This window comes from Pseudomonas sp. c313 (assembly GCF_055407145.1).
This window is the reverse complement of the sequence record NZ_JBUZRD010000003.1, coordinates 56,454-513,611: the sequence shown is the minus strand read 5'-3', so window position 1 is coordinate 513,611 and position 457,158 is coordinate 56,454. Positions and strand designations below refer to the sequence as shown.

General features: G+C 59.5%; 417 protein-coding genes, 7 tRNA genes, 1 other RNA gene, 8 pseudogenes and 1 riboswitch (2 of these 434 running past the window's edge). Of the genes and pseudogenes, 211 read left to right on the top strand and 222 right to left on the bottom strand.

Going from position 1 to position 457,158, the window contains the following annotated elements; all coding sequences use genetic code 11:
- From ACZRKZ_RS11860 to ACZRKZ_RS11845, 4 genes and pseudogenes are all read left to right on the top strand, one after another.
- Positions 1 to 929, top strand: a pseudogene (locus ACZRKZ_RS11860) (HAMP domain-containing protein); its annotated part reaches 103 nt to the left of the window's first position; the annotation flags it as partial.
- Positions 930 to 1,022: 93 nt separating this feature from the next.
- A complete protein-coding gene (locus tag ACZRKZ_RS11855) occupies positions 1,023 to 1,787 on the top strand; it encodes a methyl-accepting chemotaxis protein (RefSeq protein WP_463981831.1) in 765 nt (254 codons plus the stop codon).
- A gap of 106 nt (positions 1,788 to 1,893) precedes the next feature.
- The gene (locus ACZRKZ_RS11850; RefSeq protein ID WP_463981677.1) at positions 1,894 to 3,015 is read left to right on the top strand and encodes a glycosyltransferase family 4 protein; all 1,122 of its coding nucleotides are present in this window, start codon (positions 1,894 to 1,896) and stop codon (positions 3,013 to 3,015) included.
- Positions 3,008 to 3,763, top strand: coding sequence for a DUF2334 domain-containing protein (locus ACZRKZ_RS11845; protein ID WP_463981676.1), 756 nt, complete (start codon positions 3,008 to 3,010; stop codon positions 3,761 to 3,763). Before ACZRKZ_RS11850 ends, ACZRKZ_RS11845 begins: the two co-directional genes overlap by 8 nt.
- Before the next feature lie 6 nt (positions 3,764 to 3,769).
- On the opposite strand, the gene ACZRKZ_RS11840 is transcribed toward ACZRKZ_RS11845, so the two are convergent.
- Together ACZRKZ_RS11840 and purU are read right to left on the bottom strand one after the other, a co-directional pair.
- Positions 3,770 to 3,961: a hypothetical protein gene (locus ACZRKZ_RS11840; RefSeq protein ID WP_463981675.1), complete on the bottom strand. Its 192-nt coding sequence runs from the start codon at positions 3,959 to 3,961 to the stop codon at positions 3,770 to 3,772.
- Positions 3,962 to 4,042: 81 nt separating this feature from the next.
- Positions 4,043 to 4,891: a formyltetrahydrofolate deformylase gene (gene purU, locus ACZRKZ_RS11835; RefSeq protein WP_463966932.1), complete on the bottom strand. Its 849-nt coding sequence runs from the start codon at positions 4,889 to 4,891 to the stop codon at positions 4,043 to 4,045.
- A gap of 351 nt (positions 4,892 to 5,242) precedes the next feature.
- Between purU and mvaT the strand changes: the two genes are divergently transcribed.
- Positions 5,243 to 5,617, top strand: a complete 375-nt coding sequence (gene mvaT / locus ACZRKZ_RS11830; RefSeq protein ID WP_005790963.1) for a histone-like nucleoid-structuring protein MvaT — start codon at positions 5,243 to 5,245, stop codon at positions 5,615 to 5,617.
- Between the two features lie 88 nt (positions 5,618 to 5,705).
- On the opposite strand, the gene sbcB is transcribed toward mvaT, so the two are convergent.
- Entirely contained in the window at positions 5,706 to 7,133 is a 1,428-nt protein-coding gene (gene sbcB, locus ACZRKZ_RS11825) for an exodeoxyribonuclease I (protein ID WP_463966933.1), read from the bottom strand.
- Positions 7,134 to 7,343: 210 nt separating this feature from the next.
- On the opposite strand from sbcB, the gene ACZRKZ_RS11820 reads away from it, so the two are divergent.
- The 6 genes from ACZRKZ_RS11820 to ACZRKZ_RS11795 are packed head-to-tail and all read left to right on the top strand — an operon-like array spanning position 7,344 to position 14,023.
- Entirely contained in the window at positions 7,344 to 8,036 is a 693-nt protein-coding gene (locus ACZRKZ_RS11820) for an RDD family protein (RefSeq protein ID WP_463967409.1), read from the top strand.
- Positions 8,033 to 9,013: a stage II sporulation protein M gene (locus tag ACZRKZ_RS11815; RefSeq protein WP_463981674.1), complete on the top strand. Its 981-nt coding sequence runs from the start codon at positions 8,033 to 8,035 to the stop codon at positions 9,011 to 9,013. Before ACZRKZ_RS11820 ends, ACZRKZ_RS11815 begins: the two co-directional genes overlap by 4 nt.
- Positions 9,000 to 10,529, top strand: coding sequence for a DUF4129 domain-containing protein (locus tag ACZRKZ_RS11810; protein WP_463981673.1), 1,530 nt, complete (start codon positions 9,000 to 9,002; stop codon positions 10,527 to 10,529). The genes ACZRKZ_RS11815 and ACZRKZ_RS11810 overlap by 14 nt, the downstream gene beginning before the upstream one ends.
- Positions 10,526 to 11,683, top strand: a complete 1,158-nt coding sequence (locus ACZRKZ_RS11805; protein WP_463981672.1) for a DUF4350 domain-containing protein — start codon at positions 10,526 to 10,528, stop codon at positions 11,681 to 11,683. Before ACZRKZ_RS11810 ends, ACZRKZ_RS11805 begins: the two co-directional genes overlap by 4 nt.
- Complete coding sequence (locus ACZRKZ_RS11800; protein ID WP_463981671.1) at positions 11,680 to 12,684, top strand: AAA family ATPase; 1,005 nt, start codon at positions 11,680 to 11,682, stop codon at positions 12,682 to 12,684. The genes ACZRKZ_RS11805 and ACZRKZ_RS11800 overlap by 4 nt, the downstream gene beginning before the upstream one ends.
- A gap of 7 nt (positions 12,685 to 12,691) precedes the next feature.
- A complete protein-coding gene (locus ACZRKZ_RS11795; RefSeq protein ID WP_463981670.1) occupies positions 12,692 to 14,023 on the top strand; it encodes a DUF58 domain-containing protein in 1,332 nt (443 codons plus the stop codon).
- Between the two features lie 64 nt (positions 14,024 to 14,087).
- Here ACZRKZ_RS11795 and ACZRKZ_RS11790 read toward each other — a convergent pair whose 3' ends face one another.
- On the bottom strand, positions 14,088 to 14,447 hold the full coding sequence (locus ACZRKZ_RS11790; protein WP_463981669.1) for a PilZ domain-containing protein: 360 nt from the start codon (positions 14,445 to 14,447) through the stop codon (positions 14,088 to 14,090).
- 234 nt (positions 14,448 to 14,681) lie between these two features.
- Positions 14,682 to 15,056 (bottom strand): tetratricopeptide repeat protein, encoded by a 375-nt coding sequence (locus ACZRKZ_RS11785; protein WP_463966940.1) that lies wholly within the window; start codon positions 15,054 to 15,056, stop codon positions 14,682 to 14,684.
- A 174-nt stretch (positions 15,057 to 15,230) separates the two neighbouring features.
- On the opposite strand from ACZRKZ_RS11785, the gene pyk reads away from it, so the two are divergent.
- The gene (gene pyk / locus ACZRKZ_RS11780) at positions 15,231 to 16,682 is read left to right on the top strand and encodes a pyruvate kinase (protein ID WP_133099608.1); all 1,452 of its coding nucleotides are present in this window, start codon (positions 15,231 to 15,233) and stop codon (positions 16,680 to 16,682) included.
- Between the two features lie 96 nt (positions 16,683 to 16,778).
- On the opposite strand, the gene ACZRKZ_RS11775 is transcribed toward pyk, so the two are convergent.
- On the bottom strand, positions 16,779 to 17,528 hold the full coding sequence (locus ACZRKZ_RS11775) for an enoyl-CoA hydratase-related protein (protein ID WP_463981668.1): 750 nt from the start codon (positions 17,526 to 17,528) through the stop codon (positions 16,779 to 16,781).
- 28 nt (positions 17,529 to 17,556) lie between these two features.
- Positions 17,557 to 18,489, bottom strand: coding sequence for an iron-sulfur-binding ferredoxin reductase (locus ACZRKZ_RS11770; protein ID WP_463981667.1), 933 nt, complete (start codon positions 18,487 to 18,489; stop codon positions 17,557 to 17,559).
- Positions 18,490 to 18,806: 317 nt separating this feature from the next.
- Between ACZRKZ_RS11770 and ACZRKZ_RS11765 the strand changes: the two genes are divergently transcribed.
- The 5 genes from ACZRKZ_RS11765 (at position 18,807) to ACZRKZ_RS11745 (ending at position 25,810) form a co-directional block, all read left to right on the top strand.
- Positions 18,807 to 20,330, top strand: coding sequence for a fumarate hydratase (locus ACZRKZ_RS11765; RefSeq protein ID WP_463966943.1), 1,524 nt, complete (start codon positions 18,807 to 18,809; stop codon positions 20,328 to 20,330).
- A gap of 152 nt (positions 20,331 to 20,482) precedes the next feature.
- Positions 20,483 to 22,249: an ATP-binding protein gene (locus ACZRKZ_RS11760; RefSeq protein ID WP_463981666.1), complete on the top strand. Its 1,767-nt coding sequence runs from the start codon at positions 20,483 to 20,485 to the stop codon at positions 22,247 to 22,249.
- On the top strand, positions 22,243 to 23,577 hold the full coding sequence (locus ACZRKZ_RS11755; RefSeq protein WP_463966945.1) for a sigma-54-dependent transcriptional regulator: 1,335 nt from the start codon (positions 22,243 to 22,245) through the stop codon (positions 23,575 to 23,577). Before ACZRKZ_RS11760 ends, ACZRKZ_RS11755 begins: the two co-directional genes overlap by 7 nt.
- Positions 23,578 to 23,743: 166 nt before the next feature.
- Positions 23,744 to 25,063, top strand: coding sequence for an MFS transporter (locus ACZRKZ_RS11750; RefSeq protein ID WP_149411945.1), 1,320 nt, complete (start codon positions 23,744 to 23,746; stop codon positions 25,061 to 25,063).
- A gap of 123 nt (positions 25,064 to 25,186) precedes the next feature.
- Positions 25,187 to 25,810, top strand: a complete 624-nt coding sequence (locus ACZRKZ_RS11745; protein ID WP_149411943.1) for a flavin reductase family protein — start codon at positions 25,187 to 25,189, stop codon at positions 25,808 to 25,810.
- On the opposite strand, the gene ACZRKZ_RS11740 is transcribed toward ACZRKZ_RS11745, so the two are convergent.
- Entirely contained in the window at positions 25,807 to 26,082 is a 276-nt protein-coding gene (locus tag ACZRKZ_RS11740) for a hypothetical protein (protein WP_133099617.1), read from the bottom strand. The two genes, ACZRKZ_RS11745 and ACZRKZ_RS11740, sit on opposite strands and share 4 nt — an antisense overlap.
- Positions 26,083 to 26,091: 9 nt before the next feature.
- Positions 26,092 to 26,433 carry an antibiotic biosynthesis monooxygenase family protein gene (locus ACZRKZ_RS11735; RefSeq protein ID WP_463966947.1) on the bottom strand — a complete coding sequence of 114 codons (342 nt, stop codon included), beginning with the start codon at positions 26,431 to 26,433 and terminating at the stop codon, positions 26,092 to 26,094.
- Between the two features lie 338 nt (positions 26,434 to 26,771).
- Here ACZRKZ_RS11735 and ACZRKZ_RS11730 point away from each other — a divergent pair, with 338 nt between their 5' ends.
- A complete protein-coding gene (locus ACZRKZ_RS11730; protein WP_463966948.1) occupies positions 26,772 to 27,701 on the top strand; it encodes an AraC family transcriptional regulator in 930 nt (309 codons plus the stop codon).
- Between the two features lie 20 nt (positions 27,702 to 27,721).
- On the opposite strand, the gene ACZRKZ_RS11725 is transcribed toward ACZRKZ_RS11730, so the two are convergent.
- The 4 genes from ACZRKZ_RS11725 to edd form a co-directional block, all read right to left on the bottom strand.
- Positions 27,722 to 29,191, bottom strand: coding sequence for an ATP-binding protein (locus ACZRKZ_RS11725; RefSeq protein ID WP_463966949.1), 1,470 nt, complete (start codon positions 29,189 to 29,191; stop codon positions 27,722 to 27,724).
- On the bottom strand, positions 29,181 to 29,909 hold the full coding sequence (locus ACZRKZ_RS11720; protein ID WP_463966950.1) for a response regulator: 729 nt from the start codon (positions 29,907 to 29,909) through the stop codon (positions 29,181 to 29,183). The genes ACZRKZ_RS11725 and ACZRKZ_RS11720 overlap by 11 nt, the downstream gene beginning before the upstream one ends.
- Positions 29,910 to 29,978: 69 nt before the next feature.
- Positions 29,979 to 30,935: a glucokinase gene (locus tag ACZRKZ_RS11715; RefSeq protein ID WP_463966951.1), complete on the bottom strand. Its 957-nt coding sequence runs from the start codon at positions 30,933 to 30,935 to the stop codon at positions 29,979 to 29,981.
- The gene (gene edd, locus ACZRKZ_RS11710) at positions 30,932 to 32,758 is read right to left on the bottom strand and encodes a phosphogluconate dehydratase (protein ID WP_463981665.1); all 1,827 of its coding nucleotides are present in this window, start codon (positions 32,756 to 32,758) and stop codon (positions 30,932 to 30,934) included. Before edd ends, ACZRKZ_RS11715 begins: the two co-directional genes overlap by 4 nt.
- 222 nt (positions 32,759 to 32,980) lie before the next feature.
- On the opposite strand from edd, the gene gap reads away from it, so the two are divergent.
- The 8 genes and pseudogenes from gap (at position 32,981) to ACZRKZ_RS11670 (ending at position 41,962) form a co-directional block, all read left to right on the top strand.
- The gene (gene gap, locus ACZRKZ_RS11705; RefSeq protein ID WP_149411935.1) at positions 32,981 to 33,982 is read left to right on the top strand and encodes a type I glyceraldehyde-3-phosphate dehydrogenase; all 1,002 of its coding nucleotides are present in this window, start codon (positions 32,981 to 32,983) and stop codon (positions 33,980 to 33,982) included.
- Positions 33,983 to 34,118: 136 nt separating this feature from the next.
- Positions 34,119 to 34,637: an RNA polymerase sigma factor gene (locus tag ACZRKZ_RS11700; RefSeq protein WP_463981664.1), complete on the top strand. Its 519-nt coding sequence runs from the start codon at positions 34,119 to 34,121 to the stop codon at positions 34,635 to 34,637.
- Positions 34,638 to 34,719: 82 nt separating this feature from the next.
- Positions 34,720 to 35,688 carry a FecR family protein gene (locus ACZRKZ_RS11695; protein ID WP_463981663.1) on the top strand — a complete coding sequence of 323 codons (969 nt, stop codon included), beginning with the start codon at positions 34,720 to 34,722 and terminating at the stop codon, positions 35,686 to 35,688.
- A 116-nt stretch (positions 35,689 to 35,804) separates the two neighbouring features.
- On the top strand, positions 35,805 to 38,390 hold the full coding sequence (locus ACZRKZ_RS11690) for a TonB-dependent receptor (protein WP_463981662.1): 2,586 nt from the start codon (positions 35,805 to 35,807) through the stop codon (positions 38,388 to 38,390).
- 142 nt (positions 38,391 to 38,532) lie between these two features.
- Positions 38,533 to 39,141 carry a biliverdin-producing heme oxygenase gene (locus ACZRKZ_RS11685; protein WP_133099628.1) on the top strand — a complete coding sequence of 203 codons (609 nt, stop codon included), beginning with the start codon at positions 38,533 to 38,535 and terminating at the stop codon, positions 39,139 to 39,141.
- 137 nt (positions 39,142 to 39,278) lie between these two features.
- Positions 39,279 to 39,680 carry a YbaN family protein gene (locus ACZRKZ_RS11680; protein WP_463981830.1) on the top strand — a complete coding sequence of 134 codons (402 nt, stop codon included), beginning with the start codon at positions 39,279 to 39,281 and terminating at the stop codon, positions 39,678 to 39,680.
- Positions 39,681 to 39,823: 143 nt separating this feature from the next.
- Positions 39,824 to 41,104 (top strand): annotated as a pseudogene (locus ACZRKZ_RS11675) (methyl-accepting chemotaxis protein); the annotation flags it as partial.
- A 102-nt stretch (positions 41,105 to 41,206) separates the two neighbouring features.
- Positions 41,207 to 41,962 (top strand): methyl-accepting chemotaxis protein, encoded by a 756-nt coding sequence (locus ACZRKZ_RS11670; protein ID WP_463981829.1) that lies wholly within the window; start codon positions 41,207 to 41,209, stop codon positions 41,960 to 41,962.
- Here ACZRKZ_RS11670 and ACZRKZ_RS11665 read toward each other — a convergent pair.
- Positions 41,959 to 42,522: a nitroreductase family protein gene (locus tag ACZRKZ_RS11665; protein ID WP_463966958.1), complete on the bottom strand. Its 564-nt coding sequence runs from the start codon at positions 42,520 to 42,522 to the stop codon at positions 41,959 to 41,961. The two genes, ACZRKZ_RS11670 and ACZRKZ_RS11665, sit on opposite strands and share 4 nt — an antisense overlap.
- A 139-nt stretch (positions 42,523 to 42,661) precedes the next feature.
- Between ACZRKZ_RS11665 and ACZRKZ_RS11660 the strand changes: the two genes are divergently transcribed.
- The 5 genes from ACZRKZ_RS11660 to ACZRKZ_RS11640 all read left to right on the top strand — a co-directional run bounded on the left by ACZRKZ_RS11660 (position 42,662) and on the right by ACZRKZ_RS11640 (position 50,649).
- A complete protein-coding gene (locus ACZRKZ_RS11660; protein ID WP_463981661.1) occupies positions 42,662 to 44,101 on the top strand; it encodes a di-heme oxidoreductase family protein in 1,440 nt (479 codons plus the stop codon).
- 31 nt (positions 44,102 to 44,132) lie between these two features.
- The gene (locus ACZRKZ_RS11655; RefSeq protein WP_463981660.1) at positions 44,133 to 45,197 is read left to right on the top strand and encodes an imelysin family protein; all 1,065 of its coding nucleotides are present in this window, start codon (positions 44,133 to 44,135) and stop codon (positions 45,195 to 45,197) included.
- Positions 45,198 to 45,199: 2 nt separating this feature from the next.
- On the top strand, positions 45,200 to 46,297 hold the full coding sequence (locus ACZRKZ_RS11650; protein WP_463981828.1) for a DUF1513 domain-containing protein: 1,098 nt from the start codon (positions 45,200 to 45,202) through the stop codon (positions 46,295 to 46,297).
- Positions 46,298 to 46,455: 158 nt separating this feature from the next.
- The gene (locus ACZRKZ_RS11645; RefSeq protein ID WP_463981659.1) at positions 46,456 to 47,619 is read left to right on the top strand and encodes an efflux RND transporter periplasmic adaptor subunit; all 1,164 of its coding nucleotides are present in this window, start codon (positions 46,456 to 46,458) and stop codon (positions 47,617 to 47,619) included.
- A gap of 3 nt (positions 47,620 to 47,622) precedes the next feature.
- Positions 47,623 to 50,649 (top strand): multidrug efflux RND transporter permease subunit, encoded by a 3,027-nt coding sequence (locus ACZRKZ_RS11640; RefSeq protein WP_463981658.1) that lies wholly within the window; start codon positions 47,623 to 47,625, stop codon positions 50,647 to 50,649.
- 377 nt (positions 50,650 to 51,026) lie between these two features.
- Here the strand turns inward: ACZRKZ_RS11640 and ACZRKZ_RS11635 are convergent, their stop codons facing one another.
- The 5 genes from ACZRKZ_RS11635 to colR form a co-directional block, all read right to left on the bottom strand.
- Positions 51,027 to 51,248, bottom strand: coding sequence for a hypothetical protein (locus ACZRKZ_RS11635; RefSeq protein WP_463981657.1), 222 nt, complete (start codon positions 51,246 to 51,248; stop codon positions 51,027 to 51,029).
- Positions 51,248 to 51,964, bottom strand: coding sequence for a lipopolysaccharide kinase InaA family protein (locus ACZRKZ_RS11630; RefSeq protein WP_463981656.1), 717 nt, complete (start codon positions 51,962 to 51,964; stop codon positions 51,248 to 51,250). The genes ACZRKZ_RS11635 and ACZRKZ_RS11630 overlap by 1 nt, the downstream gene beginning before the upstream one ends.
- A gap of 4 nt (positions 51,965 to 51,968) precedes the next feature.
- Entirely contained in the window at positions 51,969 to 52,649 is a 681-nt protein-coding gene (locus ACZRKZ_RS11625) for a methyltransferase domain-containing protein (RefSeq protein ID WP_133099638.1), read from the bottom strand.
- 190 nt (positions 52,650 to 52,839) lie between these two features.
- Entirely contained in the window at positions 52,840 to 54,120 is a 1,281-nt protein-coding gene (locus ACZRKZ_RS11620) for a sensor histidine kinase (RefSeq protein ID WP_463966966.1), read from the bottom strand.
- Positions 54,110 to 54,793: a two-component system response regulator ColR gene (gene colR / locus ACZRKZ_RS11615; protein ID WP_133099640.1), complete on the bottom strand. Its 684-nt coding sequence runs from the start codon at positions 54,791 to 54,793 to the stop codon at positions 54,110 to 54,112. Before colR ends, ACZRKZ_RS11620 begins: the two co-directional genes overlap by 11 nt.
- 201 nt (positions 54,794 to 54,994) lie before the next feature.
- Here colR and ACZRKZ_RS11610 point away from each other — a divergent pair, with 201 nt between their 5' ends.
- Both ACZRKZ_RS11610 and ACZRKZ_RS11605 read left to right on the top strand, forming a co-directional pair.
- Positions 54,995 to 56,944, top strand: coding sequence for an LTA synthase family protein (locus ACZRKZ_RS11610; protein WP_463981655.1), 1,950 nt, complete (start codon positions 54,995 to 54,997; stop codon positions 56,942 to 56,944).
- A 51-nt stretch (positions 56,945 to 56,995) separates the two neighbouring features.
- A complete protein-coding gene (locus tag ACZRKZ_RS11605) occupies positions 56,996 to 57,742 on the top strand; it encodes a phosphatase PAP2 family protein (RefSeq protein ID WP_463981654.1) in 747 nt (248 codons plus the stop codon).
- 126 nt (positions 57,743 to 57,868) lie between these two features.
- On the opposite strand, the gene groL is transcribed toward ACZRKZ_RS11605, so the two are convergent.
- The 4 genes from groL to ACZRKZ_RS11585 all read right to left on the bottom strand — a co-directional run bounded on the left by groL (position 57,869) and on the right by ACZRKZ_RS11585 (position 61,380).
- Positions 57,869 to 59,512: a chaperonin GroEL gene (groL, locus tag ACZRKZ_RS11600; protein ID WP_133099644.1), complete on the bottom strand. Its 1,644-nt coding sequence runs from the start codon at positions 59,510 to 59,512 to the stop codon at positions 57,869 to 57,871.
- 49 nt (positions 59,513 to 59,561) lie between these two features.
- Complete coding sequence (locus ACZRKZ_RS11595) at positions 59,562 to 59,858, bottom strand: co-chaperone GroES (RefSeq protein WP_133099645.1); 297 nt, start codon at positions 59,856 to 59,858, stop codon at positions 59,562 to 59,564.
- Between the two features lie 247 nt (positions 59,859 to 60,105).
- On the bottom strand, positions 60,106 to 60,582 hold the full coding sequence (locus ACZRKZ_RS11590; RefSeq protein WP_149411917.1) for an FxsA family protein: 477 nt from the start codon (positions 60,580 to 60,582) through the stop codon (positions 60,106 to 60,108).
- A gap of 66 nt (positions 60,583 to 60,648) precedes the next feature.
- Positions 60,649 to 61,380: a HugZ family pyridoxamine 5'-phosphate oxidase gene (locus ACZRKZ_RS11585; protein ID WP_463981653.1), complete on the bottom strand. Its 732-nt coding sequence runs from the start codon at positions 61,378 to 61,380 to the stop codon at positions 60,649 to 60,651.
- 74 nt (positions 61,381 to 61,454) lie between these two features.
- Between ACZRKZ_RS11585 and ACZRKZ_RS11580 the strand changes: the two genes are divergently transcribed.
- Positions 61,455 to 62,213 (top strand): SDR family oxidoreductase, encoded by a 759-nt coding sequence (locus tag ACZRKZ_RS11580; protein ID WP_463966969.1) that lies wholly within the window; start codon positions 61,455 to 61,457, stop codon positions 62,211 to 62,213.
- A 14-nt stretch (positions 62,214 to 62,227) separates the two neighbouring features.
- On the opposite strand, the gene ACZRKZ_RS11575 is transcribed toward ACZRKZ_RS11580, so the two are convergent.
- Positions 62,228 to 63,235, bottom strand: coding sequence for a DUF481 domain-containing protein (locus tag ACZRKZ_RS11575; protein WP_463966970.1), 1,008 nt, complete (start codon positions 63,233 to 63,235; stop codon positions 62,228 to 62,230).
- A 164-nt stretch (positions 63,236 to 63,399) separates the two neighbouring features.
- On the opposite strand from ACZRKZ_RS11575, the gene ACZRKZ_RS11570 reads away from it, so the two are divergent.
- From ACZRKZ_RS11570 to ACZRKZ_RS11555, 4 genes are all read left to right on the top strand, one after another.
- Positions 63,400 to 63,753, top strand: a complete 354-nt coding sequence (locus ACZRKZ_RS11570; RefSeq protein ID WP_463966971.1) for an MGMT family protein — start codon at positions 63,400 to 63,402, stop codon at positions 63,751 to 63,753.
- A 42-nt stretch (positions 63,754 to 63,795) separates the two neighbouring features.
- Positions 63,796 to 65,328, top strand: a complete 1,533-nt coding sequence (locus ACZRKZ_RS11565; RefSeq protein ID WP_463966972.1) for an AmpG family muropeptide MFS transporter — start codon at positions 63,796 to 63,798, stop codon at positions 65,326 to 65,328.
- A gap of 99 nt (positions 65,329 to 65,427) precedes the next feature.
- Positions 65,428 to 67,143 (top strand): proline--tRNA ligase, encoded by a 1,716-nt coding sequence (locus ACZRKZ_RS11560; RefSeq protein ID WP_133099651.1) that lies wholly within the window; start codon positions 65,428 to 65,430, stop codon positions 67,141 to 67,143.
- 20 nt (positions 67,144 to 67,163) lie between these two features.
- The gene (locus ACZRKZ_RS11555) at positions 67,164 to 68,117 is read left to right on the top strand and encodes a hypothetical protein (RefSeq protein ID WP_463966973.1); all 954 of its coding nucleotides are present in this window, start codon (positions 67,164 to 67,166) and stop codon (positions 68,115 to 68,117) included.
- A 34-nt stretch (positions 68,118 to 68,151) separates the two neighbouring features.
- Here the strand turns inward: ACZRKZ_RS11555 and dinB are convergent, their stop codons facing one another.
- A complete protein-coding gene (dinB, locus tag ACZRKZ_RS11550; RefSeq protein WP_463967412.1) occupies positions 68,152 to 69,210 on the bottom strand; it encodes a DNA polymerase IV in 1,059 nt (352 codons plus the stop codon).
- Between the two features lie 279 nt (positions 69,211 to 69,489).
- Between dinB and ACZRKZ_RS11545 the strand changes: the two genes are divergently transcribed.
- The 4 genes from ACZRKZ_RS11545 to ACZRKZ_RS11530 all read left to right on the top strand — a co-directional run bounded on the left by ACZRKZ_RS11545 (position 69,490) and on the right by ACZRKZ_RS11530 (position 74,052).
- Positions 69,490 to 69,566, top strand: a tRNA-Met gene (locus tag ACZRKZ_RS11545).
- A gap of 218 nt (positions 69,567 to 69,784) precedes the next feature.
- A tRNA-Met gene (locus ACZRKZ_RS11540) sits at positions 69,785 to 69,861 on the top strand.
- 268 nt (positions 69,862 to 70,129) lie between these two features.
- Positions 70,130 to 72,772: a bifunctional lysylphosphatidylglycerol flippase/synthetase MprF gene (mprF, locus tag ACZRKZ_RS11535; protein WP_463981652.1), complete on the top strand. Its 2,643-nt coding sequence runs from the start codon at positions 70,130 to 70,132 to the stop codon at positions 72,770 to 72,772.
- On the top strand, positions 72,772 to 74,052 hold the full coding sequence (locus ACZRKZ_RS11530) for a virulence factor family protein (protein ID WP_463981651.1): 1,281 nt from the start codon (positions 72,772 to 72,774) through the stop codon (positions 74,050 to 74,052). Before mprF ends, ACZRKZ_RS11530 begins: the two co-directional genes overlap by 1 nt.
- 77 nt (positions 74,053 to 74,129) lie before the next feature.
- On the opposite strand, the gene ACZRKZ_RS11525 is transcribed toward ACZRKZ_RS11530, so the two are convergent.
- Positions 74,130 to 76,031, bottom strand: coding sequence for a potassium transporter Kup (locus ACZRKZ_RS11525; protein WP_149411908.1), 1,902 nt, complete (start codon positions 76,029 to 76,031; stop codon positions 74,130 to 74,132).
- 302 nt (positions 76,032 to 76,333) lie between these two features.
- On the opposite strand from ACZRKZ_RS11525, the gene rimO reads away from it, so the two are divergent.
- The 6 genes from rimO to tsaA all read left to right on the top strand — a co-directional run bounded on the left by rimO (position 76,334) and on the right by tsaA (position 81,237).
- Positions 76,334 to 77,674: a 30S ribosomal protein S12 methylthiotransferase RimO gene (gene rimO, locus ACZRKZ_RS11520; RefSeq protein WP_463966976.1), complete on the top strand. Its 1,341-nt coding sequence runs from the start codon at positions 76,334 to 76,336 to the stop codon at positions 77,672 to 77,674.
- Positions 77,675 to 77,788: 114 nt separating this feature from the next.
- On the top strand, positions 77,789 to 78,262 hold the full coding sequence (locus tag ACZRKZ_RS11515) for a GNAT family N-acetyltransferase (RefSeq protein WP_133099657.1): 474 nt from the start codon (positions 77,789 to 77,791) through the stop codon (positions 78,260 to 78,262).
- 71 nt (positions 78,263 to 78,333) lie between these two features.
- Positions 78,334 to 79,044 (top strand): rRNA pseudouridine synthase, encoded by a 711-nt coding sequence (locus ACZRKZ_RS11510; protein ID WP_463981650.1) that lies wholly within the window; start codon positions 78,334 to 78,336, stop codon positions 79,042 to 79,044.
- A gap of 81 nt (positions 79,045 to 79,125) precedes the next feature.
- A complete protein-coding gene (locus ACZRKZ_RS11505; RefSeq protein ID WP_133099659.1) occupies positions 79,126 to 79,587 on the top strand; it encodes a YehS family protein in 462 nt (153 codons plus the stop codon).
- A 131-nt stretch (positions 79,588 to 79,718) separates the two neighbouring features.
- Complete coding sequence (locus ACZRKZ_RS11500; protein ID WP_463981649.1) at positions 79,719 to 80,489, top strand: SDR family oxidoreductase; 771 nt, start codon at positions 79,719 to 79,721, stop codon at positions 80,487 to 80,489.
- A 52-nt stretch (positions 80,490 to 80,541) separates the two neighbouring features.
- Entirely contained in the window at positions 80,542 to 81,237 is a 696-nt protein-coding gene (gene tsaA, locus ACZRKZ_RS11495) for a tRNA (N6-threonylcarbamoyladenosine(37)-N6)-methyltransferase TrmO (protein ID WP_463981648.1), read from the top strand.
- An 87-nt stretch (positions 81,238 to 81,324) separates the two neighbouring features.
- Here tsaA and fpr read toward each other — a convergent pair whose 3' ends face one another.
- Positions 81,325 to 82,104 carry a ferredoxin-NADP reductase gene (gene fpr / locus ACZRKZ_RS11490; protein WP_133099662.1) on the bottom strand — a complete coding sequence of 260 codons (780 nt, stop codon included), beginning with the start codon at positions 82,102 to 82,104 and terminating at the stop codon, positions 81,325 to 81,327.
- Between the two features lie 120 nt (positions 82,105 to 82,224).
- On the opposite strand from fpr, the gene ACZRKZ_RS11485 reads away from it, so the two are divergent.
- Positions 82,225 to 83,151: a LysR family transcriptional regulator gene (locus ACZRKZ_RS11485; protein ID WP_178114442.1), complete on the top strand. Its 927-nt coding sequence runs from the start codon at positions 82,225 to 82,227 to the stop codon at positions 83,149 to 83,151.
- A 6-nt stretch (positions 83,152 to 83,157) separates the two neighbouring features.
- Here ACZRKZ_RS11485 and ACZRKZ_RS11480 read toward each other — a convergent pair whose 3' ends face one another.
- The 3 genes from ACZRKZ_RS11480 to ACZRKZ_RS11470 form a co-directional block, all read right to left on the bottom strand.
- A complete protein-coding gene (locus ACZRKZ_RS11480) occupies positions 83,158 to 83,520 on the bottom strand; it encodes a diacylglycerol kinase (RefSeq protein WP_149411901.1) in 363 nt (120 codons plus the stop codon).
- 75 nt (positions 83,521 to 83,595) lie between these two features.
- On the bottom strand, positions 83,596 to 84,246 hold the full coding sequence (erdR, locus tag ACZRKZ_RS11475) for a response regulator transcription factor ErdR (RefSeq protein ID WP_133099664.1): 651 nt from the start codon (positions 84,244 to 84,246) through the stop codon (positions 83,596 to 83,598).
- A 266-nt stretch (positions 84,247 to 84,512) separates the two neighbouring features.
- Positions 84,513 to 85,223, bottom strand: coding sequence for a tRNA-uridine aminocarboxypropyltransferase (locus ACZRKZ_RS11470; RefSeq protein ID WP_149411899.1), 711 nt, complete (start codon positions 85,221 to 85,223; stop codon positions 84,513 to 84,515).
- Positions 85,224 to 85,416: 193 nt separating this feature from the next.
- Between ACZRKZ_RS11470 and ACZRKZ_RS11465 the strand changes: the two genes are divergently transcribed.
- Complete coding sequence (locus ACZRKZ_RS11465; protein WP_149411898.1) at positions 85,417 to 85,857, top strand: PA3611 family quorum-sensing-regulated virulence factor; 441 nt, start codon at positions 85,417 to 85,419, stop codon at positions 85,855 to 85,857.
- Positions 85,858 to 86,254: 397 nt separating this feature from the next.
- Positions 86,255 to 87,364, top strand: coding sequence for an LOG family protein (locus ACZRKZ_RS11460; RefSeq protein ID WP_463966980.1), 1,110 nt, complete (start codon positions 86,255 to 86,257; stop codon positions 87,362 to 87,364).
- 65 nt (positions 87,365 to 87,429) lie between these two features.
- On the opposite strand, the gene recX is transcribed toward ACZRKZ_RS11460, so the two are convergent.
- The 6 genes and pseudogenes from recX to ACZRKZ_RS11430 all read right to left on the bottom strand — a co-directional run bounded on the left by recX (position 87,430) and on the right by ACZRKZ_RS11430 (position 91,520).
- The gene (recX, locus tag ACZRKZ_RS11455) at positions 87,430 to 87,897 is read right to left on the bottom strand and encodes a recombination regulator RecX (RefSeq protein ID WP_133099669.1); all 468 of its coding nucleotides are present in this window, start codon (positions 87,895 to 87,897) and stop codon (positions 87,430 to 87,432) included.
- Positions 87,898 to 87,905: 8 nt separating this feature from the next.
- Positions 87,906 to 88,958, bottom strand: coding sequence for a recombinase RecA (gene recA / locus ACZRKZ_RS11450; RefSeq protein ID WP_463966981.1), 1,053 nt, complete (start codon positions 88,956 to 88,958; stop codon positions 87,906 to 87,908).
- 83 nt (positions 88,959 to 89,041) lie between these two features.
- Positions 89,042 to 89,542 carry a CinA family protein gene (locus ACZRKZ_RS11445; RefSeq protein ID WP_463981647.1) on the bottom strand — a complete coding sequence of 167 codons (501 nt, stop codon included), beginning with the start codon at positions 89,540 to 89,542 and terminating at the stop codon, positions 89,042 to 89,044.
- A gap of 81 nt (positions 89,543 to 89,623) precedes the next feature.
- A pseudogene (locus ACZRKZ_RS11440) lies at positions 89,624 to 89,791 on the bottom strand (lysis protein); the annotation flags it as partial.
- Between the two features lie 59 nt (positions 89,792 to 89,850).
- Positions 89,851 to 90,195, bottom strand: a complete 345-nt coding sequence (locus ACZRKZ_RS11435; RefSeq protein WP_463981646.1) for a phage holin family protein — start codon at positions 90,193 to 90,195, stop codon at positions 89,851 to 89,853.
- A 590-nt stretch (positions 90,196 to 90,785) separates the two neighbouring features.
- Entirely contained in the window at positions 90,786 to 91,520 is a 735-nt protein-coding gene (locus ACZRKZ_RS11430; RefSeq protein ID WP_149411892.1) for a LexA family transcriptional regulator, read from the bottom strand.
- Positions 91,521 to 91,718: 198 nt separating this feature from the next.
- On the opposite strand from ACZRKZ_RS11430, the gene mutS reads away from it, so the two are divergent.
- Positions 91,719 to 94,310: a DNA mismatch repair protein MutS gene (gene mutS, locus ACZRKZ_RS11425; RefSeq protein WP_463981645.1), complete on the top strand. Its 2,592-nt coding sequence runs from the start codon at positions 91,719 to 91,721 to the stop codon at positions 94,308 to 94,310.
- 142 nt (positions 94,311 to 94,452) lie between these two features.
- On the top strand, positions 94,453 to 94,776 hold the full coding sequence (fdxA, locus tag ACZRKZ_RS11420; RefSeq protein WP_133099675.1) for a ferredoxin FdxA: 324 nt from the start codon (positions 94,453 to 94,455) through the stop codon (positions 94,774 to 94,776).
- 484 nt (positions 94,777 to 95,260) lie between these two features.
- On the opposite strand, the gene apbC is transcribed toward fdxA, so the two are convergent.
- Positions 95,261 to 96,355: an iron-sulfur cluster carrier protein ApbC gene (apbC, locus tag ACZRKZ_RS11415; RefSeq protein ID WP_463967028.1), complete on the bottom strand. Its 1,095-nt coding sequence runs from the start codon at positions 96,353 to 96,355 to the stop codon at positions 95,261 to 95,263.
- Positions 96,356 to 96,526: 171 nt separating this feature from the next.
- Here apbC and metG point away from each other — a divergent pair, with 171 nt between their 5' ends.
- The 8 genes from metG (at position 96,527) to ACZRKZ_RS11375 (ending at position 103,496) form a co-directional block, all read left to right on the top strand.
- On the top strand, positions 96,527 to 98,578 hold the full coding sequence (metG, locus tag ACZRKZ_RS11410) for a methionine--tRNA ligase (protein WP_463981644.1): 2,052 nt from the start codon (positions 96,527 to 96,529) through the stop codon (positions 98,576 to 98,578).
- 100 nt (positions 98,579 to 98,678) lie between these two features.
- The gene (locus ACZRKZ_RS11405; RefSeq protein ID WP_463981643.1) at positions 98,679 to 99,257 is read left to right on the top strand and encodes an Rnf-Nqr domain containing protein; all 579 of its coding nucleotides are present in this window, start codon (positions 98,679 to 98,681) and stop codon (positions 99,255 to 99,257) included.
- The gene (gene rsxB / locus ACZRKZ_RS11400; RefSeq protein WP_463981642.1) at positions 99,254 to 100,462 is read left to right on the top strand and encodes an electron transport complex subunit RsxB; all 1,209 of its coding nucleotides are present in this window, start codon (positions 99,254 to 99,256) and stop codon (positions 100,460 to 100,462) included. The genes ACZRKZ_RS11405 and rsxB overlap by 4 nt, the downstream gene beginning before the upstream one ends.
- On the top strand, positions 100,449 to 101,435 hold the full coding sequence (locus tag ACZRKZ_RS11395; protein ID WP_463981641.1) for an RnfABCDGE type electron transport complex subunit D: 987 nt from the start codon (positions 100,449 to 100,451) through the stop codon (positions 101,433 to 101,435). Before rsxB ends, ACZRKZ_RS11395 begins: the two co-directional genes overlap by 14 nt.
- Positions 101,432 to 102,043 carry an RnfABCDGE type electron transport complex subunit G gene (locus ACZRKZ_RS11390; protein ID WP_463981640.1) on the top strand — a complete coding sequence of 204 codons (612 nt, stop codon included), beginning with the start codon at positions 101,432 to 101,434 and terminating at the stop codon, positions 102,041 to 102,043. The genes ACZRKZ_RS11395 and ACZRKZ_RS11390 overlap by 4 nt, the downstream gene beginning before the upstream one ends.
- Complete coding sequence (locus ACZRKZ_RS11385) at positions 102,036 to 102,542, top strand: Rnf-Nqr domain containing protein (protein ID WP_463981639.1); 507 nt, start codon at positions 102,036 to 102,038, stop codon at positions 102,540 to 102,542. Before ACZRKZ_RS11390 ends, ACZRKZ_RS11385 begins: the two co-directional genes overlap by 8 nt.
- Before the next feature lie 25 nt (positions 102,543 to 102,567).
- Positions 102,568 to 103,206, top strand: coding sequence for an endonuclease III (gene nth, locus ACZRKZ_RS11380; RefSeq protein WP_463967035.1), 639 nt, complete (start codon positions 102,568 to 102,570; stop codon positions 103,204 to 103,206).
- A 107-nt stretch (positions 103,207 to 103,313) separates the two neighbouring features.
- Positions 103,314 to 103,496: a PA3496 family putative envelope integrity protein gene (locus ACZRKZ_RS11375; protein WP_463967036.1), complete on the top strand. Its 183-nt coding sequence runs from the start codon at positions 103,314 to 103,316 to the stop codon at positions 103,494 to 103,496.
- 77 nt (positions 103,497 to 103,573) lie between these two features.
- On the opposite strand, the gene ACZRKZ_RS11370 is transcribed toward ACZRKZ_RS11375, so the two are convergent.
- The 3 genes from ACZRKZ_RS11370 to ACZRKZ_RS11360 form a co-directional block, all read right to left on the bottom strand.
- A complete protein-coding gene (locus ACZRKZ_RS11370; RefSeq protein WP_463981638.1) occupies positions 103,574 to 104,206 on the bottom strand; it encodes a response regulator in 633 nt (210 codons plus the stop codon).
- Between the two features lie 645 nt (positions 104,207 to 104,851).
- Complete coding sequence (locus ACZRKZ_RS11365; protein WP_133099687.1) at positions 104,852 to 106,069, bottom strand: argininosuccinate synthase; 1,218 nt, start codon at positions 106,067 to 106,069, stop codon at positions 104,852 to 104,854.
- Between the two features lie 128 nt (positions 106,070 to 106,197).
- Positions 106,198 to 107,106, bottom strand: a complete 909-nt coding sequence (locus ACZRKZ_RS11360; protein WP_463967038.1) for a flagellar protein MotY — start codon at positions 107,104 to 107,106, stop codon at positions 106,198 to 106,200.
- 156 nt (positions 107,107 to 107,262) lie between these two features.
- On the opposite strand from ACZRKZ_RS11360, the gene pyrC reads away from it, so the two are divergent.
- Entirely contained in the window at positions 107,263 to 108,309 is a 1,047-nt protein-coding gene (gene pyrC / locus ACZRKZ_RS11355) for a dihydroorotase (protein ID WP_463981637.1), read from the top strand.
- Positions 108,306 to 108,977 (top strand): ribonuclease T, encoded by a 672-nt coding sequence (gene rnt / locus ACZRKZ_RS11350; protein WP_149411053.1) that lies wholly within the window; start codon positions 108,306 to 108,308, stop codon positions 108,975 to 108,977. The genes pyrC and rnt overlap by 4 nt, the downstream gene beginning before the upstream one ends.
- A gap of 66 nt (positions 108,978 to 109,043) precedes the next feature.
- Here the strand turns inward: rnt and ACZRKZ_RS11345 are convergent, their stop codons facing one another.
- Positions 109,044 to 109,646, bottom strand: coding sequence for a peroxiredoxin (locus tag ACZRKZ_RS11345; RefSeq protein WP_463981636.1), 603 nt, complete (start codon positions 109,644 to 109,646; stop codon positions 109,044 to 109,046).
- A gap of 324 nt (positions 109,647 to 109,970) precedes the next feature.
- Between ACZRKZ_RS11345 and ACZRKZ_RS11340 the strand changes: the two genes are divergently transcribed.
- On the top strand, positions 109,971 to 110,189 hold the full coding sequence (locus tag ACZRKZ_RS11340; RefSeq protein ID WP_133099692.1) for a bacterioferritin-associated ferredoxin: 219 nt from the start codon (positions 109,971 to 109,973) through the stop codon (positions 110,187 to 110,189).
- Positions 110,190 to 110,388: 199 nt separating this feature from the next.
- Positions 110,389 to 110,859: a bacterioferritin gene (bfr, locus tag ACZRKZ_RS11335; protein WP_463981635.1), complete on the top strand. Its 471-nt coding sequence runs from the start codon at positions 110,389 to 110,391 to the stop codon at positions 110,857 to 110,859.
- 171 nt (positions 110,860 to 111,030) lie between these two features.
- Here bfr and grxD read toward each other — a convergent pair whose 3' ends face one another.
- A complete protein-coding gene (grxD, locus tag ACZRKZ_RS11330) occupies positions 111,031 to 111,372 on the bottom strand; it encodes a Grx4 family monothiol glutaredoxin (RefSeq protein WP_133099694.1) in 342 nt (113 codons plus the stop codon).
- Positions 111,373 to 111,487: 115 nt separating this feature from the next.
- Positions 111,488 to 113,596, bottom strand: a complete 2,109-nt coding sequence (locus tag ACZRKZ_RS11325) for a molybdopterin oxidoreductase family protein (RefSeq protein ID WP_463981634.1) — start codon at positions 113,594 to 113,596, stop codon at positions 111,488 to 111,490.
- A 468-nt stretch (positions 113,597 to 114,064) separates the two neighbouring features.
- On the opposite strand from ACZRKZ_RS11325, the gene argF reads away from it, so the two are divergent.
- Positions 114,065 to 114,985, top strand: coding sequence for an ornithine carbamoyltransferase (gene argF / locus ACZRKZ_RS11320; RefSeq protein ID WP_350612382.1), 921 nt, complete (start codon positions 114,065 to 114,067; stop codon positions 114,983 to 114,985).
- On the top strand, positions 114,982 to 116,088 hold the full coding sequence (locus ACZRKZ_RS11315; protein WP_463967042.1) for an ABC transporter ATP-binding protein: 1,107 nt from the start codon (positions 114,982 to 114,984) through the stop codon (positions 116,086 to 116,088). Before argF ends, ACZRKZ_RS11315 begins: the two co-directional genes overlap by 4 nt.
- A gap of 22 nt (positions 116,089 to 116,110) precedes the next feature.
- Here the strand turns inward: ACZRKZ_RS11315 and ybaK are convergent, their stop codons facing one another.
- A complete protein-coding gene (ybaK, locus tag ACZRKZ_RS11310; RefSeq protein ID WP_463967043.1) occupies positions 116,111 to 116,581 on the bottom strand; it encodes a Cys-tRNA(Pro) deacylase in 471 nt (156 codons plus the stop codon).
- Between the two features lie 383 nt (positions 116,582 to 116,964).
- On the opposite strand from ybaK, the gene ACZRKZ_RS11305 reads away from it, so the two are divergent.
- The 11 genes from ACZRKZ_RS11305 to ACZRKZ_RS11255 all read left to right on the top strand — a co-directional run bounded on the left by ACZRKZ_RS11305 (position 116,965) and on the right by ACZRKZ_RS11255 (position 129,364).
- Positions 116,965 to 117,822 (top strand): MIP family channel protein, encoded by an 858-nt coding sequence (locus ACZRKZ_RS11305; RefSeq protein WP_133099699.1) that lies wholly within the window; start codon positions 116,965 to 116,967, stop codon positions 117,820 to 117,822.
- 78 nt (positions 117,823 to 117,900) lie between these two features.
- Entirely contained in the window at positions 117,901 to 119,406 is a 1,506-nt protein-coding gene (gene glpK, locus ACZRKZ_RS11300) for a glycerol kinase GlpK (RefSeq protein ID WP_463967045.1), read from the top strand.
- Between the two features lie 95 nt (positions 119,407 to 119,501).
- Positions 119,502 to 120,257 carry a DeoR/GlpR family transcriptional regulator gene (locus tag ACZRKZ_RS11295; RefSeq protein ID WP_133099701.1) on the top strand — a complete coding sequence of 252 codons (756 nt, stop codon included), beginning with the start codon at positions 119,502 to 119,504 and terminating at the stop codon, positions 120,255 to 120,257.
- 220 nt (positions 120,258 to 120,477) lie between these two features.
- Positions 120,478 to 122,016, top strand: coding sequence for a glycerol-3-phosphate dehydrogenase (gene glpD / locus ACZRKZ_RS11290; RefSeq protein WP_463967046.1), 1,539 nt, complete (start codon positions 120,478 to 120,480; stop codon positions 122,014 to 122,016).
- A 327-nt stretch (positions 122,017 to 122,343) separates the two neighbouring features.
- On the top strand, positions 122,344 to 123,270 hold the full coding sequence (locus ACZRKZ_RS11285) for a glutamate/aspartate ABC transporter substrate-binding protein (protein ID WP_463967047.1): 927 nt from the start codon (positions 122,344 to 122,346) through the stop codon (positions 123,268 to 123,270).
- Between the two features lie 193 nt (positions 123,271 to 123,463).
- Positions 123,464 to 124,210, top strand: coding sequence for an amino acid ABC transporter permease (locus ACZRKZ_RS11280; RefSeq protein ID WP_149411044.1), 747 nt, complete (start codon positions 123,464 to 123,466; stop codon positions 124,208 to 124,210).
- On the top strand, positions 124,210 to 124,881 hold the full coding sequence (locus tag ACZRKZ_RS11275) for an amino acid ABC transporter permease (RefSeq protein WP_463967048.1): 672 nt from the start codon (positions 124,210 to 124,212) through the stop codon (positions 124,879 to 124,881). The genes ACZRKZ_RS11280 and ACZRKZ_RS11275 overlap by 1 nt, the downstream gene beginning before the upstream one ends.
- The gene (locus ACZRKZ_RS11270; RefSeq protein WP_133099706.1) at positions 124,878 to 125,612 is read left to right on the top strand and encodes an amino acid ABC transporter ATP-binding protein; all 735 of its coding nucleotides are present in this window, start codon (positions 124,878 to 124,880) and stop codon (positions 125,610 to 125,612) included. The genes ACZRKZ_RS11275 and ACZRKZ_RS11270 overlap by 4 nt, the downstream gene beginning before the upstream one ends.
- A 165-nt stretch (positions 125,613 to 125,777) precedes the next feature.
- The gene (gene aauS / locus ACZRKZ_RS11265; RefSeq protein WP_463981633.1) at positions 125,778 to 127,679 is read left to right on the top strand and encodes a two-component sensor histidine kinase AauS; all 1,902 of its coding nucleotides are present in this window, start codon (positions 125,778 to 125,780) and stop codon (positions 127,677 to 127,679) included.
- A complete protein-coding gene (gene aauR, locus ACZRKZ_RS11260) occupies positions 127,676 to 129,016 on the top strand; it encodes a two-component response regulator AauR (protein WP_350612391.1) in 1,341 nt (446 codons plus the stop codon). Before aauS ends, aauR begins: the two co-directional genes overlap by 4 nt.
- Positions 129,017 to 129,025: 9 nt before the next feature.
- Positions 129,026 to 129,364, top strand: a complete 339-nt coding sequence (locus ACZRKZ_RS11255; RefSeq protein WP_149411041.1) for a GlpM family protein — start codon at positions 129,026 to 129,028, stop codon at positions 129,362 to 129,364.
- A gap of 39 nt (positions 129,365 to 129,403) precedes the next feature.
- On the opposite strand, the gene ACZRKZ_RS11250 is transcribed toward ACZRKZ_RS11255, so the two are convergent.
- From ACZRKZ_RS11250 to ACZRKZ_RS11225, 6 genes are all read right to left on the bottom strand, one after another.
- The gene (locus ACZRKZ_RS11250) at positions 129,404 to 130,801 is read right to left on the bottom strand and encodes a sigma-54-dependent transcriptional regulator (RefSeq protein WP_463967051.1); all 1,398 of its coding nucleotides are present in this window, start codon (positions 130,799 to 130,801) and stop codon (positions 129,404 to 129,406) included.
- Positions 130,791 to 132,569, bottom strand: coding sequence for a sensor histidine kinase (locus ACZRKZ_RS11245; protein ID WP_463981632.1), 1,779 nt, complete (start codon positions 132,567 to 132,569; stop codon positions 130,791 to 130,793). The genes ACZRKZ_RS11250 and ACZRKZ_RS11245 overlap by 11 nt, the downstream gene beginning before the upstream one ends.
- Positions 132,569 to 133,693: a GNAT family N-acetyltransferase gene (locus ACZRKZ_RS11240; RefSeq protein WP_463981631.1), complete on the bottom strand. Its 1,125-nt coding sequence runs from the start codon at positions 133,691 to 133,693 to the stop codon at positions 132,569 to 132,571. The genes ACZRKZ_RS11245 and ACZRKZ_RS11240 overlap by 1 nt, the downstream gene beginning before the upstream one ends.
- Before the next feature lie 65 nt (positions 133,694 to 133,758).
- On the bottom strand, positions 133,759 to 134,646 hold the full coding sequence (locus tag ACZRKZ_RS11235) for an alpha/beta hydrolase (protein ID WP_463981630.1): 888 nt from the start codon (positions 134,644 to 134,646) through the stop codon (positions 133,759 to 133,761).
- The gene (locus ACZRKZ_RS11230) at positions 134,643 to 136,037 is read right to left on the bottom strand and encodes an aspartate aminotransferase family protein (RefSeq protein WP_463981629.1); all 1,395 of its coding nucleotides are present in this window, start codon (positions 136,035 to 136,037) and stop codon (positions 134,643 to 134,645) included. Before ACZRKZ_RS11230 ends, ACZRKZ_RS11235 begins: the two co-directional genes overlap by 4 nt.
- On the bottom strand, positions 136,030 to 136,734 hold the full coding sequence (locus ACZRKZ_RS11225) for an MtnX-like HAD-IB family phosphatase (protein ID WP_463967056.1): 705 nt from the start codon (positions 136,732 to 136,734) through the stop codon (positions 136,030 to 136,032). Before ACZRKZ_RS11225 ends, ACZRKZ_RS11230 begins: the two co-directional genes overlap by 8 nt.
- Positions 136,735 to 136,963: 229 nt before the next feature.
- On the opposite strand from ACZRKZ_RS11225, the gene ACZRKZ_RS11220 reads away from it, so the two are divergent.
- The gene (locus tag ACZRKZ_RS11220; protein WP_463981628.1) at positions 136,964 to 137,728 is read left to right on the top strand and encodes a MipA/OmpV family protein; all 765 of its coding nucleotides are present in this window, start codon (positions 136,964 to 136,966) and stop codon (positions 137,726 to 137,728) included.
- A 64-nt stretch (positions 137,729 to 137,792) separates the two neighbouring features.
- Here ACZRKZ_RS11220 and ACZRKZ_RS11215 read toward each other — a convergent pair whose 3' ends face one another.
- The 5 genes from ACZRKZ_RS11215 to ACZRKZ_RS11195 form a co-directional block, all read right to left on the bottom strand.
- Positions 137,793 to 138,206, bottom strand: coding sequence for a transporter (locus ACZRKZ_RS11215; protein ID WP_463967058.1), 414 nt, complete (start codon positions 138,204 to 138,206; stop codon positions 137,793 to 137,795).
- Positions 138,203 to 138,583, bottom strand: a complete 381-nt coding sequence (locus ACZRKZ_RS11210; protein ID WP_463981627.1) for a DMT family transporter — start codon at positions 138,581 to 138,583, stop codon at positions 138,203 to 138,205. The genes ACZRKZ_RS11215 and ACZRKZ_RS11210 overlap by 4 nt, the downstream gene beginning before the upstream one ends.
- Positions 138,580 to 139,500, bottom strand: a complete 921-nt coding sequence (locus ACZRKZ_RS11205; protein WP_463981626.1) for an arginase family protein — start codon at positions 139,498 to 139,500, stop codon at positions 138,580 to 138,582. Before ACZRKZ_RS11205 ends, ACZRKZ_RS11210 begins: the two co-directional genes overlap by 4 nt.
- A 105-nt stretch (positions 139,501 to 139,605) precedes the next feature.
- Complete coding sequence (locus tag ACZRKZ_RS11200; protein WP_463981625.1) at positions 139,606 to 140,259, bottom strand: DsbA family oxidoreductase; 654 nt, start codon at positions 140,257 to 140,259, stop codon at positions 139,606 to 139,608.
- Between the two features lie 60 nt (positions 140,260 to 140,319).
- Positions 140,320 to 141,339, bottom strand: a complete 1,020-nt coding sequence (locus ACZRKZ_RS11195) for an alpha/beta fold hydrolase (protein ID WP_463981624.1) — start codon at positions 141,337 to 141,339, stop codon at positions 140,320 to 140,322.
- Between the two features lie 182 nt (positions 141,340 to 141,521).
- Between ACZRKZ_RS11195 and metR the strand changes: the two genes are divergently transcribed.
- Positions 141,522 to 142,439, top strand: a complete 918-nt coding sequence (gene metR / locus ACZRKZ_RS11190; RefSeq protein WP_133099722.1) for a transcriptional regulator MetR — start codon at positions 141,522 to 141,524, stop codon at positions 142,437 to 142,439.
- A 3-nt stretch (positions 142,440 to 142,442) separates the two neighbouring features.
- On the opposite strand, the gene ACZRKZ_RS11185 is transcribed toward metR, so the two are convergent.
- The 4 genes from ACZRKZ_RS11185 to nosR form a co-directional block, all read right to left on the bottom strand.
- Entirely contained in the window at positions 142,443 to 142,949 is a 507-nt protein-coding gene (locus ACZRKZ_RS11185) for an N-acetyltransferase family protein (protein WP_463981623.1), read from the bottom strand.
- Positions 142,946 to 143,584, bottom strand: a complete 639-nt coding sequence (locus tag ACZRKZ_RS11180; RefSeq protein WP_149411027.1) for a LysE family translocator — start codon at positions 143,582 to 143,584, stop codon at positions 142,946 to 142,948. The genes ACZRKZ_RS11185 and ACZRKZ_RS11180 overlap by 4 nt, the downstream gene beginning before the upstream one ends.
- A 25-nt stretch (positions 143,585 to 143,609) precedes the next feature.
- Entirely contained in the window at positions 143,610 to 144,026 is a 417-nt protein-coding gene (locus tag ACZRKZ_RS11175; protein WP_463967064.1) for an NUDIX hydrolase, read from the bottom strand.
- Between the two features lie 205 nt (positions 144,027 to 144,231).
- On the bottom strand, positions 144,232 to 145,578 hold the full coding sequence (gene nosR, locus ACZRKZ_RS11170; protein WP_463981622.1) for a response regulator c-di-GMP phosphodiesterase, NosR family: 1,347 nt from the start codon (positions 145,576 to 145,578) through the stop codon (positions 144,232 to 144,234).
- A gap of 261 nt (positions 145,579 to 145,839) precedes the next feature.
- On the opposite strand from nosR, the gene ACZRKZ_RS11165 reads away from it, so the two are divergent.
- From ACZRKZ_RS11165 to ACZRKZ_RS11130, 8 genes and pseudogenes are all read left to right on the top strand, one after another.
- Positions 145,840 to 147,714, top strand: coding sequence for a putative bifunctional diguanylate cyclase/phosphodiesterase (locus tag ACZRKZ_RS11165; protein ID WP_463981621.1), 1,875 nt, complete (start codon positions 145,840 to 145,842; stop codon positions 147,712 to 147,714).
- Positions 147,715 to 147,783: 69 nt separating this feature from the next.
- Positions 147,784 to 148,728 carry a cytochrome-c peroxidase gene (locus ACZRKZ_RS11160; protein WP_463981827.1) on the top strand — a complete coding sequence of 315 codons (945 nt, stop codon included), beginning with the start codon at positions 147,784 to 147,786 and terminating at the stop codon, positions 148,726 to 148,728.
- A 10-nt stretch (positions 148,729 to 148,738) separates the two neighbouring features.
- The gene (locus ACZRKZ_RS11155; protein ID WP_463981620.1) at positions 148,739 to 150,544 is read left to right on the top strand and encodes a DAHL domain-containing protein; all 1,806 of its coding nucleotides are present in this window, start codon (positions 148,739 to 148,741) and stop codon (positions 150,542 to 150,544) included.
- A gap of 2 nt (positions 150,545 to 150,546) precedes the next feature.
- Positions 150,547 to 151,950: an ATP-binding protein gene (locus ACZRKZ_RS11150; protein ID WP_463981619.1), complete on the top strand. Its 1,404-nt coding sequence runs from the start codon at positions 150,547 to 150,549 to the stop codon at positions 151,948 to 151,950.
- An 84-nt stretch (positions 151,951 to 152,034) separates the two neighbouring features.
- Positions 152,035 to 152,193 (top strand): annotated as a pseudogene (locus ACZRKZ_RS11145) (LuxR C-terminal-related transcriptional regulator); the annotation flags it as partial.
- 40 nt (positions 152,194 to 152,233) lie between these two features.
- Entirely contained in the window at positions 152,234 to 153,853 is a 1,620-nt protein-coding gene (locus ACZRKZ_RS11140; protein WP_463981618.1) for an FMN-binding glutamate synthase family protein, read from the top strand.
- A gap of 45 nt (positions 153,854 to 153,898) precedes the next feature.
- Complete coding sequence (locus ACZRKZ_RS11135) at positions 153,899 to 154,183, top strand: antibiotic biosynthesis monooxygenase (protein WP_133099731.1); 285 nt, start codon at positions 153,899 to 153,901, stop codon at positions 154,181 to 154,183.
- Between the two features lie 229 nt (positions 154,184 to 154,412).
- Complete coding sequence (locus tag ACZRKZ_RS11130; protein ID WP_463981617.1) at positions 154,413 to 155,537, top strand: OpgC family protein; 1,125 nt, start codon at positions 154,413 to 154,415, stop codon at positions 155,535 to 155,537.
- A 64-nt stretch (positions 155,538 to 155,601) separates the two neighbouring features.
- Here ACZRKZ_RS11130 and ACZRKZ_RS11125 read toward each other — a convergent pair whose 3' ends face one another.
- Entirely contained in the window at positions 155,602 to 157,023 is a 1,422-nt protein-coding gene (locus tag ACZRKZ_RS11125; RefSeq protein ID WP_463967073.1) for an amino acid permease, read from the bottom strand.
- A 499-nt stretch (positions 157,024 to 157,522) separates the two neighbouring features.
- Between ACZRKZ_RS11125 and ACZRKZ_RS11120 the strand changes: the two genes are divergently transcribed.
- From ACZRKZ_RS11120 to ACZRKZ_RS11110, 3 genes are all read left to right on the top strand, one after another.
- Positions 157,523 to 160,612 carry a transglycosylase domain-containing protein gene (locus ACZRKZ_RS11120; protein ID WP_463981616.1) on the top strand — a complete coding sequence of 1,030 codons (3,090 nt, stop codon included), beginning with the start codon at positions 157,523 to 157,525 and terminating at the stop codon, positions 160,610 to 160,612.
- 191 nt (positions 160,613 to 160,803) lie between these two features.
- Positions 160,804 to 161,376, top strand: coding sequence for a PadR family transcriptional regulator (locus tag ACZRKZ_RS11115; RefSeq protein ID WP_463967075.1), 573 nt, complete (start codon positions 160,804 to 160,806; stop codon positions 161,374 to 161,376).
- Complete coding sequence (locus ACZRKZ_RS11110) at positions 161,373 to 162,140, top strand: siderophore-interacting protein (RefSeq protein ID WP_463981615.1); 768 nt, start codon at positions 161,373 to 161,375, stop codon at positions 162,138 to 162,140. The genes ACZRKZ_RS11115 and ACZRKZ_RS11110 overlap by 4 nt, the downstream gene beginning before the upstream one ends.
- Before the next feature lie 64 nt (positions 162,141 to 162,204).
- On the opposite strand, the gene ACZRKZ_RS11105 is transcribed toward ACZRKZ_RS11110, so the two are convergent.
- Both ACZRKZ_RS11105 and ACZRKZ_RS11100 read right to left on the bottom strand, forming a co-directional pair.
- Complete coding sequence (locus ACZRKZ_RS11105) at positions 162,205 to 162,843, bottom strand: Pr6Pr family membrane protein (RefSeq protein ID WP_463981614.1); 639 nt, start codon at positions 162,841 to 162,843, stop codon at positions 162,205 to 162,207.
- 4 nt (positions 162,844 to 162,847) lie between these two features.
- Positions 162,848 to 163,081, bottom strand: a complete 234-nt coding sequence (locus ACZRKZ_RS11100; RefSeq protein WP_149411012.1) for a VF530 family protein — start codon at positions 163,079 to 163,081, stop codon at positions 162,848 to 162,850.
- Positions 163,082 to 163,301: 220 nt separating this feature from the next.
- Here ACZRKZ_RS11100 and ACZRKZ_RS11095 point away from each other — a divergent pair, with 220 nt between their 5' ends.
- Together ACZRKZ_RS11095 and ACZRKZ_RS11090 are read left to right on the top strand one after the other, a co-directional pair.
- Positions 163,302 to 165,332 (top strand): TonB-dependent receptor, encoded by a 2,031-nt coding sequence (locus ACZRKZ_RS11095; protein WP_463981613.1) that lies wholly within the window; start codon positions 163,302 to 163,304, stop codon positions 165,330 to 165,332.
- Positions 165,333 to 165,743: 411 nt separating this feature from the next.
- Complete coding sequence (locus ACZRKZ_RS11090) at positions 165,744 to 168,155, top strand: glucose/quinate/shikimate family membrane-bound PQQ-dependent dehydrogenase (protein WP_463981612.1); 2,412 nt, start codon at positions 165,744 to 165,746, stop codon at positions 168,153 to 168,155.
- Positions 168,156 to 168,243: 88 nt separating this feature from the next.
- On the opposite strand, the gene ACZRKZ_RS11085 is transcribed toward ACZRKZ_RS11090, so the two are convergent.
- Together ACZRKZ_RS11085 and ACZRKZ_RS11080 are read right to left on the bottom strand one after the other, a co-directional pair.
- Entirely contained in the window at positions 168,244 to 170,580 is a 2,337-nt protein-coding gene (locus ACZRKZ_RS11085; RefSeq protein ID WP_463981611.1) for a putative bifunctional diguanylate cyclase/phosphodiesterase, read from the bottom strand.
- A 206-nt stretch (positions 170,581 to 170,786) separates the two neighbouring features.
- Positions 170,787 to 170,948 (bottom strand): annotated as a pseudogene (locus ACZRKZ_RS11080) (signal peptide prediction); the annotation flags it as partial.
- Between the two features lie 111 nt (positions 170,949 to 171,059).
- Between ACZRKZ_RS11080 and lon the strand changes: the two are divergent.
- From lon to cmoB, 5 genes are all read left to right on the top strand, one after another.
- Positions 171,060 to 173,480: an endopeptidase La gene (gene lon / locus ACZRKZ_RS11075; RefSeq protein WP_463981610.1), complete on the top strand. Its 2,421-nt coding sequence runs from the start codon at positions 171,060 to 171,062 to the stop codon at positions 173,478 to 173,480.
- Between the two features lie 205 nt (positions 173,481 to 173,685).
- Positions 173,686 to 174,078: a protease inhibitor I42 family protein gene (locus tag ACZRKZ_RS11070; RefSeq protein ID WP_463967082.1), complete on the top strand. Its 393-nt coding sequence runs from the start codon at positions 173,686 to 173,688 to the stop codon at positions 174,076 to 174,078.
- Position 174,079: 1 nt separating this feature from the next.
- Positions 174,080 to 174,724 carry a lysoplasmalogenase gene (locus ACZRKZ_RS11065; RefSeq protein WP_463981609.1) on the top strand — a complete coding sequence of 215 codons (645 nt, stop codon included), beginning with the start codon at positions 174,080 to 174,082 and terminating at the stop codon, positions 174,722 to 174,724.
- A 200-nt stretch (positions 174,725 to 174,924) separates the two neighbouring features.
- Positions 174,925 to 175,668 carry a carboxy-S-adenosyl-L-methionine synthase CmoA gene (gene cmoA / locus ACZRKZ_RS11060; RefSeq protein WP_149410998.1) on the top strand — a complete coding sequence of 248 codons (744 nt, stop codon included), beginning with the start codon at positions 174,925 to 174,927 and terminating at the stop codon, positions 175,666 to 175,668.
- Entirely contained in the window at positions 175,665 to 176,621 is a 957-nt protein-coding gene (cmoB, locus tag ACZRKZ_RS11055) for a tRNA 5-methoxyuridine(34)/uridine 5-oxyacetic acid(34) synthase CmoB (protein WP_463981608.1), read from the top strand. Before cmoA ends, cmoB begins: the two co-directional genes overlap by 4 nt.
- Before the next feature lie 52 nt (positions 176,622 to 176,673).
- On the opposite strand, the gene tadA is transcribed toward cmoB, so the two are convergent.
- From tadA to lptF, 10 genes are all read right to left on the bottom strand, one after another.
- Complete coding sequence (gene tadA / locus ACZRKZ_RS11050) at positions 176,674 to 177,165, bottom strand: tRNA adenosine(34) deaminase TadA (RefSeq protein WP_463981607.1); 492 nt, start codon at positions 177,163 to 177,165, stop codon at positions 176,674 to 176,676.
- Positions 177,165 to 178,544, bottom strand: a complete 1,380-nt coding sequence (locus tag ACZRKZ_RS11045; protein ID WP_463981606.1) for a multicopper oxidase family protein — start codon at positions 178,542 to 178,544, stop codon at positions 177,165 to 177,167. Before ACZRKZ_RS11045 ends, tadA begins: the two co-directional genes overlap by 1 nt.
- 103 nt (positions 178,545 to 178,647) lie before the next feature.
- On the bottom strand, positions 178,648 to 179,391 hold the full coding sequence (pdxJ, locus tag ACZRKZ_RS11040; protein ID WP_149410994.1) for a pyridoxine 5'-phosphate synthase: 744 nt from the start codon (positions 179,389 to 179,391) through the stop codon (positions 178,648 to 178,650).
- Between the two features lie 52 nt (positions 179,392 to 179,443).
- A complete protein-coding gene (recO, locus tag ACZRKZ_RS11035) occupies positions 179,444 to 180,133 on the bottom strand; it encodes a DNA repair protein RecO (protein ID WP_463967087.1) in 690 nt (229 codons plus the stop codon).
- 158 nt (positions 180,134 to 180,291) lie between these two features.
- A complete protein-coding gene (gene era / locus ACZRKZ_RS11030; protein ID WP_133099750.1) occupies positions 180,292 to 181,194 on the bottom strand; it encodes a GTPase Era in 903 nt (300 codons plus the stop codon).
- On the bottom strand, positions 181,187 to 181,876 hold the full coding sequence (gene rnc, locus ACZRKZ_RS11025) for a ribonuclease III (RefSeq protein ID WP_149410992.1): 690 nt from the start codon (positions 181,874 to 181,876) through the stop codon (positions 181,187 to 181,189). The genes era and rnc overlap by 8 nt, the downstream gene beginning before the upstream one ends.
- A gap of 199 nt (positions 181,877 to 182,075) precedes the next feature.
- Entirely contained in the window at positions 182,076 to 182,930 is an 855-nt protein-coding gene (lepB, locus tag ACZRKZ_RS11020) for a signal peptidase I (protein WP_463967089.1), read from the bottom strand.
- Positions 182,931 to 182,935: 5 nt separating this feature from the next.
- Positions 182,936 to 184,735 (bottom strand): translation elongation factor 4, encoded by a 1,800-nt coding sequence (gene lepA / locus ACZRKZ_RS11015; protein ID WP_350612441.1) that lies wholly within the window; start codon positions 184,733 to 184,735, stop codon positions 182,936 to 182,938.
- A gap of 152 nt (positions 184,736 to 184,887) precedes the next feature.
- Positions 184,888 to 185,967: an LPS export ABC transporter permease LptG gene (gene lptG, locus ACZRKZ_RS11010; RefSeq protein WP_149410989.1), complete on the bottom strand. Its 1,080-nt coding sequence runs from the start codon at positions 185,965 to 185,967 to the stop codon at positions 184,888 to 184,890.
- On the bottom strand, positions 185,960 to 187,078 hold the full coding sequence (gene lptF, locus ACZRKZ_RS11005) for an LPS export ABC transporter permease LptF (RefSeq protein WP_463967092.1): 1,119 nt from the start codon (positions 187,076 to 187,078) through the stop codon (positions 185,960 to 185,962). Before lptF ends, lptG begins: the two co-directional genes overlap by 8 nt.
- A 282-nt stretch (positions 187,079 to 187,360) precedes the next feature.
- Between lptF and ACZRKZ_RS11000 the strand changes: the two genes are divergently transcribed.
- From ACZRKZ_RS11000 to rlmF, 5 genes are all read left to right on the top strand, one after another.
- On the top strand, positions 187,361 to 188,851 hold the full coding sequence (locus tag ACZRKZ_RS11000; protein ID WP_463981605.1) for a leucyl aminopeptidase: 1,491 nt from the start codon (positions 187,361 to 187,363) through the stop codon (positions 188,849 to 188,851).
- Positions 188,852 to 188,924: 73 nt separating this feature from the next.
- Positions 188,925 to 189,353: a DNA polymerase III subunit chi gene (locus tag ACZRKZ_RS10995; protein ID WP_463981604.1), complete on the top strand. Its 429-nt coding sequence runs from the start codon at positions 188,925 to 188,927 to the stop codon at positions 189,351 to 189,353.
- 7 nt (positions 189,354 to 189,360) lie between these two features.
- Positions 189,361 to 189,750 (top strand): DNA polymerase III subunit chi, encoded by a 390-nt coding sequence (locus ACZRKZ_RS10990; RefSeq protein WP_463981603.1) that lies wholly within the window; start codon positions 189,361 to 189,363, stop codon positions 189,748 to 189,750.
- Positions 189,751 to 189,900: 150 nt separating this feature from the next.
- Positions 189,901 to 192,747: a valine--tRNA ligase gene (locus ACZRKZ_RS10985; protein WP_463981602.1), complete on the top strand. Its 2,847-nt coding sequence runs from the start codon at positions 189,901 to 189,903 to the stop codon at positions 192,745 to 192,747.
- A 180-nt stretch (positions 192,748 to 192,927) separates the two neighbouring features.
- Positions 192,928 to 193,950 carry a 23S rRNA (adenine(1618)-N(6))-methyltransferase RlmF gene (rlmF, locus tag ACZRKZ_RS10980; protein WP_463967097.1) on the top strand — a complete coding sequence of 341 codons (1,023 nt, stop codon included), beginning with the start codon at positions 192,928 to 192,930 and terminating at the stop codon, positions 193,948 to 193,950.
- A 165-nt stretch (positions 193,951 to 194,115) separates the two neighbouring features.
- Here rlmF and ACZRKZ_RS10975 read toward each other — a convergent pair whose 3' ends face one another.
- Entirely contained in the window at positions 194,116 to 194,397 is a 282-nt protein-coding gene (locus ACZRKZ_RS10975; protein ID WP_133099761.1) for an HU family DNA-binding protein, read from the bottom strand.
- 395 nt (positions 194,398 to 194,792) lie between these two features.
- On the opposite strand from ACZRKZ_RS10975, the gene yejK reads away from it, so the two are divergent.
- Positions 194,793 to 195,797, top strand: a complete 1,005-nt coding sequence (gene yejK, locus ACZRKZ_RS10970; RefSeq protein WP_133099762.1) for a nucleoid-associated protein YejK — start codon at positions 194,793 to 194,795, stop codon at positions 195,795 to 195,797.
- Positions 195,797 to 196,147 (top strand): glutaredoxin family protein, encoded by a 351-nt coding sequence (locus ACZRKZ_RS10965; RefSeq protein WP_463981601.1) that lies wholly within the window; start codon positions 195,797 to 195,799, stop codon positions 196,145 to 196,147. Before yejK ends, ACZRKZ_RS10965 begins: the two co-directional genes overlap by 1 nt.
- A 91-nt stretch (positions 196,148 to 196,238) precedes the next feature.
- On the opposite strand, the gene ACZRKZ_RS10960 is transcribed toward ACZRKZ_RS10965, so the two are convergent.
- The 5 genes from ACZRKZ_RS10960 to ACZRKZ_RS10940 all read right to left on the bottom strand — a co-directional run bounded on the left by ACZRKZ_RS10960 (position 196,239) and on the right by ACZRKZ_RS10940 (position 200,195).
- A complete protein-coding gene (locus ACZRKZ_RS10960) occupies positions 196,239 to 197,174 on the bottom strand; it encodes a glutathione S-transferase family protein (RefSeq protein WP_463981600.1) in 936 nt (311 codons plus the stop codon).
- A gap of 85 nt (positions 197,175 to 197,259) precedes the next feature.
- Complete coding sequence (locus ACZRKZ_RS10955; protein ID WP_133099765.1) at positions 197,260 to 197,559, bottom strand: GIY-YIG nuclease family protein; 300 nt, start codon at positions 197,557 to 197,559, stop codon at positions 197,260 to 197,262.
- 36 nt (positions 197,560 to 197,595) lie between these two features.
- A complete protein-coding gene (locus ACZRKZ_RS10950; protein ID WP_463967100.1) occupies positions 197,596 to 198,066 on the bottom strand; it encodes a nuclear transport factor 2 family protein in 471 nt (156 codons plus the stop codon).
- A 154-nt stretch (positions 198,067 to 198,220) separates the two neighbouring features.
- The gene (locus tag ACZRKZ_RS10945) at positions 198,221 to 199,546 is read right to left on the bottom strand and encodes a CynX/NimT family MFS transporter (RefSeq protein ID WP_463981599.1); all 1,326 of its coding nucleotides are present in this window, start codon (positions 199,544 to 199,546) and stop codon (positions 198,221 to 198,223) included.
- Entirely contained in the window at positions 199,536 to 200,195 is a 660-nt protein-coding gene (locus ACZRKZ_RS10940) for a FadR/GntR family transcriptional regulator (RefSeq protein ID WP_463981598.1), read from the bottom strand. The genes ACZRKZ_RS10945 and ACZRKZ_RS10940 overlap by 11 nt, the downstream gene beginning before the upstream one ends.
- Before the next feature lie 100 nt (positions 200,196 to 200,295).
- On the opposite strand from ACZRKZ_RS10940, the pseudogene ACZRKZ_RS10935 reads away from it, so the two are divergent.
- Positions 200,296 to 200,394 (top strand): annotated as a pseudogene (locus tag ACZRKZ_RS10935) (YgiT-type zinc finger protein); the annotation flags it as partial.
- 107 nt (positions 200,395 to 200,501) lie between these two features.
- Here the strand turns inward: ACZRKZ_RS10935 and ACZRKZ_RS10930 are convergent.
- From ACZRKZ_RS10930 to ACZRKZ_RS10915, 4 genes are all read right to left on the bottom strand, one after another.
- Complete coding sequence (locus ACZRKZ_RS10930; RefSeq protein ID WP_017340656.1) at positions 200,502 to 201,266, bottom strand: amino acid ABC transporter ATP-binding protein; 765 nt, start codon at positions 201,264 to 201,266, stop codon at positions 200,502 to 200,504.
- Positions 201,267 to 201,293: 27 nt separating this feature from the next.
- Positions 201,294 to 202,391, bottom strand: a complete 1,098-nt coding sequence (locus ACZRKZ_RS10925) for an amino acid ABC transporter permease (protein WP_463967103.1) — start codon at positions 202,389 to 202,391, stop codon at positions 201,294 to 201,296.
- A 10-nt stretch (positions 202,392 to 202,401) separates the two neighbouring features.
- Positions 202,402 to 203,583, bottom strand: a complete 1,182-nt coding sequence (locus tag ACZRKZ_RS10920; RefSeq protein ID WP_463981597.1) for an amino acid ABC transporter permease — start codon at positions 203,581 to 203,583, stop codon at positions 202,402 to 202,404.
- A 72-nt stretch (positions 203,584 to 203,655) separates the two neighbouring features.
- Positions 203,656 to 204,684: an amino acid ABC transporter substrate-binding protein gene (locus tag ACZRKZ_RS10915; RefSeq protein WP_133099771.1), complete on the bottom strand. Its 1,029-nt coding sequence runs from the start codon at positions 204,682 to 204,684 to the stop codon at positions 203,656 to 203,658.
- A 461-nt stretch (positions 204,685 to 205,145) separates the two neighbouring features.
- On the opposite strand from ACZRKZ_RS10915, the gene ACZRKZ_RS10910 reads away from it, so the two are divergent.
- From ACZRKZ_RS10910 to ACZRKZ_RS10900, 3 genes are all read left to right on the top strand, one after another.
- Entirely contained in the window at positions 205,146 to 205,802 is a 657-nt protein-coding gene (locus ACZRKZ_RS10910; RefSeq protein ID WP_463981596.1) for an alpha/beta hydrolase, read from the top strand.
- 96 nt (positions 205,803 to 205,898) lie between these two features.
- Positions 205,899 to 207,374 (top strand): ATP-dependent RNA helicase RhlB, encoded by a 1,476-nt coding sequence (rhlB, locus tag ACZRKZ_RS10905; RefSeq protein WP_463967107.1) that lies wholly within the window; start codon positions 205,899 to 205,901, stop codon positions 207,372 to 207,374.
- A 139-nt stretch (positions 207,375 to 207,513) separates the two neighbouring features.
- Positions 207,514 to 208,650, top strand: a complete 1,137-nt coding sequence (locus ACZRKZ_RS10900; RefSeq protein ID WP_463981595.1) for an NAD(P)/FAD-dependent oxidoreductase — start codon at positions 207,514 to 207,516, stop codon at positions 208,648 to 208,650.
- A 68-nt stretch (positions 208,651 to 208,718) separates the two neighbouring features.
- Here ACZRKZ_RS10900 and moaE read toward each other — a convergent pair whose 3' ends face one another.
- From moaE to ACZRKZ_RS10875, 5 genes are all read right to left on the bottom strand, one after another.
- Positions 208,719 to 209,168, bottom strand: a complete 450-nt coding sequence (moaE, locus tag ACZRKZ_RS10895; RefSeq protein WP_149410970.1) for a molybdopterin synthase catalytic subunit MoaE — start codon at positions 209,166 to 209,168, stop codon at positions 208,719 to 208,721.
- 2 nt (positions 209,169 to 209,170) lie between these two features.
- Positions 209,171 to 209,413: a molybdopterin converting factor subunit 1 gene (gene moaD, locus ACZRKZ_RS10890; RefSeq protein WP_149410969.1), complete on the bottom strand. Its 243-nt coding sequence runs from the start codon at positions 209,411 to 209,413 to the stop codon at positions 209,171 to 209,173.
- Positions 209,410 to 209,883: a cyclic pyranopterin monophosphate synthase MoaC gene (moaC, locus tag ACZRKZ_RS10885; protein WP_350612463.1), complete on the bottom strand. Its 474-nt coding sequence runs from the start codon at positions 209,881 to 209,883 to the stop codon at positions 209,410 to 209,412. The genes moaD and moaC overlap by 4 nt, the downstream gene beginning before the upstream one ends.
- A 116-nt stretch (positions 209,884 to 209,999) precedes the next feature.
- On the bottom strand, positions 210,000 to 211,394 hold the full coding sequence (locus ACZRKZ_RS10880) for a PhoH family protein (protein WP_463967109.1): 1,395 nt from the start codon (positions 211,392 to 211,394) through the stop codon (positions 210,000 to 210,002).
- A gap of 347 nt (positions 211,395 to 211,741) precedes the next feature.
- The gene (locus tag ACZRKZ_RS10875) at positions 211,742 to 212,866 is read right to left on the bottom strand and encodes a polysaccharide deacetylase family protein (RefSeq protein ID WP_463981594.1); all 1,125 of its coding nucleotides are present in this window, start codon (positions 212,864 to 212,866) and stop codon (positions 211,742 to 211,744) included.
- 120 nt (positions 212,867 to 212,986) lie between these two features.
- Here ACZRKZ_RS10875 and yaaA point away from each other — a divergent pair, with 120 nt between their 5' ends.
- The 15 genes from yaaA (at position 212,987) to ACZRKZ_RS10800 (ending at position 232,453) form a co-directional block, all read left to right on the top strand.
- A complete protein-coding gene (yaaA, locus tag ACZRKZ_RS10870) occupies positions 212,987 to 213,766 on the top strand; it encodes a peroxide stress protein YaaA (protein WP_463981593.1) in 780 nt (259 codons plus the stop codon).
- An 823-nt stretch (positions 213,767 to 214,589) separates the two neighbouring features.
- Positions 214,590 to 215,906 carry a nucleotide sugar dehydrogenase gene (locus tag ACZRKZ_RS10865; protein WP_463967112.1) on the top strand — a complete coding sequence of 439 codons (1,317 nt, stop codon included), beginning with the start codon at positions 214,590 to 214,592 and terminating at the stop codon, positions 215,904 to 215,906.
- 101 nt (positions 215,907 to 216,007) lie between these two features.
- A complete protein-coding gene (gene alg8, locus ACZRKZ_RS10860) occupies positions 216,008 to 217,489 on the top strand; it encodes a mannuronan synthase (protein WP_178114382.1) in 1,482 nt (493 codons plus the stop codon).
- 49 nt (positions 217,490 to 217,538) lie between these two features.
- The gene (locus tag ACZRKZ_RS10855; RefSeq protein WP_463981592.1) at positions 217,539 to 218,708 is read left to right on the top strand and encodes a PilZ domain-containing protein; all 1,170 of its coding nucleotides are present in this window, start codon (positions 217,539 to 217,541) and stop codon (positions 218,706 to 218,708) included.
- Positions 218,709 to 218,717: 9 nt separating this feature from the next.
- Entirely contained in the window at positions 218,718 to 220,118 is a 1,401-nt protein-coding gene (gene algK, locus ACZRKZ_RS10850) for an alginate biosynthesis TPR repeat lipoprotein AlgK (protein ID WP_463981591.1), read from the top strand.
- Positions 220,115 to 221,602 (top strand): alginate export family protein, encoded by a 1,488-nt coding sequence (locus ACZRKZ_RS10845; RefSeq protein WP_463981590.1) that lies wholly within the window; start codon positions 220,115 to 220,117, stop codon positions 221,600 to 221,602. The genes algK and ACZRKZ_RS10845 overlap by 4 nt, the downstream gene beginning before the upstream one ends.
- Before the next feature lie 14 nt (positions 221,603 to 221,616).
- A complete protein-coding gene (algG, locus tag ACZRKZ_RS10840; protein ID WP_463981589.1) occupies positions 221,617 to 223,194 on the top strand; it encodes a mannuronan 5-epimerase AlgG in 1,578 nt (525 codons plus the stop codon).
- 11 nt (positions 223,195 to 223,205) lie between these two features.
- The gene (locus tag ACZRKZ_RS10835; RefSeq protein WP_463967118.1) at positions 223,206 to 224,681 is read left to right on the top strand and encodes an alginate O-acetyltransferase; all 1,476 of its coding nucleotides are present in this window, start codon (positions 223,206 to 223,208) and stop codon (positions 224,679 to 224,681) included.
- 14 nt (positions 224,682 to 224,695) lie between these two features.
- Positions 224,696 to 225,805 (top strand): mannuronate-specific alginate lyase, encoded by a 1,110-nt coding sequence (locus tag ACZRKZ_RS10830; RefSeq protein WP_463981826.1) that lies wholly within the window; start codon positions 224,696 to 224,698, stop codon positions 225,803 to 225,805.
- 98 nt (positions 225,806 to 225,903) lie between these two features.
- On the top strand, positions 225,904 to 227,436 hold the full coding sequence (locus ACZRKZ_RS10825) for an MBOAT family O-acyltransferase (RefSeq protein WP_133099790.1): 1,533 nt from the start codon (positions 225,904 to 225,906) through the stop codon (positions 227,434 to 227,436).
- Between the two features lie 11 nt (positions 227,437 to 227,447).
- Positions 227,448 to 228,650 carry an alginate O-acetyltransferase gene (locus ACZRKZ_RS10820; RefSeq protein ID WP_463981588.1) on the top strand — a complete coding sequence of 401 codons (1,203 nt, stop codon included), beginning with the start codon at positions 227,448 to 227,450 and terminating at the stop codon, positions 228,648 to 228,650.
- Between the two features lie 14 nt (positions 228,651 to 228,664).
- Positions 228,665 to 229,318 (top strand): alginate O-acetyltransferase AlgF, encoded by a 654-nt coding sequence (locus ACZRKZ_RS10815; protein ID WP_463981587.1) that lies wholly within the window; start codon positions 228,665 to 228,667, stop codon positions 229,316 to 229,318.
- 218 nt (positions 229,319 to 229,536) lie between these two features.
- A complete protein-coding gene (locus ACZRKZ_RS10810; protein ID WP_463967119.1) occupies positions 229,537 to 230,988 on the top strand; it encodes a mannose-1-phosphate guanylyltransferase/mannose-6-phosphate isomerase in 1,452 nt (483 codons plus the stop codon).
- Between the two features lie 167 nt (positions 230,989 to 231,155).
- Positions 231,156 to 231,620: a multidrug transporter gene (locus tag ACZRKZ_RS10805; protein ID WP_463967120.1), complete on the top strand. Its 465-nt coding sequence runs from the start codon at positions 231,156 to 231,158 to the stop codon at positions 231,618 to 231,620.
- Between the two features lie 20 nt (positions 231,621 to 231,640).
- Positions 231,641 to 232,453 carry an SDR family oxidoreductase gene (locus ACZRKZ_RS10800; protein WP_463981586.1) on the top strand — a complete coding sequence of 271 codons (813 nt, stop codon included), beginning with the start codon at positions 231,641 to 231,643 and terminating at the stop codon, positions 232,451 to 232,453.
- Between the two features lie 17 nt (positions 232,454 to 232,470).
- Here ACZRKZ_RS10800 and ACZRKZ_RS10795 read toward each other — a convergent pair whose 3' ends face one another.
- Positions 232,471 to 233,334 (bottom strand): LysR family transcriptional regulator, encoded by an 864-nt coding sequence (locus tag ACZRKZ_RS10795; RefSeq protein ID WP_463981585.1) that lies wholly within the window; start codon positions 233,332 to 233,334, stop codon positions 232,471 to 232,473.
- A 111-nt stretch (positions 233,335 to 233,445) separates the two neighbouring features.
- Here ACZRKZ_RS10795 and ACZRKZ_RS10790 point away from each other — a divergent pair, with 111 nt between their 5' ends.
- Complete coding sequence (locus tag ACZRKZ_RS10790; protein ID WP_463981584.1) at positions 233,446 to 234,645, top strand: MFS transporter; 1,200 nt, start codon at positions 233,446 to 233,448, stop codon at positions 234,643 to 234,645.
- Positions 234,642 to 235,037: a DUF4440 domain-containing protein gene (locus tag ACZRKZ_RS10785; RefSeq protein WP_463981583.1), complete on the top strand. Its 396-nt coding sequence runs from the start codon at positions 234,642 to 234,644 to the stop codon at positions 235,035 to 235,037. The genes ACZRKZ_RS10790 and ACZRKZ_RS10785 overlap by 4 nt, the downstream gene beginning before the upstream one ends.
- A gap of 40 nt (positions 235,038 to 235,077) precedes the next feature.
- On the opposite strand, the gene ACZRKZ_RS10780 is transcribed toward ACZRKZ_RS10785, so the two are convergent.
- The 4 genes from ACZRKZ_RS10780 to ACZRKZ_RS10765 are packed head-to-tail and all read right to left on the bottom strand — an operon-like array spanning position 235,078 to position 239,844.
- The gene (locus tag ACZRKZ_RS10780; protein WP_463981582.1) at positions 235,078 to 235,938 is read right to left on the bottom strand and encodes an efflux RND transporter periplasmic adaptor subunit; all 861 of its coding nucleotides are present in this window, start codon (positions 235,936 to 235,938) and stop codon (positions 235,078 to 235,080) included.
- A gap of 10 nt (positions 235,939 to 235,948) precedes the next feature.
- Positions 235,949 to 236,149, bottom strand: a complete 201-nt coding sequence (locus tag ACZRKZ_RS10775) for a DUF1656 domain-containing protein (protein WP_463967126.1) — start codon at positions 236,147 to 236,149, stop codon at positions 235,949 to 235,951.
- Positions 236,139 to 238,322 carry an FUSC family protein gene (locus tag ACZRKZ_RS10770; protein WP_463981581.1) on the bottom strand — a complete coding sequence of 728 codons (2,184 nt, stop codon included), beginning with the start codon at positions 238,320 to 238,322 and terminating at the stop codon, positions 236,139 to 236,141. Before ACZRKZ_RS10770 ends, ACZRKZ_RS10775 begins: the two co-directional genes overlap by 11 nt.
- Positions 238,323 to 238,332: 10 nt before the next feature.
- Complete coding sequence (locus ACZRKZ_RS10765; RefSeq protein ID WP_463981580.1) at positions 238,333 to 239,844, bottom strand: efflux transporter outer membrane subunit; 1,512 nt, start codon at positions 239,842 to 239,844, stop codon at positions 238,333 to 238,335.
- A gap of 181 nt (positions 239,845 to 240,025) precedes the next feature.
- On the opposite strand from ACZRKZ_RS10765, the gene ACZRKZ_RS10760 reads away from it, so the two are divergent.
- The 5 genes from ACZRKZ_RS10760 (at position 240,026) to ACZRKZ_RS10740 (ending at position 244,528) form a co-directional block, all read left to right on the top strand.
- A complete protein-coding gene (locus tag ACZRKZ_RS10760; RefSeq protein WP_133099804.1) occupies positions 240,026 to 240,994 on the top strand; it encodes a LysR family transcriptional regulator in 969 nt (322 codons plus the stop codon).
- A 105-nt stretch (positions 240,995 to 241,099) separates the two neighbouring features.
- The gene (locus ACZRKZ_RS10755; RefSeq protein ID WP_463981579.1) at positions 241,100 to 242,074 is read left to right on the top strand and encodes a 2-hydroxyacid dehydrogenase; all 975 of its coding nucleotides are present in this window, start codon (positions 241,100 to 241,102) and stop codon (positions 242,072 to 242,074) included.
- A 214-nt stretch (positions 242,075 to 242,288) separates the two neighbouring features.
- On the top strand, positions 242,289 to 243,191 hold the full coding sequence (locus tag ACZRKZ_RS10750; protein ID WP_463967131.1) for a chemotaxis protein CheW: 903 nt from the start codon (positions 242,289 to 242,291) through the stop codon (positions 243,189 to 243,191).
- Positions 243,192 to 243,194: 3 nt separating this feature from the next.
- The gene (locus ACZRKZ_RS10745; RefSeq protein WP_463967132.1) at positions 243,195 to 243,677 is read left to right on the top strand and encodes a GNAT family N-acetyltransferase; all 483 of its coding nucleotides are present in this window, start codon (positions 243,195 to 243,197) and stop codon (positions 243,675 to 243,677) included.
- A 107-nt stretch (positions 243,678 to 243,784) separates the two neighbouring features.
- On the top strand, positions 243,785 to 244,528 hold the full coding sequence (locus ACZRKZ_RS10740) for a YkgJ family cysteine cluster protein (protein ID WP_463981578.1): 744 nt from the start codon (positions 243,785 to 243,787) through the stop codon (positions 244,526 to 244,528).
- A gap of 108 nt (positions 244,529 to 244,636) precedes the next feature.
- On the opposite strand, the gene ACZRKZ_RS10735 is transcribed toward ACZRKZ_RS10740, so the two are convergent.
- On the bottom strand, positions 244,637 to 244,879 hold the full coding sequence (locus ACZRKZ_RS10735) for a hypothetical protein (protein WP_463967134.1): 243 nt from the start codon (positions 244,877 to 244,879) through the stop codon (positions 244,637 to 244,639).
- Positions 244,880 to 245,094: 215 nt separating this feature from the next.
- Here ACZRKZ_RS10735 and ACZRKZ_RS10730 point away from each other — a divergent pair, with 215 nt between their 5' ends.
- From ACZRKZ_RS10730 to ACZRKZ_RS10700, 7 genes are all read left to right on the top strand, one after another.
- Positions 245,095 to 246,261, top strand: a complete 1,167-nt coding sequence (locus ACZRKZ_RS10730) for an efflux RND transporter periplasmic adaptor subunit (RefSeq protein WP_463981577.1) — start codon at positions 245,095 to 245,097, stop codon at positions 246,259 to 246,261.
- A complete protein-coding gene (locus ACZRKZ_RS10725) occupies positions 246,258 to 249,353 on the top strand; it encodes a multidrug efflux RND transporter permease subunit (protein WP_463967136.1) in 3,096 nt (1,031 codons plus the stop codon). Before ACZRKZ_RS10730 ends, ACZRKZ_RS10725 begins: the two co-directional genes overlap by 4 nt.
- Positions 249,354 to 249,362: 9 nt before the next feature.
- Positions 249,363 to 250,040 (top strand): heavy metal response regulator transcription factor, encoded by a 678-nt coding sequence (locus ACZRKZ_RS10720; protein WP_133099812.1) that lies wholly within the window; start codon positions 249,363 to 249,365, stop codon positions 250,038 to 250,040.
- Positions 250,030 to 251,394, top strand: coding sequence for a heavy metal sensor histidine kinase (locus ACZRKZ_RS10715; protein WP_463981576.1), 1,365 nt, complete (start codon positions 250,030 to 250,032; stop codon positions 251,392 to 251,394). The genes ACZRKZ_RS10720 and ACZRKZ_RS10715 overlap by 11 nt, the downstream gene beginning before the upstream one ends.
- A 315-nt stretch (positions 251,395 to 251,709) precedes the next feature.
- On the top strand, positions 251,710 to 253,032 hold the full coding sequence (locus tag ACZRKZ_RS10710) for an OprD family porin (RefSeq protein ID WP_463981575.1): 1,323 nt from the start codon (positions 251,710 to 251,712) through the stop codon (positions 253,030 to 253,032).
- 105 nt (positions 253,033 to 253,137) lie between these two features.
- The gene (locus ACZRKZ_RS10705) at positions 253,138 to 254,631 is read left to right on the top strand and encodes a sensor domain-containing diguanylate cyclase (RefSeq protein ID WP_463981574.1); all 1,494 of its coding nucleotides are present in this window, start codon (positions 253,138 to 253,140) and stop codon (positions 254,629 to 254,631) included.
- 87 nt (positions 254,632 to 254,718) lie between these two features.
- Entirely contained in the window at positions 254,719 to 256,221 is a 1,503-nt protein-coding gene (locus ACZRKZ_RS10700) for a sensor domain-containing diguanylate cyclase (RefSeq protein ID WP_463981573.1), read from the top strand.
- Between the two features lie 53 nt (positions 256,222 to 256,274).
- On the opposite strand, the gene lpxC is transcribed toward ACZRKZ_RS10700, so the two are convergent.
- From lpxC to rsmI, 18 genes are all read right to left on the bottom strand, one after another.
- A complete protein-coding gene (lpxC, locus tag ACZRKZ_RS10695) occupies positions 256,275 to 257,186 on the bottom strand; it encodes a UDP-3-O-acyl-N-acetylglucosamine deacetylase (protein ID WP_029297841.1) in 912 nt (303 codons plus the stop codon).
- A 112-nt stretch (positions 257,187 to 257,298) separates the two neighbouring features.
- Positions 257,299 to 258,495, bottom strand: a complete 1,197-nt coding sequence (gene ftsZ, locus ACZRKZ_RS10690; RefSeq protein WP_350612488.1) for a cell division protein FtsZ — start codon at positions 258,493 to 258,495, stop codon at positions 257,299 to 257,301.
- Between the two features lie 85 nt (positions 258,496 to 258,580).
- Positions 258,581 to 259,840, bottom strand: coding sequence for a cell division protein FtsA (gene ftsA, locus ACZRKZ_RS10685; RefSeq protein ID WP_463967142.1), 1,260 nt, complete (start codon positions 259,838 to 259,840; stop codon positions 258,581 to 258,583).
- Positions 259,841 to 259,855: 15 nt separating this feature from the next.
- Positions 259,856 to 260,722 carry a cell division protein FtsQ/DivIB gene (locus ACZRKZ_RS10680; RefSeq protein ID WP_463967143.1) on the bottom strand — a complete coding sequence of 289 codons (867 nt, stop codon included), beginning with the start codon at positions 260,720 to 260,722 and terminating at the stop codon, positions 259,856 to 259,858.
- Positions 260,723 to 260,726: 4 nt separating this feature from the next.
- A complete protein-coding gene (locus tag ACZRKZ_RS10675) occupies positions 260,727 to 261,695 on the bottom strand; it encodes a D-alanine--D-alanine ligase (RefSeq protein ID WP_463967144.1) in 969 nt (322 codons plus the stop codon).
- Positions 261,692 to 263,149, bottom strand: coding sequence for a UDP-N-acetylmuramate--L-alanine ligase (gene murC / locus ACZRKZ_RS10670; RefSeq protein ID WP_463967145.1), 1,458 nt, complete (start codon positions 263,147 to 263,149; stop codon positions 261,692 to 261,694). The genes ACZRKZ_RS10675 and murC overlap by 4 nt, the downstream gene beginning before the upstream one ends.
- Positions 263,142 to 264,212, bottom strand: coding sequence for an undecaprenyldiphospho-muramoylpentapeptide beta-N-acetylglucosaminyltransferase (gene murG / locus ACZRKZ_RS10665; RefSeq protein ID WP_463981572.1), 1,071 nt, complete (start codon positions 264,210 to 264,212; stop codon positions 263,142 to 263,144). Before murG ends, murC begins: the two co-directional genes overlap by 8 nt.
- Positions 264,202 to 265,425, bottom strand: coding sequence for a putative lipid II flippase FtsW (gene ftsW / locus ACZRKZ_RS10660; protein WP_149410930.1), 1,224 nt, complete (start codon positions 265,423 to 265,425; stop codon positions 264,202 to 264,204). The genes murG and ftsW overlap by 11 nt, the downstream gene beginning before the upstream one ends.
- Positions 265,422 to 266,768: a UDP-N-acetylmuramoyl-L-alanine--D-glutamate ligase gene (gene murD / locus ACZRKZ_RS10655; protein WP_463967146.1), complete on the bottom strand. Its 1,347-nt coding sequence runs from the start codon at positions 266,766 to 266,768 to the stop codon at positions 265,422 to 265,424. Before murD ends, ftsW begins: the two co-directional genes overlap by 4 nt.
- 5 nt (positions 266,769 to 266,773) lie before the next feature.
- Positions 266,774 to 267,856: a phospho-N-acetylmuramoyl-pentapeptide-transferase gene (gene mraY, locus ACZRKZ_RS10650; protein ID WP_133099825.1), complete on the bottom strand. Its 1,083-nt coding sequence runs from the start codon at positions 267,854 to 267,856 to the stop codon at positions 266,774 to 266,776.
- Positions 267,856 to 269,226 carry a UDP-N-acetylmuramoyl-tripeptide--D-alanyl-D-alanine ligase gene (locus ACZRKZ_RS10645; protein ID WP_463981571.1) on the bottom strand — a complete coding sequence of 457 codons (1,371 nt, stop codon included), beginning with the start codon at positions 269,224 to 269,226 and terminating at the stop codon, positions 267,856 to 267,858. Before ACZRKZ_RS10645 ends, mraY begins: the two co-directional genes overlap by 1 nt.
- The gene (locus ACZRKZ_RS10640) at positions 269,219 to 270,682 is read right to left on the bottom strand and encodes a UDP-N-acetylmuramoyl-L-alanyl-D-glutamate--2,6-diaminopimelate ligase (RefSeq protein WP_463981570.1); all 1,464 of its coding nucleotides are present in this window, start codon (positions 270,680 to 270,682) and stop codon (positions 269,219 to 269,221) included. Before ACZRKZ_RS10640 ends, ACZRKZ_RS10645 begins: the two co-directional genes overlap by 8 nt.
- Positions 270,682 to 272,424, bottom strand: a complete 1,743-nt coding sequence (locus ACZRKZ_RS10635) for a peptidoglycan D,D-transpeptidase FtsI family protein (RefSeq protein ID WP_463981825.1) — start codon at positions 272,422 to 272,424, stop codon at positions 270,682 to 270,684. The genes ACZRKZ_RS10640 and ACZRKZ_RS10635 overlap by 1 nt, the downstream gene beginning before the upstream one ends.
- Positions 272,424 to 272,717, bottom strand: coding sequence for a cell division protein FtsL (gene ftsL / locus ACZRKZ_RS10630; protein ID WP_463967149.1), 294 nt, complete (start codon positions 272,715 to 272,717; stop codon positions 272,424 to 272,426). Before ftsL ends, ACZRKZ_RS10635 begins: the two co-directional genes overlap by 1 nt.
- Positions 272,714 to 273,661, bottom strand: a complete 948-nt coding sequence (gene rsmH / locus ACZRKZ_RS10625; protein ID WP_371923849.1) for a 16S rRNA (cytosine(1402)-N(4))-methyltransferase RsmH — start codon at positions 273,659 to 273,661, stop codon at positions 272,714 to 272,716. The genes ftsL and rsmH overlap by 4 nt, the downstream gene beginning before the upstream one ends.
- Positions 273,658 to 274,113 carry a division/cell wall cluster transcriptional repressor MraZ gene (mraZ, locus tag ACZRKZ_RS10620; RefSeq protein WP_003171868.1) on the bottom strand — a complete coding sequence of 152 codons (456 nt, stop codon included), beginning with the start codon at positions 274,111 to 274,113 and terminating at the stop codon, positions 273,658 to 273,660. Before mraZ ends, rsmH begins: the two co-directional genes overlap by 4 nt.
- Positions 274,114 to 274,468: 355 nt before the next feature.
- Positions 274,469 to 274,822, bottom strand: an RNA gene (rnpB, locus tag ACZRKZ_RS10615) — RNase P RNA component class A.
- Positions 274,823 to 274,916: 94 nt separating this feature from the next.
- Positions 274,917 to 275,822 (bottom strand): 16S rRNA (cytidine(1402)-2'-O)-methyltransferase, encoded by a 906-nt coding sequence (rsmI, locus tag ACZRKZ_RS10610; RefSeq protein ID WP_178114381.1) that lies wholly within the window; start codon positions 275,820 to 275,822, stop codon positions 274,917 to 274,919.
- Between the two features lie 187 nt (positions 275,823 to 276,009).
- Here rsmI and ACZRKZ_RS10605 point away from each other — a divergent pair, with 187 nt between their 5' ends.
- The 4 genes from ACZRKZ_RS10605 (at position 276,010) to ACZRKZ_RS10590 (ending at position 279,469) form a co-directional block, all read left to right on the top strand.
- Complete coding sequence (locus tag ACZRKZ_RS10605; RefSeq protein ID WP_463981569.1) at positions 276,010 to 277,821, top strand: penicillin-binding protein activator; 1,812 nt, start codon at positions 276,010 to 276,012, stop codon at positions 277,819 to 277,821.
- Complete coding sequence (locus ACZRKZ_RS10600) at positions 277,821 to 278,192, top strand: YraN family protein (RefSeq protein ID WP_133099832.1); 372 nt, start codon at positions 277,821 to 277,823, stop codon at positions 278,190 to 278,192. Before ACZRKZ_RS10605 ends, ACZRKZ_RS10600 begins: the two co-directional genes overlap by 1 nt.
- A 105-nt stretch (positions 278,193 to 278,297) precedes the next feature.
- The gene (locus ACZRKZ_RS10595; protein WP_133099833.1) at positions 278,298 to 278,891 is read left to right on the top strand and encodes a phosphoheptose isomerase; all 594 of its coding nucleotides are present in this window, start codon (positions 278,298 to 278,300) and stop codon (positions 278,889 to 278,891) included.
- Positions 278,888 to 279,469, top strand: a complete 582-nt coding sequence (locus ACZRKZ_RS10590; RefSeq protein WP_149410924.1) for a BON domain-containing protein — start codon at positions 278,888 to 278,890, stop codon at positions 279,467 to 279,469. Before ACZRKZ_RS10595 ends, ACZRKZ_RS10590 begins: the two co-directional genes overlap by 4 nt.
- Before the next feature lie 69 nt (positions 279,470 to 279,538).
- Here ACZRKZ_RS10590 and ACZRKZ_RS10585 read toward each other — a convergent pair whose 3' ends face one another.
- The 7 genes from ACZRKZ_RS10585 to ACZRKZ_RS10555 form a co-directional block, all read right to left on the bottom strand.
- Complete coding sequence (locus ACZRKZ_RS10585) at positions 279,539 to 280,309, bottom strand: YiaD family glycine zipper/OmpA-like lipoprotein (RefSeq protein WP_149410923.1); 771 nt, start codon at positions 280,307 to 280,309, stop codon at positions 279,539 to 279,541.
- A 200-nt stretch (positions 280,310 to 280,509) separates the two neighbouring features.
- A complete protein-coding gene (locus tag ACZRKZ_RS10580; RefSeq protein ID WP_149410922.1) occupies positions 280,510 to 281,151 on the bottom strand; it encodes an MBL fold metallo-hydrolase in 642 nt (213 codons plus the stop codon).
- 54 nt (positions 281,152 to 281,205) lie between these two features.
- Complete coding sequence (locus tag ACZRKZ_RS10575; protein WP_463981568.1) at positions 281,206 to 283,944, bottom strand: LuxR C-terminal-related transcriptional regulator; 2,739 nt, start codon at positions 283,942 to 283,944, stop codon at positions 281,206 to 281,208.
- Between the two features lie 190 nt (positions 283,945 to 284,134).
- Complete coding sequence (locus tag ACZRKZ_RS10570; protein WP_463967154.1) at positions 284,135 to 285,499, bottom strand: DUF1329 domain-containing protein; 1,365 nt, start codon at positions 285,497 to 285,499, stop codon at positions 284,135 to 284,137.
- A 43-nt stretch (positions 285,500 to 285,542) separates the two neighbouring features.
- The gene (locus ACZRKZ_RS10565; RefSeq protein WP_463981567.1) at positions 285,543 to 287,402 is read right to left on the bottom strand and encodes a DUF1302 domain-containing protein; all 1,860 of its coding nucleotides are present in this window, start codon (positions 287,400 to 287,402) and stop codon (positions 285,543 to 285,545) included.
- Between the two features lie 334 nt (positions 287,403 to 287,736).
- Positions 287,737 to 289,419, bottom strand: a complete 1,683-nt coding sequence (locus ACZRKZ_RS10560) for a fatty acid--CoA ligase (protein ID WP_463981566.1) — start codon at positions 289,417 to 289,419, stop codon at positions 287,737 to 287,739.
- Between the two features lie 131 nt (positions 289,420 to 289,550).
- On the bottom strand, positions 289,551 to 290,183 hold the full coding sequence (locus ACZRKZ_RS10555) for a LysE family translocator (RefSeq protein ID WP_463967157.1): 633 nt from the start codon (positions 290,181 to 290,183) through the stop codon (positions 289,551 to 289,553).
- 84 nt (positions 290,184 to 290,267) lie between these two features.
- On the opposite strand from ACZRKZ_RS10555, the gene ACZRKZ_RS10550 reads away from it, so the two are divergent.
- The 3 genes from ACZRKZ_RS10550 (at position 290,268) to ACZRKZ_RS10540 (ending at position 293,106) form a co-directional block, all read left to right on the top strand.
- Positions 290,268 to 291,236 (top strand): 2-hydroxyacid dehydrogenase, encoded by a 969-nt coding sequence (locus ACZRKZ_RS10550; RefSeq protein ID WP_463981565.1) that lies wholly within the window; start codon positions 290,268 to 290,270, stop codon positions 291,234 to 291,236.
- Positions 291,237 to 291,262: 26 nt separating this feature from the next.
- Positions 291,263 to 292,261: a methyltransferase gene (locus ACZRKZ_RS10545; protein WP_463981564.1), complete on the top strand. Its 999-nt coding sequence runs from the start codon at positions 291,263 to 291,265 to the stop codon at positions 292,259 to 292,261.
- A 50-nt stretch (positions 292,262 to 292,311) separates the two neighbouring features.
- Positions 292,312 to 292,433: riboswitch (yybP-ykoY riboswitch) on the top strand.
- Positions 292,434 to 292,521: 88 nt separating this feature from the next.
- Positions 292,522 to 293,106, top strand: coding sequence for a TMEM165/GDT1 family protein (locus tag ACZRKZ_RS10540; protein WP_463967160.1), 585 nt, complete (start codon positions 292,522 to 292,524; stop codon positions 293,104 to 293,106).
- A gap of 43 nt (positions 293,107 to 293,149) precedes the next feature.
- Here the strand turns inward: ACZRKZ_RS10540 and ACZRKZ_RS10535 are convergent, their stop codons facing one another.
- From ACZRKZ_RS10535 to ACZRKZ_RS10520, 4 genes are all read right to left on the bottom strand, one after another.
- Complete coding sequence (locus ACZRKZ_RS10535) at positions 293,150 to 293,959, bottom strand: M48 family metallopeptidase (protein WP_463967161.1); 810 nt, start codon at positions 293,957 to 293,959, stop codon at positions 293,150 to 293,152.
- A 233-nt stretch (positions 293,960 to 294,192) separates the two neighbouring features.
- Positions 294,193 to 294,813: an SOS response-associated peptidase gene (locus tag ACZRKZ_RS10530; RefSeq protein WP_463981563.1), complete on the bottom strand. Its 621-nt coding sequence runs from the start codon at positions 294,811 to 294,813 to the stop codon at positions 294,193 to 294,195.
- A gap of 36 nt (positions 294,814 to 294,849) precedes the next feature.
- Entirely contained in the window at positions 294,850 to 295,110 is a 261-nt protein-coding gene (locus ACZRKZ_RS10525; protein WP_463981562.1) for a putative signal transducing protein, read from the bottom strand.
- A 31-nt stretch (positions 295,111 to 295,141) separates the two neighbouring features.
- On the bottom strand, positions 295,142 to 295,324 hold the full coding sequence (locus ACZRKZ_RS10520) for a CPXCG motif-containing cysteine-rich protein (RefSeq protein WP_463981561.1): 183 nt from the start codon (positions 295,322 to 295,324) through the stop codon (positions 295,142 to 295,144).
- A 144-nt stretch (positions 295,325 to 295,468) separates the two neighbouring features.
- On the opposite strand from ACZRKZ_RS10520, the gene ACZRKZ_RS10515 reads away from it, so the two are divergent.
- Positions 295,469 to 296,632, top strand: coding sequence for a 1-acyl-sn-glycerol-3-phosphate acyltransferase (locus tag ACZRKZ_RS10515; RefSeq protein WP_463981560.1), 1,164 nt, complete (start codon positions 295,469 to 295,471; stop codon positions 296,630 to 296,632).
- A 36-nt stretch (positions 296,633 to 296,668) separates the two neighbouring features.
- Here ACZRKZ_RS10515 and ACZRKZ_RS10510 read toward each other — a convergent pair whose 3' ends face one another.
- On the bottom strand, positions 296,669 to 296,926 hold the full coding sequence (locus ACZRKZ_RS10510; protein WP_463967165.1) for a hypothetical protein: 258 nt from the start codon (positions 296,924 to 296,926) through the stop codon (positions 296,669 to 296,671).
- A 182-nt stretch (positions 296,927 to 297,108) separates the two neighbouring features.
- Between ACZRKZ_RS10510 and ACZRKZ_RS10505 the strand changes: the two genes are divergently transcribed.
- Positions 297,109 to 297,318: a hypothetical protein gene (locus tag ACZRKZ_RS10505; RefSeq protein WP_133099850.1), complete on the top strand. Its 210-nt coding sequence runs from the start codon at positions 297,109 to 297,111 to the stop codon at positions 297,316 to 297,318.
- A 56-nt stretch (positions 297,319 to 297,374) separates the two neighbouring features.
- Here the strand turns inward: ACZRKZ_RS10505 and ACZRKZ_RS10500 are convergent, their stop codons facing one another.
- Positions 297,375 to 297,962 (bottom strand): YajG family lipoprotein, encoded by a 588-nt coding sequence (locus tag ACZRKZ_RS10500; RefSeq protein ID WP_133099851.1) that lies wholly within the window; start codon positions 297,960 to 297,962, stop codon positions 297,375 to 297,377.
- A 194-nt stretch (positions 297,963 to 298,156) separates the two neighbouring features.
- Here ACZRKZ_RS10500 and ACZRKZ_RS10495 point away from each other — a divergent pair, with 194 nt between their 5' ends.
- On the top strand, positions 298,157 to 298,390 hold the full coding sequence (locus ACZRKZ_RS10495) for a hypothetical protein (protein ID WP_463981559.1): 234 nt from the start codon (positions 298,157 to 298,159) through the stop codon (positions 298,388 to 298,390).
- Between the two features lie 739 nt (positions 298,391 to 299,129).
- Positions 299,130 to 300,638, top strand: coding sequence for a malate dehydrogenase (quinone) (gene mqo / locus ACZRKZ_RS10490; protein WP_463981558.1), 1,509 nt, complete (start codon positions 299,130 to 299,132; stop codon positions 300,636 to 300,638).
- 68 nt (positions 300,639 to 300,706) lie between these two features.
- On the opposite strand, the gene ACZRKZ_RS10485 is transcribed toward mqo, so the two are convergent.
- Genes ACZRKZ_RS10485 through ACZRKZ_RS10470 form a run of 4 tightly spaced genes read right to left on the bottom strand, consistent with a single transcriptional unit; the run spans position 300,707 to position 302,597 of the window.
- Complete coding sequence (locus ACZRKZ_RS10485) at positions 300,707 to 300,994, bottom strand: PA4642 family protein (RefSeq protein WP_463967168.1); 288 nt, start codon at positions 300,992 to 300,994, stop codon at positions 300,707 to 300,709.
- A 53-nt stretch (positions 300,995 to 301,047) separates the two neighbouring features.
- Positions 301,048 to 301,533 (bottom strand): hypothetical protein, encoded by a 486-nt coding sequence (locus ACZRKZ_RS10480; RefSeq protein WP_463967169.1) that lies wholly within the window; start codon positions 301,531 to 301,533, stop codon positions 301,048 to 301,050.
- Positions 301,534 to 301,568: 35 nt separating this feature from the next.
- The gene (locus tag ACZRKZ_RS10475) at positions 301,569 to 302,036 is read right to left on the bottom strand and encodes a WbuC family cupin fold metalloprotein (RefSeq protein ID WP_463981557.1); all 468 of its coding nucleotides are present in this window, start codon (positions 302,034 to 302,036) and stop codon (positions 301,569 to 301,571) included.
- 3 nt (positions 302,037 to 302,039) lie between these two features.
- A complete protein-coding gene (locus ACZRKZ_RS10470) occupies positions 302,040 to 302,597 on the bottom strand; it encodes a hypoxanthine-guanine phosphoribosyltransferase (RefSeq protein ID WP_149410901.1) in 558 nt (185 codons plus the stop codon).
- 163 nt (positions 302,598 to 302,760) lie between these two features.
- Here ACZRKZ_RS10470 and upp point away from each other — a divergent pair, with 163 nt between their 5' ends.
- Both upp and ACZRKZ_RS10460 read left to right on the top strand, forming a co-directional pair.
- Positions 302,761 to 303,399: a uracil phosphoribosyltransferase gene (gene upp / locus ACZRKZ_RS10465; protein WP_133099858.1), complete on the top strand. Its 639-nt coding sequence runs from the start codon at positions 302,761 to 302,763 to the stop codon at positions 303,397 to 303,399.
- Between the two features lie 2 nt (positions 303,400 to 303,401).
- Positions 303,402 to 304,676 (top strand): uracil-xanthine permease family protein, encoded by a 1,275-nt coding sequence (locus tag ACZRKZ_RS10460; protein ID WP_463967172.1) that lies wholly within the window; start codon positions 303,402 to 303,404, stop codon positions 304,674 to 304,676.
- 77 nt (positions 304,677 to 304,753) lie between these two features.
- Here ACZRKZ_RS10460 and hisC read toward each other — a convergent pair whose 3' ends face one another.
- The 10 genes from hisC to ACZRKZ_RS10410 form a co-directional block, all read right to left on the bottom strand.
- Complete coding sequence (hisC, locus tag ACZRKZ_RS10455) at positions 304,754 to 305,806, bottom strand: histidinol-phosphate transaminase (protein WP_463981556.1); 1,053 nt, start codon at positions 305,804 to 305,806, stop codon at positions 304,754 to 304,756.
- A 3-nt stretch (positions 305,807 to 305,809) separates the two neighbouring features.
- A complete protein-coding gene (gene hisD, locus ACZRKZ_RS10450; RefSeq protein ID WP_463981555.1) occupies positions 305,810 to 307,135 on the bottom strand; it encodes a histidinol dehydrogenase in 1,326 nt (441 codons plus the stop codon).
- A 128-nt stretch (positions 307,136 to 307,263) separates the two neighbouring features.
- On the bottom strand, positions 307,264 to 307,899 hold the full coding sequence (gene hisG, locus ACZRKZ_RS10445) for an ATP phosphoribosyltransferase (protein WP_007901570.1): 636 nt from the start codon (positions 307,897 to 307,899) through the stop codon (positions 307,264 to 307,266).
- Between the two features lie 127 nt (positions 307,900 to 308,026).
- Positions 308,027 to 309,292: a UDP-N-acetylglucosamine 1-carboxyvinyltransferase gene (gene murA / locus ACZRKZ_RS10440; protein ID WP_463967176.1), complete on the bottom strand. Its 1,266-nt coding sequence runs from the start codon at positions 309,290 to 309,292 to the stop codon at positions 308,027 to 308,029.
- 22 nt (positions 309,293 to 309,314) lie between these two features.
- On the bottom strand, positions 309,315 to 309,554 hold the full coding sequence (locus ACZRKZ_RS10435; protein ID WP_133099863.1) for a BolA family protein: 240 nt from the start codon (positions 309,552 to 309,554) through the stop codon (positions 309,315 to 309,317).
- 114 nt (positions 309,555 to 309,668) lie between these two features.
- A complete protein-coding gene (locus tag ACZRKZ_RS10430; protein WP_463981554.1) occupies positions 309,669 to 309,974 on the bottom strand; it encodes an STAS domain-containing protein in 306 nt (101 codons plus the stop codon).
- Positions 309,971 to 310,627, bottom strand: a complete 657-nt coding sequence (locus ACZRKZ_RS10425; protein ID WP_463981553.1) for an MlaC/ttg2D family ABC transporter substrate-binding protein — start codon at positions 310,625 to 310,627, stop codon at positions 309,971 to 309,973. Before ACZRKZ_RS10425 ends, ACZRKZ_RS10430 begins: the two co-directional genes overlap by 4 nt.
- Before the next feature lie 11 nt (positions 310,628 to 310,638).
- Positions 310,639 to 311,106, bottom strand: a complete 468-nt coding sequence (gene mlaD, locus ACZRKZ_RS10420) for an outer membrane lipid asymmetry maintenance protein MlaD (RefSeq protein WP_133099866.1) — start codon at positions 311,104 to 311,106, stop codon at positions 310,639 to 310,641.
- A complete protein-coding gene (gene mlaE / locus ACZRKZ_RS10415; RefSeq protein ID WP_463967179.1) occupies positions 311,106 to 311,903 on the bottom strand; it encodes a lipid asymmetry maintenance ABC transporter permease subunit MlaE in 798 nt (265 codons plus the stop codon). Before mlaE ends, mlaD begins: the two co-directional genes overlap by 1 nt.
- Positions 311,903 to 312,712 (bottom strand): ATP-binding cassette domain-containing protein, encoded by an 810-nt coding sequence (locus ACZRKZ_RS10410; protein WP_463967180.1) that lies wholly within the window; start codon positions 312,710 to 312,712, stop codon positions 311,903 to 311,905. The genes mlaE and ACZRKZ_RS10410 overlap by 1 nt, the downstream gene beginning before the upstream one ends.
- A gap of 288 nt (positions 312,713 to 313,000) precedes the next feature.
- On the opposite strand from ACZRKZ_RS10410, the gene ACZRKZ_RS10405 reads away from it, so the two are divergent.
- From ACZRKZ_RS10405 to ACZRKZ_RS10360, 10 genes are all read left to right on the top strand, one after another.
- Entirely contained in the window at positions 313,001 to 313,975 is a 975-nt protein-coding gene (locus tag ACZRKZ_RS10405; protein WP_463967181.1) for a KpsF/GutQ family sugar-phosphate isomerase, read from the top strand.
- Positions 313,976 to 314,500, top strand: a complete 525-nt coding sequence (locus ACZRKZ_RS10400; RefSeq protein WP_149410890.1) for a KdsC family phosphatase — start codon at positions 313,976 to 313,978, stop codon at positions 314,498 to 314,500.
- 8 nt (positions 314,501 to 314,508) lie between these two features.
- The gene (lptC, locus tag ACZRKZ_RS10395) at positions 314,509 to 315,081 is read left to right on the top strand and encodes an LPS export ABC transporter periplasmic protein LptC (RefSeq protein WP_463981552.1); all 573 of its coding nucleotides are present in this window, start codon (positions 314,509 to 314,511) and stop codon (positions 315,079 to 315,081) included.
- Positions 315,068 to 315,601 carry a lipopolysaccharide transport periplasmic protein LptA gene (lptA, locus tag ACZRKZ_RS10390; RefSeq protein ID WP_133099872.1) on the top strand — a complete coding sequence of 178 codons (534 nt, stop codon included), beginning with the start codon at positions 315,068 to 315,070 and terminating at the stop codon, positions 315,599 to 315,601. Before lptC ends, lptA begins: the two co-directional genes overlap by 14 nt.
- Positions 315,601 to 316,326 (top strand): LPS export ABC transporter ATP-binding protein, encoded by a 726-nt coding sequence (gene lptB, locus ACZRKZ_RS10385; RefSeq protein ID WP_149410888.1) that lies wholly within the window; start codon positions 315,601 to 315,603, stop codon positions 316,324 to 316,326. The genes lptA and lptB overlap by 1 nt, the downstream gene beginning before the upstream one ends.
- Before the next feature lie 184 nt (positions 316,327 to 316,510).
- Entirely contained in the window at positions 316,511 to 318,004 is a 1,494-nt protein-coding gene (locus ACZRKZ_RS10380; RefSeq protein ID WP_463967183.1) for an RNA polymerase factor sigma-54, read from the top strand.
- Positions 318,005 to 318,079: 75 nt separating this feature from the next.
- A complete protein-coding gene (gene hpf, locus ACZRKZ_RS10375) occupies positions 318,080 to 318,388 on the top strand; it encodes a ribosome hibernation-promoting factor, HPF/YfiA family (RefSeq protein WP_133099875.1) in 309 nt (102 codons plus the stop codon).
- A 12-nt stretch (positions 318,389 to 318,400) separates the two neighbouring features.
- Positions 318,401 to 318,865, top strand: a complete 465-nt coding sequence (gene ptsN / locus ACZRKZ_RS10370; protein WP_149410886.1) for a PTS IIA-like nitrogen regulatory protein PtsN — start codon at positions 318,401 to 318,403, stop codon at positions 318,863 to 318,865.
- Positions 318,866 to 318,867: 2 nt separating this feature from the next.
- Positions 318,868 to 319,725: an RNase adapter RapZ gene (gene rapZ, locus ACZRKZ_RS10365; RefSeq protein ID WP_463967184.1), complete on the top strand. Its 858-nt coding sequence runs from the start codon at positions 318,868 to 318,870 to the stop codon at positions 319,723 to 319,725.
- 16 nt (positions 319,726 to 319,741) lie between these two features.
- Entirely contained in the window at positions 319,742 to 320,014 is a 273-nt protein-coding gene (locus ACZRKZ_RS10360; protein WP_463967185.1) for an HPr family phosphocarrier protein, read from the top strand.
- Positions 320,015 to 320,059: 45 nt separating this feature from the next.
- On the opposite strand, the gene ACZRKZ_RS10355 is transcribed toward ACZRKZ_RS10360, so the two are convergent.
- The 6 genes from ACZRKZ_RS10355 to pmbA form a co-directional block, all read right to left on the bottom strand.
- On the bottom strand, positions 320,060 to 320,953 hold the full coding sequence (locus tag ACZRKZ_RS10355) for a ZIP family metal transporter (RefSeq protein ID WP_463981551.1): 894 nt from the start codon (positions 320,951 to 320,953) through the stop codon (positions 320,060 to 320,062).
- A 38-nt stretch (positions 320,954 to 320,991) separates the two neighbouring features.
- On the bottom strand, positions 320,992 to 321,603 hold the full coding sequence (locus ACZRKZ_RS10350; RefSeq protein WP_463981550.1) for a superoxide dismutase: 612 nt from the start codon (positions 321,601 to 321,603) through the stop codon (positions 320,992 to 320,994).
- Between the two features lies 1 nt (position 321,604).
- Positions 321,605 to 322,048: a hypothetical protein gene (locus tag ACZRKZ_RS10345; protein ID WP_463981549.1), complete on the bottom strand. Its 444-nt coding sequence runs from the start codon at positions 322,046 to 322,048 to the stop codon at positions 321,605 to 321,607.
- A gap of 26 nt (positions 322,049 to 322,074) precedes the next feature.
- A complete protein-coding gene (locus ACZRKZ_RS10340; RefSeq protein ID WP_463981548.1) occupies positions 322,075 to 323,451 on the bottom strand; it encodes a class II fumarate hydratase in 1,377 nt (458 codons plus the stop codon).
- Positions 323,444 to 323,839: a FagA protein gene (locus tag ACZRKZ_RS10335; protein WP_463967190.1), complete on the bottom strand. Its 396-nt coding sequence runs from the start codon at positions 323,837 to 323,839 to the stop codon at positions 323,444 to 323,446. The genes ACZRKZ_RS10340 and ACZRKZ_RS10335 overlap by 8 nt, the downstream gene beginning before the upstream one ends.
- A 142-nt stretch (positions 323,840 to 323,981) precedes the next feature.
- Positions 323,982 to 325,328: a metalloprotease PmbA gene (gene pmbA, locus ACZRKZ_RS10330; protein ID WP_463981547.1), complete on the bottom strand. Its 1,347-nt coding sequence runs from the start codon at positions 325,326 to 325,328 to the stop codon at positions 323,982 to 323,984.
- Positions 325,329 to 325,436: 108 nt separating this feature from the next.
- On the opposite strand from pmbA, the gene yjgA reads away from it, so the two are divergent.
- Positions 325,437 to 325,958: a ribosome biogenesis factor YjgA gene (yjgA, locus tag ACZRKZ_RS10325; RefSeq protein WP_149410878.1), complete on the top strand. Its 522-nt coding sequence runs from the start codon at positions 325,437 to 325,439 to the stop codon at positions 325,956 to 325,958.
- A 44-nt stretch (positions 325,959 to 326,002) separates the two neighbouring features.
- Here the strand turns inward: yjgA and tldD are convergent, their stop codons facing one another.
- From tldD to mreB, 8 genes are all read right to left on the bottom strand, one after another.
- Positions 326,003 to 327,445, bottom strand: coding sequence for a metalloprotease TldD (tldD, locus tag ACZRKZ_RS10320; RefSeq protein WP_463967191.1), 1,443 nt, complete (start codon positions 327,443 to 327,445; stop codon positions 326,003 to 326,005).
- A 16-nt stretch (positions 327,446 to 327,461) separates the two neighbouring features.
- Positions 327,462 to 328,310 carry a carbon-nitrogen hydrolase family protein gene (locus ACZRKZ_RS10315; protein ID WP_463967192.1) on the bottom strand — a complete coding sequence of 283 codons (849 nt, stop codon included), beginning with the start codon at positions 328,308 to 328,310 and terminating at the stop codon, positions 327,462 to 327,464.
- Positions 328,311 to 328,358: 48 nt separating this feature from the next.
- A complete protein-coding gene (locus ACZRKZ_RS10310) occupies positions 328,359 to 332,174 on the bottom strand; it encodes a YhdP family protein (protein ID WP_463981546.1) in 3,816 nt (1,271 codons plus the stop codon).
- Positions 332,175 to 332,264: 90 nt separating this feature from the next.
- The gene (rng, locus tag ACZRKZ_RS10305) at positions 332,265 to 333,722 is read right to left on the bottom strand and encodes a ribonuclease G (protein ID WP_133099889.1); all 1,458 of its coding nucleotides are present in this window, start codon (positions 333,720 to 333,722) and stop codon (positions 332,265 to 332,267) included.
- Positions 333,723 to 333,790: 68 nt separating this feature from the next.
- Positions 333,791 to 334,387 carry a Maf family protein gene (locus ACZRKZ_RS10300; protein ID WP_463981545.1) on the bottom strand — a complete coding sequence of 199 codons (597 nt, stop codon included), beginning with the start codon at positions 334,385 to 334,387 and terminating at the stop codon, positions 333,791 to 333,793.
- A 51-nt stretch (positions 334,388 to 334,438) separates the two neighbouring features.
- Entirely contained in the window at positions 334,439 to 334,927 is a 489-nt protein-coding gene (gene mreD, locus ACZRKZ_RS10295; protein ID WP_133099891.1) for a rod shape-determining protein MreD, read from the bottom strand.
- Positions 334,927 to 336,021, bottom strand: coding sequence for a rod shape-determining protein MreC (gene mreC, locus ACZRKZ_RS10290; protein WP_463981824.1), 1,095 nt, complete (start codon positions 336,019 to 336,021; stop codon positions 334,927 to 334,929). Before mreC ends, mreD begins: the two co-directional genes overlap by 1 nt.
- Positions 336,022 to 336,160: 139 nt before the next feature.
- Entirely contained in the window at positions 336,161 to 337,198 is a 1,038-nt protein-coding gene (gene mreB / locus ACZRKZ_RS10285; RefSeq protein WP_002555108.1) for a rod shape-determining protein MreB, read from the bottom strand.
- Between the two features lie 210 nt (positions 337,199 to 337,408).
- On the opposite strand from mreB, the gene gatC reads away from it, so the two are divergent.
- From gatC to ACZRKZ_RS10255, 6 genes are all read left to right on the top strand, one after another.
- Entirely contained in the window at positions 337,409 to 337,696 is a 288-nt protein-coding gene (gene gatC / locus ACZRKZ_RS10280) for an Asp-tRNA(Asn)/Glu-tRNA(Gln) amidotransferase subunit GatC (protein WP_133099893.1), read from the top strand.
- A 16-nt stretch (positions 337,697 to 337,712) separates the two neighbouring features.
- Entirely contained in the window at positions 337,713 to 339,164 is a 1,452-nt protein-coding gene (gatA, locus tag ACZRKZ_RS10275; RefSeq protein ID WP_463967195.1) for an Asp-tRNA(Asn)/Glu-tRNA(Gln) amidotransferase subunit GatA, read from the top strand.
- Between the two features lie 10 nt (positions 339,165 to 339,174).
- Entirely contained in the window at positions 339,175 to 340,620 is a 1,446-nt protein-coding gene (gene gatB, locus ACZRKZ_RS10270) for an Asp-tRNA(Asn)/Glu-tRNA(Gln) amidotransferase subunit GatB (protein WP_463981544.1), read from the top strand.
- A 155-nt stretch (positions 340,621 to 340,775) separates the two neighbouring features.
- Positions 340,776 to 341,147, top strand: a complete 372-nt coding sequence (locus ACZRKZ_RS10265) for a septal ring lytic transglycosylase RlpA family protein (protein ID WP_463967197.1) — start codon at positions 340,776 to 340,778, stop codon at positions 341,145 to 341,147.
- A 50-nt stretch (positions 341,148 to 341,197) separates the two neighbouring features.
- Positions 341,198 to 342,250, top strand: a complete 1,053-nt coding sequence (locus ACZRKZ_RS10260; protein WP_463967198.1) for a calcium/sodium antiporter — start codon at positions 341,198 to 341,200, stop codon at positions 342,248 to 342,250.
- Complete coding sequence (locus tag ACZRKZ_RS10255) at positions 342,250 to 342,633, top strand: carboxymuconolactone decarboxylase family protein (protein ID WP_133099898.1); 384 nt, start codon at positions 342,250 to 342,252, stop codon at positions 342,631 to 342,633. The genes ACZRKZ_RS10260 and ACZRKZ_RS10255 overlap by 1 nt, the downstream gene beginning before the upstream one ends.
- 18 nt (positions 342,634 to 342,651) lie before the next feature.
- Here the strand turns inward: ACZRKZ_RS10255 and ACZRKZ_RS10250 are convergent, their stop codons facing one another.
- The 5 genes from ACZRKZ_RS10250 to kdgD form a co-directional block, all read right to left on the bottom strand.
- Positions 342,652 to 343,593 (bottom strand): AEC family transporter, encoded by a 942-nt coding sequence (locus ACZRKZ_RS10250; protein ID WP_463981543.1) that lies wholly within the window; start codon positions 343,591 to 343,593, stop codon positions 342,652 to 342,654.
- Positions 343,594 to 343,683: 90 nt separating this feature from the next.
- On the bottom strand, positions 343,684 to 345,237 hold the full coding sequence (gene garD / locus ACZRKZ_RS10245; RefSeq protein ID WP_463981542.1) for a galactarate dehydratase: 1,554 nt from the start codon (positions 345,235 to 345,237) through the stop codon (positions 343,684 to 343,686).
- A gap of 13 nt (positions 345,238 to 345,250) precedes the next feature.
- Positions 345,251 to 346,615, bottom strand: a complete 1,365-nt coding sequence (locus ACZRKZ_RS10240; protein ID WP_463981541.1) for an MFS transporter — start codon at positions 346,613 to 346,615, stop codon at positions 345,251 to 345,253.
- A gap of 97 nt (positions 346,616 to 346,712) precedes the next feature.
- Positions 346,713 to 348,158: an aldehyde dehydrogenase family protein gene (locus ACZRKZ_RS10235; protein WP_463981540.1), complete on the bottom strand. Its 1,446-nt coding sequence runs from the start codon at positions 348,156 to 348,158 to the stop codon at positions 346,713 to 346,715.
- 54 nt (positions 348,159 to 348,212) lie between these two features.
- Positions 348,213 to 349,124: a 5-dehydro-4-deoxyglucarate dehydratase gene (kdgD, locus tag ACZRKZ_RS10230; protein ID WP_463981539.1), complete on the bottom strand. Its 912-nt coding sequence runs from the start codon at positions 349,122 to 349,124 to the stop codon at positions 348,213 to 348,215.
- Between the two features lie 235 nt (positions 349,125 to 349,359).
- Here kdgD and ACZRKZ_RS10225 point away from each other — a divergent pair, with 235 nt between their 5' ends.
- The gene (locus ACZRKZ_RS10225; protein WP_463981538.1) at positions 349,360 to 350,517 is read left to right on the top strand and encodes a phospholipase; all 1,158 of its coding nucleotides are present in this window, start codon (positions 349,360 to 349,362) and stop codon (positions 350,515 to 350,517) included.
- A gap of 102 nt (positions 350,518 to 350,619) precedes the next feature.
- On the opposite strand, the gene ACZRKZ_RS10220 is transcribed toward ACZRKZ_RS10225, so the two are convergent.
- From ACZRKZ_RS10220 to rplM, 8 genes are all read right to left on the bottom strand, one after another.
- Positions 350,620 to 351,369, bottom strand: coding sequence for a FadR/GntR family transcriptional regulator (locus tag ACZRKZ_RS10220; RefSeq protein WP_463967205.1), 750 nt, complete (start codon positions 351,367 to 351,369; stop codon positions 350,620 to 350,622).
- Positions 351,370 to 351,540: 171 nt separating this feature from the next.
- Positions 351,541 to 351,960, bottom strand: coding sequence for a ClpXP protease specificity-enhancing factor (locus tag ACZRKZ_RS10215; RefSeq protein ID WP_133099905.1), 420 nt, complete (start codon positions 351,958 to 351,960; stop codon positions 351,541 to 351,543).
- Positions 351,961 to 351,977: 17 nt separating this feature from the next.
- Positions 351,978 to 352,595 (bottom strand): glutathione S-transferase N-terminal domain-containing protein, encoded by a 618-nt coding sequence (locus ACZRKZ_RS10210; protein WP_133099906.1) that lies wholly within the window; start codon positions 352,593 to 352,595, stop codon positions 351,978 to 351,980.
- Positions 352,596 to 352,743: 148 nt separating this feature from the next.
- A complete protein-coding gene (locus ACZRKZ_RS10205; protein WP_463967206.1) occupies positions 352,744 to 353,523 on the bottom strand; it encodes a cytochrome c1 in 780 nt (259 codons plus the stop codon).
- On the bottom strand, positions 353,523 to 354,734 hold the full coding sequence (locus ACZRKZ_RS10200) for a cytochrome b (RefSeq protein WP_463981537.1): 1,212 nt from the start codon (positions 354,732 to 354,734) through the stop codon (positions 353,523 to 353,525). The genes ACZRKZ_RS10205 and ACZRKZ_RS10200 overlap by 1 nt, the downstream gene beginning before the upstream one ends.
- A complete protein-coding gene (gene petA, locus ACZRKZ_RS10195) occupies positions 354,734 to 355,327 on the bottom strand; it encodes a ubiquinol-cytochrome c reductase iron-sulfur subunit (protein ID WP_149410858.1) in 594 nt (197 codons plus the stop codon). The genes ACZRKZ_RS10200 and petA overlap by 1 nt, the downstream gene beginning before the upstream one ends.
- 266 nt (positions 355,328 to 355,593) lie before the next feature.
- Positions 355,594 to 355,986 carry a 30S ribosomal protein S9 gene (rpsI, locus tag ACZRKZ_RS10190; RefSeq protein WP_133099910.1) on the bottom strand — a complete coding sequence of 131 codons (393 nt, stop codon included), beginning with the start codon at positions 355,984 to 355,986 and terminating at the stop codon, positions 355,594 to 355,596.
- Positions 355,987 to 356,000: 14 nt separating this feature from the next.
- Entirely contained in the window at positions 356,001 to 356,429 is a 429-nt protein-coding gene (gene rplM / locus ACZRKZ_RS10185; protein ID WP_133099911.1) for a 50S ribosomal protein L13, read from the bottom strand.
- Positions 356,430 to 356,677: 248 nt separating this feature from the next.
- On the opposite strand from rplM, the gene ACZRKZ_RS10180 reads away from it, so the two are divergent.
- Complete coding sequence (locus ACZRKZ_RS10180; protein WP_463967209.1) at positions 356,678 to 357,718, top strand: NADP(H)-dependent aldo-keto reductase; 1,041 nt, start codon at positions 356,678 to 356,680, stop codon at positions 357,716 to 357,718.
- Positions 357,719 to 357,827: 109 nt separating this feature from the next.
- On the opposite strand, the gene ACZRKZ_RS10175 is transcribed toward ACZRKZ_RS10180, so the two are convergent.
- On the bottom strand, positions 357,828 to 358,964 hold the full coding sequence (locus ACZRKZ_RS10175; protein ID WP_463967210.1) for an acyl-CoA dehydrogenase family protein: 1,137 nt from the start codon (positions 358,962 to 358,964) through the stop codon (positions 357,828 to 357,830).
- Positions 358,965 to 359,184: 220 nt separating this feature from the next.
- Between ACZRKZ_RS10175 and ACZRKZ_RS10170 the strand changes: the two genes are divergently transcribed.
- Positions 359,185 to 360,105, top strand: coding sequence for a GlxA family transcriptional regulator (locus ACZRKZ_RS10170; protein WP_463981823.1), 921 nt, complete (start codon positions 359,185 to 359,187; stop codon positions 360,103 to 360,105).
- Positions 360,106 to 360,206: 101 nt separating this feature from the next.
- Here the strand turns inward: ACZRKZ_RS10170 and zapE are convergent, their stop codons facing one another.
- From zapE to ACZRKZ_RS10155, 3 genes are all read right to left on the bottom strand, one after another.
- Complete coding sequence (zapE, locus tag ACZRKZ_RS10165) at positions 360,207 to 361,301, bottom strand: cell division protein ZapE (RefSeq protein WP_463967211.1); 1,095 nt, start codon at positions 361,299 to 361,301, stop codon at positions 360,207 to 360,209.
- Between the two features lie 78 nt (positions 361,302 to 361,379).
- The gene (locus tag ACZRKZ_RS10160; protein WP_463967212.1) at positions 361,380 to 362,732 is read right to left on the bottom strand and encodes a tryptophan--tRNA ligase; all 1,353 of its coding nucleotides are present in this window, start codon (positions 362,730 to 362,732) and stop codon (positions 361,380 to 361,382) included.
- Between the two features lie 24 nt (positions 362,733 to 362,756).
- Positions 362,757 to 363,386: an alpha/beta hydrolase gene (locus ACZRKZ_RS10155; protein WP_463981822.1), complete on the bottom strand. Its 630-nt coding sequence runs from the start codon at positions 363,384 to 363,386 to the stop codon at positions 362,757 to 362,759.
- Positions 363,387 to 363,533: 147 nt separating this feature from the next.
- Here ACZRKZ_RS10155 and ACZRKZ_RS10150 point away from each other — a divergent pair, with 147 nt between their 5' ends.
- Positions 363,534 to 363,971, top strand: a complete 438-nt coding sequence (locus ACZRKZ_RS10150) for a Z-ring associated ZapG family protein (RefSeq protein WP_463981536.1) — start codon at positions 363,534 to 363,536, stop codon at positions 363,969 to 363,971.
- Positions 363,972 to 364,038: 67 nt separating this feature from the next.
- Here ACZRKZ_RS10150 and ACZRKZ_RS10145 read toward each other — a convergent pair whose 3' ends face one another.
- From ACZRKZ_RS10145 to ACZRKZ_RS10135, 3 genes are all read right to left on the bottom strand, one after another.
- Positions 364,039 to 365,760, bottom strand: a complete 1,722-nt coding sequence (locus ACZRKZ_RS10145; RefSeq protein WP_463981535.1) for an ABC transporter ATP-binding protein/permease — start codon at positions 365,758 to 365,760, stop codon at positions 364,039 to 364,041.
- Positions 365,761 to 365,857: 97 nt separating this feature from the next.
- On the bottom strand, positions 365,858 to 366,418 hold the full coding sequence (locus tag ACZRKZ_RS10140) for a response regulator transcription factor (protein ID WP_133099920.1): 561 nt from the start codon (positions 366,416 to 366,418) through the stop codon (positions 365,858 to 365,860).
- Positions 366,411 to 367,673 (bottom strand): ATP-binding protein, encoded by a 1,263-nt coding sequence (locus ACZRKZ_RS10135; protein ID WP_463981534.1) that lies wholly within the window; start codon positions 367,671 to 367,673, stop codon positions 366,411 to 366,413. Before ACZRKZ_RS10135 ends, ACZRKZ_RS10140 begins: the two co-directional genes overlap by 8 nt.
- Before the next feature lie 224 nt (positions 367,674 to 367,897).
- Here ACZRKZ_RS10135 and ACZRKZ_RS10130 point away from each other — a divergent pair, with 224 nt between their 5' ends.
- The 10 genes and pseudogenes from ACZRKZ_RS10130 (at position 367,898) to ACZRKZ_RS10085 (ending at position 380,580) form a co-directional block, all read left to right on the top strand.
- A complete protein-coding gene (locus tag ACZRKZ_RS10130) occupies positions 367,898 to 368,611 on the top strand; it encodes an SIMPL domain-containing protein (RefSeq protein ID WP_463967216.1) in 714 nt (237 codons plus the stop codon).
- A 267-nt stretch (positions 368,612 to 368,878) separates the two neighbouring features.
- Positions 368,879 to 369,576 (top strand): annotated as a pseudogene (locus ACZRKZ_RS10125) (ABC transporter substrate-binding protein); the annotation flags it as partial.
- 258 nt (positions 369,577 to 369,834) lie between these two features.
- On the top strand, positions 369,835 to 371,460 hold the full coding sequence (locus tag ACZRKZ_RS10120) for an ABC transporter substrate-binding protein (protein WP_463967217.1): 1,626 nt from the start codon (positions 369,835 to 369,837) through the stop codon (positions 371,458 to 371,460).
- A gap of 305 nt (positions 371,461 to 371,765) precedes the next feature.
- Positions 371,766 to 373,370, top strand: a complete 1,605-nt coding sequence (locus ACZRKZ_RS10115) for an ABC transporter substrate-binding protein (RefSeq protein WP_149410847.1) — start codon at positions 371,766 to 371,768, stop codon at positions 373,368 to 373,370.
- A gap of 172 nt (positions 373,371 to 373,542) precedes the next feature.
- Positions 373,543 to 374,937: an OprD family outer membrane porin gene (locus ACZRKZ_RS10110; protein WP_463981533.1), complete on the top strand. Its 1,395-nt coding sequence runs from the start codon at positions 373,543 to 373,545 to the stop codon at positions 374,935 to 374,937.
- Positions 374,938 to 375,018: 81 nt separating this feature from the next.
- Entirely contained in the window at positions 375,019 to 376,623 is a 1,605-nt protein-coding gene (locus tag ACZRKZ_RS10105) for an ABC transporter substrate-binding protein (protein WP_463981532.1), read from the top strand.
- Between the two features lie 74 nt (positions 376,624 to 376,697).
- Positions 376,698 to 377,708, top strand: coding sequence for an ABC transporter permease subunit (locus tag ACZRKZ_RS10100; RefSeq protein WP_463967221.1), 1,011 nt, complete (start codon positions 376,698 to 376,700; stop codon positions 377,706 to 377,708).
- Positions 377,709 to 377,718: 10 nt separating this feature from the next.
- Positions 377,719 to 378,630, top strand: a complete 912-nt coding sequence (locus ACZRKZ_RS10095) for an ABC transporter permease subunit (protein WP_133099929.1) — start codon at positions 377,719 to 377,721, stop codon at positions 378,628 to 378,630.
- Positions 378,631 to 378,640: 10 nt separating this feature from the next.
- On the top strand, positions 378,641 to 379,609 hold the full coding sequence (locus ACZRKZ_RS10090) for an oligopeptide/dipeptide ABC transporter ATP-binding protein (RefSeq protein WP_133099930.1): 969 nt from the start codon (positions 378,641 to 378,643) through the stop codon (positions 379,607 to 379,609).
- Positions 379,609 to 380,580 carry a peptide ABC transporter ATP-binding protein gene (locus ACZRKZ_RS10085; protein WP_149410842.1) on the top strand — a complete coding sequence of 324 codons (972 nt, stop codon included), beginning with the start codon at positions 379,609 to 379,611 and terminating at the stop codon, positions 380,578 to 380,580. The genes ACZRKZ_RS10090 and ACZRKZ_RS10085 overlap by 1 nt, the downstream gene beginning before the upstream one ends.
- A 105-nt stretch (positions 380,581 to 380,685) precedes the next feature.
- On the opposite strand, the gene ACZRKZ_RS10080 is transcribed toward ACZRKZ_RS10085, so the two are convergent.
- Both ACZRKZ_RS10080 and ACZRKZ_RS10075 read right to left on the bottom strand, forming a co-directional pair.
- The gene (locus tag ACZRKZ_RS10080; RefSeq protein ID WP_463981531.1) at positions 380,686 to 380,952 is read right to left on the bottom strand and encodes a hypothetical protein; all 267 of its coding nucleotides are present in this window, start codon (positions 380,950 to 380,952) and stop codon (positions 380,686 to 380,688) included.
- 169 nt (positions 380,953 to 381,121) lie between these two features.
- On the bottom strand, positions 381,122 to 382,705 hold the full coding sequence (locus ACZRKZ_RS10075; RefSeq protein ID WP_463967223.1) for a peptide chain release factor 3: 1,584 nt from the start codon (positions 382,703 to 382,705) through the stop codon (positions 381,122 to 381,124).
- Positions 382,706 to 383,044: 339 nt separating this feature from the next.
- On the opposite strand from ACZRKZ_RS10075, the gene ACZRKZ_RS10070 reads away from it, so the two are divergent.
- The 5 genes from ACZRKZ_RS10070 (at position 383,045) to ACZRKZ_RS10050 (ending at position 388,057) form a co-directional block, all read left to right on the top strand.
- Complete coding sequence (locus ACZRKZ_RS10070) at positions 383,045 to 383,761, top strand: ABC transporter permease (protein ID WP_149410839.1); 717 nt, start codon at positions 383,045 to 383,047, stop codon at positions 383,759 to 383,761.
- A 20-nt stretch (positions 383,762 to 383,781) separates the two neighbouring features.
- Positions 383,782 to 384,675 (top strand): glycine betaine ABC transporter substrate-binding protein, encoded by an 894-nt coding sequence (locus ACZRKZ_RS10065; protein WP_463981530.1) that lies wholly within the window; start codon positions 383,782 to 383,784, stop codon positions 384,673 to 384,675.
- A 9-nt stretch (positions 384,676 to 384,684) separates the two neighbouring features.
- Positions 384,685 to 385,338 carry an ABC transporter permease gene (locus ACZRKZ_RS10060; protein WP_133099936.1) on the top strand — a complete coding sequence of 218 codons (654 nt, stop codon included), beginning with the start codon at positions 384,685 to 384,687 and terminating at the stop codon, positions 385,336 to 385,338.
- Positions 385,335 to 386,492: an osmoprotectant ABC transporter ATP-binding protein OsmV gene (locus ACZRKZ_RS10055; RefSeq protein WP_463967227.1), complete on the top strand. Its 1,158-nt coding sequence runs from the start codon at positions 385,335 to 385,337 to the stop codon at positions 386,490 to 386,492. Before ACZRKZ_RS10060 ends, ACZRKZ_RS10055 begins: the two co-directional genes overlap by 4 nt.
- A 401-nt stretch (positions 386,493 to 386,893) precedes the next feature.
- Positions 386,894 to 388,057, top strand: a complete 1,164-nt coding sequence (locus ACZRKZ_RS10050) for a type III PLP-dependent enzyme (RefSeq protein WP_463967228.1) — start codon at positions 386,894 to 386,896, stop codon at positions 388,055 to 388,057.
- 66 nt (positions 388,058 to 388,123) lie between these two features.
- Here the strand turns inward: ACZRKZ_RS10050 and ACZRKZ_RS10045 are convergent, their stop codons facing one another.
- Both ACZRKZ_RS10045 and ACZRKZ_RS10040 read right to left on the bottom strand, forming a co-directional pair.
- Positions 388,124 to 388,873 carry a tetratricopeptide repeat protein gene (locus ACZRKZ_RS10045; protein ID WP_463981529.1) on the bottom strand — a complete coding sequence of 250 codons (750 nt, stop codon included), beginning with the start codon at positions 388,871 to 388,873 and terminating at the stop codon, positions 388,124 to 388,126.
- Positions 388,874 to 388,875: 2 nt separating this feature from the next.
- Entirely contained in the window at positions 388,876 to 389,556 is a 681-nt protein-coding gene (locus tag ACZRKZ_RS10040; RefSeq protein WP_463981528.1) for a Fe2+-dependent dioxygenase, read from the bottom strand.
- A gap of 217 nt (positions 389,557 to 389,773) precedes the next feature.
- Between ACZRKZ_RS10040 and ACZRKZ_RS10035 the strand changes: the two genes are divergently transcribed.
- Complete coding sequence (locus ACZRKZ_RS10035) at positions 389,774 to 392,065, top strand: TonB-dependent receptor (protein ID WP_463981527.1); 2,292 nt, start codon at positions 389,774 to 389,776, stop codon at positions 392,063 to 392,065.
- 136 nt (positions 392,066 to 392,201) lie between these two features.
- Entirely contained in the window at positions 392,202 to 394,727 is a 2,526-nt protein-coding gene (locus tag ACZRKZ_RS10030; protein ID WP_463981526.1) for a PepSY domain-containing protein, read from the top strand.
- A gap of 44 nt (positions 394,728 to 394,771) precedes the next feature.
- On the opposite strand, the gene ACZRKZ_RS10025 is transcribed toward ACZRKZ_RS10030, so the two are convergent.
- The 4 genes from ACZRKZ_RS10025 to ptsP all read right to left on the bottom strand — a co-directional run bounded on the left by ACZRKZ_RS10025 (position 394,772) and on the right by ptsP (position 401,923).
- Entirely contained in the window at positions 394,772 to 396,313 is a 1,542-nt protein-coding gene (locus tag ACZRKZ_RS10025) for an alkaline phosphatase D family protein (RefSeq protein ID WP_463981525.1), read from the bottom strand.
- Positions 396,314 to 396,392: 79 nt separating this feature from the next.
- The gene (locus ACZRKZ_RS10020) at positions 396,393 to 398,111 is read right to left on the bottom strand and encodes a PTS fructose-like transporter subunit IIB (protein WP_463981524.1); all 1,719 of its coding nucleotides are present in this window, start codon (positions 398,109 to 398,111) and stop codon (positions 396,393 to 396,395) included.
- A gap of 11 nt (positions 398,112 to 398,122) precedes the next feature.
- On the bottom strand, positions 398,123 to 399,064 hold the full coding sequence (gene pfkB / locus ACZRKZ_RS10015; protein WP_463981523.1) for a 1-phosphofructokinase: 942 nt from the start codon (positions 399,062 to 399,064) through the stop codon (positions 398,123 to 398,125).
- Positions 399,065 to 401,923 (bottom strand): phosphoenolpyruvate--protein phosphotransferase, encoded by a 2,859-nt coding sequence (ptsP, locus tag ACZRKZ_RS10010; protein WP_463981522.1) that lies wholly within the window; start codon positions 401,921 to 401,923, stop codon positions 399,065 to 399,067. It lies immediately after the preceding gene.
- A 294-nt stretch (positions 401,924 to 402,217) separates the two neighbouring features.
- Between ptsP and cra the strand changes: the two genes are divergently transcribed.
- Positions 402,218 to 403,213, top strand: coding sequence for a catabolite repressor/activator (gene cra / locus ACZRKZ_RS10005; RefSeq protein WP_463981521.1), 996 nt, complete (start codon positions 402,218 to 402,220; stop codon positions 403,211 to 403,213).
- A 2-nt stretch (positions 403,214 to 403,215) separates the two neighbouring features.
- Entirely contained in the window at positions 403,216 to 403,992 is a 777-nt protein-coding gene (locus tag ACZRKZ_RS10000; protein ID WP_463981520.1) for a TatD family hydrolase, read from the top strand.
- 109 nt (positions 403,993 to 404,101) lie between these two features.
- Here the strand turns inward: ACZRKZ_RS10000 and ACZRKZ_RS09995 are convergent, their stop codons facing one another.
- The 5 genes and pseudogenes from ACZRKZ_RS09995 to ACZRKZ_RS09975 all read right to left on the bottom strand — a co-directional run bounded on the left by ACZRKZ_RS09995 (position 404,102) and on the right by ACZRKZ_RS09975 (position 409,946).
- On the bottom strand, positions 404,102 to 404,806 hold the full coding sequence (locus ACZRKZ_RS09995) for a methyl-accepting chemotaxis protein (RefSeq protein ID WP_463981821.1): 705 nt from the start codon (positions 404,804 to 404,806) through the stop codon (positions 404,102 to 404,104).
- Positions 404,807 to 404,959: 153 nt separating this feature from the next.
- A pseudogene (locus tag ACZRKZ_RS09990) lies at positions 404,960 to 405,163 on the bottom strand (HAMP domain-containing protein); the annotation flags it as partial.
- Between the two features lie 1,141 nt (positions 405,164 to 406,304).
- Positions 406,305 to 407,141, bottom strand: coding sequence for a regulatory signaling modulator protein AmpE (gene ampE, locus ACZRKZ_RS09985; protein ID WP_463981519.1), 837 nt, complete (start codon positions 407,139 to 407,141; stop codon positions 406,305 to 406,307).
- On the bottom strand, positions 407,138 to 407,701 hold the full coding sequence (gene ampD, locus ACZRKZ_RS09980) for a 1,6-anhydro-N-acetylmuramyl-L-alanine amidase AmpD (RefSeq protein WP_463967240.1): 564 nt from the start codon (positions 407,699 to 407,701) through the stop codon (positions 407,138 to 407,140). The genes ampE and ampD overlap by 4 nt, the downstream gene beginning before the upstream one ends.
- Positions 407,702 to 407,762: 61 nt before the next feature.
- Entirely contained in the window at positions 407,763 to 409,946 is a 2,184-nt protein-coding gene (locus ACZRKZ_RS09975; protein WP_463981518.1) for a DUF1631 domain-containing protein, read from the bottom strand.
- Positions 409,947 to 410,230: 284 nt separating this feature from the next.
- Here ACZRKZ_RS09975 and nadC point away from each other — a divergent pair, with 284 nt between their 5' ends.
- Entirely contained in the window at positions 410,231 to 411,079 is an 849-nt protein-coding gene (gene nadC / locus ACZRKZ_RS09970) for a carboxylating nicotinate-nucleotide diphosphorylase (protein ID WP_463967242.1), read from the top strand.
- Between the two features lie 120 nt (positions 411,080 to 411,199).
- Here nadC and ACZRKZ_RS09965 read toward each other — a convergent pair whose 3' ends face one another.
- From ACZRKZ_RS09965 to ACZRKZ_RS09950, 4 genes are all read right to left on the bottom strand, one after another.
- Complete coding sequence (locus ACZRKZ_RS09965; protein WP_133099954.1) at positions 411,200 to 411,505, bottom strand: DUF6388 family protein; 306 nt, start codon at positions 411,503 to 411,505, stop codon at positions 411,200 to 411,202.
- Between the two features lie 136 nt (positions 411,506 to 411,641).
- A tRNA-Thr gene (locus tag ACZRKZ_RS09960) sits at positions 411,642 to 411,714 on the bottom strand.
- A 39-nt stretch (positions 411,715 to 411,753) separates the two neighbouring features.
- Positions 411,754 to 413,172, bottom strand: coding sequence for an O-antigen ligase family protein (locus ACZRKZ_RS09955; RefSeq protein ID WP_463981517.1), 1,419 nt, complete (start codon positions 413,170 to 413,172; stop codon positions 411,754 to 411,756).
- 89 nt (positions 413,173 to 413,261) lie between these two features.
- Positions 413,262 to 413,675, bottom strand: coding sequence for a pilin (locus ACZRKZ_RS09950; RefSeq protein WP_463967420.1), 414 nt, complete (start codon positions 413,673 to 413,675; stop codon positions 413,262 to 413,264).
- 215 nt (positions 413,676 to 413,890) lie between these two features.
- Between ACZRKZ_RS09950 and ACZRKZ_RS09945 the strand changes: the two genes are divergently transcribed.
- The 4 genes from ACZRKZ_RS09945 to yacG are packed head-to-tail and all read left to right on the top strand — an operon-like array spanning position 413,891 to position 416,791.
- On the top strand, positions 413,891 to 415,099 hold the full coding sequence (locus ACZRKZ_RS09945) for a type II secretion system F family protein (protein WP_463981516.1): 1,209 nt from the start codon (positions 413,891 to 413,893) through the stop codon (positions 415,097 to 415,099).
- A 2-nt stretch (positions 415,100 to 415,101) separates the two neighbouring features.
- Entirely contained in the window at positions 415,102 to 415,974 is an 873-nt protein-coding gene (locus tag ACZRKZ_RS09940; RefSeq protein WP_463981515.1) for a prepilin peptidase, read from the top strand.
- Complete coding sequence (gene coaE / locus ACZRKZ_RS09935) at positions 415,971 to 416,594, top strand: dephospho-CoA kinase (protein WP_463967246.1); 624 nt, start codon at positions 415,971 to 415,973, stop codon at positions 416,592 to 416,594. The genes ACZRKZ_RS09940 and coaE overlap by 4 nt, the downstream gene beginning before the upstream one ends.
- Positions 416,591 to 416,791 (top strand): DNA gyrase inhibitor YacG, encoded by a 201-nt coding sequence (yacG, locus tag ACZRKZ_RS09930; protein WP_149410819.1) that lies wholly within the window; start codon positions 416,591 to 416,593, stop codon positions 416,789 to 416,791. The genes coaE and yacG overlap by 4 nt, the downstream gene beginning before the upstream one ends.
- Here the strand turns inward: yacG and ACZRKZ_RS09925 are convergent.
- The 3 genes from ACZRKZ_RS09925 to ACZRKZ_RS09915 all read right to left on the bottom strand — a co-directional run bounded on the left by ACZRKZ_RS09925 (position 416,788) and on the right by ACZRKZ_RS09915 (position 418,220).
- On the bottom strand, positions 416,788 to 417,003 hold the full coding sequence (locus ACZRKZ_RS09925) for a hypothetical protein (RefSeq protein WP_463967247.1): 216 nt from the start codon (positions 417,001 to 417,003) through the stop codon (positions 416,788 to 416,790). The two genes, yacG and ACZRKZ_RS09925, sit on opposite strands and share 4 nt — an antisense overlap.
- A 63-nt stretch (positions 417,004 to 417,066) precedes the next feature.
- Positions 417,067 to 417,756: an energy-coupling factor ABC transporter permease gene (locus tag ACZRKZ_RS09920; RefSeq protein WP_463967248.1), complete on the bottom strand. Its 690-nt coding sequence runs from the start codon at positions 417,754 to 417,756 to the stop codon at positions 417,067 to 417,069.
- The gene (locus tag ACZRKZ_RS09915; RefSeq protein WP_463981514.1) at positions 417,753 to 418,220 is read right to left on the bottom strand and encodes an FAD/FMN-containing dehydrogenase; all 468 of its coding nucleotides are present in this window, start codon (positions 418,218 to 418,220) and stop codon (positions 417,753 to 417,755) included. The genes ACZRKZ_RS09920 and ACZRKZ_RS09915 overlap by 4 nt, the downstream gene beginning before the upstream one ends.
- A gap of 102 nt (positions 418,221 to 418,322) precedes the next feature.
- Here ACZRKZ_RS09915 and ACZRKZ_RS09910 point away from each other — a divergent pair, with 102 nt between their 5' ends.
- The 3 genes from ACZRKZ_RS09910 to ACZRKZ_RS09900 all read left to right on the top strand — a co-directional run bounded on the left by ACZRKZ_RS09910 (position 418,323) and on the right by ACZRKZ_RS09900 (position 420,574).
- On the top strand, positions 418,323 to 418,952 hold the full coding sequence (locus ACZRKZ_RS09910) for a DUF1780 domain-containing protein (RefSeq protein WP_149410816.1): 630 nt from the start codon (positions 418,323 to 418,325) through the stop codon (positions 418,950 to 418,952).
- A gap of 89 nt (positions 418,953 to 419,041) precedes the next feature.
- Complete coding sequence (locus tag ACZRKZ_RS09905; protein ID WP_149410815.1) at positions 419,042 to 419,215, top strand: DUF3094 family protein; 174 nt, start codon at positions 419,042 to 419,044, stop codon at positions 419,213 to 419,215.
- A gap of 60 nt (positions 419,216 to 419,275) precedes the next feature.
- Positions 419,276 to 420,574 carry an FAD-dependent oxidoreductase gene (locus ACZRKZ_RS09900; protein WP_133099964.1) on the top strand — a complete coding sequence of 433 codons (1,299 nt, stop codon included), beginning with the start codon at positions 419,276 to 419,278 and terminating at the stop codon, positions 420,572 to 420,574.
- 252 nt (positions 420,575 to 420,826) lie between these two features.
- Here ACZRKZ_RS09900 and ACZRKZ_RS09895 read toward each other — a convergent pair.
- From ACZRKZ_RS09895 to rluD, 7 genes are all read right to left on the bottom strand, one after another.
- Positions 420,827 to 420,903: transfer RNA gene (locus ACZRKZ_RS09895), tRNA-Pro, on the bottom strand.
- 96 nt (positions 420,904 to 420,999) lie between these two features.
- Positions 421,000 to 421,075 (bottom strand) — tRNA-Lys (locus tag ACZRKZ_RS09890).
- A 5-nt stretch (positions 421,076 to 421,080) separates the two neighbouring features.
- Positions 421,081 to 421,157: transfer RNA gene (locus tag ACZRKZ_RS09885), tRNA-Pro, on the bottom strand.
- A gap of 9 nt (positions 421,158 to 421,166) precedes the next feature.
- Positions 421,167 to 421,242, bottom strand: a tRNA-Asn gene (locus ACZRKZ_RS09880).
- A gap of 301 nt (positions 421,243 to 421,543) precedes the next feature.
- The gene (gene clpB, locus ACZRKZ_RS09875; protein ID WP_463967250.1) at positions 421,544 to 424,108 is read right to left on the bottom strand and encodes an ATP-dependent chaperone ClpB; all 2,565 of its coding nucleotides are present in this window, start codon (positions 424,106 to 424,108) and stop codon (positions 421,544 to 421,546) included.
- A gap of 131 nt (positions 424,109 to 424,239) precedes the next feature.
- Entirely contained in the window at positions 424,240 to 424,965 is a 726-nt protein-coding gene (gene pgeF, locus ACZRKZ_RS09870; protein WP_463981513.1) for a peptidoglycan editing factor PgeF, read from the bottom strand.
- Positions 424,962 to 425,924, bottom strand: a complete 963-nt coding sequence (gene rluD, locus ACZRKZ_RS09865; protein WP_133099967.1) for a 23S rRNA pseudouridine(1911/1915/1917) synthase RluD — start codon at positions 425,922 to 425,924, stop codon at positions 424,962 to 424,964. Before rluD ends, pgeF begins: the two co-directional genes overlap by 4 nt.
- Positions 425,925 to 426,073: 149 nt before the next feature.
- Between rluD and ACZRKZ_RS09860 the strand changes: the two genes are divergently transcribed.
- Positions 426,074 to 427,099 carry an outer membrane protein assembly factor BamD gene (locus tag ACZRKZ_RS09860; protein WP_463967252.1) on the top strand — a complete coding sequence of 342 codons (1,026 nt, stop codon included), beginning with the start codon at positions 426,074 to 426,076 and terminating at the stop codon, positions 427,097 to 427,099.
- 123 nt (positions 427,100 to 427,222) lie between these two features.
- Positions 427,223 to 427,456, top strand: a complete 234-nt coding sequence (locus ACZRKZ_RS09855) for a PP0621 family protein (RefSeq protein WP_133099969.1) — start codon at positions 427,223 to 427,225, stop codon at positions 427,454 to 427,456.
- Between the two features lie 48 nt (positions 427,457 to 427,504).
- Here the strand turns inward: ACZRKZ_RS09855 and thiO are convergent, their stop codons facing one another.
- Genes thiO through pilV form a run of 5 tightly spaced genes read right to left on the bottom strand, consistent with a single transcriptional unit; the run spans position 427,505 to position 430,791 of the window.
- Positions 427,505 to 428,605: a glycine oxidase ThiO gene (gene thiO, locus ACZRKZ_RS09850; protein WP_463981512.1), complete on the bottom strand. Its 1,101-nt coding sequence runs from the start codon at positions 428,603 to 428,605 to the stop codon at positions 427,505 to 427,507.
- A gap of 59 nt (positions 428,606 to 428,664) precedes the next feature.
- On the bottom strand, positions 428,665 to 429,066 hold the full coding sequence (locus ACZRKZ_RS09845; protein WP_463967254.1) for a type IV pilin protein: 402 nt from the start codon (positions 429,064 to 429,066) through the stop codon (positions 428,665 to 428,667).
- Between the two features lie 12 nt (positions 429,067 to 429,078).
- The gene (locus ACZRKZ_RS09840) at positions 429,079 to 429,594 is read right to left on the bottom strand and encodes a pilus assembly PilX family protein (RefSeq protein WP_463967255.1); all 516 of its coding nucleotides are present in this window, start codon (positions 429,592 to 429,594) and stop codon (positions 429,079 to 429,081) included.
- A gap of 7 nt (positions 429,595 to 429,601) precedes the next feature.
- Complete coding sequence (locus ACZRKZ_RS09835; RefSeq protein ID WP_463981511.1) at positions 429,602 to 430,309, bottom strand: pilus assembly protein PilW; 708 nt, start codon at positions 430,307 to 430,309, stop codon at positions 429,602 to 429,604.
- Positions 430,306 to 430,791, bottom strand: coding sequence for a type IV pilus modification protein PilV (pilV, locus tag ACZRKZ_RS09830; RefSeq protein WP_463981510.1), 486 nt, complete (start codon positions 430,789 to 430,791; stop codon positions 430,306 to 430,308). Before pilV ends, ACZRKZ_RS09835 begins: the two co-directional genes overlap by 4 nt.
- A 250-nt stretch (positions 430,792 to 431,041) precedes the next feature.
- Here pilV and ACZRKZ_RS09825 point away from each other — a divergent pair, with 250 nt between their 5' ends.
- Positions 431,042 to 431,626: a GspH/FimT family pseudopilin gene (locus ACZRKZ_RS09825; RefSeq protein WP_463981509.1), complete on the top strand. Its 585-nt coding sequence runs from the start codon at positions 431,042 to 431,044 to the stop codon at positions 431,624 to 431,626.
- On the opposite strand, the gene ispH is transcribed toward ACZRKZ_RS09825, so the two are convergent.
- The 6 genes from ispH to murJ form a co-directional block, all read right to left on the bottom strand.
- Positions 431,580 to 432,527 carry a 4-hydroxy-3-methylbut-2-enyl diphosphate reductase gene (gene ispH / locus ACZRKZ_RS09820; protein ID WP_463967259.1) on the bottom strand — a complete coding sequence of 316 codons (948 nt, stop codon included), beginning with the start codon at positions 432,525 to 432,527 and terminating at the stop codon, positions 431,580 to 431,582. The two genes, ACZRKZ_RS09825 and ispH, sit on opposite strands and share 47 nt — an antisense overlap.
- A gap of 69 nt (positions 432,528 to 432,596) precedes the next feature.
- On the bottom strand, positions 432,597 to 433,034 hold the full coding sequence (gene fkpB / locus ACZRKZ_RS09815; RefSeq protein ID WP_463981820.1) for an FKBP-type peptidyl-prolyl cis-trans isomerase: 438 nt from the start codon (positions 433,032 to 433,034) through the stop codon (positions 432,597 to 432,599).
- A 7-nt stretch (positions 433,035 to 433,041) separates the two neighbouring features.
- A complete protein-coding gene (gene lspA / locus ACZRKZ_RS09810) occupies positions 433,042 to 433,569 on the bottom strand; it encodes a signal peptidase II (RefSeq protein ID WP_463967260.1) in 528 nt (175 codons plus the stop codon).
- The gene (ileS, locus tag ACZRKZ_RS09805; RefSeq protein WP_463981508.1) at positions 433,562 to 436,393 is read right to left on the bottom strand and encodes an isoleucine--tRNA ligase; all 2,832 of its coding nucleotides are present in this window, start codon (positions 436,391 to 436,393) and stop codon (positions 433,562 to 433,564) included. The genes lspA and ileS overlap by 8 nt, the downstream gene beginning before the upstream one ends.
- Positions 436,394 to 436,406: 13 nt before the next feature.
- Entirely contained in the window at positions 436,407 to 437,345 is a 939-nt protein-coding gene (ribF, locus tag ACZRKZ_RS09800; protein ID WP_178114379.1) for a bifunctional riboflavin kinase/FAD synthetase, read from the bottom strand.
- A 118-nt stretch (positions 437,346 to 437,463) separates the two neighbouring features.
- The gene (gene murJ / locus ACZRKZ_RS09795; protein WP_463967262.1) at positions 437,464 to 439,002 is read right to left on the bottom strand and encodes a murein biosynthesis integral membrane protein MurJ; all 1,539 of its coding nucleotides are present in this window, start codon (positions 439,000 to 439,002) and stop codon (positions 437,464 to 437,466) included.
- A 254-nt stretch (positions 439,003 to 439,256) separates the two neighbouring features.
- On the opposite strand from murJ, the gene rpsT reads away from it, so the two are divergent.
- The gene (gene rpsT, locus ACZRKZ_RS09790; protein ID WP_065836169.1) at positions 439,257 to 439,535 is read left to right on the top strand and encodes a 30S ribosomal protein S20; all 279 of its coding nucleotides are present in this window, start codon (positions 439,257 to 439,259) and stop codon (positions 439,533 to 439,535) included.
- Between the two features lie 205 nt (positions 439,536 to 439,740).
- Here the strand turns inward: rpsT and ACZRKZ_RS09785 are convergent, their stop codons facing one another.
- The 5 genes from ACZRKZ_RS09785 to rplU form a co-directional block, all read right to left on the bottom strand.
- Positions 439,741 to 440,205 (bottom strand): CreA family protein, encoded by a 465-nt coding sequence (locus tag ACZRKZ_RS09785; protein WP_463967263.1) that lies wholly within the window; start codon positions 440,203 to 440,205, stop codon positions 439,741 to 439,743.
- A gap of 15 nt (positions 440,206 to 440,220) precedes the next feature.
- On the bottom strand, positions 440,221 to 441,339 hold the full coding sequence (gene proB / locus ACZRKZ_RS09780; RefSeq protein WP_463981819.1) for a glutamate 5-kinase: 1,119 nt from the start codon (positions 441,337 to 441,339) through the stop codon (positions 440,221 to 440,223).
- Positions 441,340 to 441,462: 123 nt separating this feature from the next.
- Positions 441,463 to 442,686, bottom strand: a complete 1,224-nt coding sequence (gene cgtA, locus ACZRKZ_RS09775; RefSeq protein ID WP_463967264.1) for an Obg family GTPase CgtA — start codon at positions 442,684 to 442,686, stop codon at positions 441,463 to 441,465.
- 192 nt (positions 442,687 to 442,878) lie between these two features.
- Positions 442,879 to 443,154, bottom strand: a complete 276-nt coding sequence (gene rpmA, locus ACZRKZ_RS09770) for a 50S ribosomal protein L27 (protein ID WP_133099984.1) — start codon at positions 443,152 to 443,154, stop codon at positions 442,879 to 442,881.
- A 34-nt stretch (positions 443,155 to 443,188) separates the two neighbouring features.
- Positions 443,189 to 443,503, bottom strand: coding sequence for a 50S ribosomal protein L21 (gene rplU / locus ACZRKZ_RS09765; protein ID WP_020291028.1), 315 nt, complete (start codon positions 443,501 to 443,503; stop codon positions 443,189 to 443,191).
- Positions 443,504 to 443,743: 240 nt separating this feature from the next.
- On the opposite strand from rplU, the gene ACZRKZ_RS09760 reads away from it, so the two are divergent.
- The 3 genes from ACZRKZ_RS09760 (at position 443,744) to ACZRKZ_RS09750 (ending at position 445,624) form a co-directional block, all read left to right on the top strand.
- Entirely contained in the window at positions 443,744 to 444,712 is a 969-nt protein-coding gene (locus tag ACZRKZ_RS09760; RefSeq protein WP_133099986.1) for a polyprenyl synthetase family protein, read from the top strand.
- A gap of 115 nt (positions 444,713 to 444,827) precedes the next feature.
- Positions 444,828 to 445,169 (top strand): zinc ribbon domain-containing protein YjdM, encoded by a 342-nt coding sequence (locus ACZRKZ_RS09755; protein ID WP_149410795.1) that lies wholly within the window; start codon positions 444,828 to 444,830, stop codon positions 445,167 to 445,169.
- A gap of 197 nt (positions 445,170 to 445,366) precedes the next feature.
- Complete coding sequence (locus tag ACZRKZ_RS09750; protein WP_003194088.1) at positions 445,367 to 445,624, top strand: PA4570 family protein; 258 nt, start codon at positions 445,367 to 445,369, stop codon at positions 445,622 to 445,624.
- Positions 445,625 to 445,777: 153 nt separating this feature from the next.
- Here the strand turns inward: ACZRKZ_RS09750 and ACZRKZ_RS09745 are convergent, their stop codons facing one another.
- The gene (locus tag ACZRKZ_RS09745) at positions 445,778 to 446,395 is read right to left on the bottom strand and encodes an FKBP-type peptidyl-prolyl cis-trans isomerase (RefSeq protein WP_463967265.1); all 618 of its coding nucleotides are present in this window, start codon (positions 446,393 to 446,395) and stop codon (positions 445,778 to 445,780) included.
- Positions 446,396 to 446,551: 156 nt separating this feature from the next.
- Positions 446,552 to 447,040 carry a TIGR00645 family protein gene (locus tag ACZRKZ_RS09740; protein WP_133099989.1) on the bottom strand — a complete coding sequence of 163 codons (489 nt, stop codon included), beginning with the start codon at positions 447,038 to 447,040 and terminating at the stop codon, positions 446,552 to 446,554.
- Between the two features lie 166 nt (positions 447,041 to 447,206).
- Between ACZRKZ_RS09740 and ACZRKZ_RS09735 the strand changes: the two genes are divergently transcribed.
- Positions 447,207 to 449,042, top strand: a complete 1,836-nt coding sequence (locus tag ACZRKZ_RS09735; protein WP_463981507.1) for a hypothetical protein — start codon at positions 447,207 to 447,209, stop codon at positions 449,040 to 449,042.
- Positions 449,043 to 449,044: 2 nt separating this feature from the next.
- Here ACZRKZ_RS09735 and ACZRKZ_RS09730 read toward each other — a convergent pair whose 3' ends face one another.
- On the bottom strand, positions 449,045 to 449,386 hold the full coding sequence (locus ACZRKZ_RS09730) for a PA4575 family protein (RefSeq protein WP_133099991.1): 342 nt from the start codon (positions 449,384 to 449,386) through the stop codon (positions 449,045 to 449,047).
- Between the two features lie 202 nt (positions 449,387 to 449,588).
- Entirely contained in the window at positions 449,589 to 452,027 is a 2,439-nt protein-coding gene (locus ACZRKZ_RS09725; RefSeq protein WP_463981506.1) for a Lon protease family protein, read from the bottom strand.
- A gap of 267 nt (positions 452,028 to 452,294) precedes the next feature.
- On the opposite strand from ACZRKZ_RS09725, the gene ACZRKZ_RS09720 reads away from it, so the two are divergent.
- From ACZRKZ_RS09720 to ACZRKZ_RS09705, 4 genes are all read left to right on the top strand, one after another.
- Positions 452,295 to 452,783, top strand: a complete 489-nt coding sequence (locus ACZRKZ_RS09720) for a DUF3015 domain-containing protein (RefSeq protein WP_133099993.1) — start codon at positions 452,295 to 452,297, stop codon at positions 452,781 to 452,783.
- A gap of 93 nt (positions 452,784 to 452,876) precedes the next feature.
- Positions 452,877 to 454,730, top strand: a complete 1,854-nt coding sequence (locus tag ACZRKZ_RS09715) for an Lnb N-terminal periplasmic domain-containing protein (RefSeq protein ID WP_463967269.1) — start codon at positions 452,877 to 452,879, stop codon at positions 454,728 to 454,730.
- Between the two features lie 286 nt (positions 454,731 to 455,016).
- On the top strand, positions 455,017 to 455,373 hold the full coding sequence (locus tag ACZRKZ_RS09710; RefSeq protein WP_463981505.1) for a hypothetical protein: 357 nt from the start codon (positions 455,017 to 455,019) through the stop codon (positions 455,371 to 455,373).
- Positions 455,374 to 455,443: 70 nt separating this feature from the next.
- Positions 455,444 to 455,941 (top strand): GreA/GreB family elongation factor, encoded by a 498-nt coding sequence (locus ACZRKZ_RS09705; RefSeq protein WP_463967271.1) that lies wholly within the window; start codon positions 455,444 to 455,446, stop codon positions 455,939 to 455,941.
- Here ACZRKZ_RS09705 and gdhA read toward each other — a convergent pair.
- On the bottom strand, positions 455,938 to 457,158 hold the 3' portion of the coding sequence (gene gdhA / locus ACZRKZ_RS09700) for an NADP-specific glutamate dehydrogenase (RefSeq protein ID WP_463981504.1). Its footprint extends 117 nt past the window's final position; only the last 1,221 of its 1,338 coding nucleotides appear in the window; the start codon falls outside the window, past its right edge — the gene reads right to left on this strand; it ends in the stop codon at positions 455,938 to 455,940. The genes ACZRKZ_RS09705 and gdhA overlap by 4 nt on opposite strands.

The following is a 457,158-nucleotide window of genomic DNA, read 5'->3' as shown; positions in this document are numbered from 1 at the left end:
GTAATGCGATACGCGACGACCTGAACAGTTACCTGCATGAAATGGGCGACGTCACCGCCAGCAATATCCAAACCTGGCTGGCCGGACGCATTGTCCTGGTAGAAAGCGCCGCACAAAACATCGCCATCAACCCGGAGCCGACCATCATTGCCGGCTTGCTGGAACAGAAGGCCCTGACGTCGTCGTTCATGGCCACCTACCTGGGTGACAGCAAAGGCGGCTTTACCATTCGCCCCGACAGCAAGATGCCCGACGGCTTCGACCCCCGTGTTCGGCCCTGGTACAAAGGTGCACAGGCCCGCAACGGCTCAACGCTGACCGAACCCTATATCGATGCTGCTACTGGCCAATTGATCATTTCCATCGCCACCCCCAGCAGCAAGGCCGGACAAAGTGTCGGCGTGGTGGGCGGCGACCTGAGCCTGCAAACCCTGGTGGACAACATCGGCGCCTTGAACTTCGGCGGCATGGGCTATGCGTTTCTGGTCAGTGCCGACGGCAAAGTCCTGGTGCACCCGGATAAAAGCCTGGTGATGAAATCCTTGAGCGACGTCTACCCGACCCAGCCCCCAAAAATCAGCAGCGATTTCAGCGAAGTCGAGGTTGACGGCAAAACCCGTATCGTCACCTTTACCCCGATCAAGGGCTTGCCGTCGGTGAACTGGTACCTCGGCCTGTCGGTGGATAAAGACAAATCCTTCGCCATGCTCAGCGAATTCCGCACATCCGCGATTATTGCCACCATCATTGCGGTGGCTATCATCATCGCCTTGCTGGGCATGTTGATCCGCGTGCTGATGCAGCCGTTGCATGTCATGACCCGAGCCATGGAAGACATCGCCGATGGCGAAGGCGACCTGACGCGGCGTCTGACCATTCAGAACCACGATGAATTCGGCATCCTCGGCACGGCGTTCAACCGCTTTGTGGAACGGATTCACACCTCGATCCGCGAAGTGTCCTCGGCCACCGAGCAGGTCAATGAAGTGGCCCTGCGCGTGGTCAGCGCCTCCAACTCGTCAATGGTCAATTCCGACGAACAGGCCAACCGCACCAACAGCGTCGCCGCCGCCATCAACGAACTGGGCGCCGCCGCCCAGGAAATCGCCCGCAACGCAGCACAAGCCTCTCATCAGGCCAGCGATGCCCGGCATTTGGCCGAAGACGGTCAACAAGTGGTCGAACGTAATATCAAGGCGATGAACCAACTGTCCGAGATGATCAGCGCTTCCAGCAGCAATATCGAGGCGCTCAACAGCAAGACGGTGAACATCGGGCAGATTCTCGAAGTGATCACCAGCATCTCCCAGCAAACCAACCTGCTGGCGCTCAACGCAGCCATTGAAGCGGCACGGGCCGGTGAAGCCGGGCGCGGGTTTGCGGTGGTGGCCGACGAGGTGCGCAACCTGGCGCACCGGACCCAGGAGTCGGCGCAGCAAGTGCAGAAGATGATCGAGGAGCTGCAAGTCGGCGCCCGGGAGTCGGTCAGCACCATGAGCGAAAGCCAGCGCCACAGCCACGACAGCGTGGAAATCGCCAACCTGGCGGGAGAACGCCTCAACAGCGTGACCCAGCGCATCGGTGAGATCGACGGCATGAACCAATCGGTGGCCACCGCCACCGAGGAACAGACATCCGTGGTGGAGTCGATCAACATGGATATCACTGAAATCAACACACTCAACCAGGAAGGTGTGGAAAACCTGCAGTCAACCTTGCGCGCCTGTTCCGATCTGGAACGGCAAGCGGCGCGATTGAAACAACTGGTGGGCAGCTTCCGCATCTGACCCGCTGCCGAAGCGGCAATCTGCCGCTTCGGCCGTCCAGCTAAATCCCAACCGAACATCTATCCTTGACTAAGGTCCACGGTAAGGAGAGCAATGGATCGGAGGGATGTTTATCGTGCATATCGCTGACATAACCATGTTCTACGCCCCAGCCAGCGGCGGCGTGCGTACCTATCTGGATGCCAAGCACCGACGCCTTGCGCTCAAGCCCGGCATTCGCCACAGCCTGTTGATCCCCGGCGCCCAGTTGAGCGAACAGGATGGTGTGTTCAAAGTCCCTGCCCCCGCCCTGCCCTTCGGCAAAGGCTACCGTTTCCCTCTGCGCCTGGCCCCTTGGCGTAATGTCCTGCACGATCTACAGCCCGATCTGATTGAAGTTGGCGACCCTTACCTGACCGCGTGGGCTGCGCTGGATGCGCGGCGCCAGCTGGATGTACCGGTGATCGGTTTCTACCACTCGGACCTGCCGCTGCTGGTGAGCAATCGCATGGGCAACTGGTTCACGCCTAACGTCGAAGCGTATGTCAGCAAACTTTATGGCAATTTTGACCGGGTCCTGGCGCCGAGCCAGGTGATGGCCGACAAGCTGACCGGGCTGGGGGTGAAAAACGTCTTCGTCCAGCCATTGGGCGTCGACTTGCAAACCTTTACCCCCGCAGCTCGTGACCCCGGCCTGCGTGCCAAACTGGGTATCAGCGAAGACACCCGGCTGCTGATCTTCGCCGGCCGCGGCGCCAAGGAAAAGAATCTGCCGGTGCTGCTCAACTGCATGAAACGCCTGGGCGATGGTTATCACCTGTTGCTGGTGGGCTCCGGCATGCCCGCTGCCGTGCCAAACAACGTCACCGTGGTAGATGGGTTCCGCCCACCCGCCTATCTCGCGCGACTGATGGCCAGCGCCGACGCGCTGCTGCATGGCGGCGACCAGGAAACCTTTGGCCTGGTGATTCTGGAAGCCATGGCCTGCGGCATTCCCGTGGTGGCCGTAGCAGCGGGCGCCTTCACTGAAATCGTCAACGAACGCTGCGGATTGTTGTGTACACCGAACAACCCCCGCGCCATGGCCGAGGCTGTGCTGGAGTTGTTCAGTGCCGACAGCCAACAACTGGGCCAACAGGCACGACGCCACGTCGAGCAGCATTACGCTTGGGACATGGTGGTCGATAGTCTGCTGGGGCATTACCAGGCGGTGCTGGGCACGCACCATCCGATGCTGGCCCATGGCTGAGCCCGACAACGCGCCAGCGGTATTGCTGGTGCTGCACGATGTCGCACCGCAGACCTGGGCCGATTACCGGCCATTCGTCGAGGTCGTGGATGCCCTGGGCAACGTGCCAATCACCTGGCTGGTAGTACCGGACTTCCACCACCACAATGCTTTAGAGGCCCACGGTGATTTTCGTCGTTTACTTGACAGTCGGGTTGCCAAAGGTGACGAACTGACACTGCACGGCTACTTCCATTGTGACGACCAACCCGCACCGCGCACCCCACGGGATTGGCTCATGCGCAGGGTGTACACCCATGAAGGCGAGTTTTACCGGCTGTCAGAGGCTCAGGCGCTGAAAAGACTGACGGAGGGTGTGGATCTGTTCCGACGTTACGACTGGCCTGTACAAGGCTTCGTCGCCCCCGCCTGGCTGATGAGCGAAGGCACTCGCCAGGCCTTGCGCCAGTTACCGCTGAGCTACACCAGTGATGCACAGCATTTGTATCGCCTCCCCGACTTCACTCCGATAGCCGCTCCCAGCCTGGTGTGGAGCGCACGAAGCGCGTGGCGCCGAGGGCTGTCGAAAATGCTCAGTGACCGTCGCGAACAGCGCTGGCAACACGAGCCGGTCATTCGCCTGGGCTTGCACCCGCAGGACATGCGTCATGACTTTTCCCGCCGTTACTGGCTCGATACCCTGCAGCGGATGTTGAACCACGGCCGACGGCCATTGACCAAAGCCGCCTGGTTGGCGACACAGCCCTGATACGGCTTACCTGGCGAGTGGCGCGCTATCAGACGCGGGAGCCTCGGCTTCTTCCTGCAACTGCTCCCACAATTGGGCTGCGCCAGGGAAGTCGGTTCCATCGTCCCCATCGAGAGCATCCGGGTCATAGCGACTCAAACAACCCTCGCCCAACGTCGCGGGCGCTCTGGAAGTGGCTTTATCGAGTGGGTCACTCATCGTCCAATCCTCGAATCAAAAAAAAGGGCCTACAGCGATTTAACGCCCAGGCCCTTTACTCTTCAACCAAAACACTTCTGATCAGAACACTACTGTCTTGTTGCCACGCACCAACACCCGATCTTCCAGGTGATAACGCAAGCCACGGGCCAGGACCATCTTCTCGACATCACGGCCGAAACGCACCATGTCTTCGATACTGTCGCTGTGGCTGACACGCACTACGTCCTGCTCGATGATGGGACCGGCGTCCAGTTCTTCGGTGACATAGTGGCAGGTTGCGCCGATCAGCTTCACGCCCCGCAGGGAAGCCTGGTGATACGGCTTGGCGCCAACAAACGAAGGCAGGAAGCTGTGGTGAATGTTGATCACCTTGCCCGCATATTCGCGGCACAGTTGCGGCGGCAGGATCTGCATGTAGCGCGCCAGTACCACCACGTCGGCCTCGTGCTGCTTGACCAGGCGCGAGACCTCGGCGAAAGCCGGCTCCTTGTTCTGCGAGTCGACTGGGACGTGGTAATACGGAATGCCGTGCCACTCGACCATGCTGCGCAGGTCGTCATGGTTGGAAATCACGCAGGAGATTTCACAGTCCAGTTCATCGCTGTGCCAACGGTGCAGCAAGTCTGCCAAGCAGTGGGATTCGCGGCTGGCCATCAACACCACGCGCTTTTTCTGCTCCGTGTCGGTGACGCGCCAGGTCATCGAAAACTCTTCGGCGATGGGTGCAAAGGCCTCGCGAAAAGCCTCAAGGCCAAAGGGCAGTGTGTCGGCACGAATTTCGTGACGCATGAAAAACCAACCGCTGAGATTGTCCGAGTGATGGCTCGCTTCAGTGATCCAGCCGTTGTGGGAGGCCAGAAAGTTACTGACTTTAGCAACGATACCAACCCGGTCCGGGCAAGCGATCACCAGCCGAAAAGTGCGCATTAGGGGAAAACTCCAGAACTTCGCAAAGGCCGCCATTCTAGCGATTGCGCAGAAAAACTGCAGTATTCCTCAACGCTTATTCTGCGCTGACACCCTGACCCGCCCCTTAGTAACGCAAGGCTTTTTACCTCGCTATATCTGAACACAAGCAGCTGTTACCACAATTAAGCGGGATTTAATGAGAATCTCTTTAGCGGGTTGGACGTACTAATTAACTCAACCTCATGCTTTTCTCGCAAACATTCAAAGTAAATTACATAAAACCGACCTTAAATGTTTACTTGGGGAAACTGTCTGACTACTATTAGGGCACTATCCCCGTCACCCAGCGCCCTGCATAAGGTAGTCCACATGTCCTTGATCAACGAATATCGTGCCACCGAAGAAGCTATCAAAGAGCTGCAAGCCCGTTTGAAGAATCTGTCCCAAGACGACAAACTGCAAACCGAGCTGGAATTCGAAGGCAAACTGCGCACCCTGATGGGCGAATACTCCAAGTCCCTGCGTGACATCATCGCGCTGCTGGATCCGGAATCGAAAGTTAAAGCACCACGTGGCGCCGTAAAAACTACCGGCACCAAGCGCGCGCGCAAGGTTAAACAATACAAAAACCCGCACAACGGCGAAGTGATTGAAACCAAAGGTGGCAACCACAAGACTCTGAAAGAGTGGAAAGCCAAGTGGGGCGGCGACGTCGTTGAAGGCTGGGCTACCCTGCTGGGCTAAGCCTCGCAAGGTCGCGACCTGATTCGCGAGACAATAAAAAACGCCAGCTTGCTGGCGTTTTTTATTGTCCGGATTTTCTTAAAGCTGATTACAGACTCAAGCGCACACGCAAAGAATCGGCATATTCCTGCCAATCATCAAGCACCTGACGCTGAACCGATGTAGCACTAACAGCCAACTCAAGCCTGGCCTGTTTGAAACTCTCAAAGGTATTGGGCGCTCCGTAGTCAGCGTCTGACAAACGTTGCTGACAGAAAAGCGTCCAGCGTTGTTGCTCTTCGCTATTCAAGGTCTCAGCAAAGTTGCGAGCGCGGTAACGAAATAATAATTCCGGTAAGCGATGATCATCGAAAGGCCACTGCTGGCGTGCTAGTTGTGCAGGTTCACAAGCTCTCACTTGCTCACATAAACGCCGATCGCGATCACCGATAAAACCATCATAAAGCTGCTGCTCAGGGTCGGCGCTCGACGCAAAATCTTCTTCGGCGTAAATCGCTGCCAATTTATCGCGCCAAAGTTCCTGTGCGTCAGTTAGCCGCAGCGCCCGAGCCTGATATTCATCCATATCCAGGTTCAAGCGTTGGCGATCCTCTGCCCGCAGCACATTCAAGGGCGCAACCACCGGGCAACGATTGATGTGCACCAACTTGAGTGGCACCGGCAACTCACCGTCGGCCAGGTCATCACGGCGGGTATACAGGCGTTGACGCAAGGTGTCTGCGTCCAGGTCCAGCAACCCCTGGGGATCGAGCCCCAGATCACAAACGATCAAGGCGTTGCGATTGCGCGGATGCCAGGCCAGCGGCAGGACTACGCCGAGATAATGCCGCTCGGCAGAAAAGCGCCCGGAGATGTGCACCATTGGCTGTAACAACCTGACCTGGTCCATGACCCGCTGTTTGCTGCGTTGCTGAAACAGCCAGTCGTAGAGCTTGGGTTGTTTGTCACGAATCAATCGGGCCAGTGAAATGGTGGCACGCACATCGGACAAGGCATCGTGAGCCTGCCCATGGTCGATACCATTGGCCGCCGTCAGCCGCTCAAGCTTGAGGGTGACGCGGCCGTCCTGCTGCGGCCAGACGATTCCTTCCGGGCGCAGCGCATAAGCGGTGCGCACTACATCGATCAGGTCCCAGCGGCTATTACCGCCCTGCCACTCCCGGGCATAGGGGTCGAAAAAGTTGCGGTACAAACTGTAGCGCGTCATTTCATCATCGAAACGCAAGGTGTTGTAGCCGGCCCCACACGTACCGGGCGCAGCGAGTTCGGCATGCACCCGAGTCATGAAATCGGCCTCGGCCAAGCCTTTTTCCGCCAGTTGGCCGGGTGTGATGCCGGTGATCATGCACGCTGCCGGGTGCGGCAAAATATCATCGCTGGGTTGGCAATAGAGGTTGACCGGCGGCCCAACCTCATTGAGTTCGAGGTCAGTACGAATACCGGCTACCTGCAGCGGGCGGTCGTTACGCGGGTTGATGCCAGTGGTTTCATAGTCGTACCAGAAGATAGTGGTCACGGGCTATTCCTGTGCTGAAGACCGACAAAGTCTAGGCGTTGAAAGGCGCCGGGGGCCAGCGCCATATGCACTGGATAAACATTCAGTGCAATGTTGGCGCAGTTTGAGGTGTTGCTTGTGCCGACGACACTGCTAGCATCCGTCTCTCTATTCGCCGGCTACCCGCCAAGGTCGCCCATGCTCAACCGCTCCGCACTGCCAGGGAATGCGATGCCACCGGCACCACTGGACACCCGCTACCAGATCGAAACCCCGGAAGGTATCGACCTGCCACTGCGCCCGGCCGGCCTGCTGCCCCGTGCGCTGGCGTTCGGTTTTGACCTGGGCTTGCGCGGCGTGATCCTTGGCATCCTGTTCACCGCCCTGGCCTTTCTCGGCAACCTGGGCATGGGCCTGGGTTCGATCCTGCTATTCCTGGTCAGTTGGTGGTACATGGTGCTGTTCGAAGTCCTCAACCAGGGCTGCTCGCCGGGCAAGCAAATCATGGGCCTGCGGGTGGTGCAGGACGACGGAACACCGATTGGCTGGTCCTCCTCGCTGATCCGCAACCTGCTGCGTTTCGTCGACATGCTGCCATTCGCCTACTTCCTCGGCGCCATCAGTTGCCTGCAACACCCCAACTTCAAGCGCCTGGGAGATCTGGCGGCAGGAACCCTGGTGATCTACCGCGAGCAGCCCCTGTCACGACCGCAACTACCAGAAGCACCTGCGTTGCGCCTGCCGTTTGCCCTTGACCTGAACGAGCAGCGGGCGATTCTCGCTTTCGCCGAGCGCCAGGGCGAGTTGTCCGCAGAAAGGGTCAATGAACTGGCCGCTATTCTCGCCACCCCCCTGCACGTCTCCCCCGAGAGGGCGGTGGCACAGCTCAATGGCGTGGCCCGTGGCTTGTTGGGCCCGGCATGAAGCAAAGTCTTTTCGAAACCCGTCACCAGCCCCATTGGCAGGCGTTTGCCGCCCAACTGACGGCGCTTGAACAAGGCAAGGCCAAGCATCAGGACCTGACGAGCTTCCCCCATGATTACCGACGCTTGTGCCAACACCTGGCGCTGGCACAGGAGCGCGGCTACAGCAGCTACCTGGTAGACCCGCTGCAACAACTCGCCCTGCGTGGCCATCAGCAGCTGTACCGCCATCGCAGCCAGCTCGGCGCCAGCGTGTTGAGTTTTGTGCTGGCCGGCTTTCCCCGGCTGGTCCGCGAACAGTGGCGCTTTGTGCTGGTGGCCAGCCTGCTGTTCTTTGGCAGCCTGATCGGCATTGCCTTGCTGGTGTACCTGTTTCCCGACCTGATCTACAGCATCGTCAGCCCGCAACAAGTGATCGAGATGCAGACCATGTACGACCCCGACGCCAGCCGCCTGGGGCGCGCTGCCGAGCGGGCATCAAGCGAAGACTGGATGATGTTCGGCTATTACGTCATGCATAACATCGGTATCGCCTTCCAGACCTTTGCGGCAGGCTTGCTGTTTGGCTTGGGCAGTGTGTTTTTCCTGTTCTTCAATGGGCTGATGATCGGCGCTATCGCCGGTCACCTGACGGAAATCGGCTACGGGCAAACCTTCTGGTCGTTTGTCATTGGTCACGGTGCTTTCGAATTAAGCGCCATCGCCCTGGCCGGGGCGGCGGGACTGCAACTGGGCTGGGCGTTGATCGCCCCTGGGGCCCTGACCCGTGGCGAAGCCCTGCGTTTAGCTGCGCACAAAAGCGTACAGATGATCTGCGGCGTCATGCTGTTTCTGCTGATAGCAGCATTTATCGAGGCCTATTGGTCCTCCGCCACCAATGTTGCGCCATGGATCAAGTACCTGGCGGGTGCCGCGCTATGGATACTGGTGGCCGCCTACCTGCTGCTCGCCGGTCGGAGTCGCCATGCGCCTGAGTGATGCCAGCGTGGTAATCCGCCCCCGAAGCTCTTGGGAAGCCATGGACCTGGGCGTGTTATTGGCCCGCGAGCACCGCATGCTATTAATGAGTAGCTGGGCACTGGTGAGCCTGCCTGTTTTTGCCCTGTTCAGCCTCCTGCTGTGGGACTACCCAACCATCGCACTGTTGCTGTTCTGGTGGCTGAAACCTGCTTTCGATCGCCTGCCGCTGTATATCCTGTCCAAAGCCTTGTTCGGCGAAACACCCACACTCAAGCAGGCCTTGCGCCAATGGCCACGTCTGCTCAAGGGCCAACTGTTTGCCAGTTTGACCTGGCGGCGCTTGAGCCTCAGTCGCAGCTTCGTAATGCCCATAGTGCAACTTGAAGGCCTGGAGGGCCAGGCCCGACAACGGCGCCTGGGCATCCTGCAACAACGCAATGCCGGCGCCGCCCGCTGGCTGACGCTGATCGGCGTGCACCTGGAAATGGCGCTATGGATCGGCTTGATGGTGCTGTTCTATCTATTCCTGCCGCAACAGATCGAACTGGACTGGGACTGGCAGCAGCTCGTGCTTACTACCGGGGGTGACTGGCTCTGGCTGGAGCACCTGACCAATGCCTTCTACGCACTGATCCTGGTGTTCTGGGAACCGATCTACGTTGCCTGCGGTTTCAGCCTCTACCTGAACCGGCGCACGGTACTGGAAGCCTGGGACCTGGAGCTGGTGTTCCGCCGCCTGCGCCAACGCCTGGGTTCAGTGGCCGCGGCTTTGTTGCTGGCGACAGGACTGGTGCTGGTCCCGCCAACTCCCCGTGCGATGGCTGAACAACCCGCGGACTCAAAAACCGTGAGCACTCAAGCCGCCAGCCAATCGATCAAGGCGCTGCTGGAACAGCCCCCTTTCAAAAATCCGGAAACGCTCACCCGCTATCGCTTCGGCGACGACAAACCCACCGATAAAAACAAACCCGAGGGCGACGCCAAGCTGCCGGCCTGGTTGCAAGCGCTGCTGGACAACCTCAACAGCAACTCGTTCAAGCATCTCGCCCTGGGCCTGGAAGTACTGCTTTGGGGATTGCTGTTGGGGGCCATAGCCCTGGTGATCTGGCGCTATCGCGACTGGTTGCGCACCTTTGTCAGCCAGCGTGGCGCGCACAAGCCCAAGGCCATCAAACCCGCTCCCGCTCAACTGTTCGGCCTGGAACTGGGTACCGAAACCCTACCCGACGACATCGCCAGCACCGCCGAACAACTCTGGCCCACGCAGCCCCGGGAAGCACTCGGTTTGCTCTATCGCGGCTTGCTCAGCCGGCTGCTGCATGACTTCAACCTGCCGCTGAAAAGCGCCGACACCGAAGGCCAGGTCCTGGAGCGCATCCGCCAGTTGCAACAACCGCAGTTGCTGGCCTTCAGCGATGACCTGACCCTCCATTGGCAAAACCTCGCCTATGGCCACCGCCTGCCCCCCGCTCTGGTGCAACAGCAGCTGTGCAGCCACTGGCGCGCCTTGTTCGGTTCCGGAGCTGTGCAATGAACCGGCTACTGCTCTGGGTAGGCTTGCTGCTCGGTTGCCTGTTGGCGGCCGGTGGTTTCTACGCCTGGCACAAGGCGATTCCCTACGAGGAAGTGGTGGATCGCGGCCCATCGCCTGAAGCCCAGGCCAATTCCTACCTGGCGGCGGAACACTTTCTGCGCCAGCAGGGCCTGACGGTCGAACACGCCAACAGCCTTGAGCGCCTGGCCAGCCTGCCGCCCAAAGGCAACAGCCTGTTATTGCTGGGTGAACGCAGCAGCATGACGCCGCGCCAAGTCGATCAGTTGCTGCAGTGGACCAAGGCCGGCGGCCATTTGTTGCTGGTGGCCGAAGCCATGTGGGATGAAGAAACCGAGACCAGCGGCGATCTGCTGCTGGATCGCTTGCAGTTGCGACAGACCTTCAGCGATGGCTTCGACGAGCCGGCGCCCGCCAGCAAGCACAAGGCCCCCGACCTGACACGGCTCTATGTCGACAACGAAACCGCCCCGGTTTTTTTCAGTTTCGACACCGACTTCAACCTCACCGACCCCAAACACCTGGCACAGTTCTCGGCCAACAGCGCCAAGTCCAGCCACCTGATGCAACTGGACCTCGGCCACGGCAGCGTCACCGTAATCACCGACAGCGAACTGTGGAAAACCCCGGACATTGGCCTTCACGACAACGCCTGGCTGCTGTGGTACCTGAACCAGGGGCGTGACGTCACACTGCTGTTCAACAGCGATGTCGATGACCTGTTCAGCCTGTTGTTGCGCTACTTCCCCCAGGCGCTGGTGGCGCTCGCCGCGTTGATTGCACTGGGAGTGTGGCAATCGGGCATGCGTCAGGGGCCGATCCAGGCACCCGCGCCCAAGGCTCGCCGGCAGTTGCAGGAACACTTGAACGCCAGCGCCGATTTCCTGCTGCGCCGCAGCGGGCAGAACAGCCTGTTGCACGCCCTGCAACGCGACATCTTGCGCACCGCCCGGCGCCGCCACCCTGGATTCGAACACCTCGACACCGCCGAACAGTGGCAGGCCCTTGAACGCCTGACCCGTCAACCCACTCTCATCATCAGCCAGGCCATGGGTCCACTCCCGGCAAAGCGGCTCTCCAGCGCCGACTTCAGCCGCCATGTGGCCTGCCTGCAAACTCTCAGGAATGCCCTATGAGCGAATTTCCAGCGGACCCATCCCTGACGGCCGATGCCGAGCCATCCCGCCAGCGCGCCAGCCAACTGGCTCAGGCACTGCGCATCGAGTTGCGCAAAGCGGTCATCGGCCAGGACGCAGTAATTGATGATGTCCTCACCGCGCTGATCGCCGGCGGCCACGTGTTGCTCGAAGGGGTTCCGGGCCTGGGCAAGACTTTGCTGGTACGCGCCCTGGCCCGCTGCTTTGGCGGCGAATTCGCACGTATCCAGTTCACCCCGGACCTGATGCCCAGTGATGTCACCGGGCATGCCGTGTACGACCTGCACACCGAACAGTTCAAGTTGCGCAAGGGGCCGTTGTTCACCAATCTGCTGCTGGCCGACGAAATCAACCGCGCCCCGGCGAAAACCCAGGCGGCGTTGCTTGAAGCGATGCAGGAGCGCCAGGTGACCCTTGAGGGCGAAGCCCTGCCCATCGGGCAACCGTTCATGGTGCTGGCCACCCAGAACCCGATTGAGCAGGAGGGTACCTACCCTTTGCCCGAGGCCGAACTGGATCGCTTCATGCTCAAGGTCCGCATGGACTACCCCCAAGCGCAGCAGGAACTGGATATGGTTCGCGAGGTAACTCGCTCACCCCGGGCGGACATGCTCGACGTACAGCCACTTAGTACCGTGCTGCACGCCGAAGACGTGCTGCTGTTGCAACAGGTCGCCAGTGAGCTGGCACTGGATGAGCAGGTACTCGACTACGCCGTGCGCCTGGCCCGCACCACCCGCAGTTGGCCCGGCCTGACCATCGGCGCCGGCCCACGGGCATCCATCGCCCTGGTGCGCGGCGCAAGGGCCAGGGCCTTGCTGCGCGGCGGCGAGTTCGTAACCCCGGATGACATCAAGGGCTGCGCCCTGGCGGTGTTGCGCCATCGGGTACGCATTGCCCCGGAGCTGGACATAGACGGGCTGGAGGTGGACCAAGTGCTCAAGCAACTGCTGGACCAAGTGCCGGCGCCACGACAATGATCCGCCCATGAAGCCTACTCGCCTGCTGCTGACCTGGCTCGGTGTACTGCTGGCGTTGAGCATCGTGCTCGGCACCTTCGCGGCCCTGCAAGTCGACGTGCCGGACACCCTGCATTCAGTAGTCTGGGGCCTGCTCCTGGCCCTGTTGCTGCTGGCCCTGCTGGACGCCAGCCGCCTGAGGCGCCGCCCCTCCCCGCGAGTACAGCGGCAAATGCCGGGTAGCCTGGCTCTGGGTCGTTGGGGCGATGTGCGGATCACCCTGGAACACGACTACGCAGAGCCACTGACCCTGAAGGTGTTCGATCACGTGCCCGAAGGCTTGAGTGTGGAGAATCTGCCCCAGTCCATTGCCCTGCGGCCCGGTGAACACAGTGAATTGGGCTACCGCCTGCGCCCATTGAGTCGCGGGCACTTCAGCTTTGAGCGCTGCGAAGTCCATATCCCCAGCCCCCTGGGCCTGTGGTCGGCACGACGCCATGTGCAGGTCAACGATATGACACGGGTCTACCCGGACTTCGCCCGTCTGTACGGCGCTCAGTTACTGGCCGTAGACAACTGGCTCAGCCAACTCGGTGTGCGCCAGCATCAACGTCGTGGGCTGGGCCTGGAGTTTCACCAGTTACGTGAGTTTCGCGAGGGCGACAGCCTGCGCCAGATCGACTGGAAAGCCACTGCCCGGCAACGCACGCCGATTGCCCGGGAGTATCAGGATGAGCGTGATCAACAGATCGTATTCATGCTCGATTGCGGCCGGCGCATGCGCAGTCAGGACGTCGAACTGTCCCATTTCGATCATGCCCTCAACGCCTGCCTGCTGCTCAGCTACGTCGCCTTGCGCCAAGGCGATGCCGTGGGCCTTTGCACGTTCGCCTGCGACCAACCGCGCTACCTGGCGCCGGTCAAGGGCAGTGGCCAGCTCAACCTGCTGCTCAACGCTGTATATGACCTGGACACCACCCGGCGTACCGCCGATTACCAGGCGGCCGCCAGCCAACTGCTGGCCCGGCAGAAACGTCGGGCGCTGGTGATCGTGGTGACCAATTTACGGGATGAGGACGATGAGGAGTTGCTGACGGCAGTCAAACGCATCAGCCGCCAACACCGGGTGTTGGTGGCCAGCCTGCGGGAAGAAGTCCTCGACCAACTGCGCCAGGCACCGGTACAGACCCTGCCCGAAGCCCTGGCCTATTGCGGCACCGTCGATTACCTCAATGCGCGGGAAGAACTCCATGACCGCTTGAAAGCCCAGGGTCTGGCCGTGTTGGATACTCGTCCTTCGGAACTGGGAGCTGCCCTGGTGACGCGCTACCTGGGCTGGAAAAAAGCCGGCGTGCTATGAACCCGGCGCACGGCCCAGGCTTTCGGTACAAACACCGAAGCTCGGCTGACAACGCGCACGGTTCCTAGGCCGAAGCCTGTAAGGGATCAAAGCTGAAGTACTGCAACAGCGAGTTGATCAGTTGCTTATACTCGACGGGCGCCTGCAACACGCGGAACCCCGAATCGTATTGCTGGGGGTTGATATCTTCATGGCTCCACAGGCAGGTCGCCGTGAGGTCAATGGCATGCATATCGCCCTCGGGCCCGGGAATCTTCAAGCGCAGTTCGAAATCCGCGTCGACCATCATGGGCAATTGGCTGATTAACATCAGCCCCTCTTCAGAGACGTCGCCCAAATAGCCAATAGGCTTGTCCGTGAGGCGGTTGAACACTCGCAGAAAGCAGGTTAATTGATGCCGCTTGATCCGTCGGTTAGTAAACATGGTGAGTTCGCCATCCAATGACCATGACTCTGGCCGCTCCAGTGATTCGGAACGGGTCGTTGATGCCAACAGCCCGCTCTCCCTGGATCTCGGTGCGACAACAGCAAGGTACTTTGTCACTTTACAGCTGCCGCATCCGGATCCTGTATCCATTTGAAAAGAAAGTTGTACAACCAGACTTTCAAAGATTAGTTCAAGTCCGGCAAGGGGCCAGCGATAAAACGACAAATATCATCACAATGATGCTGGCCTAGGCTGCGCGGCACTTGCACCGGGGTAATGCCCCAGTTGCTGCAGGGTATCCAGTCGCGCACGAGCGCGGAACGCGTATTCGCTGGTCGGGTACTGGCTGATGATGAATTGGTAAGTTTGCACCGCATCAACAAACAGTTTTTGCCGTTCCAGGCACTGGCCGCGCAGCATCGAGACCTCCGGTTGCACGTAGCGACGGGAGCGACTCTCACGGTCGACCTGGGACAACTCAAGGGTGACCCGCGCACAGTCGCCGACGCCATAGGCACGATAGGCGTTGTTCAAATGATGGTCCATCGACCAGCGGGTGCAGCCGACAACACTGACGGCAAGGGCAGCAATGATCACAATTCGCATGGGGGTTCTCCTGTCTTGTGCAATGTATCGACCCCTGCGCAAAAATCTTCAAGATTGATCGTTTATACAAACAGATGAAAACAAGTGAATCGCCGATAAGTAGTGCAAACGAACAATGACTACAACCAAAGAGCATAGTAGCCTTCCTCAGTCCTTGAACTCAGGAGTCCGTGCATGTCCGTCCGTCGTACCAAAATCGTCGCCACCCTTGGCCCGGCCAGTAACTCGCCGGAAGTCCTCGAACAGCTGATTCTGGCTGGCCTGGACGTTGCCCGTCTGAACTTCTCCCACGGCACCCCGGACGAGCACAAGGCTCGCGCCAAGCTGGTACGTGACCTGGCCGCCAAGCATGGCCGCTTCGTCGCATTGCTGGGTGACCTGCAAGGCCCGAAAATTCGTATCGCCAAATTTGCCAACAAGCGAATCGAGCTGAAAGTCGGTGACAAGTTCACCTTCTCCACCAGCCACCCGCTGACCGAAGGCACCCAGGACATCGTCGGCATCGACTACCCGGATCTGGTCAAGGATTGCGGCGTCGCTGACGAACTGCTGCTCGATGACGGCCGTGTGGTCATGCGCGTCGACACTGCAACCGCTACCGAACTGAACTGCACCGTGCTGATCGGCGGCCCGCTGTCGGATCACAAAGGTATCAACCGTCGCGGTGGTGGCCTGACCGCGCCAGCGCTGACCGAGAAAGACAAGGCCGACATCAAGCTCGCCGCCGAAATGGAAGTGGACTACCTCGCGGTATCCTTCCCGCGCGACGCTGCCGACATGGAATATGCCCGTCAACTGCGCGACGAAGCCGGCAGTACTGCCTGGCTGGTGGCGAAGATCGAACGCGCCGAAGCCGTGGCCGATGACGAAACCCTCGACGGCCTGATCAAGGCTTCCGACGCCGTAATGGTTGCCCGTGGCGACCTGGGCGTGGAAATCGGTGATGCCGAGCTGGTGGGCATCCAGAAGAAGATCATCCTGCACGCACGCCGCCACAACAAAGCGGTGATTGTCGCGACCCAGATGATGGAGTCGATGATCCAGAACCCGATGCCGACCCGTGCCGAAGTGTCCGACGTGGCCAACGCCGTGCTCGACTACACCGACGCCGTGATGCTCTCGGCTGAAAGTGCCGCCGGTGCCTACCCGCTCGAAGCAGTCCAGGCGATGGCGCGCATCTGCGTCGGCGCTGAAAAGCACCCAACCAGCAAAACCTCCAGCCACCGCATCGGCAAGGTGTTCGAAAGCTGCGACCAGAGCATCGCCCTGGCAGCCATGTACACCGCCAACCACTTCCCCGGTGTGAAGGCGATCATCGCCTTGACCGAAAGTGGCTACACGCCGTTGATCATGTCGCGCATCCGTTCCTCGGTGCCGATCTACGCGTTTTCCCCGCACCGCGAAACCCAGGCCCGCGCGGCCATGTTCCGTGGCGTCTACACCGTACCGTTCGACCCGGCTTCGTTGCCGCCTGAGCAAGTCAGCCAGGCCGCGATCGACGAGTTGCTCAAGCGCGGTGTCGTGGAGAAAGGCGACTGGGTCATCCTGACCAAGGGCGACAGCTACCACACCATCGGCGGCACCAACGGCATGAAGATCCTGCACGTTGGCGACCCAATGGTCTGAGTGACACGCTGAAAAACAAAAGCCCCGCCATGTGAATGGCGGGGCTTTTTGCTTTTCCGCCACAGCAATACCACTTGTCACAAGATGTGCTCACCTTCAGCGCTTGCTGATAAACCCCAACAACGCCGCAATCGCTTCCGGCGATTTCAGCCGCTGGGTAAACAACGCACCCTCCTCTTCAATCACCTTGCGCAACTGTTCGCGATCCACGCTTTTCATCAGTTGCTTGCTGATCTGCACGGCACCGGGGGCCAAGGTTTCGAAACGTTCGGCCACCGCCCTCGCCTTCGCCAGCACCGCTTCACCACTGCCCAGCGCTTCAGTAGCGATGCCCCAGGCGGCAGCCTGCTCACCGGTGAACCCTTCACCCAACAGCAACAACTCGGCAGCTTTCGCATGCCCCAACAGCCGCGGCAGGATCAGGCTGGAACCAAACTCCGGACACAGCCCCAGGTTGACGAATGGCATGCGCAAGCGGGCGTCGCGGCTGACGTACACCAGATCACAATGCAGCAGCATCGTCGTCCCAATGCCTACCGCCGCGCCAGCCACCGCAGCAATCACCGGCTTACGGCAGTTGAGCAAGCTCTTCATAAAGTGAAACGGCGGGCTGTCGAGGTCGGTGGGCGGTTGTTCGAGGAAGTCGGCGATGTCGTTGCCGGCGGTGAAGCACTCGCTGCTGCCCTGGATAAGCACCGCGTTGATAGTGACATCGGCATCGGCCTGTTCCAGTGCGTCAGCCAGTTGGCTGTACATGGCGCGGGTCAGGGCGTTTTTCTTGTCAGGGCGGTTGAACTGCAGAATCAGCAGCCCGCGTTCGCGCTGCAGCAGGATGGCGTCGGTCATGGCAAGTCTCGCAGATAAAAATCAGCGTTCAACCACGGGGCAGGAACACGTCGGCCAGCAGTTGATTGCGCGGCAACCCCGCCAGGAACAAGCGTTTGGAAAAAGCCTCGACGCTGGAAGGGTGCCCGCAGAGTAAAGCCAGGGTTTGCCGGGAAACAAGCCGCAGTTGCGCCAAAGCCTGCGTCAACTCAGCCGCCGTCCATAGCTCGACCGTCAGGTTGGGGTGGGCGCCCGCCAGCAACGCCAGGGGCTCGGCCAAATAATGGCCCTCGGCATCATGGGCCAGGTGAATCACCCTGATGACGCCCTGATGATCCTGGCGCAAGGCCTCGCGAAGCACACCCCATAACGGCCCCAAACCGGTACCTGAGGCCAGCAGCCAGAGTGGTCGCGCTTGCCAGTCCGGATCGTATTGCAACGCACCACCACGCAGTTCGCCCAGGCGTAAACTGTCGCCGACCTTGAGTTTCCGGGCGGCATCGCTGAATTCACCGGGCAGGCGGCAATCGAGGTGAAACTCCAGAAACGGGTCCTCCAGGGGTAGGCTCGCCAGGGAATAGGGCCGCGCGACCGCACCGGCCCACAACACCAGGTGCTGCCCGGCCCGGTAACGCAGGCCGCGCTCGGGTTGCAGGCGCAGCCGCAATACCGTCGGGCTCAGCCAATCAACGCTCAGCACCTCGGCCGGCAGACCGTCACGCAGCGGGTCAAAGGCTTCGATCTGCACGTCGCCCATGACCTGACACTGGCAGGCCAAGCGCCAACCGTCCTGGCGTTGCGCAGGGCTCAGCGCACCAGGCTGATTGTCCTGAACCTCGCCCAGGCAACGCACCAGGCAGGCATGGCAACTTCCGGCGCGGCAACTGTAGGGGACGGCGACACCGGCCTGGTTCAGGGCATCCAGCAGGTTGCTGCCGGCGGGGACCGACCAGTGGCGTTCGCCGGCGTGCAGTTCAGGCATGGAACGTTCTCAAATGTAAGAGCGAGCTTGCTCGCGATGGTTGCTAACGATAACGCGGGGTGCCTGACGAAACCCACCAGATTCACGTTTTTCGCGAGCGAACTCGCTCCTACCGTAAATCGGGCCCGGCATCCATGACCATAGTCGGGTGTATCAGCCACCGCGCCGGGTTATACTGCCGCGCCTTTTTAGCGTCGCGTCAGCACTACCCCAGCACTACCTGCCGACGTGCCTTGGAAAGGTGTCTTCAGACGACCGATGCACCCCACTGAAGCCACCTTTATTGAATGTTCCCGTCTTATAGAGGAGCGCGACTCATGACCGTGATCAAGCAAGACGACCTGATTCAGAGCGTTGCCGACGCCCTGCAATTCATTTCCTACTACCACCCCGTTGATTTCATTCAGGCCATGCACGAAGCCTACCTGCGCGAAGAATCGCCAGCGGCCCGTGACTCCATGGCACAGATCCTGATCAACTCGCGCATGTGTGCCACCGGCCACCGCCCGATCTGCCAGGACACCGGCATCGTCACCGTGTTCGTACGCGTGGGCATGGATGTGCGCTGGGATGGCGCCACCATGGGCCTGGACGACATGATCAACGAAGGCGTACGTCGCGCCTACAACCTGCCGGAAAACGTCCTGCGGGCCTCAATCCTCGCCGACCCGGCAGGCGCGCGCAAAAACACCAAGGACAACACCCCTGCAGTGATTCACTACTCCATCGTCCCGGGTAACACCGTGGAAGTGGACGTGGCGGCCAAGGGCGGCGGTTCTGAAAACAAGTCGAAGATGGCCATGCTCAACCCGTCCGACTCCATCGTCGACTGGGTTCTGAAGACCGTTCCGACCATGGGCGCCGGCTGGTGCCCACCGGGCATGCTGGGTATCGGCATCGGCGGCACCGCCGAGAAAGCCGCGGTGATGGCCAAGGAAGTGTTGATGGAATCCATCGACATCCACGAGCTGAAAAAGCGCGGCCCATCCAGCCGTATCGAAGAGATGCGCCTGGAGCTGTTCGAGAAGGTCAACCAACTGGGCATCGGCGCCCAGGGCCTGGGTGGCCTGACCACCGTGCTCGACGTGAAGATCATGGACTACCCGACCCACGCCGCCTCGCTGCCGGTGTGCATGATCCCCAACTGCGCCGCCACCCGTCACGCCCACTTCGTGCTTGACGGTTCCGGCCCGGCTTCGCTGGAAGCGCCACCGCTGGATGCCTACCCGCAAATCGTCTGGGAAGCCGGCCCGTCGGCCCGTCGCGTCAACCTCGACACCCTGACCCCGCAAGACGTGCAGAGCTGGAAACCGGGCGAAACCGTGCTGCTCAACGGCAAGATGCTCACCGGTCGCGACGCCGCGCACAAGCGCATGGTCGAGATGCTGAACAAGGGTGAAACCCTGCCGGTGGACCTCAAGGGTCGCTTTATCTACTACGTCGGCCCGGTTGATCCGGTGCGCGATGAAGTCGTTGGGCCTGCCGGTCCGACCACGGCAACGCGGATGGACAAGTTCACTCGCCAGATCCTCGAACAAACCGGCTTGCTGGGCATGATCGGCAAATCCGAGCGCGGCCCGACCGCTATCGAAGCGATCAAGGACCACAAGGCCGTGTACCTGATGGCCGTGGGCGGCGCAGCTTATCTGGTGGCACAAGCCATCAAGAAATCCCGCGTAGTGGCTTTCGCCGAACTGGGCATGGAAGCGATCTACGAGTTCGACGTCAAGGACATGCCGGTCACCGTTGCAGTGGACAGCAAGGGTGAATCGGTACACATCACCGGTCCTGCCATCTGGCAGAAAAGGATCAGTGAAAGCCTGGCGGTAGAAGTGCAGTAAGCATTTCACGGCAAGGATAAAGGCGACCGGGGCAGCATGGCCCGGTCGCCTTTTTTATGTCTCACACACTCATCTGTGGCGAGAGGGCTCGCCACAACAGCTTTGCTGCGCATGCTATGGTGCTCGCCCTTATTGCGCATGCTCATCTTCGTATGATCACGATCCCCCGCCCATTGCGCTTGACCTTCTACTCCCTGCTGATCATCGCTGGCGCCGTGCTGGCTGCCGCCCTGGCCATACACCACGCCGAACGCCAGGCCCTGGTGGATGACGCGGCCCGGGCCAATCAACAGCTGGCGCTGTATGCCAACTCCCTGCACACCCTGATCGAACGTTACCGCGCTCTGCCCGCCGTGCTGGCCCTGGACTCGGAAATGATCAGCGCCTTGAAAGGCCCGCTGGACGCCGCCACCCAAGACTTGCTCAACCGCAAGCTGGAGCGCATCAACGGCGCCGCGCAATCATCCACCCTGGAATTGATGGACCGCAACGGCCTGGCCGTGGCCGCCAGCAACTGGAACCTGCCCAGCAGTTATGTCGGGCACAACTACGCGTTTCGGCCGTATTTCAGCCAGACCTTGAGCCAGGGCACCGGACGCTTTTATGCGGTAGGGGTCACCACCGGTATTCCGGGGTACTTCCTCTCCAGTGCGGTACTGGATGAGAAAGAGCAGTTTCTCGGCGCCATGGTGGTGAAGCTGGAATTTCCGGAACTGGAACGCGAGTGGGCCCAAGGTAACGACCTGCTGCTGGTCAGCGATGCACGGGGCATTGTGTTTATCGCCAATCAACCAGGCTGGCGGTATCGCGCCTTGCGCCCGCTATCGGACAGCGACCACGCGGAACTCAAGGCCACCCGGCAATACGACAAAAAACAGCTGCTGCCCCTGGAGTATCAGGCGTTGCAGCGCTTCGACGACAACAGTCACCTGATGCGCATCGACAGCCCCGAGGGCAGTGCCAATTACCTGTGGGAATCCCTGCCGTTGAAGGCCGAAGGCTGGACCTTGCATCTGCTGCGCAAACCCCAGGTTGCCGCCGAGGACCAACGCAACGCCGGCCTTGCCGCTGCAGGTCTGTGGCTGGCGCTGGTGTTCCTGCTACTGTTCCTGACTCAACGCTGGCGCCTGGCTCGCCTGCGCCAACGCAGCCGCGAAGAGCTTGAACAGTTGGTACAAGAACGCACCCGCGACTTGCGCACTGCCCAGGATGGGCTGGTGCAGTCGGCCAAGCTGGCAGCGCTGGGGCAGATGTCCGCGGCCCTGGCCCATGAGATCAACCAGCCCTTGACGACGCAGCGCATGCAACTGGCCACCTTGCGCCTCTTGCTGGATCACGGTCGCGTCGATGACGCTTACAAGGCACTGACCCCGCTGGACGACATGCTCACCCGCATGGCCGCTCTGACCGGCCATCTCAAGACCTTCGCCCGTAAAAGTCCCAGCGGTTTGCGCGAACGCCTGGACCTGGCGACTGTGGTGGATCAGTCCCTGCACTTGCTGGACACCCGTCTGCGGGACGAAGCCATCGGCACAGTGCTGGACCTGACCCGCCCGGCGTGGGTGCGCGGCGATGCAATTCGCCTGGAACAGGTGCTGATCAACCTGCTGCGCAACGCCCTCGATGCCATGGCCGACAAACCGCGCAAGCGTCTGGAAATCCGCCTGCACGCTGATCAACAACTGTGGCACCTGACTGTCACCGACAGCGGCGGCGGGATTGCCGAAGAAAACCTCAACAGCGTATTCGACCCCTTTTTCACCACCAAACCCGTGGGCGATGGGCTCGGCCTCGGGCTGGCGGTGTCGTACGCTATCGTCCACGAACTCGGTGGCCGCCTGAGCGCCGCCAACCAGGGCGACGGCGCGGTATTTACCCTGACCCTGCCCATCGCCCTGGAGACCCCGGACCTATGCTGAACGCAGTGATTGTGGTGGATGACGAAGCCAGCATCCGCACGGCCGTGGAGCAATGGCTGAGCCTGTCAGGCTTTGAGGTGCAGCTGTTCAGCCGTGCCGATGACTGCCTGGCGCAATTGCCCAGGGATTTCCCTGGGGTGATCCTCAGCGATGTGCGCATGCCAGGGCTCAGCGGCCTGGAATTGCTGGCCGAGGTGCAACGCCGTGATGCCGACCTGCCGGTGATCCTGTTGACCGGCCACGGTGATGTGCCGATGGCCGTGGAAGCCATGCGCGACGGCGCCTACGATTTTCTGGAGAAACCCTTCAGCCCCGAGGCTCTGCTCAGCAGCCTGCGCCGAGCCCTGGACAAGCGTGGATTGGTCCTGGAAAACCGGCGCCTGCATCAACAGGCCGATCACCGCGCCAAGTTGGAATCGAGCCTGTTGGGCGTGTCCCGAGGCTTACAGAATCTACGTCGACAAGTGCTGGACCTGGCAACCTTGCCGGTCAATGTGCTTATTCGTGGCGAGACCGGCAGTGGCAAGGAACTGGTCGCCCGTTGCCTGCATGATTTCGGGCCACGGGCGAAGAAGCCATTTGTAGCACTTAACTGTGCCGCGATTCCCGAGCAACTGTTCGAGGCCGAGTTGTTTGGCCACGAGAGCGGCGCCTTTACCGGCGCCCAGGGCAAGCGCATCGGCAAGCTGGAATACGCCGACGGCGGCACCCTGTTTCTCGATGAAATCGAAAGCATGCCCCTCGCCCAGCAAGTAAAACTGCTGCGGGTGTTACAGGAGCAGAAGCTGGAACGCCTGGGCTCCAACCAGAGTATCAAGGTGGACCTGCGCATCATTGCCGCCACCAAGCCGGACCTGCTGGACGAAGCCCGCGCCGGGCGCTTTCGCGAGGATTTGGCTTATCGGCTGAACGTCGCGCAGTTGCGCCTGCCGCCGTTGCGTGAGCGCCGGGAAGATATCCCGCTGCTGTTCGAACACTTCGCGCAAAACGCCGCCGAACGCCTGGGCCGCAGCTTTGCACCACTGAGCGGGCCGCAATTGGGCCACCTGCTCAGCCATGACTGGCCGGGCAACGTGCGGGAGTTGGCCAACGTCGCCGAGCGCCGGGTGCTAGGGCTCGGTGAACCGGAGCCGGAAGGCATCGAGGCCGGGCAATCGTTGGCGGCGCAGCAAGAGGCGTTTGAAGCCCATTGCCTGAAAGCCGCGCTGACTCGGCACAAAGGCGATATCAAAGCCGTGCTGGCAGAACTCCAACTGCCACGGCGCACGCTGAATGAAAAGATGCAGCGGCATGGGTTGGCACGGGAGACGTTCTTGAAAGATGAGTGAGCGGATTTTCGCTCACTACCAGTTATTCATCAGCGACTTTCCGCTCAATAAAACCCTACAACCCTTCTAGACCGGGCCTTCATCTGTTTGGCACAACTCCTGCTATAGCCCCGACAGGCGGCGCTTGTGCGCGCTCCACAAAAACAATTAGATGAAGGATCCTTCAATGGATAACTCCAACTCCCTGCCTTTGGGGTCGGCGGCTGCGCCGGCAAAAGAACGCACCACTTCCAGCCGGATCAAATCGATCTTCAGCGGCTCGGTCGGCAACATGGTCGAGTGGTACGACTGGTACGTCTACGCCGCCTTCTCTCTTTACTTCGCCAAAGCCTTCTTCCCCAAAGGCGACACCACCGCCCAACTGCTCAACACCGCCGCGATCTTCGCCGTGGGCTTCCTGATGCGCCCGATCGGTGGCTGGCTGATGGGCCTGTACGCCGACCGCAAGGGCCGCAAAGCGGCGCTGATGGCCTCGGTACTGCTGATGTGCTTCGGCTCGCTGATCATCGCCCTGACTCCCGGTTATGAAACCATTGGTGTCGGCGCACCGATCCTGCTGGTCTTCGCCCGCCTGCTGCAAGGCTTGTCGGTCGGTGGCGAATACGGCACCTCGGCCACTTACCTGAGTGAGATGGCAACCAAGGAACGTCGCGGCTTCTTCTCCAGCTTCCAGTACGTGACCCTGATCTCCGGCCAGCTCATCGCCCTCGGCGTGCTGATCGTGCTGCAACAGACCCTGACCACCGAACAACTGTACGACTGGGGCTGGCGTATCCCGTTCGTCATCGGCGCCCTGTGCGCAGTGGTCGCGCTGTACCTGCGTCGCGGCATGGAAGAAACCGAGTCGTTTACCAAGAAAGAGAAGTCCAAGGAAAGCGCCATGCGCACCTTGATGCGCCATCCCAAGGAACTGATGACCGTGGTCGGCCTGACCATGGGCGGCACCCTGGCGTTCTACACCTACACCACCTACATGCAGAAATACCTGGTGAACACCGTCGGCATGAGCATCTCCGACTCCACCACCATCTCGGCTGCGACGCTGTTTCTGTTCATGTGCCTGCAACCCATCGTCGGCGGGCTGTCGGACAAGGTCGGTCGACGGCCGATCCTGATTGCCTTCGGCATCCTGGGTACATTGTTCACCGTGCCGATCCTCACCACCCTGCACACCGTCCAGAGCTGGTGGGGGGCGTTCTTCCTGATCATGGCGGCGCTGATCATCGTCAGCGGCTACACCTCGATCAACGCGGTGGTAAAAGCCGAGCTGTTCCCTACCGAAATCCGCGCCCTGGGCGTTGGCCTGCCGTACGCGCTGACCGTGTCGATCTTCGGCGGTACTGCTGAATACATCGCGCTATGGTTCAAGAGCATCGGCATGGAAACCGGTTACTACTGGTACGTGACCGCATGTATTGCGGTGTCGCTGATCGTCTATGTGACCATGAAGGACACTCGCAAGCATTCGCGGATTACCACAGACTAAGGGTTCGCTCGCTGTAAAAAAGGGGCCGTGTCAGTGGATGACACGGCCCCTTTTCATTGGTGAACACTCAACCACGGTGCACTATGATGCCCTTCCCAGAACCACCCAGCAGGAACCCCGGCTATGCCTGACGACATCCATTTCTATGAACCCGCCAACGGCCACGGCCTGCCTCATGACCCGTTCAATGCCATCGTCGGCCCACGACCGATTGGCTGGATTTCGTCCCAGGACAGCGAAGGTCGCCTGAACCTGGCGCCCTATAGCTTCTTCAACGCCTTCAACTACATTCCGCCGATCATTGGTTTTTCCAGTGTCGGGCGCAAAGACAGCCTGAACAACATCGAGCAGACCGGCGAATTCGTGTGGAACCTGGCCACGCGGCCGCTGGCCGAGCAGATGAACCAGAGTTGCGCGGCTGTTTCACCCGAGGTCAACGAGTTTGAATTGGCCGGGCTGACGCCGGTAGCCTCGAAAGTGATCGCCGTGCCCCGCGTGGGCGAGAGCCCGGTGTCCTTTGAATGCAAGGTGACGCAGATTATTCAGCTGCAACGAGCGGATAAGGGACTGGTGCCAAGCTGGCTGGTGCTCGGCGAAGTGGTCGCGGTGCATATCGCCAAGTGGCTGCTCAAGGATGGGGTGTACGACACCGCCGCCGCCGAGCCTATTCTGCGTGGCGGCGGGCCGGCGGATTACTTTCAGTTGGGGCCTGAGGCCTTGTTCAAGATGTACCGACCCAAGGTTTAGGAAGCTGTTGCCCAGGCCAACTGACCTTCTTCATCGACGTCGATCAACCGCTCCAGTTGCTGGGCGGCAGCGTCGTCGGCGTCATCGGCGGTCTTGAACTTCTGCCCTTCGAGGATAGTGTGAAAGCGCGGCGCGCCCATGCCATCCAGGGCCTTGACGGCGACGGCAGCGCTGTAGCCACCTTCTCCCGGTACTACGGCGGAAACGGCTTCGTGATGGGCAAACTCTTTACGTGCCATGTTGCAGGTCCTGGCCAATGGAAAGTCGGCCATTCTAGACGTTCAGCCAGCCAGTTGCAGATATTCGCCGTAGGCGCTGGCGGCGCAGGTGTCGATGAAGGTCTGGAAGTCCATGCTGCGAACCACCCCGTCATTCAATAACTCGGTGAAGATCATCAGCGCTGGCGAGTTGAAGTAGGCACTCATCGCCTGCTCGCTGCTCCAGAAGCCTGAGATCAACCACACATCAGGTTCCGATAGGGAATGCTGCAACGAAAACTGCAGGCAACCCTGAGCCTGGCGGCCCGGTTCGATCAAACTGCTCAAGCGTGCACCCAGCTCGGTGCTGCACCCGGTGCGGGCGCGGATAAAGGCCATATGGCTCGCGGGAATGGGGGTGGACATGTTCGACTCTCCCGTTGAGAAGTGATGCTCGGCAAGCACTGTGAGGGCGTGTTGCCACAGGATCAAAGATAGCGGCGCTGCCCTACGGGCGGTTAGTCGATTCCTGCAGGCTTATTGCACAATCCTGCGAGATGCGTAGAGGTAACGGGCAGGCCACGGATTCTATGCCCGGCATGAGCGCCTTGTTTCACATGGATCACGCAGTGGTTACGGCCGCTCGACTTGCCTGATTCACGATTTATCGCAGGATCAGGCAAGGATTGTGCAGAATCGGCGTAACACTGCTTTGAAAGCGCCTTTAAGCTGTGCCCATCGTCAAAGCACCAAGAGGTTGCCCCATGTCGTCGTCAGAACACCGTCCTGCCCCCCTCGATCCCGACATGGAAAAGCAGCGCGCGGAACTGGCCGATATCGTTCTGCGCCACACCTGCGAAGACGGCTCCTACGCCACCGCCATCCACTCATTCGTGCTCAATCGGCACAACTCGCCCCGCGACTTCATGCCGGTGCTGGCCCAACCAGCGCTGTGTATCCTGGCCCACGGCAGCAAGGAAGTGCGCCTGGCGGATGAGACCTTCACTTATGACCCACTCAATTACCTGGTGTTTTCGGTGTCGATGCCGGTGTCCGGGCGCATCATTGACGCCTCGCCGGAAAACCCCAACCTGTCCCTTCGCCTGGACATCGACCCGGCGCAAATCACCGCCTTGATCGCCGAAGCCGGCCCCATGGGCGTACCCACTCGCCCCGCCGCCCGTGGCATGTATGTCGACCGTCTCGACAGCCAACTGCTGGATGCTGTACTGCGCTTGACCCGTTTACTCGACTCACCGAAAGACATCGCCATGTTGGCGCCGCTGATCAACCGCGAGATTCTCTATCGCCTGCTACGCAGCCCGCACGGCTATCGGCTGTATGAAATTGCCGTGGCTAACAGTCAGAGCCATCGGGTCAGCCAAGCTATCCAATGGCTGAACGGCAACTATGAACAACCGCTGCGTATCGATGACCTGGCCAAGGAAGTGAACCTCAGCGTCTCGACCTTGCACCATCGCTTCAAGGCGATGACGGCCATGAGCCCGCTGCAATATCAGAAGCAACTGCGCTTGCAGGAAGCCCGGCGCTTGATGATTGCCGAGGGCCTGGAAGCCTCGGCAGCGGGCTATCGAGTGGGCTATGAAAGCCCGTCGCAATTCAGCCGCGAGTACAGCCGCCTGTTTGGCGCGCCGCCGTTGCGGGATCTGGCGCGGTTGCGCTTGAGCGTCTGACCCTGCCCTGCAACAAGGTATCAGTCCAGGCTACGGGGCAACTGCAAGGTCACGCGCAAGCCACCTTCGCGCAGGTTCTGCAAACTTACTTCGCCGCCATGGCTGTGAGCGATATTGCGGGCGATGCCCAGCCCCAAACCATAGCCCTGCTGCTGCCCGGCGAGGCGAAAGTGCGGTTCGAAGACTTGCTCCAGGCGCTGCTCGGGCACGCCGGGGCCTTCGTCATCGACATGCAAAATGAACTCCGCGCCATCGTCCTCAATGTACAGGTGGGCGTTCTGCCCGTACTTCAAGGCGTTGTCGATCAGGTTACCGATGCAGCGCTTGAGCGCCAGCGGCTTGCCCGGATAGGCCGCCAGCGCCCGGCCATGCTGGGTCACCCGACCGTTGCCGTTGGGCGCCAGGTAAGGCTCCACCAGACAGTCGAGTACATGATTGAGGTCCACCGGCTCGATGTTTTCATGGATGTCGGTGTCCTTGACGCATTGCAGCGCGCCCTTGACCAGTAACTCCAGTTCATCCAGGTCGCGACCGAACTTGGCTTGCAGCTTTTCGTCTTCCAGCAATTCCACCCGCAAGCGCAGGCGGGTGATGGGCGTGCGCAAGTCGTGGGAAATGGCGCTGAATAATTGGCTGCGCTCGGTGAGGTAGCGGCTGATGCGTTCGCGCATGGCGTTGAAGGCGCGCCCCACTTCCACCACTTCGCTGCCGCCACCTTCGGCCACAGGTTCCACATCGGCGCCCAGGGACATGTCCCGCGCCGCCCGCGCCAGACGCTTGAGCGGTCGGCTTTGCCAATGCACCAGCAAACCGATGAACAGCAACAGGAAACTACTGGTCAGTACGATAAACCACACTTGCTGGGACGGCAGGCCTTGCTCTTCGAGGCTGGTGTAGGGCTCGGGCAACAGCGAGGCTATATACAACCATTCACCTTGGGCCAGTTGGATCTGGGTCACCAGCACCGGTGGGTTGACCGGTTCCAGCGTCAGCGCGTAATGGGCCCAGGAGCGTGGCAATTCATCCAGTTTCAAACCGGCGTTGAAGATGCGCAGGTCCTCGGCGCTGACAAACTCCACCGAGATATGCACGTCGCTGCCCAGGGTCTGGCGCAGCACTTCTTGCACGGCATCCAACACCGCTAGTTTGCGCGGGGTTTGCGGCAGCAGCGCCATGTCCAGGGGTTTGTCATTGAGGGTCACCACAAAACGGGTGCCGCCCATGCTGCGCAACTGGTCCAGCACCAACGGACGGTAAGCCACCGGCAGGGAACGGAAATAGCTGACGCTGGCGGTCATCGAATGGGCCAGGCTGCGGGCGCTCGTAACCAGGCCTTCGAGCTGGGTGGCGCGCAGTTGCGAGACCCAGATCACGCTCGACAGTGCCTGGGCAAACAGCACCGCCAGCAAGGTCAGCAGCAGCATGCGACCCAAAAGCGAACGCGGTACCGGAATCCGCCGACGCAGGTCGGTCAGTCGCTCAATGGGCATTGCCGGCAACCACACACGCCGCCAGTTGGTAACCGCTACCGCGTACGGTGCGGATCAGCCGTGGAGGTTTTTCAGTGTCTCGTAGCCGTTGGCGCAGGCGGCTGACGGCCATGTCGACAATCCGATCCAAAGGCATCAGGTCGCGCCCACGGGTGGCGTTGCCGATGGTGTCGCGATCAAGGATTTGCTGGGGATGATCGAGGAATAGTTTGAGCAGGGCAAAATCGGCGCCGGAGAGGATCACCTCTTCGCCATCCAGGTGAAACAGTCGGTGGCTAATCATGTCCAGCCGCCATTCATCGAACACCAGCACGTCGCCACCGCGCTCCTGGCCAAACTGACAACGGCGCAACAGGGCTTTGATACGCGCCTGCAACTCACGAGGGCTGAAAGGCTTGCCGATGTAATCGTCGGCGCCCAGCTCCAGGCCGATCACCCGGTCAGCTTCGTCGGAGCTGGCAGTGAGCATGATGATGGGCACCTGCGCCTGGCGCGGGTGCTGGCGAATCCAGCGGCAGAGGCTGAAGCCATCTTCGTCCGGCAGCATCACGTCGAGAATCACCAGATCGCACGGGGCCTCGTTCATCGCCTGACGAAACCCCGCGCCATCGGGCACGCCTCGCACCTGGAAACCGGCGCGACTGAGGTAGGTTTGCAGCAACTCGCGGATTTCCTCGTCGTCATCGACGAGGAGAATGGATTTACTGATTACGCTCATGGGGTCGTCCTTATTGTTTTGGATGGGACGGGCTTGATAATTCGTTGTTCTTGCGGGCCTCATCGCGGGCTATGCAAATGCCTGCTCCAACGCAACTCCAGCACCGGTCAACCCGGAATACGGCGCGGTCACCAGCCATACCGGAATGCCTTTGAAGTAGTCGCTCATGCAGCCCTTGTCGCCAAAACTCTTGGCGAAACCACTGCTGATAAAGAAGTCGGCAAACCGCGGGATCACCCCACCGACGATGTACACCCCGCCACGTCCACCGGTGGTCAGCACGTTATTACCGGCCACACGCCCCAGCCAGATACTGAACTGGTCCAGCACTTCCAGGGCAATCGGATCACCCGCAAGGCCAGCGGCAGTAATGGCCTCGGGAGTTTCCAGGACAGCCTCGTGACCGTCCACCGCACAGATCGCCCGGTACAAACGCGGCAACCCGCCACCGCTCAATACGGTTTCAGCGCTGACATGGCCGATCTCGCTGTAGATGTGTTGCCACAGCTGGGTTTCCCGTGGGCTGCTCAAAGGCAGGTCAACATGACCGCCCTCCCCCGGCAACGCCGCCCAACGGCCGGCACCCAAGTCCAGCAAGGTGCCAACACCCAGCCCAGTACCCGGCCCGATCACCACCGCCGGGCGCAATGGCTCGGGCGTGCCTTCACAGACCACTCGAAATTCATTGGGCTGCAAACGGGTCATGCCCAAAGCCATGGCCGAGAAATCATTGACCAGCAGCAGTTCGTCCACCTGCAAGGTTTTGCAGAAGGCCGTTTTGCTCAGGCGCCAATGATTGTTGGTAAATTTAAATTCATCACCGCTCACCGGCCCCGCCACCGACAGGCAGACCGCGCCGATGGAGCCAAGCTCCAGGCCTTCCTCCTTGAGGTAAACCTTGATGGCTTCCTCGGGACTGGCGTGATCCACCGTGGCATGCACACGGATCGAATGCAGTTCCTGATCTCGCCACAACGCAAAACGGGCGTTGGTACCACCGATATCACCGACCAGGGCCAGTTTCACTTGAGTGTCTCCAGGGCAGAAGTAAAGGCGCTGGCGCCCTGCTCTGCGGAGCTTGCGGCCAGGCGCATAAATGCAAACAGCTCGCGACCTGCGCCCACGTTGTTACCCAAGAGGCCCGTGGCAGGCGCGCGCGCTGCAAACTCTTCGGCGTCCACCTTAAGTTCCAGGGTGCCTTTGACGCCATCGACGCGGATGATATCGCCATCTTTTACCCGCGCCAGCGCACCACCACGCTGAGCCTCAGGGCTGACATGAATCGCGGCAGGGATCTTACCCGAGGCGCCGGACATCCGCCCATCGGTGACCAACGCCACCTTGAAGCCGCGATCCTGCAGCACGCCGAGGAACGGCGTCATCTTGTGCAGTTCCGGCATGCCATTGGAGCGCGGGCCCTGGAAGCGCATCACCGCAACAAAGTCCTTCTCCAACTGGCCGGTTTTGAACGCATCGGCCAAGTCCTGTTGATCCTGGAACACCACGGCCGGCGCTTCGACGATTTGATGCTCAAGGGCCACGGCGGAGACTTTCATCACGCCACGGCCGAGGTTGCCTTCCATCACCCGCAAGCCGCCTTCCGGAGAGAATGCACGAGCCACGGGGCGCAGGATGGTTTCGTCGAGGCTTTCGATAGGCCCCTCGCGCCAGACCAGTTCGCCGTCCACCAGGAACGGTTCCTGGGTGTAACGGCTCAGGCCAAAACCTGCGACGGTGTTGACGTCTTCGTGGAGCAGGCCAGCTTCCAGCAGCTCGCGGATCAGGAACGACATGCCACCCGCCGCCTGGAAGTGGTTGATGTCGGCTTTGCCGTTCGGATAAACGTGGGAGAGGGTCGGCACCACCTCGGAGAGGTCGGCCATGTCCTGCCAAGTCAATAGAATACCCGCCGACATGGCGATAGCCGGCATGTGCAGAGTGTGGTTGGTGGAGCCGCCAGTGGCGTTGAGGGCGACGATGGAGTTGACCAGGGATTTTTCGTCGACGATTTCGCCAATCGGCATGAACGCGCCGTTTTGCTTGGTCAGGCGCGTGACCTGGTGCGCGGCTTCGCGGGTCAAGGCGTCACGCAACGGCGTGTACGGGTTGACGAAGGACGCGCCCGGCAAGTGCAGGCCCATGACTTCCATCAGCAATTGGTTGGTGTTGGCGGTGCCGTAGAAAGTGCAGGTGCCGGGGCTGTGGTAGGACTTCATCTCCGATTCCAGCAGCTCTTCGCGGGAGGCCTTGCCTTCGGCGTAGCGCTGGCGCACGTCGGCCTTCTGCTTGTTGGAAATCCCCGACGGCATCGGCCCGCCCGGGACGAAGATCATCGGCAGGTGGCCGTAGCGCAGGGCGCCCATCATCAGGCCGGGAACGATCTTGTCGCAGATCCCCAGCATCAGCGCGGCGTCGAACATATTGTGGGACAGCGCTACCGCCGTGGACATGGCAATCACTTCGCGGCTCAGCAGGCTCAGCTCCATGCCGGGCTCGCCCTGGGTCACGCCGTCGCACATGGCGGGTGTGCCGCCAGCGAACTGACCGACGGAACCGATCTCGCGAAGGGCCGTCTTGATTTGCTCGGGGAAGTGTTCGTACGGCTGGTGGGCCGAGAGCATGTCGTTATATGACGAAACTATTGCCACGTTGGCGGCGTTCATCATCCGCAGGTTGTTCTTGTCTTCGGTGCCGCAACCGGCCACGCCGTGGGCAAAGTTGGCGCATTGCAGCTTGCCACGCATCGGACCGTCGCTGGCAGCGCCGCGAATGAGCGCAAGGTAAGCCTCACGGGTTGCACGGCTACGGGCGATGAGCCGTTCGGTGACCTCAAGTACGCGGGGATGCATGTATAGAACTCCAGGCTAACGGATGTGGCGACCTGAGTGCCTATGCTGGTCAAAAGCCCGCCGCGAAGAGCTTGGCAGGGTGTTACTTGACCAATCGGACCAGTTGATTCAGGTCACTCGTTGTTGAATGAACAAAATATTGCCACTAAAAAGGCTTGTTTTCTATTTTTATACGAATAATCTTGTAATTCTTACAACAAATCGACGACAGGCGCTTTTCAAATGACTCTTAGAATCGCAATCAATGGTTTTGGCCGTATCGGCCGTAACGTCCTGCGCGCACTTTATACCCAAGGCTATCGTCAGGATTTGCAGATCGTCGCCATCAACGATCTGGGTGACAGCTCAATCAATGCTCACCTGCTTAAGTACGACACCGTCCACGGCACTTTCGATGCAGAGGTCTCTCACGATCAGGAAAGCCTGACCGTCAATGGCGACCGGATTGCCGTCAGTGCCATTCGCAACCCGGCCGACCTGCCGTGGGCCGCCGAGAAAGTCGACGTAGTATTCGAATGCACCGGTATGTTCACCGACCGCGCCAAGGCCGCCGCCCATATTACCGCTGGCGCGCGCAAGGTAATCATCTCGTCCCCGGCCAAGGGCGCTGATGCCACCGTGGTCTACGGTGTGAACCACGATATCCTGCGTCAATCCCACCAGATCATCTCCAACGCGTCCTGCACCACCAACTGCCTGGCGCCGGTGGCCCAGGTGCTGCACCGCGAGCTGGGCATCGAAAGCGGCTTGATGACCACCATCCACGCCTACACCAACGACCAGAACCTGACCGACGTCTACCACACCGACCCGTACCGCGCCCGTTCGGCCACGCAGAACATGATCCCGAGCAAGACCGGTGCGGCCGAAGCCGTGGGCCTGGTGCTGCCGGAACTGGCGGGCAAGCTGACCGGCATGGCCGTGCGTGTGCCGGTAATCAACGTATCGCTGGTGGACCTGACCGTGCAGCTTAAGCGCGAAGCGTCGGCAGATGAGGTCAACGCCCTGCTCAAAGAAGCCAGCCAGCATTCGAAAGTCCTCGGTTACAACACCCTGCCGCTGGTTTCCAGTGACTTCAACCATAACCCGTTATCGTCGATCTTCGACGCCAACCACACCAAATCCAGCGGCAAGTTGCTTAAGGTGCTGGCCTGGTACGACAACGAATGGGGCTTCTCCAATCGCATGCTGGATAACTGCCTGGCGCTCTGCAACGCCGAATAACCCGCGATCTGTTAGAGGGGCTGTTGTGGCGAGGGCGTTTGCTCCCTCGCCACAATGATCTGCAACACACTCTGCTACTTGCCATTTTCGCTGATGATAAGCATTATCATTCGCTGCAAATCGGTCTGGTATCAGTGTGAGCCAATCTCGCTTCAATCAAGTCTTCCTCAGCCAGCGGGTGATTCTGCTGCGCACCTTGCAGCGGATGGTGAATAACCACAGCACCGCCGAGGACCTGCTGCAGGAAACCTACCTGCGCGTCACTCGAGCTCTTAGCGAGAGACCGATTGATCACCTCGAACCGTTCGTCTTCCAGACTGCGCGTAACCTGGCGCTGGATCACCTGCGCTCGCGTCGGATCCAGGCCCGAACGCTGCAGGAAGGTGTCTCGATAGAGGTCCTGCAAAGCGTCGCCTCCCCCCTCAGCACACCTGAAGATGCGACCCACGCCGAACAATTGCTGGAGCACCTGAGCGTCAGCCTCGGCCAGTTGAGCGCCCGCCAGCAGCAGATTTTCATCCTCAGTCGCCTGCACGGTTGCAGCTATCAGGAGATCGCCGACCAGCTCGAAGTGTCCTTGAGCACCGTGCAAAAGGAACTGAAATTGATCATGGCGATCTGTGTGGGTGTGGCTGAACGGCTCGATCGCCCTTAAGCTTTGTCAGGACAAGCCGACAGACTTGTCGCTCCACTATGTAAGACATTGAATAAAACGTGGCGAAGACCCGAGGAACACCGTGACGGACCCGAAAAAACTGCGTCCCCATGATCTGGCTCATGAGGTGTTGCAAGATACGGCCATGGACCAAGCCCTCGACTGGCTGATTGCGTTGCAGTGCCCACAGCCTGGCCAGCAGGCCGAGTTCCAGACGTGGCTGGCCGCCGATCCGGCCCACATTGAGGCCTTCGCCAAAGCGCAGGCGGCCTGGGGCGCTGCGCCGGTGCACAGCGCCGCCGTGGCCCTTAATGCGCCACGCAAGCCCAGCGCCTGGCGCCGCATAAAACCTCACTGGAAACCCTTGGCCACCGCCGCCGTGTTGCTGTTGGGGCTGTTCAACTTCAGCAATCTACCGGTGCGCCTGCAAGCGGACCACCTGACCGTGGTCGGCGAGCGTCAGCGCCTGCAACTCCATGACGGCTCCAAGGTGTTGCTCAATACCAACTCGGCCTTCTCCAGCACCATCAATGACCATCAGCGCATTGCCCGCCTGTATCAAGGCGAAGCGTTTTTCGAAGTGGTTGCCAGCCGTGGCGCGCCCCTGGAAATAGACGCCGGCCCGGTGCGCGCCCGCGTGAACGACACCGCGTTCGCCGTGCGTTACCTGAACGGCGAGGCCCAGGTCCAGGTCCAGCGTGGGGATGTCGACCTGAGCAGTACGTCTGGCAACGCCCGGGTCCGCCTGAGCGCCGGTGAAAGCATCCGCATCGGCCCCAAGGGCTTCGGTCAACCGGCCAGGCTCGATGCCAATAAGGAACTGGCCTGGGTCCAGGGCCGGCTGATCTTCGAAAACTGCCCGATGAGCGAGGTTCTAGCGGAGCTGCGACGCTATTACCCCGGCTGGATCATCAACAACAATGACAAACTCGCCAGCGTTGCTGTCACCGGCAACTACCGCCTGGACCAGCCACTGGACGTGGTGCGCTCCCTGGCCCACATCACTTCAGCCAAGCTCTCGGAATTTCCGGCAGTGGTCATTCTCAACTGAGGCCAATTATTTTTACTCGATAGTCATCCGTGGTACGTCTCGTCATAGTCAATGCAACTGATTCGCATTTGTGTCAGTTCGCAACTATAAGATTCGTCTCTTGCGGAGCGCTTTCGATGTCCTCTCGTTTCAACCGGTCCTCTTCTCCCTCACGTCGCCACGGCCTGTCCTTGCTGACCGCTGCCATCCTGCTGGCAGGCAGCCAGGTTGCCCCGGTCATGGCCGCCACCAGCGACGAGCCTGCCAGACACAGCAACGCCAACTACAGCTTCAGCATCGAGCAGCAATCCCTGGTGTCGGCGCTGAACGCCTTTACCTCCGTGACCGGCTGGCAAATCGGCCTGCCCGCCGAATTGGGCGCAGGGGTTTCCTCCCCAGGCACACGCGGGTCGTTGACGCCGGAAAAAGCCCTGGACCGGCTGTTGGTGGGGACCAACCTGAGCTACCGAAAACTGGGCAATAACAACATCGTCCTGGAAAAGCGCGCGGCGGGTAGCGCAATCACCCTGCAACAAATGACCATCAGCGCCACCCGCCAGGAACAGGAAGTGAGCACCGTTCCCAGCACCGTCAGCGTGCACGATCGCCAGGAACTGGACCGCCAGAACGTCAATAACATCCGCGACCTGGTGCGTTACGAGCCAGGCGTTTCGGTCGGCGGCGCCGGTACTCGCTCCGGCAACGCTGGCTACAACATTCGCGGCATTGACGGCGACCGCATCCTGACCCAGGTCGACGGCGTTGAAGTCCCGGACAACTTCTTCAATGGCCCGTACGCCAAGACCCGCCGCAACTACGTCGACCCGGAAATCGTCAAGCGCGTGGAAATCCTTCGCGGCCCGGCATCGGTGCTGTACGGCAGCAACGCCATCGGCGGCGCGGTGAGCTATTTCACCCTCGACCCCGACGACATCATCAAGCCCGGCCAGGATTTCGGCGCCCGCCTGAAAACCGGCTACAGCTCTGCCGACGAAAGCTGGCTGACTTCCGGCACCATTGCCGGCCGCGTCCAGGACTTCGACGGCTTGCTGCATTTGAGCCAGCGCAACGGCCACGAAACCGAATCCTACGATGGCAACAACGCCACTGGCCTGGAGCGCACCGGCGCCAATCCGGAAGACGCCCGCACCACCAACGTGCTGGCCAAACTGGGCTGGAACTATGCTGAAGATTCCCGCTTGGGGCTGACCTACGAGAAGTACAAGGACGATCGAGACATCAATCAGAAAAGTGTGGTGGGCGGACCATTCAACACGGGCCGCCCAACCAACTACTACCGCGCCCGGTCAGGCAACGACACCATCACCCGTGAGCGTTTCGGTCTGGAAAACAGCTTTGCCCTCGACAGCCTGTTGGTTGATCACGTGAAGTGGAGCCTGAACTACCAGATCGCCAAGACCGACCAGACCACCGCAGAAATCTACCAGACGTCCCGCCGCGTGTTGCGCACTCGCGAGACGCTCTACGAAGAAAAACAGTGGGTGTTCGACGCTCAGTTGGACAAGGCGTTCAACATCGGCGAAACCAACCACCTGCTGACCTACGGCACTACACTCAAGCAGCAAAAAGTTACCGGCTCGCGGGCCGGCGAAGCTAGCTGCCTGGCGGTCGGCGGTGGCTGCACGGCCATCGGTGCACCGAGCCCGATACCCGCCGACAGCGTGGTCAAGGCCAGCGACTTCCCCGACCCAACCATCAACAGCTACAGCCTGTTCGCCCAGGACCAGATCAGTTGGAACGACTGGACCTTCCTGCCTGGCGTGCGCTACGACTATGTACAACTCAAGCCCAAGCTGACCGAGGAGTTTCTCAACACGGTCGATCCGCAAAGGATCTACGAGCACAGCGACAAGGCAAAAACCTGGCATCGCGTCTCGCCCAAGTTCGGCCTGACCTATGCCCTGACCGAGCAATACACCTGGTTCGGCCAGTACGCCGAAGGTTTTCGCACTCCGTCGGCCAAGGCCTTGTACGGCCGTTTTGAAAACCTCGCTGAAAATTACATCGTCGAGCCCAACTCGGACCTCAAGCCCGAAACCAGCAAAAGCTATGAAACCGGGATTCGCGGCAACTTTGAGTCCGGGAGTTTCGACGTGGCAGTGTTCTACAACAAGTACCGCGACTTCATCAACGAAGACGCCTCTGTTGCAGGCAGCACGATCGAAGCGTTCCAGGCCAACAACATCAAGCACGCCACCATCAAGGGCGTGGAAGTCAAAGGTCGCCTGAGCCTCGATGCGTTTGGCGCGCCGCAAGGCTTGTACACCAAGGGCTCGATTGCCTACGCCCACGGCCGCAACAACGACACCGGCGAGCCGCTCAACAGCGTCAACCCGCTCAAGGGCGTGTTTGGCCTGGGTTACGACCAGGACACCTACGGTGCGCTGGTCAGTTGGACCCTGGTGAAAAAGCAGGATCGCGTCGACAGCCAAACCTTCTTCTCCCCCGACGGCAACAAGGCCAACGGCCCGTTCAAGACTCCAGGCTTCGGCATCGTGGACCTGACTGGTTTCTACAAAGTCACCGACGAGGTGACCATCAACGGCGGCCTGTACAACCTGACCGACAAGAAATACTGGAACTGGGATGACGTGCGCAGCTACGACAGCGTCGGCGAAGCCGGCGTAACCGCCCCTGCCAGCCTGGACCGCCTGACTCAACCAGGTCGCCACTTTGCGATCAACCTGATCTGGGATATCTGATACGTGGCGCCTCACCCCAGCAGTTTTATCACTGCCAGGGTGAGGATTTTTTACTGTAACGCGTCTTCTTGTTCGTCTAGTTCATAACAGCCTGGCACTTTCTATTGCGCAGCAAGGCGCTTCCTCCCCTCAAGGACACCCCATGACCGCTTCCCCTACCACCGAACGCCCAAGCTTGCGCTCCCAACGCCTGAACCAGATCACCCACTCGCCGCACACCAAGCTCGACGCCCTGGTCAAGGCCCATGCGCCATTTGAAACCCAGGCCAACTTCGCCCGTTTCGTGGTCGCACAATATCTGTTCCAGTCGGAACTGGTGGCGCTGTACAACGACGCAGAGTTGATCAAAATCGTCCCGGACCTGGCCGAACGCTGCCGCGCCGACGCCGCCAAGCTGGACCTGGCCGACCTGGAAACCGAAGTCCCGGCCCCGGTGGCTGGCGCTGTGAAAAACCCGAGCAAGGCACAAGCCCTGGGTTGGCTGTTCGTCTCCGAAGGCTCCAAGCTGGGCGCGGCGTTCCTGATCAAGCGTGCCGTCGGCCTGGGCCTGAGCGAAACCTTCGGTGCCCGTCACCTGGGCGAACCGGCCGGTGGTCGTGCCGAAGGCTGGAAGAGCTTCACCCGCACCCTCGACGCACTGGAGTTCACCCCCGAAGAAGAAGCCGACGTGGAAAAAGGCGCGGTTGACGCGTTTGTGCGCTTCACCGTGCTGCTGGAGCAGGCATACGCTACCACCCCAGAATTAGTCTGATTCCCTTGTAGGAGCGAGCTTGCTCCCGGCGGCGCTCCAACGATGAACCCGACAGCGCCGCGTGCATTCAGAACGCCCGCATCATCGTTAACGTCCATCGCGAGCAAGCTCGCTCCTACATGAAAAACCCCACCCAAATGACCGGCAAAACCCAATCTTCCTCAAAAGTCGCCCGTGTGCTATTCGGCCTGCTGGCCTACGTCAGCCTGGGGATAGGCCTGATCGCCATCGTCGTGCCGGGGCTGCCCACCACCGAATTCATCCTGCTGGCCGCCTGGGCCGCCACCAAAAGCTCGCCGCGCCTGAGCGCCTGGCTGGAAAACCACCGTTTGTTCGGGCCGATTCTGTTCAACTGGCGCAACGGCAAAATCATCGCCCGCCGGGCCAAGGTCAGCGCTACCGTAAGCATGCTGCTGTGCGCAGGCTTGATGCTGGTGATGCTCGACCACGGCTGGCCGATCTACCTGGCGATTGCCGGGATGAGCCTGGGCAATCTGTGGATCTGGTCGCGGCCGGAACGCCTGCTGCAAACCTCCTGACAAATCCCCTACCACTCATCGCCTCCCCCTCATGAATTACCCGCCCCCGCCGATGTTCCGGGCATAGCGCCGAATGGACTTGGCACCTTGAGTCAGCCACAGACTCTGCTTGCATTCTAATAAGTCCATACGCGAGTAATCCTATGTTCGACACGCTCTCCATCCGCTTGAAAATCGTGCTGTTGTCTGGTCTCTGCCTGTTGGGCGTGATCGCGTTGATTGTCAGCATCAACCTCTACGAGACCAACCAGAACGACAAGCTGATCAGTGCGTCCAGTTCGCGAATGCTCACCGCCAGCGTGGAAAACCTGCTGCAGGCCAAGGCCGCCGAACAAGCGGCGCAAGTGCAAAAAACCTTTGGCGAAAACCTGCTGGTGGTCACCGCCCTCGCCGATCAGGTCAAGGATTTGCGCAACATGGCAGTCAAGCGCTCCCTGGAGCCTTCGACCCTGCGTGAAGAGCTCAACCAGAGCCTGAAGACCGCCTTCGAACGCAACACCAAAGTGCTGGGTATCTGGCTGTCCTTCGAACCCAATGCCCTAGATGGCAAGGACAGTGAATTCATCAATGACGCCGTCCGTGCCTCCAACGAAGCCGGGCGTTTCTCCAGCTACTGGAGCCGCGCCGGCGGTGAAGGCGAAAACACGCTAATGGTCGAGGAAGACCTGACCAAGACCACCCTCAACCTCAGCGGCACGCCCTACAACATCTGGTACACCTGCCCACGGGACAACAAGCGCACTTGCCTGTTGGACCCGTATGAAGACACCGTGGCCGGCAAGTCGATGCTGATGACCACCATCTCCCTGCCTCTGCTGGTGGACGGCAAGGTGATCGGCGTGATCGGTATCGACATCGCCCTCAACGCCCTGCAAGCCGCAGCCGACGCATCGCAACGCGAGCTGTTCGACGGTGCCGGGCACATGCAAATTGTTTCCGGCAACGGCCTGTTGGCCGGCTACAGTGGCCAGGCGGACAAGGTCGGCAAAAATATCGGCGACATCCTCGGTACCGAGGGCAAGGACATTGTGCAACTGCTGGCCAATGACAACCGCAAGATCCTTGAACAAGGCGAATTGATCCGCTCGGTTTACCCAGTCAAACCCATCGCCGACGCCAGATCCTGGGGCGTGCTCATCGATCTGCCCAAGCAGGTATTGCTGGCCGACTCGGTAAAACTGCAAGCGGTACTCGACGAGGCCCAGGCCAGCGGTACCCTCAAAGCCTTGCTGGTAGGCGCTGCTGCTGGCCTGCTCGGCTTGTTGCTGATTTGGCTGACCGCCACCGGCGTAACGCGGCCGATCAACAGCGTCGCGGTCATGCTTAAGGAAATTGCCAGCGGTGACGGCGACCTCACCCAGCGCCTGGCTTATGCCAAGAAAGATGAACTGGGGGAACTGGTCGGCTGGTTCAACCGTTTCCTCGACAAGCTGCAACCGACCATCGCCCAGATCAAGCAGAGCATCACCGAAGCCCGCGGCACCGCCGACCAATCTTCGGAAATTGCCCGCCAGACCAGCGAAGGCATGCAGGTGCAGTTCCGCGAGATCGACCAGGTGGCCACCGCGTCCAACGAGATGAGCGCCACCGCCCACGAGGTTGCCAACAGCGCATCCAGTGCCGCTAATGCCGCACGCGGTGCCGATCAGTCGGCGCGCGAAGGCATGCAGATCATCGAGCGCAGCACCCGCGACATCACCACCCTGGCCGAGGAAGTCAGCAAGGCCGTAACCGAAGTCGAAACCCTGGCGGTCAACAGTGAGCAAATAGGTTCAGTGCTGGAAGTGATCCGCAGCATCGCCGAACAGACCAACCTGCTGGCCTTGAACGCGGCGATTGAAGCGGCGCGAGCCGGGGAAAGCGGTCGTGGCTTTGCGGTGGTGGCCGATGAAGTACGCAACCTGGCCAAGCGCACCCAGGACTCAGTGGAGGAAATTCGCCTGGTGATCGAGCGCATCCAGAGTGGCACCCGTGGCGTGGTAGCAACCATGCATTCGAGCCAGAGCCAGGCGCAGAACAACGCCGGGCAGATCCATCAAGCGGTGCAGGCCCTGGGCAAGATCAGCGATGCCGTGACGGTGATCAGCGACATGAACCTGCAAATCGCCAGCGCCGCCGAGCAACAGAGCGCCGTGGCCGAAGAGGTCAATCGCAACGTCTCGGCGATCCGCACCGTGACCGAAACCCTCACCGGCCAGGCCACGGAGTCGGCGGCCATCAGCAGCCAACTCAATGCCCTGGCCAATCAGCAAATGAAGCTGATGGACCAGTTTCGGGTTTAAGCCCCGGTCCAGGCGCTGACAAACAGCGCAAGGTCTTCTTTTGGCGCCGTGCGCGGCGGGTTTTGCGGGGTGCCCAGGTAGAGGAAGCCGATGACTTCCTCGCCTTCGCCCAATCCCAAACCTTTAGCCACGTGGGCCGAGTAGGACAGCTCACCGGTGCGCCACACCGCGCCAATCCCCTGGGCATAGGCCGCCAGTAGAATCCCATGGGCCGCACAGGCCGCAGCCAAACGTTGCTCGGACTTCGGCACATTGAAGTGCTCCTGCAAGCGAGCAATCACCACCACCACCAGCGGCGCACGCAGCGGGCCGGCCTGGGCCTTGTCGACAAAGGCCTGGGGCGCTTCGGGATTTTGCAGGCGCGCGGCTTGAGCCAGCAGCGTACCCATTTGCTCACGGGCCGGGCCTTCCACGGTCAGAAAGCGCCAAGGCCGCAGTTGGCCGTGATCCGGCGCACGCATGGCCGCCGCGAACAGTACTTCGCGCTGCTCGGCGGTAGGGGCTGGCTCCAGCAGTCGCGGCACGGAAACACGGTTGAGCAAAGCGTCGAGAGCCTGCATTGGCCACCTCCAGAGAAAAATGTGCGGTCATTCTAGCGGGAATGAATCGGATACCACCAAACGATAATTGCTCTTATTCAATCCGCCCTGCCCTGTTAGACTTTGCGCCCTTGTTTTGACTGAACATCCAGGAAACCTGATGCCCCGTCCGCTTCTTCGCTTGCTTGCACTATTGATGGCCCTGGGCCTGAGTGCCTGCGATGACGCCCCGCCCCCAGCGTTTATAGAGTTCACTCAGGCCGAGCCGGGTGAAGCGCGGGCCGGTGGCAGCACCACGGTGAGGAAGTCCGATCAGAACGCGTTCTCCCTGCCGTCGGCCAACCTGTCGCCTACCCGGCGCCTGGATTTCAGTGTCGGTAACAGTTTCTTTCGCAGCCCCTGGGTGATTGCGCCGTCCACCACCACCGCACGGGATGGCCTGGGGCCGCTGTTCAATACCAATGGCTGCCAGAACTGCCATATCAAGGATGGCCGTGGCCACCCACCAACGACCGATGCGGTCAATGCCGTGTCGATGCTGGTGCGCCTGTCGATCCCCAACTCGCCACCGTACGCCAAGGTCATCGAGCAACTGGGGATTGTTCCCGAACCTGTCTACGGCGGGCAGCTACAAGACATGGCCGTGCCCGGTGTCACACCGGAGGGCAAGGTGCGGGTCGACTACACACCGATAAATGTCAGTTTCAAGGACGGCACCGTGGTCGAACTGCGTAAGCCGATTCTGCAGATCACCCAACTGGGCTACGGACCGATGCACCCGGACACGCGTTTTTCCGCGAGGGTTGCACCGCCAATGATTGGCCTGGGGTTGCTGGAAGCCATTCCCGACGCCGATATCCTGCAAAACGCTGGGAAACAGGCGGATAAAAACGGCGTGATAGGCCGGCCGAACTGGGTCTGGGACGACGCCCTGCAAAAAACCGTCCTCGGCCGATTTGGCTGGAAAGCCGGACAACCCAACCTTAATCAACAAAATGTTCACGCGTTCTCGGGTGATATGGGCCTGACCACCAGCCTGAGACTGTTCGATGACTGCACCGAGGCGCAAACTGCCTGCAAACAGGCGCCCAGCGGCAACGGCCCGGAGGGTGAGCCGGAAGTCAGTGATAACATCCTGCGCCTGGTCTTGTTCTACACCCGCAACCTGGCTGTGCCGGCCCGCCGTGACGTTGAGTCAGCGCAGGTGCTGGCCGGGAAAAACCTGTTTTATCAGGCCGGTTGCCAGTCGTGCCACACGCCGAAGTTCACCACGGCAAAAAATGCCGCTGAACCTGAACTGGCCAATCAAGTGATTCGCCCCTACAGCGATTTGCTGCTGCACGACATGGGCGACGGCCTCGCCGACAACCGTACCGAATTCCGGGCCAGTGGCCGCGACTGGCGCACGCCGCCGTTGTGGGGCATCGGCCTGACGCAAACCGTCAGCGGGCATACCCAGTTCTTGCATGACGGCCGCGCCCGCAACCTGCTTGAAGCCGTGCTGTGGCACGGCGGTGAAGCGCAGGCCGCGCAGCAGCATGTGCTGTCTTTTAACGCCGAACAGCGCGCCGCGTTGCTCACGTTCCTGAATTCTCTATAAGCTTTGCCCCACTTACAGAAGGGAGCTCGACATGTTCCGTCCCAAGTTGTTGTTCACCAGCCTTGCCGCCCTTGCCCTCGGCGCCTGTTCGCCCCAGGACCCGCAAGCGGTGACCTCGGCGGCCATCGCCAAGCAAGTGATCCTGCCGACCTACAGCCGCTGGGTCGATGCTGACCGGCAACTGGCCGTCAGCGCCCTGGCTTACTGTCAGGGTAACCAGTCCCTGGAAACCGCTCGTGCCGACTTCCTCCACGCGCAAAAAGCCTGGGCCCAGTTGCAACCGCTGCTGATCGGTCCATTGGCCGAAGGCAACCGAGCGTGGCAGGTGCAGTTCTGGCCAGACAAGAAAAACCTGGTAGGCCGGCAGGTGGAGCAACTGGTCACCGCCCAGCCGCAAATTGATGCTGGCGCCCTGGCCAAGTCCAGCGTGGTGGTGCAAGGCCTGTCGGCCTACGAATACATCCTCTACGACGCCAAGATCGATCTGGCCGATGACGCGCAGAAAGCCCGTTATTGCCCCTTGCTGACCGCCATCGGCGAACGGCAGAAACTCCTCGCCGAAGAGATCCTGTCGAGCTGGAACAGCACCGATGGGATGCTGGCGCAGATGACCAAGTTTCCTAACCAGCGCTACGCCGATTCCCACGAAGCCATCGCTGCCCTGTTGCAGGTGCAAGTGACCGCCCTGGACACCCTGAAGAAAAAACTCGGCACGCCCATGGGCCGCCAGACCAAGGGTATCCCACAGCCGTTCCAGGCCGATGCCTGGCGCAGCCAGTCGTCCCTGCAGAGCCTGGAGGCCAGCCTCGCAGCGGCCCAGACCGTGTGGGTCGGCGTCGACAATAAAGGCCTGCGCGGCCTGTTGTCGGCCGATCAGAAGCCTTTGGCCGACAAGATCGACGCCGCCTATGCCGCGTCCTTGAAACTGTTCGCCAGCAACCAGCGCTCGCTGAATGAATTGCTGGCCGATGACGCCGGGCGCCAGCAACTCAACAACATCTATGACAGCCTCAACGTCGTCCACCGCCTGCACGAAGGCGAACTGGCCAAGACGCTGGGCATCCAACTGGGCTTTAACGCCAACGACGGTGACTGATGATGCTCAGGCGACAGGCTTTGGCCATCGGCAGCGTGCTGCTCAGTGCAATTACCCTGGGTGGTTGGACGCTGTTCAAGCAGAAGGGTAAAGGCCCGCGGCTGCTGTCGGCGCGCGATGACAGTGATGGCAAGCACTACGCCGTCGGCTATCGTCTGGACGGTACACAGGTATTTGCCACCCAAGTGAGCCAGCGCTGCCACGACATCATCAATCACCCGACGCTGCCCATTGCGCTGTTTGTCGCCCGTCGCCCGGGTACCGAAAGCTACCTGATCGACTTGCGTGACGGTGCGCTCCTGCAAACCATCACCTCCAACGCCAATCGCCACTTCTATGGCCACGCGGTCATTCACAAGAGCGGCGACTGGCTGTACGCCACGGAAAACGACACCTCAGATCCCGGTCGCGGCCTGCTCGGCGTGTACAAGTTCGAAGGCGAGCGGCTGGTGCACAGCGGCGAGATTTCCACCCATGGCATCGGCCCGCATCAGGTGTCGTGGATGCCCGACGGCGAAACCCTGGTGGTGGCCAACGGCGGCATTCGCACTGAGGCCGAAAGCCGGGTCGAAATGAACCTCAATGCCATGGAGCCGAGCCTGGTACTGATACAGCGTGACGGCACCCTGCTGAGCAAGGAAACCCTGCCCCAGCAGATGAACAGCGTGCGGCATATGGGGATCGCCAGCGATGGCACCATCCTCGCCGGGCAGCAGTTCATGGGGCCATCCCATGAGCGTTCCGAGCTGTTGGCAATCAAACGGCCAGGGCAGCCTTTGGTGGCGTTCCCGGTGGCCGACGAGCAGTTGCAGGCCATGGGGCATTACACCGCCAGCGTCGCCGTGCACAGCGAGTTGCGCCTGGTAGCGCTGACGGCGCCACGGGGCAACCGCTTTTTTATCTGGGACATGGACACCGCACAATTGCGCCTGGACGGGCCGTTGCCGGACTGTGCCGGCGTCGGTGCGGTGGCGGACGGTTTTGTTGTGACATCCGGCCAGGGCCGCTGCCGTTTCTACGATTGCCGGCAAGAACAGTTGCAGGCAAAGCCGTTGGAATTGCCGGCAGGGCTCTGGGACAACCATCTGCATTTGATCTGACATCAATACAGGGTCTGTAGGACGTTCTCCACCCCGTGATGGGAACGTTCCTGCCACCTATCTCTGTCAAAATTACCAGTTGGAATCCCCCAAAAAGTCGGTGTAATGTGCCGACTTGTCTGTCTTCGTCTGTCCCAGTTTTTCCAAGGAATCGGAATATGCTGCGCCGTCGCATGCTGATCATGTTGGGTGTCGTCCTGTTAATCGTCCTGCTGCTGGCGGGCTATAAAGCCTTCTCCATTTATCAGCAGGTCCAGGTCTTTTCCGCGCCAAAACCGCCCGTCAACGTGGCGGTGGCGACGGCTGTCGAACAACCATGGCAACAACGCCTGCCGGCAGTGGGCACGCTCAAGGCCTTGCAAGGGGTCAATCTGAGCCTGGAAATTGCTGGCACCGTCAAGGCCGTGCAGTTCGAGTCCGGGCAGAAGGTCAAGGCCGGCCAGCCTCTGGTGCAACTGGACAGTGCAGTGGAAAGCGCCCTCCTGGAAACCGCCCAGGCTGACCTGGGCCTGGCGCAACTGGACTTCGGCCGTGGCAGCCAACTCGTGGGCAGCCAGGCGATCTCCAAGGGCGAGTTCGACCGGCTCTCGGCGCAACTGCAAAAAAACAAGGCCACGGTCAACCAGCTCAAGGCATCACTGGCCAAGAAGCACATCGTCGCGCCGTTCAGCGGCACCATCGGTATTCGCCAGGTGGACGTCGGCGACTACCTGGCCAGCGGTACGGTGACCGCCACATTGCAGGACATTAGCAGCCTGTACGTCGACTTCTACATCCCCGAACAATCGGTCCCCAAGGTCGCGGTCGGTCAGGCCGTCCAGGTGGAAGTTTCTGCCTGGCCAAAGCAGAACTTCCCCGGCACCATCAGCGCCATCAACCCGAAGGTCGAGAACAGCACCCGCAACGTGCTGGTGCGCGCTACCCTGGCCAATCCCGACAGCAAATTGCTGCCGGGCATGTTCACCAGCCTGCAGGTACTGCTGCCGAACCCGGCGCCGCAGATCGTGGTGCCGGAGAGCGCGATTACCTACACCCTTTACGGCAACTCAGTGTACGTCGTAGCCCAGAAAAAGGCTGAAGACGGCACGCTGGAGAAGGATGCCAATGGCCAGCCGGTGCTGATCGCCGAGCGGCGGTTCGTCGAGACTGGTGAGCGTCGCGGTGGCCTGGTCCTGGTGGCCAAGGGGCTCAAGGATGGCGAGCAAGTGATCAGTGCCGGCCAGATCAAACTGGACGCCGGCACCCACATTGCCATCAGCCCGGACAAGAACCTGCCGGCCGATCCTGGCCAGTCTCCACGCACCGACGGTGCAAGGAACTGAGCCATGAAGTTCACCGACACGTTCATCCGTCGCCCCGTGTTGGCCATGGTGGTCAGCCTGCTGATTGTATTGCTGGGTTTCCAGGCCTACAGCAAGCTGCCGCTGCGCCAGTACCCGTCCATGGAAAACGCCCTGATCACCGTGACCACGGCGTATCCCGGCGCCAATGCCGAAACCATCCAGGGCTATATCACGCAACCGTTGCAGCAAAGCCTGGCGAGCGCCGAAGGCATCGACTACATGACGTCGGTCAGTCGCCAGAACTTCTCAGTGATCTCCATTTATGCCCGCATCGGCGCCAACAGCGACCGACTGTTCACCGAGTTGCTGGCCAAGGCCAATGAGGTCAAGAACAAACTGCCCCAGGACGCCGAAGACCCGGTGCTGAGCAAGGAAGCCGCCGACGCTTCGGCGCTGATGTACATCAGCTTCTCCAGCCAGGAACTGAGCAACCCGCAGATTACCGATTACCTGTCGCGGGTGATCCAGCCCAAACTCGCCACCCTGCCCGGCATGGCCGAAGCCGAGATCCTCGGCAACCAGGTATTCGCCATGCGCCTGTGGCTGGACCCGGTCAAGCTCGCAGGCTTCGGCTTGAGCGCCAGCGACGTCACCGATGCGGTGCGCCGCTACAACTTCCTCTCCGCTGCCGGCGAGGTGAAGGGCGAGTATGTGGTCACCAGCATCAACGCCAACACCGACCTCAAGTCCGCCGAAGCCTTCGCCGCCATCACCCTGAAAACCGACGGTGACAGCCGCGTGCTGCTCAGCGACGTAGCGCGGGTGGAGATGGGCGCGGAGAACTACAACGCCATCAGTTCCTTTGGCGGCACCCCGTCGGTGTACATCGGCATCAAGGCCACCCCCAGTGCCAACCCGCTGGACGTGATCAAGGAAGTGCGCAAGATCATGCCGGAGCTGGAGTCCCAGCTACCGCCCAACCTCAAGGCGGAAATCGCCTACGACGCCACGCTGTTTATTCAGGCGTCGATCAATGAGGTGGTGAAAACCCTGTTCGAAGCAGTGCTTATCGTGATCGTCGTGGTTTTCCTGTTCCTCGGCGCGCTGCGTTCAGTGGTGATTCCAGTGATCACCATTCCGTTGTCGATGATTGGCGTACTGTTTTTCATGCAACTGATGGGCTACTCGATCAACCTGCTGACGCTGCTGGCAATGGTATTGGCCATCGGCCTGGTGGTGGACGATGCGATCGTGGTGGTGGAGAACATCCATCGGCATATCGAAGAAGGCAAGACACCGCTGGATGCTGCACTAGAGGGCGCCCGGGAAATTGCCCTGCCGGTGGTGTCGATGACCATCACCCTGGCGGCGGTCTATGCGCCGATTGGCTTTCTGGAGGGGCTGACCGGAGCGCTGTTCAAGGAGTTCGCCCTGACCCTGGCCGGCGCGGTGGTGATTTCCGGCATTGTTGCACTGACCCTGTCGCCGATGATGTGCGCGCTGCTGTTGCGCCATGATGAAAACCCCACGGGACTGGCTCATCGCTTGGACCGTACCTTCGAAAGCCTCAAACGGCGCTACCAGAGCGCCCTGCACGGCACCTTGAACACCCGGCCAGTGGTGGTAGTGTTCGCGTTGATCGTGCTCTGCCTGATTCCGGTGTTCCTCAAGTTCACCCAGTCGCAACTGGCCCCCGATGAGGATCAGGGCATCATTTTCATGATGGCCAGCGCCCCGCAGCCGACCAACCTCGATTACCTCAACACTTACACCGATGAGTTCATCAAGATCTTCAAGGAGTTCCCGGAGTACTACTCCTCGTTCCAGATCAACGGCTTCAACGGCGTGCAATCAGGCATCGGTGGTTTCCTGCTCAAACCGTGGAATGAGCGCAGCCGCACCCAAATGCAAATCCTGCCCGAAGTGCAGAAACGCCTGGCAGACATTCCCGGCCTGCAAGTATTCGGCTTCAACCTGCCCTCCCTCCCCGGCACCGGCGAAGGATTGCCCTTCGGTTTCATCATCAACACGCCCAACGACTATGAATCCCTGCTGCAAGTGGCCGACCGGGTGAAAAAACGCGCCATGGAGTCGGGCAAGTTTGCCTTTGTCGACATCGACCTGGCCTTCGACAAACCGGAAGTGGTGGTGGATATCGACCGCGCCAAGGCGGCGCAAATGGGTGTATCGATGCAGGACCTCGGCGGCACCCTGGCGACATTGCTGGCGGAAGCGGAAATCAACCGTTTCACCATCGACGGCCGCAGTTACAAGGTGATTGCCCAGGTAGAGCGGGCTTATCGGGACAACCCGCAGTGGCTGAGCAACTACTACGTAAAAAATACCCAAGGCGAACTGTTGCCGCTGTCGACCCTGATTACCATCACAGACCGGGCGCGACCGCGACAACTGAACCAGTTCCAGCAGCTCAACTCGGCACTGATCTCCGGTTTCCCCATTGTCAGCATGGGTGAGGCCATTGAGACCGTGCGCCAGATTGCCATTGAAGAAACCCCGCCCGGATACGCCTTCGACTACAGCGGTGCCTCACGCCAGTTCATCCAGGAAGGCAGCGCCCTTTGGGTCACCTTCGCTTTGGCGCTGGCGATCATCTTCCTGGTGCTGGCGGCGCAGTTCGAGAGCTTCCGCGATCCTCTGGTGATTCTGGTGACGGTGCCTCTGTCGATTTGTGGGGCATTGATTCCGCTGTTCCTCGGTTGGTCGAGCATGAATATCTATACCCAGGTGGGGCTGGTGACCTTGATCGGGTTGATCAGCAAGCACGGGATTTTGATCGTCGAATTCGCCAACCAGTTGCGTAAGGACAAGGGGCTTACAGCACGAGAGGCGGTGGAAGAAGCCGCAGCGATTCGCTTGCGGCCGGTATTGATGACTACGGCGGCGATGGTGTTTGGCATGGTGCCGCTGATCTTCGCCACCGGGGCGGGGGCGGTAAGCCGGTATGACATCGGGATGGTAATTGCGACGGGGATGTCGATTGGAACGTTGTTTACGTTGTTTGTGTTGCCGTGTGTTTATACGTTGCTGGCTAAGGCGGATGAGGTCTGAGACGCCGCCCTTTTGGGGCCAATCCGCTTTCTGTAGGCTTGCCTGCGATGGGTTTACAGGCACCACGTTCATCCAGAAAACCCGCGTCATCGTTAACGGCCATCGCAGGCAAGCCAGCTCCTACAGGGATCCGCGTTTGCTTTTCATCACTCAGGTCGGCTACCAGGCCGCCGTGCTTTTGATCTTGATCTTAGGCGCCCCGTCAACCATGTGTCCGGTCCGTACAGCTTTTCAAAGCGACACGCCGTAGGGCGTAACCCTAAGCAGCCGTCACCCCAAAAATGGATATATACCCCAAACCCCAACCGTCAAACGCAACCCGAAAAAAAAGGCCTCACAAAACGAGACCTTTCATATGGGTTTCAATGATTTCAACGCTATGGCCTCATCCCTTGTGAAAGCCCGAACATAAACAGCAACAGCTGATGATCAGGCTGAACCACGGCATTCACCTTGGCGATTCTCGGCAACGGGCACTGCCCGCCACCATGCACCCCACTGAGGATTTCTGTACGTGGCAGCTCCCAGGTAGCCAGGGCCAGGGATGCAATCCCCAACGCCCCCAACAGAAATAAACCTCGTGCTATTTCTAGCCTCATTACGTTAAACCTTTGATAGCGCTGCCAAACGCCGTCTCGTAAAAATAGCTGAGTTTTTGCCAGTCGGAAGCGTTCCACGACGAATGGCGGCGCAATTGCAGCATGTCATGGGAGGCCGCCTGCCGAGCGGTCATGCGCTGGCGGCATTTCTCGAAATCCAGCAACGCCACTTCAACATTGGCCGCGTCGCCCTCACCGGTGACCTTGACAAAAATGTGCTTGATGTAGAGGCACCCATGCTGCCAGCGGCCTTTGTGCATACGTGCCAAGGTGCCAGCGAGTTCCTGCAGCAGGCGCTCATGCACCAACTCGCCATACTGTTCGCGGCCACCAGCGGCGTACCAGTTTTCGACTTCGTCGAAACCCTCCAGGGCTGCCGTCACCAGCAAGGCCTTCCATTGATGCTCTGGATCACGGCGTGCTTCGCAGAACACCAGCTCCGGCACCCGCACATCCAGCAAACGCAGACCCTTGAGGGCATCACGCTCGCGTAACACGGTAGGGCGTCCAAAAGGATGCAGCCAGCTGCGGTAGATATGGCCGGTCTGGCGCTTGCTATACAGCAAACGGCCATTGGTCCCAACCACACGTTGCACGCCACTTTCACCGCCACGGCGACGATTGGGTTCCTCGACCCATTCACCCTGCTGGCGCCAGAAATAATCAAATCGCTCCTCGGGAGCTACTTCACTACCTGCTACACACTCAACTGCCATCCTGTTACCTCTTACGCAATACATACACTCGCCACATGGCGTAGAGCGGAATGAAGTCCAAATGTTCCTGAACCCGGAAACCGGCTTGCTCGAACTCAGCCTCAACAGTAGCAGCCGGTAACACAAACCGATTTTGGTAACCTTCCTGCTCACCCTTATTGCGACGCCGTACCTCGGAACGCTTGCGCTTCCAGGCCTTGAAGTTGCCATCCACCCACAGCGAAATAATCACGCTGTCACGGGTAACACGCTGAAACTCCCGCAATATCGCCAGCCGGTGCTCGGGATCACCAATGTGGTGCATCAGGCGCATGCAAAAAATGCTGTCGACGGCGTTGTCTGGCAAATCAATATCAAAGGCAGATGTCTGCAAGGGCCGTACCCGTTTCACCACCTCGGCCGGTTGGGCCACTGTGGCAATCTTCAACATCGCTTCGGAGTTGTCGGCACCGATAATCACGCGGTTGGGTTTTTCCGCCAGCAATGGCCAGAAACGCCCGGCGCCACACGGCAGGTCCAGCACCAGGCCAGGCTCACCCGCCATGGCCAGCGCACCGCGTGCCAATTGCTCATCGCGTTTGTGGGACAGTCGACGAGCCAGATTGTCCTGATGCTTGAGCAAATAATTCTGCGCATGCTGCTCATCGTACTTTTCGGAAAATTCAAGCTTGATTGGGGTAACCATCAGCGGGTCTCCTGTACTGATGCCTACGACCTTAAGCGGCGGAGTGTCATCCTCAGGTCAACCCTTTGTGAAAAAAATGTCCCGTCTAACGGTAAAACATTACAAAGTTTTACAGGCAAAAGTCATAGCATGGGGCCATCTTCGTCGAACAAGCTGAAATCTGCCCCTGAGAATAGGGGCAGGAAAGGGATCAGGATTTGACCGGATTCAACTCAACATGGAACCGGCAGCCATTGGGCTCCATGGTGCTGAGGCTGACGGTCCAACCCTGGTTTTCGCAGATCCGCTGAACCAGCGACAAGCCCAGCCCGAGGCCTTCGCCGCGCTTTTCGTTACCGCGCACAAAGGGCTCAAACATCGCTTCGCGCTTGTCTTCGGGAATACCCACGCCAGTGTCTTCCACTACGAACCCTGTGGGTTCCAGGGTCAGGCGGATAAAACCCTGTTCGGTGTAATGCAGGGCATTGCGCAGTAGGTTGCCCATGACCGCATGCAGGAACGTGGCGTTGTAGCGAGTACTTAGGGGATTGCCCGGCTGGTAGAACAATTCAATGCCTTTGCGCTCGATGGGACCGCGCCAGATTCCCAACAGATCCTCGGCCACCTGCGTGAGACCGACCTGGGGCGACATGCTGGCGTCTTCCCGTTGGGTACGGGCCAGCATCAGGAACGTCTGCACCAGTTCGCTCATCTCTTCACAGGCACGGGCAATACGCTCGACCTGACTGCGAGCGCGGGAATCAATGGCCGGGTTCTCCAATAGCAATTCACAGGAACTGGCCAGCACCATCAATGGCGTGCGCAATTCGTGGCTGACATCGCTGGTAAACATCCGCTCCCGGGTGAGCGCCTGCCGCAGGCGGCCGAGGGTGGCGTCAAACGCCACCGCCAACTCCCCCACTTCATCAGCGGCATAGTCCGGGGCCAATGGCGGCGCCAAACCAAGCAATTGGTCACGATGACGAACCTGGCGAGCCAGGCGCACCACCGGTGCCATCACCTTGCGTGCCAGGACCCAGCCAAGAAACACGGCCAGCGCCAGGCTGAGAACAAAACCTACCAGCACCACGGCAAACAGCACGCGCTCGCGCTCTTCGAAGTCGCTCTGGTCTTGCAGCAGGACATAACGGCGGCCGTCAACGATCTCGACCATGGCGTGATACGACAGCTGTTCGCGAAACACCTCGTGAAAACCTGAGTCCAGGTGACGCAAATCCTTGGGCAGTTCGAAATCCCCGTGCCCACCGCTGAAATAGAACAACTGGTCCGGCTCGGGCCGATGCCGCCAATCTTCAACGCTGTCCATCAGCAGCAGCCGTTGCAGATCGCCACCCAACCCCGCTGAAATCAGTTTTTCTTCCACCAGGTGTACGGTGGCAATGATGCCCATGGCGAAGGCCCCTGCCACCAGCGCGCTCATCAGCGCAAAAGCAATGATGATCCGCTGGGCAAGGCTTTGCTTAAACTCCATCTCGGCCCTCAACCAGGCGATAACCCACACCGTGCACCGTTTGCAGCAACGGCTTGGCGAAGGGTTTGTCGATCACTTGGCGCAATTGGTGGACATGGCTGCGCAAGCTGTCGCTGTCTGGGCAATCGTCGCCCCACAAGGCTTCCTCGAGAATTTCCCGACGCAACACATGGGGACTTTTCTGCATCAACACCGCCAGCAATTTCAGGCCCACCGGGTTGAGCTTGAGCAGGCGCCCTTCGCGGGTTACCTCCAGTGTGTCGAGGTCGTAGGCCAGGTCGCCCACTTGCAGGGCACGACGCCCCCCGCCTTGGGCGCGACGCAGCACCGCCTCGATGCGCGCTGCCAGTTCCGACAGGGCGAACGGCTTGAGCAGGTAGTCATCAGCGCCAGACTTGAAGCCTTGAAGCCGGTCATCCAACTGGTCGCGGGCCGTCAGCATGATCACCGGCGTGTCGCGACGGGCGTCTTCGCGCAGGCGTTTGCACAGGGTATAGCCATCGATGCCTGGCAGCATGATGTCGAGAACGATCAAGTCGTAATGCTCGGTAGCGGCCAGGTGCAGGCCCGACAAGCCGTCCTGCGCACAGTCGACGGTGTAACCCTTTAGCCCCAGGTAATCGGCCAGGTTGGCCAGAATATCGCGGTTGTCTTCAACCAATAAAATTCGCATGGGCAGTGTCTCCGTACGCGGTAACGGCCGTGTTGGCTCGCGCAGCTTAAGGCCAAGTATGGCCCACGGCTAGGCCTGAACGAGCAACTGATTAAGGGTTTCAACCAATTGAATGGATTAACGAGTTTTTCACTATCGGTTCACAAACCGACCACAGTGTCAGGCGGAAGATCGCCGCCCATCGATATAAGGAACATGGACATGGGCTTTCCCAAGACAGCGCCAATGCGTTATTTGTTGTTGGTGACCGGCGCCTGGCTGGTCATCTTTCTTCTGACGCGCAGCGTACTGCTCATCAGCCACCTGGATGAAGTCAGCGGTAACCTGCTGCCGGTGTTTGGCGTGGGCCTGCTTTACGACCTGGGCTTTCTGGCCTACGCCGCCCTGCCCCTGGGGCTGTATCTACTGCTGTGTCCACCGGCGTTATGGCGCCGCCGTGGCCACCGCTGGTTTCTGCAAGGCGTGCTGACAGTCAGTTTGTTCGCCATGCTGTTCACGTCAGTGGCGGAATGGCTGTTCTGGGATGAGTTCGGTGTGCGCTTCAACTTTATCGCCGTCGATTACCTGGTGTACTCCAATGAGGTACTGAACAACCTGCTGGAGTCTTACCCGATCGGCAAACTGCTGAGCCTGCTGGCGATGCTGGCGATTGTGTTGAGCCTGGCGTTACGCAAACCGTTCAACACAGCACTCGATTCCCCCCTTCCGGTGATGCGTGGCCGCTTGCTCAACGCGCTGGGTTTACTGGTTATCGTCGGTCTGAGCCTGCAACTGATCAGCCAGGACAACCCGCGTGCCCAGGGTGGCAACGCTTACAATAACGAACTGGCAAGCAACGGCCCGTATCAGTTCTTCGCCGCGTTCCGTAACAACGAGCTCGATTACACGCAGTTCTATAAGAGTCTGCCGTCCGATGTCGTCGCCAAGCAATTGCGCGCAGAACTCAGCGAACCCAATGCACGCTTTATCGGCAGCGATACACTGGATATCCGCCGTGCCATCGACAACCCTGGCACGTTGCGCAAGCCCAATATCGTGTTGGTGACCATCGAAAGCTTCAGCGCCAAATACATGGGCAGCAACGGTGACGGGCGCAACCTGACGCCCAACCTCGACGCACTGCGCCAGCAAAGCCTGTATTTCAACAATTTCTACGCCACCGGCACGCGTACCGATCGCGGCCTGGAGGCCATTACCTTGGCCATTCCGCCAACGCCTGGGCGTTCGATCGTCAAGCGTATCGGCCGGGAGAGCGGTTTTGCCAGCCTTGGCCAGCAACTCAACGCCATTGGTTACGACAGCGTGTTTGTTTACGGCGGGCGCGGCTACTTCGACAACATGAACGCGTTTTTCAGCGGTAATGGTTATCGGGTGGTGGACCAGAGCAGCGTCGACGAAGCGCAAATCTCCTTCAAAAATGCCTGGGGCATGGCCGACGAAGACCTCTATAAACAGACGTTAAAACTGGCAGACGCCAATTACGCCAAGCAGCAACCGTTTCTGCTGCAACTGATGACCACTTCCAACCATCGTCCTTATACCTACCCGGACGGGCGCATAGACATCAAATCGGGCAACGGTCGCGACGGTGCGGTGAAATACACCGACTACGCCATCGGCCAGTTCCTGGAGGCCGCACGCCAGAAACCGTGGTTCGACAACACTATCTTTATCTTTGTCGCTGACCACACTGCTGGCAGCGCAGGCAAGGAAGACTTGCCTATCAGCAACTACCAGATACCGCTGCTCATCTATGCACCAAAACTGATCGAGGCCCGTGAAAGCGCGCAACTGGCCAGCCAGATCGACATCGCACCGACATTGCTGGGCCTGCTTAACCTGAGTTACGAATCGACATTCTTTGGCCGCAACCTGCTGCAAGACAACTCGCTGCCGCCCCGTGTGGTGGTGGGCAACTATCAGCACCTGGGTTTGTTCGACGGCAAGGACCTGGCGATTCTCAGCCCGCGCCAAGGCCTGCGTCGCCATGACCAGGCCCTGGGTGAGAGCCAAGAGTCACGCGTGGGCAGCAATGACCCGCTGATTCAGCGGGCCATCACCTACTACCAGGCCGCCAGTTATGACTTCAAACATCAACTACTAAGCTGGAAGGGCCCCAAGGACGCGGCCCCCCAGTTAAGCACACGCTAACCAAAATGCTCCGGGCAGGTCAGTCCGGAGCTTTCAATACTAGGGTCTGCCATGTCTTCAACCGTCTTGCGCCCAGCTTCCAAGCCCCTCAATTTTTGGCTGTACCTGGGAGTACCCGCCACTGCGGCGGTGATTTTGCTGCTGCTGGAACTGACGTCACTGGACATGAGCCTGGCCAAACTGTTTTACAGCGCAGCAGACGGCGGCTTTATTGGCCGATACAGTTTTTTCCTTGAAGACATCCTCCACGACCGCGCCAAACAACTGGTCATCCTGTTCTCGGTGCTGGCCATACTGGGCTTTGTCGGCGCGCTCATTCTTGAGCGACTCAAACCCTACCGACGCGAACTGGGCTGCCTGGTACTGTCTCTGGGCCTGTCCACCTCATTCGTTTCCCCGCTGAAAGTGGTCACCGCCGTGCAGTGCCCCTGGAGCCTCAAGGAGTTTGGCGGCAAGGAAACCTACAGCGCACTGCTGAGCGCCCGACCGCAAACCGACAAGCCCGGGCGCTGCTGGCCTGGAGGTCACGCGGCCACGGGGTTTACCTTGTTTGCCCTGTTCTTTGTGTTACGCGATCGCCGACCACGCCTGGCACGCAAGGCGCTTATCCTGGCATTCGGGTTGGGGGCGGTGCTCTCCATCAGTCGAATGATGCAAGGGGCGCACTTCTTTTCCCATAACGTCTGGACAGCGATCTTTTGCTGGCTGATCTGCTTGGGGACGTATTACTTTTTGCTGTATCAGCGTGGAGAAAAGGCCGAGCAAGTTATTCAGGGAAAGATCGTGAGAACGACTTGAGGCCAACAGATCGTCGATATGTCGTCCTGCTGACGTCCACATAACGGGCCATTAAACCCTCGGCCATAAAAAAGCCCCGCCTGCATCACTGCAGGCGGGGCTTTTCAGTATCGGGGTAAGGCTGGCTTACATCATGCCGCCCATGCCACCCATACCGCCCATGTCTGGCATACCGCCGCCAGCTGGTTGGTCATTCGGAGCTTCAGCGATCATGGCTTCGGTGGTCAACATCAAGCCGCCAATGGACGCCGCAGCCTGCAGAGCAGAGCGAGTCACTTTGGTAGGGTCAAGGATGCCCATCTCGATCATGTCGCCGTATTCGCCGGTAGCAGCGTTGTAACCGAAGTTACCCGAACCCTGCTTGACCTTGTCGACTACTACGCTTGGCTCGTCACCGGAGTTGGCAACGATCTGACGCAGTGGAGATTCGATTGCGCGACGCAGTACAGCAATACCTACGTCCTGATCAGCGTTCTCGCCTTTCAGATCGCTGATGGCTTGCAGAGCGCGAATCAGCGCTACGCCACCGCCAGGTACCACGCCTTCTTCAACGGCTGCACGGGTAGCGTGCAGGGCGTCTTCAACGCGGGCTTTCTTCTCTTTCATTTCGACTTCGGAACCAGCGCCAACCTTGATCACTGCAACGCCGCCGGACAGCTTGGCCAGACGTTCTTGCAGTTTTTCACGGTCGTAGTCGGAAGTGGTATCAGCCACTTGCGAACGGATCTGGGTCACACGGGCCTGGATGTCAGCTTCAACACCAGCGCCGTCGATGATGGTGGTGTTTTCCTTGGACAGGATCACACGCTTGGCATTACCCAGGTGTTCCAGGGTAGTGCTTTCCAGGCTCAGGCCGATCTCTTCGGAGATAACGGTACCGCCAGTCAGGACAGCGATGTCCTGCAGCATAGCCTTGCGACGGTCGCCAAAGCCTGGGGCTTTGACGGCAGCAACTTTAACGATGCCACGCATGTTGTTCACAACCAGAGTCGCCAGGGCTTCGCCTTCAACGTCTTCGGCCACGATCAGCAGTGGACGGCCGGCTTTGGCAACGGCTTCCAGTACTGGCAGCATTTCGCGGATGTTCGAGATCTTTTTGTCGACCAGCAGGATCAGCGGGCCGTCGAGCTCGGCAACCATGGTGTCCGGCTTGTTGATGAAGTACGGGGACAGGTAGCCACGGTCGAACTGCATGCCTTCAACAACCGACAGTTCGTTTTCCAGGCCCGAGCCTTCTTCAACGGTGATCACGCCTTCTTTACCGACTTTTTCCATGGCTTCGGCAATGATGTCGCCGATGGAGCTGTCGGAGTTGGCCGAGATGGTGCCGACCTGAGCGATAGCCTTGGTGTCAGCGCATGGCTTGGACAGGGACTTCAGCTCTTTGACAATGGCGATGGTCGCCTTGTCGATGCCGCGTTTGAGGTCCATCGGGTTCATGCCGGCAGCGACGGCTTTCAGGCCTTCGTTGACGATCGATTGAGCCAGGACAGTAGCGGTGGTGGTGCCGTCGCCTGCGTCATCGTTGGCACGGGAGGCAACGTCTTTGACCAGTTGCGCGCCCATGTTTTCGAAGCGATCTTTCAGCTCGATTTCCTTGGCAACGGAAACGCCGTCCTTGGTGATGGTCGGAGCGCCGAAGCTCTTCTCGATGATCACGTTACGGCCTTTAGGGCCCAGGGTCGCTTTTACTGCGTCAGCCAGGACGTTGACACCGGCGAGCATTTTCTTACGGGCGGAATCGCCGAATTTAACTTCTTTAGCAGCCATGATCGATATTCCTTAAATACTTTGTAGTAACGGGAAAATGAGCGGGGAATCAGTCTTCCAGAACAGCGAGAATCTCGTTCTCAGCCATTACCAGCAGGTCTTCGCCGTCGATTTTCACAGTGTTGCTGCCGGAGTAAGGGCCGAATACAACCTTGTCACCCACTTTCACGGCCAGCGCACGTACTTCACCGTTTTCCAGCTGCTTGCCTGGACCAGCAGCGAGAATCACACCGTGGTTGGCTTTTTCAGCAGCCGAACCTGGCAGAACGATGCCGCCAGCGGTTTTCTTTTCTTCTTCACTGCGACGGATGACGACGCGGTCATGCAGAGGACGAAGCTTGCTCATTGTCGATCTCTCCTAATTGTGTTTTTCATCGGCCGGTGTCAATACCGGCAGGTTAAATTCCGGCGATGCCGGTCGCGGCTCGCTGGGCGAATCGCGGAAGTCTGTCTGGTGTCGCCACCAGAAACCTTGCGGTGACCGTTACATAAGGGCGCATAAGCTTATTACAAGGCTTGGCGACGAAAATTTTCGTGATAGCCATGCACTTAAAAACAACACGGCCCCCAAAGGCGCCGTGCCAATCACGCAGTTACTTGGAGTCGCGGTGTTCGAACTCACCTTCGATCACATCACCCTCGCGCCCCAGCGGCTGGCGCGGCACCGGGCCGCCACGGGATTGCAGGTCATCAGCGAAGGCGCGCTGGCGGATTGCTGCTTCTTCGGCACGCTGGCGCATCTTGCCTGCCAACAGTCGACGGGTGATCGGCAACAGCATGATCAGGCCAACCACGTCGCTGACAAAACCTGGCAGGATCAGCAGGCCGCCACCCAAGGCCATCATCAGGCCTTCGAGCATGGTCTGGGCTGGCAGTTCGCCGCGATTCAAGCTTTCACGGGCACGCAATGCGGTGGCCAGGCCGGCGATGCGAAGCACAAGTACGCCAAGCATCGAGCCGAGAATAATCAGCAGCAGGGCCGGGAAAAACCCGATAGCCCCGCTGACCTTGACGAATACGAACAGCTCCAACACCGGGAACAGCAGAAAGAGCAATAAAAAAGGGCGCATCAAATGGTTCCTCAACGCAAGAATGCCTTGCTACTCCACCTTAGATGACGTCGTCGTTTCGTGAATTCAAGCGTCGGCGGCCGTTTTTTTCGGCCATTCTTCGGCGTGAGCCAGGAAAACCAAGGCCTCGCGCACTTGTGTCGGCGTGTTGCACGTCTCGGCAAACGGTAGCCAGTAGACGCCCTGACCAACGCGCAAGTGCATGCCCTCGCTGTCGATACCGGCCAGTTGCGCAGGCTCCGATGTCGGCAAACCGGCCAGTTCGACATAGTGGGCAATGGCCTTGGTGTGATCGCTGTTCATGTGTTCAATCATGCTCAGCTCGGCTTTGCCGGCAAACGGGTTGGCCAGAGTCAGCTGATCGACCCAGTGGATTGCGCCGAAACCGCCGATATAACGGTGACGCACCGGTTTGAGTACCCAAAAATCAAAATCATGGGCCTTGTGGTAGTTCGCCGAGTCGGGGAAATAGCGGTAATAACGCTCGGCCGCCGCCGCAATGGATGCTTCATCCTCAAGTTTCTCGGCCTCGGCCAGGTACGTCAGGCGGCCAACAGCCTGGACATCCTCGGCCTCGCGCTCACCCACGAGCAGCGAACACTTGGGATCTTTTTGCAGGTTATGGGTGTGCTGGGCGATCCGGCTGATCAAGATCAGCGGCCGGCCCTCTTCGTCCAGGCAATAAGGCACCACCGAACCAAAAGGGAAGCCCGGCATGGCTTTGGATAGGGTGGCGAGTGCTCCCCGGTATTCCTTGAGCAGTAGTTCTCGGGCATTCTTGGCAATGTGCGCGCTCAACTTATGACTCCCTCGGTAAATTTCGTCAAAACCAGACTTGGGCAACCGCTTAATTCTGCTCACAGGACTTGCGAATGCATCTCAACGACAAAGTAATCATTATCACCGGCGGTTGCCAGGGTTTGGGCCGCTCCATGGCCGAGTATTTTGCGAGCAAAGGTGCCCACCTGGCGCTGGTGGACCTTAACCCGGAAAAACTCGATGCTGCGGTCACTGCCTGCAAGGCTCATGGCGTCAAGGCGCGTGCCTATCTGTGCAACGTGGCCGATGAAGAGCAGGTCACCCACACGGTGGCAAAAATCGCTGACGATTTTGGCGCGATCCACGGTTTGATCAACAACGCAGGGATCCTGCGCGATGGGCTGCTGCTCAAGGTCAAGGACGGCGAGATGATCAAGATGAGCCTGGCCCAGTGGCAAGCGGTCATTGATGTCAACCTGACCGGTGTGTTCCTGTGTACCCGCGAGGTGGCGGCGAAGATGGTCGAGTTGAAGAACCAGGGCGCCATCATCAACATTTCGTCGATTTCACGCGCCGGCAACGTTGGCCAGACCAACTACTCCGCCGCCAAGGCCGGTGTCGCTGCAGCCACCGTGACCTGGGCCAGGGAACTGGCGCGCTACGGCATCCGCGTGGCGGGGATTGCACCGGGCTTTATCGAAACCGAGATGACCCTGGGCATGAAGCCCGAGGCGCTGGAGAAGATGACCTCAGGTATTCCCCTCAAGCGTATGGGTCGGCCTGAGGAGATTGCCCATTCGGCGGCGTATATCTTCGAAAACGACTATTACACCGGACGGATTCTGGAATTGGATGGTGGGTTGCGGTTGTAAGGCCGCTTCCACATTTACCAGGTCACGCCAAAGCCTGCGGTATAGCGGGTTTTGCTCAAGTCGCTGTCCGAACCGCCACTGATAATGTCGCGCTCAGCCTTGAGATTAAGCGAAGCCCATTCGGTGACTTTGTAGCGCAGGCCCATTTCTGCATCGAGAGAGTAATCGGCAGGTCCTGCCAGGGGCTTGCCCAGTTCGCCGCTGGTGAAAAACTCGACCGTCTTGCCTACCAGGTAGCGGTTGTAGTCCCACTTCATGGCCAAGGAGTAGAAGTTGTCCTTGCCGCCATCCTGGTATTCATAGTCGGTGCGGTTAAGCAGCGAGCCAAGAGAGAAGGCGCCCAGTTCGTCATCCCAGAACTGATAGCCGGGACCGGTACCGACGGTGCGCTGACGAGTGAGGTCTTCGACCTTGTCGCGTTTGTAGTTTAGGCGACCCTGCCAGAACCACTGGTCGGTGATAAAACGGTCCAGGGCGTACTCGGCGCTCCAGTTATCAGTGGTGACCACGTCATTCTGGAACACGCGGTTGTACTCGCCTTCGGCAATATGCCGCCATTTGCCATGGCGGGCTGTGGTCTTGAAGCCCACGTCATAGTCATCGGTGTCTTTTTCCGCCCGCTGGTAGTCCAGCGCCACATCGACGTTGCCTTTCCACACCAGATCTTCGATCACAGGCTTGGGCTTGATGATTTGCTGAATGCTCGCCAACTCGACGGTTTTCGGCTCCTCGCCATTAGCCAGGATGACCTTGCCATCGTCGGCCGCGTGCAGGGACTTGGCTTTCTCGCCGGTGTAGGCGTCCTGTTTGACCAGCAACTCCTGGTCGCTTTCCAGGGTTTTCACCTGCTTCCAGTCCACCGGGATGGCGCCGGCGTATTCGGTCTGGATCAGCAGCTTTCCACCGTCGAAAACCTTGATTTTGCCGGTCAGGCGGTCACCATTTTTCAACCAGACGGTATCGGCGAGCAAGGGCGTAGAGGCGCTGAAAACAGCGAGGCAAAGCAGGGTTCTGGACAACATAAGCGGATGCGGGGCTCAAATTTGGCGAAAAAAAGGGCAATATCGTGTTAGATAAAGTCTTAGCAAGGACAGACTCAAGTATCTGTATTGAGTTCAATTCTCAACGTCATCTTTACAGACGTGTCTTACAAAGAGACTGATAATTTCAACCGGATACGCCCAACGTGAACGAACCCACCGAAACCCCGCAAAGCCCCGCAGAGATTCGCCGCACTGCGCTTTACCTAACCCTTGCGCAGGTGCCCGAAGGTTGCGTGGTCAGTTACGGTGAGTTGGCGCAGCTGGCCGGGCTGGGCCGGGCGGCGCGCTGGGTTGGCCGCACCCTCAGCCAACTGCCCGACGACACCAGGTTACCCTGGCACCGAGTCGTCGCTGCCGGCGGTCGGATAAGTCTCCCGGTGGGCAGCGCATCAGGAGACGAGCAACGTGGGCGATTACGCAGCGAAGGGGTCAGTATCCTGAACAATCGCGTTGATATTCAGCGTCATGGCTGGCGCCCGGTAGAGCACAGCGGTTAGAGTGCGCGCTTTGTTTCCGTAATCTGAGGCAGACTACAGTCCATGCCCCGTAAAACCTGGCGCGCCGCGCTCGCCGCCTATGCCAGCCCCTCGACGTTAGTGCTGTTACTGCTCGGCTTTGCCGCCGGTCTGCCTTACATGTTGGTGTTCTCGACGCTCTCGGTCTGGTTGCGTGAGGCCGGCGTGGCCCGCGAAACCATCGGCTATGCGAGCCTGATCGGCCTGGCGTATGCCTTCAAGTGGGTCTGGTCGCCGCTGCTCGACCAATGGCGCCTGCCACTGCTGGGCAAGCTCGGACGTCGTCGTTCCTGGTTGGTACTGTCCCAGACGCTGGTGATCCTCGGATTAATCGGCATGGGTTTCTGCGACCCGCAAAAACACCTGTCCTGGCTGATCGCCATTGCCGTTATTGTCGCCTTCGCCTCGGCCACCCAGGACATCGCGGTGGATGCCTATCGCCTGGAAATCGCCGACGACAGCCGCCAGGCCGCGCTGGCCGCCTGCTATATGTCCGGTTACCGCATCGCCGCCCTGCTAGCCACCGCCGGTGCACTGTTTTTTGCCGAGGGCTTCGGCTCCACCGGCTTCAACTATAAGCATTCGGCGTGGACCGGCACCTATGTGCTATTTGGCATATTGATGGTCCCTGCCCTGCTGACCACGTTTTTTATACGCGAGCCGGACGTGCCATTGCGTACCCAGTTGCAGGCCGGGCGCTATAGTTTTGCCCACCAACTGATGTCTGTGTTCGTGTTGATTGTGTTGCTGGTGTCCGTGCCGGCCATGTTCACCCAGCTGTACAACACCGATTTCGCCAGCGTGCTGTTCGACGGCGTCAGCCTGCTCGACCTGCTGCTGGAGGACCGCGCATTTCTGCGGGCCATCCTCTATGTCTCCCTGACCGCACTGTGCCTCTCGGCGATGGGCCGCCGCGGCCTGGCGCCGGTGCTGACGCCGGTCAACGACTTTATCCTGCGTTATCGCTGGCAAGCCCTGCTGCTGCTGGGGCTGATTGCCACCTATCGCATGTCGGACACCGTGATGGGCGTGATGGCCAACGTGTTCTATATCGACCAGGGCTTTACCAAGGATCAGATTGCCAGCGTCAGCAAGATCTTCGGCCTGATCATGACCCTGCTGGGTGCTGGCATGGGCGGCCTGTTGATCGTGCGCTTCGGCATCCTGCCGATCCTGTTTATCGGCGGTATCACCTCAGCCGGCACTAACCTGCTGTTCCTGATGCTGGCGGACATGGGCGCCGACCTGCAGATGCTGATCTTCACCATTTCCCTGGATAACTTCAGCTCGGGCCTGGCGACGTCGGCGTTTGTCGCCTATCTGTCGAGCCTGACCAACCTGAAGTTCTCGGCGACGCAATATGCGCTGCTCAGCTCGATCATGTTGCTGCTGCCGCGATTGATCGGCGGTTACTCGGGGGTGATGGTGGAAAAGTTCGGCTATCACAACTTCTTCCTGATCACCTGCTTGCTGGGTGTGCCGACGCTGATCCTGATTGCCTTGCACTGGTTTCAGGAAAGCCGGCGAATTCGGTTGAACCCCCCGAAAGAAGAGTGACACAAGCCCGGCCCCAACAACCAGATGCCTGTACGTCGGCCGCAAGCGCCCGTACAATCCCAAGTCATTTCAAGTCCAAGCAACCGACAACGGCCTACCATGCGCACCAGTCAATATTTGCTCGCCACACAGAAAGAAACGCCTTCCGACGCGGTCGTGATCAGCCACCAGCTGATGCTGCGCGCCGGCATGATCCGCAAACTGGCCTCCGGCCTGTACACCTGGCTGCCCATGGGCTTGAAGGTGATGCGCAAGGTCGAAGCGATCGTTCGTGAAGAAATGAACGCCGCCGGCTCTCTAGAAGTGTTGATGCCGAGCACCCAACCGGCTGAGCTGTGGCAGGAATCCGGGCGCTGGGAAGAGTACGGCCCTGAATTGCTGCGCTTCAAGGACCGTCATGGCCGCGATTTCTGCGCCGGCCCGACCCATGAAGAAGTGATCACCGACCTGATGCGCAACGAGTTGAGCAGCTACAAACAGCTGCCCCTCAACCTGTACCAGATCCAGACCAAATTCCGTGACGAAATCCGCCCGCGCTTCGGTTTGATGCGCGGCCGTGAATTCATCATGAAGGACGCCTATTCGTTCCACGCTGACCTGCCATCCCTGCAGGTCACCTATGACCGCATGCACCAGGCCTACTGCAACGTATTCACTCGCCTGGGCCTGAAATTTCGCCCGGTTGAAGCGGACAACGGCTCCATCGGCGGCGCTGGCTCCCACGAGTTCCACGTACTGGCCGACTCCGGCGAAGACGATATCGCCTTCAGCAACGGTTCCGACTACGCGGCGAACATCGAGAAAGCCGAAGCCGTGCCACGGGAAACCTCCCGTCCTGCGCCAAGCGAAGAGCTGCGCCTGGTGGACACTCCCGAGACCAAAACCATCGCGGCCCTGGTGGAGAAGTTCAATCTACCGATTGAAAAGACCATCAAGACCCTGATCGTGCATGCCGAAGAAGAAGGCAAGCTGATCGCCCTGGTGATTCGTGGTGACCACGAACTCAACGAAATCAAAGCCTCCCAGCAGCCAGGCGTTGCCAGCCCGCTGGTCATGGCCAGCGATGCCGAACTGCGTGACGCCATTGGCGCTGGCGCCGGCTCCCTGGGCCCGCTGAACCTGCCGCTGCCAATCATCATCGACCGTTCGGTTGAGCTGATGAGCGACTTCGGTATCGGCGCGAACATCGATGACAAGCACTACTTTGGCGTCAACTGGGAGCGTGACCTGCCGGTTCCGACCGTGGCCGACCTGCGCAACGTAGTGGCCGGCGACCCGAGTCCGGATGGCAAGGGCACCCTGGAAATCAAGCGCGGCATCGAAGTCGGACACATTTTCCAGCTGGGCAACAAGTACAGCAAGGCGATGAAGTGCGAAGTGCTGGGTGAAAACGGCAAGCCTATCACCCTGGAAATGGGCTGCTACGGCATCGGCGTTTCCCGCGTGGTTGCCGCCGCCATCGAGCAGAACAACGACGAAAAAGGCATCATCTGGAGCGACGCACTGGCACCGTTCCAGATCGCCCTGGTACCGCTGCGCTACGAAACCGAGCAAGTACGCGAAGCCACCGACAAACTGTATGCCGAACTGACGGCCGCAGGTTTTGAAGTGCTGCTGGATGATCGCGACAAGAAAACCAGCCCAGGTATCAAGTTCGCCGACATGGAACTGATTGGCATCCCTCACCGGATCGTGGTCAGTGACCGTGGCCTGGCCGATGGCAATCTGGAATACAAGAGCCGGACCGAAGCCCAAGCCCAACCGCTGCCAGTGGCTGACGTACTGTCTTTCCTTCAGGCGCGTATTCGTCGCTGAAAACCAGATCAAGAGAAGTCATGCTCAAGCGAAACACCTTAGCCCTCGGGGGCGCCACTTTATGTGGCGCCCTACTGCTCAGCGGCTGCGCCAATCAAATGTCGCAACGCAGCGAGCACGAGGAACGCATCGAGCGAAAATTGCTCGACCATAGCCTACAGATCGATGTTGGCGAGCCCAAGGTGCTTGAGCTGCCGCAACGTCGGGTGCGCATTCATGAGCAGAGGACCTTCGAGGTCACTGAATTTGAAGTCACCCGTCATTATGATCGCTATACGCCGTACCAGCCTTGGCGGGAACTCTATGAGATCCCCCTTGGCGCGGTGGCGGTGGTGGCAGGCGTCGGCGCCAACGTGGTCAATGTCTTCGCCCTGGGCAATCTGCCGGACAGCGTGACCCGCGACTGGATCAGCTATGGCGTGGCCGGGCTCAACCCGCTCATGAACGTGCAGTCCCACGGCCGCGCGCAACAGAACCTGGCGGGCATTGATGAAATCCAGCGCGACAGGCGCCTGGAATACACCAGCCTGCCGTGGAGCGAACGCCCGGTCCAGGTGAAGGCCGGCAAGCAAACCTTTGATCTGACCACCGACCGCAACGGCGTACTGCGCCTGAACCTGTTGGACAGCCCGTTTGCCGAGCAGGACCTGAACCACGTCAGAACGTTGCAGATCAGCATTGAAGATGCCCAGGATGACGTGCATTCGGACTCATCGCTGGCCATCAGCAGCACCTTGCGGGGAAAACTGCTCGAAGCTCATGGGTTGATCTACGACGACCTGGAAGATGACGAAGTCAGCCAATGGGTACACCGAGTCAAGCGCTTGTCGGAGCTTGGCCTGGAAGAAGAAGCCAGCGAACTGGAACAAAGTCTGATCGAACTGACCCGCAATGATCCTGAATTGCAGCAGGAATTCCTCAAGGCCTTGACCCAGGATGGCGGACGGTTGGTGGCGGACCCTGGGGCGAACTGACATTGCTTTTCTGTAGAAGCGAGCTTGCTCGCTCCTACCACGGCAATTCCAACTGTTCATTCCCATTGTTCAAGTCTAGCAACCGCACACCAATTCCCAGCAACCGCACCGGTTTCCCACCGCGCTTAAACGCCTGGGTCAGCAACTGCTGATAACTCTCAAGATCCCGCCCTGCCCCTGCCTGCTCCAAGGTAGTCTGAGTGAAGTCATGGAATTTCACTTTGACGAAAGGCTTGCCCGGTCGATAGCTACTGTCGATACGTGCCATGCGCCCAGCCAGGGTGTCGATCAACTCGGGGAGTTTTTCCAGGCAACTGGACAGGTCCGGCAAATCGACGTCGTAGGTGTTTTCCACACTGATTGATTGCCGACGACTGTCGTTCTGCACAATGCGCTCATCAATCCCACGGGCCAGGCTCCACAGCCGCTCGCCGAAACTGCCAAATTCGCGCACCAGCGCCAGCTTGTTCCAGTCCCGCAGTTGCAGACAATCTTCAATCCCCAGCCGCGCCAGCTTGTCCGCCGTGACCTTGCCCACGCCATGCAGCTTATTAACCGGCAACACAGAAACAAAATCCTCGACTTGATCCGGCGTTATCACAAACAGCCCATTGGGCTTTTTCCAGTCGCTGGCGATTTTGGCGAGGAATTTGTTCGGTGCCACACCAGCAGAGACGGTGATATGCAGTTGATTGGAGACCCGGCGCCGGATGTCCTGGGCAATGCGCGTGGCACTGCCGCCAAAGAGCGGGCTGTCGGAGACGTCCAGGTAGGCCTCATCCAGCGACAGTGGCTCAATCAGGTCAGTGTAATCACGAAAGATCGTCTGGATTTCCTTCGACGCTTCTTTATAGGCATCCATGCGCGGCTTGACGATAGTCAGGTCCGGGCAGAGCTTCAGCGCGTGGCGGGACGACATAGCCGAGCGCACACCGTAGGCCCGCGCCTCATAGTTGCAGGTAGCTATCACGCCACGCCGGTCCGCCGAACCGCCGACGGCCAGCGGCTTTTGCGCCAGGGTCGGGTCGTCACGCATCTCGATGGCGGCGTAGAAACAGTCACAGTCGACGTGGATGATTTTGCGCTGCGTCATATATAAGGAGGGAATGGTCAACGGATCGCCAGTATCTCACTCGCACCTGTATATAGCACCAGTACTGTGAATCTTCTGACTCGGCGGCAGGAAAAAAGCCTCATACATTTATTTTCTCAATCGAAACAGACACCCCAATAGAGCTGAAAGCCTCGGCCATACTGGGCCAGAGCCCTTTAAGGTGTTGCCTTGGAGAGCTAAGCGATTGAACCACAAGCGCTTTTCTTTGAATTAGCGATTGACACACCTGCGTATCGCTGTAGAATGCCGACACACAGACGCGGGATGGAGCAGTCTGGTAGCTCGTCGGGCTCATAACCCGAAGGTCGTCGGTTCAAATCCGGCTCCCGCAACCAAACATCGAAAAAGGCTACTCGAAAGAGTGGCCTTTTTTGTGCGCGTCTACTTTACCTTCGCAGCCGCCCCTTCCCTTCTCGTCCTACAAAAAAAACCTTACCCATCGAGCACTTACCGCTCGTAGATGATAATTACCGGCTAACTCGCACTTATTTGACCCATCTGCCGATTAACGGTTGACACCTCGCCGTTGCGCTGTAGAATGCCGCCACACAGACGCGGGATGGAGCAGTCTGGTAGCTCGTCGGGCTCATAACCCGAAGGTCGTCGGTTCAAATCCGGCTCCCGCAACCAAACATCAAAAAAGGCTACTCGAAAGAGTGGCCTTTTTTGTATCCGGTGAAAAAGTTCTTTTGAAACAATGGCATGGCATCCTTCATGAAACCGGATGCGGTTTGTGGAGTCCATTCCATAGCACGCTATGCTGACTACTCTCTAAGACTAATGCGCGCTGTCGCCGGACCCGGTGAACCGCGTTAATATTTGTAATTATTTTGTCCATAGGGATTGGTAACTTGGCTGGATACCCCCATCCTGTCGCGCACAATCCACGAGGTGATTGATGCGCGCCAACTCGTCTGAACCACAAGACACTGTTACAGCGACACAACCGACCCCCCCCACCCGCTTGCGCTGGCTGGATCTGTTGAGCAAGTACCGCCACCCCATCGGATTGGCTGTCACGCTGTTGCTGTTCACGATTGCCTTGATTGCCTGTCGCCACCTGCTGCTTGAGCTGGACCTGTACGCACTGCATGACTCAATCCTGGAAGTGCCCAAGCCTTCCCTGCTGGGTGCATTCGCCGCCGCTATCGCCGGCTTCATTATTCTGTTGGGCTACGAGTTTTCCGGCGCCCGCTATGCCGGTGTGAAGCTGCCCGCTAAAACGCTGGCCTACGGTGGCTTTACCGCATTCGCCATCGGCAATGCCATTGGCCTGTCGATGTTGTCGGGTGGTTCGGTGCGTTACCGGCTGTATGCGCGACACGGCATCGGCGCTTCAGAAGTTGCCCGTATGACGGTGTTCGCCAGCCTGGCCCTGGGTTGCGCCTTGCCCCCACTGGCCGCCTTGGCCACCCTGAGCAACTTGCCCGCCGCCTCTAATGCGCTGCATCTACCCGCCAGCCTGCTCGGCGGTATTGCCGGCGCCGTTCTGCTGTTGTCGGTAGCACTGTGCATCGGTATTTATCGCCGCCGGCTGGCGGAGCAACCTTATCCAGACAACCTGCTGGTCAAGGTCGGACGCCGCACCCTGCGCCTGCCCGGCCGCCGCCTGACTTTCCTGCAATTGATCATCACCGCCCTGGATGTCGCCGCTGCCGCCACCGTGTTGTATCTGTTGCTGCCGGAAGCACCACCCTTTGGTCCGTTCCTGCTGGTTTACCTGCTGGCCCTCGCCGCCGGCGTACTTAGCCATGTGCCGGGGGGCGTCGGGGTTTTTGAGGCGATTCTGCTGGCGGCCTTCGCCGACAAGCTCGGTGCAGCGCCATTGGCCGCCGCCCTGCTGCTGTACCGGATGATCTATGTGGTGCTGCCGCTGTTGATCGCCTGCATATTCCTGCTGGTCAATGAAGCCCAACGCCTGTTCCAGACGCAACAAAGCCTGCGGGTCGCTTCGGGCCTGGCCGCACCGGTTTTGGCGGTACTGGTTTTTTTGTCCGGCGTGGTACTGCTGTTCTCCGGCGCCACCCCGGAAATCGACTCACGACTGGAAAACATCGGTTTCCTGATTCCCCACCGCCTGATTGACGCCTCGCACTTCGGCGCCAGCCTGATCGGCGTGTTCTGTCTGTTGCTGGCCCAGGGCCTGCGTCGACGTTTGTCGGCGGCCTGGATGTTGACCATGGTGTTGTTGCTGGTGGGCGCCCTGCTCTCCCTGCTCAAGGGCTTCGATTGGGAAGAAGCCAGTCTGATGACCATGACCGCCGTGCTGCTGGCCATCTTTCGACGCTCCTTCTATCGCGCCAGCCGCCTGACCGAACTACCGTTCTCGCCGTTGTACCTGGTGGCCAGCGTCTGCGTGCTCGGTGCTTCAATCTGGCTGTTGCTGTTTGCTTATCAGGACGTACCTTACAGCCATCAGCTGTGGTGGCAGTTCACTCTCGACGCCAACGCCCCGCGTGGCCTGCGCTCGCTGCTGGGCGCCGCCGTAGTACTGGTGATTGTTTCGTTGACCTGGCTGCTGCGCACCGCACGCCCGGTGATCCACCTGCCGACACCCGACGAACTGGAGCGCGCCACCAAAATCCTGATGGCTTCGGCGCAACCCGACGGTGGCCTGGCGCTGACCGGTGACAAGGCGCTGCTGTTTCACCCCAATGACGAGGCGTTCCTGATGTACGCCCGTCGCGGCCGCAGCCTGGTGGCCCTCTATGACCCGATCGGCCCCACCCAGCCAAGGGCCGAGATGATCTGGCAGTTCCGCGACCTGTGTGACATTCACCACGCGCGCCCGGTGTTCTATCAGGTCCGCGCCGAGAACCTGCCTTACTACATGGACATCGGCCTGACCGCGATCAAGCTGGGCGAAGAAGCCCGGGTCGACCTGAAACGCTTTGACCTGGAAGCCAAGGGCAAAGAGATGAAAGACCTGCGCTACACCTGGAACCGTGGGACCCGGGACGGCCTGTCCCTGGAGATCTTTGATCCGGGCCAGGCGCCGATGGACGAACTGAAAGTCATCTCCGACGCTTGGCTGACCGGCAAGAACGTGCGGGAAAAAGGCTTTTCCCTGGGACGATTCAGCAACGATTATCTCAAGCACTTTCGCATCGCGATCATTCGCTTCGAAGGGCACCCGGTGGCCTTTGCCAACTTGCTTGAGACGTATAGCCATGACCTGGCCAGCCTCGACCTGATGCGCGCCCACCCCGACGCGCCGAAACTGACCATGGAGTTCATGATGGTCGGCCTGATTCAACATTATAAGAACCATGGCTACGGCCGCTTCAGCCTCGGCATGGTGCCGTTGTCGGGCCTGCAACCACGTCGTGGCGCGCCCCTGACCCAACGCCTGGGCTCGATGGTGTTCCGCCGTGGCGAGCAACTGTATAACTTCCAAGGTTTACGCCGCTTCAAAGACAAGTTCCAGCCCGACTGGGAACCCCGCTATATGGCCGTGCCCGCAGGACTTGATCCGCTGGTGGCACTGGCCGATACCGCCGCCCTGATTGCGGGCGGCTTGACTGGATTGGTGAAACGCTGATGATTCGACGCTCCTGGCGGTATGTATTGGCCTTTGTAGTGCTGCTCGCCCTGGTCCTGGGTGGCGGCTATTGGTTCTGGAACCGCCCCGCCCCGCAGCCGACTCTGGAGCAGTTGCCCCAGGCCGACGGTTCGGTCATGACCCGCGTAACACCGAGCACCACACCGAAAGCACGGGTAGCCGTCGCGGTGATGGCCGACGAAACCCTTACCGACAATCAACTGATCGCTCTCAGCCAGGGCGGCGCCGCACAGATCGTCCAGGTGATCTTGCCCAAGGACGACTGCAAGCTGCAGGAACAAGCCCTGCAAACCGCCCTGAGCCAGCTCAAGGGCCCGGCGACCCTCGTCAGCGGCATCGGCCCTGGCGCAGCGCTGGCCTGGCGCTGGCTGGCCGTGCAGAGCGACGACAAGGCCAATGCCATCTCCGTCGGCTTCGCCCTGGTCCAGGAAGGCTGCAAGGACCCGCTACCCAAGACTGCCGCCCACGGCAGCTGGCTGGTGGCGTGGAACGACAACCCTGACGATGAAAGCGCCAGCTTCGTACGCGATACACCACGTGCCACCACCAGTATCAGCGACTACGATATTCACTACCCACAAGTGTTGAACAACGAGTTGCGCAAGCAATTGGTCGGTTCGGACAACGGTGGCCTGGCGATCCCGGTGGTGGAAGTACCTGCCGGCCAGGCCAAGGACACCGTCACGCTGTTCCTGTCTGGCGATGGCGGCTGGCGCGACCTGGACCGCGACGTGGCCGGGGAAATGGCCAAGATCGGCTACCCAGTGGTTGGCATCGACACCTTGCGTTACTACTGGCAGCACAAAACCCCGGAACAGAGCGCCAAAGACCTCAGCGAACTGATGCAACACTACCGGCAGAAATGGGGCACCAAGCGCTTCGTGCTGACCGGCTACTCGTTCGGCGCCGACGTCTTGCCGGCCATCTACAACCGCCTGCCGCAAGCCGAGCAGCAGCGGGTCGACGCAATCATCCTGCTGGCCTTCGCCCGTACCGGCAGCTTCGAAATCGAAGTCGAAGGCTGGTTGGGCAATGCCGGCAAAGAAGCAGCCACCGGCCCGGAAATGGCCAAGCTGCCGGCAGCCAAGGTGGTGTGCATCTACGGCGCCGAAGAAGTCGACGAGAGCGGCTGCACCGACAAGACCGCCGTGGGCGAGTCCATGAAACTGCCGGGCGGCCATCACTTCGACGAAAACTACCCGGCTCTGGCCCAGCGCCTGGTGGATATCATCGAGAAGCGCCAGGGCAAGACCGAGTAACCCGAAACCGGGAATGTACTCGCAGCCCCACAAAAAAGCCCCCGCTGCCGCAAGGCACCGGGGGCTTTTTGTTGGGCTTACATTTCTACCTGGGTACCCAACTCGATCACTCGGTTCACCGGTAGCTTGAAGAAGCGCAGGTTGCCGTTGGCGTTCTTGAGCATGAAGGCGAACAGCCCTTCGCGCCAACGGGCCATGCCTTCGAGCTTGGAGGCGATGACCGTCTCACGGCTGAGGAAGTAGGTGGTGCGCATCGGGCTGAAATCCAGGTCGTCCAGATGGCACAGTTTCAGCGCCTCGGGCACGTCCGGCTCATCGACGAAACCAAAGTGCAGGATCACCCGGAAGAAGCCCTCGCCGTAGGAGTCGACTTCAAAGCGGCGCTGGGCCGGCACACGCGGGATGTCTTCGTAGACCACCGTCAACAACACCACCTGCTCATGCAGCACCTGATTATGCAGCAGGTTATGCAGCAAGGCGTGAGGCACGGCATCAGGTCGAGCCGTCAGGAACACCGCTGTGCCCTGCACTCGATGAGGAGGCTGTACCTGGATACTGCTGATAAAAATCGGCAGCGGTAGCCCGCCTTCATCCAGACGATCCACCAACAACTCTTTGCCGCGCTTCCAGGTGGTCATCAGGATAAACAGCACAATCCCCGCGAGAACCGGGAAGGCACCACCCTGGAGGACCTTCGGCACGTTGGCGGCAAAGAACAGCCCGTCTACCAGCAGGAAACCGACCAATACAGGGATTGCCAGGACCGGTGGCCACTTCCACAGCAGCAGCATCACCGCCGACACCAGGATGCTAGTGATCAACATGGTGCCGGTCACCGCCACACCGTACGCCGATGCCAACGCGGTAGACGACTCGAAGCCCAGCACCAGCAGGATCACCCCGACCATCAGCGACCAGTTCACCGCGCCAATATAGATCTGGCCCTGTTCGGCGCTGGACGTGTGCTGGATATGCATACGCGGAATGTAGCCCAACTGAATCGCCTGACGGGTCAGGGAGAATGCACCGGAAATCACTGCCTGAGATGCGATCACCGTGGCCAGTGTCGACAGGCCCACCAGCGGAATCAGCGCCCAACTCGGCGCCAGCATGTAGAACGGGTTGCGTGCCGCTTCAGGGTTTTCCAGTAACAACGCGCCCTGGCCAAAATAGTTGAGCACCAATGCCGGCAACACCAGCGCGAACCAGGCCCGGGCAATCGGCTTGCGACCGAAGTGGCCCATGTCGGCGTACAAGGCTTCAGCGCCGGTCAGCGCCAGCACCACAGCACCGAGGATCGCCACACCCATGCCCGGATGGACGATAAAGAAACGCACCCCCCAGACAGGGTTCAGCGCATTGAGCACCTCGGGGTGTTGGACAATCCCATGAATGCCCAAGCCGGCCAGCACCAGAAACCACAGCACCATCACCGGCCCAAACAGCTTGCCGATGCGGTCGGTGCCATGTTTCTGGATCAGGAACAGCCCGACCAGCACCACCAGCGACAATGGCACCACCCAACGCTCAATACCGTCAAAGGCCAGCTCCAGGCCTTCTACCGCTGACAGCACCGAGATTGCCGGGGTGATCATGCTGTCGCCGTAAAACAACGCAGCACCAATCAGGCCGAGAATCACCAGCACCGAACGCAATCGCGGATAAGGTGCCGCTGCCCGCCGGGCCAGCGCCGTCAGGGCCATGATACCGCCCTCGCCCTGGTTGTCGGCCCGCAGGATAAACAATACGTACTTGATCGAAACGACCCAGATCAGCGACCAGAAAATCAGCGCCAGAATCCCGAAGACCCCGTCATGATTAACCTGAACCCCGTACGCCCCGGAAAACACCTCTTTAAGGGTGTAGAGCGGGCTGGTGCCGATATCTCCGTAGACCACCCCGACTGCCGCCACCAGCATGCCGATCGGCTTTGCATTGGATTGCTCGGCACCTGCTGCCTGACTACTTGCCTGACCCATCAATCACTCCTGCCCTTGACCTAAGGCCTTTTATAAACAGCGCGCCTGTATACGGGCACCTAAGCTGTCCACAGCATGCGCTGTTTTACTTCTAGTTACAGACGATTTGTTGACCACCCGGATTCATCCAAGTGCAACGGCGCGAAGCATAGCGCAGCACTCGTCGCATTTCCCTGCATAAAGCTGGTCAAGTGCGTTGCCCGTCGCTAGAATTGCGCACTTTTTGATCAGAGGCGCATCAAGCGCCCGTCCGCCGCCTTGTCGTGCACGACTGGCAGCGTCATTCAATACCGAGGTTAGACATGTCCACCACCATCGCAAAGGCCAACCCCAAGGTTGGCTTTGTATCCCTGGGTTGCCCAAAGGCCCTGGTCGACTCCGAGCGCATTCTCACGCAACTGCGCATGGAGGGTTACGACATCGTGTCCACCTACCAGGACGCCGACGTGGTGGTGGTCAACACCTGCGGCTTTATCGACTCGGCCAAGGCTGAGTCTTTGGAAGTGATCGGTGAAGCCATCAAGGAAAACGGCAAGGTCATCGTCACCGGCTGCATGGGCGTGGAAGAAGGCAACATTCGCAACATACACCCCAGCGTGTTGGCCGTGACCGGCCCGCAGCAGTACGAGCAAGTGGTCAACGCCGTGCACCAAGTAGTGCCGCCGCGCCAGGATCACAACCCGTTGATCGACCTGGTACCGCCTCAAGGCATCAAGCTGACCCCGCGCCACTACGCGTACCTGAAGATTTCCGAAGGCTGCAACCACAGTTGCAGCTTCTGCATCATCCCGTCGATGCGCGGCAAACTGGTCAGCCGCCCAGTGGGCGACGTGTTGGACGAGGCCCAGCGCCTGGTCAAATCCGGCGTCAAAGAGTTGCTGGTGATTTCCCAGGACACTAGCGCCTACGGCGTCGACGTCAAGTATCGCACCGGTTTCTGGAACGGCGCGCCGGTGAAAACCCGCATGACCGAACTGTGTGAAGCCTTGAGCAGCCTCGGCGTGTGGGTGCGCCTGCATTACGTCTACCCGTACCCACACGTTGACGAACTGATCCCGCTGATGGCCGCCGGCAAGATCCTGCCGTACCTGGACATCCCGTTCCAGCACGCCAGCCCGAAAATCCTCAAGGCCATGAAGCGCCCGGCCTTCGAAGACAAGACCCTGGCGCGGATCAAGAACTGGCGCGTGATCTGCCCGGAACTGATCATTCGCTCCACCTTCATCGTCGGTTTCCCCGGCGAGACCGAAGAAGACTTCCAGTACCTGTTGAACTGGCTGACCGAAGCCCAACTGGACCGCGTTGGCTGCTTCCAGTACTCGCCGGTGGAAGGCGCCCCGGCCAACCTGCTGGACGCGGCGATTGTTCCGGATGAGGTCAAGCAAGACCGTTGGGAGCGTTTCATGGCCCATCAACAGGCCATCAGCTCGGCGCGCCTGCAACTGCGCATTGGCAAGGAAATCGAAGTGCTGATCGACGAAGTCGACGAACAAGGCGCAGTCGGCCGCTGCTTCTTCGATGCCCCGGAAATCGACGGCAACGTATTTATCAATGATGCCAGCGGCCTCAAGCCCGGTGACAAGGTCTGGTGCACGGTCACCGATGCCGACGAGTACGACTTGTGGGCTGAAAAACGCGCCTAATTTTGTAAACAAAGTGTGAAACATTGAAAACGCCCTGCTCTTTGACGAGATGCGGGGCTTTTTTAGGTCTATCGTATTGCCATCAGTGCCAATCATCGGCAAGGGGCTGCGGGCATGCGTCAGCATTCGGTTATCCATACACCTAAATCCAGCGATTATCAGGAGTTGACCCGCATCTGGGAGGCATCGGTGCGCGCTACCCATGATTTTCTGCCGGATAGTTACATTGAACTGCTGAAAACCCTGGTGATGACCCGCTATCTGGATGCCGTGATGCTGATCTGCACCACGGACTCGCGCCAGCGCATCACCGGTTTCGCCGGAGTGGCGGCGGGCAAGGTCGAGATGCTGTTTATTGATCCGCAACACCGCGGGCAAGGCCTGGGCCGACAGTTGCTGCGCTATGCCATTGAGTCAATGAATGCCGAGGAACTGGACGTCAACGAACAGAACCCGCAAGCCCTTGGTTTCTACTTCAAACAGGGTTTCGAAGTGATCGGACGTACGGAGCATGACGGTATGGGGCAACCTTATCCGTTGCTGCACATGCGTTTGCGCCAGGAGCAGCAACAGGCCCGCCGAGGCTAAATGAAATGGAGCCGGGATTAACCGGCGCCACACAGGTACAATAGCCGCCCCCTTTTGCTACGGCCCTTGTCATGACTGACCCCACACGCCTCTCCAAACGCCTCATCGAACTGGTCGGCTGCTCCCGTCGGGAGGCTGAGCTGTTTATCGAAGGCGGCTGGGTCTCGGTGGATGGCGAAGTGATCGACGAGCCGCAGTTCAAAGTCACGACGCAAAAGATCGAGCTTGATCCAGAAGCCAAGGCCACGGCCCCTGAACCGGTGACGATCCTGCTGCATGCGCCGACTGGCGAGGATGCCGAAAGCGCGATGCAGACCATCAGCGCCGAGACCCTGTCCGAGGAACACCGCTACGGCAAACGGCCGCTCAAGGGGCACTTCCTGCGCCTGAGCGCCAGCTCCGACCTGCAAGCCAATGCCAGCGGCCTGTTGGTGTTTACCCAGGACTGGAAAATCCTGCGCAAACTGACGGCCGATGCCAACAAGATCGAACAGGAATACGTGGTGGAAGTGTCCGGCGACATGGTTGCCCATGGCCTGAACCGCCTAAACCATGGCATGACTTACAAAGGCAAGGAGTTGCCAGCGGTGAAAGCCAGTTGGCAGAACGAGAACCGCCTGCGCTTTGCGTTGAAAAATCCGCAACCGGGTGTGATTGCCTTGTTCTGCGAAGCCGTTGGCTTGAAGGTCGTCGCCATTCGACGCATCCGCATTGGCGGAGTCTCCATCGGCAAGGTGCCGGTGGGCCAATGGCGCTATCTGTCCGGCAAAGAGAAGTTTTAACCCCTCTCTTTTTTGCCTCCGAACCTCTCGACACCGCCTTCCTTGGGCGGTGCTCACAGTTGAATGACCAGGATTGCCCACATGATTCACAACGACGTACTGCGCAGCGTGCGCTACATGCTCGACATCAACGACAACAAAGTTGTCGAGATCATCAAACTCGGCGGCATGGACGTTACCAAGGAAGACCTGCTCACCTACCTCAAAAAGGACGAGGAAGAAGGCTTCGTGTTTTGCCCGGACGAAGTCATGGCCCATTTCCTCGATGGCCTGGTGATCTTCAAGCGTGGCAAGGATGAAAGCCGTCCACCGCAGCCGATCGACCTGCCGATAACCAACAACATCATCCTGAAGAAACTGCGTGTGGCCTTCGAACTGAAGGAAGACGACATGCACGCGATCCTCAAGGCCTCCGAGTTCCCGGTGTCCAAGCCTGAGCTGAGCGCGCTGTTTCGCAAGTTCGGCCACACCAACTACCGCACCTGTGGCGATCAGTTGCTGCGCAACTTCCTCAAGGGCCTGACGCTGCGCGTTCGCACCTGATTGATTGGCTTGCGGCGGCCTTCGGGCCCCGCAGGCAGGCATGACCCTTCATTCCGTTGAAAAATAGTGGCTCCGCTTCCGGCGGCTGGCGACTAGGGTGAGTCCTCTCCCCCTTTCGTTCAGGATCGCCCATGCACCCTTACTTCTCTCTGCAAGGCCGCACCGCCCTGGTGACCGGCGGCACCCGTGGTATCGGCAAGATGATCGCCAAGGCCTTTGTCGAGGCCGGCGCCATTGTCTACGTCTGCGCCCGTGACGCCGAGGCCTGCGAGCAAACCGCAATCGAGTTGAGTGCTTTTGGTGAGTGCCATGGTTTGGCCGCCAATCTGGCCCATGAAGAAGGTGTCGAGCGATTGGCAGCGCACCTGGGCGAGCGAGTCGGCCAGTTGGACATTCTGGTCAATAACGCCGGCACCACCTGGGGCGCACCGCTGGAAAGCTACCCGATAAAGGGCTGGGAAAAGGTCATGCAATTGAACGTGACTTCGGTGTTCAACTGCATCCAGCAATTGCTGCCACTGCTGCGCAAGGCGGGGTCAGCGGCCAACCCGGCGCGGATCATCAATATCGGCTCGGTCGCCGGGATTTCCTCGTTTGGCGAGCAAGCATATGCCTATGGGCCAAGCAAGGCGGCCCTACACCAGCTGTCGCGGATTCTGGCGCGGGAGTTGGTGAGCCAGCACATCAACGTCAATGTGATCGCCCCAGGGCGTTTTCCGAGCAAGATGACTCAGCATATCGGCAACGATGAGCAGGCCCTGGCTGAAGACACGGCGCTGATCCCAATGAAACGCTGGGGCCGTGAGGAGGAGATGGCGGCGCTGGCGATCAGTCTGGCGAGCACGGCCGGTGCCTATATGACCGGCAATATTATTCCGCTGGATGGCGGGTTCAGTCTCTGAAGTCGGCGGCTCGGGTTATCATGCCCGCCTTACCCCGCTTCGACCCCAGACCATGACCTACAGTGTTTCACCCATCGGCTTCGTCCGCTCCTGCTTTAAGGAGAAGTTCGCCATTCCCCGCCAACCGCAACTGGCACCCGCCGCCCGTGGCGTTCTGGAACTGGTGGCGCCGTTCGATCAGGGGGACGCGGTACAAGGCCTGGAGCAGGTCAGTCATGTGTGGTTGCTGTTCCTGTTTCACCAGGCGCTGGAAGACAAACCCCGGCTGAAAGTCCGCCCACCGCGCCTGGGCGGCAACAAGTCCATGGGGGTATTTGCTACCCGCGCTACCCATCGGCCCAACGGTATTGGGCAATCGGTGGTCAAACTGGACAAGGTGGAAGCCAATCGCCTGTGGATATCCGGCATCGACCTGCTGGACGGTACGCCGGTTCTCGACATCAAACCTTATGTGCCTTACGCCGACATCATCGATACAGCGACCAATAGCATCGCCAGCGCTGCGCCGCAGCTGATTCCCGTGCAATGGCTGAAGTCTGCCCTGCAACAGGCACACGACCATGCTCAGCGCCTTGACGAGCCATTGGTGGCGTTGATTGAACAGTGTCTGGCGCAAGACCCACGGCCGGCGTACCAGGTTCCCACGCCAGAGCGCGAGTATGGCGCGCAGTTATGGGATGTGGATGTGCGTTGGCACTACCCAGAGGTTGGGATAATTTGTGTGTTGGAAGTGGTCGCGGCCGAGTAAACCCCAGAAACGAAAAAGCCCGCGCTGCCAGGGAAGGCAACGCGGGCTTTTTCATGTACGACTCTCGCGCCTACAAGTGACCCGAAGTCACTTCTCGACGAATGCACGCTCGATCAAGTAGTCACCCGGATCACGCATCCGTGGCGAAACTTTCAGGCCGAAGCTGTTCAATACTTCGCTGGTCTCATCAAGCATGCTCGGGCTACCGCACAGCATGGCGCGGTCGTCCTGAGGGTTGATCGGAGGCAGGCCGATGTCGCTGAACAGCTTGCCGCTGCGCATCAGGTCGGTCAGGCGGCCTTCGTTTTCGAACGGCTCGCGAGTCACGGTTGGGTAGTAGATCAACTTGTCACGCAGGGCCTCGCCGAAGAATTCGTTCTGCGGCAGGTGCTCGGTGATGAATTCGCGGTAAGCGACTTCGTTGACGTAACGCACGCCGTGGCACAGGATCACTTTTTCAAAGCGCTCGTAGGTTTCCGGGTCCTGGATCACGCTCATGAACGGTGCCAGGCCGGTACCAGTGCTGAGCAGGTACAAATGTTTGCCCGGTTTCAAATCGTCCAGCACCAGGGTGCCAGTCGGTTTTTTGCTGACGATGATCTCGTCGCCTTCCTTCAGATGCTGCAATTGGGAAGTCAGCGGGCCATCCGGGACCTTGATGCTGAAGAACTCCAGATGCTCTTCCCAGTTCGGGCTGGCAATGGAGTAAGCGCGCATGAGCGGGCGGCCGTTGGGTTGTTGCAGGCCGATCATCACGAACTGACCGTTCTCGAAGCGCAGGCCCGGATCACGGGTGCACTTGAAGCTGAACAGAGTGTCGTTCCAGTGATGAACACTGAGGACACGCTCGTGGTTCATGTTGCTCATGTACGGGGGACTCCTGGAAATTTGTCTGCACCAATGGATGCGCAATTGCACAGCATTCTAATGGCGGTGACAATATCTGTTAACTGGATTATTAAGATAAGGGTTATCGGTTATATAGATATGCGATTTACTCTACGTCAACTGCAAGTCTTCGTCGCCGTCGCCCAGCAGGAAAGCGTCTCGCGCGCTGCTGGCCTTCTGGCCTTATCCCAATCCGCCGCCAGCACCTCAATCACCGAGCTGGAACGTCAATCCAGCTGCCAATTGTTCGATCGCGCCGGCAAACGCCTGAGCCTCAATGCCCTCGGACACCAGCTTCTGCCTCAGGCTGTGGCCCTTCTGGACCAGGCCAAAGAGATCGAAGACCTGCTCAACGGCAAGTCCGGCGTTGGCTCCCTGGCTGTCGGCGCCACGCTGACCATCGGCAATTATCTCGCCACGCTGCTGATCGGTAGCTTCATGCAGCAGCACCCCGAGAGTCAGGTGAAGCTGCATGTACAGAACACTGCACATATCGTGCATCAGGTTGCGCATTACGAAATTGATCTGGGTCTAATCGAAGGCGACTGCAGCCACCCGGACATCGAGGTGCAAACCTGGGTCGAAGACGAACTAGTGGTGTTCTGCGCCCCACAGCATCACTTGGCCCTGCGCGGCCAGGCGAGCATGAAAGAGTTGACTCAGGAGGCCTGGATCCTGCGCGAACAAGGCTCCGGCACCCGCCTGACCTTCGACCAGGCCATGCGTCATCACCGCAGCGCCTTGAATATTCGCCTGGAACTGGAACACACCGAGGCCATAAAGCGCGCGGTGGAGTCGGGACTTGGGATTGGCTGCATTTCCCGGCTGGCGCTGCGCGATGCATTTCGCCGCGGAAGCCTGGTACCGGTGGAAACCCCGGACCTGGACCTGGCGCGGCAGTTCTACTTCATCTGGCACAAGCAGAAGTACCAGACCTCAGCAATGCGTGAGTTTCTGGAACTGTGCCGCGCCTTCACCGCCGGGATTCAGCGCAGCGACGAGATCGTGCTGCCGAGTATTGCCTGACTTTTGTCAGATCAGAATCACGGCCCACACCGCCGTGATCATGGTCAACGCCACGAACTGCGCCGCGCTGCCCATGTCCTTGGCGTTCTTCGACAAGGGGTGGCGATCCAGGGAAATCCGGTCAATCGCCGCCTCTACTGCCGAGTTGAGCAATTCGACGATCAGCGCCAACAGGCAGACCGCAATTAACAGAGCCCGCTCTACACGACTGACATTCAGGAAGAAACTCAACGGAATCAGGATAACGTTGAGCAGTACCAACTGACGAAATGCCGCCTCGCCGGTGAACGCCGCACGCAGGCCATCGAACGAGTAACCGCTGGCGTTAAGGATACGTTTTAGACCGGTTTGACCTTTGAAAGGCGACATAGAGTAGGCAACTGCACAAAAAGGAGTGGGGAAGCTAGAGCACGCAGAGTCAAAAAAACGTGAACGGATCAAGCCTCAATCTTTCGAAATTGACTCAAGTTGTTGCAAGAGTAACGCCGCCTGGGTCCGCGTACGCACCCCCAGCTTGCGAAAAATAGCCGTCACATGAGCCTTGATGGTCGCTTCGGACACGCTCAGTTCATAGGCAATCTGCTTGTTCAACAGGCCTTCACAGACCATGGTCAGCACCCGAAACTGCTGGGGTGTCAGGCTGGCCAGGCCATCGCGAGCGGCCTTGGCTGCATCGGAGATATTGACCTCCTCGAATGCCTGCGGCGGCCATGAGACATCACCGTCCAACACACTGCGTACAGCTTTCTGAATGTCTTCCATGGAGCTGGATTTGGGAATGAAACCGCTGGCACCAAACTCCTTGGAACGCACCACCACTGCCGCCTCTTCCTGGGCCGAGACCATCACCACGGGAATCTGCGGGTATTGCCCTCTCAAGAGCACAAGCCCTGAAAAACCATACGCACCGGGCATGTTCAGATCCAACAGCACCAGATCCCAATCAGACTTTTCGCTGAGACGGGTTTCCAGTTCGGCAATGCTGGCGACCTCGACCAATCGCACATCGGGCCCCAGGCCCAGCGTGACGGCTTGGTGCAACGCACTGCGAAAGAGAGGGTGGTCATCGGCAATCAGGATTTCGTATGTGGCCATTCTTTTAAATGATCCTGTTTTTTATGGGAACACCGATGGGTTCGGTGCTCGCCAACGCAACACAAGGTGACCGCCAGGCAGCGGTCACCACAGGGCGCGTTCAACGTCAAAAACGCAAAAAAGCGACGTCTCAAATCCACGGCGGCGCCCTAATCGGCGCCAAGCATGCCCAGCGTAGCCTGGGTGGTCAAGCACTACGCCCGAGGGCATTTTAGCGGGCACGCCATTTACAGTGCCATCATGCAAACGTCGTCTGGCCATGACAGCTATAGATAAGGTGTCAAGCGAGTATGAACGATGTCTGTCGGGTCCAGTGCCAATTGATACTTGGCAGCCAGATAGTGGGTACTGAAAACATCCAGGTAGGCGTCCAGTACTTCGCCGGCCAACTGATCGTCGGCCAGTTCCAAACACAAGGCGGCCACCTCGGCTGTACAGAAATGGTCATCCCGCTTGGAGCGACGCAGCTTGTAGCGCGACAGTTGCTCAGGCTCCAGGCTCAGTACCGGCAAGTGTTCAAGGTAAGGGCTCTTGCGAAACATCTTGCGGGCTTCACTCCACGTGCCATCCAACAGAATGAACAGCGGGCGCTTGCCTTGCTCCAGCTTGACCTGGTTAACCACACGCTCCGGGGCGACAAATTCGCCAGGGAAAACGATATAAGGCTGCCACTGCGGATCAGCCAACAAACTCAGCAACTGCGGCTCAACCTCGGTGCGCGACCAGGGAAATGCGCTGGTGTCGTCAATCACATCGGCAATCAGCCAGCCGGTATTGCTGGGTTTGAGCGGCTCCACATCATGCATCAGCAGGCACATAGCGGATTTGGCGTTCACTTTCGGGCGCCAGGCGCACAGGCAATATTCTGGAATCACCCTGCAGCCGGGACACCGCTCGGCACGTGAACCCCGGGCGACAAACGGTTTGATGGCGCGAGCCAGGCGCTGGGCGCGCAAGCGGGAGACGGCATGACTCATCGGGTGCGGCGCCGTAAACATGAAAAAATCGACACGGATAGAACTCGGGAAGGCGAAAGTCGCCGCAGTTTACCAGAGCCTTGCCCGTTCAATACGCCTGGCCGTGGCCCCAAGGCGCCCCTATAATCGCGCGCCACTGAACGCATAGCGCAGTGGCTGGTCATAGCACCAGTAACCGAATCAGGAGAGTTTGATGCTGCGTCTTATGTCGCGTTTTGTTGCCCCGTCCATCGCCCTCGCGCTGGTTTTGCCTGTAGGCGCCCAAGCTGCGTCCTTGCTGGAGGCTCAACTGAACAAGAAGCTGCAAAGCGTCGCGGCGGAAAGCAATAAAGACCTGCCAAGGGAGATTGATGAGAAAACCCTGGAAGTGGCCTACACCGTAGAAGGGCTACAACTGATTGATCATCTCAGCGTAATGCCTGACCGTGCTGAGCAAATGCGCGCCAACCCCAAGGCAGTGTATTTCCAGCTGGGCCAAAGCGTGTGCTTGAACAAGGGTTATCGCGAGCTGATGGCCAAGGGCGCCGTGATGCGCTACGAAATTACCGAGAACAAGTCCAATCGCCCGGTGGCTTCGGTGAAGTTCCAAGAGGCTGACTGCCCGGCACCGGCCGCTGCAAAGAAGAAAAAGTAAGACGCCCTACTGTCGCGCGCTGCTGATCAGCGGCGCGCAATACACCCTCCTGTAATACCCCCCCGCTTCCCTGACCAGTACCCAATAAGCTATTGCCAGCCATGACTTTATGGGCTCATGATCAAATCAGGCTGATGACCTGCACCGTCCGGTTTACACGCCACCCTGTAACACTTCCAGGGCAAAAGAGGGTTGCCCTCGCATGACTTGCAGTGCAAAGGTTTTTAATCACAGGGAACATACAGAGCCGGTTTCGCCCACCTCCGCTACCAGAGGCCCGACGAACCCCGTGTAGTGCCCGGCAACGCCGCCGAGGCAGGCAGCGACACATACAAGTGTCGTGGCGCCAACGAATTTCTCGTGGGCACCCAGGGTTCTGTGAAGAAGGAGAAGTTGAATGCCTTACGAACCGAATGACCTTCTGATCCGTCATTTTCAAGACAACGGGACCGACCTCACGCAGCAGGTCGAAGCGCAACTCAATCTGATTGCCCCCAGCAGCCCGAACATTCCTCTTTATCGCGACATGATCCTTACCGTGCTGCGCATGGCGCAGGATGACCGCAACCGCTGGAATGCCAAGATTACCTTGAAGGCAATCCGCGAACTGGACCACGCCTTTCGGGTATTGGAACAGTTCAAGGGCCGGCGCAAGGTCACTGTGTTCGGCTCGGCGCGCACCCCCGTGGAAAGCCCGCTCTATGCATTGGCTCGCGAAGTGGGCGCGGCCCTCGCACGCTCAGACCTGATGGTCATCACCGGCGGCGGTGGCGGCATCATGGCCGCCGCCCACGAAGGTGCCGGCCTGGAACACAGCCTAGGATTCAATATCACCCTGCCCTTCGAACAGCACGCCAACCCGACCATTGATGGTACGGAAAACCTGCTGTCCTTCCACTTCTTCTTTACCCGCAAGCTGTTCTTCGTCAAGGAGGCCGATGGGTTGGTGCTGTGCCCAGGTGGTTTCGGCACCCTTGATGAAGCACTGGAAGTTTTGACCCTGATCCAGACCGGCAAGAGCCCGCTGGTTCCCGTGGTGCTGCTGGATGCACCGGGTGGCGGTTTCTGGCAAGGCGCCCTGGACTTTATCCGCAGCCAGTTGGAAGCCAATCTCTATATCTTGCCCACCGATCTCAAACTGGTTCGCCTGGTGTACAGCGCCGAGGAGGCGGTAAATGAAATCAACCAGTTCTACGCCAACTTCCACTCCACCCGCTGGCTGAAGCGTCAGTTTGTGATCCGAATGAATCATCCCCTGAGTGATCGCGCATTAGCGCATATACAGGAAGCCTTTGCGGACCTGCGACTCAGTGATGACTTCCATCAGCACGCCTACGCGGGCGAGGAACACGATGAGTCGCACTTCAGCCACCTGACGCGATTGGCATTCAATTTTAATGGCCGTAACCAGGGTCGATTGCGGGAGTTGGTGGACTACATCAACTTACCGGAGAACTGGGCCGAGGCTCAGGGGAAGACGCAACAACGGGTACAGGAGCCCGCGTAAAATCAGAGGCAAAAAATGGCCCGCTACTTTCATAGCGGGCCCTTTTTATATGCATCTATCAACACTCAGTCGTCCATATCCCGACCACTCAATAGGCGGCTGATCATCTCCATCGAGAATCCACGATAACTCAGAAAACGTCCCTGCTTCGCACGCTCGCGGACATCAATCGGCAGATGTCCGGCAAACTTGCGCCGCCAAGTGTCTTCCAGTTGCGCCTGCCAACTGATACCGCACTCACGCAAGGCGAGATCAATATCAGCACGTTGCAGGCCACGCTGGCTCAGCTCCTCGCGAATCCGCGCAGGGCCGTATCCAGAACGGGCTCGATAGGAAACAAAACTCTCAAGATAACGGGCTTCCGAAAGCAGTCCCTCTTCCGTCAAACGGTCAAGAGCTGTGTCGATCATCTCGGGAGAGGCGCCGCGCTGACGCAGTTTACGCGTCAGCTCGACTCGACCGTGCTCGCGTCGCGCGAGCAGGTCCATTGCAGTGCGCCGTACGGCGACAAGTGTATCCAGTACAACGGTCATCATTTAGCTCAGATGTCAGCGTCGGCCAGGTCGTCAGCGGTTTCTCTGGTCGAGTTTGCTTTGACATCGGCTGGCGGAGTCAGCAGCTTGTCGCGGATCTGCTTCTCAAGAGTTGCAGCGATATCCGGGTTGTCTGCCAGGAACTTGGCCGAGTTGGCCTTACCCTGACCGATCTTGCTACCGTTGTAGGCATACCAAGCACCGGACTTCTCAACGAAGCCGTGCAGCACGCCCAGGTCGATCATCTCGCCGTTCAGGTAGATACCCTTGCCATAGAGAATCTGGAATTCGGCCTGACGGAACGGCGGAGCCACCTTGTTCTTCACGACTTTGACGCGGGTCTCACTACCGACCACTTCGTCGCCTTCCTTCACCGCGCCAGTACGGCGGATGTCCAGACGGACCGACGCGTAGAATTTCAGCGCGTTACCACCGGTGGTGGTTTCCGGGCTGCCAAACATCACGCCGATCTTCATCCGAATCTGGTTGATGAAGATCACCAGGCAGTTGGCGTTCTTGATGTTACCGGTGATTTTACGCAGGGCCTGGGACATCAGACGGGCTTGCAGGCCAACGTGCATGTCGCCCATTTCGCCTTCGATCTCAGCTTTTGGTACCAGGGCAGCCACGGAGTCGATAACAATCACGTCGACAGCGTTGGAACGCACCAGCATGTCGGTAATCTCTAGGGCCTGCTCACCGGTATCCGGTTGAGATACCAACAGGTCGTCAACGTTGACGCCCAGTTTGCCAGCGTATTCAGGGTCCAGCGCGTGCTCGGCATCGACGAACGCGCAGGTGGCGCCCATCTTTTGCGCCTGGGCAATCACCGACAGCGTCAGAGTGGTTTTACCGGAAGATTCAGGACCGTAGATTTCAACGATACGGCCTTTTGGCAGGCCGCCAATGCCGAGCGCGATGTCCAGACCTAGAGAGCCAGTGGAAATAGCCGGGATCGCCTGACGGTCATGATCGCCCATACGCATTACGGCACCCTTGCCGAATTGACGTTCGATCTGACCCAGGGCCGCAGCCAAGGCTTTCTTCTTGTTGTCGTCCATTAAAGTCCTCACGTAATCAATAAGGCCTGACGGCCAACACCTGTATAAGTAGACAGTATTGTTCCACAAAGATCCGGGATCGCCTACCCCTGATTTTCTATTTCTATTGCAGCTCGTCGCAACAACCCCTCTAACGCGGCCTTTACCGTTTGTCGGCGAACCTCATCGCGGTTGCCAGGAAAATGCTGGCACTCGGCCGTGACGTCCTCGCCAACACCCCAGGCCAGCCATACGGTGCCCACCGGCTTGTCCGGCGAACCGCCATCGGGCCCCGCCACGCCGCTGACGGCTACAGCAAAACGCGACAGGCTTTTCTCCTGGGCGCCCTTGACCATGGCCTCAACCACTTCACGGCTGACGGCGCCAACTTTGGGGAACAGTGTTTCCGGCACATTCAGCTGGCGGGTTTTTTGTCGATTGGAGTAGGTGACGTACCCCGCCTCGAACCAGGCCGAGCTTCCTGGAATACGCGTGATCGCTTCGGCAATACCGCCGCCGGTGCAGGACTCGGCAGTGGTGACATAGGCATTGAGCACCTGCAAACATCGGCCCAGTTCAGCGGCAAGTTGGGTAATTTCCTTCACGGTCGTCTCCAGGAGCGGGCGGGCGAATGCCTACCCTACAGGAGCGTATCGCCCATGCAAGATGCAGACTGGAACAAGATGCTAACGAACGATAGTCCGCCCATAAGCCTGGCAGGCCCGCAGTGCAGTCAGTCCGTTATCGCCGGCAGCGGTGCTGCTGATAACTCGTTGAGCATGCGCCGGGGCAAGTCGGGCTCGTGGGGCTCCATGAACCACGCCGCCGGAGATGGTGGTGGTAGGCACTGAGCAGCGAACAGTAGTTGTGAAGGTTTTTCGATACGCGTCATCAAGTAGCTTCCTTGCAACGATCACTGCTGGTCCGGACGGCGGTTGGGTGGCTCATTCACCCCGATCCGCTTGGCCGCCCAACGCTCATAAAGCCCGATAGCCACGTCCGCACCGGCCATGGCCGTCAGGCAACCAATGGCACCAGCGGTCCAGATCGACATGCCGGCGGCGTACAACAACATCAATGCCGAAACCCCGCAGACCATGCAGGCCCCGGAGCGCAGGGCCAGGCGTCGGACCAGTGCCCAACCGCGGGCGCCTTCTTTATCGGCGCGCCACATTTCTCCGGAAACGCCGCCGATTACCGCCAATACGATGACCAGCCAGATAGGTATTTCCGCTAACGCTTGCTGCTCGTTTGTCATGTCACGCCTCCTGGAATGAGTGATACCGGCAGGTCACCGGTTGTTTGATAAATCGGTGTGCATATGTAGGTAGGCATTCCAAAAAGCCCGGTTACCCGGGCTTTTCAGTAATGCGGTCCTTGGGCACTACTGGCGCGGTACGGATCTTTCCTCAATGTTTTTTCCGACCACGATCCCTGTCTGCCGGATAACTGCTTTTGGTGCTTTACGCTGCACACCCGGGTCAGTTGCCAACCCTCTGAACCGTTAAGGCCGATTCATCGCTGCCTGTTGTAAAACCGTGAAACTAAAGAGCGTCGGCTTCCTTGCCGGTGTTGCCTGGCATCCGTGCCACCGCTCGGTGGCGTCCATGCCGGTATTACGTGCTTTCCCTGTCTTCCTTGGCGGCTTCCTTGCCACCTCCACCAAGCCTTGTTGGCTGGCTTGAGACAAAGAATATGCATGTATGCATATACAGTCAATGCACAAATGCATTTATGTTCAGAAATTTAATGCGCAAATGCATTAGCGCCCGCAAACAAGGGGATTGGCAGTTTTGCGCAGGTGAAAAAAAACCCGCTCGGTGGCGGGCTTTGTCTTACAGAAGAGGGTTAACGAGCGTACATGCCCCACCAGAAAACGTGACCGAGGATGCTGATCTGTTCTTCCTGGATTTCCTGGAAGCTGTAGTCCTCGTCCGGATGCTCGTCGCGATTGAAGCTGCGCAGGCGAATCCCCGAAGGCAAGCGATAGAGCTGTTTGACCCGCAATTGACCGTTGTGATTGATGGCATACAAGTCACCATCAACGATGTCGCCAATCCCGCACTTGCCGGCATTGACTCCCACCGTCGCGCCGTCTCGCAACACCGGCAGCATGCTGTTACCGCGTACCGTCACGCATTTAGCCTGGTCGAACTGCACACCATTGTGGCGCAGGCTGCGTTTGCCAAAACGCAGGCTGGCCTTCTCACTTTCCTCGATGACGAATCTTCCTGATCCAGCAGCCAATTCAACCTCGCGCAGAAAGGGGATCGACACCTCGTCATCGTTGATGGGGGTATCGTCGTCCCACAGGCTTATGTCCTTGAGTTCCGAATGCATCGGGTCACGCTCGTCTCCCCGCGCAGGCGCCAACGTTGCGCGCCCGCGCAGTTGGTCAGTGCTGACGCGAAAGTACTCGGCGATGCGGGAGATGTGCTTGTCCGACGGGTCAACGATCTTGCCGCTGAGAATCCGTGACAGTGTGGATTGAGGCACGCCAGTACGCCGGTGAAGCTCCGTGGGGGAGATCCCGTCGCGATCCAGCAGCTCTCTTAAGACAATGGAAACGTTGCGTTTTTGCATAAAGCGGATACTGAAGGTAGTTTTGGTGGATGGCAAATGCTATCTAGCATATTTAATGCATAAAAAATGCATTTATACCTGGCCGCTTGTGAACTGCAGACCCCAGACCTTGCGTGTTAACCTTGCGCCCATCGCAAAAAATGCTGGGCCAAGCGCCCCCTTTGCCCCATCACTTTCAACGAATTCGCTAAGTATCCGATGAGTAAAAACACTTCCGATCTGTCCTCCCACACCCCAATGATGCAGCAGTACTGGCGCCTGAAAAACCAGCACCCTGATCAGTTAATGTTCTATCGCATGGGCGATTTCTACGAGATCTTCTACGAAGACGCGAAGAAGGCAGCCAAGTTGCTGGACATTACCCTGACGGCGCGCGGGCAGTCGGCAGGGCAAGCGATTCCGATGTGTGGGATTCCTTACCATGCCGCGGAAGGCTACCTGGCGAAGTTGGTCAAGCTGGGTGAGTCGGTGGTGATCTGTGAGCAGGTCGGCGACCCGGCGACCAGCAAGGGGCCGGTGGATCGTCAGGTGGTGCGCATCATTACACCGGGGACGGTGAGCGATGAGGCGCTGCTGGATGAGCGTCGGGACAACCTGATCGCAGCGGTGCTGGGGGACGAGCGGCTGTTCGGTCTGGCCGTGCTGGATATCACCAGCGGCAACTTCACCGTGCTGGAGATCAAGGGCTGGGAAAACCTGCTGGCGGAGTTGGAGCGCGTCAACCCGGTAGAACTGATGATTCCGGATGACTGGCCCAAAGACCTGCCGGCGGAAAAACGCCGCGGGACCAAACGTCGTGCGCCGTGGGATTTCGAGCGCGACTCAGCGTTGAAAAGTCTGTGCCAGCAGTTCTCCGTGCAAGACCTCAAGGGCTTTGGTTGCGAAAACCTGACCCTGGCCATCGGTGCCGCAGGTTGCCTGCTCAGCTATGCCAAGGAAACCCAGCGTACCGCCTTGCCGCACCTGCGCAGGCTGCGCCATGAACGCCTGGACGAGACCGTTGTGCTCGATGGCGCCAGCCGTCGCAACCTGGAACTGGACACTAACCTGGCCGGTGGTCGTGATAACACGCTGCAATCGGTCGTCGACCGCTGCCAGACCGCCATGGGCAGCCGCCTGCTGACCCGCTGGTTGAACCGTCCGCTGCGGGATTTGACCGTGCTGCAAGCGCGCCAGTCCTCCATTACCTGCCTGCTGGACGGCTATCGCTTTGAAAAGCTGCAACCGCAGCTCAAGGAAATCGGCGATATCGAACGAATCCTGGCGCGGATTGGCTTGCGTAACGCCCGCCCTCGTGACTTGGCACGCCTGCGTGACGCCCTTGGCGCCCTGCCTGAGCTGCAAGTGGCGATGACAGACCTGGACGCGCCGCACCTCAAGCAACTGGCCGTGACCACCAGCACTTATCCGGAGCTGGCTGCACTGCTGGAAACCGCCATCAACGACAACCCGCCCGCAGTGATCCGCGACGGCGGAGTACTGAAAACCGGTTACGACAGCGAGTTGGACGAACTGCAATCGCTGAGCGAAAACGCCGGGCAGTTCCTGATCGACCTGGAAACGCGCGAAAAAGCCCGCACCGGCCTGGCCAATCTGAAGGTCGGCTACAACCGCATCCACGGCTATTTTATCGAGTTGCCCAGCAAGCAGGCCGAGCAGGCCCCGGCTGACTATATCCGGCGCCAGACCCTTAAAGGTGCAGAGCGCTTCATCACCCCGGAACTCAAGGCCTTTGAAGACAAGGCGTTGTCGGCCAAGAGCCGCGCCCTGGCCCGGGAAAAGATGCTCTATGAAGCCCTGCTCGAAGACCTGATTGGCCGGCTGCCACCGCTGCAGGACACCGCCGCCGCCCTGGCGGAACTGGATGTGCTGAGCAACCTGGCCGAGCGTGCGCTGAACCTAGACCTGAACTGCCCGCGTTTTGTCAGCGAGCCGTGCATGCGCATTGTCCAGGGGCGTCACCCGGTGGTTGAGCAAGTACTGACCACGCCGTTCGTCGCCAACGACCTGTCGCTGGACGACGATACCCGCATGCTGGTGATCACAGGTCCGAACATGGGCGGTAAATCCACCTACATGCGCCAGACCGCATTGATCGTATTGCTGGCCCATATCGGCAGCTTCGTGCCGGCGGCCAGTTGCGAGTTGTCTCTGGTAGACCGGATCTTCACCCGGATCGGTTCCAGCGATGACCTGGCCGGTGGCCGTTCGACCTTTATGGTGGAAATGAGCGAAACCGCCAACATCCTGCACAACGCCACCGACCGCAGCCTGGTGCTGATGGACGAAGTGGGGCGCGGCACCAGCACCTTCGACGGCTTGTCCCTGGCGTGGGCAGCAGCCGAGCGGCTGGCGCATTTACGGGCTTATACGTTGTTTGCCACCCATTACTTCGAACTGACGGTGCTGCCGGAAAACGAACCACTGGTGGCCAACGTGCACCTCAATGCTACCGAGCACAACGAGCGCATCGTGTTCCTGCACCATGTATTGCCAGGGCCAGCGAGCCAGAGTTACGGCCTGGCGGTAGCTCAACTGGCCGGGGTGCCGAGCGAAGTCATCACCCGTGCCCGCGAGCACTTGAGCCGCCTGGAAGCCGCCGCCCTGCCCCACGAGGTTGCCGTGGCCAGTCCGACAAAGGCGGCGAACAAGCCTGGGATTCCGCAACAGAGCGACATGTTCGCCAGCCTGCCCCATCCGGTGTTGGATGAGCTGGCAAAGCTTGACCTAGACGACTTGAGTCCGCGAAAAGCGCTGGAAATGCTCTATGCACTGAAGACACGGGTCTAACGCAGACGCTTGCAAGCTGATAGAATCTCGCGCGGTTTGGGATGCTGCGGGCTTTTAGCCTGGCCCGCAGACTATCGCTCTCAAACCTCGCGAGCCCTGCTGCAAGGGGTTTCGCTGCCGCCGCCTGAGGAGAAAATTAGAAATGACCTTCGTCGTCACCGACAACTGCATCAAATGCAAGTACACCGACTGCGTAGAAGTCTGTCCGGTGGACTGCTTTTACGAAGGCCCGAACTTCCTGGTAATCCATCCGGATGAGTGCATTGACTGCGCCCTGTGTGAACCAGAATGCCCGGCCGTCGCGATTTTCTCCGAGGACGAAGTCCCGGAAAACATGCAGGAATTTATTCAGTTGAACGTCGAACTGGCGGAAATCTGGCCGAACATCACTGAAAAGAAAGAATCCCTGCCCGATGCAGAAGAATGGGATGGCGTGAAAGGCAAGATCAAAGATCTCGAGCGCTGATAGCGTCGCCGCCCCCCAAAAGGCCCCTTGCGGGCCTTTTTGCATTTCAGGAACAGGCTGTTACTTTTCTGCGGGCAAAAAAAGGGGCGGTTTGACCCGCCCACATTTTTTCCCTAGTCCCTGTGTTCCTTTTCATCATCCTGATGAATCGCATCCTGCGATGTTCCTTGAATCATCATTCCTTGATGACCGTGTCAATCCGTGGACACAGGGCTGATATTAGAGAGTTCCCGATTAAGTTCAACGGTATGCAACCGGCTGGACTATCGGCCCGCCGGTCAAGATCATAATAAATAGTTGTTATTTTTCAACAAGATAAAAACAAAACAAAATCATTAAAGCCGTCCATCCCTGGTAAAAAAACCAAACACTTACGAAAAAGTAAGCGAATGCTTACACCAGCAACTACGCAAACTCCACCCAGTGCATGACACAGGCAAGAAAAAGCCCCGACACAGTCGAGGCTTTTTTACCTTCAGGTGAATCAGTCGTCGCTGACAGTGATGGTCGGCATCGCTTGGGCGCCCGCTTCCTGCAAGACGATCCGCGCGCCCACGTGCCGGGCCAGTTCCTGATAAACCATGGCGATCGGGCCATCCGGTTCGGCAACCACGGTAGGCTTACCGCCATCCGCCTGCTCACGAATGTCCATGGACAGCGGCAGCGAGGCCAGTAGCTCAACACCATACTGGGTGGCGAGCTTTTCACCGCCGCCTTCACCGAACAGATGTTCGGCATGGCCGCAGTTGGAGCAGATGTGCACCGCCATGTTTTCCACAACGCCGAGCACCGGGATGTTGACCTTGCGGAACATTTCCACGCCTTTCCTGGCATCCAGCAACGCCAGGTCCTGGGGCGTGGTAACAATCACCGAACCGGCAACAGGCACCTTTTGCGCCAGGGTCAGCTGGATATCACCGGTACCCGGCGGCATGTCGACCACCAGGTAGTCCAGGTCGCCCCAGGCGGTCTGCGTGACCAGTTGCAACAGGGCGCCGGAGACCATCGGCCCGCGCCAGACCATCGGCGTGTTGTCGTCGGTCAAGAAAGCCATGGACATCACTTCCACGCCGTGGGACTCGATCGGCACGAACCACTTCTGGTCCTTGATCTTCGGCCGGGTGCCTTCAGCGATGCCGAACATCACGCCCTGGCTGGGCCCATAGATATCGGCGTCGAGAATCCCCACCCGTGCGCCTTCACGGGCCAGGGCCAGGGCCAGGTTGGCGGCCGTGGTGGATTTGCCCACACCCCCCTTGCCGGAAGCCACGGCCACCACGTTCTTGACGTTGGCCAGGCCCGGAATCTGCGCCTGGGCCTTGTGCGCGGCGATCACACACTGGATATCGACCCTGGCCGTGCGGACACCGTCCATGCCTTCAATAGCCATTTGCAGCATCTGCGCCCAGCCACTCTTGAATAGGCCTGCGGCGTAACCCAGCTCAAGCTGGACAGTGACCTGATCACCCTGGACGTCGATGGCGCGGACACAGCCGGCGCTGACCGGGTCCTGGTTCAGGTAGGGGTCAGTGTACTGGCGAAGGACGGCTTCCACCGCTGCGCGATTGACGGCGCTCATGAGCTACTCCCGAAAAAGACAGACTAAAACAGGCGGTTATCCTAACCGTTCTGCCCCTTGAGCGGGTTGCTTTTGCGGTGATGGAAAACGCTGAAACAACACCACGGGGTGAAATAAATTGCCCGGCGCTTTATAGTGGCCGACCTCCGTTTCATCAAATAGCCGAGCCCCATGTCCGAGCCACGCAAGATCCTCGTCACCAGCGCCCTGCCCTATGCCAATGGTTCTATCCATCTTGGCCATATGCTTGAGTACATCCAGACCGATATGTGGGTGCGCTTCCAGAAGCATCGCGGTAATGAATGCATTTATGTCTGCGCGGACGACGCCCACGGTTCGGCCATCATGTTGCGCGCCGAGAAGGAAGGCATTACCCCGGAACAACTGATCGCCAATGTGCAGGCTGAACACAGCGCCGACTTTGCCGAGTTCCTGGTGGACTTCGATAACTTCCACTCGACCCACGCCGAAGAAAACCGTGAGTTGTCGAGCCAGATCTACCTGCGGTTGCGGGACGCCGGGCACATTGCCACGCGCTCGATCACCCAGTATTTCGACCCGGAAAAGAAAATGTTCCTGGCCGACCGCTTCATCAAGGGCACCTGCCCGAAATGCGGCACCGAAGACCAGTACGGCGACAACTGCGAAAAATGTGGCGCCACCTACGCGCCTACCGACCTGAAAGATCCGAAGTCGGCGATCTCTGGCGCCACTCCGGTGCTCAAGGATTCCCAACACTTCTTCTTCAAGCTCCCGGATTTCCAGCAAATGCTGCAAACCTGGACCCGCAGCGGCACCTTGCAGGACGCCGTGGCCAACAAGATCGCCGAATGGCTGGATGCTGGCCTGCAACAGTGGGACATCTCCCGCGATGCGCCGTACTTCGGTTTCGAAATTCCCGATGAGCCCGGTAAATACTTCTACGTCTGGCTGGACGCACCCATCGGCTACATGGCTAGCTTCAAGAACCTCTGCGCCCGTCGTCCTGAACTGGATTTCGACGCGTTCTGGGGCAAGGACTCCACCGCCGAGCTGTACCACTTCATCGGCAAGGACATCATCAACTTCCACGCCCTGTTCTGGCCGGCGATGCTCGAAGGCTCGGGCTACCGCAAGCCGACCGCCATCAATGTCCACGGCTACCTGACGGTCAACGGCCAGAAGATGTCCAAGTCCCGTGGCACCTTTATCAAGGCACGGACCTACCTGGACCACCTGTCGCCGGAATACCTGCGCTATTACTACGCCTCCAAGCTGGGCCGTGGCGTCGATGACCTGGACCTGAACCTGGAAGACTTCGTACAGAAGGTCAACTCGGACCTGGTGGGCAAGGTTGTCAACATCGCCAGCCGTTGCGCCGGTTTTATCCACAAGGGCAACGCCGGTGTGCTGGTGGCAGAGAATGCCGCACCAGAACTGACCGATGCGTTCCTGGCCGCTGCACCGAGCATCGCTGAAGCCTATGAAGCCCGTGACTTTGCCCGCGCCATGCGCGAGATCATGGGCCTGGCCGACCGCGCCAACGCCTGGATCGCCGACAAGGCGCCGTGGTCGCTGAACAAACAGGAAGGCAAGCAGGCTGAAGTCCAGGCGATCTGCGCCACAGGCATCAACCTGTTCCGCCAACTGGTGATCTTCCTCAAGCCGGTGCTGCCGGTGCTGGCTGCCGATGCCGAGGCGTTCCTCAACGTTGCGCCGCTGACTTGGAATGACCACGCCACCCTGCTCAGCGACCATCAGCTAAATGAGTTCAAGCCGCTGATGACCCGCATCGACCCGGTCAAGGTCCAGGCCATGTCCGACGCTTCGAAAGAAGACCTTGCGGCCAGCCAGACCGATACCGGCGAAACCGCCCCAAAAGGCAACGGTGAGCTGGCGAAAGATCCGCTGTCGGCAGAGATCGACTTCGACGCCTTTGCCGCCATCGACCTGCGAGTCGCGCTGATCCTCAAGGCCGAAGCCGTTGAAGGCGCAGACAAGCTGCTGCGCCTGACCCTGGACATCGGTGACGAGCAGCGCAACGTATTCTCCGGAATCAAGAGCGCCTACCCAGACCCGGCCAAGCTGGAAGGTCGCCTGACCATGATGATCGCCAACCTCAAGCCACGGAAAATGCGCTTCGGCATTTCCGAAGGCATGGTGATGGCGGCCGGTCCTGGCGGTGAAGAAATCTACCTGCTCAGCCCGGACAGTGGCGCCAAGCCTGGCCAACGCATCAAGTAAAACCACCTGTGGCGAGCGGGCAAGCCCGCTCGTCACAGGGCTAGTGCCCCCTCCTCGCTTGCCGGATAATCGGATTCTGCTTGCTTAGCCCGGCATGACCATGACCGATATGCTTCTCACCCTTGTCAGCACGGCCCTGATCAGCAACTTCGTGTTGCAGATGCCGCTGGCTGTCGACCCGGTGCTGGCCTCCAGCGCGGACTCACTCAAGCGAGTGCATGCCCTGGGCGTGGCCACGACCCTGCTGATGCTGCTAAGTGGCATTCTGGGCTATCTGTTTGATCACTATCTTTTGCAGCCACTGGCGCTGACATCCCTGCGACTGTTTATTTTGTTACCGGTCACGGTGTTGTTGATCAAACCGCTGCTAAGCGTGCTATCCCACCAGCTACCCAAGCTGTCGTTCAATGGCCTGTGGCCGTTGCTGCTGGGGAATGCCGGGGTATTGGGCGTGGTATTGCTGGGTACCGAGGACGATAAAGGCCTGGCGCACATGAGCGCCCTGAGCCTGGGCGCTGGCCTGGGTTTCTGGCTGGTGCTGAGCCTGTTCAATGACCTGCGCCAGCGCATAGCCAGCAACGATATCCCACTGCCCTTTCGGGGCTTGCCGGTCGAGCTGATCAGCGCGGGGCTGATGGCCGTGGCCTTTCTGGGTTTCAACGCAATGATCAAACCATGAGCCTGATTCAACGTATCGACGCTTTACTGCCGCAGACCCAGTGTGGCAAATGCGGACACCCCGGCTGCAAACCCTACGCCGAAGGCATCGCCCAGGGCGAAGCCATCAACAAGTGCCCGCCAGGTGGACAGGAAACCATCGCCGGGCTGGCGCAGTTGTTAAACGTGGCTGTGCTGGAACTGGACAGTTCCCGAGGCCAAGCGCCGGCGCAGATCGCCTTTATCCGCGAAGCGGAGTGCATCGGCTGCACCAAGTGCATCCAGGCCTGCCCGATAGATGCCATCGTCGGCGCCGCCAAGCTGATGCATACGGTGATCATCGACGAGTGCACCGGCTGCGACCTGTGTGTCGCGCCCTGCCCGGTTGACTGTATCGAAATGCAGCCGCTGCACCTGGCCACGGTACTGCCGGTTGTCGGCGATCTGGCGACCACCGCCGAGGAGCGCCAGGCCCGCAGCACCAAGCGCGACCACGCCCGGCGCCGCTTCGAACAGCGCAATGCACGCCTGCAGCGCGAAGAAGCGCACAAGCTTGCTGAACGCCTGGCTCGTACCAAACGCCCTGCACCTGTGGATGAAGTGAGCAACAACCCTGTCCAGGCGGCCATTGAGCGGGTTCGCGCACAAAAAGCCGCGGCGATGGACGCGGCGGTGAAAAAGGCCAAGATCAACCTGGCCATGAGCCGGGCCCAGCTCAACAAGTCCCTGAAAGCCTTTGGTCATCCGCCGACATTTGAGCAGCAGTCGCAACTGATCATCCTGCAGCAGCAATTCGAAGTCGCCGAACAGGAATTGTCCTCGCTCGAAGTCAGTATCCCAGTCGTTGCGGCACCAGCAACGCATAAGGACCCAGACCTCAAACGCGCCAAAATCCAGCTGGCAATGCGCCGCTCGGAACTGAAAAAGGCCCAGGACAGCCACGCCGACGCCCAGCAGCTGGCCGCATTGAGTGCCGCGCTGACGGCCGCCGAACAAGCCTTGCACCACGCAGAGGAAGGCAGCGACCAGCCACGACCCGATTTGCAACGGATCGAAAAGCGCCCCATCGACAGCCAGCTTCGCCAGTTGAAAACCTCCCTGGCCTATGCCCGTGCGGACCTGAGCAAACTGGAGCGCCAACCCGCCACCCGCGAAACCGAGCTGGCAGTCGCCCGGCAACACCTCGACGAAGCCCAACGGCTGGTGGACGCCCATGTCAGTACTTGAAACCGTCGACGACCGCCAGCAACAAGCGATGAAACGCGTGCTGCTGGCAACGGTGCCCGGTTTGCTGGTGCTGTTCTGGCTGTACGGCTGGGGGGTGTTGATCAATCTACTGCTGGCCTGCATTTGTGCGTTGACGGTAGAAGCCTGTGTCCATCGCCTGCGCGGTCGCCGCCTCGGCATTCCCGTCAGCGATCTCAGCGGCTTGGTGAGCGCAACCTTGCTGGCCCTGGCACTACCGCCTTATTGTCCGTGGTGGCTATGTGTAGCGGCTGTGAGCAGTGCATTACTGTTGGGCAAACACGTGTATGGCGCCAGCCAGAACCCTTTCAATCCGGCCATGGTCGGTTATGCATTGATGCTGGTCGCCTTTCCTCAACCGATGACCCACTGGCCAGCCTCCCACGGCCTGGACCTGCTGGCCGGCCTGCAACAGGTGTTCGGTATGCAGGGGAATGCCCCCGATGCCTGGGCCCAGGCGACGGCGCTGGATACCCTGCGCATCAATAAAAGTCTGACCATCGACGAACTGTTCGCCAGCAACCCGGCCTTCGGCCATATCGCCGGCAAAGGCAGTGAATGGGTGAACCTGGCATTTCTCATTGGGGGGCTTTTTCTGCTGCAGCGAAGGGTGTTCAGTTGGCACGCGCCAGTGGGAATGCTCGCCAGCCTGTTCGTGATCAGCCTGCTGTTCTGGAACGGCTCCGGGTCCGACTCCCATGGTTCGCCGCTGTTTCATCTGTTCTCTGGCGCGACCATGCTCGGGGCATTTTTTATCGTCACCGAGCCGGTATCGGGCGCCAAAAGCCCGCGATCGCGTTTACTGTTTGGTGCCGGGGTGGGGTTGCTGACGTATCTGATTCGTACGTGGGGCGGTTACCCTGATGGTGTGGCGTTTGCCGTGCTGCTAATGAATCTGGCGGTGCCGGCGCTGGAACGCCTGGCGACGCCCAAACCGCAATCGGTGGACGTATGAAGTCCGCCAGAGGACTCTTGATCGTGCTGTTGGTCGCCGTGACGGGGGCAGCCCTGACCCTGGCCGTGCAGCAACTGACCTCCGGTCGCATCGCCTCGCAGCAACGCGAGCTGCAAAGCCGAGTCTTTCTGGACGCCTTGCCCATCGCAAGTTACGACAACCAGCCACTGGAGCATCCGCTGGCAGTGAAGCCATTGGCACTGAACAACAGCCAACTGCTCAATGGATACCTCGCCACCTTGTCAGGGCAACCCAGCGCCGTGTTGCTGCGCTCTCAAACCACCGGCTACGGCGGTAGCATCGAACTGTTGATCGCCATCGCCAGCAACGGGAAACTGCTGGGCGTGAAAGTCCTGAAACAGTCGGAAACCCCAAGCCTGGGTGGGCATATCACTGAGGCCGGGAATCCCTGGCTCTCGGCGTTCCAGGGACTTTCGCGCAGCAACCCGCAGGATTCGTCCTGGGCCTTGAAGAAAGACAACGGGCAATTCGATCAAATGGCCGGCGCAACCATTACCTCCCGCGCAGTGATCAACGCGGTCCACGATGCCTTGCGTTACTTTGATGAACATCGTCAGCACCTGCTGGAGGTACCTGCCCGTGACTAAATCTGGCGGTCTGGCCGGCTCATTGATGCTTGCGCCGCTGATAGGTGTCAGCGACACACTGCCCAAGGCTCTGAGCTTCTGGGTGCTGGCGGTGTTGATTGTGACAATGTACGGCTTGAGCATGGGGTTGGTGCGAAACAGCCTGAATGGCCGACTGCAACTGATCGCCAGTTCATTGCTGGCCGCGACCTGGGTCAGTTGCGTGCAGTTGGCCTTGCAGGCCTTTGCATTGAGCCTGTCTCGGGACCTGGGCATTTACCTGGCACTGATCAGCGTTCAGTGCGTGCTGCTTGAGTCCACCGGCTTTTTCCAGACCGACCAGGTCAAGGCGCGCCTTCAACTGTTCGGCATATTTGGCCTGCTGCTGGCAGCCCTGGGCCTATTACGCCCTTTATTGGGTGGCAGCTCCTTCGCCACACTCGCATCGGGAGGGTTTATCCTGCTCGGATTGCTGCTCGCCGGGTGGCAGGCCTGGGCCCAACACTCAAAACCACATTGACCGTTTGCAAGGAACCGCTCGCCCCATGAATGCCGCAAAACGCCTGGAAATTTTTCGTCGATTTCACGAAGACAATCCAGAACCGAAAACCGAACTGGCCTACTCCTCGCCGTTCGAGTTGCTGATTGCCGTGATTTTGTCGGCGCAGTCAACGGATGTCGGCGTCAATAAGGCCACCGCCAAATTATTTCCAGTGGCTAACACCCCGGCAGCAATCTACGCCCTTGGTGTTGAAGGATTGTCCGAGTACATCAAGACCATCGGTCTGTACAACAGCAAGGCGAAAAACGTCATAGAGACCTGCCGCATGCTGGTGGAGCTTCACGCCAGTGAAGTGCCGCAAACCCGCGAAGCCCTCGAAGCCCTGCCCGGAGTGGGACGCAAGACCGCCAACGTTGTGCTCAACACGGCGTTTCGCCAACTGACTATGGCGGTGGACACCCATATCTTCCGCGTCAGCAACCGCACCGGGTTGGCACCCGGAAAGAATGTGGTGGAGGTAGAGAAACAGCTGATGAGGTTTATACCCAAGCCTTACTTGCTCGATTCCCACCACTGGCTGATTCTCCATGGGCGCTATGTCTGCCAAGCCCGCAAGCCCCGCTGCGGCAGCTGCCGTATCGAAGATCTGTGCGAATACAAGGAAAAGACTTCCGACGATTGAGTAACTATTGCTTTTATTGATCAGTCGATTGAAAAAATCTTTTTTACCCGGTCGACGTTTATCGTTATAAGGAGCGCCAACGGCAGTCTTAGCCTGGAGTTAACCTTATGAGCACTGGCAAGGAACAACTGGATGCAGAAGACGACTTTGTTGCCGCGGAATCTGATGAGGCAACGGAGGCGCCGGTAGAGGTGGCCAAGACCAATCTGAGCAAACGCCGCACCATCGATAACCTATTGGAAGAGCGACGCTTGCGAAAGCAACTGGCTGATTACGATTTCGATCTCTGATTACGACAGGTCATGAGCAGAAGCCTCCCTTGCGGAGGCTTTTTTCTGCCCATTTCAGGCCCGAGGCTTTGCGTCTGCTAGACCAGACCGTTGCGTTGAGCCAACTCGATCAGGTCAACCAGGGACCGCGCATTGAGCTTCAGTAACAAGCGCGTTTTGTAGGTACTCACGGTTTTGTTACTCAGGAACACTCCATCGGCGATCTCCTTGTTGGTCTTGCCCCGGGCCAGTTGCTGCAGCACCATCATTTCCCGCCCGGAAAGACGCTCGACCATCTGCGCCTCACTGGCGTTACCCAACGTGGATCGCACGGAGTTGAGTGCCTGGTTGGGGAAATAGCTGTAGCCAGACAGCACGGCCTTGATAGCGCTCAAGAGCTCGGTCAGATCCTGCTGTTTACACACGTAACCCGCAGCGCCTGCCTGCATGCAACGCATGGAGAAGTGTCCTGGGGCCTGAGATGTCAGCACCAGCACCTTGAAGGGCTGAGCTTGTTTAGTGGAGGACAATCTGCAAATAACTTCCAGACCATCAAGTTTGGGAATACCAATATCAAGTATGACGATGTCAGGCATATGTTCGCGGGCAAGTTGTAAAGCATCGACACCGTTGTCGGTCTCGGCGACGACCTCGTAACCATGACGTTCCATTAGCATACGTACAGCAAGACGAATGACGGGATGATCATCCACGATCAGCACTTTATTCATGGGCAAGTCCAATTTCGCTGTTCGAGTTATTTAGAGCCAGCACAATAGCCTAGTCGTTTCCTCCTTGGCATAGCTCGCCCCCCCAAGCAACAGCAATCAGAGACCCACCCCACAAGGAGATAGGATTTAGCCTACAAAAAAACGTCAGCAAGGGTGTATCGCATGTTATTTGACCTTTCAGAATATTCCGCAGGCAAACATATTTTGAGTGAAACACTCCTACACAAAGGGGCTCAGCGTAAATATACCGCACACGAGCCCCAGGAAATGCCCCTTGCCTGCCTTTAACCTTACGCTGCTGACGCGCAGAGTATTAACGTTGTAAACGTTCTCAAGAGAAGTTAGCCGTTAATATTCCTGTAAATCTGACGTATAAGCCAATACCACACACCGATTAACCCTTCCGACACCACAAGGAAGATATCTAAACTTCAACGCCTCAACATCCCCTACAGCAAGCCAGGCAAATTAAACGTAGCGACACATAAACAGAGTTACCAAACCAGCGTTTAAAAAATTAAACCGATGCGACGCACTGGCTCCCCTCCATCAATAAAACACTATAAAAAAGTTCGGACTCCCCATAATTTCCAGTAAAAAAAAAGCCCCTTAAACAAGGGGCCTTTTCACAACAGCGCAGATATTTCAGAACAACTTACGGCCCTTGTTGGCCGCAATGCGCATGCGCAGTGCATTGAGCTTGATGAAGCCGGCCGCGTCCGCCTGGTTGTAGGCACCGCCATCTTCTTCAAAAGTAGCGATGTTGGCATCGAACAGCGACTCGTCCGACTTGCGCCCGGTGACGATGACGTTGCCCTTGTACAGTTTCAGGCGCACAACACCGCTCACGTGGGCCTGGGAAGCGTCGATCATCTGTTGCAGCATCAGACGCTCAGGGCTCCACCAGTAGCCGGTGTAGATCAGGCTGGCGTACTTGGGCATCAACTCGTCTTTGAGGTGAGCGACTTCACGGTCCAGGGTGATGGACTCAATGGCGCGGTGAGCACGCAGCATGATGGTGCCGCCTGGGGTTTCGTAGCAGCCACGGGACTTCATGCCCACGTAACGGTTCTCGACGATGTCCAGACGGCCAATACCGTGCTCGCCACCGATACGGTTCAAAGTCGCCAATACGGTGGCAGGGGTCATTTCGACGCCGTCCAGCGCGACGATGTCGCCGTTGCGGTAGGTCAGCTCCAGGTACTGTGCAGTGTCAGGCGCGTTCTCCGGGGAGACGGTCCATTTCCACATGTCTTCTTCGTGCTCGGTCCAGGTGTCTTCCAGCACGCCGCCTTCATAGGAGATGTGCAGCAAGTTGGCGTCCATCGAGTACGGGGACTTCTTCTTGCCGTGGCGCTCGATCGGAATGTTGTGCTTTTCAGCGTAATCCATCAGCTTTTCACGAGACAGCAGGTCCCATTCGCGCCAAGGGGCAATCACTTTCACACCAGGCTTCAACGCATAGGCGCCCAGTTCGAAACGCACCTGGTCGTTGCCCTTGCCGGTGGCGCCATGGGAAATGGCGTCAGCGCCGGTTTCGTTGGCGATTTCGATCAGGCGCTTGGCAATCAACGGACGTGCAATGGAGGTACCCAGCAGGTACTCGCCTTCGTAGACGGTGTTGGCGCGAAACATCGGGAAGACGAAATCGCGGACGAACTCTTCGCGCAGGTCGTCAATGTAGATCTCTTTCACGCCCATGGCTTGCGCCTTGGCACGTGCAGGTTCGACCTCTTCGCCCTGACCCAGGTCAGCGGTGAAGGTCACCACTTCACAGTTATAAGTATCCTGCAGCCACTTGAGGATCACCGAAGTGTCCAGGCCGCCGGAATACGCGAGAACGACCTTGTTTACGTCGGCCATGCCATCACTCCACGGGTTTTACGGAAAGGCGTCGATTCTACCGATCAAAACCGTGAATTTACAGGGGCGCGACAGCAAATGAAGATAAAGCGACAGATTCTGTCGGGCGGGCGACGAATAGCCGCACCTCAGGAGGTGGAGGCGGCGCTACTCGGGGCCTTCGCCTGGGGCGTAGGCTTCTCGGGGGCCGGCACCCGCTCCAGATGAATATTGACACGGCGATTCTTCGCCCGGTTGCCTGGATTGGTGTTCGGTGCCAGCGGGTAACGTTCGCCGTGAAAACGCAAGACAATCTGCGATTCAGGGATGCCGTTGGCCTTGAGAAAGTCCATCACCGCCAGGCCGCGACGCCTTGAAAGGTCACGATTGGCCAGGCGATTGCCGCTGTTGTCCGAGTGGCCGTCCAACTCGATATGATTGACGGTCGGATCGGCCTTGATGAATTCCAGCATCACCAACAGTTTGGCCTTGGCAGCGGCGTCCAGATCGATGCCACCACCGGGAAAACCTACCTCGGCCTGTTTGACCTGCTCGAAATTCATCGGCAGCAATTTCGCGGTACACAACTGATAGTCGCTGTAGGCCTTGTTGAACTTCGCCGGCAATAGACGTATTTCGGAGTAACCCCCATCGCGGCCGTAGTGGCGCACCGTCGGGCTGCGGCCATCGAGCAAGCCATTGAATAAACGCCCGGCCTGGGCCTGGGAGCTGTTGAACAGCACATCACCGCTACCGGCACGCACTGCTCCCAGATTGATATCACCGCGCCCCGGCTGCCACGGCGCTGCTGCCGCCAATAGTGTCGCGGAACCTGCACCCAGAGAGCCGTTATAGGCTTTCAGGCGAAATGTTGCCTGCTCGCCCGCACGGCGCACGAACTCGCCAGAACCAAAATCGCTGATCGGCTGGCTCAAGCGACACTCGAATTTGTCGCCTTCTACCTTCCACTCAATATTCTCCAGACGGGTCTGGAACGTGAGGGCCATCGCGGGCAAGCTGGCGAACACACTGAGCAGGGCTAGATAATGCTGGCGCACGGGAGGCTCCATTGGTTTCTACAACACATCAAGGCGTCATACATCGTTAAGGCATACCCAGGGATATCGGTCGCATCCTGCAAAACTTGATAGCGAGTGCCTGCAAGAGTCTTTTCCGGTAGCATTCCCACCAGATTGACCCGCCTGGAATCCCCAATGTCCGACCGCCTGACCCTGCTGCGTCCCGACGACTGGCATATTCATCTTCGCGATGGTGCAGCGTTGCCCCAAACCGTGGCCGATGTAGCGCGCACGTTTGGCCGCGCCATCATCATGCCTAACCTGGTACCTCCGGTGCGTAACGCCGCGGAAGCCGACGCCTATCGCCAGCGCATTCTCGCTGCACGACCGGCCGGTAGCCGCTTCGAACCGTTGATGGTGCTGTACCTGACCGACCGTACCCAGCCCGAAGAAATTCGCGAGGCCAAGGCCAGCGGCTTTGTCCACGCCGCCAAGATGTACCCGGCCGGCGCAACCACCAACTCAGATTCTGGCGTGACCAGCATAGATAAGATCCTGCCGGCTATCGAAGCCATGGCAGAGGTCGGCATGCCGTTGCTGATCCACGGCGAAGTCACCCGTGGCGATGTCGACGTATTCGATCGCGAGAAGATCTTTATCGACGAGCATATGCGTCGCGTGGTCGAGCTGTTCCCGACCCTTAAAGTCGTGTTCGAACACATCACCACTGCTGATGCCGTGCAGTTCGTCACAGAGGCCTCGGCCAACGTCGGCGCGACCATCACTGCGCATCACTTGCTGTACAACCGCAACCACATGCTGGTGGGCGGGATTCGGCCGCACTTCTACTGCCTGCCGATCCTCAAGCGAAACACCCATCAGGTCGCACTGCTCGATGCCGCCACCAGTGGCAGCGAGAAGTTCTTCCTCGGCACAGACTCCGCGCCCCACGCCCAGCACGCCAAGGAAGCTGCGTGTGGTTGTGCCGGCTGCTACACCGCCTATGCCGCAATCGAGCTGTACGCCGAGGCGTTCGAGCAACGCAACGCCCTGGACAAGCTTGAAGGTTTCGCCAGCCTCAATGGCCCGCGCTTCTACGGGCTGGCGGCGAATACCGACCGCATTACCCTGGTTCGTGAAGACTGGACCGCCCCAACCAGCCTGCCATTTGGCGAGCTGACCGTAATCCCGCTGCGCGCCGGTGAAACACTGCGCTGGCGCCTGCTGGAGGAACACCCGTGAGTGAAGACCATTTCGACGACGACCAGGAACACGGTGGTGGCGGTTCCCGTCACCCGATGGCCGAGCGTTTCCGTGGCTACCTGCCAGTGGTCATTGATGTAGAAACCGGCGGCTTCAACTGCGCCACCGACGCCTTGCTGGAAATTGCTGCCGTCACCATCGGCATGGATGAACAGGGTTTCGTGTTTCCGGAACACACCCACTTCTTTCGCGTCGAACCATTCGAAGGCGCCAACATCGAGGCGGCCGCCCTGGAGTTCACCGGGATCAAGCTCGATCATCCGCTGCGCATGGCCGTCAGCGAAGAAACCGCGCTGACCGACATTTTTCGCGGTGTACGCAAGGCCTTGAAGGCCAATGGCTGCAAACGCGCCATCCTCGTAGGCCACAACAGCAGCTTCGACTTGGGCTTCCTCAACGCCGCCGTGACGCGCCTGGACATGAAACGCAACCCGTTTCATCCGTTCTCCAGTTTCGACACCGCGACGTTGGCAGGTCTGGCCTATGGCCAAACCGTGCTGGCAAAAGCCTGCCAGGCCGCCGGTATCGACTTCGACGGCCGTGAAGCCCACTCGGCCCGCTACGACACCGAGAAGACCGCCGACCTGTTCTGCGGCATCGTCAACCGCTGGAAACAGATGGGTGGCTGGGAAGACTTCAACGACTGAGGTTAAATCCTGCGCATAAAAAAACCGGCCTTCTCAGGCCGGTTTTTTTTGCCGCTAACGTGGTGATTACAGCTTGCTAGCGTTCTCGGTCAGGTAAGCCGCAACGCCTTCTGGCGAAGCGTTCATGCCCTTGTCGCCTTTTTTCCAGTTGGCAGGGCAGACTTCACCGTGCTCTTCGTGAAATTGCAGCGCGTCAACCAGGCGGATCAGCTCTTCCATGTTACGGCCTAGCGGCAGGTCGTTGATGATCTGCGAGCGGACAACGCCCTTGTCGTCGATCAGGAACGCACCACGGAACGCTACGCCGCCTTCGGACTCAACGTCGTAGGCCTTGGCGATGTCGTGCTTCATGTCGGCAGCCATGGTGTATTTTACTTTGCCGATGCCGCCATCATTGATGGCAGTGTTACGCCAGGCGTTGTGGGTGAAATGGGAGTCGATGGAAACGGCTACCACTTCAACATTACGCGCCTTGAAATCGTCCATGCGGTGATCCAGAGCGATCAGCTCCGATGGGCAGACGAAGGTGAAGTCCAGCGGGTAGAAGAACACCAGGCCGTATTTGCCTTTGATGGCTTCAGACAGCTTGAAGCTGTCAACGATTTCGCCATTGCCGAGGACGGCAGGTACATCGAAATCCGGGGCTAGTTTGCCGACGAGTACGCTCATTGGATATCTCCTGATGCAGTGCTGATAAAAGCATGATTGAAGTAAAAAAGGACCCGGCCCAGTCTGCCTTGGGTAAACGACAGGGCTGTGACGCGATCACACTTCGTGAAGACCGACCATCATACACGGCCACTTTGAGCTGTCCTTAGTGGATTTTTCAAATCCCCTGCGCGGGCCGAATGATGGCAAAACGCCCTGCGCACAAACCGTTCATCGGTAAGGGAGCGCTCTAGCCAGGAGCTGACAGAAACTACTTTGACAATCATTCTCGTTAACATTAAGATCCATCGCACTTAAGCCTCAAACCCGCGATGGTTCTCCCTTATGTATGTCTGCCTCTGCACTGGCGTCACCGACGGACAAATCCGCGAAGCAATCTACGAAGGTTGCTGCAGCTACAAAGAAGTGCGTGAAACCACCGGCGTTGCCAGCCAATGCGGCAAATGTGCCTGCCTGGCCAAGCAAGTGGTACGGGAAACCCTGACGAAGCTGCAAAGCGCCCAGGCTGCGATCCCCTACTCTGCAGAATTTACACACGCATAATTGGCGTGTTTTAAAGAACCGGACTTAGTGTCCGGTTTTTTTATGCCCGCAATTCAATCAGTTACCGTCAAGACGCGGAACAAAAACATTCTTATTCCGATTAATTTTCATATATTATTCAATAACTTAGGTTTGACAGTAATCATTGCGCCACTCAAACTCCTGCCTATATACAGCGAATACAGGGCAGAACCCCATCATGAAAGGCGACGTTACAGTCATCCAGCATCTCAACAAAATCCTTGCCAATGAACTGGTCGCGATCAATCAGTACTTCCTGCATGCGCGCATGTATGAAGATTGGGGCCTGGAAAAGCTGGGCAAGCACGAGTACAAAGAATCGATCCAGGCCATGAAGGACGCGGACAAGCTGATCAAGCGCATCCTGTTCCTGGAAGGCCTGCCGAACGTCCAGGACCTGGGCAAGCTGCACATCGGTGAGCACTCCCAGGAAATGATCAACTGCGACCTGAACTTCGAGCGCAAGAGCCACACCAATCTGAAGGCCGCCATCGCTCATTGCGAAACCAAGGGCGACTTCGGCAGCCGCGAGTTGCTGGAAGATATCCTTGAAGACCAGGAAGAGCACATCGACTGGCTGGAAACCCAAGTCGGCCTGATCGACAAAGTAACGATCGAGAATTATCTGCAATCGCAGATGGGTGAATAACCCAAGGAGCGAGCTTGCTCGCGAAGAGCGTTAACGATAACGCAGCGAATCTGGTGTTTCGCGGCGCCTATAAGTTCTTCGCGAGCAAGCTCGCTCCTACAAGTTAGCCACTAAAAAGCCCCGCTCTCTTATCGAGAAGCGGGGCTTTTTATTGCCGGCACCTAAAACAAATCAGGCTTCGGTCTTGTTTGCAGCAGCCGCTTCAACAGCCGCCTTGATAGTGGTCTGCAACGAACCGTCAGCCGCCATCTCGGTCATGATATCGCTACCGCCGACCAGCTCACCGCCGACCCACAGCTGCGGGAAGGTTGGCCAGTTGGCGTACTTCGGCAGGTTGGCGCGGATTTCCGGGTTCTGCAGGATATCCACGTAAGCAAACTTCTCACCGCAAGCCATCACGGACTGGGCGGCCTTCGCGGAAAAGCCACACTGGGGGGCATTCGGCGAGCCTTTCATGTAAAGCAGAACCGTGTTGCTGGCAATCTGCTCTTTAATCGTTTCGATGATATCCATGGAGCACCTCGGCTGGAACTTTGCGACTCACGGGTCGGCACGGTGGCGCATTGTAACGCAAAGCCTGGCGTGGTGCTCGGACTCCCCGACGGACAAGTCACCACCCCCTCCACTGTCACGCCGCAACCACCTGCACCGGCACGCCGTTCAACGCCGCATTGCCCGACAACTCATCCAACTGCCGCTCATCCGTCAGGTCATTAGCGCTCGCCCCTGGCTGCCCGCTGGCGATGGTCATCTGTACGCCGGGGCGACCATGACCCCAACCGTGAGGCAGGCTGACCACACCCGCCATCATGTCCAGGCTGGACACTACTTCCACTTCAATCATGCCAATGCGCGAACTCACGCGAACCCGCTGACCGTCACTCAACTGACGGCTGGCAAGGTCATCGGGATGCATCAGCAACTGATGCCTAGGCTTGCCCTTCACCAAGCGATGGTAGTTATGCATCCACGAATTATTACTGCGCACATGACGACGACCAATCAGCAGTAACTCATCAACCGCAGGCAGTGGCTGCGCGGCAAAACGCACCAGGTCCGCGAGAATAACCGCTGGCGCCGCCTGCACCCGCAGATTGGCAGTTTTCAGTCGAGCAGCCAGGTTGGCTTTCAGCGGCCCCAAGTCAAGGCCATGGGGATGATCGGCCAACGCCGCTACCGACAACTTGTGGCTGGAAGCATCACCGTAGGCACCGGCCCTCAGGCCGAAGTCAATCATCTGCGCTGGCGCCATGGTCGGCTTGAGTACGTTGCCGGTTTTCGCTGCAAACGCCTGGGCCAAGCCCACAAAGATTTCCCAATCGTGCAGCGCGCCCTCGGGCTTGGGCAAAATCGCGCGATTGAACCGCGTGACATTGCGCACCGCGAACATATTGAAAGTGGTGTCGTAATGATCGTTTTCCAGGGCAGAGGTGGACGGCAGGATCAGGTCGGCATAGCGCGTGGTTTCGTTGATATAAAGGTCGACGCTGACCATGAACTCAAGACCATCCAAGGCCTGCTCCAGTTGCCGCCCGTTGGGTGTGGACAACACCGGATTGCCCGCTACCATCACCAGGGCGCGGATTTGCCCTTCGCCTTCGGTGAGTATCTCTTCGGCCAGTGCCGACACCGGCAACTCGCCGCTGTACTCCGGACGCCCGGAAACGCGACTCTGCCAACGATTGAAATGCCCGCCAGAGGTCGCCGCCACCAGATCCACCGCAGGCTCGGTGCACAACGCACCACCTACGCGGTCAAGATTGCCGGTAACCAGGTTGATCAACTGCACGAGCCAATGGCACAACGTGCCGAACGCTTGGGTCGAGACGCCCATGCGGCCATAACAGACGGCCTTGTCCGCTGCCGCGAAATCCCGCGCCAGCTGACGAATCTGCTCGGCCGGCACCGCGCACTGGCGGCTCATCGCCTCGGCCGTGAAGCCTGAAATGGCGCGGCGCACGTCATCCAGCCCGTCTATCGGCAGGTGGCTGTCACGGGTCAGGTTCTCGGCAAACAGCGTATTGAGCAGCCCAAACAACAACGCCGCATCGCCACCGGGACGAACGAACAGATGCTGGTCAGCCATCGCTGCTGTCTCGCTGCGGCGCGGGTCGACCACCACCACTTTACCGCCATGGGCCTGGATGGCTTTCAGGCGCTTTTCCACATCTGGCACGGTCATGATGCTGCCGTTGGACGCCAACGGGTTACCGCCGAGGATCAGCATGAAATCGGTGTGATCGATGTCTGGAATCGGCAGCAACAGGCCATGGCCGTACATCAGGTGACTGGTGAGATGATGAGGCAACTGATCCACCGAGGTGGCGGAAAAGCGGTTGCGTGTCTTCAACTGGCCAAGAAAATAGTTGCTGTGGGTCATCAAGCCATAGTTATGCACGCTGGGATTACCCTGGTACACCGCGACCGCATTCTGCCCATGACGGGCCTGAATCCCCGCCAGCCGCTCGGCCACTAGGGCGAAGGCCTCATCCCAGGGGATCGGCTGCCATTCGCTACCGACCCGCAGCATCGGTTGATGCAAGCGGTCCGGATCGTTCTGGATATCTTGCAGCGCCACGGCCTTGGGGCAGATATGACCGCGACTGAAACTGTCCAGTGGGTCGCCCTTGATTGAGGTGATGGTCATGCTGCCATCTTCTCCCTGAGTGGTTTCCAGGGTCAGGCCGCAGATGGCTTCGCACAGATGGCAGGCACGGTGATGGAGAGTCTTGGTCATAGCCAGTCTCTTTTATTGGGGGCAGCGTCGTCGAGGTGAGCGCTTTGGCTAAAACTATGGCCCGCCACTGACAACGGCGCCAGCAACGTTCGTCGCGTGAATCGAAGGGCATCAGGCCAGGCCATGGCGAAGCATTGGAAAACGTTTCAAAAACGTCCGACATATCCCTCTTCAGCCACTTAAACCGACGCAGCCTGGCCTGCGCCCGCCTTCGCGCATTGCAAAGTTGCGCGACGCCAGTGTACAAATGACCTGCTACTGTCAGGAAAAAGGCTTCAAAAGCGCTATCCCCGCTCCTTTGAACACCCCTAAAAAACCGTAGCCTATTGGTAAGGCGCGACATTTAGTGTCAATATCGCGCCTCCCCCTATTTCGTCGCCCCGTGCGGCTTTCGCCGCAGGTCTCGCCCGTTTTCAAAATAAACCAGGCTTTGAGCATCTGCGGTCTGTTGCAAAAAGGTAGTTAATGATGAGCGCAAGGCACTTTCTCTCCCTGATGGATTGCACGCCCGAAGAGCTGGTCAGCGTGATCCGTCGAGGCATTGAGCTTAAAGACCTGCGTAATCGCGGTGTACTGTTCGAGCCTTTGAAAAACCGCGTACTCGGGATGATCTTCGAGAAGTCGTCGACCCGCACCCGCTTGTCCTTCGAGGCCGGCATGATCCAGCTCGGCGGCCAGGCTATTTTTCTGTCGCCTCGGGACACCCAGTTGGGCCGTGGCGAGCCGATCAGCGATTGCGCCATTGTCATGTCACGCATGCTCGATGCAGTAATGATCCGCACCTTCGCCCACAGCACCCTCACCGAGTTCGCTGCCAACTCCCGGGTACCGGTGATCAACGGCCTGTCCGATGACTTGCACCCGTGCCAGTTGCTGGCCGACATGCAAACTTTCCTCGAACATCGTGGTTCGATCCAGGGCAAGACCGTGGCCTGGATCGGCGATGGCAACAACATGTGCAACAGCTACATAGAAGCGGCGATCCAGTTCGACTTCCACCTGCGCATCGCTTGCCCTGAAGGCTTTGAACCCGCTGCTGAATTCCTCGCCAAAGCCGACGGCCGTGTGCAGATCGTTCGCGATCCACAGGACGCCGTAGTCGGCGCGCACCTGGTCAGCACCGATGTCTGGACCTCCATGGGCCAGGAAGACGAAACCGCCAAGCGCCTGACTTTGTTCGCGCCGTTCCAGGTTACCCGCGCCCTGCTCGACCTCGCGGCACCGGACGTGCTGTTCATGCATTGCCTGCCCGCCCACCGTGGCGAAGAAATCAGCCTCGACCTGCTGGATGACCCACGCTCGGTGGCCTGGGACCAGGCGGAAAACCGTCTGCATGCCCAAAAGGCCTTGCTGGAACTCCTCGTCCCGCCTGCATACCACCACGCATGAGCCAGCCATTACTGCTGAATCTGCGCAACCTGGCCTGCGGTTATCAGGGCCAACGGGTGGTGCAGAACCTCAATCTGCACCTCAACGCCGGCGACATTGGTTGCCTGCTGGGCTCCTCAGGGTGTGGCAAGACCACCACTCTGCGGGCGATTGCCGGCTTTGAGCCGGTATACGAAGGGGAAATCAGCCTGGCCGGTGAAGTCATCTCCAGCGCCGGCTTTACCCTGGCGCCGGAGAAACGTCGCATCGGCATGGTTTTCCAGGACTACGCATTGTTTCCTCACCTCAGCGTGGCCGACAACATCGCCTTTGGCATTCGCAAGCACCCGCAAAAAACGCGAGTAGTTGAAGAACTGCTGGAGCTGGTCAACCTCAAGAGCCTGGGCAAGCGCTTCCCCCACGAGCTGTCCGGCGGCCAGCAACAGCGCGTAGCTCTGGCCCGGGCACTGGCCCCCGAACCGCAACTGCTGTTACTGGATGAACCGTTCTCCAACCTCGACGGCGAACTGCGGCGCAAGCTCAGCCATGAAGTGCGCGATATCCTCAAGGCTCGAGGCACCAGTGCGATTCTGGTGACCCATGATCAGGAAGAAGCCTTCGCGGTCAGCGACCATGTCGGTGTGTTCAAGGAAGGCCGCCTGGAACAATGGGATACGCCCTACAACCTCTACCATGAGCCGCTGACGCCCTTTGTCGCCAGCTTCATTGGCCAGGGTTACTTCATTCGTGGCCAGTTGAACACGCCGGAATCGGTGACCACCGAGCTGGGTGAACTGCAGGGCAACCGCGCCTATACCTGGCCGATTGGCGGCGCGGTGGATGTGCTGCTGCGCCCGGATGACATCGTCTATGCACCAGACAGCACATTAAAAGCGCTAATCGTCGGCAAGACCTTCCTCGGTGCGTCGACCTTGTATCGCCTGCAACTGCCAACCGGCGCACAGCTGGAGTCGATTTTCCCCAGCCATGCTGACCATCAAGTCGGTGCCGAGGTTGGCATTCGCGTGGCAGCCGAACATCTGGTGCTGTTCCAGGCGTCGGGCAGCACGGCGGCGCACATTCCTCAGGTTGACTCTGGTGTGCGGCGCTACAGCACCGTGTAGAAGCTCGCCCTTACAGAAAGCATCAAGCCCGGCCAATTTCCGCGAACTTGGCCTGGGTATGCTCGGCCAACGCTGCCGCTGCCAACTCCACCTCTAGCCCCCTCCTCCCCGCACTGACAAAAATCGTCGCGAACGGCTGCGCCGTCACATCGATAAAAGTGCGCAAGCGCTTCTTCTGCCCCAATGGGCTGATCCCTCCCAGCAAATAACCAGTGGATCGTTGCGCCGCTGCAGGATCGGCCATCTCGACTTTTTTCACCCCCGCTGCCTGAGCCAGGGCTTTTAAATCCAGACTTCCGACGACTGGCACCACCGCCACCAACAACTCACCTTTTTCGCTGCTGGCAAGCAGGGTCTTGAACACCTGTGCCGGATCAAGTCCCAATTTCTCTGCGGCCTCCAGGCCATAAGAGGCCGCCTTGGGGTCATGTTCGTAATTGTGAATGCGATGTTCGGCACGAACTTTTTTCAACAGGTCCAATGCAGGCGTCATGAGAGCTCCAGGCTTGGGGCAAACGTGGAAAAACTGATGGCCAATTCTAGGCCATGCCACCGTAAAAGGCTCTAGTCCGAAGCGCTCTGCGGCTCATCCGCGCAAATCCTGACAGCACATTGGGCGAGCCTGACCGCGTATTCGCCACGATCATTCACGAGACCAATAGTTAGAAAATGACTGACAGTTCACTTTCGACCTTTGACAGCCGTGTTTCTTGTCTATATTTTTTCGTTTACGAATGCTGTAGGAATAGCGCCTCAGTATCCAAGCAGTAAGCCGCGAACAGGATGGAGATCCTCGCCACGGTGAAAATCGCGCTTCTTTTGCAAAGAGCCTCCGTGAGGCAAAGCGCCAGACAACAACAAAAACAGAGGTTTTCAATGACAACTGCTCTTCAACAGCCTTCACTCTCAAGCCAATGCATGGCCGAATTCCTGGGGACTGCGCTGCTGATCTTCTTCGGTACCGGTTGTGTTGCCGCGCTCAAGGTCGCGGGTGCCAGTTTTGGCTTGTGGGAAATCAGCATCATCTGGGGGATCGGCGTCAGCATGGCGATCTACCTGAGCGCCGGCATTTCCGGAGCTCACCTCAATCCAGCCGTCAGTATCGCCCTGTGTATTTTTGCCGATTTTGAAAAGCGCAAACTGCCGTTCTACATCATCGCCCAAGTCGCTGGCGCCTTCTGTTCCGCCGCATTGGTTTACACGCTCTACAGCAATCTGTTTTTCGATTACGAACAAACCCACCATATGATCCGTGGCTCCCAGGCCAGCCTGGAGTTGGCGTCGGTGTTCTCCACCTACCCTCATCCACTGCTGACTACCGCTCAGGCCTTCCTGGTTGAAGTGGTCATCACCGCAATCCTGATGGGCGTGATCATGGCCCTGACTGATGACAACAACGGCTTGCCGCGCGGCGCTCTGGCCCCGCTGCTGATCGGTTTGCTAATCGCCGTGATTGGCAGCGCCATGGGCCCGCTGACCGGGTTTGCGATGAACCCGGCTCGTGACTTCGGCCCCAAGCTGATGACCTTTTTCGCCGGCTGGGGTGAAATGGCCTTCACCGGCGGGCGCGACATTCCCTATTTCCTGATTCCGATCTTTGCACCGATTGTCGGTGCCTGCCTCGGCGCTGCGGCTTATCGCGGGTTGATTGCCCGGCACCTGCCCAACGCCGCACCTGCTACAACTGATGCAACTGATACCGCCGCCGCCAGCGGTAAAACCCGAACGTCCTGAAAGCGCTAGCCTGAGTCTTACTGCCCTTTGCGTCCCAGGCTACTTACTCACTTCTTTTTTCCGTCCAAGGCAATCGACATGACCGACATTCAGAATAAGAACTACATCATTGCCCTCGATCAGGGCACAACCAGTTCCCGGGCGATCATTTTTGATCGTGACGCCAACGTGGTCTGCACCGCCCAGCGTGTATTCACCCAGCATTACCCCCAACCTGGCTGGGTCGAACATGACCCGATGGAAATCTTCGCCACCCAGAGCGCGGTAATGGTCGAAGCCTTGGCACAAGCCGGCCTGCACCATGACCAAGTTGCCGCCATCGGCATCACCAACCAACGTGAAACCACCGTGGTCTGGGACAAGGTCACCGGCCGCCCGATCTACAACGCCATTGTCTGGCAGTGCCGCCGCAGCACCGAAATTTGCCAACAGCTCAAGCGCGACGGCCATGAGCAATACATCAGCGACATCACCGGCCTGGTCACAGACCCGTACTTCTCCGGCACAAAACTCAAGTGGATCCTCGACAACGTCGAAGGCAGCCGTGAACGCGCGCGCAACGGCGAGCTGCTGTTCGGCACCGTCGACAGCTGGCTGATCTGGAAATTTACCGGCGGCAAGACCCACGTCACCGACTACACCAACGCCTCGCGCACCATGCTCTTCAACATCCACACCCTTGAGTGGGATGCGAAGATGCTGGATATCCTCGATATCCCCCGCGAAATGCTGCCTGAAGTGAAATCCTCCTCAGAAATCTATGGTCACACCAAAAGCGGCATCGCTATCGGCGGTATCGCCGGCGACCAGCAAGCAGCACTGTTCGGCCAGATGTGCGTAGAACCAGGCCAGGCGAAAAACACCTACGGCACCGGCTGCTTCCTGCTGATGAACACCGGCGACAAAGCGGTCAAGTCCAAGCACGGCATGCTCACCACTATCGCTTGCGGCCCCCGTGGTGAAGTGGCCTACGCCCTGGAAGGCGCCGTGTTCAACGGCGGCTCCACAGTGCAATGGCTGCGGGACGAGCTGAAGATCATCAACGACGCCCATGACACCGAATACTTTGCCAGCAAAGTCAAAGACAGCAACGGCGTGTACCTGGTCCCGGCCTTCACCGGCCTGGGCGCACCGTACTGGGACCCCTATGCCCGTGGCGCGCTGTTCGGCCTGACCCGTGGCGTACGAGTGGATCACATCATTCGTGCAGCACTGGAGTCGATTGCCTACCAGACCCGCGACGTACTCGACGCCATGCAGCAGGATTCCGGCGAACGCCTCACATCCCTGCGGGTGGACGGCGGCGCAGTAGCGAACAACTTCCTGATGCAGTTCCAGGCCGATATTCTCGGCACTCAGGTGGAACGTCCGCAAATGCGCGAAACCACCGCACTGGGTGCCGCCTACCTGGCCGGCCTGGCTTGTGGCTTCTGGGGCAGCCTGGACGAGTTGCGCGGCAAGGCGGTGATTGAGCGCGAATTCGAACCGCAACTTGAAGACGCAGTGAAGGAAAAACTCTACGCCGGCTGGAAAAAAGCCGTCAGCCGCACCCGCGACTGGGAACCCCACGAAGGCGCTGAATAAGCCAAGCGCTGGACCCATATAGGGTTGTAACTGGCAGGGAGCAGATTCCTGCGTCATCATGGGCCACTTTTGTACGGCAGCCCAAAGGACGCCCCATGAATCTGCCTCCCCGCCAGCAGCAAATCCTCGAACTGGTCCGCGAACGCGGCTATGTGAGTATCGAGGAAATGGCGCAGCTGTTCGTTGTCACCCCGCAAACCATCCGCCGTGATATCAATCAACTGGCGGAAGCAAACCTGTTGCGCCGCTACCACGGCGGCGCGGCCTATGATTCCAGCGTTGAAAACACCGCGTACGCTATGCGTGCCGATCAGATGCGCGACGAGAAACAGCGCATCGGCGAAGCCATTGCCGCGCAAATCCCCGATCACGCCTCGCTGTTTATCAATATCGGCACCACCACCGAATCCATCGCCAAGGCGCTGCTCAACCACAGCCACCTGAAAATCATCACCAATAACCTCAACGTCGCCATGATGCTCAGCGCCAAGGACGACTTCGACGTGCTGCTGACCGGCGGCAACGTGCGCCGTGACGGCGGAGTGGTGGGCCAGGCCAGCGTCGACTTCATCAACCAGTTCAAGGTCGACTTTGCCTTGGTGGGCATCAGCGGCATCGATGAAGACGGCAGCCTGCTCGACTTCGACTACCAGGAAGTACGGGTTTCCCAAGCGATCATCGCCAATGCACGCAAGGTAATCCTCGCGGCGGACTCCAGCAAATTCGGGCGCAATGCCATGATTCGCCTGGGACCGATCAGTTTGATTGATTGTTTGGTCACCGATCAGCAGCCGGTACCGGCGTTGCTGCAATTGCTCAATCAGAACAAGATTCGCCTGGAAGTGGTTTAAGCAACAGCTCATACCTCATCTGTGGCGAGCGGGCTTGCCCGCTCGCCAATGCAGCACTCACACACCCATCGCAGTGTTCACAAATTTTCCTTTCCCCACCCTTCGATCAGTATTTTCAATCGAAGTTGGCTGGCTGTGCCCGCGTTTATGAGCTACCATTTTCGAAAATGAACATTCATGTTCGAATTCCAATATGAAAAAAAGATCGTGAGGCCAGCCGATGACCCCTTCTACCTTGCCTGCTCCACCGCTTGCCGAAGTCTATGACGTTGCCGTTATTGGCGGCGGGATCAATGGCGTCGGCATTGCAGCAGACGCAGCCGGTCGCGGTTTGTCAGTATTCCTTTGCGAAAAGGACGACCTGGCCAGCCACACCTCCTCCGCCAGCAGCAAGCTGATCCACGGTGGCCTGCGCTACCTTGAACATTACGAGTTCCGCCTGGTGCGTGAAGCCCTGGCTGAGCGGGAAGTGCTGCTGGCCAAGGCCCCGCACATCGTCAAGCAAATGCGCTTTGTCTTGCCGCACCGCCCGCACCTGCGTCCGGCGTGGATGATTCGGGCCGGTTTGTTCCTCTATGACCACCTCGGCAAACGGGAAAAACTCGAAGGCTCCAAAAGCCTCAAGTTCGGCCCGGACAGCCCGCTGAAAAGCGAAATCACCAAAGGCTTCGAATACTCCGACTGCTGGGTCGACGACGCACGCCTCGTGGTGCTCAACGCCATGGCCGCGCGGGAAAAAGGTGCCCACGTCCACACGCAAACCCGTTGTGTCAGCGCCCGTCGCAGCAAGGGCCTATGGCACCTGCACCTGGAACGCGCCGATGGCAGCCTGTTCTCGATCCGCGCCAAGGCGCTGGTGAACGCTGCCGGCCCATGGGTCGCCAAGTTCATCAAGGATGACCTGAAGCTCGAATCGCCCTACGGTATCCGCCTGATCCAGGGCAGCCACCTGATCGTGCCGAAGCTGTATGAAGGCGCCCATGCGCACATCCTGCAGAACGAAGACCAGCGCATCGTCTTCACCATTCCGTACCTGAGCCACTTCACCATCATCGGTACTACCGACCGCGAGTACACCGGCGATCCCGCGAAAGTGGCGATTACCGAGGGTGAAACCGACTACATGCTGAAAGTGGTCAACGCCCACTTCAAGAAACAACTGAGCCGCGACGACATCGTCCACACCTATTCCGGCGTGCGCCCGTTGTGCAACGACGAATCCGACAACCCATCGGCCGTGACCCGCGACTACACCTTGGCGCTGTCCGGCGGTGCCGATGAGGCGCCACTGCTGTCGGTGTTCGGCGGCAAGCTGACCACCTACCGCAAACTGGCAGAATCGGCGCTGGCGCAACTGGCCCCGTACTTCAAGGACATCTTGCCAAGCTGGACCGCCAAGGCGACCTTGCCCGGCGGCGAAGACATGACCACCCCAGAGGCCCTCGCCGAGGCTATCCGCAGCAAGTTCGACTGGATTCCCAGCGAGATCGCCCGACGCTGGTCCACCACCTATGGCAGCCGTACCTGGCGCCTGCTGGAAGGCGTGCAATCGCTGGCCGACCTGGGTGACCACCTCGGTGGCGGCCTGTACACCCGGGAAGTCGACTACCTGTGTGCCGAAGAGTGGGCCCTGCACCCACAGGACATCCTCTGGCGCCGCAGCAAGCTGGGCCTGTTCACCACCGCGCAAGAACAGGAAAGCGTGCAGCGCTACCTGACCAAGGTGGAGCAGAACCGCAGCAAGATTGAAGCGGCCTGATTGATCGACCGTCACCAAGCCCCTGCACCGAAAGGTTCAGGGGCTTTTTCATACACTTCCAAATATTCGGTTTCCCGAACGCCATAAGCCGAACCATTCGGTTTGCCGGATCAAGGCACTATAAAAATCCGCTCATATAAAATTAATCTACTTATAAATCAAACAGTTAACTTTTTATACCAAGCCTGGCACGACTCATGCTCTACACTTCTGGTGCAATTGCCTGAGATACCTCAGGAGCCGTCATAGGCATTCGCTGTAGCTGTGTATATAAAAATGGCCGTCTTAACCGGCTTCATAAAAAAAACAAATGTCGAGGAAGTATTGATGCGCATCGTTCCCCATCTTTTGGGCGCAGCTATCGCTGCAGCTCTGATTAGCACTCCAGTTTTCGCCGCCGAACTCACCGGCACACTGAAGAAAATCAAAGAGTCCGGCACCATCACTCTGGGCCACCGCGACGCTTCCATTCCGTTCTCCTACATCGCGGACGCATCCGGCAAGCCAGTGGGCTACTCCCACGACATCCAATTGGCAATCGTTGAGGCCATCAAGAAAGACCTCGACATGCCGGACCTCAAGGTCAAATACAACCTGGTCACCTCGCAAACCCGTATCCCGCTGGTGCAGAACGGCACTGTGGACGTCGAGTGCGGCTCCACCACCAACAACGTAGAGCGTCAGCAACAAGTCGACTTCTCAGTCGGCATCTTCGAAATCGGTACCCGTCTGCTGTCCAAAAAGGACTCGACCTACAAGGATTTCGCTGACCTCAAGGGCAAGAACGTCGTGACCACCGCCGGCACCACGTCCGAGCGCATCCTCAAGTCCATGAACGCCGACAAGCAAATGGGCATGAACGTCATCTCCGCCAAGGACCACGGTGAATCCTTCCAGATGCTGGAAAGTGGCCGTGCCGTTGCCTTCATGATGGACGATGCACTGCTGGCTGGCGAAATGGCCAAGGCCAAGAAGCCAACCGACTGGGAAGTGACCGGTACTGCGCAATCCTACGAAATCTACGGTTGCATGGTCCGCAAGGGCGACGCTCCGTTCAAGAAGGCTGTGGACGACGCAATCGTCGCAACCTACAAGTCGGGCGCGATCAACACTATCTACACCAAGTGGTTCAGCTCGCCGATCCCGCCAAAAGGCCTGAACCTGATGTTCCCGATGAGCGACGAGCTCAAGGCCCTGATCGCCAATCCGACCGACAAAGCGGCTGACGACAAGACGGCCGAAAAAAAGTCCTGATTCCGAACTAACCTTATCTCCTGAGGGGGCCAAACCTCCCTCAGGCGTCTGTTACTACCTGCTGGCTTTTTTTGGAACACTCGACCTGGTGGTTTTCGAGCCGATCGTGTGTGCCTGACGATCAACGTCGGGCGGGAATGGATTTTTCCCAAGCGGGTGCTTGTACATCGATCGAACTTGAGGGGAGACCCTAATGAATTACAACTGGGACTGGAGCGTGTTCTTCAAGTCCACCGGCGTGGGCAGCGAGACTTATCTCGACTGGTACATCTCCGGATTGGGCTGGACCATCGCCATCGCCATCGTCGCGTGGATCATCGCCTTGCTGCTGGGCTCCATACTCGGCGTCATGCGCACCGTGCCTAACCGCATCGTATCGGGCATCGCGACCTGCTACGTGGAACTGTTTCGTAACGTGCCGCTGCTGGTTCAGCTGTTCATCTGGTACTTCCTGGTGCCCGACCTGCTGCCGCAGAACCTGCAAGACTGGTACAAACAAGACCTCAACCCGACCACCTCGGCCTACCTGAGCGTTGTCGTGTGCCTGGGCCTGTTCACCGCCGCCCGTGTGTGCGAACAAGTGCGCACCGGCATCCAGGCGCTGCCACCAGGCCAGGAGTCCGCCGCCCGAGCCATGGGTTTCAAGCTGCCGCAAGTCTACTGGAACGTGCTGCTGCCCCAGGCTTACCGGATCATCATTCCACCGCTTACCTCGGAATTCCTCAACGTCTTCAAGAACTCCTCCGTGGCGTCCCTGATCGGCCTGATGGAACTGCTGGCGCAAACCAAGCAGACCGCCGAGTTCTCGGCCAACCTGTTTGAAGCCTTCACCCTGGCCACGCTGATCTACTTCACCCTGAACATGAGCCTGATGCTGCTGATGCGCGTAATCGAGAAGAAAGTCGCGGTGCCCGGCCTGATTTCCGTGGGGGGTAAATAATGGACTTCGATTTCAGCGGCATCATCCCGGCCATTCCAGGTTTGTGGAACGGCATGGTCATGACCCTGCAACTGATGGTCATGGGCGTGGTCGGCGGGATTATCCTTGGCACGATCCTGGCACTGATGCGCCTGTCCTCCAGCAAGCTGATGTCTCGCGTGGCCGGCGCCTATGTGAACTACTTCCGCTCGATCCCGCTGCTGCTGGTGATCACCTGGTTCTACCTGGCGGTACCGTTCGTGCTGCGCTGGATCACCGGCGAAGACACGCCAATCGGTGCGTTCACTTCCTGCGTCGTGGCTTTCATGATGTTCGAAGCGGCGTACTTCTGCGAAATCGTTCGGGCCGGCGTGCAGTCAATCGCCAAGGGCCAGATGGCCGCCGCGCAAGCCATGGGCATGACCTACAGCCAGACCATGCGCCTGATCATCCTGCCCCAGGCGTTTCGCAAGATGACGCCGCTGTTGCTGCAACAGAGCATCATCCTGTTCCAGGACACCTCGCTGGTGTACACCGTCGGCCTGGTGGACTTCCTCAATGCTTCGCGAGCCAATGGCGACATCATCGGTCGTTCCAATGAATTCCTGATTTTCGCCGGTGTCGTCTACTTCATCATCAGCTTTGCCGCCTCGCTGCTGGTCAAGCGTCTGCAAAAAAGGTTTGCCGTATGATCTCTATCAAGAACGTCAACAAGTGGTATGGCGACTTCCAGGTGCTGACCGATTGCAGCACCGAGGTCAAGAAAGGCGAAGTGATCGTGGTGTGCGGGCCGTCCGGCTCGGGCAAGTCCACCCTGATCAAGTGCGTCAACGCACTGGAACCGTTCCAGAAGGGTGACGTGATCGTCGATGGCACCTCCATCGCCGATCCGAAGACCAACCTGCCGAAGCTGCGTTCGCGCGTGGGCATGGTGTTCCAGCACTTCGAACTGTTCCCGCACCTGACCATCACCGAAAACCTGACCATCGCGCAGATCAAGGTGCTGGGTCGCAGCAAGGAAGAAGCCACCCAGAAAGGCCTGCAACTGCTGGAGCGCGTCGGCCTGTCGGCCCATGCCCACAAGCACCCTGGCCAGCTCTCCGGCGGCCAGCAACAACGTGTGGCGATTGCCCGCGCCCTGGCCATGGACCCGATCGTCATGCTGTTCGACGAACCGACCTCGGCCCTGGACCCGGAAATGGTCAACGAAGTACTGGACGTGATGGTGCAACTGGCCCAGGAAGGCATGACCATGATGTGCGTGACCCACGAAATGGGCTTCGCCCGTAAGGTGGCCGACCGCGTGATCTTCATGGACCAGGGCAAGATCATCGAAGACTGCCAGAAAGAAGAGTTCTTCGGCGACATCAGCGCCCGCTCCGAACGTGCGCAGCACTTCCTTGAGAAAATCCTGCAGCACTAAAAAGCAAAGCCGCAACTCGCCCCACCCTGTAGGAGCAAGCTTGCTCGCGAAAGACCTCAACGATAACGCGTGCATCCTGGATAAACGCAGTGTCCTTGAGTTCTTCGCGAGCAAGCTCGCTCCTACAGTAGCCAGGCGAACGGTAGCTGACCCAAGGCATCTGTGATGAAATGCGACCCCACTCTTTATCGCGCCGCACCGCCATCCCTTGCCGTGAAGCCTCGTCTGATTCGCCAATTGTTCCTGCCACCGCTGATCATCCTGCTGATGATTGGCCTGGGTTATATCGGCTTCTGGACCAGCGAATACTATGGGATCCGCGCCCTGAGCGAGAACGGCGAGCGCCAGTTGGAACTGCACGCACGAACCGTCGAGAGTGAGATCAGCAAATACACCTACCTACCCAGCCTGCTGGAGCTGGAGTCCAGCGTCTCCAAGCTGCTGGCCGACCCGAATCCGGAACACCGGCAGAAGGTCAACGATTACCTCGAAGGCCTGAACCGGCGCAGTCGCAGTCGGGCCATTTATGTGATGGACACCACCGGCCGCGTGCTGGCCACCAGCAACTGGCGCGATGTCGACAGTTACCTGGGTGAAGACCTGTCCTTCCGCGCCTACTTCCAGAATGCCGTACGCGGCCAGCCCGGCCGCTTCTATGGCATCGGCAGCACCAATGGCGAACCCGGCTACTACCTGGCCCATGGGTTGGAAGAACACGGCAAGATCATCGGCGTGGCGGTGGTCAAGGTTCGCCTGGAAGCGTTGGAAGAACGCTGGCAGCGGGCGCGCCTGGAAGCCTTCGTCAGTGACGAGAACGGCATCATTATCCTGTCCAGCGACCCGGCCCGCCGTCTCAAGGCCCTACTCCCTCTGAGCGAAGACACCAAGGAACGCCTGGCCCGCAGCCTGCAATATTACTGGGCGACCCTCAACGAACTGCAACCCCTGGCCCGCGAGCAACTGAATGAAGGTACGGAAAAACTGACCTTCCCGGCCAACAGCGAGGTGGTGGCCGACGACAAGGAAGTCAGCTACCTGGCCCAGACCCGGCCCCTGAGCGACACGCCCTGGAACTTCACCCTGCTCACGCCCCTGAAAGACCTGCGCCAGGCAGCAGTCAATCAAGGCATCCTGGTGGCCGTGGCCTTTGCCTTGGTGGCCTTCCTGTTGATCGCCTGGAATGAACGGCGCAAGGTTATCGCCACCCGCCTCGCCGCCCGGGAAGCCTTGCAGGAAGCCAACAACCAACTGGAGCGACGGATTGCCGAGCGCACCACCGACCTGCGCGCCAGCAACGAGCGTCTCAAGGCGCAGATTCGCGAACGGCGCCAGGCCGAAGAAACCCTGCGCCGAGCCCAGGACGAGCTGGTCCAGGCCGGAAAACTGGCAGCCATCGGCCAGATGTCCACCAGCATCGCCCATGAACTGAACCAGCCGCTGGCGGCCCTGCGAACCTTGTCCGGCAACACCGTGCGCTTTCTGGAGCGCGGAGCCCTGGATACCGCCAGCGCCAACCTCAAGACCATCAACGAACTGATCGACCGCATGGGTCGCATCACCGCCAGCCTGCGCTCCTTTGCTCGGCGCGGTGACGACCAGGGAGAAGCCAGCCTGGGCAAGGCGGTGGATGCCGCCTTCCAGGTGCTGGGCAGTCGCCTGGACAGCCTGCCGATAACCCTGCACCGCGACTTCGCCAGCGTGCAATTGCAGATCGACCAGACCCGTCTGGAACAGATTCTGGTCAACTTGATCGGCAACGCCCTGGACGCTATGCAGGCGCAACCGGCCCCGCAGCTGTGGCTGGAAGGCAAGGCCGTCGACGGTAAATACCGCCTGCGGGTACGCGACAACGGTCACGGTATCGACCCCGAGGCCCGCAAACATTTGTTCGAACCATTCTTCACCACCAAACCCGGCGAGCTGGGCCTGGGCCTGGGCCTGACCCTTTCGGCCAGCCTCGCAGCGGCCACCGGCGGCAACCTCGCCGTCGAGCACCCGACCGGTGGCGGTACTGCCTTTGTCCTGAGCTTGCCCCTGGCGAGCCCTCATCAAACCGAGTCGAAATGAACACCGACCTAAATACCGACCTGACCGTCCTGATCGTCGAAGACGACCCCCATGTGTTGCTCGGCTGTCAGCAAGCCCTGGCCCTGGAGGACATTCCAAGCGTTGGCGTGGGCAGCGCCGAAGAGGCCCTGACCCGGGTCGGTGAAAATTTCGCTGGCATCGTCATCAGCGATATTCGCCTGCCCGGTATTGATGGGCTGGAGCTGTTGACCCGCCTCAAGGCCCTGGACAAAAGCCTGCCGGTGGTGCTGATTACCGGTCACGGCGATATCTCCATGGCTGTCGGCGCGATGCGCGATGGCGCTTATGACTTCATGGAGAAACCCTTCTCCCCCGAGCGCTTGGTGGACGTCGCCCGACGCGCCCTGGAGCAACGCGGGCTGGCACGGGAGGTCTGGTCGCTGCGTAGGCAACTGGCCGAGCGCGACTCGTTGGAAGGCCGGATCATCGGCCGCTCACCCGCCATGCAGAACCTGCGGGAGTTGATCGCCAACGTCGCCGATACCTCGGCCAACGTGCTGATCGAAGGTGAAACCGGAACCGGCAAGGAACTGGTCGCTCGCTGCCTGCATGATTTCAGCCGTCGCCATTCCCAACAGTTCGTCGCGTTGAACTGCGGTGGCCTGCCGGAGAACCTGTTCGAAAGCGAAATTTTCGGCCACGAAGCCAACGCCTTTACCGGCGCCGGCAAGCGCCGTATCGGCAAGATCGAACATGCCCACAACGGCACGTTGTTCCTCGATGAAGTGGAAAGCATGCCGCTGAACCTGCAGATCAAACTGCTGCGGGTCTTGCAGGAGCGCACCCTGGAACGTCTGGGTTCGAACCAGAGCGTGGCGGTGGATTGCCGGGTGATCGCCGCCACCAAGTCCGACCTCGATGAGCTGAGCCGTGCCAACCAATTTCGCAGCGACCTGTATTACCGCCTGAATGTGGTGACCCTGGAGCTGCCGCCTCTGCGTGAGCGCCGGGAAGACATCCTGCAACTGTTCGAGCATTTCCTGCAGCAGTCGTCCCTGCGTTTCGACCGTACCGTGCCGGACCTGGACAACCAGACCCTGTCCAACCTGATGAGCCACGACTGGCCGGGCAACGTACGCGAACTGCGCAACGTCGCCGAACGCTTCGCCCTGGGGCTGCCGGCCTTCAAGAAAAGCGGCGCCAGCAGCGACAACCACGGCCTGGCCTTTACCGAAGCGGTGGAAGCCTTTGAACGCAACCTGCTCAGCGACGCCTTGCAACGCAGCGGTGGCAACCTGACCCAGGCCAGCCAGGAACTGGGGATGGCCAAGACCACCCTGTTCGACAAGGTCAAGAAATACGGTCTGAGCCACTAGGAGCGCGCTGTGGATTTAGTATTTAAAGCCGCCTTGGGCGCTGGCGTGGTGCTGATCCTCGCAGCGCTGGCCAAGACCAAAAACTATTACATCGCAGGCCTGGTGCCGCTGTTTCCGACCTTTGCACTGATCGCTCATTACATCGTCGGCAAAGGCCGGTCGGTGGATGACTTGAAGACCACCATCGTGTTTGGGATGTGGTCGATCATTCCGTACTTTGTGTACCTGGCGACGTTGTATGTGATGGTGGACCGGATGCGGCTGGAGGCATCGCTGGCTGTCGCGGCGGTAGCGTGGTTGATGGCGGCGACGGTGTTGGTGACGGTGTGGGTCCGCATTCACGCCTGACTTTGAAGATCGTTCCCACGCAAAGCATGGGAACGATCTTCAGCGGACGATCTTGTCCACCTGAATCCCCAGTTTCTTCAACCGATACCAGAAGCTGCGTTCGGAGATGCCGATCTTCTGGGCCGCCGCTGCCTGCACGCCATTGCTCTCCTGCAATGCCGCCAGAATATAGGCCTTCTCCACTTGCGCCAGCGCCGCATCCAAGTCTTGGGGCACCCCTGGCCCGTCGCTGAGTATTGCGCCGACGCTGTTGTCCGAAGGCCTTGAGGCAAACAGATACGTTGGTAAGTCGATGTCTTCAATCACCGGGCTGGTCGCCACAATGGTCGCCCGTTCCACGCAGTTCTGCAGTTCACGGATATTACCCGGCCAGGCATAGGCGGCCATGGCCTGCAACGCTTCGGGGCTGAAGCCGGTGATGCGTTTGCCAGCGGTGGCGCTCAAGGTCTGGGCGAAATGCCGGGCCAGGGGCGCGATGTCTTCCACCCGCTCGCGCAGGGCTGGCAGGGGGATCGGAAACACATTGAGGCGGTAGTAGAGATCCTCGCGAAACTCCTTGTTGACCACCGCCTCCAGCAGATTTTTGTTGGTAGCGGCAATCACCCGTACATCGACCTTGCGCTCGCGCGGGTCGCCCACCGGTTCGATCACTCGCTCCTGCAAGGCCCGCAGGATCTTCGCCTGCAACGCCAGGGGCATGTCGCCCACTTCGTCGAGAAACAGCGTGCCCTTGTCGGCCTGCATGAAGCGCCCGACCCGATCCGCCACAGCGCCGGTAAAGGCGCCCTTGCGGTGGCCGAACATTTCGCTTTCCAGCAAGCCTTCGGGAATCGCCGCGCAGTTGACCGCCACAAACGGTTTGTCGGCGCGGTTGCCATGTTTGTGGATGGCCCGGGCGACCATTTCCTTGCCAGTGCCGCTTTCGCCAGTCAGCAAAATGGTCGCGTTGCTCTCGCGCACCGAATCCACCGCCTGCAACACACGGCGAAAGGCCGGACTGTCGCCCACCAGGCTATCGAATTGTTGATGTTCATCCAGCTCGGCACGCATCCGCGCGTTGTCGCGCATGATGTCGCGAAACTGCAGGGCCTTGGCCACGGTGATGTCCAGCTCGTCGATATCGAAGGGCTTGGCGATGTAGTCGTAGGCACCGTTGCGCATCGATTGCACGGCGTTTTTCACGGTGCTGTAGGCGGTCATGACGATCACCGGCAACTGCGGGTAGCGCACTTTGATCTCAGCCAGCAGCGCCGGCCCGTCCATGCCGGGCATGCGCCAGTCGCTGATCACCAGGTCGATGTCTTCCTGTTCCAGCACCTTGAGGGCGTGCAGGCCGTTACCGGCAGTGAATACCTGGATGCCGTTCTGGCTCAGGGCAGAGGACAGCAGGTCGCAGAGTTTGGGCTCGTCGTCGACCACTAATACGTTATGCGTCATGACTGTCCTCATCATCGCCTTCGTCTTCACCGTTAGCCGGAATGTACAGGCTGAAGGTGGCTCCGGCATCTTTCTCGCTCACGCATTCGATGCTGGCGTCATGACTTTCCATGATCGAGAACACTTTCGCCAGACCCAGTCCGGTGCCCGACGCCTTGGTGGTGACGAATGGCGTAAATATCCGTTCGACCATTTCGGCGGGGATGCCCTGGCCGGTATCGGCGATGCTGATCACCGTATTGTCGCCCACAGAGCTGATGCCCACAGTCAAGCGCCCGCCTTCGGGCATGGCGTCGATGGCGTTGAGGATCAGGTTAAGGCAGGCCTGCTTGAGTTGCTTGGCATCAACGTAGATCGTCGCGCCAGGGGCCTGGTCGTCGATGTGGGCGTCGATGGTGTGGGTGGACAACTCTGGGGCACAAAAGCCGAGGATTTCTTCCACCAACGGACGGGCCAACTGCACGCTGCGCAACGGCTCGCTGGGTTTAGCGAAGTCGAGGAAGTCGGTGATCAAGTCGTTGATCCGGCTGACTTCGCTGATCACGTATTCCAGGTGACGCTTGTCGGTGTCTGCCAGATCGGCGCGACGGTGCAGCAACTGCGTGGCGGTCTTGATAATCCCCAATGGGTTACGGATTTCATGGGCCAGACCCATCGCCACTTCACCCAGGGCATGCAGGCGATCACGTCGGCGCAGCTGGGCTTCCAGGTGATGCAGTTCACCGAGGCGTTCAGTCATGTGGTTGAAGGTGCTGCTCAACTGGGCCAATTCGTCACCGCCACTGACGGCGACGCGATGTCGATAATCGCCGCAAATCACCGCGCTGACCCCTTGGGATAAATCCCGTAACGGGCGGGTCAGGCGCTGGGAGACCAGCCAGCCTGTGCCCAGGGACAGCGCCGAGCTAAGCAGGAAGATCAGCACGAACAGGTTGCTCTGGTTGACCAGTCCTACCAGGCTGGTGTGGCGCAGCAGGCCGCTGAAGATCACGCCTTGCAACTCGCCGGTGTCGTTGAAGATCGGCCAGTACAGGCCGCTGTAGTTGCTGGTGAACTGCTCGCTGGGCTGCCTGGTGCTGCGCAGCAGGGCTTCGATGGTTTTCGGGATCTGGGTCGGGTGGTCTTCGAAGCGCTGGGTGGAAAAGATTTCCGAGAAGCCAGCGGTGTTGCCCAGGTACAGCCGCAAGTCCAGGGAATGCACCTCGGCGACGCTGGTGAGAAAACTGCTGTCCAGATAGGTACCGACCAACAGTTTGTAATCAACCCCATCCTGAGTGGTTTCAAACGTGGAGATCACCGCGCCGATGGGCACACCGCCGACCTGAACCGTCTGCAATACCGCATTCGGCGCCAGGCTGATCTGGCTGATCACATCGTCGGAGGCGGTGCTGTACACCACTTTGTGATCGCTGCTGCGGATCAGCGCCACCACGTCGATGTCGGTGGCGCTGGCGATGTCGGCGGTGAGCTTGTCGTGGCGCTGGTCCTGATGGGTCGACGGCGGGCGGATGTAGCGCAGGAACAACTGCGCAACCCGTGCGTTGTCGTGAAGGATGTCGCCGATCTCATCTTTGACGATACGGGTCGACTCCTGCAGCCAGATGCGCACGTTGCTGTCGAAAATCTGCGACAGGGTGGTGGCGGCCAGCTCGGCGGCAATCATGGTCGGAATAACGCTGACCAGCCAGAACGCCAGGACCAGCTTGCGCTGGACGCTCCAGCGCGAAATGGCAAAGGGGCGGGCTTTTCGGCGGGTCTTGTTGATCATCAGGTTTCGCTTATCGCAGCAGCCATGGCAGGGTCGGAACGGTCCGGACGAATAAACACTTTTACGACGTTGAGCAAGGTGTTGAGCAGCCAGTTGCGATGACGGAAGAACACGCTATTGCCCTGAAACTCACAGCCCAGGCGCAGCTTACTGGCATAACCGGCCTGCCCGCACTCATACACCGCAATATTGTGTGCAATGCAGTAGTCGACGTTGGTCAGCCAGCTGCGAAAGTACAGGTTGTGCTCACGGCTACGGGCCAGGTCATGGGCAAAGAACTTGTCGATCAGACGATGCTGGTCCAGCAGGATCAGGTTGAATGCCACCAGTTGCTCGTCCACCCAGTAAAGTACACAGACCGCCCGATCTTCAAGCTGTTCGAGGATCGCGGTGAAATAGCCCGCAGGTAAACGCTCGAACTGCAGGTCGGCGCGGGCCAGGGTGGCTTCGTACAGGCGCATGATTTCGGGCAACACATCATCGATATTGCGCCGCCACTCGACCCGTGGCCCAGGTACCCGCAGTTTGCGGCGCAGGTCCTTGCGGGTGGATTTCCCCAAGGAGCCGAGATAGGCATCCACCGAGCCGTAGGGCACCGGCAACGAGGCCGACGGCAAGCTTGGCATCCGTTGAAAGCCTGCCGCCTTGCAGCTGTTAGCCCAGTGTTCATCCTTGGTCGGGGCATCCTTGACCGCCAGCAGGCCAATGTCGAAATCATCGGCATCCCGCCGAGCGGCTACCAGCAACTGCTCCAGTAACGCCTGGCGCCGCGACTCAGGGATATGACTGGCAATGCCGGCATTGCACTGCTCGGCCACGGGCGAACCAATGGCGTACAGGCCCAGCCGCAAGACGCCCGGCCACAGTCGCTCCAGGCGCTGGGTAAAGCGCTTGCCGATTCCCGACACGGTGGTGTCGAGGCGGTAATGGGTGATGAACGCTGGGGCGACTGCTACCAGCGTCCCGGTCTCGAACACCGCCAGGTAACGCCACTGAAAATCATCAATGGCGGCGTTTTCCACGGCGACGTAGTAATCCCAATCCTCCAGGGCACCGGGAAAGCAGTCATTCCAGGCACTGCGCTCGATGGCCCGAATAGTCGAAAAGGCTTGGGCGCTAATCACGGGTTTTCCTTGTGTAGCGAGGGGGACGCCTAGTTCTTGCTCGCGATGGACTTGAAGGCACCGCGTCAAACCAGGCAGCCTGCGTTATCGTTAACGACCTTCGCGGGCAAGCTCGCGACTACAGGGGCGGCATGCTGTTGGATAAAGTCAGCACTCAACTCGATCACCCGACGGTATTGCAGGTCGACGGTGATCATGTGGTAGCAGTTGTCCAGCAGGATCTTGGTCACCGGCCCGCCCAGATGGCGCTCCACATAATCGGCGTTCCAGCGGCTGGTGATGTCGTCCTCGACAGAATGCAGCACCAGCGCCGGGGTGTTGATCGACGGCATACGTTTCTTGACCACGGCATTCATCCGGTGCAGCTCGCGCACCGTGACGCCTTCCATGGTCAGGAGACCGGCCTGGCTGCTCTGCCCTGCCTTCATCTGCCGTTCGACGATAGCCCGCAGGCGTTCGTTCTTGATGCCGTAGGGCGGTTTCTCTTCGAAGCTGCACAGGTGCACGCCGAATGGAATCTTCATCAGCAACGGCGTGAGGAACGCCAGCTTGTTGATGCTCCAGCCGTCGTACTTCAACGTCGTGGAGTACATCAGCAACCCCGTCACCTGGCCCGCAAATTCCGAGGCCAGGTACATCGACATCACCGCGCCCATGGACAGGCCGCCGACGAACATCTGGTCGTGGTGCTGCCGCACACCGACGAAGGTTTTGCGCACGCCTTCGTACCAGTCCAGCCAGCCGGTGGCCTGCAGGTCGCTGTTGTCCCCGCAATGCCCGGCCAGGGTCGGCACGTACACCGTGCACGTCCCGTCCTTGGCCAGGCCCTGGGCCACCCGACGCAGTTCCGTCGGGGTGCCGGTCAGGCCGTGAATCAACAGAACCCCGACCGGACCGTTGCCGAGAACGAAGCCTGAGTCACCTTCGCCCAGATCGATCTCAGCGCGGTTCACCGCTTCATTACCCGATTCAGCAACTGCTCAAGCAACTGCAGGCCCAGGTCGATTTCCGGGTAGCTGACTTCCAGGGACGGCGCCAGGGTGATCACGTTTTTGTAGTAGCCGCCCACGTCGAGGATCAAGCCCAAACGCTGACCGTCAACCACCATGTCACCCTTCATGCCTTCGTCGACCATGTAGTCCAGCGCCGCCTTGTCCGGCGTGAAACCGTCCGGGCCGCAGATTTCGCAGCGCAGGGCCAGGCCCAGACCGTCGACATCGCCGATGATCGGGAAGCGCTTCTGCAACTCTTGCAGGCCTTCGAGGAAGTATTTGCCCTTGGCCATGACCATCGCGCCGTAGTCGACTTCGCTGGTCATCTTGAACATTTCCAGGCCCACCGCCGTGCCCAACGGGTTGGAGGCGAACGTGGAATGTGTCGAGCCTGGTGGGAAGATTTTCGGGTTGATCAACGCTTCCTTGGCCCAAATGCCGCCCAGTGGGTTGAGACCATTGGTCAGGGCCTTACCGAACACAATGACGTCCGGTTTGACGTCGAAGTGCTCGATGGACCACAGCTTGCCGGTGCGCCAGAAACCCATCTGGATTTCGTCGACCACCATCAGAATGCCGTGCTGATCCAGCACATGTTTGAGTTCGCTGTAGAAGTTCATCGGTGGGATCACGTAGCCACCGGTGCCCTGAATCGGCTCGACGTAGAAAGCTGCGTATTCGCACTGGCCGACTTTCGGGTCCCATACACCGTTGTATTCGGTCTCGAACAGGCGGGCAAACTGCTGCACGCAGTGGCTGCCGTATTCTTCCTTGGTCATGCCTTTGGGGCCACGGAAGTGGTATGGGAACGGAATGAAATTGGCGCGCTCGCCGAAGTGGCCGTAGCGGCGACGGTAGCGGTAGCTGGAGGTGATCGACGAAGCGCCGAGGGTACGGCCGTGGTAGCCGCCTTCGAAGGCGAACATCAGGCTCTTGCCGTTGGTGGCGTTACGCACCACTTTCAGCGAGTCCTCGATGGACTGCGAGCCGCCGACGTTGAAGTGCACGCGCCCGTCCAGGCCGAATTTTTTCTTGGCATCGACGGCGATCATTTCCGATAGCTCAATCTTGCCCTTGTGCAGGTACTGGCTGGCGATCTGCGGCAGGGTGTCGATCTGCTGTTTCAGCGCGTTGTTCAGGCGTGGGTTGGCGTAACCGAAGTTGACCGCCGAGTACCACATTTGCAGGTCGAGGTAGGCCTGGTCTTCGGTGTCCCAGACATAGGAGCCTTCGCAACGGCTAAAAATACGCGGCGGGTCGATGTAGTGAACGGTGTCGCCGTAGGAGCAGTACTTGGCTTCTTTATCCAGAAGTACCTGGTCTTCGGCGGTAGCGATGCGGATATCAGACATGATGGAAGAGTTCCTGATTGTCGGAAGACGAGTTGAAGGAAGTAGCGTTGGCCGCGATGCCCTGGGGCAGCTTGGCCAGCAATGCAGGCAGCTCGGCAAAGGTGTCGAAGCGTGCGTAAGGAATCTGGTTGCGCTGGCAATACTCAGCCAGGCGGCCCTTGGCGAAGACGAAGTCGGCAGTGGAAGCCACGCACATGTCGGACTGGCCGTCGCCGATCACCAGCACCCGCTTGTTGCGCGGCGTGGATTTGCACTTGCAGTTGCCGGAGGCGGCGCGACAGGCATCGCTGGAATACGGGAAGTCGATGCGCCAGCTGTTCTGGTCGACCTGGCGCAAGCGGTTGGCGAGGATTGGCAGCAAGGTCACGTAGTTACGCGACAGAATCCGCGCGATGCCTTGTTCGATACCGTCGCTGACTACTTCGAGGGAGGCGCCCAGGCCGATGACGTGGTCGACGAAGTCGGGGAAGTCCGGGTCGATCTCGACGCTGTCGAAGTACGCCAGCAACTCGGCAGGCGTCGCCTTGATCAGCGCCAGTTGGAGGCTCAGGCATTCGCGGGAGCCGATATGACCGTCCAGCCATTGCTGCTCGATGGTTTCCCACGAAGGATCAGCGAAGCGTTGGAGGACGTTGTCGATGACATCGGTGGGCGTGATGGTCCCGTCGAAGTCACACACGATATGCCAGTCAATCATCTGCATTTACCTATGAAGTAGGAGCGCGCTGTTGCGCTTGCAGAGGGATAGAGCAGGGAGTGTGCCAACTGATTAAAGCCCAGCGGGGCTGGGCTCTTGCGGCACTCTAGGCAGAAAATGCATCGACCGGGCTACAATTTTTGTAGGTTGCTACAAACAACATGAGTGCTTGCGCAACCCCTCGCGCCTGCGCGTTCATGCGCGCATGTTCAGAGAAGGGAAAGGCATCATGCTCAGGGTTACTTCAGCTGTACTCGCAGGCGTGCTCGGTCTGTGCGCCTGTTCGGCATTGGCCGACGGGATCACCGGCGAAGCCGGCCTGGGCGTCAGCTATCAACCGCGCGAACCCAGCGGCAGCCGCCATGAAACGGTACCCGTTCCCTACTTCGACCTGGACTGGGGGAATGTCAGCCTGGGCACCGACGACGGCCTGACCTGGAGCGCCTTCAACCGCAACGGTTTAAGCGCCGGCCCTTACCTCAATTACCTGCCGGGGCGTACCGCCAATGGTTCGTTGCAGGGCTTGCGGGATGTGTCGGACATGGCCGAAGTGGGAGGATTTATCCAGTACGCGCCGGCCGATTTCTGGCGGGTCTATGCCCAGCTGGGCCGAGCCGTGGGCGGCGCTCGCGAGCAGAGCGGCGTGTTGGGCAAGGTCGGCGGTGAGCTGGGTTATCCGCTGGGCGGCGGGATCATTGGCAGCAGCGGCCTGATGGCGCGCTTTGCCGATGATCGCCAGGCCCAGACGTTTTTCGGCGTTGATGATCATGAAGCGGCGGCGTCGGGAATTGGGCCTTATAACGCCAGCGGCGGTTTCCAGAACCTCACATTGACCCAGAGCTTCAAGTTTCCCCTGGCGCCAAAATGGTCATTGCTGACCAGCGCTAGTTGGGTACATCTGGTGGGCTCGGCGGCGGACAGCAGTATCGTCAGGCAGACCGGCGAGGTGAACCAGGGGCAGGTGCAGACGGCGATCAGCTACACATTTGATTGACCACCCCTCTGTGGCGAGCGGGCAAGCCCGCTCGCCACAGAGTTCGCGTCAATCAACGGATTGCTCAGTTCTCTTTACCCTCGGCCAACAACGCTATCCCGCCAATAATCACCACCACGCCCACCCAGTGCAGCACGCTGATGTGCTCGCCCAGGCCCAGCCACGAGCCGAGTAGCACCACCACAAACACCAGCGAACTCAGCGGAAAAGCCAGGGACAGGCTGCTGCGCCGCAGAATCAGCATCCACACGAAAAACGCGCCGATGTAGCAGGCAATCGCCGCGAGGATTCCCGGATTGCCGGCCACGGCCAACAGCCATTGCACGGTGAAATCCATCTGCCCCAGTTGATCACCAGCGACTTTGGTAAACAGCTGCCCGGCGCTTTCGGTGCAAATCAGCAACGCCCACAGCACCACGGTGCCCAAGCGCCCATGCAGCCAGCCGACCGGGCTTATGGAAATATTTTCTGAGTTCATGATTGAGTCCCTGCAATAGCCACCAGCATCACACCGGCTGTAATGACCAACGTGCCCATCCAACGACGGCGGCTGACGGTCTCGCCGAGGATCATTTTCCCGGCGCACACCACCCCGCAATAAGCCAGCGCCGCCGCCGGAAACAACAGGCTCAACGGCGCACGGGACAAGGCCTCAAGCCAGACGAAAAACTCGATGACATAGGCGCCGATCCCGGCCCACAGCAACGGCGCGTTAAACACCTGGCCCCAGAAGGCATTCAGGCGAAAACCACCGTCCAGTTCCGGCAAACGGTCCAGGCCCAGTTTGAAACACAGTTGGCCGATCACATCGAGGACGATGGAAAAGGCCACCAGCAACACCACGGTCAGGGTCACGGGAACAGCTCCTCGAACAGGTTAATCAACGCTTCATTGGTGGCCGAGTTGCGCAGCAAATCCTCCTCGCTCCAGCGCTCGGCGGGCGGTTGGTCGGACTTGGCTTCCCAGCGCTTGAAGGCGTTGCTGAAGGCCGGCTGAGCAAACTCGCCGCAGACATCGATGCCGATGATCCGCTTGCTCGCCGCCAACGTCCGTAAGGCTTGCAGCAGGTGAGTCAGGCGCATGCCGCCCTGGTCCCAGTTGGTGGCGGCGTCTTCGCAGGCCAGCACATCCTTGTCGATGGTGATCCAGATCGCCTCGGTGGGCAGGCTGGCGATCATCTGCCCGAGGAACTGCGCCCAATCCAACTCGGCCAGGTTGCGCCAGTGCAGATGATTTTCCTGTTGCTGGTGACCGGCGCCGTCGCCCACCCGGCCCCAGACTTTCGAGGGCGCGTGCTGCCAGGGAAACAGCTGCAAATCCCCGCGTTTGAGGGCGCCGAGGTTGCCGCCGCGCAGTTGCGGGTTATGCAGGTCGTCGCTGCACGGGCCGAGGGTGACAATGCGTTTGATCGCCGGCATCTTCAGCGCCCGGTTAACCCAGGAACCGCAGTGCCGACGCGGGGCCAAGCGGACCCAATCGGGATGGTTGTCGAAGTGGATCAGGCTGACGGGCTCTTTCAAGTCGGCGAGCAACGCGGGGGTCAGATGGTGATAATCGCCGGAGCCGACAAAGAAAATTTCCGGCCGCGCATCGATGGGCCGGGGCCGTTTGGCCAGGCGTTCGGCGAAGCGCTTATAGGTTTTTTCGGTGGACCACAGGCGCAGTTTCGGGCCAAGGTCGAGCAGGTCCATGCGTATCGCCTGGCCGCTGGAAAGACGCCGGGCAATCGGTGCCTGGGCCGTAAGGCTGTGGTCGAGGTCAAGAATGTTCAAGGTAATGTTTCACCCATGGCAGTGCCCATTCAGACACTGGGCTCATCACTCATGAACACCAGCCGAATGGGCTTTGCAGGGTGAATGCAAGTGACGGGCCAGGGGTTAGCCTTTGGCCTCGCTGAGGATCTGCCGAATCGCGCCGACAAAGGCTTCGGCCGGTTGCCCACCGCTGACCGCGTACTGATCGTTGAAGACAATGGTCGGCACCGAACTCACGCCACGGGACACCCACAACTGCTCCTGCTCGCGAACCTCGGCGGCGTATTCATCCGACGCCAGAATCTGTGCCGCACGTTGCAGGTCCAGGCCAACACTTTCGGCAATCAGCGCCAGGGTGGCGTGATCGGAAGGGTTCTGCTGGTCGGTGAAGTAAGCTTTGAAGAGCGCTTCCTTGAGGTTGTACTGCAACCCTTCAAGCCCGGCCCAATGCAGCAGGCGATGGGCGTCGAAGGTGTTGTAGATGCGACTTTGGCCGTCGGTGCGGAAGGCAAAGCCGACCTCGGCGCCACGGTCGCGGATCATCGCCCGATTGGCCTGGGACTGTTCGGCGGTGGAGCCGTATTTCTCGGTGATGTGCTCGGTGATGTTCTGCCCTTCGGCAGGCATGTTCGGGTTCAGCTCGAAGGGCTGGAAGTGGATCTCGGCTTGCACCTCAACGCCCAACTGGTCCAGGGCTTCGGTCAAACCGCGCAGGCCAATGATGCACCAGGGGCAGGACACATCGCTGACGAAATCGATTTTCAGGGGAGTACTCATAACGCAACCTCGCTGGCTAAAACGCGCCGCAAAAGTCGCACCATACACCCCACGCCAGCCTCACAAAAGCTTCGAAGGCGCCACCGGCTCGATCTGGGCCCAATGCGCCGCGTCTTCGCGATGGGCTTGCAAGTACGGCAACACCGCCCCCAGTAACGGCGCCTTGAACGCCTCCTGGAAACGGTGGGCCAAACCGGGAATCAGCCGCAATTGGCTGCCCTGAATGTGCGCCGCCAGGTGCACGCCGTGCATCACTGGCAGTAACGGGTCAGCGGTGCCGTGGACCACCAGGGTCGGCACACGCAGTTGGTTGAGCAGCGGCACCCGGCTCGGCTCCGCGAGGATCGCCATGATCTGACGCTTCACGCCTTCCGGGTTGAACGCCCGGTCGTAGGACTGCGCCGCCTGGTGCAGCAAGGCCTGGCGATCATCCTTCACAGATGGACTGCCCAGCGCCGCCAGTAAATCGGCTTGCTGTTCCAGGGCAGCTTCGCGATTGGGCGCGCCACGTCGCGAAAGCAATTGCACCAGCGCCGCATTGGGCGCCGGCAGGCCTTCGGCGCCGGAGCTGGTCATGATCAGCGTCAGGCTTTCCACCCGTTCAGGCGCCATGGCCGCCAGGTGCTGGGCGATCATCCCGCCCATGCTCGCGCCCAGCACATGGAATTGCTGGACCTGCAATGCATCCATCAAGCCCAGCGCATCGTCGGCCATGTCTGTCAGGGTGTAGGGCGCCGCCACCGGCAGGCCCAATTTGTAGCGCAGCACTTCAAAGGTCAGGTTGGCACTGGCAGGCGCCTGGCGCCAGGTGGACAGGCCAACGTCGCGGTTGTCGTAGCGAATCACCCGAAAGCCTTGCTGACACAGGGCAACCACCACTTCGTCCGGCCAGTGGATCAATTGCCCGCCCAGGCCCATCACCAGCAACAACGCCGGATCGGAGGCACGACCAATGCTCTGGTAGGCCAGGCTGACCTGTTCCAGATCGACGTGTTCCGTCGGGACATTGACATCACATCGAGAAGCCGCAAAAGACGGCAGGCCGAACAAGAGAGCGGCCAGAAATAGCAACACGCGCATGAAAAACACCGAAACGCAGAACCCCAGTAGAGCGCGAGTCTGATGAAGTTTGTTCAAGCGCGCTGCCACAGTTACGTGACAGTTTGATGAAGAGTGCCCAGCGGTCGGTGTCGACAGTCAACGCAACATGAGACAAACTCAACCGATCCGAACTTTTCACAAGTTATCTTCATGGAGAGCCCGTGCTCGAAATCCGTCATCTCAAGACCCTGCACGCCTTGCGCGAGGCCGAAAGCCTGGTGGAAGCCGCTGAACGCCTGCACCTGACCCAGTCCGCGCTGTCCCACCAGTTCAAGGAACTGGAGGAGCGCATGGGCATGCAGTTGTTTGTGCGCAAGACCAAGCCGGTGCGCTTCACCAGCGCCGGCCTGCGCCTGCTGCAACTGGCGGACGCCACCCTGCCCTTGCTGCGTGGCGCCGAGCGCGATATCGCGCGCCTGGCCGGCGGCACTGCCGGGCGCTTGCACATGGCCATCGAATGCCACAGCTGCTTCCAATGGCTGATGCCGACCATCGACCAGTTCCGCGATGCCTGGCCGGAAGTCGAGCTGGACCTGGCCTCCGGTTTCGCCTTCGCGCCGCTGCCAGCCCTGGCCCGTGGCGACCTGGACCTGGTGGTGACCTCCGACCCGCTGGAGCTGGCGGGCATTACCTATGTGCCGCTGTTCACCTACGAAGCCATGCTCGCGGTGGCCAACCAGCACCCACTGGCGAACAAGCCTTACATCGTGCCCGAGGACTTGCTTAACGAAACCCTGATCACCTACCCGGTGGAGCGGGATCGGCTGGACATCTTCACCCGCTTCCTGGAGCCAGCCGACGTGGAACCGGCCCAGGTCCGTACGTCGGAGCTGACGGTGATGATGATGCAACTGGTGGCCAGCGGTCGCGGCGTGTGCGGCATGCCCCATTGGGCGCTGCATGAATACAGCTCACGGGGTTATGTGAAGGCCAAGCGGCTGGGGGAAAAAGGGTTGTTTGCCACGCTGTATGCGGGTATCCGCGCCGACATGCTGGATGCGCCGTATATGCGCGACTTCTTGCTGACGGCCAAGGACACGTCGTTTTCGACATTGGATGGGGTGAGCGCGGTTCGCTGAAACTCAGTCGCCGTACAGTTCGCGCCACAGGTGAATCTTATCGAAATACTCGATCCCCACCCGCACCGCCAACGGCTCCAGCCCGTACTGCACGAAACCGCACCGCTGATAAAGCGCAAACGCCGCGTCATTGCCGGCGGTGACGGTCAGTTGGATCAACTTTACCCCGGCATGATGACGCGCCTCAACGAGCGCTGCTTCCACCAATTGCCGGCCCAGCCCACGCCGCTGGAAACCTTCGGCGACGTACATGCCAAATAGCGTCACCTTGTGCCGGGCTTTTTCCCTGGGTTCGAACGCCAGGCCAACAATGCCCGCCAACTGATCCCCTGCAAACCCGCCAAGCACCCGATCCAGCGGACTCTCCAAACGCTTCTGCCACCAGCTCAACGGCAATACCGCACGCTCAGCGACGCTGGAGGTGAACGCCTGTGGATAAGTTTCATAGGCCTGGAGCATCAACGCCCGATAGGCCTGCGCGTGGCTGGCATCCAGCGGCAGGATGATCATGCGCCGCGACGCTGCTCAAGCATCAGGCGAATCGCCAGGGCCGCGAGGACAAAGCCCATAAAATAACGCTGCACCGACAGCCAGGTCGGGTTGTTGATAAACCAGCCGGCGATGGTCGCGGCGAACAACGAGATCAGCAGGTTGACCGTGAAACTGACGCTGATCTGGGTGATCCCCAGCACCAGGCTCTGGGTGAACACCGAGCCGTGCTCCGGGGAGATGAACTGCGGGAACACCGACAGGTAGAACACGGCGATTTTCGGGTTCAGTGCACTGGTCAGAAAACCCATCGTCACCAGCTTGCGTGACGAGTCCGGCGGCAGTTGCTGGGCCTCGAACGGTGAGCGAGCGCCCGGCTTGACCGCCTGCCAGGCCAGCCACAGCAGGTACAGGGCGCCGGCCCATTTCAGCGCCTCATAGGCCATTGGCACCGCCAGAAACACTGCCGTCAAACCGACTGCCGCCGCAAACAGATGAACAAAAAATCCGGCCACCACCCCCAGCAGCGAAGTGACCCCGGCCTTGCGGCCCTGGCAGATCGAACGGGAGATCAGATAAATCATGTTCGGGCCGGGCGTCAGCACCAGCAGCAAGGAGGCAGCAGCGAAAATCAGCAATTCGTTGAGGGGAATCACGGTTCAGTCCTTTGAGCCTGGCGCTTCAGGCCGTTGTGGTCAGCGATGAGCGATAAAACGGCAGGATAAGGTCACGTGTCAAGGGTGCCAACAGCAGGTCTCCGTCGCCAGCCGGGTCGATCCAGCGTACTTCCTCAATCTCGGCAGCGGGGGTTACGGCCACATCAATGTTGACCTGAAACAGCTCGGCTTCCACGACGAAACCCGGCTCATTGGCCGCCGGTGCCGAGAAGTGGCCAAGGTACACAGCCTCTGCCGGATCGATGCGCAGCCCCAACTCTTCGTGCAGCTCACGAGCCAGGGCCTCGGCCGGCTGCTCCCCGGCGTCGATCTTGCCGCCCGGCTGCATGAAGGCCAGGGTGCCGCGCTTGCGCACCAGCAGGGTTTGGCCGTCGCTGCCGATCAACAGGGCGGCGGCGATGCGGATGGTGGTGGAGGTCATGAGAGGTGAGCCTTGAAAGCAAAGGCGCAAGGATCACATGAGTGTCCGGCGTACTGCAATCCAATGTGGGAGATGGCTTGCCTGCTATACGCAGAGGTATCTACCTATCTTTTGAGGTTGCTGAAGGTTGGGTTCTCGGGGGCTATTGAGTACATATACGTTGCTGCGGTAACGGATATACCCCCCAGCCCACACTCGATCCCACTTATCCCAGGATCACTGCCTCTTCGGGTTCCTTGATAAACACACTGTACTTGGCCCCCTCCATCGCCTCGAAGGCAATCAGCTTGTCCACCAGCGGCAGGTTCAGCACCTTGCCTGCGTTGAGCAGCAGCATGCCGTTATCGGCGTTGAGGTTACGCGCCAGGACCATGCCCTCGGCCAGCTCACGGGTAGTGAGTACTTTGACCGTTGGATCGCCCAATGTCACATCACTGAGGAACGCTGCGCAGGCCTGGACGAAATCTTCCACCAGGTCCGGGTCATAGAGTCGACCCGCGTATTTGCGGATGTACAACAGTGCTTCGTCGCTGTTCATCTGCCGTTCGAGGATCAACCCGCGCTGCAACTCGATAAAGTCCACTGCCAGTTTCAGCAGCCGAGAGCCAAATGGAATCGCCTCGCCCTTAAGATGATCGGGGAAGCCGGTGCCGTCCCAGCGCTCCTGGTGATGACGGATCAGCCGCGCTGCATCCTTCATCGGCTCCAGGGTCATCAGCAGCGACTCACTTTGCGTGGGGTAGGCCCGATAACGCTCGCGGTCGGTGCTGTGCAGCAGGTCGGCCGGGGCGATCATCATGCTGTCGCTCCAGCTCAGTTTGCCGATGTTGTACAGCGCTGCCGCCATGGTCAGGTCGCGAACACTGGCCTCGTCCATCGGTTGGGCTTTGCAATAGACCCGGATCAACTCGATTAACTGGCGGTTGGTCTGTTTCTCCTTGGGCAGGCGCAGGTTGGCCAGCAGGGAAAACACCTCGGTGCCAGTGACATAGCTGCGCTTGAGCTCATCGTAGGCCAGGTCAAGCATGTCGGCGGTCTGCTGCAATTCGGACGTACGGGCCACCACGCGTTTTTCCAGGGTGGCGTTGAGGCCCTTCAACTGGTTGTTTTGCTCGCGGGTCAGTTGCTCCAGGCGCAGCCTTTCACGCTCGGAGTGCTGGTGATCGAGGGACTGACGCAGGGTCAGGAGCATTTCCTCATCATTCCAGGGTTTGCTGATGTAGCGGTGGATCTGCCCTTCGTTGATCGCCTTGATGATCATCGTCAGGTCGGCATAGCCCGTCAGCAGGATGCGGGTGGTGGTCGGATAGAGCCGGTGGGTTTCGGCCAGCAGCATCGCACCGTCCATCGCCGGCATGCGGGCGTCGGTCATCACCAGGTCGACAGGCTGGGCGGCCATGATCTCCAGGGCCTGGGCACCGCTGCCGGCCAGCAACACATCGTAGGGTTGGCCGCGCAACAGGCGGCGCAGGCTATTGAGGATCGACTCTTCATCGTCAACCAGCAAAACGGTAGGTCTGTAAGGGGACGTCGTAGCGAGTTGCTCATCCATGGCGACACCTCCTTTCAATAATACCAATTTGAACCATTGTGACCCTGCGTGGATCAACCGCTGTACTTGCGGGCGCAATGGGCGCTAGATGGCTCACAGGGGAAACTGACGTCGATTTGACGCCAACTTGCCGACTTATTCAAGGAGCCTACTACGCTTAGGACAAGAAGCCGATAAGCGCCCGCACACAGCCATGTAGTCATTAAGGTAAGGAAGCCACATGCGCCAGAATATGCAGTCGCGCGCCTCCGAGTACCACCCATGAACCCGCGTTCAGGGCGGGCCAATCGACGGATCCTGATCGTCGATGACACAGCATCGATCCACGAAGACTTTCGCAAGATCCTCTGTGCCGACGCCAACGGCGGACAATCTCTGGACAGCATCGAGGAAACGCTGTTTGGCACCGCACCTGCGTTGCGCCAGACCTACCTGCTGGACTCCGCCTACCAGGGTCAGGAAGCCCTCGGCCTGGTAATCCAAGCCCTGGCCGACCTCTCACCCTACGCCCTGGTGTTCATCGACATGCGCATGCCGCCGGGTTGGGATGGCCTGGAAACCATCGAACAGCTGTGGAACGTCGACCCCAACCTGCAAATCGCCCTGTGTACCGCCTATTCCGACTATTCCTTCGAAGCCATCGAAGCGCGCCTGAAGTTCGACGATCAGTTGCTGATTCTGAAAAAACCCTTCGATAACCTGGAAATCCGCCAGATGGCCAGTGCCCTGACCTGGAAATGGCAGTTGGCGCAGGACGCTGCTCTCAAGCTGTTGAGCCTTGAACGCACCATCGAGGAACGGGTTCAGGAACTGCTCAAGGTCTCGCACTTGCTGCAATACGACAGCCTCACCGGCCTGCCCAACAGCACCCTGCTGGGTGACCGGCTGACCCAGGCCATCGCCCTGTGCCGGCGTCACGATACCCAGTTGGCGGTGATGTTTATCGGCCTGGATCGCTTCAAGCGCATCAATAACGCCCTCGGTCATCCGGTGGGTGATGAGGTGCTGCAGCAGGTCAGCCGGGACCTGGTGGCGACGGTGCGCGAGTCCGACTCGGTGTTCCGCTATGGTTCCGACGAGTTCGTGATGATCCTCAATGACGTTCATCACCCCCAGCAGACCCAGATCATTGCCGAGAAAGTGCTCAAGGCTATCAGCAGCACCCGCCATGTGGCCGGCCATGACTTGAGCATCACGGCCAGCCTGGGCATCAGTGTGTACCCCAATGACAGTTTCAGCGCCGTGGAGTTGATCAAGAAAGCCGAAACCGCCATGCGTAACATCAAGGATCACGGCCCCAACGATTTCAGCTTCTTCATCGACGACATGAACCTGATCGCCCGCCAGCAACAAACCCTGGAAGCCGCGATCCGGCTGGCCCTGGAACGCAACGAGTTTGTCTTGCACTACCAGCCAAAACTGGATTTGAAGACTGGCCGGATCGTCGGCGCCGAAGCCTTGATTCGCTGGCATCAACCCGACCATGGCTGGATCTACCCGTCGGCGTTCATTCCGGTGGCAGAAGACAGCGGCCTGATCGTACCCTTGAGCCAATGGGTGCTGCGCCACGCCTGCGAACAGGCGCAACGCTGGCAAGACCAGGGACTGGCGCCGATCTGTATTTCGGTAAATATCTCGGCCATTGATTTCCGCCAGCGGGATTTTGTCGCCAACCTCGCCGCCATCCTCGAACAGACCGGCCTGGCGCCCGCCCTGCTGGAACTGGAGATTACCGAGAACGTGTTGATGCAAAACGTCGACGACACCGTGAACACCCTGCGGGCGATCAAGACCATCGGCGTGCGCCTGGCTATCGATGATTTCGGCACCGGCTACTCCAGCCTCAGTTACCTGCGTCGTTTCCCCATTGATGTGCTAAAAATCGATCAATCGTTTATTCGCGGCCTAGGGGAAAACGACCAGGACTTGCAGTTGATAAGCGCCATTATCAGCCTGGGCAAGAGCCTGGACCTGACCGTCATCGCCGAAGGGGTGGAGACTGTCGAACAACTGAACGTCCTGCAGGCCAAACACTGCGAAGAAGGCCAGGGCCACCTGTTCAGCAAAGCCGTCGCCGCGGAGGACTTTGCCCGGCTGCTGGAAACCGGTAAATGTACCCTCATGCCCAATCAATAACCCCCTGCTCACAAGGAATTCACGTTGAGCGAAGCACTACACCCTCATTGTGATCGGCCGTCACACAGGATCAGCCTTGCCTTGGGCCTATGGCTGGGCAGTTGCGGGCCGGCGGTTGCGGCTCCCTTGGACGAGGCTCTGAAACCGCTGCCCGCCATGCCCATTCTGGATGCGGCGCGAGTCGAGCTGGGGCGACAACTGTTCAACGAAAACCGCTTATCGGTCAACAACACCCTGTCCTGCGCCAGCTGTCATCACCTGGAAACGGGTGGCGCCGACAACAAGGCGTTTTCCCTGGGTTACGACGGCAAGCCGGTGGTGCTCAACACGCCGACCGTGTTTAACGCGAGCCTGAACTTCAAACAGTTCTGGAACGCTCGGGTGGACACCCTGGAGAAGCAGATCGAACAGGTGGTCACCAGCCCCATGGAGATGGGCAGCGACTGGGAGAATGTGGTCGAAACCCTGGCCGCCCTGCCCGCTTACCAGAGCGCATTTACCCATTCCTACCCCGATGGCATCACGGCGGCCAACGTGCAAAATGCCCTGGCCACCTATGAGCGAACCCTGCTCACACCCAATTCGCGCTTCGACCAGTATCTGCTCGGCAACACCGAGATCCTCACCCGCGAGGAAAAGTACGGCTACCAGCGCTTCAAGGACTACGGCTGCATTGCCTGCCATCAGGGGATCAACATCGGCGGCAACATGTACCAGAAGTTCGGCGTGATGGGCGACTACTTCAAGGCCCGGGGCACCCCCACCGAAACCGACCTGGGGCGCTACCTGCTGACCAAGGACGACGAGGATCGCAACGTATTCAAGGTGCCGAGCCTGCGCAACGTGGCCATCACCGCCCCGTACTTTCACGATGCCTCGGCCAGGACCCTGGAAGAGGCGGTCGACGTGATGTTCAAGTACCAGTTGGGACGTACGCCTTCGACTGAGGACAAAACCCTTATCATCCAGTTTCTCAAGACACTGACCGGCGAATGGGCGGGTAAACCGTTATGAACAGGCCTTTATGAAAATATCCCGCCGCGCCAGCCAGTTTCTGCTCAGCGCCATCACCCTGGTGCTGGTCTCGACCCTGGTGTTTTTGTACGTCAAAACCTCGATGGACCAGACCACCAGCTACACCCAGTCCCAGGACCTGATTCGCCATATCAAGCAACTGAATGCGCAATGGGACAGTGAGGTGCTCAAGGCGCGAATTGCCATGACCCATAACTATGACCCGCTGGTGACGCCCCTCACCGAGATGACCAGCCTGTGGGCCAGCCTTGAGGCGAGAGAATCGCAACACAATCATGCGGACCTCGCCCGCTGGAATGCAATCGAGGATGCCTATCGCCAGGCGATCCAGGAAAAGGCCCGGCTGGTCGACCAGTTCAAGTCACACAATGCGCTACTGCGCAACTCACTGGCGTTTCTGCCAACCGCCGAGGACGACATCCAGGAGCAGTTCGCCCGCCTGGATGACAGCGAGAAACTGGAACTGCAAAACGTCGCCACCGACACCTATGACCTGCTGCTCAGCAGCCTGGAATTCGCCCAGGTGACCAGTGATGACAAGGCGGCCGATATCCTCGTCGGGCTGAACAAGCTGGTGCTTAACAAGGAGCGACTGCCCGAGGAGTTCCAGGCACCGGTGGAGATCCTCAGCAACCACATCTCTCTGATTTTGCGCGAGCAACCGCTGGTTAACGATTTGCTGGAGCGTATCGCCGCGATTCCGGTGTCCGTGCACCTGGACGACCTGACCAACCGGCTCAACCGGGACCAGCAGGCCGCCGACCTGATCAACCAGAAATACCACCGCTACCTGATGGTATTCTCGACCTTACTGGTGGTGTTGCTGCTCTACCTGGCGGTTCGCCTGTTGCGCAGTTTCGCCGAGATCAACCGGGTCAATCGCGCCTTGCACTCGGTCAACGAAAGCCTCGAACAACGGGTCGAAGAGCGTACCCAGGAACTCAAGGACGCCCAAAGCGAACTGCTGGACAGCGCTCGCCAGGCCGGCATGGCGGAAATCGCCACCAACGTGTTGCACAACGTCGGCAATGTGCTCAACAGCGTAAACATCTCCGCCGAACTGGTGGCCCGCAAGCTGCGCACCAGCAAAGCGTTGGGGCTGGGCAAGGCCATGCAACTGATCAACGAGCACCGCCATGACTTGGGCACCTTCATCACCGAGGATGAAAAAGGCAAGCTGTTACCCGGCTACCTGAACCAGTTGGTGGACGCCATCGCCGTCGAACAGCAAGGCATCGCCGACGAACTGGCGCAGTTGAGCAAGAGCGTCGATCACATCAAGGACATCGTTTCCACCCAGCAGTCCTATGCCGGCGCCTCCAGCCTGCTGGAGCCGGTGCACATCAGCGCGTTGATGGAAGACGCCCTGCGCATGAATTCAGGGGCCCTGAGCCGCCACCATGTGACGGTGGTCAAGGACTACCACGAAGTGCCGGAGATCATGGCCGACAAGCATCGTCTGCTGCTGATCCTGGTCAACCTGATCAGCAACGCCAAGTACGCCATGTCCAACCTCGCCGACCGACCACGGCAGATGACCCTGTCGATCCTCCCCCTGGATGACGGCACCTTGCAGATCAGCGTCAAGGACGAAGGCGAAGGTATCCCGGCCGAGAACATGACGCGGATCTTCACCCACGGTTTCACCACCCGCAAGGAAGGCCACGGCTTCGGCCTGCACAGCTGCGCACTGGCCGCCCTGGAAATGAAAGGTCGCCTGAGCGCCCACAGCGACGGGCCCGGCAAAGGCGCGCTGTTCACCTTGCACATCCCCCTTGACCGCGCAGAGACCTGACCATGAATCAACTGCCGAACCGGCGTATTCTGCTGATCGACGACACGCCGTCGATTCACGAGGATTTTCGCAAGATTCTCACCCCGCCCGTGGAGCAGAACCTGGAACTGGATGAGATGGAAGCCACACTGTTCGGCGGCACCGTCAAACCCCAGGTCCAGGCCTTTGAGCTGGACTCGGCCTACGGCGGGCAGGAGGGCCTGCAACGGCTGTGCGCGGCCATGGAGCAGGATCGCCCCTATGCCCTGGCGTTTGTCGACATGCGTATGCCCCAGGGTTGGGACGGTGCACAAACCATCGAAGAACTGTGGAAAGTCGATCCGGACCTGCAAGTAGTGGTGTGTACCGCGTATTCGGATTATTCCTGGGAAGAGCTGCTGTTTCGCCTGCAGGCCCACGACCGCCTGCTGATCCTGAAAAAACCCTTCGACAACATCGAAGTCCAGCAAATGGCCAACACCCTGTCCGCCAAATGGGAAATGGCCCGTCGTGCCAGCCTGCAAACCAGTCACCTGGAGCAGTTGGTGGAGCAACGCAGCCATGCACTGCAACTGGAAATCGACGAGCGCAAGCAGCTGGAAAGCCAACTGGTGCAGTCAGAAAAGTTGGCGTCCCTGGGGCAGTTGGCAGCGGGCGTGGCCCATGAAATCAACAACCCGGTGGGGTTTATCTCCTCCAACCTCGGCACCCTGGACGGCTATTTCAAGCAGCTGCAACAAATGTTCGACGCCTATCAACAGGCTGAAGAAGCCCTGGCGCCAGGGGAATGCCTTGAGCACTTGCAAACCCTGCGCAAAGGCATGGACCTGGAATTTCTCAAGGAAGACATCCCGATTCTGATCCGCGAAACCAAGGAAGGCATCGGTCGTGTGGCGCAAATCGTCAAGGACCTGAAGGATTTCTCCCGAGTCGATAACGACGACAAATGGCAATGGGCAAACCTGCAGCAGGGCATCGACTCGACCCTCAACATCGTCGCCAGCGAACTCAAGTACAAGGCGGATGTGGTCAAACGCTACCAGTCGTTGCCGGACATCGAATGCCTGGCTTCACAGATCAATCAGGTGGTGATGAACCTGGTGATCAACGCCGCCCAGGCCATGGGCCCGGAGCGCGGCACCATCACCATCAGCAATGGCATCGAGGGCGATCGGGTCTGGCTGGAAGTCGCGGACAACGGCTGCGGGATTGCGCCAGAAAGTGTGCAGAAAATCTTTGATCCATTCTTCACTACCAAGCCGGTGGGGAAAGGGACAGGGCTGGGGCTGTCGCTGTCCTATGGCATCGTCAAGAAACACCACGGCGATATTTCGGTGACCAGCGAAGTGGGCAAGGGCACGACGTTTCGGGTGACGTTGCCGATCCGGCAGACGGCGGTGGAGCAATACCCCCTCTCTACAAGCTGATGAAGATCTAGCGATGGGCATAGGCATGGATTCCCTGTGGCGAGCGGGCTTGCCACAGGTATCAGCGCTCACAAAAAGAGATGTAGGGTCATGCTTGGCAGTTGCTCGCGCAAGGAAATCACTCGTAAGCTGGAAGTCTGTGTTGAAACCGTGAAAGTCCATAAAAGGCATCTGTACAGCAAGCCAGGGATCAAATCCCGGTCCGAGCTGTTATCGATTTTTCTCCAGGCACAGAACGCCTGAAAAACCGTATGCCTGATGAGTCCGAACCAAGGAAAACAGAATGAGCCTGTCGTTGCTAAGCCGTTACGCCTTTTTTGCTGTCTGTGTCATTTTCACCCTCGCCAGCATCCCCTTTATCCAGCACGAATGGTTGTGGCCCATCACCCTGATCACTGGCGTGCTCAGCCTGATTGGCATCTTCGATCTGCTGCAAAGCCCCCACGCGGTGCGCCGCAACTATCCGATCCTGGGCAATATCCGTTACCTGGTGGAAGGCATTCGCCCGGAAATTCGCCAATATCTGCTGGAATCCGACAGCGATGCCCTGCCCTTCTCCCGGGCCCAGCGCTCGCTGGTGTATTCGCGGGCCAAGAATGAAAGCGCCGACAAACCCTTCGGCACGCTGATCGACGTGTACCAGTCCGGTTTCGAATTTATCGGCCACTCCATGCGCCCGGCGCCGTTGAGCGACCCCAGTGCCTTTCGCGTGATAGTCGGCGGCCCGCAATGCAAGCAGCCGTATTCGGCATCGGTGTTCAATATTTCGGCCATGAGTTTCGGCTCCCTGAGCGCCAATGCCATTCGCGCGCTGAACCAGGGCGCCAAGCTGGGCAACTTTGCCCATGACACTGGCGAAGGCAGCATCAGCGCCTATCACCGGGAAAACGGCGGCGACCTGACGTGGGAACTGGGCAGCGGTTACTTCGGTTGCCGCACCAGCGACGGCCGCTTCGACCCGGAACGCTTCGCCGTGCAAGCACAGAGCCCGCAAGTGCGGATGATCGAAATCAAGATGAGCCAGGGCGCCAAGCCTGGTCACGGCGGGATTCTGCCCAAGCACAAGGTCACCCGGGAAATCGCCGAAACCCGCGGCATCATGATGGGCGAGGACTGCATCTCACCGTCGCGCCACAGCGCGTTTTCCACCCCCATTGAGCTGATGCAGTTCATCGCGCAACTGCGTGAACTGTCCGGCGGCAAACCGGTGGGGTTCAAGTTTTGCCTGGGCCACCCATGGGAATTCATGGGCATCGCCAAGGCCATGCTGGAAACCGGCATCCTGCCGGACTTTATCGTGGTCGACGGCAAGGAAGGCGGCACAGGTGCTGCGCCCGTGGAGTTCACCGACCACATTGGCGTGCCGCTGCGCGAAGGCTTGCTGTTTGTACACAACACCCTGGTGGGCCTGAACCTGCGGGACAAGATCAAACTCGGTGCCAGCGGCAAGATCGTCAGCGCCTTCGACATCGCCAGCGTCCTGGCCATCGGCGCCGACTGGGCCAACTCGGCGCGGGGCTTCATGTTCGCCATCGGCTGCATCCAGTCGCAAAGCTGCCACACCAACAAATGCCCCACCGGCGTCGCCACCCAGGACCCACTGCGCCAACGGGCGCTGGTGGTCCCGGACAAGGCCCAGCGGGTGTTCAACTTCCACCGCAACACCCTCAAGGCCCTGGCGGAAATGCTTGCCGCCGCGGGGCTGGATCACCCCTCGCAACTGTCAGCCAAGCATTTGGTGCGGCGCATGTCGGCCACCGAGATCAAGCTGTTCTCACAACTGCACGTGTTCCTCAAACCCGGTGAGTTGCTCACCGGTGAAGTGAACGGCGAGTTTTATTCACGGATGTGGCAGATGGCACGTGCCGACAGCTTCGAACCTCATGAAGTGGCTACCGCTTAAAAATGACCCAGGCGCCGGAAACGGCGCCTCCCAAAGAACTGACCCATGTTGAAAGTGATTGCCGAAGACTTCATCAAACCCGAACACCTCGACACCGTGCGCCCCTGGTACCTGGAGCTAGTGGAAAAAACCCGCCTGGAGCCGCTGTGCATTGCCTACGATCTGTTCGTCGACCAGAAAGATCCGGGGCACTTTATCTTTATCGAGCAATGGCCCGACCAGGCCGCGCTGGACGCCCACTGCCAGACTGAGCATTTCACCCGACTGGTGCCGCAGATCAATGCCTATCAGGCCAAGCCCTGCCGAGTGCTGCTGATGGACGCTTTCTAACAACACCCACTTCCCGCTGAACCCGGTTATTGCACGTCCCGGTTATTCCTAGCGGGCAGCCACAGTACGCTGGTGATCATCGATGTTTAGTCGGAGCAATGAGACATCCCGTAAAACCTAAGCTTTGCAATTGCTTATAAATAGCGCCAACCTGCGCCCGACGTGCGGTGTGAGCGATCGCCGCCGTCCGTTTGTCATTACTAAACCATCTATTCAAGAGCCCGCAGCCATGCTTAACGGACGCGACCCGCGCATCGACTTTTTTCGGGGCCTGGCGTTGATCTTCATTTTCTGGGATCACGTCCCCCACAACCCCCTCGGTCAAATCACCCTGCGTAACTTCGGTTTCAGCGATGCGGCGGAAATCTTCGTGTTCCTCGCCGGCTACGCGGCAGTGCTGGCCTACGGCAAGATCCTTCAGCGCGAAGGCTATTGGATCGCCTGCGTGAAAATTCTTCGGCGCGCCTGGGTGCTGTACGTGGTGCACATCTTCCTGCTGGCGATGCTGATGGGCATCGTGTTCTTTGCCAACAGCCATGTAGAAACCCGCGACCTGGTCCAGGAAATGGGCCTGACCCACTTCATCACCAACCCTCAGCAAGCCCTGACGGATGAGTTGCTGCTGCGTTTCAAACCCAATCTCATGGACCCGTTACCGCTCTATATCGTGCTGCTGGCTGGCCTGCCACTGGTGTTGCCATTGCTGGTGCGCAAGACCTGGGCGGTGGTGGCGGTGTCGCTGGCGGTGTACCTGCTGGCGCCACGGCTTGGCTGGAACCTGGCGGCGATTGCCGACGGCGTGTGGTACTTCAACCCGGTCACCTGGCAGTTGCTGTTTGTGCTCGGCGGCGCTGCGGCGATTCACGGGCAGCGGCCACGCTTGCCGCAAAGCCGCCCACTGTCGCGTCAGCCATTGTTTATCACTGCGGCCAGCTACGTAGTGGTGGCCGGGATCATCACTGTCTCCTGGCGCTGGCCGCACATTCACGACGCACTCATGCCAAGCGTGTTGAGCGACGTGTTGTATCCCATCAGCAAGACCGATCTGTCGCCAGTGCGCCTGCTGCACTTCCTGGCCCTGGCCTACGTCACCGCCAAGCTGCTGCCCGGTCGCGAGTGGACGCAAAACTGGCTGGCGCAACAAACCAGCCGGATGGGACGCTACTCTCTGGAAGTGTTTTGCCTGGGTGTGTTGCTGGCGCCTTTGGCAGATATGGTCAACGCCATGACCGGCGATGCCTTCGCCATGCAGATATTCACCGCGCTGGTAGGTGCCGGTTTGATGGCCGTGCTCGGCGCCTGGTTGGACTTGAACAAGCGTTTGACGCAACCGGCACGGGCCACAACGGCCTGATCATCGCCGTAAAAACAAAAGCCCCGATCATCTGACCGGGGCTTTTTTGTGACTCACGTGTGGGTCAGGACGCTGAACGCACCGCGCCTTGGGTGGCGTTGATCGGTTGCAGCTTGAACGCGTAGAACAGCACCGTCAGCAGCACCAGGAACGCCGGGCCCACATACAGCGCAACACGGGTGTCCGGGAAGTACGCCATCAGGCCCACCACCAATACCAGGAACGCCAGCGCCAGCCAGGAGCTGAACGGGTACAGCCACATGCGGTACTTCAAGGCAGCTCGTTCAGCCGGGCTCAGGCCTTGGCGGAACTTGAGCTGGGCCAGGAGGATCATCGCCCAAGTCCAGATCGCGCCAAAAGTAGCGATGGCGGTGACCCATACGAAGACTTTTTCCGGTACCAGGTAGTTGAGCAGCACGCCCAGCAACAAGGCCGCAATCGACAACAGCAACGCACGGCGCGGTACGCCATTGCTGGAAGTGGTGCCGAACGTTGCCGGAGCCTGGCCGTTCTGCGCCAGGCTGTAGAGCATGCGCCCGGTGCTGAAGATCCCGCCATTGCAGGACGACAGAGCAGCAGTGATCACCACGAAGTTGATGATGCCTGCGGCGGTCTTGATACCCAGGCGCTCGAACGTCATCACGAACGGACTGCCCTGGGTGCCGATTTCATTCCACGGGTAGATCGACAGAATCACGAACAACGCCCCCACGTAGAACAACAGGATGCGCCAGAACACCGAGCCGATGGCATTGGGAATGGTCTTCTGTGGGTTCTTCGCTTCACCGGCGGTCAGGCCGATCATCTCTACGCCCAGATAGGCAAACATCACCATTTGCAGGGACATCAGCACGCCCTGCACACCATTGGGCATGAAGCCGCCGTGGGCCCACAGGTTGGAAATCCCCAGCGCCACGCCATCGTTGCCGAAACCGAAGGCGATCACCCCAATGCCGCCGATGACCATGGCAATGATGGTGACGATCTTGATCAGGGCGAACCAGAATTCGAACTCACCAAAGGCCTTGACCGCGATCAGGTTGATGGTGCCCATACTGATCAGAGCCGCCAGGGCCCAGATCCAGCGCGGCACATCGGGGAACCAGACGCCCATGTACACGGCCACCGCAGTGATCTCCGCGACACAGGTCACCAGCCACAGGAACCAGTAGTTCCAGCCGGTGAGAAAGCCCGCCAGCGGGCCGAGGTAATCCTGGGCATAACGACTGAACGAGCCGGCGACCGGGTTATGCACGGCCATCTCGCCGAGAGCGCGCATGATCACCAGGATGGCCAGGCCACCAATGATGTAAGACAGCATGATCGCCGGGCCGGCCATTTCGATGGCCTTGGCCGATCCGAGAAACAGGCCGACACCGATACAGGCGCCGAGCGCCATCAGGCGAATATGCCGTTCGCCCAATTCGCGTTTAAGCGGGCCGCCCGAAGCGGTCTCGCCGTGGGGCAGGTGATTGCCAGCGGGCATAAGAGTACAACCTCATTTTGTTATTGGATATGAATCACCGAGCGTTCGACGTCACAGCAGGTCGCCATGACGCCTTCCTGCCAGGCTCACCTTTTGGGCGAACTTGCCTGGCCGAGTAAACCGGCCAGCTCAGCGGGCGTGCAGTATAAAAAGCCATGAGCAGGGCTTTTCACTCTATAAATAGTAAAATTCAGCTAGAACTCTCGGCAAAATCCCCTTATGCGAAGGGTCATCGCCTGGAGGATGCAGGAATCACCCTCAATAAACGGCGGCGAGTATTGCACAGCAATGGTGCACCGTCATGCCCCTACCTTCGATGTATTTACCTGAAAGAAGGCTCTAGGACGGACCTTCTGTAGCCAGTCACCGAGTTGTTGTGGCGAGCGGGCTTGCCCGCTCGCCACAAAATCTCACTTACTACACAAATCCTTCCTACATGCCCACCACCGTCTAAGCTTCAGGCAAGTCCGATCAATCTGCGTGAATGGATCAATCGACTATGGGCGCTTTATGGCAAACCGGTTCGACCAAGACTGCGGTGCCAACCGACAGCACGGATGAACAGCCATTGCCACAAAGCCCCCGCAAGTGGCGGCTTGGGTGGCGACTGGTATGGCTGTTGCTGGTGATCGGGTTGATCGCCCTAGGTTTCGCTGCCTCTCGGGAAATGCGTACGTCCAAGTGGCAAGCCCGTGAGTTCAGTCGTGTCGCGGCGAACTTGACGCACGACCTGCAACCCGGCCCCAGCGATGCCATTATCTACCCCGGTGCCGGCCCCTTCGACCAGCGCCTGGGCTACAGCGCGCTAGGTGATTTTTTGCCGCGCCTGCTCAAGCGCGACTATGTGATACAGAGCCAGGCCCGCTTTTCCAAGGCCCTGATGGACTACACCCGTCACGGCCTGTTTGTGCCTTACCCCGAAAAAATCCAGGCCGGCCTGTCGATCACTGATTGCCGCGCCGAACCGCTGTACCGTTTCAGTTATCCCCAACAGTTTTACCCGACCTTCGCGGCCATCCCGCAGGTGGTAGTCAACAGCCTGCTGTTTATCGAAAACCGTGACCTGCTGGACCCCGCCCAGCCCCAGGCCAACCCCGCCGTGGATTGGCCTCGCTTTGCCAGGGCGGCCTGGTCCCAGGTGGCCAAGCTGCTGCATCTGCCGGGCCAGACGGCAGGCGGCAGTACCCTGGCCACACAATTGGAAAAGTACCGCCACTCCCCTGATGGCTTGACCCTGTCCGGTGGCGAGAAAATTCGCCAGATGATTTCCGCCAGCGTGCGCACCTATCAGGACGGCCCGGACACCTTGCAGGCGCGGCAGAACATCGTGCGCGACTACCTCAATAGCGTGCCGCTGTCCGCCGTTCCGGGCCACGGCGAGGTCCATGGCATGGCCGAAGGGCTACGTGTCTGGTACGGCGCCGACTTCAACCAGAGCAATGCCCTCCTGACCAGCACAGACCCAAAAAACCTGACGCAAAAAGCCCTGGCCCTGCGTGAAGTGTTATCGCTGATGATCGCTCAGCGCCGGCCCTCCTACTATTTGTCCAAGGGCCGCGCGGAGCTGGCCGAGCTCACCGACAGCCATATCCGCCTGTTGGCGCAAAACAGCGTGATCGACCCGGCGCTGTCTGCTGCTGCCCTGGCCAGCAAAGTAAGTTACCGCGACTGGCAGCAACAGCCCACGATCCAACCCATCGAAACCAACAAGGGCATCAGCGTCGCCCGCAGCCGCCTGGCCGCGCTGCTCAAGCGGCCTCTGTACGACCTGGACCGCCTTGACCTGTCCGCCACCAGCACCCTGCAAAGTGACCTGCAAACCCAGGCCACCGCCTACCTCAAGCACCTGGCCGACCCAGCCTTCGCTGGCCAACTGGGCCTGCTCGGCCCGCGCCTGCTGACCCCCGCCAGCACCGCCCAGGTACGCTACAGCTTCACCTTGTACGAGATGACAGCCGACGGCGCCCGTGTACGGGTGCAGACCGACAGCACCGACCAGCCCTTTGACATCAACGAAGGCAGCAAGCTGGAGTTGGGCTCCACCGCCAAGCTGCGGGTGCTGACTACCTACCTGCAAATCATCAGCGAACTGCACGACCGCTATGCCGGCCAAACGCCTGCCGCGTTGCAGAAAGTCGAGGTCGGCGACCAGGATCGCCTGTCCCGCTGGGCCCTGGATTACCTGGCGCAAAACACCGATCAAAGCCTGCCGCTAATGCTCGACGCGGCCCTCGACCGGCAATACTCCGCCAGCCCCGGCGAAAGCTTTTTCACCGGTGGCGGCTTGCATCGCTTCCATAACTTTCGCAACGAAGACAACGGCCGTAACCCTACCCTGCGTGAAGCACTGCGCGAATCGATCAACCTGCCCTTCATTCGCCTGATGCGCGACCTGGTGCGCTACAGCACCTACCAGGCACCGGGCAGCAGCGCCCAATTGCTCAAGGACGACAGCGACCCGCGTCGTCAGGAATACCTGGCGAAATTTGCCGACCGCGAAGGCACCTCGTTCCTGCTGCGCTTCTGGAAAAAGTACCGCAACAAGGACACCCAGGCCCGGCTCGACACCTTCCTCGACAGCCTGCACCCCACCGCCATCCGCCTGGCCGCCGTGCACCGCTACCTGCTGCCCCAGGCCAGCCAAAAGAGTTTCAACAGTTTTGTCCGGGCCCATTTGACCAGCACCAAGGCCCCGGAAAAACTCACCGATGAGCGCCTGGAAAAGCTCTATCAAAACTACGGCCCCGGTGCCTACGACCTGCCGGACCAAGGCTACATCGCCAAGGTCCATCCCCTGGACTTGTGGCTGCTCGGCTACTTGTTGAACAACCCCGACGCCACCTTCACCCAGGCCGTCGCCGCCAGCGAGTATGAGCGTCAGGAAGTCTATGGCTGGCTGTTCAAGAGCCGGCACAAAAGCGCCCGGGACAGTCGTATCCGCACCATGCTGGAGATCGAAGCGTTTCTCGATATTCATCAACGCTGGCAGGCCGTCGGCTACCCCTTCGACCACCTGGTGCCGTCCCTCGCCACCGCGATTGGCAGCTCGGGTGATCGCCCGGCCGCCCTGGCGGAACTGGTGGGTGTTATCCTCAACGATGGCGTGCGCGAGCCGACACTGCGCATCGACAGCCTGCATTTTGCTGCAGGCACTCCCTATGAAACGCGCTTGATCAATGACTCCAACCGCAGTAAACGGGTGATGCCCAGCGAAGTCGCCAGCGCCTTGCGCGCAGCGCTATCGCAAGTGGTGGACGCCGGTACCGCAAAACGGGTTTCCGGCAGTTTCAAACTGGCGGATGGCACGCCCCTGACCATGGGCGGTAAAACCGGCACAGGTGACAACCGCATCGAAGCCATCGGTGCCGGTGGACGCATTCTCAGTTCCAAGTCCATCAATCGCACCGCCACCTTCGTGTTCTACATCGGCGAGCAGCACTTCGGCACCCTGACGGCGTTTGTGCCAGGCAGCTCGGCACAAACCTTCACGTTCACCTCGGCACTGCCTGTACAGGTACTCAAGGGCATGGCGCCCCTCCTGATGCCTTACCTGCAACCTGGCGAGCACACCGCGTGTCAGGCGCCTTGAACATAACAAAAGTGAAGGCACTCTCGTCCTGGAACAATAGTTACTCTATTCAATAGTTATTGGCGTTTGCGGACAATCTAATCACCGTACCTGGCTCGACACTGTTGGAAAACCGTTCGTCGGAATGGATCTTGCTCAGCCTATAAGATATATCTTAAGTTATGTCTAACTAATACGCAGAGAGCATGACCATGAGAGACCCTCATTCCCACCGTGAACCCGGTGACGGCCGCGACGGCTTCGAGAAACGCCCCGGCCGCGAACGCGGTGGCCGTGGCCCACGGGTCTTCGCACCGGGGGATTTGAAACTACTGTTGCTAGCGCTGATCGCCGAGCAGCCGTGCCACGGCTACGACCTGATCCGCCAGATTGAAGGTTTGTTCGACGGCGCCTACAGCCCCAGCCCAGGGGTGATCTACCCAACCCTGACGTTCCTGGAAGAAAGCGAATTGATCACCGGCGACGTCGATGGCGGGAAAAAACGCTACACAATCACCGACGCCGGACGTCTTTCTTTAAGTGAACAAGCCGTTGCACTGGACGGCGTACGCATGCGCATCGATGTCAGCAAGCGTTCGCTACGCGGCCATGACCGGCCGCCGGAAATTCACGAGGCGGTACACAACCTGCGCCATGCCCTGCAACTGCATCACGGGCGCTGGAGCGCGCAAGAAATCACCCGCGTCGCGGGCCTGCTCAACGGCACCGCCCACGCCATCGTCGACGGCCCGGCCGTCCAACCTGTACAGGGGGAAAATACATGAGCACGCCCGTCATTCACCGCGTCACCCACGAGATAAAACGCCGTCGCCTGGACGTGCTGCGGGTGGTCGACATCACCCCGCGCATGCGCAGGATTACCCTCGGCGGTGAGCAACTGGCAGGATTTGTCAGCCTGGGCAGTGATGATCACATCAAGCTGCTGTTCCCGCAGACCGCCGCCGAGTACGCGGCGCTGCAAAGCCCGACCTTCAGTATCAAGGGCGACGGGCCACAACCGGCCATGCGCGACTACACCCCGCGACGGTTCGACCTGGCCATTGGCGAACTGGACATCGACTTCGTCTTGCACGGTGATGGCCCCGCATCGACCTGGGCCGAGCAGGCAGCGGTCGGCCAACACCTGTACATCGGCGGGCCCCGAGGCTCGATGATCGTGCCGGACATCTTCGACAGCTACCTGCTGATCGGCGATGAAACCGCACTGCCGGCCATTGCCCGGCGCCTGGAGGAATTACCGGCTGGGCGTAACGTGTTGGCGGTAATTGAAGTGGCCAATGCGGCTGAACGACAAACACTGGAGAGTGCTGCGGATGTGGAGGTGATCTGGGTTCTACGCGGTGTGGACAACTTGCTCGCCACCGTCCAGCAATTGCGCGTACCGGACGGATCGTTGTATGCCTGGGTGGCGACCGAAACCAAGCTGTCGCGGCAAGTTCGCCGGGTGCTGCTCGATGAGCACAAGCTCGATGACTCGTTCGTCAAGGCCGTCGGGTACTGGCGTGCCGACAGCAGCCAAGACGGATAAAGCGTAACCCGGACTCAACCACAATGAAGATCAAATAGAGGTGGCAACTGGCAAACCTGCCACATTAGCCCTGCGGTGATTTGACGACCCTGTCCAGCCCGACTATCGCCAAGGCAATCATCACAAACCCCAGCAATATCGCCCCGGCATTCACAACCACCTGTGGATAACCCAGGGTATCCACATCAATGAACGGGTACTGATACTGCCCCAGCAAATGCCCGCGCAGTAGCGCGTAAGCAAAGTACACCAGGGGGTAGATCACCCACAGGCCAATGTGTTTGAGGCGCAACGTGCCCTTGGGCACGCCGAACCACCAATAGCCAAGAAACAGTAGGGGCATTACGTCGTGCAGCAACTCGTCGGCGATGAACTGAAAACCCTGCGGGTGCCACAAGTGTCGCAGCAACAGGTTGTAGGCCAAACCCACCACAACGATGCTCACTGCTATCGCGCTGCTCACCACAGGCTGCAGGAAAAACCGTCGACCGGCTGAAGGATGATTCACCCGTGCATAACTCAAGACCACCACCGCCAGGATGTTGGTCAGCACAGTGAAGAAGCTGAAGAAGTTGACCAGGCCGCCCAGCAAGCTGGCGTCTGAAGTCCAACGGGAATAAAAAATCAGGTACTGCTGAATCACCAGGCCCGTCCAGCCGGTGAGTGCCGCCACTGTCACATAGCCAGACAACCTGCCACTCATGCTATCAATCCTGCGGACGTTTGGTGCGCATCAGCTTGACGTACAGCCCTTCGACCTTCTCCCGCGCCCATGGCGTCTTGCGCAAAAACGATAGGCTCGACTTGATGCTCGGGTCGCTGGAAAAACAGCGGATGTTGATGCGCTCGGCCAGCCCTTCCCATTGATAGTGAGTCACCAGTGCGGTGAGAACCTGTTCCAGGGTGACGCCGTGCAGGGGGTCGTTATTTTGCGCAGTCATGCCGGGCCTTTGCCAAGAATTCAAGAATGAAGCCGCGCACCTTAGCCGAGGGGCGATGCCGGTGGAAGCGATGCCTTCACTATAGCCCTTGAAAAAAGTTCCCCATCCCAGAGAAAAAAGTAATGTTATATTGTAACTACAATTATCAAGATTACCGTCTTCAGCCTTCTCTTTTCGACTCAGGGCGTGCGTATGTGCGCCGCTTGCCAAGGAATAACCGATGTCTCGCTCATCTCCCCGTCCATTGCTGTGGCGCCTTACCCCCGTAGCTGCCGCGCTGTTGATCAGCAGCGAAGCCCACGCCTTGGAGCTGCAACCTCAAGTCATCACCGGCAACCCGCTGGGCAGCGAACAACTCGCCTCGCCCACCACCGTGCTGGAAGGCGACGACCTGGCCCTGCAACAAAAAGGCAGCCTCGGTGAAACCCTGAACAAGCAGCCCGGCGTGTCGTCGTCCTACTTCGGCCCGGGCGCCAGCCGTCCGATCATTCGGGGCCAGGACGGTGACCGCATTCGCATCCTGCGCAACGGCGTTGGCGCGCTGGATGCCTCGTCGCTGTCCTATGACCACGCTGTACCGCTGGACCCGGTCAACGTCGAGCGCATCGAAATTGTCCGTGGCCCGGCCGCCCTGCTCTACGGTGGCAGTGCCATCGGTGGCGTGGTCAACACCTTCGACAACCGCATCCCCACCGAAGCCATCGAAGGCATCCACGGCGCCGGTGAATTGCGCTACGGCGGCGCCGACACCACCCGCAGCAGCGCCGGCAAGCTGGAAGCCGGCAACGGCAGCTTCGCCTTGCACCTGGACGCCAACTCCCGGCAATTCAACGACCTGAAAATCCCAGGCTACGCTCGCAGCCGCCACGCAGCGCCAAGTAATGATGGTGATGGCAAGCGCGGCCGGCTGGGCAACAGCGACGGGCGTCAGGACGGCGGTGCGCTCGGCGGTTCCTACACGTGGGACGATGGTTACGCTGGGCTTTCCTACAGCAACTACGACAGCAACTACGGCTCGCCCGCCGAACAAGACGTGCGCATCCGCATGAAGCAGGATCACTACGCCTTCGCGTCCGAGATCCGTAACCTGCAAGGCCCCTTCACCTCGGTGAAACTCGATGCCGGTTACACCGACTACGAACATCGGGAAATCGAAGGCGGCGAAACCGGCACCACCTTCAAGAACAAGGGTTATGAGGCGCGGATCGAGGCGCGGCACCTGCCCATCGGACCGTTCAACGGGGTGATTGGCGCCCAGGTCACTCGCAATGAGTTTTCCGCGCTGGGCGAAGAAGCCTTCGTACCGCAAACCGACACCAATGCCGGCGCGCTGTTTATCCTCGAAGAAATGCAGGCCACCGAACGTCTGAAACTGAGCCTGGGTGGGCGGCTGGAACACACCACGGTCGACCCGGACGGCAAAGGCAACGAGCGCTTCGCCAATGCCGACAGTTCCAACAGTTTCACCGCCGGCAGCCTGTCGTCCGGCGCGGTGTATACCCTAACGCCGATCTGGTCCCTGGCCGCCACCCTGAGCTACACCGAACGCGCCCCGACCTTCTACGAGCTGTATGCCAACGGTGCCCACGTCGCCACCGGCACGTATGAAGTGGGCGACGCCAACCTGTCGAAAGAAAAAGCCGTCTCCAGCGACCTGGCCCTGCGCTTTGACAACGGCCCCCACAAGGGCAGCTTCGGGGTGTTCTATAGCCGCTTCTCCAACTACATCGGCTTGCTGGGCAGTGGGCGGACCTTGAACGACGAAGGCGAGGAAGACGCTGGCGGCATCCCTGAGTACAAATACTCCGGCGTGCGCGCCCGTTTCGCCGGTTTTGAAGCCCAGGATCACTGGAAGCTGGGCGAAGGTGCCTACGGCAAGTTCGCCCTGGAACTGTCGGGTGACTACACCCGCGCCACCAACCTCGATACCGGCGAAGCCTTGCCGCGCATTGCTCCATTGCGCTTGAACAGCGGCCTGCTATGGGAACTGGACCGCTGGCAGGCACGGATCGACATCGAACACGCCGCAGGCCAAGGCCGGGTGCCCGACAACGAAAGCGGCACCGACGGCTACACCACCCTGGGTGCCAGCGCCGGCTATCGCTTCAATGTCGGTGGTAGCCAGTGGCTGGCCTTCGTCAACGGCGAAAACCTGACCAACCAGACCGTGCGTTATGCCAGCTCAATCCTGCGCGATATTGCGCCAGCGCCAGGACGTAGTGTCGAGTTCGGTGTGCGGACTACCTTCTAAATCCATTGTGGCGAGCGGGCTTGCCCGCTCGCCACAAAGTCAACCTTTCACCTCACTGTTACCAAATCCGAAACGATCCATCTTGCGAATGCCCCTTTCTCTCCCAGAGCAGGCGCTTTATCCTTGCCGGCAACAAACTGAAACGTTTCATCACCCTTCTCCACCTTTCTGAACGCGGTTTATCCCTTTCGATGTCGCCCCTGAGCGATGTATCCAGCCCCTGGACAGCGCTGTCTTTCAAAGACAGAGCGCCATCGAATAACCCGCGAGCAGTGTTTTGCGCGCTTTTTCGAGAAAAAAACCGAACAGAGCTTTTAAAGCTGAACCAAGCCCGTGCTGAATCGTCATCTACAGTGAACATGCACGAGACTACAAAACTTGAAACATTTGAATGTCACGGAGAACAAATATATGAGCGCTGATGGTGCTTCGAGTCCAAGCCGCCTGCTACCCAGGCTGCTGGGGATCTTGCTGCTGATAATGGGCCTGGCCATGCTGGCCGGGGGTATCAAGCTGAGTCTGCTCGGCGGGTCGCTGTACTACCTGCTGGCCGGTATCGGCCTCACCCTGACCGGCATCCTGCTGCTGGCCACCCGTCGCGCCGCTCTGGGCCTGTACGCACTGGTGCTGTTTGCCAGCACCGTCTGGGCGCTATGGGAAGTCGGCCTGGACTGGTGGCAATTGGTGCCGCGCCTGGCCCTGTTGTTTGCACTGGGCATCGTCATGCTGCTGCCGTGGTTCCGTCGCCCATTGCTGCGTGGCCAAACGGCCCCGCTGGGCACCGGCGCGCTGAGCGTGGCCGTGGTGTTGGCCGCCGCCGCCGCCTTGGCCAGCCAATTCACCAACCCTGGTGAAATCAAAGGCCAACTGGACCGTGATGCGGTACCGGGCATGGCCAACGCCGCGCCGACCCAACCCGATGGCGACTGGAACTCCTACGGCCGCTCGGCCTTCGGTGACCGTTACTCGCCGCTGGCGCAGATCACTCCGCAAAACGCTCACAAGCTGGTACCAGCCTGGACCTATCGCACCGGCGATCTTCCTGGCCCTGGTGATCCCGGTGAAACCACCGCGGAAAACACCCCGCTGAAAGTCAACGGCATGCTCTACGTGTGCACGCCCCACAGCCAGGTGATTGCCCTTGATCCAGACACCGGCAAGGAAATCTGGCGTTTCGATCCGAAGCTCTCGACGCAAAAAGCCGAGAACTTCAAGGGTTGGGCGCACATGACCTGCCGTGGCGTGTCGTATCACGATGACGCCGCCTACGCCGCCACCGAGCAAAGCCCGGCTACCGACGCTGCTGCGCCGACCGCCAACGCTTGCCCGCGCCGCATCTTCCTGCCGACCGCCGACACCCGCCTGATCGCCCTGAACGCCGACACCGGCAAGATGTGCGAAGACTTCGGCGACAAGGGCCAGGTCGACCTGGGCGCCAACATCGGCACCTTCGCACCCGGTGGTTACTACTCCACCTCGCCACCTGCGGTCACCAAAAACCTGGTGGTGATTGGCGGTCACGTCACCGACAACGTTTCCATCGACGAGCCAAGCGGCGTGATCCGCGCGTTCGACGTACACACCGGCAAGCTGGTGTGGAACTGGGACAGCGGCAACCCGGACGACACCACGCCGATTGCCGAAGGCAAAACCTACACCCGCAACTCGCCCAACATGTGGTCGATGTTCGCAGTCGATGAAAAGCTCGGCATGCTCTACCTGCCAATGGGCAACCAGACCCCGGATCAGTTCGGTGGCTATCGCACTCCAGCCTCGGAACTGCATGCCGCTGGCCTCACCGCCCTGGACATCGACACCGGCCACGTGCGCTGGCACTACCAGTTCACGCACCATGACCTGTGGGACATGGACGTGGGCGGCCAGCCAAGCCTGATCGACATCAAGACCGCAGCGGGCGTGAAACAAGCCGTCATGACCTCGACCAAGCAAGGCAGCATCTACGTGCTGGACCGTGCGACCGGCGAGCCAGTGGTGCCGATCAATGAAATCCCTGTGCCACAAGGCGCGGTGGCTGGCGATCACACCTCACCGACCCAACCCAAGTCGGACCTGAACTTCATGCCACCGCCCCTCAAGGAACGTGACATGTGGGGCGTGACCCCGTTCGACCAAATGCTCTGCCGGATCGACTTCAAGTCCCTGCGCTACGATGGCCCGTTTACTCCGCCGTCGCTGCAAGGCTCGATCGTTTATCCAGGCAACTTTGGCGTGTTCGACTGGGGCGGCATCTCGGTTGACCCCGTGCGTCAGATCGCCTTCGTCAACCCAAGCTACATGGCGTTCAAGTCGACCATGATCCCGGCGGAAAAAATCGCCGCCCAGGGTCCACGGATCAGCGAAACCGAAGGCGTACAGCCAAACAAAGGCACTCCGTATGGTGTAGTTCTGGAAGCGATGCTGTCGCCGATGGGCCTGCCGTGCCAAGCGCCGGCCTGGGGTTATGTGGCGGCGGTCGACCTGACCACTCACAAAACCATCTGGATGCACAAGAACGGCACCGTGCGTGACAGCTCGCCGGTTCCGATCCCGTTGACCATGGGCGTGCCAAGCCTGGGCGGGCCTTTCACCACTGCCGGTGGCGTAGCCTTCCTCAGCGGTACCCTCGACCAGTACCTGCGTGCCTATGACGTGAAGAACGGCAAGCAGTTGTGGGAAGGTCGCCTGCCAGCAGGCGCCCAAACCACACCGATGACCTACACCGGCAAGGACGGCAAGCAATACGTGCTGGTCATGGCCGGCGGTCACGGTTCCCTGGGCACCAAGCAGGGTGACTATGTGATGGCGTTTAAACTGCCGGATTAAGCGTGACAGGCGGTAAAACAAAGGTGGCTACCTCAGGGTAGCCGCCTTTTTTTGTGCTTGCCCTACCCCCTAGGTCGATTGTGTGCCGTTACACCTGCATGTGCTCGCGGCGCATCCACATCTCAAACGCCATGGCATTCAACGGGCGGCTGATCAAGTAGCCCTGGGCGGTGTCGCACTTCCATTGCCTGAGCAGTTTCAGGCTGGGCTCGAACTCCACCCCTTCGGCCACCACCTTGAGCCCCAGGTTATGGCTCATCTCGATGGTCGAGCGCACGATTACCCCATCACCGCTGGTGCTGTCCAGGTTACGCACGAAGGACTGGTCGATTTTCAGTTCCTGCACCGGCAAGCGTTGCAGTTGAGCCAGGGACGAGTAGCCGGTGCCGAAGTCGTCCACCGACAGGCTGATACCACAACCACGCAGTTGCTCCAGAACCCGCAGCGCCTGCTCCGGGTTGTGCATGATCGCGCTTTCGGTAATTTCGAAAATCAGTTGCTCGGCCAATACCGAGTACTGCCCCAGCAAATCGGTGACGCGCAGCGCCAGGCCGTCATCCGCCAGGTCATCCACCGAGATATTCACCGACAACTGCACCTGCAGGCCCCGATGGTCCCACTCGGCCAGTTGGCGAATGGCCTCTTCGATCACCCAGTGGGTCAGGCTGGACATGCTGCCGGTGCGCTCAGCGAGGGGAATGAACTCAGCGGGCGAGACCAGGCCCAGGGTCGGGTGCTGCCAGCGCAATAACGCTTCGGCCTGGCGCACATGGCCGTGGTTCAAGTCGAGCTTGGGCTGATAACACAGGAACAGTTCGCGCTCGACCACCGCCCGGCGCAGGTCGCGGATCAGGCTGATCTGGCGCTGATGGGCCAAGTCGCGGTCCTGTTGGTAGATCTGCAAGTGGCCAGGCAATGCCGCCGCATCGTGGCGAGCAATGGCCGCGCGGCTGATTAGTTCCTCGACCTGCTGGCCATCAGCAGGATAAGCGGCGATGCCGATACTCACTTCATGCCTGAGCTCATCGTCACCAATGCGCTGCGGCTCCGTCAACAGTCCGTACAACCGGTCGGCCCGAGCCACGGCGCGGTCGATCTCGGTGTTTTCCAGCAACAGCAAGAATTCGCTGCTGGTGATCCGCGCCGCCGTATCGCTGGCCGACAGGCTCGACAGCAGGCAGCGGCTGGCTTCGCGCATCATTTCTTCGACACCCTGTGGGCCAAATCCCTCGTTGATCACCCGATAGTTTTCAATGCCCAGGTACAGCAACACCACCGGCCGCCGGGCGCTGATGGCGCTGCCCAGGCGCTCCATGGCCAGCGCGCGGTTGGGCAGGCCGGTCAGCGGGTCGTGCAAGGCGTTGTGGGCCAACTGTCGTTCGCGCACGGCGATGCCACTTTGCATGGCGTTGAAGGCCCGGGCCAGCAGGCCAAACTCATCGTTACTGCGCACTGCCACTGGCGAATGATAGTCGCCAGCGCCGATGCGTTCGGCAGCTTGTACCAGCACATTGAGCGGGCGCGACACCCGCCGTGCCATGAACAGCGCCCACGCCAGTGACACCAGCAACGCCGCCAGCGCGATGCCGAGAAATTGCCGATCAAGGGGTGCGAAGGATTGCAACGCGTGGTCCAGGGGGCTTTGCAGCAGCACCATCACCTGCCCGCCGTCACCGGTATTGGCCAATGACAAGGTTTGGCTGAGAAAGCGCTGGCCGTGAAACAGGCTCATCTGCGCCATCGGGTTGATCCGTGAACCTTGCAGCGTGCTGATGATCCTTGCCCGGTCGGCCGCTGGCTGAGTACTGAACAGCCTACCGGGCTGGTCGTTCTGCATGGCCATGAACGACACTTCCAGATTGCTCATGGAGCGCAGTTCACTGGCAAAAATCTCGTCCATGGCAAAGCCCATGACTACGCGGGCGATGGGCAGTGAATCGACGACTTCTTCCTGGACCAGCAGATAAGGTTGATCGGCCAGGGCAACGATCAACATTTGCAGGGAGCTGCGCCGCGCCCGGCGCAACGCATCGGTAAAGGGAAAGGCCTGCCCCTGGGGAACGCCTTGCAGGGTACTGACGATGACTTGCCCATCGAGCCCAAGCACAAACACCTCGCTGGCGTGGATGCCGGGGCCATGGCGCTGCAGTGCAGCAACGATGTCAGCCGTACGGCCCTCGGCGACAGCCTGGCGAAATTGCGCATCTACCGTGAGCCAGTCCAGGCCGTATTGAAGACGGCGCCCGCGCAGGTCCAGCAGGCGTTCGAACACTCGGCTGCCGGTTTCCAGTTGCACCTGAGCCTGGTTTTCCAGGGCGCTAGTGGTGGCCGCCTTCACCGCGAAATACACCGCACCCACCACCACCAACAGCAGCAAGGCCAACACCGCGGCAAGTCGTGTCTGAAACGAGTGGCGCCACCTCATCCGCTTCTCCTCTGGCAGCGCCTGTCCCCTCCAGCCGAAACGTCCCTTCGTCATACGCGTCCCTCGCGAATTCAGACCTGCCGCCAAGTAAATGTCTTTTCATTAAGAACATTGGGTCGGTCCAGATTAGCTGTCAGCGAGCAGAAGTAAACCTAATAAACACGGGAGTTTTACTGTCATTAATTTGGCGACAGATCGCTGTCTGCTTACATCCACACCCGCATGAAATCGCCCCAGCACCGCACCAGGTAGTTGTGTTCATCCATCACCGAGTTCCACACCGCGATATGCCCCATGCGCTGTTCGTAGGAACCTCCGTCACGCACATCACCGACGTCGATCAGCGGCAAACCATCGCTGCCCAGTAGCCCCATTCAGCGCTGCTCAATTCATGCAATTTGTTGCTAACAACGCCCCACCATTGAAACCACTGCTGACCTGCCCCATCTAACCTGCATACTTCCCCATGCAGGTGCCCCATGAGCGACCAGCAAGAATTCCCTGATATCGACCTCAACGACTACGCCGATCCGGAAAACGCCGAACACGCCTCCACCAACACCGGCCTGGCCCTGCCGGGGCAAAACCTGCCGGACAAGGTCTACATCATCCCGATCCACAATCGGCCCTTCTTCCCGGCGCAAGTGCTGCCAGTGATCGTCAATGAAGAGCCATGGGCCGAAACCCTGGAGCTGGTGAGCAAATCCGATCACCATTCCCTTGCCCTGTTTTTCATGGACACGCCCCCTGACGATCCGCGGCACTTCGACACCTCCAGCCTGCCGCTGTACGGCACTCTGGTGAAGGTCCACCACGCCAGCCGCGAAAACGGCAAGCTGCAATTCGTCGCCCAGGGCCTGACCCGCGTGAGGATTCGCACCTGGCTCAAGCACCACCGCCCACCGTACCTGGTGGAAGTCGAATACCCGCACCAGCCGAGCGAGCCGACCGACGAGGTCAAGGCCTATGGCATGGCGCTGATCAACGCGATCAAGGAACTGCTGCCACTCAACCCGCTGTACAGCGAAGAGTTGAAGAACTACCTCAACCGCTTCAGCCCCAACGATCCGTCGCCGCTGACCGATTTCGCCGCCGCGTTGACCTCGGCCACCGGTAACGAATTGCAGGAAGTGCTGGACTGCGTGCCCATGCTCAAGCGCATGGAAAAAGTCTTGCCAATGCTGCGCAAGGAAGTCGAAGTCGCGCGCCTGCAAAAAGAAATCTCCGCCGAAGTGAATCGCAAGATCGGCGAGCACCAGCGCGAGTTCTTCCTCAAAGAACAGCTCAAGGTCATCCAGCAGGAGCTTGGTCTTACAAAGGATGATCGCAGTGCCGATGTCGAGCAGTTCCAGCAGCGCCTGGAAGGCAAGGTGTTGCCGGCCCAGGCGCAAAAGCGCATCGATGAAGAACTGAACAAATTGTCGATCCTGGAAACCGGCTCGCCGGAGTACGCGGTCACCCGCAACTACCTGGACTGGGCCACCTCGGTGCCGTGGGGCGTGTATGGCAAGGACAAACTCGACCTCAAGCACGCTCGCAAGGTGTTGGATAAACACCACGCTGGCCTGGGCGACATCAAGAGCCGCATCCTCGAGTTTCTTGCCGTCGGCGCCTATAAAGGCGAAGTCGCCGGCTCCATCGTATTGCTGGTTGGGCCGCCGGGCGTGGGCAAGACCAGCGTCGGCAAGTCCATCGCCGAATCACTGGGTCGGCCGTTCTACCGTTTCAGCGTCGGCGGCATGCGTGACGAGGCCGAGATCAAGGGCCATCGCCGCACCTACATCGGCGCCATGCCCGGCAAGCTGGTGCAGGCGCTTAAAGATGTGGAAGTGATGAACCCGGTGATCATGCTCGACGAGATCGACAAGATGGGCCAGAGCTACCAGGGCGACCCGGCCTCGGCCCTGCTGGAAACCCTCGACCCGGAACAGAACGTGGAATTTCTCGACCACTACCTGGACCTGCGCCTGGACCTGTCGAAAGTGCTGTTCGTCTGCACCGCCAACACCCTGGACTCAATCCCTGGCCCGTTGCTGGACCGGATGGAAGTGATTCGCCTGTCGGGCTATATCACCGAAGAAAAAATCGCCATCGCCAAGCGTCACCTGTGGCCCAAGCAGCTGGAAAAAGCCGGTGTGGCGAAGACCAGCCTGTCTATCAGCGACGGCGCCCTGCGTGCAGTGATCGACGGCTATGCCCGGGAAGCCGGAGTGCGCCAGTTGGAAAAACAGCTGGGCAAACTGGTGCGCAAGGCGGTGGTCAAGCTGCTGGATGAGCCCACGTTGGTGATCAAGCTCGGCAACAAGGATCTGGAAACCTCGCTGGGCATGCCGGTGTTCCGCAACGAACAAGTGCTGTCGGGCACCGGTGTGATCACCGGCCTGGCCTGGACCAGCATGGGCGGCGCCACCTTGCCGATCGAGGCGACGCGCATTCATACCCTCAATCGCGGTTTCAAACTCACCGGGCAACTGGGTGACGTAATGAAGGAATCCGCCGAGATCGCCTACAGCTACATCAGCGCCAACCTCAAGTCGTTTGGTGGTGATCCGAAGTTCTTTGACGAGGCTTTCGTCCATCTTCACGTACCGGAAGGCGCCACGCCGAAAGACGGCCCGAGCGCCGGAGTGACCATGGCCAGTGCGCTGCTGTCCCTCGCCCGCAACCAGCCGCCGAAAAAAGGCGTTGCCATGACTGGCGAGTTGACGCTCACCGGGCATGTGCTGCCAATTGGTGGGGTTCGGGAAAAGGTGATTGCGGCGCGCCGCCAGAAGATTCATGAGCTGATCTTGCCGGAGCCCAATCGCGGCAGTTTTGAAGAGTTGCCGGAGTACCTGAAGGAAGGCATGACGGTGCACTTTGCCAAGCGGTTTGCGGATGTGGCGAAGGTGTTGTTCTAAGCAACCGGTAGCAGCTGTCGAGCCCCAGCGAGGCTGCGTTGGCACCACCGACTCCGAGCCAGGCACGACACCGCGTCGCGCCTGACGCAGCCTCGCTGGGGCTCGACAGCTGCTACAGGAAAACGGCCTGTCGATCCTCCCTCTTGTCACACCTTGTCTCATCTTCGGTTATGCTCGCCCTTCGTCGTGAATGAATGGAGCCCCCATGACCGCTGCCCGTCTGCTGCTTCCCCTGAGCCTCGCCTTGCTCGCCGCGTGCGCCAGTGCACCGAAGCAAAACGTCACCCTGGAAAAACAAAGCGCCTGCCCACTCCAACTCAAAACCGGGCAAACCCTGATTCTCACCTTACCCAGCAACCCCTCCACTGGTTACCGCTGGGCCATCCAGGATTCGGCTGGCGGCGTGCTGCGCAGCCTCAGTCCCGAGGTCTACAGCAACTCCGAAAACGCCGGAGTGGTGGGCGCAGCCGGGCAATCCACCTGGCGCTTCCAGGCCGTTGCCGCAGGCGAAGGCCGCTTACGCCTGACCTCCCAGCAACCCTGGGCCCCGGAAGTAAACCCGGTGGACACCTTCGACTGCGCCATTACGGTGAACTGATATGCCTTGGCTGATTCTCGCGTTGATGGGTGCTGTCACTTTCATGTACGGCCTGAGCACCCACGCCACCCTGCTCTGTCTGTTGGTCAAACCCTTGCCGGTGCTGGCGCTGCTGGGCTGGCTGCATGACGCGCCGCCCAGCGACTATCGACGCTGGATCAGTCTGGGCCTGATTTTTTCCCTGGTGGGTGATGTGCTGCTGGCGTGGCCCGGCGACCTGTTCATCTTTGGCCTCGGGGCCTTCCTGTTCGCCCACCTGGCGTATTTGAAAGCCTACTTGAGCGATTGCCGCCGCCCGGCGCTGTTGCCGTTGGTGTTGGCGCTGGTAGTGGGCGCGATACTGCTGAGTATCCTGATTTCCCATGGCCTGGGCCCGTTGCTGGTGCCGGTGGTGATTTACGCCTTGGTAATCAGCGCCATGCTCTGGCGGGCGCTGGCACGCTTGGGCAGCGACGTGCCCAAGCGCTCGGCGCAACTGGCGGCGGTGGGCGCGGCGGCGTTTGTGTTTTCTGACACGCTGATCGGGATCAATCGCTTTGTGGTGACGTTTGAAGCCGCGCCGTATTTGCTGATCATCAGCTACTGGCTGGGGCAGTGGGGAATCACAGCCTCCGCCTTTCATCAGAAACAACCCGCCCCCCTGTAGGAGCGAGCTTGCTCGCGAAGAACGCAGCAGCACCGCGTTAATCCAGATTCCCGCGTTATCGTTGGCGTTTTTCGCGAGCAAGCTCGCTCCTACAGAGGCAGTGGGGGATTACCGCGTCGGCGTTCCATCAGACAACCCGCGCATCCCAAAGCCAACTTGGCTAAAATGCCAGCTTTTCCCCCTTCGTCGCCGGAACAGCCGTGAGCAAAGAACCCGATCGTCTATTCGCCCAGCCCTTGCCCCAAGTGCCGGACTTCGCCTTCAACGAAGACGTGGTGCGGGTGTTCCCGGACATGATCAAGCGTTCGGTGCCCGGTTACCCGACCATTGTCGAGAACCTTGGCGTGCTGGCAGCGCAGTTCGCCCAGCCGGGTAGCGTGCTCTACGACCTGGGTTCGTCCCTCGGCGCGGTGACCCAGGCGCTGCGCCGTCACGTGCGCACCGACGGTTGCCGGGTGATCGCTGTGGATAACTCAGCCGCGATGGTCGAACGGTGCCGGGAATACCTCAACGGCCAGGACTCGATGTTCCAGGAACTGCTGCCGGTGGAGGTGATCGAGGGCGATATCCTCGCGCTACAATTCCAGCCGGCCTCGGTGGTGGCGCTGAACTTCACCCTGCAATTTATCGCTCCCGAAGAACGCCTGGCATTGCTCGGGCGGATTCGTCAGTCATTGCTGCCCGGTGGTGCGCTGATCCTCTCGGAAAAGCTGCGTTTCAACGACCTTGAAGAGCACGCACTGCTGACCGACCTGCACATCGCCTTCAAACGCGCCAACGGCTACAGCGAACTGGAAATCGCCCAGAAACGCAGCGCCATCGAAAACATCATGAAGCCCGACAGCCTCGAAGAACACCGCGAACGTCTGCTGGCGGCCGGGTTCTCGAAAGTCGTGCCGTGGTTCCAGTGTCTTAACTTTGCCTCGTTGATTGCCCTGCCATGATTGATCTGTCTCCCCTCGCCCGCCACCTGGTCGGCACTCCCCTGGCTGTATGGGCCCAAGGCCTGCAAGCGCAACTCGATAGCAAGATGGAAAAGGGTCATGGCGACCTGGAACGCTGGCAAGGTGCGCTGGACGCGTTGCCGAAGATCATGCCCAGCGAAATCGACCTGCTGAACGGCCTGACCCTAGACACTGATTGCGACGACGAAACCCGCGTACAAATGCATACCGCGTTGATGGGCCTATGCCCTTGGCGCAAAGGGCCTTTCGACCTGTTTGGCGTGCATGTCGACACCGAATGGCGCTCGGACTGGAAGTGGTCGCGAGTGGCCCCGCACCTGGACCTCAAGGGCAAGCGCATCCTCGATGTCGGTTGCGGCAACGGCTATTACATGTGGCGCATGCTGGGTGCTGGCGCCGACAGCGTGATTGGCGTCGACCCGAACTGGCTGTTCTTCTGCCAGTTCCAGGCGGTGCAGCGTTACCTGTGCGCGCCGAATGCCTGGCACTTGCCGTTTCCCTTCGAAGACCTGCCGCCGAACATGGAAGGCTTCGACACAGTATTTTCCATGGGCGTGTTTTACCACCGCCGTTCACCCATCGAGCATTTGCTGGCGCTCAAGGATTGCCTGGTCAAGGGCGGCGAGTTGGTGCTGGAAACCCTGGTGATTGAAGGCGATCAGCAGCAAGTGTTGGTGCCGGAAGACCGTTATGCGCAGATGCGCAATGTGTGGTTCCTGCCGTCGGTGCCGGCGCTGATGCTGTGGCTGCGCCGTGCCGGCTTCAGTGATGTGCGCTGTGTGGATGTGAGCGTGACCACAGTCGAGGAACAACGTGGCACGCAGTGGATGAAGTTTCAGTCCCTGAGCGACTTCCTCGACCCCGAAGATCACAGCAAGACCATCGAAGGGCTGCCAGCGCCAATGCGCGCAGTTATCGTCGCCAAAAAATAACACCTGCTGCTGTTGTGGCGAGGGTAGGTTGCTCCCTCGTCGCAGGTTCGCGTCAGCTTTTGGCTCTTCGCGCCTTGAAGAACTCGCTCAACACCGTCCCGCATTCCTCGGCCAGCACCCCGCCTTCAAACAGCACCCGATGATTGAGAAAACCCTGGGTAAAGAACTGCCCCTGGCTTTGCACAATCCCGGCTTTTGGCTCCAGCGCACCGTAGACCACCCGGGCAATGCGCGAATGGACGATCAAGCCGGCGCACATGCTGCACGGTTCCAGCGTCACGTAGAGGGTGCTGCCCGGCAGGCGGTAATTGCTCGCTGCCTGGGCCGCCGCGCGGATGGCGACCATCTCGGCATGCGCGCTGGGGTCGTTGCCGCTGATAGGGCAGTTGAAGCCTCGGCCAATGATTTCACCGTCCTGCACCAACACCGCGCCCACTGGCACTTCGCCGAGAGCCGCGCCTTCGGCGGCGAGGGTCAGCGCTTCGCGCATGAAGTCCTGGTCGCGGCTACGATCAATAATCGCCATTGGGCGAATCTGGCGCATCACGCCACCTCAATGGCGGCCATCAGGCCGGTTTCCATGTGGTCGATCACATGGCAGTGGAACATCCACACACCAGGGTTATCCGCCACCAGGGCCACGCGGGCGCGTTCGTTCTTGCCCAGCAGGTAGGTGTCGGTGAAGTACGGGATGACCTTGTGCCGGTTCGAGGCGATGACCTTGAAGCTCATGCCGTGCAAGTGGATCGGGTGTTGGTATTGGGTCATATTCTTCAATTCGAAAATGTAGCTCTTGCCCTTTTCAAGCTTGGCAATCGGGCGGTCGGCGCAGGTCTTGTCGGTGATATCCCAGGCCTGCCCGTTGATCTGCCACAGGCTTGGCGGTTTATTGTCGACATTCACCGACACTGAACCCACCCATTCGAAATTGAAGTTGAGTTTCTCGGCATTGGCCAGGTCCGGCTCGGCAATCGGGTTGGCCGGCAGCGCGGGCGGCCACTCGGTGGGCGCGTCAGTGTTGACCACCGAACGGAACGTGCCAAGGCGCACCGGGCCGTTACGGATCGACAACTCTTCTCCAGCCGCCGGTGCCTTGATTGCCAGACAAATGCGCATACCCGGCCCCAGCCAGTATTCCTTGCCCAAGGGCCGGGGCTCGATGGGGTTGCCGTCCAGCGCATAGATCTGCGCTTCAACACCGGGGATGTTGAGGCGATAGGTCAGGGTATTGTCGAGGTTGAGCAGCCGCACACGGGTGATCTGCCCGGCCGGGAGGTCGATCACTGCCTGGGATACACCATTGATGGTCGACAAGCGCCCGGCGGTGCCACCCCGGGCTGCTTCACGGGGAATGCTGAAGGCGACAAAGGCGCCCTCTTCGTCCACGTGCCAGCTTTTCAGGCTCAGGGTGCATTCGTGTTTGAAACCGGTGGGCTCGCGCTCTTCGATGATCAACGGGCCCACCAGGCCACGGCCCAGCTCTTCGCTGCTGTTCACATGGGGGTGATACCAGTAGCTGCCGGCGTCGGGCACGCGAAATTGATAGTCGAAATACTCGCCCGGCAACACCGGCAGTTGCGAGACGTAGGGCACGCCATCCATTTCCAGCGGCAGGCGAATGCCGTGCCAGTGGATGGTGGTAGCAACCGGCAGGTGGTTGATAAAACGCACCCGCAGCCATTCGCCCTGACGCACCCGCAACTCGGTGCCCGGCGCCGATGGGCCAAAGGCCCAGGCTTCAGTCTTGTGCCCGGGTACCAATTCCACATCCAGGGGTGCTGCGATCAGCTCGTAATCGTGACCCGCCTCGGCGTCTGCCATTTTCCCCAGCCAGTAGCGGTAGGCGCCACCGGCACCGACGCCAACCACTGCACAACCTGCAAGACCACCGAGGATTTGTCGACGGGAAAAGGATAGGGACACAACAACCTCACGTATCTACCGCGGGTCCGAGACCCGCAAAAGGCAAATACGATACACCCGCAAATGCGAAACAGTAAGGGCGCGGGTTGCCGCAGTGGTGTTTTCAGGCCTTGGCAGCAGCCAGAATCAGGGCTTTCATCTCAGCGACCGCGCCTTTGAAACCGACGAACAGCGCGTGGGCCACCAGGGCATGGCCGATGTTCAGCTCGTTGATGCCCTTGATCGCAGCCACCGCTTCGACGTTGTGGTAGTGCAGGCCATGGCCAGCGTTAACGATCAGACCCTGGGCCAGACCACAGGCCACGCCGTCGACGATGCGCTGCAACTCATCTGCGACTTCGGTCGGTGTAGTGGCGTCGGCGTAACGGCCCGTGTGCAGCTCAATGGCCGGGGCGCCGACACGTTTGGAGGCTTCGATCTGCCGCTCATCAGCGTCGATGAACAACGAGACTTCACAACCGATCGTCGCCAGGCGCTCAACCGCCGCCTTGATCCGTGCTTCCTGGCCGGCAACGTCCAGGCCGCCTTCGGTGGTCAATTCCTGACGGGTTTCCGGGACCAGGCAGATATGCGCCGGACGGATACGCTCAGCGAACACCATCATTGCTTCGGTGACGCCCATTTCGAAGTTCATGCGGGTTTGCAGCACGTCCTTGAGCAGCAGCACGTCGCGCTCCTGGATGTGCCGGCGGTCTTCGCGCAGGTGCACGGTGATGCCGTCGGCGCCCGCTTCCTCGGCATCCAGCGCGGCCTTGACCGGATCAGGATAACGGGTGCCCCGGGCCTGGCGCAGGGTGGCTACGTGGTCGATGTTCACGCCGAGAAGAATGCGATTGCTGGTGGTCACGAAAAGCGCTCCTGAAGAGGGAAGGAATCGCTGCACAGCATACACGGGGATGTCAGGGCTTTCGAAACAACTCGCGACTGACCAGCGGCCGACCACCCAAGTGCACGGCCAGGGCCTGGCGCATCAGACGCTTGGCGGCAGACAGGGCGCCGGGAGCGGTCCAGTCGGCCTCGGCCATGGCCAGCAGCTCAGTGCCCTGAAAAAGGCCGGGTTGCAGCAGGTAGACCCGCTCCAGACCCGCGTCCACCTGCAAGCGGTACATACCATCGGCGGCGATGGGGTCGCCGTGCAGGTCCTGGCTCAGTTCGAAACCGTAGCCCAAGTCGTCCAGCAGGCGCCACTCGAAAGCCCGCAACAACGGCTCCAGGGGGCGGCCTTCGGCCAGGGCCAATAAGGTGGCGGCGTAGTGATCGAAAACGGCGGGGTGCGGGTCTTCAGCGGGCAGTAGGCGAATCAGCAGTTCGTTGAGGTAGAGGCCGCTGAACAGCGCTTCGCCATTGAGCCAGTTGGAAGCCCCGGCGCTTTCCATGCGGCCGACGTTTTTCAGCTCGCCGCGTCCGCGAAACTCCACCTCCAGGGCCACGAATGGTCGCGCCAGCGTCCCCGCCTTGCCCCGCGCACTGCGCAACACCGCCCGCAGGCGACCTTGTGGCGTGAGGAAGTCCACCAAGGCGCTGCTTTCACGGTAGGCACGGCTGTGCAAGACGTAAGCGGGCTGGCCGGTGGGTGGGGATTGAGACATGGGGGCTCGCTGAGGGAACACGGTCTTCAAAGCGATGGGCATCACTGTAGAAGCGAGCTTGCCGCGAAGAACCTGAGAACGACGCGCCTATTCAGAAAGAACGCGTCATCATTAACGTTTTTCGCGAGCAAGCTCGCTCCACAGGGGGAAGCAGCGTATTACAGGTCGCCATAACCCAGGGAGCGCAATGCCCGCTCATCATCGGACCAACCACCCTTAACCTTGACCCACAGGTTGAGCATGATCTTGGAATCAAACAGCAATTCCATGTCCTTGCGCGCTTCGGTGCCAATGCGCTTGATGCGCTCGCCCTTGTCGCCAATGATGATTTTCTTCTGGCCGTCACGTTCGACGAGGATCAGCGCGTGGATATGCAGGGTCTTGCCCTGCTGCTTGAACTCTTCGATTTCCACGGTGATCTGGTACGGCAGCTCAGCGCCCATCTGGCGCATGATTTTCTCGCGCACAAGTTCTGCAGCGAGGAAACGGCTGCTGCGGTCGGTGATCTGGTCTTCCGGGAAGAAGTGCTCGTTCTCCGGCAGGTATCCAGCAATCACCCGCTCCAGGGCTTCGAGGTTGTGCCCATGCTGGGCCGAGATCGGCATGATCTGGGCGTTCGGCAGTTGTTCCTGCAGCCAGCTCAGGTGCGGCATCAGCTCGGCCTTGTCTTCGATGCGGTCGGTCTTGTTCAACGCGACGATCAAGGGGCCGGTAACGTACTGCACGCGCTCAAGGACCATCTGGTCTTCGTCGGTCCACTTGGTGCGGTCGACCACGAAGATCACCACGTCGACGTCTTTCAACGCCGCCGAAGCGGTCTTGTTCATGTAGCGGTTTAGGGCTTTCTCGCCGCCTTTGTGCATGCCAGGGGTATCAACATAGACCGCCTGGATGTTGCCTTCGGTCTTGATTCCCAGCATGTTGTGGCGGGTGGTCTGGGGCTTGCGCGAAGTGATCGCCAGCTTTTGCCCGAGGATGTGGTTCAGCAACGTGGACTTGCCCACGTTGGGGCGGCCGACGATGGCAACATAGCCACAGCGAGTTGCGGTTGAATCAGTCATGGCCATTCTCCACGCCCAGGGCTATCAGTGCTGCGGCGGCCGCTACCTGTTCGGCAATACGACGACTCACACCCTGACCTCGGCTTTTTTCATTCAGTAAGGTGATTTCACATTCGACGAAGAAAACTCGGCAATGAGGCTCACCCTGGATATCCACCACTTCGTAACGTGGCAGCTCACACCCGCGCGACTGCAGGAACTCTTGCAGGCGGGTCTTGGGATCTTTGTTGGTGTCCACCAGCGTCAGGCTGTCGAACTCCGAGGTCAGCCAGGCCAGTACCCGCTCGCGGGCCATGTCCATGCCGGCATCGAGGTAGATCGCCCCGATCAGCGCTTCAAGGGCGTCGGCCAGAATCGACTCGCGACGGAAACCGCCGCTTTTCAACTCGCCGGAGCCCAGGCGCAGGTATTCGCCCAGGTCGAAACCCCGGGCCAGCACGGCCAGGGTTTCCCCTTTCACCAGGCGCGCGCGCAGGCGCGACAGCTGGCCTTCGCGGGCCAGAGGGAAGCGAACAAACAGGGCTTCACCGGCAACAAAGTTAAGGATGGCATCACCGAGGAATTCCAGGCGCTCGTTGTTACGCCCGGCAAAACTGCGGTGTGTCAGGGCAAGGACCATCAATTCCTGGTCCTTGAAGGTGTAACCGAGCTGACGCTCGAGACTGCTTAAAGAAACGCTCACGGTTTACCCACATTCAGTTCGTGGCCGAACTTCACCACTTGAAGGGCGAGGCACCGGCGGCCATCGACGATTAACGCTGTGTTCAAATTTACATCCTGGCTATTGTTGTGTGCAGCACCGCGTAGGTGCTGCACGGGACCGGACGATTTGTCCAAGGCCCAGAAAAGCATTCGGCGCTGTGTTCACAGCGCCGCATGGATTACTTGATCAGCCCCACCCGCGAGAAGTTCGGCAGGTGGCTGAGCTTGGGTTCCGGCCAACTCATCCAGACCGCAAAGGCCTTGCCGACGATATTCTGGTCGGGGACCATGCCCAGTAGCTCCTTGGGAATGTTCGGATCGTCCCAGTAGCGGCTGTCATTGGAGTTGTCACGGTTGTCGCCCATCATGAAATAATGCCCAGCAGGCACTGTCCATTGATTGTCGGGCGGGGAACGGTAGCGGCTCATTTCCTTGCGGATCTCGTGCTCTACCGCTCCGAGTTTTTCCTGGTACAGCTCGGCGCTGCCCAAGGTGTTCGGTTCGGAACCGATCAGTTTTTCCGCCACCGACTCGCCGTTGACGAACAGGCGCTTGTCGCTGGTGTAGCGAATCACGTCACCCGGCAGGCCCACCACACGCTTGATGTAGTTGACGTTCGGGTCGCTTGGGTAGCGGAACACCATCACATCGCCGCGTTGCGGATCACCGATCTCGATCACTTTCTTGTCGAGCACCGGCAAGCGAATCCCGTAGGAAAACTTGTTCACCAGGATGAAGTCACCCACATCCAGGGTCGGCTTCATCGATCCCGAAGGAATCTGAAACGGCTCCACCAGAAACGAACGCAACACCAGCACGATGAACAACACCGGGAAGAACGACTTGCCGTATTCAACCAGCAGCGGCTCTTTGTTGAGTTTCTCGATGACCACGCCATCGGGCTGGCTGACGCTGCCCTGATAGGACGCGATAGCCGCCCGCCGACGCGGGGCGAAGAAAAGCAGATCGAGCAACGCCAATAGCCCGCAAACGGCAACGGCGATGACCAGCAACAGCGGGAAATTTAGTGACATAGGACCTAACTATCCAACCTGAGCACCGCAAGGAAGGCTTCTTGTGGAATTTCCACGTTGCCCACTTGCTTCATGCGTTTTTTACCGGCCTTTTGCTTTTCAAGCAGCTTGCGCTTGCGGCTGACGTCGCCGCCATAGCATTTGGCCAGTACGTTTTTTCTGAGAGCTTTGACGGAGGTCCGTGCAATGATCTGCCCGCCAATGGCGGCCTGGATCGCGACATCGAACATCTGGCGCGGAATCAGTTCTTTCATCTTCTCGGTCAACTGGCGACCTTTGTAGTGCGCGTTTTCCTTGTGCACGATCAGCGCCAGGGCATCGACCTTGTCACCATTGATCAGCACGTCCAGCTTCACCAGATTAGCTGACTGATAACGATCAAAATGGTAATCCAGCGAAGCATAGCCGCGACTGGTGGATTTGAGACGGTCGAAGAAGTCCAGGACCACTTCGTTCATCGGCAAATCGTAGGTCACTTGCACCTGGGTACCGAGGAACAGCATGTCGTGCTGCACGCCACGCTTTTCGATACACAGGGTAATGACGTTGCCCAGGTGTTCCTGCGGCACAAGAATATTGGCCCGCACGATCGGCTCGCGCATGTCTTCGATGGCAGACAGATCCGGAAGCTTGGACGGGTTATCGACGTAAATCGTTTCACCGGTTTTGAGCAACAGCTCAAAAATAACCGTTGGCGCCGTGGTAATCAGGTCCAGGTCGTACTCGCGCTCCAGGCGCTCCTGGATGATTTCCATGTGCAGCATGCCGAGGAAGCCGCAACGGAAGCCGAAGCCCAGGGCATCGGAGCTTTCCGGGGTGTACTGCAACGACGAGTCGTTGAGGGTCAGCTTTTGCAGCGCTTCGCGAAAGTCTTCGAAGTCGTCGGAGCTGACCGGAAACAGGCCGGCGTAGACCTGCGGCTGGATGCGCTTGAAACCCGGTAGCACGTCGACATCAGGGGTAGAGCTCAAGGTCAGGGTGTCGCCGACCGGCGCACCGTGGATGTCCTTGATGCCGGCGATGATGAAGCCTACTTCACCGGCTTTCAGATCAACGGTCGCGGTGTGTTTCGGGTTGAATACACCAACGCTGTCCACCAGGTGGATCTTGCCGGTGGATTTGACCAGGATCTTGTCGCCCTTCTTCACACGGCCGTGGCGCACGCGTACCAGGGAAACAACGCCCAGGTAGTTGTCGAACCAGGAGTCGATGATCAACGCTTGCAGCGGATCTTCGTAGTTACCGGTAGGAGCGGGAATGGTGTGAACCAGGCGTTCGAGCACTTCGTCGACGCCCTGGCCGGTCTTGGCGCTGCACTCGACGGCATCGGTGGCATCGATGCCAATGATCTTCTCGATTTCTTCTTTCACGCGGTCTGGATCGGCCTGCGGCAGGTCGATCTTGTTCAGCACCGGCATGACTTCCAGGCCTTGCTCGATGGCGGTGTAGCAGTTGGCCACGGACTGGGCTTCCACGCCCTGCCCCGCGTCTACAACCAGCAACGCGCCTTCACAGGCCGCCAGCGACCGGCTGACTTCGTAGGTGAAGTCAACGTGGCCTGGGGTGTCAATGAAGTTCAGTTGGTACTTGATGCCATCGCGGGCGGTGTAATACAGAGTAACGCTGTGGGCCTTGATGGTGATCCCGCGCTCGCGTTCGAGGTCCATGGAGTCCAGTACCTGGGCTTCCATTTCACGCTCGGCAAGGCCGCCGCACATCTGGATGAATCGATCGGCCAGCGTCGACTTGCCATGGTCAATGTGGGCGATGATGGAGAAATTGCGGATATGACTCAAATCACTCACGGATCAACACTCAAAAAGGCTGCAGGCAGACTGCCCGCTGAAAAATAGCCGGGAATTGTACCTGATGCCCGGGCGTGACGTCACCAACAGTGACCAAGAACAAAAATGCCCCGATCTCGCAATCGGGGCATTTTTTGTTCATAAGCGCAGGATCAACCGGCTCGACGTAACAGCCAGAACCCGGCCAGGGCGCAGATAGTGGTCGGCACCAGCACCGCGAATAACGGTGAGAAACCGAAAACCAGGCTCGACGGCCCCAGCAAATCCTGGGCGATACGGAAGGTAAAGCCCACCAGTACGCCTGTAAATACACGCTGACCGAGGGTTACCGAACGCAGCGGGCCGAAGATAAAGGAGATCGCCATCAGCACCAGGGCGGCCGTCACTACCGGTTGCAATACCTTGACCCAGAACGCCAGCCAGTAGCGGCCGTTGTTCAGGCCCTGATCCTTGAGGTAGTGGATATAGCCCCACAAACCGGTGATCGGCAGGCTTTCCGGGATCATGATCACGGTATTGAGCAGTTGCGGGCTCAAGGCGATGTCCCAACGCTCTGTCGGCACATTGATCACTTCAGTGCTGGCCTGGGTGCCCATGCCAACATTACGGAAGTAAGTGGTGGTCACGTCGGTCAACTGCCAGTGATCCTGGCCGAACTGTGCGCGTTTGGCAAAGCTGGACGACAACATGTGCCGTTCTTTATCAAAGTGATAACGGGTGACGCCAATCAGCAAGCCGCCAGGCTGTACGGCGTTGATGTGGATAAATTCATCACCTTGGCGGTGCCAGAGGCCGTGCCTGGAGCTCTGGGCATCACCCGAGCCCTGGGCCAGGGCGCGATTGGCCTGGCCCAGCGCTTCAGCAGGTGGCGCCACATACTCACCGACCAGAACGCTGGCCAGCACCAGCACCAGCATCGGCTTCATGACAGCCCAGACGATGCGACCGATGGAAACACCCGCCGCGCGCATGATGGTCAGCTCGCTGTTGCTGGCCAGGCTACCGAGGCCGATCAGGCAACCGATCAGCGCGGCCATCGGCATCATGTCGTAGAGACGACGAGGCGCCGTCAGCGCCACATAACTCAGCACGTCAGTCACGGTGTAGGTGTCGCTGACACTGCCAACTTCGTCGATAAAGGCAAACAACGACGCCAGGCCCAGAATAATCCCCAGTACCGCAAGGATTGCGATCAGTACGCTGCTACCTATGTAGCGGTCGAGCTTAACCACGAGCCATCTCCTTCATGCTGCGACGACTCGCCATCTTCAAGCGCAACGGTTCCCAATAAAGCAGCAACAGCCCAATCGCCAGGAAGATTCCGTGAACCCACCACAAACCCAGGGTCGGCGACAGCTTGCCTTTCTCCAGGGAGCCACGGGCGGAAATCAGGATCGTCAGGTAAGCCATGTACAGCAGGATCGCCGGCAACAGCTTGAGGAAGCGCCCTTGTCGCGGATTGACGCGCGACAGCGGCACGGCCATCAGGGTCACGATAAACACCAGTAGCGGCAACGACAGGCGCCATTGCAGCTCGGCGTTGGCCCGCAGCTCCTTGTTGCCGATCAGGTCGAGGGTCGGGATGGCGTCGCGGTCGGTGACTTCGCTGCTGATATCCGGCTTGGCCAGCATCACGCCGTAGGTGTCGTACTTGATGGCGCGATAACTCGCCTGACCTGGGTTACCGTCGTAGCGATAGCCGTTTTCCAGAATCAAGTAACGGCTGCCGTCCGGGCGCACTTCCTGGCGGCCCGAATCAGCTACCAGCACAGAAATACCACGGTCTTTCTTGTCCTGGCTCAGGCGCTTCTCGGAAATGAATACGCCACCCAGATTCGCGCGATCGTCGCTCAACGTCTCGGTATAGGTCACCCGAGTACCATCGTTGAGCGCCTGGAAGCGACCCGGCACCAAGGTGTCGAACTCAGTCATGGCGTCCTGTTTATTGAGCAGCAACTGGAACTGCATGGCGCCCTGGGGGGCCAGGCTCAGGCTCAGCCAGGCCACCACCAAAGCGACGCCGGTGGCCGGGACCATGGTCATTGCCAGCAGGCGCTGTTGGCTCATGCCGGTGGCCGAGAGCACGGTCATCTCGCTTTCCAGATACAGCCGGCCATAGGCCAGCAAAATCCCGAGAAACAGGCCCAACGGCAAAATCAGTTGCAGGAAACCCGGCAAGCGAAAGCCCATGATCAGGAACAGCGAGCCCGGGTCAAGGGCGCCCGAGGCAGCCTGGGCCAGGTATTTAACGAAGCGACCACTCATGATGATGACCAGCAATACCGCGCTTACGGCACTCAGGGTCAACATGACTTCGCGGGACAGATAACGGAAGACGATCAAACCAGACACTCCAGGGTTGTCAGGCTAAGGCGGCCAAACAAGCACGCATAACGAGTCGACCCATTGACACGGGTCGGCTAAAAAGATGACGCATTATCATGGGATTGTCCGCGCCTGTCACTGCACATGCTCAAGCAGGCGCACAAAGCTGCCGGCAAGGGTTGTCAGGCGAAGACCACGGGGTTCAAACTGCGGCCTTTGTCGCAGGCGGTCTACAGGCCGCCAAGCTTATAAGCCGGAGTACAGACTCCAGGCTCACTGACCTTTATAAGGGACCCGAAAATGGAACTGGTTGTAAAAAGCGTTAGCCCCGAAACGTTGAAAACCGCCACCCTCGTGGTCGCCATCGGCGAAGGCCGCAAGCTTGGCGCTGCCGGCAAACAACTGGACGAACTGAGCGGTGGCGCCATCAGTGCCGTGCTCAAGCGCGGCGACCTAGCCGGCAAGGTCGGCCAGAGTCTGCTGCTGCAGAGCCTGCCTAACCTCAAAGCCGACCGCGTATTGCTGGTAGGCGTGGGCAAGGATGCCGAACTGGGCGACCGGCCGTTCCGCAAGATCATCAGCACCGTCCTCAATACCCTCAAGGGTCTGGGCGGCAGCGACGCAGCACTGGCACTGGACGAAATCGTGGTCAAGGGCCGCGACAGCTACGGCAAGACCCGTCTGCTGGCAGAAACCCTGCTGGACGGCGAATACGTCTTCGATCAGTTCAAGAGCCAGAAAACCGAACCCCGCGCCCTGAAGAAAGTCACCCTGCTGACCATCAAGGCCGCCCAGGCGGAAGTTGAACGCGCCGTGACCCACGCCCAGGCCATCGCCGGCGGCATGGCGTTTACCCGTGACCTGGGCAACCTGCCACCGAACATCTGCCACCCAACCTTCCTCGGTGAACAAGCCAAAGCGCTGGGAAAGGAATTCAAGGGCCTGAAAGTCGAAGTCCTGGATGAGAAGAAGATCAAGGAACTGGGCATGGGCTCGTTCTACGCCGTGGGCCAGGGCAGCGACCAGCCGCCACGCCTGATCGTGATGCAATACAACGGCGGCAAGAAATCCGAGAAACCGTACGCCCTGGTGGGTAAAGGCATCACCTTCGACACCGGTGGCATCAGCCTCAAGCCTGGCTTGGGCATGGACGAGATGAAGTACGACATGGGCGGCGCCGCCAGTGTCTTCGGTACCCTGCGCGCCGTGCTGGAACTCAAGCTGCCGATCAACCTGGTGTGCATCCTGGCCTGCGCCGAGAACATGCCAAGCGGCGGCGCAGCGCGTCCGGGCGACATCGTCACCACCTTGAGCGGCCAGACCGTGGAAATCCTCAACACCGACGCCGAAGGCCGCCTGGTGCTGTGCGACGCCCTGACCTACGCCGAACGCTTCAAGCCGCAAGCGGTGATCGACATCGCCACCCTGACCGGTGCGTGCATCGTTGCCCTGGGTTCCCACACTTCGGGCCTGCTGGGCAATAACGACGAATTGATCGAGCAACTGCTCAGCGCCGGCAAGCAAGCCGACGACCGCGCCTGGCAGTTGCCGCTGTTCGATGAGTACCAGGAACAGCTGGACAGCCCGTTCGCCGACATCGCCAACATCGGCGGCCCGAAAGCCGGCACCATCACTGCAGCCTGCTTCCTGTCGCGCTTTGCCAAGAACTTCAACTGGGCCCACCTGGACATCGCTGGCACGGCCTGGACAAGCGGCGGCAAGGACAAGGGCGCCACTGGCCGTCCGGTACCCCTGCTGACCCAATACCTGCTGGATCGCGCCAAGGCCTAAACCCTGTGGAGCGAGTTCGCTCCTACAATTCCCGGGTCGGCTCCAGATAGCCGGCCAGGGTTCAGGAACCGCAATGACCCAAGTCGACTTCTATATCCTGCCCAGCGCCGATCCTTCGGCACGCCTGGACTTTGCCTGCAAACTCACCGAAAAAGCCTGGCGCATGGGCCACCGCATTTACCTGCATTGCAGCGATGCCGCCCAGCGTGATGACCTTGACGCCCGCCTGTGGCGCTTCAAGGGCGAAAGCTTCGTGCCTCATGGGCCCGCCGAATCAGAGCCCAATGACCTGGTAGTACTTGGCTTGGGAGATAGCTGCGGCGATCATCATGACCTGCTGGTCAACCTGGACCTGAAAGTACCGGCCTTCGCCAAGGGTTTCGCCCGCGTGGCAGAAGTGGTGGTGGAAGACCCAGCTATTCGTCAGGCCGCGCGGGAGAGTTTCCGTTTCTACCGCGAACAGGGCTATTCTCTGCAAGATCACCGGTTACAGCGACTCTGAGCACACGATGGACACTCCAAACCCGCTAAAAACGTCTGACCATCTGCTGGATGACCTTGAGTCGATCCGCCAGTTGCTCGGTGAAGACAATCTGCAGCCGCCGCTTTTGACTGATGCCGTCACTGGCGACGTACAAATCCCCCTACTGTTCGATATGGTCGGTAGCAAGCCTGTCGCGCCAGAGCCTGTCGAAATGCCTGCTGTACAAGCGGCGCCAGAACCTGCTGCCGAAAAAGCGCCCGACGCCCTTCTGCTGCACCTGGACAACGAACTGCGCGCCGCAGCGCAGTTGATCATGCAGGACGTGATCGACGACTTCGCCCCGCATATCGAAACCGAGATCAAGCGTCGGATGGATGCGCGGATGGAGCGGTTGCTCAGCCAATACCGATCCTAAGCCACACAAAGCCCCCTGTGGGAGGGAGCAAGCCCCCTCCCACATTTGATTGCATACACCTTAAGCCCTGTCTTCGCCTCGCCCTGCGCCCTATCCCCCGTTATACTTGCCGGCTTTCCTGAATAAATGCCAACTAGGGTCCCGCCGCGCATGGATAAGACCTACCAGCCGCACGCTATTGAAACTTCCTGGTACAAGACCTGGGAGTCCGAGAACTATTTCGCTCCGCAAGGCGCGGGCGATGCCTACACCATCATGATTCCGCCACCGAACGTCACTGGCAGCCTGCACATGGGCCATGGCTTCAACAATGCGATCATGGATGCGTTGATCCGTTTCCGCCGTATGCAGGGGCGCAACACCCTGTGGCAACCGGGCACCGACCACGCCGGCATCGCCACCCAGATGCTGGTGGAACGCCAACTGGAAGCCACCGGCCAGAGCCGTCACGACCTGGGCCGCGAAAAATTCCTGGAAAAAATCTGGGAATGGAAAGATCAATCCGGCGGCAACATCAGCCGTCAGATTCGTCGCCTGGGTTCGTCCGTCGACTGGAGCCGCGAGCGCTTCACCATGGACGACGGCCTGTCGGAATCTGTGAAAGAAGCCTTCGTGCGCCTGCATGAAGACGGCCTGATTTACCGCGGCAAGCGCCTGGTCAACTGGGACACCAAGCTGCACACGGCGATTTCCGACCTTGAAGTGGAAAACCACGACGAGAAAGGTTTCCTGTGGAACCTCAAGTATCCGCTGGCCGACGGCGCCAAGACTGCCGAAGGCAACGACTACCTGATCGTCGCTACCACTCGTCCGGAAACCATGCTCGGCGACGCCGCCGTGGCCGTGAACCCGCAAGACGAACGCTATAAAGCACTGATCGGCAAGTTCATCGACCTGCCTTTGGTTGGCCGTCGCATCCCGATCATTGCTGACGACTACTGCGACCCGGAATTCGGCACCGGCTGCGTGAAAATCACCCCGGCCCACGATTTCAACGACTATGAAGTCGGCAAGCGCCACAACCTGCCGCTGCTGAACATCTTCGACAAAAACGCCGCCGTACTACCGGCCTGTCAAGTGTTCAACCTCGACGGCAAACTGAACGAAAGCATCGACGGCAAGATCCCTGCCCAATACGCCGGCCTCGACCGTTTTGAAGCGCGCAAGCAGATCGTTGCAGCGTTCGACGCAGCGGGCCTGCTGGTCAGCGTCGACGACCACGGCCTGAAAGTGCCGAAAGGCGACCGCTCCGGCACCATCATCGAGCCTTGGCTGACCGACCAGTGGTATGTCTCCACCAAGCCTCTGGCTGAACCCGCGATTGCGGCAGTGGAAGACGGCCGTATTGTGTTCGTGCCTAAACAGTACGAAAACATGTACTTCTCGTGGATGCGTGACATCCAGGATTGGTGCATCAGCCGCCAGCTGTGGTGGGGCCACCGCATTCCGGCCTGGTACGACGAGTCGGGCAAGGTCTACGTCGGCCGCGACGAAGCCGAAGTGCGGGCCAAGCACAACCTCGGCCCGAACGTGGCGCTGCAACAGGACAACGACGTACTGGACACCTGGTTCAGTGCAGGCTTGTGGACCTTCTCCACCCTGGGCTGGCCGCAGCAGACCGAGTTCCTGAAGAAATTCCACTCCACCGACGTGCTGGTTACCGGCTTCGACATCATTTTCTTCTGGGTCGCCCGGATGATCATGCTCACCATGCACCTGGTGAAGAACGAAGACGGCACGCCGCAAGTACCGTTCAAGACCGTGTACGTCCATGGCCTGGTACGCGACGGCCAGGGCCAGAAGATGTCCAAGTCCAAGGGCAACGTCCTTGACCCACTGGACATCATCGACGGCATCGAGCTGGAAACCCTGGTGCAAAAACGCACCTCGGGCCTGATGCAGCCAAAACTGGCGAAAAAGATCGAGAAGCAGACCCGCGACGAGTTCGCCGACGGCATTGCCAGCTACGGCACCGACGCTCTGCGCTTTACCTTCTGCTCGCTGGCGTCCACCGGTCGCGACATCAAGTTCGATATGGGCCGCGTCGAAGGCTATCGCAACTTCTGCAACAAGATATGGAACGCCGCCCGCTACGTACTGGATAAAGGCGAAGACTGCGGACAGAACGGCGAAGAAGTCGAGCTGTCCCTGGCGGATCGCTGGATCATCTCCCAGCTGCAGCGCACCGAAGCCGAAGTGACCCGCCAACTCGACCAGTTCCGCTTCGACCTGGCCGCCCAGGCCTTGTACGAGTTTATCTGGAACCAGTATTGCGACTGGTACCTGGAGCTGTCCAAACCAGTGCTGTGGGACGAGAACGCGCCAATCGAACGTCAGCGTGGCACCCGTCGTACCCTGGTGCGCGTGCTGGAAGTGGCACTGCGCCTGGCCCATCCGTTCATGCCGTTCATCACCGAAGAGATCTGGCAGCGCCTGGCGCCGCTGGCTGGCATCGAAGGCAAGACCATCATGCTGCAACCTTGGCCGGTGGCCAACGAAGCGCGCATTGATCAGGCGGCTGAAGACGATATCGAATGGCTCAAGGCGCTGATGCTCGGCACCCGCAACATTCGCGCCGAGATGAACATTGGTCCTGGCAAGCCGCTGACCTTGTTCCTGAAGAACGTCAGTGCCGAAGATCAGCGTCGTCTCACCGAGAACGATGCACTGCTCAAGAAACTGGCCAAGCTGGAATCGATCACCGTATTGGCGGCTGGCGTCGAAGCACCACTGTCGGCTACCGCACTGGTAGGCGAGATGGAAGTGCTGGTGCCCATGGCCGGTCTGATCGACAAAGCGGCTGAGCTGGCGCGCCTGGACAAGGAAATCCTGCGTCTGCAAGGCGAAGTGCAGCGGGTTGGCGGCAAGCTGTCCAATGCTGCATTCGTTGACAAGGCTCCGGCTGAAGTCATCGACAAGGAACGCGCCAAGCTGGCCGAAGCCGAACAGGCGTTGGGCAAGTTGGCGGAACAACATGCGCGAATTTCCAGCCTGTAAGGTGGAGCCCGTGTAAAAAAGAGACCTTCGGGTCTCTTTTTTTTGGCCAGGCAGAACACCGATATTTCCTGTTGAAAACCCGATCAATGTGGGAGCTGGCTCCCACATTTGACCGAAATCGACTCTGGAATGTGTGACAATACCCGCCACTCTTGAAACAAACCCAGAATCGACGCAGCCATGACCGCCCCCAGCACACCCAAAGCACCGCGCAAGAAGCCTAAACCCGCAACCCCGGCCAAGGCCGTCGTTCCACGGGAAAAGGCCAGCCTGCACCCGCGTAACCGCCACCAGGGCCGTTACGACTTCCCGGCGCTGATCAAGACCACGCCAGAACTGGCCAAGTTCGTGATCCTCAACCCCTACGGCAAGGAAAGCATCGACTTCGCCAGCCCGGATGCGGTGCGGGTGTTCAACCGGGCGCTGCTCAAGTCCTTCTATGGCGTCAATCACTGGGATATCCCGGCTGATTACCTGTGCCCACCGGTTCCTGGGCGTGCCGACTACGTACACTTCCTGGCCGACCTACTGGCTAGCGTCAACGAAGGTGTGATCCCCCGTGGCGCGCCGGTCAAGGTGCTGGACATCGGCATGGGCGCCAACTGTGTCTACCCGTTGATCGGCTATAGCGATTACCGCTGGCACTTCCTCGGTTCGGAAGTCGACCCGACAGCCGTGGCCGCGGCCAAGGCCATTGTGCAGTCCAACGGGCTGAACAAGTCCATCCAGCTGCGCCTGCAAAGCAACCCCAAGCACATCCTGCTGGGCCTGCTGGAGCCGGGCGAACGCTTTGACCTAACCATGTGCAACCCGCCGTTCCATGCCTCCATGGATGAAGCGACCAAAGGCAGCGAGCGCAAATGGCGCGCCCTGGGCCGGGCCGACCCGAAACGCAAACTGCCTGTGCTCAATTTCGGTGGCCAATCGGCCGAATTGTGGTGTGAAGGCGGCGAAGCACGGTTTGTCACGCAGTTGATCGCCGAGAGCGCGAATTTCCAGCAAAAGGTGTTGTGGTTCAGCACCCTGGTATCAAAAGCGTCCAACCTGCCAGCAATCCAGACCGCGCTGAAAAAGGCGGGCGTATTGGAAAGCCAGGTGGTGGAAATGTCTCAGGGGCAGAAACAGAGCCGCTTCGTTGCCTGGACCTTCCAGACCAAATCCGAGCAGCAGACCTGGCGTCAGCGCTGGGCCCGTAAAGACTAAACCCAAGGAGCGAGGGCACCGCGGTTCTCCGGAGTGCCCACGTTATCTTGGCGTTTTTCGCGAGCAAGAACTAGGCGCCCCCTCGCTCCTACCGTTAAAACAAAATCGCAGGCAACAAAAAACCGTGCCCAGATCGCTCCGGAGCACGGTTTTTTTTGCTGCGTCTTACTTGTTGATCGAGTCGGTCAGGCCTTTGGCCACAACCAGCTTGATAACTTTCTTAGCAGCGATTTCGATGGCAGCGCCAGTCGAAGGGTTACGGCCAGTACGGGCAGGACGCTCGGTCACTTTCAATTTGCCAACGCCTGGCAGAGTGATTTCGCCGCCGTTTTCCAGCTGGTCAGCAACGATCTGGCTCAGTTGGTCCAGAAGTGCGCGCACGGTAGTTTTCGGTGCGTCTACAGCTTCAGCCAGATCAGCGATCAGTTGGTCTTTAGTAATAGCCATTGTGGTGTTCCTTCCCTATCAAATTCATTTGGATTGCAGAGTGCAGTGTCAGCCATCGAGCCCGACCGTAAGGCCTGGCACCCGAGGCTATAACCACGAAGATCGGGGTTATAGATGCCTGAAACGGGGTTTGGTTCGACCTGACAAATGCTGAATGCACGCTTAACGCCGAGACATCGCGTAAGACGGGGCAAAACTAGCACAGAGACGGGGAAATATCCGCCTCTACCTACCCATTTGGTCAGCTTTATCGCTCTAAATCGTGAAAAAAACACATCTGGGTCGTCGGATGACTCCCGAAGTACCCTTCGGACACCGCCGCGACCAGCGGGTGCGGTACACTGGCGACTTTTTCCGGGAGGCCAACCACTCCCACTCAACCAGCCGAGAAGCCTATGCCGATCCGTCATTGCATCGTCCACCTGATCGACAAAAAACCCGACGGCACCCCTGCTATTCTCCATGCCCGCGACTCCGAGCTTGCCGAGTCGGCCGCCATCGAGAACATGCTTGCCGACCTCAACGAGAGCTATAACGCCAAACAAGGCAAGGCCTGGGGTTTTTTCCATGCCGAGTCGGGCGCGCACCCGTTCAGCGGCTGGTTGAAGGAATATTTCGACGGTGGCCTGGATTTCACTGCGTTCAGCCGGGTGGCGGTCGAGCATCTGCAAAAGCTGATGGAAGAGTCCAACCTCTCCGTCGGCGGCCATGTGCTGTTTGCCCACTATCAACAAGGCATGACCGACTACCTGGCCATCGCCCTGCTGCACCATAGTGAAGGCGTGGCGGTGACCGATGAGCTGGACGTGACGCCCTCGCGCCACCTGGACCTGGGCCAACTGCACCTCGCTGCACGGATCAACGTGTCCGAGTGGCAGAACAACAAGCAGTCCAAGCAATACATCTCCTTTATCAAGGGCAAGAACGGCAAAAAGGTCTCGGAGTACTTCCGCGACTTTATCGGCTGCCAGGAAGGTATCGACGGCCCGGGCGAGACCCGCACCCTGCTCAAGGCCTTCAGCGACTTCGTTGAAAGCGAAGACCTGCCGGACGAATCCGCCCGCGAGAAAACCAAGACCTTGGTGAATTACGCCAGCAGCCAGGCCAAACTTGGTGAGCCCATGGGCCTGGAAGAACTGTCGGGGCTGATTGACGAAGACCGGCCAAAAGCCTTCTACGATCACATCCGCAACAAGGATTACGGCTTGTCGCCGGAAATCCCGGCCGACAAACGCACCCTTAACCAGTTCCGTCGCTTCACCGGGCGCGCGGAAGGCCTGTCCATCAGCTTTGAAGCGCACCTGCTGGGCGACAAGATCGAATACGACGAAGCCGCTGGCACCCTGATCATCAAGGGCCTGCCGACCCAGTTGACTGACCAGCTCAAGCGCCGTAACTGATGCTGGGCGGGGTTCTGAAGAAAGTCCTGCTGGTGTTGCTGGTGGTGGTGGTTTTCCAGAACTGGGGCAAGATCGAGCGGGTATTCAACCCATCGCAGGTAGTGTCAGAGCAGGTCAGGGCCAACACCAAGGTGGTGCTGTACTCCACCGACTGGTGCGGCTACTGCAAGCAGACGCAACGTTTTCTCGATCAGAAGGGCATTCCCTATAAGGTCGTCGATATCGAAAAGGACGCCCAGGCGCGCAAGGCCTATGAGGCCTTGGGCGGTGGCGGGATTCCGTTTGTGGACGTGAACGGCACGCTGATTCGCGATTACAACCCGGATGCGATCATGGCGGCGCTCAAATAACCAGAGCCGATCACTTGTGGTGAGAGGGCTTGTCCCCTCACCACAAAAGCTCATTCACCTCAGATTTGGAAGCCTACATTAGACCGCTTGCCTACTGAGCCTGAATGCGAAACCCGAATCGTGGAAAGTGCACATGCACCGTGCCGCCACGCTCATCGGTACGGCGCAGGATCAACGCCTCGCGACCGGCGAACACCAACTCACCCGCCACAGGGTCGACGCCATAGTCGGTCGCAGCGATGGTTACCTGCTGGCCAGCCTTGAAGCCATTCGGCTCTTCGAACAGCTCATCCGGCAAGGCTGCAGGCGTGGCGTTTCGTGCCACCTCCAGGGCTTGCTCGGCGCTCATTTCAGTCGCAGAACCATGGCCAAACCCCATGACCCGCGCATGCCAGGTAGATACGGCGGGATAAACGTCGACCAGAGGCGATGTCACGGGCGTCGCTTTGAGAAACCACAACGGATGCGCCATGGCGAAGTCGGCAATCGACGGTTTGCCAAACAGGAAATCCCCTTGCTCACGCTGCAACTGTTGCTCCAGGCGCGCCATGATAACTGGCCATTGATGGCGCGCCTGCTCGGCAGGCACACGGACGGCCGCGCCACCGGAGAACAACGCGGTCCGGTCGGCGACAAACGCCTTGACCGCTTCCGGCGGTAACTTGGCAAAGCGCACCGCCACCGATTCAGGTTGGAACACCAGGCTGACGGCATGGGCGAACACCACCGAATCAACCCAGGCGGCAAAGGTCTGGGTAATCATCTCCTGGCCTTCAGGAAAGAGCGCCGGGGTGGCTTTTGCCTGTTCCAGGCGTTGGGCAATCATCGCGGTATCGCAGTAAATATCGGCCCCAACCTGCAACACCGGGGTTTTGCGGTAGCCACCGGTCAGGGCGGTCAGATCGGGCTTGGGCATCACTGGCGAGATATGCACCGAATGCCAGGAAAGGCCTTTGAAGCCCAGCATCAGACGAGTTTTTTCCGCGAATGGGGATGCCGGGTAATGGTGAAGAATCAACTCAGACATGCTGGAATCCGCTAAACGAGTGGACTTGCAGCTTAGCGTGTGAAGACCAGACAGCCTACCCATCTGCTTGATGGGAACTTATCAGTCAAATTGATAAGCCACTGGCCGCCAGGCATTCCTTGGCGCTTTTTTTCAGCTTTTTGATCAGCCGCTCCTGACGCAGGGCTTCGCTTTTGCTGGAGCAAGCTTCGGTGTAGACCAGCGCCACCGCCGGGCTGGAGAGGAAAAATCGTGCGCCCTTGCCGCTCTGGTGCGAGGCAAAGCGGCGCAGCGGATCATTGCTGATCCCGCAATACAGCGAGCCATTGGCTGCGCGCACCAAGTAGACGAACCACGTTTTGGGCGCTGCTGGCTCAACTTCAGCACAGGTAGAAGGACTATTCACAGACTGTTCTGGCAAACGAAAAGAGCGCCAATCTTATCAACGACTGGCCTGGAACGCCTTCAACCCTTTCAACGCCTGGGCACGCACCGCATTGCGTACCAGCGGCGTCCAACCCAACAGCAGTCCCTTGGTACCGAGAGCCTGGCGGGACCAGCGCCACAGGTCGAAGTGATCGTGGTGTTCGCAGATCTTGCCATCGCGAAAGACAAAGCGCGCCTGGATGTCGTTAACCACTGTATTACCGGTCTGGCTGAACAGATACGTCGCCACCCAATGGGCGCTACCGGTGATTTCATCACTGTGTACCCCGTCGAAGGTCAGGGAAAAATCCTTGGCCCGTGTGGTCAGCATGCGCCACATATCCCCTGCATCTCGCCCGCACAACTCGCCAAATGCCGGGTCGCTGAACACCACATCATCGGTGTAGCAAGCGCTCATGGCCTCAGCATCCAACCGCTGGAAGGCGCTGTAGAACTCAGTGATCAGGGCGTTATGGGCGTCGCTCATGGGCAGGCTCCGAAAGGGTGGTGGCTACGTAAGATAGTGCGCAAGCACCTGGAACACTATCGGCATTTATGGCGGGAATGCCACGGGTAAGGCCATAAGGCACCATGCCGCAACTTCGAGCATAGGCGCCACTGGAAGTGGTCTATCTGTAGGTTCAGAGCTTCTCGCTGGTGACTTGCACATACAACGCACGCCCGGCGCCGAGGCCCGCAATGATCGCGCCGAGACCGATCACCGCGAAAATCCAGCCCACGGCCGCCCAGCTGCCGGTCCAGTCATGCACCAGGCCGACCGCGAAGGGGCCGAGGGACGCCAGGGTGTAGCCAAAGCCCTGGGCCATGCTCGACAAATTGGCCGCCACGTGGGAGTCCCGCGAGCGCAGCACGATCAAGGTCAGCGCCAGGCTGAACGTACCACCCTGCCCCAGGCCCAGCAGAATCGCCCAGCCCCACAAACCGTCCAGCGGTGCATACAGGCAACCGAACAGGCCGCCAAGGGTCAGCAGCATCACCACCACGATAGCCAGGCGCTGGTCCTTGCCGCGCGTAGCCAACCAAGGCGCCGCCAGAGAGCTGGCCAGTTGCACGAGCACCGAACCTGAAAGCACCAGGCCTGCCTGGGTCGCCGTCAAGCCGCGACCGATCAGGATCGACGGCAACCAGCCAAATACGATGTAGGCCAGGGACGATTGCAGCCCCATGTACAACGTCACCTGCCAGGCCAGCGGGTCACGCAGCAAACCGCGCACGCGATAGGCCACGTGGTGGGCGCCGTGTTTCTGGCCAACCTGGGGCAGCCAGAACAGTGCAGCCACCAACGCCAGAAGAATCCAGAAACCCAGGCCGATGGCCCAGCTATCACCAAAATACTGGCTCAACGGCACAGTGGCACCGGCCGCCAGCGCCGCCCCCAGGCACAGGGCCATGGTGTAGACGCCAGTCATGGTGCCCGCCTGCTTGGCGAAGTCACGCTTGACGATACCGGGCAACAGCACGCCGATGATGCCGATGCTGGCGCCGGCCAGCAGGCTGCCAGCAAACAATCCGACTTCGCCGAAGGAACTGCGCAGGATGATGCCGCAAGCCAGGGTCAGCAAAATCCCCAACACCACTCGCTCGGCACCAAAACGCCGGGCGAGGATTGGCGCCAGCGGCGCGAACAGCCCCAGACACAACACTGGCAGGGTGGTCAGCAGACCCGCCTTGGCTGCCGACAGGCCGAGGCTGCCGGACACTTCGCTGAGCAAGGGCGACATGCTCGACAACGCCGGACGCAGGTTCAGCGCCACCAGAATCAAGCCCAGCAGCAACAACCAGGGGCGACTCACCAGCGGATGACTGTGCTGAACCTCGTCATCATCGGCTTCGGCATCGATCAGCAGCTCTTCCAGCTCGGCCTTGCGCGGGGCATTTTCAGGCCGGAGCTTTTCTGTACGGCGCTTTTCTGTACTGAACATGATGTTCTCGGGTTCAAGGTTCATTGATCAACTGCCGGCAAAGGGCCTTGGCACGTTCCGGGTCCTGTTGCTCCACCGCATCGAGCAGCTCGGCATGCAAGTCGAACACCGCCTGGCGGCGAGGCTTGATATTGAGGGTTTGGCGCAACTGGGCGCCGACAATGCTGGAGAAGTACTGGTACAGCTCGCTCAAGGCGGGGTTGTGGGCGGCGTCCACCAGGCGTTTGTGGAACACCAGATCGCAGCTGATGTAGTGCTCCAGATCGCCGTGGTAATGCTCGCCGCTGGCGCTTAACGCCAGGCGCAGGGCGTGTAGGTCTTCATCAGTACGGCGCAGCGCAGCCAGGCCTATGGCTTCGACTTCGAGAATCTGCCGCGTCTCCTGGGCCTGGGCCAGGGAGCAGTGGGACAAGGCTTTCATCGCCCCCAGCGGGTCGGTCATTGAGCGCAGGTAACTGCCATCGCCCTGGCGAATCTCGATCAACCCGCAAAACGCCAGCACGCGCATGGCCTCGCGCACGGTATTGCGGCTGATGCCCAGTTCGGCGGACAGCTCAGGCTCGGTAGGCAGGCGCTCGCCGATCGCCCATTTGCCCTGATTGATACGCTGGCGCAGTTGCTCCAGGGCCTGATCAACCAGGGAGCGTTTTATCAGTGGAGCAATGTCTGTCATGGGATTCGCCCTTTCATCCAATCATAGGATGAATTTTCCTACATGGTAGTCAGACTTGCCTACAAGGGCAACGCACTAGGGTTGTTTGCGTGACAATGCCATGACGCGTTTCAAGGGTCGCTGCGAAACCATTAGCGTCAAAGGCATGGAGCGGCGTGTCGATGATCTTTCTGGCTGGGAATGCCAGAAGTGCGGGGAACCTTCAAATACACCGAGCACAAGGAACATGAAAACCTCACGATTTCCTGAGCCCCAAACAATAAACCCGGCACTAGGCCGGGCTTACTTTTAAGCATCATCCACAGATCAATGCAGAATCTGGCTCAAGAACAACTTGGTTCGATCATTCTGCGGATTATCGAAGAAGTCATTCGGCGCCGCCTGTTCAACGATCTCACCCTTGTCCATGAAGATCACCCGGTTCGCCACAGTACGGGCAAAGCCCATTTCGTGGGTTACGCAGAGCATGGTCATGCCGTCTTCAGCCAGGCCGATCATGGTGTCCAGCACCTCTTTCACCATTTCCGGATCGAGTGCCGACGTCGGCTCATCGAACAGCATGATTTTCGGCTTCATGCACAGCGCCCGGGCAATCGCCACGCGCTGTTGCTGGCCGCCGGACAGTTGCCCCGGAAACTTGTGGGCCTGCTCCGGAATGCGCACGCGCTCCAGGTAATGCATGGCAATTTCTTCAGCCTTGCGCTTGGGCATCTTGCGCACCCACATCGGCGCCAGCGTACAGTTTTGCAGGATGGTCAGGTGCGGGAACAGGTTGAAGTGCTGGAACACCATGCCGACTTCACGGCGGACCGTTTCGATCTGCTTGAGGTCGTTGGTCAGCTCCACGCCATCGACCACGATGCGGCCTTGCTGGTGTTCTTCCAGGCGGTTAAGGCAGCGGATGGTGGTGGACTTGCCGGAACCCGACGGGCCACACAGCACGATACGCTCGCCCTGCTTGACGTTGAGGTTGATGTCTTTCAACACATGGAACTGGCCGTACCACTTGTTGACGCCCTGCATCTGGATAATGCCTTCAGGGCTTGCAGGCTGTTTGATCGCTTCGCTCATCACTTAATTCCTAAATTAGGTACAGCCTTAGCGCTTGTGGCCTGTGTCCAGCTTGTGTTCCAAATGAATGGAATAGCGGGACATACCAAAACAGAAAATCCAGAACACCAAGGCCGCAAACACATAGCCTTCGGTGGCCATACCCAACCATTTCGGGTCGGCGGCGGCTTGCTTGACGCTGTTGAGCAAGTCGAACAGGCCGATGATGATCACCAGGCTCGTGTCCTTGAACAGCGCAATGAAGGTGTTGACGATGCCCGGAATCACCATCTTCAACGCCTGGGGCAAGATCACCAGGCCCATACTGCGCCAGTAGCCCAGGCCCATCGCCGCAGCCGCTTCGTACTGGCCCTTGGGGATCGCCTGTAAACCACCGCGCACCACTTCAGCGACATAGGCCGACTGGAACAGGATCACGCCGATCAAGGCCCGCAGCAACTTGTCGATGCCCATGCCTTCAGGCAGGAACAACGGCAACATCACCGAAGACATGAACAGCACGGTGATCAACGGCACGCCGCGCCAGAACTCGATGAAGGTCACGCAGACAACCCGAATCGCCGGCATGTTCGAGCGTCGCCCCAGCGCCAGCAGGATGCCCAACGGCAAGGCCCCGGCGATACCGACCGTGGCGATCACCAGAGTCAGCATCAGGCCGCCCCATTGGCTGGTCGCTACATTGGTCAGGCCGAAGATCCCGCCGTGTAGCAGGAAGTAGGCAATGATCGGATACAGCACCAAAAAACTCAGGCCGTAGACTGCCTTGCGTTGAAAGCGCGAGATGAACAATGGCGCCACGCCAACAATGGCCAGCCACACGGTCATGTCCACACGCCAGCGCAGCTCGCTGGGGTAGTAGCCGTACATGAACTGCCCGAAGCGCTGTTGGATAAACACCCAGCAGGCGCCCTCCTTGGTGCAGTCGGCGCGGGTAGTACCGACCCAGTTGGCGTCGATGATTGCCCAACTGAGGATCGGTGGCACCACCAGGTAGATCAGGTAGAACGCCAACAGCGTCAGCAGGGTATTGAGCCAGCTGGAAAACATGTTGGCGCGCATCCACGCCATCGGCCCGAAAACTTTGCTCGGTGGCGGCATATCAGGTTTGAAAGTATGCGTACTCATGGGCGTTTCCTCACCGCTCGATCAGCGCAATGCGCTTGTTGTACCAGTTCATCAGCAGGGAAATGCTGATGCTGATCGCCAGGTACACGCTCATGGTGATGGCAATGACTTCGATGGCCTGGCCGGTCTGGTTGAGCACCGTGCCGGCAAACAACGAAACCATTTCCGGGTAACCGATACCGGCCGCCAGAGACGAGTTTTTCGCCAGGTTCAGGTATTGGCTGGTCAGCGGCGGAATGATCACCCGCAACGCTTGCGGAATGATGACCTTGCGCAACGTTGGGCCAGGGCGCAGCCCCAGGGAGCGGGCTGCTTCGGTCTGGCCGTGGCTGACCGACTTGATCCCGGAGCGCACGATCTCGGCGATAAACGCCGCGGTGTACACCGTCAGGGCCAGGGTCAGCGCCAGCAGTTCTGGAATCAACACCCAGCCGCCAACGAAGTTGAAGCCCTTGAGTTCCGGCATTTCCCAATGCACTGGTGCACCGAACAACAACGCGCACAATGCAGGGATCACCAGGATCAGGCCCAGGCCCACCCAGACCTTGTGGAACGGCACGCCAGTGGCTTCAAAGCGCTTGTTGGCCCAGCGGGTCATCAGCACGATGGCGATGATCGCCACCACAACGCTGACCACGAACGCCCAGAATCCGTCCGCCGCAATGGCGGCCGGCATGTTCAGGCCACGACTGCTGACAAAGAAGGTGTCACCGAAGTTATGACTGTTACGCGGCCCCGGCATGGTCAGGAACACCGCGAAGTACCAGAACAGGATTTGCAGCAGCGGCGGGATGTTGCGGAACACTTCCACATACACGGTCGCCAGTTTGCTGATGATCCAGTTCGGCGACAGCCGCGCCACACCAATAATGAAACCGAGGAGGGTCGCCAGGACCACGCCGATCACGGTCACCAGCAAGGTGTTGAGCAGGCCGATCACAAAGACCCGGGCGTAGCTGTCCGATTCCGTGTAGTCGATCAGATGCTGAGCGATGCCGAAGCCGGCACTGCGCTCAAGGAAGTCAAAACCCGAGGTAATGCCCCGGTGCTGAAGGTTGGTTTGCGTGTTGTTGAACAGGTACCAGCCCAGCGAGACCACCGCGACAATGGTGATGATCTGAAATAGCCACGCACGCACTTTTGGATCGCTGAAGCTGAGCTTCTGCTTTGGTGCGCCGATTTGATTTTGCATGAAGTGCCCCAGAAATAATGGTACAGAACATCACCCGGCGGTTGGCCCACCGGGTGATAGAACCATCAGCGATCAGCGCACAGGTGGTGCGTATTGAATGCCGCCGTTGTTCCACAGCGCGTTCAAGCCACGGTCGATAGCCAGAGGGGTGTTCTTGCCCAGGTTCTTCTCGAACACTTCGCCGTAGTTACCCACTTGCTTGACGATCTGCACGACCCAGTCCTTGCGAACCTTCAGGTCCTTGCCATATTCACCGTCGGCGCCCAGCAGACGAGCGACGTCAGGGTTCTTGGTGGATTTGGCTTCGGCTTCAACGTTTTTCGAAGTGATACCGGCTTCTTCGGCGTTGAGCATGGCGAACAGGGTCCACTTGACGATGCTGAACCACTCTTCGTCGCCTTTACGCACGACCGGGCCCAGAGGCTCCTTGGAGATGGTTTCCGGCAGAACCACGTAGTCACCAGGGGACGCCAGCTTGCTGCGTTGTGCGTAGAGCTGGGATTTGTCCGAGGTCAACACGTCGCAACGACCGGATTCCAGCGACTTGGCGCTTTCGTCGGAGGTGTCGAAGGTGATCGGGGTGTACTTGAGGTTGTTGCCACGGAAGTAGTCGGAAACGTTCAGCTCAGTAGTGGTACCGGCCTGGATGCAGATGGTCGCGCCATCCAGTTCCTTGGCACTTTTCACACCCAGCTTGTTGTTTACCAGGAAGCCGATGCCGTCGTAGTAAGTCACGCCAGCGAACACCAGGCCCATGCCCGAATCCCGGGAACTGGTCCAGGTGGTATTACGCGACAGCACGTCAACTTCGCCGGACTGAAGCGCGGTGAAACGCTCCTTGGCATTCAACTGGCTGAATTTGACCTTGGTTGCGTCGCCGAAAACGGCAGCGGCCACGGCACGGCAAATGTCAGCGTCGATCCCGAGGATCTTGCCGCTGGCATCCGGTACCGAGAAGCCCGGCAAACCGTCGCTCACGCCACATTGCACAAAGCCTTTCTTCTGCACGGCATCCAGGGTGGCGCCGGCCTGGGCGAAACCACTGACACCCAATACGGCGGCCGCGGTCACGATGGCCAGGGTGGATTTCAATACCTTCATTCAAACCTCCAGTTTTGCTCTTGTTGTGTCGGAGCTTGAGCCCTGCCGCACCCTTTTGAGGCGAAATCGACCCGTGTTGGCTTTTTTTGGGGTCAAACGGCATCAGGCTGTCGCTATAAGTCCAGTAGGAGAAAGTCCATCGATGGATCGTCTTGCCCTCACCAAACAGCCGAACGGGCGATAGCCCTTTCATGTTTGCGAAGCCCGTAACAGGCAGTGGCAAACGTCCATCAATGGTCTTGCTATCCCCCATACGGCTGTGACTGATAGTGTTACCGCCGTAAGAGAGAGCTGACTTCAGCTTCTGCATAGCAAGCGCCGTACCACACTGGCGGCCAAAGCGATTCAGCCGCAGGTCAAGAGCAAAAGATTCAACCTTGCGACATCTTCTTAACTGATTAACCGACTGCGCACCGTCCCGACGCACTCAATCGGAGCGAGCGCACATTAATGGAGCAAACATGACCGAACCCTTGATTCTTCAGCCCGCCAAGCCCGCAGACGCCTGCGTTATCTGGTTGCATGGCCTGGGTGCCGATCGCTACGACTTCCTGCCGGTAGCCGAAGCCCTGCAGGAAACATTGCTGACCACACGCGTCGTTTTGCCCCAGGCACCGACTCGCGCGGTGACCATCAACGGCGGCTATGAAATGCCCAGTTGGTACGACATTCTGGCCATGAGCCCGGCCCGGGCCATCAGCCGCGAACAGCTTGATGAGTCGGCGAAAATGGTCACCGACTTGATCGAGGAGCAAAAAACCAGCGGAATAGACCCTTCGCGAATTTTTCTCGCCGGCTTTTCCCAAGGCGGCGCAGTGGTATTACACGCAGCCTTCCTGAAATGGCAGGGTGCCTTGGGTGGCGTACTTGCCCTCTCCACTTACGCACCGACCTTCAGCGATGAGCTGGAATTATCCGCCAGCCAACAGCGTATTCCTGTGCTGTGCCTACATGGTCAGTACGACGACGTGGTACAGAACGCCATGGGCCGTAGCGCTTATGAGCATTTGAAGTCCCGTGGTGTCACCGTGACATGGCAGGAATACCCAATGGGCCACGAAGTGTTACCCGAGGAGATACGCGATATCGGTGCCTGGTTGACCACTCATTTGGGCTGAAAACCATACATTGTGTAGCCGTATGACCAACGCACTACGCCGCGCCCGATTCTTGCATTACACTGGCCGGCGTACATTCCTTAACCAATTGATGAGATGACCGTGCTCAAAGCACTCAAGAAAATGTTCGGTAAAAGCGAGGCTGAGCAGCTCGCGCCTGGTTCCAGTGCCCACGCCCACGTTCAAGGCAGCCGCAATGACGGTCAGCAGCCAGGCCGGACCGCACCTGTTGCCTCGCCAAAAAAAGAGCCGGTGACCACACCCGCCACGGTTGAAACCGCGCAAGAACAGCCCGCTGAGAAGCCGCTCCAGGAGAAGCCTCGCCGCGAGCGAGCGCCCAAACCGGTGGTCATTCCCTGGAAACTGGAAGACTTCGCAGTCGAACCCCAGGAAGGCAAAACCCGTTTCCACGACTTCAAACTCGCCCCGGAACTGATGCACGCCATCCAGGACCTGGGTTTCCCGTACTGCACGCCGATCCAGGCGCAAGTACTGGGTTTCACCCTGGCGGGTAAAGACGCCATCGGTCGCGCGCAGACCGGCACCGGCAAGACCGCCGCGTTCCTGATCTCGATCATCACTCAACTGCTGCAAACCCCGCCGCCCAAAGAGCGCTACATGGGCGAGCCCCGTGCGCTGATCATCGCTCCGACCCGGGAGTTGGTGGTGCAGATCGCCAAAGACGCCGCCGACCTGACCAAGTACACCGGCCTCAACGTCATGACGTTCGTGGGCGGCATGGACTTCGACAAACAGCTCAAGCACCTGGAAGCACGCCACTGCGACATCCTGGTAGCCACACCGGGCCGTTTGCTGGACTTCAACCAGCGCGGCGACGTGCACCTGGACATGGTCGAAGTGATGGTGCTGGACGAAGCCGACCGCATGCTCGACATGGGTTTCATCCCGCAAGTGCGTCAGATCATTCGCCAGACCCCGCCGAAAGACGAACGCCAGACCCTGCTGTTCTCCGCGACCTTCACTGAAGACGTGATGAACCTCGCCAAGCAGTGGACCACTGAGCCGTCCATCGTCGAGATCGAAGCGCTGAACGTTGCCAGCGAAAACGTCGAACAGCACATCTACGCCGTTGCCGGCGCCGACAAGTACAAGTTGCTCTACAACTTGATCAACGACAACGGCTGGGAACGGGTCATGGTCTTTGCCAACCGCAAGGACGAAGTGCGGCGCATCGAAGAACGCCTGGTGCGTGACGGCGTCAACGCTGCGCAATTGTCCGGCGACGTACCGCAGCACAAGCGTATCAAGACGCTGGAAGGTTTTCGCGAAGGCAAGATTCGCGTGCTGGTGGCCACCGACGTGGCCGGCCGTGGGATTCATATCGAAGGCATCAGCCACGTGATCAACTTCACCCTGCCGGAAGTACCGGACGACTACGTACACCGCATCGGCCGTACCGGTCGCGCAGGTGCCGCTGGCGTGTCCATCAGCTTTGCCGGTGAAGATGACTCCTATCAGTTGCCGTCGATCGAAACCCTGCTGGGCCGCAAGATCAGTTGCGAAACGCCGACCACGCATTTGTTGCGCCCGGTGGAGCGCAAACGGCCTTAAGGACTACGCCGCTTTCTGTAGGAGCGAGCTTGCTCGCGAAAAACGTTAACGATAACGCGTGCATCCTGGATAAACGCGGTGCCCTTGAGTTTTTCGCGAGCAAGCTCGCTCCTACAGAAGAGCCTTCAAGGAGGAACACATGAACCAGGCCGACTACATCATTATCGGCGGTGGAATCGCTGGGGCGTCCGCCGGTTACTGGCTGTCGCAACATGCCCGCGTCATCGTACTGGAGCGCGAATCGCTGCCGGGTTACCACTCCACCGGCCGCTCAGCCGCCCTGTACATCGCTGCCTACGGTACGCCCCAAGTGCGTGCCCTCACCCTCGGCAGCCGCGCCTTCTTCGATCACCCGCCCACAGGTTTCGCCGAGCATCCACTGCTCACGCCTCGTGGTGAATTGCTGGTGGACTTGATTGACGATCCCGCTGAGCTGCAGCGCCAATACCTGAGTGCCAAGGCCCTGGTGCCCGAAACACGGCTGCTCAACGTCGAGGAGTCGATGGCCATGATGCCGATCCTGCGCCGGGAGAAAGTCCATGGAGGGATTTACGATCCGACGGTCTGTGACATCGATACCGACGCGCTGTATCAGGGTTACTTGCGTGGCATTCGGCGCAATGGCGGTGAAATCCACACCGACAATGAGGTGCTGCAACTGACCCGCGACAGCCAGGGTCAGTGGCTGATCCGCACCTCACAACAACGCTTCAGCGCCCCGGTTATTATCAATGCCGCTGGCGCATGGGCCGATACTCTCGGCGAACTGGCCGGTGCCCGAAAAATCGGCCTGCAACCCAAGCGGCGTAGCGCATTCATCTTCGCGCCTCCTGCCGAACTAGACATCCACTCCTGGCCGGAGCTGGCGGCCCTCGACGGTTCGTTCTATATGAAACCCGACGCGGGCATGTTCCTCGGCTCACCGGCCAATGCCGACCCCGTCGAGCCCCATGATGTGCAGCCTGAAGAGCTGGACATTGCCATGGGTATCTATCAGATCGAAGAAGCCACCACCCTGACTATCCGCCGCCCGACACGAACGTGGGCCGGGTTGCGCAGTTTTGTCAGTGATGGGGACCTGGTGTGCGGGTTTGATCCGCAGGTGGAGGGGTTGTTCTGGGTTGCCGCTCAGGGTGGTTATGGGATTCAAACATCGCCAGCCATGGGTCAGGCCAGTGCGGCGCTGGTGCGGGGTGAGAAGTTGCCGCAGGCACTGGCAGGGTTTGGGTTGACAGAGGCGATGTTGTCGCCACACAGACTGAAAACCTCAGAATAACCCTGTGGCGAGCGGGCTTGTCGGATCGCCACAACAAGCCCACTCACCACAAGTGCAGCACCCACTATTTATTTCCAGCGATCGGCCGCCGCATGATCGCTGTCGCGCCCTTCCACCCAGCGCGCCCCTTCGTTAGTGTTTTCCTTCTTCCAGAACGGCGCACGCGTTTTCAGGTAGTCCATCACAAACGCGCAGGCATCAAAGGCCGCCTGGCGATGAGCACTGGCAGCGGCAACGAAAACGATAGGTTCGCCGGGCTCCAAGGCGCCGATGCGGTGCAACACTTCCAGCTTGAGCAACGGCCAGCGTTGTTCAGCCTCCACGGCGATCTTGCCGAGGGCCTTTTCGGTCATGCCTGGATAGTGCTCCAGGAACATTCCCGCCACATCGAGGCCGTCGTTGAAGTCGCGCACGTAACCGACAAAACTCACCACCGCGCCAACGCCAACGTTAGCCGCATGCATGGCGTTGACTTCCGCGCCTGGATCAAAGGGCTGGGCCTGCACACGAATCGCCATGCTTAGCCTCCGGTCACGGGGGGGAAAAAAGCCACTTCATCACCGTCAGCCAGCGGCTCGTCGAGCGAACAAAGCTCTTCATTGCGGGCGCACATCAAGCCGGTTTCGTTGAGCACTTCAAATTCGGGATCTGCTGCCAACGCCTGGCGCACGGCCTCAACCGTGGCGAAATCGCCTTCGACCTCCAGCGAGTCCAGATCCACGGCTTCGCGATAGCGGGCAAAAAACAGCACTGTGATACTCATTGTTCATCCGCCTTGAAATGCCCACTTTTGCCGCCGAGTTTTTCCAGCAGGCGAATACTTTCGATGGTCATGCCACGGTCCACTGCCTTGCACATATCGTAGATGGTCAGGGCAGCAACACTGGCCGCGGTCAGCGCTTCCATCTCCACGCCAGTCTGGCCGGACAGCTTGCAGCGGGCGACGATATGTACCGCGTCGTCGCCTTCGGCACTGAGTTCGACCTTGACGCCGGTGAGCATCAGCGGGTGACACAGGGGGATCAAATCACTGGTCTTCTTCGCTGCCTGGATCCCGGCGATCCGCGCCACGGCAAACACGTCGCCCTTGGGGTGGGCGCCGTCGACGATCATTTTCAGGGTGCCGGGCAGCATACGCACCCGCGCTTCGGCCACCGCTTCACGGAACGTCACGGTTTTTTCAGTGACGTCGACCATGTGGGCGCGACCTTGGGAATCGAGATGAGTTAGCACAGGGATACTCCTGATCAGAAGCAGGGATTGTAAACCTGTGGGTCAATTTTGCGTACGCGCGTTTTATGTCGCAGTAGAAACCGGGCGACAGCATCGTCGCCCGGTTGCGGTTGGTGTTACAGGTGGGATTCGGCGTATTCCGCCAGAATCGAACGTGGAACCCCTTGCAGGGCGATGTGCACGCCGTTGGGGAAGTCCTTGAAGCGTTCCGTCAGGTAGGTCAGCCCGGAGCTGGTCGCGGACAGGTAAGGGGTGTCGATTTGTGCCAGGTTGCCCAGGCACACCACTTTAGAGCCGGCGCCTGCACGGGTGATGATGGTTTTCATCTGGTGCGGCGTGAGGTTCTGGCATTCATCGATCAAGATCAGGCTTTGCTGGAAGCTGCGACCCCGGATGTAGTTGAGGGATTTGAACTGCAACGGCACTTTGCTGAGGATGTAGTCGACGCTGCCATGGGTGTTTTCGTCATCCATGTGCAAGGCTTCGAGGTTGTCGGTGATCGCCCCCAGCCACGGCTCCATTTTTTCCGCCTCGGTGCCGGGCAGGAAACCGATTTCCTGGTCCAGGCCCTGCACGCTGCGGGTGGCGATGATGCGGCGATAACGTTTGGTGACCATGGTCTGCTCGATGGCGGCAGCCAGGGCGAGGATGGTTTTCCCCGAGCCTGCGGCGCCGGTCAGGTTGACCAGGTGGATGTCCGGATCGAGCAGGGCATACAGCGCCAGGCTCTGGTAAATGTCACGCGGTTTCAGGCCCCAGGCTTCCTGGTGCAACAGGGGTTCCTGATGCAGGTCGAGGATCAGCAATTTATCGACCTGGATCTCCTTGATCCAGCCGACAAAGCCCTGTTCGTCGATGATGAATTCGTTGATGTGCACGGCCGGCAGGTTGTCGATCAGTTGTACCTGGTGCCAGGTGCGGCCATGGTCCTGACGGGTTTCGACCTTGCTGACGCGATCCCAGAACGAGCCGGTCATGTTGTGATAACCACGGGAAAGCATCGACACATCGTCGACCAGTTGGTCGGTACTGTAGTCCTCGGCAGCGATCCCACACGCTCGTGCCTTGAGGCGCATATTGATGTCTTTGGTCACCAGCACCAGGCGCAGGTCCTTGTCGCGTGTGTGCAGGTCGATCAATTGGTTGATGATTTTGTTGTCGTTCAGATTTTCCGGCAGCAGGCTGTTGGGCTCGCTGCGCTTGTTCATCAGAATCGACAGCAAGCCCTTGGGCCCGCTTTTACCGCGCTGGATCGGTACGCCCACCTCGACGTCGGCGGGTGACGCTTCGCCCAGGGTCTTGTCGATCAAGCGGATGGCCTGGCGACATTCGGCGGCAACGCTGTGAGGCCCGCTTTTAAGTTTGTCGAGTTCCTCAAGCACGATCATCGGGATGGCGACGTGGTGTTCTTCGAAATTGAGCAGCGCGTTTGGATCGTGGATCAATACGTTGGTATCAAGCACATAAAGGATTGGCTGGTTGGAAGAAGGGTTACGTCCATGATCATCCATACTCGGTCACCTTTGTGGGAGCCAGTCGACGCAATACCGTGACAGTGCTGCGCCTCGATTCGACCACCGAACACACCTGAGGGACGTCAAGTGCGTTGCACACAAGAGGAGTCTTGGAAGACGCCACCTGTGTTGCAGGTTTCGGCTGTCTGTCTTCGTAATACCGCAAAACCCATGACAGAAAAAAGCACTTTGACGCTTTTTTGAAGTTTATTTTTCAGGATGACGAATAGCACTAGGCGAGCGCCCGATGCACCGTTAAAGTCAGAAGTCCGCCTGTATCGAAATTTTTCCCGTTTTCGCCCCAAAAAACCCTCAACCCCAACAGGGCCAGGCATCTTGTCGTTTCAGCGAAACGCTTCGCGACAATCCTGCCAGCCGAGTCCACTTTCAGCCGTCGCCTGCAACAGCCAGGGCAGCGCCACTCGTGCCTTGTCCTGAGTGTCATGGAACACAATCACCCCACGGCGCCACAGCAGCATCAACGTCAGTACCCGCTGGGCGGACTCATCGGCCTTGAGTTTGCCCGCCTCATCCTCCGAATCGATGTCCCACAACGCCACTTGCAGCCCCTGAGACTGGAAAAACCCCTGGGCATCAGCGCGACGCTGGCCATACGGCGGCCGGAACAACGGCACATAGTTTTCCGGCAACAGGTTCTGCACCAGCGTGGCACTGCGGGTGATCGAACTTTGCCAGTCAACCCAATGACTGTGGGAGCGGTACTGCCAGCCCTGGATGCCGACACACTGGTCCTGATAAAGCGCCTGCACATCGGCAGGCGAACTTTTCTCCAGACGCATCTGCAGGCTGTTGCCGAGGGCGAAGAACGTGGCGTTCATTTTCTGTTTGCGCAGGTAGTCGGCGAGCCAATCGGTATTGCCGCTGGTCGGCGCCGGGCCGCCGTCGAAGGTCAACAAAAACAGGCGGTCGTTCAGCTCATTGCCGTTACGCTCATGGTCGCCGAAGCGCGCCACTTCGCTGCTGATTTGCGGGAACAGCGCGGCCTTGCGCAGTTGTTCATCCAGGTAACGCTCGTGGAAAGCCCGGCTTGGCGCGGCCCAGCCTATGTAGAAGGAGCTGTCGCTGACCTCGAACTTGCCGGCCTGCTCACGCAGGTCGTCCATGCTTTCCACCAGGTAGCAGAACGAGGCGTCCTGCTCACAGCTTTGCTGGGCGAACGTGTAGTTTTCCAGCAGCCGTTGCCACAGCTGGCGGCGCAAGTCGTCGATGGACCCCAGGTTGATGATCTTCAGGCCCAGGCGCTGTTTGAGGGCAGGTTCATCAAGGGCTTCGCTGGCCAGCAAGGCACGGGCGAACATCAGGATTTCCGCCCGGGATGCCACATCGAACAGCGCCGGGCTACTCAATTTCTCGGGCCAGGTGCTGCGGTCCAGGCTGGCCACATCCACCGGCGCCGCCTGAATATTCAAACACACCAGCCAGGCTGACAATAAAAGCGCAATTCGCACAGAGGGTCTCCATCTCCAGAGTCGTCGGGCACTATAGCCGATCACCCCCTATCAGCATCATAGGTGGAGTCAAACCGCCCCAGCCCCTAGAATCCCCCGACGATTACAGGAGACGACTTCATGCTGATGGTGATTTCCCCAGCCAAAACCCTCGATTTCGAGTCACCGCCGGTGACCCCGCGCTTTACCCAGCCGCAATATCTCGACCACTCCCAGGAGCTGATCGAGCAATTGCGCGAGCTGAGCCCAGCGCAGATCAGCGAGCTGATGCACGTCTCCGACAAGATCGGCGGCCTCAACGCGGCGCGCTTTGGCAGTTGGACCCCAGCCTTCACACCGGCCAACGCCAAACAGGCGTTGCTGGCGTTCAAGGGCGACGTCTACACCGGCCTGAATGCCGAGACCTTCAAGGACGCCGACTTCGCCTACGCCCAGGATCACCTGCGCATGCTCTCCGGCCTGTACGGCCTGCTGCGCCCCCTGGACCTGATGATGCCTTACCGGCTGGAGATGGGCACCAAACTGGCCAACGCACGTGGCAAGGACCTGTACGCCTTCTGGGGAACCCGTATTAGCGAGTGGCTCAACGAAGCCCTGGTCGAACAGGGCGATGACGTTTTGCTCAACCTGGCCTCCAACGAGTACTTCTCGGCGGTCAAGCGCCCGGCCTTGAACGCACGGATCATCAACACCGAGTTCAAGGACCTGAAAAACGGCCAGTACAAGATCATCAGCTTCTACGCCAAGAAGGCCCGAGGCATGATGAGCCGCTTTGTGATTGAAGAACGCATCAACGACCCGACCTTGCTCAAGCAGTTTGATGCCCAGGGTTATCGCTTCAATGCCGAGCAGTCCAAGCCGGATAACCTGGTGTTTTTGCGCGACCACGCACCGGAATAAGGCTACCCCTGACAACGCACAACCTGTGGAGAGTGGGCGAGCCCCCTCTCCACAAAAGCCTCTCCTCCTCCCTTTCCTTCGCGGAAAATCGTCATTTATTTGGCGTCAAAAATTATTCTTCAGAATTTATAACGATTCTTTCACTCGACATTCGTCAGTTTTTTTTGTAGTGGCACCACTTTTTTAAATCAGTAGTGGCACAAAACCATTTAAACCCCGCAACTCCCTACAACTACTGACTAAAGCAGCAAGTGCTATCACTCCACTACCAGTGCCATCTTTCTCAATATTTCAAGAAATTTCCGGAAACAGGATGAGCGGCCAGGAACTATGTCCTAAAGCACCGCTCATACCACCGGTAACGATTATCTCTTTCCTTGTACGAGATTACTTACACAGCGACCAACGGAAGTAGCCAAGTATGTCACATACACTTTGGCTCGATGGTCAAACCATCAACTGATTAGTTGAGGACGGGCGATAAGGCTTCACAGCCATCCCCTACAAGGCCAAGGCTGAGCTTACCTATGCGGGCCAGTGAGACAACCCAAGGCATTGATATTAAAGACCTAAAAGTCAATATCGAATCCTTGCAGCACTGGCACCAGGCATTCCAAAAGGAAGCCTGGCTGCATTTTAGAGCAAGCCTCAATAACAAGGCCAAGTTGCGCACAACTTGAGTGCATTAGTTAGTCACTCGATTTTTAATATGCCTGTACATGGCAATGGGGCGTCTATTCGCTGCATCTCCTAGTGCATGAGTGACGCTTTAAAACATGAACTCCGGCCATCTAATGGCATGATTAACACAGAGGTAAATGCGATGCGCATCAGCATATTTGGTTTGGGTTACGTTGGCGCAGTCTGTGCCGGTTGCCTGTCTGCACGGGGCCATGAGGTCATTGGCGTAGACATCTCCAAGGATAAGATCGACCTGATCAATGCGGGTAAATCCCCCATCGTTGAACCGGGTCTGGGCGAACTGTTGAGCCAGGGTATTAAAACCGGCCGACTGCGCGGCACCACCAACTTCGCCGACGCAATCCGCGATACCGACCTGTCGATGATTTGCGTCGGCACGCCGAGCAAGAAGAACGGCGACCTGGAACTCAACTACATCGAAGCGGTGTGCCGCGAGATCGGTTTTGTCCTGCGGGACAAGACCACCCGCCACACCATCGTGGTGCGCAGCACCGTATTGCCGGGCACCGTGGCCAATGTGGTGATCCCGATTCTCGAAGACTGCTCGGGCAAGAAAGCCGGCGTCGACTTCGGCGTCGCGGTCAACCCTGAATTCCTGCGTGAAAGCACCGCCATCGCCGACTACGACTTGCCACCGATGACCGTCATCGGCGAATTCGACAAAGCCTCCGGCGATGTCCTGCAGTCGCTGTACGAAGAGCTCGACGCGCCGATCATCCGCAAGGACATCGCCGTCGCCGAGATGATCAAGTACACCTGCAACGTCTGGCATGCGACCAAAGTGACCTTCGCCAACGAAATCGGCAACATCGCCAAGGCAGTGGGTGTCGATGGCCGCGAAGTGATGGAAGTGGTCTGCCAGGACAAGACCCTCAACCTGTCCCAGTACTACATGCGTCCGGGCTTTGCCTTCGGCGGTTCCTGCCTGCCCAAGGACGTGCGCGCCCTGACCTACCGCGCCAGTTCCCTGGACGTGGAAGCACCACTGCTCAACTCGCTGATGCGCAGCAACGAGTCCCAGGTGCAGAACGCCTTCGACATCATCTCCGGCCACGACAAGCGCAAGGTTGCCCTGCTGGGCCTGAGCTTCAAGGCCGGCACCGATGACCTGCGCGAAAGCCCCCTGGTGGAACTGGCGGAAATGCTGATCGGCAAGGGCTTCGACCTGAGCATCTACGACAGTAACGTCGAGTACGCCCGTGTCCACGGCGCCAACAAGGATTACATCGAGTCGAAGATCCCCCACGTGTCGTCCCTGCTCAACTCGGACTTCGACGACGTGATCAACAACTGCGACGTGATCGTCCTCGGCAACCGCGACGAGAAATTCCGCGCCCTGGCCCAGACCGCGCCCCACGGCAAGCAAGTGGTCGACCTGGTCGGTTTCATGTCCAAAGCCACCAGCGTGAGTGGCCGTACCGAAGGTATTTGCTGGTAAGAGCAGCAGCGAGCTGCAAGCTTCAAGCGGCAAGTTAAAAGCGCTTCACTTGCAGCTTGTAGCTTGCGGCTTGAAGCCTCCTTCACCTTCGGATGACGCTTATGTCCAAGCTAAAACACGTGCTACTTCAATCCGCTGGCTGGCTTTTGTTTTTAAGCCTGTTGATGGGCCTGGCCCTGGCATTGCCGGCGACCATCTTCGACTCCGAGTCCAAGGACTTCATATTCCTGATTGGCGCCGTCGGCATCTGGCGCTACTCCATGGGTGCCACACACTTTGTGCGCGGCATGCTGTTTCTCTACGTGGTCTACCCGCACCTGCGGCGCAAAGTGCGCAAATTGGGCAAGTCGGCAGACCCGTCTCACGTATTCCTGATGGTCACCAGCTTTCGTATCGATGCGCTGACCACTGCCCAGGTCTACCGCTCGGTGATCCGCGAAGCCATCGAATGCGGCTTCCCCACCACCGTGGTCTGCTCCCTGGTGGAGATGTCCGATGAGCTGCTGGTCAAGAGCCTTTGGGAAAAGATGAACCCACCGGCCCACGTTGAGCTGGACTTCGTGCGCATCGCCGGCACCGGCAAGCGTGACGGCCTGGCCTACGGTTTCCGCGCCATCTCCCGCCACCTGCCGGACGACCGCGCCGTGGTTGCAGTGATCGACGGCGACACCGTGCTCGCCGAAGGCGTCGTGCGCAAGACCGTGCCGTGGTTCCAGCTATTCGGCAATGTCGGCGGCCTGACCACCAACGAGTTCTGCGAAGTACGCGGCGGCTACATCATGAGCGAGTGGCACAAACTGCGCTTCGCCCAGCGCCACATCAACATGTGCTCCATGGCGCTGTCCAAGCGCGTGCTGACCATGACCGGGCGCATGTCGGTGTTCCGCGCCAGCGTCGTCACCGACCCGAGCTTTATCGCCGACGTCGAAAGCGACTCGCTGCAACACTGGCGCCTGGGCCGCTTCAAGTTCTTGACCGGCGATGACAAGTCCAGCTGGTTCAGCCTGATGCGCCTGGGCTACGACACCTTCTACGTGCCGGATGCCGCGATCAACACCGTCGAGCATCCACCGGAAAAGAGCTTTATCAAGGCCAGCCGCAAACTGATGTTCCGTTGGTACGGCAACAACCTGCGGCAGAACTCCCGGGCCCTGGGCCTGGGTGTGAAACGCCTCGGGGCGTTCACCAGCGTGGTGCTGTTCGACCAGCGCGTGTCGATGTGGACATCCTTGCTGGGCCTGACCGTGGCGATCATCGCCAGCTTCAAATACGGCGGCGCGTTCATCCTCGCCTACCTGCTGTGGATCGGCATCACCCGCCTGATCCTGACCCTGCTGCTGTCGTGTTCCGGCCACAAGATCGGCCCGGCCTACCCGGTGATTCTCTATTACAACCAGATCGTCGGCGCGCTGGTAAAAATTTACGTGTTCTTCCGCCTCGATCAACAGTCCTGGACCCGCCAGGACACCAAACTGACCCGCGATTTGGCCAGCTTTCAACGTTGGTTCAACACCTGGTCGTCTCGGACCATGACCTTCTCCGCCGGCAGCATCTTCGTTGCCGTGTTGCTGATGATGGTTTGACCCTGCCAAGCCTGAATTAACTAGGAATTACACCGCCATGAATAGCCCAATGAATTCTCCAGTAAACGCCAATGTTGTTCACGAGTCCGAAGCCCAGCGCCAACACGCCCGGGTCAAAATCCCGGCCAAGCTGCGCTTCTTCGGCGCCGACCGCACGCCCATGGAAGTGCGGGTCATCGACCTGTCTGCTGGCGGCCTGGCCTTCAATGCCGCCCAGCAACCGCTGAAAGTCGGCGATGTGCATAAGGGTCGCTTGCAGTTCGTCATCGACAACCTCGGCCTGGCGATGGACGTCGAGCTGCTGATTCGCTCTTACGATCGCCAGACCGGCCGCACCGGCTGCCAGTTCCAGAACCTGGAGCCGCAAGATATTTCCACCCTGCGTCACCTGATCACCTCGCACCTTTCCGGTGACATCGTGACCATGGGCGACGTGCTCGCCACCCTGCAGCGCGACAACTTCACCAAGGCGCGCAAGGTCAAGGACGGCGGCAGCGGCATGAGCGCCTTCGGTCGCCTACGGGCCGTGACTTTCAGCCTGGCGATCTTCCTCGTCGGCCTGGCCGCTTTCGGTTTCATCTTCAAGTCGGTGTACGGCATGTACTTCGTCAGCCACGCCCAGGCAGGCCTAGTCAGCGTGCCCGGCATGAACATCACGATGCCTCGCGACGGCACCGTGCAAAGCCTGATCAAAGGCGATGCGGTGGCGGCCAAAGGCGCGCCACTCGCCACCTTCAGCACCAGCATGCTCGATGTGCTCAAGGGCCATCTGGACGAAGACCAGTTGCAACCGGCCAAGGTTGAAGAGCTGTTCGGCAAGCAAATGACCGGCACCCTGACCTCCCCGTGCGATTGCGTGGTGTCTCAGCAACTGGTCGCTGACGGTCAATACGCCAGCAAGGGCGACGTGATCTTCCAACTGGTGCCGCGTGGCAGCCAGGCCAACGTCGAGGCACGTTTCTCCTATCGCCAGTTCGGTGATGTGCGTCCAGGTACACCGGTGAGCTTCCAGGTCGCCGACGAAGAACAGACCCGCACCGGCACCATCGTCAGCAGCACCAGCCTCAACAGCACCGACCTGTCCTCCGACATTCGTGTGCAGATCAAGCCCGACGCTCCGCTGGACAGCGCCTACGCCGGCCGCCCGGTGGAAGTGACCAGCGACCGTGGCCCATCCCTGAACTGGCTGATCGACAAAGCCATGGCCGCCGGTCTTTAAGCAGAGGACATGCCTGTGACTAGCCCACTTCGACTCCTGCCGGTACCACTGGCCCTGGCCATCGCGCTCGCCGGTTGCGCCGGCCTGCCCGACCAGCGCCTGGCCAATGAAGCCCTCAAGCGTGGCGACACGGCGATGGCTGCGCAGAACTATCAGCAACTGGCCGACCTGGGCTACAGCGAAGCCCAAGTGGGCTTGGCTGATATCCAGGTAGGCACCCGCGACCCTGCACAAATAAAACAGGCCGAAGCCACCTACCGCGCGGCGGCCGACATCTCGCCCCGCGCCCAGGCTCGCCTGGGTCGCCTGTTGGTAGCCAAGCCCGGCTCCACCGAGGCCGAGCAACACGAAGCTGAAGGTCTATTGAAAAAAGCCTTTGCCAATGGCGAAGGCAACACCCTGATCCCCCTGGCGATGCTGTACCTGCAATATCCCCACAGTTTCCCGAACATCAACGCCCAGCAGCAAATCAGCAAATGGCGCACCGCCGGTTACCCAGAGGCGGGTCTGGCCCAGGTGCTGCTGTACCGCACCCAGGGCACGTACGACCAGCACTTGGACGAAGTGGAAACCATCTGCAAGGCGGCACTGAACACCACCGACATCTGCTACGTCGAGTTGGCCACCGTCTACCAGAAACGCGGCCAGCCTGAACAACAAACTGAACTGCTCAAGCAGATGCAAGCAGGTTTCAGCCTTGGCACCGTCACCGCCCAACGGGTGGACAGCGTGGCCCGTGTGCTGGGTGATGCGAGCCTGGGCAAGACCGACGAAAAAACCGCGCAAGCGCTGCTGGAAAAAATCGCCCCTGCCTACCCGACCTCCTGGGTCAGCCTGGCGCAATTGCTCTACGACTTCCCCGAACTGGGCGATGTCGACCAGATGATGAAGTACCTGGACAACGGCAGCGCCGCCGACCAGCCCCGCGCCGAACTGCTGCTGGGCAAGCTCTACTACGAAGGCAAATGGGTACCGGCCGATGCCAAGGCCGCCGAAGCACACTTCCAAAAAGCTGTCGGCCGCGAAGTCGCCGCTGATTACTACCTCGGCCAGATCTACCGCCGTGGCTACCTGGGCCAGGTCTATCCGCAAAAAGCTCTGGACCACCTGCTGACCGCTGCGCGCAACGGCCAGAACAGCGCCGACTTCGCTATTGCCCAGCTGTTTTCCCAGGGCAAGGGCACCAAGCCCGCCCCCCTCAACGCCTGGGTCTTCAGCCAATTGGCCAAGGTACAGGACACACCGCAAGCCACTGAACTGGCCGCGCAGCTGGACACGCAACTGCCGCCAGCCCTGCGTGCCGAAGGCCAGCGTCTGCTGCAACAAGAACAGGCCGCCCGTGGCGCCTTGAGTCAAAACACGCTGCAACTGCACGCCCTGCAAGAAGAAGACGGCGAGGAATCCCTATGAAGCTCAATCCATTCGTCAAGGCCGGTATTGGCCTGACCTTCGCACTGCTGTGGTCGTGCCCGACCCTAGCCGCATTGACCGAAGAAAAGAACTTCGGCCTGGACGTCAAAATCACCGGCCAGTCCGAAGACGACCGCGACCTGGGCACGCAGAAAGAGGGCGACGTCAACGGCATCGGCCTCGACCTGCGCCCGTGGGTCTACGGTGAAAGCGGCAACTGGAGCGCCTACGCCATGGGCCAGGCGGTAGCGGCCAGCGACATCATCGAGACCGATACCCTGCAACAGTCCGACGCCAACGCCACTGAGCAGTCGAGCAACGACGACCGCAAGACCAAGAAAAACTACCTGGCCCTGCGCGAGTTCTGGATCGGCTATAGCGGCTTTACGCCCTACCCCGGCGAGCAACTGAAACTCGGCCGCCAACGCCTGCGCAACGACGACGGCCAGTGGCGCGACACCAACATCGAAGCGCTGAACTGGACCTTCGACACCACCCTGCTGCGGGCCAATGTCGGCGCCGCCGAACGCTTCAGCGAATACCGCACCGACCTCAAGGAACTGGCCCCCAAGGACAAGGACCGCCAGCACCTCTATGGCGACGCGGCCTATCAATGGACGCCCGGCCAGTGGATCGGCTTGCGCGGCCATCACACCCATGACGACGGCAAGCTCGACTTTCCGGAACCGGGCGTGGCTGCTGACTCCCTGGACAAGCGCGAAAACGGCGACCTGACCTGGCTCGGCATCGAAGCCAACAGCGATGCCTACAACTGGCGCAACACCAACACCGTCAACTACTGGGCCAGCATCACCGGCATGAAGGGCGATCGCGACACCGTCAACGCCTTGAACGCCGACGGCACCCGCCCGACCACCGCCAAGCGCAGCGACGACGTCGACGGCTGGGCAACCGACCTGGGTGTGCGCCTGCGCCTCGACCCGCAGTGGCAAGTCGGTGCGGCCTATGCCCGTGCCAGCGCCAACTACGAACAGAACGGCCTGCAGAGCAACCGCTCCAACTACACCGGCACCCAATCTCGCGTACACCGCTTCGGTGAGGCGTTTCGCGGCGAGATGAACAACATGCAGACCGCCACCCTGTTCGGCTCCTGGCAACTGCGCGACGACTACGACGCCAGCCTGGTCTACCACAAGTTCTGGCGCGTGGACGGCAACAAGCCAGTGGGCAGCAACGGCATCGACGCGGTGCAAAACAATACCGACGACGTCACCGGCGCCGTGCTCTCCACCTCGTCCCTACCATTGGAAGACGGCAAGAAAGACCTCGGCCAAGAGGTGGACCTGGTGGTCACTAAGTACTTCAAGAAAGGCCTGCTACCGGCCGCGCTCAGCCAGTCGATCGACGAGCCGTCGGCCCTGGTGCGCTTTCGTGGCGGTGTGTTCAAACCGGGCGATGCCTACGGCAAACAAGTCGACTCGTACATGCACCGCGCCTTTGTCGACGTGATCTGGCGCTTCTGATGGGAGCCTGCGCAATGAACCCTCAAGCCCTCAAAGGCTCGGTCAGCCTGCTGGTCGCAGCGATGCTGCTGGCCAGCGCTTCGGCCATGGCCAATGCAGAGCCGGCAGTCAAAGCGCCGACCATCGCCAAGGAACTGCAACAGGCCAAGACCTACACCATCACTAGCCCGCCGACTGCGCCGCTGGAGATGCCCAAGCCTGCGCTGCCGGACGTCTCGGGCTACACCGCCGAGGCGGTCGCGAAAAAAATCGTGCGCAGCAAGATCGGCAAGGTCAGCGTGCGCCGGATGATGCAGGAAGACGCCCTCAAGGACTTTATCGGCGGCGATAACAAGATGGCCGAATGGGTGGTGCGCCAGCACGGCATTCCCCAGGCGATCTTTATCGACGACGGCTATATGAACCTCAAGGACCTGCTCAAGAAAGTGCCCAAGCAGTACCTCAGCGAAACCTCGCCGGGGGTGTTCCTGGCCAGGTTGCCGATTGTGGTCGGGAACAAAGGCATCCTCGAAATCGACAAGCAGACTCAAGAGTTGCGCCTGTCCCAGGAAGCCGGCTCGTTCCTGGTCAACGACGGCAAGCTGTTTGTGCGCGACACCAAAATCACCGGCTGGCGCGAGAAAACCAACGCCCCGGCGACCTTCCAGTCGCCCGAGGAATTCCGCCCGTTCCTGCTGGCCTGGGGCGGCACCGAGACCTACATCGTCAACAGCAAGATGGCCAGCTTCGGCTATGCCAACAGCAAGTCCTACGGGGTGAGTATTTCCCAGTACACGCCGAACATGGCCAAGGTGCTCAAGCGTAAAGAGCCGACCGGCTGGATCATCGGCTCCGAGTTCTCGGACATGTGGTACGGCTTCTACTGCTACGAGACCGAAGGTTTTGTGGTCAAGGGCAATACCTACAAGGACAACATCGTCTACGGCATTGACCCCCACGACCGTTCCCACGGTCTGATCATCACCGACAACACCGTCTACGGCACCAAGAAGAAGCACGGCATCATCATTTCCCGGGAAGTGAATGACAGCTTCATCTTCAACAACCGCAGCTACGACAACAAGCTCTCGGGCCTGGTGATCGACCGTAACAGCGTCAACAACGTGATCGCCGATAACGAGATTTACCAAAATCACACCGACGGCATCACGCTCTATGAGAGCGGCGACAACCTGCTGTGGGGCAACAAGGTGATCAGTAACCGTCGCCACGGCATCCGGATTCGTAACAGCGTGAACATTCGTCTGTACGAAAACATCGCCATGGCCAATGGATTGACCGGGGTCTACGGGCACATCAAGGACCTCACCAACACCGACCGCGACTTCGATCTCGACCCGTTCGACACCAAGGTCTCGCTGATCGTGGTCGGCGGTGAACTGGCCGCCAACGGCAGCGGACCGCTGTCCATCGACTCGCCGTTGAGCATCGAGCTGTTTCGCGTGTCCATGCTCGCCCCGACCAAATCCAGCGGCATCAGCTTCTCGGGGATTCTCGGCGAGCGCCAGGATGAAATTCTCGACCTGCTGGTACGCCAGCAGAAAGCCGTGCTGATCGACCCTGTCGAACGCCAGACCGAATTGCAGGAATGAGGATGCCCCTTATGCACCCACACATGATCAAACTGCTCAGCCTCTCGGGTTTGACCCTCGGCCTGCTGGCTGCCAGCCAAGGCGTGCGCGCCGATGAGGTCAAGGCACCGGCGTTCACCGCCGACCCGTGCTGCAACCTGTGCCCCGAAGCCCACGACGCCAAGAACTACACCACCCGCTATCAGCAGAACTTCACCACGCTGGTGCAAGCCCAGGGCGACTGGCTGTTCCGGACCCAGGAAGATTTGCGCACCGAGTTCAACACCAGCCCCGCCGGCTACAAACGCATGCAACTACTGCACGATGCGTTCAAGAGCAAAGGCGTGGAACTGGTGGTGGTCTACCAGCCAACCCGTGGCCTGGTAAACCGCAACAAGCTCAATGCCGAAGAGAAAGCCAAGTTCGATTTCGATAAGGCCCTGGGCAACTACAAAACCATGCTCGGCCGTTTTGCCAAGATGGGTTATGTGGTGCCCGACCTGTCGTCGCTGACCAATGAAGATTTATCACCAGGGCAGCCCGACGAACTGCCGGCCCACGATTTCTACTTCCGTGGCGACCAGCATTGGACCCCTTACGGGGCCCAGCGCACGGCAAAAATCGTCGGCGAACAAGTCAAGCAAATGGCCGCCTTTGCCGACATTCCCAAGCGTGAGTTCGAGACCAAGAAGTCCGGGCGCATGGGCAAGACCGGCACCCTGCACAACATGGCCGGGCAATTGTGCGGCACCAGCTACGCGATCCAGTACATGGACCAGTTCACCACCGAGCCCAAGGGCGAAGCGGGCGACGGCGATCTGTTCGGTGATTCCGGCAACCCGCAGATCACTTTGGTGGGCACCAGCCACAGCGGCAAGAACTACAACTTCGCCGGTTTCCTTGAAGAAGAAATCGGCGCCGACATCCTCAACGTCGCCTTCCCCGGTGGTGGCCTGGAAGGCTCGATGATCCAATACCTGGGCAGCGAAGAGTTCCAGAAGTCGCCACCGAAGATCCTCATTTGGGAATTCTCGCCGCTGTACCGCCTGGACCAGGAAACCACCTACCGCCAGATGATGTCGCTGCTGGACAACGGCTGTGAAGGCAAGACCGCGCAGATGAGCGCCAGCACCACGCTCAAGCCCGGCAAGAATGAATTGATGGTCAACAGCAAGAACATGGACCTGCGCAACAGCAACCACCAGGTCGACATCCGCTTCGCCGATCCTTCGGTGAAAACCCTGCAAGCCACCCTCTGGTACATGAACGGGCGCCACGAGGACATCAAAATCGACAAACCCGAAACATCCGATACAGACGGGCGTTTCGCCTTTGAACTGCGCACCGATGAAGACTGGGCCACGCAAACCCTGCTGGCCGTGGAAGTGCAGGGCCCCGAAGCGGGCGCTGCTGCGCAGAAAGTCGAAGCGAAAATTTGCACACGCAACGTATTCCCTGGCGCCGGGCAAAACACCGCCCAGTTGCCCTTAGAGAAAGTCGTGCAATGAGGTTACTTATGCCAATTCGCAAACTACTGACGCCGACCTTGCTGGGCCTGGCGATCTTCGCCGGCTCCGTCAACGCCGCCGCCCCACTGCGCCCGCCTCAGGGCTACTTCGCGCCGGTGGAAAAATTCAAGACCGGTGACTTCAAGGACGGCTGCGATTCCATGCCGACGCCTTACACCGGCCCGTTGCAATTTCGCAGCAAATACGAAGGCTCCGACAAGGCCCGCTCGACCCTGAACGTACAATCGGAAAAAGCCTTTCGCGACACCACCGCCGACATCACCACGCTGGAACGTGACACCAGCAAACGGGTGATGCAGTTCATGCGCGACGGCCGTCCGGAACAGCTGGAATGCACGCTCAACTGGCTGACCGGCTGGGCCAAGGCCGATGCGTTGATGTCCAAGGACTTCAACCACACCGGCAAGTCCATGCGCAAATGGGCACTGGGCAGCATGGCTTCGGCCTATATCCGCCTGAAGTTTTCCGACTCCCACCCGCTGGCAAACCGTCAGCAGGAGTCGCAGTTGATCGAAGCCTGGTTCAGCAAAATGGCCGATCAGGTGGTCAGCGACTGGGACAACCTGCCGCTTGAGAAAACCAACAACCACTCCTACTGGGCCGCCTGGTCGGTGATGGCAACGTCCATCGCCACCAACCGCCGCGACCTGTTTGATTGGGCGGTGAAGGAATACAAGGTCGGCGTCAATCAGGTGGACGACCAAGGTTTCCTGCCCAACGAATTGAAGCGTCAGCAACGGGCGTTGGCGTACCACAACTACGCCCTGCCACCGCTGTCGATGATTGCCAGTTTCGCCCTGGTCAACGGCGTGGATGTGCGGTCGGAAAACAACGGCGCACTCAAACGCCTGGGAGACAAGGTGCTGGCCGGGGTCAAGGACCCGGAGATTTTCGAGAAGAAGAACGGCGAGGAACAGGACATGAAAGACCTGAAGCAGGACATGAAATTTGCCTGGCTGGAACCGTTCTGCAGCCTCTACACCTGCCCGCCCGAAGTGCTTGAGCGCAAGCACGGCATGCAGCCGTTCAAGACGTTCCGCCTCGGGGGTGACCTGACCAAGGTCTACGACCCGGCGCATGAAAAAGGCGACAAAGGCAGCTGATACACCGGGCTGATCACGCATAAAACCGTCCGGTTTTTCACGGGGGGTCTGGGGGGGCCGTTGGCCCTTGACTGTTGGTTAAACATGGAGAGATCGGGATGGTTTTCTCGTCCAATGTGTTCCTGTTTTTGTTCTTGCCGATCTTTCTCGGCTTGTACTATTTGAGCGGGCAACGCTATCGCAATCTGCTGCTGCTGATTGCCAGTTATGTGTTCTACGCCTGGTGGCGAGTGGACTTCCTGGCGCTGTTTGCCGCCGTCACGCTGTGGAATTACTGGATCGGCCTCAAGGTCGGTGCGGCAGGCGTGCGCACCAAGCCGGCCCAGCGCTGGCTGTTGCTCGGCGTAGCGGTCGACCTGTGCATCCTCGGCTACTTCAAGTACGCCAACTTCGGGGTCGACAGCATCAACGCGATGATGACCTCAGTCGGTCTTTCGCCCTTCATCCTCACCCATGTGCTGTTGCCGATCGGGATCTCGTTCTACATTTTCGAGTCCATCAGCTACATCATCGACGTCTACCGTGGCGACACGCCGGCGACCCACAACCTCATCGACTTTGCGGCGTTCGTGGCGATCTTCCCGCACCTGATCGCCGGCCCCGTGTTGCGCTTTCGAGACCTTGCGGACCAGTTCAACAACCGTACCCACACCCTCGACAAGTTCTCCGAGGGGTGTACGCGGTTCATGCAGGGTTTCATCAAGAAGGTGTTTATCGCCGACACCCTGGCGGTGGTCGCCGACCATTGCTTCGCCCTGCAAAACCCCACCACCGGCGATGCCTGGCTCGGCGCGCTGGCGTACACCGCGCAGCTGTACTTCGACTTCTCCGGCTATAGCGACATGGCCATCGGCCTGGGTCTGATGATGGGTTTCCGCTTTATGGAGAACTTCAAGCAGCCCTACATCAGCCAGTCAATCACCGAGTTCTGGCGGCGCTGGCACATCAGCCTGTCCACTTGGCTGCGTGACTACCTGTACATCACCTTGGGCGGCAACCGCAAAGGCACGCTGACCACTTACCGCAACCTGTTCCTGACCATGTTGCTCGGTGGTCTGTGGCACGGCGCCAACATCACCTACATCGTCTGGGGCGCCTGGCACGGCATGTGGCTGGCGATTGAAAAAGCCATCGGTCTCGACACCTCGCCGCGCAGCTTCAACCCGATTCGCTGGGCGCTGACCTTCCTGCTGGTGGTGATGGGTTGGGTGATCTTCCGCTCGGAAAACCTGCACGTCGCCGGTCGCATGTACGGCGCCATGTTCAGCTTCGGCGAATGGTCGCTGTCGGAACTCAACCGCGCCAACCTCACCGGGCTGCAAGTGGCGACCATGGTGGTGGCCTATGCAACGCTGGCGTTCTTTGGCCTGCGGGACTTCTACAGCAACCGTCCGGCACAAAAAACCAAGCCTGCAGATCCAAGCCTGATCAAGGCCGTACCCGGCGAAAACCCCGGCAGCATCCAGGAACCCGGCTACACCGTCGGCAGTAATGCCCAGGTGCAACCGGCCTACTGGGCTGCCGCCTGGCCACGCTACGCAATGCGCGCCCTGGTGCTGCTGTTGTTCGTGGCGTCGATTCTCAAACTTTCGGCGCAGAGTTTCTCGCCGTTCCTTTACTTCCAGTTCTGAGGGAGCCGACCATGACCCGTTCATTACGCGTCCTCTATATCAGCCTGTTCATGGCCGTGCTGCTCGCATTGGGCGCCTGGTCGATGCGCAGTTTCCTGGGCTTCAGCACCAACGCCGATGCCACGGTGCTTAACGGCCGCTGGGCCAAGGCCGTCGAGACCCATTACGACGAAGAGTTCCCGATCAAGCGCCTGGGTACCAACCTCTGGGCGGCGCTGGACTACAAACTGTTCAACGAAGGTCGTCCCGGCGTGGTGCTGGGTCGCGATCACTGGTTGTACAGCGACGAGGAATTCAACCCCGCGGTCAACGAAGAGCAGAACCTGCAAGGCAACTACGCCCTGGTGGAAGGCGTGCGCCAGACCCTCAAGGCCAAAGGCATTCAACTGGTGATGGCGATTGTGCCGGCCAAGGTGCGCCTGTACCCGGAGCACCTGGGTGATGTTCTCCCGGCGAGCATTCATGAAGGTCTCTACAAGGATTTCCATGCTCGCGTCGCTGCCGACAAAATCATCGCTCCCGACCTGCTGGGCCCGCTGCAACAGGCCAAGCACAACGGCCATCAGGTGTTCTTGCGCACCGACACCCACTGGACGCCCGACGGCGCCCAGGTCGCCGCCCAACAACTGGCCAAGGCCATCACCGACAAGACCCCCCTCAGCGGCGAGCCCCAGCGCTTTGTCACCGAAGCCGAGAAAACCGAACCGCACAAGGGCGACCTGCGCCTGTTCCTGCCCCTGGACCCACTGTTCGAAAACTTGATGCCGCCCCAGGAGCCTCTGGAGAAACGCGTGACTCACGCCGTGCAAAGCAAGGCCGATGGCGACGACGCCCTGTTCGCCGACAGTGAAATGCCGGTGGCCCTGGTGGGCACCAGCTACAGCGCCAACCCCAACTGGAACTTCGTTGGGGCCTTGAAACAAGCCCTGGGCAGCGACGTGGTGAATTACTCCGAAGACGGCCACGGCCCGATCCTGCCGATGCTCAGCTATTTGAAAAGCGACGACTTCAAGAACCGCCCGCCACAAGTGCTGATCTGGGAGTTTCCGGAACGTTATCTGCCTGTGAACAACGAAATCGGCGATGCCGACCCGCAGTGGGTTGCGCAGCTTAAAGAAGCCGGTACACGCCAACAGAACATGGCACTGAACACTCAATTAAACACCCAACTAAACACCCAAAAATCCGAGACGCCCGACCGGGCGCAAAACTGAAAGAGGTAACTCACATGACTTTCACTACTACTCCTCGTCGTCTCGCCAAGTCCTTTGCACTGGTGGCCGGCATGAGCTTCTTGTCGGTGACCGCCTTCGCTGGCGACGCCGCGCTCTACGGCCCTGTCGCACCGAAAGGCTCCAGCTTTGTGCGCTTGTTCAACGCCAGCAACCAGGAAGTCAGCGCCACCGTCGGCACCGCCAACCTGAGCGACATCGCCCCGCTGGGCAGCAGCGACTTCAGCTTCATGCCGGGCGGCGACTACAGCGCCAAGGTCGGCAGCGCGACCCTGCCGGTCAAGCTGGCCGCTGATCACTACTACACCTTGGTCAACAACGGCAGCGGCCAGCCGCAACTGATCGAAGAGCCGCCGTTCAAGAACAAACAGAAATCCCTGGTGCGCGTGCAGAACCTCAGTGACAAGTCGCTGACCCTGAAAACTGCCGATGGCAAGACCGACGTGGTCAAGGCCGTAGCCGCCAAGAGCCGTGGCGAGCGCGAGATCAACCCGGTGAAGGTCAGCCTGGCGCTGTATGAAGGCGACAAGAAAGTCGGCGACGTCAAACCAGTAGCCCTGGAGCGCGGTGAAGCGGCGGTGCTGTACATCACCGGCAGCGGTTCCAGCCTATCGCCAGTGTGGGTGAAACGCCCAGTGTCGACTCGCTAATTATATTTCCACATTGACGCTCCCCCTGTAGGAGCCGGGCTTGCCCGCGATGAACTCAAGGGCACCGCGTTTATTCTGGTGCCCCGCGTCATCGTTGACATCCACCGCGAGCAAGCTCGCTCCTACAGAGATAGCGATCAGCCTGGACCGAGACAAAAACAAGAGTGAAACGACAGAACGCAGTAGCTCTAACTCATATCGATTCAAGGAGAAACACCATGATTCCAGTCATCCTGTCCGGTGGTAGCGGCTCACGTCTTTGGCCGCTTTCGCGCAAACAGTTTCCCAAGCAATTCCTGGCCCTGACCGGTGAGCAAACGCTGTTCCAGCAAACCCTGGAACGCCTGGTATTCGACGGCATGGAGCAGCCCATCGTGGTCTGCAACAAGGACCATCGATTTATCGTCAACGAACAGTTGTCCGTTCGTAAGCTGGAAACCCAGCGCATCCTGATGGAGCCTTTCGGCCGCAACACCGCGCCGGCCGTAGCCCTCACCGCGATGATGCTGATCAACGAAGGCCGCGACGAGCTGATGCTGGTGTTGCCCGCCGACCATGTCCTGGACGACCAGAAAGCCCTGCAACGCGCCCTGGCCCTGGCCACCGTGGCGGCCGAGTGTGGCGAGATGGTGTTGTTCGGCGTACCGGCCACCCGTCCCGAAACCGGCTATGGCTACATCAAGTCCACCAACGATTCGCTGCTGCCCGAAGGCGTTAGCCGCGTGCAGCAGTTCGTCGAAAAGCCTGATGAAAAACGCGCCACCGAGTTCGTCAAAAGCGGTGGTTACTTCTGGAACAGCGGCATGTTCCTGTTCCGCGCCAGCCGCTTCCTCGAAGAGCTGAAAAAGCACGACCCGGACATCTACGACACCTGCCTGCTGACCCTGGAACGCAGCAACCAGACAGCCGACACCGTGGACATCGACGATGCCACCTTCGCCTGCTGCCCGGACAACTCCATCGACTACGCCGTCATGGAAAAAACCCAGCGCGCCTGCGTGGTGCCGCTGAGCGCCGGCTGGAGCGATGTGGGTTGCTGGGCGTCGTTGTGGGACGTGAATGAAAAAGACGCCAACGGCAACGTCAGCAAGGGCGATGTGGTTATCCAGGACAGCCGCAACTGCATGATCCACGGCAACGGCAAACTGGTGTCAGTGATCGGCCTGGAAAACATCGTGGTGGTGGAAACCAAGGACGCGATGATGATTGCCCACAAGGATAAGGTCCAGGGCGTCAAGCAGATGGTCAACACCCTCAACGAACAGGGCCGCAGCGAAACCCAGAACCACTGCGAGGTCTACCGTCCGTGGGGCTCCTACGACTCGGTGGACATGGGCGGGCGTTTCCAGGTCAAGCACATCTCGGTCAAGCCGGGTGCGTGCCTGTCGCTGCAGATGCACCACCACCGCGCCGAACACTGGATCGTGGTCAGCGGCACTGCCGAAGTCACCTGTGACGAGAACGTGTTCCTGCTCTGCGAAAACCAGTCCACCTACATCCCGATTGCCTCGGTACACCGTTTGCGTAATCCGGGCAAAATCCCCTTGGAGATTATCGAGGTGCAGTCGGGTAGTTATTTGGGTGAAGACGATATCGAACGTTTTGAAGATATCTATGGTCGCTCGACACCGATTGAACGTGGCGTGTCGGTGAAAACCATCGCGCAGTAAAAAGCAGCACAAGAAGCCCCCGTCCAGCCGACTGCGTCCCCTATCCGCAGCCGGTTGGGTGGGGGCTTTTTCTTGGGATCGGTGGTGGCGGTGAGTCCGTCATCATCAGATAGGCAATTGCGCACATGCACGGGTAGGATGGTTTATCCGTTTGCGAGGTTGTCATCATGTTCTTTGGTGTTTTGCTGATCATCACCTGGCTAATCCTGCTGCTACGCTATCCGGCCAGGGCCTTGCCGGTGTCTTTGGCAGCAGCGGTCGGCCTGGGGTTGGTGGCGGTGTGGGTGGTGTGGCTGGACAACCGCGAGGCGCAGCAACTGGCGCGGCTGGAATTGCGCATCAGCTATGCGCCGCAAAACTGCCCGGCAGATCGTCCGTTGCAACTTATGCTGAACAACGGCAACGACGTGCCTCTCACCGAATTGCGCTGGCGCGTCGCCGCCTATGCACCAGGAGACACGGTGAACCTGGCGGACAACGTCTACGCCGCCCCACGTTATCGCGGCCCCGGCGAATTGCAGGCCGGCGCCACTTGGGACGATTGCCTGCCCGTGCCTCCACTGCGTCCCGGCTACCGCCCACAAACCCTGGAGTTTCGCGCCGAACACTTGCAAGGCAGCTTCTCCGACTAATAACGACAAAGGACTGATTCATGCCCAACGTGCTCATCACCGGTTGCTCCAGCGGCATCGGCCGTGCCCTGGCCGATGCCTTCAAATCAGCCGGTTATGACGTGTGGGCCAGCGCCCGCCGCCCTGAAGACGTCGCCGTCCTTGCCGCCGCTGGCTTCAACGCAGTGCAACTGGACGTCAACGACAGTGCTGCCCTGCAGCAATTGGCAGGGCAAGTAGGCGAGCTTGATGTGTTGATCAACAACGCTGGCTACGGTGCCATGGGTCCGTTGCTCGACGGCGGCACCCAGGCAATACAGCAGCAATTTGAGACCAATGTCTTCTCAATCGTCGGCGTAACCCAGGCGCTATTCCCCGTGTTGCGCCGCAGCAAAGGGCTGGTGGTGAATATCGGCAGCGTGTCAGGCGTGTTGGTCACGCCGTTTGCCGGCGCTTACTGCGCCTCCAAAGCTGCCGTCCACGCCTTGAGCGATGCCCTGCGCATGGAGCTGGCACCGTTCGGCGTGCGGGTGATGGAAGTCCAGCCCGGCGCCATCGACACCCGCTTTGCGAAAAACGCCGGTACTCAGGCCGAGCTGTTGATCAACGAACAATCGCCCTGGTGGCCGCTGCGCGAGAGTATTCGTGCGCGGGCAAAGGCGTCCCAGGATCGACCTACGCCCGCCAGCCAGTTTGCGGCGGATGTGCTCAAGGCGGTGCAACAGACTACACCGCCGCGCCTGTTACGCTCGGGCAATGGCTGCCGGGCATTGCCGTTGATGGCCGCCTTGTTACCTAAGGGGTTGCTGGAGACCGTCTTGAAAAAACGCTTCGGGCTGGGCGGAACGTTGTAACGGTGACCCCCGACCTGTCAGCCCTTCATGAAGTCAATAAACGCCCGCACCTTCAGCGGTAAATGCCGCGTGTCCGGATACAGCGCATAAACCCCCTGCGGCGCAAAGCGATGGTCCGCCAGCAGATGCACCAACCTCCCGGCATCCAGATCCTCCTGCACCAACCACTGCGGCAAAATTGCCACCCCATGCCCACGTACGGCGAAAGCCTGGAGGATGGCGGCGCTGTCAGCCACCAGTGAGGTCTTGCCTGGGCCGGGACGGTAGAGGTGTTCGGTGCCTGTCGGGTCAATGACTGTTAATTCCGTCAATCGACCATGGCCCAGCTTGGGCAGTTGTTCCAGTTCCTCCAGATTGCTCACGTTACTAAACGACGGTGCCGCTACCGCAAACACCTCGAAGCTCGACAACTGCACCGCGCGGTGATTGGAGTCGAGGATGCGCCCCAGGCGGAGCGCTACGTCGAAGCGCTCGGAAATCAGGTCAGCGTGGGTCGAAGATGTGGATAAGTGGATGTTCAGCTCGGGGTGTAAACGGCGAAACGCTTCCAGCGCTGGCGCGACAACGGCCAAGGCGTACTCCACGGTGGTGGTAATGCGCAGGGTGCCCTTGAGTTGGCTATGTTCCGAGCGGGCTTCCTCGATCGCCAAGCGAGCCTCTTCCAGCATGCGGCTGCAACGTAGGTAAAAACGCTCGCCAGCATCGGTCAGGGCCAGTTGCCGGGTATTGCGGGTCAGAAGAGTCACGCCCAATTCAGCTTCCAGGCGCTTGAGATTGAAGCTCACCACCGCACGTGTTTGCCCCAGCAAATCAGCCGCTGCGGTCAACGAGCCGGCCTCGACCACGGCCTTGAAGGTGTCGAATCGATCCAGGCTGACCATGAGCGGCGCCCTCCTTTGTCAAAATAATTTTGACAAACTAACAGTCAAAGCAGCGTTTCCCAAGCACCGCCAGAGGTCTACCCTGCCGGGACTGAAAGCAGGAACGCTCCGATGACCTACCGCTCGAAAGTCACCTGGATCTTTTTACTGGGCTTCGCCCTGGACCTTGTGAACATGTTTGTCGCCACCATCGCCTACCCGGATATCGCCCGTGAGTTGCAGGCGTCAGTCACGCAACTGGCGTGGATCGGCAACGCCTACATGCTCGGGCTGACATTGGTGATTCCCCTGAGTGTGTGGCTGGCGGCGATCCTTGGCGAACGGCGGCTGATCGCCGCTAGCCTGCTACTGTTCAGTGTCGCGTCGGTGCTGGTGGGCCAGGCCGAATCGATTGAAGCGCTGATCGGCTGGCGACTGCTGCAAGGGTTGGGCGGCGGGTTGCTGATTCCGGTGGGGCAAGCGTTGGCCTATCGGCACTTTCCGCCGGCAGAGCGCAGCCAGTTGACGGCGAGGGTCATGTCGGTGGCGCTGCTGGTTCCGGCGCTATCGCCAGCATTGGGTGGATGGGTGGTTGATAGCGTTTCCTGGCGCTGGATCTTTTACGCCAATGTGCCGCTGGCGCTGATGACCCTGCTACTGGCCCTGGTATGGCTGAAAGCAGACACGCCCTCTCCTGCTCACCCGTCCCTGGATCTGGGGAACATGTTCCGGCAAATCAGCAGCCCGATGCTGCGGGTAGCGATGCTGGTGTATCTGTTTATCCCCGGCGTGTTTATCGGCACCAGCCTGGTTGCCATTCTTTACCTGCGAGACCTGGGCTTTGACGCCACCCGCACTGGCGCATTGATGCTGCCCTGGGCCTTGGCCTCGGGGGTGGCGATTGTCTTGGGTAAAAGGCTGTTCAACCGCTGTGGCCCCAGGCTGTTGCTGCTGGCGGGCATGACCGTGCAGTGCGTCGGGATCTTGTTACTGATCAGCATCGAGCCGGCGCAACCATTACTCGCTATCGTCGCCTATGCACTGATGGGCCTGGGCGGCAGCCTGTGCAGCAGTACCGCACAGACACTGGCCTTTCTCGATATCCCCGCTGAGCGCATGGGCCATGCCAGCGCCCTGTGGAATATCAATCGGCAGTTGAGCTTTTGCCTGGGCGCGGCGCTGCTCAGTGCGCTGCTGGTGGCACTGGATTCCTTTACCGTGACCTTTATGATTGCGGCTGCCCTCACCCTGCTTCCGCTATTCGTCGTGCTGCGCCTGGACACGTCCAAGGTACGGGCATTACTCCACCCGCAACCCGAGTCCACCCGATGATTGATTACAGCGATTTTTTCGAAGAAGTGATCCAGACCCACGTCGAGATCGAACAATGGTTCGCAGGCGTTGCGCCTGAAGCAACACTGGGCAACTTGTTGGCGCGCTTCTCGCCCGACTTCAGCATGATTGCGCCGTCTACCGGCAACCGCATGGACGTTGCGGCCGTCAGCGAACTGTTCAGCCGCCTGGGCGGCCAGCGCCCTGGGCTGAAAATCACCCTCAGCGAACTGACCGGCATCGACCGCCATGCCCGGGGTGCCATCGTGTCCTATCGGGAACACCAGATTGATGACAGCGGCACCCAGACGGATCGCCGCGCCACTGTGGTGCTTGAAAAGCAGGCAAGCGGCGCGCTGCTTTGGCGCCACCTGCACGAGACGTTTTGCTGACCGGTGGCGAGCGGGCTTGCCCCCCCTTCGCCACAGGGAGTTAGTTGTGTGCCTGATTGACGATCACCGTACACGTAATCCCCGCCGCCAACAGCACACCCTCGGGCACCTCATCTATGTGAATCCGCACCGGCACCCGCTGGGCCAGACGCACCCAGTTGAAGGTGGGGTTCACATCGGCGATCAGCTCGCGGCTTTCCGGGTTGTCGCGGTCGTAGATGCCCCGGGAGATACTCTCCACGTGGCCCTTGAGGGTTTCACCGCTCATTAATTGCATGTCGGCTTTGTCACCCACTTTCACGTGGGGCAGTTTGGTTTCCTCGAAGAAGCCGTAGACCCAGAATGAGTTCATGTCCACCACTGCCATCTTCGCTTCGCCGATGCGCGCGTAGTCGCCGCGATGGACGTTGAGGTTGGTGACATAACCGTCCACCGCCGCCAGCACCTGGGTGCGTTTGAGGTTTAGTTCGGCCGCTTCGAGTTGCGCCTGGGCGTGTTGATAGTCGGCCAGGGCCGAATCGGCGATGTTGCTGGCGTCGTCGCGGTTTTCCCTGGAGATCACCAGGGCGTCAAGATCCGCGCGGCGGTGGGCGTTGACCTTGCGCATCTCCCAAGTGGCCTTGCGCGAGGCCACCAGCGATTGCGCCTGTTTCACGGCGATCCGGTAGTGCTCGGGGTCGATCTGCATCAGCAGGTCGCCCTTTTTCACCAACTGGTTGTCGCGCACCGGGACGTTGACTACTTCGCCGGTGACGTCGGCGGCGACGTTGATGATGTCGGCGCGCACTCGGCCATCGCGGGTCCAGGGTGTCTCCATGTAGTTCACCCACAGCGTGCGGCCAATCCATATCGCCAGAGCCAGTACCAGCAGGGTCGCGAGCAGGCTGAAAAACTTTTTCATCGGGGCATTCTCAACGGTAGACGGTCAGCGCCAGGGCGCCGAAAAGACAAGCGAACAGGCTCAGGCGCAGCAGCGCCGGGTGCCAGAAAAAACGGTACAGATCGAACCCGGCCAGGAGGCGATCCAGGGCCCAGGCAAGTCCCGCCGCGATGAAAAACATCAGGGTCATGGTCGGCATGTAGATGCCGTGGAAGGCGATTTCACGAGGCATTAACGGGTCCTTCAGGCTTGAGGGCAGCCAGGGGCGATTGCGGGTCCAGCAGGGAGGTGCGGATAAAGTGCAGGTAGCTTTTCACCCGGCGCAGAGCCGAGGTGTCGAAGTGCGGGGCGAAGGGTTCGTCGGTAGCCTGGACGCGGCTGATGGCGTGGTCCACGGCGATCAAACCACGCTCAAGATTGCTGTGGCTGGGTTGCAGGAACAACCGCATCAGCGAGCGCCCCATCACCCGGATCGCCTGGCGCCACGGCTGGGATTGGGCGTAGGCCGGGTGGATCGGTAAGATCGCCTGTTCCTTGCGCAACTCGATAATCGCGTGGCCAACTTCCAGCACCACGAACATCCAGCGCAGCAGGTCGCGCTGCACCTGAGGTTGGCCGGCGGCAAGGCCATAGGCCTGGTGCAGCAGGTCGCGGGTGCGGCTTTCGAAACTCGACGCCATCCCCTTGAGCTTGCCGCTGATGGCGTACACCACTTGCTCGCGCAGGTTCTGCTCCAGGCGGCGCCACAGCCAGCGGCTGTTGGGCGGCAGGATGATCGCCCCGGCGGCGGCACACACCAGCATGCCGATGATCATGGCGATGTAGTCGTTGATGAAGGTGTAGGGGTTATAGATCGTCACGTTGTCCGGCACCGAGCCGGTGCTGAAGAAGATCAACAATCCCAGGCCGACGCCGGCGTATTTCGGCCGCGATGACAGGAACGCGCCCAGCATGATCACCGGCGCGAGCATCACGCACAGCAACGGGAAGCCGTCGATCCTGGGAAACACGAAAAACATCTCGACGAATCCCACCAAGGCACCGATCAACGTACCGCAAGCCATTTGAAAGGCCATGCGTTTAGGGTTCGGCGTCGCAGCCGAAAGGCCCACGGTGGCCGCCGCGATCAGGGTCATGGTGGCGCCGCTGGGCCAGGCCGTGGCCACCCAGTAACTGCCCAGCACCACCAGAATAAAGGCGGCGCGAATGCCCGATGCGGCACAGGCCAGCCAGTTGGTTTGCGGGGTGTAGGGTTCGTCCCAGTGTTCACGCACATGGCTGTGATCGGCCAGGGACGCGTGAGTCTGCGCATAACCGTGCAGGTCGTCGACAAAGCGGTACAGCAACTCATAGGCGGTATGAAAATCCAGCTGCTCGGCGTCACTCGGTGCGTTTTCCTGGAAGGTCGTACGCAGGCTGCGCACCTTGGCCGGCAGGTCTGCCTTGTAGGCGCTCAATTGGCTGACCAGTCGTGCAGCGTCGGGGCTGGTGAGGGCGCGGCCGGAGAAGCCGTCGAGCAATTGCGCCAAGTCCTGCAACCCAGGTTTGATGGCGGCCACCACATGATCAGCATCGTGGGCACGCAGGCGCTCCAGCAACTGATGCAGGGCATTGAAGCGGGTGGTGATGCCCATAAATTCGCTGTTCAAGCGACTGAGCCGACCGTTGCGCCGACGCATGTGCGGGTCTTCGAACACCGTGACGCTGCGCAGCCCTTCCAGGCCCACGGCTTCGGCGATAAAGCGCACGTTGCTGCTTTCAAAACCCTCGCGCTGACTGCGCCCGCGCAAACCGTCGGTGACAAACAGCGCAAACACCCCGAAGCGCTGATACAACGCGTTGCGCATGGCGGCGCTGGCGGTTTGCGGCAGGATCGCGGCGCTGATCAACGTGGCACAGAGAATCCCCAGGGAGATTTCCAACACTCGCCAGACCGCTGCCATAAAGGCCCCGTCTGGATGAGCCAGCGCAGGCAAGCCAACCATTGCCGCCGTGTAGCCGGCGAGCACAAAACCATAGGCGCGAAAGTTGCGATAACGAGCTGCGCCGGCCGAGCAGATGCCGACCCAGATTGCCAGTGAACCGAGGAACAACTCAGTGTTTTGCGCAAACAAGGCGATCAACAACACCATCACCGCAGAGCCCGCAAGGGTGCCGAGAAAGCGATAGAAACTCTTGGCAAACACCTGGCCGCTTTGCGGCTGCATCACGATAAACACAGTGATCATCGCCGTGCGCGGTTGCGGCAACTCCAGGCGCATGGCCAGCCACAGGGTCAGGAACGCAGCGATCAACACTTTGAAGATATACACCCAGGTCACGCCATCGCTGCGTGCCCAGTCGAAAAAGCCACGTCGCCATTCCAGGGAATGCAGCCAGCGCAGCGGTGCAGGCAAGGGAGTCATGGGAACCTGATTAGTGATCAAAGACGGCCAGTGCCGCCGGGGTCTTGCTCGGTAAGGTCTTGCTCGGCTCAGGCACGTCGTTGCCCGCGCCCAGGCCACCGCCCAGTGCGGTCACCAGCTCGGCGTGTGCACTCAGGCGCGCGGCCTGGACCTGTTGCTGGATCTGCTGTTGACGGAACAACAGGCTCTGGGCGTTCAGTACGTTGAGGTAATCGGTGAGGCCGCGCTGGTAGGCGATCATGGCGATGTCGTAGGTTTTCTGCGCCGAAGCCACCGACTCGGCGGCAAAGCCTTGCTGCTTGTCCATGGATTCGCGGCGAATCAACTGGTCGGAGATGCCCTTGAGTGCGTTGACCAGGGTCTGGTTGTAACGCGCCACGGCGATGTCAAAACCGGCGCTGGCCTCTCCCAGTTGCGAGCGCAGGCGGCCGCCGTCGAAAATCGGCAAGGTGATAGCCGGGCCGACGCTGTAGTTGAGTTTCTTGCCGGTCAGGAACGCCAATGCCCCGCCACCCGTGGCGACGTAACCGAGGCTGCCCACCAGATCGACGTTGGGGTAGAAGCCGGCGTGAGCCACATCGATGCCCCGAGCCTGGGCTGCCACTTGCCAGCGGCTGGCGACCACGTCCGGACGTTGGCCGAGCAATTGGGCGGGCAGGCTCGAAGGCAATTTCAGCGGCGCGCCCAGCGATAAGGTCGGGCGCTGCAACTGCGCGCCTTCACCTGGCCCTTTGCCGGCCAGCGCCGCCAATTGGTTGCGGCTCAAGGCGATTTCCTCATCAAGGGCATCCAGCTGCCGATGGGTTTCCGGCAACGGCGTCTCGGCCTGGCTGACTTCAAAATGGGTGCCTATACCGCCGACCAGGCGTTTTTGAGCAAGCTCCAGGATCTGTTGTTGCTGGGCCAGGGTTGCGGCGACGATATCGCGCTGGGCGTAGTGCAAGGACAACTGGATATAGGCGCGCACCACGTTGTTCTGCAATTCCAACTGGGCCTGTCGCGCTTGGGCGGCGCTCATGTGGGCCAAGTCAACGGCGCGTTCGCTGGCGTTGCTTTCCCGGCCCCATAGATCTAGCGCATAACTGAAGCCCAGGGCGGCGCTGTTGTCCCAGGTGGTGGAATTGTCCAGTTTACCGGGGCCGTAGAACTGATCGCTGGGCCAACTGTGGCGCTTGAGGGTAGCGTCGCCATTGATCTGCAGCGACTCGGCCGACTCGACAATCCCGGCCATCGCCCGCGCTTCACGAACCCGCGCTGCAGCCATGGCCATGCTCGGGCTGCCTTGCACGGCAAGGTCGATCCAACGATTGAGCTGGGGGTCGCCGTAGGCCTGCCACCATCGGGCGGTGGGCCAGTGGGCGTCCTGGGCAGCGCTGCGGATCGCTTCGTCGGTGACCAAGGTGTTGGCTGCGAGGGACGTGCCTTGGGGAGCAATGCCCCCGGTTCCGATGCAGCCGCTGATTGCTAACGATAAAACCCAAACACTGAGAGTCTTCAGCTCTCTGTTGATGCGACGCGGCACTGCTGCGAATTCCTGAGAGGGTGTTGCGGGGAAGGTGGTGCAATTCTAGGGGGCCATCTGGATGGCGATAAGGTGGGATTCCTGTGAATCTTTATTACCGTTAAGGCGATAATCCGTTAGTAGGGATCACTGGGTCCTGCAACTTCGTGTCACAATTTGCCATCTCCCTTGAGAGCACCCCATGGATACTTTGCAAAATATGCGCGCGTTCAGTAGCGTGGCCGAGGCCGGCAGCTTCACCGCCGCCGCCGTGCAACTGGACACCACCACTGCCAACGTCTCGCGCGCGGTCTCAAACCTTGAGGCCCATCTGCAAACCCGCCTGCTCAACCGTACGACCCGCCGCATCGCCCTGACAGAGGCTGGCAAACGCTATTTATTGCGCTGCGAGCAAATCCTGGCGTACGTCGAGGAAGCTGAAGCCGAAGCCAGCGATGCCCACGCGCGTCCCTCCGGACAGTTGAAAGTGCACACCATGACCGGCATCGGCCAGCACTTTGTGATCGATGCCATCGCCCGCTATCGCCGCACTCACCCGGACGTGACCTTCGACCTGACCCTGGCCAACCGCGTGCCAGACCTGCTGGACGAGGGCTATGACGTGTCCATCGTGCTCGCCAGCGAACTGGCGGATTCGGGTTTTGTGTCCCAGCGCCTGGGGATAACTTACAGCATCGCCTGTGCCTCGCCCGCTTACGTCAAAGCCAATGGCTGCGCGCAACGGCCCGGCGATTTGCTTAACCATTCCTGCCTGCGCCTGGTGAGCCCGGTGATCCAACTGGACAAATGGACCTTCAACGGCCCGGACGGCCAGGAGAGCGTCAACATCAACCGGTCACCCTTTCTGGTGAACTCCGCCGACGCGATGAAAACCGCCATCATCAGTGGCATGGGTGTAGGTCTGTTGCCGGTGTATGCGGCCATTGAAGGGCTGCGCAACGGCACATTGGTGCGGGTGATGCCCAACTACCGCTCCCAGGAGCTGAACCTGTACGCCATCTACCCGTCGCGCCAGTACCTGGATGCGAAGATCAAGACGTGGGTGGAATACCTGCGCGGTTCATTGCCGGAGATTCTGGCGGCCCACCAGGCAGAATTGGCGGCGTATGAGTTGAGTGGGAGTTTGGGTGGGGCGCGGTTGAGTAACTGATCCCCCCCTGTAGCAGCAACTGTCTTGGTGGTTTTGCAGTGCCCGGATACCGGATAAATGTTAGCGTGCTTGGCATTCTCAGCCGTATTGATGAGCCCGCCTCCCATGAAAAAGACCGTTCTCGCTTTCAGCCGTGTCACTCCCGAAATGATCGAGCGCCTGCAACAGGACTTCGAGGTTATCGCCCCCAATCCCAAGCTCGGCGATATCAATGCCCAGTTCAATGAAGCCCTACCCCACGCCCACGGGCTGATCGGGGTGGGCCGCAAGCTCGGGCGGGCACAGTTGGAGGGTGCGACAAAGCTGGAAGTGGTCTCCAGCGTCTCGATGGGCTATGACAACTACGACGTCGCCTACTTCAACGAGCGCGGGATCATGCTCACCAACACCCCCGACGTGCTCACCGAAAGCACCGCCGACCTGGCCTTCGCCCTGCTGATGAGCAGCGCCCGCCGAGTGGCCGAGCTGGATGCCTGGACCAAGGCCGGCCAGTGGAAAGCCAGTGTCGGTGCGCCGTTGTTTGGTTGTGATGTGCACGGCAAGACCTTAGGAATAGTCGGCATGGGCAATATCGGCGCGGCCATCGCCCGTCGTGGCCGCCTGGGCTTCAATATGTCGATCCTCTACAGCGGCAACAGCCGCAAGACCGCGTTGGAGCAAGAGCTGGGCGCGCAATTTCGCAGCCTCGACCAGTTGCTGGCCGAGGCAGATTTTGTCTGCCTGGTGGTGCCGTTGAGCGAGAAGACCAAACACTTGATCAGCCATCGCGAGCTGGGGCTGATGAAGTCCAGCGCGATCCTGGTAAATATCTCCCGTGGCCCGGTGGTGGACGAATCGGCGCTGATCGAAGCCCTGCAAAACCAGCGGATTCGTGGCGCCGGGCTGGACGTCTACGAACGGGAGCCGCTGGCCGAGTCGCCGTTGTTCCAACTCAGCAACGCGGTGACTTTGCCGCATATCGGCTCGGCCACCCATGAAACCCGCGAAGCCATGGCCAACCGCGCCCTGGATAACCTGCGCAGCGCGCTGCTGGGCGAGCGTCCGCAAGATCTGGTCAACCCGCAGGTGTGGAAGGGCTAAGCGCCCTCGAAACGCTGCTACTCTCGTAGCAGCTTGCGTCGGGTGCAACTCGGTGTGGGGCTGAGCTGATTGCGGTGGTGCGTCCGTCGTAGCCTCGCTGGGGCTCGACAACTGCTGCAGGGTTCCAGTAGCTCCCGCTTTTAATGCTAAAGCATGGGCCACTCAAGTCGATAACCCCCTATAGATCGTCATCCCTGATCCACAGAAGGTTTCTATGTCCACCACCAAAGCCCGCGCAGACTCACTCTCACTTCTGCTTTTTACCTTGCGCAGCGGCAAGCTGATGGCCATAAACCTGCTGAAAGTCAGTGAAATCATCCCTTGCCCGCCGCTGACCAAGCTGCCGGAGTCTCACCCTCACGTCAAAGGCATCGCCACCCTGCGCGGCGCGGCGTTGTCGGTGATCGACCTGAGCAGGGCCCTGGGGGAAATGCCCCTGGAAGACCCGGATGGCGGCTGCCTGATCGTCACTGACGTCAGCCGCTCCAAACAAGGCCTGCACGTACAAGCGGTAAGCCGGATCGTCCACTGCCTGACCACCGACGTTCGTCCGCCGCCCTTTGGTTCCGGTGGCAGCCGTTCGTTCATTACCGGCGTGACCCAGGTCGACGGGGTATTGGTGCAGGTGCTGGACATCGAAAAAGTCATCCACGCCATTGCCCCGGTGCAGATTGAAGTAGCGCCCACCGACTTGAGCATGGAAGAGGCCGAAGTGCTGGGCCATGCACGAATCCTGGTAGTTGATGACAGCCAGGTGGCGTTGCAACAATCGGTACATACCCTGCGCAACCTCGGCCTGCATTGCCACACCGCCCGCAGTGCCAAGGAAGCCATTGATTGCCTACTGGAGCTGCAAGGCACCGCCGAACAGATCAACGTGGTGGTATCGGACATCGAAATGTCCGAGATGGACGGTTATGCCTTAACCCGCACCCTGCGGGAAACCCCGGACTTCCAGGACCTCTATGTGCTGCTGCACACCTCCCTGGACAGCGCCATGAACAGCGAAAAAGCCAGACTGGCCGGGGCCAACGCGGTGTTGACCAAGTTTTCCTCGCCGGAGCTGACCAAATGCCTGGTGGTCGCCGCGCAGACCGTGGCGCAGCAGGGCCTCTGACCGATGGGCGAGTATTTCCAGTTGCTGCGCCGAGACTTGCGTGGCGCCCTGCCCGCGCCGCAATGGCCTGCAGATATTCGCCTGGAGCACTACCACGAAGAACTGGCCCCGGCGATCCACGCCGTGCTGCTCCTGGGTTATCAACAGGGCGGTGGTCGGGTTGCCCCCCTTGAGCAGTGGTGCCAACAGTTCGTCACCGACGCCGAGTTCGACCCGACCCTGTGCATCGTCGCCAGTAACGCCAGCGGCATCGTTGGCGTGGCGCAATGCTGGACCAGCGCCTATATCAAGAACCTGGTGATCCATCCCAACGCTCAAGGCCAGGGCCTGGGCCGGGCCTTGTTGCAGCAGGTGTTTCAGGTGTTTCAGCAGCGCCGCGAAGGCTTCGTCGATCTCAAGGTGCTGGAAACCAATGTGCGGGCCCGGCGCCTGTATGAAAGCGCGGGTATGGTGTTCGTGCTGCGAGACCTCGTCCCTGAGGAATAAAGGCCTGGCGCATAACTTGCTTCGGACAAGGCCTGGACGCTGGACAGAGGTGTAAAGCCGTCACCGTCCAAGTGTGCCCCTGAACCTGGCCTGGTGACCGAACCCTCATGACCACCCACTTTTCCTGTGTCGGCTGCGGCAAATGCTGCACTGACCATCATGTGCCCCTGACCCTTGACGAAGCCAGGCAGTGGGCGGCGGACGGCGGTAACGTCATCGTTCTGGTGGAGGGTTTCCTCGGCAATGGCCTGGGCTTGCCAGAACAACAACGCGAACATGCCCAACGCCGTTCCTGTGTTGTCCCCAGCGGTAATGCCCAGGCGCATGTGGCGATTACCTTTGCTGCCTATAACGTCGGTCCCTGCCGGAATCTTGACGAAGACAAGCTGTGCCGCATCTATGAGCGCCGGCCACTGGTCTGTCGTATCTACCCCATGGAGATCAACCCGCACATCCCGCTCAACCCCGCCGCCAAGGACTGCCCGCCCGAATCCTGGGAACAGGGCCCGGCGCTGATTGTCGGTGGCGAGTTGGTGGACCAGGGACTGGCCGAGCTGATCCGCCGCTCACGCCAGGCCGACCGCGACGATATCCAGACCAAGGAAGCGGTGTGTGCCTTGCTGGGGATTCACACCACCGCGCTCAAGGGCGATGGTTTTACTGCTTACCTGCCGGACATGGGAGCGTTTGCCCAGGCGCTCGAGTTGGCGGCTGAACAGCCATCCATGGCCAATGAGTGGGTATTCCATGTGTCCGGGTTGGACATTGCCGAGCAGTTGCTGGATGCCGGGGCTCGGATTGCGACTGAGGTACCAGTCAACTATGCGTTTATTTCGTTGCGGGCAGCTTAGGTCTTTCAGCAAGGCTGATGGTTTCATCGCGAATGCCGGTGATACACCGGTCGGGCAAACGCTAGCGATGCATTTAGTTACCCGGTGCTCCTGCGAAGGCAAAAAACCTTAGCGCTTGCCCATCGAGCGACGGGTGCCGGGCGGAGCCACGCCAGGGCTCTTGGTATGACCGTTCTTGGCGCCGTTCTTGTACCAGGGTTGGCTGGCTTTTTTCGCCTCGGCCAATTCGCCCGGTTTGAACGGGAACTTGAAGGCCGGGATCTCGGCCTTGGCTTCGCCATCAACGTTGTCAGGGTTGGCCTGTTCGTCGATGTCGACGCTTTCAACAGGAGGTTGTGTCGGGGAATTCATGGAAGCTCCGGGGAGTACAAAAGATGACGCGGGCCCGGCTTGCGGACCACACCGCCGGGCAGTATACCTGCGCGCCCAGGATCTTTAACCACTGCCTGTACGAATGGTCGCTCTTTACTGACAGCGCCGTCAGTTAGCAGTCACTTTGCTGACCGGGTTAGCGGGCTATAAAGAACCTTTATTCTTCCGATCTTCTGTCCGGGCGCCATCACCCCATGGGAATTCAACGAAAAACCGCCTTGATCGTCGGCGTCCTCGTACTACTGGCTATCGTCGCCTGGGTGTTGACCCGACCAGCCAAGACCAGGCTGATCGCGCCCACGGCGATTCCGGTTCGAGTGATTAGCGTCGTGCAACAGGACATCCCGCGCTTCGTCAGCGGTATCGGTTCGGTGCTTTCGCTGCATAGCGTGGTCATTCGCCCGCAAATCGACGGTATTCTTACCAAACTCCTGGTCAAGGAAGGCCAACGGGTCAAGGCCGGCGATTTACTGGCGACCATTGATGATCGCTCGATCCGTGCCAGCCTCGACCAGGCCCGTGCGCAATTGGGTGAAAGCCAGGCGCAGTTGCAAGTGGCCCTGATCAACCTCAAGCGCTACAAGCTGCTGAGCGTCGACGACGGTGTATCGAAGCAGACTTACGATCAGCAACAGGCTCTGGTCAACCAGTTGAAAGCCACCGCTCAGGGTAATCAGGCGGCGATTGATTCGGCTCAGGTGCAGTTGTCGTACACGCAGATTCGCTCGCCGGTCAGCGGACGCGTCGGTATTCGTACGGTGGATGAAGGCAATTTCCTGCGCATGAGCGACACCCAAGGCCTGTTCTCGGTCACCCAGACCGACCCGATTGCCGTGGAGTTTTCCCTGCCACAACAGATGCTGCCGACCTTGCAAGGCTTGATCGCCGCGCAGCAGCCAGCCAGTGTCGACGCCTACATGGGCGCCGATACCGACGGCCCAACTTCCGACCTGCTGGGCGAAGGCCACCTGAGCCTGATCGACAACCAGATCAGCGCCACCACCGGCACTATTCGCGCCAAGGCCGAGTTCAACAACGCCACGCAAAAACTCTGGCCAGGGCAACTGGTGACTGTGAAGATCCAGACCGCCCTCGACAAGAACGCTCTAGTAGTGCCGCCGACCGTGGTCCAGCGCGGCCTGGATTCGCACTTCGTGTACCGGATCAACGGTGACAAGGTCGACGTCGTGCCGGTGCAGGTGGTCTATCAAAACAGCGAGCTCAACATCCTCAAGGGCGTGCAGGCCGGTGATGTGCTGGTCAGCGATGGCCAGTCGCGGCTCAAGGCCGGGGCCCGGGTGGAAGTTCTCAAGGAACCGCCGCAAGTGATCCAGACAGCCGACGCGCAGGCACAGCCATGAAGGGCCATGGTTCGGTGTCCGCCTGGTGCGTCGACCACCCGGTCGCCACCCTGCTGCTGACCTTCGCCCTGGTGCTGCTGGGGTTGATTGCCTTCCCGCGCCTGCCCATCGCGCCACTGCCGGAAGCGGAATTTCCGACAATCCAGGTCAGCGCCCAACTGCCCGGCGCCAGCCCCGATACCATGGCGTCCTCGGTGGCCACACCACTGGAAGTGCAGTTCAGCGCCATCCCCGGCATGACCCAAATGACTTCCAGCAGTGCCTTGGGCTCAAGCCTGCTGACCCTGCAATTCACTCTCGACAAGAGCATCGACACGGCTGCGCAAGAAGTGCAGGCGGCGATCAATACCGCGTCCGGCAAGCTGCCCAGCGACATGCCGAACCTGCCGACCTGGAAGAAGGTCAATCCGGCGGACAGCCCGGTGCTGATCCTCAGCGTCAGTTCCAACAACATGCCCGGCACCGAACTGAGCGACTACGTGGAAACCCTGCTGGCGCGGCAGATCAGCCAGATCGATGGCGTCGGCCAGATCAACATTACCGGCCAGCAACGCCCGGCGATTCGCGTGCAGGCATCGCCGGACAAACTGGCGGCCATCGGCCTGACCCTGGCGGACATTCGCCTGGCGATCCAGCAATCAAGCCTGAACCTGGCCAAGGGCGCGTTGTACGGGCAGAACAGCGTGTCCACCCTGTCGACCAACGACCAATTGTTCCACCCCGAGGAATACGGCGAACTGATCGTCTCCTACAAAAACGGTGCACCGGTTCAGTTGCGCGATGTAGCAAAAGTCATCAACGGCTCGGAAAACGCCTACGTGCAGGCCTGGTCCGGCGATACGCCGGGGGTCAACCTGGTAATTTCCCGCCAGCCCGGCGCCAATATCGTCGAAACCGTGGACCGTATCCAATCGGAACTGCCGCGCCTGGAAGCCATGCTGCCGGCGTCGGTGGAGGTCAGTGTGCTGTCGGACCGCACCAAGACCATCCGCGCGTCCTTGCATGAAGTGGAAGTCACCCTGCTGATCGCCGTGTTGCTGGTGGTGGCGGTGATGGCGCTGTTCTTGCGCCAATGGTCGGCGACCATGATTGTTTCCAGTGTGCTCGGTGTATCGCTGATCGCCAGTTTCGCCTTGATGTACGTGATGGGGTTCAGCCTGAACAACCTGACCCTGGTGGCCATCGTCATCGCCGTGGGGTTTGTGGTGGACGATGCAATTGTGGTGGTGGAAAACATTCACCGGCATCTGGAGGCTGGCCTGGACAAACGCGAGGCGGCCATCAAGGGCGCCGGCGAGATTGGCTTTACGGTGGTGTCCATCAGCTTCTCGCTGGTGGCGGCGTTTATCCCGCTGCTGTTCATGGGCGGCGTGGTCGGGCGATTGTTCAAAGAGTTTGCCCTGACCGCCACCTCGACCATTCTGATTTCGGTGGTGGTATCCCTGACCCTGGCGCCCACCCTGGCGGCGCTGTTCATGCGCGCCCCCACTCATCACCCCCACGACAAACCCGGCTTCGGCGAACGCCTGCTGGCGGGTTACGCCAAAAACCTGCGCCGTGCCCTGGCCCATCAGCGGCTGATGCTGGGGATCTTCGTCGTGACGCTGGGCCTGGCCGTCGCCGGTTACGTGTTTATCCCCAAGGGCTTCTTCCCGGTGCAAGACACCGGTTTTGTCCTGGGCACCAGCGAAGCAGCTGCGGACGTGTCTTACCCGGACATGATCGCCAAGCACAAGGCCCTGGCCGAGATTGTCGAAGCGGACCCGGCGGTGCAGGCTTTCTCCCACTCCGTGGGCGTGACCGGCAGCAACCAGACCATCGCCAACGGCCGCTTCTGGATAGCCTTGAAAGACCGTGGCGACCGCGATGTGACCGCCAGCCAGTTCATCGACCGCATTCGCCCGAAGCTGGCGAAGATCCCGGGCATCGTCCTCTACCTGCGGGCCGGCCAGGACATCAACCTCAGCTCCGGCCCCAGCCGCAGCCAGTACCAATATGTGCTCAAGAGCAATGACGGCCCGACACTCAATACCTGGACCCAGCGCCTGACCGAAAAACTGCGGGCCAACCCGGCGTTCCGCGACCTGTCCAACGACCTGCAACTGGGCGGCAGCATCACCCACATCAGTATCGACCGCCAGGCCGCCGCACGCTTCGGCCTGACCGCCACCGATGTCGACCAGGCGCTGTATGACGCCTTCGGCCAGCGCCAGGTCAATGAGTTCCAGACCGAGATCAACCAATATCAGGTGGTACTGGAACTGGACACCCAGCAACGAGGCAAGGCCGAAAGCCTCAATTACTTCTACCTGCGCTCACCACTCAGCGGCGAGATGGTGCCGCTGTCGGCGGTGGCCAAGGTCGATCCGCCGACTGTCGGGCCATTGTCCATCAGCCATGACGGCATGTTCCCGGCCGCCAACCTGTCGTTCAACCTGGCACCCGGCGTGGCCTTGGGCGATGCGGTGATCATGCTTAACCAGGCGAAGAACGAGATCGGCATGCCGGCGAGCATCATCGGTAACTTCCAGGGCGCGGCCCAGGCATTCCAAAGCTCGCTGGCCAGCCAGCCGTGGCTGATCCTGGCGGCGCTGGTGGCGGTCTACATCATCCTGGGTGTGTTGTACGAAAGCTTTGTGCACCCGTTGACCATCATCTCCACCCTGCCCTCCGCCGGTTTGGGCGCGCTGATCATGCTCTGGCTGTTCGGCCAGGACTTTTCGATCATGGCGCTGATTGGCCTGGTGCTGCTAATCGGCATCGTCAAGAAGAACGGCATCCTGATGATCGACTTCGCCCTGGAAGCCCAGCGCGTGCGCGGGTTGCCGGCCGATGAGGCGATTTATGAAGCCTGTGTCACGCGGTTCCGGCCAATTATCATGACCACCCTCGCCGCGCTGTTGGGCGCCGTGCCGCTGATGCTGGGTTCCGGTCCCGGCGCCGAGTTGCGCCAGCCACTGGGGATCGCGGTGGTCGGCGGGCTGCTGGTGAGCCAGGCGCTGACGCTGTTCACCACGCCGGTCATATACTTGTACCTTGAGAAATTCTTTCATAGACCCAAACCGGCCCTCGGGCTGGCGACCACACACTGAGGCGGGGTCATGCGCGTCCTGATTATTGAAGACGAAGAAAAAACTGCCGATTACCTGCATCGCGGCCTGACCGAGCAAGGCTATACGGTCGATGTTGCCCGGGAGGGTGTCGAGGGTTTGCACATGGCCCTGGAAAGTGACTACGCAGTGATCGTGCTCGACGTGATGCTTCCGGGCCTGGACGGTTTCGGCGTATTGCGCGCGCTACGCGCCCGCAAGCAGACCCCGGTGATCATGCTCACCGCGCGCGAGCGGGTGGAAGACCGCATTCGCGGGTTGCGTGAAGGCGCCGATGATTACTTGGGCAAACCCTTCTCCTTCCTGGAACTGGTGGCACGCCTGCAAGCCCTGACCCGACGCAGTGGCGGCCATGAACCGGTGCAAGTAACCATCGCCGACCTGTGGATCGACCTGATCAGCCGCAAGGCCAGCCGCGCAGGCATTCGCCTGGACCTGACCGCCAAGGAGTTCTCGTTGCTCAGCGTGCTGGCGCGGCGTCAGGGTGAGATTCTGTCCAAGACCTCAATTGCGGAAATGGTCTGGGACATCAATTTCGACAGCGACGCCAACGTTGTCGAAGTGGCGATCAAGCGTCTGCGGGCCAAGCTCGACGGGCCGTTCGAACAGAAACTGCTGCACACCATTCGTGGCATGGGCTACGTGCTGGAGAACCGCGGTGTCGACTAACTCGATCGCCCTGCGCCTGAGTGGAATGTTCACCCTGGTGGCGCTGCTGATCTTCCTGTTGATCGGCGGTGCGCTGTATCAGCAGGTGGACAAGGGCCTGGACTTGTTGCCGGGCGCCGAGTTGGATGCGCGCTACAGCGTGTTGGAATCGTCCCTGGGGCGTTACGGTACGCCGGACCACTGGGTGAAGATCAACAGCAAGCTCAAGCTGTTGGGGGAGGAAGACAAGCGCATCCGTTTCTGGGTGGTGAGCAGTGATCCGGCCTACGAATATGGCAACGCTGATGCGCAGATTCGCGCCTTCGCCGAGGGCCCGACCGGCAAACGCGACTTGTACCTGCCGGGCCATGATTACCCGTTCAAGGTGCTGGTGAGCCAGTTTCCCGCCAAGGACCAGCGCCCGCCGCTGCGCTTCATGATCGCCATCGACACCGATAACTTCCGTGCCACCCAGCATCACTTGCTGACGGCCTTGGTCAGCCTGGCGTTTGTCGGGGTGGTGCTGGCTTCAGTATTCGGCTTCTGGGTGGCCCGCATCGGCCTCAAGCCGCTGATCAAGCTCTCGGATGAAGCGCAAAAACTGGCGCCGCCGAAACTCTCCGGGCGTCTGCAACTGTCGCCGCTGCCGCCGGAACTCAAGCAGTTCGTCAACTCGTTCAACTCCACCCTGGAGCGGGTGGAACAGGCCTACTCACGCCTGGAATCCTTCAACGCCGACGTTGCCCATGAACTGCGCTCGCCGCTGACCAACCTGATTGGCCAGACCCAGGTCGCCCTGACCCGAGGGCGCTCGGCGGAGCATTACTTCGAAGTGCTGCAATCGAACCTGGAAGAGCTGGAACGCCTGCGTTCGATCATCAACGATATGCTGTTTTTGGCCAGCGCCGACCAGGGCAGCAAAGCCACCAAGCTGATCAGCAGCTCGTTGGCCGATGAAGTCGCCACCACCCTGGATTACCTGGACTTCATCCTTGAAGACGCCCAGGTGCAGGTGCAGGTGATCGGCGACGCCCAAGTGCATATCGAAAAGGCCCACTTGCGCCGGGCGCTGATTAACTTGCTGAGCAATGCTGTGCAGCACACGGCGCCGGGGCAGATGATCGAAGTGAAGATCGAGGTGCTGGAGCATCAGGTGGCGATTGGCGTGACCAACCCTGGCGAGGTGATTGCCAACGAGCATTTGCCTCGTTTGTTTGAGCGCTTTTATCGGGTGGATGCTTCGCGCAGCAACAGCGGCGCCAATCATGGGCTGGGGTTGGCCATCGTCAAGGCGATTGCGTTGATGCATGGCGGGGATGTGTTTGTGCGCAGTGACAGCAGCGGCAATACCTTCGGAATAACCTTGCCGGTCTAACGGTGGTGAGGAAGCTTGCCTGCTCACCACAAAAGCTCTGCCCTCATTCAACTATTGCGATTTTGGCAATAGTAATTATCTTGTTACACTCTGTATCCCGCCACTCGCCTGCGCTAATTTAGCGCATCGACGAGCGCGACGGCAAAGACAGCTGACCCGCCCTCCCAAGATTTCCCTCGACTTATTTCCAGGGCTCTACACTGGGAATCTGTCCTAAAGCCGCTGACTTCAGCGGCTTTTTTTTGACCGTAAAAAAGGCCAGGCAAACCCAACAACATTGGCCGGTTTCGATTGACCCAAAGGAGCTCCAACCAGGTGAAAACCTCGCTGACGTTAACCCCGCTATTCCTCGCGATTGCTGCAACTATCGTCCCTTTCGCCCACGCGGCAGACACCACACCCACCGACGGTTTCGTCGAAGGCTCAAGCTTCAAAATCAACACTCGCAACTACTACATGAACCGCGACCGTCGCGACACTCACACCGATGACAGCAAGGAGTGGGGCCAGGGGTTTCTCGGCATCTTCGAATCCGGCTACACCCAAGGCACCGTCGGTTTCGGCCTTGATGCCCACGCTATGCTCGGCCTCAAGCTCGACGGCGGTGGCGGCACCGACAGCTCCAGCATCCTCCCTTACGGCAGCGGCAACGGCAAAGCACCCGGCTCGTTTTCCACTGCGGGCGGCACCCTGAAAATGCGCGCCTTCGACACCGAGTTGAAAGCCGGCGACCTGTTCCTCAACAACCCGGTGATCGCCGGCGGCATGACACGCATGCTGCCCCAGACCTTTCGTGGCCTGAGCCTGACCAACCACAGCGTCGACGGGCTGATGATCGAAGGCGGCCAGGCCAGCTTTACCAAGCTCTACAACCAGAGCGGCCACCAGCGCATCGGCACCAGCTATGGCGCATTGCAGGGCGGCGACGACAGCCAGCATCTGAACTGGGCCGGAGTGGCCTGGAGCGGCGTTCCTGGGTTGACCAGCAGCCTCTACGCCTCCGAACTCAAGGACGTATGGAATCAGTACTACTACGACCTGGACTACACCTACGCGGTCAACGACCTGGTCAGCCTTAACCCCGGCTTGCACTACTACCATACGCAAGACACCGGCAACGCCCTGCTGGGCAATATCGACAACAACACCTACAGCCTGCATTTCACTGTCGGCGTCGGCAATCACAGCGTCACCGCTGCCTACCAGCGGGTCAACGGCAATACGCCGTTCGACTACATCACCCAGGGCGACAGCGTGTACCTGGACAACTCCCAGCAATACTCGGACTTCAACGGCCCTAACGAGCGCTCGTGGAAGCTCAAGTACGCCTACGATTTTGTCGGCCTTGGCTTGCCGGGCCTGACTTCGGCCGTGTCCTACTCCAGCGGCAAGACCGACCTGACCAAGGTTGACCCCAACAGCCGTGGCTATGCCTCCTGGTACAGCGCCGAGGGCAAGAACGCCAAGCATTGGGAGCGGGACATCGATTTGAAGTACGTGGTGCAAGGCGGTAAAGCCAAGGATCTGGCCGTGCGCCTGCAGTGGGCGACCAACCGTGGCAGCAACGGCTACTCGGCGGTGGACCGGGATGTGGATGAATACCGGGTGATTGTGGATTACCCGATTGATGTGTTTTGAAACCACCGAAAGCGCCACCACGCTAATCTTTCTTTCACCGGTAATGACTTAATTCACACGGCTTCGAATTAGACTGCCAGCATCGTCGTCGCCGAAGTCAGTCCGATGAATCAACGCCCTACCTATAGCTATCCTGCACGCCCGGAGCTTTTTCTGATTCTGGGCAGTGGCCTCACCGTCACGCTGATCATCGTCATCATCGCTGTGTTGTTGATTCGCGAGCATACCAGCGCCCTGCAGGCGGCCAAGCGCTCAGCCAGTAACATCACCCAACTGATCAACGCCGATGTGCTGCGTAATGTCGAACTCTATGACTTGGCCCTGCAAGGCCTGATCGCGGCTACGTCGCGCAAGGATTTAGCGCAGGTGCCGGCGGACATTCGTCACTTGGTGCTGTTCGACCAGTCAACAGCAGCCCCCTTCAAGGGCGAAATCCTCCTGCTGGACAAGAGCGGAGCAGTAACCGCCGACTCATCGACGCTCACCCCCACGCCCCGTAACCTCTCTAACCGCGATTATTTCCAGATCCATCAACAGAGCACCGATGCCGGGCTGTTTATCAGCCGCCCGTTCAAGGTCCTCTGCGACTGCGAGCAGGTATGGCGCATCGCGTTCAGCCGCAAGGTGCAAGGAGTCAATGGCGAGTTTTCAGGGGTGGCGGTGGCCACCATGCGTCTGGCGTATTTTGATCAGCTGTTCAGCAGCCTCACGATTGGCAGTGGCAGCACCATCAACCTGCTAAACAGCAACGGCATTCTTCTGGCCCAGCAACCCTTGATGGAACGCGACATGATCGACAAAGACCTCAGCTCACGGTCAAACTTTAAAAGAATGCTGCGCGAAGGCAGCGGCAGTTTCAGTGGGGTCTCCAGCCTCGACGGCACACCTCGCCTGTACACCTTCACCAACGTCGGCCGGCTGCCGCTGATCGTCGTCGTGGCGTTGTCCAGCGAGGACGTGTTTGCCGCCTGGAAACGCGCGGCGCTGCTGGTCAGTGGCGCCACCGGAGTGTTGTGCGTAGGCCTCCTGTGGCTGACGTGGATGTTGCGCCTGGAGTTGCGCCGCCGTTACCGCGCCGAAAAAGTGCTGTCGGAACTGGCCGCCACCGATGCCCTGACGAGCCTGGCCAACCGCCGCACCCTGGACCAGCGCCTGCTTATGGAATGGGATCGCGCGCAACGTTCGGGGGAGCCGCTGGCGCTGTTGATGATCGATATCGATCATTTCAAATCCTTCAACGACCGCCATGGTCATCAGGGCGGCGATGAAGCGTTACGCAACGTGGCCCAGGCCATTGCCAGCAGTGTTCGGCGCCCCGCCGACCTGGCTACCCGTTATGGCGGTGAAGAATTTGCAGTGATCCTGCCTCATACCGACAGCAACGGCGCCGGGGTCATTGCTGAATATATACGCAGCGCCGTCGAACACCTGCCACGGGTGGCTGGGGATGCCCTGCCGATCACGGTGAGCATCGGCATCAGCGTCTCGGACAAAAACAGCCGTGGCTCTCTGGAAGAGCTACTACTCAGTGCCGACCGGGCGCTGTATGAGGCCAAGCGCACAGGGCGAAATCGCATCGTCGACGCCCAGGGCCTGTGATGACCGTTGCCATGCAGCAGGAACGATCACACAGGGGCCTGTATCAGGAACTACGCTAAAGGCATCCTCGAAGCAGAAGTACGCCTGATGAGCCCAAGCATTGCCCGTCTGCCACGTCCTAGCCGCCGCCCGGAGTTCCTGTTGATCCTGGGCAGCGGCCTCACGGCCCTGCTGATTGTGGCCATCGTCACCATCCTGCTGATTCGCGAACACGCCAACGCCCTGCAGGCGGCCAAGCGCACAGCGAGCAACATTACTCAACTGATCGACGCCGACGTGCTGCGTAACGTCGAACTCTACGACATGTCCCTCAAAGGCCTGATTGCCGCCACCGAACGCAGCGACTTGCAGGATGTGTCGGCGAACATCCGCCATTTGGTACTGTTCGACCGGTCAGCGGCAGCCCCGTACAAGGGCGACATCCTGTTGCTGGACAAGGCTGGCGAGGTGATCGCCGACTCTTCGTTGCTGGCACCCATGCCCGGCAACTTCGCCGACCGGGACTATTTCCAGACCCACCGGCAGAATCCCGACAGTGGGCTGTTTATCAGTCGCCCCTTTATGGCCTGCAGTGTGTGCGAGGACAAATGGCGCATCGCCTTCAGTCGCCGGGTGTCCGCCTCGGACGGGCGATTCCTCGGGGTGGCGGTAGCCTCCATGCGCCTGTCGTACTTCGCCCAGTTGTTCAACAGCCTCAATATTGGCAGCAACAGCACCATCAACCTGATCAATCATCAGGGCATTCTGTTGGCCCAACAGCCGTTGCTGGAACAGGACATGATCGACAAAGACCTCAGCGCGCGACCGAACGTTGCCCGCATATTGCGCGAACGTAACGGCAGCTTCACCGGCATCTCCAGCGTCGACCACCACCCGCGCCTCTATACCTTCTCCAATGTCGGCACCTTGCCGCTGATCGTCGCCGTCGCGTTGTCGTCCGATGAAATCTTCGCCCCCTGGAAACGTGCCGCGCTGTTGATCAGCAGCGCAACTGGCGTGCTATGTCTCGGCTTGCTCTGGCTGACCTGGATGCTGTGCATGGAACTGCGTCGGCGATACCGCGCCGAAGGCGTCCTGTCAGAACTGGCAGCCACCGATGCCCTCACCGGCCTGGCCAACCGCCGCACGCTTGACCAGCGCCTGCGCCTGGAATGGGAGCGCGCGCAACGCTCCAACGAACCCCTGGCGTTGCTGATGATCGACGTCGACCACTTCAAAGCGTTCAACGACCGTCATGGCCATCAAGGTGGCGACGAAGCCTTGCGCGCCGTGGCACAGGTGATCGACAGCAACATCCGGCGCCCAGCCGACTTGGCCGCCCGCTATGGTGGTGAGGAATTTGCAGTGATTCTGCCCCACACCGACAGCAGTGGTGCAGGGGTGATCGCTGAGCATATCCGCAGCAGCATCGAGTATTTGCCACGGTTGGCCGCAGATACCCAACCGATAACCGTGAGCATCGGCCTCAGCACTTGGAACAAAAGGAGCGCAGCGTCGCTGGAAGAACTGCTGCTCAGTGCCGACCGCGCCCTCTATGAGGCCAAGCACGGCGGTCGCAACCGTATCGTCGAGGCCGATTCGCAGGCGTAAAAAAAGGCCACCCGCAGGCAGCCTTTAAAAACAAAAGGAAAGAGAGTTGTTACTTACACCGCCGCAACGGGACGCATGTAAGAGATCGGTGCGGTGCTGGCATCTTCGAAGGTCACGACTTCCCAAGCGTCTTTCTGCTCAATCAACTTGCGCAGGAGCTGGTTGTTCAGTGCATGGCCCGACTTGAAGCCTTTGAACTCGCCTATCAGGCTATTGCCCAGCAGGTAGAGGTCACCGATTGCATCGAGGATCTTGTGCTTCACGAATTCGTCTTCATAACGAAGACCGTCTTCGTTCAGTACACCATCCGCGTCGACCACAATGGCGTTTTCAACGCTGCCGCCGAGTGCGAGGTTGTGCTTGCGCAGGTACTCGATGTCACTCATAAAACCAAAGGTACGGGCGCGGCTGACTTCTTTTACGAACGAAGTGCTGGAAAAATCCACGCTTGCACTTTGGGTGCGGTCACGGAATACCGGGTGATCGAAATCGATCTCAAAGCTCACTTTAAAGCCTTCGAACGGGACGAAGGTGGCGCGTTTGTCGCCGTCTTCTACTGTCACTTCCCGCAGAATGCGAATGAACTTCTTGGCTGCGTCCTGTTCTTCCAGGCCGGCAGATTGAATCAAGAATACGAAGGGTCCAGCGCTGCCATCCATGATTGGGACTTCGGACGCGGAGAGCTCGACGTAGGCGTTATCGATGCCCAGGCCAGCCATGGCCGAGAGCAAGTGCTCCACCGTGTCTACTTTGACGTCACCGTTGACCAATGTGGTCGACATAGTGGTTTCGCCAACGTTTTCCGCGCGAGCAGGAATCTGCACGACAGGGTCCAGGTCGGCACGAACAAACACGATGCCGGTGTCGACAGGCGCAGGCTTGAGGGTCAGGTATACCTTCTCCCCGGAGTGCAGACCTACACCTGTGGCACGGATAATATTTTTCAGGGTGCGTTGTTTAATCATGGCTTGGACCGCTTCAGCGCAAATTGCGAACTGGTATCAACAAAGGCTGGCGATAATAGCAGACCAGACCTTTGCTGAACACCAATCACCTTCATAGCCCTGATACATTCCATTAATCGGCCTGACGACGCAGGAAAGCCGGGATGTCTAGGTAGTCCAGATCATCTTGCGGATTCAAGCGAGTCGACGCCGCAGCCCCGGCCTGAGCCTGGTTGCGCATCACGGTCGGACGATCCAGGTCACGGTAGTTCACCGACGGCAGTTCCTGGCGCGAAGGCGCAGAAGCGGCAGCCGACTGGCTGTTGTGGCCGGTATGAACGGTATTGTCGATAACCTTCACAGGCTTCTCGATTTTTGCACCCAGGCCGGTAGCAACTACGGTCACGTGCAGTTCATCGCGCATGTCTGGATCGATAACGGTACCGACCTTGACCATGGCGTGCTCGGAAGCGAAGGCTTCGATGATGCTACCCACGTCGGAGTACTCACCCAGGGACAGGTCAGGACCGGCGGTGATGTTCACCAGGATGCCGCGTGCGCCTTGCAGGTTCACGTCTTCCAACAATGGGTTGCGGATGGCCGCTTCAGTAGCTTCACGTGCACGGTTCGGACCGCTGGCGCAGCCAGTGCCCATCATCGCCATGCCCATTTCGCTCATCACGGTACGTACGTCGGCAAAGTCGACGTTGATCATGCCCGGACGCTTGATGATGTCGGAGATACCGCGAACGGCACCCGCCAGTACGTCATCGGCCTTGGCGAAAGCCGACAGCAAGCTGGCGTCCTTACCGAGGATGGTCAGCAGCTTCTCGTTGGGGATAGTGATCAACGAGTCGACGCTTTCGGACAGCAGACGGATGCCTTCATCGGCGATCTGCATGCGTTTGCGACCTTCGAACGGGAACGGACGTGTCACAACTGCGACAGTCAGAATGCCCATTTCCTTGGCCACTTCGGCAATGATCGGTGCAGCACCGGTACCGGTACCGCCGCCCATGCCAGTGGTGATGAACACCATGTTGGTGCCCTGCAGCACTTCGGCAATACGCTCACGGTCTTCCAGGGCGGCTTGACGGCCGACTTCCGGATTAGCGCCAGCGCCCAGGCCCTTGGTCACGCCTGTGCCCAATTGCAGGATGGTGCGTGCGCCGATGCTTTTCAGCGCCTGGGCATCAGTGTTGGCACAGATGAACTCGACGCCTTCAATGTTGCTCTTGACCATATGGTTGACTGCGTTGCCGCCGCCACCGCCAACACCGATCACTTTGATGACCGGGCTTTGCGGGATGTTGTCTACGAGTTCGAACATGTTCCCTCTCCTTTCATTTCTCTAGTTTTTTCGCCTACTGCTTGCATCGATGCATCTACAACAGTGAAACGGTGTCACGGTAAATCTAGAAGTTACCTTTCACCCAGGCTTGCAGGCGCTCGAACAACGGCGTTTTCGGCTCGTCGTTGCTGTAGCTTTCGCGGCTGCCAAGGCCCGACAGGGAAATGCCGTCGGTCTGCTTTTGCAGGCCGTACAACAGCAAGCCCACACCGGTGGAGTAAATAGGGTTGCGCACCACGTCGCCCAGGCCCTTGACGCCATGGGGAACGCCCAGGCGCACTGGCATATGGAAGATTTCTTCGGCAAGTTCCACCGCGCCTTCCATCTTCGAGGTGCCACCGGTCAGCACGATGCCGGCCGGGATCAAATCTTCATAGCCGCTGCGGCGCAGTTCAGCCTGAATCAAGGTGAACAGCTCGTCGTAGCGCGGCTCGACCACTTCGGCCAACGCCTGGCGCGACAGTTCGCGCGGCGGACGGTCGCCAACACTCGGCACCTTGATGGTTTCACCAGCGCCGGCCAGCTTGGCCAGGGCGCAGGCGTAACGGATCTTAATTTCTTCGGCGTACTGGGTCGGTGTGCGCAACGCCATGGCGATGTCGTTGGTCACCTGGTCACCGGCAATCGGGATCACGGCGGTGTGACGGATCGCACCCTCGGTAAAGATCGCGATGTCGGTGGTGCCGCCGCCGATGTCCACCAGGCATACGCCCAGTTCTTTTTCATCGTCGGTCAGGACCGAATACGCGGAGGCCAGTTGCTCGAGAATGATGTCGTCGATTTCCAGGCCGCAGCGGCGCACGCACTTTTCAATGTTCTGTGCAGCGTTTACGGCGCAGGTGACTACGTGGACCTTGGCTTCCAGACGTACGCCCGACATGCCCAGGGGCTCGCGAACACCTTCCTGGTTGTCGATCACATAGTCTTGCGGCAGGGTGTGCAGCACCCGCTGGTCGGCCGGGATCGCCACGGCCTGGGCCGCGTCAAGTACCCGTTCCAGGTCGGCAGCGCTGACTTCACGGTCGCGAATCGCCACGATGCCGTGGGAGTTAAGGCTGCGGATGTGGTTGCCGGCAACACCGACGAACGCCGAGTGAATTCGGCAGCCGGCCATCAACTGCGCTTCTTCGATGGCGCGCTGGATCGATTGCACGGTGGACTCGATGTTGACCACCACGCCCTTCTTCAGGCCACGGGACGGATGCGTGCCGATTCCGACGATTTCCAGCGTGCCGTCGTCCGCAACCTCGCCTACCAGCGCCACCACCTTGGAGGTGCCGATATCGAGACCGACGATCATTTTGCCGCTTTGCACGTTTGCCATGGGTCCTGCCTCTTCTTAATTCTTCGCGACAGCGGGCTGCGCTGACGTGGGCGCAGCCGGTTCACGCCAGCCAACGGCAAGGCCGTTGGCGTAACGCAGGTCGATGCTCGCAATGTTCGTAATCTGTTCTTTCAGCGTCTTGTCATAGATGGCGATAAAACGGCGCATCTTCTCCACCAAGTGGTCACGTCCCAGTAACAACTCGATGCCCGGGCCGGAACTGCCTGCCCCGGTGGTCAAAAACCAGCTGCCCCGCTCGCGCAATTCCAGTCGCGCAATGGAGAAACCCAGTGGCCGCAGCATCTGGCTCAAGGCCTGGTACTGCTGCATCACTTGTTGTTGCGCCCGTTGTGGCCCGAGCAGCTTCGGCAGGTGCTCGTAATTGGCCAGTTCGCGCGGATTAAAAGCCTGGCCTTGGTTATTCAACAGCGCTTCTTCACCCCAACGGGCCACCGGCAGTTGCTCTTCCAGGCGAATCGTCACTTGGTCCGGCCACACTCGACGCACTTCGGCGTGGGCAATCCAGGGCATTTGCTCTAGCTCCGCACGCATGCCAGCCAGGTCGATCGTGAAGAAACTCGCGCTCACATAGGGCGCAATCCGCTGCTGTACCGCCTGAGGGCTGATGTAGCTCAAGTCGCCCTGCACACTGATCTTGGTGATCGGCCGGTCGGCGTAAGGCAGCAGACGCTGGGCACCTTCATAAGTACCGAAACCCAACGCCACCAACAGCACCGGCCAGAACAGGGCCTTGAGAAAACCAAAGTTGGCTTTCGGCAGGCGCGCCGACATCGGCTCTTTAGCCACCATTCGGCTGGCACCACGCGGCACCGGCTTGCGGCCGGGAGCGGGTTGCTGATGTCGAAGCGATGCGCCTTGCATGGTCTTAATCTCTCGGCTCTTCGTTACTGGCGACACTGGCGGCCAGAATGGCCAGCACCAACTGCTGGAAATCCAATCCGGCCGCACGAGCTGCCATAGGTACCAGACTGTGATCGGTCATCCCTGGTGCGGTATTGACTTCGAGGAACCAGAAGTTCCCTTGGTCATCCTGCATCACGTCTGCCCGCGCCCAACCGGCGATACCCAGCGCCTCACAGGCTTTCGCCGTGAGGTCCATCAATTGCTGTTCCTTGGTAGCATCGAGGCCACACGGAATCCGGTACTGGGTATCGGAAGCCAGGTACTTGGCGTCGTAGTCGTAAAAGGTGTGGGGCGTGCCCAATGCGATAGGCGGCAATACCTGGTCACGAAGAGTCGCGATGGTGAATTCGGGACCGCAGATCCACTGTTCCACCAACACTTGCGAGTCGTAGGTACTGGCCGCTTTCCATGCGTCAATCAATTCGGCGGCTGAGTTCACTTTAGCCATGCCGATACTGGAGCCTTCATGGGCTGGTTTGACGATCAAAGGCAGGCCCAGTTCCTTGGCTGCACAAATACAATCTTCTTCGCTACGCAGAACACTGTGACGCGGCGTCGGAATGCCCAGGCTGTGCCACACCTGCTTGGTGCGCAGCTTGTCCATGGCCAGCGCCGAAGCAAGGATGCCGCTGCCGGTATAAGGAATACCCAGGCACTCCAGCAGGCCCTGCATGCTGCCGTCTTCACCGCCACGGCCGTGAAGAATGATGAAGGCGCGATCGATCTTTTCGGCCTGCAGGCGCGACAGGAAGTCGTCGCCCACGTCGATACCGAACGCGTTCACGCCAGCACTGAGCAGCGCCTCCAGCACGGCATTGCCAGACTTGAGGGACACTTCACGCTCAGCGCTCTTGCCGCCGAACAGCACAGCCACACGACCAAAGTCCGCAGGTTTGATGGTGGAGAACAGGGAGCCGTAGTCAGTGGTCATTTCGACTTCCCCTGTGGCGCGGCCACGGCGCCGGCAAACAGCGGGCTGGCAAGCAATTTAGGGGCAAGGCCGCCGATATCACCGGCGCCCTGGCACAGCAGGATGTCGCCAGCACGCAGCAACGGCTTGACGATAGGCGCCAGGTCGACACCGCGCTCGATGTAGATCGGGTCCAGTTGTCCGCGCTGACGAATGCTGTTGCACAGCTTGCGGCTGTCGGCACCAGGGATCGGTTCTTCACCGGCCGGATAGACTTCCATCAGCAGCAGTACGTTGGCATCGGCCAATACATTGACGAAGTCGTCGTACAGGTCGCGGGTACGGCTGTAACGGTGCGGCTGGTAGACCATCACCAGGCGACGTTCCGGCCAGCCACCACGCACGGCCTTGATCACAGCGGCGACTTCGGTTGGGTGGTGACCGTAGTCGTCCACCAGCATCACGTTGCCGCCTTCCACCGGCAGCTCGCCGTAGACCTGGAAGCGCCGGCCCACACCTTCAAAGCGCGACAGGCCTTCAACGATGGCTTCATCGCTGACACCCTCGTCGCTAGCAATACAGATGGTTGCCAGGGAGTTGAGCACGTTGTGGTTACCGGGCATGTTCACCGACACGTCCAGCGGCTCGCGATCAGGGCGCAGCACGGTGAAGAAGGTCTGCATGCCTTGCTGGCGAACATTGATGGCGCGCACGTCGGCGTCTTCGCTGAAGCCGTAGGTCAAGGTCGGACGCTTGACCAGCGGCAGGATCTCGCGCACCACCGGATCGTCCAGGCACACCACCGCCAAACCGTAGAACGGCAGGTTGTGGAGAAATTCAACGAAGGTTTTCTTCAGTTTGTTGAAGTCGCCGTCGTAAGTCGCCATGTGATCGGCGTCGATGTTGGTGACCACGGCCACCAGCGGCTGCAGGTGCAGGAAGCTGGCGTCGCTTTCATCGGCTTCGGCAATCAGGTAGCGACTGGTACCCAACTGTGCATTGGTGCCTGCTGCATTCAGCCGGCCACCGATCACGAAAGTCGGGTCCAGGCCGCCAGCGGCGAACACCGAGGCCATCAAGCTGGTGGTGGTGGTCTTGCCGTGAGTACCGGCGACGGCGATGCCGTGGCGGTAGCGCATCAGCTCGGCCAGCATCTCGGCGCGAGGCACCACGGGAATGCGGCGCTCAAGGGCGGCGGCCACTTCCGGGTTGGAAGTATTCACTGCGCTGGACACCACCAGCACATCAGCATTGGTGGCGTTTTCGGCACGGTGACCGATAAAAATCTGCGCACCGAAAGACTCCAGGCGCTCAGTGACCGGCGAAGTTTTCAGGTCGGAACCGGACACCTGATAGCCAAGGTTCAACAGCACCTCGGCAATCCCGCACATGCCCACGCCGCCGATGCCGACGAAGTGGATGCGACGGATGCGGCGCATTTCCGGTTGCGGCATGGCTTTTTGATTCTCAACCATGGGCCACCTCCAGGCAGATATCGACCACGTTGCGGGTTGCGTCAGGTTTGGCCAGGCGGCTTGCGGTGCTCGCCATTCTATTGAGTCGTTCCGGTTGCATCAAAACCTCGGTCAGGCGTGCGGCCAATTCGGCGGCGCCAGTCGTTCTTTGCGGCAGCAGGAAGGCAGCGCCCTCCCCGGCCAAATATTCGGCGTTGCGGGTCTGGTGATCGTCGATGGCATGGGGCAAAGGCACCAGCAAGGACGGCAGACCGGCGGCAGCCAGTTCACTGACGGTCAACGCACCTGCGCGACAGACCACCAGGTCGGCCCAGCCATAGGCTTGGGCCATGTCTTTGATGAAAGGCTGTACGTTGGCCTCGACACCTGCATCGCGGTAACGCCCGGCGGTCACTTCATCGTGATTCTTGCCCGCCTGATGGAAGACCTCGGGACGCAGTTCCACCGGGAGCTGCGACAGGGCTTCAGGCAGCAATTTATTCAGCGGCTCGGCCCCCAGGCTTCCGCCCAGGATCAGCAGATGTACCTTGCGTCCGGCCAGGGCCTGACGGGAGATTTCCATAAACAGTTCGGTACGTACTGGGTTGCCGGTGGTGCGACGTTTGTCCGATGCAGCAAAGGTATTGGGGAACGCTTCGCAGACCCGAGCAGCCAACGGCACCAACAGGCGGTTTGCAGTCCCTGCGACGGCGTTCTGTTCGTGGACGATCACCGGCACGCCAGCGAGCTTGGCCGCGACACCACCAGGCCCCGTCACATAACCACCAAAGCCCAACACGCAGACCGGTTTCAACTCACGGATCACCTTGCGTGCTTGCCATACGGCCTTGAGCAACACAAACGGCGCCTTGAGCAGGGACAATTTGCCCTTGCCCCGCAGGCCGGTGACGTTGATCAAATGCAGCGGTAACCCGGCATTGGGTACCAATTCATTTTCAATCCCGCGCGGGGTACCCAACCAATGCACGCTGTAACCGCGCGACTGGAATTCACGGGCACAGGCCAGCGCCGGAAACACGTGGCCGCCGGTGCCGCCCGCCATGATCAGCACGTTAGCGCCCATGGGTCGGCTCCTCGGCAAAGTCGCTTTCGCTGAACTCCATCTCCTCACTGCCTAAATGGGTTCGACTCTCCCACTCGATACGCAGCAGCAAGCCCAGACAGGCGCAGCAAATTACCAGCGAACTACCTCCGTAACTGAGGAACGGCAGCGTCAAACCTTTGGTTGGCAACAGGCCGACGTTCACGCCGATGTTGATCAGGAACTGGCCGATCCACAGGAACGCCAGCCCGTACGCCACATAAGCGGCGAAATACTGTTTGGCTTTCTCGGCCCACAGACCGATGTACATGGCCCGCACGCAGACGAAGACGAACAGTGCGACGGTAGCCAGGGAGCCAACCACACCCAGCTCTTCGGCCAAGACCGAGAACACGAAGTCGGTGTGGGCTTCCGGCAGGTAGAACTGCTTCTGCACGCTGTTGCCCAGGCCCACGCCCAGCCACTCGCCGCGACCGAAGGCGATCAAGGCCTGGGTCAACTGGTAGCCGGAGCCGAACTGGTCGGACCAGGGGTCGGTAAAGGTGATCAGACGCGCCATCCGGTAGGGTTGCGCCTGAACCAGGATCGTCACCGCCGCTACTGCCAGCCCGACCATCAAGGCAAAGCGGAACAAGCCTACTCCACCCAGGAACAGCATCGCCGCCGCCGCGCCCATCATCACCACGGTGGCACCGAAGTCCGGTTCCATCAGCAACAGGCCGGCCATGGGCAGCAGCACGATGAAGGGCTTGAAGAAGCCCATCCAGCTTTCGCGCACTTCCTTCTGTCGCCGCACCAGGTAGCCGGCAAGGTAGATCACCACGAACACCTTGGCGATTTCCGACGGCTGCACGTTAAACGCACCGAAGCCGATCCAGCGCATCGAACCGTTCACTTCGCGGCCAATGCCGGGGACGATCACCATCACCAACAAGCCGAAGGCACCGATCAGCATCAGCCAGCCCAGGCGTTGCCAGGTGGCGATGGGGATCATCATGGTGACGATGCACGCGCCCAAACCGATCACCAGGTAAATCAGGTGGCGGAGCATGTGGTACAGGGTGTTGCCCGACTGAACGGCGGCCACTTCCGAGGACGCCGAAGTGATCATCACCAGGCCCAGGCCCAGCAACGCCAGGCACCCGACGAGCATTGGGAAGTCGAGATCAATGCCACGCCCGGTAATGAGCGGCGATGGGTATGGCTTGATGATGTTGCGCAGATCGAGCGTCATGCCAAGGCCTCCACGGCGCCGGCGAACAACTGGCCGCGCTCTTCGTAGTTCTTGAACATGTCGAAACTGGCGCACGCTGGCGACAGCAACACAGCATCACCCGGCTGAGCAAGGGCTCGGCATTGGGCGATGGCGTCATCCAGGGATTGCGCGCGAACCTGTGGCACCGCGTCGCCCAGGGCAGTGGCGATCAGGTCCGAATCACGGCCCATCAGGACGACGGCGCGGCAATGAGCAGCCACCGGAGCCTTGAGGTCCTTGAAGTCGGCACCCTTGCCGTCGCCGCCGGCGATCAGCACCAGCTTGCCTTCGATATCGGCACCCAGGCCTTCGATGGCGGCCAGTGCGGCACCGACGTTGGTGGCCTTGGAATCGTTGTAGTAGCTCACGCCATCCAGGTCGCGAACCCACTGGCAGCGGTGTTCGAGACCGGTGAAGGTGCGCAGGCTTTCGAGCATGGCATCGAACGGCAAACCGACGGCATGCCCCAGGGCCAGCGCCGCCAGGGCATTGGACTGGTTATGGGCACCACGGATTTTCAATTCACGCACCGGCATCAGGTTCTGGAATTCGAAGGCCAGGTATTTCTCGCCATTCTCTTCCCGCAGGCCGAAAGCCTTGAAGTCCGGCTTGCTCAAACCAAAGGTCCAGCACGGCAAACCTTCGCCAATCAGCGGACGGCTCAGGGCATCCTGGCGGTTGACCACCACTTGCCGCGCACCACGGAAGATCCGGTGCTTGGCCAGGTGATACGCCGGCAGGCCGCTGTAGCGGTCCATGTGGTCTTCGCTGACGTTCAACACGGTGGCCACTTCGGCGCCCAGTTGGTCGGTGGTTTCCAGCTGGAAGCTCGACAGCTCCATCACGTACAGCTCAACGTCATCGCTGAGCAGATCCAACGCAGGGGTGCCGAGGTTGCCGCCCACGGCCACACGCTTGCCGGCCGCAGCCGCCATTTCGCCGACGAGGGTGGTAACAGTGCTCTTGGCGTTGGAACCGCTGATGGCCACGATCGGTGCCTTCGCGTTACGCGCGAACAGCTCAATATCGCCGGACAGCTTCACGCCACGGGCCGCTGCCGCTTGTAGGGCTGGGGTCGCCAACGCCAGGCCGGGGCTCACGTAGAGTTCGTCGGCACGGCAGAGAAACTCGACATCCAGTTCGCCACAACGCACTTCCACGTGCGGGTAGTCACGGCGCAGCGTGACCAGCTCCGGTGGATTTTCCCGCGTATCGGCCACGGCAAACGACGTGCCCCGGTTCGCCAGGAAGCGAACCAGGGACATGCCGCTCTTGCCGAGGCCGACAACGATGCGGAAGTGGTCAGAAGCGATCAGAGACACTCGTTCTACCTCAGCTTCAGGGTGGCAAGGCCGACCAGTACGAGAATCACGGTGATAATCCAGAAACGGACAATCACACGCGGCTCAGGCCAGCCCTTGAGTTCAAAATGGTGGTGAATCGGCGCCATGCGAAATACGCGGCGGCCGGTCAACTTGAAGGAGGCCACCTGGATCACTACCGACAAGGTTTCCATTACGAAGACACCGCCCATGATGAACAGGACGATTTCCTGACGGACGATCACAGCGATGGTGCCCAGTGCAGCGCCCAGCGCCAGTGCGCCGACGTCACCCATGAACACTTGTGCCGGGTACGTGTTGAACCACAGGAAGCCCAGGCCGGCGCCGATCAGCGCGCCGCAGAACACGATCAGTTCACCGGCACCCGGGACATATGGGATCAGCAGGTATTCAGCAAATTTCACGTTACCCGACAGGTAGCAGAAGATGCCCAGGGCGCCGCCCACCATCACCGTCGGCATGATCGCCAGGCCGTCGAGGCCGTCAGTCAGGTTGACTGCGTTGCTGGAGCCGACGATCACAAAGTAGGTCAGCACCACGAAGCCTGCACCCAAGGGAATGCTGATGTCCTTGAGCATCGGCAGGATCAGTGTGGTTTCCACCGCGCTTGGCGCGGTCATGTAAAGGAAGATCGCCGCGCCGAGACCGAACACCGATTGCCAGAAATACTTCCAGCGGCTTGGCAGCCCCTTGGAGTTCTTCTCGATCACCTTGCGATAGTCATCGACCCAGCCGATGGCGCCAAACAGCAGGGTCACCAGCAGCACCACCCAGACGTAGCGGTTATGCAGGTCAGCCCACAACAGAGTGCTGATGCCAATGGACGAGAGGATCAGCGCGCCGCCCATGGTCGGAGTGCCGGACTTGGCCAGGTGCGACTGAGGGCCATCGCTACGGACCGACTGGCCAATCTGCAGGCTTTGCAGGGTGCGAATCATCCAGGGACCCAGGCACAGCGACAGCGACAGCGCGGTCAGCACCCCGAGAATCCCGCGCAGGGTCAGGTACTGAAAGACCGCGAAGCCTTTATGGAACTGTTGCAGATACTCAGCCAGCAGCAGCAGCATTAATGTTTCTCCATACTTGAGCCACACAAGGCCGCGACGACGTTTTCCATCACCGCGCTGCGCGATCCCTTGATCAAAATAGTGGTGTGTTTGTCTTGTTCTGCGCCGCTCAGCGCCTGGATCAGCTCGGCCTGGGTGGCGAAGTGCTGCGCGCCCGGCCCGAAGGCGTTCACTGCGTAGGCCATGTTCGATCCCACGGCGTACAGGGCATCCACTTTGCCTGCGGCATAAGCGCCGACTTCGCGATGAGCTTGTTCAGCCCAGTCGCCCAGTTCGGCGATATCGCCAAGAACCAGCACCTTGCGACCCTCGAAACCGGTCAGCAGGTCGATGGCGGCACAGATCGAGGACTGGTTGGCGTTGTAGGTGTCATCAATGACGCGCATGCCGTTAGTTGCCAGTTGCGCAACGGTGCGACCCTTGACCGGTTGCACCGCGCCAAGGCCGGTAGCAATACCGAACAGCGAGACGCCCAATACGTAAGCGGCAGCAGCAGCAGCCAGAGCGTTGGCGACGTTGTGGTTGCCCAGCAGATTCAACTGCACGTGTTCATCGCCTTGCGGGCTATGCAAGGTGAAAGCCGGGCAGCCCCGTGCGTCGACGGTGATACCTGATGCGTGGAAATCAGCTGCGGCGTTGCGCACCGAGAAGCTCAAGACCTTGCGACCGGCGGCGCGTACACGCCAGATCTCAAAAGCCTTGTCATCAAGGTTCAGTACCGCGGTGCCAGAAGCGTCCAGGCCTTCAAGAATTTCACCCTTGGCCTCGATGATTTTCTCCGGGCCGCCGAACTCGCCAACGTGGGCAGTGCCCGCATTGTTGATCACGGCGACATGGGGCCGGGTCATGGCCACGGTGTAGGCGATTTCGCCAAGGCGCGAAGCCCCTAGTTCGATCACCGCCGCCGTGTGTTCCGGGGCCAGTTCGAGCAGGGTAAGCGGGACGCCGAAATCATTGTTCAGGTTGCCACGAGTGGCCAGTACTGGCCCGCGCGTGCGCAGGATGCCTGCCAACAGTTCCTTGACGGTGGTCTTGCCGCTGGAGCCGGTAATGGCCGCGACAGGATTGCCGAAGGCGGCGCGGTTCAGGTCACCCAGTTGGCCCAAGGCCAGACGAGTGTCGGCCACCAGCAACTGCGGCAGCACCGAATCAGCGACTTCGCGTTGTACCAGGGCACCGACAGCGCCTTTGGCAGCGACGTCATTCAAATAATCATGGCCGTCGAAGCGAGGACCGGCCAAGGCGACGAACAGTTGCCCAGGCTTGATCGCCCGGCTGTCGATGCTGACGCCGTCAAAGCTGCAATCGGCCGATAGCACACGAGCCGACAAAGTCTGGGTAAGTTCGCTGAATTTGAGCGCTTTAAGCATGGGCCACCTCCCACGCAGTCAAGGCGTGATCGGCTTCTACCAGATCGGAGAAGGCATGGCGTTCGCCGTTGATTTCCTGGTAGTCCTCGTGGCCTTTACCGGCGAGCACCACCACATCGTCAGCGCTGGCGCTGGCAATCAGTTGGGCAATAGCGGCGCCGCGGCCGGCAACAAAGGTCACTTTCGCGACGTCGACAAAACCTTCGCGGATATCGTCGAAAATCTGGCTCGGGGCTTCGCTGCGCGGGTTATCGTCGGTGACGAGCACACCATCGGCCAAACGCTCCACCACTTCGGCCATCAATGGGCGCTTGCCGCGATCGCGGTCACCGCCACAGCCGAACAGGCACAGCAACTTGCCCTTGGCGTGGGGGCGCAGGGCCAGCAGGACTTTTTCCAGGGCATCTGGAGTGTGAGCGTAATCGACCACCACCAACGGCTGCGTGCCGCCACCGAGGCGCTGCATGCGACCAATCGGCCCTTCGAGCTTGGGCAGCACTCGCAGGATTTCGTCCAGGGCGTAATCCAGACCGAGCAAGGCGCCGATGGCCGCGAGGACATTGCTCAGGTTGAAGCGACCCAGCAAGGTGCTGCGCAAATGGTGCTCACCCTGAGGCGTCACCAGCGTGGCGCGCACACCTTCGTCGTCAAACCGGGCTTCGCGGCAATAAAGGTACGCGCTGGAATCTTCCAGGCTGTAGCTGATCAGGCGTGCTTCACTTTTTTGTGCTGCCAACTGCCGACCGAATTCATCATCCAGATTGACTACCCGGCACTTCAGGTCATTCCAGGTAAACAGCTTGGCCTTGGCATCAGCGTAAGCCTCCATGGTGCCGTGGTAATCCAGATGATCGCGAGACAGGTTCGTCATCACCGCCACGTCGAAGGCCAAGGCGGTGACCCGGCCCTGATCCAGGCCGTGGGACGATACTTCCATGGCGACCGCCTTGGCACCGGCCTTTTTCAGATCAGCGAGGGTCGCCTGGACGGCAATCGGGTTGGGCGTGGTGTGCAGGCCGCTTTGCAGCGCGCCATAAAAACCAGTGCCCAGGGTGCCGACAATGCCGCAGTGCTGGCCTAGCAGGTCTAGGGCCTGGGCGACCAATTGGGTCACGCTGGTCTTGCCGTTGGTACCGGTGACACCGATCAGGTTCAGGGTACGGCTCGGGTCGCCATAAAAGCGCCCAGCGATATCCGACAGCTGCGCCGCCAGGCCCTTGACCGGAATCAAGGGCACATCGGTAATTGGCAGTACGGTAGCGCCATCGACTTCATAGGCCACTGCTGCCGCACCACGCTGCAAGGCGTCGGCGATATGGGCGCGTCCGTCGAGCTTGCCGCCTGGTACCGCCAGGAACAGGTCGCCGGCACGTACGTTACGGCTGTCCAGAGTCAATTCGCGAATCAGCAGATCACGGCCAGCGTGGGCAAAAATTTTGTTCAGGCTAAGAGACATCAGCCGCGCCCTCCATTGGCTTTTACAGCAGCGGCCGGTGGTCCGGCGTTCGCTTGTTGAGTAGGCGGCAGGTTATCCGGCGTGATGTTCATCAGGCGCAGGGTGCCGGACATTACTTTGCTGAACACCGGTGCCGAGACCAGGCCACCGAAGTAGCCGGCTTTGCTCGGTTCGTCGATGACCACAACGATGGCGTAGCGCGGGTCACTCATGGGACCGAAGCCGGCGAACAACGAGCGATAAGAGTTTTCTGCGTAGCCCTTGATGCCGACCGAAGTTTTACGGGCGGTACCGGACTTGCCGGCCACGTGATACGCCGGTACCTGGGCGCGGAACACACCGCGCGGCGCCTCGATCACTTGTTGCAGCATGCCTTGTATGGTCTTGGCGACGTTTTCCGGGATGACCTGGGTCGCCTTCGGCGCTTCGTCGACATGGATCAGGCTCAGCGGCACCATGCGGCCGTTGTTGGCCAGCACGGCAAAGGCGTGGGCCAACTGGATCGCCGTCACCGACAATCCGTAGCCATAGGACAGCGTGGCGGTCTCTGCCTTGCGCCATTCGCGGTAGTTCGGCAGGTTACCAACACGCTCACCCGGGAAGTCCAGGCCGGTGGGTTGACCGAGGCCGACCTTCTGGGCCAGGTGGTAAATGGCTTCACCGCCGATATCGAAGGCGACCTTGCTCATGCCAACGTTACTGGAGTTGATCAGGATTCCGGTCAAGTCCAGTACCGGACCTTCGGTGCGGGACACGTCACGAATGGTGTACTTGCCCAACTGCAGGGTGCCCGGATAAACCTCGACCTTGTCGCTGGGTTTCCAGCGTCCGGTTTCCAGAGCGGCACTCATGGAGATGGCTTTCATGGTCGAACCCGGCTCAAACACGTCGATCATGGCGCGGTTGCGCATCATCGCCGGTTGCAGGTTGCGACGGTTGTTGGGGTTGTAGGTCGGCTGGTTAACCATGGCGAGGATCTCGCCGGTCTTCACGTCCATGATCACCAGGCTACCGGCCTTGGCGCCGTTCTCGATGATGGCGTTACGCAGCTCGCGGTTGGCCAGGTATTGCAGGCGCAGGTCAATCGACAACGCCAAGGGCTTACCGGCCTTGGCGTTTTTGGTGACCTGGACATCCTTGATCAGTCTGCCACGCCGATCCTTGATGACCTGTCTTTTGCCGGGGACCCCGGCCAGCCATTCATCGTAGGCCAACTCCACACCTTCGCGGCCGTGGTCATCGATGTCGGTGAAGCCAACCATGTGGGCAGTGGTTTCACCGGCCGGGTAGAAACGCCGAAATTCCTCGATGCCATAAACACCGGGGATTTTCAGGTCGAGCACCTGCTGACCTTGCTCAGGGGTCAGCCCGCGAACAAGGTAGATGAATTCTTTATTGGCCTGGGCTTCCAGGCGCTCCTTCAGGGCTTTCGGGTCCTGGCCCAGGGCGATGGCCAGTTCCGGCCATTTGTCCTTGGCGACTTGCAGTTCCTTGGCGTTAGCCCACAGGGTGGTCACCGGCGTACTGACGGCCAGAGGCTCGCCGTTGCGGTCGGTAATCAGCCCGCGGTGCGCAGGAATCGGAATATGACGCAGGCTGCGGGCATCGCCCTGGCCGATCAGGAAGTCGCGATCCACCACTTGCAGGTCGACAATGCGCCAGACAATCGCGCCGACCATCAGTGCCAGCAAACCCAGCACCACACGGAAACGCCATGGGTAGAGTGCGCCTTCGAGTTTCATCATGGCGCCACCATGCGAACTTCTGCAGCGCCCGGAATGTGCATCTTCAGCTGTTCGGCGGCCAGCACTTCGATCCGGCTGTGGGCCGTCCAGGTGCTTTGCTCAAGAATCAGCCGACCCCACTCCGCCTGCGCCTTGTCGCGCACGCTCAACTCCCCGTACAGGGAGTTAAGCAATTGGCGGTTCCAGTGGGCGCTATAGGACACCGCAATCGCGGACACCAGCACGCCGATAAACAGCAGCAACATAAAGAAGCTGCCGCCCGGAAGGGGCTTGGCGAAGAGCTTGCTCACCGCAGCTTCTCCGCGACGCGCATGACCGCGCTGCGAGCACGTGGGTTGGCCTTGAGTTCGGCTTCGGAGGCGAACTGCGCTTTGCCATGGATTTTTATTTTCGGCACAAAAGCTTCGAAACGTACCGGCAGGTTGCGCGGCAAGTTATCGGTTTCGCCCTTGACCAGACGACGCATGAACAGCTTGACGATACGGTCTTCCAGGGAGTGGAAGCTGATCACCACCAGGCGACCGCCCACTTCCAGGGATTCCAGAGCAGCTTCGAGGCCGGTCTCCAGATCGCCCAATTCGTTGTTGACGTGAATACGCAGCCCCTGGAAAGCGCGGGTGGCCGGGTTCTTGCCCTTTTCCCACGCCGGGTTGGCGACTTTCAGCACTTCGGCCAGGTCGGCGGTGCGTTCGAACGGTTGGATTACCCGGCGCTCGGCCACGGCGCGGGCCATGCGACCGGAGAAACGCTCTTCACCGTACTCCTTGAACACACGGGCGATTTCTTCCACTGGAGCGGTGGCGATGAACTGCGCGGCGCTGACACCACGGGTCGGGTCCATGCGCATGTCCAGCGGGCCGTCGTTCATGAAGCTGAAGCCGCGCTCAGGGTCGTCCAGCTGTGGAGAAGACACGCCCAGGTCCAGCAGAACCCCGGCCAGCTTACCTGCCATGCCACGCTCAGCGACTTCCGCACCGAGCTCGGCAAAACTGCGCTGCACAACGACAAAGCGGCCGTCTTCGGCCGCTAGCGCTTGCCCGGTGGCAATCGCTTGGGGGTCTTTGTCGAACCCGAGGAGTTTTCCGTCGGAACCGAGCTGGCTGAGTATCAAGCGGCTGTGCCCGCCACGCCCGAATGTGCCATCTAAATAGCAACCATCAGGGCGTACGGCGAGAGCCTGGACGGCTTCGTCAAGCAGTACGGTGATGTGGTTAAAGCCGCTATCAATAGTCACAGGATCAAATCACGCAGTTCATCAGGCATGGCGCCCGGTTGTTGAATAGCAGCCAGGTCCGCTGCAGAAACAGCATCCCAGGCATCTTCGTCCCACAATTGGAACTTGTTCAGTTGGCCTACCAGCATTGCGCGCTTATCCAGCTTGGCGTATTCGCGCAGACGCGGCGGAACCAGGAAACGACCACTGCCATCGAGCTCAAGGTCGACGGCATTACCAATCAGCAAACGTTGCAGACGGCGGTTTTCTTCACGCAACGAAGGCAGGGCACGCAACTTGGTTTCAATCAGTTCCCACTCGTCGAGTGGGTAAACGCATAAACAAGGGTCAACGGCATCGATAGTGATGATTAACTGTCCGGAACTTCGCGAAATGAGCTCGTCACGATACCGGCTCGGCATGGCGAGACGGCCTTTTGCATCGAGACTGATAGCGTTAGCTCCGCGAAACACAGATGCGTTTCTCCAATTTTTAGCGTTTTACGTTCAAAAAACCCACTTTGTGCCACTTTCCGCCACTTGCGCACACTATAGGAATGCGCCCACCACACCGTCAAGGCGCGGATTAAAGGAAAAGCCTTACAGAACGGAGATTTAGGAAGGTAAAAGGAGGAGAAACGAGAGTTCCAAGGTGGTTTTGACTCAACAACCACAAGTGACTCAAAGAGCTAGAGCTTGAAGTTAAAGTAATTTATTAAGAGTAAGATTTTTTCGGTATTACGAAGACGCATCTGCCAACGATTTGGCAGGGAGGGATTCTTGCGTTACTACCAGGTTTCTGCCCGAGATTCAGACAGAGGGGAAAAAGGTGGAGAGTCGATCTATAAGCCGGGTTCTGTCTTGAACAGTCATTCGTCTACGATGGCCATCACTGGACATCTTTAGCAACCTACCCGGTTCCAGCGCGGGCCACGCCTTGGAACCCTATTTGGTCTTGCTCCAAGTGGGGTTTACCTAGCCACGAACTGTTGCCAGTCGTGCGGTGCGCTCTTACCGCACCTTTTCACCCTTACCGGCACCGAAGTGCTTAGGCGGTTATTTTCTGTGGCACTTTCCGTAGGCTCACGCCTCCCAGGCATTACCTGGCACTTCGCCCTATGGAGCCCGGACTTTCCTCCCCCCCCTAATTTTCATAGAGGGCAGCGACTGTCCAATCGACTCTCCGCCGCAAAGATTAACGGCACGAGCCCTTCAGAACAAGCTTTAAAGCCAGCAGTGCCATCATCTTCCGACGTATCGCAGGTTAAACGGCGGAACTATTCACTCTTCTGCTTATCGAGCGCGGCCTGATAAAGCACATTCTTGCGCACGCCGGTAATTTCCGCCGCCAGGGCGGCTGCACGCTTGAGGGGCATCTCTTTAAGCAGCAAATCCAGGACCCGCATCGCCTCGCTACCGACAGCATCTTCGCTTTCCGGTGCCGACCAGCCCGCCACCAGCACCACGCATTCGCCGCGCTGCTGGTTACTGTCACCCTCGACAAACGCGCGCAACGCTTCCAACGGCAGGCCCTTGAGGGTTTCGAAAGTCTTGGTCAGCTCCCGTGCCAGCAACGCCAGGCGCTCACCACCAAACACCAGTTCCATGTCTTGCAGGCATTCAAGAATGCGGTGCGGGGCTTCATAGAAGATCAGGGTGCGCGGCTCTTCCTTCAACAATTCAAGACGCGCCCGACGCCCTACGGCCTTGGCCGGCAGAAAACCTTCGAAGATAAAGCGGTCCGACGGCAAACCGGCCGCAGACAATGCCGCAATCAGCGCGCACGCTCCCGGAACAGGCACTACATTGATACCAGCAGCCCGCGCCTGACGCACCAGGTGGTAGCCAGGATCGGAGATCAACGGCGTGCCGGCATCGGAGATCAGCGCCACATCATCGCCAGCCAGCAGTCGGGTGATAAAGCGGCTACCCTCCTCACGCTCGTTGTGCTCATGGCAAGCCGCAAGCGGTGTGGAAATACCGAAATGCTGCATTAAACGCAGGGAGTGGCGAGTATCTTCAGCGGCAATCAGTTTGGCTTCACGCAACACTTTCAATGCCCGCGCACTGATGTCGTCCAGGTTGCCAATGGGCGTCGCCACCACAAAAAGCGAGCCAGCAGTGGAATTCAAAGGACCTGGAGCAGTCAAAGCGCACACCTCGATGATTGGCAAAAGCCACATTGTAGCGCGTAGACGTCAAAAAAAATGCGCCACCGGGATCGCTCGCGGCCTGCCTGTTTGTTGACTTTGGTAGTGCCCGGCAATATTTACACGATCTAAATAGACGGTTTCACGCCAGTAACATCGCGCCCCGGCCAGTGCTTGGGTACAATTCCACGCTAATTTGATCGGTATCAGGAACACTTACATGATCGCTTGTCTGCGGCTGTTCTCTGCCCTCTGCCTCGCTGCCCTGTTGGCGGCTTGCGCCAGCTCGCCCTCGTCCAGCCTTGGCGACCTCCCACGGACTCCGGATGCCAGTATCGAGCAGCTGCTCGAACAGGCCGCTTCGGCCAAGACGCCTGAAAAAGCCTCGCTGCTGCGTCTGAGCGCGGCGGACCTGGCTTTCCACCAGAACAATCCCGGACGTTCCGCGCAGATACTTGCGCAAGTGCCACTGGATAGCCTCAAGCCTGCGGGACAGGTATTCGCCAGCACCCTGGCGGCAGAACTGGCCATGACCCGCAACCAGCCCAAGGCGGCGTTGACGGCCCTGAACCATCCAAGCCTGCAAAACCTCAAGGAGCTGCCGCCGGAACAGCAGATCCGTACGGGCACCGTGCATGCACGCGCTTATGAAGCTGATGGCCAGACCCTGGCCGCCGCTCGCGAGCGTGTCGACATGGCCCCGCTGCTCAGCGGCGACGCGGCCAGCAGCAACCATGAAGCCATCTGGACCTTAATTGCTGCCTTGCCTGCAGAGCAACTGCAAGCGACCAATAACCCAACGCTCGACGGCTGGATCAGCCTCGCCCTGGCAGTCAAGAGCGCCGGCACCCTGGAACAACAGCAAGCCGCCATCGACACATGGCGCGCCCAGAACCCTGGCCACCCTGCTGCAACCCAACTGCCGCTGCCGCTGATCAAGCTCAAGGAGCTGGCCAGCCAGCCCTTGAACAAGATCGCCCTGCTGCTGCCCCAGGAAGGTCCGCTGGCCGCAGTGGCCAAGGCTCTGCGCGAAGGCTTCATGGCTGCGCACTACCAGGCTGAACAAGCCGGGCAAAAACCACCGATCATCGAGTTCTACGACAGCTCGCGCCTGACCTCCATCGATGATTTCTACAGCAAGGCCCAGGCTGCCGGTGTGCAACTGGTGATCGGCCCGCTGGAGAAACCGCTGGTCAAGCAACTCAATGCTCGCCCGCAATTACCTATCACTACCCTCGCCCTGAACTACAGCGAGGGTGACCAAGGTCCTGCGCAACTGTTCCAGTTCGGTCTGGCTGCCGAGGACGAAGCCCGCGAAGTCTCCCGCCGCGCCCGCGCCGACGGCCTGCACCGCGCAGCCGCCATGGTGCCGAAAGGCGAATGGGGTGACCGCGTATTCAAGGCCTTCCGCCAGGACTGGGAAGCCAATGGCGGCACCGTGATCGGTGTCGAACACGTTGACCAGCCGGTCGCCCTGGCCCAGCAGATTGCCGATCTGTTCCAGTTGCGCCAAAGCGAAGGTCGCGCCAAGAGCCTGCAAAGCACCGTCGGCACCGATGTTTCCGCGCAGCCATCGCGCCGCCAGGACATCGAGTTCATCTTCCTCGCCGTAACACCGCAGCAAGCCCAGCAGATCAAGCCGACCCTGAATTTCCAGTACGCAGGTGATGTGCCGGTGTATGCCACCTCCCACGTGTTCAGCGCCAGTGGCGACAAGAACCAGTACCTCGACATGAACGGCATTCTGTTCTGCGAAACACCATGGCTGCTCAACACCACTGATCCGTTGCGCAATCAGGTCGCCGCACAATGGCCACAGGCCAACGGCAGCCTGGGCCGGCTCTACGCAATGGGCGTTGACGCCTACCGCCTGGCCCCACGCCTGGGTCAGCTCAAGGCACTGCCGGATACTCGCATTGACGGCCTCTCCGGCAGCCTGGGCATGACCCCGACTCAGCGGGTCGAACGCCAGATGCCATGGGCACAGTTCGTCAGTGGCCAGGTTCAACGCCTGCCCGATACCCCGCGCTGATGCCCCAGCGGTCAAGCGCACAAAGCGGCAAGGACGCCGAACTTCAAGCTCTCAAACACTTGCAACAACAGGGCCTGCGGCTGGTGGCGCAGAACTGGTTGTGCAAACGCGGCGAGCTTGATCTGGTCATGCTTGACGGCGATACAGTAGTATTCGTCGAAGTCCGCTACAGAAAACACGCACAATGGGGTGGCGCGCTCGCCAGTATCGACGGGCGCAAGCGTCAAAAGCTGATACTCGCCGCGCAGTTTTTCCTGCTGAGCGAGCGTCGCTGGGCCGATTACCCCTGCCGTTTCGATGTGGTCGCCATAGAAAGCACCCCGCACGGAACCGCCGATCTGAACTGGCTGCGCAACGCGTTTGACGGCTGACCAGCACTCAGGCCAGGCCGGACATATTCACCGCACACTTTTGCTCTTTGCTTTGCGGGCTGCACATTCTTGTGCCAAACAGCCGCGCTACTTAAGGTCACACAGATGGACATGCAATCCCGAATTCGCCAGCTTTTCCAGGCCAGTATCGATACCAAGCAACAGGCGATGGACGTACTTGCACCGCACATCGAGCAAGCCAGCCAAGTCATGGTCAACGCCCTGCTCAACGAAGGCAAAATGCTTTCGTGCGGCAACGGCGGTTCCGCCGGCGACGCCCAGCATTTCTCCTCCGAGCTGCTCAACCGCTTTGAGCGTGAGCGACCGAGCCTGCCGGCCATCGCCCTGACCACCGACACCTCGACGATCACTTCGATCGCCAACGACTACAGCTACAACGAAATCTTCTCCAAGCAAATTCGCGCCCTCGGCCAACCGGGCGATGTACTGCTGGCGATTTCCACCAGTGGTAACTCGGCGAACATTATTCAAGCGATCCAGGCCGCACATGATCGTGAAATGATTGTCGTAGCATTGACCGGCCGTGATGGCGGCGGCATGGCCTCGCTGCTGTTGCCCGAAGACGTGGAGATCCGCGTCCCGGCCAATGTCACCGCACGTATTCAGGAAGTCCACCTGCTGACGATCCACTGCCTGTGCGATCTGATCGACAGCCAACTGTTTGGGAGTGAAGAATGACCGTTAACCGTCTCAGCCTATTGGCCCTTACGCTGTGCCTCGGCATCAGCGGCTGCAGCTCGGTAATCACCGCGAGCCGCGACACACCGATCAACGATGACAAGGGCACCCGTACGTTCGGCAGCAAGATCGATGACTCGTTGATCGAAACCAAGGTCGCCGTCAACGTCGCCAAGGCCAGCCCGGATCTGGGCAACGGCGCGTCGCGCATTGTCGTGACCAGCTTCAACGGTGTGGTGCTGCTCGCCGGACAAACTCCGCGCACCGACCTCAAGGCCCAGGCTGAGCAAGCGGCCTCCACCGTGCAACGGGTCAAAAAGGTCCACAACGAGCTGCAGGTACTGCAACCCATCACGCTCCTGGCAATCAGCAGCGATGCGCTGCTGACCACCAAGATCAAGACGCAGATGCTGACCGATAGTGCGATTCCCGGCTCACGGATCAAGGTCGTCACCGATAACGGCATCGTTTACCTGATGGGCCTGCTGACCCAGCAGGAAGCCACCCGCGCCACCAACCTGGTGCAGGGCGTATCCGGGGTTCAGAAAATTGTGAAGCTGTTCGAGTACATCGATTGATGTAACCGGGCCGCAACAAAAAAGGGCGCCGTGCATTGATTGCACGGCGCCCTTTTTATTGGCTTGCGGTTACTGGTACTGCTGGTAGGGATTGCCCTGGAACTGGTTGTTCTGCTGCGGCGCTTGTTGCTGCTGTGCAGGTTGGCCGTACTGCTGGCCAGGAATCGCCTTGAGGTTGACCTCGACACGGCGGTTCTGCGCGCGGCCATTGACGTCGGCGTTGCTGGCAATCGGGTTATCCGGGCCGGCACCACGTGCCGACAGGTTGGCACCACTGACACCCTGGGAGGTCAGGTAGGTCGCCACGCTTTGCGCACGACGTTGGGACAGGTCCATGTTGAGCTGACGAGTGCCGGTGCTGTCGGTGTAGCCGACAATTTCGATCTGGTTCTGGTTGAACTCCTTCAAGGAGTTCGCCAGGTTATTCAGGGGCTGGTAGAAGCTGGGAGCAATGTCGGCGCGGTTAGTGGCAAAGGTGATATTACCCGGCATGATCAGCTTGATCTGATCGCCCTGGCGCTGAACCTCGACACCGGTATTGGCCATGCTTTCGCGCAGTTTCTTTTCCTGCTGGTCAGCGTAGTAGCCATAACCTGCAGCGCCGATACCGGCGACGGCGGCGCCGATCAGCGCACCCTTGCCACGGTTGTTATGGTCAATGGCCGCACCGGCCAACGCACCAGCCAGTGCGCCAAGCCCGCCGTACTTGGCGGTTTTGCTCATGCCTTGCGAACCCTCGTTCGCCTGTCCCTGGCTACCATCATAAGGATTGGGTGAAGCACAGCCCGACAACAAGGCTACAGCCGTAGCAACAACAAGCAGACGACGCGAAGTGAACATGGAGAAGCTCCTACTTTTGCATTCTATGATGCAGAGGACATTGGCAATGGACCTGTGTCGAGGTTTGAACACGACAAACGGTAAAAATTCCGTGTTCGGCCCCGGTCCTGTAACAAAAAATCAGGGCAAGCGTGGCTACAGAAACCGTAGCAGAAGCTCACAAAATCGGACCTGCCTTTTTGCTACAACGCCTCTCAACATCAAGCCCTGACAAAGGGGTTCTCACGCATTTCATCCCCCAGCCGCGTGTCCGGGCCATGGCCGGTTACCACCGTCGCGTCCTCATCCAGGGTGTAAAGCCGTTGTTTGATGGACCGCACGATGGTCGCCTGATCCCCACCCCACAGATCCGTGCGCCCGACGCCGCGCCGAAACAGCGTGTCCCCGGCGATCAGCAACTTGGCATCGGCAAACCAGAAACTCATGGACCCCGGTGTATGCCCAGGCGTGTGCAAGGCCACACCGCAGCCACAGGCCAACTCCTCATCGTCGGCCAACCAGCGGTCCGGCGAAGGTACCGGCGTGTAGGGCACACCAAACATCTGGCATTGCATTTCCAGGTTGTCCCAGAGGAATTGATCCTCCTTGTGCAGGTGCAGCGTGGCGCCGGTCTTTTCCTTCAACTGGCCGGAAGCCAGGAAGTGATCAAGATGAGCATGGGTATGGATGATGCTCACCACTTTCAGGCCCAAGGCATCGAGCCGCGCCAGGATCAGCTCATGGTTGCCACCTGGGTCAACCACGATGGCCTTTTTAGTGATGGGGTCGCCGATGATGGTGCAGTTGCACTGCAAAGGGCCGACGGGGAAGGTTTCGCGGATCAGGGCGGGCACTTGGGACATCGGGTTGGCTCGGTATGCTGTGATGAGGCGATTCTGGCACAAAATGCACGATACCTACCCCAACAACCCCATCTCCTGCGCCCTCGCTACCGCCTGTGTGCGGCGCTCAACCCCCAGCTTGCTGTTGATATGGCTGGCGTGGGTCTTGACCGTGTGCAGGGAAATAAACAGCTGATTGCTGATTTCCTGGTTCGAGCACCCTTGTGCGATCAGGTGCAGCACCGCCAGCTCTCGCACACTCAGGGTTTCGCAGGTGTGCGCAGCCTCGACGGGTTCGCGAGGGACGATGGCCGGCAATAACGCCAACAGGCTTTGGTTCAGCGGGTCATGGGGGGCGTGGCCGAGTTGTTCCCGCGCCCAGTCGGGATAACGCTTAAACAGTGGCTGGAAGGGCTGCAATGCGCCTCCAGCGGCCGCTTCAAGTGCCTGGGCAAACACCGGGCGGGCCAGGGACTCCTGACCACATTCCAGCAACAACAGCGCCTGCTGGGTCAGCGCCATGAGACCGATCATCTGTCGGCCGTCCTGTCGAGCCCGCTGTGCCAGTTCGTCAAGCCTTTGGAGCGAGGCAGCGGGCTGATGACGAATCGCGTCCAGTGCAGCTTGTTGCAGCTCGATATGTTGTGGCAGGTGTGGATGAAACTCCGGCGCCGCCGCAGCCTGTCCACCGTTATAGGTTTGCCCCAGGCGTGTCAGCCAGGCTTCGGCCAGGTCGGTGCGGCCCTGGGCCAGCCACAATTCGCATTTGATCAGGGTGATCATCGCCAGGTAGTAGATCGGCGGCACATCCCAGATATGCATCAGCCGCTCAGCCTCGGCCAGTTCGGCAAAGGCCTTGGGGAAATCCCCGCGACGGCCTTCAAGATTGGCGATTACGCAATAGCCGATCAGCACGCTGATATCCCGGCAGGCACGGGCCTCGGCCAGACCAGCGCGTAGGCGCAACAGGCCAGCCTCAGGCTGGCAGCGCATCAGCAACAGATATCCCTCGTACAACGCCAGACGCGCGCGCGCTGCATACAGGCGCTGGGGAGCCAAGCCTTGCAGACGTTGCAGGCCCTGGCGCACCTCATCCAAAGAGCGCAGGATTTCGCCGCGTGCCTGCAGCACGCGCGCACGGTCGTAGTGGGCCAAGGCCTCAAACAGCGGATTACCAACCCGTTGCGCCAGCTCCAGGGACTCGCGATTCAGGCCACGGGCGCGCCATAGGTCGGCGTCGACGATGGCCAGGTTGGACAGCGTCGACAGGCACATCAGCCGCTGGCCATAACGTTTCTGCGGCAGGCTTTCCAATGCCTCGTTGCAATACAGCTGGGTCAACTCGCGGTTACCGCGCCCACGGGCGATGATCCCGCTAAGCGCCAACCACTGGGCAAGCATCGACTTCTGCGCGGTGGCCGACGGTGCTGGCAGGAATCGGCTGAGGTGGCTGGATAACTCTTGCGCCGCATCCAACTGGCAAGCAAGCCCCAGGGCCCAGCTATAAAGCACGATCAAGCGCGGCGTGCTGATCAGCAAGCTGTCGGGCAAGTCCATCTTCCAGCGCAGAAGCATGCCGACGTTCTGTTCGGCCAACAGCTGCTCTTCGGAAAGATTTTGTACCAGGTTCGCCGCCACATCCAGATGGCCGGCGCGCAACGCTTGCTCCACGGCCTCATCGAGCAAGCCCTGGGTATTGAACCAGCGACATGCCCGCAGGTGCAGAGTGGCGGCCGGCAATACCGCATTGGTCGCACGCCGGGCACGCAACAGATCGGAGAACAGGTGGTGATAACGGAACCAGTGGCCCTGCTCATCCAGCGGCACCAGGAATACCTGATGAGCTTGCAGGTAACGCAGGATCTCGGCGCTATCGTGGGCTTCACGCACAGCGTCACACAGTTCGCTGCAAAAGCGTTCCTGGGACGCAGTGTCGTAGAGAAACCCCTGCACCTCCGGCGGCAGACAGTCGATCACCTCTTCAAGCAGGTAATCACGTATCAGCCCTTCCCCGCCGTGCAAGCCTTGGGGCAAGGCGCCGTCGCTACCGGCTTCGGAAGCCGCCAGCAACCAGAAGCGCAGGCCGGCAACCCAGCCTTCGCTGCGGCGGATCAGGTTGTCCAGCGCCTCGCCGCGCAATGAACTGCTGTGCCGGTCGAGTAAGGCCAGGGACTCATCGTTGGTCAGGCGCAGGTCTTGCTCATGCAGCTCCAGCAAATGCCGGGACAGGCGCAAGCGCGCCAGGTGCCAATCCGGACGCTGGCGACTGGTAACCAGCACCAGCAGGCCATCGGGCAAATGATTGAGGAAAAATTGCAGGCAACGGTCGAGCACCGGGCCCTGGGCCAGATGGTAGTCATCCAGCACCAGCAACAGAGGTTTACGGGTGGACAAGTGGACCGTCAGCTCATCGAGCAGGCCATCGAGCCATTCTTCAAAGGCGAACGGTTGATGGCGCTGACGCATTTTCAGCAGGCCCAGGGCCTGGGCGCCCAATTGCGGGAAATACTGTTGCAAGCCATCGAGCAGACGCTCAAGGAAACGCCCCGGATCACTGTCACGCGAGCTGAGCCCCAGCCACAGGCTTTGCCAGTGGGGCGCCAGGCTCTGGCAGAACTCCACCGCCAGCGAACTCTTGCCGAACCCGGCCGGAGCGCTGACCAGCAACAAGCGCCCATGCAGGCCAGCGCTCAGCCGTTCGCACAGGCGTGGTCGCAACACGTAGCCATCCGGCAGTGGGGGTCGATAGAAGCGCGCTTCCAGGGACGGGATTACCGCGCTGGCAGGCCCTTGAATTCGGGACAGATCAGTCATCGCCGGGCTCTTGTAATAGGCTGTGGTCGGCATTGCAGATGTCCGCAGACTAGCGGTAAAAGCTGCAGCTTTGTAGATCTTTGCAACAATTGTCTGAAAAAGACTACAACAAGAAATATTTAGAGCCGCAAAAAAAACGCCCCGAACCAGTCGGGGCGTTTTACGAGGATGCGGCCTCGTTTAGAGCACGTTAGCGAACACCCTCTTGGCGCAATGCCGCTGGGGTGAAGTCGCTGGTGGTGGCGGTGAAGCCGAAATCATAGGCCTGCTTCTCTTCGTTCTTCATACCCAGGGCCAGGTAGCGCCCGGACTGCAGGTCGTAGAGGGTTTCCAGGGCGTACCACGGCACTTGCTTGTCGTAGTAGTTCTCGCCATGGGCTTCAGCCACACGCCACAGTTGGCCACGACCGTCATAGTGATCGATCACGGCTGCCTGCCAGGTGTCTTCGTCGATGTAGAAGTCACGCTTGGCGTAGATGTGACGCTGGCCTTCCTTCAGGGTAGCGACCACATGCCAGACCCGGCGCAACTCGTAACGAGCCAGGTCCTGGTTGATATGGCCGGCCTTGATGATGTCGGCGTACTTGAGCTTCGGATCGTCGAGCTTGTAGCTGTTGGAGGCGATGTAGATTTCCTTCTTGCCTTCCAGTTTCCAGTCGTAGCGATCCGGGGCACCGTTGTACATATCGAGGTTATCGGAAGTACGCAGGCCATCGGCAGCAGTACCCGGCCCGTCATACGACACTTGCGGCGCCCGACGTACACGACGCTGACCGGCGTTGTAGACCCACGCCGAACGCGGCTCCTTCACTTGGTCGAGGGTCTCGTGCACCAGCAGCACACCACCAGCCAGACGAGCCGGCGCGGTCACTTTCTGCTTGAAGTAGAACAGGATGTTGCCCGGGTTCTTCGGATCGTAGTCCTTCATCTTGTCGCGGAACACGAACTGGTCCTGGAAGTACACCAGGCTGTAGGAGCCGTTGGCTTGTGGCGTGGCCTGGGTCACCAGGCGCGTCACGCTGCCGCCGCGGTAGCGGGTAATGTGGTTCCAGATCACCTCGACGCCAGTTTTTGGAATCGGGAATGGCACGGCGGTTTCGAAGTTTTCCAGACCATTGCCGCCGGACACCAGGTTGGTGCTGGTGGCGTTTTTCTTGATGGAGGCGAACACCTCCGCCGGCACGGTCGCGCCACGATGGGACGGATAGACCGGCATCTTGAAGGATTCCGGGTAGCGCTTGAACATCGCGTACTGCCCCGGCGCCAGCTTGTCCTTGTACTGCTCGACGTTCTGCGCGGTGATGGTGAACTGCGCTTGCTCACTGGCGTAAGGGTTGGCCAGGAATCCCTTGGCATCCACGGCGCCGGCATTGGTCGCCAAAGGCTTCCAGGCCGGGATGGTACCCGCCGCATTACCGGCCATTTCCGCACCCATCGGGGTCAGGCTGGTGCCCAGCTTGGCGGCTTCATCCGCCGACACCGCCGCCATGACGCTGCCGGCCATTATCGACAGCCCCAGCACACCCACGTGCAACAGACTTTTGGTTATTTTCATGTTCTGGTCTTCCTGAAAATACATGCTGCTTGAAAGAGTGTGCTTAGAAGTTCACGCCGGCGCTGAGTGCGACAAAGTCGCGGTCATCCACAGTGCTGAAGTCGCCACCGAAGAAGTTGGTGTAGTTCAGGCTGACGGTGTAGGTGTTCTGGTACTCGGCATCGACACCCAGGCTGACAGCCTTTCGACCCTCTTCGAAGTTGGCGCCAGGGCCAGGGGAGTAACCCTTGACGTCATGGGACCAGGCCACGCTTGGCTTGAGGTTGACCCCAGCGACCACGTCCGGGTATTCCCAGATGGCCCGAGCGCGGTAGCCCCAGGAGGTGGCGGTGGTGAAGCCGTCGTTGTTGCAGTTGGTGTTCAGGCCAGCTGCGTTCGGCAGCCCTGCGCCCGCGGCGGTGGAGTTGTTGAGGGCATTACAGAAACCACCGGGCAGGGTGCCGGGGCCGAACACCGGGTCGCGGCCATAACGGGCCTCGGATTTGCTTTCCAAGCCACCCACATGCGTTACACCGATTTCGCCGACGGTGGTCAGGCGGCTGGCGCCCATGACCTGGTCAAAGAAATGCGTGAACGTGGTCTGGAACTGGGTGACTTCCTTGCGGTTGTAACCGTGCAGGTCCTGGCCTGGACTGCCTTTCAATACCGAGGCATTGCCAAAACCCGGGATCGGTGTGACGCCGGCGAAGAGGATGTCGGTAGTACTCAGTTGGACCGGCGCGTTTGGCCGATAGCTCAACTCACCACTCCAGGCAGTACCGGTAGGCAGCGTGGTGGAGAAGCTCAAGCCATAGAGACGAATATCTTCCGGGTACTCGATGAAGTAGTTGGAGCTGCCCGCGACAATCAACGGCCGCAATCCAGCCAAAGGTCCCAGTGGCCGGGTGAAGGCCGATGATGGAGCACCTTGTGCACTGAAGATCGGCGCACGGCTGTGGTAGTTCATGAAGTACGCGCCGAACTCGGTGTCCAGCGGTTCGAAGTTGTAGTGCATGGCCACGCCGAACTGGCCGCTATCGCGCGCATCACGGTCAGGACCACGACGCACCAAGACACCTTCGTTATTCACGTCCACGCCGAGAGCGTTGAGGGTCGGAAAAGCAGCACCGGGTATGGTCGAACGCTTGTTCAGCACCCGCAGATTATTGTCGCAACCATCGGACACCACATCCGGCTGGGAGAAGAACGTCCCGCAGTTATCGGTAACCGTCTGGTCCCACTCCAACTGATAGAAGGCTTCCGCCGACAGGTTATCGGTCAGGGTTTGCGACACGTAGAACATGTTGACCGGGATCAGGCCTTCCTTGATCTCGGCTCCCGGACGACGGAACGCGGACACGTCGATCGGGTTGATGGAGTTGATGCCGCCGCCGATGAAAGTACTCTCACCCCAGCTCACCACTTGCTTACCAAAACGCACGGAACCCGGCTGATCGGCAATCGCATAGTTGTGATAAACGAACGCATCGAGAATCTGTCCGCCAGAAGACTTCGCGCCCTCTTTGCGGTTGTTGTCGCTGATGTCCTTGAACAGACGACTTTCATCCTTGAGTTCAAAGTCGTACCAGTACTTGCCACGCACAAACACACCGGTGTCGCCGTATTTCAGTTCCAGGTCATGAATGCCCTTGAAGATCTTCGAGAACGTTTCACCGCGCTTGAAGTTCAAGTGGCCGTCATCGGAGGTTTGCGACAACCCCTTGCCACCGTTGTTGGCACCGATCAGGTCTTTGTTGGCGTTGGCCGTGGACCAACTGGCCCCCACGGAAAGGGACGAATCGAAGCTGCCTTCGATTTCACCGATGTTGAAACTGACGCCGAATGCGGGCCCGGCGAGGGTCGAGGCAAGACTGACCGCCAGGGGCAATCTCGCCCGGCGCCAGAACTGGTTTACTGAGGTCATCGACGCTACTCCATGTGCATTATTGTTATGGCAGTGAGCCCTTTCAAAACATGCTTGTAACGGCCGGAATACAACGATTCCAATGCCGGGCGACCGTCGAACCTCCATGGCCCGCAGCGCCGCACCCTTGAAAAACTCTGGGAGGGACTATAGCCAGCAGGGGGTACCGCTTGATCCCTCTAAAGTGTGATTTGCATCACCAACCCGTCTGCCACAGTCCTTTCACCATGTCAGCGAGGGCTGACGTGAGAGAGGATGGCTGAAAATCGGCAAATGACAAGGCGAAGGCTTGTGATAGAGCTTTGCCGTGCTCCGAAGAGCACGGCGAAGGTCATCAAAGGGTGGAGAGGAAGGTGCTGTTATTGGCTTGCCATTCAATGATGTCAATGCGGATACGTTTCTTGTCGAGCTTGCCAACACTGGTCTTGGGAATTTCCGTAACAATGGCAATCTGACTCGGGATCGCCCACTTGCTCAGATGGCCCTGCTCGACAAACGGCTTGAGGTGTTCCTTGAGTTCACGTGCGCCAATTCCATGCCCCTCACGCACCACCAGCAAGGCAAACGGGCGCTCGCCCCACTGCGGATCGGCAATCCCCACCACCGCTACTTCACGTACCGCCGGGTGGCGACTGACCAAGTCTTCAAGAGCCAGCGAAGAGATCCATTCGCCGCCGGTCTTGATCACGTCCTTGATGCGGTCACGAATGTCGATCACGCCAAAGGCGTCGAGGGTTGCCACGTCGCCGGTGTGCATCCAGCCGCCGGCCCACAGCTCGGCGCCCTTCTCCGGTTCTTTGAAATAGCCTTCGCTGAGCCACGGCGCCCGTAGCACCAGTTCGCCCTGGGATTCGCCGTCAGCCGGCAGGAAGTTACCGTCGCCGTCGATGATCGCCGCCTCCACCAACGGCCCTGGCACACCGGCCTTGATGCGGTAAGTAGTGCGCTCGTCTTCGGTGCCGGCGATCAACTCATCGTTGAGGTGCGCGCACGACACCAGCGGCCCGGTCTCGGACATGCCGTAAGCGGCGGTCAACTGAATGCCGCGAGCCTTGGCCGCTTCATACAGCGAGTGGTTGAGAGAGCTGCCGCCGATGACGATTTTCCAGCCGCCAAAATCCACGCCCTGGGCGGCCTTGGCGTTGAGCACCATTTGCAGGATGGTCGGCACGCAATGGGAGAACGTGACATTCTCCTTGCGCCACAGCTCCACCAGGTATTCCGGGTCGTAACGACCGGGATAGACCTGTTTCAGACCGAGCATGGTGGCAACGTACGGCAGGCCCCAGGCATGCACATGGAACATCGGCGTGATGGGCATGTAGACGTCGTTGGTGCCCAGCAGGCGCACGCTGTCGACGCTGCCCATGATGGTCGCCACACCGATGGTGTGCAGGACCAGTTGACGATGGGTGAAATACACCCCTTTCGGGTTGCCGGTGGTACCGGTGGTGTAGAAGGTGGTAGCGACCGAGTGCTCGTCGAAGTCTTCGAAGGTGTATTGCGGGCTGGCGGCGGCCAGCAATTGCTCGTATTCGCCCACAAGGTTGGGCAGGTCGGCGGTTTTTTCCGTGCCATCGGTCAGCAACAGGGTTTTATCGACGGTGGTCAACTGCCCGGCGATGGCCTGGTAGAGGCCGACGAACTCGCTGTTGACCAGCACAAAGCGGTCCTCGGCGTGGTTCATGGTGTAGAGAATCTGTTCCGGCGACAGGCGCACGTTGATGGTGTGGATCACCGCGCCAATCATCGGGATGGCGAACATGCATTCCAGGTAACGATGGCTGTCCCAGTCCATCACCGCCACGGTGTCACCGGCCTTGACCCCGGCTTCGGTCAGTACGTTAGCCAGGCGGGCAACCCGTTCGATAAGGGTTGGGTAGGTGTAGCGAAGCTTGTCGCGGTAGACGATTTCCCGGGTTTTCTCGTAGCGGGCGCCGGACATCAACAGGCGCTTGATCAACAGCGGGTATTGGTAGGCGCCTTCGGCGGGCGGGATAATACGAGTCTGCAACATACGAATCCCTTTTCTGACTGCACGGTCTGGGCTAAAGGATTTGCACTTTAGAGACCTTGCGCGCCGCTCAAATCAGCCAAAGGAATGATTTGCAGAACCCTGTGAATACTAGCCTTGCGCCAGCAACCGCCTCATTTCATCTCGGTAAACGCCAGCTTCACGCCAATGGCAATCAGCACTACGCCCATGGTCCGGTCGAACCAATGGCCCATGCGGGCAAACCCGGCGCGCACCCGCTGCTGGCTGAACAGCATTGCCACCAGGCAAAACCAGATCGCCGTCGCCACTGCCAGATAAACCCCATAACCGGCCTGAATTGCCAACGGCGTGTGGGGATTGATGACCACGGTGAACAGCGACAGGAAAAACAGCGTGGCCTTGGGGTTCAGGCCATTGGTGACAAATCCCGAGGTAAACGCCCCGCGCGCAGTGCGCTCGCCCGCTTCACGGTGCAGATCGTCTTCGCTCGCAGGCTTGGCCGGTTGGGCACGCAAGGCTTTGAAACCGATGTACAGCAAGTAAGCTGCCGCCGCCCATTTCAGCGCATTGAACAGCACGATGGACTGGGACACGATCAAGCCAATACCGAGCAACGAGTAGCCTACATGCAGGAAAATCGCTGAACCAACGCCCAACGCCGTCCACGTCCCGGCACGCCGGCCATGGGTCACGCTCTCGCGCACCACCACGGCAAAATCCGGCCCAGGGCTGGCCACCGCCAGCAGGTGAATCAGGGCGACGGTCAAGAACTCGGTGAGGTACATGCACACTCCAGGAAGTAACTGATTATTTCATCTGATAGGCTCGGCAGATTACGCCTTTGAATCCTGCCGCAAAAGGTACAGTTGATGACGAACAATCGCCGCGCCGTCTTCCTCGATTACACCTCCCTGGACCTTGGAGACCTTGACCTGAGCGGGTTGAGAAAAACCTTCAGCGACTTGCAACTCTGTGAACAGACCTCGCCTGCGCAAGTTGTCGAACGCCTGCAAGGCGCTCAGGTGGCGATCAGTAACAAGATCCTGCTCAACGCCGAGACTCTGGCAGCGTGCCCCAATCTGAAGCTGATCCTGATCGCCGCCACCGGCACCAATAACGTCGACCTCGCCGCCGCCCGCGCCCAGGGCATTACCGTGAGCAATTGCCAGGGTTACGGTACACCTTCGGTGGCGCAACACACGATCATGCTGTTGCTCAACCTCGCCACGCGCTTGCAGGACTATCAAAAGGACGTCAGCGCCGGTCTCTGGCAGCAGGCCAAACAGTTCTGCCTGCTGGACCACCCGATCGTCGAACTGGAAGGCAAAACCCTCGGCTTGCTCGGTCACGGTGAGTTGGGCGGTGCCGTGGCGCGCCTGGCCGAAGCCTTCGGCATGCGCGTGGTGCTGGGAGCAATACCGGGGCGCCCGGCCCGCGCCGACCGGATGCCTCTGGATGAGCTGCTGTCCCACGTCGACGCCCTGACGCTGCACTGCCCCCTCAACGAACATACCCGCCATTTCATCGGCGCTCGGGAGTTGGCGCTGCTCAAGCCCGGCGCGTTCGTGGTCAATACCGCGCGCGGTGGCTTGATCGACGAGCAAGCCCTGGCCGATGCCCTGCGTAATGGTCATCTGGGCGGTGCGGCTACCGATGTGCTGAGCGTGGAGCCGCCGTCGGCGGGCAATCCATTGCTGGCGGGCGACATTCCACGGCTGATCGTCACGCCCCACTGCGCGTGGGGCAGCCGTGAAGCACGGCAGCGAATCGTTGGCCAATTGACGGAAAACGCCCAGGGGTTTTTCAGTGGTGCACCGCAGCGCGTCGTCAGTTGTTAAACTGCGTCCCTTTTCAGGAGCAGACCATGGATCCGCGCAGTGAAGTACTGCTTCGTCAGGCCAAACTTTTTCAGGGTGACTTGCTGCTGGCCGGCTTGCCCGCCGACGACTTGCTCGGTCACCTGCCCAATGCCCATGGCTGGTGCTGGCATGCCGGTGATCAGGCCGCACTGGATGCGCGTTTCGCCGAGCGCAGCCATTTCGGCGTGAATGTGCCCCAGCGCTCATTCGACTCGGTAGTGGTGTTCCTGCCCAAGTCCAAGGACCTGACCGATTACATCCTTAACGCCGTGGCTGCGCGCCTGCCCGGCGCCGAGGTGTATCTGGTGGGGGAAAAACGCGGCGGTATTGAGAGCGCCGCCAAGCAATTGAGCCCGTTCGGCAAACCCCGCAAGCTCGACAACGCGCGGCACTGCCAGCTGTGGCAAGTCACGGTGGCCAACGCCCCGCAAGCGGTTGAGCTGGAAAGCCTGGCCCAGGTGTTTGAGGTGCCGCTGGCCGAAGGGCTGCTCAAGGTGGTCAGCTTGCCGGGCGTGTTCAGCCATGGCCGCCTGGATCGCGGCACCGCGCTGCTGCTGGAGCACCTGGATAAATTGCCGAGCGGCCATTTGCTGGACTTCGGCTGTGGCGCGGGGGTGCTTGGGGCTGCGGTCAAGCGCCGCTATCCTCACAACACCGTCACGCTGCTGGACGTCGACGCCTTCGCCGCCGCCAGCAGTCGCCTGACCCTGGCCGCCAATGGCCTGGAAGCCGAGGTATTGACCGGCGATGGCATCGACGCAGCACCGATGGGCTTGAACGCGATTTTGAGCAACCCGCCGTTCCATGTCGGTGTGCACACCGACTATCACGCCACCGAGAATCTGCTGCAAAAAGCAGCCAAACATCTGGCAAAAGGCGGCGAACTACGGTTAGTCGCCAACAGCTTCCTGAAGTACCAACCGCTGATCGAAGAGCATCTTGGCGTGTGTGCGATCAAGGCCGAAGGTCAGGGTTTTCGTATCTACCGCGCCAAGCGCGGCTAACGGGCGTTTGAAAAAGAAGGCTTGCCGAATGGATTTTGCCGAGGCAGAATCCGCTCCGTCCTAGGGGAGTAGTCTCCCACGAGCGCCACGCTCGTCCGGCATACGTCAACATACTTGGTCAACAGGCCATGGCGTATGCGACCCAGGAGTCCGCACAGACGGACCGGGGTTTGACAAGACCTATGACACGAACACCTTACCCGGGGCGGGAAGGCTGTACGTGTCATAGCCGTGTCGACCCGCCCCTGGAAGCCTACCTGATGCTGGATTCACTTCTCGTTCCTACCGCAATCGTTGCCTTGGCCGAAATTGGCGACAAGACGCAACTGCTCGCCCTCATTCTCGCCGCACGCTTTCGCAAACCCTGGCCGATCATCGCCGGCATCGTCGCCGCGACCCTGGCCAACCATGCCGCCGCCGGTGCCGTGGGCGCCTGGTTCAGCACTTTCTTCTCGGATGCAATGTTGCACTGGATCCTCGCCGCGAGCTTTTGCGCCACAGCCCTGTGGACCTTGGTGCCGGACAAGCTCGACGATGACGAAGCCAGTACCTCCCGCAAGTTCGGACCGTTCCTGACCACGCTGATTGCGTTCTTCCTGGCGGAAATGGGCGACAAGACACAAATCGCCACGGTGATGCTGGCGGCGCAATACCCTGAGCTGTGGCTGGTGATTATCGGTACCACCCTGGGCATGTTGATTGCCAACGTACCGGTGGTTCTGGCGGGGAATTTTGCGGCAGAGAAACTGCCGTTGACCTTGATTCGGCGCCTGGCAGCTTCGGCATTTTTCATTCTGGCAATTGTGGCGGTTTACAAGGCCATGCAAAGCAGTGGGTGGATCTAGCTGCAAGCTGTTTGCTTCTGACTTGCAGCTTGCAGCTTGAAACTTACTGCGGCTTGTAAAGCGGCATCACCTTGGGGATCGCCGCCTGCAAAGAGGCTATCCGGCTTTCGGAGGCGGGGTGAGTGCTCATGAACTCAGGTGACGAGCCTTGCGAAGCCTTGGCCATTTTGTTCCACAGGGTGATGGCGGCGTTCGGGTTGTAACCGGCACGGGCGGCCAGTTCCAGGCCGATCAGGTCAGCTTCGTTTTCATTGCCGCGACTGTTAGGCAAGGTCATGCCGTAGTTGGCCACGGTATCGGCCAGCGCCAGGCTGTCCTGACCCAAACCAAACAACGCGCCAGCGCCCTGCTTGGCCATTTCAATGCCGTAGGCCTTGGACATGGCTTCGCGGCCGTGCTCGCGCAAGGCGTGGGCAATTTCATGGCCCATCACCGCCGCCAGTTCGTCATCGGTCAGCTTGAGGCTGTCGATCAAGCCACTGTAGACAAAGATCTTCCCGCCAGGTCCGCAGTTGGCGTTCACCTCGTCGCTCTTGATCAGGTTCACCTCCCACTTCCACTGGGCCGCATCGGGCCGGAAGGTGGGCGCCTGGGCAATCAGGCGAGTGGCGATAGCCTGTACGCGCTTGGCGTTGGCACTGGTCTTGTCCACCATGCCCTTGCCGCTCGCCTCACCCAGCGTCTGCTGGTAAGACTGGGCATACATCTGGTCGACTTCCTGGCTCGACAACATGCTGAACATGTACTGCTTGCGCTCCACACCCACGGCGCCGCCGCTGGTGGTGTTAACCGACTGACAACCAGCGAGCAGCAACGCTGCACTCAATGTACATACCACCAATGATTTCTTCATGAACACGCTCCCTGAAAACATGGCGCGTATCGTAGGCGGGGAATTGTATCGGCGCCAGATACACCAGACGTTTAACCGTTAAATTTCGGATACTTCCCACATCGTCGCAAAATTCATAACCGGCCAGACCCATGACAGCACAGGTATCTACACATCGTGCAGCCCTGCTATTTCCCGTAGCAGCCGTCGAACGCCTGCGATGAAGCGGGTGCTTGCACCACAAAAATCCAGGATTAACCCGGCGTCAGACACTCCGGCCCATTAAGCTTGGGATCATTCACCATATTGGCCAGTACCCGCTCGCGCAGCGCAGCGGGTTCGCTGGCCAGTAAAGCCTGCAAAACGTGCAGCGGGGTCTCGGGGTTGAGCCACGCGTCTTGCCCCGCCGTATCGAGAATCAACGGCCGACGCTGATTCGACGCCGCCTGCGTCACCACCGCCGCGCTCAGCCACACCTGCTCCTGCACCGGATAAGCTTCCCAGATAGCGGCGAAAAACAACGTCGAGCCCTCTCCCGGCGTCAGCCAGTACGGTCGTTTACGCTGGGTACCACGCCATTCGTAGAAACCATTGGCCGGCAACAGGCAGCGGCGCTGGCGAAAGGCCTCGCGAAACATTGGCTGCTCCGCCAGGGTTTCCGCGCGGGCATGGGCCGGCGTGCGGGACAAGTCGGTCAGCCACGGCGGAGTCAGGCCCCAGCGCGCCCGCGCCAACTCGTGTTGACCGTTGGTCGCGCGCTGGATCAGCACCGAATCATTGGGGGAAATGTTCCACTGGGCCTTTTGATCGGCCGGGAAGCCCGGCAAGGCAGCAAAGGCGGGGTTCCAGCGAAACAGGGCATAACGTCCACACATGGGGCAACACGACTCTTGGGTAAACCGGCCAACAGCCTAACAGACCAGTACGTCGGGGAAGCTATCGGATTCATCGCCGGGCATCGGCAGCGCGCCGTTGTAGGCGGTGATCAACTCCCGGGCGTAAGCGGCCTGTTCGTCCTCCACTGCCAGGGCCAGCAGGCCATAGATCGGCAACTCGCCGGTGCCGCCCAGCAAGTCACGCCCCACCAGGTGGGCCTTGATGCCTTCACTGGCGAGCATGCCCTGGAGCAATTCGCCTTCCATCAGGTTTTCCGGTTCGTAGATTCGCTGCATGGCGTACCTTTTTATTCCTTCTCGCGACGCATTATTCGTTTTCGCTGCGCACTTCGAGCATCCATTCACCATCGTGAATCTGCAGCACGAAAGTAATGGGCCGGCAGCACACCGGACAGTCTTCAATATAGGTCTGATCGCCACCGGACAAATCCAGTATCGCCTCGACCACTTCACCACAATAAGGGCAATCGTAGACTTCAGTTTCCAGCATCACGGTCTCCCAAGTGACTTGTGCGTATAATCGCCGGTCTATTTGCAGGGCTATTGTTGTTTGATCCCATTGTTCAGACCGCGCCCTGTCACTTATCGATCCAAACCTTTTACTTACCCTAGCCGTTTCTAACAAGAGAGCATGATGGGCGAATTCGATACCATCCGACCTTACAACGACAGCGAAGTCCCGGCAGTGCTGGCACGGCTGTTCAGTGACAAGGCCTTTCTGGACATCCTGACCCACTTTCGCTTTCCGCGCTTTGCCGGCGCCTTTGGCTGGCTGCTCAAGCCGATAATCGCTTACAAACTGCGCCGTGAGTTCGCCAGCGTGACCACCGTCGCCACACTGCAGGACAAAGTCGAACTCTACGTCGACCACACTATAGATCGCGCGACCGACGGCGTGACCTATAGCGGTGTCGAGCAGTTCAAGTCTGGCAGCGCCTACCTGTTTTTGACCAACCATCGCGATATCGTAATGGACCCGGCCTTCGTCAACTACGCGATATACCACGCCGGCCTGCCGACGCCGCGCATTGCCATTGGCGACAACCTGCTGCAAAAGCCGTTTGTCAGCGACCTGATGCGCCTGAACAAGAGCTTTATCGTGCACCGCTCAATCGCTGGGCGGCGCGAGAAGATGGCGGCGTATCAGTTGCTGTCGGCCTATATCAACCACTCGATCCGCAACGACTGCGAGTCGATTTGGATCGCCCAGGCCGAAGGTCGCGCCAAGGATGGGGATGATCGCACCGAGTCAGCGATCCTCAAGATGTTCCACATGAGCCGCAAGGACGAGCCGTTCGCCGAGGTCATTCAGTCGCTGAACCTGACGCCGGTATCCATCAGCTACGAATACGACCCGTGCGACTCGGCCAAGGCCCGCGAACTGTACATCCGCGCCACCACCGGCACCTACAGCAAGGCGACGGGTGAGGACGATGGGAGCATCGCCTTGGGCATTACCGGCTACAAGGGCCGGGTCCACGTCAACTTCGCCTCGCCGATCACCGAACGCTTCGAAGACACCAAACTGCTGGCTATCGAGATGGACCGGCAGATTCTGGGCGGTTATCGGTTGTTTCCGGTGCATTACCTGGCGTATGCCCAGTGGTGCGATACCGACCCGCAATTACAGGTGCCGGCAGCTGCCGAGATGTTCCCGGTAGATGAGCTGACCAAGGCGAAAGCGGAGTGGGAGCGTCGATTGAATGCGTGCCCGAGCGAGCATCGGCCGTATCTAGTGCTGCAGTACGCGACACCAGTACGTAATCAATACCGAGTCAAAGCCGGCATCCCCCTGTAAACCCGACCCACTGTAGGAGCGAGGGGACGCCCGCTCCTACAGGCGGGTGCTGAACCAGGAAACCAGCAGCGCAAGCCCGAGGCCGGCAAAACCGAGCCGGTAGGAAAGACGGTGGACACGCTCGGTCCTCACGTCCAGAAACAGCATCGGCTGGTCGATAGCCCGCTCCTCGCTCTGCGCGGCGAGACTGGCCATCGCTCGTTGCTCCCGCAGGCGGGTGATGAACAGCAGACATGCACCGGGGCAAGCCAGCAACAGGGCAAACGCATTGATCAGTATTGCAGGCAGCGCCATCACAAACCTCGGTGTAACAGTGTACTGGTATCCATTCAGATACAAACCTGAACGATATGCGCAGCCTGCGCCTGCCAACTCCCTCCTCCATTGACGGCTAATGTATCGAGTAACTTACACCGTCACCTGAACGTCACCTTAACAAGCCACGCTGTTGCCCTTCGAACGCCCGGGAGCTTGTCATGTTGCACGCGCAAAACCAGGATCGACTGTATCTGATGCCTCAAAACGACGAGCAAGAGGCGCTGGTCGGCGGCCTGGCGTTCAATGTGCAGGATCGGCATTGGCTGGTGTATTGCGCCCTCGGCGGGCATCAGCATGCCGACCTGCCGGAGCTGGATTTGCTGACGGGGGTGAGTGTGCTCGACTTTTATGTCGAAACAGCTGCGTGACAGTTACAGGCATTAAAAACCGGGCTCATCACTGAGCCCGGTTTTTTTTGAAGCGATTACTGCGAGCTGAGGATCTGCCCGATGCTCGGGTCCTTGAACAGGCGCGTCAGGGCATCGCTCAACACATCACTGACCAGCTTGGTGTTGGTGTCCTGGTTCGGCGCCATGCCGAAGCGCTGATCCAGGGAAGCGCCATAACGGCCGCTGTAACGACGGCTGCCGGCGGACACGTCGGAGCGGAAGGTCGCGGCGATGGTGGCTTCGGTCACATATAGCCCCTCTTTAGGCGACTGGTATTTCAGCTCAGCCAGGGTCACGGTCAATTGCGGCGCGCCAGGGGAATTGCTGGTGGGGGTGAACCCCAGCAGGCGTACCGCCGCTTCAGCCTGGGCTTGCAGCTTGGGCAGTACATCGGCACCGGTCACCGTAATGGCGCTGGTTTCCGGGTACAGACCACCACGAGTACCCAGGGTAGGCGACGGACGACCATCGACCACACGCACCGACACCGGCTGGCCATGGCCGACAGCTGCCAGCTGGCTGGTGATTTTCGGCTGTGGGCTCAGTTGTTGCGGGCTGTGGGCGCAGCCAACCAGGGTCAAACTGGTCACAGTGATCAAACCGAACAACAGGCGTTGCAACATGCGTTTCTCTCCAGAAATCAGGTACCGACAGGCGGGCAGTATAGCGGTGCGCCATGTCCTTGAACTAGCGCCAGTTACAACTCAGACCCGACGGGCTTGTAGCGGTTCGGTGTCACTGATATGTCACAGCGGTTACACGCTGGTGTCATGCCTTGCAGGCAACCTTGGCCTCAACTCACAGGAGGTTGATCGCCATGCCATTTTTCTGGTCGTTGTTCATGCGCAAACCCGCTCACCGGCACTTTGCCCTGCTCGATCAACAAGGCCGCTGCCAGGCTTTCAAGCAGTGCAGCCTGCCCCCCATGGGCGATGGCTGGGTCGAAGTCGAAGAAATTCGCTTGAGCTGGATGCATCACCCCTTGCCCGCACGAGCACGTTTGAACCCACGCATTTCAAGGTCATTGCAGCGCCAGCCGTTGACCGCCTGACCGAACGGCTAATAAAAGTCATAAAACACGACCATTTACCCGCATTTCTTCGCTACAATCTCCCCCCGATTATAAGGACGTCTCCTGATCGGGCCTCGCAGCATCGCTAATGCTCCTGTATTAGCTCCCCCGCACCGCCCACAGAGAGCCGCCCACACAGATTAAGTGAAGCTGGCGTGCTTGCTGTTTTTCTGCAAAACCACCTCCTTTACCCAATCTGCCAGAGCTGCCATTGCGCTCGGCCACTTGAGTTGTTTGCCCGTCATGCCGCTTGTCGGCAGTGATTTCGGGCCAGGTGCCAGACTGGGGCAGCCCTTTTTTGAGGTTCACGTCTTCAAAAGAGCGTGAAAAAAACGGGTTTTCACAACTTCACAAGAGTGTGGCGAGCAAATGAATAGTTTTGCGTTTGTACAAGCACCATCAGCGTCTGGCACTGCCCAACCACACAGGACCGAGTACTCCTCAATAACTGGAGTTTGAAGCCTGTCCGCTACGGATTTGGTTGCACGATCGGACGTACTTGACCATAAGTCGAATTGCCACAGGCGCCCTTAAATGCGTTCATATGCAGATAAGGCCCGATAGGCAGTGTGCGCCGATGTTGTAAAGAGATGCGAAAAATTGCGAAGCGGACATGGCGATCCTGGCCATGGGTAACCTGGGGCATCATATGAACCGCCCCGTCACTCCTGGCAGCCATGCCGTCAATTTGGTGCTGCAGATTTTGGAGACGCGTTAAATGGCGCATAACGAAGCAGTCGACGTAGTACTGGTAGGGGCAGGCATCATGAGTGCCACCCTCGCCGTACTGCTCAAAGAGCTCGACCCCGGCCTCAAGCTGGAAGTCGTTGAGCTGATGGATTCGGGTGCCGCGGAAAGTTCCAACCCGTGGAACAACGCCGGGACCGGCCACGCCGGGCTGTGTGAGTTGAACTACACACCCCAGGCTCAAGACGGTTCGATCGACATCAAGAAAGCCGTGCACATCAACACCCAGTTCGAGGTGTCGAAGCAGTTCTGGGCGTACCTGACCAAAAAAGGCACCTTTGGCTCGTCCAAGTCCTTTATCAGTGCAGTTCCGCACCTGAGTTTCGTGCAGGGCGAAAAAGGCGTGTCGTTCCTCAAGAAGCGCTTTGAAACCCTCAGCCAGCACCACGCCTTCGCGGACATGCATTACACCGAAGACCGTGCGCAGATGGCCGAGTGGATGCCGCTGATGATGCCCGGCCGCCCGCTTGACGAAAAAATCGCCGCTACCCGCGTACTGAACGGCACCGACGTCAACTTTGGCGCCCTGACCAATCAGTTGCTGGCGCACCTGACCAGCTCGGCCGATGCCCAGGTCAAGTACAGCAAGCGTGTCACCGGCCTCAAGCGCAACAGCGCCGGCTGGACCGTGAGCATCAAGGACGTCAACAGCGGCAACTCCCGTGATGTCGACGCCAAGTTCGTATTCCTTGGTGCCGGTGGCGCGGCACTGCCGCTGTTGCAAGCCTCAGGCATCGAAGAAAGCAAAGGCTTCGGTGGTTTTCCGGTCAGTGGCCAGTGGCTGCGTTGCGACAACCCGGAAGTGGTCAAGCACCACCAGGCCAAAGTCTACAGCCAGGCGGCAGTGGGCTCGCCACCGATGTCGGTGCCGCACCTGGACACCCGCGTGGTCGACGGCAAGAAGTCCCTGCTGTTCGGGCCATACGCCGGTTTCACCACCAAGTTCCTCAAGCACGGCTCCTTCCTCGACCTGCCAATGTCAGTTCGCGCTGGCAACATCGGTCCGATGCTGGCCGTGGCCCGGGACAACATGGACCTGACCAAGTATCTGGTCAGCGAAGTCATGCAATCCATGGAGCAGCGCCTGGAATCCCTGCGTCGTTTCTACCCTGAGGCGAAAGCCGAAGACTGGCGCCTGGAAGTGGCTGGCCAACGGGTACAGATCATCAAAAAAGACCCGAAAAAAGGCGGCGTGCTGCAATTTGGCACCGAGCTAGTAGCGGCCAAGGATGGCTCACTGGCGGCACTGCTGGGCGCTTCTCCAGGCGCGTCGGTCACCGTTTCGATCATGCTCGACCTGATCGAACGCTGCTTCCCGGACAAGGCGTCCGGTGAGTGGGCCACCAAGCTTTCGGAAATCTTCCCGGCCCGGGAGAAAATTCTGGAAACCGATGCTGCGCTGTATCGCAAGATCAGCACGCAGAACAACATCAGCCTGGAGCTGGTTGAGCAAAGCAGCGAGACCGAAAGCTACGCTTAAAGCCCGCTCATAAAAAACGCCCCGCTCTCCATAGTGAGAACGGGGCGTTTTTTTTTCGCCAGGAGTAATCAGCCGCGAGCTTTGTCGATCAGTTCAATGTACTCGGCAGCGTTGCGCTGGTCCTTGATCACTTCAACGAAGGTCAAGCCGTGCTCATCCTTACCGTCCAGGTCCAGGCTCGCCTCTTTGAAAAAAACCAGGAACCGCTCGAAGTCGTCGATGCGCAGGCCACGGTAGGCTTTGATCAGTTTGTGGTGGGAAGGCGAAGTGGCGTCGACCGGTTCAAAATCCAGGAACAGCTTGATCTGCTCATCGCCGATTTCATCACCAATCAATTGCTTCTTATCTTTACGCATTGCCGACTCCAGCTTGCAGACATTTACACGGGGTGAGCAGTTTACCTGCGCTCTTACCTTGAGCGCACCGCCCCGGTGTGCAAATCCGCCCAGATATGGCCGTTGGCATAGCTTAAAAACTGCACATACAGGGTTTCATTACGCAGCAAGTCGATGATCACCCGGTACTGAGCCAATGGGTAATACAGGGTCAGAGTTTTGCTTTTATCGTCAAAGGCCGGCTTTTTCAGGCTCTTGCTTTCGCCGTCAAAGTTAAGGATCACCTGGCTGATGCTTGCGCCCTTGTTCAGGGATTTGCCCTTAAGGCGGACCAACAACGGTGATGTCACCGGAATCGGCTGCTGATTGGATTGACGCTGGTTGCCCACCACCACCGAATACTCGGTAACTTGCAGCAGTTGCTGCTGCTCGGGACTCTCGCCGCGCAGCATCAGGTCATCAGGTGGCAGGAATTGGCTGTGCATCGGCGCAGGAGCCGCGGCCAGAGGCAGACTGACGATCAGCGCCAGGATGGCGCAACTGCGGATCAAAAGGCTCATGGGCCGCTCCGTGGAAGATGGCCCAGCACTGTAGCTCAATCGAACTGGGCAAGCATCCAGCGCTGATAGGCAGCCACTTCGGGATCGCCTTCACCGGGTGCCCAGGTCGCCAGCTCGCCTTCGCCCACCGGCCGATAAGGCCCGGCCTTGCATTCGAACATCAGCGAGTCAGGCTCCAGCACCACTAGCCCATGGAACACCCCCGGCGGCAAATCGACGCCCTGGCACTCACCGCCTGCCCGCATGACACGCTTGGCCAGCACCTCGCCGGTCTCGCTGAAAATCAACAAACCCAGGCAGCCCTTGAGCACCAGCAGGGTTTCCGCCTTGTCGGCGCTCAAGTGACGATGCGGTGGCACGTAGGTGCTTGGCTGCATGCCCACCGCCATGCGGTGGCACGGCTCGTCCATCTGGTGGAAGTTGTGATGGTGCCGGCCACGGGGGCTGGCGGATGCGTTCTCGGCCAACTCGGCAAACAGTGATTGATCGAGAAAGCTGACCATCGATTACATCCCCTTGACGGCGTAGATACCCGCAGCATTGCGCCAGTAACCCTTGTAGTCCATGCCGTAACCGAAGAGGTAACGGTCGATGCACGGCAGGCCCATGTAATCGGCTTTCAGGTCTGGACGAGCCTTGCGGTCGTGGTCCTTGTCGATCAGCACGGCGGTGTGTACAGCGCGGGCGCCAGCGTGCTTGCAGAAGTCGATGATCGCGCCCAGGGTGTGGCCTTCATCAAGGATATCGTCAACGATCAGCACGTCGCGGTCGACCAGCGAGACTTCCGGCTTGGCCTTCCAGAACAGGTCGCCACCGGTGGTTTCATTGCGATAGCGGGTGGCGTGCAGGTAGGACGCCTCCAGGGGAAATTTCAGATGCGTGAGCAATTTTCCGGCAAAAATCAGACCGCCGTTCATTACACAGAACACCACCGGGTTGGTGTCGGCCATTTCCCGAGTGATCTTTTCGCCGACCTTGGCGATCGCCTCTTCGACTTGCGACTCGGTGTACAGGCAGTCAGCCTCTCGCATGATTTGACGGATATGCTCGAGATCAGCGGACATGGCGCTCTCCAAGGGTACTGTGGCAAGAAAAGCGGGCGAAGGTACGCTTCTGGGACGCAACGTTCAAGCCTTTATGGACTAATGTGCCAGATGTCTATAGGACAACACCCTCAGATAGATTAATCTAATCCGGTTTTTTTGCCCGCCGCCGGAGCCCTTCCCCATGCCCATCCGTGAGATCCGCCATCCGCTGATCCGACACAAACTCGGCCTTATGCGCCGTGCCGACATTAGCACGAAGAACTTCCGTGAGCTTGCTCAGGAAGTCGGAGCGTTGCTCACCTACGAAGCGACTAAAGATTTGCCCCTGGAAACCTACGAGGTTGACGGTTGGTGCGGTCCCGTCCAGGTCGAGAAGATCGCCGGCAAGAAAATTACCGTGGTCCCGATCCTGCGCGCCGGCATCGGCATGCTTGAAGGCGTGCTGAGCCTGATCCCGGGCGCCAAGGTCAGCGCCGTAGGCGTGGCCCGCAATGAAGAAACCCTGCAGGCCCACACCTACCTGGAAAAACTGGTGCCGGAAATCGACGAACGCCTGGCGATGATCATTGACCCGATGCTCGCCACCGGCAGTTCCATGGTTGCCACCATCAACCTGCTGAAGAAAGCCGGCTGCAAAGACATCCGCGCCATGGTGCTGGTTGCTGCTCCCGAAGGCATCGCCGCCGTCGAGAAAGCGCACCCTGACGTGGTGATCTACACCGCCTCCATCGATGAACGCCTGAACGAGCACGGCTACATCATTCCGGGCCTGGGCGATGCCGGCGACAAGATTTTCGGTACCAAGCAGAAGGACGCGTGACCATGCAGGATGAATTCAACGACCCGCTTTGGCGCCAGATCCTGTCTGGCGCACAGATGCTCTTCGTGGCATTTGGTGCGTTGGTGTTGATGCCACTGATCACAGGTCTTGATCCAAACGTCGCGCTGTTTACCGCAGGCCTTGGCACGTTGCTGTTCCAGGTAGTCACAGGACGGCAAGTGCCGGTGTTCCTGGCGTCGAGCTTTGCCTTTATCACCCCGATCATTCTCGCCAAGGAGCAGTTCGGCCTAGCGGCAACCATGGGCGGGGTGATGGCCGCCGGCTTCGTTTATACCTTCCTGGGCGCTGCGGTGAAGATCAAGGGCACCGGTTTCATCGACCGTCTGCTGCCGCCGGTGGTGATCGGGCCGGTGATCATTTCCATCGGACTGGCCATGGCGCCGATTGCCGCGAACATGGCGATGGGTAAAGGCAGTGATGGTGCCGAGCTGATTCATTACCAGACGGCGATGCTGATCTCGATGCCGGCGCTGCTGACCACGTTGATCGTGGCGGTGTTTGGCAAAGGCATTTTCCGCCTGGTGCCGATCATCTCCGGCGTGCTGGTGGGTTTTGCCATGGCGTTCTACTTTGGCGTGGTCGACACGGCCAAGATTGCCGCCGCACCCTGGTTCGCCCTGCCCCACTTCACGGCGCCAGAGTTCAATTGGCAGGCGATTCTATTTATCGTCCCCGTGGCGTTGGCGCCTGCCATTGAGCACATCGGCGGCGTGATTGCCGTGGGCAGCGTCACCGGTCGCGACTACCTGAAAAAGCCCGGCCTGCATCGCACGCTGCTGGGCGACGGTATCGCCACCACCGCTGCCGGCATGCTCGGCGGCCCGCCCAACACCACCTACGCCGAAGTAACGGGCGCAGTGATGCTGACCAAGAACTACAACCCGAAAATCATGACCTGGGCGGCGGTGTTTGCCATCACCCTGGCTTTTGTCGGCAAGTTCGGCGCGCTGCTGCAAAGCATCCCGGTACCGGTGATGGGTGGGATTCTATGCCTGCTGTTCGGCTCGATTGCCGCAGTGGGGATGAACACCCTGATTCGTCACAAGATCGACCTAGGGGAAGCGCGCAATCTGGTGATTGTTTCGGTGACCCTGGTGTTCGGGATTGGTGGCGTGTTGATCGGCACCGGGACTGGCCCGGACGACTTCGGCCTCAAGGGCATCGCCCTGTGTGCGGTGGTGGCGATTGGGTTGAATCTGCTGCTGCCGGGCAATGATGGCTGGAAGAACAAAAAGCCGGATGAGCCGCTGATTTAACGGCTCAGCAATAACAATGTGGGAGCTGTCGAGACTCGCTCGAGTTCGACAGCTCCCACATTTGATTTCAGTATCAGTTAAAGCTCGCCCAGCCCGTCAATCAACGCCTGGTTCTGCTCGGGCGTACCGATGCTAATGCGCAGGAACTGGGCAATCCGCTCCTGCTTGAAGTGCCGCACGATCACCCCTTGCTCGCGTAACTTCGCAGCCAAACCAGCCGCGTCGTGTTGTGGGTGTCGGACAAAGATGAAGTTCGCTGCCGACGGCAACACCTCAAAACCTTTCGCCTGCAACTGCCCGACCACCTTGTCACGGCTGTCGATTACCAAACGGCACGTCTTCTCGAAGTACTCTCGATCCTCGAATGCCGCCGCCGCCCCGACAATCGCCAAGCGATCCAGCGGGTAGGAGTTGAAGCTGTTCTTGACTCGTTCCAGCGCCTCGATCAGGTCCGGATGGCCCACCGCCAGGCCCACGCGCAATCCTGCCAGGGAGCGCGACTTGGACAGGGTCTGGGTCACCAGCAGATTGGGGTAACGGTCCACCAGGCTGATGGCGGTTTCGCCGCCAAAGTCGATATAGGCTTCATCGACCACCACCACTGAGTCCGGGCTAGCCTTGAGTATCTGCTCCACAGCGTCCAGCGCCATCACGCAACCGGTGGGCGCGTTCGGGTTGGGGAAGATGATTCCGCCGTTAGGCTTGGCATAGTCCGCAGCACGGATCTGGAACTGTTCATCCAGTGGCACCGCGTCGAAGGTGATGCCGTAGAGACCGCAGTACACCGGGTAGAAGCTGTAGCTGATGTCCGGGAATAGCAGCGGCTGATCGTGCTGGAACAAACCGTGAAAGATATGGGCCAGAACTTCATCGGAACCATTACCCAGGAACACCTGTGCCGTTTGCACACCGTAATACTGCGCAACAGCCTGCTTGAGCAGATCGCCATTGGGGTCCGGGTACAAACGCAGGTTGTCGTTCAACTCGCCTTGCATGGCCGCCAGCGCCTTGGGCGATGGGCCATAAGGATTTTCATTGGTGTTGAGCTTGACCAGCTTGGCCAGCTTCGGTTGTTCACCAGGCACATAGGGCACCAGGTTCTTGACGAATGGGCTCCAGAATCTGCTCATTTCTCAGTTCCCTTTCTTGTCGTCAACGATGCGGTATTCAGCACTGCGGGCGTGGGCCGTCAGCGACTCGCCGCGCGCCAGCACCGAGGCAGTCTTGCCCAGTTCAGAGGCGCCTTGGGGCGAACAGAAGATGATCGACGAACGCTTCTGGAAGTCATACACACCCAGCGGCGACGAGAACCGCGCGGTACCGGACGTCGGCAACACATGGTTGGGACCGGCGCAGTAGTCGCCCAGGGCTTCGCTCGTGTGGCGACCCATGAAGATCGCGCCGGCATGGCGAATCAACGGCAGCCAGGCTTGTGGGTCGGCTACGGATAGCTCCAGGTGTTCCGGGGCGATACGATTGGCCACTTCGATGGCCTGCTCCATGTCACGAACCAGGATCAGCGCACCACGGCCATTGATCGATTTTTCGATGATCTCGGCACGCTCCATGGTCGGCAGCAACTTGGCAATGCTGGCGGCGACCTTGTCGAGGAATTCGGCATCGGGGCTGACAAGGATCGCCTGGGCGTCTTCGTCGTGCTCGGCCTGGGAGAACAAGTCCATGGCGATCCAGTCCGGATCAGTCTGGCCGTCGCACACCACGAGGATTTCCGAAGGGCCGGCGATCATGTCGATGCCGACCTGGCCAAACACGTGGCGCTTGGCAGTGGCGACATAGATGTTGCCGGGGCCGACCACCTTGTCGACCTTCGGCACGCTTTCGGTGCCGTACGCCAGCGCTGCAACCGCTTGGGCGCCGCCGATGGTGAACACTCGGTCAACGCCGGCGATGCAGGCCGCGGCCAGCACCAGTTCGTTGATTTCACCACGAGGGGTTGGCACCACCATGACCACTTCGATCACGCCAGCGACCTTGGCCGGGATGGCGTTCATCAGCACCGATGACGGATAGGATGCTTTACCGCCCGGCACGTACAGGCCGGCACGGTCCAGGGGGGTGACCTTCTGGCCCAGCACCGTGCCATCGGCCTCGGTGTAACTCCAGGAGTCCTGCTTCTGTTTTTCGTGGTAGCTGCGCACCCGCGCCGCTGCCACTTCCAGAGCTTCGCGCTGGGGTCCGGTGATGCGGGTCAAGGCCAGTTCCAAGCGTTCGCGGGGCAGGATCAGGTCGGCCATGGAGGCGACATCCAAACCATCGAACTGACGAGTGAAATCCACCAGCGCCGCGTCACCGCGTTCGCGCACAGCCTTGATGATGTCGAGCACCCGCTGGTTGACCGATTCGTCGGACACACTTTCCCAGCTCAGCAGATGATCCAGATGATGGGCGAAATCCGGATCGGCAGCGTTGAGTCGGGCAATTGCAGTGGACGTGGTCATAGCGAGGGCCTCATAGGATTGACAAAAGTGCTCAGGCGCCGAAAATTAGCAGTCGATCCGCTTGGGCACCTGAGAATTCTGGCTATGAGGCGGATAGACGGGCGTAGCTTTTCAGCTACGCGGGTGAGTCAACCGCGGTGTCGAGACTCCACTGCCTTGCGCAGGGTGTCGATCAACGCCTGGATACGGGCGTGCTGCATTTTCATCGAGGCTTTGTTGACGATCAGCCGGGAGCTGATATCGGCGATGAAGTCCTGGGGCTCCAGGCCATTGGCACGAAGGGTGTTACCGGTGTCGACCACATCGATGATCTTGTCCGCCAGACCAATCAGCGGCGCCAGTTCCATCGAGCCGTAGAGCTTGATGATGTCGACCTGACGGCCTTGTTCGGCGTAGTAGCGCTTGGCAACGTTGACGAACTTGGTCGCCACCCGCAGGCGGCCCTTGGGCTCGACGTCGCCAACACGGCCAGCGGTCATCAGTTTGCACAAGGCAATACGCAGGTCCAGTGGCTCGTACAGGCCCTGGCCACCGTATTCCATAAGCACGTCTTTACCGGCCACGCCAAGATCAGCGGCGCCATGCTCAACGTAGGTCGGTACGTCAGTGGCGCGCACGATCAGCAGGCGTACGTCAGCCTGGGTCGTGGGGATGATCAACTTGCGGCTTTTGTCCGGATTCTCGGTCGGCACGATGCCCGCTTCAGCCAGAAGCGGCAAAGTGTCGTCAAGGATGCGGCCCTTGGACAGTGCGATGGTCAACATGGGAAACGTCAGTCCTTCATCAGGCAATTGCTGTCCGGTCGCAAGCGGCGCCAGACACAGATCGAGGCCTTTACAGACCTCGACTTAAAACAAAACCGTGGGCACCTCCCTGTGCCCCGTGCAGCGACTAGCCCGGTACGCGGCGGATCTTCGCGCCGAGCATCTGCAGCTTCTCTTCGATGCACTCGTAACCACGGTCGATGTGGTAGATGCGATCGATCAGAGTGTCACCTTCAGCGCACAGCGCCGAGATCACCAGGCTGGCGGAAGCGCGCAGGTCGGTGGCCATTACTGGCGCGCCCTTGAGCTTCTCGATACCGGTGACGATGGCAGTGTTGCCTTCGACCTGGATCTTGGCGCCCATGCGGTGCAGTTCATACACGTGCATGAAACGGTTTTCGAAGATGGTCTCGATAACCGCACCGGTGCCTTCAGCAATTGCGTTCAGGGAAACGAACTGCGCCTGCATGTCCGTCGGGAACGCCGGGTACGGAGCGGTCCGCACGTTGACGGCCTTGGGCCGCTTGCCGTGCATGTTCAGCTCAATCCAGTCGTCGCCGGTGGTGATTTCAGCGCCCGCTTCCTTGAGTTTTTCCAGGACAGCTTCAAGGATGGTCGGATCAGTGTCCTTGACCTTGACGCGACCACCGGTAACAGCGGCAGCGACCAGGTAGGTACCGGTCTCGATGCGGTCCGGCATGACCTTGTAGGTGGCCGAGTGCAGGCGCTTCACGCCTTCGATGGTGATGGTGTCGGTGCCGGCGCCGGTGATGTTGGCGCCCATGGCGATCAGGAAGTTGGCCAAGTCGACCACTTCCGGCTCGCGCGCGGCGTTTTGCAGCACGCTGCGGCCAGTGGCCAGTGCGGCGGCCATCATGATGTTCTCGGTACCGGTCACACTGACGGTATCGAAGAAGAAGTTGGCACCACGCAGGCCGCCTTCCGGCGCCTTGGCCTTGATGTAGCCGCCTTCGACGTCAATGGTTGCGCCCATGGCTTCAAGGCCACGGATGTGCAGGTCCACCGGACGCGAGCCGATGGCGCAACCGCCAGGCAGGGCCACTTCGGCTTCGCCGAAACGGGCAACCATAGGACCCAGTACCAGGATCGAGGCGCGCATGGTTTTCACCAGCTCGTACGGGGCGATCAGGGTCTTGATGGTACGCGGGTCGATTTCGACCGACAGTTTCTCGTCGATCACCGGCTCGATGCCCATGCGACCGAACAGCTCGATCATGGTGGTGATGTCGTGCAGGTGCGGCAGGTTGGCCACGGTGACCGGACCATCGCACAGCAACGTAGCTGCGAGGATTGGCAAGGCAGAGTTTTTTGCCCCGGAGATACGGATTTCGCCATCAAGACGAATACCACCGGTAATAATCAATTTATCCATAAGAATCTCGACGCCTAGGGGCTCAGGTGCGCTCGGCCCAGGCCGCGCGGCTGAAAAATTTCATAGTGACCGCATGGATGCTGCCATCGGTGATCCATGGGTTCAAATGGGCATAGATCTGCTGCTGACGCTTGACCGGGCTCAATGCCGCCAGTTCATCGCTAATTACGTTCAGCTGGAAGTTGCAGCCTTCGCCTTCAACTTCCACCTTCGTATCTGGCAGCTTTCCTTCAAGGAAGCTCTTCACTTCTACGGCCTGCATGCTCAACCTCTATCGGCGCCCAGTGCGCGCGGGTCGGACATCATACAAAAAAGCCCCGCGCCTGCGAACCCCGCATAGCAGGACTCTGACGGGGGGCTTCTTTAATAATGTGTATTAAGGATGCGCCAACAGCTCGGTCAAACCCGAAACCTGAGCAATTTCACGCATATCTTCGGGCAATGCACGAATACTGACAGCTTTGTTGACCGCGGCGGCATCACGCATGAAGCACAGCAGCAACGACAGACCGACGCTACTGGACTTCACCACTGACGAGCAATCCAGCACCAATGCAGACGCGGTGCTGGCATTGATCAGCGCCTGGCCCTGCTTGCGCAGGCCAGGCCCGCTGCGGTAATCCAGCACGCCGCTCAAGAGCAGCTCGCCGGCCTCGCCGAGACGGACAGCCGACTCGCTCATTGGGCCTTCTCTTCAGAGGCTTTTTCGGTCACTTCCTTGGCCTTGGCCACTTCACCGGCCCAACCATTGATGGTTTTGTCCAGATCGTTGCCATTGCGCTGCATCGCGTCTGCGAACTGGTCACGGAACAGTTTGCCGATGTTGATGCCGTTGATAATCACGTTGCGCACTTTCCACTCACCGTTGATCTTCTCAAGAGTGTAGGAAACCGGATAGACCGAGCCGTTGTTGCCCTTGACCTGCATGTCCACGCTGGTGCGGTTACCGGACTCATCCTTGGCCGGGGAAACAACGATGCCCTGGTTGTTATATTCCAGCAATGCGTTGCCGTAGAACTGCATCAGGCTGCGCTTGAAGTTGTCCTGGAAGGTCTGCATTTGCGCGGGCGTAGCCTTGCGCGAGTACTTGACGGTCATGATGCTGCGGGAAATGCCGTCGGCGTCCACCACCGGGCCGACAATGCCGTTGAGGGCGTCGTAGAACTCGCTTGGGCTTTGCTTGTACTTTTCTTTGTTGGTGGCAAGGTCTGCCAGCAAACGGGTGGTTGTGTCCTGGACGATGTCGTGTGCGGAAGGCGCTGCCACAGCGGCGCCAGCCATCAACGGCAAGGCTGCCAACAGCACCAACAGGCCACGTCGCAAGGTAGAGATCATGAACAAACTCCTCATTTGGCGTCTTTGCTAACGGTATTGAGCAGGAATTTACCGATCAAGTCCTCCAGCACCAGCGACGACTGCGTGTCGTGAATAGTCGAACCATTCTTGAGCAAGGCTTCTTCCCCGCCCACGCTGATACCGATGTACTTTTCGCCCAGCAGACCCGCCGTGAGAATAGAGGCAGTGGAGTCAGTTGGTAGATTATCTACGCGCTTTTCCAGTTGCATCGTCACGCGGCCGGTGAAGCTGTCGCGGTCCAGATCGATAGCCGTGACCTTGCCGATGGTCACCCCGGCCATGGTCACTTTAGATCTGACAGTCAAACCGGCGATATTGTCGAAGTAGGCGTAAAGTTTATAGGTGTCGGCAGCAGGGCTGGCCGAAAGGCCGCTGACTCGCAGGGCGAGCAGCAGTAAAGCCAGGATGCCAGCCAGCAAGAAAAGGCCGACACCGATCTCCACAGTGCGGTTTTGCATCAGAAATCTCCAAACATCAAAGCAGTCAAAATGAAGTCAAGGCCCAGTACTGCCAGCGAGGCGTACACAACGGTCTTGGTGGTGGCGCGACTGATCCCTTCTGAAGTGGGCTCACAGTCGTAGCCTTGGAATACGGCGATCCAGGTCACAACAAAGGCGAAGACGATGCTCTTGATTAGCCCGTTGAGCACGTCACCGCTGAAGGTCACGCTGTTTTGCATGTTGGCCCAGTAGGAGCCCTCATAGACCCCCAGCCAGTCCACCGCCACCCACGAACCGCCCCAGATCCCGACCACGCTGAAAATCATCGCCAGCAGGGGTAGGGAAATGAAGCCAGCCCACAGGCGCGGGGCAACAATGTATTTGAGGGGGTCCACGCCGATCATTTCCAGGCTGGACAGCTGCTCGGTGGCTTTCATGTTGCCGATTTCTGCGGTCAGCGCAGAACCGGCGCGACCGGCAAACAGCAGCGCGGTGACCACCGGCCCCAGCTCACGCAACAATGTCAGGGCAACCATCTGCCCCACCGCCTGTTCGGAACCGTAGCTGGAAAGAATGCTGAAGCCTTGCAACGCCAGCACCATGCCGATGAACATGCCGGAGACCACAATGATCACCAGGGACATCACGCCCACGGAGTGCAGTTGTTTGATCAACAGAGCAAAGCCGCCGCCGATACCGCCGCGACCGAGCAAGGAGTGAAACAGAAAAATCGTCGAACGGCCGAGTACTTCGACAATGTCGATGCCGGAACGGCCGAAAAGGCGAACTTTTTCGGTTAAAGATGTCTTGCGCATCAGCGCTTCCCCAGAAGATCTGAGCGGTAGTCCGCTGCCGGAAAATGAAAAGCCACCGGGCCATCGGGATCGCCGGTCATGAATTGGCGAATACGCGGGTTGTCAGCGTTCATCAGCTCTTCAGGCGTGCCCTGCCCCAGCACCTGGCCATCGCCTACTAAATAGAGGTAGTCGGCAATGCTCGCGGTTTCGGCCAGATCGTGGGACACCACGATGCTGGTGATCCCCAGGGCATCGTTAAGCAAGCGGATCAGGCGTACCAGCACACCCATGGCAATCGGGTCCTGGCCGACGAATGGTTCATCGTACATGAGAATCTGCGGGTCCAGCGCAATGGCGCGAGCCAGCGCGACACGACGCTTCATGCCGCCGGAGAGTTCGTCGGGCATCAGGTCGATAGCACCGCGCAGCCCAACGGCCTGCAGTTTCAGCAACACAATGTCACGAATCATTTCATCGGACAGCTGAGTATGCACCCGCAGCGGGAACGCGACGTTTTCGAATACATCCAGGTCGGTGAATAACGCGCCGCTCTGAAACAACACGCCCATGTGCTTGCGGGCATCGAACAGATCGCTGCGCGACAATGTCGGCAGGTTCTGGCCATTGACCCAGACCTCGCCTGCACTGGGGCGCAATTGCATACCCATCAGGCGCAGCAAGGTGGTCTTGCCGCAACCGGAAGGCCCCATGATGCCCGTGACTTTGCCGCGGGGAATGCGAATATCAACGTTATTGAAGATGCTGCGCGTACCGCGCTTGAAGGAAAGGCCCTTCAGCTCGACCGCGTAGGCGTTATCGGCACTCATCTAAACTCCTTGGAATGCAGCCTCTCGCTCAGGCGCCATGTTTGGGACAACTGCTTGCGACAGATAGACACATGGGCTGTGCGGACCGAACTGGCGGCGAACTATATCACTGCTGACACAGAGCGCCCAAGGCCGGAACAGAGCTTGTTCAGAAACAGGACAGCTAAAAAAACGTATTTGAGAGCGGCCACACATCCCGGCCGGAACAAAGCCTAACGAACTTGCGTGAGGGAATTGCGCATTCCCGCTATAATCGCCGACTTTTCGTCAGGCTATACGACTTCAGACATGAGCCAATCCAGCGACCTTATTCAATCCGCACAACGCACCATCCGTCTCGAACTGGAAGCCGTAGAAGGCTTGCTGACCCATATCGACGCAGATTTCGTACGCGCCTGCGAGATGATTCTGGCCAGCAAAGGCCGCGTTGTCGTGGTTGGCATGGGCAAGTCAGGCCACGTCGGCAACAAGATCGCCGCGACCCTGGCGAGTACCGGGACCACCTCATTTTTCGTGCACCCGGCCGAAGCCAGCCATGGCGACATGGGCATGATCACCCGGGACGACATCATCCTGGCCCTGTCCAATTCCGGCACCACCAACGAAATAGTCACCTTGCTGCCGCTGATAAAGCGCCTGGGTATCAAGCTGATCAGCGTTACCGGCAACCCGGATTCGACGCTGGCCAAGGCTGCCGAGGTAAACCTGAACGTACACGTCACCCACGAAGCCTGCCCGCTGAACCTGGCGCCGACGTCGTCCACCACCGCCGCCCTGGTCATGGGTGATGCACTGGCCGTGGCACTGTTGGAAGCGCGCGGCTTTACCGCCGAAGACTTCGCATTTTCCCATCCAGGTGGTGCGCTGGGCCGTCGGCTGCTGCTGAAAGTGGAAAACGTCATGCACGCCGGCGACGAGTTGCCAAATGTGCCGCGCGGTACCTTGCTCAAGGACGCGCTGATGGAAATGACCCGCAAGGGCCTGGGCATGACCGTCATCCTGGAAGCCGATGGGCGCCTGGCCGGGATTTTCACCGACGGCGACCTGCGCCGCACCCTGGACCGCACCATTGATATCCACACCGCGACCATCGACGAGGTAATGACCCCTCATGGCAAGACCGCCCGCGCCGAAATGCTCGCAGCCGAAGCCCTGAAGATCATGGAGGACCACAAGATTGGCGCCCTGGTGGTGGTCGATGGCGACGATCACCCGGTTGGCGCCTTGAACATGCATGATTTGCTGCGCGCAGGAGTGATGTAAATGAGCACCGACCTTTTGCAACGGGGCAAAGCCATCAAACTGGCAATTTTCGACGTCGACGGCGTGCTGACCGATGGCCGCCTTTACTTCCTCGAAGACGGTAGCGAATTCAAGACGTTCAACACCCTCGACGGCCAGGGCATCAAGATGCTGATGGCAGCAGGCGTGCAAACAGCCATTATTAGCGGTCGCAAGACGCCCGTTGTGGAACGCCGCGCACAAAACCTGGGTATTCCTCACCTCTATCAAGGCCGTGAGGATAAACTGGTGGTCTTGGACGAACTTCTTGGCCAACTCAACCTAAGCTATGAGCAGGTTGCCTACCTGGGCGACGACTTGCCTGACCTGCCGGTAATTCGTCGGGTTGGCCTGGGCATGGCGGTGGCCAATGCCGCAGCATTTGTTCGCGAACATGCCCATGGCGTCACTCAGGCCCGCGGTGGCGAAGGCGCCGCACGCGAGTTCTGCGAGTTGATCCTGCGCGCCCAGGGCAGCCTTGAAGCGGCCCACGCCGCCTACCTATAGAGCTATCTATGCTGAGCAAAAAGATTCGAAATCTCCTGGTATTCGGGGCCATCACCGCGCTGTTCCTGGCGGTCGGTTACTGGAATATCAGCCCGGAGCGCTTCCTCGACCAGCCTGTAGCACAGGTCGACGAGGGCGCTATCGACTATTACGCCATCAACGCCCACAGCGTGCAGTTCCTGCCCGATGGCAAGGTGCAGTACGAGATGACCTCGGACAAGGTCGAACACCTGAAGGCCACCGAGGTCACATTGTTGACCAACCCGGACCTGAACCTGTATCGCGGCACCGAATTCCCCTGGCACGTCACCAGCAAGCGCGGCGAAGTCAATCCTGACGGTACCGAAGTCGAACTGATCGACTCGGTGCGCGTAGCTCGCACCGACGCCAAGGACCGCGAGACCATTATTACCAGCAGTCGCATGACCGTATTCCCTCAGAAGCAATATGCGCAGACCGAGCAAGACGTTAGAATCGACGGCGCTGGCGGTGTATCGACTGGCAAGGGAATGAAAGCGTATTTGAAAGAAAGCAGGATACACCTGCTATCGAACGTAAGAGGACAGTATGAGGCTCGTTAAAACCCTCCCTATTTTGCTCGGTCTGGGCGCAGCACTGGGAAGCGTGAGCGCCTGGGCTCTGCCGAACGATAGCGAACAGCCAATCCACATTCAGGCTGACGACGCTCAGTTGGATGACAAGCAAGGTGTAGCAACCTACAAGGGTGATGTGATCATCACTCAAGGCTCGATGAAAATCACCGGAAACACCGTGACGCTGACCCGCAACCCTGCTGGTGAGATAGACGTAGTGACTTCGGTGGGCAACCTGGCCTATTTCGAGCAACAACAGAAAGCTACAGATCCGGCCCCCATCAAGGGCTACGGCGTGACGATCCAATATCACGCCCAACAAAATCGCATCGTATTGATCGACCGCGCCAAGGTTCTGAGCAGCGACGGCAACTCTACCGAAGGCGAGAAAATCATCTACGACACCAAGACCCAGATCGCTCAAGCTGGTCGCGCCAATGGCAGCAAGGTCACTACGCCACGTCCACGCATCGACATGGTTATCCAGCCGAAGAAGAAGGCCGAGTAATGGCAACCCTGAAAGCCCAGCATCTGGCCAAGGCCTATAAAGGCCGTCAGGTCGTGCGCGATGTCAGCCTATCGATCGACAGCGGCCAGATCGTCGGCCTGCTTGGCCCCAACGGTGCCGGCAAGACCACCTGCTTCTACATGATTGTCGGACTGGTCCAGGCGGATCAGGGTCGCGTACTGATCGACGACCTGGACGTCAGCCACCAACCTATGCACGGCCGTGCCCAGGCTGGTATTGGCTATCTCCCCCAGGAGGCGTCGATCTTCCGCAAACTGTCGGTAGCCGACAACATCATGGCGATTCTCGAAACCCGCAAGGAACTCGACCGCGCCGCACGCAAGAAAGAGCTGGAAAGCCTGCTGCAGGAATTCCACATCAACCACATTCGCGACAACCTCGGCATGAGCCTGTCCGGTGGCGAACGTCGTCGTGTGGAAATCGCCCGCGCCCTGGCCACTGCGCCGAAGTTCATCCTGCTGGACGAACCCTTCGCCGGTGTCGACCCGATCTCGGTCGGCGACATCAAGCAGATCATCCACCACCTCAAGGCCAAAGGGATCGGTGTATTGATCACCGACCACAACGTGCGCGAAACCCTCGATATCTGCGAAACCGCCTATATTGTCAACGACGGGCAACTGATTGCCGAAGGTGACTCGGCAACTATCCTGGCCAACGAACTGGTCAAGGAAGTTTACCTGGGCCACGAATTCCGCTTGTAAGTACTGTGATACCTGGCCATTCGCCAAGGAGCGCGAGCGTCAATAAAAACCTCAATATTTTTATTGTTACCGCGCTCTAGGCAAAGCCCCCGATATCAGGCATATAATTTGCTTATGTTTGGCGCTCACGCGCCCTGTCGTGGATGGCGCATTGCGCCGGCGAATAAGGTGTTAAGCCCCTGCCATGAAACCATCGCTAGTTCTGAGAATGGGCCAGCAGCTGACGATGACACCGCAGCTGCAACAGGCCATCCGCCTGCTCCAATTGTCGACCCTGGACCTGCAACAGGAAATCCAGGAGGCCCTGGAGTCCAATCCGATGCTCGAACGCCAGGAAGAAGGCGACGACTTCGATAATGCCGACCCGCTGGCCGACAACACCGAGCAAAAACCCAACACCGATGTCCAGGAACCTTCCTACCAGGAAACCGCCCCTACGGTGGATAACCTTGAGGAAGGCGAGTGGAACGAGCGCATTCCCAATGAGCTGCCGGTGGACACCGCCTGGGAAGACGTCTATCAGACCAGCACCAGCAGCCTGCCCAGCAATGACGATGACGAGTGGGACTTCACCACCCGCACCTCCGTCGGCGAGAGCCTGCAGAGCCACTTGCTGTGGCAACTGAACCTGGCGCCGATGTCCGACACCGATCGACTGATCGCCGTGACCCTGATCGACTGCATCAACAATCAGGGCTACCTGGACGAGACACTTGAGGAAATCCTTGAGGCCTTCGACCCGGAACTGGATATCGAACTGGACGAAATCGAAGCCGTCCTGCACCGCATCCAGCAATTCGAACCGGCCGGTATCGGCGCCCGCACCCTCAGCGAATGCCTGCTGCTGCAACTGCGCCAGTTGCCCACCAAGACGCCGTGGCTGACCGAGGCACAACGCCTGGTCACCGACTACATAGACCTGCTGGGCAGCCGCGACTACAGCCAACTGATGCGGCGCATGAAGCTCAAGGAAGATGACCTGCGCCAGATCATCGAGCTGGTGCAAAGCCTCAACCCTCGCCCCGGCTCGCAAATCGAGTCCGGCGAAGCCGAATACGTCGTTCCCGATGTGATCGTGCGCAAGGACAACGAGCGCTGGCTGGTGGAGCTGAACCAGGAATCGGTGCCACGCCTGCGGGTCAACCCGCAATACGCAGGTTTTGTCCGTCGGGCCGACACCAGCGCCGATAACACTTTCATGCGCAACCAGTTACAGGAGGCCCGCTGGTTCATCAAGAGCCTGCAAAGCCGTAATGAAACCCTGATGAAAGTCGCCACTCAGATCGTCGAGCACCAACGCGGCTTCCTGGAATATGGCGATGAGGCAATGAAACCGCTGGTCCTGCATGACATTGCCGAGGCAGTAGGCATGCATGAATCGACGATTTCCCGGGTGACTACACAGAAATTCATGCATACCCCACGGGGTATTTATGAGCTGAAATACTTTTTCTCCAGTCATGTAAGCACTTCCGAAGGTGGCGAATGCTCGTCCACGGCGATCCGCGCGATCATCAAAAAACTGGTTGCCGCGGAAAATCAGAAAAAGCCGTTGAGTGACAGCAAGATCGCTGGTTTACTGGAGGCACAAGGCATTCAGGTAGCCCGTCGAACCGTCGCCAAGTACCGCGAGTCCCTTGGGATCGCGCCTTCCAGCGAGCGTAAGCGTTTGATGTGACGGGCTAGCCACAGCGTTCCAGTGGCAGGCATTTCTGCCTGCCGCTTTATGCACTGGCAACGAAGGAGAAGCTGTATGCAAGTCAACATCAGTGGACACCAACTGGAAGTGACCGACCCCCTGCGCACCTACATCGGCGAAAAACTCGACCGATTGGAACGGCATTTCGACAAGATAACCAACGTGCAAGTCACGATGACCGTCGAGAAGCTGCTGCAGAAAATCGAAGCCACCCTGCATATCCCCGGCGGGGAAGTCGTCGCCAATGCCGAGCATTCAGACATGTATGCCGCCATTGACCTGCTGACTGACAAGCTGGATCGCCAACTCAAAAAGCATAAGGAAAAGACCCAGAGCCTCCTTCAGGGCGCAACCGGTCGTTAACACTCCCAACCCATGATCCGACTCGAAAATATCCTGACCCCCGGCCGTTCCCTCATGAACGTGCCGGGCGGCAGTAAAAAGCGCGCCCTCGAACAAATTGCCAATCTGATCGGCCGCGAAGTGCCTAATCTGAAGACGCAAGATGTCTTTGAGGCTCTAATTGCCCGTGAAAAACTTGGCTCGACCGGTTTTGGCAACGGCATCGCCATCCCCCATTGCCGCCTTAAAGGTTGCGAGTCTCCAGTCAGCGCCTTGCTGCACCTGGACGCTCCTATCGATTTCGACGCCATCGACGGTGCCCCGGTAGACCTGCTGTTCGTTCTGCTGGTCCCGGAAGCGGCCACCGATGCGCACCTGGAACTGCTCCGGCAGATCGCCAGCATGCTCGACCGCAAAGAAGTACGCGAAAAACTGCGTAGCGCCTCCAGTAATGAAGCGCTGTATCAGGTCGTCCTGGAAGAGCAGAACGGGCAGTAATCATGCGTTTGATCATCGTCAGCGGCCGCTCCGGCTCAGGTAAAAGTACTGCCCTCAATGTGCTTGAGGACAATGGCTTCTATTGCATCGACAACCTGCCGGCCGGCTTGCTGCCCGAACTGGCTGAGCGCGCGTTGATCCACACCGAACTGGCACAGCCGCTGGTCGCTGTATCCATCGACGCCCGCAACCTGCCCAGCCACCTAACGCGCTTCCCGGAATTGCTTGAGGAGGTGCGCGGCAAACACATTCATTGCGACGTGCTGTACCTGGATGCAGACGAAGAAACCCTGCTCAAGCGTTTTTCAGAAACTCGTCGTCGTCACCCTCTGAGCAGCGCCAACCGCTCGCTGGCAGAAGCCATCGAAGACGAAACCAAGCTACTGGGGCCAATCATTGACCTGGCCGACCTGAAGATCAACACCACCAGCCTGAACCTGTATCAACTGCGCGATACCATCAAGTTGCGCCTGTTGAACCAGCCAGAACCTGGCACGGCGTTCCTGGTGGAGTCTTTTGGCTTCAAGCGGGGCATGCCGGTGGACGCCGACCTGGTGTTCGACGTGCGCTGCCTGCCCAACCCGTACTGGAAGCCGGAACTACGTGATCAGTCGGGGCTCGACCAACCCGTAGCCGAGTACCTGGCGGCGCAACCGGATGTCGAGGAGATGTTCCAGGACATTTCCAGCTACCTGCTCAAATGGCTGCCACGCTTTGCCGCCAGCAACCGAGCCTATGTCACCATCGCCATTGGCTGCACCGGCGGGCACCACCGCTCTGTGTACCTGACCGAGCGCCTCGGCCAGGTTTTGCAGCAAACCCTCAAGAACGTCCAGGTTCGCCACCGCGACCTTAGCTGAAAGGAACACCCCCGCGATGCCCGCTCTGGAAATTGAAATCATCAACAAACTGGGCTTACACGCCCGGGCCTCGGCCAAGTTCGTCGGCGTCGCGGGGCAGTTTCCCTGCCAGATCAGGGTTGGGCGCACCCCGGAATCCACGGTCGACGGCAAAAGCATCATGGCGATGATGATGTTGGCTGCGGGCAAAGGCACCATGATTCATCTGAAGACGCAAGGCGAGCAGGAGCAAGAAGCTCTGGATGCGCTGGCAAAGCTGATCAATAACTACTTTGACGAGGGCGAGTAAGCCCCACTGGCGAGGGGGCAAGCTCCCTCGCCATAGATCCTCACTTCACCCCAACGCTGTATCCATCACCATCATCAAACAAAACCCGATACACAGCCCCAAACTGGCGAGCTTGTCATGGCCATTGCGCCGCGATTCGGGAATCACTTCGTGAGTCACCACCAATAGCATCGCCCCCGCTGCCAGCGCCAAGCCCAACGGCAATAGCACCTCAGCCAGGCTCACCAGCCAAGCGCAGAGCACCGCGAATACCGGCTCTACCAACCCGGATGCCGCACCAATCAGGAACGCCTTGACCCGCAACATCCCTGCCCCGGCCAGCACCAGAGCAATCACCAGTCCCTCCGGTACGTCCTGCAGGGCGATGCCCATGGCCAGGCTGTCGGCGTCTGGCATACCGCCACCTGCCGAGACCCCCACCGCCATGCCTTCGGGAATGTTATGGGCGATGATGGCGAATACGAACAGCCAGATACGTGGCGCGATTACCGGTTTTTCCGGCGTGCCCACCAGCGTTTCCGGGCTGGCACCGGAGATCTTGCGATCCACCAGAAACAGCCCGAAAGCGCCCAGCATGATGCCAAAGCTGATCAGACCACTGGCGGCCCAAGGTGTCAGCCCGAGGTTTTCGGCAGCAGCGATGCCGGGCACGATCAGCGAGAAAGCCGTCGCGGCCAACATCACGCCAGCACCGAAACCCAGCAACGTATCACTCACCGCCAGCGGCATCCGACGGATCACCAATACCGGCACCGCGCCCAGCGCCGTGCCCAGGGCACAGATGGCCCCGCCTTGCAGGGCGCGCAGGATACGCGGTTCCAGATCCAGCCAGGCCAGCCCTTGAGCCACCAGCAATGCAATTCCCGCCAACAGCAACAGCGAGCCAAACGCATAACGGAACATTCGCACGCTGCTGATCGCCAGTGTTTCAGTGCCCATAGTCGGCCTTAGATCTAGATCCTGTTATGAAAAGAGCGTTAAGCAAGCGCAGCCTGGTAACGCTCAGCGACTTCCGGCCAGTTGATAACACTATAGAAGGCGTTGATATATTCGGGACGGCGGTTCCGGTACAGCAAGTAGTAAGCGTGTTCCCAAACGTCCAGGCCGAGGATCGGCGTATTGCCATTCATCAGCGGGCTGTCCTGGTTGCCGCTGCTTTCCACTACCAGGGTCTTTTGCGGAGTCACGCTCAACCAGGCCCAACCACTGCCGAAACGGGTCAACGCAGCCTTGGTAAACGCCTCCTTGAAACTGTCAAAACCACCCAACTGCTCATCGATGGCCTTGCCCAGCGCGCCGCCTGGCTTACCGCCGCCCTTGGGCGACATCACCGCCCAGAACAGCGAGTGGTTAGCATGTCCCCCGCCCTGGTTAATCACGGCAGCGCGCAATTTTTCCGGCAATTGCTGGACGCTGGAGACCAGTTTTTCCACCGGCCAGCCCGCCCACTCAGTGCCATCAACAGCGGCATTGAGGTTATTGATGTAGGTCTGGTGGTGTTTGGTGTAGTGAATCTCCATGGTTTGCGCATCGATATGCGGCTCCAGGGCATCGTAGGCGTAAGGCAAGGCAGGCAAGGTGTAGGACATATCAATGTGCTCCATAAAAAGGGCTGTTGCGGGTCGACGCATCCGGTTGCGCCGCATTGCTGCCCAGCAAACGATGGGTACGTGGGTACTCGCCGTGATCGCTGATGAAATTCAACAGCTCGAGGTAAGTCTTGCTGCTCTGACGCAGCGCCGCTTCCCGCAACTGCGGGGTCAGGCGAGTGTCCTGCAGGGTCTGCAACAGGCGCTGATGGATCGCGCAGAGGTACTCCGCGCTCTCCTCCGGCTGGTTCAGGCGCAGGTGCAGATCCGCCAGGTTGTGATGGGAAATGACACAAGCCGCCACCGCTTCGTCGGCATCGCCCCAGCGCTCGAACAACACTTGGGCCAAGGCCAGGGCTTGCAGATAATGCTCGCGAGCATCCACCAGTTCGCCTTGCATAAAGCAGCGATTAGCCCTTTCGATCGTGCGTTTCCAGTGCTCCATGTGAGCCTCCAAAGCAGAGTCGGTGATTACACGCCACCGGCCGTGAGCTTTTCCGGATCCAGGAGAATTTCCAGTTGGCTGCGAGGCAAATCGGTGTATTCGAGCGCCACGTCAATCACCGGCCGGCCTTGTTGATAGGCCTTCTTGGCGATTTCAGCGGCCTTTTGGTAACCAATGATCGGGTTGAGTGCCGTGACCAGAATCGGGTTGCGCGACAGCGCCTCCTTGAGCTTGGCCTCGTTGACCTTGAAGCTGGCGATTGCCTTGTCCGCTAGCAGACGGCTGGAGTTGGCCAACAGCTCAAGGCTGCTGAGCAGGTTCTGGGCGATGACCGGCAACATCACGTTCAGTTCGAAATTTCCGGACTGGCCGGCGACCGTAATGACCATGTCGTTACCGATCACTTGGGCGGCAACCATTGCCGTGGCCTCAGGGATCACCGGGTTGACCTTGCCCGGCATGATCGAGGAGCCCGGCTGCAGGCCTTCCAGTTCGATTTCGCCGAGGCCGGCCAAGGGGCCTGAGTTCATCCAGCGCAGGTCGTTGGCGACCTTCATCAGCGACACGGCGGTGGCTTTCAGTTGTCCGGAGACGGCGACGGCGGTGTCTTGGGAGCCAATCAAGGCAAACAAGTTCTTGCCGGGAGTGAACTGGACTTCGGTCAAACGGCTGAGTTGCAGGCTGAAGCGTGCAGCAAACTCAGGGTGCGCGTTGATCCCGGTGCCCACTGCGGTGCCGCCTTGGGCCAGCGCCTGCAAACTCGGCAGCAAATCCTGCAAGTGGCCGACATTGGCCTTGAGTTGCTGCGCCCAACCATTGAGCACCTGGCTCATGCGCACCGGCATGGCGTCCATCAGGTGGGTACGACCGGTCTTGACGAAGGGATGGACCTCTTGGGCCTTGTGCTCGATCACTTGCACCAGATGCAACAGCGCCGGCAGCGTTTGTTCATGCAACACCAGTGCTGCGCTGACGTGAATGGTAGTTGGGATGATGTCGTTGCTGCTTTGCCCGCAGTTGACGTGATCATTGGGATTGACCGGCTCGCCGAGCAGGCGGCTGGCAAGGGTCGCAATCACTTCGTTGGCATTCATGTTGGAGCTGGTGCCGGAGCCGGTCTGAAAAATATCCACCGGGAAGTGCTGCATGAAGTCGACTTCGAGCAAGCCAAGGGCAGCATCGACGATGGCCTTGCCTTGGGCTTCGCTTATCTGCTTGAGATCAACGTTGGCCCTGGCGGCAGCAGCCTTGGCCAGGATAAGCGCGCGAATAAACTGCGCAGGCATGCGTTGGTGGCTGATAGGGAAGTTGTTCACCGCACGCTGGGTTTGCGCGCCATACAACGCCTCGGCCGGGACTTGCAGTTCGCCCATGCTGTCACGTTCGATACGGGTGTTACTCATCGGAAGATCCTTGCACCAAGTCAGAGTGAGAAATAGACGGCAGCAACTCGCAGGTCGCCAATTGCCAGGCAAAGGTCTGCCAGCGCTTGAGGCGGCAGGCACAGTGAGAAAGGTTTTCCAGGTCACGCAGCGGGCGCCAGGCCTGATCCAGACACATGGATCGCCAGTGCCAGGGCAAGGCGATGTCGGCGGCGGTGTCCAGTAGCAGGCGCAATGAGGTTTCAGCGATGGTCCAGGGATGAGTCGCCGTACAACAGGCCAGGTATCGGCCTTCGTTCAGATAGTGTTCGATCAGGCGCGGCTCATCAGGATCGAGGCCGCAGCGAATCTGACGACTCATCCAGCGCCAGCTTTCCAGGTAGGGATCCTCATGCAGGACAGAACTCATGATCCACGCTCACTCGGTAATGATATTTATTATTGAATGATATTGAGAATCAAAACAAGCACAGCATCTAATCCTTCCATATTGCAGGCACAAAAAAAGCGCGCCTCCCAATGGGGGCGCGCTTTTTTCAAGCGTCGCAGGCTTAGCTGCCGGCGACCGTCATCCGCTCGATCAACACCGAGCCCGTGCGAATGTTGCTGCGCAGTTCCAGATCATTTCCCACCGCGACAATCTGCTTGAACATGTCGCGCATATTGCCGGCAATGGTCACTTCCTGGACGGCGAATTGAATTTCGCCGTTTTCTACCCAGAAACCCGCCGCGCCACGGGAGTAATCGCCAGTGACCATATTCAAACCATGGCCCATCAATTCAGTGACCAACAGTCCACGCCCCATACGCCGCAACAGCGCCGCCTGGTCTTCGTCACCATGGGTCACAAACAGATTGTGAACTCCTCCGGAGTTGGCCGTGCTTGGCAGGCCAAGCTTGCGCCCGCCGTAAGTACCCAACACGTAGGAGACCAACTCACCTTTCTCGACGAATGGCTTGGCATAGGTGGCCAGGCCATCGCCATCGAACGCTGAACTGCCCATGGCGCCCATCAAATGAGGACGCTCATCCAGGGTCAACCATTCAGGGAACAGCTTCTGGCCAATCGCGCCTTCAAGAAACGACGACTTGCGATACAGGTTGCCACCGGAAATCGCCCCCAGAAAGCTGCCGAACAAACCGCCAGCCAATTCTGCGGAAAACAGCACCGGCACTTCGCAAGTCGGCACCGGACGTGCGCCCAGACGACTCGCGGCCCGTTGTGCAGCACGCTGGCCGATGCTTGTCGGATCAGCCAGCAACTCGCCCCGACGGTTCACGTCGTACCAGTAGTCGCGCTGCATCTGACCATCGGCTTCTGCGATCATCACGCAGCTAAGACTATGGCGCGTGGACGCATAACCACCGATAAAACCATGACTATTGCCATACACACGGCAGCCTTGGTGGGTACTCAAGGTAGTACCGTCGGCGTTCTTGATCCGGCTGTCGGTATCAAACGCCGCCGCTTCGCAGGTCAACGCCTGCTCAATGGCCTGCTCCGGGGTGATGTCCCAGGCGTGAAACAGATCGAAATCTTTCAGGTCCCGAGCCATCAAGGCAGCATCGGCCAGGCCCGAGGCTTCGTCTTCCGAAGTGTGTTTGGCGATGGCCAGGGCAGCCGCAACGGTTTCGCGAATCGCCTCCGGGCCACTGGCGGATGTACTGGCCGAGCCTTTGCGCTGGCCCACATACAAGGTGATGCCAAACCCTTGGTCGCGATTGAATTCAACGGTTTCCACTTCCCGCTGACGCACCGACGTCGACAGCCCCTGCTCCAGGGACACCGCCACTTCACAGGCACTGGCACCCTGGCGCTTGGCCTCGGCAATGATCTGCTCGACTTGTTCCTGCAGTGCCGGTAATGCTTGTGGACCGACGCTTTGGGCTGCACTCATGGTTTTCTCCACTCAAATTCTGCTTTCGGTTAAGGCCTTCGAGCGACCGGGCCGGACAAGCGGCCCCCGACTGGTTATCATGGCGGCGTTTCTTTGCGGACTGCCACCATGGTTGATTCTTACGACGACTCCCTCGATGGGGAGAAAAGCAAAACCCAGGTCAAACGTGAGCTGCATGCTCTGGTTGGCCTCGGCGAGCGCCTTACAACACTCAAGCCTGACTTGCTGGCAAAACTGCCATTGACCGACGCTCTGCGCCGGGCACTGACCGATGCGCCCAAGCACACCGCGAATATCGCGCGTAAACGGCACCTTATGTTCATCGGCAAACTGATGCGCGACCAGGACACTGACGCCATTCTGAGCTTGCTCGATCAACTGGATAACTCCACTCGCCAGTACAACGAACGCTTCCACAACCTGGAGCGCTGGCGTGATCGCCTGATCGCAGGCGATGACGGTGTCCTGGAGAAGTTCGTCATCGAGTATCCCGATGCGGACCGTCAGCAACTGCGCTCCCTGATCCGTCAGGCCCAGCACGAACTGGCGCAAAGCAAGCCACCGGCTTCCGGCCGTAAAATCTTCAAGTACATCCGTGAGCTGGACGAGACTCAACGCGGCCTGCGCTGATCCTCTTCCCCGGGTGGCGGCCTTCGCCACCCGAAGCTCCCTTCTTACGACCCCGTGCCACCCACGGTGATCGCATCAATCTTCAGGGTTGGCTGGCCAACACCCACCGGCACCGACTGCCCATCCTTGCCGCACGTCCCTACCCCGCTGTCCAGCGCCAGGTCATTACCGACCATCGACACCTTGCTCATGGCTTCCGGACCGTTACCAATCAACGTTGCACCCTTGACCGGCGCGGTGATCTTGCCGTCTTCGATCAAGTACGCCTCGCTGGTGGAGAACACAAACTTGCCGCTGGTGATGTCCACCTGACCGCCGCCGAGGTTAGCGCAGTAAATACCGCGCTTCACCGAGGCGATGATTTCCGCCGGGTCGCTTTCGCCAGCGAGCATGTAGGTATTGGTCATGCGCGGCATTGGCAAGTGCGCGTAGGACTCGCGACGGCCGTTGCCGGTGCGGGCCACGCCCATCAGGCGGGCATTGAGCTTGTCTTGCATATAGCCCTTGAGCACACCGTTTTCGATCAGCGTGGTGCATTGGGTAGGCGTGCCTTCGTCGTCGATGCTCAGCGAACCGCGACGCCCGGCCAGTGTGCCGTCATCGACGATAGTGCAAAGCTTGGACGCAACCATCTCGCCCATACGCCCGCTGTAGGCCGAGCTGCCCTTGCGGTTGAAGTCACCTTCCAGGCCGTGGCCCACCGCTTCGTGAAGCAACACTCCCGACCAGCCGGAACCCAGTACCACCGGCAAGGTGCCGGCGGGTGCTGGAATAGCTTCCAGATTGACCAGTGCCTGGCGCAGCGCCTCACGGGCATAGCCCATGGCGCGGTCTTCAGTGAGGAAATAACGATAATCCGTACGCCCGCCGCCACCATGTCCGCCGCGCTCGCGACGACCGTTCTGCTCGACGATCACACTGACGTTGAAACGCACCAGCGGCCGCACATCCGCCGCCAGGCTGCCGTCGGTGGAAGCCACCAGAATCCGCTCCCAGACACCGGCCATGCTCACGGTCACTTGCTGGATACGCGGGTCCAGGGCACGGGTCGCGGCATCTACACGCTTGAGCAACTCAACCTTTTCTGCGCGGCTGATCACTTCCAGCGGGTTATCCGGGCCATACAGTTGCGTCACGTCCTGGGTGCTGAATGCCTGAACGGTCCCGTTCTGGCCGGCACGAGAGATCGAACGCGCAGCGCGGGCGGCAAGGCCGAGGGCTTCAAGGGTGATAGCGTTGCTGTAGGCAAACCCGGTCTTCTCGCCCGATTGCGCACGCACGCCCACACCTTGGTCGAGGCTGAAGCTGCCGTCCTTGACGATGCCATCTTCCAGGGCCCAGGACTCGGAGATCTGGCCCTGGAAATACAGGTCGGCGGCATCGATACCAGGACCTGCCAGGTCGCCGAGCACGGTTTGCAAGCTTTCGATGGTCACGCCACCGGGCGCCAGGAGGTGTTCACTGACTGAGGACAACAACTCGCTCATAGGTTTGGCCTTAAATTCATCGTTCTGAAGCAGGTCGCTGCGCGCCCTGCGAGAAAAAGCGCCGGTGGCCCGCCACCGGCATGCGCGTCCGTATCGACGCCTGTTCACTGCTATCGCGTTCGGCCAGCAACACCGCTTCGCCTTGATCCTGTTGCGTCAGCACTCGCCCCCATGGGTCGACAATTGCTGCGTGGCCAAAGGTTTCCCGTGGCCCTGGGTGTACGCCGCCCTGCGCCGCCGCCAGCAGGTAGCACTGGGTTTCAATGGCTCGGGCGCGAATCAGCACATCCCAGTGTGCCGCACCGGTCACCGCAGTAAATGCCGACGGTGCAGTAATCAACTCAGCGCCCGCTGCACGCAATTCGCTGTACAGCTCTGGGAAACGCAAGTCATAGCAAACCGTCAATCCCAGGCGCCCCACTGGCGTATCCGCCACCACCACCTGGCCACCGTAAGCATAGTCATCGGATTCGCGATAACGTCCACGGGCATCCGCCACGTCAACATCGAACAGGTGCAGCTTGTCATAGCGGGCAACGATCTCGCCGTGATCATCGATCAGCAACGAGCAGGCATTGGACTTGGCGCCCGGCTGATCCAGCGGCGGCAACGGTAAAGTGCCAGCCACTATCCATAAGGTGAGGTCGCGGGCGGTCTGTTTCAACCATGGCAGGATAGGACCTTCGCCCAAGGCTTCGGCGCGGCCGATATCGGCGACATCGCGACGGCCCATGGCGGCAAAGTTCTCCGGCAACACCGCGAGCCGTGCACCGCCAGCCGCCGCCTGCTCCAGCAGACGCCGGGCCTGGGCCAGGTTGGCCAGTATGTCGCTCTGGCTGACCATTTGAATTACCGCAAGGGACATGGACCGACACTCCATAAAAAGCATGGGGCCATGCTACTCCACGGGTACTCAGTTTGGTTTTTCAAATGGCTTGTCAAAGCTGATTTTCGGGTCCTTCCAAGGGCCTTCGACCTTGTATTGCACACTGGCAAAACGCGATACCCGATCACCGATCAGCTTGTCGATCAGGAACAGCGCGCCGCCAATGGCCGGCGCGCCGACGATCAATGCGGCAATCGGCAGGTTGTTGGTCACCGGCAAGGTCACCAGCAGCTTGGCATCGACGCGATCCGACACCAGGTCCAGGGTACCGTTGAGCTCCAGGTTGCTTGAAGGGCCGGTCAGGATGATCGGCTCACGGGTGACAAAAACACCGTCACTGGCGGCCAACAAACCTTTGACCCGGTCGTAGCTCAGGCCTTTGCCGAGCAAGTCCGAGAAGTCCAGGCGCAAACGCCGGCCAATCGAGTTGAAGTTCAGCAGACCAAACACTCGCAGCGCCTGCGCGCCGCCCTCCACTTCAACGAACTGGCCTTTACGAAAGCTCGCGTCCAGGCTGCCGGAGAAACGCTTGGGGCCGACCCAGGCGGGTGAGCCTGGCCAGCGTCCATCGACGTCCAGATGGAAATCCTCGCTGGTCACGGTCGGCGCAAAGCCCCACCCCTTGAGTACATCGGCAATGTTCTTGCCGTCCAGCCGGCCCTTGTACCAACTGCTGCTGGCGCCAGCCGCGCCTTCCCAACCACCGGCACCTTTGAGCTGCATGCCCTTGAGGCCAAGGTCCAGGCTGTTGAACGCCATACCTTTGGCGGTCGGGCGAACCTTCAACGACCAGGCACCAATCAAATCCGGGCCCTGGAACAACTGATCGATGGCGATATCCAGCGCCGGGATGTCCTTGGGATCAACGTCCGCCAGCGGATCTGGTGCGTTTTCATCGGCCTGTACTGAGGGATCGACCGCAGGCAAGCGCACGTACTGCAGATTAATCGCAATCGGCGCACCCTTGGCATCCGGTAGACCCACGGTGCCTTTGGCTTGCTGGCTGTCGAACCGCATGGCCCAGGTGGCTGGGTTGCGGTCCAACTGCAAATTGACCTGGTCGAACTGGGTGCCAAAACCGGTCAACTTGCCGATCTTGAAGTCTGCCCCGTTCAACAACTGCTTGGCGCTGCCGCCTGGATCATTGCCGGCGTAGCGGTCCACCAGCTTTTTCCAGGGGTCGATATCCAGCTCCGACAACACTCCCCGAATGCGCAAGCCCTTGCCGCCTGGCAACAGCGCATCGCCATCACCGAGGAACAATTCGCCACGACCTTCGACAAACTTGTCGGCCGGTGCGGCAAAGGTAAAGTTCGCCAGCTCGCCATAATCAAACCAGTAACGACGCTCCGCCCCCTGCAAAGTCATGCGAAACACACTGTCACGGCCCTGGCTGGCTGGCATGCCGAACGGTGCCGGCAATTCCACCACCACCCCCTTGAGATTGGAGCTGACCATCAGTTGACTGTCAGCACCGTCCAGGTTGAGTTGCAGTTGATAAGGGATATCGCCGGAAACCGGCAGCGGCTGACTGACCTTCAGCCAGTCGGTGAGTTTCTTCACCGTCACCTGGCCCTTGGCTGTTACCCGGGTGCTGATGTTCCCCGGTTTGCCATCGGCAAAAATTTGCGCAGTGATCGGCCGGTCGAAGGCTTGAGCCGTGATGTTCTGGCCGCTCAAACCCTTGGCGCTGTCAAAACGGAAATCCCCCTTGAGCAGGCTCAGTTCCAGGGCTGGCTCGGCCAGTTGCAGGCGCGCCTTGTCAGTTTTGAAGTCCACTACGATTTTCGGCTCTGCACCCTTGGCCAGGGGAATATCCAGGTCCAGCTTGCCCTGCAGGTCACCGTCGCCTTTCCAGCCAGCAAAAGTCGAAGCCGTGCCGATTGGCGCTTCCTGGAGGATTTTCAGGCCATCGCCCAAGCCACCGGCAAACCCGCCAGTGAGCAGCAGATGACTGTCCTGGCCGCTGGGGGCATGGGGAATATTGACGTAGATATCCTTGACCTTGGTGTCGAGCAACTGGCCCTTGCTGGCCAGGATGCGAACACCGGTCTCCTCGACAAACACTTCGCCAGCAACCTTGCCAACATGGGGCCAGCCCGGCTGGAACGCCAGTTCGGCGTCGTGCACCTTGAAGAACAAACTGATATTGCGCGAGGCGGCCAAGGCATCGTGGTCCAGCGAGCCTTGATACTGGAAGAAACCTTCGTCCACCGCGCCCTTGAAAATCGCCGTACGCAGCCATTCATCCAGGGCCGGACTCAACACGGCTGGCAAGTACTTGGGTGTGAAACGCCCGTCGCCATCGACCATGCCGACCCGCAGGTCCATATAGTCTTCCTGGCTGTGGTCGAAATGCAGGCGAATCAGGAAGTCGGCGGCGACCTTGCCTTCTTCCCCCAGCACCTTGATGTACGGCGCGATCAGGGTGAAGCCGTCTTTATCCAGCGTCCAGGTCAGGCGAGCGTTGGCCTGAATGTACTGCCAGGGCTTGGCGAAAATCGGAAACAGGTGCAGGGAAAAGTCCTTGCTGTCCATGCGTAACTCGCCCTTCCCCAAATCGCCGCTGATGCTACCTGTGACGTTGCGGGCAGCCGGCGCGCCGAAATAGGCATCGAAACCGACTCGATCAAGGTTGGCGGCAAAACTGACCCGCTGATCAGTGGTGTCCTGGGGTCGATAATCTGCCAGGACATTGCGCAGCATCCCGGTAGCCTTCAGGTGCTCGACCGCTGTGGCCACACCCTCCGGTAACGGTACCAGGGCATTGAGCAAGGGCGTAATAGGCGTAAGGTCCAGGCGATCGGCCTGCAGGTTCCAGACTTCCTGGGCGCCGCCGGAGGCCAATGTCTGCTGCAACTTCAGGCGGGTTTCCCAGCGGGTGTCCCCCAGGTTCATCGCCAGCGAATCAAAGACCACCTTGAGGCCGCTGTCACTACGCTGCAGGTAAGCAGTGAGCGCAAGGTTCTCAATATGGGCGGGCTTGCGCTCGGCGTAACGGCCCTTTAGTTGCGGAGCGTTGAGGCGCGCGACTGCGCTTTGTATGGTGCCTTTGTTCCAGGTCAGCCAGAACTCGCCACCTGCCTTCAACTCACTGAGTTTCCATTGCTGGGTCAGTTTGGCCGGAATCCAGCGAGCCCAATCACTTTGCGGCAAACTCAGGTAAGCCTGGACTTCACCGTCCTTCCATTGGCTGGCCCGGATTCGGGTACGCAAACTTAGCGCCAGAGGCTGACCGTCCGGTAACGTCAGGCGGGCGTCCAAGCGTTGTCGCGCAACGCCAGTTTTCAGGCTCACACCAACGTAAGTCAGGGTCAACGGCGCCTGATCGAAGGGCTGCAAGGTCACCTGGCTGTCGAGCAGTGACACTTGCGCTACCACCTGCATACGCTTGAGCAACTGCTCTGGATCCAGAGGCTGATCGTCCTGCATCGGCAAGCCTTGCAGTGCCCAGCGGCCGTCCTTGTCCTCTTTCACGCTGACCTGCAGGCCGCTGACTTCCAGGTTGGCGATGCGCACTTCCCGCGACAACAGGCTGGCCCAGAGGTCGGGGACCACTTGCACCTGATCCAGGCGCAAGGCGCTGCTGCCTTCGCCGACCATCACGTCATGAGCGAACAATACCGGCGCAAAGCCGCTCCAGCGCCCTTCCAGGCTGCCGATGTTCAAGGGCATATCAAAGGCGGCACGGGCCTTGGCTTCGATTTCGCCACGGTATTCGGCCACCAGGGGCGTCAATTCACGGCCCAGGCTGACGTAGACCGCCGCCAATACCAGCAGCAAGGCGCACAGGCCGAGGCCCCAGCGGGTCAATGCGGCAAAAAAGCGTATCAGACGCTCCATGTCAGGCGACCCTCAAGACAATAGTCGGACGACAGATCAAGGTCTGTCGGTCTCGTAAAAAACGATCAAATGGAAAAGCAGCACAGCGGATCAGAGCAACACCACGTCGTATTGTTCCTGGGAGTACATGGTTTCAACCTGAAAGCGAATCGTGCGGCCAATAAAACCTTCCAGCTCCGCAACGTTGCCTGACTCTTCGTCCAGCAGCCGATCAACCACCTTCTGGTTAGCCAGAACTCTATAGCCTTCGGCCTGATAGGCCCGCGCCTCTCGTAAGATTTCCCGAAAAATCTCGTAGCAAACCGTTTCCGGGGTTTTCAACTTGCCGCGCCCCTGGCAACTGCTGCACGGTTCACACAGCACTTGTTCAAGGCTTTCGCGGGTGCGCTTGCGGGTCATCTGCACCAGGCCCAACTCGGTGATACCAATGATGTTGGTCTTGGCGTGGTCGCGCTCCAGCTGTTTTTCCAGGGTGCGCAATACTTGGCGCTGATGCTCTTCATCTTCCATGTCGATGAAGTCGATGATGATGATCCCGCCAAGATTGCGCAGACGCAGTTGGCGGGCGATGGCGGTGGCCGCTTCGAGGTTGGTCTTGAAGATGGTTTCTTCAAGGTTGCGATGGCCGACAAAAGCCCCAGTGTTGACGTCGATGGTGCTCATCGCTTCCGCCGGGTCCACCACCAGGTAGCCCCCAGACTTGAGCGGCACCTTGCGCTCCAGGGCTTTCTGAATTTCGTCCTCGACGCCATACAGGTCGAAAATGGGCCGTTCGCCAGGGTAATGCTCCAGGCGGTCGGCAATTTCCGGCATCAACTCGGCGACAAATTGCGTGGTGCGCTGGAAGGTTTCCCGCGAATCGATCCGAATTTTCTCGATCTTTGGGCTGACCAAATCTCGCAGAGTACGCAGCGCCAGGCCGAGGTCTTCATAGATGACACTCGGCGCGCCAATCGTCTTGATCTGGGCAGCGATCTGATCCCAAAGACGGCGCAGGTAGCGGATGTCCATGAGAATTTCATCAGCACCGGCACCCTCCGCGGCGGTACGCAGGATAAAGCCGCCAGCCTCCTTGATACCTTCCAGGGCAACGCAGTCGCTGACGACCCTTTTCAGACGCTCACGCTCGCCTTCATCTTCGATTTTCAGGGATATTCCCACGTGGGCAGTGCGTGGCATGTACACCAGATAACGTGAGGGAATCGACAGCTGGGTGGTCAGGCGCGCGCCCTTGGAGCCGATCGGGTCCTTGGTGACTTGCACCACCAGGCTTTGCCCTTCATGCACCAAGGCGCTGATGCTTTCGACAGCCGGGCCTTCGCGCAGAGAGATTTCCGAGGCGTGGATAAACGCCGCACGGTCCAGGCCGATGTCGACGAACGCCGCCTGCATGCCCGGCAACACCCGCACGACCTTGCCTTTATAGATATTGCCAACGATCCCGCGCTTCTGGGTGCGCTCAACATGCACTTCTTGCAGAACACCGTTTTCTACCACCGCCACGCGCGATTCCATCGGCGTGATATTGATCAGAATCTCTTCACTCATGGCTGGGTCTCGTTCAGGCGTTTTCACAATAGTGGCCGATCGCTTGGGTTTGGCGCTGGGGTAGGCGTTTAGCACGCGCTAAGATTTTGCCAACAGGGTATGCCGAAATGGCCCAGCACCTCGAAGGTTTCGCATACGGGCAAACCGACGACGGCGGAATAACTGCCATTGAGTCCAGCCACAAACACGGCTGCCAACCCTTGGATAGCATAGCCGCCCGCCTTGTCCTGAGGTTCACCGCTGTGCCAGTAAGTGGTGGCTTCCTGCGCTGATATCTGGCGAAAGCGCACGCGACTGCTGACCAGCCGCGTTTCGCAACACTGATCATCCAGCAGGGCGATGGCGGTGAGGACTTCATGTTCACGATCAGAAAGAGCCAGCAACATGGCCAGGGCATCGGCCTGATCCAGCGGTTTGCCGAGTATCCGGCCGTCGAGGACCACTGCCGTATCGGCACCCAGTACACAGGCGCCCGAAGCATTAGCCAACGCAGCCAAGCCCGCCGCAGCCTTGCCACGAGCCAAGCGTTCGACGTAGGACGCAGGCAATTCATCTGTCAGGGGAGTTTCATCAATAGCGGCACTGACTACAGTGAAAGGCACACCGATTTGTGTCAGCAGCTCACTCCGCCGAGGTGAGCCTGATGCCAGATAAAGCGAATTCATTCCAGACTCTCCCTGTAGGGTTCGATAACCAGGCAGAGCCTCGCGATCCGTTCAATTGATTTTATAGCGGCGACTCAAACCACGCAGGCCAAAGCTGATCCAGGGCCAGAGCAAGGCACTGACCAAGGCCGGCAGCACCAGCGCCAGCGTTGGTTGGCGGTTGCCGGTCAGGGCGCTGAGCCACAATTGCACCAGTTGGGCCAGGCCGAAGATCACCAGGATCACCAGGCACTGCTGCCACATCGGGAACATGCGCAAGCGCTGCTGCAACGACAACACCAGGAAGGTAATCAGGGTCAGGATCAGAGCGTTCTGGCCGAGTAGCGTGCCATACAGTACGTCTTCCGCCAGCCCCAGGCACATTGCCGTGACCATGCCGACCTTGTGAGGCATCGCCAGCGACCAGAATGCCAGCAGCAATGCCAACCATAGCGGGCGCAGGATTTCCATGAATTGCGGCAGCGGTGAAACGCTGAGCAACAGGCCAATGGCGAAGGTCAGCCAGACGATCCAGCCATTACTAGAGTGAGTGCCGGCCATTATTGTGCCCTCTGCCGAGTGGTTGCAGGAGCCGCAGCCGGTGGTTTGGCAGCGGGGGTTGTCACAGACGGCTTGGCGGGACGCGAACCGGGAACCACGGGGTTGGCCGGGGTTGCCACTGGCGCGGCAGCAGCCGGTATCGCCGCAGGCGTGACAGGCGCAACCGGCACAGCCGGTTTAGGCACCGTCGCAGGAATGATCGGCGTGACAGCATTTTGCTTGTCTTGCGCTTCCTGAGCCTGGGCGGCTTCGTTAGCGCGCTCTTCCGCGGTGCGGTTATCGCTGAACACCAGCAGCAGGTAGCGGCTGCGGTTCAACGCGGCTGTGGGCACGGCGCGGACAATGGCGAACGGCTGGCCGGAGTCGTGGATCACTTCCTTGACCGTCGCCACGGGATAGCCCGCTGGGAAACGCTGACCCAGGCCGGAACTGACCAACAGGTCGCCTTCCTTGATATCGGCGGTATCCGCTACATGACGCAATTCCAGGCGCTCCGGGTTACCGGTACCGCTGGCAATCGCCCGCAGGCCATTGCGGTTCACTTGTACCGGAATACTGTGGGTCGTATCTGTGAGCAAAAGTACCCGGGAGGTGTACGGCATCAACTCCACCACCTGGCCCATCAAACCACGGGCATCGAGCACCGGCTGGCCAAGAACCACGCCGTCGCGCTCACCCTTGTTGATGATGATGCGATGGGTGAAGGGGTTGGGGTCCATGCCGATCAACTCGGCCACTTCGACCTTCTCGTTGACCAGCGCGGAAGAATTGAGCAACTCGCGCAGCCGAACGTTCTGCTCGGTCAGGGCCGCGAGCTTTTGCATGCGCCCCTGCAGCAGCAGGTTTTCAGTCTTGAGTTTTTCGTTCTCGGCGACCAGTTCGGTCCGGCTGCCAAACTGGCTGGCCACACCTTGCCATAGCCGTTGCGGCAGGTCAGTGATCCAGTAGGACTGCATCAAAACCAGCGACATCTGGCTACGCACTGGCTTGAGCAGTGTGAAGCGGGCATCGACCACCATCAGCGCGACCGATAGCACGACCAGCACCAACAGGCGCACGCCCAACGAGGGACCCTTGGCGAAAAGCGGTTTAATAGGCCGCTCCTCCCAGGCAAATCTTTATTTTATTCATACGGCATCAAACCGGCCTGGATGCAGATTGAAGAAGATAAACGCCAACAGGCAGCACTGCAAAGTGCTGCCTGTTGGCGAAGCATGAACGATCCAGGGAATCTTATTCGCTGGAGAGCAGGTCCATGGTGTGTTTATCCATCATTTCCAGTGCACGGCCACCGCCACGGGCGACGCAGGTCAACGGGTCTTCCGCGACGATCACCGGCAAACCGGTTTCCTGGGCCAGTAACTTGTCGAGATCGCGCAACAAGGCGCCACCACCGGTCAGTACCAGGCCACGCTCGGCGATATCGGAAGCCAGTTCCGGCGGCGACTGCTCCAGGGCGCTCTTCACAGCCTGAACGATGGTAGCCAGGGACTCTTGCAAAGCCTCCAGCACTTCATTGGAGTTCAGGGTGAAGGCACGTGGAACGCCTTCGGCCAGGTTGCGACCGCGAACATCGACTTCGCGAACTTCGCCGCCCGGATAAGCGGTGCCGATTTCCTGTTTGATGCGCTCGGCGGTCGATTCGCCGATCAGGCTGCCGTAGTTGCGACGCACGTAGGTGATGATCGCTTCGTCGAAGCGGTCGCCACCAACCCGCACGGATTCGGCATACACCACACCATTGAGGGAGATCAGGGCGATTTCAGTGGTACCACCACCGATATCCACCACCATCGAACCGCGAGCTTCTTCAACCGGCAGGCCTGCACCGATCGCAGCAGCCATAGGTTCTTCGATCAAGAACACTTCACGAGCACCGGCACCAAGGGCCGATTCACGGATGGCACGACGCTCCACCTGGGTAGATTTGCACGGAACGCAGATCAGCACACGAGGGCTGGGCTGCAGAAAGCTGTTTTCGTGAACCTTGTTAATGAAGTACTGCAGCATCTTCTCGCAGACGCTGAAGTCGGCAATCACACCATCCTTCATAGGACGAATGGCAGCAATATTGCCTGGTGTACGGCCGAGCATGCGCTTGGCCTCGGTGCCGACGGCAACGACACTTTTCTGATTACCATGGGTCCGAATGGCCACAACCGATGGCTCATTCAGGACGATACCGCGCTCGCGCACGTAAATAAGGGTGTTGGCAGTGCCCAGGTCGATGGAAAGATCGCTGGAAAACATGCCACGCAGTTTCTTGAACATGGGAAAGGGACCCTAGGCAACGCGTGGGTAAAAAAGTGCGGCAAACTCTAACAACGACAGGGATTTTGGGCAAGGCGCCAATATGTTAAATTAGCCGACTTTCTGTGCACCAACCCCCACAATCGCGGCCATATGACCGTAGAAATGCGGTAGTGTTCCGACAATCTAACACACGGATAGCTTCCGTTCTGTTTTCCACTGGAGAATCCCATGGCGCTTGAACGCTCCGACGTGGAAAAAATCGCTCATTTGGCCTGCTTGGGCCTTAATGAAGCCGATCTTCCACAGACCACCGCAGCCCTGAACAGCATTCTCGGGCTGGTTGACCAAATGCAGGCCGTCAATACCGACGGCATCGAGCCCCTGGCTCACCCGCTGGAAGCCAGCCAGCGCCTGCGCGCTGACGTCGTGACCGAATGCAATCATCGCGAGGCCTACCAGTCCATCGCACCAGCGGTCGAAAACGGCCTGTACCTGGTTCCGAAAGTCATCGACTAAAGGGAAAGAGCCTGCAATGCATCAATTGACTCTGGCCGAGATCGCCCGCGGTCTCGCCGATAAAAAGTTTTCATCCGAAGAGCTGACCAAGACCCTACTGGCGCGTATCGCCGAGCTCGATCCAAAGGTCAACAGCTTCATCAGTCTCACCGAAGAACTGGCCCTGAGCCAGGCCAAGGCCGCCGACGCCCGTCGCGCCAACGGTGAAAATGGCGCCCTGCTGGGCGCACCGATTGCACACAAGGACTTGTTCTGCACCCTAGGTATTCGCACCAGCTGCGGCTCCAAGATGCTCGACAACTTCAAGGCGCCCTACGACGCCACCGTGGTCGCCAAGCTGGCCGCTGCCGGGGCTGTGACCCTGGGCAAGACCAACATGGACGAATTCGCCATGGGTTCGGCCAACGAGTCGAGCTACTACGGCGCGGTGAAAAACCCGTGGAACCTGGAACACGTGCCCGGTGGTTCGTCCGGTGGTTCGGCTGCCGCAGTTGCCGCTCGTCTGATACCTGCCGCCACGGCCACCGACACCGGCGGGTCGATCCGCCAGCCGGCAGCGTTCACCAACCTCACCGGACTGAAACCGACCTACGGTCGTGTTTCCCGCTGGGGCATGATTGCCTACGCCTCCAGTCTCGATCAGGGCGGTCCTTTGGCGCGCACTGCCGAAGACTGCGCAATATTGTTACAAGGCATGGCAGGCTTCGATGCGCAGGACTCCACCAGCATCGATGAACCGGTGCCGGACTACAGTGCCAGCCTCAATACCTCGATCAAAGGCCTGCGCATTGGCGTGCCGAAAGAGTATTTCAGCGCCGGCCTCGACCCGCGCATCGCTGAACTGGTGCACAACAGCGTCAAGGAGCTGGAAAAGCTCGGCGCAGTGATCAAGGAAATCAGCCTGCCTAACAACCAGCATGCGATTCCTGCTTATTACGTGATTGCCCCGGCAGAAGCTTCCTCCAACCTGTCGCGGTTCGACGGCGTGCGCTTCGGTTATCGCTGCGAAGACCCGAAAGATCTCACCGACCTTTATAAGCGCTCCCGTGGCGAAGGTTTCGGCGCCGAAGTACAGCGCCGGATCATGGTCGGCGCCTACGCTCTGTCAGCCGGCTACTACGACGCGTACTACCTCAAGGCGCAAAAAATCCGCCGCCTGGTCAAGAACGACTTCATGGCTGCGTTTGAAGAAGTCGATGTGATTCTCGGCCCAACCACGCCCAACCCGGCCTGGAAGATCGGCGCCAAGAACGACGACCCAATTGCCGCGTATCTGGAAGACTTCTACACCATCACTGCCAACCTCGCGGGTCTGCCGGGCTTGTCCATGCCAGCAGGTTTCGTCGACGGTCTGCCGGTCGGCGTGCAATTGCTCGCCCCGTATTTCCAGGAAGGCCGCCTGCTCAATGTGGCGCACCAGTACCAGTTGAACACTGACTGGCACACTCGCACCCCTACCGGCTTCTGAGGAGAACACTATGCAATGGGAAGTCGTGATCGGGCTGGAGATTCATACCCAGCTCGCCACCCAATCAAAGATTTTCTCCGGCAGCGCCACCACGTTCGGCTCCGAGCCGAACACCCAGGCCAGCCTTGTAGACCTGGGCATGCCCGGCGTGTTGCCGGTGCTGAACCAGGAAGCGGTGCGCATGGCGGTGATGTTCGGCCTGGCAATTGATGCCGAGATCGGTCAGCACAACGTATTCGCCCGCAAGAACTACTTCTACCCGGACCTGCCCAAGGGCTACCAGATCAGCCAGATGGAATTGCCGATTGTCGGCAAGGGCCACCTGGACATCCCGATGGAAGACGGCACAGTCAAACGCGTCGGCATCACGCGCGCGCACCTGGAAGAAGATGCCGGCAAAAGCCTGCATGAAGAGTTCAATGGCGCTACCGGCATCGACCTGAACCGTGCTGGCACGCCACTGCTGGAAATCGTCTCCGAGCCGGACATGCGCAGCGCCAAGGAAGCCGTGGCATACGTCAAGGCGGTCCACGCACTGGTGCGCTACCTGGGCATCTGCGACGGCAACATGGCCGAAGGCTCGTTGCGTTGTGACTGCAACGTGTCGATCCGTCCAAAAGGTCAGGCCGAGTACGGCACCCGCTGCGAGATCAAGAACGTCAACTCGTTCCGTTTCATCGAGAAGGCGATCAACACCGAAGTACGTCGTCAGATCGAGCTGATCGAAGACGGCGGCAAGGTGATCCAGCAGACCCGCCTGTACGACCCGAACAAAGACGAAACCCGCTCCATGCGCAGCAAGGAGGAAGCCAACGACTACCGTTACTTCCCCGATCCGGACCTGTTGCCGGTGATCATCGAGGATTCATTCCTCACGGATATCCGCGCGACCCTGCCGGAATTGCCACCGCAAAAACGCGAGCGCTTCCAGGAACAGTTCGGCCTGTCGGTCTACGACGCCAGCGTGCTGGCTTCAAGCCGCGAGCAAGCGAACTACTTCGAGAAAGTGGTAAGCATCGCCAGCGACGCCAAGCTGGCGGCTAACTGGGTGATGGTTGAACTGGGCAGCCTGTTGAACAAACAGGGCCTGGAAATCGACGAAGCTCCAGTCTCAGCCGAGCAACTGGGCGGCATGTTGCTGCGAATAAAGGACAACACCATCTCCGGCAAAATCGCCAAGACCGTGTTTGAAGCCATGGCCGCAGGCGAAGGCAGCGCTGACGAGATCATCGATAAGCGCGGCCTCAAGCAAGTGACTGACAGCGGCGCGATCTCGGCGGTGCTCGACGAGATGCTGGCAGCCAACGCCGAACAGGTCGAACAATACCGTGCGGCGGATGAAGCCAAGCGCGGCAAGATGTTCGGCTTCTTTGTCGGCCAGGCGATGAAAGCCTCCAAAGGCAAGGCCAACCCGCAACAGGTCAACGAACTGCTGAAAAGCAAACTCGAAGGCTGATAGCGGCGGCCTCTCTGTAGGAACCGGCTTGTGTGGGAGCTGGCTTGCCCGCGATGCAAACGCCTCGGTCTGTCAAAGACCCTGAGGTGATGCTATCGCAGGCAAGCCAGCTCCCACACAAGTCGGTTCCCACATTAATTTCGGGAACATCTTGAATGAAGCGTCTACTCGGCCTCTGGGCCCTGTTCTCTCTGCTCACCGGTTGCGCCAGCGGCCTCATCGACCCCAACGGCTACGACGAAACCGGCACCGCCTCCTATTACGGCGCCAAACACCACGGCAAACGCACCGCCAGCGGTGAACCCTTCAACCAGAATGCCCTGACTGCTGCCCATCCTCGCCTGCCCTTTGGCACGCGGGTGCAGGTCACCAACCTCAGTAACGATAAAAGCGTCGTGGTCCGCATCAACGACCGTGGCCCACACACCCGTGGCCGCCTGATTGATCTTTCACGCAAAGCCGCCGAGCAGTTGGGTATGCTGCGCAGCGGGACCGCGCGTGTTCGCGTGCAAGCCCTGAGCGACTGACCGAGGGAGCCCTGACCATTTTCGGATTAACCGCCCTCTCGTCCTTGAGCGTGATCGAACTCATCAGCGGCCTGGTGCTGCTGATTGCCGGCGCCGAAGTCCTGGTGCGCACCTCCGTGCGGCTGGCCGCCGGCCTCAAGGTACGACCGCTGATCATCGGCTTGAGCATCGTCGCTTTCGGCAGCAGCGCACCGCAAATGGCCGTCAGCCTGCAGGCCACCCTGGCTGGCAACACCGACATCGCCGTGGGCAGTGTAATCGGCAGCAGCATCTTCAATATCCTCGTCACCCTCGGCCTCTCGGCGCTGATCATTCCCCTACGTGTGTCCCGGCAACTGGTGCGCCTGGACATCCCGGTGATGATCTTTGCCGGACTGCTGGTGTTCGTTCTCGCCGCCAATAAAGAGCTGACACCTGTTGATGGCCTGATGCTGCTGACGGCGCTGGTGGCCTACCTTGGCCTGTTGCTGTACCAGACCCGCCATTCACGCCGCCCTCGCACCCGCGACACGGTGGTACAGGCACCGTGGCTGAGCAGCTTGCTGTGGATGATCGGCGGGCTCGTGTTGCTGGTGTTCGCCGGACACCTTCTGCTGGGCGCGGCAGTAGACGTGGCCAGCGATCTTGGCCTGTCCGAGCGGGTCATCGGCCTGACCATCGTCGGCGTCAGTACCTCGCTGCCCTGCCTGGCAACTTCACTGATTGCCGCCCTGCGCGGTGAACGTGAAATTGCGGTGGGCAACGTGATCGGCAGCAACCTGTTCAACCTGCTGGGCGTGCTGGGCTTTACCGCCCTCGTCGCGCCCTCTGCCCTATCGGTCTCACCCAATGCCCTGGACTTCGACCTGCCAGTGATGCTCGGCGTCGTCGTATTGTGCCTTCCAGTATTCTATTCCGGCTACCGGATCACCCGGGCCGAAGGTTTGCTGCTACTCGCGCTGTACCTGGCGTATGGGCTGCATATGGTGTCGTTCACTACCGGCATGCCCCTGGCCAATAAGCTGGAACAACTGATGCTGTATTACGTCCTGCCGGCGCTGGTGGCCTTTGTGTTTTTCACCTCGCTGCGAGCCTGGCGCCGCCAACACAAGAGGGAATCGTAATGACCGATCAAAAAAAACCAGGCGTGGAAATGCGCCGTCAGGTGATGGGCGATGCCTTCGTCGACCGCGCCCTGGGCAATGCCACCGATTTCACTCAGCCGCTGCAGGACTTCGTCAACGAACACGCCTGGGGCAGCGTCTGGAATCGCGAAGGCTTGCCGCTGAAAACCCGCAGCCTGATCACCCTCGCCGCCCTGACTGCCCTCAAGTGCCCGCAAGAACTCAAAGGCCACGTACGTGGCGCGCTGAACAATGGCTGCACGGTAGAAGAGATTCGCGAGGCGCTGCTGCATTGCGCGGTGTATGCCGGCGTACCGGCGGCGATTGATGCGTTTCGGGCGGCGCAGGAAGTGATCGATAGTTACCAGCAAAATCCAGTGTAGGGGCGCGCAAGCTCGCTCTTACACCCAGCCACCCGCCTGCAACACGAAGATTCCGATATTGGTGGTCACCGCCGCCATCAAGGTGGTGATCACAATAATCGCCGCTGCCAGTTCATGATTGCCCTGCGCCGCGCGGGCCATGACAAAGCTGGCTGCCGCCGTCGGGGCACCGAAGTACAGGAACAGAATCCCCAACTCCGGCCCACGGAACCCGCACAGCCAGGCACCGAGGGTTGCCAGCACTGGCAGGACGATCATCTTCAGCAGGCTGGCGCTCAACGCCATGTCACCGCTTTTGCGCAGAGCCGCCAACGACAAGGTACCGCCGATGCAGATCAATGCCAGAGGCAAGGTCATGTCTGCCAGGTATTGCCCAGAGGTTTCCAGCCAGCCGGGCAAGCCAATCTGGAAATAGGCAAAGGGTGCCGCGACGATCACGCTGATGATCAAGGGATTGGCCACCACGCTCTTGCAGATACTCCACGGGTCGGATTTGATCACCGGGCTGTAGACCGCCAGGACGATGGTGGACAAGGTGTTGTAGAACAGGATCACCAGTGCCGCGAGGATCGCCCCGAGGGAAATCCCGTAGTCACCGTACATGCTGGCTGCCAGTGCCAGGCCAATGACTCCGTTGTTGCCACGAAACGCGCCCTGGGCATAAATGCCACGGTCTTCCCGTGGGCAACGAAAGATCGCCCAGCCCCAGGCCAAGGCAAAACTCAACACGGTGGAGATGGCGAAGTAAATCAACAATCCAGGTTTAAGCGCCGAGTGCAGGTCGGCATGGAGAATACCGAGGAACAGCAAAGCAGGCATGGTGACGTTGAACACCAGGGACGAGGCCGTGTGGATAAAATTGTCGTTGATCCAGTTAATGCGTTTGAGCAGCACACCGAGGAACAGCATGGCAAACACCGGCGCGGTGATGGCGAGGGTTGCGAAGAAGATAGCCAGCATGCCGGGGAGAACCTTAAGCGAGCGTCAGGAGGTGGCTAATGATAAGCCACTTTCACCCTGATGTTCCCACGCCCTGCGTGGGAACAATCGTCAGGTAATAGGCGCTGGATTGAACAAGGTAATGTCGTTATGCAGCTTGTGCCGCTCGGCCCAGGTCTGCTTCTTGCCGCTGGCCACGTCCAGATAGAAGTGGAACAACTCCCAACCCAATTCCTCAATCGTCGCGCGACCTGTAGCAATCCGCCCCGCATCGATATCGATCAAGTCCGGCCAGCGCTGAGCCAGTTCGGTACGGGTCGAAACCTTCACCACCGGCGCCATCGCCAGCCCATAGGGAGTACCGCGACCGGTAGTAAACACATGCAGGTTCATCCCCGCCGCCAGTTGCAAGGTGCCACAGACAAAGTCACTGGCCGGTGTCGCGCAAAAGATCAGCCCGCGGCGCTTGAAGCGCTCCCCCGGGCCGAGCACGCCGTTGATGGCGCTGCTGCCGGACTTGACGATGGAGCCCAAAGACTTCTCGACAATATTCGACAACCCGCCCTTCTTGTTGCCCGGCGTGGTGTTGGCACTGCGGTCGGCCTCGCCTTTGGCCAGATAACGGTCGTACCAGTCCATTTCCCGCACCAACTCCAGGGCCACGTCCTGGCTTTCGGCGCGGGAGGTCAACAAGTAGATGGCATCGCGCACTTCGGTGACTTCGGAAAACATCACCGTCGCCCCCGCCCGCAACAGCAGGTCCGAGGCGTAGCCCAAGGCCGGGTTGGCGGTGATACCGGAAAACGCATCGCTGCCGCCGCACTGCATGCCGAGGATCAACTCCGACGCCGGTACGGTTTCCCGGCGGCGCAGGTCGAGCTTCTTCAAGCGGGTTTCGGCCAGTTGCATGATCTGTTCGATCATCTCGGTAAAGCCGTGGCTGGAATCCTGCAGCCGGTACAACCATGGCTCACTGAGGTCGACCGAGCTGTCGTTGTCGTGCATCACCTGCCCGGCCTGTAGTTTCTCGCAGCCCAGGCTGATGACCAGGGCTTCGCCCCCCAGGTTCGGGTTGCGCGCCAGATTGCGCACGGTGCGGATCGGGATGTAAGCATCCGTCGCGGTGATTGCCACGCCACAGCCGTAGCTGTGGGTCAGCGCCACTACATCATCGACATTCGGGTACTTGGGCAGCAACTCGTCCTTGATACGCTTGACCGCATGGTCCAGCACGCCCGTCACACACTGCACCGTGGTGGTGATACCAAGGATATTGCGCGTGCCGACAGTACCATCGGCGTTGCGATAGCCCTCGAAGCTAAAACCTTCCAGCGGCGCCTGGGCTTCAGGCACTTCGGTGGACAGCGGCAAGCTGTCCAGGGGCGGTGCCGTCGGCATGCGCAACTGATCTTCCTGGACCCAACTGCCCCGTGGAATCGGCTGCAAGGCGTAACCGATGGTCTGGCCGTAGCGAATGATCTGACCGCCCACGGGGATGTCTTCCAGGGTCACCTTGTGGCTTTGGGGGATGAAATCGATGGTCACCAGGCCGTCCGGGAACTCAGTCCCGGCCGGCACGCCCTGGTCGTTGACCACAATCGCCACGTTATCGCGCTCGTGCAAACGAATGGAGCGCGGCGAGTGGGCATGTTCAATCAACTGCATGACGCGGGCCCCTTCAGGAATGCGCTTGGGAAAGTTTAGTCAGCTCAGGGCCTTTGCTCGGCGGCTCTTTAAGCACCACACGCTTGATCGGGCCGACGATTACCAGGTAGCTGAACACCGCCACCAGCGCATTGGCGCCAACAAACACCAGAGCCCATTTGAACGAGCCAGTGGTGCTGATGATGTAGCCAATCACAATCGGCGTGGTGATCGAAGCCAGGTTGCCGAAGGTATTGAACAACCCACCGCTCAAGCCCGCGATCTGTTTCGGCGAGGTGTCAGACACCACCGCCCAACCCAGTGCGCCAACGCCTTTACCGAAGAAGGCCAGGGCCATGAAGCCCACCACCATCCATTCAACGTCCACGTAGTTACAAGCAATGATGCTGCTGGAGATCAGCAGGCCAGCGATGATCGGCGCCTTGCGGGCGAAGGTCAGCGAATGGCCCTTGCGCAGCAGGTAATCGGAAATCACCCCGCCCAACACGCCACCGATAAAACCGCAGATCGCCGGCAGCGAGGCGATGAAGCCGGCCTTGAGGATGGTCATGCCACGGTCCTGGACCAGGTACACGGGGAACCAGGTGAGGAAGAAGTAAGTGATGCCGTTGATGCAGTATTGGCCCAGGTACACGCCGACCATCATGCGGTTGGTCAGCAGTTGGCGGATGTAATCCCACTTCGGACCGTCGGTTTTCTTGTCTTTGCCCTTGTCCTGGTCCATGTCGACCATGGCACCGTTTTCAGCGATGTACTTGAGCTCAGCCTCGTTGATCAGCGGGTGCTGGCGCGGGCTGTGGATAACTTTCAGCCAGATCAGCGAGAACACGATGCCGATCACGCCCATCACGATAAACACGTGCTGCCAGCCGAAGCTGTAGACGATCCAGCCCATCAGCGGTGCAAACAATACGGTGGCGAAGTATTGCGCCGAATTGAAGATCGCCGAGGCCGTACCGCGCTCGGCGGTGGGAAACCAGGCGGCGACAATGCGCGCGTTACCGGGAAAGGATGGCGCTTCAGCCAGGCCCACCAGAAAGCGCAGCATGAACAGCGCAACCACGGCAGTCGAGATCCCGAATTCACCGACATAGCCTTGCAGCACGGTGAACAGCGACCAGGTGAAGATACTCAAGGCGTAAACTTTTTTCGAGCCAAAACGGTCCAGCAGCCAGCCGCCGGGAATTTGCCCAGCCACGTAGGCCCAACCGAATGCGGAGAAGATATAACCGAGGGTGACCGCGTCGATGCCGAGGTCTTTTTGCAGGCTGGAGCCCGCGATGGCGATAGTGGCGCGGTCGGCGTAGTTGATCGTGGTCACCAGAAACAGCATGAGCAGGATCAAATAGCGGACATGGGTCGGCTTGGTCGCTTGCATGTAGAAGTACTCCCACTAATTATTTTTTTTGCGGGTGATTGTCTTGGCTTTGCTTTCTGTAGGAGCGAACTCGCTCGCTCCTACAGAGGTATTGCGTTTACGACCCGATGTAGCTGGTTTTCACCACGGTGTAGAACTCTTGCGCATAGCGACCCTGCTCACGCGAACCGTAGGATGAGCCCTTACGGCCACCGAAAGGAACGTGATAATCCACACCAGCGGTCGGCAGATTGACCATTACCATCCCGGACTGGGAGTGGCGCTTGAAGTGGTTGGCGTACTTCAGCGACGTGGTGGCGATACCTGCCGACAGGCCAAACTCGGTGTCGTTGGCCATGGCCAGCGCTGCTTCGTAATCCGCGACACGAACCACGTTGGCCACCGGACCAAAAATCTCTTCACGACTGATGCGCATGGCAGCTTCGCTGTCGGCAAACAGTGTCGGCGCCAGGTAGTAGCCTTCGGTGTCACAGGTCACCAGGCCGCCACCGCTCACCAGTCGCGCGCCTTCCCTTTGGCCGATGTCGATGTATTTCAAGTCTTGGTCCAACTGGGCCTGGGAAACCACAGGGCCGATATCGGTACCGCTTTTCAGGGCATGGCCGACCTTGATCGACTTCATGCGCTCAGCCATGGCCACGACAAACTGGTCGTGGATCCCGGCGGTAACAATAAAGCGGCTGGACGCGGTGCAACGCTGGCCAGTGGAGTAGAACGCGCTCTGCACCGACAGCTCGACGGCCTGCTTGAGATCAGCATCGTCGAGGATGATCTGCGGGTTCTTGCCGCCCATCTCTAGCTGTACTTTGGCCTGGCGCGACACACAACTGACAGCGATCTGCCGACCGACACCCACGGAACCGGTAAAGCTGATGCCATCGACTTTCGGGCTGTTGACCAATACATCGCCTACAACACGGCCGCTGCCCATCACCAGGTTGAACACGCCAGCAGGGAAACCGGCGCGGGAGATGATTTCTGCCAGGGCCCAGGCACAACCCGGCACCAGTTCGGCCGGTTTGAGCACGACGCAGTTGCCGTAGGCCAGGGCCGGAGCGATTTTCCAGGCAGGGATGGCAATCGGGAAGTTCCACGGGGTGATCAAGCCGACCACACCCAAGGCTTCGCGGGTCACTTCAACGTTGACACCCGGGCGCACCGACGGCAGGTAATCGCCGGACAGGCGCAGGCATTCGCCGGCGAAGAACTTGAAGATGTTACCGGCGCGGGTCACTTCACCGATGGCTTCGGGCAAGGTCTTGCCCTCTTCCCGGGCCAACAATGTGCCGAGTTCTTCACGACGGGCGAGGATTTCGCTGCCGACTTTATCCAGGGAGTCATGACGAGCCTGGATGCCGGAGGTCGACCAGGCCGGGAAAGCAGTTCGGGCGGCGTCGATGGCGGCATTGACCTGAGCCAGGTCGGCCTTGGCAAACTCACCAATGACATCAGATAACTCTGACGGATTGATATTGGCCGAGTAGTCGGCGCCGGCCACCCATTGGCCGTCGATGTAATTTTCAAAACGCTTGGCTTGGGACACAAATCTTCTCCTGACGCAAAAGGCCGCTGATTACTCAGCGGCCTTGGTGATGGGTTATTGCGCGCCTTGCTTGTCGATCAGCGCGGCCAGGGCTTCGTATTCTTCCGGCAGCAGATCGATCAGCGGCGTACGCACAGGACCTGCGTCGAAACCGACAATTTTTGCCCCTGCCTTGACGATGCTCACGGCGTAACCGGCCTTGCGGTTACGGATATCCAGATACGGCAGGAAGAAGTCGTCGATGATTTTGTCGACGGTGGCGTGATCTTCGCGCGCAACGGCGTGATAAAAATCCATCGCGGTTTTCGGAATGAAGTTGAACACCGCCGAGGAATACACCGGCACACCCAGGGCCTTGTAGGCCGCTGCGTAGACTTCTGCAGTCGGCAGGCCGCCGAGGTAGCTGAAACGATCACCGAGGCGACGTCGGATCGACACCATCAGTTCAATGTCACCCAGGCCGTCCTTGTAGCCGATCAGGTTCGGGCAGCGTTCGGCCAAGCGTTCCAGCAGCGGCGCGGTCAGGCGGCAGACGTTGCGGTTGTAAACCACCACGCCGATTTTTACCGACTTGCACACGGCTTCAACGTGGGCGGCGACGCCGTCCTGGCTGGCTTCGGTCAGGTAGTGCGGCAGCAGCAACAGACCTTTTGCACCAAGACGCTCGGCTTCCTGGGCATATTCGATGGCCTGGCGGGTCGAACCGCCGACACCAGCAAGGATCGGCACGCTGTTAACGCAGGTATCGACGGCGGTTTTTACTACTTGTGAATATTCGCTGGCCGCCAGGGAGAAAAACTCACCAGTGCCACCAGCGGCGAACAAGGCAGTGGCGCCATAAGGGGCCAGCCATTCCAGGCGTTTGATGTAGCCGGCCTGGTGGAAATCACCTTGGGCGTTGAAGTCGGTCACGGGAAAAGACAGCAGACCGGATGAAAGGATGGACTTCAGTTCTTGTGGATTCATTATTCGAACACCCTGGGTAAAGACTTTCTGTTGAGAGGTTGTTGAAAATCATCTTGATGTCGTACGTCATCGTACAACTATAAAAAGATCCGTCAACTGCAATTCATCAGCCCTGTGAAAGGGTTGAGGTTTGAGAACTCTCTTCTTGACGTAGGCAATTATTCCGCTATTATCGAAATAGCTGTATATACATACAGCCAAAAGGAAGATTCCCACGACATAGCAAGGAGCTAACATGTCAGATCTTGAACTCGCTACTACTGAAAAAAAACCGCCAACCCTGCGTTTCGAAGGGGGTGAACACACGGCCATCGGCGATGACACACTGTTGCGTTTCGTCAAGGATGCCCCGGCGATTCCTGCCCGACAGGTCGAGTTGCACCTGCCCAACGGCCTGGCACTGACCTACGGCCAGATCATTTCCTTGGGCGGTGACTTCTATGGCATCCCCGGTCAGCCCATCAACGATGGCGCGTCGCCCGGTGATCGGGTGCGACGCTTTACTGCTGCCTTCAACTCGCTGGCGGTATTGCCGGCGTCACGAGATGAGGCGGGCAAGATCCTCGCGGTGATGCAAAAGGAGATCAACGCGGTCAACCAGGCGATCAGGGATGGCAAGCAACCCCATGAAGCCTACGATGCCCTGGGTGATACGTTGTCCGAGGAGTGGAACCGCATCACCGGCGGCGGCAGTGCCGTGTCGGCGCTGATTCCGCTAGGGCGCTATTTGCTACTGGCTGCGGACAATGCCGATCACTTCGGCGAGTGGGCATTGTCGGCCTATCAGGCGGGCCATACGGCGGCGCTGCAACAAGCCGTCGTGGCGCATCAAAGTGGCACCGACCAGGCACTGGAACTGGCTTACGCCATGAACAGCTTTGCTGATCACTTTTTGACCGATCTGTTTTCAGCCGGCCACCTGCGGGTACCACGCAAGCAACTGGCAGCAGTGGTTACGCCGGGTGAACTGGGCTCATTGATCAGCCGATTCATGCACGACGAGGACAGCAAGTTCGGGCTCAATGTGCGTAATGCCTTGGGCGATCAATGGCACGCCTACGGTGACAAACGCTATTTCGATGCAAACGACGCGGCCAACCGTGCGCAGGTCAAACGCGCCGTACAGGCCTCGGCGGACGAAGTATTCGAAACGTTTATCAGCGGCATCGCACCCTCCCCGGCCAACTTCAAGGCGCTGCTTTATGTGCCGGACCTGAATGCCGCGCAAAACCCGGCCAATAACTTCTCTGCGCTGTTCAAGGCTGAAGGCGACCAGGTGCTGCGACGCAAGGACGTCAACAACCTGAACGACAAGCAGTGGACCAATGATTGGTGGGGCTGGAGTACGTATCTGTTGCTCAAGGACTACAAGCCGAATCAGCCTGCCAGTTAAGCGCGCCGCCGCAAAGGTAAACCCGTAGGAGCTGTCGAGCCCCAGCGAGGCTGCGATGCATTCGTAGCCTCGCTAAAGCTCGACAGCTCCACATTGATACTTTTAACCGCGCTGCGCCTCTGCCTCTTCATGGGCATGGCGCAGCCGCTCACGGCTATTGGTCAAGTGCAGGCGCATCGCCGCCCGCGCCGCGTCCGAATCCTGGCGAGCGATCGCCTCATAAATCTCTTCGTGTTCGCGACTCAGGCGACTCATATAGTGCTGCTGGTCATCATGGGCCAGGCGCGCCGAATTCAAACGAGTACGCGGGATAATGCTGGTACCCAGGTGGGTCATGATATCGGTGAAGTAGCGGTTGCCAGTAGACAGGGCAATCTGCAGGTGAAACTGGAAGTCCGACGCCACCGCATCACCCGCGTGGGCCGCGCTTTCATTCAGGGCGTCGAGGGCCGCGCGCATGCCTGCCAGTTGCTCGTCGTTACGACGCTGGGCGGCGAGGCCGGCAGATTCCACTTCCAGGCTAATACGCAGTTCCAGAATAGCCAGCACATCGCGCAAGGTCACCACAGTGGCCGGGTCGATACGAAAACCGCTGGGGCTTGGCGTATCCAACACGAAGGTGCCGATACCGTGGCGGGTTTCCACCTGCCCTGCAGCCTGCAACCGGGAGATAGCTTCGCGCACCACGGTACGGCTGACGCCATGGGCATTCATGATTGCCGACTCGGTGGGCAACTTGTCGCCACGCTTGAGCTGACCGTCACGGATTTGCTCGGACAGCACCGTGACCAATTCCTGGGCAAGGCTGCGGCGCTTGCGGGGAAGACGAGGGGCGGTGTTGGAGTTTTCCATGATCAATCATCTATCTCGACGAACTAAAGGGGCATCATAGCCCATGCCAGTTGTACGATCACCGCCCAGCCACGACTTTCATGCGCATCCCACGGCCTGTTGTGTCGGACAAAAAAATGCCCCGGCAAAGCCGAGGCATTTTTAAACACTCGCCCGAAGGCTCGCGCTCTGTTACTTCACCACTTTCAGACTCGGCCGGCCAGTAGGGCGTGGCGGCTCGGAATCCGGCGGCGGCAGATTATCATCGCCATCAAGTTCGATCGCTTCGTCATCGTCAAGAGACGACTCCAGATCAAACACCATGCCCTGGCCATTCTCCCGGGCATAAATCCCCAGGATCGCGCCGATGGGCACGTACAGCGTATGCGGCACACCGCCGAAACGCCCTTCGAAGCTGACCGCTTCATTGTCCATGTGCAGCTGTCGCACGGCACTGGGTGAAACGTTCAGGACGATCTGTCCGTCACTGGCAAAACCTTGCGGTACCTGAACCGCAGGAAACTCGGAATTAACCAGCATGTGCGGGGTGCAATCGTTGTCCACTATCCACTCGTAGAGCGCGCGGACCAGGTACGGTCGACTGGAGTTCATCAGCGGCTCCTTAAGCCTTAGCGCATATCGCGTTCGACACCAGACAGACTCGCCTGGAAAGCCTCACGCGCAAACTGGCGCTCCATGTAATCAAGCAGCGGCTTGGCAGGCCGCGGCAGCTCAATGCCCAGAATCGGCAAACGCCAGAGTATGGGTAATAGGCAGCAATCCACCAGACTTTGTTCCTCGCTGAGGAAAAAAGGTTTGTCCGCGAATAACGGCGAAACACCGGTCAGGCTCTCGCGCAATTCCTTGCGCGCCTGAACACGGGCGGCTTCTTTACTGCGCGAATCCAGAATCAGGTCCACCAGACCACACCAGTCACGCTGGATCCGATGGATCAGCAAGCGGCTGTTGGCACGCGCCACCGGATATACCGGCAGCAACGGCGGATGGGGGTAACGCTCATCCAGATATTCCATCACCACGGTTGACTCCCACAACGCCAGGTCACGATCGACCAGGGTGGGCAAGCTGCCGTAAGGGTTCACTTCGATCAGTTTCGGCGGGTGACGACCTGCCTCCACAGTAATGATCTCGGCGCTGACACCCTTCTCTGCGAGCACGATGCGTACTCGGTGGGAATATTGGTCAGCGGGGTCGGAGTAACAGGCCAACCGATTGGTCACGCCCATGGCGGTCCTCCTCGCTTGTTGAAATTATCGGAAGCTCAAAAACGAGCGCGCCCAAAGGGCGTCTCACGTAACGTCCGGATGAAACCCGGACCCGCTACCAGAGACGCCCTTGGGCGCGCACGATTAACAGCAATTGCTTACAGTTTGATCAATGCACATCCTTCCAGTATTCGCGCTTAAGTAGATAAGCGAATACGAAGAAGAAGGCCAGGTACAGCAATACATAGGTACCAATGCGCTGATGCTGCAGCTTCACTGGGTTGGCCGAGTAGGCCAGGAAGGTCACCAGATTCTTGACCTTCTCGTCGAACTGCTCTTCGTTCAGCGTACCGGACTTCGGCACTATGGTCAGCTGATCGCACGCTTCATGAGTCAAAGGCGTACCGGTAAGCGGATCATACTGCTTCTTGCCGTTCTCGACGATTTGAACTTGCTTACATCCTACCACTTGGCGACCCTGCAGGCCGACCAGAACGTTAGGCATACCGACATTCGGGAACACCTTGTTATTCACACCCCAAGGACGCGTCGGGTCTTCATAGAAGGATTTCAGGTAGCCATAGAGCCAGTCGGTGCCACGAACACGGGCCACCAGGGTCAAATCGGGCGGTGCCGCACCGAACCAGGCCTTGGCGTCGGCAGGTTGCATGCCGATGTTCATGTGGTCGCCGATCTTGGCGCCGGTGAGCACCAGGTTGCTGAGCATCAGGTCATGGGGGATACCCAAGTCGTCGGCCACGCGCTCGTAACGCTGGAACTTGGCGCTGTGACAGCCCATGCAGTAGTTGGCGAAGGTACGTGCGCCATCTTGCATTGCAGCCTTGTCAGAGACGTCGATGTCGACTTTTTCCAGTTCCGCGCCGAGTCCAGCCGCGAAGGACAGCACCGGCAGGGCAGCAAGAATCAATGCAGCGAATAATTTTTTCATCAGCCAGTCACCCTTTCCGGAACCGGTTTGGTCTTCTCTAGCCGGGTGTAGAACGGCATCAGAATGAAGTAGGCGAAATACAGGAAGGTGCAGATCTGCGACAGCAACGTACGGCCCGGAGTCGGTGCCAATACACCCAGCACGCCCAGGATCACGAACGAAATGCAGAACACCCACAGCCAGATTTTGCTCAGCCAGCCCTTGTAGCGCATGGACTTGACCGGACTACGGTCGAGCCACGGCAGCACGAACAACACAGCAATGGCCGCACCCATGGCGATAACACCCATGAGCTTGTCGGGGATCGCCCGCAAAATCGCGTAGAACGGGGTGAAGTACCAGACCGGGGCAATGTGTTCCGGGGTCTTGAAGGCGTTCGCCTGTTCGAAGTTCGGCTTCTCAAGGAAGTAGCCGCCCATCTCGGGGAAGAAGAACACGATCGAGCAGAAGACGAACAGGAACACGACTACGCCGACGATATCTTTCACGGTGTAGTACGGGTGGAAAGGAATGCCATCCAGCGGGATGCCGTTCTCGTCCTTGTGCTTCTTGATGTCCACGCCGTCGGGGTTGTTGGAGCCGACTTCGTGCAGCGCCAGAATGTGCAGCACCACCAGGCCGAGAATAACAATCGGCAAGGCCACCACGTGCAGGGCAAAGAAGCGGTTCAGGGTGATCCCGGAAATCAGGTAGTCACCACGAATCCACTGGGTCAGGTCGTTGCCGATGACCGGGATCGCACCGAACAGCGAGATGATCACCTGGGCGCCCCAGTAGGACATCTGGCCCCACGGCAGCAGGTAGCCCATGAAGGCCTCTGCCATCAGCGCCAGGTAGATCAGCATGCCAAACACCCACACCAGCTCACGAGGCTTCTGGTACGAGCCGTAGAGCAGGCCACGGAACATGTGCAGGTAGACCACGATGAAGAACATCGAAGCGCCGACCGCGTGAAGCAAGCGCAAGATGGAGCCGTGGTTGACGTCCCTCATAATACCTTCAACGGAAGCAAAGGCTTCTTCCGCCGACGGGGTGTAGCTCATGGTCAGCCAGACACCGGTAACGATCTGGTTGACCAGCACCAGCAGTGCCAGGGAGCCAAAGAAGTAGAAGAAGTTGAAGTTCTTCGGGGCGTAGTACTTGCTGAGATGGTCTTCCCACATTTTGGTGGCGGGAAAGCGCGCATCAACCCAATCCATTAACTTGCTCATCACGCGCTCTCCTTATCGATACCAATGACAATGACGTCGTCAGACTCGTAGTTATGCGGTGGAACCGGCAGGTTCAATGGCGCAGGTTGCGATTTGTAGACACGACCGGCCAAATCGTAGTGAGAGCCGTGGCACGGGCAAAAATACCCCCCGACCCAGTCCTTGCCCAGATCCACGGGCGCAACTTCCGGGCGGAAGGTAGGCGAGCAACCCAGGTGAGTGCACAGACCGACCAGCAGCAGAATCTCTGGCTTGATCGAGCGCGCTTCGTTCTTGGCGTAGGCGGGTTGGTCGGAACTTTCGGATGTGGGGTCAGACAACTGGCCTTCGATCTTCTTCAGGTTCCCCAGGATTTCCTCGGTACGACGAACGATGAATACTGGCTGACCGCGCCACTCAGCAATCATCTGCTGGCCTGGCTCGATCTTGCCAACATTCACTTTCACCGGTGCACCTGCGGCTTTCGCCTTGGCACTGGGAAACCATGACCCCACGAACGGGACCGCAGCCCCCACCGCTCCTGCAGCACCCACCACGGACGTGGCTGCTACCAAGAAGCGACGCCGGCCTGCATTCACGCCGTCATTGCTCATTCAGTCCTCTCCCATCAGCTTTTTGGCCTGTTAAATCAGGCGTCTACTAAGTATTAAATCTGAACTTATAAAAATTTTGCCGAATGGTAATGAAAAGCCCCACCCCTGACAAGGTAATTACCCCAGACCCAAACTCCAAGCCTTGTAGTATAGGGCGTCTACGGATGTGGCAAGTTGTCACAGTGAAAAAACGCACATAAAACGCAAGCCATAAAAAACGCCCAGCTCCGCGAGGAGGCTGGGCGTTTTCTGGAACGTAAAGCGAATTAACGCTTCGAGTACTGCGGACGCTTACGCGCTTTACGCAGACCGACTTTCTTACGTTCAACTTCACGAGCATCGCGAGTAACGAAGCCAGCTTTGCGCAGAGCGCCACGCAGGGTTTCGTCGTACTGCATCAGAGCGCGAGTGATACCGTGGCGGATTGCGCCAGCTTGACCACTTACACCGCCACCGATAACAGTGACGTAGATGTCGAACTTCTCAGCAGTCTCGGTCAATTCCAGCGGCTGACGAACTACCATGCGGGCAGTTTCGCGACCGAAGAAATTTTCCAGAGTGCGGTTGTTGATCGAGATGGTACCAGTGCCCGGACGCAGGAAAACGCGTGCGGTTGCGGTTTTGCGACGGCCAGTGCCGTAATTTTGAGTCGCCGACATAATGAACTATTCCGTTAAAACTTCAGTTCTTGGGGCTGCTGAGCAGCATGAGGGTGAGCAGCGCCCGCATAGACTTTCAGCTTGCGATACATGTCGCGACCCAGTGGGCCCTTAGGCAGCATACCTTTGACCGCGAGTTCAATCGGGGCTTCAGGCTTACGAGCGATCAGGCCTTCGAAATTGGCAGACTTGATACCGCCCGGGAAACCGGAGTGACGGTAGTACATTTTGTCTTGGGCTTTCTTGCCGGTCACACGAACCTGCTCAGCGTTGATGATGACAATGTAGTCACCGGTATCAACGTGAGGGGTGTACTCAGGCTTGTGCTTGCCACGCAGACGGCTGGCGACTTCAGTGGCCAGACGACCCAGGGTCTGACCAGCAGCGTCGACGACAAACCAGTCGCGCTGAACTGTTTCCGGTTTTGCAGTAAAAGTTGTCATTCTTTAATAGCCTCAGGGGCCGCCCTGTAAATTAGACGGCGGATCTTACTGAATAGTGCGTACTTTGACAAGTCAAAGGCAGCCGGATACAGACGCTATCGGGGGCTCGGGTCAGCGCGTCCGTTCAACGGCAAGATTCTTCGGCAGGCGGCGCATCACTTCCACTGCAGAAAGAGGTGGGCAATTATGCAGATTGCGAAAAAAATTTCAACCTGCTTTTATGATTGTTTTCCTCGAAGGAGCACCCGATGGATTATCGACAGCTGGGCCGAACCGATCTGAACGTGAGCGCGATCTGCCTCGGGACCATGACCTGGGGCGAGCAAAACAGCGAGGCAGAGGCCTTTGCACAGATTGAACGGGCCAAGAGCGCGGGGATAAATTTTCTCGATACCGCGGAAATGTACCCGGTACCGCCCAAGGCTGAGACCTACGCCAGCACCGAACGCTATATCGGTAATTACTTCAAAAGCCGCGGCGACCGTGCCGACTGGATCCTGGCCAGCAAGATCGCCGGCCCCGGCAACACTATCGACTACATCCGCGACGGCAAGCTCAAGCATAACCGCAAGCACATCGTCGATGCCCTGGACGCCAGCCTCAAGCGCTTGCAGACCGACTGGATCGACCTGTATCAGTTGCATTGGCCAGAGCGAAGCACCAACTTCTTCGGGCAACTGAGCTACAAGCACAAGGAAGAAGACGACCTGACGCCGCTGGAAGAAACCCTCGAAGCCCTGGACGAGCAGGTCAAGGCCGGCAAGATCCGCCACATCGGCCTGTCCAACGAAACGCCGTGGGGCACCATGAAGTTCCTGGCCCTGGCCGAGGCCCGTGGCTGGACCCGAGCCGTGTCAATCCAGAACCCCTACAACCTGCTCAACCGCAGCTTTGAAGTGGGCATGGCGGAAATCGCCATCCGCGAACAGTGCGGCCTGCTGGCCTACTCGCCCCTGGCATTCGGCATGCTCAGCGGCAAATACGAAGGTGGCGCGCGCCCGGCAAACGGTCGCCTGAGCCTGTACAGCCGCTTCAGTCGCTACTTCAATGCCCAGTCGGAAGCGGCGTGCAGTCGTTATGTCGCACTGGCCCGGGAACACGACCTGGACCCGGCGCAAATGGCGCTGGCCTTTGTGACACAGCAACCGTTCGTGACCAGCAATATCATTGGCGCCACGACGCTGGAGCAACTGGACAGCAACATTGCCAGCTTCGATCTGAAGCTGTCGGATGACGTCCTGACAGGGATCGAGGCGATTCAGAAGGATCATCCAAATCCTGCACCTTGATACATAGGTAGATCGCCATCGCGAGCAGGCCCGAGGCCCACAGTTGAAATGCATTCCAGATGTGGGAGCCGGGCTTGCCCGCGATGAGGCCCTCAGAGACACCGCAAGATCAAAGCGCCCGCGCAATAATCTCCTTCATGATTTCATTGGTCCCCGCATAAATCCGCTGCACCCGCGCATCTGCCCAGGCTCGGGCAATCGGGTATTCCCACATGTAGCCGTAGCCGCCGTGGAGCTGCACGCACTCGTCGAGCACCTTGCACTGCAGGTCAGTGGTCCAGTATTTGGCCATCGCCGCTGTAGGCACGTCGAGCTTGCCTTGCAGGTGCAGTTCCAGGCACTTGTCGACAAACACCCGGCCGATCTGCACCTCAGTGGCAATCTCTGCCAGCTTGAAGCGGGTGTTCTGGAAATCGGCAATTGCCTTGCCAAACGCCTTGCGCTCGCGGGTGTACTCCAGAGTCCATTGCAATGCCGCTTCGGCCGATGACAAGGCGCCAATGGCGACCGTCAACCGTTCCTGGGGCAACTCCTGCATCAGGTAAGCGAAGCCCGCCCCTGCCTGGCCCAGTAGATTTTCCTTGGGCACGCGCACATCTTGAAAGAACAGCTCGCTAGTGTCCTGGGCCTTCATACCGACCTTCTCCAGGCGTTTGCCCTTGTCGAAGCCCGGCGTATTGGCCTCCACCAGAAACAGACTGGTGCCCTTGGCGCCGGCCTTGGGATCAGTCTTGGCGACGACAATCACCAGGTCCGCCAGGAAACCATTGGTTATAAAGGTCTTGGAGCCGTTGATCACGTACTCATCGCCATCCAGCATCGCCGTGGTCTTCACCCCTTGCAGGTCGGACCCAGCACCTGGCTCGGTCATGGCGATGGCCGTGACCATCTCCCCAGAGATCAGCTTGGGCAGGTACTTGTGTTTCAGCGCCTCACTGCCGTAATGCAGGATATACGGCGCGACAATGTCCGAATGCAGCGAGAAACCAATCCCGGTCAACCCCAGGCGACCGATCTCTTCGATCACCACCGTGCTGTAGAGAAAGTCCGCCCCCAGCCCACCGTACTCTTCCGGCAGATGCGAGCAGAGCATCCCCGCCTCCCCCGCCTTGTTCCACAGGCTGCGATCAATGTGCCCCTGCTTTTCCCATTGCCCATGGAAAGGCGCAGCGTCTTTTTCGAGGAAGGTTCGCACGCTCTGGCGAAAGAGTTCGTGTTCCGAACTGAACAAGGTTCTGGGGATCATGGGTCACCTGCGTGGATTGTCAGACAAGAACAAGATCACAGAGCCTAAGCTGCGCGGACGTCACAGGACACTGGACACATGCGACAAAAAATAAGACGATCCAGCCGTCTGGTGACCACTTTCCCCTATAAGAATAAATGAAATTATGTCTAACCAAATCTCCACGCCCTTACGGCGCGTCAGTATTTTGGCCATTGATCGGGTATTCGCTTCAACCCTCATGCAAGCCAAGGATTTCTTCCACCTCGCCAGCCTGCGCTACGGCAAACAGCTGGGCCAGGGCCTTACACCGGCATTTGAAACCCGCCTGGTCAGCCCCGACGGGCTGCCCGTGTGCAGCTTCAGCGATGTAATTATGCCGGTGGACGGCGGCCTGGAAAACGCTGACATCATCGTCCTCCCGGCCTTCTGGGACGATTTTGACTCGCTGTGCAAGCGCTACCCGCAAGTGCTGCCATGGCTGCGTGAACAACACGCCCGCGGCGCCGTGCTCTGTGGCGAAGCCACCGGGGTGTTCTGGCTCGCTGAAGCCGGGCTGTTGGACGGCAAGGAAGCGACCACCTACTGGCGCTTTTTCAACGCCTTCAGCGAACGCTTTCCCAAGGTCCAGCTCAATCAGGACAAACACCTGACCGACGCCGACAACCTGTACTGTGCCGGCGGCACCACCTCAGCATGCGATCTCTACATCTACCTGATCGAACGCTTCTGCGGCGCCAACATCTCCCAGGCCGTGGCCCGCGATATTCTCTACGAAGTACAACGCAGCTACGCACCGGGGCGCATCGGCTTCGGTGGCCAGAAACTGCACCAGGACGTGATCATCCTGCAGATCCAGCACTGGCTCGAAGAACACTTCTGCGACAAGTTCCGCTTCGAAGACGTCTCCCGCGAACACGGCATGAGCATCCGCAACTTCATGCGCCGCTTCCAGACCGCCACCGGCGACAAGCCTCTGCACTACCTGCAACGCCTGCGCATCGAAACCGCCAAGGGTTTGCTTTCGGGCAGCCGCAAAAGCATCAAGACCATCAGCTACGAGGTGGGTTATGACGATGCGAGCTTCTTTGCACGGTTGTTCAGGCAGCACACGGAGCTGTCGCCGAACCAGTATCGGCAGCAGTTTCAGCAGGCGGCATAACTAAACCCGAGCCCGGCTCTCACATTGCTCAGCAATGTTTTCTGGAGCGCATTAAAAAGGCCCGCATCGCTGCAGGCCTTTTGGTGTTTCGCTCACACGCCCTAAGGCTTATGCGCCCGCGACAGGAACTCGTGGGATTGCATTTCCAGCAAGCGGCTCAACGTCCGCTGGAATTCGAAGTTCAAGCGACCACCGGTGTAGAGGTCCTTGAGTTCGACTTCGGCCGAGATGATCAGCTTGACGTTACGGTCGTAGAATTCGTCGACCATGTTGATAAAGCGTCGGGCAATGTCGTCGGTGGTGACGCTCATTTGCTCGACGCCGCTCAAGATCACGGCGTGGAAGATCTTGCCCAACTCGATGTAGTCGTTTTGGCTACGGGGGCCGTCGCACAGTTCGCGGAAGTCGAACCAGGCCACATCTTCGCATGTGCGCAGGGCACGAATTTCGCGATTTTCAATCATCAGTACGTCGTTCTCGACCGCCAGGGTGCATTCCGGCGTCAGGGCACGGAAGCTTTTGCGCAGGCTTTCCTGGGCGGTATCGTCAAGCGGAGAATGGAACAACTCCGCTTGTTCGAGGTGGCGCAAACGATAGTCAACGCCACTGTCGACGTTGACGATGTCGGTGTTCTGCTTGATCAGCGCAATGGCCGGCAAGAAGCGCGCACGCTGCAGACCGTCCTTGTACAGGCCGTCAGGCACGATGTTCGAAGTGGCAACCAGGGTCACGCCGTTCTTGAACAGCTCTTCCATCAGCGTGCCGAGGATCATGGCGTCGGTGATATCAGAAACGAAAAACTCATCAAAACAGATCACCCGCGCCTCGTCGGAGAAGCGTTTGGCGATGATAGTCAGCGGGTTTTTCTCGCCCGGCAGGGTCCTCATCTCTTCGTGCACGCGCTTCATGAAGCGGTGGAAGTGAGTCCGAACCTTTTCCTTGAAGGGCAGCGCTTCGAAGAAAGTATCCACCAGGTAGGTCTTGCCACGCCCTACGCCGCCCCAGAAGTACAGGCCCTTGACCGGCGTGTGGTCTTTCTTGCCAAACAGCTTGCTGAACATCCCCGGCTTGTTCTGCGAGGCCTGGACCAGATCGTCGTACAAGCGCTGCAAATGACGCACCGCCGTTTCCTGGGAGGCATCATGGAAGAATTCGGGGCGTTTCAGATCAGCTTGATATCGTTCTAGAGGCGTCATAATTCGTTAGCAAGGCAACAAAAACGGGCCGTCACTGTAACGACGGCCCCGGAGAATGGCAATCAACCCTTGGTCGGGTCAATCCTCGATAGGGGTCAACGCGATGCGCAAGGCTTCGATGGCGGCATCCCGCGACGCGGTATCGGGGAAGGCCGGACTGTCAGCCACGCAGGCATCTTCGAGCCACACGCTGAAGCTGGTGGCTTCGCTGCGCACGTCCAACGCCTCACCCGACTGCAGTTGCTTGGTCACCGCACCCGCAGCCTTGCCATCGGCAAAGTTGCGCGACAGCAACAGTTGCTCGCCATCGGCCGCCAGCAGACGGAAGCGAAAGCTACCGTCTTCGCGAAAACTGACGAAGCGTGCAGCTTTCACGGTTTTCTTCTTGGTGGTGGCGGCAACCGCCGTCTGGGCGACAAACGAACGCAGGCCTACAGCTTCACGCAGCTCACTGAGGAATGGCGCGGCCACGGCGCGGGCTTTCTTGGCGCCGATCAGCAGCAGGTCTTCCATGTCAGCAGGGCGGGACATCAACAGGTGGTAGCGCTCACGGGCTTCGCCCAACTGGCCGTCCAATAGCTGGAACAGACGGCTCTTCGCCTCGCCCCAGCCCAGGCCGTTGACCAACTCGTCACGGAACTCGCTTTCCTGGGCCTTGGTGGCAAACGCCTGATACAAGGTAAACAGGTGCGAATTGTCCGGGTCCTTGGCTTCGCCCGGAGCACGGGAGTCTGTGACAATCCGCGAGATGGCGTCCTTCATGTCCTTGGCGCTGGTGAACAACGGGATGGTGTTGTCGTAGCTTTTCGACATTTTTCGGCCATCCAGGCCCGGTAAGGTGGCGACGCTTTCTTCGATCAGCGCCTCCGGCATGGTGAAGAACTCCTTGCCATTGCCAAACAGGTGGTTGAAGCGCTGGCCAATATCACGGGCCATTTCCACGTGCTGGATCTGGTCACGACCCACCGGCACCTTGTGGGCGTTGAACATCAGGATGTCCGCAGCCATCAGCACCGGGTAGCTATACAAACCCATGGTGATCCCCGCATCCGGGTCTTCACCGTTTTCCAGGTTCTTGTCCACTGAGGCCTTGTAGGCGTGGGCGCGGTTGAGCAGGCCCTTGGCCGCGACGCAGGTCAGCAGCCAGGTCAGCTCGGGAATTTCCGGGATGTCGGACTGACGGTAGAAAGTCACCCGATTTACATCCAGGCCACCCGCCAGCCAGGTCGCGGCGATTTCCATACGCGAGCGTTGGATACGCTGCGGGTCATCGCATTTGATCAGGGCGTGGTAGTCGGCCAGGAAGTAGAAGGAGTCGGCGTTGGCGTCCTGGCTGGCAAGGATCGCCGGGCGGATGGCGCCGGCGTAGTTGCCCAGGTGTGGCGTGCCGGTGGTGGTAATGCCGGTGAGGATACGGGTACGAGTCGTCATGGGTAATCGCTTATCAGACTGCTATCAATTCGAAAGGCGCGGCAGGACCAGATCCTTGAGATCGGTCAGCTTGCCATGAAAAAAGTGTCCGCATTCTGCCACTTTCAGCAGCTCATGGGGGCGATTCAAGGCTGCTGACCAGTCGTAGACGGCCTGTGGGTCGACCACTTCGTCGGTTTCCGGCTGGATCAGGGTCAATGGGCAGTTCTGTGGCAACACGTCCTGATCGCGCAGGCGCATGACCGCTGCCGCCACCATGAACAAGTGCGCAAGTTTTTCGCCCTTGGCTTCCAGGCGGCCACCGAGACTTGCTGCAACAAATCCGCCAAAGGAAAACCCCAGCAGGGTGATGGGCAGGTCGGGATGCTTTTCACGCAGCCAGGCGGCGGCCGCTTCGGCATCGTCCACTTCACCAGTGGCCATGTCGTGAGTCCCGGCGCTGGCGCCGACACCGCGGTAATTGAAGCGCAAGGAGATCAACCCGGCATCGCGGGCGGTGCGTTGCAGGGTCGAAACCACTTTATTGAGCATGGTGCCGCCCTGCACCGGGTTAGGGTGGCAGATCAGCGCCAGGCCACGTGGCTCGGGGTGATCCAGATACAAGGCTTCCAATTGGCCTACCGGACCATCGATCAAAACGGGGGTTTCACGCATCAGCAAGGAAGGAACTCCGTGACCTCTCAAAGGGTCGACTCGTCTAGCTAAAAGTCTGTGCATGGCATCATTGCGAGCTTAATCGCGGTATACAGCGCAGGTCCGAGCCGTTAACGTAAAGCAAAGCCGTTTATAGAGGAAGGACTCGTGGAACACTCGCTCTTAGTTTGGTTGTTGCCGACTCTTGCCCTGGTTGCCGGTGTCGCCATTGGATTCCTGGTTGCTCGCCTGCTGCCCAATGCGGCGCCTAACCGCACGCAGCGGCAGTTGGATGACATTCAGGAACGTTTTGACAGTTATCAGAATGAGGTGGTTACCCACTTCAATAGCACCGCGACCCTGGTAAAAAAGCTCACTCAGAGCTATCAGGAAGTGCAAGATCACCTCGCCGAGGGCGCCAACCGCCTGGCCCTGGACGACATCACTCGTCAGCGTCTGCTGGCCGCACTGCATCCCGATGCGGCGCAAGCACCACGGGAACGCCTGACCCCTCCACGGGAAAATCAGGAACCACCTCGGGACTACGCGCCAAAAACGCCGAATGCCCCAGGCATGCTGGATGAGCATTACGGCTTGAAGAAGTAAGTCCGCTTTCAAGCAACACTGAAAAGCCCGACTGATCGATGATCAGCCGGGCTTTTTGTTGGGCGTCTCAGACCGCCTGTTCTTGCAGCTGCCCGCCTTCGATCCGCACATGCCGCCCATGGAAGCGCTTGAGGCTGCTGCGGTGACCGACACTGACGATGCTCAACCCCGGTAACTGGTCGATCAACTCCTGATACAGCGTCGCCTCATCTTCCTCGTCCATCGCCGAAGTGGCCTCGTCCATGTACAGCCATTGCGGCTCAAACAACAACGCCCGAGCAAACGCCAAACGCTGCTGCTCACCCGGCGAAAGCATGCGCTGCCAATGATTGGCCTCCTCCAGGCGAGGAATCAAATGCCCCAGGCGGCAGGTTTCCAGGACCTGTGTATAACGTTCAGCAGGATAGGCACCATCAGGCTGTGGATAACTCAACACCTCGCGCAAGGTGCCAATCGGCAGATACGGCTTTTGCGGCAGGAACAGGTAGCGTTCGGCCGGCAGGCGAATATTGCCATGGCCGTTTGGCCACAGGTTGCCCATGGCCCGAAGCAAGGTACTTTTACCGCCGCCAGAACGACCGCTGAGCATCAGTCGATCGCCTGCCGTGACCGTCAGGTTGGCACCATCAAGCAGATGACGGCCGTCCGCCAGATCCAGGCTCAGATTATTCATCTGCAAATCGCCGCCCTGGCGCTGTAACTCGATACCCATCACGCGCTCTTCGTTATCGTCCATGGCCTGGCCGAAACTGAGCAGACGATCACACGTGGCACGCCAACTGGCCAGCACGGTGTACGCGTCGACAAACCAGCTCAGGCTGCCCTGCACACTGCCAAACGCCTGGGCGACTTGCATCAGCACGCCCAACTCGATTTTGCCGGCGAAGTAACGCGGCGCTGCCACCACGAAGGGAAAGATAATGGCGATCTGCGAATAACCGCTGGTGAAAAAATTCAGGCGTTTCTTGAGCTGCATGATGCTCCAGAAGTTGCTCCAGACCCGCCCGAAACGCGCGCTCAGTTGCTGGTGCTCATTGGGCTCGCCATTGAACAGGGCAATGCTTTCGGCGTTCTCGCGCACACGTACCAAACTGAAACGCAGGTCAGCCTCAAAGCGCTGTTGCCGGTTGCTCAAGCCGATCAGCCGTCGACCGATCAGGTGGGTCAACCAACTGCCCACCACCGCGTACACCAATGCCGCCCAAAACATGTAGCCGGGAATGGTGATACCCCACACCTCGATGCTGCCGGACACGCCCCACAAAATCACCGAAAACGACACCAGGCTCACTAGGTTGCTGATAAAACCCAGCCCCAGGCTCAGGGTGCTGCTGGTAAAGGCGTTGAGGTCTTCGGAGATACGCTGGTCGGGGTTATCGGTGTAACCGCCGTATTCCAGGTGATAGTAATTCTTCTGGTTCAACCATTTGGCGAAATAGGTTTCGGTAAGCCAGCGCCGCCAGCGGATGGTGAGCATTTGCTGCAGATAGGACGTAAATACACCGGTGACGATTGCCACTACAGCGATCACGCTGAAGTACATCAGCAGATGGGTGAAGGCGTCGTAGTCTTTCTTTTCCAGGGCGTTGTAGAAGTCGCGGTTCCAACTGTTGAACCACACTGAGACGGCCACGCTGAACAGCGATAACCCCAACACCACCAGCAACAAGAGCCAGGCCTTGCCCTTCTCCTCACTGCGCCAGTAAGGGGTGATCAGTCGCCATACCCGCCGCAAGAATTGCCCACGCACCGCATCGTTGACCGCAGAATACTCAGCGTTCTGATTCATCGTTCAGGCTCGACTGGAGAGAGGACAGGCGTTGAACCGATCATAGAGGATCGGCCCAGGACTCCGTGCTGCCTGAAGCGAGTTGTTCAGCCGCCGTTCAGCGTCGTACCGGACGCTTTTGCAGTTTGCGTTGCAGGGTGCGCCGATGCATGCCCAAGGCGCGGGCCGTGGCGGAGATATTGCCTTCGTGCTCGGTCAGTACCCGCTGGATGTGTTCCCACTGCAAGCGGTCCACCGACATCGGATTTTCCGGCACCAACGTGTCGAGGTCGGCGTGCTCGGAAAGCAAGGCGGCCAGCACGTCGTCAGCATCCGCCGGCTTGCACAGGTAATTGCAGGCGCCGCGCTTGATGGCCTCCACGGCGGTGGCGATGCTGGAATACCCGGTGAGTATCAGCACGCGCATTTCCGGGTCCAGTTCCAGCAGCTTGGGCAACAGCACCAAGCCGGAGTCACCGTCCATTTTCAGGTCCAGGGCGGCATAGTCCGGCAGGTCCGCCGCGGCGATGGCCAGGCCTTCTTCGGCCGACCCCGCGGTGCTGACGCGAAAACCGCGCCGGCTCATGGCGCGGGCCATCACGCGGGTAAAGGTAGCGTCATCATCTACCAGCAACAGATGCGGCAGTTCTTCGCCTTCGACTTGAATCTCGTCACTCATTGGTGTCTCCTCGTGCGACACGGGGCAGGCGCAGCTCGGTGAGCGTGCCACCTTCCTCATGACTGTAGAGTTTCACTGAGCCGCCAGCGCGGGTCACGCTGGCCTTGCTCAAAAACAGGCCCAGGCCGAAACCTTTGCCCTTAGTGGTAAAGAATGGCTTGCCAATCTGCTCGGCAATGGCCAGCGGCACACCGGCGCCGTGATCGCGAATGCTGACGGTGAGGTTTTCATAATCCCAGTCCAACTGCACTTCCAGCCCTTCCGGGCAGGCGTCGGCGGCATTGTTCAGCAAGTTCAATAACGCTTGGGTCAGGTCTGGCGGTGGCGCCATGCGTGGCACCGTGCCCTGCCCCAGCAAGTGGAAGCGATAACTGGCTTCGGGACGCATCAAGTGCCAGCGGTTCAGCGCTTCGTCCAACCACTGGGTGACGTCTTGCATCTCCACCGCCAGGCGACGGTTGGCTTCGGCAGCGCGCACCAACTGCTGCAAGGTTTGCTTGCACAGTTTGACCTGGTCCTGCAGCACGCTCAGATCATCCTGCAACGCCGGGTCGTGATGATCCTGGCGCATCTCCTTGATCAACACACTCATGGTGGCCAACGGCGTGCCCAACTCATGGGCCGCGCCGGCCGCCTGGGTGGCGACGGCCAGCAACTGCTGGTCGCGCAGGCCTTCCTCGCGGCGAATAGCCCGCAGTTCTTCCTGACGGCGCAACTCTTCGGCCATGCGCGCGGCGAAGAACGTAATCACCGCCGCCGCCAAGGCAAAGCTCAGCCACATGCCGTAGACCTGCAGGTTTTCCCGGGCGATGGGGAACGTCTGCAACGGGTAGAACCGCGCCAGCAGCAAGGTGTAAAGCGTCAACGCAATGCCAGACAGGACTACCGAATAACGCCACGGCAAGGTCACCGCGGCGATGGTCAGCGGCACCAGGTAATAAGAGACAAAGGGGTTGGTGGAACCGCCGGAGAAATACAGCAGCACGCTGTGGATAAACAGATCACACGCCAGTTGCAGGGCGTATTCCAGCTCGGTCACCGGCCACGTGGTGCGCAGGCGAATAGCGGTAAAGACGCACAGCACCGTGGAGACACCCAGGGTCACTGCCAGTTGCAGCCAAGGCAGCACCAGTAAGTCGAACCAATAGGCGAGCCCCACCGAACCGGCCTGTGCGGCCAGCACCAGGGTGCGGATAAACGTCAGGCGCCAGAGGTTCTGGCGAGTGGCGGAAGTTAGTTGTACGGGGGCGAGCATGAGCTCTCCTGATGAGCGCTCCAGGCGGATCGGATCGAGTATAAACGAAGCGACAGTACAGTCAGCGAGCGTGTGGCCCTTTGACGCAGGTCATCTTTAACGAACGAGCTGGGTGAGTTGACCGTTCGTCGACGCCCCTGAAAGTTGTAGAGAATGTGTAACCCGCTGAACCCGAACAGACCGTCTACAGTCTTACCGAATAAGATCACCCCCAAGGAGCTTCCATGTCACGTTTCACTCGCAGTGCCGCCGTTATTACCCTCAGCGCCAGCACCCTTGCCAGCCTACCCGTACTGGCCGCCGATGAGCTGCATTACAACCAGATTTCCCTGCGTGCCGAAGTCAGCCAGGAAGTGGCCCGTGACCAGATGATCGTCACGCTCTACACCGAGTCGCAGAACACCGACCCGGGCAAGTTGGCCGCCGAAATCACCACCACCATGAACAAGGCGCTGGCCCAGGCGCGCGAAGTCAAAGGCGTCACCCTGCGTCAGGGCAGCCGCAACAGCTACCCAATCTACGACAACAAGAACCAGAAGATCACCGGCTGGCGTGAACGCGCCGAACTGCGCATGGAAAGTTCGGACTTTGCTGCCTTGTCGAAGCTAACCGGCGAGATGCTGACCAACCTGAAAATGGACAGCATGGACTTCGCCATCGCCAACCCGACCCGCAAGGCCAGCGAAGACGCCCTTCTGAAAGAAGCCGTTGCCGCGTTCAAGGCCCGTGCCCAACTGGCCACCGACGCACTGGGTGGCAAGGGCTACAAAATCGTCAACCTGAACTTCAACACCAATGGTTATCCACAACCGTATGCGCGTGGCGGCATGATGATGAAAGCAGCGGCCATGGATTCAGCGCCTACACCTGAAGTCGAGGCCGGCACCAGCCAGGTCAGCATGAGCGCGGATGGTGTGATCGAAGTCTCGATGCCTTGACCCCTACCTGATGAACCTGAACGGCGGTGACCTCGGTGACCGCCGTTTTCGTTTGGGCAGTTTGTACCTGCCACGTCAGGGGGCCCCATGGAAAGAATCGCCTTTAAACCGCGGCTCCTCGCTGCCGGCCTGCTGGCGTTTATGCCAATGGCCCAAGCCGCAACCACCCTGGTGTACTGCTCCGAAGCCAGCCCCGCCGGCTTCGACCCCAGCCAATACACCAGCGGCGCCGATTTCGATGCCTCCGCCAAAACCGTGTTCAACCGGCTCACCCAGTTCAAGGTGAGCCAGGCACTGGACATGGCCATCGATAAACCAGCGATTATCAAGGCCGTCTACCATAGCGCCGGACAATTGGCGCAGAACGCCCTGCCGCCTGCCCAGTGGTCTTATGACCCGTCTATCAAGGACGCGCCTACGACCCAGCCAAGGCTCGCGCGCTACTAAAAGAAGCAGGGGTTGCACCTGGCACCACCATCAACTTGTGGGCGATGACCGTACAGAGAGCCTCCAACCCGAATGCGCGGATGTCGGCACAGATGATTCAACAGGATTGGGCCAAGGTCGGGATCACCGCCAATATCGTCAGCTATGAATGGGGCGAGTACATCAAACGGGCGAAAAACGGCGAGCACGACGTGATGATCTACGGTTGGACCGGCGACAACGGTGACCCGGATAACTGGCTCGGTGTGCTCTACAGTTGTGCTGCGGTCAAGGGCAGCAACTACGCAAAATGGTGTAACCCGCAGTACGACAAACTCGTGCAAAAGGCCAAGGTCAGCAGTGACCGTGACGAACGCATAAAGTGGTATCAACAAGCGTAGAAAATACTTAAAGAACAAGTACCTATAACGCCTATAGCAAACTCGACGGTTTTCCAGCTCCTTCGAAAGGAAGTCCTGGATTTCAAGATCAGTCCGTTTGGCCTGACGCCTTTCTACGGCGTGGGTTTAAATAAGTAACAGCCACGCTCCAATCGGGTGCGCCAGACGCCTAGATTGGGCCTGTTTGGTGCGCCTAACGCACCGAAAAAACCCCTCCAATATGCCGAAATGTGTCAAGACTTACATTAATGCGACATTCCTGTACGTTCGTACCACTGTTTAGCGCTTGTAGCCTCTCTGCATCTTGCATTGGGTATGGGCCCTGCATAAGTATCCGCAGGTCGACTCACGAGGTCGCCCTCACTACCAAAAATGACAACAAATCATGAGGCCAACATGCTTAAACACGCAGTCATTCCGTTTTTAGTCAGCGCCGGTTTAATGGCCGCTGCACCTTTCGCCCAGGCGGCGACTAACCTGGTGTTCTGCTCCGAAGGGAGCCCGGCCGGTTTTGATCCAGGCCAGTACACCACCGGAACAGACTTCGATGCCTCGGCCGAAACCATGTTCAACCGCCTGACCCAGTTTGAGCGCGGCGGCACCGCCGTTGTTCCTGGTCTGGCCACCACTTGGGACGTTTCCCCGGATGGTCTGACTTATACCTTCCACCTTCGCGAAGGCGTCAAGTTCCATACCACCCCGTACTTCAAGCCAACTCGTGAATTCACGGCTGACGACGTACTGTTCACGTTCAACCGGATGATCAACAAAGATGATCCGTTCCGTAAAGCCTACCCCACCGAGTTCCCGTACTTCACGGACATGGGGATGGACACCAACATCAAGAACATCGAGAAAGTCGATGACCACACCGTCAAGTTCACCCTTGGCACCGTGGACGCGGCTTTCATCCAGAATCTGGCCATGAGCTTCGCCTCCGTACAGTCAGCAGAATACGCCGCCCAACTGTTGAAGGAAGGCAAGGCCCAGGACATCAACCAGAAGCCAGTCGGCACTGGTCCGTTCGTGTTCAAGAGCTACCAGAAAGACTCCAACATCCGTTACACCGGCAACAAGGACTACTGGAAGCCTGAAGACGTCAAGATCGACAACCTGATCTTCGCCATCACCACCGACCCATCGGTGCGTATCCAGAAGCTCAAGAAAAACGAATGCCAGGTCACCCTTTTCCCGCGTCCGGCCGACCTCAAGGCTCTGGGCGAAGACAAGTCCTTGAAACTGCCGCACCAGGCCGGTTTCAACCTGGGCTACATCGCCTACAACGTCATGCCGGTGCTCAAGGGCCAGACTGACCAGAACCCACTGGCCAACCTGAAAGTCCGTCAGGCCATGGACATGTCGGTCAACAAGCAGCAAATCATCGACTCCGTGTACCAGGGCGCAGGCCAACTGGCGGTCAACGCCATGCCGCCAACCCAATGGTCCTATGACGACACCATCAAGGACGCCAAGTACGACCCTGAGAAAGCCAAGGCGCTGCTCAAGGAAGCCGGCGTCAAGGAAGGCACCGCCATTACCTTGTGGGCCATGCCGGTCCAGCGTCCGTACAACCCGAACGCCAAGCTGATGGCTGAAATGCTACAGAGCGACTGGGCCAAGATCGGCCTGAAGGTCAACATCGTCAGCTACGAATGGGGCGAGTACATCAAGCGTTCCAAAGGCGGTGAGAACCAGGCCATGATCATTGGCTGGAGCGGCGACAATGGTGACCCGGACAACTGGCTGAACGTGCTGTTCGGCTGCGATTCCCTGTCCGGCAACAACTTCTCCAAATGGTGCGACAAGAAATTTGACGGCATCGTCAAGGAAGCCAAGTCCACTTCCGACGTCGCCAAGCGCACCGAACTGTACAAGCAGGCGCAGCACATCCTCAAAGATGCAGTCCCGATGACACCTATCGCGCACTCGACGGTGTATCAACCCATGCGCACCACCGTGCAGGATTTCAAGATCAGCCCATTTGGCTTGAATTCCTTCTACGGGGTGAGCATCAGCAAGTAAGGAGCTCTGACGGCGACGTTGCATAACGTCGCCGTTATTGCATCCGCCAAGACCGCTGGAATGGAACTACAAACGCACTCACCGCCGTCCTACGGCATCGAACTGCGAATGTACCGTCCCATCCCTACAAGGTCTGTCAGGTTTGCCGCATTTACTGCTCAACTGCCGACCCATAACGTCGCGCAAGGGCAGAGGCGTACGACCTGTAGGGCAGCTGCTGAACGGGGATCAGTGTTGCTTCCATGTCCTGACGGGCACGGCAATTGCTCACTGACGACAACAATAAACAAGGATTAGGGACCGTCATGCGCCATACAACCGTTCTATCCGCAATATTGGGTACCAGCCTGCTGGCCATCGCCTCGATGGGCCAGGCCGCCGACAAGAAGAGCCTGGTGTTTTGCTCCGAAGGCAGCCCGGCCGGGTTTGATACCGCGCAATACACCACCGCCACTGACAACGATGCCGCCGAACCGCTTTACAACCGCTTGGCCGAATTCGAGAAAGGCGCCACCAACGTAGTACCGGGGCTGGCAACCAAGTGGGACATTTCACCGGACGGCCTGACCTACACCTTCCATCTGCGTGAAGGGGTGAAATTCCACAGCAACAAGGACTTCAAGCCGACGCGTGACTTCAACGCCGACGACGTGCTGTTCACCTTCAATCGCATGCTTGACCCCGAATACCCGTTCCGCAAGGCCTACCCCACCGAGTTTCCGTACTTCAACGGGATGAGCCTGAACAAAAACATCGCCAAGGTCGAGAAAACCGACCCGCTGACCGTGGTCATGACCCTGAACACGGTAGATGCTGCGTTTATCCAGAACATCGCCATGAGTTTCGCCTCGATCCTGTCGGCCGAATACGCCGACCATTTGCTCAAGATCGGCAAGCCCAGCGAGATCAACCAGAAGCCGATCGGCACCGGGCCGTTCGTGTTCCAGCGCTATCAAAAAGACTCGCAGATCCGCTACACCGGCAACAAACAGTACTGGGACCCGAGCCGGGTCAAGCTCGACCAACTGATTTTCGCCATCAACACCGATGCGTCGGTGCGGGTGCAAAAACTCAAGGCCAACGAATGCCAGATCACTCTGCATCCGCGACCAGCCGACGTAGACGCCCTCAAGGCCGACCCGAAACTGCAACTGCTGACCAAGCCTGGTTTCAACCTCGGCTACATCGCCTATAACGTGCAGCACAAGCCCTTCGACCAACTCGAAGTACGCCAGGCCATGGACATGGCGGTGAACAAGCAGAGCATTCTCAATGCGGTGTACCAGGGCGCAGGCCAACTGGCCGTCAATGCCATGCCGCCGACCCAATGGTCCTACGACGACACCATCAAGGACGCCGCCTACAACCCGGAAAAAGCCAAGGAGTTGCTCAAGGCCGCCGGCGTCAAGGAAGGCACCGAGATCACCCTGTGGGCGATGCCAGTGCAACGGCCGTACAACCCCAACGCCAAGCTGATGGCAGAAATGCTGCAGAGTGACTGGGCGAAGATCGGCCTCAAGGTCAAGATCGTCAGCTATGAATGGGGCGAGTACATCAAGCGCACCAAGAATGGCGAACACGATGTCAGCCTGATTGGCTGGACCGGCGACAACGGTGACCCGGACAACTGGCTGGGCACCCTCTACAGCTGTGACGCCATCGGCGGGAACAACTACTCCATGTGGTGTGACCCGGCGTACGACAAGCTGATCAAGCAAGCCAAGGTCGTTACCGACCGCGAACAAAGGACTGTTCTGTACAAACAGGCGCAGCAACTGCTTAAAGCACAGGTGCCGATCACGCCAGTCGCCCACTCGACGGTCAACCAGCCGTTAAGCGCCAAAGTCGAAGGTTTCAAGGTGAGCCCCTTCGGCCGCAACGTGTTCTCGGGCGTCAGCATTACCCCATAAGAAACTAACCGGATTGCGGAGAGCGAAAGTGGCTCTCCAGCAAACGTGCAGCCTGAATTCGGGATTTCCCCTTAGGCAAACGTTTGCAAGGCTTGAACGAGTTCCACACCCAATAGCCGGTTCACCTAAAAAGACCGGCATCAAAAAAAAGAGAACCAAAGGAGCTTCACCCATGAAACTGAGCAGCACCGCGCTACTGGCCCTGGCCATCAGCAGCATCACGGCCACGGCCTACGCTGAACCTGTAAGCCAGGACTTCGTTCCAACCACACTGGCCGGCACTAGCGCCCAAAGCGAGGCCAAAGGCTTTGTCGAAGACTTCAGCCTGGGCGGCACCACGCGCAACTGGTACTCCAACGAGCACAAATACCGTGGGGGCACCTTCGAATACCAGAAGCATGGCCAAACCCTGACCGACCGTAACCGTACTAACTGGGTACAGGGCACCATCATCAACGCCAGCTCGGGCTTCACCCAGGGCACTGTAGGCGTCAAAACCGAATTGGCCGTCTACAACGCGCTGGTCTTGGACCGCAGCAAGCGTGACATCAAGGGCGGTTCCAACCGAACCCTGGCCGACTCCAACGGTGATGCCGTAGACCAGTGGAGCAAACTGGGCCTGGCCAACGTGCAATTCCGTGTCTCGAACACCACCTTGACCGCCGGTCGCCAGAACTTCAGCAGCGGCATCGTCGACACCATCGGCAACCGTGCGCTGCCTTCGAGCTTCGAAGGTGTGAGCTTCAACAGCGAAGAGTTCAGCAACCTGTCGTTCCAGGGCGGCGTGTTTGACCGCGTATCGCCACGTACCGAACAGAGCCTGTCGAAATTCCGTACCGAATACGGCAATGGCGCAGAAACCGACAAGGTCTACACCTTGGGTGCCAACTACCAGCCGCTGAAAAGCCTGAAAACCAGCTTCTTCGCCGCCAACGTGAAGGACTTCTGGAACCAGTACTACTTCGGCGCAACCCACGAGTTGGGGGATGCTCAGCAACTGGCGCTGACCACCGGTTTCAACTACTACAAAACCGTCGATGAAGGCAAAAAAGAGATGGGGGAAATCGACAACGATACCTTCTCCCTGTCCCTGGGCCTGGCTCACCAGGCTCACAGCCTGACCTTCTCCTACCAGCAAGTGAACGGTAACGAGTACTTCGACTACCTGCACGAAACCAACGGCATCTACCTGGCCAACTCCCTGACGTCCGACTTCAACGGTCCGAACGAGAAATCCTTCCAGATTGCCTACGGTATCAACATGGCCGAATACGGCGTGCCAGGCCTGAAATTCAACGCCTACTCGGCACGCGGCTGGGACATCGACGGCACCCACTACACCGGCAACGGTGGCCGGGCCAAATTCGCCTACGACGGTATCCAGAAGCAAGACGGCGAGAAACACCAGGAATACGGTGTAGGCGCCTCTTACGCCATTCAGAGCGGCGCGCTCAAGGCCACTACTGTGCGTGCGACCTACGTTGAGCACCGCGGCAGCGAGTTCCAATCCGACGGCAGCATCAAAGAGTTCCGTCTGGTCACCACCATCCCGTTCAACATTCTCTAATTAGCACCAGGTCGACGGCGGGCTCACGAAGAGCCTGCCGTTTACGCTTGTCTGGTCCCATCGATTGCAGGAGGGCTCTGAATGAAAATGCTCCCGCTACAAGCCGCCATTGCCGCTGCGCTGTTGAGCGTTGCGATCGGCATTTCGGCCAAACCGCTGGTGGTCTGTACCGAAGCCAGTCCGGAAGGTTTTGACCCGGTCCTGTACACCACGGCAGTCACCGCTGACGCCGCGGCAGAAACCGTCTTCAACCGCCTGGTGGACTTCAAGCCCGGCACCACCGAAGTGGTCTCGGCCCTCGCCAGTTCCTGGGACATCAGCGAGGATGGGATGCAGTACACCTTCCACCTGCGCAACGACATCAAGTTCCACACCACCGACTACTTCAAACCCACGCGCAACATGAATGCCGACGACGTGCTTTGGAGTTTCCAGCGTCAGCTGGACCCGAAACACCCGTGGCACGCCAAGTCCAACGTGGGCTACCCGTACTTTGAAAGCATGGGCTTCAAGGAACTGCTCAAGAGCGTAGAGAAGACCGACGATCACACTGTCGTTTTCACCCTGACGCGCCGAGAAGCACCGTTCCTGGCTGACATTGCCATGGCCTTCTCTTCGATTCACTCCGCCGAATACGCCGACCAGTTGCTCAAGGCCGACAAGACCGCCGACCTCAATAGCAAGCCCATCGGCACCGGCCCATTCATCTTCACCCGCTACGCCAAGGACGCCCAGGTGCGCTTCAAGGCCAACCCGGAGTACTTCCGTGGCAAGCCACCAGCCGACCCGCTGATCCTGGCCATCACCACCGACAGCAACGTACGCCTGCAAAAACTCAAGGCCAACGAGTGCCAGATCGCGCTGTACCCCAAGCCCGATGACGTGCCAAACGCCAAGGCAGACCCGAACCTGAAAGTCGCGGAACTGGCGGCCATGACCACCAGCTACACCGCCATGAACACCACCCACAAATACCTGAGCGACGCACGGGTGCGTCACGCGATCAACATCGCGTTCGACAAAGAGGCCTACACCGACGCGCTGTATGGCAAAGGCAACGCAGTGGTCGGCACGGGGCCTTACCCGAACACGTTGCTGGGCTTCAGCGACAAACTGAAAAACCCTCCCCGCACGCCCGCAGAGCTGGACAAGGCCCGCGCCCTGCTCAAGGAAGCTGGCGTGCCTGAAGGTACCGTGCTGACGCTGTTTACCCGCAACGGCGGCGGCCCGACCAACCCCAACCCATTGCTCGGCGCGCAAATGATGCAGTCGGACCTGGCGCGTATCGGCCTGAAGATCGATATCCGCGTCTTTGAGTGGGGCGAGATGCTCAAACGCTCCAAAGCAGGCGAACATGACCTGATGTCGGCCGGCTGGGCAGGTGATAACGGCGACCCGGACAACTTCCTCACCCCAAACCTGAGTTGCGAAGCAGCGAAAAACGGCGAAAACTACGCACGCTGGTGTAACCAGGAGTTTCAAGACTTGATCGACAAGGCCCGCGCAGGCACTGAACCGGCGGTACGGGCTGAACTCTATGAACAAGCACTGGACGTTTTCGCCAAGGACCAACCATGGATTCCCATGGCTTACCCGAAAATGTTCACCGCCATGCGCAAGAACGTCGAAGGTTTTATTCAAAGCCCTCTGACTACAAATAACTTCGCCACCACCCAGGTGAAGTAGATAAGAAACGCTCGGCACCGTCGACCTGGACGGTGCCGAACCTGCCTAACCGGCTGATTGAGGTGCACAACAAGATGTTTAGTTTTATTGCCCGCCGATTGGGGTTGTTGATCCCCACGTTCTTCGGCATCACTTTGCTGACTTTCGCGTTGATTCGCATGATTCCTGGCGATCCCGTAGAGGTCATGATGGGCGAACGCCGCGTCGACCCCGAGATGCACGCACAGGCAATGGAACGCCTTGGTTTGAATAAACCGTTGTATGCGCAATACCTGGACTACGTCGGCAAACTCGCCCAAGGCGACCTTGGCGAATCCCTGCGCACCCGTACCAGCGTGTGGACCGAGTTCACCGCCCTATTCCCTGCGACCCTGGAACTGTCCCTGGCCGCCCTGTTGTTCGCCGGCATCCTTGGGCTTTTAGCCGGGGTGATCGCGGCCCTGAAGCGAGGGTCCCTGTTCGACCACGGGGTGATGGGCATCTCCCTGGCGGGATATTCGATGCCAATCTTCTGGTGGGGCCTGATCCTGATCATGTTCTTTTCCGTGAGCCTGGGCTGGACCCCGGTGTCCGGGCGTATCGACCTGCTCTACGACATCGAGCCGCGCACCGGTTTCATGCTGATCGATACCCTGTTGGCTGACGAGCCGGATGCGTTCTGGGATGCCCTCCACCACCTGATCCTGCCGGCCATCGTGCTCGGCACTATCCCGCTGGCGGTGATCGCGCGGATGACTCGCTCCTCGATGCTCGAAGTGCTGCGCGAAGACTACATCCGCACCGCCAGGGCCAAAGGCCTGTCGCCGGCGCGCGTAGTGTTCGTCCACGGTCTGCGCAACGCGCTGATCCCGGTACTGACGGTGGTCGGCCTGCAAGTCGGCACCCTGCTGGCCGGTGCGGTCCTGACCGAAACCATCTTTTCCTGGCCCGGCATCGGCAAGTGGCTGATCGAAGCCATTGGCGCACGGGACTATCCCGTGGTGCAAAACGGCATCCTGTTAATCGCCTGCCTGGTGATTATGGTGAACTTCGTAGTGGACATCCTCTACGGCTTCGCCAACCCACGCATCCGTCACCAGCGCTGAGATCATGACCATGAGCACACCAACTCCATCGGTAGCAGTCGATCAAAGCCTGCTGTATCCGTCCCCGTACAAAGAATTCTGGCAAGCCTTCTCCCAGAACAAGGGCGCTGTCGCCGGCCTGATGTTCATGATCGTGATCGTGTTCTGCGCGCTGTTCGCCCCTTGGGTCGCACCGCACAACCCGAGCGAGCAGTACCGTGACTTCCTGCTGACCCCGCCATCGTGGCTCGAAGGTGGGCAGATCCAGTTCCTGCTGGGCACCGACGAACTGGGCCGTGACTTGCTGTCCCGCTTGATCCAGGGTTCGCGCCTGTCCTTGCTGATCGGCTTGTCGTCGGTCGTGATGTCGCTGATCCCAGGGATCCTGATGGGCCTGTTCGCCGGGTTCTTCCCGCGCCTGCTGGGCCCGACCATCATGCGTTTGATGGACATCATGCTCGCCCTGCCGTCGCTGCTGCTGGCCGTAGCCATTGTCGCCATCCTTGGCCCTGGCCTGATCAACACCGTGATCGCCATTGCCATCGTGTCCCTGCCGTCCTATGTCCGCCTGACCCGCGCCGCAGTGATGGGCGAACTGCATCGTGACTACGTGACTGCCGCCCGCCTCGCCGGCGCTGGCCTGCCGCGCCTGATGTTCATCACCGTGCTGCCTAACTGCATGGCACCGTTGATCGTCCAGGCGACCTTGAGCTTTTCCTCGGCGATTCTCGATGCCGCAGCGTTAGGCTTCCTCGGCCTTGGCGTACAACCGCCAACCCCTGAGTGGGGCACCATGCTGGCTTCGGCTCGCGACTACATCGAACGCGCCTGGTGGGTCGTGAGCCTGCCTGGCTTGACCATTTTGCTCAGCGTGCTGGCAATCAACCTGATGGGCGACGGCCTGCGCGATGCGCTGGACCCGAAACTCAAGAATGCCGCCTGAGGAGATTCCCATGTCACTGCTAGAAATCAAGAATCTCAATGTCCGCTTCGGCGACAAGACCGCAGTCCCAGTGGTCGACGGCCTCGATATTAGCGTCGACAAAGGTGAAGTATTGGCCATCGTTGGCGAGTCGGGTTCGGGTAAATCCGTGACCATGATGGCGCTGATGGGCCTGATCGAGCACCCCGGCATCGTCACCGCCGACGCCCTGAACTTCGACGGCAAGGACATGCTCAAGCTGAGCAACCGCCAGCGTCGGCAAATCGTCGGTAAAGACCTGGCCATGGTGTTCCAGGACCCGATGACCGCCCTGAACCCCAGCTACACCGTGGGTTTCCAGATCGAAGAAGTGCTGCGCCTGCACCTCAAGATGTCCAGTAAACAAGCCCGCAAGCGCGCCATCGAACTGCTGGAAAAGGTGGAAATCCCTGGCGCCGCCAGCCGTATGAACGCCTACCCGCACCAGCTGTCCGGCGGCATGAGCCAGCGTGTGGCGATTGCCATGGCCATTGCCGGCGAGCCGAAACTGCTGATCGCCGATGAGCCGACCACCGCGCTGGACGTGACTATCCAGGCGCAGATCATGGAGCTGCTGCTGGCCCTGCAAAAAGAACGGAACATGGGCCTGGTGCTGATCACCCACGACCTCGCAGTCGTGGCTGAAACCGCCCAGCGCGTGTGTGTGATGTACGCCGGCCAAGCCGTGGAAGTCGGGCAAGTGCCTGGCCTGTTCGACGTACCCGGCCACCCGTACAGCGAAGCATTGCTGGCGGCGATTCCGGAACACAGCATGGGCGCCGCCCGGCTGTCGACCTTGCCGGGCATCGTGCCCGGTCGTTATGACCGTCCACAAGGTTGCCTGCTGTCGCCGCGCTGCCCTTACGTTCAGGACAGCTGCCGTCAGACTCGTCCAGGTCTGGACCCTAAAGCCCACAGCCTTGCGCGCTGCTTCTACCCCTTGAACCAGGAGGTGGCGTAATGGCCGTCGTTCTTACCGCCCGCGACCTGACCCGTCACTACGAAGTGTCCCGTGGCCTGTTCAAGGGCCACGCCCTGGTGCGCGCCCTTAATGGTGTGTCGTTTGAGCTGGAAGCCGGCAAAACCCTCGCCGTGGTGGGCGAATCCGGTTGCGGCAAATCCACCCTCGCTCGCGCCCTAACGCTGATTGAAGAACCATCCTCCGGTTCCTTGAAAATCGCCGGCCAGGAAGTCACTGGCGCCGACAAGGCCCAGCGCAAGCAGCTGCGTAAAGACGTGCAGATGGTGTTCCAGAGCCCTTACGCCTCGTTGAACCCACGGCAGAAGGTCGGTGATCAGCTCGGCGAGCCGCTGCTGATCAACACCAACCTATCGGCCGCCGAGCGTCGGGAAAAAGTCCAGGCGATGATGAAGCAAGTGGGCCTGCGCCCTGAGCATTATCAGCGCTACCCGCACATGTTCTCTGGTGGCCAGCGCCAGCGGATCGCCCTGGCCCGGGCGATGATGCTGCAACCCAAGGTGCTGGTGGCGGATGAACCGACCTCGGCACTGGACGTCTCGATCCAGGCCCAGGTGCTCAACCTGTTCATGGACCTGCAGCAGGAATTCAACACCGCCTACGTGTTCATCTCCCACAACCTGGCGGTGGTGCAGCACGTCGCCGACGACGTGATGGTGATGTACCTCGGCCGCCCGGTGGAAATGGGCGCGAAGAACGACATCTATGAGCGCCCGCTGCACCCCTACACCCAGGCGCTGTTGTCGGCCACACCGACCATCCACCCGGACCCGAACAAGCCGAAGATCAAGATCGTCGGCGAGTTGCCCAACCCGCTCAACCCGCCGTCCGGCTGTGCGTTTCACAAGCGCTGCCCGTACGCCACCGAACTGTGCAGCACCGACGAGCCCGCCTTGCGCGAACTCGATAATCGCCAGGTGGCTTGCCACTACGCGGAGCAGTTTGTGGCCTAACCGATCATGCCCTGGGGTTCAGTCCAGAGCATTGCTTGAATTTTACAGCCCTTCTCGTCGGATTGCGCATCAGCCCGGCGAGAGGGGCTTTCTTTTGCCTGCCGTCTACGTCTGGCTATCGCCCTCATAACTGTCATCGGTATCCGGCTCTTCGGTGGTGGTGTCATCATCGTCGGCACTTCCACCTTGGCCCTGATCTCCGCCTTCAGACTCCGATTTGGCCAGCTGCAAGCCACTGCCCTGCTCATTCTGCACTGCTGAGAAGCCTCCATTGCCTCCATACACCGGGTTGTGCGCCCAAGCCGTCGACATCCCGAGGCACAACAACACCAGCACTTTGATCAACAACACGAATCGTTGAAAAATACTCATGGTCGATTCCGTCCAGTCAGTAGGTAAATCCCGCACGACAGTCGTTTACCGCCGCAAGCTTTGACGCTAGTCCCGATATGAGGTTTTCGCCAGATAATTGAGCCCCCCGCGGAGCGCAAAAAAAGGGCGAAGCCATAACAGCTTCGCCCTTTCATTTACCGCTCAGACCTTAATGGTGTTCGCGGGTCGCACGGAATTTCACATCCGGCCAGCGCTCTTCCATCAGCGCCAGGTTAACCCGGGTCGGGGCCAGGTAGGTCAGGTGACCGCCGCCATCGATGGCGAGGTTTTCCACAGCCTTGATCCTGAACTCTTCGAGTTTCTTCTTATCGCTGCAATCGATCCAGCGCGCCGAGTACACGGTGATTGGCTCGTAGGAGCACTCGACCTTGTATTCCTCTTTCAAGCGGCTGGCGACCACATCGAACTGCAGCACACCGACGGCGCCGAGGATGATGTCGTTGCTGCGCTCGGGGAAGAACACCTGGGTCGCGCCCTCTTCCGCCAATTGCTGCAAGCCCTGACGCAGTTGCTTGGACTTGAGCGGGTCGCGCAGGCGCACGCGCCGGAACAGTTCCGGCGCAAAGTGCGGGATGCCGGTAAAGCTCAGCGCTTCGCCTTCGGTGAAGGTGTCACCGATCTGGATAGTGCCGTGGTTGTGCAAGCCAATGATGTCGCCGGCGAACGCTTCTTCCAGTTGCTCACGCTCGGAGGAGAAGAAGGTCAGGGCGTCGCCGATGCGCACGTCCTTGCCGGTGCGCACATGGCGCATCTTCATGCCTTTTTCGTATTTGCCGGAGCAGATGCGCATAAAGGCAATACGGTCGCGGTGTTTTGGGTCCATGTTCGCCTGGATCTTGAACACGAAGCCGGCGAATTTCTCCTCCACCGGTTCCACGGTGCGCTCGTTGGCCACTCGGGCCAGCGGCAGCGGCGCCCAGTTGACCACGGCGTCGAGCACGTGGTCGACACCGAAGTTACCCAAGGCGGTGCCAAAGAACACCGGGGTCAGCTGACCGTCGAGGAATTCCTGCTGGTTAAACTCGTGGCAGGCGCCCTGCACCAGTTCCAACTGATCGACAAAGCGGTCGTACTCGTCACCCAGGTGGGCGCGGGCTTCGTCGGAGTCGAGCTTCTCGATGATTTTCACATCGGTGCGCTCGTGGCCGTGGCCGGCGGTGTAGACAAGGATGTAGTCGTCCGCCAGGTGGTACACGCCCTTGAAGTCGCGGTAGCAACCAATCGGCCAGGTGATCGGCGCAGCCTTGATCTTCAGGACGGCTTCGATCTCGTCCAGCAGCTCGATGGGGTCGCGGATGTCGCGGTCGAGTTTGTTGATGAAGCTGATAATCGGCGTATCACGCAGACGGCAGACATCCATCAGGGCGATCGTCCGTGGCTCAACGCCTTTACCGCCGTCGAGGACCATCAGTGCCGAGTCGACCGCGGTCAGGGTGCGGTAGGTGTCTTCGGAGAAGTCTTCGTGGCCCGGGGTGTCGAGCAGGTTGATCATGTGGTCGCGATACGGGAACTGCATGACCGAGGTGGTAATGGAAATACCACGCTGCTTCTCCATTTCCATCCAGTCTGAGGTGGCATGGCGGTCGGATTTGCGGGATTTCACCGTGCCGGCCACTGCGATTGCCTTGCCCATCAGCAACAGCTTCTCGGTGATGGTGGTTTTACCGGCATCGGGGTGGGAAATAATAGCGAAAGTGCGGCGTTTCGCGACTTCGGCGGCCTGGTGGGTCATGGGAAATCGCCTGGCAGGTGAGTCAAAAAAGGGCGGCGAGTATAGCGCAAACCTAGGCCCACGGACCACCGCTCACCCGGTTGCAGTGACTTCAAGGGTGGCTAATTACTGCTAAATATGGAACCTTTTAAAAGGTAGAGACGTCCACTCCCCTGTACCGCACTCATTACCAGGGGCTGAAAAATCAGCAAGTTAGCCTGACGAGGCTGCGCTCATGGCTCGACCTCACGCCGTTTTGCCGGCGTTGGCGAGCTGCTTTTCGCACACACATTACCGGCAGCCAGGAATGGCATTGCCGCACGGTAGTGTGCGTGCCGACTGAAATAAAGGAGTCCGCCTGTGGCTATTCGCTATGGCAAAGGGCTGATAGGAGGAGCGGTTGTCGTCGCTCTCCTGGCCCTGCTGGTCCACTGGATTGGCATCAACACGATCGAACTGTACCGCGACGATTTGTTGTTTTACCTGCAAGCTCACCTGATTCTCGTCCTTGTTTCCATGCTGGCCGCCCTGATTGTAGGGATTCCCGCCGGTATCCTGCTCAGCCGACCGAACATGGTCGGGCGCGCAGAACGCTTCATGCAGATCTTCAACATCGGCAACACCGTCCCTCCCCTCGCCGTACTGGCCATTGCCCTGGGCGTGCTGGGCATCGGCAGCGGTCCTGCGATCTTCGCCCTGTTCCTCGCCTCATTGCTGCCCATTGTGCGCAACACCTATGAAGGCCTGAAAAACGTCCAGGGCTCCCTGAAAGAAGCCGCCGTCGGCATCGGCATGACCCCGCGCCAGGTGCTGTTTCGCGTCGAGTTGCCCAACGCCGTGCCGATCATCATCGGCGGCGTGCGCGTAGCGCTGGCGATCAACGTCGGTACCGCGCCCCTGGCCTTCCTGATTGGTGCCAACAGCCTGGGTAGCCTGATTTTCCCCGGCATTGCCTTGAACAATCAGCCGCAACTGCTGCTCGGCGCCGCCTGCACCGCGCTACTGGCATTACTGCTCGACGGTCTGGTGACCATGGCCAGCCGCCTCTGGCTGGAACGCGGAGTGCGTGCGTCTTAAGGCTTGGCAAAGGAACCAACATGAAAAAACTGACTTTGATACTAAGCTGCGTCCTGCTGTTTGCAGGGATTGCGCAAGCCGCTGAAAAACCAGTGATCCGCATCGGCGCCCGGGTGTTCACCGAACAGACCCTGCTTGCGGAAATAACTTCCCAGTACCTGCGCACCAAGGGTTACGACACCCGTGTGACCGGCGGCCTGGGCAGCAACCTGGCGCGCAGTGCCCAGGAAAGTGGGCAACTGGACCTGATCTGGGAATACACCGGCGTGTCGCTGGTGGCCTACAACCACGTTGACGAGAAACTCGACAGCGAGCAGTCCTACGCCAGAGTGAAAGAACTCGATGCGAAAAAAGGCCTGGTCTGGCTATCGCCGTCGAAATTCAGCAACACCTATGCGCTGTCGCTGCCAGAGAACGTGGCCAAGCAATACCCGCAGATCAACACCATCAGCGACCTGACCAAAGCCCTCGCCGAAAAAACCAGGGAAAACCGCCTGGTGGCCCTGGACACCGAGTTCACCAACCGTTCCGACGGCATGGCCGGCATGGTCAAGCTGTACGGCATGAACCTGACCCGCAAAAACACCCGGCAAATGGACGCGGGCCTGGTTTACACCGCCCTGCGTAACGGCCAGGTGTTTGCCGGTTTGGTCTACACCACTGATGGTCGCCTCAATGCCTTCAAATTGAAGCTGTTGGAAGACGACCTGCATTACTTCCCGGACTACACCGCAGCGCCCGTGGTGCGTCAGGTTTATCTCGATGCCCACCCGCAACTGGCCGCAGATCTCAAGCCGCTGGCAGCGCTGTTCGACGACCAGACCATGCGCCAGTTGAATGCGCGGGTCGACGTCAATCATGAAAGCCCGTCCGCCGTCGCCGCAGATTTCCTGCGCCAACATCCCATCAACTGAGGAGAAGATATGGAATTTCTGAACGCCTTTTCCCATCTTGATTGGACACAGGTCCTGCACCTGACCTGGCAGCACATCACCCTGGTCGGCATCGCGGTCATTCTCGCGATCGTCGTGGGCGTGCCCCTGGGCGTGCTGATGACCCGCTTCCCGACACTGGCCGGCCCGCTGCAAGCCAGCGCCACGGTGCTGCTGACCGTGCCGTCCATCGCCCTGTTCGGCCTGCTGCTGCCGTTCTACTCCAAGTTCGGCCAGGGCCTGGGGCCGATGCCAGCGATCACCGCCGTGTTCCTCTATTCCCTGCTGCCGATAATGCGTAACACCTACCTGGCCCTGACCGGCGTCGAGCCAGGCATCCGCGAGGCGGCCAAAGGCATCGGCATGACCTTCAGCCAGCGCCTGCGCATGGTCGAACTGCCCATCGCCGTGCCGGTGATCCTCGCCGGTGTGCGCACCGCCGTGGTGATGAACATTGGCGTCATGACCATTGCCGCCACCATTGGCGCCGGTGGCCTGGGTGTACTTATTCTGGCTTCCATCAGCCGCAGCGACATGTCGATGCTGATCGTTGGCGCCGTACTGGTCAGTCTCCTGGCCATCTTCGCCGACCTGCTTCTGCAATGGCTGCAACGCACGCTGACTCCAAAAGGACTGCTCAAATGATCGAACTTCAAAACCTGACCAAGACCTTTCAAAGCAACGGCAAGACCATCACCGCCGTTGATTCCGTGAGCCTGACCGTCAACGAAGGCGAAATTTGCGTATTCCTCGGCCCCTCGGGCTGCGGCAAGAGCACCACGTTGAAGATGATCAACCGCCTGATCAAACCCACGTCCGGCAAGATTTTTATCAACGGCGAAGACACCACCGACCTGGACGAAGTGACCCTTCGTCGCAACATCGGCTATGTGATCCAGCAGATCGGCTTGTTCCCCAACATGACCATCGAAGAAAACATCGTGGTGGTGCCCAAGCTCCTGGGTTGGGACAAGCAGAAATGCCATGACCGCGCCCGTGAGTTGATGAGCATGATCAAGCTCGAACCCAAGCAGTATCTGCACCGCTACCCACGTGAATTGTCCGGTGGCCAGCAGCAGCGAATCGGCGTGATCCGCGCCCTGGCGGCCGATGCGCCGTTGCTGCTGATGGATGAGCCGTTCGGCGCGGTCGACCCGATCAACCGCGAGATGATCCAGAACGAATTCTTCGAGATGCAACGGGCGCTGAACAAAACCGTAATCATGGTCAGCCACGACATCGACGAAGCCATCAAGCTGGGTGACAAGATCGCCATCTTCCGCGCTGGCAAGCTGTTACAGATTGATCACCCGGACACCCTGCTGGCCCACCCTGCCGACGAATTCGTCAGCAGCTTTGTCGGCCAGGACAGCACCCTCAAGCGCCTGTTGCTGGTGAAGGCCGAGGATGCGGCGGATAACGCACCGTCGGTAAGCCCGGAAACGCCAGTGGCCGACGCCCTGGAATTGATGGACGAACACGACCGTCGCTACGTGGTGGTGACCGATGGCGAGAATAAAGCCCTGGGCTTTGTGCGTCGTCGCGACCTGCACCGCAAGACCGGCACCTGCGCGCAATTCCTGCAGGAATTCAACGCTACCGCAGCGTACGACGAGCATTTGCGCATCCTGCTATCGCGCATGTACGAGTTCAACCGCTCGTGGTTGCCGGTGATGGATGCCGAGCGGGTGTTCCTCGGTGAGGTGACTCAGGAGTCGATTGCCGAGTACCTGAGCTCCGGCAAGTCGCGTGGCGGCAAGACCAGCATTGTTTCGCCAGCCGAGACTGCGTTGGCCTGATCCTCCCTTTGTGTAAAAGCCCTACCTGTGGCGAGGGAGCTTGCTCCCTCGCCACAAAAGCCCTTCAAATCTCCCTTCCCGGGGAACATCAATCCGTCATGCCTGTCGGTTACATAAGTAGCTGCACATGCCCACACGACGAGCGCGTGTAAAAACGCGACATTTTTAGTTGATCTCAAGCCCCTCAAGTCCTAAAGTTCGCGCCGAACGTCCATGCTGGAAACGATCCATCCGGCTCAAGTACTGACGACGAGACAGCAAGGCCAAGGGAAGCGGTTGATCTCATGGCCTTTTTTGCTTTCGGCGACATGCCTTGGGAAGTAGGCGAACCAAAGTGGGGATACGGAGGACGTTCATTTGCACCCATTGATCAATCTAGTTTGCCAGTAGGAGTTCCCAGCATGTCGATTAAGGTCGAAGACTATTACGCGCGCGAAACCTTCCAGAAAATGAAGGCCTTCGCCGATACGCAAGAAACCCCGTTCGTGGTGATCGACACCGCGATGATCAGCCAGGCCTACGATGACCTGCGTGCCGGCTTCGAGTTCGCCAAGATCTACTATGCAGTCAAGGCCAACCCGGCTGTCGAAATCATCGACCTGCTGAAAGAGAAAGGCTCCAGCTTCGACATCGCTTCGATCTACGAGCTGGATAAAGTGCTGGCCCGTGGCGTCAGCGCCGACCGTATCAGCTATGGCAACACCATCAAGAAATCCAAGGACATCCGCTACTTCTACGAGAAGGGCGTGCGCCTGTTTTCCACCGATTCCGAAGCCGACCTGCGCAACATCGCCAAAGCCGCACCGGGTTCGAAAGTCTATGTACGTATCCTTACCGAAGGCTCGACCACCGCTGACTGGCCGTTGTCGCGCAAGTTCGGCTGCCAGACCGACATGGCCATGGACCTGCTGATCCTGGCCCGCGACCTGGGCCTGGTGCCGTACGGCATCTCCTTCCACGTCGGCTCGCAGCAGCGCGACATCAGCGTGTGGGACGCGGCGATCGCCAAGGTCAAAGTGATCTTCGAACGCCTGAAGGAAGAAGACGGCATCCACCTGAAGCTGATCAACATGGGCGGTGGCTTCCCAGCCAACTACATCACCCGCACCAACAGCCTGGAAACCTACGCAGAAGAAATCATCCGCTTCCTCAAGGAAGACTTCGGTGATGAACTCCCGGAAATCATCCTGGAACCGGGCCGTTCGTTGATCGCCAACGCCGGGATCCTGGTCAGTGAAGTGGTACTGGTCGCCCGTAAATCCCGTACCGCCGTCGAGCGTTGGGTGTACACGGACGTGGGCAAGTTCTCTGGCCTGATCGAAACCATGGACGAATCCATCAAGTTCCCGATCTGGACCGAGAAGAACGGCGAGATGGAAGAAGTGGTCATCGCCGGGCCTACCTGCGACAGCGCCGACATCATGTACGAAAACTATAAGTACGGTTTACCGCTGAACCTGGCGATTGGTGATCGGATGTACTGGTTGTCGACCGGTGCGTACACCACCAGCTACAGCGCAGTGGAATTCAATGGGTTTCCGCCGTTGAAGTCGTTCTACCTGTAAGAGAAGCAGCGGCAAGTTTTAAGCTGCAAGAGGAAGCCCATGCGTGTCATGGGCTTTTTTGTGGGCCTAGGAAAGCTCTGTCGAGCGTCGCTGGTAATCCACAGCCATTGCCCGAATCTGCGGATCATTGGCGGCAGACAATGCGTTGTAAGCCACCCGCAAAAATTTCAGATTCCCGCCCGCCAGTGCCTTGCGCAACCATTCCAGCGCTGCATCAATCTGGCCTCGGTCAGCCAACACCGCCGCGTAACTGAACTGCCCACGAAAATCCCCGCCTTGCGCTGATCGTCGATACCACTCAACCGCCGCATCCAAATCTCGGGGGCAGAACTGCCCTTCTTCCAGATAACGCCCAAGCAGGTTCATCGATTTGGCATGACCCAACTGCGCGGCCTGTCGATAACACGCCAGTGCTTGCTGTTGATCCTCGGCCTCACCGCGCCCCGTCGCCAGCAGGTTGGCATAGTTATACAAACCCCAATCAAGCCCGGCATCTGCGGCCTGGCGATATTCCCGCGCAGCCGCCACGGCATCAGCCGTGCAGCCCCAGCCATGCTCAAAACAGCGACCGAGCATATTGTGCGCCATCAAATGCCCACCTTGGGCCGCGATCTGAAACCAGCGCAACGCCAGTGCCTCATCGCGCTCAATGCCGCGTCCTTCCAGGAGAATCTGCCCCAGCAACGCCTGGGCATCCACCACGCCCTCCTTCGCCGCCATCAAAATCGCCTGGGCGGCGCGCACCGGGGATTCGTAGAGCATGGCCCGCAGTTGTTCACCGTCGAGGACCTCTTCACGGCGCAATTGAAAACCCATAGTCAGACCTCAACCCAGCGGCGCAACAGATTGTGATAGGTACCGGTGAGTTGTATCAGCGCCGGGTGGTCGGGCACATCCGTGGTCAGTTGCTGGATCGCACCGTCCATTTCGAACAGCAAGGTGCGCTGGCTGTCTTCGCGCACCAGGCTTTGGGTCCAGAAAAACGAGGCGTAGCGGGCGCCACGGGTCACGGCGTTGACCTTGTGCAGGCTGGAGCCGGGATACAACACCATGTCTCCGGCGGGCAGCTTGACCCGCTGTAGGCCGAAGGTGTCCTGGATTTCCAACTCACCGCCGTCGTATTCGTCGGGGTCGCTGAAAAATACTGTGGAGGAAAGGTCGGTACGCACCCGCTCATGGCTGCCCTTGGGCTGGCGCACGGCGTTGTCGATATGAAAGTCGAAACTGCCGCCAGCGGTGTAGCAGTTGAGCAACGGGGGGAAGACTTTGTGAGGTAACGCCGCAGACATAAACAGCGGATTTTTCCACAGGCGATCAAGCATCGCCGCGCCGATTTCCTGCGCCAGTGGATGGCCTTCCGGCAGTTGCAGGTTGTGTTTGGCCTTGGCCGACTGATGCCCGGCAGTGATTTTTCCATCGGCCCAATCGGCCTGCACTAGGGCTTCGCGGATGCGCAGCACTTCCTCGCGCGAGAACAGGCCGGGAATGTGCAGCAGCATGGGGCAATACCTGAAAGCATAGGATTGCTAATGGTAGTAATTCTTATTGCTTGTGTACAACCCCACTCCAGCCCAAAGGACGAACGAGATCGAAAAAACCGTAAGAAAAAAGTGCAAATAATGAAAATTAAGTGCGAATAGTAATGTATCGCAATTGATAGAAAGACTTTTTCAGCCTATATTCCGCGACCTCACATCCTTGGGGAAAGGACACGTCATGTCGCGCACACCTATAAAAATACCTGCCAGTTCACCGCGTTTACTGGCCTCGGCCATCGGCGTCGCCATCAGTGCCAGCTCTGCCGCCCATCTGGCGCAAGCGGCTGAAAACACCGAGCAGAAAAGCGAGCGCAACAGCATCTCCCTGGGCGCAACCAGCATCACCGGGCAGGAACAGGACGCGACGTCCTATCAGGTAGAGAAAGCCTCTTCGCAAAAGTACACCGCACCGCTGGTGGACACCCCGCGCTCGGTCACCGTGGTGCCGCAGCAAGTGCTCAAGGACACCGCCGCCACCTCGTTGCAGGACGCGTTGCGCACCGTACCGGGGATTACTTTCGGCGCCGGTGAAGGCGGTAATCCCCAGGGCGACCGTCCGTTCATTCGCGGCTTTGACGCCCAGGGCGACACCTACCTCGACGGCGTGCGCGATACCGGCGGCCAGAGCCGCGAGATCTTCGACATCGAGTCCATCGAAGTCAGCAAAGGTCCCAACTCGTCCTTTGGGGGGCGCGGTTCGGCCGGTGGCAGCCTCAATCTGGTGAGCAAGACCCCACAGGCGCGGGACTTCACCAATGGTGGCTTCACCTACGGTTCCGACCAGACACGCCGCTATGTACTCGACGTCAACCGCCAGTTCCTCGACAACGCCGCGTTCCGCCTGAACCTGCTGAGCCACGAACAGAACGTGGCCGGTCGCGACACCATCAACTACGACCGCTGGGGCGTGGCACCGTCGCTGACCTTCGGCCTGGGCACGCCAACCCGCGTCAACTTCAGCTACTACCACTTGGAAAGCAACGATCTGCCGGATTCGGGGATTCCATATGGCTACAGCTCGCCCACGGCAACCATCCACGGCCATGACAAACCCACCGACGGCGGTGACAGCAACAATTTCTACGGTTTGAAGGACCGCGACTTCCGCAAGACCCGCGCCGACATCAGCACGTTCTCCATCGAGCACGACCTGAACGACAACATGACGCTGAAAAACACCCTGCGTCATGGCAACACCGGGCAGGATTACATCCTCACGCAACCGGACGACAGCAAGCGCAACGTCAGCCAGTTCGGCACCGTGTGGCGTCGCGCCAACGCACGAGTGTCCACTACCGAAACCACCACCAACCAGACTGATCTGTTTGGCAGCTTCCAGGCCCTGGGTTTCAAGCACTCTTACTCCACCGGTCTTGAATTCACCGGCGAAGAAACCCGCGTCAGCGGCTATAACTTCGGCAACTCCAACAGCGCTCAAGTGTGTAACCCCGGGACCACGCCCAGCTGTACGTCGTTGAGCAACCCAAACCCAAGTGATCCGTGGAACAGCAGCATCGCGCGCAACTACAACGGGACCAATACCAAGGCCACCAGCCGCGCCGCCTACGTGTTCGATACCATCGAACTGGACCCGAAATGGCTGCTCAACGTCGGCCTGCGCTACGACACCTTTGACACCGTGGCCAACACCAATGCCGTGCCGACCGCCACCGTCAAGGCCCGCAACAAGATCAAGGACAACAGCCAGTTCTTCAACTGGCAGGCCGGCCTGGTCTGGAAGCCCCTGGAAAACGGCAGCATTTATACCTCTTACGCCACCTCGGCATCGCCTGCCGGCGGCCTGGTGGGTGAAGGCGCCGATGGCAACCCGCTGTCCGCCGGTGCCGCAGCCAGCGACCTGAAACCGGAAGAAACCGTCAACTACGAGCTGGGCACCAAGTGGGACGTGTTCCACGACCGCCTGTCCCTGACTGCGGCCGTATTCCGCACCGAGAAGAAAAACACCCGAATCCTGGTGGATTCCATGACCTACCAAAACGCCGGTGAGTCCCGCGTTGATGGTCTGGAGTTGTCGGCCAGCGGCAAGATCACCGACAAATGGCAGATGTTTGCCGGCTACAGCTACCTGAAAAGCGAGCTGGTAGACTCGGGCCTCAACGGTCGTAACGGCGTAGTCAGCGCTGGCTCCAACAAAGGCAACCAGATGCCCAACACGCCGAAGAACGCCTTCAGCCTGTGGACCACTTACGACCTGACACCAAAGCTGACCATCGGCGGCGGCGCGTTCTATGTCGACGAAGTCTACGGCGACGCGGGTAACACCGTGTACGTGCCGTCCTACACCCGCTACGACGCCATGGCCAGCTACAAGCTGACCAAGAACGTCGACCTGCAGTTGAACGTGCAGAACCTGACCGACAAGACTTACTACGACAAGGCCTTCGCAGCGCACTTCGCCAACCAGGCGGCCGGTCGTACGGCGATGTTGACCACCAGCTTCCACTTCTAAACCGGTAGAGCTATCTGCACAGAGCCCCACGCATCGAATGCGTGGGGCTTTTGCGTGTGCAACAGAATGCTTCTCGACAACCCACGGCATAATACGCGCCGTGATGAACCTATTCAGATGAACGAGGCAGTCCCACGTGTTGAAGAAAACCCTGTTCCAGTTGCATTGGTTCTTCGGCATTACCGCCGGGCTGGTGTTGGCGTTGATGGGGATCACCGGCGCTACGGTGTCGTTTCAGGATGAAATCCTGCGGGCGCTCAACCCGACCGTGCTGACCGTGGAAAAGCGTCCAGCCGGGGTGCTACCACCGGCTGAACTGGTGCGCACGCTGGAAGCCACTGAAAACAAGACCGTGTCCATGCTCTGGGTGGAAAGCGAAAGCGGCAATGCCGCCCGCGTGTTCTTCACCCCTCCGCCGGGCGAACGCCGTGGCCAAATGCGCTACTTCGACCCGTACACCGGCGACTACATGGGTGACGCCGTCGGCCAAGACTTCTTCGGCTTTGTACTGCAACTGCACCGTTTCCTGGCCATCGGCGACACCGGTCGGCAAATCACCGGCGCCTGCACCCTGATCCTGATTTTCTTCTGCCTTTCAGGCCTGTACTTGCGCTGGCCGCGTCAGGTGGCCAGTTGGCGCGCCTGGTTGACCCTGGACTGGCAAAAAAAGGGCCGCAGTTTTAACTGGGACCTGCACTCGGTGTTCGGCACCTGGTGCTTGCTGTTCTATTTATTGGCGGCGCTGACCGGCTTGTCCTGGTCTTACGAGTGGTACAGCCAGGGCCTGAACAAACTGCTGTCCGACGCCCCGCAAAACGAGCGGGTGCGCAATCGTGGCCCAGCGCCGGCAGGTCCCGCACCAACGGCCAACTACGAGGCCATGTGGAGCAGCATCTACAGCAACGCTGGCCCCGCCTTGAGCGCCTACAACATCCGCATGCCAGCCGTTGCTGGCCAACCGGCCACTGTCTACTACCTGTTAAACACATCGCCCCATGACCGCGCGCTGAACCAAATCACCCTGAACCCGGCCACCGGCGAGGTCCAGCGCCACGAACGCTACGCCAGCAAAAGCTTCAAGGCCCAATTGCTGACCAGCATTTATGCGCTGCACGTCGGCAGTTACTTTGGCCTGGTGGGGCGGATCATCCTGACCATTACCGCATTGTGCATGCCGCTGTTCTTTATCACCGGCTGGCTGTTGTACCTGGACCGTCGCCGCAAAAAACGCCAAGTGCGCGATGCCCGCCAAGGCCTGGGAGAAAACCGCAGTGACGCGCCGACCTGGCTGATCGGTTTCGCCAGCCAGAGTGGCTTTGCCGAGCAACTGGCCTGGCAAACCGCCAGCCAACTGCAAGCCGCCGGATTGCCGGTGAAGGTCCAGGCCCTTGGCAGCGTCAGCGAAGACGACTTGCGCCAGTCAGAACATGCGCTGTTTGTCGTCAGCACCTTCGGCGACGGCGAAGCGCCCGACAGCGCCCGTGGCTTTGAACGTAGCGTGCTGGGCCGAGACCTGCCCCTCAACGGCTTGAAATACTCGGTCCTGGCCCTTGGGGACCGCCAATATGAACACTTCTGTGGCTTTGCCCGACGCCTGCACTTCTGGCTGACCAACCAGGGCGGCACCCCGATGTTCGCGCCGATTGAAGTCGACGGCGGCGACCAGGAAGCCTTGCTGCGCTGGCAACACCAATTGGGCGAACTGACCGGCCATGCACCGACAGCAGCCTGGCCCACCGCCAGCTATGAAAACTGGAGTTTGAGCGATCGCACACTGCTCAATCCTGACAGCAGCGGCGCGGGTGTCTATTTGCTGGAACTGACCCCACCGCAGCCAAGGGACTGGCGGGCAGGCGATCTGGTAGAGGTGCTGCCGCGCAACGGCCCATGGGCCATCGAACATTTCCTTGAGGGCTTGGGGCTTGCCGGTAGCAACAGCGTGTTGGTGGACGGTCTGGCGCAACCTCTCGACCACGCCCTGGCCAGCCGTCAATTACCGGACAATCGTGCCCATCTGGTGGGCATGCATGCCCAGGCGCTGGTGGATGCGCTGGTGCCACTGGGCATGCGTGAGTATTCCATTGCCTCGATTGCCAGCGACGGCGTGCTGGAGCTGATCGTGCGTCAGGAATACCATCCCAATGGCCGCCTGAGCCTGGGTTCCGGCTGGCTCACGGAGCACGCGCCGCTGGGGGCGGCCATCTGCCTGCGTCTACGGCGCAACAGTGGGTTCCACCTGCCGAGCGAACCTGTGCCGCTAATTCTGTTGGGCAACGGCACCGGCCTGGCCGGGCTACGCAGCCTGCTCAAGGCTCGGATCGCCGACGGCCAACAACGCAACTGGCTGCTGTTCGGCGAACGCAACATCGCCCACGACTACCTCTGCCAGAAAGAGCTGCAAGGCTGGCTGGCCAGCGGAGACCTGGCCTTGCTGGACCTGGCGTTTAGCCGGGACCAGGAAGAGAAGATCTACGTTCAGGATCGCCTGCGGGAATCGGCAAATGTATTGCGCCAGTGGCTGGCGGACGGCGCGGCAATTTATGTGTGTGGGAGTTTGCAGGGGATGGCGGCCGGGGTGGATCAGGTGTTGGTGGACGTGTTGGGCAGTGAGGCAGTAGAGCGGCTCATTGAACAGGGCCGCTATCGCCGAGATGTCTACTAGCTGCTTGCTCCCACGTGGGAACGTGGGAACGTGGGAGCAATCCGCTAAACCGGCTGCAACTTCTGCTCAAATACCGACACCCCATCCAGGTCCCGCAAGATGACCGTCAGCTCCGCCGTCTGCCCATCAATCTGCACTTCACCGAAGAACTGAAACCCGGCGAACGGTGAGGTGTTTTGCGCCGGCGGCGCCTTTTCGAACACCACTTCGGGGCCAAAGGTTTTATCCAGCGGGTTGGGACCAAAACTGCCGGCATTCAGGGGGCCGGCGACAAACTCCCAGAACGGTTCGAAATCCTGAAACGCCGCCCGGTCCGGGTGGTAATGGTGCGCCGCGCAGTAATGCACATCCGCCGTCAGCCACACATGGTTGCGCACCTGTTGCGCGCGCAGAAACGCCAGCAGTTCGGCAATTTCCAATTCACGGCCCTGGGCCGGCCCCGGATCACCGTTGGCAATGGCTTCCCAGCGCGGTACGCCGGGGCTGACTTCGCCATCAGGCACGCCGAGGCCGATGGGCATGTCAGCGGCGATGACTTTCCATTGGGCTTTCGAGGCCTTGAGTTCACGTTTGAGCCAGTCCAGTTGCTCACGCCCAAGGAAGGGTTTCTCGCCCCCCAGGTTGTCATCGTTGGCCTCGCGGTAGCTGCGCATGTCGAGCACAAATACATCCAGCAGCGGCCCGTAGCTGAGCTTGCGATAGATGCGCCCGCCCTGGTCGGCGCCTTGCAGGCGCATCGGTGCATATTCCAGCCAGGCCTGGCGCGCACGGCCGACGAGAGTGTTGATGTCTTTGGTTTTATAGCGTTCGTCCAGTAGCTTGCCTGGCGACCAGTTGTTGACCACTTCGTGATCGTCCCACTGCCAGATCTGCGGCACCTCGGCGTTGAAGCGGCGGATATTTTCGTCCATCAAGTTGTAGCGGTAGTTGCCGCGATACTCATCCAGGGTTTCAGCGACTTTGCTTTTTGCTTCGGTGGTGAGGTTGCGCCAGATGCGCCCGCCTTCGGTGGGTAATTGCGCCGGTACCGGGCCGTCGGCGTAGATGGTGTCGCCGCTGTGGATAAAGAAGTCTGGCAAACGCAGACGCATGGCTTCGTAGATGCGCATGCCGCCAATATCCGGGTTGATGCCAAAGCCCTGGCCGACGGTGTCACCGCTCCAGACGAAGCGAATATCGCGACGCTGTTGCGGCACGCTGCGCAGGTGGCCAAACCAGGGTTCGCTGGCGACACCGGTCTGGGCATCTTCGAAGTACACGCGGTAGAAAATCGCCTGGTCGGCAGGTAAACCGCTCAGCTCGACGCGGGCGGTGAAGTCAGTGCGGCTGTCGGCCAGGGGCGAGACGAAGCGGCGCGGGTTACTGAACAGGCTGCGCGTGTCCCACTCCACCACCATCCGCGCCGGGCGGTCGCTGCGGCTCCAGATCATCGCCCGGTCGCCCAGCAAGTCGCCGGACTGCACGCCGTCGGTCAACTGCGGACGGTCCTTGACCGACGCAATTACCGCAGGTGCCAGGCCGGGCAGCAACAGACCGGCACCGACAGCCTGCATCACACGACGGCGACCGAGATTGAAGTGGCTCATGCAGGTTCCCTCGAAGATCAAAAGGGAAACTTAAGCACGGTGCCATGAAAGGGATGTGACAGTTCAAATGTGAACCGTCTTAGGCTTTAGCTGCTGCGACTGTCAGTTCCACCGTCTCAGGCCGTTTGATCAGCGCATACACCAGCCCCGTCACCAAGCTCCCGGCAATAATCGCCAGTAAATACAGCAACGCATGATTGATCGCATTGGGGATCAACATCACAAAAAAACCGCCATGGGGCGCCATCAGCTTGCAACCGAAGTACATCGACAAGGCACCTGTCAGCGCACCACCGGCGATGCTCGCCGGGATCACCCGCAGCGGGTCCTTGGCGGCAAACGGAATCGCACCTTCGGAGATAAAGCACATTCCCAGGATCAACGCGGCCTTGCCCGCCTCGCGCTCGGTCTGGGCAAACTTGCGCCGCGCCAGGAGGGTGGCGATGCCCATGCCAATCGGCGGCACCATGCCGGCGGCCATGGTCGCAGCCATTGGTGCGCCGCTTTGCGCGGCCAGCAGTCCGACCGAAAAGGCGTAGGCCGCCTTGTTGATCGGCCCGCCGAGGTCAACGCACATCATGGCGCCTAGCAGGATGCCCAACATCACGGCATTGGCGGTGCCCATGTTGCTGAGGAAATCAGTCAGGCCCGTGAGCATTTGCGCCACTGGCGGCCCCACCAGGTAAATCATCGCAAGGCCGGTAAACAGGCTCGCCAGCAAGGGAATGATCAAGATCGGCTTGAGGGCTTCAAGGCTTTGCGGCAAACGCACTGCATTGCTGATCAGCTTCACGCAATAACCGGCCAGGAAACCAGCGAGTATCCCGCCGATAAAGCCCGCGCCCAAGGTACTGGCCAGCAGGCCGCCGATCATGCCGGGGGCAAGGCCAGGACGGTCGGCAATCGAGTAGGCGATGTAGCCCGCCAACAGCGGCACCATCAGCATGAATGCCTGGTCGCCGACGGTTTTCAGCGCCGCCGCCAGGGTGCCCTTTTCCTCGAAGGCATGGATGCCGAAGACGAACGACAAGGCGATCAACAAACCACCTGCCACCACCATCGGCAACATGAACGACACGCCGGTCAGCAGATGCTTGTAGACCCCGGTTTTCTCGGACTTGGCCGTTGCGCCGCTGGCCGCGCTTTCCTGCTTGCCTTCGGCCAGCGCCTTGTTGAGGGTCGCTTCGGCCTGCTTCAAGGCGATGCCGGTGCCGCAGCGGTAGATTTTCTTGCCAGCGAAACGCTCGGTGGCTACTTCGATATCCGCCGCCAGCAGCACCACGTCGGCATCGGCAATGGCCGCAGGGTTCAGCGGCGTACGGGCGCCCACCGAACCCTGGGTTTCAACGTGCAGGTCATAACCCAGGCGCTTGGCTGCCTGTTGCAAAGCCTCGGCGGCCATAAAAGTATGAGCCACGCCGGTCGGGCACGCGGTGATGGCGACGATGCGTGGCACCTTGTTGGCCGCCACTGGCACGTCGGTCGCGACGTACACTTCGGCCTCTTCAGCGCCCCGGCGCAACACCGCTTCGACATCCTGCAACGCCTGGGCCGGAGTGCTCTGGAACACCCGCTTGCCGACGAAGCGCTGCATGTCCACGGCCGTGCTGCTGACCAGCAATACCCATTCGGCGGCGTCAATGGTCGACTGCGACAACTGGCGCTCCAGGTGCTGCTTATCCACCACCTCGACGCTGGTGCTCCAGCCCTGGCGCTGCGCGGCGGCGTCCAACAAACGGGCGCACAGCACACTGGTGACCATGCCATTCGGGCAGGCGGTAACAATGGCTAACTTCATGACAAACCCTCTTATTCTTCTGTCAGCGTGCGTACATGGACGCCGCTTTGCAGGCGCGCCAGTTGCGCGTCATCGCTGATACCGAAACCGATCTGCGTCACCGCCATCGCCGCAATGGCAGTGGCCCGGCGCAGGGTTTGCTCGGGTGTATCGAAACTGAGCAAGCCGTGGAGCATCCCGGCCAGCAGCGAATCCCCGGCACCGACCGTGCTGGCGACGCTGACCTTGGGCGGCATGGCGTGCAGCGCCGTGCCGGGGCTGAACCAGTTAACGCCGTCAGCACCGTGGGAAATCACCACATGCTCGACACCTTGCGCGTGCAGCCGGGTGGCCACTTGCACCTGTTGAGCGACAGAGTCTGTCGGGCAATCCAGGGCATCGGCCAGCTCTTTGGTATTGGGCTTGATCAACCACGGCCCGGCGTTGAGCCCGGCACGCAAAGCGTCGCCACTGGTGTCGAGGGCGACTTTCAAACCGAGCGTTTTCAGCTGCACCAACAGACCCTGCAACCACTGCGGGCTGATGCCACGGGGCAGGCTACCGGCCACCACCACGGCATCATGACCGGGGGCAATTCGCTGCAGTTGATCGAGCAACGTCTGTTGCGCCTGCTCGCTGACTAGAGGCCCCGGCCCATTGACGTCGGTGACGCGCCCGTCCTGTTCGGCAATCTTGATATTGCTGCGGGTCTCCCCCGGCACACGGATAAACGCGTCGACAAAACCACGTCGGGCGATCAGCGCCTCGAAGGCCTGGGGATTGTCCTCCCCGAGAAAGCCGCCCACCGTCACCTGATGCCCCAGGTCCGCCAGCACCTGGGCGACGTTGACGCCCTTGCCCGCCGCATGGGTAATCATGGCTTCGCTGCGATTGACCTCGCCCGGTTCCAGGCGCGCCAATTGCACCGTCAGGTCCAACGCCGGGTTCAGCGTCAGGCTTAAAATTCTTGCCATTTACACGGCCTCCACGAGGGCTCGCACTTGCGCGGGAGAACCCACCGCCAGCGCCTTTTGCGCGAGGACTCGGGCCTCGCTCATGCTGAATTCTCGTACCCGCGCCTTGACCTCGGGGATGCTGCGGGCCGAGACGCTCAGCTCATCGACACCCAGGCCGATCAACACCGGCACCGCCAACGGGTCGGCGGCCAGTTCACCGCACACACCTACCCATTTGCCGTGGGCATGGGCTGCACGCACGGTGATGTCGATCAGTTGCAACACCGCCGGATGCAGGCCATCGGCCTGGGCCGAAAGGGTCGGATGACCACGGTCGATGGCCAGGGTGTATTGGGTCAGGTCGTTGGTGCCGACGCTGAAAAAGTCCACTTCCTTGGCCAGCACTGGCGCCAGCAAGGCAGCCGATGGCACTTCGATCATGATGCCCAGTTGCAAGTCGGCCACCGGGATTTCCAGGCGCAGGCGCTCGGTCATATCCCGAGCCTGGTGCCACTCATCAACGCTGCCGACCATGGGGAACATGATGCGCAGCGGCCGGTTATCTGCCGAACGCAGCAACGCGCGCAATTGCGCTTCCATGATCTGCGGGCGTTGCAGGGTCAGGCGAATGCCACGTACACCGAGGAACGGGTTTTCTTCCTTGGCGATCGGCCAGTACGGCAGCGGTTTGTCGCCGCCGACATCGAGGGTGCGCACCACCAGTGGCCGACCCGCCAGGCCATCGAGTACGCGACGGTATTCAGCCTCTTGGGTGGCTTCGTCCGGCGCTTGCTGATGGGCCATGAAAATCAGTTCGGTGCGCAAAAGACCAATGCCTTCGGCGCCCTGCTCCACCGCTGCTGCGACACCGGCACTTTCACCGATGTTGGCGAACACTTCGACGCCATGGCCATCTTTGGTCAGGGCCGGCTCGTGGCGCTGGGCGGCTGCAGCTTGCAGGCGGTGCTCGCGAGTGTCGCGCTCTTGGGTGGCGCGCTGCAAAGTGGCGGCATCGGCGTCGACATGCAAACGGCCGCGCTGGCCGTCGAGCAACAAGGGCGTACCCGAGCTCAGCAGCAACACCGCCGCGCCTGCGCCCACCAACGCCGGAATCCCCAGGGCGCGGGCGACGATAGCGCTGTGGGCGGTGGCGCCGCCGCGAGCGGTGAGAATTCCGGCAACTCGTGCAGGATCGAGGCGGGCCACGTCCGAGGGGCCGACTTCGTCCATCACCAGGATGTAGGGTTCGTCCGGCTCCTGTGGAGTTTCAACGCCGCACAGTTGCGCCAGGACCCGGCGACCGATATCTCGCAGGTCGGCGGCGCGTTCAGCGAGCAAGGCGTCCTGCAACGATTCCTGCTGTTTGGCCGCCGCTTCGATCACGCTCATCCACGCGGCTTCGGCGCTTTCGCCTTGCTTGAGGCGCGTGTCGACTTCGTCGGTCAGTTCCGGGTCGTCGAGCATTTCCTGGTGGGTGATGAAAATCTCGCGAATAGCCTTGGACTTGCTGCGCTCGATCAGGCCCTGAATATCACGGCGCACGTCCGTCAGCGCCGCTTGCAGGCGTACCCGCTCGATGGCGGCAGACTCGCCGCGCAACGGGTAGTCGAAGGGCTGCAGCACTTGGATGTGCGCCGGGCCGATGGCGATACCAGGCGCGGCGGCGATGGCCTGGATCAGGCTGCCGGACAAGGGCGCGCTGATCAGCGGTTCGACCTCTACGACTTCACGCAGGGCGCTCACGGCGGGCAACGGTTCGACTTCTTCGCCAAGACCTTCTTCCACCGCAGCCAGCAAAGCGGGCAAGGCGTCGGACGCGATACCGGGTTCGGCGACAAATTCCAGCATTTGCCCACGACGGGCGCCGAGGCTGAGCAGTTTGCTCAGGCTTTTTACCGACACGGCGCCGCCTTGCCCGTCGACAATACGTACGCGGATTTCGCCGTCAAAACTTTTGGCCAGTTGCGCAAGAATCTTTGCCGGCCGCGCATGCAGACCGTGGGCATTAGCCAGGGCGATGCGCGCACTCGGCCAATCGGCCGGCAGCTCTCCGCCGAGCACTTCCAGCACTGCACGGCTGCTGGTGGCGCGACCCAGTTCCTGGCCACGACCCTCGATTAGTAAGGCGCACAGGCGTTCGAGCAAGGCTTGATGAGCTTCGCCGAGGCTAGCCAGGCAAAACAGCCCGCTCAACGGTTGGCCGAGGTAACGCATGGGTTTGTCCGGGGTGACAAAGGCCAGGCCCGGACGCTTGACCGTCTGCTCGCTGTGCAGCCACCACAGGCCATCGCCCAGGGGCAGTGCATCGACCTGCTGCAGCACGGCGGCAAAGCCGTTGCTCACGCAATCAGCCTGGCGCAACAGACGGGCGCCTCTCCAGACCAGCTCTTCAAAATCGTCGGCAGACACGCCGAGGCCGATCATTTGCGCGTCCAAGGCCAGTTCTTGCGGCGCGCCTTGCAGCAGCTTCAGCAAGGCCTCAGCGGAACTGGCGCGGCACAGTGCCTGGCCCAGATCGGTTTCACCGAGGGCGCGGGTCAGCAGTTGCAGCAGGCGCAGATGTTCATCGGACTTGGCGGCAATGCCAATCGCCAGGTAGACGATCTGGCCATCACCCCAATCCACGCCATCGGGAAATTGCAGCAGACGCACGCCAGTGGCGAACACCAGGTCGCGGGTTTCGGGAGTACCGTGGGGGATCGCAATACCTTGGCCGAGAAAGGTCGAGCCCTGGGCTTCGCGGGCTTGCAAACCGCTCAGATAACCCTCGGCAACCAGGCCGTCAGCCACCAGTTTTTCGGCGAGCAGTTGCAAGGCAGCAGACTTATCCACAGCCCTCTGGCTCATGGATATCTGCTCTACGGTGAGCTCAAGCATGCCTTTCTCCTAGTTAGTGCATCAGGCGCACTAGGTATTGTTTTGAATAAATCAGCGAAAAAGCGTTCGAAAAAATTGACTGAGTGGTCAGTTGGCAGAGACAACCCAGCGGCGAACATCGTAAAAATACGCCTGCTGAAACGTTTAATCTATAATTTATGGCAGGTTACGCGTTAATTCTGCATCCTTGAAGCGCCACTCGGCGCATGAGCTGCAACAATGGTCGCCTACGCCGAATCGGTTACGATTGGACAAAGTGTCGGGGCAAGCTCTAAAAAACAAGGAAATCCCGGTTTGAAACTCAGTGATATTGCTCGCCTGGCCGGTGTGTCAGTTACCACCGCCAGCTACGTCATCAACGGCAAGGCCGCACAGCAACGGATCAGCAGCGCCACCGTCGAACGGGTGCGCGCCGTGGTTGAAGAGCACGGCTTTACACCTAACCCTCAGGCCGCCGGACTGCGCAGCCGGCACACCCGTACCCTGGGCTTTATCCTGCCGGACCTGGAAAACCCCAGTTACGCGCGGATCGCCAAGCTGCTGGAACAAGGCGCGCGGGCTCGCGGCTACCAACTGCTGATCGCCAGCTCCGACGACGACGCCAACAGCGAGCGCCAGTTGCTGAAACTATTTCGCGCCCGGCGCTGTGATGCGTTGTTCGTCGCCAGTTGCCTGCCGGCCAGCGACGACAGTTACCGCGAACTGCAAGCCAAGGGCCTGCCGGTCATTGCCATCGACCGGGTAATGGAGTCTACGCAGTTTTGCTCGGTGGTCAGCGACGACCGCCAGGCTTGCCAGCAATTGACCAGCAGCCTGCTGCAACCCGTGCCTCGGCAAATCGTGCTGATTGGCGCCCGGCCGGAGCTGAGCATCAGCCAGGAGCGAGCTGCCGGCTTCAAGCAAGCGCTGAAAGGATTCGACGGTGAAGTGCTCATCGAACACGGCGAAGCCTTCAGTCGGGACTGTGGCCGACAATTGATGGAAGAATTGCTGCAGCGCCTGGGGCATTTGCCTGACGCGCTGGTGACAACGTCCTACGTCCTGCTGCAAGGGGTATTCGACGCACTGCATGACTTTCCGCTCAAATCCCGCCCGCTGCGCCTGGGCACCTTTGGCGACACCCAGTTGCTGGACTTCCTGCCGTTGCCGGTAAACGCCATGGCTCAACAACACCAACTGATTGCCGACACCGCCTTGCGCCTGGCACTGGCGGCCATTGAGGAGGAGCAGTATCAGCCGGGCGTCCACGCCATTGGCCGGACCTTCAAGCAGCGCATTCACGAGGCCTGAGCGTGGAGTTGATCGACAGCCATACCCACCTTGACTTTGCGGACTTCGACGCCGACCGCGTTGAGGTCCTGAACCGCTGCCGCCAATTGGGCGTGCGGCGAATGGTGGTGTTGGGGGTCTATCAGCAGAATTGGCAGCGGGTGTGGGATCTGGTGCAACAGGATTCGCAGTTGTACGCAGCCTTCGGGCTGCACCCGGTTTACCTGGACGAGCATCGCCCCGCTGACCTGACCGAGATGGGCGACTGGTTGACTCGTTTGAAGGGCCACCGCCAGCTGTGTGCCGTCGGCGAAATCGGTCTGGATTACTTCCTTGAACAACTGGACCGTGAACGCCAGCAATTGCTGTTTGAAGCCCAATTGCAACTGGCGGCAGACTTCCAACTCCCGGCGCTGCTGCATGTAAGGCGCAGCCATGCCATGGTGATTGCCACCCTCAAACGTATTCGCTTGCCACGGGGCGGCATCATCCACGCCTTCGCGGGTAGCCTGGAAGAAGCCCGCGAGTACATCAAGCTCGGTTTCAAGCTGGGCCTGGGTGGCGCGGCGACCTGGCCCCAGGCGTTGCGCATGCACAAGGTGATCGTCCAACTGCCGCTGGATTCGGTCGTACTGGAAACCGACTCACCGGACATGGCTCCCGTCATGTATCCCGACCAGCGCAACAGCCCCGAACATCTGCCCGATATCTGCGCCGCCCTGGCCGAGCGAATGGCCATCAGCCCGTCAACACTGGCGCAAGCCAGCACCCGCAATGCCTGCGAACTCTTCAATTGGTAACACCCTGACGGGATTGACCGCCTGAAACTTCAGGGTCATGCGATGCCGGTGACGGGCGTGGCGCAAGACATACGCCACACTTACAACGGACAGCTCCTACAGCCTCATCTCACACCCGAAACGCACCGATCAACTGCTTCAACTCGATCACCTGCAATGACAAGTGCCGGCTGGCCTCTTCGGTCTGATACGCCCCCTGCGCCGCATGCTCACCGGCACGGTTAATTTCGACGATGTTCTGGTCGATATCATGGGCCACGGCGGTCTGCTGCTCCACGGCGGCGGCGATCTGTTGGTTTTGATCGACAATCATGCCCACGGCACCCAGGATATTTTCCAGGGCCTGCTGGACCTTTTCCGACTGCCCGACCGTGCCATTGGCCATCTGATGACTGCTGCCCATAGCCTTCACCGCCGCGCCGACGCCGCTGTGCAGCTTGGCAATCATCTGTTCGATTTCTTCGGTAGAGTGCTGGGTGCGCTTTGCCAGGGTGCGCACTTCATCGGCCACCACCGCGAAACCGCGGCCTTGTTCACCTGCCCGCGCCGCTTCGATGGCCGCGTTCAGTGCCAGCAGGTTGGTTTGTTCGGCAATGCTTTTGATCACTTCCAGCACGCGGCTGATGGATTGGCTGTCGATGGCCAGTTGATTGATCACCAGCACTGACTGGTCGATCTCGGACGCCAATAGCGCAATGCTGCCCTGCTGGGATTGCACCAGGCCACGCCCGCTGAGAGTCTCATCGTTGACGCTGTGGGCGCTGCTGACCGCAGCCGCTGCGCTGCGGGCCACTTCCTGGGCGGTGGCGGACATCTGGTTCATGGCCGTCGCCACCTGTTCGATCTGGCTGCGTTGGCCGGAAACGGCCTGGTTGCTGCGGGCCGATACCGATTCCACTTGCCCGGCCTGGCGCTCAACTTCGCTGACGGTCTGCCCTACCCGTTCGATCAGGTCATGGATTTTCGCTACCGTGCCATTGAACACTTGGCCCAGATCCCCCAACTCATCGCGGCTTTGGGCGACAAACGTGACCGTCATGTCGCCAGCCGCGACCTTGTCCATCATCGCCCCAAGGCGGCGCAATGTAGTGCGGGTGGAAGCGTAGAAACCTCCATACAAATAGACGATCAGCAAAAACACCGCCGCCAGGGCTGACACCAGCACCACCATGTGCGTGCGGTTCTGCGAAAGACGCGCCTGCAACTGCTGGTCGAGGAAGGTCAGGGTTGCTTCATCGAACTGGTAAGTCTTGGCCATCAGGCTGCTGACCTCGTCATAAAAGCCCTGCCATGGCGCGTCGAGGGTTTCGGCCATCACTACCTGCTCTTCGAACAGCTCGCTGCCTTGCTTGAGGCTGGCCTGGCTGGCATTAGCCAAGGCATCCAGCGCACCGTGGGCAGCCTTGCTCGAACCGAGGGCGTCTTGCAGCTTCAAACCGTATTCGGCCTGGAGCTTTTCCAACTGCTGCAACAACTCGTCAAAGCGGGTGCTGGAAGAGGAGTTGAGAAAACCCTGGCCCAGGGAATAAGCGCCCATCGCCCGGCCTTCGCCCAGGGTCTGGGTGACTTGCGGGGTAACGCTGGTGATCAATTCGCTGAGTTGGCGCAGGTCGCTTTGCGGATCACGACTCAAGCCTGACTGGCTGGCAATGATCTGGCTGAGCATCTGCGCCTTATTGAGGAGTTTGCCGATCAGCGCACTTTTGCTCAGCAGAGAGGATTCCGTTTGCTGGGCCTTGAAAGCGGCGATCATCTCGTCGCGCTTGCCTTCAAACACCGCGATTTGTTCGGGATCGGCCGCCATCGCCTTAAAGCCTTGCAGGCGTTCCAGCACGCTCTGTTCCAGGGCGCTGATTTTGCCTTCGATATCACCGGCCTTGCCTGATTGACCCAGCGTCGCGTTGATCTGCACTTGGTTATTCAGGGTTTCCAGGTCACGGCGCAGGGTCAGGCTGCTGCCCAACAGGTCCAGGCTTTGCAGCTCAATCTGCGTGCCCTGAAACTCGCGCCAGGAATCGCGCACCAGGTAATAGTTGGTCACCAGCATGGGCAGGAAAAACAGCACGCTGATCAAGCTGAACTTCATGCCGAAGCTCAAACGGTTCATCAACGCGATGACGGGATAGAGCAAGCTATTCAAAGGTGAACTCCCTTTTCTTTTATTTTTATTGAGGCGCAGGGCCGCGGCAGATAGCCACTATTTGGCGCTCTATCTGTATAGCTCAATTTGAAGGGGAGTTTTGTAACTTAAGGTTAACGACCATCGCAGGCAAGCCAGCTCTCACACTGACCGTGCCTGCTTCAATATCAACTCAGGGCAACACGGTCCAGATGGCAAACCCGGCATACCACAGCACTGCAGCGCGTAGCAGCAGCTCCCAGATACGGTCCAGGCTGTTGATACCGTCAGCGCCCACCACCGGCGGCGGGATTTCGCCAGCTACCAGGCCGACCTTTTCCACCAATTGAGCGGCACTGATGTCCCAGTTCAGCAGCTCATGGAGCATGACCCTGCTGACCGCGACAAAATTGCCTACCAGAGCGAAACTCGCCGCCAGCAAGCGCACCGGCAACCAGTCGAAGGCATGACGCAACTGCCCAGCACGCTCCACGACCAGGGGGTTTTTCCCGTGCTCAGTCGTCAGCGCCAACAAACGATAGGCCAGCGCCGCCACTGGGCCGAGAAGGAAGTACCAGAAAATAACAGCAAAGAAACTCTGATAGGCCTGCCACAACAAATGGCCCTGGACCCGCTCCAGCAGTTGTTCGCCACTGTCCGCGCCAACACCCAGGTCACGCTCGGCAACATGTTCAGCCGCTTGCAGGTCGCTACGGCGCCAGGCATCGCGAAACGGCCCCAGCCCGGCGAGCAAGTCGCCCCGCCCCAGGCTGTAGATCACCACCAGCAGGTGTACCGGCAACGCCAGTAAACCATAGGCCACCGGCTCCAGCATCAGCAGCAACAAACCCAGCAGCGCTACGGGTAACAGCACCAACAACACCAGGATCAACCAAGGCTGTTTGCCCAATCGCGCACTGGATTCCAGCCTGGCCAACTCTCGCAACCAACCGCCGTCACGCTGTACCCGCTGGCGCAAGGCCGAGAACTTCTCAATCCATACAGCCAACACCAACACCAGAAAACTCATTGTGCTTGTCCTCCATCCTGCAAGGCGCTGCGAAAACGCGCCCAATCAAAAGCCGGTCCTGGATCTGTCTTGCGTCCCGGGGCGATATCACTGTGACCACAAATGCGCTGGCGCGTAATGCCCGTGTAGGCAACCAGCAATTGACGGCTCAGCTCGATCAAGGATTGGTACTGGGCATCGCTAAAGGGCAGATCGTCCGTCCCCTCCAGTTCAATTCCCAGGGAAAAATCATTGCAAATCTCGCGCCCCTCGAAGCTCGACACCCCCGCATGCCAGGCACGGTCCAGACACGAGACAAACTGCGTCACCGCACCATCGCGCTCAATCAGAAAGTGCGCAGAAACCCGTAGGTCGGCGATTCCTTCAAAGTAGGGATGTTCCGTGACATCTAGGCGATTCTGGAAAAACTCCTGCACTTTACCGGTGGCAAACTGCGCCGGCGGCAAGCTGATGTTATGCACCACCAACAGGGAAATCTCGCCGCTGGGGCGCTCATTAAAGTTGGGCGATGGGCAATGACGAATGCCCTGGCACCAACCACTGGAGGGGTCCAACTGCATATAGGTTCCTTGAGCAAGGCTGGGATGGCCCAGTATGCCGCGATCCACCCTGTGGTTGCGATCACTTGGCGCGATTGAGTTGGCGCAGGTTGCCAATCACCGAGGCGAGTGCCCGGTCGAACAACAGCGCGTCGTCAAGGGTCCGCACCCCACCACGCTTGAACTCCAGGGCCAACTGCGTGCAGGTTTTCTCCAACACTTTGAGCCCCGTGCGATTGACAAAAATGTAGCTGTTGGCAGGCGCAATAATCGCCGTCAGCTTGCAACGCAGGGTGTTTTCTTCATCTTCCTGGAACTCGACCCAACTGCCGATGCGCAATTGGCGAACCTTGAGCATGTCGGGATCATCATCCGGCAGGCTCACCGTATCGATCGGCAAGACAGGGCTCAGCACAATTTTTTCGCGTACCTCGAACAGGGCCCCAATCGGCTGTGGCGATTGCCCCGCCCCGATGCCCTGGAACGACTGCACATGCAGCGCTTGCAACTGGGTGAAGAATTCACGGGTAATAAAGGAGTCGAGCGCAGCCCCGCTCAAGCCATCGCGCAGGGCCTTGAGCAGCGCCGGCAGTTGCTCCAGCAGATGGCGCCCGGCCTCGGTGTCTTCGCGAAGGCCCGCACTCCAGATCAATTCGTCCATGGTCTGCAACCCGGCCTGCCATTGCGGCGACTGTTCACCGTGCTTGAGGCACGCCAGCAACAGGACCTGGCTCCAGGCCTGTTGCAGGAACTGCACCACTACTTGCGGCAAGACTTTGCCCAGCAGCCTGCGGTTGAGGGCATAGGCCACCCGCTGGCGGGCCTGTTCGGTGCGGGCCCGGCCTTCTTCGGCGTCGCAGGTACGCTGCTCGAGCAATTCGCTGCGACGTCGCTCATCGCTGGTAAAGGTGGTGAACTCCAGCAACAACTCGGAAAAAATCGCTGGGTCATCGACAAAATCATTCAACAGCCGCTGCACCACTTGTTCGATGCGCAGGTACAGGCTGTCGCGTTGATAGTCGTCGCGCTTGCCCCAGCCCATGGCGGCCGTACCGATTTCATTGAGTAGCCGTCGCGCCGGGTGGCTGCCACGACTGAAAAAACTCTTGTCCAGCACCGCCACTTTCAGCATGGGAATCTGCAAGCGGGCAATCAATGCCTTGAGGGAGTCGGGCAAGGTGCGGTCGTCGAGAATGAACTCGAAGAGCATCGCGATCAGGTTGATCACGTCCTCGTCGGCGACGTCGACCACTCGCGATTTGCCACTTTTGACACTGACGCGGGTCAGCAACTCTTCCAACTGGCTGCGCAGGTCGAAATCGTCCTCGACCGCCGGCTCCGGAACGTATTGCTGCAAATGGGAGAGCAGGCGCAGCAAATCACGGGTTGAAATCGGTTGGGCCTGGGCGCTGGCTTCAAGGGTCGGGGCGACGCTGCCGCGCACGGCGAACAGCAATTTTTGCAGCGCAGCGAAGGCCTGCTGCTCGCCTTCGTCGGCCTGGGAATCGCAAGCAGGCGTTGCGTCCGCTGGCGGGAAGACCCGAGCGGTGCCCTCACCAATACGCCGGGATGGCACCGTCTTGAGTTCGGGCAGCACACCCGTTGCCACCAGCAGTTGATTGGCTTCGCCATACAACTGATCGGCATCACTGAGTACGTACTTTTCAAACAGCTTGAGAATGATCAGCTTGACTCGAATTTCCACCCCCATACTACGCCCGGCCTGCAGGAAGTACTCGCAGAGCATCGCCGGGCCGAGGGGGTTTTCACGATCATCCAGATGTTTGCCCAGCAGCGCCCCCAGTCGTGCAGTCAATTGGCCAAGGGCCAAACCATCACGGCGCTGGACCCTGCCGAGCATGGCCTCCAGGGCCACGGCTTTCTCCAGATCGTCCGCAGACACACCGGGTACCGCATCGTAGGAAACCGTCGGCAGCAATTGCAACTCGCCCCGCCCGGCTTGCCCTAGGCTGATGAATGCTGCAAAGAGCTGCTCCACAAAGCCACGCTCGAAGTTCTTGCGTTTGAGGCGCAGGTCTCGCATGGCTTCAAAGAAAATGTTCTGGTCAACATTGTTGCGGGCCTTGTCGGCCATTTCGAACAGGGTGTCGTCGGCGTTATCGAACAGCTCCTGCAAACCCTGCTTGAGTTGCTGGACCGCCTTGTCACGAACCTGAAGCAAAATCACTGGCAGGTGGGCAAGCGGCGAAGGCTTCGCCTGCGCGGCGATCTTGTTGATTGGCACCACCTTTCCGTCATTGTGCATCCTGGCCTCCTGAAACGGTGGGTTCGGTTTTGTGAAAAATCGGTACAGCCAAGGGCATTAAGACCCATGGGCACTACGATTATCGGGATACCACCGAGACGTCAAAGCTATGACGCCAATTGCAAGGCGCAAGATTATCTTGCAAATGGGGACTATTGCGCCAGCGAACTCTGTACTTGCTTTGTAATAAGGTAGCGACAGCAACGGTGGTACAGCGGTTTGGCACCTTGGGTTAGGCGCTGCCATACCCCTATAATCGAGCCACTTTGTTTGTGGAGCCCGTTATGCCCAATCTTCGTCTTGCCGACCTGACCGCCGAAATCGAAGCCAACGTGCGCCGCGCATTGCTGGAAGATATCGGCAGCGGCGACATCACCGCGCAACTGATCCCGGCCGAACGGCTGGCCAAGGCTACGATCATCACCCGCGATGCCGCAGTCATCAGCGGCACGGCCTGGGTCGATGCAGTGTTCCGCCAGTTGGACCCACGTGTCGCCGTGCATTGGCAGGTGCGCGACGGTGAGCGCGTGAGCCCCAACCAGGCACTGTTTCACCTTGAAGGCCCGGCCCGTTCACTGCTCAGCGGTGAACGCTGCGCACTGAATTTCCTGCAACTGCTGTCAGGTGTTGCCACCCGTGCGCAATACCTGGCGGACTTTGTCGCCACCACCCAGGTCAAGCTGCTGGATACCCGCAAGACCCTGCCGGGGCTGCGCCTGGCGCAAAAATATGCCGTGACCTGCGGAGGTTGCCACAATCACCGCATCGGTTTGTATGACGCCTTCCTGATCAAGGAAAACCATATCGCCGCCTGCGGTGGCATTGCCCAGGCCATCAGCGCCGCCCACAAGATCGCCCCGGGCAAACAGGTGGAAATCGAAGTGGAAAGCCTGGAGGAGTTGCGCGAAGCACTGGCGGCGGGCGCCGATATCATCATGCTTGATGAATTGAGCCTCGACGACATGCGCGAAGCGGTGCGCCTGAATGGCGCAAAGGCGAAACTGGAAGCCAGCGGCGGGATCAACGAAAGCACATTGCTGCCCATCGCCGAAACCGGGGTGGACTACATATCCATTGGCGCAATGACCAAGGATGTGAAGGCCGTGGATTTGTCGATGCGCCTCAGTCTCTGAGGAGCTTTAACATCTAGGAGCGAGCTTGCTCGCGATGGGCATTAACGATGACGCGGGAAGCCTGGCACCCCGCGTGGCGCTCAGGTTTCTCGCGAGCAAGCGCGCTCCTACCACGGCGTCTCAAATCGCCAGGTTATTCATCCCGCAGTACTCGTTCCAGTCGACGCCCAGCACTTCGGCAGCCTCTTTGTGCAGGGCCAGGCGCGCCACTTCGAACTCTTCAGGAGTGGAGGTGTACTTGAGGGTCAACTCCCACGGTTGGAGCCCCTGGGCCTCGGCCTCATCCTCAAATGACCATTGGATCTGGTCCTTCTGATCATCGGCACTCAGGTCCTTGATCTCATCAAGGAGTTCCGGCGACTCTGCGACGTACTTTTTGAGAGCTTGTTCGTGCCGCGCTTCCTGGGTCACTTCTTTTATGGTCATGTCGTTCTCTTTGATCTAGGAATGGGGATGCATCTGGGTCATCAAGGTTGCGCAGATACAAAAGAACAGGCATGAATACCGGTTCGTCTGGCCTTCAGAACCATTCTGGGATCATCTGAAAACTGTGTTGCCTTTTTGCCCGAGACAGGAGTCGAACCTGCGACCTTCGCGTTACGAGTGCGCTGCTCTACCAACTGAGCTACACGGGCGGTGGGCTAAAGCTAGCACTGCCTTGAGCGTCCGGCAACTCACTGCTTTGGGAGTGCAATAACCCCTTGGGCCCAGAAGCGTGGCTGCAGATGTACTTTGCTCGCGCCCACGTAATGCTGGTTACGCTCATTGATGTGAGGCACATCTCTAATTGCGACGAACACCAGCAATGCAACAGACAGGACAATCAGCACCGTCCACGTCCAGTACAGCAGCGGTATCGTGGCGCTTGGGCAAGCTCGCCACGGGTGCAAGGCCATCAGCCAACCAACCACCAGCGCCAGCCACAGTTGCGAGTTTGGCATCACTATCACGCCGTCAACCATGGCTTGGGTCAATGCGCCGATCAACGCGGCAAATAGACACAGGCGCAGCAGGTCTACGGGGGCGATAACGCTGCGCTGCTGACGCAGCACATTCAAGGTCGGCCAGATCCCCCGCAAAGCCAACCCGGCCACGCACAAGGTCGACGGCACGCCCCACTCGCTGGCCCATTGCAGAATCGCCTGGTGCGGATGAGCGGCAATGTCGTTGGCGATATCGGCAAAATGCATCGGCCCGAAGCCCAGCAACGGGCGCTCGCGGATCATGTCCCAGGCCTGCCACCAGATGGGGGCACGCCCGGAAAGAGAGGTGGTCAGGCGGTCGCCGGCGATATTGTCTACTTCAATCCCCAGATACCCCGTCAGTGCGACGAACAACAACCAGTACAGCAGCAATGCGCAACACAGGGCAGTCAATTGCCAAGCCAGCCAGCGACGCCCCCAAGGGCCCAAAAACGCCAGGACTATCCCGGCAGTTCCCAAGCCGAGCCAGGTTCCGCGGGAGCCGCCACTAATCGCGATCAGCCACCAGACACACAACAAGGCGAACACCCAACCTCGTACCGCACGACGGGTAGCCGAGGCCAGCAGAGGAAGTGCCAGCAACGGCAAGGTAAACGTCTGGAACTGGCCATAAAAGCGCTTGTTGGAAAACCCTGTCAGCAGCAGGTCCGTGTTCAACACCGGTTCGCCGCTGGTAAAGGCGATAGCGCCGGCATACAGATACTGACTGCTTTTGATCAGGCACAGCAGCAACACGAAAAGGACCAATGCCCGATCAAGGGACTCGTCGCCATTGCGCCTAAGCGTGGCGAGAGCAGCAGCAATGGCACCACAGGTGATTACCAGCGCCAGCTCAGTCAGCGCCCAGGACGGCTGATGGGCCAACAACGACGAGACCAGGCCTAGCCCGACAATCACCGCCAGACCTATAGCTGCGGGCCTGTCGACCAGTCGTTGCCTGCAAGCCAGCGAGGAAACCGACAGCCCATAAATCAACGCGCAAAAGCCCACGACAATTTGTATCGTACGCTGCAAGTCATGGGTGCTGAACGAGGGATAGATGCCCAGCGCCAGAAGACACAGCGCCACCACCAGAAAAACGCTTCCTCGTTGCTGCACGGATAACGTCATGGGCAACCTCTACGTCCTTGTGGATTGTGTGGGAGCCGGGCTCCCGCACTGGATCTATATTGCCGTGTAAATGGTGCCCGGCTTGATGGTCACGCCCCGCCAGCCATGCAACCTTTTGCAGCGTATTGATCATCGGACGTAGTGGAACATTTCCAGCCGGTAGTGGCACCGCGGGTCAAGGTGATGGTCTTGCCCAGGACTGGCGCGGGGGCATTGATAATTTCACAGGCAATCGAGCCGGCGCCCGTGGCGACGTCACCCGTTACGGTGATCGTGCAATTGGCCGTCGGGCTGGTGCCGCCGATCAATGCCAAGGTCGGAGCCGTCCCCTGGTTGAGAGTGTCCTCAAAGCCTGCTTTCAATGCGGAAATTTCCGCCAGGCCCGCCGTGAACTTGGCCTTGGCCTGGTGCTTGGTATAAATGGGCAGCCCGATAGTGGCCAAGATGCCGATGATCGCCACGACGATCAACAACTCGATCAAGGTAAAGCCTTTCTGACGTATCACACTCACTCTCCAGAATAAGACGGGGCTCACGCCCCCATAGCAAAGCACATCCTGCGCCCTGTCCTCAGCAACCGCGCCAGTGTACTCACCCGCGTCCGGCCAATCGCGCACAAGACGCACAATCTGACATTTTTTCAGTTACCGCCCTCCTGCCGGACACACACTGGTGACTAAGCTGTAGATCTTCACCTGTCCGAGTGCGGTAGTGCGAAATGAATGATGTATCCGTGATCTACGCTTGGGAAGGCACCCACCAGAACGGCCGCAAGGTGTCCGGCGAAACCAGTGGCCACAATCGCGCCCTGATCAAGGCGCAGTTGCGCCGGCAAGGAATCCGCCCCGGCCGGGTATGGAAAAGGTCCAGCATTCTTGCGAACATCCGACACCCCATCAGCCCCGCCGACATCGCCCTGTTCACTCGCCAACTGGCGACTCTGTTGAGAGCAGGCATTCCAATGTTGCAGGCCTTCGACATCATCTGCGAAGGCTTCGACAACCGGCACATGCGCTCGCTGGTGCATGGACTGAAGCAAGAGATCGCCGCCGGCAGCAGCCTGGCTGTCGCCCTCTTTAAAAAACCGCAGTATTTCGACGAGCTGTACTGCAACCTGATCGCAGCAGGTGAACAGGCTGGCGCCCTGGAATCCCTGCTGGAGCGCGTCGCGATCCATCTGGAAAAAAGCCAACAACTCAAGGCCAGGATCAAGAAGGCAATGACTTACCCGCTGGCAGTGCTGGTTGTCGCCACTGTCGTCAGCGCCATCCTGTTGATCCATGTCGTGCCACAGTTCCAGGGGCTTTTTGCCGGGGTGGATGCACAGTTGCCGGCTTTTACCTTGATGGTCATTGCGCTGTCCGAATTCATGCAACAAGCCTGGTGGATGCTCCTACTGGCCTTGGGTACCAGTGTTTTCGGCCTGCGCCACATCCATCGCCGATCACCCGGCTTTCGCCACTGGCTGGATGCCAGTTTGTTGAAAATCCCACTGACAGGCACACTGTTGAAAAAGTCGGCCGTCGCCCGCTATGCCCGTACGCTCTCCACTACTTTCGCGGCTGGGGTACCGCTGGCGCAGGCATTGGACTCGGTGGCAGGGGCCGCCGGCAACGGACTATTCAGACAGGCAATCAATCGTATGCGCCAGGATGTATCAACAGGGATGCAGTTGAACCAGACCATGGCCTGCAGTGGCCTGTTTCCGGGTATGGCTATTCAGATGACCGCCATCGGTGAAGAGTCGGGCACCTTGGACAGCATGCTGGAAAAAGTTGCCAACCATTACGAAGCGGACGTCGACAACCTGGTGGACAGCCTCACCAGCCTCATGGAACCGCTGATAATGGTAGTGCTCGGCGGCATTGTCGGGGCTCTGGTGGTGGCCATGTACCTGCCAATCTTCCAACTCGGCGCGGCGTTTTGAGCATGCCACTGAACGAAGTGCTGACCGGCCAGCCGTGGGTGTTCGTATGGGTCGCGCTGGTGCTTGGCCTGATCATCGGAAGTTTCCTCAACGTGCTGGTGTGGCGCCTGCCAAAGATGCTGGAGCGGGAATGGCGGGGGCAGGCCCATGAAGTACTGGGCCTGCCCCCGGAGCCAAGCAGCCCAACCTACAACCTGCTGCACCCCAACTCCTGTTGCCCGCACTGCTCGCGGCCAATTCGCCCCTGGGAAAACATTCCACTGCTCAGTTACCTGCTGCTCAGAGGTCGCTGCGCGGGGTGCCATCATCCCATTAGTGCACGCTATCCCCTCGTCGAGTTGGCATGCGGGCTGATCTCGGCGTTCATTGCCTGGCATTACGGCTTCGGTTGGCAGGCCGGTGGGGTATTGCTGTTGAGCTGGGGCCTGATTGCGATGACCTTGATCGATGCCGATCATCAATTGTTGCCAGATGTGCTGGTATTGCCCCTGCTCTGGCTCGGGTTGATCGTCAATCAGTTTGGCCTGCTTGTGTCGCCGCCTGACGCGCTATGGGGCGCGGTCGCTGGCTACATGAGCCTGTGGTCGGTGTTCTGGCTGTTCAAACTGATCACCGGCAAGGACGGCATGGGCCATGGCGATTTCAAACTGCTGGCCATGCTCGGCGCCTGGGGCGGCTGGCAAATCCTGCCGATGACGCTGTTGCTCGCCTCGTTGGTCGGGGCGATAACGGGCCTGATCCTGCTACGGCTACGTAACGCCAAGACGTCGACACCTATGCCTTTTGGTCCTTATCTGGCCATTGCCGGCTGGATTGCATTGCTCTGGGGTGGTCAAATAACCGACTTCTATTTGCAGTCTGTCGGTTTCAGATGACCACTCCTGTTGCAACACCCTGGATTCTTGGCCTCACTGGCGGCATCGGCAGTGGCAAAAGCGCGGCGGCCCAGCACTTTGTCGATCTTGGCGTGGACCTGATTGACGCCGACCACGCTGCCCGCTGGGTGGTCGAACCCGGAAGGCCGGCACTGGCGAGTATTGCCGAGCATTTTGGCGCAGATGTTCTGCTGCCCGATGGCCAACTGGACCGTGCAGCCCTGCGCAAGCGGATCTTCGAAGTCCCCGCAGAACGCCGCTGGCTGGAAGCTTTGTTGCATCCGCTGATTGACGAAGAGATTCGCAGCCATTTGGCGCGAGCCCAATCGCCTTATGCGATTCTGGTGTCGCCGCTGCTGATCGAATCCGGCCAGTACACCATGACTCAGCGAGTCCTGGTGATCGACGTGCCGCAATCGCTGCAGATTCAGCGTACCCTTCAGCGCGACGGCATCAGCGAAGAACAGGTGCAGGCGATTCTCAAGGCCCAGGCCACTCGGGAAGACCGCTTGCGCCATGCCGACGATGTGCTGGTCAATGACCAAGACCTGGCCTGGCTGCACAGCGAGGTCGAGCGACTGCACCACTTTTACCTTACTTTGCGTGGAGGCCGATCATGAGCCAACCCTTGACCGTCGAATGCCCAACCTGCGGCGCACCCGTGGAATGGAAAGAGACCAACACCAACCGGCCGTTCTGCTCGGACCGCTGCAAACTGATCGACCTGGGTGCCTGGGCGTCGGAAGAACACAAGATTGCGCTCAGCCCGGACGCCGAGGACGAGCTGTTCTCTGAAGACCTTCAACCAAAACACTAAGGCCGCATAAAGCCGTAATCCTGCTGATCGTCGAGGTTCTCCGCGAGAAATTGCAACTCGTCGGCCAGGTCCTCGACGCTACGCACGCCCTTGCTCTGCTGCACCACCGCACTGAGCAGGGCGCGCAGGCTCAAACCCGGTTCAAAACCGATTTCCTGTGCCGCATCCTGGCTTCTGCGCAACTCCTGCCGTGCCCACTCGTACACACTCATGATCGTGCTCCTGGAAGTTCCGCAGAGCATGAGACCACTTGCCTGCCCAGGATTTGACCTGGATCAAGACCGCGAATCGTCATCCTTCCAGGGCGCCGAGAGGTACCGTGTGCGGTTGAAGGTTTCCAGCCATTCTGGGCGAAACACCACCAGCGCACTGATTACCATGCCGTTGATAAAGGCTTCGGGGAAAATGATCAGCCACAGGTAACCGACGAAATCCTCCAGCCATTCAGGCATCGCAAAGCGCCCGTCAAACCACAACAACCCCAACCCTACCAACAGGCACAGCAACGCCGACAGAGCCGCCGCAAAAAAGCCGGAACAGAATATGTACACAAATGGATTGCGCGGCCGGGCTCGCTCCACCAGCAACGCACAGGCTTCGGTGACCAACACCGGCAACAGGACCAGCAACATGCCGTTGACCCCGACCGCCGCCAAGTCTTGGCGGCCAAGCAGCACCAGGCCGACTTGCGCGATCAGCCCTGCGACGATTGCCAGGGGCCAGTCGAGCAACAGGGTCACGGCGGTCATGCCGATAAAGTGGTAAGACACGCCAGTGTCGAAATCCCGCCGCACCAGCCACAACATGAATAGCGCGAACACCGTGCCAAACAGCAGGTGCTGACGTCGCCGGTCAGCAAACAGCTCGACCCAGGGCGCACGCAGGACCGCCCACATCACCACAGGGGCGTACAGCAGCCAGCCGATGATGAGGGTTTCTGGCGCAAGCACGGCTGCGCTGATCACGGTTTCACCTGCTCCAGGGCTTGGCGCAGTTCGGAGGCAGAGCTGTATTCGTGTAGCGCCACCAGCTTGCCGTTGTCCAGTTGCAGCCACAGCACTTTATCCACAGGCGCCGGATAACGGGGAACGATCCGCGCGTCGCGATCGAGCATGACGCGGTAGTTGTAAGCCTGCATCGCCGGAACCGCGAACAACTTGGCGACCAGCCTGGGCATACGCTGAATGTCGGCAACAAACACCACATGCCGCGCCTCCAGATAGCCTTGGGGCCGGCCTTGCAGCGCCGCATCTACCCGTTTGGCGGCGTCCATACTGCGCGCCACTAGCAAGATTTTCGCTTGGTTATCGAGGGTGTAGGCCACGTCGAATTGATCGAGCAGGGTCCAGGGCGCCACTTGTTCGCCCACTTCAACGGCCTGGGCCCAAAGGGGCAAAAGGCTCAAGAACACCACGACAAAAAACTTCACCACATACTCCTCATGCCAGGGATAGCTATCAAGTGGCCAGTCTACACCGACCTTTTGACGCGGGACTTCCTGCGGTCATCATTTGAACGCTAAGCTTTAGCCATGGATGACTCAGATTATTTGCGCCTGCTCACCATAGCAGCCGAACAAGCCAACGCGTTCCTGTCCAATGCCCGCAAATGGGAGCGTGAGCGTTGGGTCTGCCAGCGCCTGCTGCAAGGCTTGAACGTGCCCTACCGTGCCGAAGAGTTTCATGCCGCCGGGCAAGAGCCCCCAGACGTGCTGTTTCGCGACGCCAGTTTTGAAGTGTTTTTTGTCCTCGACGAGGGCCGGCGCCTCAATGACGAATGGCGCGACGAGCTGTTGCGCCGGCGCAGCGCATTCTCCCTGAGCCAATTGGTGCGGCGCGAGGCCAAGCCCAAACGTATTCCCGCCCATGAGTTCCTGCTGCGGCTGGCACCGACCCTGCGCAAGAAAGCCCATAACTACAAGGAGCGCGGGATGGACCTGGGGGAGCTGGATATCATCGCCTTCGCCAGCCTCAAGCGTGAGGTGCTGGACCTCAACAGCCACTTCCCCCCACCCACCGAATACCTGCGCCAGGGTTGGCGCTCCTTGTCATTGGTGGGGCCAACGTTTGCCAGGGTGCTGTTCGCCCACCCCGAAGCCCCGGATTTCTTGCGCAACAACCTGGGGCGCAGCATAGTGTTTGATGTCGGCATCAGCCTGTGAACCGATCAACGACTATGCTGCTGGCAATGCCGCCAATCGCACGGCTGTAATGTGGCGCCCTTTCGCAACGTCTACCTGACGAGGCTCTTATGACCAGCCGCTTGAACCCCGACGACCAACAACATGTCGAAGAGTACCTGCAACTGTCCCAGAACCAGGTCGAGCGCAAGCCTTTCCGGCCGTGGCTGCTCCTTGGTGTGGTACTGGTGATAGTGATCGGGCTGGGTCTGCTGAGCCGCCTTTTGAGTTACCTGACGCTATGAGCTGCCTGGCGCTCGCTCGGGTAACTGCACTGATTTCTTTTAGCCTTGCGAGATATCCCCATGACCCATCGTATTATTATCGTCGGCGGCGGCGCCGGCGGCCTGGAGTTGGCTACCCGCCTGGGTAAGACTCTGGGCAAGCGCGGCACAGCCAGCATCACGCTGGTGGACGCCAACCTCACCCACATCTGGAAACCATTGCTGCACGAGGTGGCAGCTGGCTCGCTGAACTCTTCGGAAGATGAACTCAACTATGTCGCCCAGGCAAAATGGAACCACTTCGAGTTCCAGCTGGGGCGCATGAGTGGGCTTGATCGCGAGCAGAAAAAAATCCAACTGGCCGCCACCCTCGACGAACAAGGCCTGGAACTGGTACCCGCCCGTGAGCTGAGCTATGACAGCCTGGTCATCGCCGTCGGCAGCACGACCAATGACTTCGGCACCGAGGGCGCAGCGCAACACTGCCTGTTCCTCGACACCCGCAAACAGGCCGAGCGCTTCCATCAGCAACTGCTCAATCACTATTTGCGCGCCCACGCCGGGCAGACCGATGCAGTGGAACAGATCAGCGTGGCTATCGTCGGCGCCGGCGCGACCGGTGTTGAACTGGCTGCCGAGCTACATAACGCCGCCCACGAACTGGCAGCCTATGGCCTGGGCCGGATCAAACCGGAAAACATGCACATCACCCTGATTGAAGCCGGGCCACGGGTGTTGCCTGCCCTGCCAGAACGCATTGGCGGGCCAGTGCATAAAACCCTGGAGAAACTCGGGGTTACGGTGCTGACCAATGCAGCAGTCAGTGAAGTGACCGCCGACAGCCTGATCACCAGCAGCGGCCAGGTAATTCCTGCCAGCCTGAAGGTCTGGGCTGCAGGGATTCGCGCACCAGGTTTTCTCAAGGACATCGCCGGGCTGGAAACCAACCGCATCAACCAACTGCAGGTCTTGCCGACCCTGCAAACCACCCGTGACGAAAACATCTTCGCCTTCGGTGATTGCGCGGCCTGCCCACAACCGGGTACCGACCGCAACGTGCCACCACGGGCGCAGGCGGCTCACCAGCAGGCGTCGTTGCTGGCAAAATCGCTTAAATTGCGCATTGAAGGCAAGACGCTGCCCACCTACAAGTACACCGACTATGGATCGCTGATCTCGTTGTCGCGCTTTTCAGCGGTGGGTAACTTGATGGGCAACCTGACCGGCAGCGTGATGCTGGAAGGCTGGTTGGCGCGGATGTTTTATGTGTCGCTGTATCGCATGCACCAGATGGCGCTGTATGGCTTCTTCCGCACCATGATGTTGATGCTGGGCAGCAAGATTGGGCGCGGTACGGAGCCTAGGCTCAAGTTGCACTAACAGCGCAGTTCGATGTGGAGTGCCCGGCTTCTGTGGGAGCCGGGCTTGTCGGATCGCCGCACCGCCGCGCGGGGCTGCGTAGCAGCCCTAAAACCAATCACTGCGGTCTTTCTGATAGATCACCGCGACCACCAGGAGTGCTCCGCACTCCAACGGGAGCAAGCTCCCTCGCCACAGGGTATTCGCCAGCTGCCTTACCGCTATCGCAGGCAAAAAAAATCCCCGTATCTTTCGATACGAGGATTTTTAATATGGTCGGGGTAAGGGGATTCGAACTCCTGACATCCTGCTCCCAAAGCAGGCGCGCTACCGGACTGCGCTATACCCCGGTAAAAAAAAGGCGACCTTTGCAAGTCGCCTTCTACGATCAGTGCTTTTGGCCTCTGATCTTAAGATTCGATTCCAGCGTTAACTGGGTTCAAAAATGGTGGGTCGTGTGGGATTCGAACCTACGACCAATTGGTTAAAAGCCAACTGCTCTACCAACTGAGCTAACGACCCAAATATGGTCGGGGTAAGGGGATTCGAACTCCTGACATCCTGCTCCCAAAGCAGGCGCGCTACCGGACTGCGCTATACCCCGGTTTGAAATTGGCTCCGTGACCAGGACTCGAACCTGGGACCCAATGATTAACAGTCATTTGCTCTACCAACTGAGCTATCACGGAACTACATATTTCAAAGTGAAACTTTGCTGCTTACTACCTTCTCTTCGACCCGATTGCATCGCTGCGTTCGTGCCTCCGAGGCGCGCTATTCTACAATCTTAAAAACCCCTGTCAACCCTTTAAATTGCTTTTAAGACAATGATTTGCGACTTGTTTCAGATTTCTCCTTGGGGAGAAGAAACCGTTGGGCTGACATACTGCGGGGCGCACTTTACAAGCCTTTGCCTTACAGTTCAACGCCCTATCGAAAAAAAAGGCCCCGCAGTGCGGGGCCTCTTCTTATTAGCCATACAGTCCGGGCTTAGTGAAAGACGATTTCGTCGTGTTCCACAGTTGCCGTGACGCTGGTACCCGGCATAAAGCTGCCCGACAAGATCAACTGCGCCAGCGGGTTCTCGATCCAGCGCTGGATCGCACGCTTCAACGGCCGTGCGCCATACACCGGGTCGTAGCCCACAGCGATCAGCTTGTCCAACGCCTCGCCACTCAGGTCCAACGCCAGTTCGCGCTCCGCCAGACGACTGCGCAGGCGACCCAACTGGATCTCGGCGATACCGGCAATCTGATCTCGGGCCAATGGCTCGAAGATCACCACTTCATCGATCCGGTTGATGAACTCCGGCCGGAAGTGCGTCGATACCGCATCCATCACTGCTGCGCGCTGCGCTTCGCGATCGCCCACCAGCTCCTGAATCTGCGCCGAGCCCAGGTTGGAGGTCATCACGATCACCGTATTGCGAAAATCCACGGTACGTCCGTGGCTGTCCGTCAGACGGCCGTCTTCCAGCACTTGCAGCAACACGTTGAACACATCCGGATGGGCCTTCTCGACCTCGTCCAGGAGGATCACCGAGTAAGGCTTACGCCGTACCGCTTCTGTCAGGTAACCGCCTTCTTCGTATCCCACGTAGCCTGGTGGTGCCCCGATCAGGCGCGCCACAGAATGTTTCTCCATGAACTCGGACATATCGATCCGCACCATGGCCTCTTCTGTATCAAAGAGAAACTCGGCCAAGGCCTTGCACAGTTCGGTTTTACCCACACCGGTAGGGCCGAGGAACATGAACGAGCCGCTCGGACGGTCCGGATCGGACAACCCGGCTCGGGAACGCCGTACCGCGTTGGACACCGCGACCACCGCCTCTTCCTGGCCGATGACACGCTGGTGCAACAGGCTTTCCATTTTCATCAATTTGTCGCGCTCGCCTTCGAGCATTTTCGACACAGGAATACCCGTCCACTTGGAGACGACTTCGGCAATTTCTTCCTCGGTCACCTTGCTGCGCAGCAACTGGTTCTCGCTTTTGCCGTGCTGGTCGACCATTTGCAGGCTGCGTTCCAGGTCCGGGATCACCCCGTACTGCAACTCGGCCATGCGATTCAGATCGCCCTTGCGGCGGGCGGACTCCAGTTCCTGGCGGGACTGCTCGATCTTTTGCTGAATCTGAGCAGAACCCTGGACTTCGGCTTTTTCCGAGGTCCAGATTTCTTCGAGATCCGAATACTCACGTTCCAGACGGGCAATTTCTTCCTGGAGTTTTTCCAGGCGCTTGATCGCCGCCTCGTCCTTTTCTTTTTTCAGGGCCTGGGATTCAACCTTAAGTTGAATCAGGCGCCGCTCCAGGCGATCCAGCACTTCCGGCTTGGAGTCGATTTCCATGCGAATGCGGCTGGCCGCTTCGTCGATCAAGTCGATGGCCTTGTCGGGCAACTGACGATCGGTGATGTAGCGATGGCTCAACTTGGCCGCCGCGATGATCGCGCCGTCAGTGATCGCTACCCTGTGGTGAACCTCATAACGCTCTTTCAGGCCCCGCAGGATTGCGATGGTGTCCTCTTCGCTCGGCTCTTCCACCAAAACTTTCTGGAAACGGCGCTCAAGCGCGGCATCCTTCTCAATGTACTGACGGTATTCGTTGAGCGTGGTAGCGCCGACGCAATGCAACTCGCCCCGTGCCAACGCTGGCTTGAGCATGTTGCCAGCATCCATGGCGCCTTCGCCTTTACCGGCGCCGACCATGGTGTGCAGTTCATCAATAAACAGAATGATCTGCCCTTCCTGCTTCGTCAGCTCGTTAAGCAGAGATTTCAAACGCTCTTCGAACTCGCCACGGAACTTGGCGCCAGCAATCAGCGAGCCCATGTCCAGGGACAATAGGCGCTTGCCCTTCAGGCCATCAGGCACTTCACCATTGATGATGCGCTGGGCCAGCCCTTCGGCAATGGCGGTTTTACCCACGCCAGGTTCACCAATCAGCACCGGGTTGTTCTTGGTGCGACGCTGCAGGACCTGGATGGTGCGGCGAATTTCGTCGTCACGGCCAATCACCGGGTCGAGCTTGCCTTCTTCAGCGAGCTTGGTCAGGTCGACAGTGTATTTGTCCAGGGCTTGGCGGGACTCCTCATGATTGGGGTCATTCACCGCCTCGCCACCGCGCAGGTTGTTGATGGCGTTTTCCAGGGCCTTCTTGCTCACGCCCTGGCCCAGCAACAATTTGCCGAGTTTGCTGTTCTCGTCCATGGCGGCAAGCAACACCAGTTCGCTGGAGATGAACTGGTCGCCCTTCTGCTGGGCCAGGCGATCTGCCTGGTTGAGCAGGCGCGCCAAGTCCTGGGACATATTCACGTCGCCGGTAGGATTTTGGATTTTTGGCAGTTGGTCGAGCTCTTTGCTCAACTCCTTGCGCAGGCTGTTGATGTCAAAGCCTACCTGCATCAGCAACGGCTTGATGGAGCCGCCTTGCTGTTCCAGAAGCGCCTGCATCAAGTGCGCAGGCTCGATGGCCGGATGGTCAAGGCCAACCGCCAGGGATTGAGAGTCCGATAATGCCAACTGCAATTTGCTGGTTAAACGATCAATACGCATTAGTCACCTTCCTTTTGAGCAGGCCGGAGCTATAAACACATCCTGAATGAAGAAACCTGCCAGACACCCCTATAGATGCGGTCGATTCTGGAAGATTCAAGCTGCCCGGGATTGATGTAGCGCAGAAGAGTCTAGCGTTCGAGCCAGACAAGGGAGGCAAACCGACCGGTGCGAGGACTGCGGCGGTAAGAATAGAAGCGAGGGTCAGTCACAGTGCAAAAACCGCCACCGTATACCGCGGTGATGCCGCGTGCGGCCAAGCGCAGGCGAGCTAACTGGTAGATGTCGGCCATGAACTTGCCCGAATTCCGGCTGGGAACAAAAGCTTCAGCCGTTATAGGCAATTGCTGCATGAAGGCTTCGCGCACTTCCGGGCCGACTTCAAAAGCGTGTGGACCAATGGCCGGCCCCAACCAGACCAGTACTTCGGCAGGCGCAACCTCCAGGCTTTCGAAGGCCGCTTCCAGTACACCAGCCGCCAAGCCACGCCAACCGGCATGGGCTGCGGCGACACGAGTACCGGCGCGATTGCAAAACAAGGCAGGCAAACAGTCAGCCGTCATCGCCGTGCAGGCGATGCCGGGGGTGCTGGTCCAACTGCCATCGGCCTCGGCAATCCGGCCAGGATCGGCTTCGACCACAGCCACACCGTGGACTTGGCGCAGCCAGGCCGGCTGAATAGAGAAGACATCGGTCAAGCGTCGACGATTTTCGCTGACAGCCTCGGGGCTGTCTTCGACATGATCGCCAAGGTTGAGGCTGTCAAACGGCGCCAGACTGACGCCGCCTGAACGAGTGGTGACGCAGGCTTTCACCCCGGCCGGCGCGGGCCAGTCAGGAATCAGCCAGTCACTCATCCGATAAACGCCTCACGATCCTGCTTGAGCAGCGACAACAACCAGACAAAGTCGTCCGGAAGTGGCGATTCCCAGCTCATCCGCTTACCGCTCGTCGGATGATCCAGCTCCAGGAAGCGCGCATGCAGCGCCTGACGCGGGAAGGTTTTCAGGGAATCAATCATGGTCGCACTGGCCGCCGGCGGAATACGGAAGCGGCCGCCATAGGCCGGATCTCCGACCAACGGGAAGTTGATGTGGGCCATGTGCACCCGAATCTGGTGAGTACGACCGGTTTCCAGCTTGACCCGCACATGAGTGTGGGAACGGAAACGCTCCAGCACGCGATAGTGGCTGACGGCCTGCTTGCCGCCCTCCATCACCGCCATGCGCTGGCGCTGCTGGCCGTGGCGACCGATAGGGGCGTTGATCTTGCCACCTGCCGTTACCACACCGATCACAATGCATTCATAGATCCGGCTAACACTGCGGCTCTGCAATTGTATAACCAACCGCGTCTGCGCCTGAATGGTCTTGGCCACCACCATAAGACCGGTGGTGTCCTTGTCCAGTCGATGCACGATGCCGCAGCGCGGGACATTGATGATGTCCGGCACATGGTGCAACAAAGCATTGAGCAGGGTGCCGTCAGCGTGCCCGGCAGCCGGGTGAACCACCAGGCCCGCGGGTTTGTTGATCACCAGGATGTCGTCGTCTTCATAGACGATGTCCAGTTCAATGTCCTGGGCGATCCATTCTCCCTGGGCTTCCTGCTCGGCAGTCAGCTCAAGAATCGCACCGCCATGGACTATGTCTCGCGGGCGGATAACCGCTCCATCCACAGTCAGGCGGCCGTCTTTGATCCAGGCGGAAAGGCGCGAGCGCGAGTGCTCAGCGAATAATTGTGCGGCGACTTGATCGAGGCGTTGGCCGCCCAATTCGGACGGCACCTCTGCGCTAAGTTCAATTTTATCGGACATGCTCAGACTAGGCGTGGCACAGCCTTTGGTTTCGGCTGCGCGCTTGTGGTTAAATACGGCGTCTTTTGCCCCGAGGCTTTCAACGGGGCGCTCATCATAACAGGACGGCCCCGCCCAAGACAGCGGCCGTCATAGGGACGCAAGCCGCCATGCAAGTGAAACACCTGCTGCTGATCGCCATCCTCGCCATGACTGCTGCTTGCTCGTCAACAAAGGACGTCGTCGACGAAAACCTCAGCGAAGTCGAGCTGTACCAGCAAGCTCAGGCCGACCTGGACAACAACAGTTACACCAGCGCCACGGCCAAGCTCAAGGCACTGGAGTCGCGGTATCCGTTCGGCCGCTACGCCGACCAGGCCCAGCTCGAACTGATCTACGCCAACTACAAGAACGCCGAGCCGGAAGCTGCCAAGTCCGCCGCCGAGCGTTTTATCCGCCTGCACCCGCAGCATCCAAACGTGGATTACGCCTATTACCTCAAGGGCCTGACCTCGTTTGACCAGGACGTTGGCCTGCTGGCGCGCTTCCTGCCGCTGGACATGACCAAGCGTGACCCGGGTGCCGCGCGCGACTCCTACAACGAGTTCGCCCAGCTGACAAGCCGCTACCCCAACAGCCGCTACGCGCCGGACGCCAAGCAGCGCATGATCTACCTGCGCAACCTGCTGGCTTCCTACGAGATCCACGTGGCCCACTACTACCTGACCCGTCAGGCTTATGTAGCTGCCGCTAACCGTGGTCGCTATGTAGTGGAGAATTTCCAGGAAACCCCAGCCGTGGGTGATGGCCTGGCAGTGATGACCGAGGCTTACCAGCGCCTGCACCTGGACGCCCTGGCGACCACTAGCCTGGAAACCTTGAAGCTCAACTACCCGGACCACCCAAGCCTGAAAGACGGTCAGTTCGTGCCGCTAGTGGCTGAAGCTGACAACCGTTCGTGGTTGAGCAAGTACACCTTGGGCCTGATCGAATCCCGTCCGCCGCTGCCGCCGGGCGAAACCCGCGCCAACCAGGACGTGATCAAGCAGTACCAGGATGCCAAGGATTCTATTCCTTCGGACTTGAAGCCTCATGACGAGAACGGCGACGTGATCGAAGAAGAGGCCCCTGAAGCCCTGGGCAATAACGAAGACCGCTCGTGGTTCAGCTACATGACGCTTGGCGTATTTGACTAACGGTCGATGCGATGCAAAAAGGAGCCCTCAGGGGCTCCTTTTTTATGGCGCGACTTTATTCCCCTGTGCGCCGCTCACGTCCTTGGCTAAACTGCCGCATTCCTTGTCGAGAAGCTGCTGACCATGGTTCGTTTACTGTTCTGGATTGCTCTGATTGCTGCCGCAGTGTGGTTATGGCGCAAGTTCAAGCGCCCCGTGCCGACGCAACAACGGCCCCACGAGCAAGGTGCGGCGCCCATGGTCCGTTGCGCTCACTGTGGCGTGCATTTGCCGCAAGATCACGCCCTAAGCTCGCGCCAGGAGTGGTATTGCACTCAGGGGCACTTGGAGCAGGGGCCGAAGTCTATCGGGCGTTGATTGAGCCGCAATAATCCAGGAGTAGGCTTGCACGCTCCTGGATTGCATCTAGATCCGCCCTGCCGGCGCATACGGCGCGGGGTCAATGATCGGCTCGCGCTCCAGCAACAAATCGACAAACAACTGACAGGATGCCGGCGCCAGCACCAGCCCATTACGGTAATGCCCGCAATTTAGCCAAAGCCCATCAAACCCTGGCACCTTGCCAATATAGGGAATGCCTTCCGGCGACCCTGGCCGCAATCCGGCCCAATGCCCCACGACCTCAGCATCCGCCAGCGCCGGTATCAGCTCCACAGCTGAGGCTTTCAGGCTCTGTAGCGCCTTGTCAGTCGTTGTTTTATTGAAGCCGTCATGCTCCAGGGTGCTACCAATCAGAATATGCCCATCTCGCCGTGGGATCGCATAGCGACGCTTGGCCAGCACCATACACGGCAAGAAGTCTGACGCGCACTTGTACAAAATCATCTGTCCCTTGATCGGCTCCACCGGCAACTCCAGCCCCAGGCTACCCAGCAACTCGCCACTCCAGGCACCGGCGGCGAGTACCACGTGGTCAGCCCGAAACTCACCAAGCGCCGTGTTCACACCAACAATTTTGCCACCCTCACAAATAAATCCCTCCACCGCGCAGTGCTCATGCACGGTGACACCAGGCAACGCCAGCAGGGCAGCCCTGAGAGACTTTACCAAGCGAGGGTTACGCACGTTGGCCACGCCCGCCATGTAGATAGCTTGTGAGAACCCAGGACCCAGCACCGGTACAGCATCACGGGCAGCCGAAATATCTACCTTGCTCAGTGGTCGTCCTTCACGGGCCGCCCAAGCCAGTGCCTCAGCCTCATCACCCAGGTCCAACCAATACAAGCCAGTGGTATGAACCTCAGGGTCCACTCCGGTGGCTGCAAAAAGACGCTCGGCCAACTGAGGATAAAAATCCTGAGACCAATGCGCCAGGGCGGTCACTGCAGGACTGTAGCGCCACGGGTAAAGCGGCGAAACAATGCCACCACCCGCCCAGGAAGCCTCCTGCCCCACCGCCGAACGGTCCAGCAGTACCACCGCCTGTCCCTGGGTTGCCAGGTTGAACGCCGTCAACAGGCCGATAACGCCACCACCGACCACCACTACTTGCTGTTGCTTAGCCATCTTTCGATCCAGCCGATAAAAAGAAAAGAGCGCACCTGGCACCCCATCGCCCATCTACCTCATCGCCCCCAGCACTCTTTGCGAGTCATGTTGGGCGCAGCACCCGGATTGCTCCGCGCGCCGGTACTGGTCAAGCTGAAGTCACCACAGGGGTCGCCCATCATCACCGAGCCGGCGAGGGGCGTGGCTATCAAGCTGAAATCCTGCGGGTTCAACGTCACCGTGATTCTATAGCGATCATTACCGGCGCTGACGCCGCTGGCGTCAATAAAAATGCCATTTCTCACGTAATAACGCTCGAGATACTGGGCTTGCTCGGTGAGCAGCCCGACAATTTCCGTGCGATAGACCTTTTTCAGGTGAGCGGTATAACCGGGATAGGCAATGCCGGCCAGGATGGCGATGATCGCAACAGCGATCAGTAACTCGATCAGTGTAAAACCGTTGATATCTCTGCTCATCGTGCTTCTTACCTAGTGAAGTTGTCGCCACATGACTCGTCGAAACCTGGGCCCTGCAGAGTCGCCCACGGATACCCGCGCATACACGGCCTCCAGTACGGTGCGCGAATGGCCGCTGATACCTGCGGCAGTTACCCGATATACGGTCGCCGGAGTTCCGCTCGGCAAATGAGCCAACCCCACGCCATGCCCCAGATTTTGAATGCCATAGACGCCACCCTTTAGGCCCACCCAAGTGACGGCCGAGACTGGATCTGTTCCTGGCCCACTCACCGAAGTCGACTCTTTCGGCGGTGCGCAGGTGGCTAGCGAGGGACATGGCCGCAAAGCAAATTCAGGAGCCTGCACAGCTGACTCCCCAAGCCTTAACCCGCTTTCGGCGGCCTGAAAGGATTGGTTGCGGTGCCTGATGCTGCCGGCGATCTTTTCCTGCAAAGTGGCCGCTTGCATCGAGGACAGACCGATGACTGTCAACAACAGCAGAAACACCAGACTGATCAGCAGGACCATACCGCTCTGCCGCGACATGCCACGGCTACTCAAGGCGATTACGCAGGGCTGCGACGACGCTATAGGTCTGGTCCCGTACGCGACCGCCAGGATCCTGGAGAGTCAGAAGGATACGTATGCTACGCACCAGGGACTCATCGGCCGGATTACTGTCATACCGCGTCACAACACTAGACCCTGGCGCGCCGGCCATCCCGAAGCTGAGCTCGAATGCTCGCACGCTATCCACCAGAACTGCCTTGGCCGGTGTCGAAGAGGTACTGAGTTTCAACTGGCCGGACTCAAAGGTGTAAGTCAGTTTGCGAATGGGAAAGCTGATCTGTCCGGGGCCAGGCTTGGGTGACACGCCAGCATAGGCCCGGGCACTCTCGACGCAATTGGAGAGCACCGTCCAATCTGGATTGCTGCCTTCACTCCCCACATCGCCCGTGACCAACGTCAGAACCTTTGAGCTGCCAGTAGCGGCCCAACCGACAGGCCTGGAAAACTCAGCCGGGGCATCACTGATCGACGCAGTGGACAGGCAGCCGAACATACCTGCCAGACGAATCTCCTGAATCATCTTGCTCAGGACAAATCGTGCATCGTCCTGCAATAACGTCGACGCATGTTGGCTGGCGTAGGTGTTTCGCGTGGCAAGGGACACCTGGACAACGGTCATCACCACTACCAATCCAAGGGTCAGCGCCAGCAGCAGTTCAATCAGCCCAAAACCACCGCAGTGCCGACTCATTGCAAGGCTCGCGGATCGACGGCAACTCGACTGGCCAGAGTGAAGGTTTCACGGGGATTGCCAACATTGGCAGCGCGAGAATCATCCCAACTGATGCTGATGGTCACCTCCCGCTGATTGATGGCAACCGAACCTTTGGCGCTCTCCCCGGCAAAGCGGATGATATTGGCCTCAAAGTCATGCAGGTCCAAATCACGAACGCTGGCCCCCGAGGGTCTGGAGGAACCGCTCTGCGTTTGCGACCATGAGTAATCTGCGCCTGAGTTGGCGCGAATCCGGTCCAGCATGTCGTAGGCGATAAAACTGGCCTGGCTGGTCATCCGCGAACTGTCGGTGTACTTGAGCGCGTTAAGCTGGATTACCACCGCACCCAGCAGGCCGACGCTGAGAATAAGCACCGAAACCAGCACCTCGATCAGGGTCATGCCGGTTTGCCTGGTACTGATCGGCTTGGAGCAAGGCGTTATTGGGCAAGCATTCATTACCGTCGTCATCCATGTCGAAGGTCATCAAAAGGCAGGGGTAAATCTCCTGTGCGCCCAAGATTAGCGTCGCTCCACGAGTAGCGCTGCCTCTGGGAACAAAGCGAAATACTTTGGACAGGAAGGCCACCATTCGGCACACCGACGTCGACGCTATAACTATGTCTGCCATCTGGCAGCCCGTCTCCCCGGCTCAGGCCGGCGCTGACAAGGAATGGGCAAACTGAGAACGTCCATGGAGGGACGAGACATGAAACAACGAGGCTTCACGTTGTTCGAACTGCTGGTCGGTTTGATACTGAGTGGCGTCCTGGCTCAACTGGCGGCGCCCAGCTTCAAGGACCTGCTTGAGTCACAACGGCGCCAGAGCGCCGCCGAAACCCTGGCCGCAGGCCTGCGCTACGCACGTACCGAGGCCATCGCACGCAATCGGACAGTAGTCATTCATGCCCTGGACAATGACTGGAGCCTGGGCTGGAGAGTTGTGCTCGACCTGAACGGCCGTGGACATCTGGACGAAGACAACCCGGTGCTGCTGGAGCGCCAGGACAGCGGGCGCATACCCATTGTGGGCAATACACCGGTCCGGACCCAGATACGCTTCAGCGGCTTGGGCGAACCGTTATTGTCGGCGGCGGGAGGCTTTCGTGCTGGTACCGTGCATGTATGTGCCACGGACCAGCAACTGAGCCTGTATCAAGTGGTGTTGGCGCCCACCGGCCGCATCAGCCTGCGCAATAACAAGACCGAGCAGCCGCTGTGCCGTGGCTACGTGGGCAGCACGGGACTCAGAGCAGCGAACGAACCCGCAGCTCCTTGGGCATGGAGAAGGTGATGTTCTCTTCACGTCCGGCCAATTCGTCTGCGCCCGTAGCGCCCCAGGCCTGCAGTTGCTGAATCACGCCGCGCACCAGGACTTCCGGGGCCGAGGCACCGGCAGTTATGCCAATACGCTCGACACCATCGAACCAGCTGCGCTGCATGTCTTCGGCACCATCGATCAGGTAGGCCGGCGTTGCCATGCGCTCGGCCAGTTCCCGCAGGCGGTTGGAGTTGGAGCTGTTGGGGCTGCCAACGACCAACACCACGTCGCACTCGTCGGCCAACTGCTTGACGGCATCCTGGCGGTTTTGCGTGGCGTAGCAGATATCGTCCTTGCGCGGCCCGCCAATGGCAGGGAAACGCGTGCGCAGGGCATCAATGACGCGGCTGGTGTCATCCATGGACAAGGTGGTCTGGGTCACGAAAGCCAGCTTGTTAGGGTTATGCACTTGCAGCTCGGCGACGTCTTTTTCGTCTTCCACCAGGTAGATGGCACCACCATTGCTGGCGTCATACTGACCCATGGTGCCTTCGACTTCCGGGTGGCCGGCATGGCCGATCAGGATGCATTCACGACCGTCGCGGCTGTAGCGTGCGACTTCGATGTGCACCTTGGTCACCAACGGGCAGGTGGCATCGAACACTTTCAGGCCGCGGCCTGCAGCTTCGGTACGCACCGCCTGGGAAACACCGTGGGCACTGAAGATCACGATGACGTCATCCGGCACCTGGTCCAGCTCTTCGACAAAAATGGCGCCGCGAGCACGCAGGTCTTCCACCACGAATTTGTTGTGGACCACTTCATGGCGCACGTAAATCGGCGGCCCGAAGACTTCCAGGGCACGGTTGACGATTTCGATCGCCCGGTCCACGCCGGCGCAAAAGCCACGGGGGTTGGCGAGTTTGATTTGCATGCTGTGCCTCGTGTCTTGCAGCGCAAGAGATTGGAACATTGCGGTCCCCGCTGGAACCGGCTTCGTCAGTTACAGAGCCTTAACGTCGATGATTTCGACATCAAAGGTCAAGGTTTTACCGGCCAACGGGTGATTGAAGTCGATGGTCACCTCGGCGTCATCGAATGCTTTGACCACACCCGGCAATTCGGTATTCGCCGCATCGTTGAAGATCACCAACAAGCCTTCCGTCAGTTCCATGTCCTTGAATTGCGAGCGCGGGATGATTTGCACGTTTTGCGGATTCGGTTGGCCAAAGGCGTTTTCCGGCAGGATCTGCAGGTTGCGCTTGTCGCCGGCCTTGAAGCCGAACAGCGCCGCTTCAAAACCCGGAAGCAGGTTGCCATCGCCGACCTTGAAGGTCGCCGGGGCCTTGTCGAAAGTGCTGTCGACCGTGTCGCCGTTCTCCAGGCGCAGTGCGAAATGCAAGGTGACTTCCGTGTTCTGGCTGATGCGTTGCTCAGCCAATACCTGTTCAGTCATGAACGGTTTCTCCGGTTTTCTTACTTTTGAACATATCCAGTGCCAGCATCACGGCACCGACAGTAATAGCGCTGTCGGCAAAGTTGAACGCCGGGAAATACCAGCGGTTCTGCCAATGCACCAGAATGAAGTCGATTACATGGCCCAGGGCAATACGGTCGTACAGGTTACCCAGCGCCCCGCCCAACACCAGGGCCAGCGCAACGGCCAGCCAAGTGTCATCGCGCCCCAGGCGCTTGAGCCAAACCACCAGCACCGCACTGACTACGATGGCAATCAGCGCGAACAGCCAGCGCTGCCAGCCGGAGCTGTCGGCCAGGAAGCTGAACGCTGCACCGGTGTTGTAGGCCAGGGTCCAACTGAAATAGTCAGGAATAACCACGATCTGCTGGAACATCTCCAGGGTGCCCTCGAAGTGAGCCTTGCTGACCTGGTCAATGACCAGTACCAGCAAGCTCAATACGAGCCAGCCCAGACGTCCGAAACGACTGGCTGTATTAGGCCCGGTTTGATTAGGCATAGTGACGAACCTCACCCGCGCCGCTGATGTTGTCGACACAACGACCGCAGATTTCCGGATGCTCCGGGTTCACGCCGACGTCTTCACGGCAGTGCCAGCAACGAGCGCACTTGGTGAAGGCTGACTTGACCACCTTGAGTTTGAGGCCCGGCACGTCAGTGGCCACTGCATCGGCCGGAGCCTGGACGAACGGCGCCAGGCTGGCAGTCGAGGTGATCAGCACGAAACGCAGCTCATTGCTCAGCTTGGCCAGGTCGGCGGTCAGGCCTTCCTCGGCAAACAGAGTTACTTCGGCCTGCAGATTGCCACCGACGGCCTTGGCCGCGCGCTGAACCTCCAGCTCCTTGTTCACGGCAACCTTGACCGCCATCACCCCTTCCCAGTAATCGCGGCCCAGCTCGAAATCGGCCGGCAGCTCGGTCAGGCCTTCGTACCAAGTGTTGAGCATCACCGATTCGTTACGCTCGCCCGGCAGGTACTCCCACAGTTCGTCGGCGGTGAACGCCAGGATCGGCGCGATCCAGCGCACCAGCGCTTCAGAGATGTGATACAGCGCGGTCTGCGCTGAGCGGCGCGCCTTGCTGTTGGCGCCGGTGGTGTACTGGCGGTCCTTGATGATATCGAGGTAGAAGCCACCCAATTCCTGGACGCAGAAGTTGTGAATTTTCGAGTAGACGTTCCAGAAGCGATATTCGCCGTAGTTTTCCTGCAACTCGCGCTGCAGCAACAGGGTACGGTCCACAGCCCAACGGTCCAGGGCGAGCATTTCCTCGGCCGGCAGGATGTCGGTGGCCGGATTGAAACCGGTCAGGTTCGACAACATGAAGCGTGCGGTATTGCGAATACGGCGGTAGGCGTCGGCGCTGCGTGCAAGGATCTGCTCGGACACGGCTATCTCGCCCGAGTAATCGGTCGAGGCGACCCAAAGGCGCATGATGTCGGCGCCCAGGGTGTCGTTGACCTTCTGCGGCGCGATCACGTTGCCCAGGGACTTGGACATCTTGCGGCCGTTCTCGTCGACGGTGAAGCCGTGGGTCAGCAGCTCGCGGTACGGCGCGTGGTTGTCGATGGCGCAACCGGTCAGCAGCGACGAGTGGAACCAGCCGCGATGCTGGTCCGAGCCTTCCAGGTACAGGTCGGCGCGCGGGCCGCTCTCATGGCCCATCGGGTGCGAACCGCGAAGGACGTGCCAATGGGTGGTACCCGAATCGAACCAGACATCGAGGGTATCGCTGATCTTGTCGTACAGCGGCGCCTCGTCACCCAGCAACTCGGCGGCGTCCAGCTTGAACCAGGCTTCAATGCCCTCTTCTTCAACACGCTGGGCCACGACTTCCATCAGCTCGACGGTGCGCGGGTGCAGTTCGCCGCTTTCCTTATTCAGGAAGAACGGGATCGGCACGCCCCAGTTGCGCTGGCGGGAAATGCACCAATCTGGACGGTTAGCAATCATCGAATGCAGGCGTGCCTGGCCCCAGGCCGGGACGAACTGAGTCTCTTCGATGGCCTTGAGCGCACGCTTGCGCAGGGTTTCGCCGCTGGTAGGCTCTTTGTCCATGCCGATGAACCATTGCGCGGTAGCGCGATAGATCAGCGGGGTCTTGTGGCGCCAGCAGTGCATGTAGCTGTGGCTGATGGTTTCGGTGTGCAACAGCGCACCAACTTCCGCCAGCTTGTCGATGATCGCCGGGTTGGCCTTGAAGATGAACTGGCCGCCGAAGAACTCCAGGGACGGCGAGTACACACCGTTGCTTTGCACTGGACTGATGATGTCGTCGTTGACCAGGCCATATTGCTTGCAGATCACGAAGTCGTCTACGCCATAGGCGGGCGAACAGTGAACCACGCCGGTACCGGCACCCAACTCGACGTAGTCAGCCAGGTAGATTGGCGACAGACGGTCATAGAACGGGTGACGGAAGTTGATCAGTTCCAGAGCGGAGCCGGTAGTGGTGGCAATCACCGAACCTTGCAGGTTGTAGCGGGTCAGGCACGACTCGACCAGTTCTTCGGCCAACACCAACAGCTTGTCACCGACGTCCACCAGGGCGTAGGTGAATTCCGAGTGCACGTTGAGCGCCTGGTTGGCCGGGATGGTCCACGGGGTGGTGGTCCAGATCACGATGGAGGCTGGCTTGGACAGGCTCGCCAGCCCGAAGGCTTCGGCCAGCTTGGCTTCGTCGGCAATCGGGAAGGCAACGTCGATGGTCGAAGACTTCTTGTCTTCATACTCGACTTCCGCTTCAGCCAGGGCAGAGCCGCAGTCGAAGCACCAATTCACCGGCTTAAGGCCCTTGAACACGAAACCGCCCTTGACGATTTCAGCCAAGGCACGGATTTCACCGGCCTCGTTCTTGAAGTCCATGGTCTTGTATGGGTTGGCCCAGTCGCCCAACACACCCAGGCGGATGAACTCGGACTTCTGCCCTTCGATCTGCTCGGTGGCGTAGGCACGGCACAGTTCGCGGGTCTTGTCGGCGCCCAGGTTCTTGCCGTGGGTCACTTCGACTTTGTGTTCGATTGGCAGGCCGTGGCAATCCCAGCCTGGGACATAAGGCGCGTCGAAACCCGAAAGGGTTTTCGAACGGATGATCATGTCCTTGAGAATCTTGTTCAGCGCATGACCGATGTGAATCGTGCCGTTGGCATAAGGAGGGCCGTCGTGCAGGACGAACTTCGGGCGATCCTTGCCAATCTCGCGCAACTTTCCGTACAGGCCAATACTGTCCCAGCGCTGCAGTATCTGCGGTTCGCGCTGTGGCAGGCCGGCCTTCATTGGGAAGGCGGTGTCCGGAAGGTTTAGCGTGGCTTTATAGTCGGTCATTTAAGGCTCTTCATTAGCGATTGGCGCTAGGTGCGGCTAGTGCACGGGCGGCGGCGACATCCGCATTGATCGCCGTTTTCAGCGCCTCCAGAGAGGCGAAACGCTGCTCTTCACGCAGCTTTTGGTGGAAAGCCACCGTCAAACGCCGGTCATATAAATCCCCGGAAAAATCCAAAAGGTGTACCTCCAGGTGGGCCTTGCCATCACCTGCAACCGTGGGTCTGACGCCTATGTTGGCGACTCCGGGCCACGATTGGCCGTCGATGTCGACACTGACCAGGTAAACCCCGGTCAGTGGCACACGACGGCGTTTGAGTTGCACGTTGGCGGTTGGCGTGCCCAATTGGCGCGCCAGCTTCTGGCCGTGCAAGACCCGCCCGGCAATCCGGAACGGGCGACCGAGCAAACGCTCGGCCAAGGCGAAGTCGGCAGCGGCCAGGGCATTACGTACCTGGGTACTGCTCACACGCAGGCCGTCCAGTTCGACGGTTTGCGCGGCTTCGACGGTAAACCCCTGAGTAACGCCAGCTTGTTGCAGGAAATCGAAATCCCCAACCCGGTCGCAACCAAAGCGGAAGTCGTCACCGACTTCCAGGTGCTGCACGCCCAGGCCATCCACCAGGATTCGGTCGACGAACTCGGCGGCGCTGAGCTTGCGCAAGCGCTGGTTGAAGGCCAGGCAGAGGACGCGGTCCACACCTTCTTCGGCCAGCAGTTGCAATTTGTCCCGCAGACGGGCCAAACGCGCCGGCGCCGTCTCTGGGGTGAAAAATTCGCGGGGTTGTGGTTCAAAAATCACCACGCAGCTGGGCACGCCCAACTCAACCGCACGCTCACGCAGACGGGCCAGGATAGCCTGGTGGCCACGGTGAACACCGTCAAAGTTGCCAATAGTGGCGACACAGCCCCGATGCTGGGGGCGCAGGTTGTGGAGACCTCGAACCAGCTGCATAACGCGCTTCTTGCTCATAAAGTGGTCGATTATAACCACACCCGGCCCCGGACGACAGGCAACAGCGCAGGCCAAATGGATCGAATCGAGAAAACAGGCGCCTTATTGTTGATTGCGATCAACTCAGCGACTTGCGATTGAAATCCCGCAAGCGGAATCCCATCAACAGCAGCATGCCAAAATACGCTACCACACCGGCGACCACCAACATGCCCAGACGCAGGAAACGTTCCAGCATGTGCCCCTGGTCCCAGGCAGGCATCAACTGCATCAGCCCCAGCAATACGGCCGACATCACCGCCACGGCCACCAGCAGCTTGAGGGAAAACATGCCCCACCCTGGCTGCGGCTGAAACATTTGCTGCTTGCGCAGCTGATAAAAAAGCAAGCCGGCATTGATGCAGGCACCAACGCTGATAGCCAGGGCCAGGCCAGCGTGAGCCAGCGGGCCGATGAATACCAGGTTGAGCAGTTGCGTGACCACCAAGGTAAAGATCGCAATCTTTACCGGGGTACGAATGTTTTGCTGGGCGTAAAAGCCGGGGGCCAGAACCTTGATCACGATGATACCCAGCAGGCCGACGGAGTAGGCAATCAGGGCGCGCTGGGTCATTGAGGCATCAAAAGCGCTGAACTGGCCGTACTGGAACAAAGAAACGGTCAGCGGCTCAGCGAGAATCCCCAGGGCCAGAGAGCACGGTAGCACCAGCACAAAGCACAGGCGCAAACCCCAGTCGAGTATTCGCGAGTATTCGTGGCGGTCCTTGCTGGCATAGGTGCGCGCGAGGGTCGGCAGCAAAATGGTGCCCAATGCCACGCCCAGTACGCCCGACGGCAGCTCCATCAGACGATCGGCGTAGTACATCCACGACACCGAACCCGAGACCAGCAACGAAGCAAAGGCGGTGTTGATGATCAGGGAGATCTGACTGACCGAGACGCCAAGGATTGCTGGCAGCATGTTTTTCATCACCCGCCAGACTCCGGTGTCCTTGAGGTTCAGGCGTGGCAACACGAGCATGCCGATCTTTTTCAGGTGCGGCAGTTGATACAACAATTGCGCCAGGCCGCCGGCCAACACCGCCCAACCCAGAGCCATGACGGGCGGGTCGAAATACGGCGTCAGAAACAGAACGAAAATAATCATGCTGACGTTAAGCAGGGTCGGCACGAAGGCTGGCACCGAGAAACGGTTCCACGTGTTAAGGACTGCACCCGCCAGGGACGACAGGGAAATCAGCAATATATAAGGAAATGTCACCCGCAGCAGATCGGTAGTGAGGGCGAATTTTTCCGGGGTATTGGCAAAACCGGGCGCTGTGGCCCAGATAATCCAGGGTGCAGCAAGCATGCCTGCAATCGTTACCAGCATCAGCACCAGGGTCAGCAAGCCCGAGACATAGGCAATAAATGTTCGGGTCGCCTCTTCGCCTTGCTGGGTCTTGTATTCCGCCAGAATCGGCACGAATGCTTGGGAAAACGCACCCTCGGCGAAGATCCGCCGCAGTAGATTGGGTAGCTTGAAGGCAATAAAGAACGCATCCGTGGCCATGCTCGCGCCAAAAAAACGCGCCACAAGGGTGTCACGCACAAACCCCAAAACCCGGGAGATCATTGTGATAGAGCTGACGGCGGCCAACGACTTGAGCAGATTCATTGAAAGAGTTTTTGCCTATAGATAAAGAGCAGGCGAACAATGCGCCCACATATGCGATACTCCGCGCCTGCAACAAGCACAGAGCCAAAGCTCGCGAGTTTACAGGTCAAGCGCCGGAAATAAATCACCCGCCTCTTCAGATCGACCACTCAGCAGTTCGCATCAGCCGCCCTTGACAAGACTTCAACTCATCGGCATGATTCGCGGCCTATTTTGTTTGCTATTTCCTAAAAAGTCTTTCGAGGAGCTCGACGGTGGCCAACACACCTTCCGCCAAAAAACGTGCAAAACAGGCTGAGAAGCGTCGCAGCCACAACGCCAGCCTGCGTTCCATGGTTCGTACCTACATCAAGAATGTAGTTAAGGCCATCGACGCAAAAGACGCTGAAAAAGCTCAAGCTGCTTACGTTCTGGCTGTGCCAATTATCGACCGTATGGCCGATAAAGGCATCATCCACAAGAACAAAGCTGCTCGCCATAAAGGTCGTCTGAATGGCCACATCAAGGCTCTGAACCTTGCTGCTGCAGCCTAAGCGATAAGCTTGTTAAAAAACCGACCCTAGGGTCGGTTTTTTATTGCCTCGGATTTGAGCAAACCGTGAATTACCAGATACCACAAACAAATGCGGGAGCTGGCTTGCCTGCGATAGCGGCGCAACAGTCAACATCATCATTGAATGTTAGCCAGTCATCGCAGGCAAGCCAGCTCCCACATAAAGCAAAACAGCGCCATCCAATTTATTGCGCCGTCGACCACGGCAGGATCGGAATTGCCGTCACCGCATTCTGCGGGCTGCCTTCGATCAAACGGTCGCTATAGACCAGATACACCAGGGTATTGCGCCTCTTGTCGAGGAAGCGCACCACCTGCATGGTCTTGAACACCAGGGACGTGCGCTCCTTGAACACCTCGTCACCATCCTTCAACTCACCCTTGAAGCGAATCGGCCCCACCTGACGACACGCTATCGACGCCTCAGCGCGATCTTCAGCCAGGCCAAGACCACCCTTCACCCCGCCCGTCTTGGCCCGAGACAAATAGCACGTCACACCATCGACCTTCGGATCATCAAAAGCCTCGACCACAATCCGATCATTGGGGCCGACGAACTTGAACACCGTCGACACGCGACCAATTTCTTCAGCCGACGCCAGCAACGGCATAGCCAACAACAGGCCGAGCAATCCCTTCATTACGCGCATCGAGACTTCCTTCACTTAAACCAGAATCAGGTTATCCCGGTGAACCAGCTCGGGCTCAGCCATATAACCCAACAACCCAACAATCGCTTCAGACGACTGCCCAATGATTTTCTGCGCCTCAAGGGCGCTGTAGTTGGCCAGGCCGCGAGCAATCTCACGCCCGTCCGGCGCCACACACACCACCATCTCGCCACGACGGAAGCTGCCCTGGACCAATTTGACGCCCACCGGCAGCAGGCTTTTATTGCCCTGGGACAGCGCCGATACCGCACCGGCGTCCAGCACCAGGGTGCCACGAGTCTGCAGATGCCCCGCCAACCACTGCTTGCGCGCCGCCAGCAGGCCGCGCTCGGGCGACAGCAACGTACCAATGCGCTCGCCCGCCTTGAGACGATCCAGTACCCGCTCCAGGCGCCCACCCACGATAATCGTATGAGCACCAGAACGCGCCGCCAGCCGGGCCGCACGAAGCTTGGTCTGCATGCCACCACGCCCCAGCGCGCCACCGACACTGCCGGCTACCGCATCCAGTGCCGGATCATCGGCGCGGGCCTCATAAATCAGCTGAGCTTCAGGATTGTTGCGCGGATCAGCATCGAACATGCCGTCGCGATCCGTGAGGATCACCAGCAAGTCTGCCTCCACCAGGTTGGCCACCAGCGCAGCCAAGGTGTCGTTGTCGCCGAAACGAATTTCGTCAGTGACCACCGTGTCGTTCTCGTTGATCACCGGGATCACCTTGAGCTCGACCAGGGCACGCAGGGTGCTGCGGGCATTGAGATAGCGCTTGCGGTCGGACAAGTCGTCGTGAGTCAGCAGAATCTGCGCCGTATGGCGACCGTGCTCGGCGAAGCTGGATTCCCAGGCCTGCACCAAACCCATCTGACCGATGGCGGCAGCGGCTTGCAGCTCATGCATCGCACTCGGTCGCACGGTCCAGCCGAGGCGGCTCATCCCGGCAGCAACCGCCCCGGACGACACCAGCACCAACTCAACACCTGCCTCATGCAAGGCCACCATCTGCTCAACCCAGACGCTCATGGCTGCACGATCCAGCCCCTTGCCATCCGCCGTCAGCAGCGCACTACCGATCTTTACGACCCAGCGCTGCGCACCCGCCACTTTACTCCGCATCATCTTCAACCTTAGATTGAGGACAGCACGAGCCAGTGCTGCCCATAACGTTATTCGTGACTACCGATTTCCAGATACCAAAACGCCGCTCGATTGAGCGGCGCTTAAGTTTACTGCAACGAATCAGTCGCGCACGTAAATGATTTCCGGACCATCCTCATCATCTACATCTTCCTCGTCCCAATCATCGTCACCGATGTCATGGACCGACTTGACGCCGCTGCGACGTAGGGCACGCTGATCATCCAGGGCCTGCAACTGGGCACGCGCCTCGTCCTCGATGCGCTGATCGAGGTCAACCAACCCAGCCTTGAACACAGGATCATTGGCCAAGCGATCAGCACGATCTTCCAGGTAACGCATGATGTCACGGGTCAGACGCTCAGTGCCTTCTTTGGCAATGGCCGAGATCACGTAGACCGGACCGGTCCACTCCAGGCGATCAACGATCTCCTTGACGCGCTCTTCGTGCTCCTCCTCAAGGATTTGGTCGCACTTGTTCAGCACCAGCCAGCGATCACGCTCAGCCAGGGACGGGCTGAACTTGGTCAGCTCACTGACGATCACTTCGGCGGCATCCGGCGCACTGGTGTCATCCAGCGGCGCCATGTCGACGAGGTGCAGCAGCAGGCGAGTACGGGACAAATGCTTGAGGAAACGAATCCCCAGGCCGGCGCCATCGGAAGCACCCTCGATCAGACCCGGAATGTCCGCAACCACGAAGCTTTTCCAGCGGTCGACACTGACCACACCCAGGTTTGGCACCAGGGTAGTGAACGGGTAATCAGCCACTTTCGGCTTGGCGGCAGACACCGAGCGAATGAGAGTACTTTTACCGGCGTTTGGCAAACCCAGCAGGCCGACGTCAGCCAAAACCTTCATTTCCAGCTTGAGGTCACGCTGCTCGCCTAGCTTGCCCGGCGTGGTCTGGCGTGGCGCGCGGTTGGTACTGGATTTAAAACGGGTGTTACCCAGACCGTGCCAGCCGCCATGAGCCACCAGCAGACGCTGACCAGCCTTGGTCAGGTCGCCGATAACTTCCTGCGTCGCGGAGTCGATCACGGTGGTGCCGACCGGAACCCGCAGGACCATCTCCTCGCCTTTTTTACCGGTGCAATCGGTGCTGCCACCGTTGGAGCCACGCTCGGCATCGAAGTGCCGGGTGTAACGGTAGTCCACCAGGGTGTTGAGGTTTTCGTCGGCGATCATGTAGACCGAGCCGCCATCACCACCATCACCACCGTTAGGACCACCGTTTTCGATGAATTTTTCCCGACGGAAACTCATGCAACCATTACCGCCGTCGCCAGCTTTTACTCGGATCGAAACTTCATCAACGAACTTCATAACAAAACGCCTCTCGTCGCACGGACGAGCTTAAGAAACCAAGACATAAGACTCTTGCAAAAATGAGCGCAGCGACCTCAATCAACAACCGCAAATCCGCGCTGGAGCCCATTACAAACAGCTTTGCAAGAGACTCACCCCACAAACGAAAAAGCCCCGTCGCAAGACAGGGCTTTTCCAGCAACTACGTAATTATGCCGCGACGACTTCAGTCTTCGGGACAATGCTCACGTAACGGCGATTGAAAGCGCCTTTTACTTCGAACTTGATCACGCCGTTGATTTTAGCAAACAGAGTGTGATCTTTACCCATGCCAACACCGTAACCGGCGTGGAATTGGGTGCCGCGCTGACGCACGATGATGTTGCCCGGAATGATAACCTGGCCGCCATACATCTTCACGCCAAGGCGTTTGGCTTCTGAGTCGCGACCGTTACGGGTACTACCACCAGCTTTTTTATGTGCCATGAGTCAATTCTCCTAGTGAGGAATTAGGCTGAAATTAAGCCTGAATACCGGTGATTTTGATCTCGGTGTACCACTGGCGGTGGCCCATACGCTTCATGTGGTGCTTACGACGACGGAACTTGATGATGCGGATTTTATCGTGACGACCTTGGGAAATCACTTCAGCCACAACGGTAGCGCCAACAACAACTGGAGCGCCGATGTTCACGTCATCGCCATTGGCGACCAACAGAACGCGATCAAAAGTAACGGATTCGCCGGTAGCGATTTCCAGTTTTTCGATCTTCAGGTATTCACCTGGGGCGACCTTGTATTGCTTGCCACCAGTAACAATTACTGCGTACGACATGGTATTTCTCCGATAATCCTGCTCACCCAGCGCTTTATAGGTAAAGGTATTGGCTGGCATGGCTGCATGGGATGGAACGCCCCAAATGCAATTGCGTAAGGCAGGTGCTGCCCAGGAAGTTCAGGGTGCGCGATTGTACGCAAGCTATAGAAGGCTTGCAAGTAGCCGTCTATCGCGTCTTGACACTAGGGGACGTGGGTCCTAGCATGCCGCGCAACCCTTCTGGAGCGACTGTCGCTGATGCAACCCCAAGCTTTCTACCGCGCGGTAGCGGACGATTTTAGCGCCGTCGACGACATCATCAAGAAGCAGCTGACTTCTAAAGTGCCGCTGGTCTCAAAAATTGGCGACTACATTACGTCGGCGGGCGGCAAACGCCTGCGACCTTTATTAGTGTTGTTGTGTGGCAAGGCGCTGGGCCGCGAAGGCGATGACCTGCGCCTGCTGGCTGCCACCATCGAATTCCTGCACACCGCCACCCTGCTGCACGACGATGTGGTCGACATGTCCGGGATGCGCCGTGGTCGCGAGACCGCCAACGCCATGTGGGGCAATGCACCAAGCGTGCTGGTGGGCGACTTCCTGTACTCACGCTCGTTCGAAATGATGGTCGAACTGGGCTCGATGCCAGTGATGAAGATTCTTTCACAAGCCACACGCATCATCGCCGAAGGCGAAGTGTTGCAGCTGTCGAAAGTACGTGACGCCAGCACCACCGAAGAAACCTATATGGAAGTCATTCGCGGCAAGACTGCCATGCTCTTCGAAGCCTCGACCCACAGCGCCGCCGCCCTATGCGAAGCGACGCCGGAACAACGCGAAGCCCTGCGCACCTTCGGTGATCATCTGGGCGTGGCCTTCCAGCTGGTGGATGATCTGCTCGATTATCGCGGCGACGCCGAGACCCTGGGCAAGAACGTCGGTGATGATCTGGCCGAGGGTAAACCGACCTTGCCGCTGATCTACACCATGCGCGAAGGCACCCCCGAACAGGCCGCCCTGGTGCGCAAGGCGATCCAGAAAGGCGGAATTGAAGACCTGGAAAGCATCCGCGCTGCCGTGGAAGCTTCGGGCTCACTCGATTACACCGCGCAACTGGCCCGTGACTACGTGGCTCGCGCCATCAAATGCCTGGAAGCCCTTCCAGCCAGCGAATACCGGGACGCCCTGGTAGAGCTGAGTGAGTTCGCGGTCGCGCGGACACACTGATTGATTGCTGTGCAGGAGCCCCCCGCGGCTCCTGCAAATAGCCGCATCCCCCGCCTCGCCCTAAAACCCTATATAATGTGCGCTTTTTAGCCATCCTGAAACTCAAGGAGCCTTAGTGAGCACGTTGCCACCCTGCCCGAAATGCAACTCCGAATACACCTACGAAGACGGCGCCCAGCTGATCTGCCCGGAATGCGCCCATGAGTGGGCCGTCGGTGGCGAAGTCGAGGCCGCCAGTGATGACGCCGTGAAAAAAGACTCCGTCGGCAACGTCCTGCAGGACGGCGACACCATCACCGTGATCAAGGACCTCAAGGTCAAAGGCACGTCGCTGGTGGTCAAGGTCGGCACCAAGGTCAAGAACATCCGCCTGTGCGACGGCGACCACGATATCGACTGCAAGATCGACGGCATCGGCCCGATGAAGCTCAAGTCCGAGTTTGTCCGCAAGGTTTGATTTTGCTGTCTCCATCTCGTGCCCTGCACGGGATGGTGCTTCACCCTCCCCGCCTCAACACCCCGCCAGTAGCAAAAGGCCAGTCCTTTTGATCGAGCACAATGCCCACACAGAAAAACCAGTGAATCGCCAATAGGGACTTGCTATTCAACGAATAAGAATTATTCTCATTGAAACCCATCAAGGAGATGCAACACATGACTTATTTGATTGATGCCTGGCTGGACCGCCCACACCCCTACCTGCGGATACTCCATCGGGAAACCGGGGAAGTCTGCGCCGTACTGGAAGAAGAAGCCTTGAATGAACTGCAGGATCAGGGCGACCTGGACGTCAATGGCTTGAGTTCCAGTGAACCTGGCGTGCTGAAGGAGGTGGTGCGTAACCTGTTTCTGTTCTGCTATGCCAGAGCGTTGCGCCCAGCGACGGAGCTTAATGGCAAGTTTCATCCATGAGACACCTGCAAAACCGTGTAGGAGCGAGCCTGGTTCTTGCTCGCGAAGAACTCAAAGACACTGCGTTCATCCAGGATGCCCGCGTTATCGTTGACGTCCATCGCGAGCAAGAACTAGGCGTCCCCCTCGCTCCAACAACTTAGCCAGCGGGCCTTACAGAACGTCGAGCAGCTCGACGTCGAACACCAGAACGCTATGCGGCGCAATGCTGCCAACGCCTTGTGCGCCGTAAGCCAGTTCACTTGGCACGTACAGACGCCATTTACTACCGGCGTTCATCAGTTGCAGAGCTTCGGTCCAGCCGGCAATCACGCCACCGACCGGGAATTCTGCAGGCTGGCCACGCTCGTAGGAGCTGTCGAACACAGTGCCGTCGATCAGGGTGCCGTGGTAGTGGGTACGCACTTGATCTTCACGGGTTGGCTTGGCGCCGTCACCCGCAGTCAATACTTCAAACTGCAGACCGGAAGCCAGAGTGGTGATGCCATCACGCTTGGCATTTTCAGCCAGGAAGGCCAGGCCTTCGCCCGCTGCAGCTTCAGCCTTGGCGGCCGCTTCGGCTTGCATGATGTCGCGGATGACCTTGAAGCTGTCAGCCATTTGCTCTTGGTCCACACGGCTTGGTTTGCCAGCGAACGCATCGGTCAGGCCAGCCAGGATCGCGTCCAGGCTCACGCCCGGCGGCGGGTTGTCGCGCAGTTGGTCGCCCAACTGACGGCCAATGCCGTAGCTCACGCGGGTTTCGTCGGTGGACAGATTGACTTCAGACATGGAACTGCTCCGCTGTAGGAAGGCACTGGAAACACTACAGAACTGCAGCGTTTCCCGTGTCATCCGAACTAAAAGGGCGAGCAGACTAGCATAGAAAACCGGGGTTTGATGAGCCCCAGGCCCTGCCTGCTGCTCATCACGCTATCAGTCAGCCAATCAGTGCTTGGTCACCTTATCCAGGTAGCCCATGGCACACGCCGAGACCACAAAGGTCATGTGAATGATCACGTACCACTTCAGATGCTCGGGATCGATATTCTTGGCGTCCATGAACACCCGCAGCAAGTGAATCGACGAAATCGCTACGATGGAAGCGGCCACTTTCATCTTCAGCGAGGAGGAGTCCATGGTGCCCAGCCAGTTGAGCTTGCCCTTGTCGTCGTCGATGTCCAGCTGGGCGACGAAGTTCTCGTAGCCGGAGATCATCACCATCACCAGCAAGCCGCCAACCAGTGCCATGTCGATCAACGACAGCAGCACCAGGATCAAATCGGACTCGGTCATGGCGAAGACACTGGGGAGAACGTGAACCACTTCCTGGAAAAATTTCAGCGCCAGCGCCAGCAACCCAAGGGACAAGCCGAAATAGATCGGTGCCAACAGCCAGCGTGAGGCGTACATTGCATTTCCGATAAAACGTTCCATTGAATCTCACACAGCTTGGCTAAAAATGGCGGCGAGTATATCAGCCACATGCAAAGGCCAGAACCACTGAGAAAACTGACCGGCACGGCATCTGTCAAAGAGTTTTTCTGCTAGTGTCGGGTTCATCAACTCGGCTCGATGATGTCGGACAGGAAAACTGAAGATAATGGATGTGCGATCCCCTTTGGCCAGCCTTGGCCTATGTGTGGCGTTGCTGGCTGGCAGCGGCTGTTCCCCCAGCGACGAACACAAGCAAACCAGCCTCGAAGAGAAAACCGCCAAGTTCGAGCAATCCCTGGACACCATCCAAGACCCCAGGCTCAAGGATGCCGTGGCCGACCTTGGTGGCTCCCTGCTACTGCTGGAGCGCGCCAGCATCAAGCTCAGCACCAAGCCCATCGAAGCCGAGTACGTCGAAGACACCCTGGCGCTGCTCAAGCACTACCCAACGCCACAAGCCTTGGTGGACACCTACATCAACGGTCTGTTTGTCCTGCGCAAAAACTCCCACTCGGACTATCTGACGGACCTGCAGCCGGTGTTCCCGTTCAACTTCAACGGCACCGACCAGTTCCCCTTTCCCCATGGCCTGGAATGGCAGTCGGTGACGCTGAGCAACAACAAGACCGTCCCCTTCCAGCCGGAATGGTCGGAAACCGACCCCGGTATCCAGTTGAGCCCCTCCAGCTCCAACCTGACCAACCCGGACGACTTGACGGTCACGTACCCCTTCATCGAAGGCATCGAGACCGAGAACAAAATCCAGCCGCAACCCGTCACCCTCAAAGGCCAGGTTGAAGTCATCGCACCACGCAAGGTCTTCACCTTTGACTTGACTAAACAAGACGTCGGCCACAAACGCAGTGAAGAAAACGTCACCGTCACGCTGCTGACCCTGGAAAAGAACTACGCCGAAATAGAACTGACCAACAATGCCCCCCTGGCGCCACAAGTCGCTGACACGTCTCCCAACGCGCTGCTGGTGCAGGCCAGGGATACCACGGGGCAATTTCTATCCCGCGCAGGCTCGATCAACGAGAGCGCCGCTCAACTGGCGTTCTACGAGAAACAATTGGCCGAGATGCAGAAGCAGAAAGGCTGGTCCGACGCCTTTGAAAAGCAGTTGGAAGACGAGCAAAAAGCTTTCGAACACAAGCAGGCCAGCCATTACACCAAGGTGTACTTCAACGGCCTGATCGATAACCTGCAAGTCAGTGTCCTCGATTTTTCCGCCGCCACGGTGACCCGCAAAGACCTGGACCTGCCGATTCGGCGCTTCGACAAGAACAGCCTGGAAAAAACCGTACAACCTCTGCCGATGCCAGTGACGGTGTACGACGACCAGGCCACCGACTGGCTCAAGGGCGCCACACTTTCCGAAGACCAGCTCAAAAACAGCATCAGCATCAACCAGTCAGTCGACGATGCCAGTGCCGCACACATCGTGTTTGACCACCCCTACACCTTCAACGACGACCTGCTGGGCGAAGCCCGCAGTGGCGCCGATGCACCCGTGACATTCTTTACCGCCAATGAGGACGGCCAGCGCGGTGAGCCCATCGAGCTGCCTACCGAGGCATTTGACGTTGACTCAGGGCGCGGCGTCATTACCTACGATCTGAACCTGTTCCCCGAGAACCCAACGTTTGTCGTGGGTTCGATTCCGCTGTTCCTGGCAAACGTCGAAAAAGCCACCGTCGCCGCCAGCCAGCTTCCAAAGGGTCTGGTAATGCAGGGCAACGCCTTGATTGTCGACCAGCAGCTCTTTCCCTCCGACAGCTGGCGCTTCTTCGCCAAGGACGCCAGCGGACACTACTTGAAGGAAGTTCTCGGCGTCAGCCACCGCGCTGAGGAATACGGCACGGCGCTCTTTGATGTGCACTATTTTTATGGCCAGCCTACGCAGTTTGAAACCTACCAGCGCACCGAACTGAACACCGTGCAGTATGGGTTTGAGGTCAAGCTGAACAAGCCTGAGGCTGCGGTGCCTGCCAAGCCGTAAGCTCAGTGCTCAGGATGAAGTTGTATGTCTGTGAGCGCCCGCGACCGCCCGCCATTGAGCTGTCGCAGGTGGGCCTGCAGGTGCAGACACCAGATCTGCGGGTCATCGGCCAGTTGATAGCCGTGCAGCGTCAGGCTTTCAACAATCGACTCAAGGATGGTTTCGGCCACGAACGGCCCATGAAACGGGCCCTGGGCCTTGATGGTCGTGGGCTGCTCGCCGGTCATTCCAGCGGCAAATAGTAAGGTCCACATCCCGGTATCCCCCGCAAGAGGGCGAATGCTGCATTCGATTCGTGTGACCAGGCCCAGGCACTGGCGGGTGAGGCAAAGGCTGCGCGGCATGGCGGCGACCCTCGGTAGATCCTGTGTTCAGCCTCCAGAAGACGAGACTGTCTCTATCCAGCGACTCCTGTGGATATCCCTTGAGCTGAGAATAGAAGAAAACCCGTACAAACCAAGGTTGCCGAGACCAACGGGCAATCGGCCCTGATTCAACGAGTCAAAATTGTGGCGGGGAAGCCCGGCTCCCCCGCCACAAACACAATCAGCTCGGTTTGGTTTCAACCAACGACTGCTGCGCCAATTCCTTCTCTGCTTCCTTGAGATCTTCCTCGCTGATCATCTCGGCAATCGCCCGCAAACGCTCGACCACTCGCGCATTGACGCTGCCTTCAGGGAATTGCCCCTCCGCATCCGGCTCACCGGCCGGCTCGCCCACCAGCAGGCTCAAGGCCTCGTCAGCCTGGCGCACCGCGTAGACATGGAACTGCCCCGCCCGCACAGCCTGCAATACCTTCTCGTCCAGCATCAGTGTCGCAACGTTGGCCTGGGGAATGATCGCCCCTTGCTCGCCAGTCAAGCCACGGGCTTCGCATAGACGGAAGAAACCTTCGATCTTCTCGTTGACTCCGCCCACCGCCTGTACTTCACCAAACTGGTTGATCGAGCCAGTGATGGCAAAACACTGCTTGAGCGGCGTCTTCGACAGCGCCGAGATCAAGGTGCAGGCCTCGCCCAGGGAGGCGCTGTCGCCGTCGACATAACCGTAGGACTGCTCCAGGGCGATGCTCGCGGAGATCGCCAACGGGAATTCCTGGGCATAACGGCTGCCCAGGTAACCAGTGAGGATCATCACGCCCTTGGAGTGAATCGGCTGACCGAGGTTGACCTCGCGCTCGATATCGACAATGCCACTGCCTCCCGGGTACACCGTCGCCGAGATCCGCGCCGGTACACCAAAGGCCGAATCACCGACTTCCAGCACGGTCAAGCCGTTGCACTTGCCGACAGAAGCGCCGGCAGTATCGATCAGGATGACTCCCGCCAGCATGTCGTCGAGAATCCGCGCCGAGACCCGCCCGGTGCGCGTGGCCTTGGCCTTGAGCGCGCGCTCGATATGGCCGGCATCGGTCATTTCATCGCCCGCCAGGTGACGAATGAAATCCGCCTCGCTGACCAACTGGAACAGATCGCCGATCCGCGCCGACAAACGCCCCTGATGTTCCGCCAGCCGCGCACTATGGGTGGCCAGACGCGCCACCGCATCCGACGTCAACGGCGCCATGCCTTCTTCCGAGGTGCGGGTTTTCAGCAACTGGGCGAACTGCTCCAGGCTTTCGTCGACCATCGGGATGTCTTCATCGAAGTCCACCAGCACCCGGAATATCTCCTGGAAGTCCGGGTCCAGGTCTTGCAGCGTGTAGTACAACTGCCGGGAGCCAATGATGACGACCTTGACCTGCAACGGGATCACTTGCGGGTTCAGGGTTACCGTGGCCAAGCGGCCCAACTCGCCCAGTGGCGATTCCATTTTCAACTTGCGCGATTGCAGGGCACGCTTGAGGGCGTCCCAGACAAACGGTTCGCTGAGCATTTTCTCTGCTTCCAGGATCAGGAAACCACCATTGGCGCGATGCAGTGCACCCGGCCTTAACTGCCGATAGGTGGTGTACAGCGCGCCCTGGTCGGTGCTGTATTCAATGCGACCGAACAGGTTGTCGTAGGTTGGATGAGGCTCGAACACCACCGGCGCACCACCGTTGGCCGGATGGCCGACCACCAGACTCGGGCAGTATTGCTCTTCCAGCAGCTTGCGGGCCTGGGCGTCGGTCTTTGCGTCGTCCACCAATTGCTCGACCACGGTTTTCAGCAGGTAGACCTGCATCGCTTGCAGGTAACCGCAGACGCCGGCGTTTTCCGCGTACTTCTCGGACAAAGGCGCCAACAATGGCTGCAAGGCCAGGGTGATGGTTTCTTCGTTGAAGTGGCGCATCTGGTTATTGGACTCGCGCTTCCACTGGGGCAGGCTGGCGAGTTCTTCGTTGAGGCGTTCTTCCAGTTCGGAAATATCAGTGTGGAAACGCTCGCGATCGGCTTCCGGCAACTGCGAGAACTCGGCCTCATCCAGGGCCTTGCCTTCGGCCATCGGCGTAAAGGCAATGTTGGTGCTGTCGCGGTACAGCGCCACGTCCTTTTCCAGGGCCAGACGTTCGATCACGTCCAGTGCGCGGTCATAGCGCTGATTGAAGGCCCGGTCGATAGCGCTTTTGCGCTGTTGATAAGTCGGGTGTTCAAAGACCGCCGGAAAGGTCGCCACCAGGTTATCAATCAGGCCGTTGATATCAATGATGAACGCCGCCGCGCCACCCGCAGGCAGCTCCAACGCGCGAGGTTCGCGGGGCTCGTCGAAGTTATTGACGTAGACCCAGTCTGCCGGGGTCTGCAGGCGTTTGCCTTCGGCCTTGAGGTAGCGTTTGACGAACGAAAAGCGGCCGGTTCCAGGCTCGCCCATGACAAATACGTTGTAACCGGGGCGTGGCATGGCCACGCCAAACTGCAAGGCTTCGACCGCACGTTCCTGGCCTAGCACACCGCGAAAGGGCTCCAAATCATTGGTGGTCGAGAAGCTGAACTGTTCAGCGGAGAAAGGGCGAGTCAGCGCTTCGGGCGCTAGACGCAAGCTGGCAGCAACAGGATCAGGCATTGGGCTTCCTTACATCAGGCGGGGCAATGGCGGCATTCTGGCGCCGTGCGTGGCTGGCTGGCAAGGCACGACTTAGGGAAAGCATAGACACTGGATCGGCCTTGCCAAAAAACCTCGGTGCTCTCAATTGTTTTACAAAAAGTCACGGAACCCTTGGATCGTGCCTAAACTCCAAACTGCGCGGGTTGGACTAATAACCGGCCCCTAGGGTGCTGTGAGGCACCTGAAACCCTTGTCCATTGGTTTGCACACTAAGAGAATAAAGCTATGAAACGGATCCTTCTCGGTACTCTCTTCACCGTCGTCTCCCTCAATGCAATGGCTGAAGCGCCAGGTGGCCCGAACTGCGGCTGGGGCAACCTGCTGTTCGAAGGCCAACGCGGTACTCCCGCTCACTTCCTGGCTTCCACCACCAACGGTACCTCCGGTAACGCCACCTTCGGCATGACCTCGGGCACCAACGGTTGCGCCACCAACAGCGCCCTGACTTACGGCGGCAAATCGTGGATTGCCATGAATGGCATGATGAACGAGCTGTCCGAAGACATGGCCAAAGGCAATGGCGAAGCGCTGACCACCTACGCCGTGGTACTGGGTGTTGCTCCAGAAGATCGTGAGCACTTTGCAGCTGTAACTCACGAACACTTCCAGCAGATCTTCAGCAAGGCTGACGTGACCGCAGAAGACGTGCACTCCAACACCATCGCGGTACTGAAAAGCGACACCCGTCTGGCGAAATACGCGACCCAGGCTTAATCTCGACCCACCCGCGCCTTTCGAGGCGCGGGTTTTATATTTTTGGACCTGCCCCTACTTTGGGTCTTTTTTATTTCGACTTAAGTTGCCCCTATGCTCAAACGCCTTGTTTGCCTGGCACTCTTCGCCTGCACCCCGCTGCATGCGGCACCGCACCTTGATGATCAACGTTTGCAGCAACTGGCCAACGACCCATTCTGGCTATCGCTGGGGCATTACGAAGCTGGCAAGCTAAAAGGCTGGCGCAGTTATGTCAGCGATCAGAAGTTTTTCCTCGCCGCCGACGGCGCCCATCACCCGGATGCAGAACTCAAGGCCACCGTACAGGCGCTCTACGCCCCGGCGACGGCAGGCGAAAAACACGCCCAATGCGTTTACCCGGCACGTACCCGCTGGCTCAAGGACCAGTTGCAGCTGACTGACTTGCCAACCATGGACTGCACAGAATTCAAGCAATGGTTCAAGGACGTCGCCCCCCACAGCGCGGTGATGATCTTCCCGGCAGCCTACCTCAACAGCCCGTCGTCAATGTTCGGCCACACCCTGCTGCGCATCGACCAAGCTGACGTACAAAGTAACAACACCGCCCTGCTCAGCTACGCGATCAACTTCGGCGCCTATATCGAAGGCTCGGACAACAGCATCCTCTATGCCTGGAAAGGCTTGATGGGCGGCTATCCTGGCCTCTTTGCCCTGGTGCCCTATCAGGAAAAACTCTCGGAATACCGTAGCCTTGAGAACCGCGACCTGTGGGAATACCGGCTGAACCTGACCCAGGTCGAGACCGAGCGCATGGTCGAGCACGTCTGGGAACTCAAGCAGATTCAGTTCGACTATTTCTTCTTCGACGAAAACTGCTCCTACCGCCTGCTGGAACTGCTGCAAGTGGCACGGCCGGGCCTGCGGCTGACCGAACAGTTCCCGCTGACAGCCATTCCCACCGACACGGTTAAAGCCGTGAAGGACGCCGGACTGGTGGAGAAAATCGACTACCGGCCCTCCCGCGAACGTGAACTGCTGGAGCGCGCCAAGCCCCTGGACGGCGATGAACAGCAGTGGGTGCTGAAAATCAGCGACGACCAGAAACAATTGCAGGACCCGACCTTCAAGGCCATCACCAAGGATCGCCAGGCGCTGATCATCGACGCAGCCTATCGTCTGGGCCGCTACCGCGCCAATGGCCTGGAGCGCGATACCGAGCGCTCCCAGCGCAGCTTCGAATTGCTGCGGGCAATCAACCAGAACCCGGCGCCGGACCTTAAAATCGAACGCCCCGGCCTGCCCGAAAACGGCCACGAATCCCGCACCTGGCAAGCCGGCATCGGCACCCGTGGCGACAAGGCCTTCGGCGAATACGGCCTGCGCATGGCCTACCACGACCTCAACGACAACGCCGAAGGCTTCCCCCTGGGTGCGCAGATTGAAATCCTGCAAATGAAACTGCGTCAGTACGAAGGCAATCACTGGCAGCTGCAGCAACTGGACCTGGCGACCATTCGCTCTCTAACCCCGCGCAACGAGCTGCTACAACCCTGGTCCTGGCAAGTCACCGGAGGCCTTGAGCGCGTGCCGGGCAAACATGACGACGAAACCCTGGTCAGCCACGTCAACGGCGGCGCCGGCGGCACCTGGCAACTGCGCGACGACATGCTCGGCTTCGCCCTCGGCACCGTGCGCGTGGAGCACAACAACGACTTCGACGAATTCATCTCTCCGGCTGCCGGATTCAATACCGGCGTACTCTGGAAAAATCCGCTGGGCAACCTCAGCCTGGAAGCCAAGGGCGACTTCTTCACCAACGGCGAAGTGCGGCGCAGTATCAGCCTGAATCAGCAGTGGGAATTATCCCGTAATCTGGGTTTGCGCTTGAGCGCGCAGCGGGAGTTCAGTCATCTGGCGACGCCAGTCAATGAGGTGATGCTTGAGGTGAAGTGGTATCACTATTGAGTGACGCCCGGCAGAACAACACTGCCCAAGTGTGGGGCTTGTGTGGGAGCCGGGCTTGCCCGCGATGCAGACGACTCGGTCTTTCAGTTAGACCACGGTGATGCTATCGCCTCATAGGTATCTACACATTTTGAAGGCAGGAACCGCCGCAGTTGTCGAGCCCGAGCGAGGCTACGTCGGCCGCACCACTGCTCTCAGATCAATTTCTCACAGTCCTTTCACATCCTTCCAACGAATCCCCTTCTAAACTTCCCTCAACAGCCGTTCAACGGCCAGGGAGTATGAGATGTGGCGGTTCGCAGTAGCGCTGGGCCTGTTGGTGTTGCTGACCGGTTGCCAGTCAACCCACGAGGATTTGCTGGCCAAGGGTTATCCACCCGCTTTTGCCGATGGTTTCGACGACGGTTGCAGCAGTGGCCGCCAGGCGGCTGGGGTGATCACCGGAGAGTTTCGCAAGAACGTCCCACGTTATCTAAAAGACCGGCCATACGCCGAAGGCTGGGACGACGGCTTCCGCCAGTGCAAGGCCATGCGCGAGAGCGAAGACCTCAATGACTATAAGGACCGCCACTGGAACGAGCGGGAACGGGCCTGGCAGCAGGAGAAGGACCGTGATGCGGCCAAGGCTTATCGCTCGCAATAGGTCGCTTTCAGACATCCATCGAAACTTAACCCCTGCGACCATGGCCCAAACTCCATAGCAGGAGAATCTCATGAGTCGAGCTTTCGTCAACGAAGACAGCGCCGCTGCCCAGGCCAGCCAACCGGTGGAACGCCAAGTCAGCGCGCAACCCAATCACCTCACTGCACAGGGGCTGGCGCAGTTGCAGGCCAAGGTTGCCTATTTACAGCACCAGTACAGTGAAGAGTCTGCCAAGGGCGAGCAAGCCGACAAACAGCGCCAGGCTGACCTTGAGCGGGATTTGCGTTATTTCAACCAGCGTCTGCAAAGCGCCCAGGTGGTAGCACCGGCGACCTCTACCGATAAAGTGCAGATCGGCAGTTGGGTAACCTTTGCCAATGAACAGGGTGTGGAGCAACGCATTCAGTTGGTCGGTGAGGATCAGGCCGATGCCAGCGTGGGCCTGATCAACTGGGGGTCGCCTCTGGGCCGGGCGTTGCTGGGTGCCCAGGTAGGCGACGAGGTGCTGTGGAAGCGCCCCGCCGGCGATCAGTTGATCGAGATCCTGCGCATCGAGCCCCAGGTTTAGACGATGCCCTGGGCCAGCATTGCATCGGCCACTTTGACAAAGCCGGCGATATTCGCGCCCTTGACGTAGTTGACCCGGCCATTCTCCTCGCCGTAGTGCACGCATGCGTGGTGGATCGACTGCATGATGTTGTGCAGCTTGCTGTCCACTTCGCCAGCGGTCCACAGCAGGCGCATGGCGTTCTGCGACATTTCCAGGCCGCTCACCGCTACGCCGCCAGCGTTGGAAGCCTTGCCTGGGGCGAACAGGACGCCTGCGTCGATAAAGATATCCACAGCGTCAAGAGTGGTGGGCATGTTGGCGCCTTCGGCCACGCACAGGCAGCCATTGCGCAACAGTGCGCGCGCGGCGTCGGCGTCCAGTTCGTTCTGGGTCGCGCATGGCAGGGCGATGTCGCAGGCCAGTTCCCACGGGGTCTTGCCCGCGCGAAATTCCAGGCCGAAGCGCCCGGCCAACTCGCTGATACGACCACGCTGGATGTTTTTCAGCTCCAGCAGCGCCGACCATTGCTCCTCGGTCAACCCGCTTTCGCAGTACAAGGTGCCTTCAGAGTCGGACAGGGAAATCACCTTGCCGCCCAGATCCATGACCTTGCGTGCCGCGTACTGGGCGACGTTGCCGGAGCCGGAGACCGCCACACGCTTGCCTTCGACGCGCTGGCCGTTGCGCTTGAGCATTTCTTCAGCGAAGTACACGCAGCCAAAGCCGGTGGCTTCCGGGCGGATCAGACTGCCACCGTAGCTCATGCCCTTGCCGGTCAGCACGGAGGTGAACTGGTTGCTCAGGCGTTTGTATTGGCCGAACAAAAAACCGATTTCCCGGGCGCCGACACCGATGTCGCCGGCCGGAACGTCCACGTCCGAGCCGATATGGCGGTACAGTTCGCTCATGAAGGCCTGGCAGAAACGCATGACCTCGGCGTCGCTCTTGCCCTTGGGATCAAAATCCGACCCGCCCTTGCCGCCGCCCATGGGCAGCGAGGTCAGGGAGTTCTTGAAGGTCTGTTCGAAGGCGAGGAATTTCAGCACGCCAAGGTTTACCGAAGGATGGAAGCGCAGGCCGCCCTTGTAGGGGCCGATGGCGCTGTTCATCTGGATGCGGAACCCGCGATTGACCTGGACCTTGCCGTGATCGTCGACCCAAGACACCCGAAACGTAATGGCGCGCTCCGGCTCGCAAATGCGCTCCAGGATGCCCGAGGTCAGGTAGTGGGGATT

Bases quoted from the DNA above. Each gene is read 5' to 3' on its own strand.
- ACZRKZ_RS09910 (WP_149410816.1), top strand. From the start codon at position 418,323: ATGGATGACTCAGATTATTTGCGCCTGCTCACCATAGCAGCCGAACAA.
- ACZRKZ_RS11745 (WP_149411943.1), top strand. From the start codon at position 25,187: ATGCCTGACGACATCCATTTCTATGAACCCGCCAACGGCCACGGCCTG.
- lepB (WP_463967089.1), bottom strand. From the start codon at position 182,930: ATGTCACTAAATTTCCCGCTGTTGCTGGTCATCGCCGTTGCCGTTTGC.
- ACZRKZ_RS10985 (WP_463981602.1), top strand. From the start codon at position 189,901: ATGGATAAGACCTACCAGCCGCACGCTATTGAAACTTCCTGGTACAAG.
- ACZRKZ_RS11000 (WP_463981605.1), top strand. From the start codon at position 187,361: ATGGAACTGGTTGTAAAAAGCGTTAGCCCCGAAACGTTGAAAACCGCC.
- pgeF (WP_463981513.1), bottom strand. From the start codon at position 424,965: ATGAGTGACTGGCTGATTCCTGACTGGCCCGCGCCGGCCGGGGTGAAA.
- ACZRKZ_RS11100 (WP_149411012.1), bottom strand. From the start codon at position 163,081: ATGACTGCGCAAAATAACGACCCCCTGCACGGCGTCACCCTGGAACAG.
- ACZRKZ_RS10170 (WP_463981823.1), top strand. From the start codon at position 359,185: ATGCAAGCCAAGGATTTCTTCCACCTCGCCAGCCTGCGCTACGGCAAA.
- ACZRKZ_RS10745 (WP_463967132.1), top strand. From the start codon at position 243,195: ATGGGCGAGTATTTCCAGTTGCTGCGCCGAGACTTGCGTGGCGCCCTG.
- ACZRKZ_RS11680 (WP_463981830.1), top strand. From the start codon at position 39,279: ATGACCGGCAAAACCCAATCTTCCTCAAAAGTCGCCCGTGTGCTATTC.
- ACZRKZ_RS11405 (WP_463981643.1), top strand. From the start codon at position 98,679: ATGACCGATATGCTTCTCACCCTTGTCAGCACGGCCCTGATCAGCAAC.
- ACZRKZ_RS10725 (WP_463967136.1), top strand. From the start codon at position 246,258: ATGAAGGGCCATGGTTCGGTGTCCGCCTGGTGCGTCGACCACCCGGTC.
- ACZRKZ_RS10550 (WP_463981565.1), top strand. From the start codon at position 290,268: ATGACGAACAATCGCCGCGCCGTCTTCCTCGATTACACCTCCCTGGAC.
- ACZRKZ_RS11725 (WP_463966949.1), bottom strand. From the start codon at position 29,191: ATGCCCATTGAGCGACTGACCGACCTGCGTCGGCGGATTCCGGTACCG.
- ACZRKZ_RS11665 (WP_463966958.1), bottom strand. From the start codon at position 42,522: ATGCAGGCTCTCGACGCTTTGCTCAACCGTGTTTCCGTGCCGCGACTG.
- rsmI (WP_178114381.1), bottom strand. From the start codon at position 275,822: ATGTGGCTTTTGCCAATCATCGAGGTGTGCGCTTTGACTGCTCCAGGT.
- ACZRKZ_RS11375 (WP_463967036.1), top strand. From the start codon at position 103,314: ATGAGCACTGGCAAGGAACAACTGGATGCAGAAGACGACTTTGTTGCC.
- ACZRKZ_RS10750 (WP_463967131.1), top strand. From the start codon at position 242,289: ATGTCCACCACCAAAGCCCGCGCAGACTCACTCTCACTTCTGCTTTTT.
- rlmF (WP_463967097.1), top strand. From the start codon at position 192,928: ATGACCGCCCCCAGCACACCCAAAGCACCGCGCAAGAAGCCTAAACCC.
- ACZRKZ_RS10805 (WP_463967120.1), top strand. From the start codon at position 231,156: ATGTTCTTTGGTGTTTTGCTGATCATCACCTGGCTAATCCTGCTGCTA.
- ACZRKZ_RS11135 (WP_133099731.1), top strand. From the start codon at position 153,899: ATGTTGAAAGTGATTGCCGAAGACTTCATCAAACCCGAACACCTCGAC.
- hisG (WP_007901570.1), bottom strand. From the start codon at position 307,899: ATGTTGACCATCGCACTGTCCAAGGGCCGCATCCTTGACGACACTTTG.
- lptC (WP_463981552.1), top strand. From the start codon at position 314,509: ATGCTGAGCAAAAAGATTCGAAATCTCCTGGTATTCGGGGCCATCACC.
- algK (WP_463981591.1), top strand. From the start codon at position 218,718: ATGCCTGTGACTAGCCCACTTCGACTCCTGCCGGTACCACTGGCCCTG.
- ftsZ (WP_350612488.1), bottom strand. From the start codon at position 258,495: ATGTTCGAACTCGTAGACAACATCCCGCAAAGCCCGGTCATCAAAGTG.
- ACZRKZ_RS11140 (WP_463981618.1), top strand. From the start codon at position 152,234: ATGAGCCTGTCGTTGCTAAGCCGTTACGCCTTTTTTGCTGTCTGTGTC.
- pyrC (WP_463981637.1), top strand. From the start codon at position 107,263: ATGTCCGACCGCCTGACCCTGCTGCGTCCCGACGACTGGCATATTCAT.
- ACZRKZ_RS10205 (WP_463967206.1), bottom strand. From the start codon at position 353,523: ATGAAAAAATTATTCGCTGCATTGATTCTTGCTGCCCTGCCGGTGCTG.
- ACZRKZ_RS10525 (WP_463981562.1), bottom strand. From the start codon at position 295,110: ATGCAGCGAATCTACGAACCGGAAAACCTGATGGAAGGCGAATTGCTC.
- ACZRKZ_RS10480 (WP_463967169.1), bottom strand. From the start codon at position 301,533: ATGAGCCTTTTGATCCGCAGTTGCGCCATCCTGGCGCTGATCGTCAGT.
- colR (WP_133099640.1), bottom strand. From the start codon at position 54,793: ATGCGAATTTTATTGGTTGAAGACAACCGCGATATTCTGGCCAACCTG.
- metG (WP_463981644.1), top strand. From the start codon at position 96,527: ATGTCCGAGCCACGCAAGATCCTCGTCACCAGCGCCCTGCCCTATGCC.
- ACZRKZ_RS10640 (WP_463981570.1), bottom strand. From the start codon at position 270,682: ATGTCTCTTAGCCTGAACAAAATTTTTGCCCACGCTGGCCGTGATCTG.
- ACZRKZ_RS10600 (WP_133099832.1), top strand. From the start codon at position 277,821: ATGCCCCAGCGGTCAAGCGCACAAAGCGGCAAGGACGCCGAACTTCAA.
- moaE (WP_149410970.1), bottom strand. From the start codon at position 209,168: ATGGCGATTCGTGTGCAGGCCCAGCCCTTTGATCCAGGCGCGGAAGTC.
- ACZRKZ_RS11395 (WP_463981641.1), top strand. From the start codon at position 100,449: ATGTCAGTACTTGAAACCGTCGACGACCGCCAGCAACAAGCGATGAAA.
- recO (WP_463967087.1), bottom strand. From the start codon at position 180,133: ATGTCTCAATCCCCACCCACCGGCCAGCCCGCTTACGTCTTGCACAGC.
- ACZRKZ_RS10880 (WP_463967109.1), bottom strand. From the start codon at position 211,394: ATGGATGATCATGGACGTAACCCTTCTTCCAACCAGCCAATCCTTTAT.
- rng (WP_133099889.1), bottom strand. From the start codon at position 333,722: ATGAGTGAAGAGATTCTGATCAATATCACGCCGATGGAATCGCGCGTG.
- ACZRKZ_RS11770 (WP_463981667.1), bottom strand. From the start codon at position 18,489: ATGCCTGAACTGCACGCCGGCGAACGCCACTGGTCGGTCCCCGCCGGC.
- tsaA (WP_463981648.1), top strand. From the start codon at position 80,542: ATGACCTACAGTGTTTCACCCATCGGCTTCGTCCGCTCCTGCTTTAAG.
- ACZRKZ_RS10820 (WP_463981588.1), top strand. From the start codon at position 227,448: ATGACCCGTTCATTACGCGTCCTCTATATCAGCCTGTTCATGGCCGTG.
- ACZRKZ_RS10145 (WP_463981535.1), bottom strand. From the start codon at position 365,760: ATGAATCAGAACGCTGAGTATTCTGCGGTCAACGATGCGGTGCGTGGG.
- ACZRKZ_RS10080 (WP_463981531.1), bottom strand. From the start codon at position 380,952: ATGAGTATTTTTCAACGATTCGTGTTGTTGATCAAAGTGCTGGTGTTG.
- ACZRKZ_RS09825 (WP_463981509.1), top strand. From the start codon at position 431,042: ATGAAACAACGAGGCTTCACGTTGTTCGAACTGCTGGTCGGTTTGATA.
- ACZRKZ_RS11370 (WP_463981638.1), bottom strand. From the start codon at position 104,206: ATGAATAAAGTGCTGATCGTGGATGATCATCCCGTCATTCGTCTTGCT.
- ACZRKZ_RS11845 (WP_463981676.1), top strand. From the start codon at position 3,008: ATGGCTGAGCCCGACAACGCGCCAGCGGTATTGCTGGTGCTGCACGAT.
- ACZRKZ_RS10060 (WP_133099936.1), top strand. From the start codon at position 384,685: ATGGAATTTCTGAACGCCTTTTCCCATCTTGATTGGACACAGGTCCTG.
- ACZRKZ_RS09965 (WP_133099954.1), bottom strand. From the start codon at position 411,505: ATGACCATAAAAGAAGTGACCCAGGAAGCGCGGCACGAACAAGCTCTC.
- ACZRKZ_RS10215 (WP_133099905.1), bottom strand. From the start codon at position 351,960: ATGAACTCCAGTCGACCGTACCTGGTCCGCGCGCTCTACGAGTGGATA.
- ACZRKZ_RS10200 (WP_463981537.1), bottom strand. From the start codon at position 354,734: ATGAGCAAGTTAATGGATTGGGTTGATGCGCGCTTTCCCGCCACCAAA.
- edd (WP_463981665.1), bottom strand. From the start codon at position 32,758: ATGCATCCCCGCGTACTTGAGGTCACCGAACGGCTCATCGCCCGTAGC.
- era (WP_133099750.1), bottom strand. From the start codon at position 181,194: ATGACTGATTCAACCGCAACTCGCTGTGGCTATGTTGCCATCGTCGGC.
- nosR (WP_463981622.1), bottom strand. From the start codon at position 145,578: ATGGATGAGCAACTCGCTACGACGTCCCCTTACAGACCTACCGTTTTG.
- ACZRKZ_RS09740 (WP_133099989.1), bottom strand. From the start codon at position 447,040: ATGGAACGTTTTATCGGAAATGCAATGTACGCCTCACGCTGGCTGTTG.
- ACZRKZ_RS11340 (WP_133099692.1), top strand. From the start codon at position 109,971: ATGTATGTCTGCCTCTGCACTGGCGTCACCGACGGACAAATCCGCGAA.
- nth (WP_463967035.1), top strand. From the start codon at position 102,568: ATGAATGCCGCAAAACGCCTGGAAATTTTTCGTCGATTTCACGAAGAC.
- rplU (WP_020291028.1), bottom strand. From the start codon at position 443,503: ATGTCGTACGCAGTAATTGTTACTGGTGGCAAGCAATACAAGGTCGCC.
- ACZRKZ_RS11640 (WP_463981658.1), top strand. From the start codon at position 47,623: ATGAAGTTCACCGACACGTTCATCCGTCGCCCCGTGTTGGCCATGGTG.
- ACZRKZ_RS10265 (WP_463967197.1), top strand. From the start codon at position 340,776: ATGAAGCGTCTACTCGGCCTCTGGGCCCTGTTCTCTCTGCTCACCGGT.
- ACZRKZ_RS11325 (WP_463981634.1), bottom strand. From the start codon at position 113,596: ATGACCAAGACTCTCCATCACCGTGCCTGCCATCTGTGCGAAGCCATC.
- ACZRKZ_RS10865 (WP_463967112.1), top strand. From the start codon at position 214,590: ATGCGCATCAGCATATTTGGTTTGGGTTACGTTGGCGCAGTCTGTGCC.
- ACZRKZ_RS10175 (WP_463967210.1), bottom strand. From the start codon at position 358,964: ATGATCCCCAGAACCTTGTTCAGTTCGGAACACGAACTCTTTCGCCAG.
- ACZRKZ_RS10225 (WP_463981538.1), top strand. From the start codon at position 349,360: ATGTCAGATCTTGAACTCGCTACTACTGAAAAAAAACCGCCAACCCTG.
- ACZRKZ_RS10825 (WP_133099790.1), top strand. From the start codon at position 225,904: ATGGTTTTCTCGTCCAATGTGTTCCTGTTTTTGTTCTTGCCGATCTTT.
- aauS (WP_463981633.1), top strand. From the start codon at position 125,778: ATGAAATGCGACCCCACTCTTTATCGCGCCGCACCGCCATCCCTTGCC.
- ACZRKZ_RS10155 (WP_463981822.1), bottom strand. From the start codon at position 363,386: ATGCGTGAAACCCCCGTTTTGATCGATGGTCCGGTAGGCCAATTGGAA.
- ACZRKZ_RS11525 (WP_149411908.1), bottom strand. From the start codon at position 76,031: ATGGGTCAGGCAAGTAGTCAGGCAGCAGGTGCCGAGCAATCCAATGCA.
- yjgA (WP_149410878.1), top strand. From the start codon at position 325,437: ATGGTTGATTCTTACGACGACTCCCTCGATGGGGAGAAAAGCAAAACC.
- ACZRKZ_RS11515 (WP_133099657.1), top strand. From the start codon at position 77,789: ATGCGTCAGCATTCGGTTATCCATACACCTAAATCCAGCGATTATCAG.
- ACZRKZ_RS11125 (WP_463967073.1), bottom strand. From the start codon at position 157,023: ATGCCCGCTGGCAATCACCTGCCCCACGGCGAGACCGCTTCGGGCGGC.
- ACZRKZ_RS11070 (WP_463967082.1), top strand. From the start codon at position 173,686: ATGACCGCTGCCCGTCTGCTGCTTCCCCTGAGCCTCGCCTTGCTCGCC.
- ACZRKZ_RS10240 (WP_463981541.1), bottom strand. From the start codon at position 346,615: ATGCAAGCGACCAAGCCGACCCATGTCCGCTATTTGATCCTGCTCATG.
- ACZRKZ_RS09760 (WP_133099986.1), top strand. From the start codon at position 443,744: ATGCAACCCCAAGCTTTCTACCGCGCGGTAGCGGACGATTTTAGCGCC.
- coaE (WP_463967246.1), top strand. From the start codon at position 415,971: ATGACCACTCCTGTTGCAACACCCTGGATTCTTGGCCTCACTGGCGGC.
- ACZRKZ_RS11315 (WP_463967042.1), top strand. From the start codon at position 114,982: ATGAGCCAGCCATTACTGCTGAATCTGCGCAACCTGGCCTGCGGTTAT.
- ACZRKZ_RS10350 (WP_463981550.1), bottom strand. From the start codon at position 321,603: ATGTCCTACACCTTGCCTGCCTTGCCTTACGCCTACGATGCCCTGGAG.
- ACZRKZ_RS11270 (WP_133099706.1), top strand. From the start codon at position 124,878: ATGATCTCTATCAAGAACGTCAACAAGTGGTATGGCGACTTCCAGGTG.
- pilV (WP_463981510.1), bottom strand. From the start codon at position 430,791: ATGAATGCTTGCCCAATAACGCCTTGCTCCAAGCCGATCAGTACCAGG.
- ACZRKZ_RS09975 (WP_463981518.1), bottom strand. From the start codon at position 409,946: ATGCACAATGACGGAAAGGTGGTGCCAATCAACAAGATCGCCGCGCAG.
- ACZRKZ_RS11815 (WP_463981674.1), top strand. From the start codon at position 8,033: ATGAAGCAAAGTCTTTTCGAAACCCGTCACCAGCCCCATTGGCAGGCG.
- ACZRKZ_RS11365 (WP_133099687.1), bottom strand. From the start codon at position 106,069: ATGGCCGACGTAAACAAGGTCGTTCTCGCGTATTCCGGCGGCCTGGAC.
- ACZRKZ_RS10700 (WP_463981573.1), top strand. From the start codon at position 254,719: ATGAGCCCAAGCATTGCCCGTCTGCCACGTCCTAGCCGCCGCCCGGAG.
- ACZRKZ_RS10345 (WP_463981549.1), bottom strand. From the start codon at position 322,048: ATGGAGCACTGGAAACGCACGATCGAAAGGGCTAATCGCTGCTTTATG.
- ACZRKZ_RS10975 (WP_133099761.1), bottom strand. From the start codon at position 194,397: ATGGCTATTACTAAAGACCAACTGATCGCTGATCTGGCTGAAGCTGTA.
- ACZRKZ_RS10755 (WP_463981579.1), top strand. From the start codon at position 241,100: ATGAAAAAGACCGTTCTCGCTTTCAGCCGTGTCACTCCCGAAATGATC.
- ACZRKZ_RS09925 (WP_463967247.1), bottom strand. From the start codon at position 417,003: ATGAGTGTGTACGAGTGGGCACGGCAGGAGTTGCGCAGAAGCCAGGAT.
- ACZRKZ_RS11220 (WP_463981628.1), top strand. From the start codon at position 136,964: ATGCTCAGGGTTACTTCAGCTGTACTCGCAGGCGTGCTCGGTCTGTGC.
- ACZRKZ_RS10255 (WP_133099898.1), top strand. From the start codon at position 342,250: ATGACCGATCAAAAAAAACCAGGCGTGGAAATGCGCCGTCAGGTGATG.
- ACZRKZ_RS10520 (WP_463981561.1), bottom strand. From the start codon at position 295,324: ATGCTGGAAACTGAAGTCTACGATTGCCCTTATTGTGGTGAAGTGGTC.
- ACZRKZ_RS10335 (WP_463967190.1), bottom strand. From the start codon at position 323,839: ATGAGTTCTGTCCTGCATGAGGATCCCTACCTGGAAAGCTGGCGCTGG.
- ACZRKZ_RS10835 (WP_463967118.1), top strand. From the start codon at position 223,206: ATGCACCCACACATGATCAAACTGCTCAGCCTCTCGGGTTTGACCCTC.
- bfr (WP_463981635.1), top strand. From the start codon at position 110,389: ATGAAAGGCGACGTTACAGTCATCCAGCATCTCAACAAAATCCTTGCC.
- cmoB (WP_463981608.1), top strand. From the start codon at position 175,665: ATGATTGATCTGTCTCCCCTCGCCCGCCACCTGGTCGGCACTCCCCTG.
- tadA (WP_463981607.1), bottom strand. From the start codon at position 177,165: ATGCGCCAGATTCGCCCAATGGCGATTATTGATCGTAGCCGCGACCAG.
- fpr (WP_133099662.1), bottom strand. From the start codon at position 82,104: ATGAGCAACATGAACCACGAGCGTGTCCTCAGTGTTCATCACTGGAAC.
- dinB (WP_463967412.1), bottom strand. From the start codon at position 69,210: ATGACGCAGCGCAAAATCATCCACGTCGACTGTGACTGTTTCTACGCC.
- ACZRKZ_RS09720 (WP_133099993.1), top strand. From the start codon at position 452,295: ATGAAACGGATCCTTCTCGGTACTCTCTTCACCGTCGTCTCCCTCAAT.
- ACZRKZ_RS10310 (WP_463981546.1), bottom strand. From the start codon at position 332,174: ATGGAGCGTCTGATACGCTTTTTTGCCGCATTGACCCGCTGGGGCCTC.
- ACZRKZ_RS11430 (WP_149411892.1), bottom strand. From the start codon at position 91,520: ATGCAAAAACGCAACGTTTCCATTGTCTTAAGAGAGCTGCTGGATCGC.
- rluD (WP_133099967.1), bottom strand. From the start codon at position 425,924: ATGTCCGATAAAATTGAACTTAGCGCAGAGGTGCCGTCCGAATTGGGC.
- ACZRKZ_RS10770 (WP_463981581.1), bottom strand. From the start codon at position 238,322: ATGACTCCCTTGCCTGCACCGCTGCGCTGGCTGCATTCCCTGGAATGG.
- ACZRKZ_RS11595 (WP_133099645.1), bottom strand. From the start codon at position 59,858: ATGAGCAAGCTTCGTCCTCTGCATGACCGCGTCGTCATCCGTCGCAGT.
- murC (WP_463967145.1), bottom strand. From the start codon at position 263,149: ATGGTTGAGAATCAAAAAGCCATGCCGCAACCGGAAATGCGCCGCATC.
- ACZRKZ_RS10180 (WP_463967209.1), top strand. From the start codon at position 356,678: ATGGATTATCGACAGCTGGGCCGAACCGATCTGAACGTGAGCGCGATC.
- purU (WP_463966932.1), bottom strand. From the start codon at position 4,891: ATGCGCACTTTTCGGCTGGTGATCGCTTGCCCGGACCGGGTTGGTATC.
- ACZRKZ_RS10680 (WP_463967143.1), bottom strand. From the start codon at position 260,722: ATGCAAGGCGCATCGCTTCGACATCAGCAACCCGCTCCCGGCCGCAAG.
- ACZRKZ_RS10555 (WP_463967157.1), bottom strand. From the start codon at position 290,183: ATGTACCTCACCGAGTTCTTGACCGTCGCCCTGATTCACCTGCTGGCG.
- ACZRKZ_RS10400 (WP_149410890.1), top strand. From the start codon at position 313,976: ATGAGCACCGACCTTTTGCAACGGGGCAAAGCCATCAAACTGGCAATT.
- ACZRKZ_RS10635 (WP_463981825.1), bottom strand. From the start codon at position 272,424: ATGAAACTCGAAGGCGCACTCTACCCATGGCGTTTCCGTGTGGTGCTG.
- ACZRKZ_RS09860 (WP_463967252.1), top strand. From the start codon at position 426,074: ATGCAAGTGAAACACCTGCTGCTGATCGCCATCCTCGCCATGACTGCT.
- ampE (WP_463981519.1), bottom strand. From the start codon at position 407,141: ATGAGTTTTCTGGTGTTGGTGTTGGCTGTATGGATTGAGAAGTTCTCG.
- ACZRKZ_RS09995 (WP_463981821.1), bottom strand. From the start codon at position 404,806: ATGTCCGCCACCGCCCAGGAAGTGGCCCGCAGCGCAGCGGCTGCGGTC.
- ACZRKZ_RS10100 (WP_463967221.1), top strand. From the start codon at position 376,698: ATGTTTAGTTTTATTGCCCGCCGATTGGGGTTGTTGATCCCCACGTTC.
- rimO (WP_463966976.1), top strand. From the start codon at position 76,334: ATGTCCACCACCATCGCAAAGGCCAACCCCAAGGTTGGCTTTGTATCC.
- ACZRKZ_RS10065 (WP_463981530.1), top strand. From the start codon at position 383,782: ATGAAAAAACTGACTTTGATACTAAGCTGCGTCCTGCTGTTTGCAGGG.
- ACZRKZ_RS11285 (WP_463967047.1), top strand. From the start codon at position 122,344: ATGCGCATCGTTCCCCATCTTTTGGGCGCAGCTATCGCTGCAGCTCTG.
- ACZRKZ_RS09955 (WP_463981517.1), bottom strand. From the start codon at position 413,172: ATGACGTTATCCGTGCAGCAACGAGGAAGCGTTTTTCTGGTGGTGGCG.
- ACZRKZ_RS11720 (WP_463966950.1), bottom strand. From the start codon at position 29,909: ATGAGCGTAATCAGTAAATCCATTCTCCTCGTCGATGACGACGAGGAA.
- ACZRKZ_RS10965 (WP_463981601.1), top strand. From the start codon at position 195,797: ATGCTGGGCGGGGTTCTGAAGAAAGTCCTGCTGGTGTTGCTGGTGGTG.
- rsxB (WP_463981642.1), top strand. From the start codon at position 99,254: ATGAGCCTGATTCAACGTATCGACGCTTTACTGCCGCAGACCCAGTGT.
- ACZRKZ_RS11195 (WP_463981624.1), bottom strand. From the start codon at position 141,339: ATGCGCGTGTTGCTATTTCTGGCCGCTCTCTTGTTCGGCCTGCCGTCT.
- ACZRKZ_RS11215 (WP_463967058.1), bottom strand. From the start codon at position 138,206: ATGAACTCAGAAAATATTTCCATAAGCCCGGTCGGCTGGCTGCATGGG.
- ACZRKZ_RS11735 (WP_463966947.1), bottom strand. From the start codon at position 26,433: ATGTCCACCCCCATTCCCGCGAGCCATATGGCCTTTATCCGCGCCCGC.
- ACZRKZ_RS10040 (WP_463981528.1), bottom strand. From the start codon at position 389,556: ATGCTGCTGCACATTCCCGGCCTGTTCTCGCGCGAGGAAGTGCTGCGC.
- ACZRKZ_RS09855 (WP_133099969.1), top strand. From the start codon at position 427,223: ATGGTTCGTTTACTGTTCTGGATTGCTCTGATTGCTGCCGCAGTGTGG.
- ACZRKZ_RS11820 (WP_463967409.1), top strand. From the start codon at position 7,344: ATGCCACCGGCACCACTGGACACCCGCTACCAGATCGAAACCCCGGAA.
- ACZRKZ_RS10160 (WP_463967212.1), bottom strand. From the start codon at position 362,732: ATGACGACTCGTACCCGTATCCTCACCGGCATTACCACCACCGGCACG.
- mlaE (WP_463967179.1), bottom strand. From the start codon at position 311,903: ATGCGCAAGACATCTTTAACCGAAAAAGTTCGCCTTTTCGGCCGTTCC.
- ACZRKZ_RS11095 (WP_463981613.1), top strand. From the start codon at position 163,302: ATGTCTCGCTCATCTCCCCGTCCATTGCTGTGGCGCCTTACCCCCGTA.
- ACZRKZ_RS11165 (WP_463981621.1), top strand. From the start codon at position 145,840: ATGAACCCGCGTTCAGGGCGGGCCAATCGACGGATCCTGATCGTCGAT.
- ACZRKZ_RS10210 (WP_133099906.1), bottom strand. From the start codon at position 352,595: ATGGGCGTGACCAATCGGTTGGCCTGTTACTCCGACCCCGCTGACCAA.
- alg8 (WP_178114382.1), top strand. From the start codon at position 216,008: ATGTCCAAGCTAAAACACGTGCTACTTCAATCCGCTGGCTGGCTTTTG.
- ACZRKZ_RS10090 (WP_133099930.1), top strand. From the start codon at position 378,641: ATGTCACTGCTAGAAATCAAGAATCTCAATGTCCGCTTCGGCGACAAG.
- gatA (WP_463967195.1), top strand. From the start codon at position 337,713: ATGCATCAATTGACTCTGGCCGAGATCGCCCGCGGTCTCGCCGATAAA.
- pfkB (WP_463981523.1), bottom strand. From the start codon at position 399,064: ATGGCAAGAATTTTAAGCCTGACGCTGAACCCGGCGTTGGACCTGACG.
- ACZRKZ_RS10510 (WP_463967165.1), bottom strand. From the start codon at position 296,926: ATGGCGCTGCCTGCAATACTGATCAATGCGTTTGCCCTGTTGCTGGCT.
- ACZRKZ_RS11225 (WP_463967056.1), bottom strand. From the start codon at position 136,734: ATGATTGACTGGCATATCGTGTGTGACTTCGACGGGACCATCACGCCC.
- ACZRKZ_RS10930 (WP_017340656.1), bottom strand. From the start codon at position 201,266: ATGAGCGAAGCGATCAAACAGCCTGCAAGCCCTGAAGGCATTATCCAG.
- ACZRKZ_RS10730 (WP_463981577.1), top strand. From the start codon at position 245,095: ATGGGAATTCAACGAAAAACCGCCTTGATCGTCGGCGTCCTCGTACTA.
- ACZRKZ_RS10845 (WP_463981590.1), top strand. From the start codon at position 220,115: ATGAAGCTCAATCCATTCGTCAAGGCCGGTATTGGCCTGACCTTCGCA.
- mraY (WP_133099825.1), bottom strand. From the start codon at position 267,856: ATGCTGCTGCTGCTGGCTGAGTATCTGCAACAGTTCCATAAAGGCTTC.
- ptsN (WP_149410886.1), top strand. From the start codon at position 318,401: ATGATCCGACTCGAAAATATCCTGACCCCCGGCCGTTCCCTCATGAAC.
- ACZRKZ_RS11155 (WP_463981620.1), top strand. From the start codon at position 148,739: ATGAAAATATCCCGCCGCGCCAGCCAGTTTCTGCTCAGCGCCATCACC.
- ACZRKZ_RS11840 (WP_463981675.1), bottom strand. From the start codon at position 3,961: ATGAGTGACCCACTCGATAAAGCCACTTCCAGAGCGCCCGCGACGTTG.
- ACZRKZ_RS11505 (WP_133099659.1), top strand. From the start codon at position 79,126: ATGATTCACAACGACGTACTGCGCAGCGTGCGCTACATGCTCGACATC.
- mprF (WP_463981652.1), top strand. From the start codon at position 70,130: ATGCGCGCCAACTCGTCTGAACCACAAGACACTGTTACAGCGACACAA.
- ACZRKZ_RS10055 (WP_463967227.1), top strand. From the start codon at position 385,335: ATGATCGAACTTCAAAACCTGACCAAGACCTTTCAAAGCAACGGCAAG.
- ACZRKZ_RS11560 (WP_133099651.1), top strand. From the start codon at position 65,428: ATGCGCACCAGTCAATATTTGCTCGCCACACAGAAAGAAACGCCTTCC.
- ACZRKZ_RS10475 (WP_463981557.1), bottom strand. From the start codon at position 302,036: ATGGTCAGCTTTCTCGATCAATCACTGTTTGCCGAGTTGGCCGAGAAC.
- ileS (WP_463981508.1), bottom strand. From the start codon at position 436,393: ATGACCGACTATAAAGCCACGCTAAACCTTCCGGACACCGCCTTCCCA.
- ACZRKZ_RS11635 (WP_463981657.1), bottom strand. From the start codon at position 51,248: ATGAGGCTAGAAATAGCACGAGGTTTATTTCTGTTGGGGGCGTTGGGG.
- ftsW (WP_149410930.1), bottom strand. From the start codon at position 265,425: ATGACGCTCGATCTGCGCAACATCATCAAGCCATACCCATCGCCGCTC.
- nadC (WP_463967242.1), top strand. From the start codon at position 410,231: ATGCCCAATCTTCGTCTTGCCGACCTGACCGCCGAAATCGAAGCCAAC.
- ACZRKZ_RS10900 (WP_463981595.1), top strand. From the start codon at position 207,514: ATGAACCAGGCCGACTACATCATTATCGGCGGTGGAATCGCTGGGGCG.
- apbC (WP_463967028.1), bottom strand. From the start codon at position 96,355: ATGAGCGCCGTCAATCGCGCAGCGGTGGAAGCCGTCCTTCGCCAGTAC.
- ACZRKZ_RS10340 (WP_463981548.1), bottom strand. From the start codon at position 323,451: ATGAGTAACACCCGTATCGAACGTGACAGCATGGGCGAACTGCAAGTC.
- ACZRKZ_RS11575 (WP_463966970.1), bottom strand. From the start codon at position 63,235: ATGTTGTCCAGAACCCTGCTTTGCCTCGCTGTTTTCAGCGCCTCTACG.
- ACZRKZ_RS11275 (WP_463967048.1), top strand. From the start codon at position 124,210: ATGGACTTCGATTTCAGCGGCATCATCCCGGCCATTCCAGGTTTGTGG.
- algG (WP_463981589.1), top strand. From the start codon at position 221,617: ATGAACCCTCAAGCCCTCAAAGGCTCGGTCAGCCTGCTGGTCGCAGCG.
- ACZRKZ_RS11730 (WP_463966948.1), top strand. From the start codon at position 26,772: ATGTCGTCGTCAGAACACCGTCCTGCCCCCCTCGATCCCGACATGGAA.
- ACZRKZ_RS10075 (WP_463967223.1), bottom strand. From the start codon at position 382,705: ATGACCCACCAGGCCGCCGAAGTCGCGAAACGCCGCACTTTCGCTATT.
- ACZRKZ_RS09705 (WP_463967271.1), top strand. From the start codon at position 455,444: ATGAGTCGAGCTTTCGTCAACGAAGACAGCGCCGCTGCCCAGGCCAGC.
- ACZRKZ_RS11650 (WP_463981828.1), top strand. From the start codon at position 45,200: ATGCTCAGGCGACAGGCTTTGGCCATCGGCAGCGTGCTGCTCAGTGCA.
- lpxC (WP_029297841.1), bottom strand. From the start codon at position 257,186: ATGATTAAACAACGCACCCTGAAAAATATTATCCGTGCCACAGGTGTA.
- ACZRKZ_RS11510 (WP_463981650.1), top strand. From the start codon at position 78,334: ATGACTGACCCCACACGCCTCTCCAAACGCCTCATCGAACTGGTCGGC.
- ACZRKZ_RS10720 (WP_133099812.1), top strand. From the start codon at position 249,363: ATGCGCGTCCTGATTATTGAAGACGAAGAAAAAACTGCCGATTACCTG.
- thiO (WP_463981512.1), bottom strand. From the start codon at position 428,605: ATGGCTAAGCAACAGCAAGTAGTGGTGGTCGGTGGTGGCGTTATCGGC.
- rplM (WP_133099911.1), bottom strand. From the start codon at position 356,429: ATGACAACTTTTACTGCAAAACCGGAAACAGTTCAGCGCGACTGGTTT.
- clpB (WP_463967250.1), bottom strand. From the start codon at position 424,108: ATGCGTATTGATCGTTTAACCAGCAAATTGCAGTTGGCATTATCGGAC.
- ACZRKZ_RS11065 (WP_463981609.1), top strand. From the start codon at position 174,080: ATGCCTTGGCTGATTCTCGCGTTGATGGGTGCTGTCACTTTCATGTAC.
- ACZRKZ_RS11850 (WP_463981677.1), top strand. From the start codon at position 1,894: ATGTTTATCGTGCATATCGCTGACATAACCATGTTCTACGCCCCAGCC.
- ACZRKZ_RS10925 (WP_463967103.1), bottom strand. From the start codon at position 202,391: ATGAGTACGCATACTTTCAAACCTGATATGCCGCCACCGAGCAAAGTT.
- ACZRKZ_RS10105 (WP_463981532.1), top strand. From the start codon at position 375,019: ATGAAAATGCTCCCGCTACAAGCCGCCATTGCCGCTGCGCTGTTGAGC.
- ACZRKZ_RS09785 (WP_463967263.1), bottom strand. From the start codon at position 440,205: ATGCGCGTAATGAAGGGATTGCTCGGCCTGTTGTTGGCTATGCCGTTG.
- ACZRKZ_RS09715 (WP_463967269.1), top strand. From the start codon at position 452,877: ATGCTCAAACGCCTTGTTTGCCTGGCACTCTTCGCCTGCACCCCGCTG.
- gatB (WP_463981544.1), top strand. From the start codon at position 339,175: ATGCAATGGGAAGTCGTGATCGGGCTGGAGATTCATACCCAGCTCGCC.
- ACZRKZ_RS11645 (WP_463981659.1), top strand. From the start codon at position 46,456: ATGCTGCGCCGTCGCATGCTGATCATGTTGGGTGTCGTCCTGTTAATC.
- ACZRKZ_RS10740 (WP_463981578.1), top strand. From the start codon at position 243,785: ATGACCACCCACTTTTCCTGTGTCGGCTGCGGCAAATGCTGCACTGAC.
- ACZRKZ_RS09835 (WP_463981511.1), bottom strand. From the start codon at position 430,309: ATGAGTCGGCACTGCGGTGGTTTTGGGCTGATTGAACTGCTGCTGGCG.
- ampD (WP_463967240.1), bottom strand. From the start codon at position 407,701: ATGCAGTTGGACCCCTCCAGTGGTTGGTGCCAGGGCATTCGTCATTGC.
- ACZRKZ_RS11460 (WP_463966980.1), top strand. From the start codon at position 86,255: ATGCCTTACGAACCGAATGACCTTCTGATCCGTCATTTTCAAGACAAC.
- ACZRKZ_RS11465 (WP_149411898.1), top strand. From the start codon at position 85,417: ATGCTGCGTCTTATGTCGCGTTTTGTTGCCCCGTCCATCGCCCTCGCG.
- ACZRKZ_RS10115 (WP_149410847.1), top strand. From the start codon at position 371,766: ATGCGCCATACAACCGTTCTATCCGCAATATTGGGTACCAGCCTGCTG.
- ispH (WP_463967259.1), bottom strand. From the start codon at position 432,527: ATGCAAATCAAACTCGCCAACCCCCGTGGCTTTTGCGCCGGCGTGGAC.
- ACZRKZ_RS11810 (WP_463981673.1), top strand. From the start codon at position 9,000: ATGCGCCTGAGTGATGCCAGCGTGGTAATCCGCCCCCGAAGCTCTTGG.
- ACZRKZ_RS11740 (WP_133099617.1), bottom strand. From the start codon at position 26,082: ATGGCCGACTTTCCATTGGCCAGGACCTGCAACATGGCACGTAAAGAG.
- proB (WP_463981819.1), bottom strand. From the start codon at position 441,339: ATGCGGAGTAAAGTGGCGGGTGCGCAGCGCTGGGTCGTAAAGATCGGT.
- ACZRKZ_RS10570 (WP_463967154.1), bottom strand. From the start codon at position 285,499: ATGAAAATAACCAAAAGTCTGTTGCACGTGGGTGTGCTGGGGCTGTCG.
- ACZRKZ_RS11435 (WP_463981646.1), bottom strand. From the start codon at position 90,195: ATGACAAACGAGCAGCAAGCGTTAGCGGAAATACCTATCTGGCTGGTC.
- upp (WP_133099858.1), top strand. From the start codon at position 302,761: ATGCCCATCCGTGAGATCCGCCATCCGCTGATCCGACACAAACTCGGC.
- ACZRKZ_RS10855 (WP_463981592.1), top strand. From the start codon at position 217,539: ATGAATTCTCCAGTAAACGCCAATGTTGTTCACGAGTCCGAAGCCCAG.
- lptA (WP_133099872.1), top strand. From the start codon at position 315,068: ATGAGGCTCGTTAAAACCCTCCCTATTTTGCTCGGTCTGGGCGCAGCA.
- ACZRKZ_RS10580 (WP_149410922.1), bottom strand. From the start codon at position 281,151: ATGTCCCAAGTGCCCGCCCTGATCCGCGAAACCTTCCCCGTCGGCCCT.
- rpsI (WP_133099910.1), bottom strand. From the start codon at position 355,986: ATGTCGGCGACTCAAAATTACGGCACTGGCCGTCGCAAAACCGCAACC.
- lon (WP_463981610.1), top strand. From the start codon at position 171,060: ATGAGCGACCAGCAAGAATTCCCTGATATCGACCTCAACGACTACGCC.
- ACZRKZ_RS10050 (WP_463967228.1), top strand. From the start codon at position 386,894: ATGTCGATTAAGGTCGAAGACTATTACGCGCGCGAAACCTTCCAGAAA.
- ACZRKZ_RS09900 (WP_133099964.1), top strand. From the start codon at position 419,276: ATGACCCATCGTATTATTATCGTCGGCGGCGGCGCCGGCGGCCTGGAG.
- ACZRKZ_RS10915 (WP_133099771.1), bottom strand. From the start codon at position 204,684: ATGAAGGTATTGAAATCCACCCTGGCCATCGTGACCGCGGCCGCCGTA.
- yaaA (WP_463981593.1), top strand. From the start codon at position 212,987: ATGCTGATGGTGATTTCCCCAGCCAAAACCCTCGATTTCGAGTCACCG.
- ACZRKZ_RS11630 (WP_463981656.1), bottom strand. From the start codon at position 51,964: ATGGCAGTTGAGTGTGTAGCAGGTAGTGAAGTAGCTCCCGAGGAGCGA.
- ACZRKZ_RS10085 (WP_149410842.1), top strand. From the start codon at position 379,609: ATGGCCGTCGTTCTTACCGCCCGCGACCTGACCCGTCACTACGAAGTG.
- ACZRKZ_RS11580 (WP_463966969.1), top strand. From the start codon at position 61,455: ATGCATCTCAACGACAAAGTAATCATTATCACCGGCGGTTGCCAGGGT.
- ACZRKZ_RS11150 (WP_463981619.1), top strand. From the start codon at position 150,547: ATGAATCAACTGCCGAACCGGCGTATTCTGCTGATCGACGACACGCCG.
- ACZRKZ_RS10425 (WP_463981553.1), bottom strand. From the start codon at position 310,627: ATGATCTCTACCTTGCGACGTGGCCTGTTGGTGCTGTTGGCAGCCTTG.
- ACZRKZ_RS11245 (WP_463981632.1), bottom strand. From the start codon at position 132,569: ATGATCAACAAGACCCGCCGAAAAGCCCGCCCCTTTGCCATTTCGCGC.
- ACZRKZ_RS11790 (WP_463981669.1), bottom strand. From the start codon at position 14,447: ATGTTTACTAACCGACGGATCAAGCGGCATCAATTAACCTGCTTTCTG.
- ACZRKZ_RS11485 (WP_178114442.1), top strand. From the start codon at position 82,225: ATGCGATTTACTCTACGTCAACTGCAAGTCTTCGTCGCCGTCGCCCAG.
- mvaT (WP_005790963.1), top strand. From the start codon at position 5,243: ATGTCCTTGATCAACGAATATCGTGCCACCGAAGAAGCTATCAAAGAG.
- groL (WP_133099644.1), bottom strand. From the start codon at position 59,512: ATGGCTGCTAAAGAAGTTAAATTCGGCGATTCCGCCCGTAAGAAAATG.
- ACZRKZ_RS11775 (WP_463981668.1), bottom strand. From the start codon at position 17,528: ATGACCGACGCCATCCTGCTGCAGCGCGAACGCGGGCTGCTGATTCTG.
- ACZRKZ_RS10045 (WP_463981529.1), bottom strand. From the start codon at position 388,873: ATGGGTTTTCAATTGCGCCGTGAAGAGGTCCTCGACGGTGAACAACTG.
- ACZRKZ_RS10535 (WP_463967161.1), bottom strand. From the start codon at position 293,959: ATGAAGAAATCATTGGTGGTATGTACATTGAGTGCAGCGTTGCTGCTC.
- ACZRKZ_RS10025 (WP_463981525.1), bottom strand. From the start codon at position 396,313: ATGAGCCACTTCAATCTCGGTCGCCGTCGTGTGATGCAGGCTGTCGGT.
- ACZRKZ_RS11085 (WP_463981611.1), bottom strand. From the start codon at position 170,580: ATGAGGTGGCGCCACTCGTTTCAGACACGACTTGCCGCGGTGTTGGCC.
- ACZRKZ_RS11230 (WP_463981629.1), bottom strand. From the start codon at position 136,037: ATGTCTGATATCCGCATCGCTACCGCCGAAGACCAGGTACTTCTGGAT.
- ACZRKZ_RS10430 (WP_463981554.1), bottom strand. From the start codon at position 309,974: ATGAGCGAGTCGGCTGTCCGTCTCGGCGAGGCCGGCGAGCTGCTCTTG.
- ACZRKZ_RS11565 (WP_463966972.1), top strand. From the start codon at position 63,796: ATGCCCCGTAAAACCTGGCGCGCCGCGCTCGCCGCCTATGCCAGCCCC.
- ACZRKZ_RS11530 (WP_463981651.1), top strand. From the start codon at position 72,772: ATGATTCGACGCTCCTGGCGGTATGTATTGGCCTTTGTAGTGCTGCTC.
- ACZRKZ_RS10910 (WP_463981596.1), top strand. From the start codon at position 205,146: ATGACCGAACCCTTGATTCTTCAGCCCGCCAAGCCCGCAGACGCCTGC.
- ACZRKZ_RS10360 (WP_463967185.1), top strand. From the start codon at position 319,742: ATGCCCGCTCTGGAAATTGAAATCATCAACAAACTGGGCTTACACGCC.
- ACZRKZ_RS10120 (WP_463967217.1), top strand. From the start codon at position 369,835: ATGCTTAAACACGCAGTCATTCCGTTTTTAGTCAGCGCCGGTTTAATG.
- recX (WP_133099669.1), bottom strand. From the start codon at position 87,897: ATGACCGTTGTACTGGATACACTTGTCGCCGTACGGCGCACTGCAATG.
- ACZRKZ_RS11480 (WP_149411901.1), bottom strand. From the start codon at position 83,520: ATGTCGCCTTTCAAAGGTCAAACCGGTCTAAAACGTATCCTTAACGCC.
- ACZRKZ_RS09945 (WP_463981516.1), top strand. From the start codon at position 413,891: ATGAATGATGTATCCGTGATCTACGCTTGGGAAGGCACCCACCAGAAC.
- rhlB (WP_463967107.1), top strand. From the start codon at position 205,899: ATGACCGTGCTCAAAGCACTCAAGAAAATGTTCGGTAAAAGCGAGGCT.
- mreD (WP_133099891.1), bottom strand. From the start codon at position 334,927: ATGGCCGGCACTCACTCTAGTAATGGCTGGATCGTCTGGCTGACCTTC.
- ACZRKZ_RS11620 (WP_463966966.1), bottom strand. From the start codon at position 54,120: ATGGAGTTTAAGCAAAGCCTTGCCCAGCGGATCATCATTGCTTTTGCG.
- aauR (WP_350612391.1), top strand. From the start codon at position 127,676: ATGAACACCGACCTAAATACCGACCTGACCGTCCTGATCGTCGAAGAC.
- ACZRKZ_RS11655 (WP_463981660.1), top strand. From the start codon at position 44,133: ATGTTCCGTCCCAAGTTGTTGTTCACCAGCCTTGCCGCCCTTGCCCTC.
- ACZRKZ_RS10135 (WP_463981534.1), bottom strand. From the start codon at position 367,673: ATGCTCGCCCCCGTACAACTAACTTCCGCCACTCGCCAGAACCTCTGG.
- ACZRKZ_RS10940 (WP_463981598.1), bottom strand. From the start codon at position 200,195: ATGACAGACATTGCTCCACTGATAAAACGCTCCCTGGTTGATCAGGCC.
- ACZRKZ_RS10140 (WP_133099920.1), bottom strand. From the start codon at position 366,418: ATGAGTGACGAGATTCAAGTCGAAGGCGAAGAACTGCCGCATCTGTTG.
- ACZRKZ_RS10800 (WP_463981586.1), top strand. From the start codon at position 231,641: ATGCCCAACGTGCTCATCACCGGTTGCTCCAGCGGCATCGGCCGTGCC.
- ACZRKZ_RS10020 (WP_463981524.1), bottom strand. From the start codon at position 398,111: ATGAAGTTAGCCATTGTTACCGCCTGCCCGAATGGCATGGTCACCAGT.
- ACZRKZ_RS11105 (WP_463981614.1), bottom strand. From the start codon at position 162,843: ATGAGTGGCAGGTTGTCTGGCTATGTGACAGTGGCGGCACTCACCGGC.
- glpD (WP_463967046.1), top strand. From the start codon at position 120,478: ATGACCCCTTCTACCTTGCCTGCTCCACCGCTTGCCGAAGTCTATGAC.
- grxD (WP_133099694.1), bottom strand. From the start codon at position 111,372: ATGGATATCATCGAAACGATTAAAGAGCAGATTGCCAGCAACACGGTT.
- ACZRKZ_RS11500 (WP_463981649.1), top strand. From the start codon at position 79,719: ATGCACCCTTACTTCTCTCTGCAAGGCCGCACCGCCCTGGTGACCGGC.
- murA (WP_463967176.1), bottom strand. From the start codon at position 309,292: ATGGATAAATTGATTATTACCGGTGGTATTCGTCTTGATGGCGAAATC.
- ACZRKZ_RS09745 (WP_463967265.1), bottom strand. From the start codon at position 446,395: ATGTCTGAAGTCAATCTGTCCACCGACGAAACCCGCGTGAGCTACGGC.
- ACZRKZ_RS10545 (WP_463981564.1), top strand. From the start codon at position 291,263: ATGGATCCGCGCAGTGAAGTACTGCTTCGTCAGGCCAAACTTTTTCAG.
- ACZRKZ_RS10675 (WP_463967144.1), bottom strand. From the start codon at position 261,695: ATGACCACTGACTACGGCTCCCTGTTCTCCACCATCAAACCTGCGGAC.
- ACZRKZ_RS10775 (WP_463967126.1), bottom strand. From the start codon at position 236,149: ATGCCTCGTGAAATCGCCTTCCACGGCATCTACATGCCGACCATGACC.
- ACZRKZ_RS10355 (WP_463981551.1), bottom strand. From the start codon at position 320,953: ATGGGCACTGAAACACTGGCGATCAGCAGCGTGCGAATGTTCCGTTAT.
- tldD (WP_463967191.1), bottom strand. From the start codon at position 327,445: ATGAGCGAGTTGTTGTCCTCAGTCAGTGAACACCTCCTGGCGCCCGGT.
- ACZRKZ_RS10095 (WP_133099929.1), top strand. From the start codon at position 377,719: ATGAGCACACCAACTCCATCGGTAGCAGTCGATCAAAGCCTGCTGTAT.
- ACZRKZ_RS09735 (WP_463981507.1), top strand. From the start codon at position 447,207: ATGGATGTGCGATCCCCTTTGGCCAGCCTTGGCCTATGTGTGGCGTTG.
- ACZRKZ_RS10790 (WP_463981584.1), top strand. From the start codon at position 233,446: ATGACCTACCGCTCGAAAGTCACCTGGATCTTTTTACTGGGCTTCGCC.
- ACZRKZ_RS10130 (WP_463967216.1), top strand. From the start codon at position 367,898: ATGTCACGTTTCACTCGCAGTGCCGCCGTTATTACCCTCAGCGCCAGC.
- ACZRKZ_RS10795 (WP_463981585.1), bottom strand. From the start codon at position 233,334: ATGGTCAGCCTGGATCGATTCGACACCTTCAAGGCCGTGGTCGAGGCC.
- yejK (WP_133099762.1), top strand. From the start codon at position 194,793: ATGCCGATCCGTCATTGCATCGTCCACCTGATCGACAAAAAACCCGAC.
- glpK (WP_463967045.1), top strand. From the start codon at position 117,901: ATGACCGACATTCAGAATAAGAACTACATCATTGCCCTCGATCAGGGC.
- ACZRKZ_RS11115 (WP_463967075.1), top strand. From the start codon at position 160,804: ATGAGAGACCCTCATTCCCACCGTGAACCCGGTGACGGCCGCGACGGC.
- murJ (WP_463967262.1), bottom strand. From the start codon at position 439,002: ATGAATCTGCTCAAGTCGTTGGCCGCCGTCAGCTCTATCACAATGATC.
- ACZRKZ_RS10505 (WP_133099850.1), top strand. From the start codon at position 297,109: ATGTTGCACGCGCAAAACCAGGATCGACTGTATCTGATGCCTCAAAAC.
- fdxA (WP_133099675.1), top strand. From the start codon at position 94,453: ATGACCTTCGTCGTCACCGACAACTGCATCAAATGCAAGTACACCGAC.
- zapE (WP_463967211.1), bottom strand. From the start codon at position 361,301: ATGACGCCTCTAGAACGATATCAAGCTGATCTGAAACGCCCCGAATTC.
- ACZRKZ_RS11090 (WP_463981612.1), top strand. From the start codon at position 165,744: ATGAGCGCTGATGGTGCTTCGAGTCCAAGCCGCCTGCTACCCAGGCTG.
- ACZRKZ_RS09710 (WP_463981505.1), top strand. From the start codon at position 455,017: ATGTGGCGGTTCGCAGTAGCGCTGGGCCTGTTGGTGTTGCTGACCGGT.
- ACZRKZ_RS10250 (WP_463981543.1), bottom strand. From the start codon at position 343,593: ATGCTGGCTATCTTCTTCGCAACCCTCGCCATCACCGCGCCGGTGTTT.
- ACZRKZ_RS10920 (WP_463981597.1), bottom strand. From the start codon at position 203,583: ATGCAAAATCAAATCGGCGCACCAAAGCAGAAGCTCAGCTTCAGCGAT.
- ACZRKZ_RS10735 (WP_463967134.1), bottom strand. From the start codon at position 244,879: ATGAATTCCCCGACACAACCTCCTGTTGAAAGCGTCGACATCGACGAA.
- ACZRKZ_RS10380 (WP_463967183.1), top strand. From the start codon at position 316,511: ATGAAACCATCGCTAGTTCTGAGAATGGGCCAGCAGCTGACGATGACA.
- ACZRKZ_RS10460 (WP_463967172.1), top strand. From the start codon at position 303,402: ATGCAGGATGAATTCAACGACCCGCTTTGGCGCCAGATCCTGTCTGGC.
- mreB (WP_002555108.1), bottom strand. From the start codon at position 337,198: ATGTTCAAGAAACTGCGTGGCATGTTTTCCAGCGATCTTTCCATCGAC.
- ACZRKZ_RS11605 (WP_463981654.1), top strand. From the start codon at position 56,996: ATGTCTTCAACCGTCTTGCGCCCAGCTTCCAAGCCCCTCAATTTTTGG.
- ACZRKZ_RS11295 (WP_133099701.1), top strand. From the start codon at position 119,502: ATGAATCTGCCTCCCCGCCAGCAGCAAATCCTCGAACTGGTCCGCGAA.
- ACZRKZ_RS10300 (WP_463981545.1), bottom strand. From the start codon at position 334,387: ATGAATTCGCTTTATCTGGCATCAGGCTCACCTCGGCGGAGTGAGCTG.
- ACZRKZ_RS11690 (WP_463981662.1), top strand. From the start codon at position 35,805: ATGTCCTCTCGTTTCAACCGGTCCTCTTCTCCCTCACGTCGCCACGGC.
- ACZRKZ_RS11785 (WP_463966940.1), bottom strand. From the start codon at position 15,056: ATGCGAATTGTGATCATTGCTGCCCTTGCCGTCAGTGTTGTCGGCTGC.
- ACZRKZ_RS11660 (WP_463981661.1), top strand. From the start codon at position 42,662: ATGCCCCGTCCGCTTCTTCGCTTGCTTGCACTATTGATGGCCCTGGGC.
- mutS (WP_463981645.1), top strand. From the start codon at position 91,719: ATGAGTAAAAACACTTCCGATCTGTCCTCCCACACCCCAATGATGCAG.
- ACZRKZ_RS11805 (WP_463981672.1), top strand. From the start codon at position 10,526: ATGAACCGGCTACTGCTCTGGGTAGGCTTGCTGCTCGGTTGCCTGTTG.
- ACZRKZ_RS10950 (WP_463967100.1), bottom strand. From the start codon at position 198,066: ATGAGCGACGCCCATAACGCCCTGATCACTGAGTTCTACAGCGCCTTC.
- ACZRKZ_RS11765 (WP_463966943.1), top strand. From the start codon at position 18,807: ATGACCGTGATCAAGCAAGACGACCTGATTCAGAGCGTTGCCGACGCC.
- ACZRKZ_RS09905 (WP_149410815.1), top strand. From the start codon at position 419,042: ATGACCAGCCGCTTGAACCCCGACGACCAACAACATGTCGAAGAGTAC.
- ACZRKZ_RS11855 (WP_463981831.1), top strand. From the start codon at position 1,023: ATGGTCAATTCCGACGAACAGGCCAACCGCACCAACAGCGTCGCCGCC.
- ribF (WP_178114379.1), bottom strand. From the start codon at position 437,345: ATGCAGCTGGTTCGAGGTCTCCACAACCTGCGCCCCCAGCATCGGGGC.
- ACZRKZ_RS11470 (WP_149411899.1), bottom strand. From the start codon at position 85,223: ATGAGTCATGCCGTCTCCCGCTTGCGCGCCCAGCGCCTGGCTCGCGCC.
- gap (WP_149411935.1), top strand. From the start codon at position 32,981: ATGACTCTTAGAATCGCAATCAATGGTTTTGGCCGTATCGGCCGTAAC.
- ACZRKZ_RS11685 (WP_133099628.1), top strand. From the start codon at position 38,533: ATGACCGCTTCCCCTACCACCGAACGCCCAAGCTTGCGCTCCCAACGC.
- ACZRKZ_RS10560 (WP_463981566.1), bottom strand. From the start codon at position 289,419: ATGTTGCAGACTCGTATTATCCCGCCCGCCGAAGGCGCCTACCAATAC.
- ACZRKZ_RS09940 (WP_463981515.1), top strand. From the start codon at position 415,102: ATGCCACTGAACGAAGTGCTGACCGGCCAGCCGTGGGTGTTCGTATGG.
- ACZRKZ_RS09750 (WP_003194088.1), top strand. From the start codon at position 445,367: ATGACTTATTTGATTGATGCCTGGCTGGACCGCCCACACCCCTACCTG.
- ACZRKZ_RS11555 (WP_463966973.1), top strand. From the start codon at position 67,164: ATGCTCAAGCGAAACACCTTAGCCCTCGGGGGCGCCACTTTATGTGGC.
- ACZRKZ_RS11120 (WP_463981616.1), top strand. From the start codon at position 157,523: ATGGGCGCTTTATGGCAAACCGGTTCGACCAAGACTGCGGTGCCAACC.
- ACZRKZ_RS11185 (WP_463981623.1), bottom strand. From the start codon at position 142,949: ATGATCATCCTGCCGCTGGATGCCAGCCACGCGCAGGCCTATCGGGCG.
- cgtA (WP_463967264.1), bottom strand. From the start codon at position 442,686: ATGAAGTTCGTTGATGAAGTTTCGATCCGAGTAAAAGCTGGCGACGGC.
- mlaD (WP_133099866.1), bottom strand. From the start codon at position 311,106: ATGCAAAACCGCACTGTGGAGATCGGTGTCGGCCTTTTCTTGCTGGCT.
- erdR (WP_133099664.1), bottom strand. From the start codon at position 84,246: ATGGCCACATACGAAATCCTGATTGCCGATGACCACCCTCTCTTTCGC.
- ACZRKZ_RS11175 (WP_463967064.1), bottom strand. From the start codon at position 144,026: ATGACCTCCACCACCATCCGCATCGCCGCCGCCCTGTTGATCGGCAGC.
- ACZRKZ_RS10410 (WP_463967180.1), bottom strand. From the start codon at position 312,712: ATGAGTGCCGATAACGCCTACGCGGTCGAGCTGAAGGGCCTTTCCTTC.
- ACZRKZ_RS10485 (WP_463967168.1), bottom strand. From the start codon at position 300,994: ATGCGTAAAGATAAGAAGCAATTGATTGGTGATGAAATCGGCGATGAG.
- ACZRKZ_RS11110 (WP_463981615.1), top strand. From the start codon at position 161,373: ATGAGCACGCCCGTCATTCACCGCGTCACCCACGAGATAAAACGCCGT.
- ACZRKZ_RS11795 (WP_463981670.1), top strand. From the start codon at position 12,692: ATGAAGCCTACTCGCCTGCTGCTGACCTGGCTCGGTGTACTGCTGGCG.
- ybaK (WP_463967043.1), bottom strand. From the start codon at position 116,581: ATGACGCCTGCATTGGACCTGTTGAAAAAAGTTCGTGCCGAACATCGC.
- murG (WP_463981572.1), bottom strand. From the start codon at position 264,212: ATGGGCGCTAACGTGCTGATCATGGCGGGCGGCACCGGCGGCCACGTG.
- pmbA (WP_463981547.1), bottom strand. From the start codon at position 325,328: ATGAGTGCAGCCCAAAGCGTCGGTCCACAAGCATTACCGGCACTGCAG.
- ACZRKZ_RS11345 (WP_463981636.1), bottom strand. From the start codon at position 109,646: ATGAGCGTACTCGTCGGCAAACTAGCCCCGGATTTCGATGTACCTGCC.
- hpf (WP_133099875.1), top strand. From the start codon at position 318,080: ATGCAAGTCAACATCAGTGGACACCAACTGGAAGTGACCGACCCCCTG.
- garD (WP_463981542.1), bottom strand. From the start codon at position 345,237: ATGCAGTTGATTGAACATGCCCACTCGCCGCGCTCCATTCGTTTGCAC.
- hisC (WP_463981556.1), bottom strand. From the start codon at position 305,806: ATGAGCAGATTCTGGAGCCCATTCGTCAAGAACCTGGTGCCCTATGTG.
- kdgD (WP_463981539.1), bottom strand. From the start codon at position 349,124: ATGAATCCACAAGAACTGAAGTCCATCCTTTCATCCGGTCTGCTGTCT.
- ACZRKZ_RS10995 (WP_463981604.1), top strand. From the start codon at position 188,925: ATGACCCAAGTCGACTTCTATATCCTGCCCAGCGCCGATCCTTCGGCA.
- pyk (WP_133099608.1), top strand. From the start codon at position 15,231: ATGTCCGTCCGTCGTACCAAAATCGTCGCCACCCTTGGCCCGGCCAGT.
- ACZRKZ_RS10645 (WP_463981571.1), bottom strand. From the start codon at position 269,226: ATGCTTAAAGCGCTCAAATTCAGCGAACTTACCCAGACTTTGTCGGCT.
- ACZRKZ_RS11200 (WP_463981625.1), bottom strand. From the start codon at position 140,259: ATGAGTACTCCCCTGAAAATCGATTTCGTCAGCGATGTGTCCTGCCCC.
- ACZRKZ_RS11670 (WP_463981829.1), top strand. From the start codon at position 41,207: ATGCAGGTGCAGTTCCGCGAGATCGACCAGGTGGCCACCGCGTCCAAC.
- ACZRKZ_RS11390 (WP_463981640.1), top strand. From the start codon at position 101,432: ATGAAGTCCGCCAGAGGACTCTTGATCGTGCTGTTGGTCGCCGTGACG.
- ACZRKZ_RS10815 (WP_463981587.1), top strand. From the start codon at position 228,665: ATGACTTTCACTACTACTCCTCGTCGTCTCGCCAAGTCCTTTGCACTG.
- hisD (WP_463981555.1), bottom strand. From the start codon at position 307,135: ATGACCACGTCCACTGCAATTGCCCGACTCAACGCTGCCGATCCGGAT.
- ACZRKZ_RS11610 (WP_463981655.1), top strand. From the start codon at position 54,995: ATGGGCTTTCCCAAGACAGCGCCAATGCGTTATTTGTTGTTGGTGACC.
- ACZRKZ_RS10590 (WP_149410924.1), top strand. From the start codon at position 278,888: ATGACCGTTAACCGTCTCAGCCTATTGGCCCTTACGCTGTGCCTCGGC.
- ACZRKZ_RS10405 (WP_463967181.1), top strand. From the start codon at position 313,001: ATGAGCCAATCCAGCGACCTTATTCAATCCGCACAACGCACCATCCGT.
- ACZRKZ_RS11250 (WP_463967051.1), bottom strand. From the start codon at position 130,801: ATGACGCATAACGTATTAGTGGTCGACGACGAGCCCAAACTCTGCGAC.
- mqo (WP_463981558.1), top strand. From the start codon at position 299,130: ATGGCGCATAACGAAGCAGTCGACGTAGTACTGGTAGGGGCAGGCATC.
- ACZRKZ_RS10990 (WP_463981603.1), top strand. From the start codon at position 189,361: ATGGACACTCCAAACCCGCTAAAAACGTCTGACCATCTGCTGGATGAC.
- ACZRKZ_RS11755 (WP_463966945.1), top strand. From the start codon at position 22,243: ATGCTGAACGCAGTGATTGTGGTGGATGACGAAGCCAGCATCCGCACG.
- lptB (WP_149410888.1), top strand. From the start codon at position 315,601: ATGGCAACCCTGAAAGCCCAGCATCTGGCCAAGGCCTATAAAGGCCGT.
- rpmA (WP_133099984.1), bottom strand. From the start codon at position 443,154: ATGGCACATAAAAAAGCTGGTGGTAGTACCCGTAACGGTCGCGACTCA.
- ACZRKZ_RS10705 (WP_463981574.1), top strand. From the start codon at position 253,138: ATGAATCAACGCCCTACCTATAGCTATCCTGCACGCCCGGAGCTTTTT.
- gatC (WP_133099893.1), top strand. From the start codon at position 337,409: ATGGCGCTTGAACGCTCCGACGTGGAAAAAATCGCTCATTTGGCCTGC.
- lspA (WP_463967260.1), bottom strand. From the start codon at position 433,569: ATGCCTAATCAAACCGGGCCTAATACAGCCAGTCGTTTCGGACGTCTG.
- ACZRKZ_RS10515 (WP_463981560.1), top strand. From the start codon at position 295,469: ATGGGCGAATTCGATACCATCCGACCTTACAACGACAGCGAAGTCCCG.
- ACZRKZ_RS10500 (WP_133099851.1), bottom strand. From the start codon at position 297,962: ATGTTGCAACGCCTGTTGTTCGGTTTGATCACTGTGACCAGTTTGACC.
- ACZRKZ_RS10605 (WP_463981569.1), top strand. From the start codon at position 276,010: ATGATCGCTTGTCTGCGGCTGTTCTCTGCCCTCTGCCTCGCTGCCCTG.
- ACZRKZ_RS10540 (WP_463967160.1), top strand. From the start codon at position 292,522: ATGCTGGATTCACTTCTCGTTCCTACCGCAATCGTTGCCTTGGCCGAA.
- ACZRKZ_RS10435 (WP_133099863.1), bottom strand. From the start codon at position 309,554: ATGCAGGCCGTAGAAGTGAAGAGCTTCCTTGAAGGAAAGCTGCCAGAT.
- petA (WP_149410858.1), bottom strand. From the start codon at position 355,327: ATGAGCAATGACGGCGTGAATGCAGGCCGGCGTCGCTTCTTGGTAGCA.
- ACZRKZ_RS11760 (WP_463981666.1), top strand. From the start codon at position 20,483: ATGATCACGATCCCCCGCCCATTGCGCTTGACCTTCTACTCCCTGCTG.
- ACZRKZ_RS09730 (WP_133099991.1), bottom strand. From the start codon at position 449,386: ATGCCGCGCAGCCTTTGCCTCACCCGCCAGTGCCTGGGCCTGGTCACA.
- ACZRKZ_RS10470 (WP_149410901.1), bottom strand. From the start codon at position 302,597: ATGTCCGCTGATCTCGAGCATATCCGTCAAATCATGCGAGAGGCTGAC.
- ACZRKZ_RS10760 (WP_133099804.1), top strand. From the start codon at position 240,026: ATGGATACTTTGCAAAATATGCGCGCGTTCAGTAGCGTGGCCGAGGCC.
- ACZRKZ_RS10575 (WP_463981568.1), bottom strand. From the start codon at position 283,944: ATGACTGATCTGTCCCGAATTCAAGGGCCTGCCAGCGCGGTAATCCCG.
- rapZ (WP_463967184.1), top strand. From the start codon at position 318,868: ATGCGTTTGATCATCGTCAGCGGCCGCTCCGGCTCAGGTAAAAGTACT.
- argF (WP_350612382.1), top strand. From the start codon at position 114,065: ATGAGCGCAAGGCACTTTCTCTCCCTGATGGATTGCACGCCCGAAGAG.
- ACZRKZ_RS10565 (WP_463981567.1), bottom strand. From the start codon at position 287,402: ATGACCTCAGTAAACCAGTTCTGGCGCCGGGCGAGATTGCCCCTGGCG.
- ACZRKZ_RS10785 (WP_463981583.1), top strand. From the start codon at position 234,642: ATGATTGATTACAGCGATTTTTTCGAAGAAGTGATCCAGACCCACGTC.
- ACZRKZ_RS10780 (WP_463981582.1), bottom strand. From the start codon at position 235,938: ATGAAAAAGTTTTTCAGCCTGCTCGCGACCCTGCTGGTACTGGCTCTG.
- ACZRKZ_RS10035 (WP_463981527.1), top strand. From the start codon at position 389,774: ATGTCGCGCACACCTATAAAAATACCTGCCAGTTCACCGCGTTTACTG.
- ACZRKZ_RS11130 (WP_463981617.1), top strand. From the start codon at position 154,413: ATGCTTAACGGACGCGACCCGCGCATCGACTTTTTTCGGGGCCTGGCG.
- yacG (WP_149410819.1), top strand. From the start codon at position 416,591: ATGAGCCAACCCTTGACCGTCGAATGCCCAACCTGCGGCGCACCCGTG.
- ptsP (WP_463981522.1), bottom strand. From the start codon at position 401,923: ATGCTTGAGCTCACCGTAGAGCAGATATCCATGAGCCAGAGGGCTGTG.
- ACZRKZ_RS10530 (WP_463981563.1), bottom strand. From the start codon at position 294,813: ATGTGTGGACGTTATGCCCTGTTTCGCTGGAACCCCGCCTTTGCTGCC.
- ACZRKZ_RS09840 (WP_463967255.1), bottom strand. From the start codon at position 429,594: ATGTCGCGGCAGAGCGGTATGGTCCTGCTGATCAGTCTGGTGTTTCTG.
- ftsA (WP_463967142.1), bottom strand. From the start codon at position 259,840: ATGGCAAACGTGCAAAGCGGCAAAATGATCGTCGGTCTCGATATCGGC.
- ACZRKZ_RS11800 (WP_463981671.1), top strand. From the start codon at position 11,680: ATGAGCGAATTTCCAGCGGACCCATCCCTGACGGCCGATGCCGAGCCA.
- ACZRKZ_RS10220 (WP_463967205.1), bottom strand. From the start codon at position 351,369: ATGGAAAACTCCAACACCGCCCCTCGTCTTCCCCGCAAGCGCCGCAGC.
- ACZRKZ_RS10810 (WP_463967119.1), top strand. From the start codon at position 229,537: ATGATTCCAGTCATCCTGTCCGGTGGTAGCGGCTCACGTCTTTGGCCG.
- ACZRKZ_RS09845 (WP_463967254.1), bottom strand. From the start codon at position 429,066: ATGAGCAGAGATATCAACGGTTTTACACTGATCGAGTTACTGATCGCT.
- ACZRKZ_RS10960 (WP_463981600.1), bottom strand. From the start codon at position 197,174: ATGTCTGAGTTGATTCTTCACCATTACCCGGCATCCCCATTCGCGGAA.
- ACZRKZ_RS10495 (WP_463981559.1), top strand. From the start codon at position 298,157: ATGCCATTTTTCTGGTCGTTGTTCATGCGCAAACCCGCTCACCGGCAC.
- ACZRKZ_RS10595 (WP_133099833.1), top strand. From the start codon at position 278,298: ATGGACATGCAATCCCGAATTCGCCAGCTTTTCCAGGCCAGTATCGAT.
- recA (WP_463966981.1), bottom strand. From the start codon at position 88,958: ATGGACGACAACAAGAAGAAAGCCTTGGCTGCGGCCCTGGGTCAGATC.
- ACZRKZ_RS09725 (WP_463981506.1), bottom strand. From the start codon at position 452,027: ATGCCTGATCCTGTTGCTGCCAGCTTGCGTCTAGCGCCCGAAGCGCTG.
- ACZRKZ_RS11280 (WP_149411044.1), top strand. From the start codon at position 123,464: ATGAATTACAACTGGGACTGGAGCGTGTTCTTCAAGTCCACCGGCGTG.
- ACZRKZ_RS11625 (WP_133099638.1), bottom strand. From the start codon at position 52,649: ATGGTTACCCCAATCAAGCTTGAATTTTCCGAAAAGTACGATGAGCAG.
- moaD (WP_149410969.1), bottom strand. From the start codon at position 209,413: ATGAGTATCACAGTGCTGTTTTTTGCCCGCTATCGCGAAGCCGTGGAT.
- ACZRKZ_RS11590 (WP_149411917.1), bottom strand. From the start codon at position 60,582: ATGCGCCCTTTTTTATTGCTCTTTCTGCTGTTCCCGGTGTTGGAGCTG.
- ACZRKZ_RS10945 (WP_463981599.1), bottom strand. From the start codon at position 199,546: ATGAACCTTGAACCCGAGAACATCATGTTCAGTACAGAAAAGCGCCGT.
- ACZRKZ_RS10585 (WP_149410923.1), bottom strand. From the start codon at position 280,309: ATGTTCACTTCGCGTCGTCTGCTTGTTGTTGCTACGGCTGTAGCCTTG.
- ACZRKZ_RS11305 (WP_133099699.1), top strand. From the start codon at position 116,965: ATGACAACTGCTCTTCAACAGCCTTCACTCTCAAGCCAATGCATGGCC.
- ACZRKZ_RS10315 (WP_463967192.1), bottom strand. From the start codon at position 328,310: ATGTCCCTTGCGGTAATTCAAATGGTCAGCCAGAGCGACATACTGGCC.
- ACZRKZ_RS11750 (WP_149411945.1), top strand. From the start codon at position 23,744: ATGGATAACTCCAACTCCCTGCCTTTGGGGTCGGCGGCTGCGCCGGCA.
- ACZRKZ_RS10110 (WP_463981533.1), top strand. From the start codon at position 373,543: ATGAAACTGAGCAGCACCGCGCTACTGGCCCTGGCCATCAGCAGCATC.